The sequence below is a fragment of the Pseudomonas sp. P9_2 genome, from assembly GCF_034008255.1.
GTDB lineage: Bacteria > Pseudomonadota > Gammaproteobacteria > Pseudomonadales > Pseudomonadaceae > Aquipseudomonas > Aquipseudomonas synxantha_A.
Genome location: NZ_CP125376.1, coordinates 1,090,454 through 1,551,826 on the forward strand (window position 1 = coordinate 1,090,454; position 461,373 = coordinate 1,551,826).

The following is a 461,373-nucleotide window of genomic DNA, read 5'->3' on the forward strand; positions in this document are numbered from 1 at the left end:
GAGCTGTTTTCAACTAGGCCCAGCACTTTGACCTTACCGCCGTAGGCGCTGACGATATCCGCCCCCACGACCTGGTCGACGGTATAGTCACCACCCTTTACCAGCACGTCAGGCTTGACCTGGGCCAGCAGATTTTGCGGAGTATCCTCGGAGAAGCTGATCACCCAGTCCACCGCGCCCAGGCCCGCCAGCACCGCCATGCGCCGGTCAACACTATTGATCGGACGGCCCGGCCCCTTCAGGCGGCTAACCGAAGCATCATCGTTGACCGCGACGATCAAGCGATCGCCTTGGGCACTCGCCTGCTCCAGGTAGGTCACATGCCCGGCGTGCAGGATGTCAAAGCAACCGTTGGTGAACACAATGCTTTCGTTATGGGCACGTGCATCGTCAATCGCCAGCAGCAACTGCTCCAGGCCCAGCACGCCGCGCTCCGAGCCTTCGGAGCGCTGGATCGCACGGCGCAACTCCGGTGCGCTGATGGCCGCGGTACCCAGCTTGCCCACCACAATGCCCGCCGCCAGGTTGGCCAGGGCCACGGCGTGGGGCAGTTCCTCACCGGCCGCGATAGACGCCGCCAGGGTGGAAATCACGGTGTCACCGGCACCGGTAACGTCGAACACTTCACGGGCCCGCGCCGGCAGGTGCATGGCCGGATGGTCAGGTCGCAGCAGCGTCATACCGTGCTCGCCACGGGTCACCAGCAAGGCGCCCAGATCAAGCTCGGCCATCAGCGCCGCGCCCTTGCTCACCAGTTCGTGCTCATCGGCACAACCGCCGACGATGGTTTCGAACTCACTGAGGTTAGGCGTGAGCAGGCTGGCGCCTCGATACACCGAGAAGTCCTTGCCCTTGGGATCGGCGAGTACCGGAATGTTGCGAGCCTTGGCGGCCTGGATCAGCACCTGGTGATTCTGCAAGGCGCCTTTGCCGTAGTCGGACAATACCAGCACCTTGATACCTTCGAGCAGCGCCTCGACCTGGTCGCCGAGGGCCAGGGCGTCGGTGGCGAAGGGTTCTTCAAAATCGATACGCAGCAATTGCTGGTGACGGCTCATGACCCGCAGCTTGACGATCGTCGGCTGATGGGCGATGCGCTGGAACAGTGCACGCACGCCGGCCCCCTGCAGGCTGTTGGCCAGGCTTTCGGCAGCTTCGTCGTCTCCGGTCACACCCACCAGGGAAGCCGGGGCACCGAGGGCGGCAATATTGAGAGCGACGTTGGCAGCGCCACCCGGGCGGTCTTCGATTTGCTCGACCTTGACGACCGGTACCGGAGCCTCAGGGGAAATCCGTGAGGTACCACCATGCCAGTAACGGTCGAGCATGACATCGCCGACCACCAAGACAGCGGCTTGATTGAATCGCGGCATGGACAACTTCATGGAGCAACCCACATACAAAATGAACAGGGGCGCGATATTAGCACAGGGTTTGCGGTCGCTTGCGCGCACTGCAGGCCAAATGTGGAAGGGGGCTTGCCCCCGATGGCGGTGTATCAGCTTGCACAAATGCCGGTTGATACACCGCTATCGGGGGCAAGCCCCCTCCCACATTAGCTCTGTGTCGCTGTCGAATCAGGTGATGTCAGCCGCTACCGGCGCATCCAGCCCCATGGCATGCAGGCGAGCGTAATAGCCGTTCTGCGCCAGCAACTCGCCGTGGGTGCCGCGCTCGACAATCCGCCCGTCATCCATCACCAGAATCAGGTCGGCTTTCTCGATAGTCGACAATCGGTGCGCGATCACCAAGGTCGTACGGCCTTGCATGACTTTGTCCAGTGCCGCCTGGATATGCCGCTCGGACTCGGTATCAAGGGCCGAAGTGGCCTCGTCGAGAATCAGCAGCGGCGCGTTCTTGAGCAAGGCGCGCGCAATCGCCAGGCGCTGACGCTGGCCGCCGGACAACAGCACGCCGTTCTCACCGACCTGGGTATCGAAGCCTTTGGGCAACTGGTCGATGAAGTCCTTGGCATTGGCATCCGCCGCCGCCGCTTCAACGTCGGCACGAGGTGCACCAGCCAGATCGCCGTAGGCGATGTTGTTGGTTACGGTGTCGCTGAACAGGGTCACGTGCTGGGTGACCTGAGCAATATGTTTGCGCAGGTTGAGCAGCTTGTAGTCTTCGATCTCTACGCCATCGAGCAGGATCTCACCGCTTTCATGGTGGTAGAAACGCGGGATCAGGCTGGCCAGGGTCGACTTGCCGCTGCCTGAACGGCCCACCAGAGCGATCATCTGCCCAGGCTCCGCGGTGAAGCTGATGTCCTTGAGCACATGGCGTTCGGTGCCTGGGTAGGTGAAGTTCAGATTGCGCACTTCCAGGCGGCCATTGACCTTGTCGCGCTCGATGGTGCCGTGGTCGACCTCAACGTCTTCGTCCAGCTGTTCAAAGATGCTTTCTGCGCCCGCCACACCTTTTTGGATGGTCGAGCTGACCTCCGAGAGTTGACGGATCGGCTTGGGCAACAAGCCGGCCAGGGTGATGTAGGCAACCATGTCACCCGCCGAGGCATCGCCACGCAGATACAGGACCAGGAACATCAGCACAGCCATGGCGGAGTAGATCACCAATTGCAGCGCCGGGGTGTAGATCGCCCCGGTGCGGGTCATGCGCAGTTGCTTGTTGGTGTTGCTCTGGCTGGCCTTGAGGAAGCGCTTCTCTTCGTAGACTTCGCCACCAAAGCTGCGCACTACGCGGTAGCCCTGGATGGTTTCCGAGGCCACGTGGGTCACGTCGCCCATGGCCACCTGGATCTTCTTGCTCTGCTTGCGGAATTTCTTGCTGGCGGTGCTGACCATTACCGCAATCAACGGCAGGATCGCGATCATGACCAGCGTCAGGCGCCAGTTCATGTACAGCAGGGAGGCGAACAGGAAGATCACCGTCATGCCTTCGCGAATTACCACCTTGATGGCATCGGTTGCCGCACCCGTGACCATGGTCACGTTGAAGGTGATGCGGGAAATCAGGTGCCCGGAGTTGTGGTTATCGAAGTAACGGTTGGGCAGCGTCAGCAAGTTGTTGAACAACTGCACCCGCAGGTCATGAACCAGCCCCAGGGAGACCTTGGCCAACAGATAGTTGCCCAGGAACGAACCCAGGCCCTGCCAGGCCGCGATCAGGATGATCAGCAGCGGCACCGCCTGCAGCAGTTGCAGATCGCGCAGGAAGGGTACGGTGGGAAACAACACGGCTTCCGGATTGGAAAGGCCGTCTACAAAGTACTTGAGGATGTAACCCAGCATCGGTTGGGTCGACGCGAAAATCAGAAATCCAAGGATACTCAACGCGAACAAGCCCATGTAGGGCTTAACGTAACTGAGCAGGCGGAAGTATATTTTCAAGCTCGAAGGGCTTGCGCTCGGACTGGAGTCGGTCATATCACGCGGCGTTTTGAAAAAGGAGGCTGACTTTAGCACAGCTTCTCTGTTGTACTTGCACCCGGTATACCCGCGGCCCGGTTGGATCTGACCGGCGACATTACATAGCCACTAGCTTAAGATGGTTGGCTTTCTATTTGTGGAATGGCTCTACTGTATGCACTCCAAGCGCCTTATCTATGGCTCAAATCGCGTTTTCGACTTCCTGGTCCTTTGGATTTTACCTGTTGGCTTGCTGCTGCTCCTGAGTGCACTTTTCTTCGTCGGCAATCGTAATGTCCTGCACCGGATCGTCTACATCCTGTTCAGCGTACCGACCTTGTTTTTACTGTGCATGCGCCCCCGGGAGCTCAGGGATCTGCTACGAGAGCCCCTGGCTATCGCCTTTCTAGCCTTTTCCGCCTGGGCCTTGGCCAGCCTGCTCTGGAGCCCTGAGCCCAGTTCCGATACCGACCTTTTCAAGCGGCCGCTCAATACCTTCATGCTGTTTGGCGGCTGCGGGCTCCTGCTGCATTACCGTAATGAACTGTTCAAGCCGATCTTCTTTGGTGCCGCCGTCATTGCGCTGGTGGTAAGCCTGTGCAACCTGGTGGTGTTCGTCAAATCATTCCAGCCCGGCATGCGCATGATCGGCGGCCTTGGCGCCCTCGACAACCCGTTGCTCAGCTCGCACCTTTTTGGTTTTTTCACTGTGTATTGGCTGTACGCCTGCATGACCACCCAGCGCTTGAAGGTATTGTGGTTCAGCGTACCGGCCCTGGCGATCATGGCGGCGGCGGTGCTGGCGACCGGCTCACGCACGCCGCTGGTGGCGTTGACGCTGGCGATCCTGTGGATGAGCTTTGTCAGCCGCAACCGCCGCTCGGCATTGCTTCTGGGCGGCATGGTCCTGGGTGCTGTCGCGCTCCTGGTGCTCTACCCCGAATCGATCACTGAACGAGGCAGCTCATTCCGCCTTGAACTGTGGCGCATGTCGTTGCGGCTTATCGCCGAACACCCGTGGATCGGTCACAGTTACGACTCCGAACTGTTTCTGACCCTGGCAGATGGCGACCAACTGCGCGAACCCCACAGCTTTGCGCTCGGGGTGCTCTACTACGTCGGTATCATTGGCTTTATCCCGTGGATCTTCATGCTCGGGTGGGGCCTGTACAAGGGCCTGAAGGAGCGCGCACAGCCGCTGTTCATCCTGGCATCGTCGCTGCTGGCCTATGGCATCGGCGCTGGCCTGACCGAAGGCGGCGGCATTCTGTCGCGGCCCAAGGAACATTGGTTCGTACTCTGGATTCCGTTGGCAATTATCACAGGTCTGAGCCTCGCCCAGCGCCACCGCAGCCTGCTGCGCATGCCGGTACAGAACATCAAGAGCAAGGCTTTCGAGCAGCTGTGCAGCAACGCCCATGTCATTGAGGCCGATGGCTTGGGCCCCAAAGTACTGCGCCTGCAAGACGGTAATTTCCTCAAGGTGTTCCGCCCCCGCCGCTGGTACACCTCAGGCAGTTTCAACCCCTATTCCGAGCGCTTTGCCAGCAACAGCGAGCAACTGCGTACCCTGGGGATCCCCGCTCCGCAAATCCTCGGGCTGTATCGTTTGCCCGATGCCAGCAGTGCCGTCACCTACACCCCCCTGCCCGGCCTGACTTTGCGCCAGGCGTTGCAAAGCCTGGACAGCAGCCTGCGCGAATCACTGGTGGAGCGTTTTGGCCGGTTCATGGCGCAGTTGCACGAGCGAGGGGTGTACTTTCGCTCGTTGCACCTGGGCAATGTGTTGTTGATGGACGATGGCGAGTTCGGCCTGATCGACATCGCTGACCTGCGCATCTACCCCTCTTCACTGCGTTATGCGCTGCGCCAACGTAACCTGCGTCACATGCAGCGCTACCCACAAGACCGCAACTGGCTGTTCGAAACGCATTTCGAACAACTGGTCAAAGGGTATGCCTCGGTGGCAAGCCCGGCCGCCACTGCGAAAATCCGCGAGCAGGTACAGGGCCTGTAGTAGGAGGGATGGCGCCGTTTCAGTTCCTGAGCGGCGCCAGATACAACCTCACCAACCCACGCAAGGTCTTGCGCCCCCAGAACTTCAACGGGATCTGCTTGAGAATCTCGCGCGCCAACGGGCGGTCGCGGTCGGCGGTCTTGAGGAACATTGAGTTCAGGAAGTTGTAGCGCACCTGATCATAGGCCGGGTGATCGCTGAACAATGCGTAAGTCTTGAGAATGTTCTGGATCATGTAACGGTGGTTCTTGTACGTGTTGGTAGCGTGCTGGCGATATTTGGCCATCACCACACCCAAAGCGTCGATGGTATAGCCCGCAGCCGTGATCTTCAGCTGGATCAGCAAGTCCTCCAGGGGAATCTGCGGGTCGAACCCGCCGACCTCCTCCAGTACGTCGCGACGAATCAGCATGGTCGGCGCCGGCGGAAAGGGCTTGCGGTCCAGGAACATGTCGTCGAAGTCGAGGCTGCGAAACGGCACGTCGCGACGTTGCTTCTTCTCCGGGTGCAGGTTGCCGTCACCGTCGATCAGCTCGATATTGCCGGCGCACATGCCCACCTTCGGCTTGCCTTCCATGTACGCAACCTGGGTGGCGAGACGGTCCGGCAACATGATGTCATCCGAGCCGAACGGCGCGATCAGGCTACCCTTGGCACGGGCAATCGCACCGTTCAAGGTGGCGCTGAGGCCCTGGTTCTGCTGCACCTGGAAATCAAAGCCGTGCTCGGCCTGCAAGCGCTGGATACGTTCAACGCTGTCATCCTTGGAACCGTCATCCACCACCAACAGTTCGATATTGGTGTAGGTCTGCCCCAGCACGCTGAGGATGCTCTGTTCGATGTACTGGCCATGGTTATAGGAAGCGATGATCACCGAGACCAGGGGCTGTTGCTGATTCATGCTCTACCTACTTCACGCAAACCGGTTTCAATCAGGGTCAGGTACTTGTGCTTGAACTCGTCAAGGGTGTGGTTGGCCTCCAGATAGCGGAACACCTCTTCACCCTTTTCGCGCAGCTGTTCATCGCTCAACGCCAGATACGTATCCAGAGCTGCCGCCAGTTGCTCGACGTTGCCCGGATCATGGGACAGCCCACCCGCGCCCTGCACCAGGGGCAGCATCGCCGGACCGTTGGAGGCAATCACCGGCAGATGGCCGCTCATGCCTTCCAGCAGCGCCAGGCCCAAGCCCTCGAACAGCGACGGCATGGTCCAGATGTCGAAGCCGCGCACGTACTTCATGCCGTCTTCACGAAAGCCCAGCAAATGCGCGCGGCCGGTCAGGCCCAGGCGTTCGATATCGGCACGCAAATCGGCTTCGGCGCGACCGGAACCGATGATGCCCACCTGCGCCTCAGGGTATTTATCCTTGAGCGTGGCGAAGGCCTGCAGCAGATGAGTGTGGCCCTTGATCGGCACCAGACGGCCCAGAGCGCCGATCATCCGTGCTTCCATTGGCAGGCCCAGGGCCTTGCGTGCGTCCTCACGGGACAGCTGCAAGGCTTCTGCCTGGGGAATGTCGATAGCGTTGGTCACGTAGCTGGTGTTTTCGCGGGTGAACCCACAGTTGAGGTCCACCAGGTAGTCCTTCACCGCTTCCGACACGCCGACAAAACGCCAGGCCGGGCTGACCCAGCGCTGGGTCTGACGCCGACGGTAACCACGGGCATATTCGCCAAAACCGTGGGAGATACCGATGCACAGGGGGATTTTCAACCAGCGATTGAGCGACAGCATCATGTTCACCGATTTGAAGCGGTTACAGATGACCACATCGAACTTCTGCTCGCGGCAATACTTGTAGATCTGCCACATGGCGCCAAAACGAATGCCCTTGAGAGACTTCTCCGGCAGCTCGAAATAGTGGGAGTGCTCAGCCACGCTCAGGGGCTGGCCGGGCAGCGGACGACCACTGAGAAACCCGGAGGTCACCTCGAAACGTTCAGGCGGCAGGGATTTGACGATTTGCTCACCCAGGTCGGCGAAGTCATGGGTCTTGACGTTGTAGTCCGGCTGTAACTGCAAAACCTTGAAACGCGGCTTCATAACTCTCCATGCAGCGATCTGGCTACGGGCGCACGGCCCGGTAAAATGGGCGGCAGACCCACGCTGGCCTGCCTTCGAGAGGGTTTCAGTCCTGCTTGAGGACCCACAGCAGCTCGTGACGACGCACGGCTTTGCGAAAGAATTCGTTCTCGCCGTAAGGCGATGGACTACGTCCGGCCAGCACTTGCTGCAACCACTTGCGCACCCGACGCTTGAGCGGCGCGCGCGGCTGCAAGTCGTGCATCATGCCCAGGGCCATGGCCTTGTCCTGCTGCTGGCTCAAAGTGAGTGCAAAGCTGCACGGCACCATCTCGGGCGATGAATCGAAACGTGGCGGCAGCGCCATCCCCGCACCGGAGTCACCCATGGGCCAGCGGTCATTATCATGCAGGTGGTTGGCATAACCGAGCAACGTGTCGGGCTGCCACTCCAGGCCCTGCAGAGCTTCAAGCACCGCCGCATGGGCGCAGATGTGGTCAGCGTGGGGGTCCAGCAATGGCGTGGGCAACACGATCACCTGAGGGCGCGCCTTGAGCAGCAGTGCGCGCAGGTCGGCGATCAGGTTGTGCCAGGTCGGTGCGCCATCTGCATCACCCGGCAGGGCAAAGCCGTTGAACTGGCGAAATAGCCGCGTGTCGGCCAAATCCGCTTCGCGCGACGCCTGAGGCTGGTCCGGCGCAGCCTGCATCGCCTGCAATTGCATGCAGAAGTAACCCAACTGCACGCATTGTGATTCGGGCACCCCGGCCCAACGCGGTACCGCGACGCTGTCCCAGGCACGCAAGCGGCCCTTGAGGCGGGATGCTTCAGCTTTGGGCAGGCCCATCTGTTGATAGTGCTCGGCTTCGATTTCCCCGGCAGTCAGGGTCACGATCCAGCTTTCAGCCGCTTGACTGTAAAGGCTGAACGCGGCCAGCTCGGCATCGTCGGCGTGAGGAGCGATCACCATCACACGTTGCTGGCGATAGTCCGGTTGGTGGAAACGCCACAGAATCGGCTGCCCCTTGATCCGGCAAAAGCGCCCGCGCAAGCTGATGTTGCCCGCCGCCAGTGCTTGTGCAGCGCCGGTCAGGTTGAGATAGCGACGCCCGTTGACACCACGTTCAAAGGTTTGGCGGTCCGCTGAATCCAGGCCCAACAGGTCCACCGCCGGGTCTAGGAAGCGCCCGAGCCACGAACTTTTCAACTCAACGCCAATAATCAGGGTTTCATCGTTCGCCAGCGGCGCATCCAGCAACAGCCGCCCCGACTCCAGGCGCAAACCGGGCTGCTCGCTGCCGGCCGGGAATGCGTACTCATAGTGGTCGCTGGGCGAGTAGAACAGGTGATCGGCAAACCACGCTTCATGGGCCGCCCATAGCAACACCGCCAACATCGGCGGCAACCACCAGGCCACCATTACACCGGTGGCAACCAGCACCGCCAAGCCGATCAACAGCGCGATGCGCTTGTTGCGCCGATGGCGCTTGAGCAGTTGCTGTTTGCGACTCATACGCTGAACACCGGCACCGGGTTGCACCAGCGCTCCTTATACTCACGGTCGGAACGACCGAAGGAAAAGCGCAACGACTTGTTCGCCGCCCGCGCCTGCTCCCAGGCGCTTTGGGTATTGAGGAAACTCAACACGCTGCCAGGGCTGAACGCACGGGTTTGCGGGTCGACGCCGCCGTTGACGTACTCGGCGCTGAACCATTCATTGGACTGCACCTGATACACCAATTGCACCGCAATCGCGGCGTCATTGAGAAACAGCACCGAGCCGAACACAAACTCCTTGAGCAGCTCCAGCACCTCGGCCAAACGCGCCGCGCCGGCCGCCGGGAACCCCCAGCGACGCTGGAACAGATCGCAATAAATCGCCGCCAGCTCCACGCTGGAGAACTCACTGACCGCCCGCGCTACGCCGCCCGCTTCTTCCAGCAGGCGCAACTCGCGGCGCTGGTTGTAGCGAAACTTCTTCGACAGCTCTTCGGGAGTGCGCGCCATGGCCAATTGCTCGGCCTGGGGCTTGAGGGTACTGACGCGCCCTTCGTTAAGGGCCGACAGGTAGCGCGCCCGGTGGCGCAGCGGCAACTGAGCATCGGCGGCAATGGGCAGGATGACCTCGGCATTGCCCAGGTCAAACAGGCCTTTTTTGCCGGTGCGCTTGAGCACGTCCTTGGAGAGAGCCAGATCGCGCCCCCAGGTGGCTATCGCCCCCTTGAGTTCGCCACCGTGTTCCCAGCCCAGGTAGCGTACCGGAATCTGCGCCAGGCCAGCCAACCGCTCGATAACCTGCGGGTGGGTCGCCACGCTGCCGCCGTAACGCTGCCAGGCCTGGGCGTAAACCTCGGCCTCGACAGGCGCCCAGCCACGTTCACGCCAGCCCTGGAAGCGGTTCAGCATTTAAACCACGGCGTCATAAGGGTCCACGCCGTCTTTCACGACCAGGATGTCTTCCATGATCAGGTACTGCAGGTCCGAGCCGAAGAACATGTTCAGCGCGTCGGTCGGCGAGCAGATCATCGCTTCGCCACGACGGTTGAGCGAGGTATTCAGGGACACGCCGTTGCCGGTCAGCACTTCCAGCTCTTTCATCATGTCGTAGTAGCGCGGGTTGTATTCGCGCTTGAGTACCTGGGCGCGGGACGTCCCATCTTCATGCACAACTTCCGGCACGCGGGTCTTCCACTCTTCCGACACTTCAAAGGTGAAGGTCATGAACGGCGCCGGGTGATCGACCTTGATCATCTGCGGGGCCACGGTGTCGAGCATCGACGGGCAGAAAGGCCTCCAGCGCTCGCGGAACTTGATCTGGTGGTTGATGCGGTCAGCCACGCCGGTGGCGCTTGGGCAACCGATGATAGAACGACCACCCAAGGCACGCGGGCCAAACTCCATGCGGCCCTGAAACCAGGCCACCGGGTTACCGTCGACCATGATCTTGGCGATGCGCTTGGGCATGTTTTCGATCTTGCGCCAGTTCGGCTTGCTCTCGTGCCTGGCGCAAGCGGCGATCACGTCTTCGTTGCTGTAGGACGGGCCGAGGTACACGTGCTCCATCTTCTCCACCGGTACACCACGAGCGTGGGATACATAGGCGGCCGCGCCGACAGCCGTGCCGGCATCACCGGACGCCGGCTGCACGAACAACTCTTTGACGTCATCGCGGGCAATGATCTTCTGGTTCAGCTTGACGTTCAGCGCACAGCCGCCGGCGAAGGCCAGCTTGCCGGTGTCCTTGAGGATGTCGCCCAGGTAATGGTCGATCATCTGCAAGGCCAGCTTCTCGAACAACGCCTGCATACTGGCGGCGTAGTGGATGTACGGCTCGTCGGCAATGTCGCCTTCGCGCTTGGGGCCCAGCCACTCGATCAGTTTTGGCGAGAAGTAGAAACCCTTGCCCTTCTCTTTGTAGCGACGCAGGCCGATGACGTTGGCGTAGTCGGTGTTGATCACCAGCTCGCCGTTTTCAAAGGACGCCAAACGCGAGAAATCGTACTTGCTGGCATCACCGTACGGCGCCATGCCCATGACTTTGAACTCACCGTCGAGCATCTCGAAACCGAGGAACTCGGTGATCGCACCGTAGAGTCCGCCGAGAGAATCCGGGTCGTAGAATTCCTTGATCTTGTGGATCTTGCCGTTTTCGCCGTAACCGAAGAACGTGGTGGCGTACTCACCTTTGCCGTCGATGCCCAGGATCGCGGTTTTTTCCTGGAAACCCGAGCAGTGGTAGGCGCTGGAAGCGTGGGCCAGGTGGTGTTCAACCGGTTCGATCTTGATTTTCTTTGGATCGAAGCCCAGCTGTTCCAGGCACCAGACAATCTTGTTGCGATAGCGCTTGTAGCGACGGTTACCCATCAGGATCGCGTCGAGGGCGCGGTCCGGGGCGTACCAATAGCGCTTGGCGTAGTGCCAGCGTGCCTCGCCGAACAGGCTGATCGGGGCGAATGGGATCGCCACCACGTCAACGTCCGAAGGCTTGATGCCAGCCTGTTCCAGGCAGAACTTCGCCGACTCGTAGGGCATGCGGTTCTTTGCATGTTTGTCGCGTACGAAGCGCTCTTCTTCGGCGGCCGCAATCAGCTTGCCGTCGATATACAGGGCTGCGGAAGGATCATGGCTAAGGGCGCCGGACAGGCCAAGAATCGTCAATGCCACTGGGGTCTAGCCTCTTTTAGTCTGCATGCAGGCGCATCGCGCCTGAAAAAAGTGTGCTTCCCGCCCGGGCGGGAAACAGCTAAAGGGCGGGATTATAGCTTAAAAGCAGTAGGAAGCTGTTAGCGCAGCTCGATGCTGCCGTCGGCGCTTTGGCGGTAGATCGTGTAGGGCAAGACGAGCGTGTCCAGGACGGCGGAAACGGGCGCATCCAAAATAACCCCGGGAATACCGTTCAACGCAAGTTCACCCGCAGAGTTGGGCGGCCCATGCAAGACACACAGGTCATAAGCTACACCGCTGTAGATTCGTGAAACGGACTGACAATAGGTTTTCTTCCCCTTGAGCTGCCGAACAGTGACGTCATCGCCAAGCAGCACGGTGGTCGCAGTGCCACAGCCTGCAACGATCAACGACATTCCCAGCAACATCAGCAACCGCAGGATAGGAGTCCTCATAGTTGATTCTTCTTTTCGTTTGATAAAGATCGAAAACCTAGCACCACAAAACTAAGACTTCAGGCTTGCGCAGTCGACGCTAAGCGTAGGAAGCGTCCCAATGCGCCAGGCGGTAAGGAGTTCGGCAAATCAGAGGACGAGTCGTTAAACTTGTCACATTTGCACCTACACCCCTTACTTGCGTGCGCTACCCACTCGGCCTTTTCATGACTCCTTCTGCTCCAACCTGCCTTGTCTTACTGCTGGGCCTGTGCAACACCGCCCAGGCCGACAATGCGCCCCTGATCCTGGATCCCAGCGTGGTCACCGGCTCGCGCAGCGCCAGCCCGACGTTCGACCTGCCGTATTCGGTAGACGGCATTAATCGTGAACAAATCAGCAACGGTCAACTGGGCATCAACGCCTCCGAAGCCCTGTCCCGCGTGCCCGGCCTGGTGGTGCAGAACCGCCAGAACTATGCACAGGACTTGCAGATCTCGTCCCGCGGTTTCGGCGCCCGTTCGGCGTTTGGTGTACGCGGCATCAAGCTGATCGCCGATGGCATCCCCGCCAGCACCCCGGACGGCCAGGGCCAGGCCGCAACGTTCAACCTTGACACTGCCGAGCGTATCGAAGTGCTGCGCGGCCCGGCGGCGACTCTGTATGGCAGTAACGCCGGCGGTGTGATCCAAATGTTCTCCCGCGACGGCGACGGCCCGCCGCGTGTCGGCGCAGAAACGCTGGTGGGCAGCGACGGGCTGAACAAGAACCACGTTAGTGCGGAAGGCGCGGCCAATGGTGCCGGGTTCGTGCTCGATGCCTCACGCATGGACACCAACGGCTACCGCGACCACAGCAGCGCCCGGCGCGACCAGACCTTCGCCAAGCTCAACTTCCAGCCGGATGACGACAGCAAGCTGGCATTGATCTACAGCAGCCTGGAGCAGAACGGTACGCAGGATCCGCTGGGGCAGACCTGGACAGCGTACAAGGCCGATCCGCGTTCGGTAAGCGCCAACGCGCTGACCTATAACACGCGTAAAAGCATCGATCACCAGCAATTGGGAATGAACTACGAGCGCTACATCGGCAATGCGACGTTGCAGGTCAATGCGTATACCGGGCGCCGCAGTGTGATTCAGTACCTGTCGATCCCGGACAAGTTTCCCAGCGGCGCAACCAACCCTGCTAACGCCCGTGGTGGCGTCGTGGCATTTGACCGAAAGTTCTACGGCGGCTCCATTCATTGGCTGCAACCCATCAGCAGCGTACCGGGCGACCTGACAATCATCAGCGGCCTCGATTACGACCGCAGCGAAGATGATCGCCAAGGCTACTCCAACACTTTGAACGGCGTACATGGAGTCAAAGGCGCCCTGGGCCGCGATGAAATCGACACCGCCACCAGCGTTGATCCCTTCGTGCAAGCCAACTGGTTACTGGGCGATTGGACCCTGCAAGCTGGCCTGCGGCACAGCACCATGAAAATGCAGGTCGACGACCATTTTCTAAATGATGGCAACGACAGCGGCAGCAAGACTTATCAAAAAAACACACCATCGGTCAGCGTGATGTACGCCTTCACCCCTGACTTGCACGGCTACGTGAGTGCGGGCAAAGGCTTCGAAACCCCCACTCAAGCTGAATCAGCCTATTCAAGCACCGCCAACGGCTTCAACTTTGCTCTCAAGCCGTCTGTCAGCAAGCAGTTCGAAGTCGGCTTGAAGGCCCGTCTAGGTCAAGACACCCGCATCAACGCCGCAGTGTTCCAAATCACCACCGAAGACGAACTGGTCGTGCAACAGGCAAGCGGGGGCCGCACAACTTACCAGAACGCCGGTCGCACACTACGTCGCGGCTTCGAACTGGGTGTTGAAAGCCAACTGAACGAGCACTGGAGCACCAGCCTCGCCTATACCCGCCTCCAAGCCACCTACGACAGCGACTTCGCCAGCGGCGCCAACACCATCGACAAGGGCAACTATCTCCCCGGCGTCCCCCAAACCACCCTGTTCGCCGAACTGAACTGGAAGCCACGGGACTGGGTCAGCACGGCCATCGAAGGTATGTACCGCAGCAAAGTCTATGTCGAAGACACCAATAGCCAACACGCTGCACCGGGCTACAGCGTCTTCAACTGGCGGGCACGGTTTGAGCAGAAGGTGGAGCACTGGACCTTTCACCAGACCTTGCGCCTGGATAACCTGCTGGATCGTCAATATGTGGGGTCGGTGATTGTGGGTGACGGCAACGGGCGCTACTACGAAGCAGCACCGGGGCGCTCGTGGTATGCAGGCGCTGGGGCTGAATATCAATTCTGATGTGGGAGGGGGCTTGCCCCCTTCCACATTTGGGTATCAGGCGCCCGCTTAAACCACGATGGTTTTAGGCAACCGCTGATCAATCACCTGATACAACGCACTGCCCTGCGGCCAATTGCGCATAAACCGCGCCCGGTCTTTAGCGTATGCCGGCGCAAAACTGGCAACAGAGCCGTGCTGACACATGGCATCCAGATCAATCATCGCCCAACGCCCATCATTCCAGAACAGGTTATGGCCTTTGAAATCGCCATGACTGATGCGCTCGCCAATCAACTGGGTAAACAACTGTTCCAGCGCGAGCAGCTCACTCTCAGGCGCATCGCCGTTTTCAACATACGGCGCAAAGCGCTCGATGATGTCCGGCCCCGGCAGAAACTCGGTGACCAGATACGCACGGCTGCGCAGCCATAAAAAGCGCTTCTCCAGCACCGCCAGTGGCTTGGGCGTAGCAAAGCCGAGAAATGCCAGGCGGTTACCCTCGCGCCAGGAATGCCAGGCTCGGCTCGGGCGCCAGAAGCGCTTGAGCCAGTGGGCAAAGCCTTTGATGTTGTAGCGCTTGATCACCAACGGCCGACCAGCCACTTCGACCTTGGCCACACTGGCCGCGCCGCCGGTCTTGTACAGGTGGCCCTGGTCGAGCAAGGCGTCTGCCTGTTCCAGCACCGGCAACATGGCCGTTTCTTCTTCGCGACGAATCGCACGCAAGCCAAAGGCGCCACGCACCACGCTGAACAGCGTGCATTCGCGGCCAGTCTTGTCCAGAAAGTCCTTCAAGCGCCAGGCGCTGACTTTGCGCACCTGCTTTTCCAGGGCTTGCAGCGGCAAGGCGTGCTCACCATTACCCAGCAGGTAGTACACCAATAATTCTTCGGTAAACGGCTCAAGGTTTTTCGGCAGCTGGGCGAAAAACACGCCGAGGTTTTCCAGCACGTGATTGCGCGACAACGGCTTACCCGCCTCCTCGACACAAATGCCTGCGCCATCGATCAAGTACAGCTTGCCGTCCTGGCGCAGCAGGTTGTCCAGGTGCAGGTCTTCCTGCCACAGGCCTTTGGCATGCATTTGCGCAATCGCGCCCAATGCTTCGGCGAGCACGGCGGTTTGTTCGTCCGCCAACGGCGGCAGATGTTCGACGGCGTGCCACGCATCGGCCAGGCTTTGGGCGCCCTCGATAAACTCAAACAGCAGCCAGCCGCCCTCGCCGTCCTGCAAGCCATCGGCCAACAGCAACGGTGTGGTCAGGCCTTGCTCGGCCAACAAACGCACACCCTTGAGTTCACGCTGAAAATGCCGCGCCGCCTTGCTGCCAACCAACAATTTGGCCAACACCGGGCGACCACGCCACACTGCCGCGCCCACGTAGCGCTGCCCGGGCAACACCCGCAACAAGCTCAGCAGTTGCAACTGCCCCGGGCCTGCCGCATCCGCCAGATCGATGGTCAACGGCAGGTTGGGGCTACGGCCGGCATTTTTCAGCTCGGATAAACGCATCAGCGGTTCTCCTTGTGGCTGCGGCGTGCGGTCAGGCGCTGGTGCCAAGTGGAGACCAGGTCGCTGTCCTCGGGCTGCTCAAGATACGCCGCCAGCAGTTGGCGCACCTGCGCGTCCGACCATTGGGGCGCGCGACGCAGCAGCGGTTCCAGGTCCTTGACCCGGTCACGCCAGCCAAACAGCAACGGACGGGTTTTTTCCAGGTCAATCAGCTGCGCGGCATAACCCTCAGCGGTGGCCTGCAGGAAAATATGCTTGGGGTAAAAACAGCCATGCACCTGCCCGACGCTGTGCAGATGACGCGCCAGCTTGCCGCACGCCAACAGGATCGCACTGTGCTGGGCGGCGCTCAATTGCGGCCACTGCTCCAGCAACGAATCCAGGTCGTTCCAACCATCCAGCGCACGGGTAAGCAGCATTGCCCGGCGCTCGCCCTCAACCTTGCGCTCACCGAAGAACGCCGCCTGCAGAGCAGGGATTCCGAGCTTTCGATACAGGCTGATATTACGGAATTCGCGCGCAAAACTCGGCTCGCCAAACGGCCGGTGCAAGGTGCGCGTCAGGTAGTTGCTCTGGCGCTTGAGGTAATAGCCCTGCCCTTCAAGCTCCAGGCGATACACACTGCTCCAGCCGCCGTGACTGGTATTGGGCTCGTCCACTGCGTCCAGTTGCTTGGCCCACAGGGCGTCAAACGTCGCCAGACCGTTGCGCTCAAGCAAGGCGCGGTCTTCGGCCGCCAGGAAGTCACTCATTCGCGTCCCTCAAAAAACTTCACCACGTGACGAATTCGCCGTTTGTCCGACGCCGACAAGTGCGTGCGCTGGCGGTATTGCAGGTAGAAACGCAGGCGCTGGGTGGCCGACAGGTGATATTTGGCGACCTTGTCCAGGCACGCCAAGTCCTTGGTGATGCGGTACTTGAGCCAGAAACCACGCCAGAAATCACCGTTGGGGCAATCGATCAGGTACAGGGTTCGTTGGTCGTCCACCAGCAGGTTGCGCCACTTCAAGTCGTTATGAGTGAAGCGGTGCTCATGCATGGTGCGCGTGTATTCGGCGAGCTGGCGGCTGATGCCATCGACCCACCGGGGGTCTTTCAGGCGTTCGTCATTGCGCTCGGCCAGCACTGACAAGTCTTCCGTCTTGGGCAGCTCGCGGGTAATCATCGCGCCCCGGTTATAAGCCAGGCCCTTGCGGTCCAGGCCCCAGGCCACGACATCAGCCGTCGGGATGCCCCACTTGGCGAAACGCTTGAGGTTCTGCCATTCGGATTTCACCCGCGGCCTGCCCAGGTAACGGCGCAAGCCTTTGCCGGCGCCCACGTAGCGCTTGACGTAATAATTGACCCCGCCGCGCTCGACCCGGATCACTTCCGACAGCGGGTCGCGGGTCAATCGCTCGCCTTGCAAGGCAAACACCGCCTCCAGGCTTCCAAAGTCATCCTCCAGGGCGGCATAGGCAGGTTCCAGGTTCCAACCCGCCATCAGAGCGCATCCCCGTATCGTTGCTTGCGCGCATAGAGCTTTGCAGCCATGCGCTCCAATTCGGCCAACAACGCGGTTTGCTCGGCCAGTATCTGGCGCAGTGGCTGCTGGAAGTAAGCTTTGAGAAAGCGCAGCTTGTCGCGCTGGGTCAGGCCGATCTCCAATGCGGAGTAATACAGGCCGGCCAGGTCCTTGTTACGCCAGCGCAGTGGAATCGTCGGACGCACCTGCGCACGGTGCAGGTCGATCACCGACAATTTCAGATTGTCGACGGTAATGGGCTGGTCGGTGTGCAACAGGAAATGGCAGAGGTAGCAGTCGCGATGGTTCACGCCACCGCGGTGCATCGCGCCGACGGTGCGCGCCAGCTCACGGGTCAAGGCGTGTTTGATGGCCGGCACGGGCGGTTGCTTGACCCAATCGAGGGTCAAGTCTTCCAGGCTGATAATCGGCGTCAGTTCCTGGGTAATGATGAACGAATGCTGGTCGGCCGGGTTGCTGCCTTTTTCGCCAAAGGCCACGGCGGTCATGGTCGGCACGCCCAGCGCTTGCAGGCGCTGGATCGCCAGCCACTCCAGGCCTGCGCCCAGCACCGGCAACTTGGCCGTGACCAGGTTCTTGAGGATTTCGCCCCAGCCAATGCCACGGTGAATCTTCACAAAGTAAGGCTGGCCTTCGACCACCGTACGCAACGTACGGCGAGCGGCCAGCTCGCGGAACACCTGGCCTTGCAGCTTCTCGACCTCGGCGAACGCATCGCGTCCGGCCCAGAGGGTCTTGAAGGGTTCGGCTAGAATCAACTTCATCGGTTTGGCTCCGCCAGAATCAGGTCCGCAGCGTACTGCGGCATGCTATAGAGGTCGGCCGTCTCGGCGAAGGCCAGACCATTGCGACTCCAGGTCGCACGCGCGTGTGGGTCGTCGAGCATATCCACCAGGTACTGGTTGAGCTGGGCTTGCTCGAACGGCTCGTCCAACACCCGGCCGCTCTGGGCCTTGTCGATGTAGAACGCGTAGCCACACACCCGGCTCACCAGTACCGGGAGGCCGGCGACCACCGCTTCGACCAGCACCATGCCGGCCGCCTCGTTGTACGCAGGGTGAATCAGCAGGTCGGCGCCCAGCAGGAAACGCGGGATATCACTGCGGCCCTTGAAGAACTGCACCTGATCGCCCAGGCCCAATGCCGCACTCTGCAATTGGAATACCTTGGGGTCGTCCTGGCCGATTACAAACAGTCGGGTGCGCTTCTTCAGCTTGGAAGGCAAGGCGGCCACGGCCTTGAGGCTGCGGTCGACGCCCTTGGTCTTGAAGCCCGAACCGATCTGCACCAGCAACAGGTCGTCCTCGGCCAGGCCGAACTCACGACGAAACTCGGCGCGGATTTCGGCCGCGTCAGGTGGAGCGCGCCGGTCGCGGGCAATGCCCGGCGGCAGCAAGTGGAAACGCTCGGCCTGGGTGCCGTAATACTGGGTGAACAACTTCTGCTGATGTTCGGACAGCACCATGATTTGGGTCTTGGCGTCCTTATCGAACACCGCGCGCTCATATTCGGCGAAGTGCCGGTAGCGCCCGAACCAGCGGTACATGGGGTTGCGCAGGTTTTGAGCCTTGTCTTCGAACACCCCGTCGGCGGCAAAATACACATCCAGCCCCGGCATCTTGTTGAAGCCCACCACGCGATCCACCGGCCGCTTGGCCAGGTCGGCCTGGATCCAGGCATACAGCTTTTCATTGCGCCGGTGATTGACCAGCGCCTTGACCGGCGCCACCAGTACTTCGAAGCCGGGTGGGATGTCGCCTTCCCAGATCAGCGTATAGACGCGAATCTTGTGGCCGCGCTGCTGGCACTCCAGGGCGATGCGCATGAAGTCGCGCTGCAAGCCACCGAAGGGAAAGTACTTGTACAGAACAAAAGCCAGTTGCATCAGTGCTGCTCCTCAGCCAGTAACAACGTGCTCAGCCGGCTTGCTACACGCTCAGGATTCAAGCGCGTGAAGCACAGGGGCGACTCACGCTTGATGTCGAACCGCCGCAGGTCGTCGGCGGTAGGTTGATAGGTACACTGCTTTTGCAGGCACGGCGCACACGGCCAGTCGCTGGCCAAATGGATCTGGCCCTTGCCGTAAGCGCCAGTAAGGCCCGGATTGGTGGGGCCGAACAGGGAAATGGTCGGCACATCCAGCGCTGCCGCCAGGTGACCGAGGCCGGTGTCCACCGCCACACAGGCGCGGGCGCCCGCCAACACGCCGGCCACGCCCGCCAGGTTGAGTTTGGGCAGCACTTCGGCGTTGGGCAGGCCCTGGGCCAGGCGCTCGGCCCGAGCTTTTTCGGCGGCGTTGCCCCACGGCAATTTCACGTCCACGCCCAGGCGCCCCATGCGTTCGGCCAGCTCACGCCAATAGGCTTCAGGCCAGTGCTTGGTGTCCCAGGTAGTGCCGTGCAGCAGCAACACAAAGGGTTTTTTCGGCGGCAGGCCCAGCAGTTTTTCAACGCTCAGGCCATAGTCGCCCAAGCCTTTGGGCAGGTCGTAGCCCAGGGCCACGGCGAACAGTTGGCGCAAGCGCTCCACCGCGTGTTGCCCGCGGGCCACGGCCAGGCGTCGCGAATAAAAACGCGCAGCGATCGGCTCACGGGCCGAGTTTTTATCAAAGCCGGCCACTGGAGCACGCACATAGCGGGTCAGCCAGGCGCTTTTCAGCAGGCCCTGGGCGTCGATCACCAGGTCATACTTGGTCGACTGCACGGCCTGCTTGAAACGGCGCCACTCGCCGCTCTTGATGGTTTGCCAAAGGTTCTTGCGCCAGCGGCGAATCGCCACCGGGATTACCTTGTCCACCGCCGGGTGCCAGGTCGGGATTTCGGCAAAGCCTTCTTCCACCACCCAATCAAAGCGAATGCCGGGGATCGCCCGCGCTGCATCGGTCAACGCCGGCAAGGCATGGATCACATCGCCCAGGGATGAGGTCTTGACTACCAGAACCCGCAACTCAGTGAACCTCGACCACATCGCCCTGCAACCGCTGCAAGGCATCGGTTACCGGCTGCGGCAGCAATTGGCGCAGGCAGTTGTAGTGGCCGAAGCGGCAGGTGCGATCAAAACACGGGCTGCAATCCAGGCCCAGGCGCACCACTTCGACCTTGTCGGCCAAGGGCGGGGTGAAGCCTGGGGACGTGGAGCCGTACACCGCTACCAGCGGGCGATTCAGCGCCGCCGCCACATGCATCAGGCCGGAGTCGTTGGACACCACCGAGTCGGCGCAGGACAACAAGTCGATAGCCTCGGCCAGGGACGTGTCGCCACTGAGGTTCACCGCCTCTTCGCGCAGGCCGGGAATCAGGCGCTGACGAATATCTTCACCTACCGAATGATCGTTCTTCGAACCGAACAGCCACACCTGCCAGCCTTCGCGGATCTTGGTCTCGGCGACCTTGGCGTAATGCTCCGACGGCCAGCGCTTGGACTCGCCAAACTCGGCGCCAGGGCACAAGGCCAGGACCGGCCGATCAAGGGTGAGGCCGAACTTGGCCAGCGCCGCATCGCGGGTCACCGGGTCGATCTGCAAGCTGGGCCGCGGGTACGGCGTGGGCAATTGCGTGCCGGGCTCGTAGGCCAGGGCCATGAAGCGCTCGATCATCAGCGGGTAGCGGGCTTTATCCAGGGTGCGCACGTCATTGAGCAGCACATAGCGAAACTCACCGCGCCAGCCGGTGCGCTTGGGGATGCCGGCAAAAAAAGGCACCAGCGCCGACTTGAGCGAGTTGGGCAACAGGATCGCCTGGTCGTACTGGCCGGCCATGGATTTGCCGATGCGTCGGCGGGTCGCCAGCTCCAGGGCACCGTGGCCGAGCGGGAAGCTCAAGGCCTTGCGCACCTCGGGCATGCGCTCCAGGATCGGCCGGCTCCACTCAGGGGCGAGCACGTCGATCTGGCAGTCTGGATAGCGCTGGCGCAGGCACTGGAACAGTGTCTGTGCCATCACCATGTCACCGACCCAACTGGGCCCAACGATCAGAATATTCATGTAGTTTCCACAAACGATGCGGGGAGGCTTATGCCTCCCCGCCTCGATAATGACTGTAGATCGCGGCGCGCCAGGGAGCATCTTTATGTGGGAGCTGGCTTGCCTGCGATTGCATCACCTCGGTATCACTGATAAACCGAGGCGCCTGCATCGCGGGCAAGCCCGGCTCCCACATTAATCCGCATCCCATATAAAAATTGGCGTCGCCCAATCAGTCGAGTTTCAATTTAAGCCCAGCGCTTGCCAGATTCGCATCACCTGTCGCCGTTCGTCGGCAAACTGGTCCCCGGCGACCGTGCCGGCCTCGTTCTGCAAGGCCTGGCGGTGGGCGGCGGAGCGGTAGGCCTTATACACCTCACGCAGCAAATGGGCATCGGCGGCGGGCATCAGCCCGACCTGCTCAAGGCCCTCCAGAATGCGAATATTGTCGGTGTAGCGCAGCAACGATGGATGTTGCGCAGACCACGCCAAAGCCGCGTATTGCACCATAAATTCAATATCGACGATACCTCCGGCGTCCTGCTTGAGGTCGAACACCGCCGTGGCCTCGAAGGCATTGGCGCCCCTGCCGGCCGCCGTGGCCTTGGTACCCAGGTTCTCGCGCATCTTGGTGCGCATCTCGCTGACCTCCTGGCGCAGCTTCGCCAAGTCCCGTTCACGCCCCAATACGTTGGCCCGTACCTGCTCGAATGCATGGCCCACATCCTGGCTGCCCACCAGCACCCGTGCGCGGATGAGCGCCTGATGTTCCCAGGTCCAGGCTTCATTTTGTTGATAGCGATCGAAGGCGCCCAGGGAGCTCACCAGCAAGCCGGATGCGCCGGAAGGTCGCAGGCGCATGTCCACTTCATACAGTTGGCCGGAGTTGGTCTGGGTGGTCAGCAGGTGAATGATGCGCTGGCCCAGACGCGTGAAGAACTGCGCGCCGTCAATCGGCTTGGCGCCATCGGTCTCGGCCTGGGGGTCGCCATCGTGGATAAACACCAGATCCAGATCCGAACCATGCCCCAGTTCGATGCCGCCGACTTTCCCATAACCGACAATGATGAACCCAGGATCGCACAGCGTGCCGTCCAGCCTCTGGGGTGAACCGTGCCGGGCGACAGTCTGGCGCCAGGCCAGGGCCAGTACTTGCTCAAGAATGGCTTCGGCCAGCCAGGTGAGATAGTCGCTGACTTTCATCAGTGGCAGGCTGCCAGCGATTTCCGAGGCCGCGACTCGCAGGCGGTGCGCCAATTTAAAGTGACGCAGGGCCTCCATTTGTTGTTCAAGGTCGTCCTCGGGGATGCGGGTGAGGCGCTCGCGCAACTCGGCTGCCAACTCCGGCGCCAGCGGCGGCTTGAACAGGCGGCCCTCGTTGAGCAGCTCATCAAGCAACAACGGGAAACGGGTGATCTGTTCGGCGATCCACGGGCTGGCGGCGCACAGGGTCAGCAGGCGACGCAGCGCATCCGGGTTCTCGGTGAGCAACACCAGATAGGCCGAACGCCGGGCGACGGCCTCCACCAACGGCAACACGCGCTCCAGCACCAGGTCCGGGTTGGCGTGCTCGACCGCCTGGGCCAGCAGGCGCGGAATGAATGCATCCAGGCGCTCGCGCCCCAGCCGCTGCATGGCACGCAACTGCGGGCTGCCGCGCAGGCCGGCCAAGGCCTTGAGGGCTTTGGGTGCATCGGTAAAACCGCCCTCGGCCAATTGACGGCATGCGGCGTCGTCATCCTGGGATTCCTCCCACAGCGGCAACCACTCACCACCGACGACCAATTCACTTTCTTCGCCTTCTTCTTCATCAGGGTCGGCAATCACTTGACGAAAGTGCCAGTCCACGCGGCCACGCCAGTACATCAGGCGTTCGTGGAACGCAGCCCAGTCGCTGAAGCCCAGCATGAAGGCGATACGCGCCTGATCTTCGGGATTGTGCGGCAGCATTTGGGTCTGGCGGTCGGCAATCGCCTGGATGGCGTGCTCGGTGTAGCGCAGGAATTCGTAGCCATTGCGCAGTTCGGTGATCACCGCAGCCGGCAGGTAACCCTGCCCCTCAAGCGTACCCAGCACGTTCAGCAGTGGGCGTTGTTGCAGGCTGAGGTCGCGGCCACCATGAATCAGCTGGAACGCCTGGGCAATAAACTCCACCTCCCGAATGCCGCCTGAGCCCAGCTTGATGTTCTCGGCCATGCCCTTGCGCCGTACTTCCTGCTGGATCAACTGCTTCATGGTGCGCAGCGCTTCGATGGCGGAAAAGTCCAAGTAGCGGCGGTAGACGAACGGGCGCAGCATATCGAGCAACTGCGCGCCGGCCACTTGATCACCGGCCACTACGCGCGCCTTGATCATGGCGTAGCGTTCCCAATCCCGGCCCTGATCCTGGTAGTACTGCTCCAACGCGTTGAAGCTGAGCACCAGCGCACCGGCCGAGCCGTAGGGACGCAGACGCATATCCACACGGAAGACAAAACCGTCGACCGTCATAGGATCAAGGGCCTTGATCAATTTTTGACCAAGACGAATAAAGAATTCCTGATTGTCCAGGGAGCGCTTTACACCCACCGTCTCGCCGCCTTCGGGGTAGGCGAAAATCAGGTCGATATCCGACGAGAGATTCAGCTCCACCGCGCCGAGCTTGCCCATGCCGAGGATGACCATATGCTGCGCCTCACCGCTGCGCCGCCCGGTCGGCGTGCCGAACTGCGCGCAGTGGCGCTGGTACAGCCATTGGTAGGCCTGGTCGATGCTGGCGTCGGCCATGTCGGAAAGGTCGCGACAGGTTTGCACCAGGTCGGCCTGGCGCGTCAGGTCGCGCCAGATGATGCGCACCTGCTGGCGCGTGCGCTGGCGGCGCAGCACGCGGCCCAACTCATCTTCTGTTTCGGCCTGTTGCACGGCGCCGGCAATCTGGCTGCACAGCTCACCGGGCGCAAAGCCGCGGTCCAGCTCGCCCCAGGCCACCAGTTCGAGCAACATCAAAGGGTCACGAACACTCTGTTCAATGACAAAATCACTGGCAGCGCACACGCGGGCGAAGTCGGCCCACCGTTGCGGCGTCCACGCAGAAAGGCCATGATCGTCGTCCAGCGCGGCCACCGCGTCACGAAATGACTGCTCGGCCCGCTGGGCATAAGGCAAGAGAATGGCCGGCAGTTCGGCCAGCGTTGGAAGGCTCATGGTCTATCCTTGATCGGCGTGTAATTGGCGTGTAGTTGTGAACGCAAGAGCCATGCTCGATGAAGGACTGTCGAACAAAAGTTAGAAATAGCTGAAATTAAATTAATCTTGGCAGGCAACATCAAACTTTCACCTTTTCTTGTTCGCAATAGACCAACAATAACGATTATGCTCACCAGCAAGACCGAGCCATACGCTCAGTCTTGTGTAGTTTTACTACTCGTATATACATTCGAAAGGCTGAAATGGCCGACGATTTGTAGTAAAACTACAGGACGCCGAAGCAACCTTCGGCCATCCAAGAATTTATGTCGTCTGCCCACAAGGCCAGTCGCAAACTTCAGGCAACCGATTCTGGTAGCCTTTCCGCCCTGGAGCAAGCCATGCAAGACCTCGATCCCGTCGAAACCCAGGAATGGCTGGACGCCCTGGAATCGGTTCTCGACAAAGAAGGCGAAGACCGTGCTCACTACCTGATGACCCGTATGGGCGAACTCGCGACCCGCAGCGGCTCGCAACTGCCCTACGCCATCACTACGCCATACCGCAACACCATCCCCGTTACCCACGAAGCACGCATGCCTGGCGACCTGTTCATGGAACGCCGCATTCGCTCGCTGGTACGCTGGAACGCCATGGCGATGGTAATGCGCACGAACTTGAAAGATTCGGACCTGGGCGGTCACATCTCCAGCTTCGCTTCCAGCGCAACCCTGTATGACATCGGCTTCAACTACTTCTTCCAGGCCCCGACCGACGAGCACGGCGGCGACCTGATCTACTTCCAGGGCCACACCTCGCCAGGCGTCTACGCCCGTGCGTTCATGGAAGGTCGCATCAGCGAAGAACAAATGAACAACTTCCGCCAGGAAGTCGACGGTCAGGGCCTGTCGTCCTACCCGCACCCTTGGCTGATGCCTGATTTCTGGCAGTTCCCGACCGTTTCCATGGGGCTGGGCCCGATCCAGGCGATCTACCAGGCACGCTTCATGAAGTACCTGGAAGCCCGTGGCTTCATCCCGGAAGGCAAGCAAAAAGTCTGGTGCTTCCTGGGCGACGGCGAGTGCGACGAGCCGGAATCCCTGGGTGCCATTTCCCTGGCCGGCCGCGAGAAGCTCGACAACCTGATCTTCGTCATCAACTGCAACCTGCAGCGCCTCGACGGCCCGGTTCGCGGCAACGGCAAGATCATCCAGGAACTCGAAGGCGTGTTCCGTGGCGCCCAGTGGAACGTGACCAAAGTCATCTGGGGCCGTTTCTGGGACCCACTGCTGGCCAAGGACGTCGACGGTATCCTGCAACGTCGCATGGACGAAGTCATCGACGGCGAGTACCAGAACTACAAAGCCAAAGACGGCGCGTTCGTTCGCGAGCACTTCTTCAACACGCCTGAACTCAAGGCGATGGTTGCCGACCTGTCCGACGACGAAATCTGGAAGCTCAACCGTGGCGGCCACGACCCGTACAAGGTCTACGCGGCGTACCACGAAGCGGTCAACCACAAAGAACAACCAACCGTCATCCTGGCCAAGACCATCAAGGGTTATGGCACCGGTGCCGGCGAAGCGAAGAACACCGCGCACAACACCAAGAAAGTCGATGTCGACAGCCTGAAGTTGTTCCGCGACCGCTTCGACATCCCGGTCAAGGACGAAGAGCTGGAGAACCTGCCGTTCTTCAAGCCTGAGCCAAACAGCGCCGAAGCCCGCTACCTGAGCGAGCGTCGCACTGCACTGGGCGGTTTCGTGCCACAGCGCCGCGCCAACAGCTTCAGCGTACCGACGCCGGACCTGAGCACCCTCAAGGCCATCCTTGACGGCTCGGGCGACCGTGAAATCTCCACCACCATGGCCTTCGTGCGCATCCTCGCGCAATTGGTCAAGGACAAGGACATCGGCCCGCGCATCGTCCCGATCATCCCGGACGAAGCCCGTACCTTCGGTATGGAAGGCATGTTCCGTCAGTTGGGCATCTACTCCTCCGTCGGCCAGCTCTACGAGCCAGTCGATAAAGACCAGGTGATGTTCTACAAGGAAGACAAGAAGGGCCAGATCCTCGAAGAAGGCATCAACGAAGCGGGCGCCATGAGCTCCTTCATCGCTGCCGGTACTTCGTACTCCAGCCACAACCAGCCGATGCTGCCGTTCTACATCTTCTATTCGATGTTCGGCTTCCAGCGTATTGGCGACCTGGCCTGGGCGGCAGGCGACAGCCGTACCCGTGGTTTCCTGATCGGCGGTACCGCCGGGCGCACCACGCTGAACGGCGAAGGCCTGCAACACGAAGACGGTCACAGTCATATCCTGGCTGCCACCATCCCGAACTGCCGCACCTTTGATCCAACCTACGGCTATGAGCTGGCGGTGATCATCCAGGACGGCATGAAGAAGATGACCGAAGAGCAGCAGGACGTTTTCTACTACATCACCGTGATGAACGAGTCCTACCAGCAGCCAGCCATGCCGGCCGGTGTGGAAGAAGGCATCATCAAGGGCATGTACCTGCTCGAAGAAGACACCAAGGAAGCGGCGCACCACGTACAGCTGATGGGCTCCGGCACCATCCTGCGCGAAGTGCGTGAAGCGGCGAAGATCCTGCGTGACGAATTCAACGTCGGCGCCGACGTGTGGAGCGTGACCAGCTTCAACGAACTGCGTCGCGACGGCCTGGCCGTAGAGCGCAGCAACCGTCTGCATCCTGGCCAGAAGCCAGCCAAGAGCTACGTCGAAGAGTGCCTGGCTGGCCGTAAGGGTCCGGTTATCGCCTCTACCGACTACATGAAACTGTTTGCTGAACAAATTCGCCAGTGGGTCCCGTCCAAGGAATTCAAAGTCCTGGGCACCGATGGTTTCGGCCGCAGTGACAGCCGCAAGAAGCTGCGTCACTTCTTCGAAGTCGACCGTCACTTCGTGGTGTTGGCAGCCCTGGAAGCCTTGGCTGACCGTGGTGAGATCGAACCCAAGGTGGTGGCTGACGCCATCGTCAAGTTCGGGATCAACCCGGAAAAACGCAACCCACTGGACTGCTGAGGAGATTTTTTGTGAGCGAACTCATTCGCGTACCTGACATCGGCAGCGGTGAAGGTGAAGTAATCGAGCTGTTTGTGAAGGTCGGCGACACCGTCGAAGCCGACCAGAGCATCCTGACCCTGGAGTCGGACAAGGCGAGCATGGAAATTCCTGCTCCCAAGGCCGGCGTGGTCAAGAGCCTGAAGGTCAAGCTGGGCGACCGCCTGAAAGAAGGCGACGAACTGCTGGAGCTGGAAATCGAAGGCGCCGCTGATGCAGCCCCTGCGGCGGCTCCGGCTGCCGCTGCTGAACCTGCGCCTGCCGCTGAAAAACCTGCTGCCGAGGCCCCAGCGGCCCCGGCTGCTGCACCTGCCGCCGCCACCGTCCAGGACATTCACGTCCCGGACATCGGCTCGTCGGGCAAGGCCAAGATCATCGAGCTGCTGGTCAAGGTCGGCGACACCGTCGAAGCCGACCAATCGCTGATCACCCTGGAGTCCGACAAGGCCTCCATGGAAATCCCTTCGCCGGCTGCCGGCGTAGTGGAAAGCATCGCGGTCAAGCTGGAAGACGAAGTCGGCACCGGTGACTTCATCCTCAAGCTGAAAGTACAAGGCGCTGCCCCGGCAGCCGCTCCAGCACCGGCGGCGGCTCCGGCTGCCAAGGCTGAAGCCGCTCCGGCCGCTGCTGCCCCGGCACCTGCTGCAAAAGCCGAGGCCACACCGGCCCCTGCTGCTGCCGCACCTGCGCCAAGCGGTGCCAAGGTGCACGCCGGCCCTGCCGTGCGTCAGTTGGCCCGCGAGTTCGGCGTCGAGCTGAGCGCCGTCTCGGCCAGCGGCCCGCACGGTCGTGTGCTGAAGGAAGACGTGCAGGCTTACGTCAAAGCCATGATGCAAAAGGCCAAGGAAGCACCGACTGCCGGCGCGACGGGCGGCTCGGGCATTCCGCCGATCCGTACCGTGGATTTCAGCCGCTTCGGCGAAACCGAAGAAGTGCCGATGACCCGCCTGATGCAAATCGGCGCGGCCGGCCTGCACGCCAGCTGGCTGAACATCCCGCACGTGACTCAGTTCGACCAGGCCGACATCACCGACCTGGAAGCTTTCCGCGTTGCGCAGAAAGCCGTGGCCGAGAAGGCCGGCGTGAAGCTGACCGTGCTGCCACTGCTGCTCAAGGCCTGCGCGCACCTGCTCAAGGAACTGCCGGACTTCAACAGCTCGCTGGCGCCAAGCGGCAAGGCGATCATTCGCAAGAAGTACGTCAACATCGGCTTTGCCGTCGACACTCCGGATGGCCTGCTGGTACCGGTCATCAAGAACGTCGACCAGAAGAGCCTGCTGCAACTGGCTGGCGAAGCGGCTGCGCTGGCTGCCAAGGCCCGCGACAAGAAGCTCACCCCGGATGACATGCAGGGCGCCTGCTTCACCATCTCCAGCCTCGGGCACATTGGCGGCACTGGCTTCACGCCAATCGTCAACGCGCCGGAAGTGGCGATCCTGGGTGTTTCCAAGGCCACCATCCAGCCTGTGTGGGACGGTAAAGCGTTCCAGCCCAAGCTGATGCTGCCACTGTCGCTGTCCTACGATCACCGTGTGATCAACGGCGCTGCAGCTGCACGCTTCACCCAGCGCCTGAGCCAGTTGCTGAACGACATCCGCACCATCCTGCTGTAAGCCGCAGGGCCTTCCCTTTACGGGGAAGGCCCTTGCCGCACCGATTTCCGAGCGCCACGCTCGTACCTCAACCCCGCCACTTGGCGGGGCTTTTTTTGTGCGCTCGATGTACGCACAGAACAGGCTTGTACACCTTCTGTCACTTCGATTGCAGAAATCCCCCGCACGGCCGATAACTGCCTTATAGCACTTAGCCTTCATCCTCTCTTGTCAGTGCGTGCCGCATGATGCAACCTTGCCGCAGGCGACAGTAAAGAGGGCGTGAGCCGGGCGCCACGCGCATTTTCCCAAGCGAGTTTCCCCATGAAAAGCCAACCCGATGTCGCCCGTATGGCGGCCGAGGTAGTGACGCAATTACCGGTGCCTTCGCGCCTCGGTATGCTGCGTTTCGAGCGGCTTAATGAGGCAAGCTGGGCCCTGCTGTACCTCGATCCCAATTGCGAGCGCCAGTTCGGCCTGCCAGCGGTGGAACTCTGCGCGCTGATCGGCACGCCCTACGCCAGCCTGATGGAGCCCCAGGCCCGCTATCAGCTGCACGACGCAATCCAGCAGCAACTGACCCACAGCTCCCATTACCTGGTGCGCTATACCCTACACACCCATGACGGCCCGATGAGCCTGCTGGAAATGGGCGAGGCCTACAAACAACACAACCGCCATCTGCTGCGCGGCTACCTGATGGTGGTCGACGGGCTGTTCGGTGATACCACCGCGCCCGCCCCGACCGCCGACCTGGAAAACCAGAACAGCCGCCTGCAGATCGCCCTGGAACTCAACCAGCGTGCCCAGCAAGAACAGCTGCAACACCTGGAGCGGGTACGCGCCCAGCAGGAGTTGATCCTGCTGCTGGCCCGCCAGCGCTACACCACGCCCAATTCGCTGCAAGAAGCCGCCGAGCTGATTACCCGCAGCGCCTGCGACATCTACCAGATCGATTGCGCCAGCATCTGGAACCTGGAAGGTCAGCGCCTGGTGCCGATCTCGGCGTACCACCGTGCCGACCAGCAGCACCGCCTGCCCGACACCATCGACGCCAGTGGTTTCCCGGATTACCTGGAAGCCCTGCACTCCAGCCGTGCCATCGACGCCACTCATGCCCTGCGCGACCCGCGCACCCGGGAAATGGCCGAAAGCCTGCGCGCCAAAGATATTCACGCGATGCTCGACGCCAGCATTCGGGTCGACGGCCAGGTAGTCGGCGTGCTGTGCCTGGAACAAAGCGGCAGCTCGCGGGCGTGGCAGTCCGATGAGATCGCGTTTGCCGGCGAGTTGGCGGACCAGTTTGCCCAGGTGATCAACAATCACAACCGCCGCACTGCCACCAGCGCCCTGCACCTGTTCCAGCGTGCAGTGGAACAAAGCGCCAACGCCTTTCTGCTGGTCAACTGCGACGGCGTGGTGGAGTACGTCAACCCCAGCTTCACCGCGATCACCCAGTACAGCGCCGAAGAAGTCCACGGCCATCGCCTGGCCCAACTACCGGCCCTGGAAAATCTCAGCGAATTGCTGTTCGACGCGCCGTCGGCCCTGGCCAAAAGCAACAGCTGGCAGGGTGAGTTCAAGAGCCGGCGCAAGAACCTGGAACCCTATTGGGGCCAACTGTCGATTTCCAAGGTGTACGGCGACAACCGCGAGCTGACCCACTACATCGGCATCTACGAAGACATCACCCAGACCAAGCTGGCGCAACAGCGCATCGAACGTTTGGCCTACACCGACAACCTGACCAACCTGGGCAACCGCCCGGCGTTCATCCGTAACCTCGACGAACGCTTTGCCCGCGACAGCGACAGCCCGATCAGCCTGCTGCTGGTGGACATCGACAACTTCAAGCGGATCAACGACAGCCTCGGCCATCAGACCGGCGACAAGTTGCTGATCAGCCTGGCCCGCCGTTTGCGCAATAGCTTGAGCAGCGGCGGCAGCCTGGCGCGCTTCGCCAGTAACGAGTTCGCAGTGCTGTTGGATGATTCCGACCTGGAGACCGGCCAGCAGGTCGCCAGCCAGTTGCTGGCCACGCTCGACAAGCCGATGTTCGTCGACAACCAGTTGATCAGCGTCACCGGCTCCGTGGGCCTGGCCTGCGCGCCACTGCATGGCCGCGACCCGCAGACGCTGATGCGTAACGCAGGGCTGGCGCTGCACAAGGCCAAGGCCAACGGCAAACACCAGGTGCAAGTGTTTACCGAAGCGTTGAATGCCGAAGCCAGCTACAAGCTGTTCGTGGAAAACAACCTGCGTCGAGCCCTGACCCAGAACGAGCTGGACGTGTTCTACCAGCCCAAACTGTGCCTGCGCAGCGGTCGTCTGCTGGGCATGGAAGCCCTGTTGCGCTGGAACCACCCGGAAAAGGGCATGATCCGCCCCGACCAGTTCATCAGCGTGGCCGAAGAGACTGGGTTGATCATTCCGATCGGCAAATGGATCGCCCGCCAGGCGTGCCGCATGAGCAGGCAGTTGAGCGCCGCCGGCATGGGCAATTTGCAGGTGGCGATCAACCTGTCGCCCAAGCAATTTTCCGATCCGGACCTGGTGACCTCGATTGCCACCATCCTCAAGGAAGAACAGCTACCGGCCAACCTGCTGGAGCTGGAGCTGACCGAGGGTTTGCTGCTGGAAGCCACCGAAGACACACGCCTGCAACTGGACCAGTTGAAAAGCTTTGGCCTGACCCTGGCCATGGACGATTTCGGCACCGGTTACTCGTCGCTGAGCTACTTGAAAAAATTCCCCATCGACATCATTAAGATTGATCGCAGCTTTATCCACGAGATCCCGGATAACCAGGACGACATGGAAATCACCTCGGCAGTGATCGCCATGGCTCACAACCTCAAGCTCAAGGTGGTGGCCGAAGGCATCGAGACAGCCGAACAGTTGGCGTTCCTGCGCAGACACCGCTGTGATGTCGGCCAGGGCTACCTGTTCGACCGACCGATCCCCGGTGCAGAGCTGCTGACGATGCTTAAACGCTACCCGCGCGGGCCAATCGCCTGACAGCGCTGTAACACTCGGGCACACTGACTGTCTGACAATTTACTGTTACTCAACCTGACGAGAGGACTGATCATGGTCTTGCGCTCGGAAATTCTGGTGAACAAAAACGTGCTGCCTACTCAAGAACAAGCTTTGCCTGGCCGTGAAACCCCGATGAAGCTGCCGGAAACCCACTTCGTCAACGGCAACCCGCTGCTGGGCCCCTTCCTGGATGACGTCGGTTTTGCGATCTTCGGCCTGGGTTGTTTCTGGGGCGCTGAACGCAAGTTCTGGGAACGCGACGGCGTGGTCAGCACGGTGGTCGGCTACGCCGGCGGCTACACGCCGAACCCGACCTACGAAGAGGTCTGCTCAGGCCTGACCGGCCATAGCGAAGTGGTACTGGTGGTGTATGACCAGGCCAAGGTCAAGTACGAAGACTTGCTGAAGATGTTCTGGGAATTGCACAACCCTACCCAGGGCATGCGCCAGGGCAACGATATTGGCAGCCAATACCGCTCGGTGATCTACGCCACCACGCCGGAGCAACTGGCGGCGGCGAAAACCAGTGCCGAGGCTTATCAGCAAGAGCTGACCAAGGCCGGCCTGGGTGAGATCACCACGGAAATCGACGAAGCACCGACGGTGTACTTCGCCGAGGCTTACCACCAGCAGTACCTGGCGAAGAATCCGCAGGGTTACTGCGGGATCGGCGGCACCGGCGTGACCTGCCCGATCTGAAGACGAACATAAAACCCAATGTGGGAGGGGCGGTGCGACGATTCGACTTGCTCCCGATGGTGGTATGTCAGTTACAGATTTACTGACTGACACTCCGCTATCGGGAGCAAGTCGAATCGTCGCACCGCCCCTCCCACACTGGTTTTGTGTTTGGCTGGAAAGTCGCTTATTCGGCGATCAGCCAATCCATCTGCCACCCACCCTGGGTCTGGCCAAGCTTCTTTGACAGCCACGGCAGCAACTCACGCAACTCCTCTTCCAGGCCCCACGGCGGGTTGGCAATCGCCAGGCCCGAGCCGGTCAGGGTGTTGGGCGTGTCCAGTGGATGCACCAGCAGTTCCACCCGCAGCAGCTTCGGCGCACCGGTACCGGCCAGGTCCTGGTAGAAGCGGCGCAACATGCGCTGGTCTTTCACCGGGTACCAGATCGCCGCGACCGTCTGGCGCATGCGGCTGACGGCTTCCTTGAGGGACGCCGCACAACGCTGCATTTCGTCGAGCTTCTCGAACGGCGGGTCGATCAGCATCAACGCGCGTTTTTCCGGCACCGGCAACAGGGCACGCGGCACATGCCAGCCTTCGCCCAGATGCACTTTGACCCGGCGATCACCCTTCATATTGTCCTTGAGCAGCACGCCATCTTCGGGGTGCTTCTCGTTGAGCAGCACACGGTCCTGGGGACGCGTGAGGCGTCGCGCCAGCTCCGGCGAGCCCGGGTAGTAGCGCAACTGGCCGTCCGGGTTCATCTCGTGCAGCACGCGCATGTAGTCCGCGGTGAGCGGCGGCAGGTCACTTGCGCCCCACAGGCGAGCGATGCCTTCCAGGTACTCACCGGTGCGGTTGGCCTGGTCGCCCTGCAAGTCGTACAGGCCAATGCCGGCATGGGTGTCGAGGTAGGCGAACGGCTGCTCCTTGCGCGACATCAGGGCGATGAGGCGGGTCAAGGTCAGGTGTTTGAAGACATCGGCGTGGTTGCCGGCGTGAAAGGCGTGACGATAATTCATGGTTGCTCCTGCGCAGGGGGCGAAGTTTACCTTCTACCGGTGCAAAGGTGCAGGGCCGCATGGCGGGCGGTACGGATATCACGCGAGCCTCATAGGTTTAACTCAGTTGTGCGCCAAGGTAGTCCGCCAACTCGGCATGGCTGATATCCGGCCTGCGTGCGAAGTAGGCGACCTTGTGCTGCAGGATCGTGGGTGTAAACGCAGTGTATAAGTCGGGACGCTGCTCCTGGAGCCATTGCAACACGTTGTCGATCAGCACCTGGGGCGAGTGTTGCGCCAGGCTTGCCAACAATGGCGCCGGCACTCGCCACCAAGGGCTGGGTTTGGCCGCAGCCACCTGGCGGGGCGAGACTGCCAACGACTGGCCGTTGATTAAGTAACGCTGGAATACGGGCAGCACAGTGGCGGCATCGTCACCCAACTGCTGCAACATCGGCAAAAACTGAGCGCCATCCCAGAAGCGCAAAAATACCGGCTGGTCTTCAGGCAGGTACACCTGGGTCAAACCCTTCAAGTGATCGATCACAACCTCCAACGGGCACGAAGACACCGCCAGCCAGCCCCAGTCCACGGCCTGGGTGGTGGCTACCCAGTCGAGAAAAGCACTGCCAGGCTCGACAATGCCAACATAAGGCATCACCTCATTCCAATCGGCATAGGGCGTGCCCGCCCACACCGGTTGCGGCGGTGGTGCGACCGCCATGGTTTGCCAGGCTGCAAACGGCTTGGCCTCGCTGGTGCTGCCCATGACGACGTATAGCTGCTCATCAGGCTGCAACGGTTTTTGGGCCAGCCAGGCGCTAGGCGTCAAGGGTGAGGCCATCAGGGGAAACTCCGTGCGTGGGCGCTGATATCGCACTGCCCGTTTTTGCAGCGCTCACACTCTTCGCAAAACGGCGCACTGCGCGTGAGGCTGGCCGCTTGCGCAGGGCTTAGCGGCGCGGGAATAACGGCCAACAATGTTTCCTTCACCCCCGGCATTAACGGCGGCGCCGCCGGAACAGGCGCGCCGCCTGGCTGGATCGGCACACTGCTGAATATCCCGCCCGCCGACAGCGTGATCGACTGCCCGCCCGCTTGAATCGTCACGCTGGCACCGGCATCAATGACGATGCTTTGCCCAGCGCCCAATTGAATGGTCTGCCCGGCACGCATGTACTGCGAACCGCCGACCGCCAGATGATCATCCTGCTTGAGCTCAGTGAGGCGATTGCCATGGGTAATGCGCTGCTCCTGGCCTTGCAGCTCATGGTGCGACTCGCCGCCCACCCGCACACGGCGCTGGTTATCGACCTGCACCTGCTGGTCATGCAGCACATGCTGGGTCCAGTCCCGCTGGGCGCGCAGGTAGATTTCCTCGGCACCCTTGCGGTCTTCGATGCGCAGTTCGTTGTAGCCTCCACCGCCCGGGCTGCTCTGGCTACGCAGGATGCTGCGGGTCTTGTCCGCCGGCAGGTCGAGGGGCATTGGCCTGGCGGCATTGGGCAGGCAGCCCACCACCAGCGGCATGTCCAGGTCACCATTGACGAAACCTACCAACACCTCCATGCCAACCCTGGGAATCAACACCACACCATAGCGGTCATGGGCCCAGCCGCTGGCGACACGCAACCAACAACTCGCGTGGTCGTTGTGCTCGCCGATACGGTCCCAGGCCAACTGCACCTTGACCCGGCCGTAGTCGTCGCAATGGATTTCACTGTCGACCGGGCCGGTGACCACCGCGCTTTGGTAGCCCGCTATGGTCGGGCGCGGCTGCTCAGGCAAGGGCGGGCGAAAGATTGCATCCCACGGCGTGGCAACAAAGGTGTTGCCATACCCCTGACGAAACGCCCCGCCAACCACCTCGGTGACCGCTTCCTCCAGCACCTGGGGCTGTTTGCCTTCGTGGGTGACTTGGGTGACCAGCCATAAGTCATTCCACTCCTCGCGCGGGTGCTCCCTCAATTGCAGGAACCTGCCGCCGGCCAAGGCCGGCTCGTCGCTTTGCCCCTGGGCGATGCGGTAGTCGCTGCGCTGCCGCTCCAGGCTACGCTGGGCGAGGTACTTGCCATGGGCCCGGTCGGAAAAATAGCCGGGGAACTGCTGCGCCTCAAGCTTGGGCAACTGCGCGTCGGCCGCCGTGCTTTGCAGCTCGAGGTGCGGTTTGCAAAAATCGTAATCGCGCAGATTGACCGCCGTGGTGCGGGTTGCCAATTGCAGTGTGAAACGCTTGATCGCCGGCGCCTGGGCAACCATGCCCGACCCAGGCCGGTACGGCGTGGGCTGATCGACCTGGGCAAATACCGTCTGGTCATCGCCAAACACCAGCAAATGAGCATCGGGGCAATGCTGAAAGTGATAGTGAATGCCGACTTCGGCACACAGGCGTTGGATGAACGCCAGATCCGTCTCACCGAATTGCACGCAATACTCACGTTCAGGGTATTGACCGCTCAGCCGGAACTCAAAGCTGTCACTGTGGATGCCCTGCCCCGCCAACACCTGCGCAACGATCTGCGGCACCGTCTGATGCTGGAAAATCCGCTGATGACTGCTATGCGCCAGATACGCCAGGTGCGGCGCCAGGCTGAGCTGGTAGCGCGTCAGGCGCCGTCCGGAATCGCCCTGGGCGACCCGATACACCAGGCCATGCACCCCATGGCCGCGGTCATCGAAACCCAGGTATACCTGACGATGCAGCAAGCTCTCCAGGTCGATATCCGGCTGCTCGCTGACCAGCTCAAGTTCGAAACGGTAAGGCTGGCTGATGGCCTCGGAGCCACTGAACTCATACACCTTGAGGTCACTGGGCGCCCCATCCAGGGCCAGGGTAAATGCGCTTTGATTGGCAGGAGCGAACATCCGGTGTTTCTCTGCGAAGGGTGGCAGCCGATTCTGCACCAGCTTTTTGCCCGGCCGGGCGTATCGCAGCCAAATCAGTAAGGTCCTACCTCTACCTTCATCCAACCACCCTCGAAGACAACCAACCGAACTAGCCGAAACCAAAACGGCCCGCCATCCAAAGGACGCGGGCCGTTTTTGTTTCAACTGGACAGGCGCTCAACGCCCGGCGCAGTTATTTGTTGAGGTTGTAGTCTTTTTCCGCAGCATCAAAACGCTCGACCATACCAACCGTCGGTGCGCCCATCTTGCTCACGAAGTAGATCGCCAGGCTGGCGAAGATGAAGCCTGGGATGATTTCGTACAGACCCAGCAGTTCGAAGTGCTTCCACACGATCACGGTGATCGCGCCGACCAGGATGCCGGCCAGTGCGCCGTTGCGGGTCATGTTTTTCCAGATCACCGAGATCAGCACCACAGGGCCGAACGCAGCGCCGAAACCGGCCCAGGCGTAGCTGACCAGGCCCAGCACACGGTTTTCCGGGTTGGCGGCCATGGCGATAGCGATCAAGGCCACTACCAGCACCATGATGCGACCGACCCAAACCAGCTCAAGCTGGGAAGCGCCTTTGCGCAGGAACGCCTTGTAGAAGTCTTCAGTCAGGGCGCTGGAGCACACCAGCAACTGGCAGCTCAAGGTACTCATCACCGCCGCGAGGATCGCCGACAGCAATACACCGGCAATCCATGGGTTGAACAGGATCTTGGCCAGCTCGATAAACACACGCTCAGGGTTTTCAGTTACCGGGCCAGCCACTTCCGGATGCGCCGAGAAGTAAGCGATACCGAAGAAGCCCACCGCCACGGTGCCGCCCAGGCACAGGATCATCCAGGTCATGGAGATGCGACGTGCGTTGGCAATCGACTTCACCGAGTCGGCCGCCATGAAACGCGCCAGGATGTGCGGCTGGCCGAAGTAGCCCAGGCCCCAGCCCATCAGCGAGATGATGCCGATGAAGGTGGTGTTTTTCAGCATGTCGAAGTTGGTCGGGTCTTTGGCTTCAATGGCCAGGAACGTGGTGTCTACGCCGCCGGTGGCCAGCAGCACGATGATCGGCGTCAGGATCAGCGCGAAGATCATCAGCGTGGCTTGTACGGTGTCGGTCCAGCTGACCGCCAGGAAACCACCGATAAAGGTGTAGGCAATCGTTGCCGCAGCACCGGCCCACAGCGCGGTCTCGTAGGACATGCCGAAGGTGCTTTCGAACAGGCGGGCACCAGCGACAATGCCGGAGGCGCAATAGATGGTGAAGAACACCAGGATCACCACTGCCGAGATGATCCGCAGCAGGCCGCTTTTATCTTCGAAGCGGCTGGAGAAGTAATCCGGCAGGGTCAGGGCGTCGCCGTTGTGTTCGGTCTGCACCCGCAGGCGGCCAGCCACGAACAACCAGTTAAGGTAAGCACCGGCAATCAGGCCGATGGCAATCCAGCTTTCCGACAGGCCGGACATGTAGATGGCGCCCGGCAGGCCCATCAACAACCAGCCGCTCATGTCGGAAGCACCGGCCGACAAGGCTGTCACCACGCTACCGAGGCTGCGACCGCCGAGGATGTAATCGGAAAGGTTGTTGGTGGAGCGATAGGCCATCAAGCCGATCAGCACCATTGCTGCGATGTAGATCACGAACGTGATCAGGGTTGGATTGCTAACGCTCATATGAGTGACGCCCTGGCTTTGTTTTTATGTAGCGACGGTCTGTCAGATCGCCACTGGTGGATAACCGAGTAGACGAGCCTGCTAGCCGCGCATTTATGACTGGCGTTTCCCCAGGAAAGCCGCCAGCCGATGAACCAAACCTTAGAGGTGGTTGCACCTTGGTGCGCGAATGCTATTCAACAAAGCAAATAAGGTGCAACCAGTTTCTTGCGAATAAGTTGCACCCAGGTGTGATTTAGGACAAACGCCGTGTTTTTGCTCCTTTTCGGAGCAAGAACAGCCGATCTCAGAAGCAAACGCACCAATGCCGAGCGGATTTTGTCGAAGGCCAATTTTTTTCCGATCAACCGTCGAAAATTTCCTGAACAAAAGGGTTGCACCCGGTTGCACCTCTGCATGGGCAAAGCTAATCTTGCCGCCAGCAGATGCCACTCGGTAGTGGCACCCATGAGGATAAGAAAATGGCAACGACCACCCTTGGGGTCAAACTCGACGACCCGACCCGCGAGCGCCTGAAAGCCGCCGCGACCTCCATTGATCGCACGCCGCACTGGCTGATCAAGCAGGCAATTTTCAATTACCTGGAGAAACTCGAGGGTGGTGCAACCCTGTCCGAGCTCAATGGCTTGAGCAGCAAGGACGCCGAAGACGCGGGCGAGATCCAGGCCGACCACGCCCACCAGTGCTTCCTTGAGTTCGCTGAAAGCATCCTGCCGCAATCGGTACTGCGCGCTTCGATCACCGCCGCTTACCGCCGTCCGGAACCGGAAGTGGTACCGATGCTGATCGAGCAGGCACGCCTGCCGGCAGACATGGCCGAAGCCACCAACAAGCTGGCTGCCACCATTGCCGAGAAACTGCGTAACCAGAAGAGCGCCGGCGGCCGTGCCGGTATCGTCCAGGGCTTGCTGCAGGAATTCTCCCTGTCGTCCCAGGAAGGCGTGGCGCTGATGTGCCTGGCCGAAGCGCTGCTGCGCATCCCGGACAAAGGCACCCGTGACGCGCTGATCCGCGACAAGATCAGCACCGGCAACTGGCAGCCGCACCTGGGCAACAGCCCGTCGCTGTTCGTTAACGCCGCCACCTGGGGCCTGTTGCTGACCGGCAAACTGGTCGCCACCCACAACGAAGCGGGCCTGACCTCCTCCCTGAGCCGCATCATCGGCAAAAGCGGCGAGCCGATGATCCGCAAGGGCGTCGACATGGCCATGCGCCTGATGGGCGAACAGTTCGTCACCGGCGAAACCATCGCCGAAGCCCTGGCCAATGCGAGTAAGTTCGAAGCCAAGGGCTTCCGTTACTCCTACGACATGCTCGGTGAAGCCGCCCTCACCGAACACGATGCCCAGAAGTACCTGGCCTCGTATGAACAAGCCATTCACTCCATCGGCAAAGCCTCCCATGGCCGTGGGATCTATGAAGGCCCTGGCATCTCCATCAAGCTCTCCGCCCTGCACCCGCGATACAGCCGTGCGCAGTACGAGCGCGTGATGGACGAACTGTACCCGCGTCTGCTGTCGCTGACCTTGCTGGCCAAGCAATACGACATCGGCCTGAACATCGACGCCGAAGAAGCCGACCGCCTGGAACTGTCCCTGGACCTGCTGGAGCGTCTGTGTTTCGAGCCGCAACTGACCGGCTGGAACGGTATCGGTTTTGTGATCCAGGCTTACCAGAAGCGTTGCCCGTATGTGATCGACTACGTCATCGACCTGGCCCGCCGCAGCCGCCATCGCCTGATGATCCGCCTGGTAAAAGGCGCGTACTGGGACAGCGAAATCAAACGCGCCCAGGTCGAGGGCCTGGAAGGCTACCCGGTGTACACCCGCAAGGTGTACACCGACGTTTCCTATATTGCCTGTGCACGCAAACTGCTGTCGGTGCCGGAAGCCATCTACCCGCAGTTCGCCACGCACAACGCCCACACCCTGTCGGCCATCTACCATATCGCCGGTCAGAACTATTACCCCGGCCAGTACGAGTTCCAATGCCTGCACGGCATGGGTGAACCGTTGTACGAGCAAGTGGTGGGCAAGGTATCCGAGGGCAAGCTGAACCGTCCGTGCCGTGTGTACGCGCCGGTCGGTACCCACGAAACACTGCTGGCCTACCTGGTACGCCGCCTGTTGGAAAACGGCGCCAACACCTCGTTCGTCAACCGCATCGCCGACCAATCGATCTCGATCCAGGAGCTGGTGGCCGATCCAGTGGCCAGCATCGAGCAGATGGCCACGCTGGAAGGCGGCTTCGGCTTGCCGCACCCGCGTATTCCACTGCCGCGTGACCTGTATGGCAGCGACCGCGCCAACTCGGCCGGTATCGACCTGGCCAACGAACACCGTCTGGCGTCGTTGTCCTGCGCCTTGCTGGCGACCGCGCACAACAATTGGAAAGCCGCGCCGATGCTCGGTTGCGCCTCCAGCCAGGAAGCGGCACAACCGGTGCTGAACCCGTCCGACCTGCGGGATGTGGTCGGCCACGTACAGGAAGCTACCGTCGAAGACGTCGACAACGCGATCCAGTGCGCGATCAGCGCCGCACCGATCTGGCAGGCCACCCCGCCCGCCGAACGCGCCGCGATCCTGGAGCGTGCCGCCGACCTGATGGAAGGCGAGATCCAGCCGCTGATGGGCCTGCTGGCCCGTGAAGCCGGCAAGACCTTCGCCAACGCCATCGCCGAAGTGCGTGAAGCCGTGGACTTCCTGCGCTACTACGCAGTGCAGGCACGCAACGACTTTACCAATGACGCCCATCGCCCACTGGGCCCGGTGGTCTGCATCAGCCCGTGGAACTTCCCGCTGGCGATCTTCAGCGGCCAAGTCGCGGCTGCCCTGGCTGCCGGTAACCCGGTGCTGGCCAAGCCTGCCGAACAAACTCCGCTGGTCGCCGCCCAAGCCGTGCGCATCCTGCTCGAAGCCGGCATTCCGGAAGGCGTGCTGCAACTGCTGCCGGGCCAGGGTGAAAGCGTCGGCGCCCGCCTGGTGGGTGATGATCGCGTCAAAGGCGTGATGTTCACCGGTTCCACCGAAGTTGCTCGCTTGTTGCAACGCAATGTCGCAGGGCGCCTGGATGCCCAGGGTCGCCCGATCCCGCTGATCGCCGAAACCGGTGGCCAGAACGCGATGATCGTTGATTCGTCGGCGCTCACCGAACAGGTAGTGATCGACGTGGTGTCGTCGGCTTTCGACAGCGCCGGCCAACGTTGCTCGGCCCTGCGCGTGCTGTGCCTGCAGGAAGATTCGGCAGACCGCGTCATCGAAATGCTCAAGGGCGCCATGGCTGAATGCCGTCTGGGCAACCCGGAACGCCTGTCGGTGGATATCGGCCCAGTGATCGACGCCGAAGCCAAGGCCGGCATCGAGAAGCACATCCAGGCCATGCGCGACAAAGGCCGCAACGTTTATCAGGTTGCAATTGCCGATGGCGAAGAGATCAAGCGCGGCACCTTTGTGATGCCAACCCTGATCGAGCTGGAAAGCTTCGACGAGCTGCAACGTGAGATCTTCGGTCCGGTACTGCACGTGGTGCGCTACAAGCGTAAAGAGATCGACCAGTTGATCGGCCAGATCAATGCGTCGGGCTACGGTCTGACCCTGGGCGTGCATACCCGCATCGACGAGACCATCGCCAAGGTGATCGACAACGTCAACGCCGGTAACGTCTACGTCAACCGCAACATCGTAGGTGCCGTGGTCGGCGTGCAGCCGTTCGGCGGCGAAGGCCTGTCGGGCACTGGCCCGAAAGCCGGCGGCCCGTTGTATCTGTACCGCCTGCTGTCGACTCGTCCTACCGACGCGATCGAGCAATCCTTCGTACGTGGCGACGCATTGACTGCACCGGACGTACGCCTGCGCGACGCCATGAGCCAACCGCTGACTGCCCTGAAAACCTGGGCCGACAGCCACAAGTTCAGTGAGCTGAGCGCGCTGTGCACGCAGTTCGCGGCGCAATCACAAAGCGGTATCACCCGGCAACTGGCCGGCCCGACCGGCGAGCGCAACAGCTACGCGATCCTGCCGCGTGAACACGTGCTGTGCCTGGCTGAAGTGGAAGGCGATCTGCTGACCCAACTGGCGGCAGTGCTGGCCGTCGGCGGTTCGGCGGTATGGCCGGAAACCGAGCTGACCAAGGCCCTGTTCCCACGCCTGCCGCGAGACATTCAGGCGAAAATCAAGCGCGTGGCCGACTGGACCAAGGACGACGTAGTGTTTGACGCCGTGCTGCATCACGGTGATTCCGACCAATTGCGTGCGGTGTGCCAGCAAGTGGCGCAGCGCGGTGGGGCGATTGTCGGGGTGCATGGCCTGTCGCAAGGCGAAACGGCGATTGCGCTGGAGCGCCTGGTGATCGAGCGCGCATTGAGCGTAAACACTGCTGCGGCAGGTGGTAACGCCAGCTTGATGACCATCGGCTAACTGACAAAACGCGGTAAAAGTGTGGGAGCTGGCTTGCCTGCGATAGCGGTGAGCCAGTGACATAGATGTCGACTGGCACGGCCTCATCGCAGGCAAGCCAGCTCCCACACCGATCGCGCTCCCCCTTGCGCCAGCGTTTTGCCCTTCTATCACTTAGATCAATCTTGCTACCCACCCTCCATTCGCGCGCTTAGACTCAGGCCAATTCCTTCAAAGGTAATCCGCCATGTCCGAGACGCTGCTCAGTTCCCGCAATCTGGCTTTCGAGCTGTACGAAGTCCTCGATGCCGAGGGCCTGACCCAGCGTGAGCGGTTTGCCGAACACAATCGCGAAACCTTCGATGCAGCCATCAGCACGGCGCGCAGCATCGCAGAGAAGTACTTCGCCCCCCACAACCGCAAGAATGATGAAAACGAGCCGCGCTATGAAGACGGCCAGGCGATCCTGATTCCGGAAGTCAAACCGGCCGTGGACGCCTTCCTGGAAGCAGGCTTCCTCAACGCTGCGCGCAGTTTCGAAGCCGGTGGCATGCAGTTGCCGACGCTGTTGTCGCAGGCGTGTTTCGCGCACTTTCAAGCGGCCAACGCCGCATCGACCTCCTACCCGTTCCTGACCATGGGCGCCGCCAACCTGATCGAAAGCTTCGGCACCGAGGAGCAGAAGCAGCGCTTCCTGCAACCGATGATCGACGGACGCTTCTTCGGCACCATGGCCCTGACCGAGCCCCATGCCGGCTCCTCGCTGTCAGATATTCGAACCCGCGCAGAACCGGCGGCTGACGGCAGTTATCGCCTCAAAGGCAACAAGATCTTCATCTCCGGTGGCGACCACTCGCTGTCGGAAAACATCGTGCACATGGTGCTGGCCAAATTGCCGGACGCACCTGCGGGTGTGAAGGGCATTTCGCTGTTTATCGTGCCCAAGTTCCTGGTCAACGATGACGGCAGCCTGGGCGAACGCAACGATGTGTTGCTGGCCGGGCTGTTTCACAAGATGGGCTGGCGCGGCACCACGTCCACGGCGCTCAACTTCGGCGATAACGGCAACTGCGTCGGCTACTTGGTGGGCAAACCGCACCAGGGCCTGAGCTGCATGTTCCAGATGATGAATGAAGCACGTATTGGCGTGGGCATGGGCGCGGTGATGCTCGGTTACGCCGGCTACCTCTACTCGCTGGACTACGCCCGCGAACGGCCCCAGGGTCGCCTGCCCGATAGCAAAGACCCAGGCACCGCACCAGTGGCGATCATTCAGCACGCCGATATCAAGCGCATGTTGCTGACCCAGAAAGCCTATGTGGAAGGCGCCTTTGACCTGGGCCTTTACGCAGCCCGACTGTTTGACGACACCACCACCCTGGCAACCGACACCGAGCGCAAGCACGCCCACGAACTGCTGGACCTGCTCACCCCCATCGTCAAATCCTGGCCGTCGGAGTTTTGCCTCAAGGCCAACGAACTGGCGATCCAGATTCTCGGCGGCCACGGCTACACCCGCGAATACCCGGTGGAGCAGTACTACCGCGACAACCGCTTGAACCCGATCCATGAAGGCACCCACGGCATCCAGTCCCTGGACTTGCTAGGGCGCAAATTGGCGCAGAACGGCGGTGCCGGCTTGAAGCAATTGATTCGCCTGATTGCCGAAACCTTGGCCCGTGCGCAGAAGTACTCCTCACTCACGGCACTGCGAGAGCCATTGGAGCAACTGGTCAACCGACTGCAAGGCGTCACGCTTGGCCTGCTGACCGATCTCGCCCAGGGCAAGGTCAACAGCAGCCTGGCGAACTCGGCGCTGTACTTGAAAGTGTTCGGGCACACGGTGATTGGCTGGCGCTGGCTGGAACAGGCGATCCGCGCTGAAGAAGGGCTGGCCAAGGGTGAAGCGGCCGATGCGGCCTTCTACAAGGGCAAGCTCCAGGCCGCCCGGTACTTCCTGACTTGGGAAGTACCGAGCTGCCATCACGAACTGGCAATTCTGGAGGCACGCGACGATACGTGCCTGGGGATGCAGGATGAGTGGTTCTAAGGCTGGATCGCCTTGGAAATCACCTCGACCGTGGCGCTGACTTGCTCTTGGTAACGGTCGAGTTCCTGTTGGTGAGCCTGTTGCATTTCGATCTGCTCGGCGCACAGGTTCAGCGCGGCCAGTACCAATAATTTGTCACCGATCAGGGTCGGGTACTTTTTCTTGGTAACCGCCAGGGAAGCCTTGAGCATGGTCACGGCATGCATCAGGGTCTGATCTTCACCGGCCGGTGCCTTGATCGAGTAATCCTCTCCGAGAATCGAAACGACCTTTATCCCCTCATTCATGCGCTGACAGGCCCTGCACTCACACGCTCAACCAGGGCCTGGATGCGTGCGGCGGTGGCGCCATGCTTTTCTTCCTGCTCCATCAGGTTCAGTTGCAGGCTGTCGTTTTCATCCTTGGCGCGAGCCAGTTCGGCCTTGAGGGATTCGTTGCTGCCCAGCAGCTCTTGATTCTGCTGTACCAGGTCGCTGACAAGTTGTTCCAATTGGCTGAGAGATGCTTCTAACATTTTGATTTCCCGGGCTTTTAAAAGGGCGGTGACGATAAAGAAAATTCACCTCGGATGCCAGGGATATCCCCGGCGTGCAGCCCGATTTATCGGGGCCGGGCCGCACTTTCGAGCCTTAGTGACTGCAATTACCCGATCTGGTTCCTCCAATGCCCCCAACCCTTGGTCAGATGCGACAAAAGCGCGCAGCCCCTTAAGACTTTAGTCGCAGGGCCGATAACGCAGGCACACCTCGTCTCATGGCCGCACGGATCGCGCTTCCCCCCAGGATTCCAGCATGTCTCTTCGTAATATGAATATCGCCCCGAGGGCCTTCCTCGGCTTCGCGTTTATTGGCGCCCTGATGTTGTTGCTGGGTGTGTTCGCCCTGAACCAGATGAGCAAGATTCGCGCAGCCACCGAAGACATCACCTCGGCCAGCGTGCCAAGCATTCGTGCCCTCGACGAATTCACCCAACTGACCCTGCGCCTGCGCGTGCTGTCGTACCGCTTGCTGACCAACCGCGAGCCGGATGTACAGCAAAAGACGTTGGAAGCCTTCGAGATGCGCAATCAGCAGATTCGCACGGCCCAGGGCATCTACGAAAAACTCATCACCAGTACCCAGGAACGCAACGCCTACGACGAATACGTGCGCCTGCTGGGCCAGTACCACCAGATTGAAGAGCGCATGAAGAGCCTTTCACGCGCCAATCAGATCGACGAGCTGCGCAACTTGCTGAACACCGAGTTGCTGAGCAACTCCGAGCAAGTCAACGCCGTATTGACCCGTTTGCTGGATATCAATAACGACGACGCCAACGCCACCAACCAGCAAGCCAAAGACCAATACGACACGGCCTTTGACCTGGTGGTGGGCCTGCTGGTGGTTGCCACGGCGCTGACCGTGTTGTTCGCCTGGTTGCTGACCCGCAGCATCACCCTGCCCATCGCCCGCGCCCTTGAAGCCGCGGAAGAAGTGGCCGAAGGCAACCTCACACGCCCGATCACCGTGGACGGCAACGATGAGGCCGGGCGCCTGCTCGCCGCCATGGCCAAGATGCAAAACAAACTGCGTGACACCCTGCAACGCATCGCCGGCTCCGCCACTCAGTTGGCGTCTGCCGCCGAAGAGCTGAACGCCGTCACCGACGAAAGCGCCCGTGGCCTGACCCAGCAAAACAACGAAATCGAACAAGCCGCCACCGCCGTCAACGAGATGACCAGCGCCGTCGAAGAAGTCGCACGCAATGCCGTGAGCACTTCCGAAGCCTCGCGCAACGCCACCACCTCTGCCGGTGATGGTCGGGACCTGGTGCAGGAAACCGTCAGCGCCATCGAACGCATGAGCGCTGACGTGCAGGCCACCGCCTCCCTGATTGGCGACTTGGCCAATGAATCGCGGGATATCGGCAAAGTGCTGGACGTGATTCGCGGCCTGGCCGACCAGACCAACCTGCTGGCCCTGAACGCGGCGATTGAAGCCGCACGGGCCGGGGAAGCCGGACGCGGGTTCGCCGTAGTGGCCGATGAGGTGCGGGCGCTGGCCCATCGCACCCAGCAGTCCACCAGCGAGATCGAACGCATGATCGGCAGTATCCAGACCGGTACCGAACATGCCGTGGATTCGATGCGCAACAGCACCGAGCGGGCCGAATCGACGCTGAACATCGCCAAGGGCGCGGGCCTGTCGCTGGATACCATCAACACGGCGATTGTCGAGATCAACGAGCGCAACCTGGTGATCGCCAGCGCGGCGGAGGAACAGGCCCAGGTGGCGCGGGAAGTGGACCGTAACCTGGTGAATATTCGCGACCTGTCGGTGCAATCCGCTACGGGCGCCAGCCAGACCAGCGCCGCGAGCAACGAACTGTCGCGCCTGGCAGTTGATCTGAATGGGATGGTAGGCCGCTTCCGTCTCTGAAATAAGCCTTTGCTCACACCGCATACCCTGTGGGAGCTGGCTTGCCTGCGATAGCAATCTGTCAGTTAGCGCCCCTGGCGCCTGGCACACCGCAATCGCAGGCAAGCCAGCTCCCACATTTGATTGATGTGCAGCCACAAAAGCTTTTTGACAGTGCAGCAATTCAACAGGTTAGAATCGCTGGCACGCAGACTGCATGGTCAGTTTGCGCCCCGTCTTCCCTGCTCTGGAGTACTGCCTTTGAATGCGACGACCATCAACAGCCTGTTCTTGATCGGCGCGTTGCTGGTAAGTGCGAGCATTCTGGTGAGTTCCCTTTCGTCCCGCCTGGGTATCCCGATTTTGGTGATCATCCTGGCCGTGGGCATGACCGCCGGTGTCGATGGCGGCGGTATCATTTTCGATAACTACCCGACTGCCTACCTGGTGGGCAACCTCGCCCTGGCCGTGATCCTGCTCGACGGCGGCTTGCGCACACGGGTGGCGAGTTTCCGCGTGGCGCTGTGGCCGGCCTTGTCCCTGGCCACGGTGGGGGTGTTGATTACCACCGGCCTCACCGGCATGGCGGCGGCCTGGCTGTTCGACCTCAATATCATCCAGGGCTTGCTGATTGGCGCCATCGTCGGCTCCACGGACGCCGCGGCAGTGTTCTCGCTGCTGGGCGGCAAGGGCCTCAACGAACGGGTCAGCGCCAGCCTGGAAATCGAATCCGGCAGCAACGACCCGATGGCGGTGTTCCTCACCGTCACCCTGATCGACATGCTCGCCAGCGGCCAGACCGGCCTGCACTGGAGCCTGTTGACTCACCTGATTCGTGAATTCGGTATCGGTGGCCTGGTGGGCCTGGGCGGCGGCTGGCTGATGCTGCAGCTGGTCAACCGCATCAACCTGGCCAACGGCCTGTACCCGATTCTGGTAATCGCCGGCGGCCTGTTCGTTTTCGCCCTGACCAACGCCCTGCACGGTAGCGGCTTCCTCGCCGTGTACCTGTGCGGTCTGGTCATCGGTAACCGCCCGGTGCGCAGCCGCCATGGCATCCTGCATATGCTCGACGGCATGGCCTGGCTGGCGCAGATCGGCATGTTCCTGGTGCTGGGCCTGTTGGTCACGCCCCATGACCTGCTGCCCATCGCCCTGCCCGCCCTGGGCCTGGCGCTGTGGATGATCCTGTTTGCGCGGCCGTTGTCGGTGATGGTTGGCCTGCTGCCGTTCAAGGCATTCCACGGTCGCGAAAAAGCCTTTATCGCCTGGGTCGGCCTGCGTGGCGCGGTGCCGATCATCCTCGCGGTGTTCCCGCTGATGGCCGGCCTGCCCCATGCGCAGCTGTACTTCAACCTGGCGTTCTTTATCGTGCTGGTGTCGCTGCTGGTGCAGGGCACAAGCCTGCCGTGGGTGGCCAAGTTGCTCAAGGTCACCGTGCCGCCGGACCCGGCACCGATTTCCCGCGCAGCCCTGGAAGTGCACGTCACCAGCGAGTGGGAGCTGTTCGTCTACCGCCTCGGCGCCGAGAAATGGTGCATCGGTGCGGCCCTGCGCGAGCTGAAAATGCCCGAAGGCACGCGCATCGCTGCGCTGTTTCGCGGCCAGCAACTGCTCCATCCGTCGGGTAGTACCGTGCTGGAAGTCGATGATTTGCTCTGTGTGATCGGCCATGAACACAACCTGCCGGCCCTGGGCAAACTGTTCAGCCAGGCACCGCAACGGGGCCTCGATTTGCGCTTCTTCGGCGACTTCGTGCTCGAAGGCGACGCCCAGCTGGGCGCGGTTTCGGCCTTGTACGGGCTCAAGCTCGAGGGTATCGACCCGGACATGCCGCTGAGTCGCTTCATCACCCAGAAGGTCGGCGGTGCACCGGTGGTAGGCGACCAGGTGGAATGGAACAACACCATCTGGACCGTCGCGGTCATGGACGGGAACAAGATTGGCAAAGTCGGCGTCAGATTCCCCGAAGGAAGTCGCCCGGGCCCCGGACTCTTCCTCTAAACTGCGGGGCAACAACGCCCCGATTCTTCACCTTGCAAGACCGGTCTCTATGCCAACCCTGCGCACTTTTATCGCCACTGCCCTGCTGGGCCTGACCCTTTGCGTCGGCGCCGTTCACGCTGCCGACCCGCCCAGCGCCGACGCCATCCAGCAAACCCTGGATAAACTGCCCGACCGCAAGCTGCCCGACGCTGACATGAAGGCGTTGCAGGGCATCCTGCAGCAGACCCTGACGTACCTGGCGAACCAGCAGGATTACGAGCAGCGCCTGGCCGATCTCAAGCGCCAGCTGGAAGAGGCACCACGCCAGACCGCCGACAACCAGCGCGAGCTGGCCCGGCTCAAGGCCACCAAAATCATCCCGGTGGCCCAACGCTACGCCTCGCTGCCCGTGCCGCAGCTTGAGCAATTGCTGGTGCAACGCAGCACCCAGCAAGGCGACCTGCAAAAAGAGCTGGCCGACGCCAACAGCCTGACCATCGCCGCCCAGACCCGCCCCGAGCGCGCCCAGACCGAAATCAGCAGCAGCCAGACGCGCATCCAGCAGATCAATGCCACGCTCAAGCTGGGCAAAGACAACGGCAAAGCCCTCAGCGGCGACCAGCGCAACCAGTTGAACGCTGAACTGGCGGCCCTGAATGCGTTGATCCCGCTGCGCCGCCAGGAGTTGGCCGGCAACAGCCAGTTGCAAGACCTGGGCAACAGCCAGCACGACCTGATCCAGGAAAAAACCGCGCGCCTGGAGCAGGAAATCCAGGACCTGCAAACCCTGATCAACCAGAAACGCCTGGCCCAGTCCCAGCAGACGGTGACCCAACAGTCCATCGAAGCCCAGAAAGCCGGGGGCAGCAGCATCCTTGCCAAGGAAAGCGCCGACAACCTGAAGCTGTCCGATTACCTGCTCAAGAGCACTGACCGTCTCAATGACCTGACCCAGAAGAACCTGCAGACCAAGCAGCAACTGGACACGATCAACCAAAGCGATTCGGCCCTGGACGAGCAGATCAACGTGCTCAAGGGCAGCCTGCTGCTTTCCAAGATTCTGTATAAGCAAAAACAGGCCCTGCCGCGCCTTACCGTCGACCGCGACCTGGCCGACGATATCGCCAACATTCGGCTGTACCAGTTCGAGGTCAACCAGCAGCGTGAGCTGATCAGTTCCCCCAGCGCCTATGTGGATAACCTGCTGGCCAACCAGCCACCGGACGAAGTCACGCCGCAACTGCGTCGCACCTTGCTGGAACTGGCGATCACCCGCAGCGACCTGCTGGAGCGCCTGAGCCGCGAGCTGAGTGCGCTACTGAACGAATCGATCACCCTGCAACTGAACCAGAAGCAACTGCTGAGCACCGCCACCACCCTGCGCGCCACGCTTGATGAGCAGATGTTCTGGATCCCGAGCAACAAGCCGCTGGACACCGAATGGCTGGAAACCGTGCCGGCGCACCTGAGCAAGCAAGTCGCCACGCTGCCCTGGGCGTCCAGTGTCAGCGAACTGTATGACGGCCTGACCCAGCGCCCGTTGCTGTTCCTGCCGCTGCTGCTGTTGCTCGGCGCGCTGTTGTGGCGACGCAAGGCGTTGTACCAGCGCCTCAACAAGGTCCACCTGGACATCGGTCACTTCAAGCGCGACAGCCAGTGGCATACGCCGCAGGCGATCCTGATCAATATTTTGCTGGCAATGCCGGTGTCACTGGGCCTGGCGCTGTGCGGCTATGCCTTGCAGATCGACGCCCGCGGGCAAAACGCCAACCTGGGCTCGGCCCTGCTGCAGATCGCCCAGGCGTGGCTGGTGTTCTACACCGCCTACCGCATCCTTGCGCCGGGCGGCGTGGCCGAACTGCACTTTCGCTGGGAGAAACCTCAGGTCCAGTTCCTCCAGGGCTGGATACGCAAGCTCGGGCTGGTGGTACTGGCGCTGGTGGCAGTGGTGGCAATTGCCGAACACCAACCGGCGGCACTGGCCGAAGACGTGCTGGGTATTGCCGTGGTGCTCACCTGCTATGGCTTGATGGCGTGGCTGCTGAGTCGCCTGCTGCTCAACAGCCCCACCCATGAAAAGGCCTCGCTGTTTCGCAAGGCCATCGGGCTGGTGTTCACCGCCCTGCCGATCGCGCTGTTCATCGCCGTGTGCTTTGGCTACTACTACACCGCCCTGAAACTCAGCGACCGGCTGATCAACACCCTGTACCTGCTGATGTTCTGGCTGGTGATCGAAGCCACCTTCGTGCGCGGCCTCGGCGTGGCAGCCCGGCGCCTGGCCTATGCCCGCGCCCTGGCCAAACGCCAGGCCGCCAAGGAAGCCGGTGATGGCGAAGCGGTGATCGAGGAGCCGACTCTGGACATCGAACAGGTCAACGAACAGTCCATGCGACTGATCCGCCTGGCCTTGCTCGGCGGCTTTATCGCAGCGCTGTACTGGGTGTGGTCGGACCTGATCTCGGTGTTTTCGTACCTGGATAACGTCACCCTGTACGAATACACCAGCGGTACGGGTGCCAATATCAGCATGGTGCCCATCAGTATCGGCGACCTGCTCGGCGCGTCGATCATCATCGGCATCACCTTCGCCCTGGCGCGCAACCTGCCCGGCCTGCTGGAAGTGCTGGTGCTGTCCAAGCTGGACCTGGCCCAGGGCAGCGCCTATGCCACCACCACCTTGCTGTCCTACATCATTGCCGGCGTAGGGTTTGTCACCACCCTGTCCACCCTCGGCGTGAGCTGGGACAAGCTGCAATGGCTGGTTGCGGCGCTGTCGGTGGGCCTGGGCTTCGGTATGCAGGAGATCTTCGCCAACTTCATCTCCGGCATCATGATCCTGTTCGAACGCCCGGTGCGCATTGGCGACACCATCACCATCGGCAACCTGTCGGGTACGGTGAGCAAGATCCGCATTCGCGCCACCACCATCACCGACTTCGACAACAAGGACATCATTGTCCCGAACAAGACCTTTATTACCGGGCAACTGATCAACTGGTCGCTGACCGACACCATCACTCGCGTGACCCTGAAACTCGGCGTGGACTACGGCTCGGACCTGGACCTGGTGAAGGAATTGTTACTGAAGGCCGCACGGGAAAACCCGCGGGTACTGAAAGAACCCGAACCCCACGTGTACTTCCTCAACTTCGGCGAAAGCACCCTGGACCACGAGCTGCGCATGCATGTGCGCGACCTGGGCGACCGCAATCCGGTGCTCGACGAGGTCAACCGCTTTATCAACCGTGAGTTCAAGAAACAGCACATCAACATCTCGTTCAGGCAGATGGAGATCTACCTGAAAAACCTCCACGGCCAGGAATACAAACTGGTGCCGGCCGAGGATGAGCGCAAGACCATCGTCGAGCCCGTCGACAAGCCCGACGCACCAGAGCCACCCGCCGGCAAAGTGGTGGATGCGCCGGAGCCGCCACCGAGCAAACTCGACTAAACGCCCTATCCCCAGCAGAATGCTCGGACATTCTGCTGGAGATGGCCGGTGAAAGCCCTCGACGAACTGACCTTCGACAACCGCTTCGCACGCCTGGGCGACGCGTTCTCAACCCACGTATTGCCAGAGCCCCTGGACGAACCGCGCCTGGTCGTGGCAAGCAAGGCCGCCATGGCCCTGCTGGACCTCGACGCGGCCGTGGCTGAAACGCCCGTGTTTGCCGAACTGTTTGGCGGCCACAAGCTGTGGGCCGAAGCCGAACCAAGGGCGATGGTCTATTCGGGGCATCAGTTTGGCGGCTACACCCCGCAATTGGGCGATGGCCGCGGGTTGTTGCTGGGCGAGGTCTACAACGAGGCCGGCGAACATTGGGATTTGCACCTCAAGGGCGCGGGGATGACGCCTTACTCGCGCATGGGCGACGGGCGTGCGGTGTTGCGCTCTTCGATTCGCGAATTCCTCGCCTCCGAAGCACTACACGCGCTGGGCATCCCCAGCAGCCGCGCACTATGCGTGATCGGCTCCAGCACCCCGGTCTGGCGTGAGAAACAGGAACGTGGCGCCATGGTTTTGCGCCTGGCCCATAGCCATATCCGCTTCGGGCATTTCGAATACTTCTACTACACCAAGAAGCCCGAACAGCAGGCCGAGTTGGCCGAACATGTCTTGAACCTGCATTACCCCGAGTGCCGTGAACAGCCTGAACCTTACCTCGCGATGTTCCGCGAGATCGTCGAGCGCAATGCCGAGCTGATCGCCAAATGGCAGGCGTACGGCTTCTGCCACGGTGTGATGAACACCGACAACATGTCGATCCTGGGCATCACCTTCGACTTCGGGCCGTTTGCGTTTCTTGATGATTTTGACGCGCACTTCATCTGCAACCATTCCGACCATGAAGGGCGTTACTCCTTCAGCAACCAAGTACCGATCGGGCAGTGGAACCTCAGCGCATTGGCCCAGGCGCTTACGCCGTTTATCAGCGTTGATGCGCTCAAAGAAGCCCTCGGCCTGTACCTGCCGCTATACCAAGCCCACTATCTGGACCTGATGCGCCGCCGCCTGGGGCTGACCACCGCCGAAGAGGATGACCAGACGCTGGTGGAGAGTTTGCTCAAGCTGATGCAGAACAGCGGCGTGGACTACACGCTGTTCTTCCGTCGACTGGGCGATGAATCGGCGGCGCTGGCCGTGGCGCGGTTGCGCGATGACTTTGTCGACATGGCCGGGTTCGATGCCTGGGCCGAACTCTACAAAGCCCGCGTTGCGCGGGACGGGGATTACACCCAGGAACAGCGCCGCGAGCGCATGCATGCGGTGAACCCGCTCTACATCCTGCGCAACTATCTGGCCCAAAACGCCATCGCCGCCGCCGAGGCCGGGGACTACAGCGAAGTGCGGCGGCTGCATGAGGTGCTTTGCAAACCGTTTGAGGAACAAACGGGAATGGAGCAGTACGCGCAGCGGCCGCCGGATTGGGGCAGGCATTTGGAGATCAGTTGTTCATCGTAAGCCCTAAAGACAATGGAATTATTCTGCGGTGAATAGGCTCATCAGATCTGAGGCATACGCTGATGCTCCAGATCATAGGCCTCCACCCAGTCAGAAATGATGTCCAGTAGCCCACCCATTGGATGGTCTTCATCTTCTCCCATGATATCGAGCAGCTCATCAATCGCCTCGACCAGGGCGTCATAATCCTCCTCGGTTTGGGGTTTGCGCAGCAGCGTTGCAACGTAAGGCCAATGCTCAATGGCCAGTTTCAAAGCGTCGTTCATGCTTTGTCCTTTTTATCGAGTGTTGATAAACCGCGTCGCCGACACCAGATTGAAGCCAATAGCCGCCCCCAAGGAGCCCCCGATGTCCGAAACTCTTGTAATCCCCTGCCCTCATTGCAATGGCCTCAACCGCATCCCCGGCGAACGCCTGGGTGATGCGCCCAAATGCGGGCGTTGCAAGCAGTCGGTGTTGTTGAATAGGCCCTTTGAATTGAAACAAGGCGACTACGCCAGCCAGATCAAGGGCGACTTGCCGTTGCTGGTGGATGTGTGGGCCGACTGGTGCGGGCCGTGCAAGTCGTTTGCGCCGGTATTCGAGCAGGCCGCCGGGCAGCTTGAAGGCAAGTGCCGGCTGGCGAAGCTGGACAGTGAGGCTAATCAGCAGCTGTCGGCGCAGTTGGGGATTCGTTCTATTCCCAGTTTGATTCTGTTCAAGAACGGTCGCGAAGTGGCGCGCCAGAGTGGGGCCTTTCCGTTGCCGCAGTTGATGAACTGGTTGCGTAGCCAGGGGGTGTAAACATCCCCCGCCATCAACTCGGTCAATGTGGGAGCTGGCTTGCCTGCGATGCAGGCGACTCGGTCGGTCTGATATACCGAGGCGATGCCATCGCAGGCAAGCCAGCTCCCACATTGAATGCATTTCAGCTTTAGGTCAGCGGGGCTTCGCGGTCCATCATCTGGCTGACCAGCATGACACCCAGTTCGCTTAACTGGTGGATGGCCAGCGCTACGTCGCGGTGTTCGCCGGCGAGGTCGTTGGACAGGTTGAGCAGCAAGGTGCGCACCGAGGAGAAGGTTTCGTAGCTGTTGAGCACGAGGGTTTCGGTGGGGAGGTTGGGTGTAACGGTATAAAGGTTAACCATGGATCGTCTCCGAGTAGAGGAGCCGCAACCTACCGCTACTAAACGGAGGGTGGCAGCTGTACGCAGGTTAGTAGACCGGGGAGACGCAACCGGCGCGCTCGAAAGCGCCCTCCGTACAGCCACCATCAAATCCAGGAAGATCCTGATGACGATTTGCCGTACGTCTCACCACGGGCTACTAAACCCGATCACTGAACATTCAGCGACCGGCAAACCTTAGAGACGCCCATCCAGACGCACAAGCCGGCCGATTCTGGCGTAGCTGTAGGCAAGGTTACAAGGCACAAGCCCTATTGCCAGACCGGTCCTACAGCCTCTGTGGGACGATTCATTGGAATACCATCCAAATGTGGGAGGGGGCTTGCCCCCTCCCACATTTGATCTGTGTGGCACTTGAAATCAGGCGTTTTCCAGCAGGTTATGCAATTCGACGAACTGCTGAGTCAGCTTATGCCGTGGGTCCAGGTGGATCAGCGGCTTGCTCTCCTGGTGCGACTCGCGCATTCGCACCGAGCTGGCCAGGTACACCGGCAGCACTGGCAGCCCTTCGGCAATCAGTTCATCCAGAATCTGCTGCGGCAGGCTGGCCCGGGCCTGAAACTGGTTGACCACGATGCCTTCCACTTCCAGGCCTTCATTATGGTCGTCCTTCAGTTCTTCGATTTCCGCGAGCAGGCCATATAGCGCCTGGCGCGAAAAACTGTCGCAATCGAAAGGGATCAGCACACGATCAGCCGCAATCAGCGCAGAAACCGCATAGAAGTTCAACGCGGGTGGGGTGTCGAGGTAAATCCGGTCGTAATCCTCGCTCAACTCATCCAGCAGCTTTCGCAGCTTGTTGATCTTGTGCTTGGCTTCGAGCTTGGGCTGCAGGTCTGCCAGCTCGGCGGTGGCGGTGATGACGTGCAGGTTGTCGAACGGCGTTTCGTAGATATCAACCTTGTTCTTCTTCGAAAAAGGCCCGGAAGACAACGTTTGCTTGAAAAAATCCGCGATCCCCATGGGGATGTCTTCGCCCGTCAAGCCGGTCAGGTACTGGGTCGAGTTGGCTTGCGCATCGAGGTCCACCAACAGGGTTCGATAACCTTCGCTGGCGCTGACCGCCGCCAGGTTGCAGGCGATGCTGGACTTGCCCACGCCGCCTTTTTGATTGAACACCACACGCCGCATGGAAAAACCTCCGTGTATCAATGAATGACCGAGTGTAGAGCGCAAAAGCGCCAGTTAGCTACCTCGTTCATCCATACGCTGTGCCTGGCTCACAAATGAATGGGAAATCTCCGACGACCCAGCCTGGCCTGTGATCGCCGACAATCTGTAAATTCTTCCAACTTATTTGTGATCAATAGTGAACAAACTTTCACCACTATTTGCTAGAACCCCGCGGCACCGGGATAATGCGCGCCATTCGGCTATTGCTCTCTGTCCCGGAATCCGGGGCCATTGGCCGCACATGGAAGCCCGCAGGGGCGGGATAACTTCTCAGTGATCAACTTCAACATCGCCCAATGGCGCGCCTGGGCTCCTGGCCTTGAGAGTGCGCACGACTGGCACGCCTGGTGCCGGGACCCGGTGTTGCTGCCCGTCAGCGAAGCCTGCCCGGATGTGTCATTTCTGCCAGCTATGCAGCGCCGCCGCTTGAGCCGGCTGGCGCGCATGGCATTCAGCGTCGGCTGGCCGCTGGCCGAGGGCCTTGCAGAGCTGCCGCTGGTGTTCATTTCCCGCCACGGCGAAACCCCGCGCACCCTGGATATCCTCAGCGATTTGGCCAACGAGCAGCCGCTGTCGCCCACCCAGTTCAGCCTGTCGGTGCACAACGCGGTGATCGGCCTGTGGTCGATCCTGCGCAATGAAACCGCCGAGATGACTGCCCTCGCTGCCGTCGGCGATGGCCTGGAGCACGGCCTCCTCGAAGCCGCCGCATTGCTCAACGAAGGCGCCCCGGCGGTGCTGCTGGTGATCACTGAAGAACAGCCGCCCGAAGCCTACGCCGGCTGGATCCATGACGTACCTTTCCCCTATGCCCTCGGCCTGTTGCTGACACCGGGCGACGAGTGGCAGCTGGAACTCACCACCGGCACTGTCCAACCCTCCACCATCGCCCAGTGGCCCCACGCCCTGAACCTGCTGCGCACCCTGCTGACCGAACAGGGCGCCTGCCAACATGCCTGGAAGAACCGAGTATGGAACTGGCAACGCAAGCCCTGACCGACAAGCCTCGGGACGCCTATTACTGGCGCCTGTTCGCTACCGCCGCGAGCTTTTTCCTGTTTGGCGTGGGCGGGTTGTGCCTGCGTTTGCTGGTGTTTCCATTGCTCAGTTGCTTGCCGGGCAGTGCCCAACAGCACCAGCGCCGTGCACGTCACACCATCAGCCGGCTGTTCTGGTTCTTTGTGCGGTTGATGCAGCGTGTCGGCGTGCTGACCTACAGCGTGGAGGGCGCCGAAAAGCTCGGGCGTCCAGGGCAGATGATCGTTGCCAACCACCCGTCGCTGATCGATGTGGTGTTCCTGATCGGCCTGATGCGCCAGACCAACTGCGTGGTCAAGCAGAGCCTGTTCCAGAACCCCTTCACCCGCGGGCCGGTGCGTGATGCCGGCTACATCAGCAACGACGGCAGCGCCGACATGCTCGATGCGGCTGCCGATGCCCTGCGCGCCGGCCAGACCCTGATCATCTTTCCCGAAGGCACCCGCACCACACCCGGCGCGGCCCCCGCCTTTCATCGCGGCGGCGCGGCCATTGCCCTGCGGGGTGCGACAATCATCACCCCGGTAGTGATCAAGGTCAGCCCCACCACCCTGACCAAGGCCGAACCCTGGTATCGCATCCCCAAACGTCGATTTCACTTCAGTTTGCGCGTGGGGGCCGATATAGAGCCACAAGCGTTTGCCGCGCTCGGCGCCGCGCCCCAGGCTTCACGCAAGCTCAACGATTACCTGCATCACTATTTCATTAAGGAGCTCGCCGAAGATGAGCGACCAAAAAAGCCTTGAGCACGAGATAAAAGAGCTGATCATCGAGGCCCTGGGTCTGGAAGACATCAGCGCCGACGACATTGGCAGCGAACAGACTCTGTTTGGCGAAGGCCTGGGCCTGGACTCGGTCGACGCCCTGGAATTGGGCCTGGCAATTCAGAAAAAGTACGGCATCAAAATCGATGCCGACGCCAAGGACACCCGCAATCACTTCACCAACGTGGCCAGCCTTGCGGCGTTCGTCACGGCCCGACAGGCAGCTTGAGACCGTACCATGCAAACTCGTGACGATATTTTCAACACCCTGCGCGATGCCTTGGTGGAACTGTTTGAACTGGAACCTGCGCGCGTCACCCTCGACGCCAACCTGTATCAAGACCTGGAAATCGACAGCATCGACGCCGTGGACCTGATCGACCACATCAAGCGCCAGACCGGCAAGAAGATCGCCGCCGAAGAATTCAAGGCGGTGCGCACCGTGAACGACGTGGTTGAGGCGGTATACCGTCTGGTCCAGCCCGCCGCATGAGCCGGCTGATCGGCCTTGGCCTGTTGTTGGCGGGGCTGCTGTACCCCTTTGCGGTGTATTACGGCACCGAGCATTTTGCACCGTGGCAATTCGGCCTGTTGCTGGGCAGCCTGTGGCTGTTGCGCGCCCTGACCGCTGGGCGGCGCCCGGGCAGCCGCTGGATGGCGGTGACGGTGATCGTGTTCTGCGTGCTGCTGGCCTGGTTCGATAACCCGCAGTGGCTGCGTTGGTACCCCAGCCTGGTCAGTGCGTTCATGTTGGCGCTGTTCGGCCTGAGCCTGAAATACGGCCCGCCGATGGTCGAGCGCCTGGCACGCATGACTGACCCGCAACTGCCGCCGAAGGCAATCGTGTATACCCGCCAGGTCACCGTGGTGTGGAGTGCATTTTTTCTGTGTAATGGCTTGCTCGCCGCCGCGCTCACGCTGTGGGCGCCGCTGAGCTGGTGGACGTTGTACAACGGCTTGATCGCCTACGGGCTGATGGCGCTGTTGTTTGCCGTGGAATGGCTGGTACGACAAAGGGTTCGAGGCCGCGTATGAATGGGTTGAAACTTGAGCACTTGTTGCTTGAGCCGCTGCAACAGCGCTGGGTCACCACCGAGCCTGACATGAATCACGCCCAGCTGTGGGAAGCATCCCTGCGCCTGGCGGCCGGCTTGCAGGCGCGAGGCATCCAGCGCCTGGCCGTGTACCTGGAAGACGCGGGCGTCCTGGCGATTGCCTTGCTGGGCGCCTGGCGCGCCGGTGCCAGCGTACTGCTGCCGGCCGACCTGCAGCCCCAGACCCGCCATCGCTGGGATCCTGCCGTCGACGCCTGGTTGATCGAAGCCGCTGATCTCGAGGCGCTGTACCAGGCGCCCCTGAGCCCTGCGGTTCTCGACCTGGACACCTGCCAACTGAGCCTGTGCACCTCCGGTTCCAGCGGCGAGCCCAAGCGCATCGACAAGTCCCTGCGCCAACTGGCCAATGAAGTCGAGGCGCTGGAAGCCCTGTGGGGGGCGGACCTCAAAGACGCCTGCATCATCGGCAGCGTCGCCACCCAGCACATCTACGGCTTGCTGTTTCGCGTGCTGTGGCCGCTGTGCGCAGGTCGCACCTTTGTGCGCAAGCAACTGGCGTTCCCCGAAGACATGCAGCGCGCCAGCCGCGAGCACCCACAATTTGCCTGGGTCGCCAGCCCGGCGCTGCTCAAACGCATGGGCGACAACCTCGACTGGCCGGCACTGAGCCAGGTTGCGCGGGTGTTTTCCTCCGGTGGCGCGCTGCCCGTTGAAGCCGCCGGCAGTCTGTATGACCGCTTGCAGCAATGGCCGACGGAAATTCTCGGCAGCTCGGAAACCGGCGGCATCGCCTGGCGCCAGGGTGCACAACCCTGGCAGCCGTTTGCCGACGTGCAACTGAGCCAGGATGCCGACGGCGCACTGCGTATCGCATCAAAGTACCTGCCCGAAGGGCACATCGAACAGACCGCCGACGCTGCACGCATCCATGCCGATGGCCGTTTTGAATTGCTGGGCCGCCTGGACCGTATCGTCAAGCTGGAAGAAAAACGTATCTCCCTGCCGATGCTCGAACAGGCGTTGATGACCCACTCCTGGGTCGCCGAAACCCGCCTGGGTGTGGTGCAGGAAAACCGCGCCTCCCTTGGCGCACTGGTGGTGCTCAGCAGCGATGGCCTGCATGCCCTGCGCAACCAGGGCCGGCGCACGCTCACCCAAACCCTGCGCCAGCACCTGAGCCAACACTGCGAAGCCCTGGCCCTGCCGCGTCGCTGGCGGTTGCTGCGCCAATTGCCGCTCAACAGCCAGGGCAAGCTGCCCCAGGCCGATATCGAAGCACTTCTGCTGGCTCCCCGGCCAAAAGCCCCCGAAGTGCTGGAGCAGGTCGAAGCCGATGGTGAATGGACCGTGCAACTGAGCGTCCCGCCGGACCTGGCCTATTTCAGCGGACACTTCCCGGTAACGCCGGTGCTGCCGGGCGTGGTGCAAGTGGAATGGGCGTTCAACCTGGGCCAGCAACTGCTCGACTTGCCGAGCACCTTCGCCGGCATGGAAGTGCTCAAGTTCCAGCAACTGGTGCGCCCGGGCGATCAGATTGAACTGCACCTGCGCTTTGACCGGGAACGCAGCAAGCTTTATTTCACCTACCGCAACGGCGTTGCCGCCTGTTCCAGCGGTCGCATACAGTTGGTGACTGCGAATGCATAACCCCTGCGCCCTGATTCCGGTGTACAACCACGAAACTGCCGTACCCGCCGTGGTCCGCAGCCTGCTGGGCAGCGGCTTGCCGTGCCTGCTGGTCGACGACGGCAGCAGCCCGGCCTGCGCAGCGGTGTTGGCGCAATTGGCCACCCTCGACAACGTCACCCTGTTGACCCTGCCCAGCAACCAGGGCAAGGGCGGCGCAGTGATGGCCGGCTTTCGCGAAGCGGCGCGCCGGGGCTACACCCACGCCCTGCAAGTGGACGCCGACGGCCAGCACGACCTGCGTGAAGTCGAGACCTTTATCGACACCTCGCGCCGACACCCTGACGCCGTCATCTGCGGCTACCCCGAATACGACGACAGCGTGCCCAAAGGCCGCTTGTATGCGCGCTACCTGACCCACGTGTGGGTGTGGATCAACACCCTGTCGTTGCAGATTCGCGACTCGATGTGCGGTTTTCGCGTGTACCCGCTGGCGCCAACCCTGGTCTTGATCGACTCGGCCTACATCGGCACGCACATGGATTTCGACTCGGACATCCTGGTGCGCCTGGCCTGGCGCAACCAACCGATGCGCTGGCTGCCGACCCAGGTGCACTACCCTGCCGACGGCTTGTCGCACTTTCGCTTGTTCCGCGACAACGTTCGCATCAGCGCCATGCACACGCGGCTGTTTTTCGGCATGTTGGTGCGTGCGCCGATGATCCTGTGGCGACGGTGGCAGGCATGAGCGACAGCACCAAGCACTGGGCCGACCGCGAGGAACGCGGCAGCTTCTGGCTGATGAAGCTCACGGCGCTCGCCGCAAAAGTCCTGGGTCGTCGCCTGTTGAGCCCTTTGCTCTACAGCATCGTTTTCTACTTCTTTCTGTTTGGCCGCACGGCGCGCCACAGCGCCTGGCAATATCAACAGCGCCTGGCCCAATGGAGTGGGCGCGATGAACTACTGCCCAGCCACCGGAAAGTCTTCGGCCAGTTCATGGCCTTCGCCGATTCCCTGCTCGACAAGCTCGACGTATGGAACGGCAAGCTGGGCCTGGAACAGATCGAAATCAACGACCCGGCGCAATTGCGCGGGCAACTGCGTGGCGCACGCGGGCAGATGCTGGTGGGCGCGCACCTGGGCAACCTGGAAGTGTGCCGTGCACTGGCGGAGATCGGTGAACAGGTCACCATGAACGTGTTGGTGCACACCAAGCACGCCGAGCGTTTCAACCGCCTGCTGGGCGAAGCCGGGGCCAGCCATTTGCGCCTGATCCAGGTCAGCGAGTTGGACCCGGCCACCATGCTGCTGCTCAGCCAGCGCCTGGACGACGGCGAATGGCTGGCGATTGCCGGTGACCGCATACCGTTGCACGGTGGGCGCACGGTGCGCGTGGATTTTCTCGGCCACCCGGCTGCGTTCCCCCAAGGCCCGTGGCTGCTGGCCGGGCTGCTCAAATGCCCGGTCAACTTGCTGATGTGCCTCAAACACCAAGGCCGCTATCGCCTGACCATCGAGCCTTTCGCACCGTTGATCGAATGGAAGCGCAGCACCCGCGAGCAAGTGATTGCCGAGTGGACCGCCCGCTACGCCGCACGCCTGGGCCAGTTCTGCCTGCAAGCGCCCCAACAATGGTTCAACTTTTACACTTTCTGGAAGACCGATGACGACGCATCTTGAGCCGGTAACCTTTGGCGAACGCCCCTTGCGCATCGAAGACGTGCTGGCCCTGGCCAACCGTCAGGTGCCCACGCAATTGCAGGGTGATGCTGCCTATCGTCAGCGCATCGCCAAGGGCGCGCAGTTTCTCGACTCGCTGCTGGACAAGGAAGGCGTGATCTACGGCGTGACCACCGGCTACGGCGACTCCTGCGTGGTGGCGGTACCGCTGGAACACGTCGAAGCCTTGCCGCGTCACCTGTACACCTTTCACGGTTGCGGCCTGGGCAAGTTGCTCGACGCCCAAGCCACCCGCGCAGTATTGGCGGCGCGTTTGCAGTCGCTGTGCCATGGCGTGTCGGGCGTACGCGTGGAGCTGCTGGAACGTCTGCACGCCTTCCTTGAACACGATGTGCTGCCACTGATCCCGGAAGAAGGCTCGGTGGGCGCCAGCGGTGATCTGACGCCGCTGTCCTACGTGGCAGCGACCTTGTCCGGCGAACGTGAAGTGCTGTTTCGTGGCGAACGCCGCCCGGCGGCCGACGTGCACCGCGAACTGGGCTGGGAGCCTTTGGTGCTGCGCCCCAAGGAAGCCCTGGCCTTGATGAACGGCACCGCCGTGATGACTGGCCTGGCCTGCCTGGCTTTCGCCCGCGCCGACTACCTGCTGCACCTGGCCACACGCATCACCGCGCTCAATGTGGTGGCGCTGCAAGGCAACCCGGAACACTTCGACGAGCGCCTGTTCGCCGCCAAGCCGCACCCTGGGCAGATGCAAGTGGCCGCGTGGCTGCGCAACGACCTGGCGATCGATGCACCGACCGCGCCGCTGCATCGCTTGCAGGATCGCTACTCGCTGCGCTGCGCGCCCCATGTACTCGGCGTGTTGGCCGACAGCCTGAGCTGGCTGCGCTCGTTCATCGAGATCGAACTCAACAGCGCCAACGACAACCCGATCATCGACGCTGAAGAAGAACGCGTACTGCACGGCGGGCACTTCTACGGCGGGCATATCGCCTTCGCCATGGACAGCCTCAAGACCCTGGTGGCCAACGTCGCCGACCTGCTCGACCGCCAGCTCGCGCTGCTGGTGGACGTGCGCTACAACCACGGCCTGCCGAGCAACCTGTCGGGCGCACTGGCCGACCGCGCGATGATCAACCACGGCTTCAAGGCGGTGCAGATCGGCACCAGCGCCTGGACCGCCGAAGCGCTGAAAAACACTATGCCGGCCAGCGTGTTTTCGCGCTCCACCGAGTGCCACAACCAGGACAAGGTGAGCATGGGCACCATTGCCGCCCGCGATGCAATCCGCGTACTGGAGCTGACCGAACAAGTAGCCGCCGCCACCCTGCTCGCAGCCAACCAGGGTGTGTGGCTGCGCGCCCAAGCAGAAGATGCCCGAGCGCTGCCACCGGCACTGGCCGCAATGCACGCAGAATTGGCCATGGACTTCCCGCCAGTCATCGAAGACCGTGCCCTGGAAGGCGAACTGCGCCTGTGCCTGCAACGCATCGCCACGCAACACTGGAGGCTGCATGCGTAGCCCCGGCGTATTGCACTGCGACACGCAAATCCTCGTGCCGTTTTTCGATATCGACACCATGAACGTGGTGTGGCACGGGCACTACGTGAAATACCTGGAAGTGGCGCGCTGTGCGCTGCTGGACAAGATCGGCCATAACTACACGGCGATGCTCGAGTCCGGCTACGCCTGGCCGGTGATCGACATGCAGCTACGCTATGTACGTGGCGCGACCTTCGGTCAGACGCTCAATGTGCGTGCCAGCCTGGTGGAGTGGGAGAACCGTTTGAAGGTCAACTACCTGATCACTGACCTGGCGAGCGGCGAGCGTTTGACCCGCGCCAGCACCGTGCAGGTGGCGGTGCAAATCGCCAACCGCGAGATGCAACTTGCCTCGCCCACGATATTCACCGATGCCGTAGAAAGGGCCCTGAAATGCTGACCCCTGTGGGAGCGGGCTTGCCCGCGATGGTCGTTAACGATAACGCACGACGCCTGACACTACGCAGCGTCCTCAGGTTCTTCGCGGGCAAGCCCGCTCCCACAGGGATTGTGCTTATCCTGCTGTTGGGCGTTCCAGGCTTGGCCCAGGCTTTCGACTTGCAGCAGTTGAGCGATCAGCTTGCCAAACCCTCTGTCATCCACGGCAACTTCACCCAGGAAAAACACCTGCGCGCCCTGCCCCAGCCGCTGGTCAGCAAAGGCACCTTCGTGCTCGCCAAGGACCACGGCCTGTTATGGCTGCTCAAGACCCCGCTGCAACAGGACTACCGCATCACAGGCCAAGGCATAGCCCGGCGTGACGCCAATGGCTGGCAACCGCTGCCGAACAAGAGCGCCGGGGCCGAGCAGAATCGCCTGTTCCTCGCGGTGCTGCAGGGCGACAGCAGCGGCTTGCAGCGTGACTTCGAACTGCAACTGCAAGGCCAGGCCCACAACTGGAAGCTCACGCTGACCCCGCGCTCATTGCTGCTCAAGCAAGTGTTCACCCGGATCAATATCGACGGCGGCGAACTGGTGCAAACCATTGAGCTGCTGGAAACCCAGGGCGACAGCACCGTATTGCGTATGCAGGACAGCACGGCCGACCAACCCTTGAGCGATACGGAGCAACACGACTTTGCCCAGTGAGCGCCTGCTGCCGCGCCTGTTCCTGATCCTGCTGGTGGCCGTGCTGGCCCTGGCCGGCTGGCAGTGGCGCGATGGCGCGCCGTTGTCGGCCAACCTGATGGAACTGGTGCCGGGCAGTACGCCGGACGCCCTGGAACAGCAGGCCGAACAGCGTATGCAAGAACCGCTGAACCGCGAGATGCTGGTACTGGTGGGCCATGCCGACCGCCAGCAAGCACTGGCCGCGGCGCAGAAAATGGGCGAGCGTTGGCAGGCCAGCGGTCTGTTTGAACGGGTGCAATGGAACCTGCAAGCCGACTTGCCGGCGTTGCGCGAGCAACTGCTGCGCGGGCGCTTGTCGATGCTCTCGGCCAACGACCGTGAGCAACTGATCGAACGCCCCGACGCTTTTATTCAGCAGCGGGTACAAGCGCTGTTCGATCCGTTCACCGGCTTCAGCCTGGTGCCGAGCCAGGACGACTGGCTCGGCCTGACCGGGCGTATCCAGAACAGCCAGCCGCAACATGGCGCGGTTCAGCTGGACATCGGCAGCGGCGCCTTGATCGCCGAAGCCGACGGCCAAAGCTGGGTGCTGGTGCGGGCACGCACCCACGGCAATGCCTTCGATATGAAATTGCCGTTGCAAGTGGCGGATTTGCTCCAGGCCAGCCGCGAGCAGGCTGGTGAGGACGGCGCGCAATTGCTCGCCGCCAGCGGCTTGCTCTACGCGGCCAATGGGCAGCAGCAAGCCACGCGGGAAATCACCTGGGTCGGCGGTGGTGCAACCGTCGGCATCCTGTTGTTGCTGTTGCTGGCCTTCCGGCGCTGGCGGGTGTTGCTGGCCTTTGTACCGGTGCTGGTGGGCATGGTGTTTGGCGCAGTCGCGTGTGTGGCGCTGTTTGGGCATATGCATGTGATGACCCTGGTGCTGGGCTCCAGCCTGATCGGCGTGGCGGTGGATTACCCCCTGCACTACCTGTCCAAAAGCTGGAGCCTGCAACCCTGGCGCAGTTGGCCGGCGTTGCGCCTGACCCTGCCGGGCCTGAGCCTGAGCCTGGCCACCAGTTGCATCGGCTACCTGGCGCTGGCCTGGACACCCTTCCCGGCGCTGACGCAAATCGCGGTGTTCTCCGCCGCCGGGCTGGTGGGCGCTTATTTGTGTGCGGTGTGCCTGCTGCCTGCGCTGCTCAAGGGCGTGGAGCTGCGCCCGGCGCAATGGCCGCTGCGTGTCGCCCAGGCCCTATGGCAACTGCGTACCGCCTTGATCAAACGCGTGCCCGGTTCAGTGCTGCTGGTGGCGGTGCTGGTGTTCTGCGCCGCCGGCCTGTGGCAGCTCAACAGCAAGAACGATATTCGCCAGTGGATCGGCGCGCCGCCGCAATTGCTCCAGGAAGCACAGGCCGTAGCGCGCATCACCGGGTTCCAGCCCACCAGCCAGTTTTTCCTGGTGCGCGCAGATAATCAGCAGCAGTTGCTGGAACGCCAAGCCGCCTTGGGCAAACGCCTGGATCAGTTGGTGAACATGGACAAGCTCCAGGGTTACCTGGCGCTCAATCAACTGGTGAACCTGCCCGAGGAGCAGCAACAACTGCGCGATGCGCTGAACACTCTGGCGCAGCACTGGCAACCGCTGCTGGACCTCGGCGTACCCGTCAGTGCCCTGCAGGCTGAAGTCACGCAGTTGCAGGCGCTGCCCACTCAAGACATTGACGCAGCCCTGCAAGGCCCGCTGGCCGAACCCTGGCGCACGCTCTGGCTCGGCCCGGTCGACGGCGGCGTGGCGGCCATGGTCAGCCTGCAAGGCTTGAACAACCCGGCGTTGCTGCGGGTGCAGGCGCTGGATTTGCCCGGCGTGCAACTGGTCGATCGCCTGGGCGACCTGAACCGCGTGTTTGCCGACACGCAAATCAGCGCAGCCGAATTGAAGTTGCTGTCGTGCGTGCTGATCGTGCTGTTGCTGATTGTGCCCTTCGGTTTTGGCGGCGCCTTGCGTATCGTCGCCCTGCCCCTGCTGGCCGCGCTGTGCAGCCTGGCCAGCCTCGGCTGGCTGGGCCAGCCGCTGACCTTGTTCAGCCTGTTTGGCCTGTTGCTGGTCACGGCCATCAGCGTTGACTACGCGATCTTGATGCGCGAGCAGATCGGCGGCCCGGCCGTCAGCCTCTTGGGAACACTGCTGGCGGCGTTGACAACCTGGTTGTCGTTCGGCCTGCTGGCGGTGTCGAGTACACCGGCCGTGAGTAATTTCGGTTTATCGGTCAGCCTGGGCCTGGCATTCAGCTTTATGCTGGCGCCCTGGGCCGCCCAGCAGAAACACACCTTATGAATGCGATTATCGCCCATGCGGCAAGGAGCCCTCGTGCCCACAGTTGAAATGGAACGTCGCCAGGTGGTGGTGATCGGTGCCGGGCCATCCGGTGCCATTGCGGCCGCGCTGCTAAAGCGCAAAGGGCATGATGTATTGATCATCGAACGCGAGCATTTCCCGCGTTTTTCGATTGGCGAAAGCCTGCTGTCGCACTGCATCGACTTCATCGAAGAAGCCGGGATGCTCGACGCTGTGCAAGCGGCGGGCTTCCAGGTAAAAACCGGCGCCGCGTTCGCCTGGGGCGAGCGCTACAGTGCGTTTGACTTTGGCGACACCTTCAGCAACGGCAAGCCCACTACCTTCCAGGTGCAGCGCGGCGAGTTCGATAAGTTGCTGGCCGATCAGGCGGCGCTGCAAGGTGTGGAAATCCGCTATGGCCAAAGCATTGTCGGTGTGGATTTCTCCGGCGAGTGCCGCTACCTGCATGTGCGCCGACAGAACGGCAGCGAGTACCACATCAAGGCCAAGTTCGTGCTGGATGCCAGCGGCTATGGCCGTGTACTGCCACGCCTGCTGGACCTTGAGGCGCCCTCGAACTTCCCGCTGCGCCAGGCCGTGTTCACTCACATCGAAGACCGCATCGAACACCCAGGCTTTGATCGCAGCAAAATCCTGGTCACCACCCACCCGACCCAGCGCGACATCTGGTTCTGGACCATCCCGTTCAGCAACGGCCGTTGCTCGGTGGGCGTGGTCGCGGCCAAAGAGCATTTCGATGGCCGCGACAGCGACCTTGACGCCTGCCTGCGCAGCTTTGTCGATGAAACGCCAAGCCTGTCCACCGTGCTGCAGAACGCCGTATGGGACACCCCGGCGCGCAGCATCGGCGGCTATTCGGCCAACGTCAAAACCCTGCACGGGCCAGGCTTTGCGCTACTGGGCAATGCGGCGGAATTTCTCGACCCGGTATTTTCTTCGGGCGTAACCATCGCCATGCGTTCGGCAAGCATGGCCGCAGGCGTGCTGCACCGTCAGCTCAACGGCGAAACCGTCGACTGGCAAAGCGAATTCGCCGAGCCCTTGAAGCGCGGCGTCGACACCTTCCGCTGCTACGTCGAGGGCTGGTATGCAGGCACGTTCCAGGATGTGATTTTCCATCCTGGCAGCTCGCCGGAGATTCGCCGCATGATCAGTTCGATCCTGGCCGGTTACGCCTGGGATGAGCGCAACCCGTTTGTCAGCGAACCTAAACGGCGATTGCGGATGTTGTCGGATATTTGTGCGAGTGAAACGGTATGAGCAGTCCTGCCGTTGGAAAAAACTACCTGAGCAAGAATTACGTCGAGGAAACCAGGTTCGGCTTCTGGTTCCTGCGCAGCCACACCTGGCAGCATCACGTATTGCGCGTGGCGATCAACGACCTGCGCAGCCTGTTCAGCGAGCCGCTGCCGGTGGCGCCGGTGTTGCTGGACGCCGGTTGTGGCCAGGGTAAATCCTTCCGGTTGCTGCAGCAGGTGTTTGCGCCTTCACGTCTGATCGGCCTGGATGCCGACCCCCACAGCCTGGAGCTGAGCTGTGAAGAGGCTGCGCGCCAGGGCCTGGCTGTCGAGCTGATCGCCAGTGACTGCGCCACCCTCGATGTACCGGACGCCAGCGTCGATATCGTGTTTTGCCACCAGACCTTTCACCACTTGGTCGAGCAACATCGCGCACTCAAGGAGTTCTATCGGGTACTCAAACCGGGCGGCTATCTGCTGTTTGCCGAATCCACCGAAGCCTATATCGACACCTGGGTGATTCGCTGGTTGTTCCGCCACCCGATGCATGTGCAAAAAAGCGCTGAAGAGTATTTGGAGATGCTGCGCGAGCAAGGCTTTGAATTCGACTCGCAGAATGTCTCGTACCCCTACCTGTGGTGGAGCCGCTCCAGCGACTTCGGCCTGCTGGAGCGCTGGGGTCTGCGCAAGGCGCCGCCGGTGGGCCAGCGCGAGGAAACCCTGGTCAACTGCGTTGCGCGCAAACCTTTGGAGAACGCCGCCTCATGATGCGCCTGCTGTTAATGGGTTGCCTGTTGCTGCTCAGTGCCTGCGCCAGCCAGGCACCGCTGCCGGAAAAAATCCCGGCCCTGGCCTTGCCGATGCAACTGCATGTGCAGCGCCTGGCGGACGGGCAGCGCCAGGACTGGCTGCTGGTGATCCAGCGCGAAGGCCACGCGATTCGCTGGTCGATGATGGACCCCTTGGGCATTCCCCTGGCCCGGCAAAAACTGCTCGATGGGCAGTGGCAGGCCGACGGCTTGCTGCCCCCCAATCCCCAGGCGCGGGAGCTGTTTGCCGCGCTGCTGTTTGCCCTGACCCCGGCCGGTGATGTGCCAGCGCTGTATCCGCACGCCCAGGCCATGGACCTGACGCGCACGCTGCCGGGCCATTGGCAAATCATCTATCAGTCTTCCGAGGTGTTCAGCGTGAACATGGCCGGCCAGCCGTTGAGTTATCGCATCACCCCGCTAGGTATCAGCCGATGACCGCTTACCTCAATGCCCTCGGTGTGATCTGCGCCCTTGGCCGAGGCCAGGCCGAAGTCAGCCGCAACCTGTTTGCCGGTGACTGTTCAGGGATGCGCGCCGAAAGCGGCTGGGTGCCGGAGCGCGTAGTGCCGGTGGCTGCCGTCCAGGGCGAACTGGTGCCTCTGCCGGTGGAACTGGCTCAACAAAGCAGCCGCAATAACCAGTTGTTGCTGGAAGCGGCGTTGCAGATTGAAGATGAGATCCGTCAGGCCATTCAAACCTATGGCCCAGGGCGAGTCGGCGTGGTGCTTGGCACCAGCACCTCGGGCATCGACGAAGCCAGCCGTGGCATTGCTCATTACCTGCGCGACAAGCAGTTCCCTGCCGACTACGACTACCAGCAACAGGAACTCAGCGCCCCGGCAAACTTCCTCGCCGACTGGCTGCAATTGAGCGGCCCGGCCTATGTGATTTCCACCGCCTGCACCTCCAGCGCCCGTGCCTTGATGAGCGCCCAGCGCCTGCTGAACCTGGGGGTGTGCGATGCGGTAATCTGTGGCGGCGTGGACAGCCTGTGCAAGCTGACCCTGAACGGATTTACCTCGCTGGAAGCGGTATCCAGCGAGCGCTGCAACCCGTTCTCGGTGAACCGCAACGGCATCAATATCGGTGAGGCGGCGGTACTGTTCCTGATGAGCCGCGAGCCGGCACCGATCGCCTTGCTGGGCAGCGGTGCCAGTTGCGACGCTCACCATATCTCCGCGCCGGAACCCAGCGGCAAGGGCGCGTTGCAAGCGATGCGCAAGGCCCTGGCCAGCGCAAAGCTGGCTCCCGAGCAGATCGGCTACCTGAACCTGCACGGCACCGCCACCCAACACAACGACGCCATGGAAAGCCAGGCGGTCGCCAGCCTGTTCCCCGGCGGTGTGGCCTGTTCGTCGACCAAGCCCATGACCGGTCACACCCTCGGTGCCGCCGGAGCCCTGGAAGCGGCGTTCTGCTGGCTGAGCCTGGGCCACGGCTTGCTGCCGCCCCACGTGTGGGACGGCCACGCCGACCCGGCGCTGCCGCCCTTGCAATGGACGCACAGCGGCGACAGCTTGAAAAAAACCTGCCTGATGAGCAACTCGTTTGCCTTCGGCGGTAATAACGTCAGCCTGATAATCGCAGAGGCCCCATGATCGATTGGCCACTTGCCGAGCTGCTACCCCACGCGGGCGACATGATCCTGATCGACCAGGTGCTGTCGTTCGATGATGAGCAGATCCGCACCCGCGTCACCGTCAAGCCCGACGGCCTGTTCAACCGCCCTGACGGTAGCCTGCCGGCCTGGGTAGGCCTGGAATTGATGGCGCAAAGCGTCGCCGCCTATGCCGGTTGCCATGCACGCCAGCAAGGCCGCGCGGTGGAACTGGGCTTCCTGTTGGGTACACGCAAGTTCGAGTGCAACGTGGAGCACTTCCCGGCAGGCGCCCAGCTGAATATCCACGGCCTGCGCTCCCTGGAAGACGACAACGGCATGGGTGTGTTCGAATGCCACCTCACCGGCGACGGCATTCAGGCCAGTGCGCGCCTGAACGTATTTCGACCGCCCCAGGCGGCCAACTATTTAGATGAATCGAAGGACCCAACGTCATGACTGAATCCGTACTGGTCACCGGCTCAAGCCGTGGCATCGGCCGCGCCATTGCCCTGCGCCTGGCCCAGGCCGGCCATGACATCGTGCTGCATTGCCGCAATGGCCGCGCCGAAGCCGACACCGTGCAGGTCGAGATCGAGGCCATGGGTCGCAAGGCGCGGGTGCTGCAATTCGACGTGTCCGACCGCGCCAGTTGCAAGGCCATCCTTGAAGCCGATGTGGAGCAACATGGCGCCTACTACGGCGTGGTGCTCAATGCCGGCCTGACCCGCGACGGCGCCTTCCCGGCCCTGTCGGAAGACGACTGGGACGTGGTGATGCGCACCAATCTCGATGGTTTCTATAACGTGCTGCACCCGGTGATGATGCCGATGATTCGGCGACGCGCCGCTGGGCGTATCGTGTGCATCACCTCGGTGTCCGGGTTGATCGGCAACCGCGGCCAGGTCAACTACAGTGCTTCAAAAGCCGGCCTGATCGGCGCAGCCAAGGCGCTGGCCATCGAACTGGGCAAACGCAAGATCACCGTCAACTGCGTGGCGCCGGGGTTGATCGACACGGCGATGCTGGATGAAAACGTCCCCGTCGAAGAACTGATGAAAATGATCCCCGCGCAACGCATGGGCACCCCGGAAGAAGTCGCCGGCGCGGTGAATTTCCTGATGTCGGCCGAAGCCGGCTATATCACGCGCCAGGTGCTGGCCGTGAACGGAGGCTTGTGCTGATGAAGCGCGTCGTCGTCACCGGCATGGCCGGCATGACCTCCCTGGGCAGCGATTGGGAAACCATCGCCGCCAACTTTCGCGCCAACCGCAGCGGTATCCGACGCATGGATGAATGGGACCGCTTTACCGAACTGAACACGCGCCTGGCCGGGCCGATTGATGATTTTGTGGTGCCCGCGCACTGGACCCGCAAGCAATTGCGCAGCATGGGCCGTGTCTCGCGCCTGGCGGTGTGGGCAGCGGAGCAGGCACTGCAGGATGCCGGCTTGCTCGGTGATCCGTCGATCAAGGACGGGCGCATGGGCGTGGCCTGTGGCTCGTCCACCGGCAGCACCGATGAGATCAAGGCGTTCGGCAATATGCTGCTCAATTCCGTGGCCGAGGGGCTAAACGCCAACTCCTATGTGCGGATGATGCCGCACACCACCGCGGCGAATATCAGCATTTTCTTTGGCCTCACCGGGCGCTTGATCCCCACGTCCAGCGCCTGCACCAGCGGTAGCCAGGGCATCGGCTATGCCTACGAGGCAATCAAGTTCGGGCGCCTGCCATTGATGCTCGCCGGCGGCGCCGAAGAACTGTGCCCCACCGAAGCCATGGTGTTCGATGCACTCTACGCCACCAGTCTGAAAAACGATGCGCCGCAAACCAGTCCGCGCCCCTACGACAGCGGCCGTGATGGCCTGGTGATTGGTGAAGGCGCCGGCATCCTGGTACTGGAAGAGTTGCAACACGCGTTGGCGCGCGGCGCGCATATTCACGCTGAGCTGGTTGGCTTTGGCAGCAATGCCGACGGCCAGCACACCACCCGCCCGGAACAGAAAACCATGCGCCGTGCCATGGAACTGGCCCTGGAAGACGCCGGGCTTGCGCCTTCTGCCATCGGCTATGTAAACGGCCACGGCACCGCCACCGACCAGGGTGACATCGCCGAAACCCTGGCCACCAGCAGCCTGTTCGGCAGCCGAATGCCGATCAGCTCGCAGAAGAGTTTCCTCGGCCACACCCTGGGTGCCTGCGGCGCGCTGGAGTCGTGGTTCAGCATCGAAATGATGAACCGCGACGAGTACGTGCACACCTTCAACCTGGATTCGGTCGACCCACAATGCGGCGAACTGGACTACCTGCAAGGCGGCTTTCGGCAGATGCACAACGACTACGTGATGAACAACAACTTCGCTTTCGGCGGCGTCAACACCTCGTTGATCTTCCGCCGCTGGGCCTGACTTTTTAATCGATTGGAGAAAACGGAATGTCTTCCCTGCTACGCGCTACCCTGATCACCCTGGCCCTGTTGACCACTGCCGGCTGCACCAGCAAACCGGTGCTCAACACCCAGCACGAACTGCCGGCCACGACCCAGGTCAGCGAAGAAAAAATGAAACAGGTGATCGTCGCCGCCCTGCAAAAACGTGAGTGGACGGTACAACGCCTGAGCCCGCAACTGGTGCAGGCCGAGATCACCGTGCGCGGCCAGTTCTATGCAGCAATCGATATCCGCTACACCCGCAACAGCTACGCCATCACTTACCGCGACAGCCGCGACCTGGGCTACAAGGACGGCAAGATCCATCGCAATTACAACCGTTGGGTGAGCATGCTGGATCGGGATATTTTGGCAGGGTTGCGCTCGGCCGGAATGCAGTAAGGCCAGAAACGACAAAGGGCGCCTTTCGGCGCCCTCTTCACAAACAGGTTGGCTTGTCATCGCCACTTCCTGCCTGGCTCTGCGATGGCTGGTTGCCCAGGATCCTCAGAGTCTCACAAGCCCCTTTCGGGAACTCGGCCAGTATGCCTGAAGCAACCGCACTCGGGGAACACCGCCGATCAAATGTGGGAGCTGTCGAGCTTTAGCGAGGCTGCGATGCAGGCGCTACGGTCTTTCAGATGCAACGCGGTGATCCTTTCGCAGCCTCGCTAAAGCTCGACAGCTCCCACATCGATCTGCTTCGTTACGTGGAAGCCCTGTGCGTCAACAACTCCACAAACCCCTTCGCCATCGGCGTTTGCACGCCCTTGCGCTGCACCAGCCACACCGCCGTCATCGCCTCCGGGTCGAGCAGTGTGCGGTAGACCACGCCATCAATGCGGATACGCTGGTAAGACGCCGGCAACACCGACACGCCCAACCCTGCCGCCACCAGGCCAATGATGGTCATCGCCTCCCCCGCTTCCTGGGCAAAGTGCGGGCTGAACCCGGCGTCGCGGGCCAGGCTGAGCAATTGGGCATACAGGCCGCTGCCGTAGGTGCGCGGAAAAAACACAAAGGGCTCCTGCGCCAACTGCGCCAGGTGCAGGCCGCGCTCGCTGCCTTCCACCAACGGATGGCCGGCGCTCAATACTGCAACCAACGGCTCGCGCATCAACTCGACCACGCTCAGCGAATCAGGCAACGGCAAAGGCCGCATCAGCCCGACCTGGATCGACTCATCCACCAATGACTCGGCCACCTGGGTGCTGCTCATCTCCTGCAGATTGAGGTGCACCGCCGGGAAAGCCTGGCGAAACGCGAAGATCGCCTGGGGAATGCTGGAATTGAACGGTGCGGAAGATGTGAAGCCGATCTTCAGTTCGCCGAGCTCTCCCAATTGCGCCCTGCGCGCCACATCCGCCGCCTTGTCGACCTGGGCCAGCACCAGCCGCGCCTCTTGCAGGAACAGGCGCCCGGCCTCGCTCAGCTCGACCCGACGATTGGTACGCTCAAATAACCGCGCGCCCACCTCTTGCTCCAGTGCCTGGATCTGCTGGCTCAAGGGCGGTTGCGAGATGCCCAGCACCTGCGCGGCGCGGCCAAAGTGCAGTTCTTCAGCGACGGCGATGAAGTACCGCAGGTGACGTAATTCCATGCACACCTCATTAGGTCGTAGAACCTATCAAACAGGTCGAACAATATATTGGAAAGAATCATTAGCCAGCTATATTCTTTTTCGTATTGCCAGTCCTGGCAGACTTTCCTCCCCGAGGTCCCCCGTGAATCCTGCTGTTGCTCCACTTGCCCAACACACCCCGCCCTCAGCCCTCGATGAGGTGGTGGCGCAGCTTAATGACGAGTACATCGAAAAAGGCACGCCGATGTTCATGCGCACGGTGTTGGCGCTGTTCTCCGGCGGGTTTGCCACCTTCGCCCTGCTGTATTGCGTACAACCGATGATGCCGGCGCTGTCCCACGAATTTTCCATCAATGCGGCGCAAAGCAGCCTGATTCTTTCGGTCGCGACCGCGATGCTCGCCTGCGGCCTGCTGATCACCGGGCCGATATCCGACAGGCTGGGGCGCAAGCCGGTGATGGTCGCCGCGTTGTTCTGTGCGGCGCTGGCCACCATCGCCAGCGGTCTGATGCCGACCTGGGAGGGGATTCTGCTGATGCGGGCGCTGGTGGGCCTGTCCCTGAGCGGCCTGGCTGCCGTGGCGATGACCTACCTCAGCGAAGAGATCCACCCGCAGCACATCGGCCTGGCCATGGGCCTGTACATCGGCGGCAACGCGATTGGCGGCATGAGCGGGCGCCTGATCATCGGCGTGTTGATCGATTTTGTCAGCTGGCACACCGCAATGCTGATCATCGGCGCTCTGGCGTTGATCGCCGCCACGGTGTTCTGGAAGATCCTCCCCGAATCGCGCAACTTCCGCGCCAGCAGCCTCAAACCACGCAGCCTGGTGGATGGCTTTGTCATGCATTTCAAGGATGCGGGCCTACCGTGGCTGTTCCTCGAAGCCTTCCTGTTGATGGGCGCGTTCGTAACGATGTTCAACTACATCGGTTATCGCCTGCTGGCCTCACCCTATGAACTGAGCCAGGCCGTAGTGGGCCTGCTGTCGCTGGTGTACCTCTCGGGCATTTACAGCTCGGCCAAGATCGGCTCTCTGGCCGACCGCCTTGGCCGCCGCCGGGTGCTGTGGGCCACCATCGTGCTGATGCTCGCCGGCATGGCCCTGACGCTGTTCACCCCGCTGTGGCTGGTGGTGCCGGGCATGTTGATCTTCACGTTCGGCTTCTTCGGCGCCCACTCGGTGGCCAGCAGCTGGATCGGCCGCCGTGCGGTGAAAGCCAAGGGGCAGGCGTCGTCGCTTTACCTGTTCTGCTATTACGTGGGATCGAGTATCGCCGGGACGGCAGGCGGGTTCTTCTGGCATTTTGCCGGGTGGAACGGGATTGGCGGATTCATTATCGCGCTACTGATCGGCGCGTTGCTGGTGGCGTTGAAGCTGGCGAAGTTGCCGCCGTTGGGGCAGGTCTGAAGGTTTCTGGCTTTTAATGTGGGAGGGGGCAAGCCCCCTCCCACATTTTTGCTGTGTGCTTTATTCGTGGTATTGCGCCGACAGTTCGTGCACTGCACGCAGGAACGCGCCGGCATGTTCCGGGTTCACTTCCGGCGTGATGCCATGGCCGAGGTTGAACACATGGCCGGTGCCCTTGCCATAGCTGGCCAGGATGCGCCCGACTTCCGTGCGGATCGCTTCCGGCTTGGCGTACAGCACAGTGGGGTCCATGTTGCCTTGCAGCGCAACCTGGTTTCCAACGCGACGGCGGGCTTCGCCGATATCGCAGGTCCAGTCCAGGCCCAATGCATCGGCGCCAGCATCGGCGATGCTTTCCAGCCACAGGCCGCCGCCCTTGGTGAACAGGATGACCGGAACCTTGCGGCCTTCGTGTTCGCGGATCAGCCCGCTGACGATCTTGCGCATGTAGGCCAGGGAGAATTCCTGGTACGCCGCCGCCGACAGGTTGCCGCCCCAGGTGTCGAAGATCTGCACCGCTTGCGCACCGGCCATGATCTGGCCGTTGAGGTAGGAGGTCACCGACTGCGCCAGCTTGTCCAGCAACAGGTGCATGGCTTGCGGGTTGTCGTAGAGCATGGCCTTGGTCTTGCGGAAGTCTTTCGACGAACCGCCTTCGACCATATAGGTGGCCAGCGTCCACGGGCTGCCAGAGAAGCCAATCAGCGGCACGCGACCGTTGAGCTCGCGGCGGATGGTGCTGACCGCATCCATCACATAACCGAGGTCTTTGTGCGGATCAGGGATCGGCAAGGCTTCGATATCGGCCAGGGTACTGACGACTTTCCTGAAGCGCGGGCCTTCGCCGGTCTCGAAGTACAGGCCCTGGCCCATGGCGTCGGGGATGGTGAGGATATCGGAGAAGAGAATGGCCGCATCCAGTTGCGGGTAGCGGTCCAGCGGCTGCATCGTGACTTCGCAGGCGAACGCAGGATTCATGCACAGGCTCATGAAGTCACCGGCGTGGGCGCGGCTGGCGCGGTATTCCGGCAGGTAGCGACCGGCTTGACGCATCATCCACACGGGCGTGACGTCTACAGGTTGCTTGAGCAGGGCACGAAGGAAACGGTCGTTCTTGAGGGCAGTCATGTCGGCATCCGCAAAAAAAGTGCGGGCATTTTCTCAGAGCGCGACGCAAAAGGCACGGAATGCGCCTTGCCTTTTGTCTATCGGGTCAATTTGTCGCGGTGTCTTGCGGTATGACAGACACCACCAAACCCTATCTGGAATGGGGTTTGTGTGGGAGCTGGCTTGCCTGCGATGGCGGTGGTGAATTCACTATCGCTATCGCAGGCAAGCCAGCTCCCACAGTTGACCGTGTTTCAAATCAAACTTGAAGGTAATCCAGGATGCCTTCGGCGGCATTGCGGCCTTCGAAGATCGCCGTCACTACCAGGTCGGAACCGCGCACCATATCGCCACCGGCGAAGATTTTCGGGTTGCTGGTCTGATGCTTGTACTGGCCTTGCTCCGGGGCTACGACGCGGCCCTGGCTGTCGGTCTGGATTTCGAACTGCTCGAACCAGGGCGCCGGGCTTGGACGGAAACCGAAAGCGATGACCACGGCATCGGCCGGGATAATCTCTTCGGAACCCGGGATCGGCTCGGGGCTGCGACGGCCTCGGGCATCCGGTTCGCCGAGACGGGTCTCGACCACCTTCACGCCTTCGACGCGGTCTTCACCGACGATCGCAATCGGCTGGCGGTTGTAGAGGAATTTCACGCCTTCTTCCTTGGCGTTCTTCACCTCTTTGCGCGAGCCGGGCATGTTGGCTTCGTCGCGACGATACGCACAGGTGACCGACTTGGCGCCCTGGCGGATCGAGGTACGGTTGCAGTCCATCGCGGTGTCGCCACCGCCCAGCACCACGACCTTCTTGCCTTTCATGTCGACGAAATCTTCCGGCGACTTTTCAAAGCCCAGGTTGCGGTTGACGTTGGCAATCAGGAAGTCGAGCGCGTCATACACGCCCGGCAAGTCTTCACCGGCAAAGCCGCCCTTCATATAGGTGTAGGTGCCCATGCCCATGAACACCGCATCGTATTCGGCGAGCAGTTGCTCCATGGTGATGTCTTTGCCGATTTCGGTATTGAGGCGGAACTCGATACCCATGCCGGTGAACACTTCACGACGGTGACTCAGTACGGTTTTTTCCAGCTTGAACTCGGGAATACCGAAAGTCAGCAGGCCACCGATCTCCGGGTTCTTGTCGAACACCACCGGGGTCACGCCACCACGCACCAACACGTCGGCACACCCCAGGCCCGCCGGGCCCGCGCCGATAATCGCAACACGCTTGCCGGTCGGCTTGACCTTGGACATGTCCGGGCGCCAGCCCATGGCGAACGCGGTGTCGGTGATGTACTTCTCCACCGAACCGATGGTCACCGCGCCGAAGCCATCGTTGAGGGTGCAGGCACCTTCACATAGACGGTCTTGCGGGCACACCCGGCCGCAGACTTCCGGCAGGGTGTTGGTCTGGTGCGACAGCTCGGCGGCGGCGAGGATGTTGCCCTCGGCCACCAGTTTGAGCCAGTTGGGAATGAAGTTGTGCACCGGGCACTTCCATTCGCAATACGGGTTACCGCACCCCAGGCAGCGATGGGCCTGATCGGCCGAGTGCTGGGGTTTGAAGGGCTCGTAGATCTCCACGAACTCTTTCTTGCGTTGACGCAACAGTTTCTTCTTCGGATCTTTGCGCCCGACATCGATGAACTGGAAGTCGTTATTCAGACGTTCAGCCATGTTAAAACCTCATCAAACTGTTCAGGCGCATATCACTGCGGGTTGGCACGGATGCTGGAAAGCAACGATTTCAGGTTGGCAGCCTTGGGCTTGACCAGCCAGAAACGACGCAGGTAATCATCGAGGTTTTCGGCGAGGTTGCGACCCCATTCACTGCCGGTCTCCTCGACGTACTCATCCAGCACGTGCTGCAAGTGGTTCCGGTAGGATTCCATGGCTTCACCGCTGATCCGCTGGATCTCGACCAACTCGTGGTTGACCTTGTCGACGAAGGTGTTGTCCTGGTCGAGCACGTAGGCGAAACCGCCGGTCATGCCCGAACCGAAGTTGTAACCGGTCTTGCCCAGTACCGCGACAAAGCCTCCGGTCATGTACTCGCAGCAGTGATCGCCAGTGCCTTCCACCACGGTGTGGGCACCGGAGTTACGCACGGCGAAGCGCTCACCGGCAGTACCCGCGGCAAACAGCTTGCCACCGGTGGCGCCGTACAAGCAGGTGTTGCCGATGATGGCACTGTCCTGGGTCTTGTATACGCTGCCAGCCGGCGGGACGATGACCAGCTTGCCGCCGGTCATGCCTTTGCCCACGTAGTCGTTGGCGTCACCTTCCAGGTACATGTGCAGGCCACCGGCGTTCCACACACCGAAACTCTGGCCCGCAGTGCCCTTGAAGCGGAAGGTGATCGGCGCTTTCGCCATGCCCTGGTTGCCGTGCTTGCGCGCGATTTCACCGGAGATGCGAGCACCGATGGAACGGTCACAGTTGCAGATATCCAGGGCGAATTCGCCACCGCTGGCATCGCTGATCGAGGAGCCGGCCATTTCGACCATTTTCTCGGCCAGCAGGCCTTTGTCGAACGGCGGGTTGCGGTCCACTTGGCAGAATTGTGGCTTGTCTGCGGGGATGTGATCGCTGCCCAACAGCGGTGTCAGGTCCAAATGCTGTTGCTTGGCGGTCTGGCCTTCGAGGATGTCCAACAGGTCGGTGCGACCAATCAGCTCTTCCAGCGAACGCACGCCCAGCTTGGCCAGCCACTCACGGGTTTCTTCGGCGACGTAGGTGAAGAAATTCACCACCATGTCGACGGTGCCGATGTAGTGGTCCTTGCGCAGTTTTTCGTTCTGAGTCGCCACGCCGGTAGCGCAGTTGTTCAGGTGGCAGATACGCAGGTATTTGCAGCCCAGCGCGATCATGGGCGCGGTGCCGAAGCCGAAACTCTCGGCGCCAAGGATCGCCGCCTTGATCACGTCGAGGCCGGTTTTCAGGCCGCCGTCGGTCTGTACCCGCACCTTGCCGCGCAGGTCGTTGCCGCGCAGGGTCTGGTGGGTTTCGGCCAGGCCGAGCTCCCACGGCGCACCGGCGTACTTGATCGAGGTCAGCGGCGAAGCGCCGGTGCCGCCGTCGTAGCCGGAGATGGTGATCAGGTCGGCATAGGCCTTGGCCACGCCAGCGGCGATGGTGCCGACGCCGGCTTCTGCGACCAGTTTTACCGAGACCAGGGCCTGCGGGTTGACTTGTTTGAGGTCGAAAATCAGCTGCGACAAATCTTCAATCGAGTAGATGTCGTGGTGCGGCGGCGGCGAGATCAGAGTCACGCCCGGCACTGCATAACGCAGCTTGGCGATCAGGCCGTTGACCTTGCCGCCTGGCAATTGCCCGCCCTCACCCGGTTTGGCGCCCTGGGCAACCTTGATCTGCAGCACTTCGGCGTTGACCAGGTACTCCGGGGTCACACCGAAACGGCCGGTGGCCACCTGCTTGATTTTCGAGCTTTTGAGCGTGCCATAACGCGCCGGGTCTTCGCCGCCTTCGCCGGAGTTGGAACGCGCACCCAGGCGGTTCATGGCTTCGGCCAGGGCTTCGTGAGCCTCAGGTGACAAGGCGCCCAGGGAAATGCCGGCGGAGTCGAAGCGCTTGAGGATCGATTCCAGCGGCTCGACTTCGGCGATGTCCATCGGCGTGTCCAGGGTCTTCACCTTGAACAGATCGCGGATCATCGACACCGGGCGGTTATCCACCAGGCTCGTGTATTCCTTGAACTTGGCGTAGTCGCCCTGCTGCACGGCGGCTTGCAGGGTACTGACCACGTCCGGGTTGTAGGCGTGGTATTCGCCACCGTGCACGAACTTGAGCAGGCCGCCTTGCTGGATCGGCTTGCGCGCGCTCCAGGCTTCGGCGGCCAGGGCTTTCTGCTCGGCTTCGATATCGACGAAACGCGCGCCCTTGATACGGCTCGGCACGCCACGGAAGCTCAGCTCGCAGACTTCTTCTGACAGGCCGATGGCTTCGAACAATTGCGCGCCACGGTAGGAGGTGACGGTGGAGATGCCCATCTTCGACAGGATCTTCAACAGGCCTTTGGTGATGCCCTTGCGGTAGTTCTTGAACACCTCGTAGAGGTCGCCCAACACTTCACCGGTACGGATCAGGTCACCGAGTACTTCATACGCCAGGAACGGGTAAACCGCCGAGGCGCCGAAGCCGATCAGCACCGCGAAGTGGTGCGGGTCACGGGCAGTGGCGGTTTCCACCAGAATGTTGGAGTCGCAGCGCAGGCCTTTTTCGGTCAGGCGGTGGTGCACCGCGCCAGTCGCCAGGGACGCGTGGATCGGCAACTTGCCCGGCGCGATATGGCGGTCGGTCAGTACGATCTGAGTGCGGCCGGCGCGCACAGCTTCTTCAGCCTGGTCGGCGACGTTGCGCACAGCGGCTTCAAGGCCGAGGCTCTCGTCGTAGTTCAGGTCGATGATCTGGCGGTCGAAGCCTGGACGCTCCAGGGTCATCAGCGAGCGCCACTTGGCCGGGGAAACGACCGGCGAGCTGAGGATCACACGGGAGGCGTGCTCAGGCGATTCCTGGAAGATATTGCGTTCGGCACCGAGGCACACTTCCAGCGACATCACGATGGCTTCGCGCAGCGGGTCGATCGGTGGGTTGGTCACCTGGGCGAACTGCTGGCGGAAGTAGTCGTACGGCGTGCGCACGCGCTGGGACAGCACAGCCATCGGCGTATCGTCGCCCATGGAGCCTACGGCTTCGTAGCCTTGCTCGCCGAGCGGGCGCAGCACCTGATCACGTTCTTCGAACGTGACCTGATACATCTTCATGTATTGCTTGAGCTGGTCGATGTCGTAGAAAGCCGAACCGTGGTCATTGTCTTCCATGGTCGCCTGGATGCGCAGGGCGTTTTTGCGCAGCCATTGCTTGTACGGGTGACGCGACTTCAGACGGTTGTCGATGGCGTCGGTGTCGAGGATCTGCCCGGTTTCGGTGTCCACGGCCAGGATCTGGCCAGGGCCGACACGGCCTTTGGCGATCACGTCTTCAGGCTTGTAGTCCCACACGCCGATTTCCGACGCCAGGGTGATAAAGCCGTTGGTGGTGGTGACCCAGCGCGCCGGGCGCAAGCCGTTACGGTCGAGCAGGCACACCGCGTAGCGGCCGTCGGTCATGACCACGCCGGCCGGGCCGTCCCACGGCTCCATGTGCATCGAGTTGTATTCGTAGAACGCCCGCAGGTCGGGGTCCATGGTCTCGACGTTCTGCCACGCAGGCGGAATGATCATGCGCACGCCACGGAACAGGTCGATGCCACCGGTGACCATCAGCTCAAGCATGTTGTCCATGCTGGAGGAGTCGGAACCCACGCGGTTGACCAGCGGGCCGAGCTCTTCGAGGTCCATCAAATCGTTGGCGAACTTGGTGCGACGGGCCACGGCCCAGTTGCGGTTGCCGGTGATGGTATTGATCTCGCCGTTGTGGGCGAGGAAACGGAATGGCTGGGCCAGCGGCCATTTCGGCAGGGTGTTGGTGGAGAAACGCTGGTGGAACACGCAGATTGCGGTTTGCAGGCGCTCATCGCTCAGGTCTGGATAAAAGGCGGTGAGATCCGCCGGCATCATCAGGCCTTTATAAATGATGGTCTTGTGGGAAAAGCTGCAGATGTAATGGTCAGTGTCGGCGGCGTTGAGCACCGACGAACGACGACGGGACGTGAACAGCTTGATCGCCATGTCCTGGTCGCTCAGACCGTCACCCGCGATGAACACTTGTTCGATCTGCGGCAGGCGCTCCAGGGCCAGGCGGCCGAGTACGCTGGTGTCGATTGGCACTTTGCGCCAGCCGACCAGTTGCAGGCCGGCAGCAACGATCTCGCGGTTCATGTTCTCGCGAGCGGCTTCGGCTTTTACCGGGTCCTGGTTGAAAAACACCATGCCCACGGCGTACTGCTTGGGCAGGTCGGCCGCAAAATGCTCTTTGGCGACAGCGCGCAGGAACTGGTCGGGCTTTTGAATCAGCAAGCCGCAACCGTCACCGGTCTTGCCGTCGGCGTTGATCCCACCGCGGTGGGTCATGCAGGTCAGGGCCTCGATGGCCGTTTGCAAAAGGGTATGACTGGGCTCGCCCTGCATGTGGGCTATCAGGCCGAAACCGCAGTTATCCTTGAATTCATCGGGTTGGTACAGACCTGCTTTCATAGACACTTTCTCACCAGGCTGCCTCTTATATCGAGGCAAATTTCTTTTCAATTCAACCGGTTACCTTCCACGCCGAACGTACGCCGGCTTAGCGGGGGCAAAAGGGAGGTCATTGTACACACCGACACAGACGCTCACAAATTTAGCGACGAAATGTCGCAAATCTATGTCGCATTTATGAAAGGTTTAAAGCGATATGCTGTGCTAGTCAAAACTTTTTTAATTCTGACCGCTACGACTCAAAAGCTACTGTGGCGCAGACACCACAAAGCGCGCGGTCCTTGCGGGGGACTGCACGCCTTGCGATTGTTTTTTGAGGTGCCGGGAGGGCGGCCTGGGTAAGGCCGCCGGATCTTCAGCGAGTTGCTGCCAGTTCTTGTTGAACGCTGGCAACAGTGCGAGGCCAAGGTTTACCAGCCTGAACCTTCGCTGGCAAGGCCTTGATGGCAGAATCGGCTGCGGCGCGGCTCGGGAAGCTGCCGTAGGTGATCACGTAGAGAGGCTTGCCGTTGAGCACTTTCTTGAAATAACGGTACTGGCCGCCCTGCTCTTTCACGAACGCCTGGGCGTTGGCTTCAGAGCTGGTGCCGAGGATCTGCACCACGAAATTGCCGGTAGGCTGGCTGCTGTACCAGCTGCTGCCAGCGGCGCCGGCCTTGGCCACGGTAGCGGCAGGTTTTTCAGCAGGCTTGGCCGCGGGGGCCGGTGCCGGCTTGGCAACTGGTGCTGCGGGCTTGGCTGTCGCTACTGTCGGCGCCGGAGTCGGCTTGGCAACTGGCGCAACCGGTGCGGCAGGCGCTACTGGGGTTGCTGGCGTGCCGGCCGGTACGCCCGCTGGTGGCGCGGTGGTGGTCACGGTCGGCGGCGTGGCGCTGGAGCCTTCCACCGGCACGCCGTCATCGCCTTCGGAGATGCCACCGGCTTCTTCAGCGAGCGGGCCGCGCATTACAGGCTGGCCGACCATCGGCAGGTTGGTCGGTTGGCCGGAGTTGGCGAATTCGACATTTGGCGTGGGCTTGCCCAGTGGCAACTGCGCCTGCTCAGTTGGCGCGCCGGTTGTTGTCGGTGCCTTGTTGCGACCCGGGATCAACCAGGCGGCGGCTACAGCGACCACGACAACGGCGGAAATAGCCAATACGTGCTTCTTAGGCATAGTGAACCCCATCTTTGGACGCTTGACCGCAGAGCGGCTGGCAATCATGGCTTCGATCATCGCATCGCGGGCAACCTGGTTGATGTTTCCAGGCCAGCCATCGGAGCTTTCGTGAATATCAGAGATCTGCGCAGCGGAGAAAAGTTCGATACCGGCCCCTGCACCTTCGAGGCGCTGAGCCAGGTATTCGCGGGTTTCTTCCTCTTCGTACGGCTGCAATTCGATGACGTGGAACAGCTCTTGCTCACCGCTGATCTGCTCCAGATCGGCGATCAACGACGATTCGCCAAACAGGAACACATGCGGGCGGCCTTCCGGCGTGCCCGCGGCCAGCGCCAACAGCGCTTCCAGCGCGGATTCGTCAAGCTGCTCGGCGTCGTCGACCAGCAGGTAGACTTCCTGGCCGGTCAGACCCAGTTGCACCACCTGTTTGAGAATCGCGTTCGGCTCGGCGTTGGATACGTCCAGGGCCTGTGCAACCTGGCGCAGTACACCCGCTGCGTCACCGGCGCCACGTGCCGATACCACCACGCTCTGCACCGATTGCTTGTTGGTGCTGGCGACCAGCGCCTGGCGCAGCAAGGTCTTGCCACTGCCCAACGGTCCCGTGACCACCAGCAGCAACTGGCTGTAGCGCGCCAGATGATGCAGTTGCCCCAATACCGGCTTGCGCTGGGCAGGGAAGAATTTGAAACCAGGTACCCGTGGAGCAAAAGGGTCATGGCTCAAGTGATAATGGCCGAGGAACGCCTCGTCGGCATGCAAACTAGTCATCGGGATCTTATTAACCTTTAAGCTGGGCCAGGGCGCGGTAATCCGCTCCCAGCGTGGCCTGTAAAATCTCTTTCGGATAATCGTCGGTCACCACCGCCTCGCCCATGTGGCGCAGCAGTACCAGTCGCAGTCGACCGTCGATCACTTTCTTGTCTATTGCCATATGTTCGAGAAAATCTGCCTCGGTCATCTCTGTGGGAGGGATGACCGGTAAGCCGGCGCGCTGGAACAGGCGGATACCGCGATCACGCTCCTGGGCGCTGATCCAGCCCAGGCGTTGCGACATCTCCAACGCCATCACCGTGCCAGCCGCTACGGCTTCCCCATGCAGCCACACACCATAGCCCATGTGCGTTTCGATCGCATGGCCGAAGGTGTGGCCCAGGTTCAGGGTAGCGCGCACGCCGGACTCCCGTTCGTCGGCATTGACCACCAGCGCCTTGGCGGCGCAGGAGCGGGAAATCGCCTCGGTCAAGGCCACCTGGTCGAGTGCGCGCAAGGCATCTACATGTTCTTCAAGCCAGCTCAGGAAGGGCTCGTCACAGATCAGCCCGTACTTGATGACTTCCGCCAGGCCCGCCGACAACTCGCGCGGTGGCAGTGTGTTGAGGGTAGCGGTGTCGATCAGCACGGCCTGTGGCTGGTAGAACGCACCGACCATGTTCTTGCCCAGCGGGTGGTTGATACCGGTCTTGCCGCCCACCGACGAATCGACCTGGGACAGCAGAGTGGTCGGCACCTGGATAAAATCCACGCCGCGCTGGTAGCAGGCTGCAGCAAAACCGGCCATGTCGCCGATCACACCGCCGCCCAGGGCAACCACGGTGGTTCGACGGTCATGGCGCGCAGTCAGCAGGCCATCAAAGATCAGTTGCAGGGTTTCCCAGTTCTTGTGGGCTTCGCCGTCGGGCAACACCACGGAAATCACCGAATACGCCGCAAGGCTGCGGCTCAAACGCTCAAGATACAGGGGCGCAACCGTTTCGTTGGAGATGATCGCCACCTGCCGACCGGCAATATGCGGCGCGAGCAGTTCGGGCTGGTCCAACAGACCTTCGCCAATGTGGATCGGGTAGCTGCGCTCGCCTAGATCGACCTTAAGTGTCTGCATGTTTCCCCGCGTTGAAGATGTATTGACGACCGGCAATGTCGCAATCCGACATCACCTGATGGCTCTACGCCACACCTCACAAGGTTATGGCGCGCCGCCGAGAATAGCGCATTTCGGGCCAGGCTTTAACGGGGTGGCAACCGCTGCAGGCGCTCCAGAATATCGAGCACCACCATCCGAGGGGGTCGCTCATCGGTTTCCACCACCAGATCGGCGATTTCCCGATACAGCGGATCGCGCAGCGCCAGCAGGTCCCGCAGGGTTTTTTCCGGGTTGGCCGTGCGCAGCAACGGGCGATTGCGATCGCGGGCGGTGCGGCCCACCTGCTGCTCGACCGAGGCATGCAAATACACTACCCGACCACCGGCATACAGCGCTCGACGGTTTTCGTCGCGCATGACGGCGCCACCGCCGGTCGCCAATACCACGCCATCGCAGCCACACAGCTCGGCAATCATCGCCTGCTCGCGGTCGCGAAAGCCCAGCTCGCCTTCTTTATCGAAGATCCATGGGATATTGGCACCCGTGCGCAATTCAATTTCCTTGTCGGAATCTTTGAACGGCAGGCGCAGCTCTTTGGCCAGCAAACGGCCGATGGTGCTCTTTCCAGCCCCCATCGGCCCTACAAGAATCAAATTTCGCACAGAATCAACGACTCACAGCAATCGCCTGGTTATTCATGATACGCGGAGTCAGGAATACCAGCAGCTCGGATTTTTTCTCCGCCAGCACATCGCGCCGGAAAAGGCGGCCAAGATACGGCACATCGCCCAAAAATGGCACTTTATCTACCACTTTGCTTTGGGTATTGGAGAAAACCCCACCGATGACGATGGTCTCGCCATCCCTGACCAGCACCTTGGCGTTGACCTCGTTTTTCTTGATCGGCGGTACGTCATTGAGCCTGTTCAAGTAGTCGGGCTCATCCTTGGTGACCTTGACCGCCATGATCACGTGGTCGTCGGGGGTGATTTGCGGCGTGACCTCCAGCGAAAGCGAAGCCTCCTTGAATGACACCGAGGTAGCGCCCTGGGAGGTGGACTCTTGATAGGGAATTTCGGTGCCATTGAGGATGCGTGCCGTCTCCTTGTCGGACGTGACCACCTTGGGCTGCGAGACGATTTCGCCGTTGCCGGTTTTCTCCATGGCTGTCAGCTCAAGGTCCAGCAGTAGATTGTCGGTGATGTAGGCCACGCCCAGACCCGAGGTACCGGTCAGCGAACCCAAATCGACAAACGGGGAGCTGGGCGGGTTTTGCGGCGGTTCGGCGCCGTCTGCCACGGGCTTGGAAATACCTCCGACACTTCCCCTGCCATGACTGAGCCGCCCACCCCAGCGCACGCCCAGGCTTTTGTCGTAGTCGACATTGGCCTCGACAATTCGCGCCTCGATCATCACTTGGCGTACGGGAATATCCAGTTGCGCCACGATACGCCGCAGCTCTTCGAGCCGTTCGCCGGTCTGGTAGGCGATGATGTTGTTGGTGCGATCATCCACCGCCACCGAGCCGCGCTCATCCGTGACGCCTTCAAAACCTGTGACCGACTGAAACAGCTTGGCCAGGTCCGCCGCCTTGGCATAGTTGACCTGCAGCAGCTCCCGACGCAGCGGTGCGAGTTCCGCCATCTGCTTGCGCGACTCCAGCGCCAGCAGTTCGCGAGCGGCCAACTCATCCGCAGGTGCCACCAGCAACACACCGGCTTTCACGCGCTTATCCAGACCTTTGGTTTGCAGCACCAGATCCAGCGCCTGATCCCAAGGCACATCCTTGAGCCGCAGGGTAATTGAGCCCTGCACTTCATCACTGGTCACCAGGTTGAGCCCGGCGACATCGGCGATTTGCTGCAAGACCGCCCGCAGGTCGATGTCCTGGAAATTCAGATTCAGCCGGGTGCCTGTATAGCTGACCGACGCTGCACTGTCGGGCGGCGGCAGGTGGATCAGGTCCAGGCGATTGGGCACAGCAGCAGCCATCGGTGCCGTGAACGCTATCCATAGCGCCACACCGAAGGACGAGAAAGTCCTTTTCATTGTTTGATTCCGTTATGAGTTGACGTTCAACACAAGGGTTCGCGGGCGTTCGAGCCAGCCGCCCTGTTCATCGGGAAACCGTTCGACCAAGTGGATAGACCCCTCTTGAATGGCCGTGACCTGGCCATGATCCGGCCCCAGGTAATCACCAATCGTCAGCCGGTGCACCCTGGATCCGGCACGCAGCAGGGCAAAAGCCTGCGCCCCCAACGACAGCGTGCCGACCATTTCGAACTGATCGATGTTCATGCCTTCCAGCAGCCCCCGTGGCCGAGCGAGATCCGGCGCAAGGGCCGGTCGCCCCGGCACGCGAGTTACTTGCAAACCGGGCGGCTGAAACGGGTCGCGCACAAACGATGGGGTGTAGACCAATGGCTGAGCCGGGTCGAACGCTTCGCGGGCCTTGGCGCTTTGCGTGGTACGCCGATAGGTCTTTGCCAGCATGTTCAGACGCAGCAAGGCGCCGTCATGCCCCAGTGCAACATCCTGCACGGTGACGACGCGCGGCAACCCACCCAGGGCACCGATGAATGCCGCCAGGTCGTGATACGCCCCGGTGGCGCCGATTTGCATGGGTTGCTCGATATAGAGCTGACGAGGCTCTTCATCCAACACCGTGATGCCCTCGACCCATACTCCATTGGCAACCGCCAATCGGGCGATGTCTTCAAGCAAGGCCGGCACCTCTGACTGGCCGGGCAATTGACGTAGAAGGCCTGTGACCTTGTCCTCCATTGCCCTGAACTGATCGGTGCGCGCCTCAAGGCTGGAGGCCAGTTCAGTTTTTTCCGCCAACTGCTGCTGTAGCGTTTGCTCCCGCGCCTCAAACCCGTGCAATCGCTCACGTGACGAGCTCAGGTAGGCAACCTCTCCTATCAGCAGCACCAGACCGGCCAGCCCACAGCCAAGCAGGACCTTGCCAGGCAAGGGCCATTTAGCAGCGTTGTAGAAGAGCGTGGGAAAATCGAGCCTGGGCAGGCTCATGGTTGCGCCTCGCTGGATTCTCCCTGGCGCACCATCAGCTGAAATTCACTTTCGCCGCGTGCTCCATCGGCCTGCACACGCTGCAGACGAGTCGAGCTGGAGCCTTGGGATGACTGCTTGAGCTGCTGCATCAACCGGGCGATATCCTGGTTGCTTTCAGCCGTGCCGCGAATGCTGATGGTGTCACCGTTTGCGACCACCTCATGCAGATGGACACCTTCAGGCATTGCACGAGCCAATTGCTCGAACAGTCGGGCGCCGGAAGAGCGGGCGTCGTGCAGATCCTGCACCACCTTCATGCGTTCGGCCAGTTGCTGGCTTCGCTCCTGCAGGTCGTCGATGGTCCTGATCCGCGAATCCTGGGTAGCCACCTCCTCACCCAAGCGGCTATTGCGGCTCACTTGCCGATCTATCGCCTGGTCGATCACCTGGTCAGCCAGCCACACGGCCGCCAGCGCCAGGCAGGCAAATGCCAGCAATAGCACCATGAAATACCTGCGCTTGCGCTCTGCCAGCGCCTGACGCCAAGGCAAAAGATTGATTCGTGTCATCCAGCGAAACTCCTCAGGGCCAACCCGCAAGCCACTCCCATCCCTTGGGCATCCACGGCCCATTGTGCACCATCGACTCGATGACCCGGCGTGAAGCTGGCAAAATCCTGACGGCAAGCGCGCTCCAATGCAAACCCTTCGACATCGACCACCCGCGGCACCAGCCCCGCCAGGGCTAAAACCGCCACTCGCGCCTGGACCTGCTCGCGCAGACAGGCCGCCAACATGACTTCAACCCACTGCGGCCCTTGGGCCGATGGGCCCTGGATCTGAAAGTCGATCGCAACCTCATCCAATGGATAAGGAATGAACTGGTCAGCTTCCATCTGGATCTTCCAGGCCATTTCTTCGTCGCGCAGGCCCGCATCCATCTCGATCAACCGCGTGATCACCGAAGGGCCCGCCACTGCCACAGCGGCGTGTCGAGCCGAAGTGCGCAGGCAGGATAACGCTTGTTGCAAGGCTCGCCCCACGCCCTCGACGTCCAGCAACGCGCCATCGACGACCGCATGGGCGGGCAGCGCCTGGGTGGCATAGCCCTGGACACTGAAACCACCCGATGAACGGCTCAGTTCGATCAGCTTGATACCGCTGTCATTGATGTCGACACCCAAGATGATGTCGGCTTTTCGCCTGAAAAATCCCTTTCCCATAAAACTCCCCAAAACTTTCCCTGTCATACCGGCTGTCATCTCGCTTGATTGCCGCCAGGCACCCTGCATTCGGTCGGCTTGTTCGAGGCACGCGAATGACGCCCCAAGCTGAAAAATGCTTTAATGCCCAGCGTTTTTTCCCGCTTTTTTATCTGCTGCCCGGGTCGATCCATCGTTTGCCATGCATCCCCGACGCGTAACTCATTCTTTTCTCTGGAAATCCAAAAGCCTTGATTCGTCTGCTGAAGTTTTTCGGGTACTCCATAGTCGCGATCGTCTGCGGGCTGCTGCTCGTACTCAGCGGGGCCTACCTCTACCTTAGTCCGGGTTTGCCCTCCGTAGAGGCCCTCAGAAGTATCCAGTTGCAGATTCCTTTGCGGGTCTACAGCAGCGACGAAAAACTGATCGCGGAGTTCGGCGAAATGCGCCGCACACCGATCCGTTTCGCCGACATTCCACCCAATTTCATCAGTGCATTGCTGTCGGCAGAAGATGACAATTTCGCCAACCACTACGGTGTCGACCCCAGCAGCCTGGTGCGTGCGGCCACTCAGTTGGTAAAGAGCGGACACATTCAATCCGGCGGCAGCACCATCACCATGCAGGTGGCGAAGAACTTCTTCCTCACCAGCGAGCGCAGCTTTTCGCGCAAAGCCACCGAGATCCTGCTGGCGCTACAGATTGAACGCCAACTGACCAAGGACGAAATCCTCGAGCTGTACGTCAACAAGATCTACCTGGGCAACCGCGCCTACGGCATTGAGGCCGCCTCCCAGGTCTACTATGGCAAATCGATTCGTGACGCCAGCCTGGCGCAGATGGCCATGATCGCCGGCCTGCCCAAGGCGCCGTCGCGCTTCAACCCACTGGCCAACCCGGCGCGCAGTAAAGAACGTCGCGACTGGATCCTGGGGCGCATGTACAAGCTGGGCAAGATCGATCAGGCCGCTTATGAAAGCGCCGTGGCCGAGCCGCTGAACGCCAGCTATCACGTGCCGACGCCGGAAGTGAATGCACCGTACATCGCCGAAATGGCCCGCGCCGAAATGGTTGGCCGTTATGGCAGCGATGCCTACACCGAAGGCTTTCGCGTGACCACGACGGTTCCGAGCAACTTGCAGGAAATCGCCAACAACTCCGTACACGAAGGCTTGATCACCTATGATCAGCGTCACGGCTACCGCGGCCCCGAGTCGCGCCTGCCGGGCAAGACCCTGAGTGCCTGGACCACCGAACTGGGCAAACAGCGCTCGATCAGCGGCCTGGAGCCGGCCATCGTCACCGAGGTGACCAAAGACGGCATTCAAGTGCTGACCCGCGCCGGTGAAGCCCACGTGGCGTGGGACAGCATGAAATGGGCGCGCCCGTTCCTGAACACCAACAGCATGGGGCCGATGCCCAAGCAGCCGTCCGACGTGGCCAAGGTGGGTGATTTGATCCGCGTGCAACGCCAGAAGGATGACAGCCTCAAGTTCAGCCAGGTGCCGGTCGCCCAAGGCGCCCTGGTATCCCTCGATCCGCAGAACGGCGCAATCCGCGCGCTGGTCGGCGGTTTCGCCTTTGAGCAGAGCAACTACAACCGTGCGATACAGGCCAAGCGCCAGCCGGGTTCAAGTTTCAAGCCATTCGTCTACAGCGCCGCACTGGACAACGGCTACACCGCCGCCAGCCTGGTAAACGACGCACCGATCGTGTTTGTCGATGAATACCTGGACAAGGTCTGGCGGCCGAAGAACGACACCAACACCTTCCTCGGCCCGATCCGCATTCGCGAGGCGTTGTACAAGTCTCGCAACCTGGTGTCGATCCGCCTGCTGCAGGCCATGGGCGTGGGCAAGACCATCGACTACATGACGCGCTTCGGCTTCGCCAAGTCGGACTTGCCGCCCAACCTGTCCCTGGCGCTGGGTACCGCAACCCTTACGCCGATGGAAATCGCCACCGGCTGGAGCACCTTTGCCAACGGCGGCTACAAGATCGCGCCGTACCTGATCGACAAGATCGAAAGCCGCAATGGCGACACCCTGTTCACCGCCAACCCGCCACGGGTGCCCGGTGATGTGGTCAATGGTGTGGCGGCAACCGATGGTCTCGCAGCACCGGGTAATGGCGGCATTACCATCGAGCCCACGCCAGGCACAGCGCCTGCGGCAACCGCCCCCGCGACCACCGAACCGCAAGCCCCGGCAGTTGCCGAGCGCATCGTGGATGGCCGTACCACCTATATTCTCAACAGCATCCTGCAGGACGTGATCAAGAAGGGCACCGGCCGCCGCGCACTGGCCCTGGGCCGCGCAGATATTGCCGGCAAGACCGGTACTACCAACGAATCCAAGGACGCCTGGTTCTCTGGCTATAACGGCGACTACGTGACCACTGTGTGGACCGGCTACGACCAGCCTGAAAGTCTGGGCCGCCGCGAGTTTGGCGGCACCGTCGCCCTGCCGATCTGGATGAGCTACATGGGCGCGGCCTTGAAGGACAAGCCTTTGCACACCCAACCGGAACCGGAAGGCATCCTCAGCCTGCGCATCGATCCGATCAGTGGACGTGCGGCTTCGCCGAGTACGCCGAATGCTTACTTCGAGCTGTTCAAGAGCGAGGACACGCCGCCGTCGGTCAACGAGCTGGGCAACGGGGTTGTACCAGGCAGCCCGCTGCCGGCGGACGAAGGCGCGCCGATCGATTTGTTCTGACCCGATCCAAGACGCAACATAGATCCAAATGTGGGAGGGGGCTTGCTCCCGATGGCGGTGTATCAGTCAACTATTCATTGGCTGACAGCCCGCCATCGGGAGCAAGCCCCCTCCCACATTTGGCCTTCACAAATCTTTAGATAATTGTCACGCAGCAAAAAGCCCCGACTCGCGAGAGACGGGGCTTTTTGTTGGTGCGCTATAACGGCTTAGCCGTTGAACACATCATCCACGCTTTGCAGCGGGTAGTTCTTTGGATACGGCAGGGTTGCTACACCGGTCTCGATCGCGGCCTTGGCCACGGCATCGGAGATCAGGGTGATCAGGCGCTTATCCATTGGTTTTGGAATGATGTACTCACGACCAAATTCCAGCTTGGCACCACCGTAGGCGTCGCACACATCCTGAGGCACCGGCAGCTTGGCCAGTTCACGCAGGGCGTTGGCAGCCGCTACTTTCATTTCTTCGTTGATGCGCTTGGCGCGAACGTCCAGGGCACCACGGAAGATGAACGGGAAGCCCAGTACGTTGTTGACCTGGTTCGGGTAGTCCGAACGGCCGGTAGCCATGATCACGTCGCTGCGAGTGGCGTGAGCCAGCTCAGGCGAGATTTCCGGATCCGGGTTGGAACAGGCGAACACGATCGGGTTCGGCGCCATGGATTTCAGGCCTTCGGCGCTCAGCAGGTTCGGGCCGGACAGGCCGACGAACACGTCGGCACCATCGAGGGCGTCAGCCAGGGTGCGCTTGGAGGACGGGTGGGCGAACATCGCCTTGTACTGGTTCAGGTCGGTACGCTCGGACTGGATCACGCCCTTGCTGTCGACCATGTAGATGTTTTCCAGCTTGGCGCCCATGCTGATGATCAGCTTCATGCAGGAAATGGCCGCAGCACCGGCGCCCAGGCAGACGATCTTCGCCTCACCCAGGGTTTTGCCGGCGATTTCCAGGGCGTTGATCATGCCCGCCGCAGTAACGATCGCGGTGCCGTGCTGGTCATCGTGGAATACCGGGATGTCGCACTGTTCGATCAGGGCCTTTTCGATCTCGAAGCACTCAGGTGCCTTGATGTCTTCCAGGTTGATGCCACCGAAGGTGATGGAAATGCGCTTGACCGTGTCGATGAAAGCCTGCGGGCTCTCGGAATCGACTTCGATGTCGAAAACGTCGATGCCGGCAAAGCGCTTGAACAGCACGCCTTTACCTTCCATGACTGGCTTGGAAGCCAATGGGCCGAGGTTACCCAGGCCAAGGATCGCGGTGCCATCGGAAATCACTGCAACCAGGTTGCCCTTGCCGGTGTACTTGTACGCCAGTTCTGGGTCACGGGCGATTTCACGTACGGGCTCGGCAACACCAGGGCTGTAGGCCAGCGACAGGTCGCGAGCAGTGGCAGTGGCTTTGGTGAGCTCTACACTCAGCTTTCCTGGACGAGGATGGGCATGGTATTCGAGAGCGGCAGTTTTCAAATCAGACATATCGGCATTCCGCTTTTACTGTTGGTCGACGGACCGCCGAGGATACGCGTGTCGCAAAGTCCCTACAAGACTGGGCAGTCACAGGTGTCAAGGGCCCTGGGCTACGACTTTTGGCCAAGAGCCACGGGATACAAGGGCTCAACTGTTCACAATCGAAATAAAAAATGTCTACAATTTTTTATTCAATGCGTCGATTTCAGCATGCCTGGGTCGGTTATTGGCAGAAGCCAGCGTAATTGACCTCTTTTCAAACCCCCGCGGCGGGAGCGATCCTGCACCCAGCCGCGCGCTTCAATAGTGCGACCTTGCAGACCATTGAGCATGGCCGGATCGAACTGACTGATCAGTTCGGGGGCAATACGTAATACCAGTGACCCCTGGATTTCAATCCAGATGCCACCGCGATTGCGCTCGATCTTGCTGACCCGGCCAGTTACCAGCGCAAACCCGGAGCGCTTGAGTTGCGCCACCGTTTGCACCGGCGATTGGCGCCACAGCCCCAGGCGCGCCTGGCGGGCGCTGTTTTCCGCCGCCTGCTGGCAGGTGGCGAGGTCTACATTCGGCGCCACCCCCACCTGGAAGCCCAAGCCCTCGGCGAGCAATTGCGCTTCCAGGTTCTCGCCATTGGCGCCGTAGAGGTGGGCCAGGGTGCGGCCGTAATGATCCTTGCCCTCGCGGCCAGACACCAAACCGACACGCCCATCACTGGCCTGCACCAATGCTTGTAGACGCTGGCGGGCGGCGACGGCAAACGGCTCGTCAGTACGGCCCTTCTTGCCGGTTTCCGGCGCATTGAGGCCGATCATCCGCACGCTGCGGCCATCCTTGAGGCGTACGGTGTCGCCGTCCACCACGCGCTGCACTTCTACCCGCGCCACGGAAGCGGGTGCCGGGCAGAACACCGCGGCCTGGGCGGTTGCCAGCCAAATCCCGGGCACAAAAAAGGCGCCCGCAAGGGACGCCTTTTTCAACAGCTGGCAAAAGCCCATAAGGCTTTTGAGCCTTACTCTGCTGGAGTAGCAGCAGGCTTCTTGCCGAAAGCACCAAAGCGATCTGCGAAGCGCTGTACACGACCGCCGGTGTCCAGAGTTTTCTGCTTACCGGTGTAGAACGGGTGGCACTCGTTGCATACGTCAGTACCCAGTGGCTTGCACAGGTTCGAACGAGTTTCGAACTTGTTGCCGCAGCTGCAGGTAACTTCGATGGTTTCGTACGCTGGATGGATATCGGCTTTCATGGCACTTCCTCGGGCTAGCGTGCCGCCACTCGACACTATTGTCGAATACCGCACGTAATTAGGCCGCGGATTCTACCAGACCTTTTTAAACGCGCAAGCGGCGCTACTGGCCAAAAACCTCCTTTCATCAGAAAACCGTGGCATACCCAAGCCCTCCCCGCTCTGCTAGGCTCGCGCCCCTGCCCCACTGCCTGCCTTTATATGAGATGCCCCGCGTGCCCGACGCCATTTTGCGCCTAGCCCTGCCCTCCCCCCTGCGCCGCCTGTTCGATTACCGGGCCCCGGCCGGCGTGCTGCGGGCGCAGTTGCAGCCAGGGATGCGCGTGCGTGTGCCGTTTGGGCGCAGGGAAATGATCGGCATCCTGGTGGAGGTCGCGGATCACAGCGAGGTCCCGGCGGAAAAGCTCAAGCCGGCCCTGGCCATCCTCGACGCCACACCGCCACTGCCGCCGGCACTGTTCAAGCTGTGCCTGTGGACTGCGCAGTATTACCAGCACAGCCTGGGCGATACCTTGAGCTGGGCGCTGCCAGTGCTGCTGCGCCAGGGCGAACTGGCCGAAGCGCGCCAGGAACGTTTCTGGTCGATGGCGCCCGGTGCACGCCTCGACGACCCGCGTATCGCCCGCGCCCCGCGCCAGCGTGAAGCCCTGGCCACACTGGCCCAGCATCCCCATGGCGTCGCCCATCAGCTGTTAAGCAAGCTGATGCTGAGCAAAGACAGCCTCGACCTGCTGTTGGCCAAGGGACTGGTGCAGGTGGAAATCCGCAAGCACGCCCCGGACCCACGCCACGAACACTGGCTGGCCCAACCGGAATTGCCGCTCAACCCCGAGCAACGCGCCGCGTATGAGGCGATTCGCGCAGGGTTCGACAGTTTCCATGCGTTCCTGCTGGCCGGCGTCACCGGCAGCGGCAAGACCGAAGTGTATTTGCAACTGATCCGCGAAACCCTGCAGGCCGGCAAGCAGGCACTGGTGCTGATCCCGGAGATCAACCTGGGCCCACAGACCCTGGCGCGTTTCGAGCAGCGCTTCAACGCGCGCATCGCCCTGGTGCACTCGGCGGTCAATGACCGTGAGCGCCTGGAGTCGTGGCTGGCAGCGCGGGACGGCGAGGCAGACATCATTATCGGCACCCGTTCGGCGCTGTTCACCCCGATGAAAAACCCCGGGCTGATCATCATCGACGAGGAGCATGACGGCTCCTATAAACAGCAGGAAGGCCTGCGTTACCACGCCCGCGACCTGGCGCTGGTACGCGCACGCCAGGAAGACATCCCGATCGTGCTGGGTTCGGCCACGCCGTCCCTGGAAAGCCTGCATAACGCCTACACCGGCCGTTATGGCCTGCTACGCATGAACGAGCGCGCCGGCGGCGCCAAACAACCGCGCTTCCTGCGCCTGGACGTGAAAAGCCGCCCGCTGGACAGCGGTATTTCCGGTCCGATGCAACAGGCCATCGGCCAGACCCTCGCCGCGGGCCAGCAAGTATTGGTGTTTCTTAACCGTCGCGGCTTTGCCCCGACACTGCTGTGCCATGACTGCGGCTGGATGTCCGAGTGCGAGCGCTGCGATGCGCGCATGACCGTGCACCAGCGCCACGGCGAATTGCGTTGCCATCACTGCGGCCATGTAGAGCGGGTGCCACGCCATTGCCCGCAGTGCGGCAAGGTCGACCTGCGCCCGGTAGGGGCCGGCACCGAGCGCGCCGAAGAGCGCCTGGGCATTCTGTTCCCGGATTACCCGGTGCTGCGGGTCGACCGCGACAGCACGTCGCGCAAAGATGCAATGAACCAGTTGTTTGCCACCATTCAGAAAGGTCAACCGTGCATTCTGATCGGCACGCAGATGCTCGCCAAAGGGCACCACTTCCCACGGGTGACCCTGGTGTCGATCCTGGATGCCGACGGAGGTTTGTTCTCCGGGGATTTCCGCGCCAGCGAACGCATGGCGCAGTTGATCGTGCAGGTGGCAGGGCGCGCAGGACGGGCCGAAGAGCCGGGCAAGGTGATTATCCAGACGCACCTGGCCGACCACCCGCTGCTGATTCAACTGACGGAACAAGGCTATTTTGCCTTCGCCGAGCAGGCATTGAGCGAACGTCGCGCTGCCGGCTTGCCACCCTTTGCGCACTTGGCGTTGCTGCGTGCCGAAGCCCACAAACCCGGCCAGGCCGAAGGTTTCCTCGATCAAGCCTGCAGCGTGGCCGAACGTTTGCTGGGCGAGTTGGGCCTGACCGGCATCGAATTGCTCGGCCCTGTGCCTGCGCCCATGGAGAGGCGTGCCGGGCGTTATCGGGCTCAGTTACTCTTGCAGGCAACCTCCCGCGCACCGCTGCATCGACTGCTAAGTAGCTGGATGCTTGAGCTGGAGCAAATGCCCAGTGGTCGACAAGTGCGATGGTCTCTGGACGTAGACCCAGTAGATTTGTATTGATCCACCTACCACTGTAGGAGCGAGCTTGCTCGCGAAAAACTCAAGAACACCGCGTTAAATCAGGAAGCCCGCGTTATCGTTGACGATTTTCGCGAGCAAGCTCGCTCCTACAAAATGCTCCACAGGTCCGGAACGGTTGGCAAGCCCGCCCTCGCCACGGATAATGCCCAGTTTTTCCACCTGCGCATCGCGCGCCGCCGCTTGCGGTCGAAAGAGAACACCATGAAAGACACCATTCGCCAGCTGATCCAACAAGCCCTCACCCAACTCGTCAACGAAGGTGTGTTGCCTGAAGGCCTGTCGCCGGCGATCCAGGTGGAGAACACCCGCGACAAGACCCACGGCGACTTCGCCAGCAACATCGCGATGATGCTGTCCAAGCCGGCCGGCATGAAACCGCGCGACCTGGCGGAAAAAATCATCGCTGCACTGCCGGCTGACGCCAGTGTCACCAAGGCCGAAATCGCAGGCCCGGGCTTTATCAACTTCTTCCAGAACACCCAGGCCTTGGCTTCGCGCCTGGACGCAGCCCTGGCCGATGCCAAAATCGGCGCACACAAGGCTGGCGACACCCAACGCGTGGTCATCGACCTGTCGGCGCCGAACCTGGCCAAAGAGATGCACGTCGGTCACCTGCGCTCCACCATCATCGGCGACGGTGTGGCGCGGGTGCTGGAGTTCCTCGGCGACACCGTGATCCGCCAGAACCACGTCGGCGACTGGGGTACCCAGTTCGGCATGTTGATGGCCTACCTGCAGGAAAACCCGATCACCAGCAACGAGCTGGCCGACCTGGAAAACTTCTACCGCGCCGCCAAGAAACGCTTCGACGAATCCGAAGAGTTTGCCGACCGCGCCCGTGGCCTGGTGGTCAAACTGCAAGCCGGCGACCAGGAATGCCTGGCGCTGTGGAACCGCTTCCGTGAGATTTCCCTGTCCCACTGCCAGGAAATCTACGAACTGCTCAACGTGAAGTTGACCATGGCCGACGTGATGGGCGAAAGCGCCTACAACGACGACCTGATCAACGTGGTCAACGACCTCAAGGCCAAGGGCCTGCTGGTCGAGAGCAACGGCGCGCAGTGCGTGTTCCTCGAAGAATTCAAGACCGCCGACGGCGAGCCGCTGCCGGTGATCATCGTCAAGGCCGATGGCGGCTATCTCTACGCCACCACCGACCTGGCTGCTGTGCGCTATCGCAGCGGCGTGCTCAAGGCCGACCGGGCGCTGTACTTCGTCGACCAGCGCCAGGCCCTGCACTTCCAGCAAGTGTTTGAAGTGGCCCGTCGCGCCGGTTTCGTCACCCACCCGATGCACATGGAACACATGGGTTTCGGCACCATGAACGGCGCCGATGGCCGCCCGTTCAAGACCCGCGACGGCGGCACCGTCAAGCTGATCGACCTGCTGACCGAAGCCCAGGAGCGCGCCTACAACCTGGTGAAGGAAAAGAACCCGGAGCTGGCCGAGGCCGACCTGCGCAACATCGCCCGCGTGGTGGGCATTGGCGCAGTGAAATACGCCGACCTGTCCAAGCACCGCACCAGCGACTACAGCTTCAACTTCGACCTGATGCTCAACTTCGAAGGCAACACCGCGCCGTACCTGCTGTACGCCTACACCCGCGTGGCCGGCGTGTTCCGCAAGCTGGGCAAGGACTTCAGCGAAGTCGAAGGCCAGATCGTGCTGGACGCCGCCCATGAACAGGAACTGGCGGCCAAGCTCGCGCAATTTAGCGAAGTGCTCAACAGCGTTGGCGAAAAAGGCACGCCGCACATCCTGTGCACCTATTTGTACGAAGTGGCCGGCCTGTTCTCCAGCTTCTACGAGAACTGCCCGATCCTGACCGCCGACGACGAAGCCCAGAAACAAAGTCGCCTGCGCCTTGCCGCATTGGCTGGACGCACCCTCAAGCAAGGCCTGGAACTCTTGGGCCTGGAAACTCTGGAGCGTATGTAAGTTGGCTGCCAAGAAAAAACCTGCACCCAAACGCGGCGCCAGCCGTTATCAGGCCCCGGCGAAGCAGCCGATCCCGGGCTGGCTGTGGATGGCCATCGGCCTGACGGTCGGTGCCTTCGTTGTGTTTCTGATGAAGCTGGAGCCTGGCCAGGGCGATGACGTCAAGCGCGTCAAACAGGAGCAGCAGAAGGCCACGAAAATTGCCGAGGCCAACAAGACTGCGCCAAGCCCGACCGCACCGGTGAAGCCGAAATACGACTTCTACACGCTGCTGCCGGAATCGGAAGTGATCGTGCCGCCCGACGCCGTGCCGGAGAAAACCCTGCCGACCCCGCAAGTGCCGACCACGCCAGTAACCCCAGCGGAAGCGGCGAAAATCGACACGGCTCGCGCCCAGGCTGCACTGGCCGGCATCACTCCGCCGCCAGCACCGCCAGTGGCAGCGACCAAGGCCGCGCCTGTGACCAAGTTCTTCCTGCAGGCCGGCTCGTTCCCGAAACAGGCGGATGCCGATCGTGTGCGTGCGCAGATCATTCTGTTGGGCCAATCGGTATCGGTTGAGTCCGGCACGGTGAAGGACGCGACCTGGTATCGCGTATTGGTAGGGCCGTTCAGCAACCGCGAACAACTGACCGTGGCGCAGAAACAATTGGCCGGGGCCGGGTTTAGCAACCTGTTGTTACAACAACGCCAGAGCCGCTGATTTCGAAGACATAGCAGAGCTAATGTGGGAGGGGGCTTGCCCCCGATGGCGGTATATCAGTCAATATATTCAGCGACTGACACACCGCGATCGGGAGCAAGCCCCCTTCCCACATTTGGTTTTGCGGTGTTCTTGAATAGGTGTCGGATCAATAAACACCACTCGTCCGCGCACCCGTCCTACGGTTGAAATCCCCCCCGCCACCCCCATATGAGTTCTCATCAGGGCATTTTCGCCCCGCTGCGTGGAGACTCTCCCCTTGACCACCATCGTTTCAGTACGTCGCCACGGCAAAGTCGTCATGGGCGGCGACGGCCAGGTTTCCCTGGGCAACACCGTGATGAAAGGCAACGCGAAAAAAGTGCGTCGCCTGTACCACGGCCAGGTACTTGCCGGTTTCGCAGGCGCTACCGCCGACGCCTTTACCCTCTTCGAACGCTTCGAAGGCCAGCTTGAGAAACATCAGGGCCACCTGGTGCGCGCCGCTGTCGAACTTGCCAAAGAATGGCGCACCGACCGCTCCCTCAGCCGCCTGGAAGCCATGCTCGCTGTCGCGAACAAAGATGCTTCGCTGATCATCACCGGTAACGGCGACGTGGTTGAACCCGAACATGGCCTGATCGCCATGGGTTCCGGCGGTGGCTATGCCCAGGCGGCAGCCAGCGCGCTGCTGAAGAAAACCGACCTGTCGGCCCGTGAGATCGTCGAGACCGCTCTGGGTATCGCCGGCGATATCTGCGTGTTCACCAACCACAACCAGACCATTGAGGAGCAGGACCTCGCCGAGTAAGCCGTAGGCTTATTCCCGCTTGAGGCCGCCAGACACTATGTCCATGACCCCCCGCGAAATCGTCCATGAACTCAATCGCCATATCATCGGCCAGGACGATGCCAAGCGCGCCGTTGCCATTGCGCTGCGTAACCGCTGGCGCCGGATGCAACTGCCCGAAGAACTGCGTGTTGAAGTAACCCCCAAGAACATCCTGATGATCGGCCCGACCGGTGTCGGTAAAACCGAAATCGCCCGGCGCCTGGCCAAATTGGCGAACGCCCCGTTCATCAAGGTCGAAGCTACCAAGTTCACCGAAGTTGGCTACGTGGGCCGTGATGTCGAGTCGATCATCCGCGACCTGGCCGATGCCGCCCTGAAGATGCTGCGCGAACAGGAAGTGACCAAGGTCAGCCACCGTGCTGAAGACGCAGCGGAAGAGCGCATCCTCGACGCCCTGCTGCCACCGGCCCGCATGGGTTTCAACGAAGACGCCGCACCGTCGTCGGATTCCAATACTCGCCAGCTGTTCCGCAAGCGCCTGCGTGAAGGCCAGCTGGATGACAAGGAAATCGAGATCGAAGTGGCTGAAGTGTCCGGCGTGGATATTTCTGCCCCGCCTGGCATGGAAGAAATGACCAGCCAGTTGCAGAACCTGTTCGCCAACATGGGCAAGGGCAAGAAGAAAAGCCGCAAGCTCAAGGTGAAAGAAGCACTGAAGCTGGTGCGCGACGAAGAAGCCGGGCGCCTGGTCAATGAGGAAGAACTCAAGGCCAAGGCCCTGGAAGCGGTCGAGCAGCACGGCATCGTGTTTATCGATGAGATCGACAAAGTGGCCAAGCGTGGCAACTCCGGTGGCGTCGATGTATCCCGCGAAGGTGTGCAGCGTGACCTGTTGCCGCTGATCGAAGGCTGCACAGTCAACACCAAGCTGGGCATGGTCAAGACTGACCACATTCTGTTTATCGCTTCCGGTGCGTTCCACCTGAGCAAGCCAAGCGACCTGGTGCCCGAGCTGCAAGGCCGCCTGCCGATTCGCGTGGAACTCAAGGCACTGACCCCTGGCGACTTCGAGCGCATCCTCAGCGAACCCCACGCCTCGCTCACCGAGCAGTACCGTGAGTTGCTGAAAACCGAGGGCCTGGGTATCGAGTTCCAGGCGGACGGTATCAAGCGTTTGGCGGAAATCGCCTGGCAGGTCAACGAGAAGACCGAGAACATCGGTGCCCGACGCCTGCATACCTTGCTTGAGCGCTTGCTTGAGGAAGTGTCGTTCAGTGCCGGCGACATGGCGGGTGCGCAGAATGGTGAAGCGATCAAGATCGATGCTGACTACGTCAACAGCCACTTGGGCGAATTGGCGCAGAACGAAGACTTGTCTCGTTATATCCTGTAAGCCTCACTCAATGTGGGAGTGGCTTGTGTGGGAGCTGGCTTGCCTGCGATAGCATCACCTCAGTGTTCCTGAAACACCGAGGTGCCTGCATCGCGGGCAAGCCCGGCTCCCACATTGGTCCCTCCCACATTTTGGGCCGGTTCCTTCAGGGTTATCTCCAATGTCGAAATTTCCTACCGCAGTAAACCTGCACAAAACCTCCAATACCCTTGGCCTGACTTACGGGCCGGGTGAAACCTACCAACTGCCCGCCGAATTCCTGCGGGTTCACTCGCCTTCGGCCGAGGTCCAGGGCCACGGCAAGCCCATCCTGCAATTCGGCAAGCTCAATGTCAGGTTGACCCAGGTCGAACCGGCCGGCCAGTACGCACTGAAATTGACCTTCGATGACGGCCATGACAGCGGACTGTTCACTTGGGACTACCTCTACCAGTTGGCCGTACGTCAGGACGCGCTATGGGCCGACTACCTGGCCGAGCTCAAAGCGGCCGGAAAAACCCGCGACCCGAGTGAGTCGGTCGTGCGGCTGATGCTCTAGCACAGGCATCTTGGTCTTTAGAGCGCATTTTCTAATTTCATCTGCTTGAATGCCCTGTCGCGTGGCCAATGATCGGCCCGCTTGCGAAAAAAAATAAACTCGGGTAACCAATGGAGCTGGCAAGTTCCCTGCATTTGACGATGCGGTATCAACGGTCACCCGGGTCGCAGTACCAGGCTGGTGTCGTGTATCGAAATTGGGTGCGCAGCAATCGCCGGTACTCGTCTTTCGGACAATGGAGCGTCGTAGATGAGTAACAAGAATAACGATGACTTGAAACGCCAGGCCTCGGAAAACACCCTGGGGCTGAACCCGATCATCGCGTTACGCAAAAAGGATTTATTGGCCTCGGCCAAGATGGTGCTGACCCAAGCCATCAAGCAGCCGTTGCACAGCGTCAAGCACGTCGCCCACTTTGGCGTCGAGTTGAAGAATGTGATGTTCGGCAAATCCCAACTGGTGCCTGAAGGCGATGACCGTCGCTTCAACGACCCGGCCTGGAGCCAGAACCCGCTCTACAAACGTTATTTGCAGACTTACCTGGCGTGGCGCAAGGAACTCCACGACTGGATCGACGACAGCAACCTGCCGGCACAAGACATCAGCCGTGGCCACTTCGTGATCAACCTGATGACCGAAGCCATGGCCCCCACCAACAGTGCGGCCAACCCGGCGGCGGTCAAGCGCTTCTTTGAAACCGGCGGCAAAAGCCTGCTCGACGGTTTGTCCCACCTGGCCAAGGACATGGTGCACAACGGCGGTATGCCGAGCCAGGTCAACATGGGCGCTTTTGAGGTCGGCAAGACCCTGGGCACCAGCGAAGGCGCGGTGGTGTTTCGCAACGATGTGCTGGAGCTGATCCAGTACAAGCCCATCACCGAGCAGGTACACGAGCGCCCACTGCTGGTGGTGCCGCCGCAGATCAACAAATTCTACGTATTCGACCTGTGCCCGGAAAAAAGCCTGGCGCGTTTCTGCCTGCGCAATGGGCAACAGACCTTTATCGTCAGTTGGCGCAACCCCACCAAGGCCCAGCGCGAGTGGGGGCTCTCTACTTATATCGAGGCGCTCAAGGAAGCGGTCGATGTGGTCACGGCAATTACCGGCAGCAAGGACGTGAATATGCTCGGCGCCTGCTCCGGTGGCATCACCTGCACCGCACTGCTGGGCCACTACGCGGCGCTGGGCGAGAAGAAGGTCAACGCCCTGACCCTGTTGGTGAGCGTGCTGGACACCACCCTGGACACCCAAGTGGCGCTGTTTGTCGACGAGCAAACCCTGGAAGCAGCCAAGCGCCATTCCTATCAGGCCGGCGTGCTGGAAGGCCGCGACATGGCCAAGGTGTTTGCATGGATGCGCCCCAACGACCTGATCTGGAACTACTGGGTCAATAACTACCTGCTGGGCAACGAACCGCCGGTGTTCGACATCCTGTTCTGGAACAACGACACCACCCGCTTGCCGGCCGCTTTCCATGGCGACCTGATCGAACTGTTCAAGAACAACCCACTGGTACGCGCCAACGCCCTGGAAGTGTGCGGCACGCCCATTGACCTCAAGCAGGTCACTGCCGACATCTACTCCCTGGCCGGCACCAACGACCACATCACGCCGTGGCAGTCGTGCTACAAGTCGGCGCAGTTGTTCGGCGGCAAGGTCGAGTTCGTGCTCTCCAGCAGTGGGCACATCCAGAGCATCCTCAACCCGCCGGGCAACCCCAAGGCGCGCTACCAGACCAGCGAGGGCTTGTCGGGCAGTGCGTTGCAGTGGCAGGAGAACGCCACCAAGCACACCGATTCGTGGTGGCTGCACTGGCAGGTGTGGCAGGCGGAGCGGGCGGGGAAGTTGAAGAAAGCACCGGCGACATTAGGCAGTAAAACCTATGCCGCCGCCGAAGCGGCGCCAGGTACCTATGTACATGAACGCTAGGCATTCTTGTGATTGAAATGAGATCAGATGTGGGAGCTGGCTTGCCTGCGATAGCGATGGGCCTGCTCACTAATCGCTGCCTGAAAGAATGCCATCGCAGGCAAGCCAGCTCCCACACTGAACGGGTTCCTACAGACCAATAGCACCACTTCACAGGGCTTGAGCATGGCGCAACCGTTCATCTTCCGTACCATCGACCTGGATGGCCAGACCATCCGCACGGCGGTACGCCCGGGCAAGCCGCACTTGACCCCGCTGCTGATCTTCAACGGCATCGGCGCCAACCTTGAGCTGGTGTTCCCGTTCGTCCAGGCCCTGGACCCGGACCTGGAAGTGATTGCGTTCGATGTGCCCGGCGTTGGCGGTTCCTCGACGCCGAAGCGGCCTTATCGCTTCCCGGGCCTGGCCAAACTCACTGCGCGTATGCTCGATTACCTCGACTACGGCCAGGTGAACGCCGTGGGTGTGTCCTGGGGCGGGGCGCTGGCGCAGCAGTTCGCCTATGACTACCCGGAACGCTGCAAGAAGCTGATCCTGGCGGCCACGGCTGCCGGGGCCTTTATGGTGCCGGGCAAGCCCAAAGTGCTGTGGCTGATGGCCAGCCCCAGGCGTTATATCCAACCGTCCCACGTGGTGCGCATCGCGCCGATGATTTATGGCGGCTCGTTCCGCCGCGATTCGAACCTGGCCGCCGAACACGCCAGCAAAGTGCGCTCGGCCGGCAAGCTGGGTTACTACTGGCAACTGTTCGCCGGGCTGGGCTGGACCAGCATTCATTGGCTGCACAAGATCCGCCAGCCCACCCTGGTATTGGCCGGGGACGATGACCCGCTGATCCCGCTGGTCAACATGCGCCTGCTCGCCTGGCGCATCCCCAATGCGCAGTTGCACATCATCGATGACGGCCACCTGTTCCTGATCACCCGGGCTGAAGCCGTGGCGCCGATCATCATGAAGTTTCTCGAAGAGGAGCGCTTGCGCGCAGTGATACATCCGCGACCGGCGGTGTGAAGGACCACACCACCGCGCAACTTGCCAGGAACCGACTATGGTTCTGGATTGGCGTGCCTGCTTGATGTCTTGACGAAGGAGTGTTGGCTCATGCGAGAAAGACCCGTGACGAACCCGGCGCCCACCCCCGCTGCGTTCATCAACGCACAAAATGCGATCACCGGCCTGCGCGGCCGGGACTTGCTGTCAACCCTGCGCACCGTCGCCGCGCACGGGCTGCGCAACCCGGTGCACACCGCCCGCCATGCCCTGGCCCTGGGCGGCCAACTGGGCCGTGTGCTGCTGGGTGAGACTCTGCACGAGCCCAACCCCAGGGACCATCGCTTCAGCGACCCCACCTGGACGCTCAACCCGCTGTACCGGCGCAGCTTGCAAGCCTATCTGAGCTGGCAGAAAGAGACGCGGCAGTGGATCGATGACAGCACCCTCAGTGACGATGATCGCGCGCGCGCGCAGTTCGCCTTCGCCCTGCTCAACGACGCCGTCTCCCCTTCCAACACCCTGCTCAACCCGCTGGCGATCAAGGAGTTGCTCAACTCCGGCGGCAACAGCGTGGTGCGCGGCGTGAGTAACCTGTTCGAAGACCTGCTGCACAACAACGGTTTGCCCCGCCAGGTCAGCAAACACGCCTTCGAAGTCGGCAAGACGGTGGCGACCACGCCCGGTTCGGTAGTGTTTCGCAACGAACTGCTGGAGCTGATCCAGTACAAGCCCATGAGCGAAAAACAGTACGCCAAGCCGCTGCTGGTGGTGCCGCCGCAAATCAACAAGTACTACATCTTCGACCTCAGCCCGGCCAACAGCTTTGTGCAATATGCCCTTAAAAATGGCCTGCAAACCTTCATGATCAGTTGGCGCAACCCGGACGTGCGCCATCGCGAATGGGGCCTGTCCACCTACGTGGCGGCGATGGAGGAGGCACTGAATGTCTGCCGGGCCATCACCGGCGCCCGCGAGGTCAACCTGATGGGCGCCTGCGCCGGTGGCCTGACCATCGCCGCCCTGCAAGGCCACCTGCAAGCCAAGCGTCAGCTGCGGCGCATCTCCAGCGCCAGTTACCTGGTGAGCCTGCTCGACAGCCAGATCGACAGCCCCGCAACCTTGTTCGCTGACGAACAAACCCTGGAAGCCGCCAAGCGCCGCTCCTACCAGGAGGGCGTGCTGGACGGCCGTGACATGGCCAAGGTGTTTGCCTGGATGCGCCCCAACGACCTGATCTGGAACTACTGGATCAACAATTACCTGCTGGGCAAGGAGCCGCCGGCCTTCGACATCCTGTACTGGAACAACGACAACACGCGCCTGCCCGCCGCCTTGCACGGCGACCTGCTGGACTTCTTCAAGCACAACCCCCTGAGCCATCCTGGCGGCCTGGAGGTGTGCGGCACGCCCATCGACTTGCGCAAGGTCACGGTGGACAGCTTCAGCGTGGCCGGGATCAACGACCACATCACACCGTGGGACGCGGTGTATCGCTCCACCCAACTGCTGGGCGGCGAGCGGCGCTTTGTGCTGTCCAACAGCGGGCATATCCAGAGCATCCTCAACCCGCCGGGCAACCCCAAGGCCAACTACGTCGAGAACCTCAAGCTGAGCAGTGACCCGCGTGCCTGGTACTACGACGCCCGGCATGTCGAAGGCAGCTGGTGGCCGCAGTGGCTGGAATGGATACAACAACGCTCCGGGGTACAACGCGAAACGCTTACCGCCCTGGGCAACCAGAACTACCCACCGATGGAAGCAGCGCCAGGCACTTATGTGCGGGTGCGTTGAGCTCAACGATCACATTAAGAAGACTGGATGAAGACCCGCGACCGTATCCTTGAATGTGCCTTGCAGTTGTTCAACCACAAGGGCGAACCGAACGTCTCGACCATGGAGGTGGCCAATGAAATGGGGATCAGCCCCGGCAACCTCTACTACCACTTCCACGGCAAGGAGCCGTTGGTGCTGGGGCTGTTCGAGCGCTTTCAATGCGAGTTGGCACCATTGCTCGATCCTCCCGCCAATGCGCAACTGGAGGCCGAGGATTACTGGCTGTTCCTGCACCTGATTGTCGAGCGCATGGCCCACTACCGCTTCCTGTTCCAGGACCTGTCGAACCTGGCCGGGCGCCTGCCGAAGCTGGCCAAGGGCATTCGCAACCTGCTCACGGCGCTCAAGCGCACCCTGGCCTCATTGTTAGCGCGGTTGAAAGCCGCGGGGCAACTGGTCAGTGACACCCAGGCACTGGGACAGCTGGTGGAACAGATCACCCTGACCCTGCTGTTTTCCCTGGATTACCAACGGATTCTAGACCGTGAGGGTGAGGTGCGAGTGGTGGTGTACCAGATCATGATGCTGGTGGCCCCCCATCTGTTACCGACGGCGCGGAAGGCGACTGAGAAGTTCGCCTTGAAATATCTGGATGACACTGATTAAACATGTGGGAGCGGGCTTGCCCGCGATAGCGTTGGATCAGCCAATGCCTGTATGACTGACACTCCGCCATCGCGGGCAAGCCCGCTCCCACATTGGAAATGCAGCGTTTTTTAGGCTTGCATAAAAAACGCCCGGTCTTCGCAGACCGGGCGTTTTTTTGTGTCCCGGAAAAATCAGGACTGACTGGATGGCGTCGGGGTGACCGGCGTTGCAGTCGGGGTAGCAGCCATATGCGTCGGTGCGGACACCGAGTTGGCGGTAGAAGCGGCCGGTGCTGGCGCCGCTGCCGGCTTGGCCGCTGCGGCAGGCTTTGCTGCTGCCGGTTTTTTCGCTACCGCAGGCTTTTTGGCCGCTGCAGGTTTGGCCGCAGGCTTGGCTGCTGGTTTCGCAGCAGCGGGCTTGGCAGCAGGTTTGGCAGCAGCGGTTTTAGCCGCAGGTTTGGCAGCCGGTTTAGCCGCAGGTTTCGCGGCGGCTTTAGCGGCCACTGGCTTAGCGGCAGGCTTGGTGGCCGGTTTGGCGGCAGCGGTTTTAGCCGCTGGCTTGGACGCAGGTTTCGCAGCGGCTTTGGCTGGTGCCTTGGCAGCGGGTTTTGCAGCCGGCTTGGCGGCGGCTTTAACCAGAGGCTTGGCGGCAGTTTTCGCGGCGGGTTTTGCAGCGGCTGTTTTAGCCGCAGGTTTGGCAGCCGGTTTTGCTGCAGGCTTGGCCGCGGCGGTCTTGGCAGGAGCCGCTTTGGCGCCGGTCAGTTTTTCAATTTGCTTGGTCAAGGTATCGACCTTGCTGTGCAGCGTCTTCAATTCAGCCTTGCTGGGTACGCCCAGTCGCGAAATTGCACTATTGAGGCGCTTGTCGAAGGTTTCTTCCAACTTGCCCCAAGTGTCAGAAATGCTCGACTTGGCGGAACCGGCGGTTGCCTTGGCCGCGTCCACTTTTTTACCGACTGTGCTCTTGGTCAACTTCTCGGCCTTCTCGCCGTCCTTGACCAGAGTCTCGAAGTATTTACCGCCGTCACTGCTAACCTTCGAGTACACGCCTAAACCAGCAAGCCAGATTTTGCGGGAATATTTTTCAACTTCCCCGACCCACGAGCTGCCTTCTTTCTGAGTAGTCTTTTTAACAGCCATCCCGATGTCTCCTTAGTGTTTACGCGCGACACGTTCGAGCAATGCCGTCAGCTCTTCGAGCTTAGCAGAGAGTGTCTCCACGTCATGTTTAGACGCAATGCCGATTCGATTCAAGGCACTTGCAACACGCGTGTCAAAAGCTTTTTCAACTTTATCCAGCTGAACTTCAACCAAGCCCCTGACGCCGGAGACGTTACTCTTTACTTGATCAATCTGACTGTTGGCGGCATCAAGTTGTTCAACTACAACTTTTTTACCTTTGCTTTCAACGCGTTGGCCGCTCTTGACCAGCTCTTTGAAGTATTCGCCGCCCTCGTTGCCGACCTTTGCATAGGCACCAAGGCCCGCCAGCCAGATCTTGCGGGCATAGCTTTTAACCTCACTCAGGGGGGTGGTTTGAACGTCGATTTTTTTCTTCAAAATAACTTTGGCCATGGTGCACCTCACGCAAAAAGGGTGGAGGACGGCCCGCAGGAGTTGAGGGCTTGGGCACAAAGTAGGGGTTAAAATTAGAATCGGCACCCTAAGTCAGGCCAACGCCTTATCCAAGGCTTTTTCGATTTCGGACTTGATCGTGCCACTCATGGCCGACATCAACAGGCCGAGTTCTACCTCGATGCGCAGCGAGTCATCGGCCACCGCGACGGTGCCCTTAACCCCGGAACGTTTCAGCTTCAGGGTATCGCCGGCCCATGAAGACTCCACACCATATTTATCCTCGAGTTTGCGCGCCAATTGCTCAGCCTTGGCCCGCGCCTGTTCTTTTCCCAGGGTATGTTCACGCTCAACGGTAATACGGGCCATTGCAATGACTCCTCTTTATAACGACTCGGAACACCCGCCATGCGGCAAATGGCCTCGGTGAGCCTCTATCTTACCTGCAGCCTTGCCAAGACAAAGTAGGCCTTGGGGATTATCATGTCCCGCATTCTCTTTTGGTGACAGCGATATGACTGATCAGCGCAAAGGCAGCGATGCCGAACCCACCACTCACTTCGGCTTCAAGAACGTCCCGGAAAGCCAAAAAGCGGAAAAAGTCGCTGAGGTGTTTCACTCCGTGGCGGCCAAGTACGACCTGATGAACGACGTGCTTTCCGGCGGCATGCACCGTCTGTGGAAGCGCTTCACCATCGAGTTGTCGGGCGTACGCACCGGCAACCGGGTACTGGATATCGCCGGCGGCACGGGCGACCTGGCCGCCAAGTTCTCCAAACTGGTCGGCCCCACCGGTCAGGTGGTTTTGGCCGATATCAACGGTTCGATGCTCAAGGTCGGCCGCGATCGCCTGCTCGACAAAGGTGTGGCCGGCAATATCGAATTCGTCCAGGCCGACGCCGAGAAGCTGCCGTTCCCCGACAACCATTTCGACTGCGTGACCATCGCCTTCGGCCTGCGCAACGTCACTCACAAGGAGGACGCGATCCGCTCGATGCTGCGTGTCCTCAAGCCGGGTGGCCGCCTGCTGGTGCTGGAATTCTCCAAACCGACCAACGCGCTGATGTCCAAGGTCTACGACACTTACTCGTTCGCCTTCATGCCGCTGATGGGCAAGTTGATCACCAATGACGCCGAGAGCTACCGCTACCTGGCCGAATCCATCCGCATGCACCCCGACCAGGAAACCCTGAAGTCAATGATGGTGGAGGCCGGTTTCGACCGCGTGACCTATCACAACATGACCTCCGGCATCGTTGCCTTGCACCGAGGTATCAAACCCTGATGCTGCTCGCAGGCCTTCTCGCAAGCGTCGAACATGGCCTCAACCGTGTTCTGCGCCTGGACAGCACCGCCCTGGCACGGCTCGCGCACTTGAACGGCAAAGTCATTGCCGTCGACTGCCGCAGCCCCGCTGTGCAGCTGTTTATCCTGCCCAGCGATGAAGGCTTGCTGCTCGCCACTCAATGGGCCGCCGACGCCGACTGCACCTTGCGTGCACCGGCCTCCAGCCTGTTGCACCTGGCCCTGAGCCGCAACAAGACCGCCATCCTGCACAGCCCCGAGGTGGAGCTGGAAGGCGACAGTGCGGTGCTGATGGACCTGGCCGCCGTGCTGCAGGACCTGGAGCTGGATTGGGAATACGAACTCTCGCGCTGGATCGGCCCGGTCGCCACCCAGTTGCTCAGCGGGCACCTGCGCAGCCGCTCGCGCTGGTACCAGCAAGGGTTCGCCAGCCTGAACCAGAACCTCGCCGAATACCTGAGCGAAGAATCGCGCACCCTGGTTGGGCAACGGGAAGCGCAAGCGCGCTTTCGTGAGCTCGACAAGGCCAAAATCGACCTGGAACGCCTCGAGGCCCGCTTCGAACGCCTGAGCCGCTCCCTTGATCCAAGCGATAACGCATGAAGCTGCTCGCCGTCCGCCGTTTGTTTCGTATCCAGCGCGTCGTAATCCGTTACCGCCTCGATGACCTGCTGTTTGCCCTGCCCCTGCCCTGGTTCCTGCTGGCGGTGCGTTATGTGCTGCCGTGGCGCTGGTTCCCGCGCAAACAGCTGGAGCTCAGCCGAGGCGCGTGCCTGCGCCTGGCGTTGCAGGACCTGGGGCCGATCTTTATCAAGTTCGGGCAGATCCTCTCCACCCGCCGCGACCTGCTGCCTGAAGACATCGCCGACGAACTGATGCTGTTGCAGGACCGTGTGCCGCCTTTCGATTCGCAGCAGTCGATGGCGCTGATCGAAGAACAACTGGGCCAGAAGATCAGCGAGGTGTTCAGCCGCTTCGATGTCGAGCCCCTGGCCTCGGCCTCGGTCGCGCAGGTCCACGCCGCACAGCTCAAGACCGGCGAAGAGGTGGTGGTAAAAGTCATTCGCCCGGGCCTCAAGCCAATCATCGGCCAGGACCTGGCGTGGCTGTTTATCCTGGCTCGGGCGGCCGAACGTTTTTCTGCCGACGCGCGCCTGCTGCACCCGGTGGATGTGGTCGCCGACTACGAAAAAACCATCTACGACGAGCTCGACCTGCTGCGCGAAGCAGCCAACGCCAGCCAATTGCGACGCAACTTCGAAGGCTCGCAACTGCTGTACGTGCCACAAGTGTATTGGGACTGGTGCCGGCCGAAAGTGCTGGTGATGGAGCGCATCTACGGCGTGCAGGTCACCGACCTGGCCACCCTCGCCGACCAGCGCACCGACATGAAGATGCTCGCCGAACGCGGGGTGGAGATCTTCTTTACCCAAGTATTTCGCGACAGTTTCTTCCATGCCGACATGCACCCCGGCAACATCTTCGTCAGCACCGTCAATCCGTGGAGCCCGCAGTACATCGCGATCGACTGTGGCATCGTCGGCAGCCTGACCCCGGAAGACCAGGACTACCTGGCGCGCAACCTGTTTGCGTTCTTCAAGCGCGACTACCGCCGCGTGGCGCAGTTGCACATCGATTCGGGTTGGGTGCCGGCGGAAACCAAGCTCAACGAATTCGAAGCGGCGATCCGTACCGTATGCGAACCGATCTTTGAAAAACCGTTAAAAGATATTTCCTTCGGTCAGGTGCTGATGCGCCTGTTCCAGACGGCGCGGCGCTTCAATATGGAAGTACAACCGCAGTTGGTGCTGCTGCAAAAAACCTTGCTCAACATCGAAGGCCTGGGCCGCCAGTTGTATCCGGACCTTGATCTATGGAACACCGCGCAACCGTTCCTGGAGCGCTGGATGCGTGAGCGGATGAGCCCGAAGACCATGTTGGGCAACCTGCACAGCCAGTTCGAACAACTGCCGCACCTGGCCAACATGACCCGCGACCTACTGGAGCGCATGTCCCAGCCCCACGCCAAAGACCCCGAGCCGCCTTGGCGCAAGCGCAAGGACGACTGGTTCCTGCGCCTGCTCGGCGCCGCGCACCTGGTGGGCGGTGTGATGCTGGTGATCGGCGGGCCGCTGAATCAACTGGGTCACTGGCCAGCCGGAATCATGGTGGCGGTGGGTGTTTATCTGATCGTGCGTCGATAGCCAATCCGGTTATACACTGTCGCAAATTGCCGGAGCCGAACATGAAAAACTGGCTGGACGAGATCAAGTGGGACAGTGACGGCCTGGTGCCGGCCATTGCCCAGGACTACAAGACCGGGCGCGTATTGATGATGGCCTGGATGAACCGCGAAGCGCTGAGCCTTACCGCCACTGAGCAGCGCGCCATCTACTGGTCACGTTCGCGTGGCAGACTGTGGCGCAAGGGCGAAGAATCCGGGCACGTGCAGGTGCTGCATGAAATGCGCCTGGACTGCGACGCCGACGTGGTGATCCTGATGGTCGACCAGATCGGCGACATCGCCTGCCATACCGGGCGCCACAGCTGTTTCTATCGCGTCTTCGAAGACGGCGAATGGAAGACAGTGGACCCAGTGCTTAAAGACCCGCACGCCATTTATTCGGCAGGACACTGAACATGAGCGATACCCTGAACCGTGTGGCCCAGGTGCTGGAAGACCGCAAAGGCGCGGATGCCGACAGCTCCTATGTCGCTAGCCTTTACCACAAGGGTCTGAACAAGATTCTGGAAAAACTCGGCGAAGAATCCGTCGAGACCATCATTGCGGCCAAGGACGCGCAAATCAGCGGTGATTACAGCGATGTAATCTATGAGACCGCCGACTTGTGGTTCCATAGCCTGGTCATGCTTGCCCAACTGGGGCAGCATCCACAGGCCGTGCTGGATGAACTGGACCGTCGCTTCGGCTTGTCCGGGCACGCCGAAAAGGCCTCGCGCCCGTCCGCCTGATTAACCAAGACTTGAGGATTTGCAGCATGGGCATTTTTGACTGGAAACACTGGATCGTCATTCTGGTGGTGGTTGTTCTGGTGTTCGGCACCAAGAAACTGAAAAACCTCGGCACCGACGTCGGCGAGTCGATCAAGGGCTTTCGTAAAGCCATGAACGACGACGAGAAACCCGCCGAGCCAAGCGCAAACCCGGTGCCACCGGCACAGCCTGTGCACCCGCAGGCCGCCCAGCCGATCACCGAGCGTCGTACCTTCGACGTGCAGGCTGAAAAAGTCCAAGAGCCGACCCGCAAAGACTCGTGAGCACTGACTAATGTTTGGTATCAGCTTCTCTGAACTGCTGCTCGTCGGCCTGGTGGCCCTGCTGGTACTGGGGCCCGAACGCCTGCCGGGTGCCGCACGCACTGCCGGCCTGTGGATCGGGCGCCTGAAACGCAGTTTCAACGCGATCAAACAGGAAGTTGAACGGGAAATCGGTGCCGACGAGATCCGCCGGCAATTGCACAACGAACATATCCTGTCGTTGGAGCAGGAGGCGCGCAAGATTCTTTCCCCGGTGCAGGAGCCGGCCAAGCCGGTCACTCCGGTGGCCGAGCAGAGCATCGCGCCGGTCCCCGCTGCAGAACCCGTGCCCGCCCCCACAGAGCCCGCGCCGACACCCGTTACGTCGCCCGCGCCCCATGACCCTACATTGCCGCCGCGAGCCCCATGAGCGCTGATAAACCGGAAAACGACCAGCACATGCCGCTGGTCTCGCACCTCACCGAGTTGCGTACCCGCCTGCTGCGTTGCGTAGCGGCCATCTTCATCATCTTTGCCGGGCTGTTTGCCTTCACCCAGCAGATCTACACCTTTGTTTCCACGCCGTTGCGCCAGTACCTGCCTGTCGGCGCGACGATGATTGCCACCGACGTGTCGTCGCCGTTCCTGACGCCATTGAAGCTGACCATGATGGTTTCGCTGTTCCTGGCGATCCCGGTGATCCTGCATCAGATCTGGGGCTTTATTGCGCCGGGCCTGTACAAGCACGAGAAGCGCATCGCAGTGCCGTTGCTGGTGTCGAGCATCCTGCTGTTCTATACCGGCATGGCCTTCGCCTACTTCCTGGTGTTCCCGCTGATCTTCAAGTTCTTCGCCGCCGCCACCCCGGCCGGCGTGGAGATGATGACCGATATCACCAGCTACCTCGACTTCGTGATGACGCTGTTCTTCGCCTTTGGCGTGGCCTTCGAAATCCCGGTGGCGGTGGTGTTGCTGGTGTGGATCGGAGTGGTCGACGTCAAGTACCTGAAGAAGATCCGCCCGTACGTGATCATCGGCTGCTTCGTGGTCGGCATGATCCTCACGCCGCCGGACATCTTCTCCCAGACCTTGCTGGCCGTGCCGATGTGGATGCTGTTTGAAGTGGGCATCCTGTTCAGCGGCTTGATCAGCAAGCGCGGCGAACACCCGGACGACCAGCCTGCCGACGACGACCAGCCGCCAGCGACCCAGCCGTGAACCTGCTGCTGCTGGAAGACGCCGACTTCATCGCGGCCGACCGCGTGGTGCTGCGTGATCGGCGCCTGGTGCATATGCAGGAAGTCCACCGCGCCGCTGTAGGCGACAACCTGCGCGTGGGCCGCATTGGCGGGCTGATGGGCAATGCCCAACTGCTGCGCCTGGACGCAGGCGAAGCCGAGCTGCAAGTCAGCTTCGACCAACCGCCGCCGCCAAAGCTGCCCCTGACACTGCTGCTGGCCCTGCCCCGCCCGAAGATGCTGCGCCGGGTGCTGCAAACCGTGGCGGCCATGGGCGTGCCCAAGGTCGTGCTGGTCAACAGCTACCGCGTGGAAAAAAGCTTCTGGCAGACCCCATTCCTGGAGCCCGAGGCGGTTCGCGAGCAACTGATCCTCGGCCTGGAACAGGCGCGGGACACGGTGCTGCCCGAGATCATTATCGAAAAGCGCTTCAAGCCGTTTGTCGAAGATCGCCTGCCGGCCATGACTGCCGGCACCCTGGGCCTGATCGGTCATCCCGGTGATTACCCTGCGTGCCCTCGGGGGCTGGATGAGCCGGTAACACTGGCAATTGGCCCGGAAGGCGGCTGGATTCCCTATGAAGTCGAGCTGCTGACCAAGGCCGGTTTGCAACCGGTGCAGCTTGGTGCGCGCATCCTACGGGTTGAAACCGCCGTGACGGCCCTGCTCGCCCGACTGTTCTGATATCAAATCCAAAAACACCGCAACCTAAATGTGGGAGGGGGCTTGCCCCCGATAGCGGTGTATGAATCACTGAATGTGGTGGCTGACACTCTGCCATCGAGGCATAGGTATCTACACAACTTTGGGCATTGCGCCGAACCTGTGGCGAGGGAGCTTGCTCCCGTGCTGACGGACAGCCGACGCTTATCTACCTGACATCCTACGATCAAACTGTGAGTGCTGGCTTGCTCGCGAAGGCGGCCTGACAGCCGACACAGTTATACCGAGTACATATCCATTCCTGCGGTAACGGCCACTTGGGGTTCCGCCCTGACGGCGGCTCACTTTTGAAAAGCGCAAAAGTAAGCAAAACGCTCTTGCCCCACCACTCGGCACCTCGCCCAGGCTCGGTGTGCCCGTAATCCGCCAGTGATTTGGGGGGCCGCCGCCCCGCGCCATCCATGGCGCGGGGCGGCTAAACCGGCATCCCTGCCGGTTTACCCCCCAAATCCCTGTCGAATTCCGGCCAGCGTGGTTTGACGGGGCGCCTGAGATCAAAAGCAGATCAAGATCAAGAGCGGCTCGCTTCGCATCGTGGTTACCATTGGCGACTACAAAGTTGTGTAGATACCTATGGCCATCGGGGCAAGCCCCCTCTCACATTGGATCTGTGGCGCTACAGAATCCTATGCCCATGCCGATAGCCTCTGAATAAGTCCAAGCCTTGTTCCAGGGGAGTTCGCAGCATGTATCGTTGGTTAGCCGAGAAACTGGGGAATGTAAGCGTCAACCGAAAGCTGAGCGTCGGCTTTGGCCTGGTGTTGATCCTGACGCTGTTGATCACCTTTACCGGCTGGACCGGCCTGGGCGACGTGATCAATCGCGGCGATAAGCTGGGTTTTATCTCCAGCCTCAATGGCCTGACCAAAGACCTGCGCCTGGCGCGCCTGGACTTTGATATGCGCCGCGGCGAACAAGGCACCGACGCGGTCACCGGCCTGATTACTCAGTTGGACAATGGCCTTGAAACCGCCGCGCAGTTAATCGAACAGCCCAATGACAAGGCCCTCGTCGAACAACAACAGGAAGCGTTGAGCCAATACAAAAAAGCCTTCGCGGCCATGGTCCAGGCGGGCCTCAAGCGTGAGGGCGCGCGCAGCAAGCTCGGCGACACCGCCGACAATGCCGTGGCCAAAACCAACGAGATTGAAAAAAGCCTCCTGCAAGGCGACAGCGTCACCCAGTTCAACAGCGTGGTTGACCTGGCCAAGCTGATCCAGCAAGCGCGCTTCCAGGTACGCGGCTACACCTACAGCGGCAAAGTCGAGGCCGAGCAACCGGCCCTTGATGCCATCGACAATGCCCTGAAGAAAATCACCGAACTGCAAAGCCAACTGCCAGCGCCCTACCAGGCCAACCTGCAAGAGGCTGGTGTCTCACTGCAAGCCTATCGCGCCGCCGTCAGCCAATATCGCGACTCCCAGGTGGCCAGTGCCGCCGCACTTAAAATCATGAGCGCCCAGGGCGATATTCTGCTGGGCCATAGCGAGAAACTCACCACGTCGCAAACCGCAGTGCGCGACCACGATGTGGCCCAGGCCAAGTATCTGTTGCTGCTCGCCACCGTACTGGCGATGGTCTTCGGCCTGTTCGCAGCCTGGGCCATCACCCGCCAGATCGTCATCCCGCTGAACCAGACCCTCAAGGTCGCCGAGCGCGTGGCCTCCGGCGACCTGAGCCACAACCTGGACTCTGGCCGCCAGGACGAGCTGGGCCAGTTGCAACGCGCCATGCAGAGCATGACCGTGGGCCTGCGCGCGTTGATCGGTGGTATCAGCGACGGCGTCACCCAGATCGCCAGCGCGGCCGAGCAGTTGTCGGCCGTGACTGAACAGACCAGCGCGGGGGTCAACAGCCAAAAGGTCGAGACCGATCAGGTCGCCACCGCCATGAACGAAATGGCCGCCACCGTGCAGGAAGTTGCACGCAATGCCGAGCAAGCCTCGGAAGCTGCTGTGGCCGCCGACCAACAGGCCCGTGAAGGTGACAAGGTGGTCGGCGAAGCCATCGCCCAGATCGAACGTCTGGCGACCGAAGTCGGCAACTCCACCCTCGCCATGGGCGACCTGAAGCGCGAAAGCGACAAGATCGGCAGCGTGCTTGACGTGATCAAATCCGTCGCCCAGCAAACCAACCTGCTGGCGCTGAATGCGGCCATTGAAGCGGCGCGTGCCGGGGAGGCCGGGCGTGGCTTCGCGGTGGTGGCCGATGAAGTGCGCAGCCTGGCCCAGCGCACACAGAAGTCCACCGAAGAGATTGAAGAGCTGATCGTCGGCCTGCAAAACGGTACCCAGCAGGTGGCCTCCATCATGGACAACAGCCGTGGGCTGACCGACAGCAGCGTTGAACTGACTCGTCGCGCCGGCAGCGCATTGGCGAATATCACCCGCACGGTTTCAACCATCCAGGCGATGAACTCACAAATCGCCACCGCCGCCGAGCAACAGAGCGCCGTAGCCGAAGAGATCAACCGCAGCGTGTTGAATGTGCGTGACGTATCCGAACAGACGTCCTCGGCCAGCGAAGAAACCGCTGCGTCGAGTGCAGAACTGGCGCGCCTGGGCATTCATCTGCAAGCATTGGTCGGCCGCTTCAGGGTCTGACACGCTCACACCAGGGAGTGGCCCTGCTGGGTGCTCCCTGCAACTTGTGAAATTTCCTACACATCTTTCAGGTCAACACTTACGCGCCCCGTGCCGAAAAGATTTAGCGTTCCCACTCCTCCTGACCTGCGTCAGTCGGACTGCGAGACGCTTTCTCTTTGCTGATGGAGGTGCATCATGTTTCGACCACTGACACGCGTATTGGGCAATACCAGCGTCACCCTCAAGCTTATCCTTGGCTTCGGCCTGGTGCTGGCACTGTGCATTGCTGTCGCCCTGACGGGATGGCAGGCACTGAACGACTCGCTCTTTCGTGCACAAACCTTGACCACCCTTTCTCGATTGGCCGTGACCGGTGAAGAACTACGCGCCGAACGGATTGTGTACCGCACCCTCAATGAACCGACGAACTTCGACAAGATCGGCCGGCACATGGAAAGAATCGACGGTTACCTGGTCGAGTTGGCGGATCGCCTGAAAATCCAGGCACATCTGCAGCAAGTCCAAGACTCCAGTCGCCTCAGCGCGCGCTTCAAGACCGCACTGGGCGGGCTACCCACCTTGATGCAACAACGTGAGCAAGCGCAGAAGGGGCTCACCAGCAGTTCTGTGGCGGCCAGCGACACCCTTGGACAATTTTCCAGTGACTTGCCCGACCAGAACGATGAGAAAGCCTTGGATAGCGTGGAAAACCTGCGCCTGGCCTTGGAAAAAGCCGAAGACCGCGCCAAGACACCGGCATGGGCCGCAGACACACTGCAGATTTACACCCAAGGCGTGGACGACGCGCTCAAGGCCCTCGACGGTGCTCAGTCTGCCGTGACGGCTTTAGCGGTCGACAGCACCGCTCTGAACAGCGCCCTGCTCGACTATCGCGCCCAACTCAACCGCGTCAAGGACGCGCAGGTCACTGTTGAAAACACCCAGAATCAACTGGAGCAGTGGCTGGACCAGTTACTCTCGCAAAGCGACCGCCTGAGCGAGGAACAGACCCTGCAACGCGACAAAGAAGCAGACTTGGCTCGCCTGATGTTGCTCTACGTGACAGGCGCAGCGCTGCTGCTCGGGGCCCTCGCCGCCTGGCTGATCGCCGGCCAGATCGTGCGGCCGTTGCGCCAGGCGCTGCTGACAGCCAACCGCATCGCCGAGGGCGACCTGAGTCACGATATCACTACCTCGCGGCGCGACGAACTGGGCCAATTGCAACGCAGCATCGGCCAGATGACGCTCAACCTGCGCGCCCTGATCGGCGGTATCAACGACAGCGCCCGCCAGATCGCAAGCGCCGCCGAGCAACTGTCCGCCGTTACCGAGCAAACCCGCGCCGGGGTCAATGGCCAGAAACTGGAAACCGAGCAAGTCGCCACCGCTATGAACGAAATGCTCGCTACCTCCCAAGAGGTCGCTCGTCATGCAGAGCAAGCCTCGATTGCCGCCACTGAGGCTGATCAACAAGCGGGGGTGGGCGACCAGGTGGTGGGCGAAGCGATTACCCATATCGAACATCTGGCCGAGCAGATGAACCGCTCGAGCCTGGCGATGCAAGGCTTGCAACAGGAAAGCCAGAAGATCGGCAGCGTGCTGGAGGTGATCAAATCGGTGTCCGAGCAAACCAACCTGCTGGCCCTTAACGCCGCTATCGAAGCGGCACGCGCGGGTGAGGCCGGTCGTGGTTTCGCCGTAGTGGCCGACGAAGTACGCACCCTGGCCCAGCGCACCCAGCAATCAGCCGAGGAAATCGAGGTATTGATCGAGGGTTTGCAGCGTGGCACGCAACACACCGCCGATATCCTGGACAACAGCCTCAGCCTGACCGACAACAGCGTGGAGCTGACGCGCCGCGCAGGCGCAGCCCTTGCCAACATCACCCGTACGGTATCGGTGATTCAGGAGATGAACCCGCAGATTGCCGCAGCAGCCGAGGAGCAAAGCGCGGTAGCCGAAGAGATCAACCGCAGCGTACTGAAGGTCAAGGATGCGTCGGAACAAACTTCGACCGCCAGTGAGCAGACGGCGGCGGCCAGCATTGAGCTAGCGCGCCTGGGCACAGACCTGGCGCGCTCGGTAGGCCGGTTCAAGGTCTGAGCAGTTACAACACCTGGCGCAGGAAGGCTTGGGCGCGCGGGTCTTTCGGCGCTGCGAAGAATTCGGCGGGTGCTGCGTCCTCCAACAGTTTGCCATGGTCGAAGAACAGCACCCGGTCCGCCACTTCGCGAGCAAAGCCCATCTCGTGGGTCACGCAGACCATGGTCATGCCTTCCAGGGCCAGGGTCTTCATGACGTCGAGGACTTCGCCAACCATTTCCGGGTCGAGCGCCGAGGTGGGCTCGTCAAACAGCATCACCTTGGGCTCCATGGCCAGCGCCCGGGCAATCGCAACCCGCTGCTGTTGGCCGCCAGACAGGCGCGATGGAAACTCATGGGCCTTCTGCGCGATACCCACCTTTTCCAACAGAGCCAGCGCCTTGGCCTCGCGCTCTTGCTTGCCGCGCTTACGCACGACCTTTTGCGCCAGGCACAGGTTTTCCAGCACGGTCATGTGGGGGAACAGGTTGAAATGCTGAAACACCATGCCGACTTCACGGCGATAGGCGTTCACATCGGTTTTAGGATCGGCCAATTGCAGGCCATCAATGCTCACCGAGCCCGAGTCGAACGCCTCCAACCCATTGAGGCAGCGCAGGAAGGTGGACTTGCCGGAACCGGACGGGCCAATGACCACCAGCACTTCGCCCTTGGCCACCTGGGTAGTGACGTGATCCACCGCGCGTACCACATGCCCACGGGTGTCGAAGACTTTTACCAGATCGCGCACTTCAATCACTTTGGGCGAGCCTCCGCTCAAGCCGGCTGGCCATTTTCGACAGCGGCAGGTTGATCAGCAGGTACAGGCCTGCCACACAGAACAGGATCTCGAATGGCGAAAACGAGGTGGTGATCACTTCGCGGCCACTCTTGAGCAATTCGGTAATCGCAATCACCGACACCAGGGACGTGTCCTTGACCAGGCTGATAAATTGCCCGGCCAGGGGTGGCAGCACGCGCTTGAAGGCTTGCGGCAACACCACATGGCGCATCGACTGGCTGGCGCTCAAGCCCAAGGAACGCGCCGCTTCATCCTGGCCACGGGTGATGGACTGCACGCCGGCGCGGACGATTTCGGCCACGTAGGCGCCGGTGAACAACGATAGCGCGGCGATCCCGGCAAACTCCCGGGACAGGTTGAGCACCGTGCCGATGAAGAAATAGAAAATGAAAATCTGCACCAGCAGCGGCGTACCGCGCACCAGTTCGACGTAGATCGTCGACAAATCCCGCAGGGTCGGGTTTTTGGAGAGCCGGCACAAACCGGTCGCCAGCCCTATCGCCAAGCCCAGGATGCCGGACACCACTGACAGCCACAACGTGGTCCACAAGCCCCACATCAACGGCCCCAGCGCCCACTGGCGGGTCACGCCGACCACATCGCCTTCAGCCACATCGTCGCCACGCGCCACTTGCAGGCTGTTGTCGGCAACTGTGAGCTTTTGCTCGGCCCCCGCGTCGTTGCGCAGGGTGACTTCGGCCACATCGCCTTTACGCACCAACTCGACCACGGTGGAAATATCCGCGGCGCGCTGGGAGGTTTCGGCTTGATAGGCGAAGTATTGCGGTACGCGGTTCCAGCGCCATTCGTAGGACATCAACGAGGTGGCGTAGTACAAGGCGCCAGCCAGGCCGACCAGCACGACCACCGTCAGCAGGTGCCAGGGCCATTGGGCTTTTTTCTGTTTCATTTCACTTTCCGGATATGTGTTGCCTGATAGGCCGCCATCGGGGCAAGCCCCCTCCCACATTTGATCTGTAAATACAGTCAAATGTGGGAGCTGGCGTGCCTGCGATGCAGGCAACTCGGTGTCAGGCCTTATTCCATGTCCTTGAGCCACTCGGAGCTCTTGAACCACTTGTCATGGATGCGATCGTAGGTGCCGTCGTTACGGATCTGGTGCAGGAAGTTGTTGATGAAGTTGATGCTGTCGTAATCGCCTTTCTTCAAACCGAACGCCAGGGGTTCAAAGGTGAAGGGTTCTTCCAGGAACACCAGCTTGCCGTTGCCGACTTTCTTCTCGGCTACTACGTTGTACGGCGCGTCATACACAAAGGCATCAGCCTTGCCGTTGACCACATCCAGCACGCCTTCCTGCTCGTTGTCGTAGCCGTGGTACTTGGCCTTGGAAATCAGCTTTTTGGCGACCATCTCACCGGTGGTGCCGAGCTTGGAGGTCAGACGGTATTTCTCATCGTTCAGGTCTTTGTAGGACTTGATGGTGCCTTCCAGGTCCTTGCGGATCAGCAGGGTCTGGCCGACCACGATGAAGGGTTCGCTGAAGTTCAGGCGCAGGTTGCGCTCCTGGGTCAGGGTCATGCCGCTGCCGATCATGTCGAACTTGCCGGTCAGGAAGGCCGGGATGATGCCGTCATAACCGGTGGACACCAGCTCCAGCTTGACCCCCATGGACTTGGCCATGGCCTTGAGGATGTCGACTTCGAAGCCGATGATTTCACCGCGCTTGTCAGTCATTTCGAACGGCATGTAGGTCGGGTCCATGCCGACTTTCAACGTGCCGCGCTTGACCGCATCGTCGATGGCACCAGCCTGGGCCGCAGTGGCAGCGACCATCGCGGTGACGCCGAGCATCAGCATCGAAAGATACTTTTTCATCATCAAGACCCCTGAACGATTCTTATAAGGTCGGCGCACAAAAGGGCTGCGCCATTTCGGGATGCGATCCTAACCCACTCGTTGTCCGTCACAAAGGTTTCACCGGTAAATGTTGTCGGCGTATGTCGTAAAAGTCCTACGGCGGTGCAGTCAAGCGCAGGGGTAGACGCGTTTACGTAGCCCCTCGACAATTGATTGATGTGTAAGTAGTTATGACGATCACTCAATCTCTGCCATCCAGGCCGTGTCCCTGAACCACTTGTCATGCAGGCGATCGTAGGAGCCATCCTGAGCGATCTGATTGAGAAAGTGATTGATCCAGTTGAGGCTGTCGTAATCACCCTTTTTCAAACCAAACGCCAGGGGCTCAAAGGTGAAGGGTTGTTCCAGTGTCAACAAGGCGCTGTTCTGCGGCCGGCTCATCGCGATCAGGTTGTAGGGCGCATCATGGATAAACGCATCGAACTTGCCTTCCACGACCTGCCGCACACCGTCTTCCGGGGTCGTCACCGTGCCCAGTTGAGCAGCCCCCAGAAAACGCTGGGCTGCTGCCTCTCCGGTCGTGCCCTGGATAGTCACCACCCGGTAGCTGGCGTCGTCCAGCTCTTCGATGCTGGAAACGATGCCGGCCAGGCGGGGGTGCAGCAGCACGGTCTGACCCACCACAATGAAAGAGTCGCTGAAGTTGAGCTTCAGGTTGCGCTCTTGGGTGACGGTCATGCCACTGCCAATCAGGTCGAATTTCTTCGCCATCAACCCCGGGACCAAATCCGTATACGGCACTGCAATCAGCTCAAGCTCCACGCCTAGCGCACGGCTCATGGCGCGCAGCAAGTCAATTTCAAAACCGACGATGCGCCCCTGCTTATCGAGCATCTCGAAGGGCACGTAATTGGGCGTGGTCCCCACCTTCAACACGCCGCGACGAACAGCATCGTCCAGGGCGCCCGCACTCAGCAGACCCGCGTAAGCCCATAGGAAAACGCTAACCAGCAATACCGAACAATACCTTTTGATCATGAATGCCCCCGTGGCGAGTCAAATTTTGGGGGCGATGCTAACCCAGCGACAGGCACCACAATACGCCTCGATCAAAGGTCTTTTGTTTCGAAATAACAAGGAGTTAGGGATAAAAGGAAGCGACTGTAAACGCTGTAGGACCAGCGTCTGCAGCGCCCCCGAGGCGAACCCTCGGGGGCGTCTGAATCAGGCCGGTTGGGCCTGCGGCGACTGCGGTTGCAGAGGCAGCAATGGCGCGTGCGGATCAGCCTTGATCGAAGCACGCCAGGCATCGAGCCACTCGGCATGACCTTCGCTCCAGACCTGCTCATGCAGGCGAGCCAGGGCTACCGGGTCACTGAGCAGGGCCAGACGTTCGCTGTTGTTGAGGCCGGCAGGGCCGACTTTCAACGCATGGCGAACGCGCTCCATGCGCAGGTACTCGATCGGCTCGGCCTCACGGTGACGCGAGGTCGCCAAGGCACAGGCGAGGGCGTTCTGCTGCGGGTCGACCACCGAACGCACGAAACCGTCATTGAGGGCGTGCCAACGGTTTTCGTGGGTGTACTTCTCGGTCGACAGCAGCGCTTGCGGCGGATTGTATTCCTCGGGGATCAGGAACAGGCTCTCGTCACGGGACTTGAGGCCCAGCTTGACCCGGCTGGAAATCACCGACACCGGAATCGACAGCATCAGCGAGCCGACAATCGGCACCAGCCACCACAGGAAACTTGGGTTCAACCACACCACCAACAGCGCCCACAGGAAGCCGAGAATGGTTTGCGGGCCGTGACGCTTGACCGCTTCGCTCCAGGGCGTGGAGTCGTCGTCACGCTGCGGCGAGTTCCAGGTGGCGGCCCAACCGAGGAAGGCGGCGAGGACGAAACGGGTGTGGAAAATCATCCGCACCGGCGCCAGCAGCATGGAGAACAACATCTCCAGCAGCATCGACAAGGTCACCTTGAACTTGCCGCCGAACTCCTTGGCACCCTTGGCCCAGATCAGAATGATGCTGAGCAGCTTGGGCAGGAACAACAGCACGATGGTGGTGGAGAACAGCGCCACCGCCTTGTCCGGGTGCCATTGTGGCCACAGCGGGTACAACTGGCGCGGCGCCATGAAGTACTGCGGCTCCATCAGGGTGTTCACCGCCAGCAACGCCGTGGACAACACCAGGAAGAAGAACCACAACGGCGCCGACAGGTAGGACATCACGCCGGTCAGGAACACCGCACGGTGCACCGGGTGCATGCCTTTAACCAGGAACAGGCGGAAGTTCATCAGGTTACCGTGGCACCAGCGACGGTCACGCTTGAGTTCGTCCAGCAGGTTCGGCGGCAGTTCTTCGTAACTGCCCGGCAAGTCGTAGGCAATCCACACGCCCCAGCCGGCACGGCGCATCAGCGCGGCTTCAACGAAGTCGTGGGAGAGGATTGCACCGGCGAATGCGCCCTTACCTGGCAACGGCGCCAGGGCGCAGTGCTCGATAAACGGCTTCATGCGGATAATGGCGTTGTGACCCCAGTAGTGGGATTCACCCAACTGCCAGAAGTGCAGGCCGGCGGTAAACAATGGGCCGTATACGCGGGTAGCGAACTGCTGCATACGCGCATACAGGGTGTCCATGCCCGACGCCCGCGGCGCTGTCTGGATAATCCCCGCATCCGGCGTGGCTTCCATCAGGCGTACCAGGCTGGTCAGGCATTCGCCGCTCATCACGGAGTCAGCGTCGAGAACGACCATGTATTTGTAGTCACCACCCCAGCGACGGCAGAAGTCGTCGAGGTTGCCGCTCTTGCGCTTTACACGACGGCGGCGGCGGCGATAGAAGATCTTGCCAAAGCCGCCAGCTTCGCGGCACACGTCGAGCCAGGCTTGCTGTTCGGCGATGCAGATGTCGGCGTCATTACTGTCGCTGAGCACAAAGAAATCGAAGCGATCCAGGTCACCGGTGGCGGCTACCGATTCGAACGTGGCACGCAAACCTGCAAATACCCGCGGCACGTCTTCGTTGCAGATCGGCATCACCAGTGCAGTGCGCGCATCCTTCGGAATTGGCTCGTTACCGGCACTTTTACCGGAGATGCGGTATTTATCGTGACCGGTCAGCAGTTCAAGGAAGCCCATGAGTGCGGTCCAGAAACCGGCCGAGACCCAGCAGAACAGAATCCCGAACATGATCAGGATGCTGGTTTGCAGCGCGTAAGGCATTACCTGAGTGGCGGTTTGCAGCAGGGTCTGGTTGCGGATCTCATCGAAGTCGACCAGCGACCAGCCCTGGTACGGCATGATGCCTTTCATGTACCAGCCGGCGACAATGGTCTGGCCCAGCATCAACACCAACAGGATATAGCGACGGATCGAACCCACGGTACGCCAGCGGGCAGCGGGCAGTACGCGCTCATCCTTGGGTGGCTTGGGCGGGTTGGTGCGACCCGTCATCCGGCGCCAGCCGCGCACCAGGATGTTGGTGCGCCAAGGCTCGGGCACCACTTTGGTCCGGCGGATCGGCGGCGTGGCTTTAAGGCACACGCGACCGCTGGCGTCGAGCGCCAGCATCTCGGCGTCTTGCAGCTCTTCGGCGCTGTTGAGGGTCAAGCGACGGCCGACCGAAGCCTGGGCGGCCTCAGTCGGTGCGTCGAAAGTCGACGACGACAAGCGTTCGTGCAATTCGCTGAACGAGTTGCAGCCCGCCAGCTCGGCGCGCTGCTCAGCGGTCAACGGGAGGTGCGCCAGATACTCGCTCAGAGTCTCTGGCCGGACATTTGAATTACTCATCGGCAGGCAACTGATAGCTCCAGGTTTCGGTCAGGACTTGTTCGGTCTTGGCCGGCTCCGGTGTGGCTGGGGCAGCTTCTGGCTGCGGGTCTTGCTTGTCTTTTGCGTCTTTCCTGGCCTGTTTCTCGTGCTGCTTGGCCAGGACTTTGTCAGCCTTCAACACGTGATTGGAAACCGGCTCAGGCGCTGGTTGCACCACATCCTGCACCAGTGCCGCACGCATTTCGGTCGGTTTGCCTGCGTCCTTGATCTTCATGCGCAGGGTCAGGCGCCAGCCTTTGGTGTGTTCGTTGTAGCGCACACTGTTTTCAACCAGTTCGGCGTTGTCGCCCACGCTCACCTGGCTGCGCACCGGGGCGTCCGGCAGCAGTTTCTTCAGGGCCGGGCCCTCGAAGTCCACCAGGTAGGCCACGCTGCCATCGGGCTGACGGATCAGGTTGGATTGCTTCACGTCACCGGTAGAACGCAGGGTCTGCTTGACCCAGGCGCTGTCCGGCGAATGGAATGCAGCGTCGTCCAGGGTCCAGTGCAGACGGTAGGCGATGTCCAGCGGCTTGCCGACTTCCGGCAGTTCGGCCGGGCTCCAGAACGCCACGATGTTGTCGTTGGTTTCATCGGCAGTCGGGATCTCTACCAGGTCAACGGAGCCTTTGCCCCAATCGCCTTCAGGTTCGATCCAGGCGCTTGGGCGCTTGTCGTAGTTGTCGTCCAGGTCTTCGTAGTGGCTGAAGTTGCGGCCACGTTGCAGCAGGCCGAACCCACGCGGGTTCTCGACGCTGAAGTTGCTGACCGACAGGTGTTTAGGGTTGTTCAACGGGCGCCAGATCCATTCGCCATTGCCGGCGTGGATCGACAGGCCGCTGGAATCGTGGAGCTCGCGACGGTAGTTAAGCACCTTGGAAGGCTGGTTGGCGCCGAACAGGAACATCGAGGTCAACGGGGCAACCCCCAGCTTGCTGACCTTGTCGCGCAGAAACATCTGGGACTTCACATCGACCACGGTGTCAGTGCCGGGCCGCAGGATCAGACGATAGGCACCGGTAGCGCGCGGCGAGTCCAGCAGGGCGAAGATCACCAGGTGCTTGTCGCCCGGCTTTGGACGCTCGATCCAGAACTCGGTGAACCGCGGGAACTCTTCACCGGACGGCAGCGCGGTATCGATAGCCATGCCACGGGCAGACAGGCCATACACCTGGTCCTTGCCGACGACGCGGAAATAGCTCGCGCCGAGCATGGTCATGATTTCGTCTTGCTTGTCGGCCTTGTTGATCGGGAAAAGCACACGGAAACCGGCATAACCCAGTTGCTCGGTAGCTTTGGGATCAAATTTCACGTCACCGAAATCGAAGCGAGTCGGGTCGTACTTGATTTCATGCACGCTGTCAGCGGTGACTTCATTGATTTTCACCGGCGTATCGAAATGCATACCCTGGTGATAGAAGGACAGCTTGAACGGGGTGTTCTGATCGGCCCACTCGGCTTTTTCGTTGCGGAAACGAATCTTCTGGTAGTCAGCGAATTTCATTTCGCGGAATTCGTTCGGCAGATTGCTGCGCGGAGCTTCGTATTTCTGCCCGGCCAGCTCTTTTGCCTTGGCCGACACATCATCCAGACTGAATGCCCACAGTTGACCCGCGCCGAACAGGCAAAACAGGGCAGAGCCCGTTACCAGTGCGTTTCGTAACCGTTTGGCAGACAATTTTGGTGCATTACAGGGACTAACAATCACGAGCAACCCTCGCCGAAAACAGATCAAAAAACCAACGGCCAGCTATCTATATGCCAGGTTGGCGAGCAATGTTCCGACTCCCCCAAGGCAAAATGATTCCCCAAAGGCTATCGGACAAGGCTCTACCTAAGTCAAAAATGGACCAAACAACGCTGATCCCCGTAGCGCGCGATTATCTAGTAGCCCGCGAGACAACGCATCAGGGACAGCGAAGTATTTGTAGCGAAAACCTGCGTTTTTAGGCATTAAAGTCGTTTTTCATACATTCATGTCTGTAAGAGAAAGGTCACAGGGCCATCATTGACCAAATGCACCTGCATATCAGCGCCAAAACGCCCTGACGCCACCTTGCCATGCAATTGTTGCGCTTGTAACAACAAGTGCTCAAAAAGCGCCGCTCCCAAGGCCGGAGGGGCAGCGGTGGAGAAACTTGGCCGCAGCCCGCTCTTTGTGTCCGCCGCCAGGGTGAACTGCGACACCAGCAGCAACCCGCCGCCGATATCCTTGAGCGAGAGGTTCATCTTGCCCTCGGCGTCACTGAACACCCGGTAGTTAAGCAGCTTGTGCAACAGTTTGTCGGCGCTCTCGGGCGTATCTGTAGGTTCTACGGCGACCAGCACCAGCAAACCTTGGTCAATCGCCCCCACGACCTCACCGGCTACTTCGACGCGGGCGCCACGCACCCGCTGCAACAGGCCCTTCATGCTTCTTCAGGCGGCAGATCAAGCAGGCGCCGTGCCATCTCGCCGGTGGCGCGCACCAGCGCGTCGGTGATGCCCGGCTCGGACGCGGCGTGACCCGCCTCGCGAATCACCTGCAATTCACTGTTGGGCCAGGCCTGATGCAGCTCCCAGGCGTTATCCAGCGGGCAGATCATGTCGTAGCGACCATGGATGATGATGCCCGGCAGATGGGCGATCTTGTGCATATCGCGAATCAGCTGGTTGGGCTCCAGGAAGGAGTTGTTGGTGAAGTAATGGCACTCGATGCGCGCAATGGACAGTGCGCGTTGCGGCTCGGAAAAACGCTCCACATGCTGGGGGCTCGGGCACAGCCCCAACATGCGCCCTTCCCAACCGGACCAAGCCTTGGCCGCATGCATCTGGGCGATCTGGTCGTTGCCGGTCAGGCGCTTATGGTAGGCGGCGATCATGTCGTGGCGCTCTTCCACCGGGATCGGCGCCAGGTAGTCCTGCCAGTAATCCGGGAACAGGCGGCTCGCGCCCTCTTGGTAGAACCAGTGAATATCCTGCGGGCGGGCCAGGAAGATGCCGCGCACGATCAGGCCAAGCACACGCTCTGGATGGGTTTGTGCGTAGGCCAGGGCCAGGGTTGAACCCCAGGAGCCGCCGAACAGCACCCATTTGTCGATGCCCAGGTGCTCGCGGATGCGCTCAAGGTCGGCGACCAGATCCCAGGTGGTGTTGTTCTCAAGGTTGGCGCGGGGGGTGGAGCGCCCGCAGCCACGCTGGTCGAAGGTGACGATGTGGTAGAGGTTCGGATCGAAGTAGCAGCGGCTCTGGGCGTCGCAACCGGCACCTGGCCCCCCGTGGATGAACACGACGGGCAAGCCCTCGGGAGAGCCACTTTCATCGACATACAGCGTGTGGGTGTCATCGACTGCCAGATCATGCCGGGCGTAGGGTTTGATCTGCGGGTACCAAGTCTGCATTGCGCGCTCCGTAGGGTGTCGGGTTCATCCCTGGGGGGACGTCTATTATTTTGCCGTCTCGCATCATAAACCCGAATTGTGCAATGAGCATGTCATTGAGCGCTTAGACCTGTGTCAGCAGTTCGCGCCTCAGGTAACCGAGCAGATAGTCATACAGCCGATCCACCTCCGGCACCTGGCCGCGTGCACGCAAACAACCGTGGACCAGCCCTTTGCCGGGATACAGCACGGTTTCCACGCCTGCAGCTTGCAGGCGCTCGGCGTACAGCCGGCCGTCATCGCGCAGCGGGTCGAACTGGGCTACGGCGATCAGCGCCTTGGGTAGCCCGTCGAACGCCTCGGCCAGCAGTGGCATGGCGTAGGGCGAGGGTATGCGCGTGTCACCCAGGTACAACGCCAAGTAGTCCTCAGTGTCGGCACGGCTGAGCAACGGTGCATCCCAGCAATCAGCCCGCGAGGGCAAGTCGGCGGGGCCACCCAAGCCTGGGTAAACCAGCACCTGGGCGCGGGGCATTGCTTGCCGGTCATCGCGCAGCCCCAGGCACAACGCCGCCGCCAGGTTGCCACCGGCGCTGTCGCCCATCACCACCAGCCGTTCGAGGTTGATGGCAGGCAGCCCCTCGCCTGCCTGGATCGCCTGCCATACCGCCCGGCAATCGTTGTAGGCCGCGGGGTAAGGATGCTCAGGGGCCAAGCGGTAGTCGATGGCGATCACCAACACTTGCAGCGTGGCGGCCAGTTCAAAGCAGATGAAATCGTGGGAGTCCAGCCCGCCAACGACCCAACCGCCACCGTGCATATAGAGGAGGCAGGGCCAGCCTTCTGCTGGATCAGGCGCCTCGGGCCGATAGCTGCGCACGCTGACACTTCCTACAGAAAAATCTGCGATGTGCAGCCCCGCGGGTACGGGCGGGGTAAATGCCTGGCACATGCGGTTGTAGGTTTGGCGCAGGCCAGCCAGCGATGAGTCATCGCTGGTAAAAGCTTCGGTCTTCGCGACAAAGGCGCGCATCTGCGAAGAAATAGGGTACATGTGCACACCTTATTCACACTGGTCCGATGGTGTCTCTAGGGTTTAAGGCTGGCCTGGACGGCAGCAACACCATCGCTACCATCAAAGGCTGCCACCCCGGCCAACCAGCGCTGTAGATCCTCGGGATGCTCGCGCAGCCATTTTTTCGCCACTTCCTGGGGCGACTGGCGCGCCATGATCGGCACCATCCACTGGCTTTCCTGGGCGGCGGTGAAGGTCAGGTTGGTGAGCAGCCGGTTGGCGTTCGGGCAGCGCTCGGCAAAATCCGGCGCTGTCACCGTAGACACCGTGGCGCGACCTTCGTTGGGGCCGAACACATCTTCACTGCCGGTGAGGTAGGCCATTTGCATGTTCAGGTTCATCGGGTGCGGAGTCCAGCCGACGAACACCACGAACTCTTTGCGATTCACCGCACGTTGCACCGCAGCGAGCATCCCCGCTTCACCGGACGCGACCAGCTTGAAGCCGCCCAGGCCAAAGCGGTTGGTGTCGATCATCTTCTGGATATCGGTATTGGCACCGCTGCCCGGCTCGATGCCGTAGATCTTGCCGCCGAGTTTGTCCTTGAAGCGGGCAATGTCGGCAAAGGTCTTCAAGCCGGCATCGGCCACGTATTGCGGCACCGCCAGGGTGGCCTGGGCATCGGCCAGGCTCGGCGTGTCGAGCACCTTGACCTGCCCGGCCGCCAGGAACGGGGCGATGTTGTTGTCCATCGCCGGTTTCCAGTAACCGAGGAAGATATCCAGGCGCTTGTCACGGATACCGGCAAAGATGATCTGCTGCACGGCGCTGGTCTGTTTACTGTCGTAGCCCAGGCCACTGAGCAGCACGTCCGCCATGCCAGAGGTGGCAACCACATCGGTCCAACTGACCACGCCCATGCGGATGGTTTTGCAGGAAGCCGGTTCGGCGGCCATGGCATGGCTGCTCACATAGCCACTGAGCATGAGGGTCAACAACAGTCGTTTCATGTAAGTGGTCTCACTCGGCAGTTTTTTATTGTGGGGACGGCGTCTGATGCGCCCTACTCACAACCTTACCCAGCAAAACCCTGATGAACTCGACCTGTGGCGACCGGCAGTTGCACAGGGGCGACTGTTGGGCCGTCATCGCAGGCAAGCCAGCTCCCACATGTTGATCTGTGAACCCATTCAAGTGTGGGAGCTGGCTTGCCTGCGATAGCGACTTCAGCCGTAGCGCTTTTGTCCCCAGGCCAACAGCCCTTCCAGCAACTGCCTCAACACCACCCGAGTCGGCTCGGCCAAATCCTGGCGATAACGGAACGGTTCGAACTCCTCCATATAGGTGCTCTGGCACAACTCCAGCTGCACCGCGTGGATATCCTGCGCCGGGTTGCCATAGTGACGGGTGATATGGCCGCCTTTGAAGCGCCCATTCAACACATGGGTGTACTGCGGGTGCTGGGCGCAAATCGCTTCCAGTTGGCTGGCCAGCTGCGGGTCGCATGCAGCGCCGTTGAAAGTACCCAGGTTGAAGTCCGGCAATTTGCCGTCGAACAGGTGCGCGATTACCGAGCGGATCGAGTGCGCATCGAACAGCAACGCATAGCCGAACTCGGCCTTGAGGCGTGCCAGTTCTTCTTGCAGTTGGCGGTGGTACGGCCCCCAGATTTTTTGCAGGTAGTTGGCCCGCTCCTCCTCGGAGGGCGTTTGCCCTTCACGGAACAACGGCACGCCATCGAACAGCGTCTCGGGGTACAGGCCAGTGGTAGCTCCGGCATACAGCGGCGTGTTGTCGGAGGGCCGGTTGAGGTCGATGACAAACCGCGAGTACTCCGCAGCCAGGGTGCTGGCGCCCAGTTCTTCAGCAAAGTCATACAACAGGGGGATATGCCAGTCGGTATCCGGCAGGCTTTGCGCCTCGGGGATCAACCCAGCCTCCACCGCAGGGGTGAGGCGCAGGCCGGCGTGGGGCATGCTGATCAGCAGCGGTACGCGGCCTTGTTTGAATGTCAGAACCTTATCCACAACTGCATCCTCTCAAACAGTGACGTCGACGCCGTGGCGCACAACGCGTTTATCCAGTTCGCCACCCAGCCAGTAGGCCAGGTCGGCGGGGCGATCGATCTGCCAGGCGACAAAGTCAGCGACCTTGCCCGCTTCCAGTGAGCCATGGGTGTCGCCCATGCCCAACGCGGTGGCGGCGTGTTGCGTGGCACCGGCCAAGGCTTCTTCGGGCGTCATGCGGAACAGGGTGCAGGCCATGTTCAGCATCAGGCGCACCGACAACGCCGGGGAAGTGCCGGGGTTGAGGTCGCTGGCGATGGCGATCTTCACGCCGTGCTTGCGCAGGGCCTCCATCGGCGGCAACTGGGTTTCGCGCAGGAAGTAGAAAGCGCCCGGCAGCAACACGGCGACCGTGCCGGCAGCAGCCATGGCGATGGCGTCTTCTTCGGTCATGAACTCAAGATGGTCGGCCGACAACGCGTGATAGCGCGCCGCCAGGCTGGAACCGTGCAGCGATGAGAGTTGCTCGGCGTGCAGCTTTACCGGCAAGCCGAGTTGCTGGGCAACCTTGAACACGCGCTCGACCTGTTCGGGGGAAAACGCCAGGTATTCACAGAAGGCATCCACCGCATCCACCAGGCCTTCTGCGGCCAGCGCCGGCAGCATCTCATTGCAGATGTGCTCAATGTAATCATCGGCGCGGTCCTTGTACTCCGGCGGCAGCGCGTGAGCGGCCAGGCATGTGGCGCGCACGCTGACCGGCAGCGTTTCACCCAGGCGCCGGGCCACGCGCAGCATCTTGCGCTCGTTGGGCAGATCCAGGCCGTAGCCGGACTTGATCTCCACGGTAGTCACGCCGTCACGCAAAAGGCTGCGCAGACGTTTTTCAGCGCTCAGGAACAATTGATCTTCCGTGGCTGCACGCGTGGCACGCACGGTACTGGCAATCCCGCCGCCCTTGGCCGCGATGTCGGCGTAGCTGACGCCTTCGAGGCGCTGCTCGAATTCGCCGCTGCGATTGCCACCAAACACGGTATGGGTGTGGCAGTCGATCAGCCCGGGGGTGACCCACGCGCCTTGCAGGTCATGCACCTGGGCGTAATCGACCGTAGGTGCCTGGCTGCGCGGGCCGATCCACTCGATCAGCGCGCCCGCTGTCACCATGGCGGCATCCTCGATAATCGAGTATTTGCCTTGGGCCATGGTTGCGACGTGGCAGTGTTGCCAAAGGGTTTTCATCAACGCCTCCCTAAGTTATCGATGAGACAAAGCCTGTTCGTAATGGACCTTGGCCGCTTGCCCGGCGGCGGGCTTGACCCACAGCAGGTACGCGACGATCAGCAGCACGATCCACACAGCGCCGACCATCAAGGCCGCCTGGGTGTCCGGGAAGTAACCGAGCACGCCAAACACAAACAGCATGAACACAATGGCCGCTGCCGGCGCATAAGGCCAGAACGGCACCGGGAATTTCAGTTCGGCGACCTGTTCCTTGGTCATCGAGCGACGCATGGCGACCTGGGTAAACAGGATCATCAGCCAGACCCAGACGGTGGCGAAGGTGGCGATCGAAGCGATCAGCAGGAAGACGTTTTCCGGGATCAGGTAGTTGAGCACCACGCCGCCGAGCAACGCGGCGCCCATCACCACCACGGTCATCCACGGCACGCCTTGTTTGGACAACTGCGCAAAGCCCTTGGGCGCCTGCCCTTGCTGGGCCAGGCCGTACATCATGCGACCGGCGCCGAAAATGTCGCTGTTGATAGCCGAGACCGCCGCCGAGATCACCACGATATTGAGAATGGTCGCCGCCGAGCCTATCCCCAGGTTACTGAAGATCTGCACGAACGGGCTGCCCTGGCTGCCAATTTGCGGCCACGGATAGATCGCCATCAGCACGAACAGGGTCAGCACGTAGAACAACAGGATACGCAGCGGCACCGCGTTGATCGCCTTGGGGATCACGCGCTGCGGGTCCTTGGCTTCACCGGCAGTGATGCCGATGATTTCGATACCGCCGAAGGCAAACATCACCACCGCAAACGAGGCGATCAAGCCGCCAATGCCGTTGGGCATGAAGCCGCCGTGCGCCCACAGGTTGCTCAGGCCGCTAGCCTGGGTTTCACCCGCCGAGTGAATGCCGAACAGCATGATGCCGAAACCGCCGAGGATCATCGCCACGATGGCGCCGACCTTGAGCAACGACAGCCAGAACTCCATTTCGCCAAAGACCTTGACGTTGCACAGGTTCAGGCCGCCGATCAAAAACACGATGCCCAGCACCCAGACCCAACGGGCTACCTCGGGAAACCAGAAGCCCATGTAGATGCCGAACGCGGTAACGTCGGCCAGGCAGACGATGATCATTTCAAAGGCGTAGGTCCAGCCGAGGATAAACCCCGCCATGGGCCCCAGGTAAGTGCTGGCGTAGTGGCCGAACGAGCCGGACACCGGGTTGTGCACGGCCATTTCACCGAGGGCGCGCATCACCATGAACACGGCGGCGCCGCCGATGAGGTAAGCCAGCAGCACGGCGGGGCCGGCCATCTGGATAGCGGAGGCCGAACCATAGAACAGCCCGGTGCCGATCGCGGAACCGAGTGCCATGAAGCGAATATGTCGGGCGTTGAGCCCGCGTTTCAAACCTTTTTCTGGCTGGTGCATTTCTCTTCCCTATTATTCTTATCCCGAGAAAATCTGAATCTGGCGAAAATCAATGTGGGAGCTGGCTTGCCTGCGATGGCGGACTTCCAGCCAGCCCATCTGGCGCAGACACACCGCTATCGCAGGCAAGCCAGCTCCCACATTGGGTACCGGTGAGCTTAAAGGCTCGGCAGCAACTTGGCCGGTACCAGCTCATTCAGGCAGCGGGTAGCGAGCAGTTCGCTGGCAGCGTTGATGTCCGGGGCGAAGAAGCGATCCTTGTCATAGAACGCCACCTTATCGCGCAGGATGCCGCGGGCTTTTTCAAGTTTCGGCGAGGTCTTCAGGCCGTCGCGCAAATCCAGGCCCTGGCACGCTGCCAGCCATTCCACCGCGAGGATGCCACGGGTGTTCTCGGCCATTTCCCACAGGCGCTTGCCCGCAGCCGGGGCCATGGACACGTGGTCTTCCTGGTTGGCCGAAGTCGGCAGGCTGTCGACGCTATGGGGATGGGCCAGTGCCTTGTTCTCACTGGCGAGCGCAGCGGCAGTGACCTGGGCGATCATAAAACCGGAGTTCACCCCACCATTGCCTACCAGGAACGGCGGCAGTTGCGACATGTGCTTGTCCATCATCAGCGAGATGCGCCGCTCGCTCAGGGAGCCTATTTCGGCAATCGCCAGGGCCATGTTGTCAGCGGCCATGGCCACCGGTTCGGCGTGGAAGTTGCCACCGGAAATCACATCGCCTTCGGCGGCAAATACCAGTGGGTTATCCGACACCGCGTTGGCTTCCACCACCAGCACTTCGGCAGCCTGGCGGAACTGGGTCAGGCAGGCGCCCATGACCTGTGGCTGGCAACGCAGGGAGTAAGGGTCTTGCACCTTGTCGCAGTTCTGGTGCGACTGCGAGACCTGGCTGCTTTCCCCCAGCAGGTCACGATAGGCCGCAGCCGCATCGATCTGCCCACGCTGGCCACGCGCGGCATGAATACGCGCATCGAACGGCGAGCGCGAACCCAGTACGGCTTCTACGGTGAGGCCGCCGCAGGCAAGGGCACCGGCGAACAGGTCTTCGCCTTCGAACAGGCCGCGCAACGCATAAGCGGTGGACACCTGGGTACCGTTGAGCAGCGCCAGGCCCTCTTTGGCGGCGAGGGTCAGCGGCGTGAGGCCAGCCACTTTCAGCGCTGCGGTCGCGTCCAGCCACTCGCCTTTGTAGCGCGCCTTGCCTTCGCCGAGCAGCACCAGGGACATATGCGCCAACGGCGCCAGGTCACCGGACGCACCGACCGAACCCTTGAGCGGAATGTGCGGGTACACCTGGGCGTTGATCAGCGCGATCAGCGCGTCGATCACCTGGCGACGGATCCCGGAGAAACCACGGCTCAGGCTGTTGACTTTGAGCACCATGACCAGCCGCACCAGCGCATCGCTGATCGGCTCACCGACGCCGGCAGCATGAGACAGCACCAGTGAACGCTGGAGGTTTTCCAGGTCTTCACTGGCGATACGGGTCGAGGCCAGCAGGCCAAAACCGGTGTTGATGCCATAGGCGGTGCGGTTCTCGGCGAGGATCTGCTCCACGCAGGCAACGCTGGCTTCGATCTGGGCCGAGGCGCTGTCATCCAGGCTGAGGGTTACCGGCTGCTGGTAGATGGCACGCAGTTGGGCGAGGCTCAGTTGGCCTGGAATCAGGTTTAGCGCAGTCACATTCGTTCTCCTTGTGAATTATTCTTAAGTGTTCAGTGCAAATTCGGTAACGCAGTGTCTTTAAGCAACTGGGCAGCGGCGGCAATATCCGGCGCCAGCCAGCGGTCCTGCTCGTAAGCGGGGACCACTTCGCGCAGCAAGCGCCAGGCGTGGTCGGTACCGGCGCCGAAGCGCTGGTCCTTGAGGAACTCGAACGCCTGGGCCGCCAGCAAGTATTCGATGGCAAGAATCTGGGTGACGTTGGCCAATACCTGGTGCAGCTTGAGCGCGGCGTTAGTGCCCATGCTCAGGTGGTCTTCCTGCAGGCCCGAGGTGACGAAGTTGTCGAGCACCGCCGGTTGCGCCAACTGGCGGTTTTGCCCGCACAAGGACGCGGCGACGTACTGCACGATCATCATCCCGGAGTTGACCCCGGGGTTGCTGACCAGAAAGGCCGGCAAGCCGCTGACGTGCGGATTGATCAGGCGATCCAGGCGGCGCTCGGCCACCGAGCCGATTTCGGCCATGGCGATGGCGAGCATGTCGGCCGCCAGCGCCACGGACTGGCCGTGGGGGTTGGCCTGGGACACCACGCGGTAGCTGACCGGCGTGCCGAGCACCAAAGGGTTGTCGGTGGCGCTGTTGAGTTCGGTCTCGATCTGGCGCGTGGCGTGCTCCACCTGATCGCGGGCCGCGCCGTGGATCTGCGGGATCGAGCGAATGCTCAAGGCGTCCTGGGTGCGGATACCTTTGCTGCTGGCGATCACCTCACTGCCGTCGAGCAACGCACGCAGGTTGCTGCCCACTTGCTGCATACCCGGGTGCGGCTTGAGGGCGATGATTTCTTCGTCGAAGGCATCGATCTGGCCGCGCTGGGCTTCGAAACTCATGGCGCCGATCACGTCGGCCCATTGCAACAGGTGGTGCGCGTCGGCCAGGGCCAGGCAACTCAGGCCGGTCATGCACGGCGTGCCGTTGACCAGGCACAGGCCATCCTTGGCACCGAGTACCACGGGCTGCAAGCCTTCAGCCTGCAACGCGTATTGCGCCGTGACGATCCGGCCGCGGTAGCTCACATTGCCGATGCCGAGCAAGGCCACGCCGACATGGGCCATGTGGGTCAAATACCCCACCGAACCCTGGGATGGCACTTGCGGCGTGATGTCGTGATTGAGCAGCGCCAGCAACGCGTGCACCACCTGCGGGTGCAGGCCGGATTTACCGTGGCTGTAGTTGATGATTGCCGCGCACATGATCGCGCGAGTCTGCTCGTCGCTGAGCACCGGGCCGACGCCGCAGGCATGGCTGAGCAGCGTATTGCGCGACAGTTGGCTCAGTTGCTCGCCCTCAAGCGACACATTGCACAACGCGCCCAGGCCGGTGTTCACACCATAGGCGCGCTCGCCGCTGGCGACGATGCGCTGCACGATGGCCTGGGCATTGTCGATGCGCGCCCAGGCGTGACCCGAGAGTTCGAGCACTGCGCCGTGGCGAGCAACGGCGGCGACGTCCTGCCAGCGCATCGGGGCGTCGGCGATGATGATTTTGGTTGCCTGGGACATCGTTGACCTCTTCATATTCTCTAAACCTTTGGCGGCCTCATCGCGGGCAAGCCCGGCTCCCACATTTGAACTGTGTGAACCCAATCAAATGTGGGGGCTGGCTTGCCTGCGATGGCGTCCGTCAGACCACCGCCGCCCGGCGCTGAACAAACCGATCCACATACTCGTCCGCCGGCGAATGCAAAATCTCCCGGGGCGTGCCGACCTGAATCAACTTGCCGTCCTTGAGGATCGCAATGCGATTACCAATGCGCACGGCTTCGTCGAGGTCATGGGTGATAAACACGATGGTCTTGTGCAGGGTCTTTTGCAGTTCGAGCAACTGGTCCTGCATTTCGGCGCGGATCAGCGGGTCGAGGGCGCTGAAGGCTTCGTCCATCAGGATGATGTCGGTGTCTGCGGCCAAGGCGCGGGCCAGGCCCACACGCTGGCGCATACCGCCGGAAAGCTGGTGTGGGTATTTGTTTTCGTAGCCCTTGAGCCCCACGGTTTCGATCCAGTGCAGGGCGCGCTCAGCGCATACCTGCTTGGTTTCGCCGCGCACTTTGAGGCCGTAGGCGACGTTGTCGAGCACGCTCTTGTGGGGCAACAGGCCGAAGCTCTGGAACACCATGCTGATCTTGTGGCGACGGAATTGGCGCAGGGCTTCCATGTCCAGTTGCAGGATGTCTTCGCCGTCCACCAGGATCGCGCCGCTGGTGGGATCGATCAGGCGATTGAAGTGGCGCACCAAAGTGGATTTGCCGGAGCCCGACAGGCCCATGATCACGAAGATCTCACCCGTGCCGATGCTCAAGGACAGATCGTTCACGCCGACCACGCAGCCGGTCTCGGCCAGTACCTGATCCTTGGTCTTGCCCTGGCCGACCATCGCCAGGGCGTCCTTGGAACGGGCGCCGAAGATCTTGAAGACGTTTTTGACTTCGATTTTGCTGACAGTCGTCATTTGCTCGCCTCATGCCGTGGGCGGCCATAAGCCTGGGTAATGCGGTCGATGACCACTGCGAGAATCACGATCGCCAGCCCGGCTTCCAGGCCACGGCCGACGTTGAGGGTCTGGATGCCGACGAGCACGTCTTCACCCAAGCCACGGGCGCCGATCATCGAGGCGATCACCACCATCGACAGCGCCATCATGGTGGTCTGGTTGATCCCGGCCATGATGCTCGGCAGCGCCAGCGGCAATTGCACGCCGAACAGTTGCTGCCAGCGGTTGGCGCCAAAGGCGTTGATGGCTTCCATGACTTCGCCATCGACCTGGCGAATGCCCAGGTCCGTCAGGCGAATCAGCGGCGGCGCGGCGTAGATCACCGTGGCGAAAATCGCCGGCACCTTGCCCAGTCCGAACAACATCAGCACCGGGATCAGGTACACGAAGCTGGGCATGGTCTGCATGATGTCCAGCAGCGGCATCAGCACCGAACGCAGGCGATTGCTGCGCGCCGACAGGATGCCCAGGGGAATGCCGATCAGCACCGAGATCACCGTGGCGACCATCATCAGTGCCAGGGTTTGCATCAGCTTGTCCCACAGGCCAACGGCACCCACCAGGAACAGCAAACCGACGATCACCGCCGTGGTCACCAGCTTGCGCGTGGCGTGCCAGGCGATGCCCCCGACAATGGCCAGCATCAGCCACCAGGGCGCCATGCGCAGCAGGCCTTCCAGGTTGACGATGGCCCACAGCAGCGTATCGGAGATGTGCCGGAACACATCGCCGTAGTTGGTGACCAGCGAGTCCACCCAACCGTTGACCCAGTCGGCGATGGAAAACGTAAAACTCTCAGGAAACATATCGTGCTCTCGATCCAGTGGGTTGTGGCCAGCCGCCCGGCCACCCCTGAGGGTAGCCGTGCACACTTGACCTACAAGGCCGCTTCGATTTTCTTGGCTGCGTCGTCGCTCACCCAGGCGTGCCAGACTTCAGGATGTTCCTTGAGGAAAATTTTCGCCAGTTTTGGCGACTCGATGCGCTCCTTGGCCATGCGGCCGAGGTTCTGGTTGAGTAGGTCGATAGGCAGGTTGACCTTTTCCAGCACGGCCACCAGTTCTGGCGCTTGTTCGTGAAAGGTCTTGGACAGGCCGACCTTGATGGTCACGCTTTTATCCACACCGGGCTTTTCTTCCAGCTTGACCAGGTCGACCTGGCCCATCAGCGGTGTCGGTGACCAGTAGTAGAACAGGATCGGCTCGCCGCGCTTGTAGCTCGACAGCACCGCCGCATCCAGCGCCGGGCCGGTGCCTGGGCGGAAGTTGGTGTAGGTGCTTTCCAGGCCGTAGCTCTTGAGCATTTCGCTGTTGTCCAGCTCACAGGTCCAGCCGGCCGGGCAGTTGTAGAAACGGCCCTTGGAGGGCTCTTCCTGGTCCTTGAACACCGAGGCGTATTTGGCCAGGTCGGCGATGTTTCTCAGGTCCGGGGCCTTGGCTTCCAGCTTGCGCTTGGCGTCGCCCTCGATCACATAACGCGGCACGTACCAGCCTTCCACCGCGCCGACCACCGGGGCACCTACACCGACGACTTTGCCGGCCTTCTCGGCCTTGTTCCAGACTTCGCTGCGGCCTACCCACTCTTCGGCGAAGACCTGGATGTCGTTGCTACCCAAGGCGTTTTCCATGGTGATGGAGTTGCCTGGCAGGCTGTCGGTTTTGCAGTCGTAGCCTTTTTCCAGCACGGCTTGCAGGATGTCGGTGAGCAACATGCCGCTTTCCCAGTTCAGGCCGGCGAATTTCACCGGCTTGCCGGACTCGCACCAGCCGGCCGCCTGGGCGCCGGCGCTTGCCAGCAAGCCCGCTGAGAACAAGGTAGCCAGCAAGGTCTTATTCATAGTCATTGTTGTGACGCTCCCAATCATGAAATGGATTACGGCAGTCAGTAGGCGTCCTGCCCTGTCCACGTCCCATCAGGCTTGTGCAGCCAGCCCGTTTGTTGTGGGTAAAGCGCCCTGCTCTGTCGGCAGGATCAGGTGATCGGGTACCGTGCCGTGCCATTTTTTCGCACACACGTAATACAGGGCCGCCGGCAGTACCAGGCCGATGATCCAGGAGATGTCCACGTTACCCAGCGCGGCTACCAAAGGGCCGGTGTAGAACTTGGTCGAGATGAACGGCAACTGCACCAGCACGCCGAAGACATAGACACTGATACCCAACAGGTTCCAGCGGCCATAGCGACCGTTCGGGTCGGCCAGTGCCGGCACGTCATAGCGCTCGCGGGTGATGCAGTAGTAATCCACCAGGTTGATCGCGCTCCAGGGCGTGAAAAACGCCAGCAGGAACAGGATGAACGACTTGAACGCACCGAGGAACGAGTGCTGGCCGAGCAAGGCGATCAGGGTTGCCGTACCGACGATGGCGAGCACGAACACCAGGCGCTGCATACGCGTGACCTCCAGGCGACCACGAAAGCCGCTGATGATGGTGGCAATGCACATAAAGCTGCCGTAGGAGTTGAGCGTGGAAATGGTGACCTTGCCGAACGCGATGCTGAAGTACAGCAATGCAGCAGTGGCCCCCGTGCCGCTCAAGCCAACGATGTAGGCCACTTCATGCCCGGCAAATTGGCCATTGGACATGGCCGCGGCGAACACGCCGAGCACCATTGCCACCTGCGCGCCGATGACCGAACCCGCGCCAGCGGCGAGAAAGGTTTTCACCGACGACGTGTTGCTCGGCAGGTAACGCGAATAGTCCGCCACATAGGGGCCGAAAGCGATCTGCCAGGAGGCCGCAAGCGACACGGCCAACAGAAAACTGCTCCAGCTGAAATGACGGATTTGCAGGAGCGCGCCAACGTCGGTCTGGCTCATCAACCGACTGAACAGGTACACAAAGGCAATCACGCCAATGACGCTGGCGACACGGCCGATGAAATGGATCACCCGATAACCCAGCACGGTGACCAGCACAATGACACTGGCGAAAATCAGGATACCGACGCTGTCGCTGACCCCGAACAACTGGCCCAGCGCCTGCCCCGACAGCACGGTGCCGGTCGCGGTGAAACCCAGGTACATCAAGCACACCAGCACGATCGGGATGGCCGCGCCATACACGCCGAACTGCACACGGCTGGAGATCATCTGCGGCAAACCAAGCTTGGGGCCTTGCGCCGCATGCAGCGCCATGACCCCGCCACCGATTAGTTGACCGACCAGCAGGCCGATCAACGACCAGAACACATCACCACCCAGCACCACGGCCAGGGCCCCGGTGACAATCGCGGTGATCTGCAGGTTGGCACCCATCCATAGGGTGAACTGGCTCAATAGACGACCGTGTCTTTCCGCTTCCGGGATGTAGTCGATCGAACGCCTTTCGATCAACGGGGTGGTGTCGTTTGCAGCCATGTTGTTCAACCTCTGATGGATTGTCTTGGGGTTGCCGCCGATCCAATGTGGGAGGGGGCTTGCCCCCTCCCACATGGGTCACTTGATCATCGGCAGGTTGAGGCCCTGCTCTTTGGCGCAATCGATAGCAATCTGATAACCGGCATCGGCATGACGCATCACCCCGGTCGCCGGGTCGTTATGCAGCACCCGCGCAATCCGCTCGGCCGCTTCATCGGTACCGTCGCAGACGATCACCATGCCTGAGTGCTGAGAGAAGCCCATGCCCACGCCACCACCGTGGTGCAGCGAGACCCAGGTCGCGCCGCTGGCGGTGTTGAGCAAGGCGTTGAGCAGTGGCCAGTCGGACACGGCATCGGAACCATCCTGCATGGCTTCGGTTTCGCGGTTAGGGCTGGCGACAGAGCCCGAGTCCAGGTGGTCACGACCGATCACCACAGGGGCGGACAGCTCGCCGCTGCGTACCATTTCGTTGAAGGCCAGGCCGAGTTTGGCGCGCTGGCCCAGGCCGACCCAGCAGATACGTGCCGGCAGGCCCTGGAAGCTGATGCGCTCGCGGGCCATGTCCAGCCAGTTGTGCAGGTGGGCGTCGTCCGGGATCAGCTCTTTGACTTTGGCGTCGGTCTTGTAGATGTCTTGCGGGTCGCCAGACAGCGCCGCCCAGCGGAACGGGCCGATGCCACGGCAGAACAGCGGGCGGATGTAGGCCGGTACGAAACCCGGGAAGTCGAAGGCATTTTCCACGCCCTCTTCCTGGGCCATCTGGCGGATGTTGTTGCCGTAGTCAAAGGTCGGGATGCCCTGCTTCTGGAATTCCAGCATGGCTTTGACGTGCACAGCCATCGACTGCTTGGCGGCCTTGATCACGGCAGCCGGCTCGGTTTTGGCGCGGACGCGGTATTCGTCCCAGGTCCAGCCGGCCGGCAGGTAGCCGTTGAGCGGGTCGTGGGCGCTGGTCTGGTCGGTGACCATGTCCGGGCGCACGCCACGCTTGACCAGCTCTGGCAGAATTTCGGCGGCGTTGCCCAGCAGGGCGATGGAAATGGCCTTGCCTTCCTTGGTGTACTTGGCGATGCGCGCCAGGGCGTCATCGAGGTCGGTGGCTTGTTCGTCGACATAGCGGCTGGCCAGGCGGAAGTCGATGCTGACCTGTTGGCACTCGATATTCAGCGAGCAGGCGCCGGCCAGGGTCGCGGCCAACGGTTGCGCGCCGCCCATGCCGCCGAGACCAGCAGTGAGGACCCAACGGCCCTGAAGATTTGAATCGTAGTGCTGACGGCCAGCTTCGACGAAGGTTTCATAGGTGCCCTGGACGATGCCTTGGCTACCGATGTAGATCCAGCTGCCGGCGGTCATCTGGCCGTACATGGCCAGGCCCTTGGCATCCAGTTCGTTGAAGTGCTCCCAACTGGCCCAGTGCGGTACCAGGTTGGAGTTGGCGATCAGTACGCGCGGGGCGTTGCTGTGGGTCTTGAACACGCCGACCGGCTTGCCGGACTGCACCAGCAGGGTTTCGTCGTCATTCAGGTTGGTGAGGCTCTCGACGATCTGGTCGTAACATTCCCAGTTACGCGCCGCACGGCCAATACCGCCGTAAACCACGAGTTCCTTGGGGTTCTCGGCCACTTGTGGGTCGAGGTTGTTCATCAACATGCGCAGCGGCGCTTCGGTCAGCCAGCTTTTGGCGGTGAGCTTGTTACCGCGGGCGGCGCGGATTTCGACGTCACGGTATTTTGTAGACTTGGTCACTGCTAGGACTCCTCGGCGATCGATGCGCGAACATGGATGGTGCGAAGGAAGCTCTTACGCACACATCTTTACTTGTATGTACAAGCATATGCAATCGAGCGGCCAACTTTCTGAGTGAGCCCTGCAGATTTTTTTCGAAGATGAGCAAAAGCCTTGAAAATAAAGGCCTGGAAGCTTGATGAAATTTCTTACAGAGATGTTTTGCGGACAGGAGGATGGGGCACGTCGGCGCAGCTTTGCGTCACGCTGGGGCATTCGGTAACAAATTGGTGCGCGGGCTGGAAACAGATTTTGTGAACAATGCAAAAACAAATGTGGGAGCTGGCTTGCCTGCGATAACAGTGTGTCAGTCAGCACATCCTAGGCTGATACACCGCTATCGCAGGCAAGCCAGCTCCCACAGTTTTTAACCGAGTGCGGTCAGTTCGATCAGGCAGCAGCGGCCTGTGACCGATATTTCCAGCAAGCCAGTGTTACCGTCCACTTGCAGGCAATCGTGATGGCCGAGCTTCTCGCCCAGCACCTTCACTTCATCCGCCACGCTGAACACCAACACCGTCTGGGCCGTGCTGAAAAACTGCTGCACACCGTCCACCCACTGCAAGCGCGCATGGTAACGCTCGGGCGAGTAGATCAGGTTGAAGTCGCGGATCGGCCCGGTGATCAAGCGGCAGGAAACCTGGCTTTCACCCTGGAACGCGAACGGCTGCAACGGTAACAAGCCGCGCTGTTCCTCGCCGTCCACGGTCAACACCATGCCCGCGCCCTTGATCACCGTGATCACGCGCTGGTAACCGGCGAAGGTGGAAAAACCACCCGACTCGGCGATATCGGCAATCGACAAACGCCAGCCAAATCCATCCAGGCCCGTGCCGGCGTCGCGGCTGATTTCTTCGGTGCTGCCACCACCGTTTTTCCACGGCATGCGCACGTAGTCGGCGGCGCGCCAGACCTTCACTGTACTCATTTGCTGAAACGTCCTTCCAGGCTGTGACGGGAACCGGGGTGGATCAATCGCGCAGCGGTAACCGGCTGGCGACCCGACCAGGTGCGACGGCGAATCAACAGGCACGGCTCACTCGGCTCGATCTGCAACAGCTTGCACTCGGCTGCGTCGGCAAGGATCGCTTCGACCACATGCTCACCCTCGGTCAACGGCGCGACCTGGTTCAGATAGGCATAGGGGGTTTGCTGGGTGAAGTCCTGCTGCAAATATTGCGGCGCAACCAGGGCGTTGACGAAACGATCTTCGATTTGCACGGGAATATCGTTCTCGTAATGCACGATCAACGAGTGGAACACTCGCCCACCTTCACGCATTTCCAGGGCGACGGCGCGTTCGGAACCCGCGGCCTCTTCGCCCAGGGTGATGACCTGGCACGTGTGCCGATGCCCGCGGGAAGCGATTTCATCGGCAATGTTGTGCACTTCAAACAGCGCCGACTGGCTCTTCGGCTCGGCCACGAACGTACCCACGCCTTGCATGCGCACCAGCAGCCCTTCGGCGGTGAGCTCGCGCAGGGCGCGGTTAATGGTCATGCGGCTGAAACCCAGCTGGCTGACCAGTTCGCTTTCCGACGGCACGCGGTAATGGGGCGGCCAGTTGCCGTTGAGGATCTGCTGGCTGATCATCTGTTTGACGCGGGCATACAAGGGCGCCGGACTTTCGTCCATGTGGGCAGCCAGCGAAGACTTGGCAGGCGGAGTCGGCACGAGGAATCCTTGCAGGGGAAAAAGATGCATAGATTGCCGGAGTTTACCGAGCAGGCAAACGTCTGTATATGTATATACAAATAAACACACGACCGGGGTGCCTTGATCATGTCCGCTTTCTTTGCCGAACGCGCGCTGCTGCCTAATGGATGGGCCAACGATGTACGTCTTGAAGTCAGCGCTGATGGCCTGCTGACAAAGGTTGCGGCCAATGCCAGCGCAGACGGCGCCGAACGGCTCGGCGGCCCAGTATTGGCGGGTATGCCGAACCTGCACTCCCATGCGTTCCAACGTGCCATGGCGGGGTTGGCCGAAGTGGCCGGCAACCCCAATGACAGCTTCTGGACCTGGCGCGATTTGATGTACCGCATGGTCGGCAAGATCAACCCCGAGCAGTTACAGGTCATCGCCCGCCAGCTGTATATCGAAATGCTCAAGGCTGGGTACACCTCGGTGGCCGAGTTTCATTATGTGCATCACGATACCAATGGCCAGCCTTATGCCGACCGTACGGAACTGTCACGCCAGATCAGCCTGGCAGCCGCCAGCAGCGGGATCGGCCTGACCTTGCTGCCGGTGCTCTATACCCACGCAGGTTTCGGTGGCCAGGCGCCGAATGAAGGGCAGCGCCGGTTTATCAACAGCACCGAGCACTACCTGGACCTGCAAGCGCGTTTGCAGCCGATCCTGACGGCACAACCTGCGCAGCAACTGGGCCTGTGTTTTCACTCCCTGCGTGCGGTCACCCCCGAACAGATCCAGCAAGTGCTGGCGGCCAGTGACAAGACCTGCCCGGTGCATATCCATATCGCCGAGCAGCAAAAAGAAGTCGACGATTGCTTGGCCTGGAGCGGCAAACGCCCGCTGCAATGGCTGTATGACAACGTTGAAGTGGACGAGCGCTGGTGCCTGGTGCACGCCACCCATGCCGATGCTGACGAAGTGACGCGCATGGCCAACAGCCGAGCCATTGCCGGTTTGTGCCTGACCACCGAAGCCAACCTGGGCGATGGGATTTTCCCGGCGGTGGATTTCCTTGCCCAGGGCGGACGCATGGGTATCGGCTCCGACAGCCATGTTTCACTGAGCGTGGTGGAGGAATTACGTTGGCTGGAATACGGCCAGCGTCTGCGCGATCAACGGCGTAATCGCCTGTATCGCAGTGATCAGCCAATGGTTGGCCGCACGCTGTTCGATGCTGCGCTGGACGGTGGCGCACAGGCGCTTGGCCAGCCGATTGGACGCCTGGAAGTCGGTAAGCGGGCGGATTGGATCGTGCTGGACGGCAACGATCCGTACCTGGCGACCGCCAGTGAGGATGGGATTCTCAATCGCTGGCTGTTTGCAGGTGGCGATCGCCAAGTGCGCGATGTGCTGGTCAATGGCAAGTGGGTGGTGCGGGAGGGGCATCATGCCGGCGAAGAAGACAGCAACCGGGCATTCACCCAGGTCTTGAAAGACTTGCTGGACTAACGGCCAACCCATAACAAATGTGGGAGCTGGCTTGCCTGCGATACAGACACCTCGGTGCATCAGTTACACCGGGTTGATGCTATCGCGGGCAAGCCAGCTCCCACATTTGATTGGGGGCGCTGCGAATTACTGGGACGTCTTGGCCATCTGCTTGTCCGACGTACGCCAGATCAACCGCGTAGTGTCATACCCCTGCTGTCGCGCCCTGCTCAACAGGTCTTCACGCGTCTCGGCACTCACCGTCGGCGTGCGCGACAGGATCCACATATAGCGCCTGCTCGGGCTGCCGACGATGGCGGTCTTGTAGTCATCGCTGACATACAGCACCCAGTAATCGCCCTTGGCAACGCCCGGCAACAGTGACGTAAACCAGTTATTGAATTCCACCCAGAGCTTGTCGGTTTTACCAGGCACCTGCGGCGTGGCTGTGCCTTTGGCTTCTTGCCACTTCCATTCAGGCGTCAGGCAGCGGTTGAACACCGACATGTCGCCATCCGGCAGCAAGGTGTAACGCGCCTCGGACTGCGCGCAGTTGCGCTGGAAGTACATCGGCAATCGGGCCAACTCATACCAGGTGCCCTGGTAACGCTTGAGGTTGACGTTGGTTGCCGTCTTGGGTTGCAGATCATCGCCAGAATGGCTGGCGCAGCCCGCCAAAAACAGGCTGGCGCAAAGGAACAAAACAAAACGCATCATTCTTCTTCTCCCGCAGGCTCGCGCCCCGGTTTACTTCAGGCCTTGCCCGGAAAACATCAGAACTTTGTCACCGGCGTACTGCACGCTGATAAAGCTGTTTTTATCGCCCCAGGTGCAGCTGGACATGCCCAGCGCACCGGAACAATCGGTCGGCTTACCCAGCAACGACTCCACCTCGGCCTTGGCCATGCCAGCCGACAGTTTCTGGTAGTTTTCTTGAGTGACCTTGCTGCAAGCGGCTAACAGCACGCAAAAAGTCAGCAGGGCGAGACGGCGTAAAGACATGGAAAAGCTCCTGGAGAGACAAAGCAGCTGGGGTATCTGCCAGAAGCTTAGAAGGGAAAAGGGGTGTCTGGTTCCCGACGAGCGAAAACAAAAAAGCCCCGAAAACGCTGAAACGTTTCGGGGCTTCTTCAAGGGTGAACGGCCTCACAACACAGTGGATAACTTATCGCCGTGTATTACTTCTTGTGGTAGCTGGTCACACGCTCAACTTCTTCCTTGGACCCCAGGAACACCGCCACACGCTGGTGCAAACCTTCAGGCTGGATGTCGAGGATGCGCTGGTGGCCATCGGTGGACGCACCACCTGCCTGCTCAACCAGGAACGACATCGGGTTGGCTTCGTACATCAGGCGCAGTTTGCCCGGCTTGGACGGCTCGCGGCCGTCGCGTGGGTACATGAACAAGCCACCACGGGTCAGGATGCGGTGCACATCGGCAACCATCGCAGCGACCCAGCGCATGTTGAAGTTCTTTTTCAACGGGCCTTCTTCGCCTTCCATCAACTCGTTGACGTAGCGTTTCACCGGTTCTTCCCAGTGACGCTGGTTAGACATGTTGATGGCGAATTCCTGGGTAGAAGCAGGAATCGAAATGTCTTCGTGGGTCAGCACGAAGCTGCCCATTTCGCGGTCCAGGGTGAAGCCTTTGACGCCATCGCCCAAGGTCAGCACCAGCATGGTCTGTGGACCGTAGATGGCATAACCGGCAGCGACCTGCTCGGTGCCCGGCTGCAGGAAGGCCTTTTCGTTCAGGGCTTCGTTCTGGCTCAGGTATTCATTCGGGCAACGCAGTACCGAGAAGATGGTGCCGACCGGTGCGTTGATGTCGATGTTGGACGAACCGTCCAGTGGGTCGAATACCAGCAGGTAAGCGCCTTTCGGGTACTTGCCAGGGATCTGGTAGGCATTGTCCATTTCTTCGGACGCCATGCCGGCCAGGTGACCGCCCCATTCGTTGGCTTCGAGCAGGATTTCGTTGGAGAGTACGTCGAGCTTCTTCTGCACTTCGCCTTGGACGTTTTCAGTGCCCATGCTGCCCAGGACACCGCCCAGTGCGCCTTTGGAAACGGCGTGGCTGATTTCCTTGCAAGCACGCGCCACCACTTCGATAAGGAAGCGCAGATCGGCAGGCGTGTTGTTGCTGCGGGTCTGCTCGATCAAATAGCGACTCAGGGTAACGCGGGACATGGAAGGCTCCGGAGAATGGGGGGCTGAAAACCCGCGCAGTTTAACGCGAGTCGAGGGTTATTTCCTCTAATCAGAGGATTTAACGCCAATAGAGTTCACGACCTGGCACCACGACCCTCTCCAACATCCCAGAACCCATGTAGGAAGGGGCTTGCCCCCTCCCACATTTTTTAACCGCGATGGTTAGTCGAGGGCTTTCCAGATCTCGGTGGCGTACTCGCGGATGGTCCGGTCCGAGCTGAACCAGCCCATGCGCGCGGTATTGAGCACCGCCGAACGCCACCATTCCTTGGAATCGTGCCAGTGGGCTTCGACCCGCGCCTGGGCGTCCCAGTAAGAGTCAAAGTCGGCACACACCAGGAAACGGTCGTAGTCGATCAGCCCATCGATCAAGCCCACATAGCGCCCCGGATCATCCGGCGAGAACACCCCGCCACGGATCGCTTGCAACACGTCGTTCAAGCGATGGGACGCGGCGATGTCCGGCCCGGCGTTGAACTCACCGGCGTGCTTGCGGGCTTCCACCTGCTGGGCACTGAGGCCGAAGATAAACATGTGCTCGGCGCCGACCCGCTCGTGCATCTCCACGTTGGCGCCGTCCATGGTGCCGATGGTCAGCGCGCCGTTGAGGCCGAACTTCATGTTGCTGGTACCCGAGGCCTCGAAGCCGGCAGTGGAAATCTGCTCCGACAAGTCCGCCGCCGGAATGATGCTCTCCGCCAGGCTGACGTTGTAGTTGGGCAGGAACACCACTTTGAGCAAACCGCGCACGGTCGGGTCGTTGTTGACGGTGCGGGCGATGTCGTTGGTCAACTTGATGATCAGCTTGGCCTGGTGGTAGCTGGCTGCAGCCTTGCCGGCGAAGATTTTCACCCGCGGCACCCAGTCGGTGCCCGGCTCGGCGCGGATCGCCTGGTACAGCGCCACGGTGTGCAGCAGGTTGAGCAGTTGGCGCTTGTATTCGTGGATGCGCTTGACCTGCACATCGAACATTGCCGCCGGGTTGATCGCGATACCCAGGCGCTCATGAATGATCTGGGCCAGTGCTCGCTTGCTGTGCAGGCGCTGTTCAGCGAAAGACTTGCGGAAAGCCTGCTTCTCGGCGAACGGCTCCAATTCGATCAAACGCTGCTCGGGCTGGTCGAGAATATCCGGCCCCAGGGCTTCCACCAGCATATCGGTCAGCTTGGGGTTGGCCTGGTACAACCAGCGGCGGAAGGTGATGCCGTTGGTTTTGTTGTTGATGCGTTCGGGATACAGCTTGTGCAGCTCGGAGAACACCGTGCTGCGCATCAGCTGAGTATGCAGGCCCGATACACCGTTGACGCTATGGGAGCCGAGGAATGCCAGGTTGCCCATGCGCACGCGGCGGCCGTTGTCTTCTTCGATCAGCGAGACGGCGCGCAGTACGTCGAAGTCGTGGATGCCCTTGGCGCGCAACGAGTCGATGTGCTGGGCGTTGATCAGGTAGATGATCTGCATGTGCCGGGGCAACATGCGCTCCATCAGACCTACGGGCCAGGTTTCCAGCGCCTCGGGCAGCAGGGTGTGGTTGGTGTACGACAGGGTTTCGACGGTGACATCCCACGCGGCTTCCCACGGCACATCATGCAGGTCGACCAGTTGGCGCATCAGCTCGGCCACGGCGATGGACGGATGGGTGTCGTTGAGCTGGATCGCGGCGTGTTCGCCCAGGCTCAGTACCGAACCGTGCATGTTCTTGTGGCGGCGCAGCAAATCCTGCAAGGACGCCGAAACGAAGAAGTACTCCTGACGCAGGCGCAGTTCCTGCCCCGCTTCAGTGCTGTCGGCCGGGTAAAGCACGCGAGAGATGCTTTCGGCACGGGCTACTTCGGCGACGGCGCCCAAGTGGTCACCGGCATTGAAGCGCTCCAGGTGCAAGTCTTCCACTGCCCGTGCACGCCAAAGGCGCAGGGTGTTGACGCTGGCGCCACGCCAGCCGACTACCGGGGTGTCATAGGCAACAGCCCTGACAGTTTCGTTGGGCGACCACACCTGGATCATCTTGCCGGAGGCGTCCGCCAGGGTTTCGACGCTGCCGCCAAAGCCGATCGGGTAAATCACTTCGGCGCGTTCGAATTCCCAAGGGTTACCAAAATCCAGCCAGCGTTCGGTCTGCTCCTGCTGCCAGCCATCAACGATGGCCTGGCGGAACAAGCCGTGTTCATAGCGAATGCCATAGCCATGGCCGGCAATCCCCAGGGTCGACATGCTTTCCATAAAGCACGCCGCCAGACGGCCCAGGCCACCATTGCCGAGAGCCGCGTCGGGCTCCAGCAGGCGGATGCGCTCCAGATCGACTCCCAACTCCGACAGCGCTTCACGGGCGATCTCCAACACGCCCAGATTGCTCAGGCTGTCGTACAACAGACGGCCAATGAGAAATTCCAGCGAGAGGTAATAAACGCGCTTCTGGCCTTTGCGATAAATACGCCGCGTGTGGTCCATCCAGTGATCGACCATCTGGTCGCGGGCGGCCAGGGCAATGGCTTCGAACCAGTCATGGTCGAAGGCGTGATCCGGGTCTTTGCCCACCGCGTAGGTGAGTTTGGTCAAGACAGCATCGCGGAATGCGGCTACCTCTGCTTCTCGTGCAAGCGGTTCCTGAGACATCGGTGCGACCTCGGGCGAGATTGAAGGAGTTGCTAGAGCCTAGTCGGTCTGACAGACGGTAGACGTGCTGGTTCGGCAGTTTTTTAACTCATTCACCATTGGCTGAATTTGATGCAGGGGTCGTGCCCGATCAGCCCGCGGCGAAGCCTTTGAGCTGAAACCTGCAAAATATTGTTCAAAAAACCACCAATCCCGGTATGATCCCGCGCCCGTATACCGCCCCACACTGGAACCCTGATGAAGCCTCAACTGATCGCCGCCGCGGAACTCGACCGTCTAGAGACCTGGCAGAAATATTCCGCCCACATGTGCGGCGGCTGCGTGTCCAGCTGTTGCACCCTGCCGGTTGAGGTGAAGATCAAGGACCTGATCCGCATTGGCATCGTCGACGAGTTCGAGCGTGGCGACCCGCCGAAGAACATCGCCAAGCGTTTGCAGAAAGAAGGCATCGTCGAGCGCTACAACAACAAATCCGAGATTTTTACCCTACAGCGCATGAGCAACAACGACTGCCTGTATCTGGATCGTAAGACGCGCTTCTGCACTATTTATGACAAGCGCCCGGATACCTGCCGCAACCACCCGAAAATCGGGCCGCGGCCGGGGTATTGCGCGTATAAGCCGAAAGAAGTGGTGCGCGAGACCAACTTCAAGACTCTCGATAAATTCTGACTCGGGTTTTGTAGTGTTCTGAAGGGCCTCATCGGGGGCAAGCCCCCTCCCACACTTTGATTTGGGAACACATTCAACTGTGGGAGCTGGCTTGCCTGCGATGGGGCCAGTAAAGACAACACACAAACAGCAGGCACAAAAAAACGCCCCCGGCCTTTCGACCGGGGGCGTTTTTCATTCAGCCTGAGTTAACTCAGTTCTTGGCTTTCTTGGCAGCGCGGGTACGCTCGCCTTCGTCCAGGATCTTCTTACGCAGGCGGATCGACTTAGGCGTGACTTCGCACAGCTCGTCGTCCTGGATGAATTCCAGGGCCTGTTCCAGGGTGAAGCGAACAGGTGGAACCAGAGCGATGGTTTCGTCTTTGCCCGAAGCACGCATGTTGTCGAGCTTCTTGCCTTTGGTTGGGTTGACGCCCATGTCGTTGTCACGGCTGTTCAGACCAACGATCTGGCCGTTGTAGATCTCTTGACCGTGTTCAACGAACAGCTTGCCACGCGCCTGGAGGGTTTCCAGGGAGTAGGTCAGCGCCTTGCCGGTTTCTACCGATACCAGAACACCGTTCTGACGGCCGGACATGTCGCCGGACTTCATGGTGTCGTAGCGATCGAAGATCGAGGTCAGGATGCCAGCACCGTTGGTCAGGGTCAGGAACTGGTTACGGAAACCGATCAGACCGCGAGCAGGGATGTTGTATTCCAGACGTACACGGCCTTTGCCATCCGGCACCATGTTGGTCAGGTCGCCCTTACGCAGACCCATCTCTTCCATGACCTTGCCCTGGGATTCTTCAGGGGTGTCGATGGTGACGTTTTCGAACGGTTCCTGCTTCACGCCGTCAACAGTACGGATGATCACTTCCGGACGACCAACACCCATTTCGAAGCCTTCGCGACGCATGGTTTCGATCAGTACCGAGAGGTGCAGCTCACCACGGCCGGAGACCTTGAACTTGTCAGCCGAGTCGCCTTCTTCAACGCGCAGAGCAACGTTGTACAGCAGCTCCTTGTCCAGACGCTCCTTGATGTTACGGGAGGTCACGAACTTGCCTTCTTTACCGCAGAACGGCGAGTCGTTTACCTGGAAGGTCATGGAAACGGTTGGCTCGTCAACGGTCAGAGGCTTCATCGCCTCAACGTTGTCCGGCTGGCACAGGGTGTCGGAGATGAACAGCGAGTCCATGCCGCTTACGCATACGATGTCGCCAGCGAAAGCTTCTTCAACGTCGATACGGTGCAGACCGTGGTGACCCATCAGCTTCAGGATACGACCGTTACGCTTCTTGCCGTCGGCGCCGATAGCCACAACCGGGGTGTTCGGCTTGACGCTACCACGAGCGATACGGCCAACGCCGATAACACCCAGGAAGCTGTTGTAGTCCAGTGCCGAGATTTGCATCTGGAACGGGCCGTCACGGTCAACTTTCGGCGCGGGTACGTTGTCGACGATCGACTGGTACAGCGGGGTCATGTCTTCAGCCATGTCGGTGTGGTCAAGACCAGCAATACCGTTCAGGGCCGAGGCGTAGATGACCTGGAAGTCCAGCTGTTCTTCGGTAGCACCCAGGTTGTCGAACAGGTCGAAGATCTGGTCCAGAACCCAGTCCGGACGCGCGCCTGGACGGTCAACCTTGTTGATGCACACGATCGGACGCAGGCCGGCTTCGAAAGCCTTCTTGGTCACGAAACGAGTTTGCGGCATAGGGCCGTCTTGAGCGTCAACCAGCAGCAGAACGGAGTCAACCATCGACATTACGCGTTCTACTTCGCCGCCGAAGTCGGCGTGGCCCGGGGTATCCACGATGTTGATGTGGTAGCCGTTCCAGTTGATGGCGGTGTTTTTTGCCAGGATGGTAATACCGCGCTCTTTTTCCTGGTCGTTGGAGTCCATCACGCGCTCGTCGTTGAGCTCGTTGCGCTCCAGGGTGCCGGATTGACGCAGGAGTTTGTCTACCAGGGTGGTTTTACCATGGTCAACGTGAGCAATGATGGCGATGTTACGTAGATTTTCGATCACTTGTGTATCTCGATCAGAGGATTCGGTGTGCTGACAGGTCGTGGCAGCGATTAACAGTAGAGTCAGGCCTTGCCGTTACAGCTTGACGGCAGAGTCGGGGGGCCGGTGACGCAGGCCACAGGCAAACAGCCCCGGGCTCTTAGCTCGGTCGATAAACGCGCACATTGGCATGCCCCTCACTGAGCAAATGGTGGGCATGCAGGCGACTCATCACGCCTTTGTCGCAATACAACAGGTACTGACGGCTGTTATCCAGTTCCTTGAAACGCGCGTTCAGTGCGTAGAACGGCAGCGTTTGCACGTCGATGCCGGCGATTTCCAGCGGCTCATCCTCAGCGGCATCCGGGTGACGGATGTCGATGACGATCTGGCCGGCCAGGGCTTCGCTGACTTCTTCGATTTTTACATCCTGACCCAACTCGTCGATCACCCGATCGATTGGGACCAGCTTGGCGTTCTCGAGCGCACGCTCCAGAATCGCCATGTCGAATTCTTTCTCTTCATGCTCCACGCGGTGACGCTTGGCGTGGGTCTTTGGGTTCACCGAAATGACCCCGCAGTACTCGGGCATGTGCTTGGCAAAGTCGGCGGTGCCGATTTGCTCTGCCAGGTCGATGATGTCCTGTTTGTGGCTGGCGATCAGCGGGCGCAACACCAGCTTCTCGGTGACGCAGTCGATGATCGACAGGTTCGGCAGCGTCTGGCTGGACACCTGGGAAATCGCCTCGCCGGTCACCAGCGCGTCAATCTGCAATTGATCGGCGATTCGGGAAGCGGCGCGCAACATCATACGCTTCAATACCACGCCCATATGACTGTTATCGACTTTGCCGAGAATTTCGCCCAGCACTTCCTCGAACGGCACGCTTACAAATAGCACGCGCTGGGAGCTGCCGTACTTCTTCCAGATAAAGTGCGCAACTTCCATCACGCCCAATTCATGGGCACGCCCGCCCAGGTTAAAGAAGCAGAAGTGGCTCATCAGGCCGCGGCGCATGATCTGGTAGGCCGCCACCGTGGAATCGAAACCGCCGGACATCAATACCAGGGTCTGTTCCAGGGCGCCCAGCGGGTAGCCGCCGATGCTGTTGTGCTGGCTGTGGATCACAAACAACCGTTGGTCGCGAATTTCCATGCGCACTTCAATTTGCGGCGCTTTAAGGGAAATTCCAGCGGCGCCGCACTCGCGACGCAGCTTGCTGCCGACGTATTTCTCGACATCCATGGAGCTGAAGGTGTGCTTGCCGGCACGCTTGCAGCGCACCGAAAAAATCTTCCCTTCAAGCGCACTGCCGTAGTGCTGCTTGCACTTTTCGGTGATGTCATCGAAGTCGCCCAGCGGGTACTCATCCACCTGCAGGAAATGCGCGATGCCCGGCATGCAGCTCAGGCGCTCGGTCATGTCCTTCAAGGCTTTGGCGTCGGTAATGCGGGTTTCCAGCTCGAGGTTGTCCCACACGCCGTTCACCACCACAGCCGGGTCCAGGTCACGGAGCACGGCACGGATGTTCTTGGCCAACTGACGGATGAAACGCGTCCGTACCGGTCGGCTTTTGATGGTGATCTCGGGGAAGACTTTAACGATTAATTTCATGGAAACAGCGCGCGCCGGGCCTGCTGAAAAAGGGGGGCGCGGATTATAGCGGAAATCGCTCAAGGTTTAACCAGTTAATATGCATCGAACGTGCAACGCACCAAAACAGGTCATTTACACAAATAAACGCTACATTGTAGTGCGCTATTTCTCGCGCTTTGGCCTATTGCACCGCTTTAGGGGCCATTTTGAGGCAAAAAGACCATGTTGGCGCACTGGCATGTAATTTGCTCTCTTGTGAGGCAGGTTGCCTTGGCGGAGTATCCGCGCCGGCATCACCCACATTCTAAGGGCTAACTCCACTACCCAAGCCCGAAGCCACCCGGAGGACACCATGTCGAAGTCGGTTCAACTCATCAAAGATCATGACGTTAAATGGATTGATCTGCGCTTCACGGACACAAAAGGCACTCAGCACCACGTGACCATGCCGGCTCGCGACGCGCTGGATGATGCTTTCTTCGAAGAAGGCAAAATGTTCGACGGTTCCTCCATCGCCGGCTGGAAAGGCATTGAAGCTTCCGACATGATCCTGATGCCGGACGACAGCACTGCCGTGCTGGACCCGTTCACCGAAGAGCCGACCCTGATCCTGGTCTGCGACGTGATCGAGCCGTCGACCATGCAAGGCTACGACCGCGACCCACGTGCGATCGCCAAGCGTGCCGAGGAATACCTGAAGTCCACCGGTATTGGTGACACTGTATTCGTGGGCCCGGAGCCAGAGTTCTTCATCTTCGACCAGGTTAAGTTCAAGTCCGACATCTCTGGCTCCATGTTCAAGATCTACTCCGAACAAGGTTCGTGGATGTCCGACCAGGACGTGGAAGGCGGCAACCATGGCCACCGTCCAGGCATCAAAGGCGGCTACTTCCCGGTTCCACCGTTCGACCACGACCACGAAATCCGTACCTCCATGTGCAACGCCATGGAAGACATGGGCCTGGTCATCGAAGTGCATCACCACGAAGTGGCGACTGCCGGCCAGAACGAAATCGGTGTGAAGTTCAACACCCTGGTAGCCAAGGCTGACGAAGTTCAGACCCTGAAGTACTGCGTACACAACACTGCCGTCGCTTACGGCCGTACCGCTACCTTCATGCCCAAGCCTCTGTACGGCGATAACGGTTCGGGTATGCACGTTCACCTGTCCATCGCCAAAGAAGGCAAGAACACTTTCGCAGGTGAAGGGTATGCCGGCCTGTCCGATACCGCCCTGTACTTCATCGGCGGCATCATCAAGCACGGTAAGGCCCTGAACGGCTTCACCAACCCGTCGACCAACTCCTACAAGCGTCTGGTCCCAGGTTTCGAAGCGCCGGTAATGCTGGCCTACTCGGCGCGTAACCGCTCTGCCTCGATCCGTATTCCTTACGTGTCCAGCCCGCGCGCTCGCCGTATCGAAGCTCGCTTCCCGGACCCGGCTGCCAACCCATACCTGGCCTTCGCTGCACTGGTCATGGCCGGCCTGGACGGTATCCAGAACAAGATCCACCCTGGCGACGCCGCCGACAAGAACTTGTACGACCTGCCGCCTGAAGAGGCCAAAGAGATCCCACAAGTGTGCGGCAGCCTGAAAGAAGCCCTGGAAGAGCTGGACAAGGGCCGTGCGTTCCTGACCAAAGGCGGCGTGTTCAGCGACGACTTCATCGACGCTTACATCGCCCTGAAAAGCGAAGAAGAAATCAAGGTGCGCACCTTCGTACACCCACTGGAATACGAGCTGTACTACAGCTGCTGATCCGGTAGCGCGGCTTCTTAAGAGCGGCGTGACGAAAAAGACCTCCCCCGGGAGGTCTTTTTTTTGCCTGGGCGTTACGCTACGCCAGCTCTGCAAACCCAATCAAAGTGTGGGAGCTGGCTTGCCTGCGATAGCGCACTACCGGCCACCTGCTGTATCACTGACATACCGCCATCGCGGGCAAGCCCGCTCCCACAGGAGATCACCTTTGAGGCATCGACTTGTATTTGCCCTGCTGTTCATCAGTGCCAGTGCGAGCGCTGCGCCGCCTACGCTCGAACCCCTGCTCAACAGCATCGCCGAACGCCTGGAGATTGCCGACCAGGTGGCCTTGAGCAAATGGGACAGCCACAAGCCCGTCGAAGACAAAAACCGCGAGCAGGAAGTGATCGCCAGCGTCGTCGCTCAGGCCTCGAGCTACAAGCTTGAGCCCGCCGCCGCCGAGCAGTTTTTCTCCGCGCAGATCGAGGCGAACAAACTGGTGCAATACACCCACCTGTCCGACTGGCAGTTTCAGGGCAAGGCACCGGACGACCCACGCCCCGACCTGGTGAAGCAGATTCGCCCGCAGTTGGATGAGCTGCAAAAACGCCTGCTGCAACAACTGGCCGACTTCACCCCACAGCGCACCGACCCGCAATGCCCGCAATGGCTGGCCGAGGCGGTGCATGAGCCTTTGAACGATCCGCTGCGCCAACTGGCAATGATCCGCGCCACCGCCGAACTCTGCATCTACAAAGGTTAATGACTGCAAACCCGGTAAAAATGTGGGAGCAAGCCCCCCCTCCCACATTTGGACTGCATGCATTCAGGGCCATCTCTGGCAGCTTCCTGAACAACCTTCGCAAAACCGCACTATATTGGTGCGATAGGTTGCACCCTCACTCCAGCCACAGCCCATTTTGGTTCGAATCTTCCCGATCAAACTGGCAGAACGCCACAGTTTCGCGCCACAAACGCCTATTTCAGGGCTTTAACGCTTCTTTTCGGAGCCTTGGTTTGGTTTTTGCATTTTCCTTGTATCAGCGTGTGCCTCAAGCCTGCGCCTTGCTCCAAAAGAGGTCCCGATGACCATCAGTGATGCACTGCACCGTTTGTTACTCGACAACCTGACCACCGCGACCATCCTGCTCAATGCCGATCTGCGCCTTGAGTACATGAACCCGGCGGCGGAGATGCTCCTGGCCATCAGCGGCCAGCGCAGCCATGGGCAGTTCATCAGCGAGCTGTTCACCGAGTCGGCCGAAGCCTTGAGCTCGTTGCGCCAGGCCGTGGAGCAAGCACATCCGTTCACCAAGCGCGAAGCGATGCTCACCGCCCTCACCGGCCAGACACTGACGGTCGATTACGCGGTAACCCCCATTCTGAGCAATGGCGCCACGCTGCTATTGCTCGAAGTACACCCCCGCGACCGCCTGCTGCGCATCACCAAGGAAGAGGCGCAGCTGTCCAAGCAGGAAACCAGCAAGATGCTGGTGCGCGGCCTGGCTCACGAGATCAAGAACCCGCTCGGCGGGATTCGCGGTGCCGCGCAACTGCTGGCCCGCGAACTGCCCGAGGAGCATCTCAAGGACTACACCAACGTCATCATCGAAGAAGCCGACCGCCTGCGTAACCTGGTGGACCGGATGCTCGGCTCCAACAAGTTGCCGTCATTGGCGATGACCAACGTGCATGAGGTGCTGGAGCGCGTCTGCCAACTGGTCGAGGCCGAAAGCCAGGGCTGCATCACCCTGGTACGCGACTATGACCCGAGCATTCCCGACGTATTGATCGACCGCGAGCAAATGATCCAGGCGGTGCTCAATATCGTGCGCAACGCCATGCAGGCCATCAGCAGCCAGAACGAGCTGCGCCTGGGCCGCATCAGCCTGCGCACCCGCGCCCTGCGCCAGTTCACCATCGGCCATGTACGCCATCGCCTGGTGACCAAGGTCGAGATCATCGACAACGGCCCCGGCATTCCCGCCGAACTGCAGGAAACCATCTTCTTCCCCATGGTCAGTGGCCGCCCGGACGGTACCGGGCTGGGCCTGGCCATTACCCAGAACATCATCAGCCAGCACCAGGGCCTGATCGAATGTGAGAGCCATCCCGGCCACACCACGTTCTCGATCTTCCTGCCATTGGAACAAGGAGCCCCCACGACATGAGCCGTAGTGAAACTGTCTGGATCGTCGATGACGACCGTTCTATCCGTTGGGTCCTGGAAAAAGCCTTGCAACAGGAAGGCATGACCACCCAAAGCTTCGACAGCGCCGACGGGGTGATGAGCCGCCTGGCACGCCAGCAGCCGGACGTGATCATCTCCGACATTCGTATGCCCGGCGCAAGCGGCCTGGACTTGCTGGCGCGCATCCGCGAGCAGCACCCGCGCTTGCCGGTGATCATCATGACTGCGCACTCGGACCTGGACAGCGCTGTCGCGTCCTACCAGGGCGGCGCCTTTGAATACCTGCCCAAGCCATTCGACGTGGATGAGGCGGTGGCGCTGGTCAAGCGCGCCAACCAGCACGCCCAGGAACAACAGAACCAGGAAGCCCCGCCAACCCTGACCCGCACCCCGGAAATCATCGGTGAAGCGCCAGCGATGCAGGAAGTGTTTCGCGCCATCGGGCGCTTGAGCCACTCCAACATCACTGTGCTGATCAATGGCGAGTCGGGCACCGGTAAAGAGCTGGTGGCCCATGCCCTGCACCGTCACAGCCCGCGTGCGGCCTCGCCGTTTATCGCACTGAACATGGCGGCGATCCCCAAGGACCTGATGGAGTCCGAGCTGTTCGGCCATGAGAAAGGCGCGTTCACCGGCGCGGCCAACCTGCGTCGCGGGCGCTTTGAACAGGCCGACGGCGGCACGCTGTTTCTCGATGAGATCGGCGACATGCCGGCCGATACCCAGACCCGCTTGCTACGGGTGTTGGCGGACGGTGAGTTCTATCGTGTCGGCGGGCACACACCGGTCAAGGTTGATGTGCGCATCATTGCGGCCACCCACCAGAACCTCGAAACCCTGGTACACGCGGGCAAGTTCCGTGAGGACTTGTTCCACCGCCTCAATGTGATCCGCATCCATATCCCGCGCATGTCGGACCGCCGCGAAGACATTCCGACTCTCGCCCGCCACTTCCTCAGCCGCGCCGCCCTGGAGCTGGCGGTGGAGCCCAAGCTGCTCAAAAGCGAGACCGAGGAATACCTCAAGAACCTGCCGTGGCCCGGCAACGTGCGCCAGCTGGAGAACACCTGCCGCTGGATCACCGTAATGGCCTCCGGGCGTGAAGTGCATATCAGCGACCTGCCGCCTGAGCTGCTGAGCCTGCCGCAAGATTCGGCACCGGTAACCAACTGGGAACAAGCGCTGCGCCAATGGGCCGACCAGGCGTTGGCGCGCGGCCAGTCGAACCTGCTGGACAGCGCCGTGCCGGCATTCGAGCGGATCATGATTGAGACCGCGTTGAAGCATACCGCCGGCCGCCGTCGCGATGCGGCCGTGCTGCTGGGTTGGGGGCGCAATACCCTGACGCGCAAGATCAAGGAATTGGGGATGAAGGTAGATGGTGGGGATGATGATGAGGGTGATGAGGCCTGATCACACCTCCCAGATCCACTGAAAGTCTTATGTGGGAGGGGGCTTGCTCCCTCCCACATTTGGATCTCTGCAATTCCACGACTGTGCACCGCTTCAATGCACCATGAACCGGCATCGGGCACGGGCCGGATACGTGGAAGACCGTTATCGCGGAACAACTCTCGCAAGCTGAAACCACCAAAGCCCCGGATTACGGGGCTTTGCGCTTTTTGGAAAAATTTTATGGGTGAAATTGCAAACTCTGGCACGCGCCCTGCAATAACCCTCGTACAACCCAGTTTCGGGGACCTTGGTACAGGCAGGCCGAGAATCCCCTCTTTAACACCGAAGCCCTTGGCTTCACCCGTTTTGGGAGCCCTGGTACAGGCAGGCCGGGAACTCCCTCTTTTATTGCTCTTGGAGATGGACCTCCAGCCGCCAGCGGTCATCGACCTGCTCGCCTTTCCACTCCCCACGCAACGGTCGCGCCGCCACCAGGTTCAGCAGCAAACCACCATCGGTCTTGCGCACACGCCAGTTCACGTCCTTGTCATTGACCTTGAGCTGCCCGCTGGCCGCCTTGCCCTGGGCGTCAAACAGCAGCGCCACGGTGCCGTCGATATGCTCGCCGTGCAGCTTGGGTTCACGGTTGAACCACACCGCTACACCGTCGACAGCCGGCACCACCTCCAGTAACTGGGCTGGGTCTGGCGTGGTCAGGCGACCGATCATCAAACCCACCATCAAGCCGACAATCGCCAACGAGCCCAAAACCCTCGGCAATAGCTTCGGCCTCGGGTCTTCTTCAGGGGTAGAATGCAGCGCATCTTTGCCTTCGGAGCCGTGCATGTTTCACGTCATCCTTTTTCAACCAGAAATTCCGCCGAATACCGGCAACGTTATCAGGCTGTGCGCCAACAGTGGCTGCCACCTGCATTTGATCGAGCCGTTGGGCTTCGACATGGACGACAAGCGCCTGCGCCGCGCCGGGCTGGACTACCACGAGTACGCCACCCTCAAGCGTCACGCCGACCTGGCCAGTTGCCTGGAAAGCCTGGGCCATCCGCGCCTGTTCGCGTTCACCACCAAGGGTTCGCGCCCGTTTCACGATGCCAGCTTTGCCGAGGGCGATGCCTTCCTGTTCGGCCCGGAAAGCCGTGGCCTGCCGGCCGAGGTGCTCGACGCATTGCCCGATGGCCACCGCCTGCGTTTGCCGATGCGCGAGGGCTGCCGCAGCCTGAACCTGTCCAACACCGTCGCAGTGGCCGTCTACGAAGGCTGGCGCCAGCTTGGCTTTAAGTAACACCGCATAACAAATGTGGGAGGGGGCTTGCCCCCGATGACGGAGTGTCAGTCAACATCTAAGTGACTGGTCCACCGCTATCGGGGGCAAGCCCCCTCCCACATTTTTTATCGCATCGACTTACTGAACGGTCGGCGCGCCTTCCTGTTGCATGCGCTGCAGCTCTTGGGCGTACAGGGCATCGAAGTTCACCGGAGCCAGCATCAGTGCCGGGAACGAGCCACGGGTGACCAGGCTGTCCAGGGTCTCACGGGCATACGGGAACAGGATGTTCGGGCAGAACGCGCCCAGGGTGTGGCTCATGGACGCTTCGTCCAGGCCCTGGATCAGGAAGATGCCGGCCTGTTGCACTTCAGCGATGAAGGCCACTTCTTCGCCGTTCTTGACGGTGACCGACAGGGTCAGCACCACTTCGTGGAAGTCGCCTTCCAGGGCTTTCTGACGGGTGTTCAGGTCCAGCGCAACGCTTGGGGTCCATTCCTGACGGAAGATCGCCGGGCTTTTCGGCGCTTCGAACGACAGGTCACGCACGTAGATGCGCTGCAGCGAAAACTGTGGGCCTTGGTCTTGCGCTGCTTCGGTGTTCTGTTGATCAGTCATCGCAGATCCTTCTTTATCTTGGGGTTCTTAAGGGGTTAGCAGTCAGACGGACAGCAGCGCATCAAGTTTACCGGCGCGCTCCAGAGCGAACAGGTCATCGCAACCACCGATGTGCTTGGCGCCGATCCAGATCTGCGGGACCGACGTGCGGCCGGCCTTCTGGGCCATTTCGGCACGCACCTGGGGCTTGCCATCGACCTTGATCTCTTCGAAGGCAACACCCTTTTTCTCAAGCAGGGCCTTGGCCCGCATGCAGTAAGGGCACCAATCGCTGGAATACACGACAACCTGGCTCATATCACTTCACCAACGGCAGGTTATCGCCACGCCAGCTGCTGATACCACCCGACAGCTTGGCGGCGGTGAAGCCGGTCTTGAGCATCTCGCGGGCGTGGGTGCCGGAGTGCTGGCCTTGGGCGTCGACCAGGATGATGGTCTTGGCCTTGTATTTTTCCAGCTCGGCCAAGCGTGCGATCAGCTTGTCCTGGGGAATGTTCAGGGCGCCAACGATATGGCCGGCGGCATAATCCTTGGCCGGGCGAATATCGACGACAACGGCCTCATCCTTGTTGACCAGCGCGGTCAGCTCCGACGTGCTCAGGCTGCGACCACCGCGGCTCAGTTCATGTGCGATCAGCAACGCCAGCAGGATGACGAAGGCACCCACGAGCAGGTAGTGGGCAGTGGCAAATGCAATCAGGTGATCAACCATCAAGGAGGTTCCAGGGCGTTAAAATGGCGGTAAGTATACACAGCCGCCAAGGAGGGCCAACCCCCGTAAAGCGGTGACGCGCTCGGAACTTCGCTTTAAACTGCCACTCCCTTTTCCATTGTCTTCCTTTATTACCGCCGCGAGAGGATCTATGACTACCACGCCTAAACCTTTGGTCCTGATAATTCTCGATGGCTTCGGACACAGTGAAAGCCACCACGACAACGCCGTGTACTCGGCCAACAAGCCCGTGCTGGACCGCCTGAGCGCTACCGTCCCCAACGGATTGATCTCCGGTTCCGGCATGGACGTGGGCCTGCCAGACGGCCAGATGGGCAACTCGGAAGTCGGCCACATGAACCTTGGCGCCGGACGAGTGGTATACCAGGACTTCACGCGTGTGACCAAAGCGATCCGCGATGGCGAGTTTTTCGAGAACCCGACCATCTGCGCCGCGGTCGATAAAGCGGTGGCCGCCGGCAAGGCCGTGCATTTCATGGGCCTGCTGTCGGACGGCGGGGTACACAGCCATCAGGACCATCTGGTGGCCATGGCCGAACTGGCCTTCAAGCGCGGCGCCGACAAGATCTACCTGCACGCCTTCCTCGACGGCCGCGACACCCCGCCGAAAAGCGCGCAATCGTCTATCGAACTGCTCGACACCACCTTCGCCGCCCTCGGCAAGGGCCGCATCGCCAGCCTGGTGGGCCGTTACTTTGCCATGGACCGCGACAACCGCTGGGACCGCGTGTCCCAGGCCTACAACCTGATCGTCGACGGCCAGGCCGAATTCAATGCCGCCACTGCCCAGGAAGGCCTGGAAGCGGCCTACGCCCGTGGCGAGAGCGATGAGTTCGTCAAAGCCACCACCATCGGCGAGCCGGTGAAGGTCGAAGACGGCGACGCCGTTGTATTCATGAACTTCCGCGCCGACCGTGCCCGCGAGTTGAGCCATGTGTTCGTCGATGAAGGTTTCAAGGACTTCGAGCGCGCACGCCAGCCGAAAGTCGAGTTCGTCATGCTCACCCAGTACGCCGCCAACATCCCGGCCCCGTCGGCGTTCGCCCCGGGCAGCCTGGAAAACGTGCTGGGTGATTACCTGGCGAAAAACGGCAAGACCCAGCTGCGCATCGCCGAGACCGAGAAATACGCCCACGTGACGTTTTTCTTCTCCGGTGGCCGCGAAGAACCGTTCCCGGGCGAAGAGCGCATCCTGATCCCATCGCCAAAAGTCGCCACCTACGACCTGCAGCCGGAAATGAGCGCGCCGGAAGTGACCGACAAAATCGTCGATGCCATTGATAACCAGCGTTACGACGTGATCGTGGTGAATTACGCCAACGGCGACATGGTCGGCCATAGCGGTAACCTGGAAGCGGCGGTCAAGGCCGTTGAATGCCTGGACCTGTGCGTTGGCCGCATTGTCGACGCCCTGGAAAAAGTCGGCGGCGAAGCGCTGATCACCGCAGACCATGGCAACTGCGAGCAGATGTCAGACGAGTCCACCGGTCAGGCGCATACCGCGCACACGACCGAGCCGGTGCCGTTCATCTACGTTGGCAAGCGCGACTTCAAAGTGCGTAATGGCGGCGTACTGGCGGATGTGGCGCCGACCATGCTGATGCTGATGGGGCTGGAGCAACCGAAGGAGATGACCGGGACCTCCATCCTGGTCTGATCCAAAGTACGCCACAAAACAGTGTGGGAGCGGGCTTGCCCGCGATAGCGGCTAATCAGTCGACATCTATGTCGCTGACCCACCGCAATCGCGGGCAAGCCCGCTCCCACATTGGTTTTGTGGCGTTTGGTAGATATCTTTTTGCCATACCACCGCCACTCGGCACCTATCTTGCCCGCAAGCCCCAATTGGGCGTTTTTTTTGCAGCGCTTGGCGGGCATACTAGGCCGTCCTTTTCCCCTGGTGTCGCCCGCCTCTATGCTTCGCGCCTTGATAACCCTTGCTCTTGTCTGCCTGCTCCAACCGGCGTTTGCCGATGAGCGCGCACAAACCCAACAACAGTTGGACGCTACGCGTCAGGACATTACCGAGCTGAAAAAGCTGCTCGGCAAGCTCCAGGAAGAAAAATCCGGGGTGCAAAAAGACCTGCGCGGCACGGAAACCGAAATGGGCAAGCTTGAGAAGCAGGTCCAGGAGTTGCAAAAAGAACTAAAGAAGAGCGAGTCGGAACTGGAGCGACTCGACGCTGAGAAAAAAAAACTCCAGAGCGCACGCGTTGAACAGCAACGCCTGATCGCGATCCAGGCCCGCGCCGCCTACCAGAGCGGCCGCCAGGAATACCTCAAGCTGCTGCTCAACCAGCAGAACCCGGAAAAATTCGCCCGCACCCTCACCTATTACGATTACCTGAGCCAGGCGCGCCTGGCGCAATTGAAGGGTTTCAATGAAACCCTGCGCCAATTGGCCAATGTCGAGCAGGAAATTGCCGACCAGCAGTCGCAACTGCTCGACCAGAAAAGCGCCCTCGACGTTCAGCGCGACCAGTTGGACAAGGTGCGCAAGGAGCGCCAGCAGGCTCTGGCCAAGCTCAACAGCGATGTAAAAGCCCGCGACGCCAAGCTCCAGGCCCGCGAGCAGGATCAGGCCGACCTGGCCAAAGTGCTCAAGACCATCGAAGAAACCCTGGCCCGCCAGGCACGCGAGGCCGAAGAAGCGCGGCAAAAAGCGCTGATCGCCCAGCAGGAAGCGGAAAAAAAGCGTCAGCGTGAGGCCGAACTGGCTGCCACCAGCGACGCGCCGGCACCGCGCAAACCCGTGCGCGCCAGCCCCGGCCCGCTGGTTTCCAGCAGCGGCGAGTCATTCGGCGGCCCTTTTGCTTCAGCGCGGGGCAAACTTCCATGGCCGGTTGATGGTCGACTATTGGCACGCTTTGGGGAAACCCGTGGCGATGACACCCGCGCCAAGTGGGATGGGGTGATGATCAGCGCCTCAGCCGGCAGCCAGGTCCATGCCGTTCACGGTGGGCGCGTGGTGTTTGCCGATTGGCTGCGGGGCGCCGGTTTGCTGGTGATTCTCGACCATGGAAATGGCTATTTGAGCCTTTACGGCCACAATCAGACATTACTCAAGTCGGCAGGTGATGTTGTAAAAGCCGGTGAATCCATCTCCACTGTCGGTAACAGTGGCGGCCAGGACACCCCGGCGCTGTACTTCGCTATTCGTCAGCAGGGTCGCCCGAGCGATCCCGCACAATGGTGCCGTTCCCAAGGATAGGGCCGCATCTACATTAGGAGTTCGTTCGACATGCTGCATTTGTCCCGCCTCACTTCGCTGGCCCTGACGATCGCCCTGGTGATCGGCGCGCCTCTGGCTTTTGCCGACCAGGCTGCACCCGCTGCAATGGCCGCGACCACCAAGGCGCCGTTGCCGCTGGATGAGCTGCGCACCTTTGCCGAGGTCATGGACCGGATCAAGGCAGCGTATGTCGAACCCGTAGACGACAAGGCCCTGCTGGAAAATGCCATCAAGGGCATGCTCAGCAACCTCGACCCGCACTCCGCCTACCTGGGCCCTGAAGATTTCGCCGAGCTGCAGGAAAGCACCAGCGGCGAGTTCGGTGGCCTGGGCATCGAAGTGGGCTCCGAAGACGGCCAGATCAAAGTGGTCTCGCCCATCGACGATACCCCTGCATCCAAGGCCGGTATCCAGGCCGGCGACCTGATCGTGAAGATCAACGGCCAGCCGACCCGTGGCCAGAGCATGACCGAGGCCGTCGACAAGATGCGCGGCAAGCTCGGCCAGAAAATCACCCTGACCCTGGTACGCGACGGCGGCAACCCGTTTGACGTGACCCTGGCCCGCGCGACCATCACGGTCAAGAGCGTGAAGAGCCAGTTGCTGGAGTCGGGCTACGGCTACATCCGTATCACCCAGTTCCAGGTCAAGACCGGCGACGAAGTGGCCAAGGCCCTGGCCAAGCTGCGCAAAGACAATGGCAAGAAACTCAACGGCATCGTGCTCGACCTGCGCAACAACCCCGGCGGCGTGTTGCAGTCGGCAGTTGAGGTGGTCGACCACTTTGTCACCAAGGGCCTGATCGTTTATACCAAAGGCCGTATCGCCAACTCCGAACTGCGCTTCTCGGCCACCGGCAACGACCTGAGCGAAAACGTGCCGTTGGCGGTGCTGATCAACGGCGGCAGTGCCTCGGCGTCGGAAATCGTCGCCGGCGCCCTGCAAGACCTCAAGCGCGGCGTGCTGATGGGCACCACCAGTTTCGGCAAAGGCTCGGTGCAGACGGTGTTACCGTTGAACAACGAACGCGCATTGAAAATCACCACAGCGCTGTATTACACACCGAACGGCCGCTCGATCCAGGCCCAAGGCATCGTGCCGGACATCGAAGTGCGCAGGGCCAAGATCACCAACGAGATCGACGGCGAGTACTACAAGGAGGCCGACCTGCAGGGTCACCTGGGCAATGGCAACGGCGGTGCCGACCAGCCTACCGGTAGCGGCGCCAAGGCCAAACCGATGCCGCAGGACGATGACTACCAACTGGCCCAGGCGCTGAGCCTGCTCAAGGGCCTGAGCATCACGCGCAGCCGTTGATCATGCGTTTTGCCCTGATCATCGCTGTGCTGTGCAGCCTGGCAGGTGTCGCTCACGCGGCCCCTGCCGGCGAACCCCACAAAGCCTACCTGACCCTCATCATCGACGACCTGGGGCAAAACCTGCCGCGCGATCGCCGTGTACTTGCGCTGCCCGGCCCGGTGACCGCCGCGATCATGCCCGACACGCCCCATGCCGCCGAATTCGCCCGCGAGGCGCACAAGGCCGGCAAGATCGTGATCCTGCACATGCCCATGGACCCGGCCACCGGCCCCTTCGCCTGGCACCCCGAGCTGCCGGTGGAAGAACTCGGCAAGCGCCTGGACGCCGCGTTTGAAGCCGTGCCCTACACTGCCGGTATCAACAACCATATGGGCAGCCGCATGACCGCGCAGCCGCAGGCCATGACGTGGTTGATGGCCGAGCTGCAACGGCGCCACAAGTTCTTTGTGGACAGCCGCACCAGCGCGCAGACCGTCGCCGCCGCCGAGGCGCAGAAGATCGGGCTGGCGCATGTATCGCGGGATGTGTTCCTCGATGACGAACGCACCGAGGCGGCGATTACCACCCAACTGCAAACCGCAATCAAGCTGGCGCATAAGCAGGGTTCGGCGGTGATGATCGGGCACCCTTACCCACAGACCCTGGCGGTGCTGGAGCGCGAGCTGCCCAAGCTCAAGGCCCAGGGTATCGACTGGATCGATATCAAGTTGATGATCAGCGTGCGCAGCAATCGAGCCATGAGTGCCCACGGCAAAAACGGCATTTACCGCTAAATGAAGCCAGCGAAGATCCAATGTGGGAGGGGGCTTGCCCCCGATGGCGGTGTGTCAGCTGAAAATGTATTGGCTGATCTACCGCTATCGGGGGCAAGCCCCCTCCCACATTTTGACCGCGTTTATTCTGCGCAACTGCCAACTTCAGAGGTAACGCGCCATGATTTCGTCTACACGACCGCTCTTGCGTAACTCATCCAGCGCCGCCTGGAGCTTGGCGACCACCTCATCAGGCACTTCCCTGTTCAACGCCAAATAAAGCTGCGCACTGTTGAACCGCAACACCGTCTTGAGCCCGCTCACACCCACCTGGCGCGCTAGATAACGCCCGGCGGGATCGCCAGTGGCCCACAGGTCGATCTGGCCGTCCATGAGCTTTTGCGCATTGTCCTGATCGCGCAGAGCGACAATCGGATTGAGCCCCTGTTTTCCCAAGGTTTCGGCAATCGCGTCGCCCTTGTAAGCGCCGATCCTGTAGCGGCGGGCGTGCTCAAGATCGTCGAGCTGGATATTGCTGTCAGCCTTGGCCAGCAGCACCCAATCGTCCGGGCCGATGGGGCCGACCCATTTGAACAAGGCTTCACGGTCCGGCAGCCGCGCCATCACAAATACACCGTAGCCAGGCTTTTCCAGGGCGAGTTTGTAGATTCGCTCCCAAGGAAAACGCAACGTAAGGTTGTAGGAAATGCCGGCGCGCTGGAAGGTTTCGCGCACAATGTCCACGGCGATGCCTTCGATGTTCTCGTCCTTGGCGAAGTTCTTGCCGTTTTTCGCCATGTTGTAGGGCGGGAAATTTTCCGTCAGCAGCACCAGGGAGGCGTCAGACGGCTCTTCGGCTTGGGCCGTACCGCCCATGAGCATGGAGGTACTGGCGAGGGCGAGCAGCAGGTGTTTGAACATGAAGGCTACCGGAATCCATGGCAAGCGCAGAGAGTGCCGCGAGCCTGCCATGGTGTCCAGCAGCGTTTAGCGGACGACGATACCGCGCGCTGCCATGTAGGCCTTGGCCTCAGGTACGGTGTATTCACCAAAGTGGAAAATACTCGCCGCCAGCACTGCGCTGGCATGGCCTTCGATAACACCGTCGGCCAAATGCTGCAGGTTACCGACGCCACCGGAGGCGATCACCGGGATACCCAGTGCATCGCTGATAGCGCGGGTCACGCCCAGGTCGAAGCCGTTTTTCATGCCGTCCTGGTCCATGCTGGTCAGCAGGATTTCACCGGCGCCCAAGCCTTCCATCTTCATCGCCCACTCCACCGCGTCCAGCCCGGTAGGTTTGCGCCCGCCGTGGGTGAAGATCTCCCAGCGCGGGGTTTCGCCCGGGCCGGAAACCTTCTTGGCGTCGATCGCGACCACGATGCACTGCGAGCCGAAGTGTTGCGCAGCTTCACCGACGAACTCGGGGTTGAATACTGCGGCAGTATTGATCGAGACCTTGTCCGCGCCGGCATTGAGCAGGTTGCGGATGTCTTGCACAGTGCGCACGCCACCGCCCACGGTCAACGGGATGAACACCTGGCTGGCCATGCGCTCGACGGTATGCAATGTGGTGTCGCGGCCATCGACGCTGGCGGTGATGTCGAGAAAGGTAATCTCGTCGGCACCCTGCTCATCGTAACGACGGGCGATTTCCACCGGGTCGCCGGCATCGCGGATATTCTCGAACTTGACGCCCTTGACCACCCGACCGTTGTCGACGTCCAGGCAAGGGATGATGCGTTTGGCCAGCGCCATGGTCAGTCCTCAGCCGTTGTAGGCGTCGCAGTAAGCCTGGGCTTCGGCAACGTCCAGGGTACCTTCGTAAATCGCACGGCCAGTGATGGCGCCGATGATGCCAGGCGCCTTGGCGTCCAGCAGCGACTTGATATCGCCCAGGTTGTGAATGCCGCCGGAAGCGATCACCGGAATCTTCGTGGCCGCTGCCAAGGCTGCGGTGAACGGCACATTGCAGCCCTGCATCATGCCGTCTTTGGCGATATCGGTATAAACGATGGCGGACACGCCGTCGGCTTCGAACTGCTTGGCCAGGTCGATCACCTGCACGGTGCTGATCTCAGCCCAGCCGTCGGTAGCCACGAAGCCGTCTTTGGCATCCAGTCCGACGATGACCTTGCCTGGGAACGCACGGCAGGCTTCGGCGACGAAGGCCGGGTCTTTCACGGCCTTGGTGCCGATGATCACGTAGCTCACGCCAGCTTTGACGTAATGCTCGATGGTTTCCAGGGAGCGAATGCCGCCGCCGATCTGGATCGGCAGGTTCGGGTAGCGCTTGGCAATCGCGGTGACCACCTCACCATTGACCGGCTGGCCTTCGAAGGCACCGTTCAAGTCCACCAGATGCAAACGACGGCAGCCACCTTCCACCCATTTGGCGGCCATGCTCACCGGGTCGTCGGAGAACACCGTGGAATCTTCCATGCGGCCCTGGCGCAGGCGTACACAAGCGCCGTCCTTGAGATCGATAGCGGGGATAATCAGCATCTGGCAAACCTTATTCGATATTCAGCAATGCTTGGGAAATCAGGGTTTCTCAAGCGACCACAAGTCGCTTTCGATGCTTTCGAACCTTTCCTTAAGGAGCGTCTGCGTGTCGAAAATCGCCCTGTTGTAATAGTGCGGTGCCACTTCGGTGGTGAACAGCTCAAGAATCTCGGCGACCTCGAACGAGCCCAGCTTGAGCTCGAAGCGGTCTTCCATGAAACGCTTGATCTTGTCGGTTGCCTCACGCTCTTGCTCGGGCGTGAGGTTCAAGATCGGCGGCTTCGGTTTCTTGGCCATTTACCAGCGACCATCCCACGCGGCGAAGTTCTGCAGCAATTGCAGGCCATGGGTATGGCTCTTTTCCGGGTGGAATTGCACGGCAAAACGCGAACCTTCGGCCAGCGCTGCGGCGAAGTCGACACCGTAGTGCCCACCACCCACCACCTGGCGCGGGTTACCGGCAGCGATGTAGTAACTGTGCACGAAGTAGAAACGCGCCATGTCCGGGATTTCGTGCCACAGCGGGTGGTCGACAGTGCGGCGCACCTCGTTCCAGCCCATGTGCGGGACCTTCAAATGCTCGCCGTCTTCATGCAAGTCTTTGCCGAAGAACTTCACCTGGCCGGGAAACATACCGATGCAATCGACGCCGCCGTTCTCCTCACTGCTGTCGAGCAAGGCTTGCATGCCGACGCAGATACCGAGGAATGGACGATCCTGGCTGACCTCGCGCACCAGGCTGTCAAAGCCCAGGCGGCGGATTTCGGCCATGCAATCACGAATCGCACCGACGCCTGGGAACACCACTCTGTCGGCTTCGCGAATCACGTTGGCATCGCTGGTGATCAGCACCTTGCCGGCGCCTACGTGTTCGAGGGCCTTGGCCACCGAGTGCAGGTTGCCCATGCCGTAGTCGATAACCGCGACCGTCTGCATTACAGGACGCCCTTGGTCGACGGCATTTGCCCGCCCATGCGCTCATCGACTTCCACAGCCATGCGCAGTGCGCGGCCGAAAGCCTTGAACACGGTTTCGATCTGGTGGTGGGTGTTGGTGCCGCGCAGGTTGTCGATATGCAGGCTGACCAGTGCGTGGTTGACGAAGCCCTGGAAGAATTCCTGGAACAGGTCCACATCAAAGCCACGGCCCACGTTGGCGCGGGTGTAGGGCACGTGCATCTGCAGGCCTGGGCGGCCGGAGAAGTCGATCACCACACGCGACAGCGCTTCATCCAGCGGAACATAGGCATGACCGTAGCGACGGATGCCTTTCTTGTCGCCGATAGCCTTGGCAAATGCCTGGCCGAGGGTGATGCCCACGTCTTCCACCATGTGGTGGTCGTCGATGTGCAGGTCGCCCTTGCCGACGATATCCAGGTCGATCAGCCCATGACGGGCGATCTGGTCCAGCATGTGCTCAAGAAAAGGGACACCGATATCAAATCGGGCCTTTCCGGTGCCATCCAGGTTGATCGAGGCTTTGATCTGGGTTTCCAGAGTGTCGCGCTCGACAGACGCCTTACGTTCGGCCATCACCAGCTCCGCAAAATCATTGGGCGAAAAAGGCAGCCATTATAGGGGCGCGGGCGCCAAACAGAAACATCGAAGGGGATAAGACTGACGGCGTGTCGGAGATAGACATGTGCGTACATGCATAACCAATGTGGGAGGGGGCTTGCTCCCGATAGCGGTAGATCAGTCAACAATGCACTGACTGATGCGCCGCCATCGGGAGCAAGCCCTCTCCCACACTTGGTATCAGTGGAACAGTACTGCGGTTTTCTGCAGGGTCACCCACACACCCCACGCCAACGGAATACCTACCACCAGCCAGGCAGCGATCGCCAACGGCTTGCTGGCGGCGGAGGCCTTCCACTCCAGCACGGTGGACGCATCGGCCCCCTTGTCATGCCCGAGCGCCTGTTCGGCGGCCAGTTCGGCATCGGTCATGAAGTACTTGTCGGCCACCGGGCGCACCAGCAGGTTGCAGATGAAACCCAGCACCAGCAGGCCGGCAAGGATGTACAACGTGATGTCATACGCCGCGGCGCGTTCAACGCCGATGCTCAACTGGTACTCACGCAGGTAGTTCACCAGTACCGGCCCCAACACGCCCGCAGCAGCCCAGGCGGTCAGCAGGCGACCGTGAATAGCACCGACCATCTGGGTACCGAACAAGTCGGCCAGGTAAGCCGGGACCGTCGCAAAACCACCGCCGTACATCGACAGGATGATGCAGAACGCCGCCACGAACAGCGCCACGTTGCCCAGATGCCCCAGGTTCGGGATCAGCGCGTACAGGGCAAAGCCCAAGGCGAAGAACACGAAGTAGGTATTCTTACGTCCCAGATAGTCGGAGAACGACGCCCAGAAGAACCGGCCACCAATGTTGAACAGGCTCAACAGGCCGGTAAAACCAGCGGCAATGGCTGCAATGGAGGCAAGCTGACCCGCATCCAGCTGGCCAAATGGCACATCAACACCCAGCAACTTGCCGCCGAACACTTCCTGCAACAGTGGCGAGGCCATGCCGAGGATGCCGATACCGGCCGATACGTTCAGGCACAACACCAGCCATACCAGGCGGAATTGCGGGGTTTTCCACGCGACATTCACATGCACGTGGCGGTGAGTGATCATCGCGTTGCTGGCTTTTTTCGCCGGCGCGGTCCAGCCCTCAGGCTTCCAGCCGGTCGGCGGCACGCGATACAGCAGTGCGCCACCGATCATGAACACGAAATAAATCGCCGCCATGACCACAAAGCTCTGCCATACACCCACGCTGGTCGGCGAAGAGAAATGCCCCATCAGTGCCGCAGCCAGGGGCGCACCCACCATCGCGCCGCCGCCGAAGCCCATGATCGCCATGCCGGTAGCCATGCCGCGCTTGTCCGGGAACCACTTGATCAAGGTCGAAACGGGCGAGATATAGCCCAGACCCAGGCCGATACCGCCAATGACCCCGGAGCCGATCCACATCAGCCAGATCTGGTGGGTATAGATGCCCAGCGCCGAGATCAGCAGGCCACCGCACCAGCACAACGCCGAGACGACACCGGCCTTGCGTGGCCCGGCATGTTCCAGCCAGCCGCCCCAGATCGCGGCCGAGCAGCCCAGGAAGATGAAGAACAGGGTGTAGATCCAACCCAGCATGGAGATGGGCCAGTCGCATTGGGACGAGAAGACTTGGGCGATAAAGCTCATGTCTGGCGCGCAGGCGACCGGTGCGGTGATACCCAGCGCTTTGGACAACGGCAGCCAAAACACCGAGAAGCCGTAGGCCATGCCGATGCACAGGTGGATGGCCAGGGCGGCCGGTGGAACCAGCCAGCGGTTGAACCCGGGCTTGGCGATAATGCGCTCCTTGGACAGGAACGCAGGCTGTGCGGCGGCGGTGCCGGCCACAGTGCTAGTGCTCATTGGTGTTTCCCCCAGTTATTGGTATGCGTCCGTCAGGCGCTCTCCTCCTCGGCCTTGCACGCAAAGCGTGGCCGTTTTTTTGAGTGAAGCTCCATTTAGGCGCGACGTTAAGTCGCAGAAGGCGGACGAACGTGCAGAGATTAGCACCAGTGGATGACAGAAAAATCAAACTGCCACTACCTTTTTAGGATTATCTGTACTTTTTTGACGTCAAAATCTCATTTCGGCCCCCGTGGATACAATGTAACGATCCGTGAACTGACGCAGGCCGTCGGGCGTTATACTCTTCGGCTAAATTTTGAAATCGACATACAAGGACTCGCCCATGAAAGCGTTCGGCAAAATCCTGGGTCTGGTACTTCTCGGGCTGTTGCTGATCATTGTGGCGCTCGGCTTTGCCCTGACCCACCTCTTCGATCCCAACGACTACAAAGAAGAAATTCGCCAGATAGCCCGCGACAAGGCCCACATCGAGCTGACGCTCAATGGCGATATCGGCTGGAGCCTGTTCCCCTGGCTGGGCCTGGAGTTGCACGAGGCCAGCGTCGCGACCCTGACCGCACCGACTCAACCTTTCGCCGACTTGCAGATGCTCGGCCTGTCGGTACGCGTACTGCCGCTGCTGCGCCGTGAAGTGCAGATGAGCGATGTACGTGTCGAGGGCCTGAACCTGCGCCTGAACCGCGACAAGCAGGGCCATGGCAACTGGGAAGACATCGGCAAGAACCTGCCCGACGAAACCACGGACGCCCCCGCGCCGGCCCCCGTCGAAACGGTGGCTGAAACCAAGCCGGAAAAACCCCCGCAGCCGATCCGCCTGGACATCGACAGCCTGACCATCAACAACGCTCGCGTGGAATACACCGATGAGCAGACCGGCAAGCAATTGAGTGCCGAGAGCATCCAGTTGAGCGCCGGTGCCATCCACGAAGGCGCCAGCATTCCGCTCAAACTCACCGCGTTCCTGGGCAGTAACCAGCCGTTGATGCGCGTCAAGACCGAGCTGAACGGCAACTTGCGCATCCAGCGTGCCCTCAAGCGCTACCAGTTCGAAGACATGCGCCTGAGCGGCGAAGCCACCGGCGAACCGCTGCAAGGCAAGACCGTCAGCTTCTCCACCCAGGGCCAATTGTTGGTGGATCTGGCGGCCAACGTCGCCGAATGGACCAACCTGAAACTGTCGGCCAACCAGTTGCGCGCCTTGGGCGAACTGAAGGTCAACGACCTGGACAAGACCCCGCAGGTCAGTGGTGCGTTGTCTGTGGCCCAGTTCGATCTGGCCAAGTTCCTTGAGAGCGTTGGCCACCCGCTGCCGGCCATGGCCCCAGGTAGCCTGAGCAAGGTCGAGCTGGTGAGCCGTCTCAAGGGCACGCCTACCAGCGTCGCCCTGGAAAACCTGAACCTGAAACTCGACGAAAGCACCTTCAGCGGCCGTGTCGCTGTCGATGATTTCGCCAAGCAGTCCCTGCGCGTACAGCTCAAGGCCGATATCTTCAATGCCGACAACTACTTGCCGGCCAAATCAGAAGCAGCCAAAGGCGCAACCGCCGCTCGCCAGGCCGAAGTGCAGAACAGCGAGGCTGGTGCGATGGCAGCCGGCGGCAACACGCCACTGCCGGACGCCCCGACCAAAGGCGCCTGGAGTACCGACAAGCTGCTGCCGCTGACCCGCCTGCGCAGCCTGGATATCGACGCCGACCTTGCGTTCGGCCAATTGACCCTGAGCCAGCTGCCGATCCAGAACGCGGCGCTGAAAGCCTCCGGCATCGACGGCCAGCTCAAGCTCGACACCCTGAGCGGTGGGCTCTACAACGGCACCTTCCAGGCCAACGGCACGCTCGATGTGCGCCAGGACCTCCCGCTTCTGGCCATGCAAACCCATATCAAGCAAGTACCGGTTGAGAAGATCCTGCAGGCCCAGGGGAAAAACCCGCCGGTCAAAGGCCTGGTCACCCTGGACAGCAACCTGACCGGGCGTGGCAACAGCCAGAAGGCGTTGATCGACAGCCTCAACGGCACCGCCAGCTTTGTGATCAATAACGGCGTGTTGCTCAACGCCAATATCGAGCAACAAGTCTGCACCGGTATCGCCCTGCTCAACCGCAAGACCCTGGCCAGCACGCCACCGGGCAAGGACACCCCCTTCCAGGAACTGCGCGGCAACCTGACGTTGCGTAACGGCGTGGCCAGCAACCCTGACCTGAAAGTGCGTATCCCAGGGCTGACGGTCAATGGCAACGGCGATGTCGACTTGCGCGTGCTGGGCATGGACTACCGCGTCGGCATCATTGTCGAAGGCGACAAGCGCGAGGTGCCGGACCCGGCCTGCCAGGTCGGCGCCAACTTCCAGGGCATTGAGGTGCCATTGCGCTGCCGTGGCCCGCTGGAGCTGGGCGCCAAGGCCTGCCGCCTGGACAAGGACGGCCTGGGCCAGGTCGCCCTCAAGGCTGCCGGTAATCGCCTGAACGAGAAGCTGGAAGAGAAGCTCGACAAGGTTAATCCCAAGCTCAAAGACGCACTGAAAGGCCTGTTCAACCGATGAGAAACGAGGAGTTTTCAGAGGCGGTGCTGGACTGGTACGACCGCCACGGCCGCCATGACCTGCCCTGGCAACAGGGCATCACCCCGTACCGGGTGTGGGTGTCGGAGATCATGCTGCAACAGACTCAGGTGAGCACTGTGCTCAATTACTTCGACCGGTTCATGGCATCCCTGCCGACGGTCGAAGCCCTGGCCGCCGCGCCGGAAGACGAAGTGCTGCACCTGTGGACCGGCCTGGGCTACTACACCCGGGCGCGCAACCTGCAAAAGACCGCCAAGATCGTGGTGAACGAGTACGGCGGCGAGTTTCCCCGCGACGTGGAAAAACTCACCGAGCTGCCCGGTATCGGCCTGTCCACCGCTGGCGCGATTGCCAGCCTGAGCATGGGCCTGCGCGCGCCGATCCTTGATGGCAACGTCAAGCGCGTGCTGGCACGCTTTACCGCGCAAGAGGGCTACCCGGGCGAGCCCAAGGTGGCCAAACAACTGTGGGCCACCGCAGAGCGCTTCACACCCTTTGAGCGCGTCAACGCCTACACCCAGGCGATGATGGACATGGGTGCCACCCTTTGCACCCGCAGCAAACCCAGCTGCCTGCTGTGCCCGCTGGAAAAAGGCTGCGAAGCCCACATGCTCGGCCTGGAGACGCGTTACCCGATCCCCAAGCCACGCAAAACCATCCCGCAAAAGCGCACGCTGATGCCCATGCTGGCGAACGCCGAGGGCGCGATCCTGCTTTACCGTCGCCCTTCCACGGGCCTGTGGGGCGGTTTGTGGAGCTTGCCCGAGCTGGATGACCTGAGCGACCTCGACCACCTGGCCAACCAGCACGCCCTCGCGCTGGGCAAGCATCAGGAACTGCCGGGGCTGATCCACACCTTCAGCCACTTCCAGTTGGCCATCGAACCCTGGCTGGTCCAGGTCGAGGAATCCGCCCATCACGTGGCCGAGGCCGACTGGCTCTGGTATAACCTCGCCACCCCGCCGCGCCTGGGCCTTGCCGCCCCGGTAAAGACGCTGCTCAAGCGCGCGGCCGACGTATTGAACGCAGGAGTTTCGTCATGACCCGCACCGTAATGTGCCGCAAGTACAAAGAAGAACTGGAAGGACTGGAACGCCCTCCGTACCCGGGCGCCAAGGGCCAGGACATATACGACAACGTTTCCGCCAAGGCCTGGGGTGACTGGTTGAAACACCAGACCCTGCTGATCAATGAAAAACGCCTGAACATGATGAACGCTGAAGACCGTAAATACCTGGCGGGCGAAATGGACAAGTTCTTTTCCGGCGAGGAATACGCCAAGGCCGACGGCTACGTGCCGCCTGCTCAATAATTGATCAAAAACCGGGGTCGGCACGTAAGCGACGGTAATAATTAAATATTTTTTGAAAACTTGCTTGACGACCCCCTGAAAAACCCGTTTAATGCGCCCCGTTGCCCAGATAGCTCAGTCGGTAGAGCAGGGGATTGAAAATCCCCGTGTCGGCGGTTCGATTCCGTCTCTGGGCACCAAAATACCGAGAAACCCCAAGGAACAATGTGTCCTTGGGGTTTTTTATTGCCTGCGATTTAATGGGCCCTGGATCACCCTGGACCCGGATGCCGAGCAGGAGCGCTTTGACTCAGGCAATCAGGATACCGGCACCGATCAAGTCAATCGGCAAAGCCGTCGAGGGAGTGAGCCTTCCAATCGCCTGGATTTGAAATACTCCCTGGCACCAGATAGTACGGACGCAAAAAATGCTCAAGGAAATATGTATGAAGTATTGCTGGATCGCACTTGCCCTGCTGCTTGGCGCCTGCGCAAGAACCCCTTCCCCAGAGCAACTGGCAGAACAGCAGCTATGGGAACAACAGTTGATAAGCCATATACAACTGTTCAAATTTTACCCGGCAAACGCTCAGGCGCAGGGGCTGGAAGGCCAGGTCAATATTGAATTCATCATCGATGCCCACGGCAATTTGTTGCGTCAGCGCGTGATCAGTCACTCAGGCTCTGAGCTTTTTGTTGCTGCCGTGCAGGCCTCTCTTCCAGCCGCATCGCCAATGCCTGCTCCGCCTGCGTCAGTTCTCAAGGATGGTGAAGTCGAGGTGCGCGCACCCTTTGTGTTTTGCCTGACCCTATCCTGCGCAGGCTAAGCTAAGCCCCAGAGCGATTGAGGCTTGTTTTTCACTGGCGTCAATCGTTCACCCTTTACCCAATTCACAGCTGTAAGGTTTCTTTCATGACACGCCTCTTGCTCTGCTCGCTATTACTGCTGACTGCACTACTCAGTGGATGCGCCACGCAAATGGACGTAGCGATCAACGCGACACCCGATCCGGACTATCACTTCGACCGCCAGGCAACCGTACTGGTGACGTCTGTCGGGGGCAGCGACGAAAACGCACTCAATGCCCGCTACTACCTGCGCGACATGGTCAGCGCCATGAAGGACCAGGGCTTTCGCAATGTCTTTACCGACACCACGCTTCCCAAGAACCATGCACCGATCAAAATGACCATCACCCTTGACGTCGAAAGCAAGCAGGTCACTTACCGCTACACCGCTACCGAGTATGGCCAGGTGGCAAACAGCACCACCACGCAGTGCAAGAAGAACAAGAAAAAGACCGATCAACTGACCTGCACCAGCACCCCGAACACCTCCTATGGCCCGGTAGGCACATCGGAACGCACCGGTTACACCACCCTCACCACCTTCCGGGCTACCGCGCGGGACGAGGCGAGCAGGCGCGCCGTGTATGTGCTTCGAGTATCGTCCTATAACGACGATTGCCAGGCGGCCAAGGTCGAAGCCTTCCTGGTGCAGCAGGGCCTGCAGAACCTGAACTTCCAGGACCGCGTGCAGCGCAATTACACGGTGACGATGCCTGAGGGGTATCGCTGCAAATAGTCAGCCGCTCAATAGGCCCTCTGTGCGAGGGCCTCTTCACCTGAGCAAAAACACCATCAACGGATTGTCATTCAACCGCCCCGCAAAGCTTGGCGCCAATTGCTCCACCGGCGAGCCTTTCAACAGCGCAGTCTCCTTGCGCGGCACAATCACCCAGCATGGTCGCGGCAGCTCACTCAGTTTCTCAAGCTGGTGACGCCCGACAAACAGTGGCTGCTCATCGTGATCCAGATTCATCATGTAGCGCACCGCCCAGGTGTCTCGGGCCAGGTCGACAAATACCAAAGGGCCCGGCTGTGATTCCCGCAGCGCCTCCACCTGGCTGACAAACCGTCGGGTGTCGAATTGCAGGTCCTTGGCCGGTTCTATCACCGCTACCAGCAACAACCATTGCGCCGCCAGTGCGATCACGCTGAGCCATACCAAACGCAACGGCCGGCGCCAGGCAATCAACGCCGCGAGTTGCAACACCGCCAACACACCAATCATCAGCGGCAGGGAAATATCCGGCCAATAGCCCTGCTTGTGCCAGGCGTTCCGACACACAAACAACACAACCACGCACAACGCCGGTAACGCTGCGACAAGCCCTTCGTAACAACGGCGCACGCCCAACACCCAACCTTGCGCCTGGAGCAGCCCATAGGCCGCGACAGCCGCAAACATCGGCACCATCGGCAAGATGTAGTAAGCGCGCTTGAAGTGCGGCACTGACAACCCGAGCAGAATCATCAAGCCACACGCCCCGAGGCGCACTAGCAGTTGCAGCTGCCCGTCGACCCAGCGCTCCGGCCAGCGATCGCGTAGCGCGACCAGAGTGGCTAACGCCAGCGGCACCACCGGGAAGTAACGGTACAAACTCAGCCGGAAATAGAAATAGAACGGCTCACCGGACTCATCCAAGCGCCCGCCGACCTGCATCTTGAACACTTCATCAGCAAAGGCATCACCGCCACTCAATCGCGCGAGCTTCATCAGCAGCCACCAGCACACTGCGAGCAGCACCAGGCCGATAACCCCGTGGATCAGCACTTGCCGGACGCGTTCGCCCGGCCTGCCCAGCGCCCAATACACGCACACCACTCCACACACCTCGATCAACCCCAGCGGGCCACGAATGGCAAAGGCCAGGACGAACAACGGGAACACCGCCAGTTGCCGCAGCCGCGACCCCAGGCGCTCACCACTGTGCAGCAGATAGAAGCTGCCGACACACAGCAGCGCAATCATCTGGTCCAGGCAGACCGAACGCGATTTTTCGAGCAACTGGGCGGTGAGCAGCGTCAGCAGCACCGTCAAAAATGCCCATGGGCGACTGAACGGCGCCAGCAGGCGGTACATCAGCGCGATCACACCGGCCGATGCAAGCGCGGTGGGCAGCACATTCGCCAGATGGTTCGGCGCATCAAACCAGCGGGCGAATACAAAACTAAAGAAGGTCGCAGTGCCTGGGTAGTCCGCGTAAGGCTGACCGTAAGTAGTGGGGAAAAAGCTTGCGCCGTGGCGAAACATTTCCTGCATGAACAGCGCCCAGCGCCCATCAAAGCCCTGAGGCTGCTGATCCCAGATCCCCAACGTGAACAACAACAGGGCGATCAGAAAGAGGCCCAAGGACTCCAGGCGAAAACGGTTGCGATGATCCATCGGGTGACCTGTCAGGTGGGAAGCGCTGGCGTATGGTGCCGAGCACTGCCCTGAATAGCGCCTGAACAAACCTGAACATTCACGCTTTTATCGACTTGCGGGCCACACCACTGCCGGGATCAGGCGAACGTAGACCAACTCGGCCACCAACTCGACCAGGGTTTGCAGGATCACCGCTGCGGCAGCCAACCCGCGCATGTCCTCCGGCAAAGCCAGCGCCAATGGCAATACCACCAGCGAGTTGCGCGTCGAAGCACTGAACGTCACCGCCCGTGCGCTTGGCGCAGGCAGCGCAAACAGTCGCGCAGCCAGGATCCCCATCAGCGGCGCCAGCAGTACGAAGCCCAGGTAGATCGCAAGCACTGGCAGGAGCAGGTCGAAGTCGCGCATCACCGATGTGATTTGCGACCCGATCACCACGAACAGCACCAGGGCCATCGCCGGCACCGGCAACCACGCCCACGCACTGCTCCATTTGTCGACCAGCCTTGATCGTCGCGCCAGGTAGGCCGTCAGCACAGCCAGCAGCATCGGCACCACGATCAACAACAGGAATGCCTCGATAAACGGGCCGATCTCAACCACCACACCCGAGTGCGCCCCCAGCATAAAACCCAGGTACACCGGCAGCAGTGCCAACTGCAACAGCAACAGCAACGGTGTGGCCGCCAGCATCAACCGCGAATCGCCCTTGCCGATGTGGGTGAACACCACCACGTAATCAATACAGGGCGTCAACAACACCAGCAAGGCCCCCACCAACAGCGCAGGATGCCCCGACAGGCCTCGGGTCAGCGCCCACACCAGCAATGGCACCAGAATAAAATTGGCCAGCAGCAACGCCGAGACAAAGCGGATATTGCCCAAACCCTGGCGCAGATCGAGGAAAGGAATCTGCAGGAACATCGCGTACATCAATACCGCGATGGCAGGCGTGATCAATACGCTCAAACCGTGAGCCACTAGAGGCGCGAACACACCACAGGCAGCGGCCAGCAGGATGGCGACAAAATAGAAGGGGATCTGGTTATGCTCAAGGGCATCGCGGGTCATGAAGACGCTCTGGCAGATGACAAAGGCATAGCCTATTGATCTATGGCCTGGTGGTCGAGCGCGATGAACGACCAAACCCCGCCCGGATTTCCTTGGGATTTGCCCCAACCTGCGCTTCAATACTCCACCCCGATCCAGAACCCAAGGATGTTGAGCCCATGGCCTCGCCGAACAAGCAGCAAAAACGCGCCCAGCGGGCAAAGACCAAGGCCAAGCAAAACCGCACCCAGCGCGCCGTCGCGGCCAAGCCGGATGCGTTCGCCGGCGACGACAGCCGCATCGATCTTGAATCGGTGGACTTGACCGAACTGTTCGTCGAGATGCGCACCGCAGGCGAGATCAGCCAGCAGGCACTGTGCGCGGTATTCCTGGCGCACCCGCTGTTGGCGTTGGTGCTGGAGCAGGAAGGCGAAGAGGAAGCGACCGACTTTATCCTGGCGGCGCTGATTGAATATCGGCAGTGGGCCACTGACAGCGATGACGAGGCCGCTGCGTTGGCGTGGATCGAATCGCCGCAATTCCAGGCGGACTATGTAGCAGCATCCCAGGCGCTGACAGCCTCAACAGACTGACACATATCAAAATGTGGGAGGGGGCTTGCTCCCGATGGCAGAGTCTCAGTCAACATCCAAGTGACTGACACACCGCCATCGGGGGCAAGCCCCCTCCCACATTTGCGTCACATTCCGTCAGTTGAGCACTGCTGCGCCTACCTTCTGGGCCTTGCGGCGGCTCGCCACGAACAACCCAGCCAGCACCACCAGCAAGCTCAACACTCCCGTCGCGATGATCTCGACCCGGTGCGCTTCCTGGAACAGCATGATGGTCAACGTACCGACGATAAACACCATCACGGCGTACGTCAGGCCAGGAAACAGCCACATTTTGAACACGATCTTCTCGCCCGCCGCCGCACGCTTTTGACGCATGCGCAGTTGCGACACGGCAATCACCAGGTACACCAGCAACGCAATGGCGCCGGAGCTGGCCAGCAGGAATTCGAACACGGCCGCCGGGGCCACGTAGTTGGCAAATACCGCCAGGAACGCCGCACCGGTGGACAGCAACACCGCCCAATAAGGTGTACCACTTTTGTTGGTGCGCTTGGCCACCGCTGGTGCATCACCGCGACGCCCGAGGGAGAACAACATACGCGAGGCGGTGTAGAGCGCCGAGTTGAGGCAACTGGTAACAGCCACCAGCACCACCAGGTCGACGATCAGCTTGGCATTCGGGATGCCCATGCGCTCAAGTACCGTCTGGTAGGAACCTACGGCGGCCAGGGTCGGATCGTTCCAAGGCACCAGCGACACGACAATGAAGATCGACAGCAGGTAAAACAAACCAATCCGCCAGATGACCGAGTTGGTGGCCTTGGTGATTTGCTGGCCGGGGTTCTTGGATTCCGCTGCAGCGATGGTGACGATCTCAGTGCCCATGAACGAGAACATGGTGGTCAGGATCGCTGCCAGAACCGCGCCCATCCCATTAGGCATAAAGCCCTGGGTATCGAACAGGTGCGAAACACCGCTGACCTGGCTGGTGGGCAAAAAGCCGAAGATCGCGGCCAGGCCGAGGATTACAAAGCCGACGATGGCCACGACTTTAATCAACGCAAACCAGAACTCGAACTCACCGTAGTTCTTCACGCTGAACAGGTTGGTTGCAGTCAGCAACAACGTAATGACCAGGGTAAACACCCAAATCGCCACGTCGGGGAACCAGGCGTGCAGGATAGTCGCCGCCGCGTTGGCTTCCAACGGAATCACCAGCACCCAGAACCACCAGTACAACCAACCAATGGTAAACCCAGCCCAGTGACCAATTGCGCGGTCGGCATAGGTAGAGAACGAACCAGTATCGGGTGACGCAACAGCCATCTCGGCCAGCATCCGCATCACCAGCACCACCAACGTACCGGCGGCCGCGTAGGCCAGCAGCACGGCGGGGCCGGCGGCAGCAATCGCATGGCCAGAGCCGACAAACAAACCTGCGCCGATTACGCCGGCAATCGACAGCATGGTGACATGCCGCGGCTTGAGCCCCTGTTCGAGGTCATTGGAGCTTTGAGTACTACTCATTGACACACCTTTGCGAGGAATTGCGAAAACGGGTTCGCCCGGCCTGCAGCCTTTCTCGTGAAAAGAATCCAACAGGGCGTTCTTTATTTTTTACGCAAGATTTGCGCCAAAATGTAACAGAGCCGCCATTGACGCGGGCTGTAGGACAATTCATCAGCGCTCGCAAGTCTTTGAGAATCATGGCATTCCGCTATAGCGTTACCGTGCGACTCACCTTCAAGCCAATCAGGCGCACCAAAAACACACATAAAAAGTACGTGACGCCCCATAAACGGGCTGATATGGACCGTTTGCCCGGTTAACCCTTCCAACACCCGGCCAAAGCTGGCACCATCGCGCCCTTTTTTACGCGAAGCCTGTGGATCTTTCGGGTTCAAACGTCTGTAGGTTGTTGATGGCGCGACACGCTACTGCGCCGATGCGACACACTGCCGCAGACCACCAGTTAACCGTCCGCAGCGCTGTTGGCTGTCATCCAAACGCTATGCTAGCTTGGCGCCTCGCCAGGAAGGCGGCCCAACAGCGAAGATCGCAACGAACACAATGAGGACCGCACATGGCCCAGGCCACGCCCGCGCTTGAAATCCGCAACTTGCACAAACGCTATGGTGAGCTTGAGGTACTCAAGGGTATCTCGCTGACCGCTCGCGACGGCGATGTGATCTCGATCCTGGGTTCCTCCGGTTCCGGCAAGTCCACCTTCCTGCGTTGCATCAACCTGCTGGAAAACCCGCATCAGGGCCAGATCCTGGTAGCTGGCGAAGAGCTCAAGCTCAAAGCCGCAAAAAACGGCGAGCTGATGGCCGCCGACGGCAAGCAGATCAACCGCCTGCGCAGCGAAATTGGTTTTGTGTTTCAAAACTTTAACCTGTGGCCGCACATGAGCATCCTCGACAACATCATCGAGGCCCCTCGCCGTGTGCTCGGCCAAAGCAAGGCCGAGGCTATAGAAGTGGCCGAGGCCTTGCTGGCCAAGGTCGGTATTGCCGACAAGCGCCACGCGTACCCTGCACAACTCTCCGGCGGCCAGCAACAACGGGCGGCGATTGCGCGCACCCTGGCGATGCAACCCAAGGTCATCCTGTTCGATGAACCCACGTCGGCGCTTGACCCGGAAATGGTTCAGGAAGTACTTAATGTGATCCGCGCACTGGCCGAAGAAGGCCGCACCATGCTGCTGGTCACCCACGAAATGGGCTTCGCCCGCCAGGTATCCAGCGAAGTGGTGTTTTTGCACCAGGGCCTGGTCGAAGAGCAAGGATCGCCACAGCAGGTGTTTGAAAACCCGCTTTCGGCGCGCTGCAAACAATTCATGTCCAGCAACCGCTAACGGAGCAACATGCATGCAGACCTATAAGAAATTCCTTCTGGCCGCGGCCGTCTCGATGGCGTTCAGCGCCACGGCCATGGCAGAAACCTTGAAAATGGGGATCGAAGCGGCTTACCCACCGTTCAACAATAAAGACGCCAGCGGCAACGTAGTGGGCTTCGACAAGGACATCGGCGACGCCTTGTGCGCCAAGATGAAAGTCGAGAAGTGCGAAGTGTATGTGTCCGACTGGGACGGCATCATCCCGGCCTTGAACGCCAAGAAGTTCGACTTCCTGGTGTCTTCGCTGTCGATCACCGATGAGCGCAAGCAGGCAGTTGACTTCACCGCCCCGTACTACTCGAACAAGCTGCAGTTCATTGCGCCAAAAGCCACAGCAGACTTCAAGACTGACGCCGCTTACCTGAAGGGCAAGGTGATCGGTGCACAGCGTGCAACGCTGGCCGGTACCTACCTGGAAGACAAGCTGCCGGACACCGAAGCCAAGCTCTACGACACCCAGGAAAACGCCTACCTCGACCTGACCTCCGGTCGCCTCGACGGCATCCTCGCCGACAAGTACGTGCAGTACGAGTGGCTCAAGAGCAAAGACGGTTCGGCCTATGAGTTCAAAGGCGATCCGGTGGTGGAAAGCGACAAGATCGGTATCGCCGTACGCAAGGGCGACCCATTGCGCGAGCGCCTGAACAAAGCCCTGGCAGAGATCAAGGCAGACGGCACCTACAAGAAGATCAACGACAAGTACTTCCCGTTCAGCATCGAATGATCTGAACGACCTGCCCGGCGCGCTCCTGTGGGCGCGTCGGCTTTTAGCAATGCCTGCCGCGATATGAAAACACCATGAATTTCGATCTCTACGGATTCGGCCCGGCCCTCGCCGCCGGCGCGCTGATGACCGTCAAACTGGCGCTCACGGCCCTGTGCCTGGGGCTGGTGCTCGGCCTTGCCGGCGCCTTGGCCAAGACTTCGCCGTACAAGCCGCTGCAATGGCTGGGCGGTGCGTATTCGACCATCGTTCGCGGTATTCCCGAATTACTGTGGGTGCTGCTGATTTACTTCGGCACCGTCAATCTGATGCGTGCCCTGGGTGAGTTTTTTGGCAACCCCGACCTGTCGCTGAGTGCCTTCGCCGCCGGCGTCATCGCCCTGGGCCTGTGCTTCGGCGCCTACGCCACCGAAGTGTTTCGCGGTGCGATCCTCGCCATTCCCAAGGGCCACCGCGAAGCCGGTGTGGCATTGGGGCTGTCGAAATTTCGGATTTTCACCCGGTTGATCATGCCGCAGATGTGGCGTATCGCTCTGCCGGGCCTGGGCAACCTGTTCATGATCCTGATGAAAGACACCGCACTGGTGTCGGTGATCGGCCTTGAAGAGATCATGCGCCACGCGCAAATCGGCGTGACCGTGACCAAGCAGCCATTCACCTTCTTCATGGTCGCAGCGTTCATGTACCTGGGCCTGACCGTACTGGCGATGACGAGCATGCACTTCCTGGAAAAACGCGCCGCCCGCGGCTTTGCAAGGAGCACCCAATGAGCGGCGACTACAGCTGGCTATCGCACTTTGACCTGGGCCTGAACTGGGCCGTGATCATCAAGTGGCTGCCGAAGTTGGCCCAGGGCGCGACTCTGACCCTGGAGCTGGTGGCAATCGCCGTGATCGCCGGCCTGCTGCTGGCGATTCCACTGGGTATCGCGCGCTCCTCGCGCCGCTGGTACGTGAGCGCCCTGCCCTATGGCTACATCTTCTTCTTCCGTGGCACGCCGCTGCTGGTGCAGTTGTTCCTGGTGTATTACGGGCTGGCGCAGTTCGATGCCGTGCGCAACAGCTTCATGTGGCCGTACCTGCGCGACCCGTTCTGGTGCGCCACTGCCACCATGACGCTGCACACCGCCGCCTATATCGCCGAGATCCTGCGCGGCGCGATCCAGGCCATTCCGCCGGGCGAGATCGAAGCAGCGCGGGCGTTGGGCATGTCCAAACCGAAAACGCTGTTCTACATCATCCTGCCCCGCGCCTCGCGCATCGGCCTGCCGGCCTACAGCAACGAAGTGATCCTGATGCTCAAGGCCAGCGCCCTGGCCAGTACCGTGACCCTGCTGGAACTGACCGGCATGGCGCGCACCATCATTGCCCGCACTTACCTGCCGGTAGAGATTTTCTTCGCCGCGGGCTTGTTCTACCTGCTGATGGCCTACGTGCTGGTGCGCGGTTTCAAACTGCTGGAAAAGTGGCTGCGCGTCGATGCGTGCCAAGGACGTTGAGGCACGCTTCCAGGCACTGGATGCATTCCTGATCGAGCACCAAGGGCTGTGGCGACCACGGCCCTTTACTCAGTTGCAGCTGCCCTGGGAAACCGAGCATCCCGAGTTATCCCAGTGGCTGCGTCGGCGTTCGTTGGCCGAAGCCGAAGCCAGTCACAACCACCCCCACGACCTGCCTGCGCCTGCGCCGTTTCCACAGCTGGCCGCTCAAGCGCTGCGCCTGAGTGCTGTGGATAAGTTACCCGCCCACTCCCTTGACCCCGCTCGCCACCGTTTGAATGTGGATGTGCCCGGGCGCAAGTGGCAACAGATCGAAGCCTTCGGCGCCGCACTGACTTTTGCCCAGACGCCTGCCCACTGGCTGGACTGGTGCGCCGGCAAAGGCCATCTTGGCCGCCGCCTGCTGCAACCCGGCCAACGATTGACTTGCCTGGAATATGACCCGGCCCTGATTGCGTCCGGCCAAGCCCTGAGCGATCACCACGGCTTGCCCGCTGCCCATTGCCTGCAAGACGTGATGGCCGATGTAGCGATCGACCCCGAACACACACCTGTGGCCCTGCACGCCTGCGGCGACCTGCACGTGCGCCTGCTGCAACTGGCCAGCGCCGCTGGCTGCAAACAATTGGCCCTGGCGCCCTGCTGCTACAACCGCATCAATGCCGAGCGCTACCAGGCACTGTCCGCCGCCGGGCGCGCATCCCTGCTAACCCTGTCGATCGACGATCTGGGATTACCCCTGAGCGAAACCGTCACCGCCGGCAACCGCGTGCGCCAGCAACGAGACACCTCCATGGCGCGGCGCCTTGGCTTTGATCGACTACAGCGGCAACTGCGCGGCTGCAACGACTACCTGCCGACGCCCTCCCTGCCCGCCAGTTGGCTGGATAAATCCTTCGCCGACTACTGCCGCGAGCTGGCAAACCACAAGAATTTATCCACAGGTGAACAAGACTGGCCGGCGCTCGAAGCCCACGGCTGGCAGCGCCTGGCCGAAGTGCGAAACCTGGAGTTGGTAAGGGGTTTGTTTCGACGCCCACTGGAAATGTGGCTGGTGCTGGACCGCGCCCTGTTTTTGAGCGAACAGGGCTACAACGTCGAGGTCGGCACCTTCTGCGAACCAACACTCACCCCACGCAACCTGATGGTGCTGGCCCAGCGCGAATAAGGTGCAAAATTTCCAACACGCGCCCTGTGGATAACTCTGTTGATGGAATCTTTGCAGAGGCTGTAGCAATCGGCATTGAACGCCAAAAGCGAGGCTGGTCATTTTTTGTTCACAAAATAAAACGCACACAAAACAGGCAGTTGCAGCGTGTTGAGAACGGCTGCACAAAATGGCCGTTTCGTGACAGCTGTTACCAACCGATTGTGCATAAGCATCAGACGTTAAACGTATAAAGCGGACTTTGCAGGGTGGTTTTTGGCGGTTTCAGCGGGCGGAGAACCTCGTTGGGCGTCGGATCGCTCAGGTGCGCGGGGTACCTGGCATGACGCCGAAGTGACGGCTTTTTACGCTGCCACGCCGTGTGGAAAACACGCTAATCGCAAGAAACCTTGGTTTTTGCAAAAATAGTCAGAATTCAGGGGTTTACAGAACCTTTCCAATCGCTATAATCGTCGCCCTAACACGCCGGTATAGCTCAGTTGGTAGAGCAACTGACTTGTAATCAGTAGGTCCCGGGTTCGACTCCTGGTGCCGGCACCATATCTCAAAGCCCCGCAATGCGGGGCTTTGTGGTTTCTGGGGTTTAGGAAACTATAGAAATTTGAATCGCCCTTTTGGCTGAAATGCCCAAAAAGTGTCCACACTTAAAATCGAGGGCTGCTTGCCTCAGACCCGATTTCGATTTTTACGATGCAGCGGCCAGATCTGCCCCCCCCCCACGGCATTGTGCTTAGAGTGAAAATAAACCCGCCCCCTTTTCCCGCGTGATGCGCTCTCCGTGGTTGATTGTTGCATCTGGCCGCAATCCGGGAAGGGCCGCAATCTTCGCGCTTTGATGACCCTGGTAGTCATCGAACAGCTCCACCGGCACGTGTAGCGGCGAGCGAACGCCAAAGAAGCTGTCGGCCCGACTGCGCACGAATACTTCCCCGTCACCCTGCTGCTGCCAGATGAAGTCGGGAATGCTGAAAACCGGGGCCAGGCTGTCCATGGCTTGGTAGCCAACTTCCAGGCTGTAGAAAAAAGGCGCCTTGACGCCAGCTTAAGGCCGATCCGGGACGCGAAAGCGCAGGCCGGCGTGCTGGCTGATCTTGACCAGCACAGCTAAGTCCACTTCGAGATGTCCTTTCGGGCATCCCACTTTTTATATGAAATTATGGCTGGCCAATAATTATGGCGAATCCATAAAACAGATAATCGCATCAGCAACCAGTGCTCGCTGCCCAGGTTTGACTTCCAACGCGACAGATCTATTTTCCTGATTGCTCCCCACGCCCCACCACGCTACCCTCCTCCCCGTCGCTGCCAATTCAGCGACCGGGCCTGAGAACCCGACTTGATGCAGGCGCCTTAGCGCCACGCATTCGTTGAAATAACGACGTGGTAGCTCTCACTCGATACGGGAGTTCTACCAATGACCGCTCCAAATCCATCTGCGTTAACCACCCTCGGCGTCACCCCCTTTTCCTTTCACTCCGACCAACCTCTGTTCCGCGTCAACAGCGGTGTTTCCCTGCATGAAGCCTTGCATCACGTTTCTGACCTGCTCCACCTCGCCAAGCTGCTCGCGGAAGACGCGGCGATCACGCAGGACACGGACCGTTATGCCTGGGCGTCGCATTATTTGCAGGAGATGAGCAAGGCGGTGATTGATGATGTGGTGAAGGTGTTGGAGTCGCCAGGGAATGTTGAGCAATAAAGAAGTCGTGTGGTTCGCGGGCTGACGTCATCGCGGGCAAGCCCGGCTCCCACAGAGGAAAGCCCTGGCCTGAATAGGTCGGGGCTTTTTGCGAAAGACGAGCCAAAGGCAATATGGCACTTAGCCACTTATTCGATTGACACCCCCTCACCACTCCTTTAAAAACCCCGCCTTGCTTGCGCTTTTATCGAGACATGGATGTTGTCCAACCCCCCGCTGTTCAAATACCGCCGCTATTGGCTGGCAGCCATCATCGTGTTGCTGGCGATTCTTGATCCTTTCGGCCTGGCCAGTTCCAGCGACAAGGCGTCGGCGCAGTGGCTCAATCGTATGTTCGCCAGTCACTACCCGAGCCTTGGGCAGCAGCGGGTGGCGGTGGTGTTGATTGATGATGCCTACCTGATGCGCAACGACACCTCTTGGCCAATGCCCTATGGCGAGCAGAGCAAGTTGTTCAAGCGCTTGCTGGCGTACAAGCCTGGGGCGGTGTTTGTGGATTTGCTCTACAGCCATGATCACTCGTTGGGCGACCCGGCGCGGGGCAGTCAGTTGCTGGCGAATGTGTTTGAGCGTTATCAGCGCCAGGGCATCTCGCTGTGGTTGGCCAATACCGGGTTGACGCGTGCGGAGGCGGGCCAGGCCAATACGCTGGCGCCTTTTATGCAGGTGAGCCGCCCAGCACTGGTGGTGTGGGAGGGGGTGGACGACAAGTACCCGTTGGCCATGCACACACAGGCAGGGCTTTTAGAAACCCCAGCAATGGCGCTGTACCGCGAGTTTTGTGCCACGCAACATTGCAAACAGCCGCCGGTGGATGCGCAGACCGCTGCGCAGCGCCAGCCCATTGCTGTGCAATGGGGGCTGAAGCTGGCGGCGGAACAGGCGCGGATTGCCGATATCAGCCACTGCGCGCCCGCGCGGCATTTTTTGCTGGATGGGGTGGCGCAGTTCTTTCAGGCCGTGTTCTGGAAGCTTGATGACTCGGCCCAGGCGCGGTGCCCTTATACGCTGACGTTGTCGGCCAGTGACCTGGAGGTCAGCGACCCTGACGATCAGGCATTGATCGCAGAGTTGCTGCGCGACCGCCTGGTGCTGGTGGGCGCCAATATCGCGTCCACGGGGGATCTGGTTGAGTCGCCGGTACATGGCCAACTCCCCGGCGTGTACTTGCACGCCATGGCCCTGGATAACCTGATCAATTCTGGCATGGACTACGACCATGAACCGGCCGACTTTCCCCGCTTGCCCTTCAATTGGCTGGACCTGCTGGAGCTCGGGCTGCTGGCGTTGATTGCCGTGCTCAAGGCACTGCACGCACGTCGCCTGGCGGGCCAGCGCACCTGGAGCCGGTGGCGGCGCCAGGAAATCTGGTTTTTTACTTCGCCGTGCCCCTCGTGGCTGTTGGTGATGTCGATGTTGGTGGCGGTCAGTGTGTTGCTGAGCCTCAATGACATCACCCCGGTCAACGTGCTGGGCATTGTATTGCTGTCGTTGGTGTTGTTCAGCGAGCGGATCGAAGCCTTCTTCGACCGCGACCGCTGAGTGTGCCGTTTTGTCATTTGACTCAAGGAATTCAAGGATGAACAGAAGTCTCATCGTTTTGCTCACCGCCCTCTTTGTCCAGGGTGCCTGGGCTGAAACTCACAGTATCAAGGCGTTCCTGGCCGACCCGGTGACCGTACTGGACGAGCAAGGCAAGCAACAACGTGAGTTGGCGAAAAAGGATGCGCCCACCCAGCCCGTACCGGTGTTGCAGTACAACCAGGCGCTGGACCTGGTGCAGGTCGAGCTGGCGGGCCAGAAGGTCTGGCTGGACACCATGGACCTGCGCATCGAACCACCGCTGAATGTTGTGGACCTGCCCTGCCAGGGCCTGACCAAAAGCCAGGCCAAGGACAGCCGCAATAACTCCACCATTGGTTTTGGTGCCGGTTGCAATCAATAAAAGGAGCGGTGCGGTGAAGGGATATCTAGTTGCGGCCTGCCTATTGGCCAGTTCGGTACTCAGCGGTTGCGCCACCTTGAAGGGCGCGGACCAGGCGTTCCTGAACCTGGTGGGGCCTTCGACCCAATCCCGGGTCCAGGGCCACTACGTGGACAACACTGACGTACGCCAGTACTACAAGCTCGACCCACAGCGCCAGAGCCAGCAGCGCCTGAGCTACGACGGGCGGGCGGTGCCGGCTGCCGAAGCGCGTCAGCAGAACTTGGTGGATATCCCGATGCTGCAAGGCTACTTGCAGGGCATTGTCATGCGCTTGTCCAAGGGCTGGCCGGGGGAGTTGCCGCCGCTGCAGGTGAAGATTACCGACAGCTATGGGTTCGGGCCGTCGGCAGACCCTTACGGCAACCTGTTCGTGCCGCTGGGTATGCTGGACAACGTCGCCAGCGAAGACGAAATCGCGGCAATGCTCGGCCATGAAATGAGCCACGTGCTGCTGCATCACCATGACCGCATGGCTGCCTTCCAGCAGCAGAAAGACATGTTCACCACCGTCGCCTCCACGGTCGCCTTGGCCACCATGGCTGCCGATACGGGCGTCGACCGCAGCTCCGGGACGATGAAACTGTTCAGTAAAGACCCGGCCGGCACGCAAAAGACCATCGGTAACACCGTGCTGTACACCGCACTGGCCAATACCTTTTCCGATCAGGTATGGAGCACCGCCTGGGGCCGCAGCCAGGAAGACCAGGCCGACCTGCTCGGCACCGACTTGATGATCCGCGCCGGTTACGCCCCGCGTGCCGCCACCCATAGTCTGGAGCGCCTCAACGACTTCCAGGGCAAGCAGAAACCCTTGCTCACGGGCTTCCTCACGGCGCGCAAGAATGCCATGCAGGATTCGCTGCAGCAGTTCAATCTCAACCAGTTCACCAAAGAGCTCGACGTGCTGGTCAAGGACGGCTTGACCACCGGCATCACCGCGACCACGCAATACTTCAACCGCTCGCACATGTCGGCGATGGACCGTGACACCGAGCTGCGCCAGTACTTGCAACGCGAATATCGCCAGGAACGCCGCGCTCGGGTCAACCCACAAAGCTGGTCGAAGATGAAGACTACGCCGCAAGTGGCGAAGGCCTTACAGGGTTATAAAGACGCGTACTTCGCCATCGATGCCCTGGAGAAAAACAAAGTGCCGGATGCCGAAGGGTTTATCCGCAAGGCTCTGGCGTCACCGGTCAAGGACCAGCCGAGCATTCGGCGCACGGCCTATACCGTGCGCCTGGCCCAGGGCAAAAACAGCGAAGCGGTGAAAGAGTTGCAGGCGATCAAGGACTGGTCCCTGGCCGGCCCCTCCACCTATGACTTGATGATCAGCTACCACCTCAAGCGGGGTGATGGGCAATCGGCCCTGGCGATGATCGACAAGGCTGAACGCAATCTGGGCTCGGAGGAGCTGTTCATCACCGAAAAGCTGTTGGCCAACCAGCAACTGCAGAATGCGCAGCAGGTGCAAACGGTGTTGCGCAAATGCGAGCAGTACCCGACACGCAAGGAAAACTGCAAGAAGCTCGCACCGGCCAAGGCCTAGGCGGCAACATTCGCACCTGGCATAAAAAAACCCCGAACCAGTCGGGGTTTTTTATTGCCTGGCATCAGGCACGACGCTCGATCAATTAGAAAACGTTGATCGGGTAGTCGGCGAACAGACGGATTTCGTTACCGCCTACGTTGTAGTTGCTGGCGTTGTTGGAAACGCGCAGCCACGAGGCGCGAGCACGCAGGCTCAGGTCTTTGGCTGGGCCGCTCTGTACGACGTACTTGAACTGGTTCCAGATTTCACGCTCGGTGCCATCGCCACGGCCGCTGCCGTCGTCGATGTTGGTGCCACGCACGTAGGCAATGTTGTAGGTCAGGCCCGGTACGCCGAAGGTGGCGAAATCGATGCCGTAACCTGCTTGCCAGGAACGCTCGTCCTTGCCGTTGAAGTCGGACCAGTAGGAGTTGGCCAGCAAGATGGTATTGCCGCCGTCGCCGATGCCGCCAGCGTTGCGGTAGCCGCCGTACAGGTAGCCAGTGTCGCCGGTGCTGCGCTGGTGAGCGAGGGTGAAGCTGTGCGCGCCAACGGCCCAGGTCGCGCCCAGGCTCCAGATCTTGTTGTCGCGCGCGTCCGCATCACCTTGGTTTTCCAGGGCGAAACTGCGATCAAGCTTGGTTTTGTAGCCGTTGAAGTCAAACGTCAGCGATTGCTTCTCTGGCAGGGCCAGCACGTAGTTGACGTTGACGTATTGCTTTTTCAGCACGTCCTGCATGTCGGAGGCATACAGGGCAGCCGACAGGCTTTCGGTGAATTTGTAGCTACCGCCGATGTAGTTGATGCTCTTCAAGCGGCCGCTGTCGCTGCCCTCGGCGCTCTTGCGAGCTTCCTTGGTGAAGTGACCGGCGTCCAGTTGCAGGCCGGCGATCTCTTTGGAAACAATCGAGGTGCCCTCATAGGTTTCCGACAGCAAGCGCGAGTTATCGTACTGCAGGACCGGTACGGCCGGCATTTGCTGACCGTATTTGATCACGGTGTTGGAGATACGCGCCTTCACGGCCGCGCCGCCTTTGGCCAGGTCGTTGGCGGCTTCACCGCTGTCACCTTGCTTGAAGAAGTCGATACCGCCAGCGCCGCTGCGGCCTTTACCACCGTCCAGGCGGATAGCGTATTGGCCAATCACGTCCACACCCACACCGACGGTGCCTTGGGTGAAGCCGGATTCGAACTTGCCGATGAAGCCTTGGCCCCATTCAGCTTTGTCCTGCTTGCCGTTTTTGTAGTCACGGCTGATGTAGGCGTTACGTGCGGCGATGTTCAGGTGGCTATCTTCAACAAACCCCTTGGATTGCTCCTGGTCGTTTGCCATTGCTGTCGATGCGCTCAAAATCCCCAGAGCGATCAGACTCATCCGTTGCTTCAACATATTCTTATATTCCTTATTACGGGTTGAGTACGCGCTGTGACACCAGGCTCCATGTTGCTATTTCTGGTGTCGACCTTTGCCGCAAAAAGAAAGCCCGCGGACGACTGAACTGCCGCGGGCCTTTTTTTATTGGAGTAAGTCATGGCGGTGAGCCACAGGCGTTGGGCGCAATCCTATGCGGGCGTTGAACTATGTGTCAATTTCGTGAATCGTCTGTATTTAGGCGATATTCGTCTAAGGGGCGAGCTAAAGCACTACGCTGAAAACGATTGAATGACCTACGGCAGCGGTAAAAAACACATCAAGTAACAAATCTGCCAGCGACACGACAGGGAATAGATAACACGCGCAAATGCAAAGCATTACCATTCGCGCAAATTTCCTGCCCAACTTGTTGGATACACCCCCATGCCCACCCCTTGCCTGACGCCCATCGCCCTTGGGCTCTCCATGCTGCTGTCTGCCGGTTTTGCCTGCGCGACTACCGTATTGCCCGAGACCTCGATCAATGCCGAAGCGGATGAAGACGACCCACGGGTCAAAGAGACCAACACCGCCACGCGCACCGCGACCTCCGTACGCTATGTGCCCCAGGCGATCGACTCGGTAAAAACCGACAATCTGCGGTCCTACGGCACCAACGACCTGGGCCAGGCGTTAAGCGGTATTCCCAACGTCAGCAGCGGCGCCGACACACGCTTCGACAGCCTGCGCATACGCGGTTTCGACGCCAGCAATGACTTCTATCTGGACGGCATTCGCGACGACAGCCAGTACGTGCGCGACCTGCACAACATCGAGCGTATCGAAGTGCTCAAGGGCCCGGCCGCCGTGCTGTACGGGCGAGGTGGCCAGGGCGGTATCGTCAACCGCGTAAGCAAATTGCCCACGCCGGGCCATAAGTCGAGTATCGAAGCCCAAGGTGGCAGCAACGATTTGCGCAGCCTGTATGCCGACCTGAGCGCCGACCCGAGCGACACCATCAGCCTGCGCCTGAACATGGGCAACCAGGACAACAACAGCTTTCGCGATGGCGTCAGCGGCAACCGCCAGTTGTTTGCGCCGTCGATGAGCTGGCAGCTCACGCCCGACCTGAACTGGCTGGTGCAATACGAATACAGCCGCTATAACCGCACGCCGGACCGTGGCATTCCAGGGGTCAACGGGCGCCCGGCGGATGTGAGCCGCAGCACCACTTATTTCGATCACGGCGACTACATCGACGATAAATCCCAGTCACTGCGTTCCAAGCTCGCCTACGAGCTCAACGCCAACTGGCAACTGCGCCACACCCTCGGTGTGTTCAAGCTCGACAGCGATTTCGACAACACTTACCAGACCGGCTACGACGCGAAAACCAACAGCGTCAGCCGCCAACACTGGCAGCAAGACCTGACCACCCGCAATGTTTTCAACAACCTTGAGCTGGAGGGTGGTTTCGACACATTTGGCCTGGAGCATCGCCTGCTCACCGGTATCGAGCTGGGCAGCCAGCGCCGCGATCCGAAGCTGTACTCGGCTCGGGATGCCAGGACGGTCCCCAGCCTGGACCTCAACCAACCCAATCGCCGCCTGAGCCACACCGGGAGCATGCGACTGTCGAGTTACAACCACACTGAAGTCGAAAGCAGCGCGCTGTACGTGCAGGATCAACTGCGCCTGAACGACCAGTGGCAACTATTGGGCGGGCTGCGTTATGACCGCTTTGAAGTGGACACCACCAGCAAGGTGCTCAACACCCAGGAGAACGTGAAGAGCCACAGCACCAGCCCGCGCGTCGGCCTGGTGTGGACGCCACTGGAGCATCATTCGTTCTATGCCTCGTGGAGCAAGACCTTCTCGCCAGCGGGCGGCGGCCTGATCGGGATCACGCCGAACGCCGCCGGGAACGTCAACGACCTTAGCCCGGAGCTGACCAGGCAGAAGGAAATCGGCGTGAAGAGCGACTGGTTCGACGACCGCCTGAGCACCACCCTCGCCGTGTACGAGCTGGAACTCTACAACCGCCGCACCAGCGACCCGCTGGACCGCACCATCACCCTGCTCACCGGCGAGCAACGCTCACGCGGCGTGGAGCTGACGGCCACCGGCAAGATCATCGACAACTGGTACGTACGCGGCGGTATAGGCCTGCAGGACGCCAAGGTGGAGAAGGACAACAACGGCTTTGAAGGCAAACGTATCAGCGACGTGGCCAAGCGCAATGCCAGCGTGTTCATCACCTGGAAACCGGAAATGGGCTGGTACGCCGAAACCGGTTTGACCCTGGTAGGTGATCGCTACGCCGACAACCTCAACACCGTGGTACTGCCGGGATACGGGCGCTGGGACGCGCTGGCCGGGTTCCGTCAGAAAGAGTGGGACGTGAGGGCGGCGCTGAACAATATTGCCGACAAAAATTACTACGCCTCGGCGACCAGTGCGGCGCAGATTCAACCAGGGGAGCCGCGTAGCCTGGTGGTCACCGGTACCTACAGTTTCTGATATTTCATCTGGCACACTGACTGCAGTGTGCCTTCACTTATTCATCAACTCGCATAACGCCTGCACTTCATCCTCTGTGAACAACCCCACCGGGTAGCGTTCTCTCATCACGCTGCGCAAGTCAGGCACCTGCCTGACCTGTCGCGAGCCGTTTGTCTTCAACCACAGTGCCAACGCATGGATCGCATCGCCGTTGACTCGCAAGGGGTGAAACGTGCGCGTGTTCATCAGGTCGATATCGGCATTCATTTCAGCGCTCTCTCCTGCTGCGTGAGCGGCTAACTTACTCAAGGTTTGTGACAGAACTGCGCAGTCATCGCACAGATTCACTGTGCCGACAGCGATACAAGAGCTATGCCAATGTGCCGTCCGCCTTGGCATTCAGATACAAAAAAGCCCGCGACCTGGCTGGGTCGCGGGCTTGGCTGGAACACTGCGGTTGCGCAGCGCCCACGCGCCCTCAAAGCACCGTTACAACTACACTCAATTTCTGTGCGGTGCGGGCTGCTGTTGGGTCAGGCAATGAATATTGCCTCCCCCCAGTAACAGTTCGCGGCCCGGCACCATCACTACTTCGTGCTGCGGGAACAGGCTCTGCAGGATTTGTTTGGCCTGGTGGTCCAGCGGGTCATCGAAACTCGGCGCGATGATGCCGCCGTTGACGATCAGGAAGTTGACGTAGGACCCGGCCAACCGCACGCTCGGGTTACGTTCCTGGCTGCCGTCCACCGGGTCGACACCGGCGCATTCTTCCTCGGTGGCATACAGCGGTCCCGGGATCGGCATTTTATGCACGATGAACGCGCGTCCCTTGGCGTCGGTGCTGTTTTGCAGCACATCCATGGCTGCGTGGCAGCGTGGGTAGTTCGGATCTTGCGGGTCATCGGTCCAGGCCAGCAACACTTCGCCCGGGCGCACATAGCAGCAGAAGTTATCCACATGGCCATCGGTTTCGTCGTTGAGCAGGCCATCCGGCAACCAGATGATCTTATCCACCGCGAGGTGATCAGCCAGTACAGCTTCAATGGCCGCACGATCCAGGTGCGGGTTGCGATTGCGGTTCAACAGGCACTCTTCGGTGGTGATCAGGGTGCCTTCGCCATCCACATGGATCGAACCCCCTTCAAGCACGAAGCCTTGGGTGCGATAGCGCGGCGCGCGCTCGATCTCGAGGATCTTGCCGCCTACCTGGGAGTCACGGTTCCATGGTGCATACAGGCCGCCGTCAAAACCACCCCAGGCATTGAAATCCCAATTCACGCCCCGCACCTCGCCGCTGTCGTTGATCACGAACGTGGGGCCCGTATCGCGGACCCAGGCATCGTCGGAAGACATTTCCACCAAGCGAATATTGGGTACATCCAGGCGCGCACGGGCGTTCTCGTACTGGCCGGCGGAAACCGCAACGGTCACGGGCTCAAAGCGGGCGATGGCCTTGGCCACAGCCACGTGGGCGGCCTGCGCAGGCTTACCGCCCAGACGCCAGTTGTCGGGGCGCTCGGGCCAGATCATCCAGGTTTGGGTTTGTGGCGCCCATTCGGCAGGCATATGGAAGCCATCGGCGCGAGGTGTGCTGTGCAGGGTGGTCATGGCGTTCAAAACTCCGAATGGGGTGAAGACCGACTTGATATGGATAAAAATCGGCTTTGGAAGCGCTTAACGATTATAGATCCCGAATATTACACAAAATAGCCGATAACAATCGATCTATCACAGTTGCTCATCCAGTACTTTCGACAACGTGTCGACAAAGAAGTCCACGCTTTGCCGGGTGGTCACCATCGGCGGTTTGATCTTGAGAATGTTCAGGTAGTCGCCCGTAGGCTGCATGAAAATCCCCAATTCCCGAAGACGATCACATAACAGCGCCGTCTCTTGCGTCGCAGGTTCCAGGGTGTGTCGGTCACGCACCAGTTCCAGGCCCAGATAGAAGCCCGAACCATGTACCGCTCCGACCAACGGATGGCGGTCGATCAGCGCTTGCAGCCGAGCCTTGAAATGCCCGCCAACCACCTGGGCGTTTTCCCAGAGTGTCTCTTCTTCCATCACGTCCAGCACCGCCATGCCGATTTGGCAACTGACCGGGCTGCCCCCCGATGACGAGAAGAAATACCCTTCGGCCTCCAGCGCCTCGGCAATTTCTCGACGGGTGATCACCGCCCCCAAAGGCTGGCCGTTGCCCATGCCTTTGGCCATGGTGATGATGTCGGGCACCACGCCCTGCTCTTCAAAGCCCCAGAAGAAGTGGCCCATGCGGCCGTACCCTACCTGCACCTCATCGGCGATGCACACGCCCCCCTGGGCACGGACCAAGCCATACACCTGCTGTAAATAACCCGGCGGCAGAGAGATGCCCCCGGCATTGCCGTATACCGGCTCACAGATAAATCCAGCCAACTGGCGCTGGCTTGCGGCAATTTTCGCCAGGTTGTGTTCCACGCTTCGCACGTAGTCCGGTGCGCTGTCCGGCCCGCGGAATTCGCCGCGGTAGGTATTGGGTGCTGTCACCGGGTGCACCCAGTCCGGGCGGCTGCTCAATGCCTGGGGGTTATCGGCAATTGATGTGGACACGGCGTCTGCCGCCACCGACCAGCCGTGGTACGCCTCCAGCACGCTGAGCATGTCGCGCCCACCGCTGTAGGCCCAGGCCAGGCGAATCGCCAGGTCATTGGCTTCGGTGCCGCTGTTGACCAGGAACACGCGGTCCATGCCCTTGGGCGCCAGCGCCAGCAACCGTTCGGAAAACTCGGCAATCGCAGCATAGTGAAACCGCGAGTTGGTGTTGAGCAGCGACCACTGCCGCGCTGCTACCGCGGCCATGCGCGGGTGACCATGGCCCAGCACGGCTACGTTGTTGAGCATGTCCAGGTAGGATCGGCCCTGCATGTCGATCAGGTGGTTGCGCCAGCCCCGCTCGATACGTGGCGGGTCCATGTAGTAGTGCTTCTGGGAGCGGGCGAAGCTGGCATCACGCCGGGCCAGCAGGGCCTGCGGGTCCAGTTCCGGTTCGGCATCGCAGGCCAGCCCCAACAGCGCCGCCGGTGACGGGCACAACGCCTGCCAGGCCGAGGCTCGGGAGGGCGTGCAGAACAGTGGCGGCTCAAGGTCGGCGCTGCATAACTGCACAATCAACGGCGCGTGAACCTCACCCATTACTTGCCCTTTCACCACCAACGCTCCAGGCGTGAGTGACGTTTTTAAGCCCCACACACGCAGGCTCAGCCTAGGGTCGTGCAAGCACAGCAAGCCATCGGCGCCTTCACGCAGCGTGCCTGCAAAGGGAGCTTGCAGCACGCTGCCGTGGGGCAGGTGCAGTTCGACATGGAGGGGGAAGGTCTGCGGCTCTACCGCGCTGTCGGCACAGGTACGCGACAAGCGGTATTGCCCATACCGACTGGCCGCCAGCCCATGTACTGCCGCTGCTTCAGCCAGCAACCGCCGATCTGTTCCCGGGGTTTCCCAATTACCGGCCTCCCAATGCGGGCTGAGTACGCCCAGGTCGATCAGCGCGAACTCGCGGCCCACCAGGCCCGGCAACAAGGGTGCAAAGTCATGGCTGGCAACCGGTGGCAACGTCTCGCCAACGCCAGTGAGAATCGCCGCTTGCATCAGCGCAAACGGCACCGCCGTCGCAACATGGAAAATTTCCCACTCGTGCTCAGCGTTTTTCTTTAAATACGTGTTATCCGGGTCCAGGCGTTGCTGCTGTTCACCGCTGAGCACCAGCACCGCCGCACGTGCGACGATCAGCGGCCACAACACCTCCAACTCTTCGCGCTGTAACGGCATCACCGCGTGACAGGCCTGGATTGCCGGCAGAATCGCAAACGGGTCACCGTGGGCGTGGTGCAACAGGGACGCGCAGGTTACCGACAGGTCAGCAATCCGCCAGGTGTGCACCAAATCGCCGAAATCAATCACGCCGTGGATACGCCAGCGCCGCTGGGCATCACGCTGGCACACCACATTGTCATCGGTGATGTCCAGATGTACCGCTTGCCACGGCAGGCGTGGTGCCAAAGGTTGGACATACGCCTCGACCTGCGTGGCTACGCGCTCCAATACGGCGCGTTGCGGCAGGTCAGGCAAGGTTGCCAGCAGATGAGTGATCAACGCCTGCGCATGGCGCGGATCCCACTGCAGGGTGCGCGCAAGGCCCGGATGCTCGAAACCTTGCAGCGCGAGGCTCATCTGCGCGCACAGCTCACCGAAGCCTGCGATCACATCGCGGCCCAGGTGCGGTAAATGCGTGAGGGGCTGGCCGTCGATGTACTCCAGTAGCCGCAGGTGCAGGGTGTGCCCGTCGACGCTTACCGTCAGCAGCTCATTACCATCCAACGCTTGAATCACCTTGGGCACGCGCAGATGGTCATGTGCTTGCAGACTATTGAGGGCCGCGTGTTGGGCCTCGAGTTCAACGGCGGCGTAGTCACCGCGGCAGATTTTGAGAACAAAACGGCCCTGGGCGTTGTCAATCTTATAGTTGAGGTCTTGTTGACTGCCCAACGCTTGCAGCACACCGCTCATCCCATAATGCCGCTCGAGCAGGCTTGCCGCCTGGTCGGGGCTTACTTGTGGGCAAGGTAAACTGGCGCGGTGGGTCAATGTGGCTAACGACATTGTGACGACCTTTGTTTTTTCAGTCGTCTATATCGCCATTGTTCCGGGTCACAAGGCAACCCCCAGTAAACGCCGGACTTGCACCACCCGGCCCTCACAACTCAAGCTATGCTTCATTCGCTTAATGTCCATCTAAGGAAAGGGCCCTCCGATATGCGCATTCTCGTTACTGGCGGCGCTGGCTTTATCGGCTCAGCCCTGATCCGCTATTTGATTCAAGATACCGAACATGAAGTGCTCAATCTGGACAAGCTCACCTATGCCGGCAACCTGGAGTCGCTGACCAGCATCGCGTCCAACAGCCGCTATGAGTTTGTCCAGGCCGATATCATCGACCAGGCCGCCGTCAGCGCCGTACTCGCACGCTTTGAACCTGATGCGATCATGCACTTGGCGGCCGAGTCCCACGTTGACCGCTCCATTGACGGTCCGTCGGATTTTATCCAGACCAACATCGTCGGCACCTACAGCCTGCTGGAAGCCACACGGGCTTACTGGCAGAAGCTGGCAGAACCGGCCAAAAGCGCGTTCCGCTTCCACCACATTTCCACTGACGAGGTGTATGGCGACCTGCACGGCGTAGACGACCTCTTCACCGAAACCACCCCTTACGCGCCCAGCTCTCCCTACTCCGCGAGCAAGGCGGCATCCGACCACCTGGTACGCGCCTGGCAGCGTACATACGGCCTGCCGATACTGCTGACCAATTGCTCGAACAACTACGGGCCATTCCACTTCCCCGAAAAATTGATCCCGCTGGTTATTCTCAACGCCTTGGCGGGCAAGCCACTGCCTGTCTACGGCGACGGTTTGCAGGTACGTGACTGGCTGTTTGTCGAGGATCATGCCCGTGCACTGCTCAAAGTGGTCACCACTGGGGTGGTGGGCGAGACCTACAACATCGGTGGTCATAACGAGCAGAAGAACATCGACGTGGTACGTGGCATTTGCGGCCTGCTGGAAGAGCTGGCGCCGCATCGCCCCGCCGGCGTGGCAAAATTCACTGACCTGATCACCTTCGTCAAGGATCGCCCTGGCCACGACCAGCGCTACGCCATCGACGCCAGCAAGATCGAACGCGAACTGGGCTGGGTCCCGGAAGAAACCTTTGAGACAGGACTGCGCAAAACCGTGCAGTGGTACCTCGATAACCTGGAATGGTGCCGCAGGGTCCAGGACGGTAGTTATCAGGGCGAACGATTGGGCAACACCGACTTGAAGGATCTAATCGCATGATGAAGGGCATCGTATTGGCTGGCGGCTCCGGCACCCGCTTGCACCCCATTACTCTGGGAGTGTCCAAACAGCTGTTGCCGGTGTACGACAAACCCATGATCTACTACCCGATATCCGTGCTGATGCTTGCCGGGATCAAGGACATCCTGGTGATCTCCACGCCGGTAGACTTGCCACAGTACCGAAACCTGCTGGGAGATGGCAGCCAGTTTGGCGTGCATTTCACCTATGCCGAACAGCCGTCTCCAGACGGGTTGGCTCAAGCATTTATCATTGGCGAAGAGTTCATCGGTGATGACGCCGTGTGCCTGATTCTGGGGGACAACATCTTCCACGGCCAACATTTTAGTGATCAATTACGCACTGCAGCCGAGCGTTCATCGGGCGCTACGGTATTCGGCTACTGGGTAAAAGACCCGGAGCGCTTCGGTGTGATTGATTTCGATAAAGAGGGCCGCGCCCTGTCCATTGAAGAAAAACCGGCGAAGCCCAAGTCACCCTATGCCGTCACCGGCCTGTATTTCTACGATAACGACGTGATCAAGATCGCCAAGGCCGTCAAGCCTTCGCCGCGCGGCGAGTTGGAAATCACCGACGTCAACAACGCCTATCTTCAGCGCGGCGACCTGCATGTAGAACGCTTCGGTCGCGGCTTTGCCTGGCTCGACACCGGCACCCATGACAGCCTGCTGGAGGCCTCGACTTACGTGCAGACCATCGAGCACCGCCAGGGCTTGAAAGTGGCTTGCCTGGAAGAGATCGCCTACGAAAACGGCTGGATCGACCGCGACTATCTGCTGGAACGCGCCAAATACTTCGGCAAGACCGGCTATGGCCAGTACCTGTATTCCCTCGCCGGAGAGACCCAGTGAACGTAGTTGAAACCACACTACCCGGCGTGCTGATCCTTGAGCCAAAGGTATTCGGTGACGAGCGCGGTTTCTTCTACGAAAGCTTCAACGCCCGCGCTTTTGAAGCAGCTACCGGGCTCAAGCGTGATTTTGTGCAGGACAACCACTCGCGCTCGCAAAAAGGCGTACTACGGGGCTTGCACTATCAGCTTGAGCACACTCAAGGCAAGCTGGTGCGTGTCACTCACGGCGAAGTGCTGGATGTAGCCGTCGACATCCGTCGCAGCTCCCCAAACTTCGGAAACTGGGTGGGTGTACGCCTGTCGGCACAGAACCATCGTCAATTGTGGGTGCCAGAAGGTTTTGCACATGGTTTCGTGGTGTTGAGCGACCACGCAGAGTTCCTGTACAAAACCACCGATTACTACCAGCCAAGCGCCGAGCGCAGCATTCTCTGGAATGACCCAACGCTGGCTATCGACTGGGAGCTGGCCGAACCGCCGCAATTGTCTGCCAAAGACCAGGTCGGAAAACTGCTGATGGAAGCCGACCTGTTCCCATGAAAATATTAATCACCGGCCAACACGGCCAAGTCTCCCTGGAGCTGCAACAGCGGCTCCAGGGTCTTGGCGAACTCGTCATCCTGGGCCGCGACCAGCTTGACCTGGCCGACGCTGACCTCATCCGCCAACAGGTACGCGCCCACCGCCCTGGCCTGATCATCAACGCGGCAGCCCACACTGCCGTCGATCTGGCCGAGAGCGAACCGGACGCAGCCTTTGCGATCAACGCCATCGCCCCCGGCATCCTCGCCGAGGAAGCCAAGGCACTGGGCATCCCGCTGATTCATTACTCGACCGACTACGTGTTCGATGGCAGCAAACCTGCCCCTTACATCGAAAGCGACACACCCAACCCTTTGGGTGTCTATGGTCAGAGCAAACTGGCGGGTGAACAGGCGATTGCTGCCGTAGGTGGCGAACACCTGATCTTGCGCACCAGTTGGGTGTATTCGAGCCATGGCAAGAATTTCCTGCTGACCATGCAGCGCCTGCTGCAGGAAAAACCGCAGATGCGCATCGTCGCCGACCAGATCGGTGCGCCGACCTGGGCCGGGACCATCGCCAGCAGCACCCGTGCGCTGATTCAGCAGTGGCAGGCTGGCAAGGCCGGGGATTGGGGTGTTTACCACCTCACCGCACAAGGTGAGACCTCGTGGTTCGGCTTTGCCCAAGCCATTGGCGAGCAATTGCGGATCGAGGGCAAAGCCTGCGCCGAACTGGAGCCGATCCCTTCCAGTGCCTACCCCACCCCCGCCAAGCGCCCGCTGAACTCGCGCCTGGATTGCTCGCGTCTGCAACAGCAATGGCACGTCAGCCAGCCCCATTGGCAAGATGCATTGCACGAGTGTCTTGCCAGGCAGCACTAGGCATAATGCGCCTGTACCCACAGGCGCACACTCCCCATGACTCCACCCCTTCCGCGAAGACCCCGCTGGCGCAGCCTCGCCCTGCTGGCATTGTGCTTGGCACCGCTGTTATGGCCGCTGGAGCATTTGGCCGAGCGCTACTATCGCAGCGAATTGGCCGGGCAAAACCGCCAGACTCTCGACCTGTATGTCGCCAACCTGTTGGGCACCCTGCACCGCTACGAAGTGTTGCCGCAAATCCTCGGCGATTTGCCGGCCCTGCGCATCGCCCTGGACGCACCTCACGTCAGTACCAACCTGGCCAATGCCAACCTGTTGCTCAAGGATGTCGCCGACCAGGCGGGCGTGGAAGTGATGTACCTGATGGACACCACCGGCAAGACCCTTGCCGCTTCCAACTGGGACAAACAAGACAGCTTCGTCGGGCGCAATTTCTCCTTTCGCCCCTATTTCAGCGAAGCCATGGCCGGGCGCCTGGGTCGGTTTTTCGGCCTGGGCACCACCTCAGCCAAGCGCGGATACTTCTTCGCCGCCGCGGTGCGTGACGGCGACACCATCATCGGCGTGCTGGTGGTCAAGGTCGACCTTGATCACACCGAAAGCCTGTGGGGCAATACCCCGGAACAACTGCTGGTCACCGACCACAACGGCGTGGTGATCCTCACCTCGCGCCCGCAATGGCGATTCCGCGCCACACGGCCACTGACCGCCGAAGAACGCCAGGCCATCATCGCCATCCAGCCCTACCCCACCCGCGACCCGCAGCCGCTGAGCCTGAGCAGCAGCGCCTGGCTGCGCCAATCCACGGCCATCGCCGAAACCGGCTGGAATGTGGAAATCCTGGCGCCACGCTCGCTGATCAACCGTCCGGTGCGCACGGTTGTCGCCGTGGGCGGTGCCACGTTGTTGGTGCTGATGCTGTTGCTGGGATTGCTGATGCAGCGCCGTCGGCACTATCTGGAACGCATCGCCTTCGAAGCCAAGGCCCGCCGTGAGCTGGAAATGCGCGTGGCCGAGCGTACCAGCGACCTGGAGGGCCTGAACCGGCGCCTGAAACAGGAAGTGTTGGAGCGCGAACACGCCCAGCAGGAACTGGTGCGCGCCCAGGACGATCTGGTCCAGGCCGGTAAACTCTCCGCCTTGGGCACCATGTCAGCGAGTATCAGCCATGAGCTGAACCAACCGTTGGCGGCGATTCGCAGCTATGCAGAAAACGCCGAAATCCTCCTCGACCATGAGCGCACCAGCGATGCCCGCGGCAACCTCAAACTGATCAGCGAGCTGACCGGGCGCATGGCCTCGATCATCGCCCATTTGCGTGCATTCGCTCGCCGTGATCGTCACGCGCCGGAGAGCGTAGCCTTGCAACCGGCCCTGGATGACGCCCTGGCGTTGCTGGCCAAACGGCGGCGCTCGATGGAAGTGGAATTGATCCGCGACCTGCCGGAGGCAACCCTGTGGGTGCAGGCCGGCGAAACCCGTCTGCGCCAGGTACTGGGTAACTTGCTGGCCAACGCCCTGGACGCCCTCACCGAAAAAGGCCCGCCGCGCAAACTCTGGCTGAGTGCCGAAACCACGCCCCAGGGCGTCAACCTGTACATTCGCGACAACGGCCCAGGTTTTTGCATGGAAGCCCTGGGCCGCGCCAGCGAGCCGTTCTACACCACCAAGACGCGCACCCAGGGCCTGGGCCTGGGCCTGGCAATCTGCGACACCCTGATGCGCGCCTTTGGTGGCGAACTGTTGTTCGCCAACCACAAGGAAGGCGGCGCGCTGTTAACCTTGAAATTGCGTGCCGGCTCGCCGGGCGTCAGTCTGCAACCGTCCGAGGACCGCAGTGTATGAGCATCGACAACCAGATTCAGGTGGTGTTGATCGACGACGATCCACACCTGCGCCAAGCCCTGTGCCAAACCCTGGACCTGGCCGGACTCAAAGTCCTGCCCCTGGGCGAAGCCACCGGCCTCACCGCACGCCTGTCCCGCGACTGGCCTGGCGTGGTGGTCAGCGACATCCGTATGCCCGGCATGGACGGCCTGGAGCTGCTGGCCGAACTGCATGGCCAGGACCCGGACCTGCCGGTGCTGCTGATCACCGGCCACGGCGACGTGCCGTTGGCGGTACAGGCCATGCGTGCCGGCGCGTATGACTTTCTGGAAAAACCCTTCGCCAGCGACGCACTGCTCGACAGCGTGCGCCGCGCCCTGGCCTTGCGTCGCCTGGTGCTGGACAACCGCAGCCTGCGCCTGGCCCTCAGCGATCGTCAGCAACTGAGCACGCGCCTGGTGGGGCACTCCCCGCAAATGTTGCGCCTGCGCGAGCAGATTGGCGCCTTGGCCGCGACCAAGGCCGATGTGCTGATCCTGGGCGAAACCGGTGCTGGCAAAGAAGTCGTCGCCCGCGCCCTGCATGACCTTTCAAGTCGCCGCAGTGGCCCATTTGTGGCGATCAACGCCGGGGCGCTGGCCGAATCGGTGGTAGAAAGCGAACTGTTCGGCCATGAGCCGGGGGCGTTCACCGGCGCGCAGAAACGCCGCATCGGCAAGTTCGAGTTCGCCAATGGCGGCACGCTGTTTCTCGATGAAATCGAAAGCATGAGCCTGGATGTGCAGGTCAAGTTGCTGCGCCTGTTGCAGGAGCGCGTGGTGGAGCGCTTGGGCGGCAATCAGCTGATCCCGCTGGATATCCGCATTATCGCCGCCACCAAGGAAGACCTGCGCCAAGCCGCCGACCAGGGCCGTTTCCGTGCCGACTTGTATTACCGCCTCAACGTCGCACCGCTACGCATCCCGCCCCTGCGCGAGCGTGGTGAAGATGCATTGATGCTGTTCCAGCACTTCGCCGACGAGGCCAGCAGCCGCCACGGCCTGCCCCTGCATGAGCTGCAACCGGGCCAACGCGCGCTGTTATTGCGCCACAGCTGGCCGGGCAATGTGCGGGAACTGCAAAACGCCGCCGAGCGTTTCGCCCTGGGCCTGGAGTTGGCGCTCGATAGCGCCCAGGACAATCCCGCCGCCGGCGTGCTGACGTCCACGCCCGGGGGCTTGAGCGAGCAAGTCGAGCAGTTCGAAAAAAGCCTGATCGCCGCCGAACTCACCCGCCCTCACAGCTCCGTGCGCAGCCTCGCCGAAGCGTTGGGCGTGCCGCGCAAGACCTTGCACGACAAGTTACGCAAACACGGTCTGAACTTCGCCGACAGCACCAGCCACAGCGCCGACGACGAATGAACCCGCCTACCACCAAGAGACCGCTATGAGCCGCGACAGCCGTTACCTGGAAGCCGTCCTTCACCACGACATTCCCCTCACCCGGGAGATGGGTCTCAAGGTGCTCGACTGGCGACACGACCAACTGCAGCTGCACCTGCCCTTGCAAGCCAATATCAACCACAAAAGCACCATGTTCGGTGGCAGCCTCTACTGTGGCGCCGTACTGGCAGGCTGGGGTTGGCTGCACCTGAAGCTGCGCGAAGCGGGAATAGAAGACGGTCATATCGTGATTCAGGAAGGGCAGATCAGCTATCCGCTGCCGGTGACGCAGGATGCAACGGCCATTTGCGCGGCGCCGGAAGAAAAAGTGTGGAAGCGTTTCCTGGCGACGTACAAGCGTTATGGACGGGCGCGGTTGGCGCTGCAGACATGGATTGTGAATGAAGGCAGTGAGGAGCGTGCAGTGGCCTTTACCGGCCAGTACGTCCTGCACCGCTAGCAGCCATTACATAAAATAAAAGTGGGAGCTGGCTTGCCTGCGATAGCGGTGGATCAGCCAATACCTGTATGACTGACACTCCGTCATCGCGGGCAAGCCCGCTCCCACATTTTGCTCTGCAGTGATCTTAAGATCTGGCCAGGGTCAACAGGCACTCACGCCATGCGGCCTTGGCTGGCAGCGCCAGAAAGAACGGGTTCAATAGCGATTCCCGCGCCGGGTAGCTGAACGGCTGACCGTTCAACTCCAACACTTCACCTCCCGCGCCTTCCAGTACGCCCTGTGCCGCAGCGGTATCCCACTGTGAGGTCGGTGCCAGGCGCGGATAGCAGTCAGCACTGCCTTCGGCCAGCAGGCAAAACTTCAACGAGCTGCCGATATTCGCCAGCTTCAGCGCGCCCAAACCTTCGCTCAAGCCATTCAGCAGGCGTTCCTGCTCAGGGCTGGTATGCCGACGACTAGCGACCACAGTAAAGGCTTCGCCCACGGCCGGAGTCTGGCGTACCTGGATCTGCTTGGGTGCGGCCTTCACATCTGAACGCCATGCCCCAAGGCCCGCGCCACCGAAGTAGCAACGGCCAGTGGTCGGCATCGACACTACGCCGAACACCACGCGGCCCTGTTCGATCAAGGCAATATTGACAGTGAATTCTTCGCTGCCGGAAATGAATTCCTTGGTGCCATCCAATGGGTCCACCAGCCACCAGCGCTGCCACTGGGCACGCACGCTCAGATCGATATCGGCGTCTTCTTCGGACAGTACCGGAATACTCGGATCGAGCGCGGTCAGGCCCGCGAGAATCAGATGGTGAGCGGCCAGATCGGCTGCCGTCACCGGCGAATCATCCGCTTTGGAGGTCACGGCTACATTGGCGCGCCAGTAGGGCAGGATAGCTTCGCCGGCCTGGCGGGCCAGCTCGATCACGGGGGCGATAAACGGGTGGCCTAAAAACAGTTCGCTCATGCGTTGAACGCTCCACGCTGGGTCAACAGATCGCGTACCAGGTACAGCGCGGCAAGCGCTCGGCCCTCGCTGAATTGCTCGTTTTGCGCAAGCGCCGAAAGCTCCCGCAGGTTGACCCTGTCCACGCGCATCGGCTCAGGCTCATCGCCCTCCAGGCGCTCTTCGTAAAGGTCGGTGGCCAGTACTACCTGAATTTTCTGGCTCATATAGCCCGGCGATAACGACAGCTCGGTGATGTGCTCCAACTGCCGTGCGCCATAGCCAGCTTCTTCCTTGAGCTCGCGGTCCGCCGCCGCCAGCACGTCCTCGCCGGGCTCGATCAAGCCTTTGGGCAAGGACAATTCATATTCGTCAGTGCCACCGCAGTACTCTTCGACCAGCAATGCATGATCCTCGTCGATCATCGCCACAATCATCACCGCGCCGTAGCCCGCGCCGCGCCCCACCAGGCGCTCGTAGGTCCGTTCAACGCCATTGGAAAAGCGCAACTGCACTTCCTCCACGCGGAACAAACGGCTACTGGCGACTATTTCGCGGGCGAGGACGGTGGGTTTCTGGCGCATAAGCGGCTCCTTGGCGTGATCGGGTTACTATACCGTGGCTTTTCCGATTGTCTGTGTCGGATATCTTTACTTACATGAGAACGCACCATGCCCTCTTTGCCCTGGCACGCCATCGACACCGTCCTGCTGGACATGGACGGCACCCTGCTCGACCTGCATTACGACAACCATTTCTGGATGGAACATCTGCCCCACCGATACGCCGAACTGCACGGCGTGAGCCGGGCCATGGCCGAAATGGAGTTGCAGCCGTTGTTTGAGCGTAACGCCGGACAGTTGCAATGGTATTGCCTGGATTTCTGGAGCACTGAACTGGCGATCCCGGTGCGCGAACTCAAGTTGGAAACCGCCCACCTGATCGCCCTGCGCCCGGATGCCGATACTTTTCTGAAGGCGATCAAACAGGCCGGCAAGCGCGTGATCATGATCACCAACGCTCATCGTGATTCGCTGTCATTGAAGTTGGAACGCATTGAACTGGCGCCGTATTTCGAGCGATTGATCAGCTCCCATGACTACGGTTTTCCCAAGGAAAACCCACAGTTCTGGGAAGCGTTGCAAGCCGATATCCACTTTGACCCGGCCCGTAGTCTGTTTATCGACGACACCTTGCCGATCCTGCGCAGTGCCCGGGATTTCGGCGTGGGGCATTTGCTGGCAGTCAAAGAGCCCGATAGCAAGAAAGGCCCGAAGGACACCGCAGAATTCGCGGCTGTCGGGGATTACCGAGATCTCATTGTCGGGCTCTGAACCCATGTGGGAGGGGGCTTGCTCCCGATAGCGGTGTATCAGCCAAGTATCAGGTGACTGAACCACCGCCATCGGGAGCAAGCCCCCTCCCACATTTTGTCCTGCGTATTACTCAGGGATACGCAGTGTCTGGCCTGGATAGATTTTGTCCGGGTGCGACAGCAGCGGCTTGTTGGCCTCGAAAATCTTGTTGTACTGGTTGGCGTTACCGTACACCGCGAGAGAAATCGCGCTGAGTGTGTCGCCCTTTTTCACCACGACGAAGCGAGCCGCGGCAACTGCAGGGCCGGTGACAGTGATCTGGTCATCTACGCTTGCCACGCCGGCAATGTTGCCCAGTGCCAAAAGGATCTTTTCTTTCTCTTCCTGGCTCGCCACTTCACCAGTCACAGTGACCTTGTCGCCGTCCACCGTGGTCTGCACGTTTGGATTACCCAGGCCCACCTTGCTCACATGTTCCTTCAGCTGCTCACTGGCATTCGCATTACCCGGCGTCAACAGGTCGACAATCTTTTCGCCGGCTTCTTTGATAAAGCTAAAAATACTCATGGTGCGCTCTCCTTGGGATTTAATTTCCAGATGCCCAAGACTAGACCAGTCCAGCAGACTTGGGTTCCAAACCGGCTAAAGACTCAAAAGTATCCAGATCCGCCGTCCCTGGAATAAGCCCCCGGCGAAATGGGCGGGAACCTTGATCGACGCCATCTATCAATACATCAATACTGGCAATTAGACGCGACCCTTTGTCGCGCCTAGTCTGAACACTGATCAATCCGTCGGTGGTACTGCCCCATGAACGCCAAGCGCCCAACCTGCGCGGCGCCCGCCCTTGAAACGCCCGCGCCCGCCGCCAGCCAGAGCTACCAATACTGCAATCTTGAACACACTGAAGTCGGCAGCACTGCGTTGGCCGAAGAGGTGGCGTTGGCCATTGCCTATAACGACATCAGTCAGGCGGTCATGCTGGTCACACCAACCGACCTGGAAGACTTTATCGTCGGCTTCAGCCTCGGCAGCGGGATTATTGCCGACGTTAGCGACATTTATGATCTCAAAATCAGCGGCGCGGGCTCCGCTCAGTATGCTCAGGTACAGATTTCCAGCCGCGCCTTCTGGAACCTCAAGCAGCAGCGCCGCCAATTGGCGGGCACCAGCGGCTGCGGCCTGTGCGGTGTAGAAGCGGTTGAACAGGCCCTGCCCGACCTTCAAGTGCTGCCCGGCGCGCCCTTGCCGCCCGCGCAATGGCTCGACGGCCTGCGCCAGCGCATCAGTGCGTTCCAACCGTTGGGCCAGTACAGCGGCGCAGTGCACGCGGCGGTGTTTATGAACGATCAAGGCGAATTGCTGTTGGGCCGTGAAGACATCGGCCGGCATAACGCCTTGGATAAATTGATCGGCGCTTTGATCCGCCAAAAGATTCCGACCGACGGCGGCCTGGCGATTGTTACCAGCCGCTGCAGCCTTGAATTGATCCAGAAAGTCTTGCGTGCAGGCATCCAAACCCTGGTCAGCCTGTCGTCGCCCACCGGCCTGGCCTTGCAATGGGCGCGCCGGCACAACCTCAATCTCATCCACCTGCCGCAGAAAAGCGCGCCACGGGTCTACAGCCCAGCGATGGAGCACCAGCCATGAGCCTTCACCACCAAGCCGACCAAACCCCGACTCCGCGCTACAAGCCTTATAAAGGCCCGGCCGGCGGCTGGGGCGCGCTGATCAGCGTGGCGCAAGCCTGGCTGACCAGCGATAACGCGCTTAAAAACCTGCGCATGATGCTCAAGACCAACCAGAACGGCGGCTTCGACTGCCCGGGCTGCGCCTGGGGCGACTCGCCGGAAAGCGGCATGGTCAAGTTCTGCGAAAACGGCGCCAAGGCGGTCAACTGGGAAGCCACCAAGCGCCGCGTCGATGCAGCCTTCTTCGCCAAGCACAGCGTCACGGCATTGCTGGAGCAAAGCGACTATTGGCTGGAATACCAGGGCCGCCTGACTGAGCCGATGCGCTATGACGCCGAAACCGACCGCTACACCCCCATCAGCTGGGATGCGGCATTTGACCTGGTCGGCAAGCACCTCAACGCGTTGCCCAGCCCGAACATGGCCGAGTTCTATACCTCGGGTCGCGCCAGCAACGAAGCCGCCTACCTGTATCAGCTGTTTGTGCGCGCCTACGGCACCAACAATTTCCCGGACTGCTCGAACATGTGCCACGAGGCCAGCGGCGTAGCCCTGGCGCAGAGTGTGGGCGTGGGCAAAGGCACCGTGACCTTTGACGACTTCGAACATGCCGACGCTATTTTCGTCTGGGGCCAGAACCCCGGCACCAACCACCCGCGCATGCTTGAACCGTTGCGCGAAGCGGTGAAGCGCGGCGCCCAGGTGGTGTGCATCAACCCCCTGAAAGAGCGCGGCCTGGAGCGCTTCCAGCACCCGCAACATCCGCTGGAAATGCTCACTAACGGCGACAAGCCGACCAACACTGCCTACTTCCGCCCTGCCCTGGGCGGCGACATGGCGATTCTGCGCGGCATGGCCAAGTTCCTGCTGCTGTGGGAACGCCAAGCGCTGGCCGAAGGCAAGGAAGCGGTGTTCGACCATGACTTTCTCAATGAGCACACCGCCAACGTACTGGAGTATCTGGGCCAGATCGACGACACCTCATGGGAAGAAATCGTCGAGCAATCCGGCCTGACCCTGGTCGAGATCGAGCAAGCGGCGCGCATGTACGCCAAAGGCAAAAACGTGATCATGTGCTGGGCAATGGGGATTACCCAGCACCGTCACTCGGTGCCGACCATCCAGGAAATCGCCAACCTGATGCTGTTGCGTGGCAATATCGGCCGCCCTGGTGCCGGCCTGTGCCCCGTGCGCGGTCACAGCAACGTGCAGGGCGATCGAACCATGGGCATCAACGAGCGCCCACCGGTGGCGTTCCTTGACGCGCTGGAGCGTCGATTCCAGTTTCAGGTGCCGCGAGACAATGGTCACAACGTGGTGGAAGCGATTCACGCCATGCTCGAAGGCCGCTCCAAGGTGTTTATCGGCCTGGGCGGCAACTTCGCCCAAGCCACGCCAGACAGCCCGCGTACCTTCGAAGCCCTGCGCAATTGCGACCTCACCGTGCAAATCAGCACCAAGCTCAACCGCAGCCACCTGATGCACGGTAAAGACGCACTGATCCTGCCGTGCCTGGGCCGTACTGATATCGACATCCAGGCCGACGGCCCGCAAGCGGTGACGGTGGAAGATTCGTTCAGCATGGTCCATGGCTCCAATGGCCAACTGCAGCCGCTGTCGAAACTGATGAAGTCCGAGCCGGCGATCCTGGCAGGCATTGCTGCCGCCACTTTGGGCAGCACGCCCGTGGATTGGAACTGGCTGGTGGCCGACTACGGACGCATCCGCGACCTGATCGCCGACACCATCCCTGGTTTCAAGGACTTCAACGAGAAGATCAAACATCCAGGTGGGTTTTACCTGGGCAACTCCGCCGGCGCACGCCGTTGGAACACACCGTCGGGCCGCGCCAACTTCCGCCCGAACATCTTGCCCAAGGACCTGATCCACGAACGCACCCACGCCACGGGCCGGGTGCCGGACCTGATCATGCAGTCGATGCGCTCCCATGATCAGTACAACACCACCATCTATGGCCTGGACGACCGTTATCGCGGGGTCAAAGGCCAGCGTGACGTGCTGTTCGTCAATGAAGCCGACATTATCCGCCTGGGCTTCAAACCGGGGCAGAAGGCCGACATTGTGTCGCTGTGGGAAGACGGCCGTGAGCGCCGTGTGAAGGGCTTTACGCTGCTGGCATTCGATATTCCGGCGGGGCAGGCGGCGGCTTACTACCCGGAAGTGAACCCATTGGTGCCATTGGAAAGCACTGGCGACGGTAGCCATACGCCAACATCGAAGTTTGTTGCGATTCGCTTGGAAGCGGCGAGTGACAGTGGGTTGATCATGGCGCGCTCGGCCTGACTTGATCCGAGATATGTGTTGCTTGAACTACTGCTTTCGCGGGCAAGCCCGCTCCCACACTGGGATGGGTTCACCATTGAGACTGTGTGGACCGATCTAATGTGGGAGCGGGCTTGCCCGCGAAGAGGCCAGCACAAGCACCGCACATTCTACAGGCACAAAAAAGGCCGCTTTTGCATAAAAGCGGCCGTTCCGAAGTAACTAAAGACCTGTAAAAACAACTTAAGTTCCCCATACAAAACAGCAACTTAGCAAATTGTATACAACCTCTGCCGCCGGTCGGATTTCGATTGTCAGCGACCCGATACAACCTCAGGATCGCGCCGTCATCCCCTTGAGGTTTCCCTGAATGAAGTTCTCCTCGATTCTCTTGTTGTCCCTTGGCCTGGTCAGTGGCGCAGCCATGGCCGGTGGCACCACCGAAGCCGGTGTAGGCGGCGCATTGGGCGGGGTTCTAGGTTCTGTTGTCGGCCAGCAGCTGGGCGGCAATACCGGTTCGACCATCGGCGCGGCCCTGGGCGGCGCGGGTGGTAGTGCGGTCGGCGCCGACAAGCGCAGCCGTGGCGAAGCCGCCATTGGCGGCGCACTGGGCGCAGCCGGCGGCAACGTCGTGGGCCGCAGTGTCGGCGGCAGTACCGGCGCACTGATCGGCTCGGCGGCCGGCGGTGGCGCGGGCGGTGCACTGGGCAACTACATGGGTAACGAAAGTGACCGCGACGACCGCCGTTATCGCGACCGCGACCGTGACGACCGTCGCTACTACCGCGATGGCCATCCGGGCCGTGGTCATGCCTATGGGCATCGCAAGAACAAGCACCACTACCGTCATCGGTAAGCTCTGAAGAGCACCGCAGTAGTAATGTGGGAGGAGCAAGCCCCCTCCCACATGGGGTGCCGCAAGGTCAGACCACCAGTCGCTGCAACGCCTCGCGCAACATCCCCGGTATCGGCACAGGCTGGTTCGAGGCCCGATCCACAAACACATGCACAAAGCGCCCCGCCGCACAGGCCTCTTCTTCGCCTGCCTTGAACACCGCCAGCTCATACTGCACCGAACTGTTGCCCAACTTGCCCACCCGTAGCCCGACTTCAATGCGTTCGGGAAAAGCGATCGAGGCAAAATAGTCACAGGCCGAACTCACCACAAACCCCACCACCTCACCGTCATGAATATCCAACCCGCCCTGTTCGATCAGGTAGGTATTCACCGCCGTATCGAAAAAGCTGTAGTAGGTGACGTTGTTCACATGGCCGTAGGCATCGTTGTCGTGCCAGCGTGTGGTGATCGGCTGGAAATAGCGGTAATCGGCGCGCAAGGGCGTTGAGTCAGGCATCGGCAAGTCTCTTCAGAGTAGGTCTAATTGAGCGCGGGCCCATTCGCGCACTTCGGCGTAGGGGTAGTCCTCCAGCGCGGCGAAACCGGGAATGCCCCGCGCCTTCAACTTGGTAAACAACGGCACGCTGATACCGCCAAGAAACCGCGTCAGCCGCTCGGCACTGGGTAGCTCGCCAGTGTGCTCATGATGCCTGTGGATAAAATCGCCGCACAGCCCCATGAAGCTTTTATCCACAAGCGGCGGCAGGCTTGGCGGAGGCGGCAGATACGCGACATGGCCGTGGCACACCGAACAATGTCCACAACGCTGGGGAGCGTTTTCATCACCAAAGTACTGCGCCAGGCGCTGCCCCAGGCAGTGCTCGGTGGCGAACAGGTCGAGCATGGCGTGAATCCGCGCTACCTCCGTCACCTCGTGTTGCTTGAAGCCTGTGTATAACTCAGCGCTCAAGGTTTGTGGTTCGAAATCGGTGTCGAGCAAACTGTAGACCTCGGTCATCTGCTTGCTTTCCAGCTCGATCAGGCCCTGCTCCTGGAAATAATCCAGCGCCTTTACCACACGGCTGCGCTCGGCATTGTGCTGTTGATACAGCGCGTCGAAATCCACCGTTGCCCAGGTTTTCGCACGCTTGCACACCTGGATGATTGCCGCGACGAACTGCTGCCGCTCGCCGGAAAAACGTGCGAGCAAAGCGTCGGGCTCGACCAGGTACTTGAAACGGTATTCGGCATAAAACGCGTAGCGCGGCGCGATCACACCCTTGAGTTCCAACTGCACCAGCAGCGTCTTGAGTGGCAACTCGCGAATATTGCTGTGATCGGACAACGACCTGAGCAGGAACTCCCACTGCCCTTCACTGCGTGCGGTCTGCAACTCCTCGAGGACACGGCCAATGCCCTCTTGCTCCGGCGTGTCGCCGTAGACGAAATTTTCCAGCACATTGAGGCTGTCGCGATTGGCCAACACCAGGCAATCCGACGGCTGCCCGTCACGCCCTGCACGGCCGATTTCCTGGCTGTAGTTCTCGATGGACTTTGGCAGGTCGAAGTGCACCACATTGCGGATATCGCTTTTATCGATGCCCATGCCGAACGCGATCGTCGCGACAATGCAATTGGAGCGCCCACCCATGAACCGCTGCTGGATGCCCTCGCGTTTATCGTGGGGCAAGCCCGCGTGGTAGGCCTCGGCCTGAATACCATGGCGATTCAGATGCTCGGCAATCTGCTCGGCGGTTTTCTGCAAGGTGACGTAGACAATGCTCGGCTGGTCGGGCCGCTCTCTCATCCACTCCACCAGCCGGCGACGCTTGTCCTGGCCGCTGACCGGCTCCACCAGCAGGTTGAGGTTGGGCCGGTAGAAGCCTGTGGTGACCACGTCACCCGGAGCAATCGCGAACTTGGCCTGCATGTCGGCAATCACCTTGGGCGTGGCCGTAGCTGTCAGCAGCAACGCTTGCGGGATATTGAACTGGCGCTGGTAGTCCGGCAGCTTCAAATAGTCCGGGCGGAAGTTGTGGCCCCATTCGGAGATACAGTGCGCCTCGTCCACCACCAGCAGCGAGATCTGCACGCTGTGCAAAAAGTTACGAAAGCGCTCGTTCTTCAAGCGCTCCACCGAAATCATCAGGATTTTCAACTCGCCCGAACGCGCACGGGCCATCACATCGTTGGCCTCATCACGGCTCTGGGCCGAATCGATACTGCCCGCCGAAATGCCATGGCGCTGCAGGAACCCCAATTGATCCTGCATCAACGCCAACAAGGGTGAGACCACCAACGTCAGGTGCGGCAGCAGCACCGCCGACAGCTGGTAGCACAAAGATTTACCCGACCCCGTAGGGAAAATTGCTGCTGCCGAACGCCCGGCCAGGACGGCGCTCACCGTCTCTTCCTGGCCCAGGCGAAACTGTGGATAACCAAAGACCTGCTGGAGGGTGTCGTGCATAAGGCTGTCACTCCATTGACCGCTGAACGTGGCTTAAAAACGTAGCCCAGTAAGTTCGGCGAATCGAGAAAGGTCGCAAGAAAATAAGAGACAGGATGATACACAGGCAGGGGATGGCCCAGGGCCGACGGGGAATATTGCGAAAACTCACATTGAATTAAGATCTTCGGCGGGTTTTTGATACAGGTTACGACTTGGTTTTTATCCTGCCTTCCCCCTGATGCATTGCGCTACAATCAAAGCCTTGCTAACCAGGAGTACGCTGCAATGAGCGAACTGACGTTTGAGCAAAAACAGGATCACTATCACAAGATCCGCCGCTCCAATTACCTGGCCAGCCTGCGCCTGGAAGGGTTCGATACCCAACCGGCCGATGTCGACAAGCCTCTGCCGACCCGCGAAGCCGTCCTTGCCAAGTACCGCAACACCTCGCGCTGATGCTCGACAAATACGGGGTGGGCCAGGACCCGCACTGCTACCCCGGTAGCAGCGTCCTGCGCAACCGCCTCGATTTGCTCGATGAACACCGCCTGCACGAGGCAGAGCGGGAGTTATCCGAGATTGCAGTAGGCAATCTTCCGCTGTTTCCGCCGCCCTACGACCTCGAACGTCTGCAACACATCCACCGCATCCTGTTCGGTGACATCTACGATTGGGCCGGTGAACTGCGCAGCGTCAACATCCAGAAAGGTGAGACGCTGTTCTGCACCCCGGAGCGCATCCCGCCGGAAGCGGCGAAGATCATTCGGCATATGCAGGAAGCCAATTGGTATACCGGCGCGTCCCAGGCCGATCTCGTTCACCACATCGCTGAAGCTTATGGCGATCTGAATGTCATCCATCCCTTCCGTGAAGGCAATGGACGGGCACAGCGGATCCTGTTTGAACAGATCATCGTGAATGCGGGGTTTTCGGTGAACTGGTGGCTGGTGAAACACGCGGCATGGATACCGGCGAATATTGATGCGGTGGCGTGTGACTATCGGGGACTGGAGGCGATTTTTGAGCGGTGTATCAGTAAGCCTCTCAGTGTCTGATCGAAGCGCGAACGATTAAACTATCTGTTTATTGCCCGATAACAAACTCACTTCTAAGCCACTGACCACCTGAACGCGACAGCCCCCTCACCCACTCCTACGTACCCACCATGAACCTGGCCCCCAACTTCCCCGAAGATCCTGTCATGCAGCAACTCCTGCAATTGCTGCATGAAGAATTCACTCTGCCGAAACACAAGACCATCAGCCTGCAAACCTCGCTCAACTTCGACCTTGCTTGCGATGGCGTTGAGGCCAAGCAATTCATGGAGGCGCTGGAACAGGATTTCGGGGTAGACCTAAGCGACTACGACGCTTATCGTTACTTTCAGCCGCCGGTATTCGACGTATTCTTGAAGCGACGCGCCAAAGGCCGTGGCGACAAAATACCGCTGACCATCGGCATGCTCTACCTGGCGAGCAAGACCCTCAGGTGGGACACGCAGACCTTGGAAAACCTGAGCTGATCCCAAGAGCACTGAGATACCAATGTGGGAGGGGGCTTGCTCCCGATGGCGGTGAATCAGTCAGCTTATCTATAGCTGACCCACCGCTATCGGGAGCAAGCCCCCTCCCACATTGGTTCTGCGTTAATCTGGCGAGCGGTATGCATAACAAGGACCTTACATGGACGTACTAATGGGCCTGCTGGCCGCCCTGCTCTGGGGTGGCACGGACTTTCTCGTGGGCCTCAATGCCCGCGCCGTTGGCGTTAAACGCGCGGTGTATTTTGGCCAGGCCCTCGGTTTTCTGATCATGACGTTGCTGCTGGTCATATTTCCGACCTACCTTTTCAAATCCCTCGATGCGCCGTTGAGCGTCTGGCTCCTGGGCATCGCAGCAGCCCTGCTGACCGTCTCTGGCGCCCTCGCGCTGTCCAAGGCATTCGCCCTGGGCAAAGCCGCCATCGTCGCGCCATTGGTCACGTCCTATGGCGTGGTGACCACCCTGCTGTCTTGGGCCAGCGGTGAGCACATCAGCCTGATACAACTGGGCTGCATCGCCCTGTGCGTGATCGGCGTGATCCTGTCCAGCATCCACAAGGACAACGGCACGCCCCACAACAACCCGCGCCTGTCCATCGTCTACGCCATGCTCGCAGCAACGCTGTACGGCACCAGTTTCTGGCTGCAAGGTCGCTACACCCTGCCGGCACTGGGGCCGATCACCATGTTGTGGTTGGGGTACCTGGTGGGCCTGTGCGTGCTGGTGGTGATGGTGCTGAAGATCAAGGACGGCCTGAAGATCCCACCGCTGAAAAATTGCGCGACGTTGACCGGTGCGAGCCTGATGAACCTCGGCGGGTTCTCGGCGTTTTCGTGGGGTGCGATGGCAGGGTCGGTATCGGTGGTGACGGTGATCAGTACGCTATCGGGCGGTATTGCGGCGATCCTGGGGTTTGTGTTTTTCAAGGAGCGCTTGTCGGCGGTACAGGTGCTCGGGGTTGTGCTGGTGCTGGTCGGCGCGGTGCTGCTGCACATCGTCCACTAACCCTGCGCGCACAAAAAAGCCGCCTACAGGAGGCGGCTTTTTCACAACAGCTGAGTCTTACAACTTAGGACCCGCAGCCTTGATCGCATCGCTCACTTCAAACTTCTTGAAGTTCTCGATGAACAGGCCCGCCAGCGCTTTCGCAGCTTCGTCGTAGGCGGCTTTGTCAGCCCAGGTGTTACGTGGGTTCAACAGGCCGGTCTCAACGCCCGGTACGGCCAATGGCACGTCGAGGTTGATAGTGTCGAGGTGTTCAGTTTGCGCACCGATCAACGCGCCGCTCTGGATCGCGGCGATCACGCCGCGAGTAGTCGGGATGTTGAAGCGCTTGCCAACGCCGTAGCCGCCACCGGTCCAGCCGGTGTTGACCAGGTAGACCTTGGAGCCGAAACCACGGATGCGCTTGATCAAAAGCTCAGCGTATTCGCCGGCCGGACGCGGGAAGAACGGCGCGCCGAAGCAGGTGGAGAAGGTCGACTTGATACCGCTGCCGGAACCCATTTCAGTCGAGCCCACCAACGCGGTGTAGCCGGACAGGAAGTGGTAGGCCGCTTGTTCTTCGCTGAGGATCGACACGGGCGGCAGTACGCCGGTCAGGTCGCAGGTCAGGAAGATCACTGCGTTTGGCTCGCCGCCCAGGTTTTTCTCGGAACGCTTGGCAACGTGCTCCAGCGGGTAGGCGGCACGGCTGTTCTGGGTCAGGCTGACATCAGCGTAGTCGGCGTGCTTGGCCTCGTCGATCACGACGTTTTCCAGCACGGCGCCGTGCTTGATGGCTTTCCAGATAACCGGCTCGTTCTTCTCCGATAGGTCGATGCACTTGGCATAGCAACCGCCTTCGATGTTGAACACCACGCCTTCGCCCCAGCCGTGTTCGTCGTCACCGATCAGGTAACGGCTTTCGTCGGCCGACAGGGTGGTCTTGCCGGTGCCGGACAGGCCGAAGAACAGGGTCACGTCGCCCGCTTCGCCAATGTTGGCGGCGCAGTGCATCGGCAGTACGTCGGCGGCCGGCAGCAGGAAGTTCTGCACCGAGAACATGGCTTTTTTCATTTCACCGGCGTAACGCATACCGGCGATCAGCACTTTTTTCTGTGCGAAGTTGAGGATCACGCAACCGTCGGAGTTGGTGCCGTCACGCTCTGGCACGCACTCGAAGTTGGCCACGTTGAGCACTTGCCACTCTTCACGACCGGCCGGGTTGTACTGGGCCGGGTTGATGAACAGGCAACGACCGAACAGGTTCTGCCAGGCAGTCTGGGTGGTCATTTTCACGGCCAGGTAGTGGTCTTCTGCGGCCCCTACGTGAACATGGGAAACGAAATGCTCTTGCGCGTTGTTGAACGCCTCGACGCGAGCCCACAGGGCATCAAACTTGTCGGCCGGGAACTTGCGGTTGATTGGGCCCCAGGCAATGGCGTCCTGGGTGGAAGGCTCTTCAACGATAAAACGGTCGACCGGCGAACGACCGGTGCGGTGACCGGTTTCGACAACCAGCGCACCAGTATCGGCAAGCACGCCTTCACCGCGCTGCAGGGCTTCTTTGACCAGATCGTCAACACTCAGATCGGTGTATACGGCGTTATTGGCTTGCGTCATGAGGTTCCCCGTCGGCCTATGGCCGAGTGCTCCAAACGTTTTGTAGTAGAAAGTTGCGCACTACTACCGCGAAAAAAGTGGGCCGGATTATGCCAGAAAAGCCCAAAAAGAGTAGGGCCCTCCCGTCAGAACACCTCTAATCCGGCGTTTGTCAGGTGATTTACCTGTGCTTAAACGTTTTAGTGGCGGGTGTCGGAAGGGGTGTCGATGCCCGCTCCGGCGAACAATTGGGCTACATCAGCGGCATCGAACAGGTAGCGCTGGTTGCAGAACTGGCAATCGATCTCGATATGGCCGCCGTGTTCCACCACCAGATTTTGCGCATCTTCCAGGCCCAGGCTGACCAAGGCGTTGCCCGAACGCTCGCGCGAACAGCTGCAATGAAAGTGCAAGGCTTGAGAGTCAAACAGCCGCACAGCCTCTTCATGGTAAAGGCGGTGCAGGATGGTTTCGTTGTCCAGGCCCAGCAGTTCTTCGGCCTTCAACGTGTCAGCCAAGGCGATGATATGCCGCCAGCTTTCGGCACGATCATCCTCATCCTTGATGCGATCGGCCGGCAATTGTTGCACCAGCAAACCACGGGCACGTTTGCCGTCGGCGTTAAGCCAGAACTTGGTGCCCACCTGCTGGGACATTACGAAGTAGTTGGTGAAGCACTCCGACAGGGTTTGGCCATCGAGGTCGACAATGCCCTGGTAGCGTTGGCCTTCGGTCGGGTCGACGGTGAGTGCCAGGACGCCATTGGGCATCAGGTCGGCCAAGGTGGCGTCCGCGGCGATCTGGTCGGCTTCATAACGGGCCAGGCCACGGATTTCGCGCTCGCTGGAGCACTCGATCATCAACATGGGCACCGGCCCTTCAGAACGGGCCTGCAAGATCAGCAACCCGTCGAACTTCATGGTGCCAACCAGCAGCGCCGCGGCGGCCATCAGCTCGCCGAGCAATTGCGCGACCGGCTCCGGATAGGCGTGTTTGGCAAGGACTTCGGCATAGCTGAGCTCCAACGACACCATCTCGCCGCGGGCATCGCTCTCATCGAAGATGAAGCGTTGGGTGAAGTCGGTATCCGGTAGATCAGTCATAGGTCTGGGTATCTGAAGTGATGACAAAATGATTACAAGGTTTATAAAATTAAACGCTTTAGCACCATCTTGGTGCGACTTCTCCTGAATTCAAGGAGCTGAATAGAGCGATGAGGGACAGTTTATGAACAATCCGGGTTTGTTCCAAGCCAACTGGAACCTCCGGCGATGGGCTCTTTGCAATCTACTCGCTATCGGACTGCTGTGTTTTTGGCTGTGGCCCACGGGCCAGATGCTGTGTGTGATTTTCGACGAGTGGCTGTTTCATCTGCTCAATGGCCCGCTGGCCACCCATTCGACCTGGCTGCATGTGTGGGCCGTGGCCAGTCTGCGGCCGTTTGATGCAGTGGTCGGCGTTATTTTGCTGACGCTGCTGATCCGCGGTGACTGGGTGTTCAAGGCCGTGCAGGTGCGCCAGGCGTTTTTTGGTTTTCTCGGCATTCTGCTGCTGTTGCTGTTTATTCGAATGTTGTTCTCCAAACTCGCGGCGCATATGGGCTGGCAGCACAGCAGCCCGTCCATGGTGATCGGCGGCGCGATTCAGATGAGTGATTTTTTCCCGGGGCTGGAGAAAACCTGGGAGTTGAAGGACCGTTCCAGCCAGAGCTTCCCGGGCGACCATGCCTCGGTGCTGTTGATCTGGGGAATGTTCATGACCGTATTTGCCAAGCGCATCGGCCAGGTGCTGGTGATCTGGGGCCTGGCGCTGCTGTTCATGATGCCGCGCCTGGTTGCGGGCGCGCACTGGGGTCAGGACGATTACATCGGTGGCGTACTGCTGGCGCTGTTGGCGCTGGGGTGGGGGTATTACACGCCGTTTGCGGCGAAGGTGTCGGGGTTCCTGTTGCGGGTAACCGCGCCGGTGTTCGGGCTGCTTGGAAAACTGCCGGTGATCGGGCGATTGAGCGTTATACGCACCGCTCCTTAAATGCGCGGGTTAAATGTGGGAGGGGGCTTGCTCCCGATTTGCAGTGGCTCAGTCACAAGTGTATTGGCTGACACTCTGCTATCGGGAGCAAGCCCCCTCCCACATTTTGATCTGCTGCCGGCACGAGATTCGTAATCAATCGTCGTTGCCGCTGCCGCGGAACTTGAATAGATCGCGGCGCTGCTTCTTGCTTGGCTTGCCATCGGTGGTCATGCCGGTCGCTCCAGCCTTGCGCATGGCCGCTGCGTTTTCGCGCTTGGCGATACTCGCTTCGGTCTCGGTGTAAAGCGCCTGCGCTTCGGGTGCCCCACGGCGCACGACAGATAGCGCCTGCACCACGACGGCCTTTTCATCAAACCCTGTACGAATCTGAAACTCATCGCCGATACGTGGCTCTTTGCCCGGCTTGCAGCGCTCGCCGCGATGATGAACCTTCCCGCTTTCGATTGCGGCCTTGGCCAGGGCACGGGTTTTGTAGAACCGCGCGGCCCACAACCACTTGTCCAGTCGGACCTTTTCTTCCTCTTCCTGTTTTTGACCCACTTGAATTCCTCGCTCTGAAAAATGTCGCAACCTTACCGTTGAAACCCTTCGACGCATAAACCCCAAGGCTCACCTAAGATACGCCAGGTAGCACCCTGTTTTCGCGAGGATACGCTGTGACCGACTTCCCCCTTTCACTCACCTCGCCCAACCAGCGGTGCGTGGGTTGCCAGCAAAGCGAGCCTCTGGGGTTCGACTTTGCGTTCGCCTACCAGCCTATCGTAGACCTGCGTGACCATTCGATATTCGCCAACGAAGCCTTGGTGCGCGGTACCCAGGGAGAAGGCGCGCTCTCGGTGCTGGCCCAGGTCAACGAAACCAATCGCTACCACTTCGACCAGCGCTGCCGAACCAAGGCCATCGCCGGTGCCGCAGCGCTGGGCATGCAGACTCACCTTTCCATCAATTTCATGCCCAATGCCGTATATCGCCCGGAACTGTGTATTCGCAGCACCCTGGAGGCCGCCCGGGCGCACAATTTCCCGCTGGACCGGCTGATTTTCGAGACGCTGGAAAGCGAGCATGTAGATAACTATCGCCATTTGACGAATATTCTGCGTGAATATCGCGAATTCGGCTTCAAGACCGCCATCGACGACTTCGGTGCGGGTTATTCGGGGCTGAACCTGCTGGCCGATTTCCAACCCGACCTGATCAAACTCGACATGGCGTTGATTCGCGATGTCGATCAAGACCGTGTCCGTCAGGTGATCGTCCGGGGGATTGTCACAATCTGTGAGCAGTTGGGAGTTACTGTCATCGCCGAAGGCATCAAAAGTGCTGCCGAGCGGGATTTCCTCTCCGACTGTGGAATATTTCTGATGCAGGGTTTTTGGTTCGCCAAACCTGCATTCAATGCCCTGGCCAAGGTTTCTCCTCAAGCCTGGGCAAATTGACCGGTACCCATATTGAAGACATTTGACCATTTGACCGTTGTGGGTCTGCGTGAATGGGTGGCACTTCCCGACCTGGGAGTGGCGGGCCTGCGCGCGAAGATCGACACCGGTGCCAGCACCTCAAGCCTGCACGCCACCGATATCGAGCCGTTTGAGCGCGACGGTGAAAAGTGGGTGCGCTTTACCGCGCACCTGGGCAGCGTGGTGCAACTGCGTCACCGTCGCTGCGAAGCGCCCCTGGTGACGATGAAAACCATCAAGAGCTCCAATGGCCATGCGCAGGTGCGCTACGTGATCAGCACCACCCTGGCGCTGGGTGACCGGGTATGGCGGGTGGAATTCACCCTCGCCTGTCGCAAAGCCATGCGTTACCGCCTGTTACTGGGCTCCAAGGCGTTGATTGACGGCCAGTTGGTCGTCAATCCAGGCGTCAAGTACGTTCAAGACAAGCCGGTGTTCCCGGTCTCCACTATTTCTGCCCCAGGTGCTGCATGAAGATTGCTGTGCTGTCGCGAAACCCGCGTCTGTATTCCACCCGCCGCCTGGTCGAGGCCGGCACTGAACGTGGCCATGAAATGGTGGTGATCGACACGTTGCGTGCCTACATGAACATTGCCAGCCACAAGCCGCAGATTCACTACCGGGGCAAACCCTTGGAAGGCTTTGATGCGGTGATCCCGCGTATCGGCGCTTCGGTGACGTTTTATGGCTGCGCGGTGTTGCGTCAGTTTGAAATGATGGGGGTGTTTCCTCTCAACGAATCCGTGGCCATTGCCCGCTCGCGGGACAAACTGCGTTCGCTGCAGTTGCTGTCACGCCGGGGTATCGGCTTGCCGGTCACAGGCTTTGCGCACTCCCCGGATGACATCCCTGACCTGATCGAGATGGTCAATGGTGCACCGCTGGTGATCAAGGTACTGGAAGGCACCCAAGGCATCGGTGTGGTGCTGTGTGAAACGGCGACGGCAGCTGAATCGGTGATCGAGGCGTTCATGGGCCTCAAGCAGAACATCATGGTGCAGGAGTACATCAAGGAAGCCGGCGGCGCGGATATTCGCTGCTTCGTGGTGGGCGACAAAGTGATCGCGGCGATGAAGCGCCAGGCCAAGCCCGGTGAGTTCCGCTCCAACCTGCACCGTGGCGGCAGCGCCAGCCTGATCAAGATCACACCGGAAGAACGCATGACCGCACTGCGGGCAGCCAAGGTGATGGGCTTGAGCGTGGCAGGCGTGGATATCCTGCGCTCCAATCATGGGCCGCTGGTGATGGAAGTGAACTCATCGCCAGGCCTGGAAGGGATCGAGACCACCACCGGCAAGGACGTGGCGGGGATCATCATTCAGCATCTGGAAAAGAATGGTGGGCCGAATATGACTCGGACCAAGGGCAAAGGCTAAAAGCCTATTTTAATCCCGACATGAAACCAATGTGGGAGGGGGCTTGCTCCCGATAGCGGTGTCACAGTCACTGAACTTCTTGACTGAAAGACCGCCATCGGGAGCAAGCCCCCTCCCACATTTTTGATATTTGTTGTTTGTCAGACCGCATCTCTAGGCAGCATCAACCCAAGCGGCAAGCGCACCCGCGCCTCCAACCCGCCTTCTTCCCGGTTACGCAACTCGACATTGCCGCCATGCATCGAGGCGATTCGTCGCACGATCGCCAACCCCAACCCGGTGCCCTTGCCACCTCGGGCTCGGTCGCCACGGGTGAACGGGTTGAAGATACCCTCAAGCTCGGCAGGGTCGATCCCCGTGCCACGGTCCATCACGCTCAGCACCACGTAAGGCGCGGCACTGTCACCGGAGACATACGCCGCCACCTCCACATCGGAACCGGCATGATGCAAGGCGTTGCCGATCAGGTTGTTCAGCAGGCGCTTCATCGAGACCCGGCGCAATGCAAACGGCTGGATCGGCTCCAGGCGCATGCGCACCTGCTCACCGTTCTGGTTATAGGGCGCAACCACCTCACGCACGAGGTCCGTGAGGTCCACCTCCTCAACCACTTCATCACGCCCGTCGCGGATGAAGGCCAGGAACTGGTCCAGGATAGCGTCCATGTCCTCGATATCGCGCACCATGTCATCGGTGAGGTCGGTATGGTCCCCCATCAGCTCCAGGGACAGGCGCAATCGCGTCAACGGTGTGCGCAAGTCATGGGACACGCCTGCCAGCATCAGCTCGCGCTCGCGCCCGGCCTGCTCGACGTCTTCCGCCATCTGGTTGAACGCGCCGTACACCTCGGTCATCTCACTGGGCGTGTCGCTGACCGGCAGGCGCACACTGCGCCCCTGGCCCAATTGGCGAGCGGCAAATACCAGGCGCTTGAGTGGTTGGTTGAGCTGACGGACGAAGATCCACGCGGAGGCCGTTGAAAGCAAGCCGATGGCCAGGAACCAGCCCAGCACGTTCCAGATTTTCTGCCCGCGCAGCGGGTGCGGATAAAGCGGCACCTTGATCCAGGCATCGCCCAGGCTAGGTGCCCGCACCCATAACGCCGGTGAAACATGCATGCGCAGCCTCACCTCGGTGTCGGCGCCCAGTTCGGCCTGCATCTGGCGCTGATAGATCTCGCTGTAAGGCCAATGCTGCTCGCCTTCAGGCACGCCGGCCCCATCAACCCGAGTCAAGGTCGACGCCTTGGCCACCTTTTCTCGGTTCTCAGGGTCTACGGCCCAATAGCCCCGCAACGTCAGGGCCACACCGTGGCTGTACTGCCGATCCACCAGCACGTCTTCGTTCATCAACAGATAAACCAGCGTGAGCGCCTTGGAAAACAGAACGACAATAAGCACCAGCCAAAGGGTGCGAGAGAAGAAACTTTGTGGGAACCACAGCGGGGTTTTCATAGATGAAAGCTGCACACCTTGCAGGAACGAGCGGTGCTCGCAGAATTGCAGACGCCGGGCATCCCGTCGACTCTCATGGAGTCAAACGCCGGATACCCGCCCCTGCAAATCATCGGTCACTTGGTTGCGGTGCCATCCGGCACAAACACATAACCCACGCCCCACACCGTCTGGATATACCGCGGCTTGGAGGGGTCCGGCTCAATCATCCGGCGCAGTCGGGAAATCTGCACGTCGATGGAGCGCTCCAGGGCGTCCCATTCACGGCCACGGGCCAGGTTCATCAGCTTGTCACGGGTCAGCGGCTGACGGGCGTTCATCACCAGAGCCTTGAGCACCGCGAATTCGCCGGTGGTAAGCATGTGCACTTCTTCGCCACGCTTGAGCTCACGGGTGGCCAACGACAGTTCGTAGTCGCCAAAGGTGACGCTTTCGTCTTCGCTGCCCGGTGCGCCCGGCACGGCCGGTGCCTGGCGACGCAATACGGCCTTGACCCGCGCCATCAGCTCATCAGGGTTGAACGGCTTGGCCAGGTAGTCATCAGCGCCCAGTTCAAGGCCCTTGATGCGGCTCAGCTCATCGCCCTTGGCGGTGAGCATGATGATTGGAATCTGGTTGTTGGCACCACGCAGGCGCTTGCAGGCGGTAAGGCCGTCTTCGCCGGGCAGCATCAGATCGAGCACGACCAGGTTGAACACTTCACGCCCCAACAGGCGGTCCATTTGCTCGGTGTTCGGCACCGCGCGGGCACGGTAGCCCTTGGAGTTGAAAAAACGCTCCAGCAGGCTGCTCAGCCCCGGATCGTCATCAACGATGAGAATTTTTTCGCCTTCAGCAGTTTGTGCGGTGCTGCTCATTGGATGCTCCTCTTATCTCGGCGCGCATTATGGCGTAGCTGCCGTTATACGCACCGTGTGCATTGTTAGCAGATTTTTCATCTACTGCCAGCGAACCCACGCCCTACAACCTCCGGCGCAGTACCCCCCAATAGCAGAACGCTGGTTATAATGCGGCGCCTCCGTGCAGGGCAACGTCAGATCGTTACCGTTTGCTGCCGGGCTTTTTTTACCCGCTTGTCGTGAATTTTTCGATTTCGAGGGTCAATAGGCAGCCTCTTGACCCAGGCAGCGGCGCCAGTCGGGCCGCTCAACCAGCCTCGCCGGGCCTTGTTTTTACGGGCCGGCGCGCTGATTTTAAGAATTTCAGGTGGTTTTATGGACAGCATCAACAGCCGCATCGCCGAGGAACTCGGTGTACGCCCACAACAGGTCGAAGCGGCCGTCGCTCTACTGGATGAAGGCTCCACGGTGCCTTTCATCGCCCGTTACCGAAAAGAAGTGACCGGCAGCCTCGACGACACTCAACTGCGTCACCTGGAAGAGCGCCTGCGCTACCTGCGAGAACTCGACGAACGGCGTATCAGCATCCTCGCCAGCATCGAGGAACAGGGCAAGTTGACCCCTCAACTGGAGCGCGACATCAAACTCGCGGACACCAAGACCCGCCTCGAAGACCTTTACCTGCCGTACAAACAGAAACGTCGTACAAAGGGCCAGATCGCCCTGGAAGCCGGCCTGGGCGATTTGGCCGATGGCCTGTTCAACGACCCGTCGTTGACGCCGGAAACCGAGGCCGCCCGTTTCATCGATGCTGAAAAAGGCGTCGCCGACGTCAAGGCTGCCCTCGAAGGCGCCAAGTACATCCTGATGGAGCGCTTCGCCGAAAACGCCAGCCTCCTGGAAAAACTGCGCACCTACTTGAAGCAGGAGGCCATCCTCAGCGCCCGCGTCATCGCCGGCAAAGAGGAGGAAGGCGCCAAATTCCGCGACTACTTCGAACACGACGAGCCGCTCAAAAGCATGCCGTCCCACCGCGCCCTGGCGATTTTCCGTGGCCGCAACGAAGGCATTCTCAGCTCCGCGCTGAAGGTCGGCGACGAGCTGCCGGGCACCATGCACCCGTGCGAAGGCATGATCGGTCAACAATTCGGCATCCAGAATCAGAATCGCCCTGCGGACAAGTGGCTCGGTGAAGTCGTGCGCTGGACCTGGAAGGTCAAGCTCTACACCCATCTGGAAACCGACCTGCTGGGCGAGTTGCGCGACGGCGCCGAAACCGAGGCGATCAACGTGTTCGCCCACAACCTGCACGACCTGCTGCTGGCCGCACCGGCCGGCCCGCGTGCCACCCTGGGCCTCGACCCGGGCCTGCGCACCGGTTGCAAGGTCGCGGTGGTCGACGCCACCGGCAAGCTGCTGGACCACGCCACCGTGTACCCACACGTACCGCACAACAAGTGGGACCAGACCCTGGCGATCCTTGCCGCCCTGTGCGCCAAGCACGCGGTAGACCTGATCGCCATCGGCAACGGCACTGCCAGCCGCGAAACCGATAAGCTGGCCGCCGAGCTGATCAAAAAATACCCGGCCATGAAGATGACCAAGGTCATGGTCTCCGAGGCGGGTGCTTCGGTGTACTCGGCTTCGGAGCTGGCGTCCAAGGAGTTCCCGGACCTCGACGTGTCGATCCGTGGCGCCGTTTCCATCGCCCGTCGCCTGCAAGATCCGCTGGCCGAGCTGGTGAAGATCGATCCTAAGTCCATCGGCGTCGGCCAATACCAGCACGACGTATCGCAGCTTAAACTGGCACGCGGCCTGGATGCGGTGGTGGAAGACTGCGTAAACGCCGTGGGCGTAGACGTGAACACCGCTTCCGTAGCGCTGCTGGCGCGAATCTCGGGCCTCAACGCGACCCTGGCGCAGAACATCGTCAGCCATCGCGACGAAAATGGTGCGTTCAAAACCCGTGCTGCGCTGAAAAAAGTCGCACGCCTGGGTGAAAAAACCTTTGAACAAGCGGCCGGCTTCCTACGCGTGATGAATGGCGATAACCCGCTCGACGCCTCGGCGGTTCACCCGGAAGCCTACCCGCTGGTGCAACGCATTGCCGCCGAGACCGACCGTGATATCCGCTCGCTGATCGGCGACGCCGCCTTCCTCAAGCGTCTGGACCCAAAGAAGTACACCGACGAAACCTTCGGTGTGCCGACCATCACCGACATCCTGCAAGAGCTGGAAAAACCTGGCCGCGACCCACGTCCCGAGTTCAAGACCGCCGAGTTCCAGGACGGCGTCGAAGACCTCAAGGACCTGCAACCGGGCATGATCCTCGAAGGCGTGGTGACCAACGTGACCAACTTTGGCGCCTTCGTGGATATTGGCGTGCATCAGGACGGTTTGGTGCATATCTCCGCGCTTTCGGAGAAGTTCATCAAGGACCCGCGTGAAGCGGTCAAAGCCGGTGACGTGGTCAAGGTCAAGGTCATGGAAGTCGATATCCCGCGCAAACGCGTGGGCCTGTCGATGCGCATGAGCGATACCCCAGGCGAGAAGATCGACGGTGCTCGTGGCGCTCGCCCAGGTTCGGCACCGCGCCAGTCGCAGAACAACGCGCCGCGCAAGGAAGCTACGACTGCCGCGCCGAGCAACAACGCCATGGCATCGCTGTTCGCCAATGCCAAACAGTTGAAGAAGCGTTGATGGAAATCCCGGCGGGCTTGACCCAGAGCGCGTTCAGCGAGCTGATCGGCTGCCGCCTGCAACGCCTGGATGAAGGCGTTGCCGAGGTGGCCCTGACCCTGGAGCCGCACCTGCGCAACCGTGCAGGCAAGCTCCATGGCGGGGCGATTTTCAGCCTGGTGGACATCACGATGGGCCTGGCCTGTTCCAGCGCCCATGGTTTCGACCAGCAGAGCGCCACCATCGAATGCAAGATCAATTATATTCGCGCCGTCGAAGACGGTGATGTGCTGTGCACCAGCCGGGTAATTCACGCCGGCCGGCGCACGTTGGTGGTCGAAGCCGACGTGTACCAGGGCGAAAGACTTGTCGCAAAAGCGCAGGGCACGTTCGCTGTCCTATAGCTCCCCACCCTCGATTTGAGTTAATTTCGGCGCTGCGATAACAGCGTCGGAATTTTCTCGCTGCGCTGTAGCCCAATTCATGGAGTGAAGTCGGCATTTTCAGAGCGGGTCAAATCGACTCAGAACCAGGCGATCACGCCAGTTTCCACTTCACCCTTGTAGACCGTCCTGCCCACCCCCATATTGGGGCGACTGACGCGTGAAGGAATCCAACTTGAGCGAACTTCTCAACCGCCGCCTGGCCCTGCTCGGCAAGCGCGAACACCTCTCCCTGCTAGAGCAGTGCTTGCACGGCATCGAGCGCGAATGCCTGCGCGTCACCAGCGAGGGTCGCCTGGCGCAAACGCCGCACCCTGAAGCCCTGGGCGCTGCGTTGACCAACGAACAGATCACCACTGACTATTCGGAATCGCTGCTGGAGTTCATCACCCCAGCCCTGCCCAACCCGGCCGAGACCCTGGGCAGCCTGGACAAGATCCATCGCTTTGCCTACTCCAAGCTGGGCAGCGAATACCTGTGGAGCCCCTCGATGCCGTGCCCGTTACCGGCCGAGGAAGATATTCCGATCGCCTACTACGGCACCTCCAATATCGGCCAGCTCAAGTATGTGTACCGCAAGGGCCTGGCCCTGCGCTACGGCAAGACCATGCAGTGCATCGCCGGCATCCACTACAACTTTTCGCTGCCGGAACAGCTGTGGCCGTTGCTCAAGGAAGCCGAAGGCTTTGTCGGTACCGACCGTGACTATCAGTCCACGGCCTATATCGCGCTGATCCGTAATTTCCGTCGCTACAGCTGGCTGTTGATGTACCTCTTTGGTGCCTCGCCAGCCCTGGACGCCGGTTTCCTGCGCGGCCGCTCGCACCAGCTTGAAGCCCTGGATGCCGACACCCTGTACCTGCCCTACGCCACGAGCCTGCGCATGAGCGACCTGGGTTACCAAAGCAACGCCCAGGCTGGCCTGACGCCTTGCTACAACGACCTGGCCAGCTACACCGACAGCCTGCGCGAAGCGGTGGCAACGCCCTACGCACCGTATGTTGAAGTCGGCACGCACAAGGATGGTGAGTGGGTGCAGCTCAACACCAACATCCTGCAGATCGAAAACGAGTACTACTCCAATATCCGCCCCAAGCGTGTGACCTACACCGGCGAGCGGCCGATCCAGGCGCTGATGGCCCGTGGCATCCAGTACATCGAAGTGCGTTGCCTGGACATCAACCCGTTCCTGCCGATGGGGATCGACTTGCCGGAGTCGCGATTCCTCGACGCATTCCTGCTGTATTGCGCGCTGAACGACAGCCCGCTGTTCGCCAACAACGAGTGCGGCAACGCCACCTCCAACTTCCTCAGCGTGGTCAAGGAAGGTCGGCGTCCGGGCCTGCAATTGCAGCGTGACGGCCAGCCGGTGGACATGAAGGAATGGGCTGCGCAGTTGCTGGAGAAGATTGCACCATTGGCTGCCTTGCTCGATGAGAGCCAAGGTATTACCGAACACAGTGAAGCGCTGGATGCCCAACTGGCCAAGGTCAAGGACCCGTCCCTGACGCCGTCGGCCCAGGTGTTGGCGGCCATGGCTGAGCGCAAGGAGAGCTTTGCCCAGTTCTCCCTGCATCAGAGCGAGGTCCACGCCGAGTACTTCCGCAAAGAGCCCCTGGCTGCTGAAGAACAAGCGCACTTCGAAGAACTGGCGCGTGCTTCGCTGGCGCAACAGGTGGAGCTGGAGCAGAACGAAGTGGGCGATTTCGATGTGTTTGTCGGGTCGTACCAGGCCAGCATCCTCGCCATCAGCAACTAAACAGCACCCTGTAGGAGCGAGCTTGCTCGCGAAAAACCCAGGAACACCGCGCTCATCCAGACTGAACGCGTCATCGTTAACGTTTTTCGCGAGCAAGCTCGCTCCTACAGTTTTAAGCTAATTCGAAAAAGTTATTTATTTTCGAGTTCTTAGATCATTTAGTCTCCTCACACGCCGACTCTCGGCCGCCTGATTGAGGAGCTTCCCCTTGAAACTGCTGACCCCTCTGCGCTTGCTGGCCGCGTTGTCCCTGGCCGGTGCCAGTCTGTTTGCCCAGGCGGCGGACGTGACTATCGCTTATCAGACCACCGTCGACCCGGCCAAAGTCGCCCAGGCTGACGGGGCCTATGAAAAAGCTACCAACGCCAAAATCGACTGGCGCAAATTCGACAATGGCGCCGACATCATCGCCGCCATTGCCTCCGGCGACGTGCAGATCGGCTACCTCGGTTCCAGCCCGCTGACCGCTGCGGTAACCCGCAAAGTCCCAGTAGAAACCTTCCTCGTTGCCACCCAGATCGGCGGGGCTGAAGCCCTGGTGGCGCGCAATGGGTCGGGGATCAACAGCCCGCAGGACCTGGTCGGCAAAAAAATCGCCGTACCCTTCGTCTCCACCGGCCACTACAGCCTGCTTGCCGCGCTGAAACACTGGAACATCGACCCGGCCAAAGTCACCATTCTCAACCTGGCGCCTCCGGCCATCATCGCCGCGTGGAAGCGCGGTGATATCGACGCCACCTACGTGTGGGACCCGGCTCTGGGTGTAGCCAAGGAAAACGGCAAGGTGTTGATCACCTCCGGCGAGCTGGCCAAGTTCGGCGCGCCAACATTCGATGCCTGGATCGTGCGCAAGGATTTTGCCGAGAAGCACCCGGACATCGTTACCGCCTTCGCCAAGGTCACCCTGGATGCCTACGCCGCCTACCGCAAAGACCCACAAGCCTGGCTCGCCGACACCGGCAACGTCGACAAGCTGGTGAAACTCTCCGGCGCCAAGGCCAGCGATATTCCCTTGCTGCTGCAAGGCAACGTCTACCCGCTGGCCGCTGACCAGGTGACCCTGCTGGGCGCGCCGACCACCAAGGCAGTCACCGACACTGCTGTGTTCCTCAAGGAACAAGGCAAGGTCGATGCCGTACTGCCCGACTACGCCCCTTACGTCAGCGCCAAGTTCATTTCTAACTGATCCAAGGAGTTCATCGCGATGGCCTTGCTACAGCTGGAGCGCATCAGCGCACAGTACCCAGGCGCCCCGGAACCGGTACTGTCCGATATTTCACTGGACCTTGGGCCCCAGCAATTGCTGGTCGCCCTGGGCCCCTCCGGCAGTGGCAAGACATCGCTGTTGAACCTGATTGCCGGTTTCGTCGAGCCTTCTGCCGGGCGTATCACCCTCGACGGTGTGCCGGTCAAAGGGCCCAGCGCCGAACGCGGTGTGGTGTTCCAGGACGACGCCCTGCTGCCCTGGCAGGACGTGCTGGCCAACGTCGCCTTCGGCCTGGAACTGGCCGGCGTGCCCAAGGCGCAGCGCGAAGTACGCGCCCGCGAAATGCTCGCTCTGGTGGACCTGGCCGGTTTCGACAGCCGGCGCATCTGGCAACTCTCCGGCGGCCAGAAGCAACGCGTTGGCCTCGCCCGCGCCCTGGCGGCCGACCCTCGCGTATTACTGATGGACGAACCCTTCGGTGCGCTGGATGCCTTCACCCGCGAACAAATGCAGGAGTTGCTGCTGCAAGTGTGGCGGCGCACGGCCAAGCCGGTGTTCCTGATTACCCATGACATTGAAGAAGCGGTGTTCCTGGCCACGGACCTGATCCTGCTGGCGCCCAACCCCGGCCAGATCGTCGAACGCCTGCAGCTGGATTTCGGCCAACGTTACGCTGCCGGTGAATCAGCCCGCGCAATCAAGTCCGACCCGCGCTTTATCGAAACCCGCGAGCACGTGCTGGGCAAAGTGTTCTCCCAACGGCAGGTGTACGCATGAGCAGCTACGAACTTCCCGCCACGGCCAGCAAGCCGGTGGCACCTGCCGTTATCCCGGTACGCCGCAGCCTGAGCACGCGCTGGATCAGCGTACTGACCCTGGTCGCTCTGCTTGCCCTGTGGTGGGCGGTGACCGCCACCGGTTTGATCGAACCTTTGTTCCTGCCACCACCGTCCGCCGTGTTGCAAAAAGGCTGGCTGCTGGCGACCACCGGCTACATGGATTCCACCTTGTGGCAGCACCTGGGCGCGAGCCTGAGCCGCATCGGCTTGGGCCTGGGTTTTGCGGTGCTGACCGCCGTGCCGGTGGGGATTGCCATCGGTGCCAACCGCATTGCCCGAGGCATTTTCGATCCGTTGATCGAGTTCTACCGGCCGATTCCGCCGCTGGCCTACCTGCCGCTGATCGTGATCTGGTGCGGCATTGGCGAGCTGTCCAAGGTGCTACTGATTTACCTGGCGATTTTCGCCCCGATCGCCATCGCCACCGCAACCGGGGTGCGCACCGTCGACCCGGCCAAGCTGCGGGCTGCGCAGTCGTTGGGCGCCACCCGTGCGCAACTGATTCGCCATGTGATCCTGCCCAGCGCCCTGCCCGATATCCTCACCGGTGTGCGTATCGGCCTGGGTGTGGGCTGGTCGACCCTGGTCGCCGCCGAGTTGATTGCCGCCACCAGTGGCCTGGGCTTCATGGTGCAGTCGGCGGCGCAGTTTCTGGTCACCGATGTGGTGGTGCTGGGGATCCTGGTGATCGCCCTGATCGCCTTCGCCATGGAAATGGGCCTGCGCGCCCTGCAGCGTAAATTAGTGCCCTGGCATGGCCAGGCACACTGAGTGAAGAATCTACAATGAGCAGCCTGACCGTTACCCCATTAAGTACCGCCCTGGGCGCCCAGATCAGTGGCGTCGACATTACTCAGCCGCTGGCCCCTGAACAGCGCGACGCCATTGAACAGGCGTTGCTCGACTATTCGGTGCTGTTCTTCCGTGATCAGCCAATCACCCCGCAACAACAGGCACGGTTCGCGGCCAATTTTGGCGACCTGCACATCCACCCGATCTACCCCAACGTGCCGGAACAGCCCGAAGTGCTGATCCTCGACACCGCGGTCACCGATGTGCGTGACAACGCGGTGTGGCATACCGACGTGACCTTTCTGCCCACGCCTGCTCTGGGCGCGGTGCTCAGCGCCAAGCTGCTGCCGGCGTTTGGCGGCGATACGCTGTGGGCCAGTGGTATTGCGGCGTATGAGGCGCTTTCCGAACCGTTGAAGGTATTGCTCAACGGGCTCACCGCCACCCACGATTTCACCAAATCTTTTCCTTTGGAGCGTTTTGGCAATACCGCCGAAGACTTGCTGCGCTGGGAGCAAACCCGCCGCAAGAACCCACCGTTGTCGCATCCGGTGGTGCGTACCCATCCCGTCAGTGGGCGTAAATCGCTGTTCGTCAGCGACGGCTTCACCACCAGAATCAACGAACTGGAGCCGGCCGAAAGCGAGGCGATTCTCAAACTGCTGTTCGCGCATGCAACGCGCCCGGAATTCACCATCCGCTGGCGCTGGCAGGAAAATGACGTGGCGTTCTGGGATAACCGAGTGACCCAGCATTACGCCGTGGATGACTACCGGCCACAGCGGCGGGTGATGCACCGGGCGACGATTCTTGGGGATGTGCCGTTCTAGTCGCCACACCGCCCCTCCCACATTTTTGACCCAGTTGTGTCAGTTATTCAGCAGTGGATGGCTTTTCCCACAAGTTGATCCCACCCTCCTGCGCAAACCGATCAATCTGCGCCAGTTCTTCAGCGCTGAAGCTCAAGTTCTTCAACGCCCCAACGTTCTCGATAATCTGCTCCGGCCGGCTCGCACCGATCAGCGCACTGGTGACCCGTGGATCACGCAGGGTCCAGGCCAGCGCTAATTGCGCCAGGCTCTGGCCGCGACGCTGGGCGATTTCATTCAGGCCGCGCACATGAGCGATGTTGGCTTCGGACAGGTGTTGGGCCTGCAACGAACCACCACCCGGACGATTGACCCGTGCATCGGCCGGTATGCCATTGAGGTACTTGTCGGTGAGCAAACCCTGGGCCAGCGGCGTGAAGGCGATCACCCCAGCGCCAAGTTCTTCGGTGGTGTCGAGCAGGTCCTTTTCCACCCAGCGGTTGAGCAGGTTGTAAGCCGGTTGGTGAATCAACAGCGGCACTTTCCACTCTTTGAGCAAGGCTGCGATTTCGCGGGTTTTCACCCCGGAATAGGACGAGATACCGATGTACAACGCCTTGCCTTGTTGCACGGCAGTGGCGAGGGCGCTGGCGGTTTCTTCCAGGGGCGTGTCGGGGTCAAAACGGTGGGAGTAGAAAATATCCACGTAGTCGACGCCCAGGCGTTGCAGGCTCTGGTCCAGGCTCGCCAGGATGTATTTGCGCGAGCCACCGCCCTGGCCGTAGGGGCCGGGCCACATGTCCCAACCGGCTTTGCTGGAAATGATCAATTCGTCGCGGTAGTGCTTGAAGTCTTCACGCAGCAACCGACCGAAGTTGATCTCGGCGCTGCCATAGGGCGGGCCGTAGTTGTTGGCCAGGTCGAAGTGGTTGATACCCAGGTCGAACGCCGTGCGCAGCAAAGCGCGCTGGGTGTCGATCGGGGTGCTGTCGCCAAAGTTGTGCCACAGCCCCAGGGACAGTGCCGGCAGCACCAACCCACTGCGGCCTACGCGGCGATAGGGAATAGATTCATAGCGGTTTTCGGCAGCAATGTACGTCATCGAATCCTCTCTGGACTGAGGGTTGAAAGGCTCGGGAATAAGGTTATTCCCAAGCCTTTTAACCCGCTGAATCGCTTAAGTCTGCCTCTTCCTTTTACAGCAAAGACCTACTTGAGAGGAACGGTATCAGCGCACCAAATGCAGGAACTGCAGATGGCGCTCGTACTGGTCGAGGATGTCGTTGATGATCTGCTCCTTGGTATAGCCCACCAGGTCATAGTCCTGGCTACCCTCACTCAAGTGCACCTCCGCACGATAGTAACGGCGGTTGTTGATCTCTTTGGAACCCATGCCACCGCGGGCAAACGACGGCGTGAAATAGCCGCGCATCTGCACCTGGTAGATGAACGGGTGCTCCTCGCCATGGCCGATTTCCAGGCTGACGCTGTCGTTGGACGGGTCCGGCTGAGTGACTACATTCAGGCCCTTCTCGACAAACACCGCCGTCACTTCTTCGATCGCCGGGCGCACCGTCGATTCCAGGAAGCGATACACCTCATCACGTGACGGGAAATGCACGGCCTGGCTCAAGCGCTGGCGCCAGCCGCCACGGCCTTTGCGTGAAGCCGATATTGGCGCCAGGGAATGCAATTGCGCGATCTGCTTTTGCGACTCCAGGTAAAACGCCTTGTGCAGCCCCCACATCATCAGCAGCAGAATCAGCGAGAACGGCAGCGAGGTCAGCACCACCGCTGATTTGAGCGAGTCGATACTGCCGGCGAACAGCAGGGCACTGGTCACCAGCGCTGTCATCGCACCCCAGAACACCCGCAGCCACTTCGGCCCGTCTTCATCAGCGTTGCCGCCTTTGGATGACAAAGTGGACAGCACCACTGTGCCTGAGTCCGCCGAGGTCACAAAGAACACAAAGCTGATAAACACCGTGACCGCAATCACCGTCTTGCTCCACGGGTAGGTTTCCAGCAGGAGGTAGAGGCTCATCGACGGGTCATCGATGGCCGACTGGCCCAGCGCAGCCATGCCATGGTTGAGCACTTGGTCGATGGCACTGTTACCGAAGATCGACATCCACGCCAGGGTAAAGCCCAGCGGAATCAACAGCACGCCAAACACGAATTCGCGGATGGTGCGGCCACGGGAGATACGCGCAATAAACAGACCTACAAACGGCGACCATGCGATCCACCAGGCCCAGTAGAACACTGTCCAGCCGCCCAGCCAGTCGCTTGGCTTGTCGTAGGCGTACACATCGAAACTCTTGGTCGGCAGCGCGCCCAGGTAGTCACCGATGTTCTGGATCAAGGTGTTGAGCAAGTGCTGGGTAGGCCCGGCGAATAACACAAACAGCAACAGCGCACAGGCCAGCAGCATGTTGATGTCGGACATCACCCGTACGCCTTTGTCGACGCCGGCTACCGCAACAATGATCGCCGCGCCCATCATCAACGTGATCAGGCCCACCTGGATCCACTGGGTGTGAGCAATGCCAAACAGGTAGTCCAGGCCGGAATTGAGGTGCAACACGCCAAAACCCATGTCAGCGCCAAGGCCGAACACCGTCGCGATGATACCGAAGCCATCCACCGCATAACCGATAGGGCCATTGATGCGCTTGCCGATCAGCGGGTACAGCGCCGAACGCAATGCCAGCGGCAGGTTATGCCGGTAGGCGAAATACGCCAGGGCCATGCCCACGAACGCGAACACACCCCAGCCATGCAGGCCCCAGTGCAGGAACAGCACCTGCATGGCCTGGCGCGCTGCATCGGCGTTCATCGCTTCGCCCTGGGGCGGCTGCACCAGGTGCGTCAACGGCTCCGAGACGCAGAAGAAGAACAGCGTGATGCTGATTCCGGCGGCGAACAACATGCCGGCCCATGACAGGTAGCTGAATTCGGGCTCGTCGTGGTCGGCACCGAGTTTTATCTTGCCGTAGCCCGATAGCGCGGTGACCACCACGAAGACCAGATACAGGGTCATCGCCAGCATGTAGTACCAGCCGACCGTATTGGCCGCCCAGTTTTGCGCCGCCAGCAGCCAGGCTCCGGCCTGTTGCGGGATAGCGATGACCGTGATGCCAAACAGCAGGATGAAGGTGGCGGCAAAGTAGAAAACGGGCGCATTCATGCGCACCATGCCGCTGGAAGGGGTGGACGATGCACTCATGAACGATGCACCTCAAGGTTGCGGGATATGGCTGTAAATAACGGACTCAGCAAAGGTAAGCCTCCTGTTGTGAGCGGGCAGCGAACCACCGGGTTTAACTTGAACGAACGTTCAAGTTAAACATGAATAGGCGGTCTGGGACTAATCGCAGGGCTGAGTGGTAGATGATTCCTACACTAGCTCAAGGATTGGTATGACGGATGAAGAAGGCAAATCGTTCAGCGACCCCACGTTGAAATACATACGAAATGTGGGAGCTGGCTCAGGTATTACTTTTGCGCCCCATCGTCATGCTGCAAGTTCGCCTGGGTGATATTCGCCCCCGCCGGCACGCTGCGGGTCAGCCACACATTGCCGCCAATGGTCGAACCCTGGCCGATGGTGATCCGCCCCAAAATCGTCGCCCCGGCGTAGATCACCACATCATTCTCAACAATGGGGTGCCGCGGATGGCCTTTTTGCAACTGCCCGTCCTCATCGGCGGGGAAGCGCTTGGCGCCCAGTGTCACCGCCTGGTAGATACGCACGCGCTCGCCGATGATCGCCGTCTCGCCAATCACTACGCCAGTCCCGTGGTCGATGAAGAAACTCGGGCCGATCTGCGCGCCGGGGTGGATATCGATGCCAGTGGCCGAGTGGGCGATTTCCGCACTGATGCGCGCCAACAGCGGCAAGCCTGCGCGGTACAGGTGGTGGGCCAGGCGATGGTGGATCACCGCCAGGATGCCCGGGTAGCACAGCAGCACTTCATCCACACTGCGTGCAGCCGGGTCGCCGTGGTAGGCGGCCAGTACGTCGGTATCCAAGAGGCTGCGCAGGGCTGGCAATGCCAGGGCAAAATCCTGGATCAGCCGAATGGCATGGGCATCCACACCGCTGTCATCTTCGCCGCCCTGGCGTGCGGCGTAGCGCAACTCCAGGCGCGCCTGGGCGAGCAAGGCGTTGAGCGCTACGTCGAGGGTATGCCCCACGTAGAAGTCTTCGCTTTCTTCACGCAGGTCCACCGGACCCAGGCGCATGGGGAATAGCGCACCGCACAAGGCTTCGAGGATCTGCGCCACCGCCTCGCGGGACGGCAATTCACGGCCACCGTGCTCGCCGCTCAAGCGACCATTGCGCGTTCGCCACTGGTCCCGCGCGCCGCGCAGCTGGCTGACGATGGTCTGCAATTGCCAATGACTGGAACGCTCACTCACGGTATTCACTCCTGACGAAATGGCCATCACTTTACGGTATGCACCCTGGCAGCTCTTAAGAACCAATGGTGTGGTCGTAAGAACTATTGTTCATAAGCGATTGACGGTTGCCCGATGAAAAGTGCCTGCCTATAGTCCTCCCCATCATTCAGTCACCGTGCGTAGCCATGATCAAACAACAGCTCGAGCGCTTTAACCGTCTGGAACTACTGAGCGGTGCCACCGCTCTGGAAAAACTTGAACGGCTGTCGGCCTGGCTGGGCAGGGACATTTACGTCAAGCGCGACGACACCACGCCCCTGGCCATGGGTGGCAACAAGCTGCGCAAACTCGAATACCTGGCGGCCGACGCCATTGCCCAGGGCGCCGACACCTTGGTCACCGCCGGCGCGATCCAGTCCAACCACGTCCGCCAGACCGCCGCACTGGCCGCCAAACTCGGCCTGGGCTGCGTTGCTCTGCTGGAAAACCCTACTGGCACCGAAGACGCCAACTACCTGGCCAATGGCAACCGCCTGCTGCTGGAGTTGTTTGACGCCAAAGTGGAGCTGGTGGAAAACCTCGACAACGCCGATGCCCAACTCGCCGCCCTCGCCGACCGCCTGCGCAGCAATGGCAAGCAACCCTACCTGGTGCCTATCGGCGGCTCCAATGCACTCGGCGCTTTGGGTTACGTGCGCGCAGGGCTGGAACTGGCCGCGCAGATTGAAGACAGCGGGATTGAGTTTGCCGCCGTGGTGCTCGCCTCAGGCAGTGCCGGCACGCACAGCGGCCTGGCCCTGGCCTTGAGCGAAGTACTGCCGCAGTTGCCGGTGATCGGCATCACCGTGTCGCGCACCGAGCAAGCGCAGTTGCCCAAAGTGCAAAGCCTGGCAGAACGCACTGCCGAGTTGCTTGGAGTGGCTATTCCCGACGCCTTTAAAGTGATCCTGTGGGACGAGTATTTCGGCCCCCGTTATGGCGAACCGAATGCCGGCACCCTTTCCGCGATCAAACTTTTGGCCAGCCAGGAAGGTCTGCTGCTGGACCCGGTCTATACCGGCAAGGCCATGGCCGGTTTGCTGGACGGCATCGGGCGCCAGCGGTTTGAAGAGGGGCCGATCATTTTCCTGCATACCGGTGGGGCGCCGGCATTGTTTGCCTATGACTCAGTATTCAATTGATTGAATACCCATATATTCTTAAAAGAAATATGAAATTGTTTTTTTATTATTTTCAAGTCTTAAAAACCCGCTTTATCATCGCGCCGAAGGCGAAGACGCGCTTCGCGCTTTAAGGCAGGATACGACTACTGCGTCACCTGCTTCGCTCACCATAAAAACACAGGGGCTCTTCATGACTATTTCTGTATTGCGTCGCACTCTGCTGGTCAGCACTTTGGGCCTGGCGCTTGGCGCCGGTTGGCTGGGCCAGGCGGTTGCCGGCGAGCAGTTGAACACCATCAAGAAGGCCGGCGAGATCAAGATCGGTCTGGAAGGCACCTACCCACCGTTCAGCTTCGTCGACGAAAGCGGCAAGCTCAGCGGTTTCGAAGTGGAACTGTCCGAAGCACTGGCCAAGGAGCTGGGCGTCAAGGTCAAGCTGCAAGCTACTCCGTGGGACGGCATTCTCGCCGCGCTGGAATCCAAGCGCCTGGACGCCGTGGTCAACCAGGTGACCATCTCTGAAGAACGTAAGAAAAAGTACGATTTCTCCAAGCCCTACACCGTGTCCGGCATCCAGGCACTGGTGCTGAAAAAGAACGTCGACTCGATCACGAATGCCGACGACCTGGCCGGTAAAAAAGTCGGCGTGGGCCTGGGCACCAACTACGAACAATGGCTCAAGGACAATCAACCCAAAGCCATTATCAAGACCTACAACGACGACCCAACCAAGTTCCAGGACCTGCGCATCGGCCGTATCGACGCGATCCTGATCGACCGCCTGGCCGCCCTCGAATACGCCAAGAAAGCCCCCGACACTGCCGCTGCCGGCGACGCCTTCTCCCGTCAGGAAGCCGGTATCGCCCTGCGCAAAGGCGAGCCTGAACTGCTCGACGCGGTCAACACGGCCCTCGACAAACTGCGCGCCGACGGCACCTTGAAGAAGCTGTCCGAGAAGTACTTCAACGCTGACGTCACTCAATAATGGAAGCAGGTTTTCAACTCGCGCTGGACTCCGCGCCCTTTCTGCTCAAGGGCGCGTACTACACGGTAATCCTCAGCCTGGGCGGGATGTTTTTCGGCTTGCTGCTGGGCTTCGGCCTGGCCTTGATGCGCCTGTCGCGCTTCAAGTTGCTGAGCTGGACGGCCCGGGTCTATGTATCGTTCTTTCGCGGTACGCCGTTGCTGGTGCAGCTGTTCCTGATCTACTACGGCTTGCCGCAAGTGGGCATCGAGCTGGATCCGATCCCGGCGGCCATGATCGGCTTTTCGCTGAACATGGCCGCTTATGCGTGTGAAATCCTGCGGGCCGCCATCGCCTCCATCGAGCGTGGCCAGTGGGAAGCCGCCGCCAGTATTGGCATGACCCGTGCGCAAACCCTGCGCCGGGCCATTCTGCCGCAAGCGATGCGCACGGCATTGCCGCCCCTGGGCAACAGCTTCATTTCGCTGGTCAAGGACACTGCGCTGGCCGCCACCATCCAGGTGCCCGAGCTGTTCCGTCAGGCCCAACTGGTATCGGCGCGTACCTTCGAAATTTTCACCATGTATCTGTCCGCAGCCCTTCTCTACTGGATCCTGGCGAGCATCCTGGCGCATCTGCAAAATCGTCTGGAAGACCGGGTCAACCGGCATGACCTGGAGTCCTGAAGCATGATCGTGGTTGAAAAACTGACCAAACAATTCAACGGTCAAGTGGTGCTTGACGGCATCGACCTTGAGGTCAAGGAAGGCGAAGTGGTCGCCATCATCGGCCCCAGCGGTTCCGGCAAGACCACCTTCCTGCGCTGCCTGAATTTCCTCGAAGAACCCACCAGCGGCCGCATCAAGGTGGGGGATATCCAGATCGACGGCAGCAAGCCGCTCAACCAGCAACAGGGGCTGGTACGGCGTCTGCGCCAGCACGTGGGCTTTGTGTTCCAGAACTTCAACCTGTTCCCCCACCGCACTGCGCTGGAAAACGTCATCGAAGGCCCGATTGTGGTCAAGAAGATGCCACGGGAAGCGGCCACCGAACTGGGGCGCAAGCTGTTGGCCAGGGTCGGCCTGGCGGGCAAGGAGGCGTCCTACCCAAGGCGACTGTCCGGCGGCCAGCAACAGCGTGTGGCGATTGCCCGTGCGTTGGCCATGGAGCCGGAGGTGATTCTGTTCGACGAACCCACCTCGGCTCTCGACCCGGAACTGGTGGGCGAAGTGCTGGCGACCATTCGCAGCCTGGCCGAAGAAAACCGCACCATGGTCATCGTGACCCACGAAATGAGCTTTGCTCGGGACGTGGCCAACCGGGTGATCTTTTTCGACAAGGGCGTGATCGTTGAACAGGGTGAAGCCAAAGCGTTGTTCGCCAACCCCAGGGAAGAACGCACCCGGCAGTTTCTGAGCAAATTCCTCGCCCACTGACCCACCCTCTGTAGGAGCGAGCTTGCTCGCGAAAAACGCCCAGGCAACTCGGTCGATCTGAATTACCGCGTTACCGTTTACGTTCTTCGCGAGCAAGCTCGCTCCTACAACGGGTTACCATTTCAGCGCATAAAATCCCCCGCCGTACCCCCCTTAAAACCCCCCTCCCCGTCAGACCCTTCTGAATATCCTCAAACCCGCCGTTTAGCCTTTTGCCTCCATTGACGCTCCCCGGCCAACCCTCTTATCTAGCGCCTTAAGGATTGGATCCCATCCCGGCTACTGACTGAATCGTTCCTTTCGAATCGCCCTGTGCCTTTGCGCCGAAGGTTCGGAACGATGACTGCTGGCTGCAACAAGGAGATTACTTATGACACACACTCAAACCCTGGCCATGCTGCCTGCCCCGAAGCTGCCCCAGGCGGTAGGAAACGGCATCAGCGCCCTGGCCTCCACCCATCTGCAGGTCGACATATCCCCCTACTCGGGCATGGAGGAAGGCGACCTGATCGAACTGTTCTGGAACAACTGCTTTGCCGCCTCGCGCAAGGTGACGGCGTGCAAGATCGGCACGTTCACTCATCTGTGGGTACCGGAAAGTTTCGTGCAGGACGGGCCGGCACGCGTCCACTACCAGGTCCTGCAAATCGGCCATGGCCCGATGCGCTCGGCCGTCACCCTGGTGCGGGTCAAGACCAACTACCCCGGAGGCCAGCCTGAGCCATGCCTCAACCACGAAAGTGATGAAAACCAGAATCTCGCCCCCGTGGGTTTGCCCGAGACGATCCGCCGCCATGGCGTCAACCGCAACCAGGTTCGGCGCGGCATTCCGCTGACCATCGAACCTTACTTGAACATGAGTGCCGGCGATGCCATCACACTGCGCTGGGGTGATGTGCGCCTGGACCTGCCGAAAATCCAGGCCAAAAACGTTGGCCTGGCAGTGCAGGTGTGGGTACCGTCCCAGATCATTGTCGAAGCGGGCGACGACTGCCGATTGGAAGTCACGTACTGCATTCTCGATCGCGTGGGCAATAATTCACGCTGGGCACCGGCCCGCACGCTACGTATCGCCGCCTGCACGCCAGTCTTGCCAACCCCGCCTGCCTCGCCCGCGCCGGGCTATCAACCGCGTCGCTTCGGCTCACCCTGTGAACCGGGGTGACAGCCCTTCTATGCATATTCCTAAAAGTTAGTTTATTTAAAGAATTAACACGCTTAGGGTATATGCACCGGACCACCGGACATTCCTGATTTTTCTGTTTTTATTTCATTGAATGCGAGGTCGGTATGGTCAGAATTACCCCGGTGCATAACGCCAGGGCATTGCGTGCAGCCAAGGAGCGGCGCTGATGTCTAACTTGGCTCTAACACCCCCCCAGAGTGATCTGGACGTAGCCCCCCTGTTGTTGCCCGCCACGGTGCTGCGCAACGACGCCCAGGCACTGAGTGCGGCTCATGAGCTGGCCCAGGCTGCGCGCCTGCAGGCCGCTACGCGCGACCAGCAGCGCAAACTGCCGTGGGCGCAACTCGAACAATTCACCCGCAGTGGCCTGGGCAGTATTTCCATTCCCCGCGAATACGGCGGCCCACAGGTGTCGTTTGTGACCCTGGCCGAAGTCTTCGCGATCATCAGCGCAGCCGACCCGGCCCTCGGGCAGATCCCGCAGAACCATTTCGGCATCCTGCACGTGTTGCAGGGAACCGCGACCGAGCGCCAGAAAAAGCAGCTGTTCCAAAGCGTGCTCGACGGGTGGCGCATCGGCAACGGCGGCCCGGAACGCGGTACCAAAAACACGCTGGAGCTCAAGGCACGCCTCACGGCCGAAGGCGATGGGTTCGTGGTCAGCGGCCAGAAGTTCTACTCCACCGGCGCATTGTTTGCCCACTGGGTCGCGATAAAGGCGTTGAACGATGACGGCAAGCAAGTCATGGCCTTTGTGCGGCGCGGCAGCGAGGGGTTGCGCATCGTCGATGACTGGTCCGGTTTTGGCCAACGCACCACCGCCAGCGGCACCGTGCTGCTTGACCGGGTGGCGGTAGACCCGGAGTTGGTCATCGACAACTGGCGCCTGGGCGAAAGCCCGAATATCCAGGGTGCCGTGTCGCAACTGATCCAGGCAGCCATTGACGCCGGCATCGCCCGTGGCGCCCTCGACGACACTATCGCCTTTGTACGCGAGCGTTCACGCCCCTGGATCGACGCCAAGGTCGAGCGGGCCAGCGATGACCTGTATGTGATCGCCGATATCGGCAAGTTGAAGATCGAACTGCACGCTGCCGAGGCACTGTTGCGCAAGGCCGGTCAGGTACTGGACCAGGTCAGAGCGGCACCGATCACCGCGCAGTCCGCCGCGCGCGCCTCGATTGCCGTGGCCGAGGCCAAGGTGCTCACCACCGAAGTGGCATTGCAGGTCACCGAAAAGCTCTTCGAACTGGCCGGCAGCCGCGCCACCCTCGCCGAATTCAACCTTGACCGTCACTGGCGCAACGCGCGGGTGCATACCCTGCACGATCCGGTGCGCTGGAAGTATCACGCCATCGGCGCCTATCGACTGAACGGCACCTTACCTGCTCGTCATTCCTGGATTTAACCGACCAGAACACTTTTTCCACGAGCTTCTGGAGAAACTCATGACCCTTTCTCACCACGTCGCGGTTATCACCAGCGATGAGCAAGCCCTTATTGTCGCCAGCGACCTCGCTGAAGATTTGCGCCGCGACAGCGCCCAGCGCGACCGCGAACGCCGCCTGCCGTGGCCCGAGCTGGACGTGTTCTCGCGCTCCGGCCTGTGGGGTATCACGGTGCCTAAGGCATTCGGTGGCGCGGGCGTGTCCAACGTCACCCTGGCCAAGGTGATTGCACTGATTTCCCAGGCCGATGGCTCCTTGGGTCAGATCCCGCAAAATCATTTTTATGCCCTTGAAGTGCTGCGCGTAAACGGCAACCCCGAGCAGCAAAAGCGCCTGTACGCCGAGGTGCTCGCCGGCCAGCGCTTTGGTAACGCGTTGGCGGAACTGGGCACCAAGACCGCCCATGACCGCGTGACCAGCCTCACCCGCGACGGCGACGGTTTTCGCATCAACGGGCGCAAGTTCTACGCCACCGGCGCGATCTATGCCCAACGCATTCCCACCTCGGTGGTGGATGAAAACGGCATCCAGCAACTGGCGTTCGTACCCCGTGACAGCGAGGGCCTGACGGTCATCGACGACTGGAGCGGCTTCGGCCAGCGCACCACCGGCAGCGGCTCGGTGGTGTTCGATAACGTGTGGGTCGCAGCGCAGGACGTGATCCCATTCCAGAGCGCCTTCGAACGCCCGACCACCGTGGGGCCTTTGGCGCAGATCCTTCACGCCGCCATCGACACCGGCATCGCCCGCGCAGCCTTTGAAGATGCGTTGCATTTTGTGCGCACCAAGACCCGCCCGTGGATCGATTCCGGCAACGACAAGGCCACCGAAGACCCGCTGACTCTAAAGAGCTTCGGCCACCTGAGCATTCGCTTGCACGCCGCCGAGGCGTTGCTGGAGCGCTCCGGCGAATTCCTCGACCGCGCCCAGGCAGACAGCAATGCCCAGACCGTCGCCGCCGCGTCCATCGCCGTGGCCGAAGTGCGCGCCCTGAGCACCGAGATTTCCCTCGCGGCGGGCAGTACCTTGTTCGAACTGGCCGGCAGCCAGGCGACTTTGGCCGAGCATGGCCTGGACCGCCATTGGCGCAATGCCCGGGTGCACACCCTGCATGATCCGGTGCGCTGGAAATACCATGCGGTAGGCAACTATTACCTCAACGATGAAAACCCGCCGCTGCGGGGGACCATCTGATGAGCAAGAAAAAGATCCTGCTCAATGCCTTCAACATGAACTGCATCGGGCATATCAACCACGGTTTGTGGACTCACCCACGGGACAACTCGACCGAGTACAAGAGCCTCGAATACTGGACCGAACTGGCGCAGATTCTTGAGCGCGGGTTGTTCGATGGTTTGTTTATCGCCGATATCGTCGGCGTCTATGACGTGTACCAGAACTCGATAGACGTGCCGCTCAAGGAGTCCATCCAACTACCGGTCAACGACCCGTTGCTGCTGGTCTCGGCCATGGCCGCCGTTACCCGGCACCTTGGCTTCGGCCTTACCGCCAACCTGACCTACGAGCCGCCCTATCTGTTCGCCCGACGCATGTCCACGCTCGACCACCTGAGCCGTGGCCGCGTCGGCTGGAACATCGTCACCGGCTACCTCGACAGCGCCGCCAAGGCCATGGGCCTCACCGAACAGGTCGAACATGACCGGCGCTACGACCAGGCCGATGAATACCTGGAGGTGTTGTACAAACTCTGGGAAGGCAGCTGGGAAGACGACGCGGTGCTCAACGACCCGCAAACGCGGGTGTATGCGCAACCGGGCAAGGTGCACAAGGTGGAGCACCACGGCGAGTTTTATCAGGTAGAGGGTTATCACCTGTGCGAGCCATCGCCGCAGCGTACGCCAGTGCTGTTCCAGGCCGGCAGTTCCGAGCGCGGGCTGCTGTTCGCCGGGCGCCACGCCGAGTGCGTGTTCATCAGCGGGCAGAACAAGGCCGCGACCAGGCTACAGGTGGACAAGGTGCGCGCCAGCGCCGTGGAGGCTGGGCGCAACCCGGATGACATCAAGGTGTTCATGGGCCTCAATGTGATCGTGGGCGCCACCGAAGAGCTTGCATGGGCCAAGCACGCCGAGTACCTGAGCTATGCCAGTGCGGAAGCCGGCGTGGCGCACTTTTCGGCGTCCACGGCGATTGATTTTTCTGCCTACGAACTGGACGAACCGATCCAGTACGTGAAGAGCAACGCGATCCAGTCGGCCACCAAGAACCTGCAAAACAACGACTGGACCCGGCGCAAATTGCTCGAACAGCACGCCCTGGGCGGACGCTATATCACCCTGGTGGGCTCGCCTGAACAGGTTGCCGACGAATTGGAATCCTGGATCAGCGAAACCGGGCTGGATGGTTTCAACCTGACGCGCATTGTGACGCCGGAGAGCTATGTGGATTTCATTGACCTGGTGATACCGGAACTACAACGACGTGGGTCGTACAAGACCGCCTATGAGCAGGGCACGTTGCGGGAAAAAGTTTTCCGCGGCACCGCTCGCTTACCCGAACAACACACCGGCTCCAGCTACCGACACTGATCAGGAATGTGGGAGGGGGCTTGCTCCCTCCCACATTGGATCTCCATTGTTTGTGCCTATACCTTATGACTGGAAATTGATGATGAAAAAGACCCTGCTCACCCACCCAGTCAAAGCACTGGCCCTGGCCTTCGGCTTATTCAGCACAGCGGTCTTCGCCGCCGACCCACCACTGAAAATCGGCACCACCGCCGCCTTCGCCATTGCGCTGGAAGCGGCCGTTGAAGAGGCCGGCAAACAAGGCCTGAAAGTCGAACTGGTCGAGTTCAGCGACTGGATCGCCCCCAACGTCAGCCTCGCCGCCGGCGATATCGACGTGAACTACTTCCAGCACATTCCCTTCCTGGAAAACGCCAAGGCCGCCGCCGGGTTTGACCTGGTGTCTTACGCACCGGGCATCATCAACAACGTCGGCCTGTATTCGAAGCAATACAAAAGCTTCAACGACCTGCCCGAAGGCGCCAGCGTGGCCATTGCCAACGACCCGATCAACAGCGGGCGCGGCCTGCAACTGCTGGCCAAGGCCGGGTTGATTACCCTCAAGCCGGGCGTGGGCTACAAGGCCACCGAAGAAGACATCGTCAGCAACCCCAAAAAGCTCAAGATCCTGCAGGTGGAAGCCGTGCAACTGGTACGCGCCTACGACGATGCCGACCTGGTGCAGGGCTACCCGGCGTATATCCGCCTGTCCAAGACCTTCGATGCGGAATCGGCGCTGCTGTTCGATGGCCTCGACCACCCGGAGTACGTGATTCAGTTCGTGATTCAGCCCAAGAGCAAGACCGACCCACGAGTGATCAAGTTCGTCGACATCTACCAGCACTCGCCGGTGGTACGTGCCGCCCTGGATAAATCCCTGGGCAAGCTCTATCAAGTGGGTTGGGAAGATAAAAAATGACCGCCGCCAACGCCCAATTGCGCGACCTGGGCCGTGCGCCCAGGGACGCCGAGCAGACTGAACTGCACCCAGACCTCAATCGCGCCCACGTGCGTTTTATCAACCTGGGCAAAACCTATGGCGGCACCGTGCACGCCCTGCAAGGCATCGACCTGGCGATCCAGCGTGGCGAAGTGTTCGGCATCATCGGCCGCAGCGGTGCCGGCAAGTCATCGCTGATCCGCACCATCAACCGCCTGGAACAACCCAGCAGCGGGCGCGTGCTGATCGATCAGGTGGACATCGGCGGCTTCGATGAAGACCACCTGGTAGCGCTGCGCCGGCGCATCGGCATGATCTTCCAGCACTTCAACCTGATGTCGGCCAAGACCGTGTGGCAGAACGTCGAACTGCCTCTCAAGGTCGCCGGCGTGACCCAGGCACAACGCGTGCGTAAGGTGCATGAACTGCTGGAGCTGGTAGGTCTGCAAGACAAACACAAGGCGTATCCGGCGCAGCTTTCCGGAGGGCAGAAACAGCGCGTCGGCATCGCCCGCGCGCTGGTGCACGACCCCGAGATTCTGCTGTGCGACGAGGCCACCTCGGCCCTCGATCCGGAGACCACCCAGTCGATCCTCGGCCTGCTGCGTGAGATCAACCAACGCCTGGGCCTGACCATCGTATTGATCACCCATGAGATGGCGGTGATCCGCGAAATCTGCGACCGCGTGGTGGTGCTGGAACACGGGCGCATCGTCGAGCAAGGCCCGGTGTGGCAAGTGTTCGGCAACCCGCAGCATGAGGTCAGCAAAACCCTGCTCGCACCGCTGCAACACGGCCTGCCGCCCGAATTGCAAAACCGCCTGCAACCGACACAAACCTCGGCTGATGCGGCGCTGGTGCTGCGCTTGCAGTTCACCGGCAGCGATACCGATGAGCCGGACCTGGCCGCACTGTTCAGCGCCCTCGGCGGCCGCGTGCGTTTGCTGCAAGGCGGTGTGGAACGTATCCAGGGGCACGCTTTGGGGCAATTACTGCTGGCGGTGAATGGCTCGCCGCACAATGCCGAAGAGCTGCGTAACCGCGCCGGCAATTGGGCACAACGGGTGGAGGTGCTGGGCTATGTGGTTTGATCGTTTAGTACAGGGCGCTATCGACACCTTGTTGATGGTCGGTGTGTCGTCGCTGATTGCATTACTGGTGGGCATTCCGCTGGCGGTGTTCCTGGTCACCAGCGACAAGGGCGGTATCTACCAGGCGCCGGCGCTTAACCGCGTGCTGGGGGCGTTTGTGAATTTGTTCCGCTCCATTCCGTTCCTGATCCTGATGGTGGCGTTGATCCCGTTTACTCGGCTGATCGTCGGCACCACCTATGGCGTATGGGCGGCCGTGGTGCCGCTGACCATCGCCGCCACACCGTTCTTTGCGCGCATTGCCGAAGTCAGCCTGCGCGAGGTCGATCATGGCCTGATCGAAGCTGCACAGGCCATGGGTTGCCGGCGCTGGCACATCATCTGGCATGTGCTGCTGCCGGAAGCCCTGCCGGGGATCGTCGGCGGGTTCACCATCACGCTGGTCACCATGATCAACTCATCGGCCATGGCCGGGGCGATTGGCGCCGGTGGCCTGGGCGACATTGCCTACCGCTATGGCTATCAGCGCTTTGACACCCAGATCATGCTGACGGTGATTGTGTTGTTGGTGGTGCTGGTGGCGGTAATTCAACTGAGTGGGGATCGCTTGGCGCGGGTATTGAACAAACGCTGAACTCACGGGCATTCGTCCAACTGCGCGACGCTGGCATGGGGCACGAAGCTGACGGTTTTTTCCTTGGCCTGCCAGGGGCGCACGATGTAGCTGCCGTCCGAGTCTGCCATTACCCTCAGTTTCACGCTGCGCTGCGGGTTGTCGGCGTCTACCAGCACGCGAAGAACCTTGGCGTCGTCCGACCAGGTCATCAGCGTACACACGCGCCCTCCGGAGGCGGAGCCTTGCAATGGCAACCCACCCAGCTTCGACCCGCTTGCCGGGATCAGCCCGAGGAAGACGATGAGCGCAAAGGCCGCCATTGAGGCGAATGCCACCGGGTTTTTATGATCCCTCATGCACACCACAAGACAAGCGGCACATCCCTGGACCAGGAACAGCACCACCAGTTCGGCAAACATGAACGGCGCAAAAAGCACCGCACTGTCGGAATACTCGCGAAAGGCCCGGGAGACCGGCACCGTCACCATGAGGATTACCAGCATTTGAACGGCACCTGCACCGACACTGGCCAGCCAGAATTCGCCGGACAGGTCACGCAGTGCAATATGGGCGGGACGGGCGCGAAGGATGATGCCAACGTAGACTACAACCGCCAGCACGACCGCCACTATCCAGCTGATGGTCAGTAGAGGCCCGCTCTGGGCATTCACGGACAGGTAAACAGCGGACATCCAAAAGATACCCATGACGACCAGACTGGCGGCCCAGTGCAGCAACAAACGGCGATGTTGCGCCGTCACCTGCGGCGATGCCGGGCTGAGATTGAGCTGATCACTCAGGCGCACACCCGTGCCGTTCAGGCGTGTGAACAAGATGAACGTGGGCACTAGGATCGACGCGCCCATCATGCCGATCACAAACACCAGCATGGCGAACATCGCCGGCAGCGCAGTGAATGCGGCGGCCGACAAAATACTCAGGGGTACTTTTTCCACCTGGATGTACTGGTACAAATACAAGCCTGCCACCGACAGGATCCCCACCGTCAGCGGCCAGGCGCGTTCATTGAGCCAGAACAGGCCGCTGCTGAGTTTCGTGGCGTATTGGTCGACTTTGTTACGAGTGGTTTTTTCACCAGTGGTTGGACGTTTTTCCGGTTCCATGGATGTACAAGCCTCTTCAAGTAAAGCCCGATGTTAACCAGAATCCTGCCGTGCGGTATGTCAGATGCTGACAGCACAAACACCGCGAACCGTCCTACAGCAGGCAAACGTCTTTCAACTGCATCGGACGCGTCCTGGGGTATAGTCCAACGACCTCAACCGCAGCAGTGCGCCACGCCATGAAACTCGCCCCCGACGACCTCAACCAGATCACCTCCACCACCCTGGGCCATTACAACAAGGTGGCCGAAGACTTTCGTGAAGGCACACGCGATCACGATGTGAGCCAGAACATCGACGCGCTGCTGCGGCATATCCAGGGCCCCGCGCCGTTTACCGTGCTGGATTTCGGCTGTGGGCCGGGGCGGGATTTGCAGACTTTTACGCGCATGGGGCATATAGCCGTGGGGCTGGATGGCTCCGAGCGTTTCGCTCAGATGGCCCGGGAGGACAGTGGTTGTGAAGTGATGCAGCAGGACTTTCTCAAGCTGGACCTGCCCGCCGCGCGCTTCGATGGGGTGTTTGCCAATGCGGTGCTGTTTCATATTCCCAAGCAGGAACTGCCGCGGGTGCTCAAAGAGCTGCATGGTGCGTTGAAGCCTGGGGGCGTGCTGTTCAGCTCCAACCCACGGGGTGAGAACCAGGAGGGTTGGAATGGGCCGCGGTATGGCTCTTATCACGACCTGGAGGCGTGGCGGGGCTTGCTGACCGAGGCCGGATTTGAAGAGCTGGAGCACTACTACCGGCCGGCCGGGTTGCCGCGGGAACAGCAGCCTTGGTTGGCGAGTGTGTGGCGTAAAATTTAGTGCCGCATCGCCTGTACCGGCCTCATCGCAGGCAAGCCAGCTCCCACATTCGGAATGCATTTCACTGTGGGAGCCGGGCTTGCCCGCGATGGCGCCGTAACGGGCAGCGTTATTTCACCTGATACACCACCGGCTCCTCCCCCTCCACCAGCGCCGTCACACTGCGCCCGGCATACCCATCTTTCTGCGCGTCCGAAAAATTCGCCACCAACCGCGTCCCATCGGCAAACGTCGTCTGCTGCAACAGTTTGTCCACCGTCAGCCAGCGAAACTCAGTCATCGCCTGAGTCCCCAACCGTTGATGCAGCGGCCGAAAGAACCGGTCCTGGCGCTGAATCACCGGCAGCCTGTCCTTGAGTGTCGCCGCGCTCAGGTGATACAGCGGCGGTACGTTGTAGAGCAGTTGGGCCAGTTCATTTTCAGCCCGTACATTGCTCAGCTTGAGGTTGTCGAACAACCAGTGATGGGTGGTGATCACCGAACCATGGAAAACCGCCTGATACAACGGCAGCCGCGTCGTCGGGTCGAAATACACCGTGCGCAGTGACGCTTTCAACGGCACAGGCTTGAAGAACACCGCCGGCTGTTCCGCCGGGTACCAGTTGCCGACGTAATAGGGCGACTGCCGGTCGCGGGTCATGTCCCGGTCACCCCAGCCGATGACCGGTGTTTGCATACCGTGGGCAAACAGAATGCCCTGAGCGGTGATGGCGTTGCCGTCTTCGGAACCTGCGGGCAGTTTCAGCGAAGTGTTGAGCCAGCGCGAGGCGTCGATATTGCCCTGGGCATTCTGCGCCTGACTCATGGAGGCGCCGTCGCGGTAGCTGTCGAAGACCATGCTGGTGGCGTACGCATCGAGGAACCAGGCATTGAAACCCGCTGCGGCCTGCACCGCTTTTACCCGTGCTTCCAGCAACGGTCGCACACAGCGCGGGTCAGTGTAGTGGCCCGATTGCTGGAAGCCGGTTTTCGGCTGGCCGTTCTTCAATATGATTGCGCAGTCGCGGTACGCCTTGCCGCCCAGGTGGGCGGTGGCCCAATCCGGATTTTCGCTGGCCGACAGCGCCGTTTCATACGAATCGTAAGGCGCCATCAGGTACCCGGCATCCACGCCTGCGCGAATCTTTTCGGGATGCCAGAGCCCGCCTTCCCAGCCATCACCCAGGGTCAACAGCAGACGCGAGAGCCCCGCGTCACGCAAGGCTTGGATAGTCGAATGCCCCCAGGTTTCGGGGCGATCACTCAAGGCTGAGGCAAAATCCACGGCCAGCTCGCTACGCAACTCGCCGTAGCGAGTGGCAAGGCGACTCATGTCAGGCTCTTCCACTTGCCAGGCTTGCCGGGCCTTCTGATTGATGGCCGCATTGAGACCACGCAGCAGCACGGCTTGCTCATAACGATTCAATGCGGTTGTCTGTGCGAGCACCTTCGCAGACTCTTTGTCCAACAGCCTGCCAAGCTCATGGGTGCGCAGCCGTTTGATCAACGTTGGCCAATCACGGACATCATCCCGCGTCAGCAAGCCGTTGCCCCAGAGATAAACGTGACTGGCACCGAGCAATTTTACCGCCTCAGGGGTTTGCCGCAGCTTGTCCGCCAGCGGCTCGTAACGGCCCTGCTCCACCAACCATTGGCGATAACGCTTGGCGCCGGCCAATGGGTCGGCATCGCCCAGGTACAGGCGCAGCGTCATCGGTGCGTCGGGGGCAAGGGTGGTGAATTCATGGGCCGCTGACAACGCCATGCCCTGACCGTCCGCTTGCCATTCAAGGCGATTGTTGTAGGGGTTGGTCAGCAGCCAGTTAAGCGTGAAGCGCCCGTGATCCAGGCCCCACAAGGGCAAGCTCAGGTCCTGGGTGGTATTGACTTCGCCGTGCTCAAGCAGGAACGCCTTCCACACGGGGTTATCAAAGGGCACATAATGCCCTTCAGCCAACGGCCAGATCAGCGCCTGGCCCATGGCCGTGGCCGGCTGGCGCAGCAGGGCCAATTCACCCGGCTCGCGAGCACTGATAGACAGGGACAGTTCGCGCTGTTCAAGCCGGGCCGTCAGGCGGTAGGCGCCGCTATCCCATTGCCAGGAGACCTGTGCGGCATCAGCTTGCAACGCACTGACAGCGTGCGCGGCGACACCGCTGGAGGCTTGTACCGGGGCCTCCCCCGCTGGCGTGACACGCAGCGCCAGGGTTGCAGGGTCGAGGTCAACGCGCCACAGGGCGTTTTCCAGCACGGTGGAGGCAAAGACTGAGGGCGCAAGAACAAGCGCACAGAGCACAAAGATGAGGCGCAGGCACTGCATGGGAATCGACCTGGACGGAGAAGTTAGGTCGAGAGGGTAAAACATGCAGACAGTGGCCGGGGCAACAAGTGGATCTTTCGGAAGCTTCCCACAGCCTCAAGCGAGATGAAGATCCAAATGTGGGAGGGGCGGTGCGACGATTCGACTTGCTCCCTCCCACATTTTTAACCGCGTCGTTCCTGATGCTCTTGTTTGGGTTCGCGGATTTTGTACCAGGCCACATACAGCGCCGGCAGGAACAAAAGCGTCAGCAACGTGGCGATGATAATCCCGCCGATCATCGCGTAGGCCATCGGCCCCCAGAACACTTCCCGGGCAATCGGGATCATGCCCAGGCTCGCGGCTGCCGCCGTAAGCAGAATCGGCCGACGCCGGTGTTCGGTCGCTTCCACCACCGCATCCCACGGCGTATAGCCCGCCACTTCATACTCATGAATCTGTGTGACCAGAATCACCGAGTTGCGGATGATGATGCCGATCAGCGCCAGGATCCCCAGGATCGCCACAAACCCCATCGGCGTACCGGTGGGGATCAACGCCAGCACCACGCCGATCAGCCCCAACGGTGCAACGCTGGCCACCAGGAACATTTTCTGCACGCTGTGCAACTGGATCATCAGGAACGTGGCCATCAGGAACAGCATCAACGGCACCACACTGGCAATCGGGCCCTGGGCCTTGCCGCTTTCTTCCACGGTGCCGCCGGTGGCGACTTTGTAGCCCGCCGGCAGGCCGTCACTGAATTTCTGGATGGTCGGCGCCAGTTGCTTGACCAGGTCGGTCGGCTGCATCTCGTCGCGCACCGCGGCCTTGATGGTAATCGTCGGCTTGCGGTCACGACGCCACACCAGCGGCTGCTCCAACTCGTAACGCACCGTGGCAAACGCGAGCAACGGGATCGAGGTGCCGTTGGGCGTAACGATCTGCAGGTTCTGCAAGGTTTCCGGCGTGCCGCGCTCGGCATCTTCGGCGCGACCGACCACGTTGATCAGGTAGATATCGTCGTGCACCTGAGTCACCGCCGCGCCGCTGACCACGCTGTTCATCAACTGCGCCACGTCTTCCGACGACAGCCCCAGTTGCCGCGCCTTGTCCTGGGCGATGTCGACGCGTAGCACTTTGCCCGGCTCGTTCCAGTCGTAGATGATCTCGCCCAAGTGGGTGTTCTGGTCCAGCAAGGTCGCCAGTTCGATGGCGTGCTTGCGCACCTGGTCGGTGTCTTTACCGGAGACGCGGTACTGAATCGGCCGCCCAACCGGCGGGCCCATTTCCAGCGGCTGCACATAGCTGCCGATACCGACAAAATCATCGCGCAGGCGTTTCTGCAATCGCGCAATCAAGGCGCTGCGCTCTTCCAGGCCCTTGCTGACGATCACCAACTGCGCGTAGTACGGGTTCTCCAGTTGTTGGTCCAACGGCAAGTAGAAGCGGATCGCGCCCTGGCCGATGTAGGTGCTCCAGCGAGCGATGTCCGGGTCGTCCTTGATGATCGCTTCGAGGCGGTCAACCGCCTTGCGCGTCTCGTTGATCGAGGCGTTCTGCGGCAGGTTCAGATCAACCAGGATTTCCGGGCGATCCGATGACGGGAAAAACTGGTTCTGCACAAACTGCATGGAAAACACCGAGGCCACAAACAGCGCCACGGTGATACCGATGGCCCACCAGCGGTTGCGCATGGCCCAGAGCATACCGCCATTGAACGCGCGGCCGATGCGCCCAGGCTCGGCGTTATGCGGTTTCACATTGGCGCTGAGAATATGCACACCGATCACCGGCGCAAACAGTACCGCCACCACCCACGACACCAGCATCGCCACGGCGATCACCGCGAACAGAGTAAAGGTGTACTCGCCCGCCGAGCTGGCATTGAGGCCAATCGGCACGAAACCGGCCACGGTCACCAGCGTACCGGTGAGCATCGGGAACGCTGTTGAGGTGTAGGCGTAGGTGGCGGCCTGTTCCTTGGTTTCGCCTTTTTCCAGGCGCGTGATCATCATCTCCACGGTGATCATCGCATCATCCACCAACAGGCCGAGGGCGATGATCAACGCACCCAACGACACCCGCTGCATGGTGATGCCGCTGTATTCCATGAACACGAACACCAGCGCCAGCACCAGCGGAATCGAGCACGCCACCACCAGCCCGGCGCGCATACCGAGGCTGATAAAGCTCACCACTAGCACGATGATCACGGCTTCGAACAACGCGCTGGTAAAGCCGCCGACGGCCTCTTCCACCACTTCGGCCTGGTCAGACACCTTGTGCACACCGACGCCCACCGGCAGGTCGGCAGTCAGCTCATCCATGCGCCCGTGCAGCGCCTTGCCGAACGACTGGATATTGCCGCCCTTTTGCATGGCGATCGCCAAGCCAATCGCCGGCTTGCCATTGAAGCGGAACATCGGCCGCGCCGGGTCGACGTAACCGCGACTGATGTCGGCGATATCCGCCAGCCGATAGAAGCGGTCATTGAGGCGCAGGTTGACGTTGGCCAGGTCTTTCTCCGAAGCGAACTGCCCGGAGGTGCGTACCGAAATCCGCTCCGGCCCGGCCTCGATCACCCCGGCAGGCGTTACCGCATTCTGCGATTGCAGGCTTTGCACGACCTGGCGTTGGTCAATGCCCAATGCCGCCAGTTTGCGCGTGGAGAAGTTCAGGTAAATCACTTCGTCCTGCTGGCCGATCATCTCGACCTTGCCCAGCCCCGGCACCGAGCGGATTTCGGCGCGCACCTGCTCCACGTAGTCGCGCAACTGGCGCATCGACAAGCCGTCGCCAGTAAAGGCGTACACCGAGCCGAACACATCACCGAACTCATCGTTGAACGACGGCCCCTGCAAACCCTGGGGGAAGGTGCCGCGAATATCATCGATCTTCTTGCGAACCTGGTACCAGATCTCCGGAATGGCCTTGGCGCTGGTGGTGTCCTTGAGGAACACGAACACCGTGGACTCACCCGGTCGCGTATAACTTTTCACGTAGTCGAGGGAGTCGAGTTCTTCGAGTTTTTTCTCGATGCGATCGGTGACCTGCTTGAGGGTTTCCTCCTGGGTAGCGCCCGGCCAGCGGGTCTGGATCACCATGGTCTTGATGGTGAACGAGGGGTCTTCCTCGCGGCCCAGGTTCATATACGAGAACACGCCCATCAGCAGCGCGACGAACATCAGGTACCAGACGAAGGACTGATGCTTGAGGGCCCAGTCGGATAAGTTGAAGCTCCCTTTCATCGTGGGCTGTCCTCGTCGATTTTGACTTTTTGCCCGGGTTTCAGGCTGTTCACGCCGGCGGTGACGATGCGTTCACCGGCTTTGATGCCGCCATTGACCAAGGCGCTGTCAGCATCCCGGCTGACCACACTGACGTCGCGTGGCTGCACGGTCTGGCTCTGGGTATCAAGCAGCCAGATGCGCGTCTTGCCGTCAACTTCCTGCAAGGCGCTCAAGGGCAATTCGATACGCGGCGTAATGGCGCTGCTCAAGGTCACGCTGATGGCGGTGCCCAGGCGGAACGCGGCGGGGGTGTCGGTCAGGCTCAGGCGTGCGCGGCGGGTGCGCGTGGCGCTTTGGGCCTGGGGTTCGATCTCGCGCACGATGGCGGTGGTATGCACGCTGGGGTCCAGTTGCCCGGCGACCAGAAACACCACATCCGTCGGCAGACGCTCGGCCAGGCCGGCAGGGAGGTCGATCACCGCCTCCTTGATGTCCGGGCGGGCCAGGGTCACCACCTGCTGCCCCGCGCTGACTACCTGGCCAGCCTCGGCATTCCAGGCGGTGACGATACCGGCGTGGTCGGTGTGCAGTTCGGCGTAATTGAGTTGGTCCTTGGCCTGATTGACCGAGGCGCGGGCCTGATCAAGGGTGGCCTGGGTGGTTTTCAGGTCAGTCTGCGCCACATCCAACTGAGCCTGGGCGCCGACGCCCCGGTTGAACAGCTCCTGCTGGCGACGGGCATTGGCCTGGGCATTGATGAACTGTGCCTGCACGCGGGCGAGGTCGCCCTGGGCGGCACGCAGTTGGTTTTGCTGGTCGGTGGGGTCGAGCACGGCAAGCAAGGCCCCCTTCTCCACCTCGGCGCCCACGTCGACGGCGCGACGGGCGATGCGGCCCGACACCCGGAAACCCAAGTTGCTTTCGTAGCGGGCCTGGATAGTGCCGGCGAAGCGGCCGAGGTTTTCCTGATCTTCAGCCTTCACTTGCATGGACAACACCGGGCGCACCGGCTCAGGCGGCGCCTCTTCCTTGGAGCAAGCCATCAGCAACAGGCTGGCGACGACGATAACCGTCAGTTGCTTCATGGCTGGGCTCCTTGCTGGGCGATCTCGACCACCATGCCGGGGTGCAGCAATTGCCCACCGGCCACTACGACTTTTTCGCCGCCTTCAAGGCCCTCGCCAATAATCACCTTGCCGGTGAGGTAACGGGCCACCTTGACCTTGTGCAGCTGCGCCTTGCCGTCTGCATCCACCAGCCACACGGCAGGCTCGCTAAGGTCTTTGGTCAAGGCCGCCCAGGGTAATTCGATACTGGCCTTGGCCGGGCCGTTGGCGGTGGCGCTCACCACCGAACCCAGCTCCATGCCTTTAGGCAGGTTTTGCAGGGCGATCTTCACTTGTATGGTGCCGGTATTGGCCGCCACTGCCGGGGTCACTTCACGCACCTTGCCCACGGCTTTGATGCTCGGGTTGTCCAGCAGGCTGACGGTAATCGGCGCATCCGGCGGCGGCTCCACCAGCAGGGATTCATACACATTGAACACCGCGTCACGTTCGCCATCACGGGCCAGGCTGAAGATCGGTACGGTGGCTTGTACCACTTGGCCGACTTCGGCCTGGCGCGCCGTGATGATCCCCGGTGCATCGGCGACCAGCGCCGTGTAGCCAAGTTGCTCACGGGCGTTGGCCAATTGCGCCTGCGCGGCGGCCAGGGCACTTTGGCTGCTGCGCAATGCGGCCTGAGCAGCGTCGTATTCGCTGCGACTGGTGTAGCCCTTGGGCAAGAGTTTTTCCTGGCGCACGAAGGCGGCGGCGGTCTGCTTGACCCGCGCCTGTTCGGCCACAACCTGGGCCTGGGCGGAATCGACGTTGGTTTGCAGGTCCTTGGGGTCAAGCTTGGCCAGTACTTGCTTGGCCGTTACTCGGTCGCCCACGTCCACCATGCGCTGAATGATCTTGCCACCCACGCGAAAGGACAAATCGGTCTGCACCCGCGCCTGGATATCGCCCGTCAGCGTGACCGCCGCGGCAAAATCCGCCGGCTGCACGGTTTGCACAAATACCCGTGAATGCTGCTTGGGCTCGGCTTTGTCTTGGCCACAGCCGCTCAGCAGCGCCAGGAGGCCAAGGCTGAAAATAAATGTCGAAGTGCGACCGCCCATGCAGGCTCCTTTTGCGTGACGCAAGGTACAAGTGTGTATGCGACTGTGAGCTTAGATCAGGGTTCCTTATCTGCATGGAGGATCCCATACTCCAATGGTTCCCCAGCCGATTAAATGCATATGCTCAAAACCCTCGCGGTGGCCAATTACCGCTCGATCAATAAATTGGTAGTGCCGCTGGACCGCTTGAACCTGATCACCGGGCCCAATGGCAGCGGCAAGTCCAACTTGTACCGGGCCCTGCGCCTGCTGGCAGAAACCGCCCAGGGCGGAGTGATCAATGCCCTGGCCCGTGAAGGCGGGCTGGACTCGACCTTCTGGGCCGGGCCGGAAACCATCAGCCGGCGTATGCGCACTGGTGAAGTACCGATCGAATCCAATGTGCGCCAAGGCGTCAAACGCCTGCGCCTGGGGTTTGCCGCCGAAGATTTCAGCTACGCAATCTCTCTGGGATTGCCGGAAAAAACCTCGTCGTTCTTCAGCCTCGACCCCGAAGTGAAGAAGGAATGCATCTGGGCCGGCCACATCTACCGCCCGGCCAGCCTGTTGGTGCAGCGCTCAGGTGCCATGGTGCGTGCCCGCGAAGGCCGTGCCTGGGATGTACTGGCGCAGCACACACCCAACTACCACAGCCTGTTCGATCAGGTCGGCAGCCTGCGCGGCTCGCCGGAAGTGCTGCTGTTGCGTGAAAGCATTCGTGGCTGGCGCTTTTATGATCACTTTCGCAGCGACGTGGACGCGCCAGTGCGCCAGCCCCAGTTGGGCACGCGTACGCCGGTGTTGCATCACGATGGCCGCGATCTGGCGGCCGCGTTGCAGACCATCCGCGAGATCGGCGACCCCGAGGCGTTGCAACGTGCAGTCAGCGATGCATTCCCGGGTGCGCGCCTGAACATTGAACCGTTGCAAGGCGGACGCTTTGCCATTGAGTTCTATCAGGAAGGCTTGCTGCGGCCGTTGTCGGCGGCGGAGCTGTCGGACGGGACCTTGCGCTACTTGTTGCTGATCGCCGCACTGCTGACGCCACGGCCGCCAACCATGATGGTGCTGAACGAACCTGAGACCAGCCTGCACCCGGACCTGTTGCCGGCATTGGCGCGCTTGATTATCCAGGCGTCGAAGCAATGTCAGGTGTGGGTGGTGTCCCATGCCAGCCGCTTGATTGCGGCGTTGCAGCAGGATGAGGGGTGCAATTCGATTGTGCTGGAGAAGGTGTTGGGGGAAACGCGGATCGTGGGGCAAGGGATTCTGGATGGGCCGGCCTGGCATTGGCCGGAGTAGGTGGTGACTGTACCGGCCTCATCGGGAGCAAGCCCCCGATGAGGCCGGTGCAGCCAACACAAAAAGTCAGGTTTCAGCCCTGCCACTTCCCGCCTTCAACAATCACACTTTCAGGCTTGGTGTCATCGCTCAGTTCTTTGCGCACATATTGGTCATAGAGCTTGAGCAGGAACTTCTCCTCGCCCAGCTTTGCCAGCTCGGCATTCACCCAGTCACGCAGTTCGGTATTGCCCTTCTTCACCGCCGGGGCAATCGGTGCTTCATCACCCAGCTTTTCTGCCAGCACACGGTAGCCCGGGTTCTGCTTGGCCCAGCTGAACAGCACCAGGTTGTCCTGGGCATAAGCATCGCCACGCCCGGCCGACAGCGCTTGCAGCGACTCGGAGTTTTTCTCGAACTTGAGCAGCTTCCAGTCAGGGTGGTTTTTGGTCAGCCAGATGTCGGCGGTGGTGCCGGTGGTGACAATGGTGGTGCGAGTGGCCAGGTCATCCAGGCTTTTTACCGTGCTGTCATTCGGTACAAGGGCCTGCACCGCGACTTTCAGGTTGGGGTTGGTGAAGTCCACCGCTTCCTTGCGCTCAGGCGTCACCGTCATGTTGGCGAGGATCAGGTCGACCTTGTCGCTTTGCAGGAACGGAATGCGGCTGGCGGGCTCAACGGCGACAAACTCCACCTTGTTTTCGTCGCCCAGCAGGTCCTTGGCGAATTGACGGCCAATGTCGGTATCGAAGCCGACGTAGCGGCCAGCCTCGTCGACAAAGCCAAACGGTGGCTTGTCGGTGAAGACGCCAACGATCAGCTTGTCCCGCGCTTTTATTTTGTCGATGTAGCTGACAGCCGCGGGTTTTACAGGCTCTTCGGCCTTTTTATCGCAACCGGCCAGCAAGGCGACGGCAAACAGTGGCAGCAGTAGTTTTTTCATATCAGCTCCAGTTCCTTGATCTTTTTGGGCAGTGTTGAAACGAAGGAGAACTTCTCCAGGAACTGCTGCGCGCGTGCGGTCTGCGGGTTCGTAAAGAATGCCTCGGGGGTGTTGTGTTCGAGGATGCGACCGGCCTCCATGAACACCACGCGGTCAGCGACGGCGCGGGCGAAGGCCATCTCGTGGGTGACGATCAGCAGGGTCATGCCATCGCGGGCCAGGCCCTGGATCACTTCCAGCACTTCCTTGACCATCTCCGGGTCAAGGGCCGCCGTGACCTCATCAAAGAGCATGACCTGGGGGTTCATGCACAACGAACGCACGATGGCGATGCGTTGCTGCTGGCCGCCGGAGAGCTGGCGCGGGAACGCGTCGCGCTTGTCGGCCAGGCCCACGCGCTCCAGCAGTTTTTGCGCCTGCTCACGGGCCTCGCGGGGGTCACGTTTTTGCACTTTCAGCGGGCCGAGCAGGATGTTGTCGAGCACGCTCATGTGCGGGAACAGGTGGTAGCTCTGGAACACCATGCCGATGTCCTGGCGCACCTGGCGCCAGTCGGTGTTTTTATCCAGCAGCTCAACGCCTGCAAACCGCAGGCTGCCGCTGTGCGCGACTTCCAGCCCATTGAGGCAGCGCAGCAAGGTGCTTTTGCCACAGCCGCTGGGGCCGAGGATCACCACCACTTCGCCGCTTTGCACGCTCAGGTCGATACCCTTGAGCACCTGCGCCTGGCCAAAGAATTTGTTGAAACCCTGGAACTCGATCAATGCACTCATGCTTGGGCCCAGCGCCGTTCCAGCACCTTGGAGGCGGCCGACAACGGGTAGCAGATAAAGAAGAAAAACAGGAACAGCGCGCCGTAGATCAATACCGACTCGTAGGTACGCTCGATGATTTGCTGGCCGACCTTGATCACATCCACCACGCCGATCAGCACCGCAAGGGAACTGGTCTTGATGATGCGCGTGTAGACGTTGATGGTCGGCGGCGTCATGCGTTTAAGGGCCTGGGGCAGCAGCACGTAGCCGTACAACTGCGGGTCGGACAGGCCAATCGACAAGCCCGCTTCACGCTGGCCACGCGGCAGAGAATGCAATGCACCGCGCACCACCTCGCCGACTTCGCTGGCGCCCCATAGCGACAACACCAGTACTGCGCACCAGAAGCTCGGCAGGCTCACACCAAAGAAAATCGGCAGGCCGAAAAACAGCAGGTACAACCACACCAGCACCGGAATCGCCCGGAACAGCTCCAGGTAGATGCGCAGCACGCCGTCGATCACCTTGTTATTCAAGGTGCGCAGCACGCCATACAGCACGCCGCCGACCGTACTGAAAGCGATGCTCAAAAACGAAATCGACAGGGTTTGCGCAGCGCCTTTGCCCAGTTGTGGCAACGACACCCACAGCAACTCAAGACCCGAACTGGCCATGCTGGAGCCTCCTTTCCAAACGGCTGAGCAGCAACGACAACGGCAAAAACAGCAGCACGCAAATCAGCGTCAGCACGGCGAGCATCTCGTAGGTCTTGTAGTAGAGGGCGATGTAGCTCTTGGTGGTGTAGAGAATCTCCGGCACCGCCACTGCGGAAACCACCGTGGTTTCCTTGAGCAGAAAGATGAAATTGGCGAACAGCGCCGGCAGGCTGAGGATGCCGGCCTGGGGCAGAATCACATGGCGCAGCAACTGCCAGTCGGACAGGCCAATGGACTTGCCCGACTCGATCTGCGCCAGCGGCACCGCTTCCACACCGGCGCGCAACACTTCAGTGAGGTAGGCGCCGCCGAGAAAGGTCATGGTGATGATTGCCGCCCAGAACCCGGAGATATTCAAACCCAGGGCCGGCAGTGCGAAGTAGACGAAAAACAGTTGGATCAACAGCGGCGTGTTCCGCGCCAGCTCCACATACAGCGCTACCAGCCGTGACAGGTACGGCGTGCGAAACACCAACAAGGCTGCATTGATCAGCGCCACCAGCAAGGAGGTGCCGATGGCGATCAGGCCCACTTGCAGGGTTACGCCCACCGCTTGCAGGAACGCCGGCAAGGTGCTGAGGATAAAAGCGAAATCGAAGGTCATGTGCAGTCCATATCGCCGCATGGGTAATGCTGCGAGCGCAATCCGTTCCGGCGTGGATAACGTCGGGTAGCGCGAACTTTAAAGGTATAAAAAGCAAAATTTAAATACCGAAATAGCATATTGATATCACCCAAAAAACTAACCTCTGTGGGAGCTGGCTTGCCTGCGATAGCGGTCTGTCAGATACAGCTGTGATACTGACCCACCGCTATCGCAGGCAAGCCAGCTCCCACAGTTTTGACCGTATTTCAGATAAAAAAACGCCGACGCTGTAGTAGCCGTCGGCGTTGAAACCTTGAAGGGGGTTTTGAGTTACATCAGAACGCCGGCACGACTGCGCCGTTGTACTTCTTCTCGATGAAAGCTTTGACTTCCGGGCTGGTCAGGGCCTTGGACAGTTTCTGGATAGCGTCGCTGTCCTTGTTGTCCGGGCGCGCTACCAGGAAGTTCACGTAAGGGGATTTGGCATCTTCGATGATCAACGCGTCCTTGGCCGGGTTCAGGCCGGCTTCCAGGGCGTAGTTGGTGTTGATCACATCCAGATCAACCTGATCCAGCACACGTGGCAGCAGGGCCGATTCCAGCTCTTTGAATTTGAGGTTTTTCGGGTTGTCCTTGATGTCTTTTGGCGTAGACAACGCGTTGGTCGGGTCTTTCAGGGTGATCAGCCCGCTCTTCTGCAGTAGCAACAGAGCGCGTCCACTGTTGGAGCCTTCGTTCGGGATGGCCACGGTCGCGCCGTCTTTCAGATCTTCAATTTTCTTGATCTTTTTCGAGTAGCCGCCGATGGGTTCAACATGCACACCGACTACCGTGACCAGGTTGGTGCCCTTGCCTTTGTTGAAGTTTTCCAGGTACGGCAGGGTCTGGAAGTAGTTGGCGTCCAGGCGCTTCTCAGCGACTTGCACGTTTGGCTGCACGTAATCGGTGAAGACTTTGATCTGCAGGTCCACGCCTTCCTTGGCCAGGGTCGGCTTGATCAACTCCAGGATCTCAGCGTGCGGAATCGGCGTGGCCGCGACCACCAGCTTTTCGTTGGCCTGGGCGAAGCCGGCAGTCAGGGCAGCCGCCAGGGCGGTAAACAACAGAACCTTTTTCATGCAGTGTCCTTTTCTAACGACCATTTTTTATGTGAGGTGCCAGCGAAATGCTATCGCGGCGTAGGAAGGACAATACCTAGATTTTTTATTCCCGAACAATATCTTTTATTCACGTTGATATTCCATTTTGTTCATACAGGAAGGTACGCAGTGATTCGCGCTCGGTCGCACTGGCGCTGGCAAAAATTCGTCGCACTTGCTCCAGCGGCGAGCCGGCCACCGGCAGGTTCAAATGCTCGGGCAAGATTTCATCGCCACTGCTCACCAGCAAGGCAAAGTGAATGACGTTTTCCAGTTCGCGGGTATTGCCCGGCCAGGTGTGACGCTCCAGTACCTGTTGAGCGGCGTCGCTGATAAGTGGCACCGGCAGGTCCAGGCGCTGGCTGTAGATGCCGAGGAAATACTCGGCCAAGGACAAAATATCCCCTACCCGCTCGCGCAACGCCGGCAGGTCCAGCCGGCCTTCGCTCAAGTAATGAAACAGGCGCTCGTGAAACTTGCCCACGGCCACGGCCTGGGCCAGGTCGATGCTGGTAGCGGCGACCAGACGTACGTCTACCGGGCTGGGCTGATGGGCACCGACGCGGGTGACCTCATGATTTTCAAGGGCCGAGAGCAATTTCACCTGGATCGGCAGCGGCAAGTCACCAATCTCGTCCAGGTACAAGGTGCCGCCGTTGGCGGAGCCAAACCAGCCAGCCCGACTGCTCGCTGCGCCGCTGTGGCTGCCGGCGGCATAGCCAAACAACTCGGCATCCGCATAGGTGGGGCTGATGGCACCACAGTTGACCGAAACAAACAGGCCAGTACGGTCACTGCCACGGTGGATGTGTCGCGCCAGCAGTTCTTTACCACTGCCGGTTTCACCGCGGATCAATACGGGTAAGGCGCGCGGCGCAAGGCTTTCCAATTCTTCACGCAGTTGGCGTGAGCGTGGGTCGACGAACACCAACGCCTTGGCGCGGATGCTCAGTGGGCTCTTTTCGGCATCGGGAAAGGTCAGCAAAGGCTGGCCGTAGGTTTCATGCAGACTCATGGCAGGCTCCCGCCCCAATCCACTCAGGGACGGGGCGTTGAAAAAATATTAGGCGCTACGCCGAGCATGGTGCTCGAGGCGATGTTGCAGGCGATAAAGGTAAGCAAAACCTTGTTCCCAGCGCCGGTGGCCGGACTTCACATTGATATGCCCGGCACCCGAGAGGATGCCGGCCTCGGCGCCCCATTGACGCGCCAACTCCAAAGCCCTGGAGGCGCTGACGGCACTGTCGTTGTCGGAGCTGACCACTTGGCTGGGGAATGGCAACAAATCGGCAGGAATCGGTGCGAAATTGCGCAGTGCCGGTGCACACGCCACGCGTTCGACATCTGCCGGAGCCACCAGCAACGCACCGCGTACCTGTCGCAAGAAATGCACGGGGGCGGTGGCGGCCCAATGGGCCACGGTGATGCAACCCAGGCTATGGGCGATCAGGATGACCGGCGTGCTGTCGGCAGCAATGGCCTCGGCCAGTGCGGCTACCCAATCCTCGCGACGCGGCGTCAGCCAATCGGCCTGCTCCACGCGAGCGCTGTTGGGCAAGCTGTGCTGCCAATGGGTTTGCCAATGATCTTCTGGCGATCCTTGCCAGCCCGGCACGATCAGATAACGAATCGACTCGCTGTGCATGGGTGTGCCCTCCTGAAGCGTTTAACGTTCTGGTCAGTATAGAGGCGTCAAAACAATCAAATAAGGAATAAAAAGGAATTTATTAATAACCAAAAACTCATAACGTTACTTTTTTCGAAACCTGCTCCTCCGTCATTCATGGAACCCAAACCATTGGCCCCCCAACACCAAGGCGTCAGGGGGCGATGGCTGTAATGCCGTCAGTCGTTGAGTTGTATAACCCAGCTCTCAACAACGACGACGACCGCTTTGCCGATTCAACGAGAGTGATGCATAGAGTGCTCTGAGCCGATAGTTACCCCAAACTTACTGTGCATTGGCATATAAAAACTCTGTGCTTCTGCGTATGTATTTCTATAGCCTTCGGGAAGTACAAAACGCGTACCAATTAGCTCGTTAACTTCATCAATCATCGGAAAAAAACCATAATCTTCTTGCACCATTACATCACCAAACATTCTCGGCCCGGTCACCTCGAAAATTTTCGTTTCGTACTCTTTATAGGCTTGCCGTTCTATATCAGTCGAGCTGTCGTGCTGGAAAGGACGATGGGTGTTAAACCACGGTTCGTTGGCTTTGTATCGCTGATACGACTCCTCCAGAATCTTATCGAATAACGGATTACCTGGATGACTTGCAAAATTACTTGTATTGAACCCGCTGAAATCCGCACCTGCATACGTGACGGGCGAGCTCATCAATACATCATGTTGCGTAGCGTTCAGCGTGACCTCCCCCACGTTAAACGTCAGCGCATCATCTGTATCCAGATATATTCCACCGTACTTTTTTATCAATGCCACGCGCATCACGTCCGATGAGGCTGCCAAATTCTGCCCCTGGCCTGAGCGAAAGTACTGATACATTTCTCCATATTTACTATCGTTCAGTTCTCGAAAAGCCTCATCCTCTTTTAGATCATGCACTTCCAGCCCACCCACTTTGTGATCCAGCGCAGACTTTATTTTCTGAAAAGCATTCGCGTTATTTGCATCCACATGAACAATGGACTTGTATCCTGGACTGTTTCTGGAGTTTTCCGCAATATTTTCGATCAAGTGTTCTGGCATCTCGTTGCCGGCCCAAAAATAGTGAATAACTTTAGGTACCGGCGTAGCACCCGACGGTAGCGGCGGTAACTTCGGCAGCGTCAGCGTTTTATTGATAACCGAAGCAGGTGAGCTTTTACTACCTGCAAGCGCTTCAGACTCGGTACCACTCAGCCATTCCCCTTGACTATTACGCCAATAAAATATGTCTGCCGCCGCCTCACCGTCATCGGTAAGCCCACGCCAGAGGCCTGCCCCTACGTCATACGTAACTGGAACAAGGTATTCGTTAAAATAAATCATATTCCATCCCTTGAACGCTGATTGCACACCGTCCATGGGTATCGTGAACTCTTCGCGGATCACCGGCGGTGAAACAGGCCCCATCGGGTAGCCGATATGGCCATTGACTCGTCGTGGCGGATTGAAGAATGGACGCCCTTGTTCAGGCACTTGAGCGGGCACCCGAGTTGTAGCATCAACCCCGGCTGCAATGCCCTCGCTGGACACTCTCCCTGTCATCACTTTCGCCAGTGGAGCCCCCGCATGGGTGGCTAAGGGCGGTACAGCATTCAATACCCCGAAAACGATCCGGTCAGAGGCCGTCGCTTTACCTTTGACGGCATCATCAATACCGATACCTGTTTGAGTGGCCCCGGCAGCCATGAAGAAAACATCCAGGCCTATCGCGACTTCCGGCATGACCAACGCGAGAGGCGTCATGAACATCGCGACCTTCGTGGCCTCTTCCACGCCTTGCAACACTTTGTTCTTGGTGTAGTCGCCATCGCTGACGATCGCGTTTTCCGCATCCGAATATGACCGCGCCTTTTGTCGAACCTTGACCGCTTCAAAAGGATCGTTGCGCAAAGGGTCAACCGTGATAAAGCGATCAGGTACCCAGCCATTGAGCCCTGAAAGGAAAGCGCTCCCTGACGCCTGCGCATTGGACCAATTTGCCATCCCTTCCAGGGATTGACGCACACCATCTGAAAACGACTTGTCGGCTTGGTCCTTGAGAGAGAAATGGGTTAGCAGTGAGGCGCGCTTTACTGGATCGGTGGCCTGCTCAGCCAACCAGGTTTTCATTTTCTGAGGGTTATCGAAACGATGTATCGGCGAGGAGTTACCAGGGATGTACAGCAACGTCAGTTGGGTTCTGCGATCGGTCACACACATCAAGTCGGTTGACTGCAAGCCATTGATGCTCAGCAACCCAATATCCACATTAGGATCCTTTATGCGAGGCGCTGAAAAATCCTGCACCGTCAGCTCCGACCATTCCTTTTGCGCAATAGGCCCTAACGCCCGCTGGGCAAGTGCCGCCTCGACAGGGCCAAGCGTCCCTTCCAAGCGCTGTAGATGGATCGCTTTAAGATAGGATATTTTACTCAATGAAGCGTATGAACCGCTGTGCTTGTCCCAAAACCCGTCCAGCGTATTCTTGTAAAGTTGGGTTCGGTCTGTATCCCAGACCAAGGCTTTGAAGTCCTCAACAGGAATGGCCACTTGAGTGGCCGCGCTATAGAGCGCAGCACCTGGAGACCCTGGCTGCCGATAAATACCCTGTCGGCTGTGTGCTTCCTCCACCCAGCCTTCAATCTTATTGGTTATATAAACTGCCGGTGAAAAAAACTTGGCGATTTTTCGAAACCACCCCTCATCATCTTCAATTTTTACATCTTGCCTATTTTTCAAAGCCGCCTGGGTCAGCGTTACTTTCTCTACAACATCCTTCTCATCAGTACCATTAGGTTTAAACGTAACCAGATACGTGTTGTCAGGATCAACATCCACCCCCCAATGCTGCTTTATCTTGGCGGACAAAATAGTCGAAATTTCTTTTTCAGGCGAAATGAAATCGGATGCGTGCGTGCTGATATAAGCATCTATTTCAGGATTAGGCTTGAGCACTTTTGAAGTGGTACTTTCCCGAGAGCCGACATGACTTGACGATCGTTGCGCTAAAGGGTGTTGCGGACCGGGTCTATCAGGCCGTGAAAAAACCCCGACGGGGTTTTTTTCTTCAGGTTGAGGGGTCGTTACTTGCGGGTTCACGAATGCACTTACTGAATGAATAGGAAAACGTACGTTCATGCAACTGCTCCTTTAATTAAATTACTCCGTGCACCGACCAGAATAATCATACCGTTGCGAATTGCACGCCTGGAAACATTCAAAAACGTGTAAATTCTTTTCTCCTATAAACGTCATAACGCTTAAATAAAAAAAGGCCGCACCCTGCCAAGGAAAGCGGCCCAAAAACTGTGGAGACTTTTTGAAACTAACGTGCGGTGATCACCGACAACTTGGTTATGCCCGCACGCTCAATCGACGCCATGGCTCGCGCCACCTCGCCGTAGTTCACTCCATCGTCAGCCTGCAGTTGCACACGCACATCGGGGTCCTTGGCCTTGGCCGACTGCAGGTTGAATTCCAGCAGGTCCGGCTGGATTTCGTCCTTGTTGATAAACAGTTTGCCAGCACCGTCGATGCTCACCACCAATGGATCCTTCTGCTCAACCGGTGCCACGGCCTGGGTCTTGGGCAGGTTGATCGGGATCGAGTTGGTCAACAGCGGCGCGGTGACGATAAACACCACCAGCAGCACCAGCATCACGTCCACCAACGGCGTGACGTTGATCTCGCTCAGCACCTCGTCACTGTCTTGCGTGGAGAAGGCCATGTCAGGACGCCTCCTTCACTTTCTGCGGGCTGCCGACGCTTGCCTTGGCCAGTGTTGGGTGCAGCAGCACACGGAACGAATTTTTCTGCGCCAGGCTGTAGAAGTCGTGGGCAAAGTCGTCCAGGTCCGCCGCCGTCAGTTTCAGGCGGCGCAGGAAGTAGTTGTAGACAAGCACCGCAGGCACCGCGACGGCGATCCCCACACCGGTCGCGACCAACGCCGCACCAATCGGCCCCGCCACGGTTTCCAGGCTGGCGGACCCGGCGGCGCTGATCCCCTTCAGCGCTTCCATGATGCCCCACACGGTGCCGAACAGGCCGATAAACGGCGAGGTGCTGCCGATACTGGCAACCACAGCCAGGCCGGTCTCCAGGGAGCGGCGCTCGCGCACGATTTGCTGGCGCAAGGCGCGTTCGAGGCGGTCCTGATGATTGATCGCCTGGCTTAGATCCGCAGCGTGAGGGGTATCGCCCACCTGGATTGCGGCATAGCCGGCCTGGGCCACACGCGCGGCGGCGCCGGGCTGGGTTTCGGCGAGTTCGGCGGCTGAATCGAGGCTCGATGCCGCCCAGAACTGTTTGTGGAACTTGCGATCCTGCGCCTTGAGGCGACCGAACTGCACACCCTTGAGCAACGCCAGGCCCCAGGTGGCGACCGAAAAGATCACCAGCAGCCAGATCACCGCGCTTTCGATGGATTCAAGTGGAGACGCTAATGCCATGATGTTTTCCCTCTTGTGCAGGTCGCGGCGTGTGCACACCGCGGCCGAATAATTAATGAATCTTGAAGTCGATCGGTACGCTGACCCAGCCGTCCTGAGCCACATCACCCTGCTTGGCCGGTACGAAGCTCCAGCGCTTTACGGCGGCCAGTGCGGCGTCATCGAGTTGCTGGCGCCCGCTGCTTTTCTGCACCTGAATCTCACCCGGCTTACCGCTGGCCAGCACATGCACCCGCAACAGCACCGTGCCTTCCCAACCGCGACGCTGAGCCAGTGACGGGTACTCCGGTGCCGGGTTTTTCAGGTACGCGGCGTTGGCCGAAGCCGGCGTCACCGGCGCTGGCGCTGGCGGCGCTGGCGCTGGCGCCGCAGGTGCGGGCGGAGCAGGTGGGGCTGGCGTCGGTGGCGCAGGCGGCTGCTCGACGGCTTTGGGGGCCGGCTTGGGCTCAGGTTTCGGCGCGGGCTTGGGTTTGGGTTTCGCAATGGGTTTGGGCGGCGCCGGCTTGGCCGCCAACTCATCCACCACCGGCGGCGGTGGCTCGACTACAGGTGGCGGCGGTGGTGGCGGTACAGGTGGTGGCGGTTCAACCACCGGCGGCGCCGGCTGGGAAAACTCGATGGTCATCGGCGGAATTTCCGGCGGCACAATCGGCAGCACCGGCGTGGGTTTCTGGCTCACCCAATAGATCACTGCGCCGTGCAGCGCCAACACCAGCAACCCGAGCAAAATACCTTCGCGGTGGCTGGAAAAACGCTTCGGGGTCTTCTGCAGGCGCAATTGCCCCAACGGCGCGCGATGCGGCCGGCCAAGGTCGACCAACTCACCACTCGGTGCCTGGCGCCATTGCGCCTCGGGTGCACTGGCGGCGGTCTGGACATTGCCCATTGATTCACTCCCTACGGTTTTGAAAAACCGACGGGCCAGCGTGCAGCCCCGTCGAGGGCTGAATCATCGGGGCCAGACACTTATCTCTTAAAGTAATCTTTAAAGTTATAGATAGAACAAAATCGCATAAATACAACAGTCGCTGACGTCAAAGCCACGTGGCTCGGGGCCTGGCGCCAAACCCTTGTTTTTCAATGCTTTAAAGGCATACAAAATATTCAGCAAAGGTATGGCTCAGTGCGGGTTTCCACTGCACAACGCCAGCAATTCTCCCAGCAAACTCTGGCCCGCTGCGCCCAAACCACTGCGGCCATACAGGGCCAATCGCACGCCATGAACAGGCGGCAAGCCACTCTCCGGGCCGAGTATGCGATGGCCCGGTTGCAACACCCGCTCCGGCAACAGGCTGATGCCCAAGCCTGCCGCCACCGCTGAACACACGCTGGCCAGGCTGGCACTGGAGTAGCCGATGCGCCAACGCCAGCCGGCCCGCTCAAGATGGTGAAGCATGTCGTTGCGGTACAAGCCGCCCACCGGGAAAGCCACCAGCGGCAGCGGATCGCGGCCCAGCGCCGGGGTGCTCAGGCTGTCGACCCAATACAAGGGCTCCGGCCACGACGCTACACAGTCGTCGCTGTCGCCCATCTGCTTGACCAGCAACACATCGAATTCACCGCCCCGGTACTGGCGCTGCAATTCAGGGCCCAGACCGCTGGTGACTTCCAGCCGCACCCGTGGATAGGCCACGACAAACGCTGAAAGCAGCGGCATCAGGCGCTCGGCGGCAAAGTCCTCCGGCACGCCAAGGCGCAACACACCGTCGCTCTGCTGGTTGATCAGCACGTCGGCGGCTTCTTCGTGCAGTGCGAGAATGCGGCGCGCATACGCGAGCAGACGCTCACCCTCGGCGGTAGCCACCACGCGGCGCTGGTCGCGGTCCAGTAACTGACAAGCCACTGCGTCTTCAAGCCGGCGGATCTGCTGGCTGACAGTGGACTGGGTCAAATGCAGGCGCTCGGCGGCGCGGGTGAAATTGCCGCAGTCCACCACGGCGACAAAACTGCGCAACAACACGGGATCGAACAACGTCATCACCATTGCGTTTGCCACTGATTGGCATGTTTATATTTAATTTCAGCATACCCCGCTGCCTGACCATACTTCACCTTTCATCGCGCCCGGGGGCTTGTATGACCAACGATCAACCACACCTGCAACGCGCTATCGCCTTGGCCCGCGCCAACGTCGTCCAAGGCGGCCGACCCTTCGGCGCGGTGCTGACGCGCAGCGGTGAAGTGCTGGTGGAAGCCGTGAATGAGATCCACCTGACCCAGGACCCCACCGCCCACGCCGAGCTGCTGGCGATCCGTGCAGCGAGCCGCCAACTGGGTGCACGCCTGGACGGCTGCGTGATCTACGCCAGCGGCCAGCCTTGCCCGATGTGCCTGAGCGCCATGTACCTGTGCGGTGTAGAACGGGTGGTGTTTGCCGCCAGTAACGAAATGGCCGAGCCGTTCGGCCTGTCGACCGCAGCCATCAGCCAACAGGTTGGCTTGCCCATCGGTGCGCAACGCCTGCCCATCCAGTACCTGCCCGACAGCGCAATGACAGCGTTGTATCACCAGTGGAAAACCCTGCATGACCCTGAATAAATCCCTCGCTGGCTGGGGCCTGCTGGTGGTGCTCGGCCTGAACCTGCGCCCGATCCTCAGCTCCATCAGCCCGCTGCTCGGCGAGATTCGCCAGGCCACCGGGCTGAGCTTCCAGAGCAGCGCCTTGCTCACCAGCCTGCCGGTGATCTGCATGGGGCTGGTGGCACTGGTCGGCGTGCGCGTGGAAGCGCGCTTGGGTGAACGTCGCGGCATCGCCCTGGGCTTGTTGATGATTTTGCTGGCGTGCCTGACGCGCTGGTTGATGGGCCAGGCTTCGGCGCTGCTGGTTACCGCACTGCTCGGTGGCGCGGGCGTGGCGTTGATCCAGGCGCTGGTGCCAGCGATGATCAAGCGCGAATTTCATCACCGCGTGCCGGTGGCGATGGGCGTGTATTCGGCCTCGCTGATGGCCGGTGGTGGGCTGGCGGCGCTGCTTAGCCCTGTGGTGGCCATGCATTTCCAGCAATGGCAGGCGGGCCTGGGGGTGTGGTTGTTGCCGGCGCTGGGGGCATTGCTGCTATGGGCCTGGCTGCCGCTGGGTGCCGCGCGAAATCCACAACAGGCACCTGCGTTCAAAGGGTTGCGCAACCGGCGTGCCTGGCTGCTGGCGCTGTATTTCGGCCTGGTCAATTGCGGTTACATGAGCATGGTCGCGTGGCTGCCCGCCTACTATCAGCAACTGGGCTGGGGCGTGTTGCCCAGCGGCTCGTTGCTGGCGTTCATGACCATCTTTCAGGTAATCGCCGCATTGCTGATGCCAGTGCTGGCACAACGCGGCATTGACCGGCGCCCACTGCTCAGCATCAGCCTGCTGGCGCAAACCATCGGCTACCTCGGCCTGCTGATGGCGCCACAGCAATTCCCGCACCTGTGGGTGGCGCTGATCGGCTTCGGCCTGGGCGCATGTTTCGCCCTGAGCCTGCTGCTGACCCTCGACCACCACCGCGACCCACGCCAAGCCGGGCAGCTGGCGGCGTTCGTGCAAGGCGTGGGGTTTCTGATCAATGCACTTTCGCCGTGGCTGACCGGCTGGTTGCGCGAACTCACCGGCAACTTCGTCAGCGCCTGGGTGGTGCTGACGGTGACCGTGGTAGCGATGCTGCTGGTGACGCGGGTGTTCAGCCCGGCCACCTATCGCACTGACCTAGAAGTCGTAGCGCCCAGTCACGCCTAGGGTGCGCGGCGTGCCCAACAGGCCCTCGTAACCGCCGTTTCCGCCGGTCCACAGGGTGGTGTAGTAGGTTTTGTCGAAGGCGTTTTTCAGCCACAGCGACACGTCCCACTGCCCTTGGTCATAATTGCCGCGCAGGCCGGTCGACAGGTTGACCACCGCGTACGCCGGGATCTGCCCATAGTCGGAATCTTCCACCGTGCCCACCGCCTTGGAACGGAACGCGTAGCTGCCGGTGACGTAGGGTTCCAAACCGTTAGCCAGGTTCCATTTGTATTCGCCGTTGGCGTTGGCGATCCACTTGGACGCGCCCACTACTTGATGGCCCGTGAGGTCGCAGGACGCCGGTGCACCAGGGCGCAAGCTGGTTTCGGGTGGGCACGGCGCATCCTTGTACGACAGGTAGCTCACATCGTTGAACGAGCCGTTGATATTCAGGGTCAGGCCCTTGATCGGCACCAGGGTGCTTTCCACTTCCACGCCCCGCGAACGCACGGAACCGGCGTTGGTCAGGTACTGCACGCGGTTGTCCTGGTCGTAGGCGTTGGTCTGGTAGCCGTTGACCTGGGTCCAGAACAGGTTGGCGTTGAGTTGCAGGCGGCGGTCCCACAACGTGCTCTTGAAACCCAGCTCGGCGTTGTTGGCGCGCTCGGTGCCGATCAGTAACGAGTCGGCCCCGGCCGTTGGCGCAGACCCCACTGCCAGGTTGACCCCACCAGACTTCTCGCCGTGGGACAGCGTCGCGTAGCCCAGCAGGTTGTCATTGAAGTGATAACTGAGGTTGAGCAGCCCCGAAGGGGTGGCGCTGTACTGCGTCAGGTCGCCCGAGTCATACGCCCCGGTGCGCCCACGCCGTGCAGTGGCAGCCGCACCGCTCACCGCAGCGCCGCCCAGCGGGGCATTGCGCGTGACCCAGGCGCTTTTTTCTTCGTAGGTGCCGCGCAGGCCGGCAGTGAAATCCAGACGCTCGGTGAGGTGCCAGGTGCCTTGGGCGAACAACGCAAAACTATCGGTGCGGATATGCCCGTTGCCGACGCTGCTCACATTGCTCAAAGCGCCGGCTGGCGTGCCGTTCCAGATATCGGCCTTGGGGCCGTAATAAGCGAAGGATTTGTTGTCCAGGTCGGAGCCGAAGTAATAGGCGCCGAGCACGTAATCGAAGAAGCCGCCGGTAGGCGATGCCAGGCGGAACTCCTGGGACCACTGTTTATCTTCCACCGAAACCCCGGCGTTATACGACGCCGGTACGTTGAGGCCGTCATCATTGCGTGGGGTGAAATTCCACCACCGATAGGCACTCACCGACGTCAGGGTGAAGTCGCTTGGCAGCGTCCAGTTGGCCTCCAGCGAGGTACCACCCTGGAACACGGTGACATGCTGGTCGTTGTCCAGGTTGACCTTGCGATGGGTGCCATCCACCAGGGTCGCCCCCGCTGCGTTGGCCCGGGATTGATACAGGTTGGTGCCATTGATGGTCGGCCCGGTGCTGTACAACACGCGGGTGCCGGCGCTGGAATCTTCTTCGTTGTAGTCACCGATCCAGCGCAGGTTGAACGCCTCGTTGGGCTTGTACAACAGTTGCCCGCGAAAGCCCTGGCGCGAACCGCCGTTAAGCTCATGGCCGTCGTGCTCGTTCTTGATGTCGCCGTCGCTGCGGGTGCGATAGGCCGAGAAGCGTCCTGCCAGGTCCTCGGTGAGTGGGCCGGAGATCGTGCCCTTGGTCTGGAAATAACCGTCCTCGCCCAGAGAGGTTTCGATGCTGCGCTCCGGGGTAAAGCTCGGTGCGCGAGTACTGATGTTGATGACCCCGGCGGTGGTGTTCTTGCCGAACAACGTCCCTTGCGGGCCACGCAGTACTTCAAGCTGCTCGATGTCCATCAGGTCGAACACCGCCATGCCCGGGCGCCCGAGGTAGACGTTGTCGATATACAACCCCACGCTGCCTTCCAGGCCATCGCTGGCCGGGTTGTTGCCCAGGCCGCGAATCGACACGCTGGACTGGCGCGCGTGCATGTAGGCGACGTTGACGCTGGGCACCAGTTGCTGCAAATCCTGGATGCGGTACACCCGCTGGGTTTCCAGCGCCTGCCCACCGACCACGCTCATGGGCGTCGGCACGGCCTGGGCACTTTCGGTACGCCGCCGGGCGGTCACGGTGACGGTTTCCAGTTGGCCACTGGCGCTTTCGCCCTTGCCGGCAGGCGCGGGTGTTTCAGCGGCCTGGGAAGGCGACCAACTGCTGCTACCGGCCACCAGCATCGCCAGCGGCAAGGACTTGAACAGACTCATAAGCGGCTCCAGAACCCGGAGATATCCGTCGCCAGATATTCCTAAAGGTTATTTATTTATGTTTTTACGAACATTTACTGCATAAGAGATAGCCTTTATAAGGAGTCGACCTAATGCATAGCCAATGCATTTCCCGGATATTTTTGATGTGAAAAATGCATATCGATCTGCGCCAGCTTCGCCACTTCATCGCCCTCGCCGAGCAACGCAGTTTTGTCGCGGCAGCCTTGGCCGTGAACCTGTCGCAGTCGGCGTTCAGTCGCAGCATCCAGGCCCTTGAACACAGTGCCGGCTGCCAGCTGGTAGACCGTGGCAGCAAGGACCTGGCGCCCACCAAGCAAGGTCAGGTACTGCTTGAACATGCCCGGCGCCTGGTCAGCGGCGCCCAACAATTGGCCAACGAGATCAGCCAGTTCAACGGCCTGGAAGCCGGCGAACTGCGCTTCGGCTGCGGCCCGGCCCCGGCAGGTGGGTTGATCCCGCGCGCCATCGGCAGTTTCATCGGGCGCTACCCCAAGGCCCGCGTGCAGTTCCAGGTGGATGACTGGCAAAGCCTGGGCAAACGCCTGCTCAGCGAAGAGTTCGAATTCTTCGTCGCCGACACTCGCCACTTCGAAGCCAACCCCGACTACCACACCCACCGCCTGCGCCCACGCCGCTGGTATTTCTGCTGCCGCGCCGGCCACCCCCTGGCCGGCCGCGAAAGCATCCGCGCCGATGAACTGATGAGTTATCCGCTGGCGGTCACCATTCGCCCGCCGAACCTGCGCAAGGTCATCGTCGACCTCAGCGGCCGGCCCGATTACCAACCCAATGTGGAGTGCGAAAACGGCTATAGCCTGATGGGTGTGGTGCTGCGCTCGGACGCCATTGGCATCGTCAGCGCCAACAGCGATGTGCTGCACATGGCGCGGGGCGAACTGGTGTGTTTGAAGATCGATGGCCTGGATGAAAACCTGGAAGAGCGTTACACCCGCTACGGGATTGTCAGCCGTGCGGGGTATCGTTTGTCGCCGTTGGCGGAGGCGATGATTGAGCAGATCAAGGAGATTGATGAGAGGGACGAGGATGCTTATGCGTTGGAAAATATTGCGGTCTGAGTCAGTGGTGAACGGAGGCCCGCCACCTCCTATGGGAAGACCAGACCCACATAGCCTTTCTCTCCATATTTCCCAACACGCCGGGGTTCAGTGTCGTTATCCCCAAAACCCATCACGGCAGCTACGCGTTTGCCGAACCGGACACCGTGCTGTGTGACTTGGTCATCGCAGCCAAGAAGACGGCGCAGCTTTTGGACGAAGCGCTAAAAGGTGTGGCTAGAACGGGCATGATTCTGGAGGGTTACGGCGTCGATCATCTGCACGCCAAATTATTCCCGATGCACGGGACCGGGGAAGACGATAAAGAGCTGGCAGAGCTGGCTGCTCACATCAGGTCCTTCGCCGAGTAAGCCCGCTCCCACAATTTGATCGCGGAGTGTCAGGTAGATGGGCGTCGGCTGGCGGGCCGGCTTCCCCATTTGAAATGCATTCCCCTGTGGGAGCTGGCTTGCCTGCGATGGCGCCAGCAGCCACACCCATGCATTCCCTGCATAAAATCCAGACCTCAAATGCACTTGCCAGCACACCCTGCGAACGGCGAAAAAACGCTCCTGTCCTTCGTCCGGTAAACCTCCATGTCTGACCCCAAACCCGTGCGCAATGTGCTCTACATCATGTGCGACCAACTGCGCCGCGATTACCTGTCGTGCTACGGCCATGCCCATCTGCACACCCCCAATATCGACCGCCTGGCCGCTGCCGGTGTGCGTTTCAGTCGGGCCTATACACAAGGCACCATCTGCGGGCCGTCGCGCATGTCGGCCTATACCGGGCGTTACGTCAGTAGCCACCAGGTGGCGTGGAACGCCGTGCCGCTGCCGCTGGAAGAACTGACGATCGGTGATTACCTGCGCCCCCACGGCATCCGCACCGCGCTGGTGGGCAAGACCCACGCCACGCCGAACGTGGAGGCGTTACAACGCCTGCATATAGACCCCGACAGTGCCCAGGCCGAGCCGCTCAATGAGGTGGGCTTTGACGCGTACCTGCGCCACGACGGCATCTACCCCGACAGCCCGCTGTTCGACGACAAACGCGAGTCCGCGCCCTACACCCGTTACCTGCGTGAGCAAGGCTACGGTGGTCGCAACCCCTGGCATGAATGGGCCAACGCCGCCCAAGGCGAAGACGGTGAGATCCTCAGCGGCTGGCACATGCGCAACGCGGGCAAGCCTGCACGGGTTGCCGAACAACATTCGGAGACCGTCTACACCACCGAGCGCGCCATCGACTTTATCGGCGAGCAGGGGCAGCAGCCATGGTGCCTGCACCTGTCGTACATCAAGCCGCACTGGCCCTACATCGCCCCGGCGCCCTATCACGCGTTGTACGGCGCCGAGCATATCCAGGCGCCGATTCAACCTGAACACACCAGCGATCACCCGGTGTACCAAGCGTTTCGACAACACCAGGAGAGCCTGAATTTTTCCCGGGATGAAGTACGCCTCACGGTGATTCCCACGTACATGGGCCTGATCAAACAAATCGACGATCAACTCGGGCGGCTGTTTGATTTCATGCAAAGCACTGGCCGCTGGGACGACACGCTGATCGTGTTCACCAGCGATCATGGCGACTTCCTCGGCGATCATTACCTCGGTGAAAAAGAGTTTTTGCTGGAGCCTGCAGTGGGTGTTCCCTTGATCGTGCGCGACCCACGGGCCAGTGCCGATGTCAGCCGTGGCAGCGTGGACGCACGCCTGGTGGAAACCATCGACGCCCTGCCCACCTTCCTCGACGCTCTGGGCCTGCCCGCCGCCGACCATCGCCTCGAAGGCCGCTCGCTGATCCCACTGCTGCACGGCGAGCAACCCACCTGGCGCCACTACGCCATTGCCGAATACGACTACGCCTTCCAGGCCCCGGCCCGGGAACGCCTGGCGCAGCCCATCGACCGTTGCCGCATGACCATGGTGCGCAGTGAGCGCTGGAAGTACCTGGCCTATGACGGCTTTCGCCCGCAGCTGTTCGACCTGGAAAACGACCCGCAGGAAATCCACGACCTGGGCAGCGATCCCGCCTATGCACAGGTGCGCGAGACTCACTTGGGTTATCTGTTCGAATGGCTGCGCGGGTTGAAGCGGCGTACCACCATCAGCCACACCGAGATCGAAGTGCGCGGGCAATGGTTTCGCTATGGGGAGCCGGAGGCGGAAAAAGTCGTGCAAATCGGGGTCTGGTAGAACGACACAGGTTTAAATGTGGGAGGGGGCTTGCTCCCTCCCACATTTTGATCTCCAACTGGCTTAGAGTCCTTTGGTGGTCTGACTGCGCTGCCCCTGCACACCCACCGGCACATCACCCTTGAGCGTGACCCGGCGCACGATGCGCTCTTGGGTGCCATAGTCGTCCACCGCGTAATGCTGGGTGGCGCGGTTATCCCAGATCGCCACGTCCCCGGTATTCCAGCGCCAGCGTACGGTGTTTTCCAGGCGGGTGACGTGACCTTGCAACAGGTTGAACAACTGTGCCGACTCCGCCTGGGAATAGCCTTTCAGGCGCTTGACGAAGTGCCCCAGCAGCAAGGTTTTCTCACCGCTGACCGGGTGCACCCGCACTACCGGGTGTTCGGTTTCGTACACCGTGGAAGTGAAGACCTTGCGGTATTCCTCCAGCTTCTCCACCGCCACATCCGGCTTGCGTGCGGCGTAGTCGTATTCGTTGCTGTGCACTGCCCATAGGTGATCAGCCAATGCACGCAGCTCGACGCTGAGGTCGTTGTATGCGGCAGCTGTGTTGGCCCAGACGGTGTCGCCACCGGACGCTGGCGCCAGCACCGAACGCAGGATCGAGGCCTTTGGGTAGGCGTCGACGAAGGTCACGTCGGTATGCCAAGAGTTGGCGCGCTGGCCACGGGTGCCATCCAACTCCATCAGAAAGCGCGTACCGTCGCGCACCGGCACCGTAGGGTGTGCAATCGGCTCACCAAGCAGGTGGGCGAAGGCTTCCTGGCTCTGGTCATCGAGATGGGTTTGCTCGCGGAAGAAAATGACCTTGTACTGCACCAGTGCCTGCTGGATGGCCTCGACGGTGGCGGCATCCAGGTCACCGGATAGTTTGATGCCACGGATCTCGGCGCCGATACGACCGGCCACCGGGTGGATGTCGAGCGCGTGGGCGATGGGTTGAACAGCTAATGCGGCGTTGCTCATTGTGATGACCCTCATGTGCCTGCTGATGGTGGAGATGCTTTCCAGCAACGCTCTATCCATATGCATTTTAGATCTAGCAAATGAATCAATGCTTCGTTGACGGAATAAGAGCTTGCATTTAAAACCTCAGCTTGCTTGGTCGCAAATGCCTTCGACCTATTTTTAAAATGCCGGGAAAGCATATGGATCTTCGCCAACTGCGCTACTTCATCGCCCTCAACGAACACCGCAGTTTCGTGCGTGCCGCAGACGCCATGGGCATCACTCAGCCGGCGTTCAGCCGCAGCATCCAGGGGCTGGAACAGGAGTTTGGCTGCGTGCTGGTGGACCGTGGCCACAAGGACCTGCGCCCTACACCGGAAGGCCAGGTGGTGCTGCAACATGCCCTGAGCCTGGTGCATGGCGCAGCGCTGCTGAGCAGTGAAGTGACGCGCATGACCAAGCTCGACGCCGGCGACCTGCGCTTCGGCTGCGGCCCGGCGCCCGCCGCGAAACTGGTGCCGGATGCGGTGGCGCGGTTTATCAATGCCCACCCGAAAATCCGCACAAACTTCCAGGTGGACAACTGGGAAACCCTCAGCCGCAGCCTGAGCCGTGAAGAGATCGAATTCTTTATCGCCGACATCCGCCAATTCGAGGCCGACCCGAATTTCCAGACCCGCGCACTGACACCCAAGCGCGGCGTCTTTTTCTGCCGCCCCGGGCACCCGTTGCTGGCCAAGGACAGCCTGTCGACCAACGATATGTTCGACTATCCACTGGCCGCGCCGCTGATCTCCCAGGGCATTCGCAAACTGCTGGCGAACCTGAGTGGGCGCATGGATTTTTCCCCGAGCATCCAGACCGAGCACTTCCCTGCGCTGGTGAAGATAGTGCTGCAATCCAACGCCATCGGCGTGGGCACCGAGGAAGCGTTCGCCGAGGATGTGGCCAGCGGTTCGCTGGTGCTGCTGCACTGGCGCAACCTGCCACAGAACATGGAGACCATGAGTGCGCGTTGCGGGATTGTCAGTCGCACTGGGTCGCGGTTGTCGCCGGCGGCGAAGGCGATGATTGAGGTGTTGGTGGAAGTGGATAGCCAGCAGGTAAGTGTGGCGGTTTGAAGGGCCTCATCGCAGGCAAGCCAGCTCCCACATTTGAGCGGTGAACACATTCAAGTGTGGGAGCTGGCTTTCCTGCGATAGCGATAGCCCAAGCACCGAAAAACTCAGAGCCCCGCCGCCACCAACCCCGGCGCCACCCAATCACTCACCTGAAACGACTTGCGAATCAACTTCTCCTTCGAGGCCAAATTCACCGCGTCCTGCAATTTGCCCAGAAACACCGGGTCCAGGGTCGAGGGGAAAATCTCACTGAGTTTCTGGTCTTTCAAATCATTGGTCAGGATCACCGGCGGGTAGCTGGCCAGCCCGGAAACCAACGCGATGTAGGCTTGCTTGTTGTTGTCATCGGTCAACCACTGCACCGCCTGCTGCTGGGCCTTGAGCAGCTTGGCCACAGCATCTGGGTGTTCGTCGACAAACTTGGCGCTGCCCACCAGCACGGCCTGGATGCTGCCGGCATCGCCCAGGTCCTTGGTGGTCAGCGGTATTTCTGCCAAGCCTTTGGCCTGCAACGCCGTGAGAGTGGAACCGCCCCAGGTTGCGTCAATCTGCTTGGCGGCCAGCGCAGCGCTGGCGGCATTGAAGTCCAGGTTGATGACCTTCAAATCCTTTTCACTCAAGCCCTGGCTGGCCAATGCACTGTCGAACGACAACTGGCTGGCCGTGCCGCGGAACACTGCGACACGTTTGCCCTTGAGGTCTTGCAGCGTCTTGATGCCAGAGCCCGGCACCACGCCGAGGTAGTGCTTCACACCACGCGCGGTGGCGCTAAGCAGGCGAGTATCCAGGCCATTGGAGCGGCCGATGATCGCCGCCAGGTCACCCAGATAGGCAAGGTCCACCTGGCCATTGGCGAAGGCTTCATTGATCACAGGGCCCGCGCCCTTGAAGTAATTCCACTGGATCTTGATGCCTTGGTCGGCAAAGGCTTTTTCATAGATTTGCTGTTCACGCAAAACGTCGGTGATGCCGCCGCCACTGTGCTGGCTACCGGCACTGAGGTCTGGCACAGCAATGCGAATTTCCTTGAGGTCAGCGGCATGCACCAGCCCGGCCAGGGCGGTACCGGCGAACAGGCTGATCAGACGTTTGAAGGGCAGTTTCATAAGCGCAGCTCCTGGTGGGCGACGGTCGCCTGGGGAGCAAAAAATAGGCACAGCATGAACAAAACTTTAAATACTATAAATGCACAATTTAATATCTTTTTGGACTATGCGAGCGAATACACAGGCTCCAGAGCGGTATGCATGAATAGCATCGAAAATATTCTTCGAATGCATTGGATGCGTGGAGAGCTGAGGCTTTAAATGATTTCTCTTATCTCGCAATCATCTTGATTACATTTTTATAAGATCGAAATCACATAATGCATTTGGCGACACGGAGGTCTTCCATGGCCCGGATTTCACTTTTGAGCCTACCTCTGCCGGCCCCGTCCAACGGCAGAATGCCGCGTTGGCCGCAGTTGGGTCAGCGCCTGTTGCCGTGGCTGCTGCCGCTCACGTTGTTTGCCCTATGGTGGTTGGCCAGTCGCAATCACTGGATGAGCGAACAGATTCTGCCCGCCCCCGCCCTGGTGTGGAGCAGTGCAGTGGAGCTGGCCGGTGGCGAGTTATGGAGCCATCTTGCGATCAGCTTGCAGCGCCTGTTCTGGGGCCTGCTGGCCGGTATCGGCGTGGGCGCGATACTCGGCGCAATCCTGGGTTTCAGCGCCCGCGCCGAGCGTTTGGTATTCCCCACGTTCAGCGCGCTGTCGCAGGTCCCGACCCTGGCGTGGATTCCGCTGTTCATGGTGTTTTTCGGCATTGGCGAAACCTTGAAACTGGTGGTGCTGGTCAAGGCCATTGTGGTGCCCGTAACCCTGCACACCCTGGTGGGCGTGCGCGATGCCCAGCCCAACCTGCGCGAAGCCGCCCGCGTGTTGCGCCTGCCCACCCACTTGCTGATCCGCCGCCTGATCCTGCCCGCTGCGCTACCGGCGTTCATGGCCGGGGTACGCCTGGCCCTGGCGGCGGGCTGGACGTCGTTGCTGGCCGTGGAGTTGCTGGCCTCCAGCGAAGGCATCGGCTACCTGATGGTGTGGGCGCGCCAGTTGTTCATGCTCGATATTGTCTTTGTGTGCATCGTGGTCATCGGCGTGCTGGGTGTGATGATGGACCGCGGCATCGGTTGGCTGGATCGCAAGTGGGTGCACTGGCCCCATCCGGCTACAGCGCAGATCCGCCGCGGGCCACGCTATGAAGGCTGGCAACGCTTGCAACCGTGGCTGTTGCCGCTGCTATTGCTGGCGTTGTGGCAAGTGGCGACGCAACAGGGTTGGGTCGACCCGAACATTCTGGTCAGCCCCCAAGCGGTGCTGCAAACCACCGTGGCGGGCGTGCTGGATGGCAGCCTGACCACGGCGTTGGGCAAAAGCCTTGGGCGGGCCGTGGGCGGCTTGCTGCTCGGCGGCAGCCTGGGCTTTGCCGTGGGCCTGTGGCTGGGGCTGTCGCGGCGCAGTGAGCGGGTACTCGGCCCGACCCTGGCCGCGCTGCGCCAGATCGCGATTTTCGCCTGGGTGCCGCTGCTCACTGCCTGGTTCGGCCTGGGGGAACTGGCCAAGTGGGTGTTTATCGCCCTCGCGGCGTTCTTCCCGCTGTTTATCGCCACCCAGCGCAGCGTGCTCAACCTGTCGCCGCAACTGCGTGAGGCGGCGCAAGTGCTGCGCCTGAGCCTGTGGCAACGCCTGCGTCGTCTGGTACTGCCGGGGGCCGCGGCGGGGATTTTTGCCGGCCTGCGCCTGAGCCTGATCTACGCCTGGATGGGCACCATCGGCGCGGAATATTTCATGCCCTCGGACGGCGGCATCGGCAGCCTGATGATCGGCGCCCAACAGTTGCTGCGCATGGACCTGATCATGAGCGGTATGCTCCTGGTCGGCCTCACCGGCGCCGCCCTCAACCTGATCGGCCAACGCATCGAAACCCGTGCCACCCGCTGGAGACACGCATGAACGCACCGATTGTCAGCTTCAACCATGTGGGCAAAAGCTTCGATGTCGACGGCTTCGAACTGGAAGCCATCCGCGAATTCAACCTGCAGATTGCCGAAGGTGAATTCGTCGCGATTGTCGGCGCCAGCGGTTGCGGCAAGTCCACCCTACTGCGTCTGCTGGTGGGGCTCGACACACAATATCGCGGTGAGATCCAGGTTGATGGCAAGGCCGTCAGCGGTATCGGTGGCGAGCGCGGCATCGTGTTCCAGGAGCACCGCCTGTTTCCCTGGCTGACCGTGGCGCAGAACATCGGCCTGGGCCTGGTCAACGAGCCGCTGAATGAGGCCGAGCGCAACCGACGCATCAGCGATTTTATCGAGCTGGTGGGCCTGACTGATTTCACCCGCGCCTACCCCCACCAACTCTCCGGCGGCATGGCCCAACGAGTGGCAATTGCCCGTGGCCTGGTGGCCAGCCCACGCATCCTGTTGCTGGACGAACCGTTCGGCGCCCTGGATGCACTGACTCGCCAGCAGATGCAGGACGAACTCCTGGCCATTCGCGCCCGCGCCAGGATCACTACGGTGCTGGTCACCCATGATGTGGAAGAGGCGATTTTCCTCGCCGATCGCGTGGTGGTGATGGAGCCCCGGCCGGGGCGCATCAAGCAGGTGGTGGACATCACCCTGCCCCACCCGCGCCAGCGCAGCAGCTTTGAATTCCACCAACTGCGCGAAGAGCTGCTGCATGAATTGATCAGTGATGACCACTACCAGCCGCCGGTGCGCGAACAGATCCGCGACCTGCCCCTGGCGTTCATCGCTTGCTGAAAGCGAGTTTGACGGCCGGCTGCTCCTGGCGCTCAAACCGATTGGCCCGGGCGAAGGTGCCGAAATCATTGAAGCGCACGCCCATCTGGGCCATGACCTTATGCGCCACCTTGACGGTCATCTGGCGAATGTAGAAGGGCTCCTTCACCACAAAGTGATGGATGCCATGGGTGCTGCCGAAGTTGAAGCAGAACGCCTGCAACGGCCACAGCCACCAGGGGTTCAATACCTGGGTCTGCTGGATCACGTTGCCCAGTTCCACATCGCCGTAGTAGTGCATGTTGGAGCTGACAAAGTGCAGGCAGAACGTACGCAATACGTTGGGGCCGATGATCACCACTGCAGCGATGTCGATCACCTGCATCATCTGCAAGGTGCCGGCCGACCACATTATCGGCGCGCCCAACAGGCTGGCGATGCCGTTGGCGGCATGAAAGCCCAGGAAGACGTACCAGGCGCCCCAATGCAGCAGTGCCAGCGGGGCATACACCAGCACCACGCGCTTGAGGATGCTGAGCTTGTGTGCCCAGGTCTTGGCCCGCAGCATTCGGATCAAGGCCGACATCATGTTGTCGCCCACCATCAGCAAGCGCGCAACCCCCCAGGGCTCGCCGTTGGTAATGGCGCGCTCTTCCATATCGGCCTCCGTGCCGGAGACCTTGTGATGGTTGAGGTGCAAATGCCGGCGTATCCACGGGTTGATCGTGCTTGGCCGTGCCAGCCATACCAGGCCCATCATCAGGTTGTGGGGCAGGCGCTGCTTGCGAAAGTACATGCTGTGAATCAGGTCGTGCTCCAACTCGTGGGTCAGTGAAGCAAAGAACGCATTGAGCAGCAGGCACGCCCACCAGGCCAGGTGACCGCTGATATAGAGCGCCGCCGAGCCGAGCATGCCCAACAAGGCAAACGCCAGGATGCCCGCGCCCAGGGCGTCCTGATGCAGCAGCCAGGGATGGCGCTGGCGCAATCGCGCGCCCTCGGCCAGCACCACCTCACGGATATGCGCTGAACGTTGTTGTGCGTTCATCTGTTGGGGGCTTGCAGAAGTACCGTCCATGCTTCCATCCTCTTGTACATTGATGTGTCCATCCTGCCCTAAGCGATCGGGCAGGATGCTAGCCTCGGACGCCAACCTGTTGACCGCAAGCGCCAATCGCCATGACCGAACCCACTTCCCTCGCCAGTTGGACCCGCGCCCTGCGCAAGCAGCTCGACGCCCTGGGCCTGAACAGCGCAGCGCTGTGCGCCGAGGCTGGGCTCGACCCGCAGCAGATGGACGACCCCAACGCACGCTATCCGTTGTCGGCCACCACGCGCCTCTGGCAACTGGCGGTGCAGGCCAGCGGTGATCCGGCGATTGGCTTGCGGGTGTCGCGGTTCGTCAGCCCCACCACCTTTCATGCCCTCGGTTATGCCCTGGTGGCCAGCGGCAGCTTGCGCGAGGTGTTCGAGCGCATCGTGCGCTATCACCAGGTGGTCAGTGACGCCCTGAGCCTGGAGCTGACCCGCCATGGCGACGCGTACCACTTTCGCCTGCTCCAACCCCAAGGCAGCCCCGCGCCGGCGCCGGAGGCCATCGACGCCTTCGTGGCGATCTATGTGCGCACTTGCCGCAACCGCCTGGGGCGTGACTACGCGCCGTTGGCCGTTTATCTAAGGCGCCCGGAACCCGCCGACCCCACGCCGTGGCATACGGTCTTGCGCTCGCCGGTGTTTTTTGCCGCCGACGAAGACCGCCTGGAGTTCGCTGCTCACGACTTCGACAGCCATCTCGACGACGCCAATCCGGAATTGGCCGAACACAATGAAACCGTGCTCAAGCGCACCCTCGCCCACCTGCAACCACTGACCTGGGAGCGCAAGGTGCGCGCCGTCATCGAGGCGCAATTGCCCGATGGCGAGCCGAGTGCCGAACGCGTTGCCCAGGCCTTGCACCTGAGCTTGCGCAGCTTGCAGCGCCACCTGGCGGATGAAGGCTGTCGGTTTGATGCGCTGCTCAATGAGTGCAGGCAGAACCTGGCGTTGCTGCACCTGAGGGATCCGCAGTGTTCGTTGGCCGAGATCAGCCATTTGCTCGGGTTTGCCGATACCAGCAGTTTCAACCGGGCGTTCAAGCGCTGGACGGGGATGACGCCCGGGCAATTTCGAGAGGGATTGCGGTAGGAGGATTTTCAGTGGCTGTGATGGCCTCATCGGGGGCAAGCCCCCTCCCACATTCTGATTTGTGAACACGTTCAAAGTGTGGGAGGGGGCTTGCTCCCGATAGCGGTCGCTCAGGCAATCAACGCCCACGATCCCGGCGCAATACTTTCCTCACCCGTGCCACCAACACCTTGGCGTCAAACGGCTTGAGCAGGTAATCATCCTCGTGCAGCTCCAACCCCCGCAATCGGTCCTCAATGCCGCCCGGCGTGGTCAAAAACAAAATCGGCGTTTTGCCGCGTTGGCGAATCGCCTGCTGCAATTTCCAGGCGTTCAAGCCCGGCAGCATCACATCCAGAATCACCAGCTCGTACACAGAGCTTTCCACAAACCGCTGCGCCGCCATGCCGTTGGCCGCAACTTCCACAGAGAAGCCGGCCTCGCTCAGACCCTGGGCCATAAGCTGCGCCAGTTGCGGCTGGTCTTCCACTAACAACACCTGCATGTCTTTCCTCTGGGTTTGATTACAAACCTGTCATCCAATTGTGCGGCTTTTGTCCGCGTCCACTGGCTACCGTGAGCACCTGCCTCCTGGAGCCACAAACATGTATCGCACCGCTTTGTTCTTGAGCCTCGCTGTGACCACCACTGCCCAGGCCACGCCACAACTGCCGCGCCACGCCGAGCTGGATTTGCGCACCGCACGCCAACTGGCCGACGCCAGCCTGGCCCATTGCACGGCTGCGCTGACGGTACTTGATCGCGGCGGCAACCTGCTGCTGGGCCTGCGGGCTGACGGTGTCGGCCCGCACAACAGCCTCGCCAGCCAGCGCAAGGCGTACACGGCGCTGTCGAGCAAAACCCCAACCCGGCTATTCGCCGAGCGAGCCCGCACCAACCCCGAGGCTGCCAACCTTAACAGCTTGCCCGAGTTGCTGTTGCTCGGCGGCGGCGTGCCGCTGTTCGCTGATGCTGAACTGGTCGGCGCGCTGGGCATCGCCGGTGCCGGCGGCGCTGCGCAGGACGAAGCCTGCGCCGTACAGGCTGCCGAGCAACTGGGCTTGAAAATCACCCCCTGACTTGACCCCTTCCAAAAGGACTTCCCGATGAAAACCCTAAACATGACCCTTGCCGCCCTCAGCCTGAGTAGCCTGTGCAACCTGGCCCTGGCTGCCGGCAACCCGCTGAGCGTACACGTGCTCAACCTGGAAAACGGCCTGCCATCGGCCGGTGTCAGCGTCACCCTGGAACAGCATGTGGGCGATCAGTGGCAATCACTGTCCCAGGGCGTGACCAATCAACAGGGACGCATCGCCGAACTGTTCCCCGCCGACCAGAGCATGAAGCCGGGCGAGTACCGTGTGGTGTTCAAGACCGGCGATTACTACAAGAAGGCCAACCGCGAGACGTTCTTCCCCGAGGTGCCGGTGATTTTCCAGGTCAAGCAGGTCGACCAGCACTACCACATCCCGCTGTTGCTCAGCCCTTACGGCTTCTCCACCTATCGCGGTTCATAGGCCCGCGGCCAGGCGCAGCCCGGCGAGGTCCAGTATCTCGATGGCGCCGTAGCTCAAACCAATGGTGCCCTGTTGCTCCAGCGCCTTGAGCAGACTGTTGATGGTCTGGCGCGACAGGCCCAGCATCGCCGCCAGATCCTCCTGAGGCAGTTGCAACACGCGGCGCGCCTGCTCTATTTCGCCGTAACCCTGGGCGATCATCAGCAACCGATGGGCCAGACGCTTTGAGGCGGGCATCAGGCTTATCTGCTCAATATTGATCAAAGACAGGCGCAGTTTATGGCTCATCAACAGCGCCATATCGCGCCAGAACACCGGTTGTTGTTCAAGAATCTTGAGTATCGCCGCCTGCGGTATCTGCAACAGCGTGCAGGCTCCCGTGGCGAGGGCATCGTGGGTGCGTGGCAGGTTGTCGAACAGGCAGATCTCGCCGAACCAGTGAGGGGTTTCCACCAGGCTCAACACCGCTTCCTTGCCTTGGGCGCTGACAGCACTGATGCGCACCGCCCCTTCCAGCACCGCATACAGGCCACACGGCGGGTCGCCGCGCTTGAACAGAAACTGCCCTGCTGTCAGCACGCGCAACCGCGCTGCGCCCAGCAGGCTACGCTGAAAGTCTGGCGGCAAGTGGCTGAACCACTGACCGCGAACCAACTGCGCGTGCCATTTGCCTGTGTCCATGGGAACTCCGAAGATTGTCGCCCAATTGACAGTTAGGCACCGACTGACAGGGCATGATCAAACATCCTACAGGAGGAACAACAATGAAAAGCCTCGTCGACCACCTCAGTCAATACGCCGCCTACCACCGCGACCCGCGCAATATTGCCAGCCACTTTATCGGTATCCCATTGATCGTGGTTGCCGTGGCCGTGCTGCTGTCACGCCCCGAGTGGGCGGTGGGTGGCCTGTGGGTCTCGCCAGCGGTGATCCTGGCGTTGTTCTCGGCGTGGTTCTACCTGCGCCTGGAACTGGCCCTGGGCGCGCTGATGACGGTGTTGATGGGGCTGTCGGTATGGGCTGGGCATGTATTGGCGGCACAGAGCACGATGGTATGGCTGAGCAGTGGCGTGGGTATGTTTGTGGTGGGCTGGGTGATTCAGTTTGTCGGGCATTACTACGAAGGCAAGAAACCCGCGTTTGTGGACGATGTGTCGGGGCTGATCGTGGGGCCGTTGTTTGTGGTGGCGGAGTTGGCGTTTTTGCTGGGGTTGCGGCAGGACCTGCAAAAGCAGATTGAACAACGTTCAGGCCCGGTGGGACGCCGCGATCTCAAGCCAAGTGAAGTCTAAATGTGGGAGGGGCGGTGCGACGATTCGACTTGCCCCCTCCCACATTGGGTTCTGTATTGAGCTTAAGCTTTTTGCCAGACTTTGGGTTTGAAGAACAGGGTCTCGCCACGCGCCAGCCCGGTGAGGCTGTCGTGGTCTTTCACCACCTCGGCCTCGATCAACTCGCTTTGCCCTTCCACCTTCAAGGTCACGCGAGTCGTTGCACCCAACGGACGAATATCACGTACCTCGGCCGCATGGTGATCTTCCAGTTCATGCCGCGACAACGACACTTCGTGGGGTCGGAACAGCAGGTGCTTGTCTTCGCCCAAATGCAGGCGGTTCGAATCACCCAGGAAGTGATAAACAAAATCGCTTGCCGGGTTTTCGTAAACATCCCCCGGTGAGCCGATCTGCTCGATCACGCCCTTGTTCATCACCACGATGCGGTCGGCGACTTCCATGGCCTCTTCCTGGTCGTGGGTCACGAAGACCGAGGTCAGGTTGATGTCTTCGTGCAGGCGCGCCAGCCAGCGGCGCAGCTCTTTACGCACCTTGGCATCAAGGGCGCCGAAGGGCTCGTCCAGCAGCAACACTTTCGGCTCTACTGCCAGGGCGCGGGCCAGGGCGATACGTTGGCGCTGACCACCGGAGAGTTGTTCCGGGTAGCGGTCGGACAACCAATCGAGTTGCACCATGTTCAGCAGCTCATGGACCTTGGCCGCGATCTGGCTTTCATTCGGGCGCTGGTTTTTTGGTTTCATGCGCAGGCCGAAGGCGACGTTGTCGAACACGGTCATGTGGCGGAACAAGGCGTAGTGCTGGAACACGAAGCCGACATTGCGATCCCGCACATCGTGGCCGGACACGTCTTCGCCGTGGAACACGATGCTGCCGGCATCCGGGGTTTCCAGGCCGGCGATGATGCGCAGCAAGGTGGTCTTGCCGCAGCCGGACGGGCCCAGCAAGGCCACCAGCTCGCCACTCTGGATATCCAGGTTGATGCTGTCCAGGGCCTTGAAGGCGTTGAAGTTCTTGCTGACATTACGGACTTCGATCGACATGACTTATTCCTCACCGGCGCTGTTGCGCAGGCGGTTGATTCGGTTCTCGCTCCACTGCTTGAGCAGCAGGATGAAGAGCGCCAGGATCAGCAACAGGCTGGCCACCGCAAACGCGGCAACATGGTTGTATTCGTTGTAGAGGATCTCGACGTGCAGCGGCAGGGTGTTGGTGACGCCGCGAATGTGCCCGGACACCACCGACACCGCGCCGAACTCGCCCATGGCCCGCGCCGTGCACAGCACCACGCCGTAGATCAGGCCCCACTTGATGTTCGGCACGGTGACATGCCAGAACATCTGCCAGCCATTGGCGCCCAGCAGGCGCGCGGCCTCTTCTTCCTGGGTGCCTTGCTCCTGCATCAGCGGGATCAATTCCCGGGCCACGAACGGCACAGTAACGAAGATGGTCGCCAGCACGATGCCGGGCAAGGCGAACACGATCTGGATGTCATGCTCCTGCAACCACGGCCCGAAGAAGCCCTGGGCGCCGAACATCAGCACGTAGACCAGGCCCGCAATCACCGGTGAAACCGAGAACGGCAGGTCGATCAACGTGACCAGGATGCTTTTGCCACGGAACGAATACTTGCTTACGCACCAGGCCGCGCTGACGCCGAACACCAGGTTGAGCGGCACCGAAATCAACACGGCGATCACCGTGAGTTTCAGCGCCGACAGCGCGTCCGGCTCAAGGATCGCAGTGAAGAACGAACCGAGGCCATTCTTCAGGCCCTGGGACACCACGATCACCAGCGGCAACAGCAGGAACAGGGCGAACACCAGCCAGCCAAGGCCGATCAGGATACGTCGCGACGTCGCGCTGCCACGGCGGGCAGCGTTGGCCGAGGACGCGGCGGAAATAGACGATTGGGACATGTTCCGCGCCTCCTTATGGACGTTCGATGCGCCGCTGCAACAAGTTGATCAGCAGCAGCAAGACAAAGGAAACCACCAGCATCAGCACGCCAATGGAGGTGGCGCCGCGGTAGTCGTATTGGTCCAGCTTGACCATGATCAGCAACGGCAGGATTTCGGTCTTCATCGGCATGTTACCGGCGATGAAGATCACCGAACCGTACTCACCCACGCCACGGGCGAAGGCCAACGCGAACCCGGTCAGCCAGGCAGGCAACAATGCCGGCACGAGGATATGGCGGAACACCTGCAGTGGCTTGGCGCCCAGGCAAGCGGCGGCCTCTTCGACTTCCCGGGGGATGTCGGCGAGTACCGGCTGCACCGTGCGCACCACGAAGGGCAAGGTCACGAAGGTCAGCGCCAGGGTGATGCCCAAGGGGGTATAGGCGATTTTGAAGCCCAGGTCGGTTGCGAACTGGCCGACCAGGCCGTTAGGCGCATACAGCGCGGTCAAGGCAATACCGGCGACGGCAGTGGGTAAGGCGAACGGCAGGTCGATCATCGCATCGATGATCTTGCGGCCAGGGAAGGTGTAGCGCACCAACACCCAGGCCAGCAGCGTGCCGATCACGCCGTTGATCAGCGCGGCGTACAGCGCGGTGCTGAAGCTCAGCTTCAACGCCGCCAGCACGCGAGGTGCGGAGATGATGTTCCAGAACTGATCCCAGGTGAGTTGAGCGGCGTGTACAAACATCGCCGCCAGCGGGATGAGCACGATCAGGCTGAGGTACACGACGGTGTAGCCCAGCGTCAGCCCGAAGCCGGGTATGACGGGGGAAATACGACGCGACATAAGAGTCCTTGGTTAAAGGGTAGAAACCACTGTAGGAGCGCACTTTTTGTGGCAGCTGGCTTTTCTGTGGGAGCCGGGCTTGCCCGCGATGCAGGCACCTCGGTGTATCAGCCACACCACGGTGATGCTATCGCAGGCAAGCCAGCTCCCACACAAGCCCAGTTCCTACAGAAAGTCAGGCCCCTACAGTTACTTTGGCTTACTGCGCCGTGTAGATCTGGTCGAACACGCCACCGTCGTTAAAGAATTTCGGTTGGGCAGTTTTCCAGCCGCCGAAATCTTTGTCGATAGTCACCAGGTCCAGTTTCGGGAACTGCTGGGCGTATTTGGCGGCTACTTTTGCATCGCGTGGGCGGTAGAAGTTTTTCGCCGCAATCTCCTGGCCGGCCGGGCTGTACAGGTGTTTGAGGTATTCGGTGGCGATCTCGGTATTGCCTTTTTTCTCGGCGTTCTTGTCGACCACAGCCACCGGCGGCTCCGCCAGGATCGACAGGGACGGCACGACAATGTCGAACTTGTCGGCGCCGCCGTCTTCTTTCAAGGCCAGGAACGCCTCGTTTTCCCAGGCCAGCAATACGTCACCCTGACCGTTGTTGACGAAGGTAATGGTAGAACCCCGGGCGCCGGTGTCCAGTACCGGGACGTGCTTGAACAGCTCTTTCACGTATTCCTGAGCCTTGGCTTCGCTGCCTCCGGCCTTGAGGCCATAGGCCCAGGCAGCAAGGAAGTTCCAGCGCGCCCCGCCGGAGGTTTTCGGGTTGGGCGTGATCACCGACACGTCTTTCTTGATCAGGTCGCCCCAATCCTTGATGCCTTTAGGGTTGCCCTTGCGCACCAGGAACACGATGGTCGAGGTGTACGGGGTGCTGGCGTCCGGCAGACGCGTCTGCCAGTTTTCCGGCAGGGTCTTGCCCAGCTTGGCGACTTCATCGATGTCACCGGCCAGGGCCAGGGTCACCACGTCGGCGCGCAGGCCGTCGATCACTGCTCGTGCCTGCTTGCCCGAGCCGCCGTGGGACTGCTGGATCTTGACGTTGTCGCCGGGGTGAGACTGCTTCCAGAAGTTGGTGAACTCTGCGTTGTAGTCCTGGTACAGCTCACGGGTCGGGTCGTACGAGACATTGAGCAACTCGTAGTCCTTGGCAACAGCGGTACCGGCAAACACGGCACTGGCCAGCGCGGCCAAGGCATAACGGCGAATCGACGACATAGAAGCTCCTGAAATTCTTGAGTGTTGGCTTTTCTTATAGTTGCGGGTCTATCGCCGTTCTTGCTCAGCTCGGTTTGTTACCCGGGTTCTGCAGACGGAATTTTTCCTTGCGCTCGATCTGTACCACTTGGGCGTTGTGCACAGTGATTTCCACCGCGCCAAAGCGCAGATCGCGCAAGGCGCTCTGGATCTCACGCAAAATGGCTGCTTCGTCCTGGCCGTCGACGCTACGTAGAGATGCGCTCATGGTCTCGCTCCTGAAATGAATAGTGCCTGGCAGTGACGACACTGCTTGCGGCGTGAGGGCGATAGTAGATAAGCGTGGATATTCTTAAAAATACTATTTAAGAATGTTTATATAACCAGAAAGAATTTTCTGATAGGGCGCAGGGTTGCGGGTGGATTTTCTGCTCAGATGCTGAAGTTAAGGCCTGATGTGATCCAAATGTGGGAGCAAGCCCCCTCCCACATTTTGAGCGCATTTCAAGTCTGGATTTGGGGTGCTCGGGTCCAGTCGATAGCGTCGGCCGGCATCGGCCGTCCAAACCAGTATCCCTGGCCCATATCGCACTCCTGATCCAACAGGAACCGCGCCTGTTCCACCTGCTCGATTCCTTCGGCATGTACCTGCATCCCCATGCTTTTGGCCAGGGCGATGACCACACGCACGATCGCGGCGTCGTCTTCGTCCCACGGCAGACCGGCGACGAAGCCTTGGTCGATCTTCAGCTTCTGCACCGGCAGGCGCTTGAGGCGCAACAGCGACGAGTAGCCGGTGCCGAAATCGTCGATGGCCAGGCGCAAGCCCAGTTCGCGCAGACGGTGCAGTTGCTCAAGGGCCACCTCCGGGTCGTCCATCACAGCGCTTTCGGTGACTTCCAGCTCAAGAAACGCCGGGTCCAGGCCCGTGTCGTGCAGCACCTGAGCCACTTGTTCATAGAGTTCACGCCGGGCAAACAGGCGGCTGGAGACGTTGACGGCGATAAAGCCCAACGGCGCGCCGTCCGCCAGCCATTGGCACATCTGCCGGCACGCCTGGTCCATCACCCACGCGTCGATATCGGCAATCAACCCGGTGCGTTCGGCGATGGGGATGAATTCGCCAGGGGGCACCAGGCCGCGCTCCGGATGCTGCCAGCGCACCAGCGCTTCAACGCCCACCAAACGGCTGTCGGGCAGGTTATGCACCGGCTGGTAGTAGACGCGCAGTTCCTGCTGGTCGAGGGCCCGGCGCAGTTCGCTGGCGATCTCCACGCGATTTTGCGCGTGAGCGGTCAGCTCTTCGGTGTACAGGGCATAGCCCTCGCGGCCGGCGCTTTTGGCCTTGAACAACGCGGAGTCGGCATTGCGCAGTAATTGCTCGGCGCTCAAGGCATCGCTGGGGAACAGGCTGATGCCAATACTGGCGCTGATAAACAATTGATTACCGTCAAAAACAAACGGGTCTTTCATGGCATTGAGCATGCGCTGCGCCAAGGCAGCGGCCTGGATCACCTGTGGACAACTTTCCGCCAGCACCGCGAACTCGTCGCCGCCCAGCCGCGCGAGTGTGACCCCAGGCCCGAACAGGCCCTTGAGACGGTCAACCACCAGCTTGAGCAACTGGTCTCCAACATTGTGGCCAAGGCTGTCATTGATGATCTTGAAGTGGTCCAGGTCCATTAACAGCAGGGCACAGCCACGCTTGTGCACTTGCGCCGAGGCCAGGGCCTGCTCGGTACGATCGGTGAATAAAAGGCGGTTGGGCAGGTCGGTGAGCGGGTCGTGATGGGCCAGGTGCGCCAGTTCGTGTTCGGAGTCCTTGATGGCGCTGATGTCCGAGAACACCGCGACGTAATGGCTGATATGGCCCCGCTCATCGCGAATCACACGGATGGTTTGCCACTGTGGATACACCTCGCCGCTTTTGCGGCGGTTCCAGATTTCGCCGCTCCATTCGCCTTCGCGTTTCAGGGTCTGAAACATCTGTTGATAGAAAGCCGACGAATGGCGCCCGGACTTGAACAGGCTGGGTGGTCGGCCCATGACGTCTTCGCGGCGGTAGCCGGTAATCTCCATGAATGCCCGGTTGACGTGCACGATCAGGCCCTGGGCATCGGTGACCAATACACCTTCGCGGGTGCAATCGAACACGGCTGCCGCCTGTTGCAGGCGTACGCGGTTTTCTTGCAGGGGTAGCTGCAGTTGGTGGGCGCGGGCGAAACGTACGCCCATCAGGTATATGGCCAGCGCACTCAGGGCTACCCACACGTAGCCGCGAAGTTGCAGCCAATGCGCCAGCGCCCCCGGTTCATCAATAAAGTTGATCAATAATTGGTGGCTGAGTCTGAGCCATACAACGGAAATCAGCAGGTATACCAGCCCCGCACGTAGGGCTCCTCGGTATGAAAACAGCATATGGTCAGTAATCCTTACCAAAAAAACAGAATCGCCCTACGAAGGCTGGGGATTATAGAATAAGAAACATCCAGTCACTCCTATCTGAAAGAGCGGCTGGTTTTCTCTGTAGGCTTAGTGATAATGCGTGAGCTGTTCTTTTCTTTATCTGAGGGCCATACAGCCTATGTGGTACAACGGTTTTCTTGACCTGTCAGCCTGGCAACTGGTGGCAGTCACGCTGTTGATGACCCACGTGACCATTATTGGGGTCACTGTCTATCTGCACCGTTATTCGGCCCATCGCTCCCTTGAGCTCAATGCCGGCCTGAAACACTTCTTCCGCTTCTGGCTGTGGCTGACCACGGCGCAGAACACCCGCGAGTGGACCGCCATCCACCGCAAGCACCACGCCAAATGCGAAACCGTCGATGACCCGCACAGCCCGGTGATCAAGGGCCTGTCCACGGTGCTGCGCAAAGGCGCCGAGCTGTACCGTGCCGAGGCGGAAAACCCCGAGACCTTGCGCATCTACGGCAAGAACTGCCCGGACGACTGGATCGAACGCAAGCTCTACACGCGCTACCCGCTGTTGGGCGTGGCGCTCATGGGCGTGATCGACCTGCTGCTGTTCGGCACCATCGGTATCACCATCTGGGCGATCCAGATGATGTGGATTCCGTTCTGGGCCGCCGGCGTGATCAATGGCCTGGGCCATGCCGTGGGCTATCGCAACTTCGAATGCCGTGACGCCGCCACCAACCTGGTGCCGTGGGGCATCATCGTCGGCGGCGAAGAGCTGCATAACAACCACCACACCTACCCCAACTCGGCCAAGCTGTCGGTGAAGAAGTGGGAGTTCGACCTGGGCTGGGCCTGGATCAAGGTGTTCAGCTTCCTGCGCCTGGCCAAGGTGCAGCGTGTTGCCCCCATCGCCCACCGCGTCGAAGGCAAGGGCAGCCTGGACATGGACACCGCCATGGCGATCCTCAACAACCGTTTCCAGATCATGGCCCAATACCGCAAGTTGGTAATCGGCCCGCTGGTCAAGCAGGAGCTGGAGAAGGTCGATCACTCGGTACGTCACCAGTTCCATCGTGCCAAGCGCCTGTTGTCACGGGAAACCAGCTTGCTGGATGACCGTCACCACTTGCGCATCCAAAGCATGTTGGAGCACAGCCATGCGCTGACCGTGATCTATGAAAAGCGTCTGGCGCTCCAGCAGATCTGGCTCAAGACCAGCACCAATGGCCACGATATGCTGGCCGCGATCAAGGAATGGGTGCACGAAGCCGAGGCCAGTGGCATTCAATCCCTGCGCGACTTTGCCCACCAGTTGAAGACCTACTCGCTGCGCCCTGCGGCGGTCTGACGGTACTTTGGGAGGGCTTGCCCTCCCACACACTGGCTTTTTGGCGCCATTTTCCGGGCACCGTCAATCCATGCCGATCACGGAACTTCACTGCAAATCCCCTCTCTCAAAGAACACTTCGCCATCATGGTGACCCCTTGTAGTGACCGCTGCTCCATCCTGCGGCGCGCCCAGAGAGAGTTGTACCGATGGTTCAAGAAAAGCCCTGCCTGCCCGATGTGCCCACTGCCGAGCCGCCGCGTCCGGCCGCGGCGGCGACCCTGTTGGCGCTGATGCATGCCCAGGGCGAAGTGGAGCGGCTGAGTGAGCGCGAGCAATTGCTCAGTTCGCTGTTGGTGAGCGTGAACGCCGTGCTCTGGGCCATCGATTGGGCTACCCGTCGCGTGCTGTATGTGAGCCCAGCCTACGAGCGCATATTCGGCCGTTCGGCCGGCTTGCTGTTGGCCGACCACCGCGAATGGCGCAACAGCGTTCACCCCGAAGACCTCGATTACGCCGAACACAGCCTGGCCCGCGTGCTGGAACAAGGCGCCGTGGAAGACCGCGAGTACCGCATCATCACCGCCGACGGGCAAATCCGCTGGCTGAGTGACAAGTGCTACATCAACCAGCAGGTGGTGCCCGGTGAACCGCTGATTGTGGTTGGCATGGCCGAAGACATCACCGAAAAGAAGCTGCTGGAGCTGGAACTGCAACGTCTGGCCACCACCGACGTGCTGACCCAAAGCAGCAACCGCCGGTATTTTTTCGAATGCGCCAACCAGGCGTTCGACAACGCCTGCGTTCAGGGCACACCGCTGGCGTTCCTGTTGCTGGACATCGATGACTTCAAGGACGTCAACGACACCTACGGCCACCTGGAGGGCGACCAGGTGCTGCGGCGCATCGCTGAGAGTGGTCGGGGGGTATTGCGCCGTGGCGACCTGTTCGGGCGCATTGGCGGCGAAGAGTTTGCCGCCGTCCTGCCGGGTTGCCCACCGGAGATGGCCCTGCAGGTTGCCGAGCGGTTGGGCAAGGAAATCCAGGCGTTGGTGTTCAGCTACGAAGGGCATGAATTCAATGTGACTGTCAGCCAGGGCCTGGCCGGCCTGCGCGAAGACGACTCCACCCTCGACAGCCTGTTTGCGCGAGCGGATGCGGCGATGTACGAGGCAAAACGCCAAGGCAAGAACCGCGTTATAGCCGGTTAATACCGATCAACTGTGGGAGCTGGCTTGCCTGCGATGGCGTCTTGGCTGACCCACCGCTATCGCAGGCAAGCCAGCTCCCACAATTGATCGGTGTGTGTTTCAGGTTTTGCGCACTCGGGTCAGTTCCGGCAAGCCGACCTTGAGCAGCCGCGCGGTCTTGCTGCCCGCCAGTTCTTCCAGCCCTTCGTGCTCAGTCAGCCGCGCCATTTGCACTGCGAGGTTCACCACCAGGGCTTCGCGCGAATACACCCCGCCTTCAAGTGAATAGATCCCTGCGATCAACTGCCGCAACTCCAGCGGCAAGCGCCAACGCGTGCGCAACGCCGAACCGTAGGCGGCGCCGAAGTTGTCGAGGGATTCGCCGATCGCTTCGTCATCCAGGGCGCCGCCACCCTGACGCCAGTCTTCCAGGCAGCGCAACAAGGCCAGGTCGCCCAACCGATGCAGGATGCAGGCGCTGTAGCAGCGCTGGTGATCCAGTTCCAACATGCGTGCCAGGCGCCGGGCGTACTCGGCGCTGTCCTCGGACAACTGCCAGTGCCGCTCGGCGTAGGCCACCAGGCCGGGGTCACCCAGCACCACGTTGTGCTTGAGCGCAAGGCCCAGGATGAGGTTCATGCTTTGCCCGGGGACCAGCTTGTTCAGGGCCGCGTGCAGCGTCTGCACCGGCGTGCCGTGATACCCGGCACTGTTGGCGGCAGCGATCAGCACAGCGGTGATTTGCGGGTCCATGCGCACCTGATCTTCAAGCTGCTGCAGGTCCACGCCCTCGGGGCCCAGGCTGCGATGCACCGCCGCTTTCACGTCCACGCGCAACGGTGCGCCATCGCAGACCTCTCGGCGCTGCTCCAGGAATGCTGGCAAGGTCATTCCCGGTGCCAGCGCCGGGATCTCGCAATACACGCTTTCGCCTTCGTTAAGCAGCAGGTCTTGCAGGCGCTGGGTCAGGCTCTCCATGTTCAGCGGGCGGGTCAGGTAGGCCGTGGGCGCCAGGGGCAAGGCTTCGCGTACGCTGGCGCTGTCGTTGCGACTGCTCAGCAGAATAAATGGCAATGCGGGGGAGCGGCGCTGCTGGCGCACACTGCGCAGCAGGCTCAGGCCATCGACGCCTGCAAGCTCCCAATCCGCCAGGATCAGGTCATAGCTTTTCTCACGCAACAGCGCAGCAGCGTGGTCACCATCTGCGCACACATCCAGCCGCGCATCACAACGCACATTCAACAACACTTGCTTGAGCAGGTCCCGCGACCAGGGGTCCGCCTCGGCAATCAACACTCGGGGTACAGCAGGTAAATCAACAGCAGTCATCCAGCACGCTCCATCGGCAATGCTTGCACCTTAGACAATGCCGCCGCGTGCGTACAATGAAGCAGGCACAAAAAAACCGCCGAAGCGGTTTTTTTGCTTTTCGTAGGAGCGGGGCGTCTCAGAGTTCAGAGAAACACTCTTCGATAATCGCCAGGCCCTTGTCCAACTGCTCGTCCGGCGAGGTCAGCGGCACCAGTACGCGCAACACGTTGCCGTAAGTACCACAAGACAGCAGGATCAAGCCCTTGTCACGCGCCTTGGCCACCACGGAGGCAACGGCGGCAGCGTTTGGCTTGTGGGTGTCGCCGTCTTCGAACAGCTCGACCGCGATCATCGCGCCCAGGGCACGCACTTCGCCGATCACCGGGTACTTGGCCTGGATGGCCTTGAGGCCCGTCACCAGGCGCTCGCCGACAGCCTTGCAGCGGTCCAGCAGGTGCTCTTCTTCGAACACTTCCATCACCGCAAGGGCTGCCGCACAGGCAATCGGGCTACCGGCATAGGTGCCGCCCAGGCCGCCTGGGGCGATGGCATCCATGTATTCGGCCTTGCCACACACACCGGCCAGCGGGAAGCCGCCAGCGATGGATTTGGCGAAGGTGGTCAGGTCGGCGGCAACGCCCATCTGTTCCATGGCGAAGAAGGTACCGGTACGCCCGGCACCGGTTTGCACTTCGTCGGCAATCAGCAGGATACCGTGCTTGTCGCACAGTTCGCGCAGGCGCTGCATGAAGGCTTTCGGCGCGACGTAGAAACCGCCCTCGCCCTGCACCGGTTCGATGATGATGGCGGCGATATCACGCGGCTCGGCATCGTTCTTGAAGATGCGCTCGATGCTGGCGATCGAGTCATCGACGCTCACGCCGTGCAGTTCGTTCGGGTACAGCGCACGGAACACGCCACCTGGCATCAGGCCCATGCCGGCCGAGTAAGGCACGACCTTACCGGTCAGGCCGAGGGTCATCATGGTGCGGCCGTGGTAAGCGCCAGTGAAGGCGATCACGCCGGCGCGGCCCGTGGCGGCGCGGGCGATCTTCACGGCGTTTTCGACCGCTTCGGAACCGGTGGTGACCAGCAGGGTTTTCTTGGCGAAATCACCCGGCACCTTGGCGGCGACTTTTTCGCACACTTCTACGTAGGGCTCGTAGGCCAAAACCTGGAAGCAGGTGTGGGTCAGCTTGTTCAACTGCTCGGTCACGGCCGCGATGATTTTCGGGTGCACGTGGCCGGTGTTCAGCACGGCGATACCGCCGGCGAAGTCGATGAACTCGCGACCTTCAACGTCGGTCACGGTGGCGTTCTTCGCAGAGTCGGCGAAGATCGGGTGAATCTGGCCAACACCGCGCGGTACAGCGGCTTCGCGGCGTTTCATCAGGGAAGCGTTGGTCTTGCTCATAAAGTCCTCATTCGCCACTCATCGGGTGGCGTGGTCCAAGGCATACGTGGCGGGGAGGCAACTACGGCAGCATTCGATGATCGACTGCCCCAGCTTTCCCGGCCACTACGAATAACGATGTGAAGCACGCAAAGGGACAGCGCTCTCGTGCCCTCTGCGTTTACTGCAATCCCGCGCCTTAGATACCCAGGCAGAGGTATTTGATTTCCAGGTAATCCTCGATCCCGTACTTGGAGCCTTCACGGCCCAGGCCCGAGGCCTTGATACCGCCGAACGGTGCCACTTCGTTGGAGATCAACCCGGTGTTGACGCCGACCATACCGTATTCCAGGGCCTCGGCCACACGGAACACACGGCCCAGGTCACGCGCATAGAAATACGACGCCAGGCCGAACTCGGTGTCGTTGGCCATGGCGATCACATCGGCTTCGTCTTTGAAGCGGAACAGCGGCGCCAGAGGGCCGAAGGTTTCTTCCTTGGCCACGGCGGAGTCTTTGGAGACGTTGGTGAGGATGGTCGGCTCAAAGAAATTGCCTTCCATCGCCTTGCCACCGGCCAGCAGCGTGGCGCCTTTGCTCAGGGCATCCGCGATATGTTCCTGAACCTTGGCCACGGCCTTTTCGTCGATCAACGGGCCCGTGGTGGTGCCTTCTTCCAGACCGTTACCGATCTTCAATTTGGTCACCGCGACCTTGAGCTTTTCAGCGAAGGCGTCGTACACCGAATCCTGAATGTACAGGCGGTTGGCGCACACGCAGGTCTGGCCGTTGTTGCGGTACTTGGAGATGATCGCGCCTTCGACGGCCTTATCCAGGTCGGCGTCGTCGAACACGATGAACGGTGCGTTACCGCCCAGCTCCAGGGAGACTTTCTTGATGTCTTTGGCGCATTCGGCCATCAACTGGCGACCGATTTCGGTCGAACCGGTGAAGGACAATTTACGCACGATCGGGTTGCTGGTCAGTTCGCCGCCGATGTCGCCGGCGCTGCCGGTGACCACGCTGAGCACGCCTTTGGGGATACCGGCGCGGTGCGCCAGCTCAACCAGGGCGAGGGCCGAGAACGGCGTTTGCGAGGCCGGTTTGATCACCATGGTGCAACCGGCGGCCAGGGCCGGGCCGGCTTTGCGGGTGATCATCGCCGCAGGGAAGTTCCACGGGGTGATGGCTGCGGTCACGCCGATCGGCTGCTTGATCACGATCAGGCGCTTGTCGGGCTGGTGGCCGGGGATCACGTCACCGTAGATGCGCTTGGCTTCTTCGGCGAACCACTCGATAAAGGAGGCGGCGTAGACGATTTCGCCCTTGGCTTCGGCCAGCGGCTTGCCTTGTTCGAGGGTCATCAGGCGGCCGAGGTCGTCCTGGTTTTCGATCAACAGTTCAAACCAGCGGCGCAGCTTGTTGGCGCGCTCCTTGGCGGTGAGTGCACGCCAGGCCGGCAGGGCCTTGTCGGCGGCTTCGATGGCACGGCGGGTTTCCGCGGCGCCCATCTTCGGCACGCTGCCGAGAATCTCGCCCGTGGCCGGGTTGTTGACCTTGATGGTCTGACCGTTGTCCGCATCGACCCAAGCGCCATCGATAAAGGCTTGCTGGCGGAACAATTGGGTATCTTTGAGCTGCATGTCGGCTTTCCTTAACAGCACCGCGCGCACGCGGAGCGAATTAGAGTTGTTGAAAGGCGCCTTGTGGGCTGCCGTCAGGGAAATCAGCCCCAGCGCGCGGAAGAAATAAAAGTGCGCACGGGAGACAGAGCGTTTGAAATCTCAAACGAATCCTAGGATCAATGGGGGTACAGGGCAATAGGATGTTCGAAAAAAAGAACGAATATGGCGCATCCGGCTCATCTTTCAGATCAAGCGCACACGACAACAGCCCCGGAGCCTTGTGGGCGCCGGGGCCGTTGGGGACCTCGCAGCTTAAGGTTGGAACGACTTGAGCACGGCCAGCAGGCTGGTCAAGTTGTCGGCCACGCCGCCCTGGGCGACTTTTTCGGTGGCCGCGGCGCCAGCGGTGGTGTCGACACTGTAGATCTGCATCACGCCCTGGTTGGTGGCCGCCTGGGCCAGGGTGTTTTGTTGCTGTTGGGCCGAGACCGAGTTCTGGAACAGGATCGCCGTGGCCTGGCCCATGGATTGGTAGATGGTGCTCATGGCCATCGCGGGTGATTCGGCAACCACCTTGACGTTGGTCTGGGTGACGGCATCGGTGATTTGCGGGCTGACTGTACTCATGGTTGAAACTCCTGGGTTGAGAAAGAACAACATCCGTTATCGCTCAGTGCTTAAGGCTGGAAAGACTTGAGCACGGTCAACAGGCTGGTGAGGTTATCCGACACGCCGCCCTGGGCGACTTTCTCGGTGGCCGCCGCACCTGCGGTGGTATCGACGCTGTAGATCTGCATCACGCCCTGGTTGGTGGCCGCCTGGGCCAGGGTGTTTTGCTGCTGTTGGGCCGACACGGCGTTCTGGAACAGAATCGCCGTGGCCTGCGCCATGGATTGATAGATGGTGCTCATCGCCATCGCTGGCGATTCGGCCACCACTTTGACGTTGGTCTGGGTGACCGCGTCGGTAATTTGCTCGTTAACAAATGCCATGATCAATTTCCTTATTTAGTACACGGTGCATTCCGTGTTCATCAATGAACGTTGCCAAACAGGCGCTGTGAAACCTGTGGCTTCAGGATTTCGCAGGTCCGGCCAAGGCGGCCTCGATCCGTGCGATCAACTGCTGGATCTCCTTGTTCACCTCACGCTTGAGATCCAACTGCTCGACGCTTTGATCGGGCGCGCCACTCAGCGCTTGGCGTACCGCCGCCTCGCTCTGCTGGGCCGCCTGGCGAATGGCCTGCTCGTTGGTCTTCGATTGTTCAAGCACCTGCACCGCGCGCTTGAGGCTTTCGTCAACGATGGCTCGCGGCGCACCGTCGAACATTTGCGGGCTGCGCAGCATCGCCTCAAGCCGCTGGCGATCAGCGCTGGATAGAACCGGTGGCTGCATGTGAACCTCCTGCGGCACTGGCTGGACGGCAACAGCGCCGCTAAAGCCGCACCTCAACGTTGTCCTGCCAGAACCCTGCAAAGTAAAAGTGCGGCGAGGAATCACAGAAGGTCGCCAACTCCGCAGGCGTTATGGCGCTAGGCTGGTTGGGGAAAATGGCAGGCGGAGGCGGCAGCAGATTGGCCTCGTTGTAGAGGTTGCCGACTTCATAGCAGTTGGCCGCGAACTGCGAACAAAAGGACCCGCTGCCGATGTCGATGGACTCGTTGATCCGCGTCACCAGGCTGGTATCGGAAGTCCAGCGCCGGAACGCTGAAATCATCGCGTTCCACACGCTGTAGCGGCCCCGAATATCACCGCCGATCTTGTCGAAGTAGAACTGCTTGGCAGCCACCGTCGCCGCCTCGCCCAGTTCGGTATCCACGCAGGAAAACACCATCGCCGAGCGCGGCGGTTTTTCCAGGCTCAGGTCGGTCAGGGCCAAGCCACTGCCGACACTTTCGATCACCATCGTGTCGCTTACCGCAATCGCCGGGTGAACCACATTCAGGTAGGTCGTGTCCTGCGAGAAAACCTTGGCCTTGACCAGTTGACCGGCTTTGATAAACGCCCGCGTAGCGCTGTCGTCATCTTGTTTGACAGAAAAAATAATATCTCCAGGCTGCATGATGTCGCTCCTCACTCAAGAAAAGTTGCTTTCAAGTTGCTGTTGCACCGCTCCAGCCGAACGCTGGAGCGCTGTGCTGGGTTCAGGCCGCTGGCGCGGCCCGGTTGGCCAGGGTGCTCGCGTACTTGGCGATGCTCTGGTCGATCTTGTCGATGGCCACGCTGGCGGCTTCGGCCTCCATGGCTCCGGCGGCGGCAGCCACGGCGGCAGCGGCGCCCACCAGCAGGTCGGTGGCCAAGGCGCCCAAGGCGTCTTCGGCAGCGCCTGGCAGGTTGTCGTTGACGATGTTCTCGGTCATTTGCTGAAGCAGCACGGCCTGGGCCGCCAGGGCGATCTTGCTGACCCCGTCGAAGTACCCCGCCGCCGCCTGCGCCACCAGCCCGGCCGCCTGGCTGATCATCATGTCGGCCGGCACCGCGATCTGCGCCGGGGCATAGGCAAAGTTCTGCGCGTTGGTGAACTGCACCGCCTGCACGATCTGGCTATTGAGCGCCGCCGTACTATCGGATGACGGCGCGCTCACCTGGTTGAGCAGGTGCTCGTTCATGCGCGCCATGATCGAGCGCGAGGCCGGTGCAGTGGGCGCTGGCGCCGGTGAGTCGGCGGCGGGGGCTGCTGGCGCGGCGGGTTTCTTGCGACTGAACCACGACATAATCAATCTCCCGAGGGCTCAGCCCTTCTCGCCAATCTGCATGATCAGCGCCACGGCCTTGGAAATCACCGCGTTGGAAATCTGATTCATCGCCTGCTGGCTGTTGACCGCGTTCTGCAACGACAGGCCCGCCGCGCTGCTGGCCACCTGGTACAGCGACGCGATGGCCTGGGCCGGCGCCTCGGCCACCACCTTGACGTTGGTTTGAGTGACCGCGTCGGTGATCTGGCTGTTGACCTCTGTCATACATCTCTCCTTGATGGCATTCACCCAGGTTTGGGTGTGGATAGCGGCGGCGTGCTGCGCTCATATCACTAGAACGCCCCACGCCAACGTCTGTGAATCACCTTCAGCGCAAAGCACTGCGCAGCAGTTGCACACGCTTGCGCACCAGCGGCAGCTTGACGTGCAACTCGGCGGCGATTTGCGGGTAAGGCAGGTCGTCGACAAAACGCATCTCGAACAAGCGCTGCTGCAACAGCGGTAACCGTGCGACGTGCGCCTCGATCTGCTCCAGGCGCTCATAACATTCCACCCGCTCCAGCACCGAGGCGCAGGGCGCGGCGAGCGCGGCCAGATGATCGTGTTCAAGATCCACCGAATCATCGAACAGCCGCCCCTCGCGCTTGCTGCGCCGCAAGCTGTCGAGAAACACATGGTCGAGCACCAGAAACAGAAACCCCTCAGGGTCACGAATGCGCTCGGGCGAACGCCGAAAAAACAACAGGGCCTTGATCGCCGTGGCCGACAACCACTCCTGGCCCTGATCCAGATTGCCCTTGGCCCGTCGCAGCGCACGGCGCTTCAGCTCGCCCTGCACGGCGCGCCAACTCGCTTCGAACAAACGGTCATCGGCAGCCCATTGATCCTTGAACTCAACAGTCATCCCCATCGCCAGCACTCCTGTGCATCCTTGATGAAGGGCCAGTCTGCGAGGGCTCGACGGGGCTACGCTGTTACCTGGGGAACACTGCGGCAACTAATTCAAGGCAAACGCCTTGCGCCGCAAATGCTCAAGATCATTGATCACCATGCGCTCCAGATTGCCGCTGATCACGCCATTGCGGCGCCACACTTGCAGCTGCACATTCAGCTTGGGGCGGCTGGTATTCAGCATCGACGCCAACACCCCCTGGCTGGCGGGCAACGACACACTGGGCAAGGCCAACGCGAGGTCGATCTCGCCCAGGTTGGCCAACAGAAACCGCGCCAACCGCGACTCCAGCCGATGCAGGCACACCAACTCCAGCAACTCGATGGCGTGCAGCAAACGCAGCATCATCAACATCAACAAACGCCGCAGAAATACCGGCTCCTCAAACAACACAGCAAAATGCCGGCTACCCAACTGCAACAACCGCGTAGGGCCACTAGCGAAGGTGGAAGACTCGCGCCCATGATCCTTGATCAACGCCGTCTCCCCCACCACCTGCCCGGCCCCGGTACTGCCAATGATCTGCTCCCGACCATCGGGCCCATGCACCACCGAATAAATCCGGCCCTCCACCACCAGCGCAATGAATTCGAGGGTGTCGTCCTTGAAATACAACAGCTCACGATCATCCAGCGTGCGCTCCACCATATGGGTGGCGACGTAGCGCAAGAGGTGCTCCGGCATACCTCGAAACAAATCGGAGCGAGCCAGCAGGGTTTGTCTGAGCGGGAGATCGAGCATCACGGTTCCTTTGGAATGCATGCGTTCACCTGGGGAATTGCGGCGTGGAAGCGGGTTAAAGCCACAAGAGCAAAGCAAACAAAGGGACGTGCGGCGCGGGGAGTTGTGAATGAGGGTGGCGATTAGCCATTTTTTGTCGGAAATGGACGACAGGCAGCGGGGGAAATGCCGGAATGGACGCATCAGGTCGACATGGGTATGATGTCGCCCGCACAAGCATCCGTAGCTCAGCTGGATAGAGTACTGCCCTCCGAAGGCAGGGGTCGTGGGTTCGAATCCCGCCGGGTGCACCATATAGCAGTCTCGGGCTGTCTCAGACAGTCTACGAAACACCCCAAGAAGCCCGCCCTGTGCGGGCTTTCTTGTTTCTGGCTATCCATCCCTGTCTACCCCTATAACTTCCCGCCGTGTATGCCCACGTGTATGCTTTGAGATTCCTATAACTGGAGGCATACAGGAAGTGAAGCGCACTGAAATCAAACGCCGCCCCTTAGCAGACACCACGCTTGCAGGCCTGGAGCCTGAGCACACAACGTATCGGGAGCAGGACGGGAATGGCCTGTACTTCCGGGTGAAACCTAACGGGCAGAAATCATGGGAGCTGCGCTACAAAAAGCCAGACGGAAAATGGTCTTGGCTGGGTCTGGGCGGCTACCCGGAAATCAGTGGCTCATTGGCGAGACAGAAAGCAGCTCAACTGCGTGAAGACGCATCGACCGGCAAAAATCCATTGGTGAGTAAGCACGCTCGGAAGGTTGCAGACCAGGTTGCTGCCAACAACACCTTTGAAGCGTTAGGGCGCGAGTGGTTTGAGGCCAGACGCACAAGCTGGGAATCAGGTACGTCTCGACGGGTACTTGGCGCACTTGAGCTTCATGTGTTCCCCGTCTTCGGAAAACGCGTGTACACAGAAATATTGCCCCTGGAATGGATGGAATTTCTACGCGGCATGGAGCAGAAGGGGATCATTGAACAAATGGGCCGAGTTCGTGCCTTTTGCAAAGAGATCTATGACCTGGCCCGCGTAACAGGACGAGCCGTCCACAACCCCCTTGAAGGTCTCAGCAAATTCCTGCAATCACGTAGCGCTGAAAACTATGCACACGTTTCGATTGAAGAACTGCCTGCGCTACTTCGAGCGATCAACTCCTACCCTCACGCAAAGGACGTTCGTATAGGGCTTCGCTTGCTTTCCTTATTAGCATCGCGCCCGAGCGAAATCCGAGAAGCACGCTGGTCAGAAATCGATCTCTCCAAAAAGCTATGGACGATCCCAGCCGAGCGAATGAAACGTCGTCGCGAACATGTGGTGCCTCTCTCTCGGCAGGCAATCGAAGCGCTCGCTGAATTACGAACACTTACAGGTGCGTACCCTCTCCTATTTCCAGGCAGGAAAGACAGGACAATCCCCCGTAGCAACACCGTCTTTCTAATGGCGCTCCGCAGACTGGGATATGCCGGTCGGCAAACAGGCCATGGCTTTCGTCACATCGCGAGCACCATACTCAATGAGCAGGGTTTCGATGAGAATCACATTGAGGCACAGCTCTCTCATGCAAAGGAGGGGATCGCCGGGGTCTATAACAAAGCGGTGTACCTCCCTCAGCGCAGAGTGATGATGCAGTGGTACGCCGATCATCTTGATTCCCTAGTGGCCGGAAATGTAGTGCACGGTCAATTTGGGAAGGTCGTGTGAAGCAGCTAACCCTGTACCCCCTAAAAAATAGCGTTACGGGTGTTACGCGTGTTACGCACTCACTCAAGACATTGTTTTTATTGAAAATATTCAGCGTTACACGCAATGCGAAGTCTGTGAACACCACGTGTTACATCGAGCAGTCGTGTTACAGAAAGGCCACACCCGCAACCCTGCTGGCATCGGCGTTTCCATCCGAAAATCGCTGCGTTAGCTCACTGGCCTCGGGGCGGCGGGGGAGACCTAAATGGAAACTGAGCTAGGTGTGGAACTAGAAATCGCCGGCGTAGATGTCGACTGTCTACTTTGGGATCTCGACGATGTTGAAATCGCTGTTCGCACGTTGTCGTTGTATCACCAATTCTCCGAAAGATTTAGCGATGCGTTTCACTGCATCGACAACGCGATGTCCTACTGGCTAGAGGACGGCCGCTACGCTGACTGCGCAGAATCAACTACGACGAAGATGTTTCACCTTCGAAGCGTGATTGATCAGCACGTTTGTTTTTCCGAAGCGACCTCACTACCTAGAGTCATTCGAGGCGTCCTAGGGATCAATCACCCAGCCAGCGACACCCAGCTTGTAGCAACCTATGCGCTCATTCAGGCAGTCGAGGCAGTAACGGCACTAGGCAACTGGCTTTTCAACCTAGAGCTGCGTCTTTACGACCTTGACTATGATCTAGTCGAACAGATCAGGCTGACTGACGCCACCCAGTATGCTTCTCTCCTCAAAAGGGAAAGGGAGCGTAGCAGCGAACTTGAAATAGAGGCCCGGGAGGAGTTCGCCATTCGGTATGGCGAGACCTCAAAAGCATTGATGTTAGCTTCGCTATACCAAGAAGCTGACCACACGGACAACCTCCGGAACGACTTGAGCGCATCTCGGTTTCTGCGAACTGCACTGGATCAGGCATTTGCAGCAAAAGCGTCGGAAAGGGCCAAAGCAGCCGGGAAAGCCAACAGCAAGCCGGGGACAGCGAAGCAAGAGAACACCAAAAAGCTTTTTGAAGAGATAAGCAAATCGGCAATAAAGCAAATCGCTATTGACCCCAAAATATCAGCGGCCGACCTCGTCAAAATACTCGTTAAACAGGGCAAGGGCTCTATACCAACCGTAAGGAAATACCTAAAGAAAGGCGGTTTTCTACCAAGATAATTTTTATGCAGTGGAAGAAAAGCAAACCATGTTTGCTTTTTTTTTGCCTCTTAGTCTGTGCCTGTCTTTCACTTTACAGGCACGACTATGACGAGCTCTCTCCCCTCCAAACCCGTACACATCAAAAATCTGGCGCCCGCAACAAGGTTAATCAGAGTTACTGAAGTAATGGCCATTGTAGGCCTCGCCCGCCCCACCATTTACAAGCTCATGAGCCAGCCTGAAAGCGGCTTTCCACAAGCAGTAAAGCTCACCGACAGCACCGCTCGGGGGGCGCCCGTCGCATGGGTCCTTTCTGAAGTTTTGGATTGGACTCACGCACGCATCGCTGCTCGCGACAGGGTGGCTGCATGACTCCTATGCTCCTGCCACAAACAACTTCGGACACCGGTGACTTACTCGGCATCGGCCTTCTACCCAACGTTACTGCCAAAGGCCAAGACCGCCTCCGCACATTGCGCGATGACGCCATATCAAAAGGGGCTCACGTAATGCTTCTCGTCTGGCCATCTCGCGAGTGGGTGATGCTCTCAATCGAGCCGCCAGAAGGGATGCTGGTTGAGGATACCGAGCAGCTCATTCCGAGTGTTCAAGCCAACGTGACTGCGCTGGAGCTGATGCTTACAAACTCCCGGCATGGCAATCACTTGTTCTGGATGAACTTGAGTCGTAACGCCTCCCAGCACTAACGAAAACGCCCCCGGCGGCAACCGGAGGCGTTGAGGTAAATCTACATGCCTGATCAATTTATGCCGCGTCGAAAAAATCCGCAAGTGATCTGCACAGTTGCACTTTCAAAAAACGGACGTTACTCTCTGGCCGTCGCTGCAAAATCAGCGACCGGGTTTGACGGCCCGTTCAGACATTGGCGCACAGGCGCCCCCATCACGATTGCAGGCGCTTTTTTTGTGTCTGCACATCCTGTTTATGGCGGCTGTGCGCGGGATACCTTCGGGTATGCCGGGTTCCTTTGTCCCCGGTCCGTCAACCTGCGTACAGCTGCCACCCTTATTCGTTTGACGGCGAACCGTGGCAGCTCCCCAGACAAAGGAGTTTCGCCCAATGCACGCCACCAATCCGTCCAAAATTCGCGCCGCCGCTCATCGAGCAATGGCTCTCGCCGCTTTACACGCCAACTCCAGCCTCGCTACACGCCTTTCCCGTTACAACGCCCATATGTCCAAGGCTCGCGCCCTGGAAGCCGCAGGGGGTGCCCAATGAGCATGCTCCCAGGCTTTGCACTGCCCGAGGATCTCCTCTGCGTCAGCCAGGACGCCGAAGCCGGTCTGCCTATCGACGCCATCACCTGTGCGCTCGACCGTGCCGACTCCGTTCTCATGCTGCTGGAAGACCACTTAGACGGGGATAAACCCCTCCTTTCCAACCGCGTGCTGTCGTCTGTAATTTGGGACGTGCGCGGCACCTTGGGCTTAATCAAAACACTCACCATGTACGGTGATGCCTCCTCTGTGCCGATGGGCCAGAAAGGCGGTGCGCTGTGACCCACTCCAGCACGCGTGGACGCTCCGAGTTCTCCCCTGCCAACGGTAACGGCCAAAACCTTTTTCGGGTAAATGCCGGAATCCCGCTGGAGGACGCACTTGAAGCCGTCTCCCAGATTCTGCACCACTCCAATCAACTGATCCTCGACGCCGCCATCAGCGATGCGGGCGAGCGTTTTAGTTGGCCTGCGTTCTACCTCGGCGAGATGGCTAAGGCGCTGATCGACGACGTGAACGAGGCGTTGCTTGAGTCGAGGACCACACTATGACTCAGCGCACCGGCAACACCTCAAAACGCCCCAGCTTTGCTGACGTAAAAAGCGCTGCCCTGAATGACATCGACCGCGTACTTGCTCACTGGCTGCCGAACGGCAAACGCGTCGACGGTGGCAAGGAATACACCGCACCGAATCCGACGCGCACCGATAAACGTGCAGGCTCACTCAAGGTCAATTTAAGCAAAGGCACCTGGGCGGATTTTGCCACTGGTGATAAGGGCGGTGACCTGATCGACCTGGTGCGCTACATCGACGGCGGCACGGACGTTGAGGCCTGCAAAAAGCTGTCGGATCTGCTCAGTGCTTCCGCTGGCTCTGCGATCCCCCAAAGCGCACCGGCCAAGCCCACAACGCCAGAGTGGATCGCAATTCAGCCAATCCCGGCCGAGGCCATGAACAAGTGCCCAACCAAACACCGGCAACATGGTGTTCCGTCCAAGGTGTGGATCTATCGCGATGCTCAGGGCCAGCCGGTCATGGCGCTGTATCGCTTCGATCTAGGCCCCGATGAGGACGGCAAACCGCGAAAGGTCTTTGCGCCGTTGACCTGGTGCAAGCGCTCCAATGGGCAAACCACGCAATGGCGCTGGCAAGGATTGTCTGAGCCTCGGCCACTGCTGCGCCTGGATGAGCTGGCACAGCGTGCCGATGCACCCGTGGTGCTGTGTGAGGGCGAGAAAGCTGCTGACGCCGCCGCCGAACTGATGCCCGACTACGTCGCCACCTGCTGGCCGAACGGCTCCAACTCTTGGCACAAGACCGATCTGACGCCACTCAAAGGACGCACGGTGGTGCTGTGGCCGGATAACGATGCCAGCGGCAAGACCTGCATGGACGCCATCGAGCTCAAGTTGATTGAGCTGGGCGCCGCTTCGGTACAACGAGTCTCGCTCAATGTGTTCAAGCTCAAGCCAAGCAGCAAAGGCGGAAAGCCGACACTCGTCAAAGGTGGAAAATTGGCAGACGGAGACGATGCAGCAGACGCATTAGCCAAAGGCTGGACCGCTGACCACGTCGCCGAGCTGGTGCGCGACGGTGCATTTTTCGGCAGCGTCGCTGAGACCACTGAGCCTCAACAACCGAAGGCTAAGGCGCCGGCCAAACGCCCTGCGAAATTGCAAAATGACCTGTTGCCGGGTGGCTTTCGCCTGACCCCTGAGGGGGTGTTTTATTCCGGTGATGATGGCGAGGCGCGCCCCGTCTGTTCGCCTCTAGAAATCATCGCTCGCACTCGCGACGACAAGGGCCACAACTGGGGTTTGTTGGTCGAGTTCGACGACCCGGACGGCGCCAAAAAGCGCTGGAATATTCCGGCCAGAACCATGACTGGCGACTTCGGCAAGGATGTACTCGGTCCACTGGTAGACATGGGCCTGCGCCTCGCGGGAAGCCGATCTGGTCGTAACGCACGCAACGACCTGCAGAGTTACCTCGGCGGCTTCGATAGCGCCCAACGCGCACGCTTGGTAACGCGCTTGGGCTGGCACGACAAGGCGTTTCTATTGCCCGAACAACAGATTGGCTCGCACGCCGAACACCTGCATTTTTATGAGGCCGGTGCACAGTTGCCACCGATCAGCGAGGCGGGCTCTCTGGAGCAATGGCAGCAGCAAATCGGCGCACTGTGCGTTGGTAACCACCGCTTAGCGTTTGTCGTCTCTGTGGCGTTTGCAGGGCCTCTGCTGAACCTGCTGGGGCACGAGTCAGGTGGCTTCCATCTCTACGGGGACAGTTCCGGGGGCAAGACCACCCACCTGCAAGTTGCTGCCTCAGTTTATGGCGGGCCGCGTCTGGTGCGTTCGTGGCGCTCGACAGACAACGCTCTGGAGTCCATCGCCGCCGCACACTCAGACGGCCTCCTGGTGCTGGATGAAATCGGAATGTGCGACCCGCGCATTATTGGCGAGACGGTGTACATGCTCGGCAATGGCACCGGTAAGGCCAGGGCGAATGATCGAGGACAAGCGGGCCGACAGGTGCAGGAGTGGCGCTTGCTGTTTCTCTCGACCGGCGAGAAGACGTTGGCGCAGCACATGGCAGATGCCAACAAGGAGCTGAAAGCCGGTATGGAGGTGCGCATGCTGGCCGTGCCTGCGGATGCGAGCAAAGGCCTAGGCATGTTCGATGTGCTGAATGGTTTTGAGGACGCAGCCGCCCTTTCCGACGCGCTCAAGGCCCGCGTAGCCAAATACTACGGCACACCCCTCGCCGCCTTCCTACACGCACTGTGCGCGCCAGGAGAAATGCTCAGATGGACGGTGATCATTCGCCGCACGGTAGAGCAGTTCATCACCCAGAACCTGCCCGCCTCGGCCAGTGGTCAGGCCCAGCGTGCCGCCCTTCGCTTTGGACTCGCCGCTGCTGCAGGTGAGTTGGCCACCGCCTTCGGCGTCACCGGCTGGCCCGATGGCACGGCCACAACCGCTGCACGGGTGTGCCTGCATGCGTGGCTGGCCGAACGTGGCGGCGCCGGTAACTTCGAGGGTGATGCGATCTTGGCGCGGCTGCGCCAGGTCATCGAACGCTTTGGAGAAAGCCGCTTTACCCGTTGGGAATCTGCCGCCGCCAAGATCGATGAGCACGGCCCACGCACGATTGATCGGTTGGGCTTTCGCAAAACCCTGGAACACGGCATGGGCGACGCCCTGCACACCACCAACACCTACTACGTGCTGCCTGAAGCCTGGAGGGCCGAGATCTTCAAGGGCATGAATATCAGTGCGGTGAACAAGGAGCTGCTGCAACGGGGCGTGCTCGAGCCGGGAAGCGACGGCAAGGCGTACAGCTTGATTCGGCTACCTGGGCTGGGGCCTCAACGCTGCTACGTGGTGAAGACCGTTCCAGGAACGGATGAAGGCGAGGCCAAGGCCGCCTAACGGCATGCCTGCTGATCGAGGTAGCGCCGGCTCATTCCCGGCCTCGCCAGCCGTTCGACAACCATCCCTATCAACCGCAGTACCCAGAGACAATACAGATGAACACTATCCAAGAACTGAAAGACCGCCGCGACGAACTGACCCTCGAAATGGAGAGCATTCAGGGTGACCTGGCTCCCTTCGAAGAGGCGCTGGAAAGCCCAGAGGTCATCCAGCAGGGCCGTCAACGAGCCGTGCAAGATGAAATCAACGATCACAAAAGACGCATCGACTTGCGAAATCTGGAGATCAGCAACCTGAATCAAAAGATTGATCGCCTCGAGGCACTGGCGAACCGTGAGAGCTTGGCTGCGGACTACATCAACGCCATGGCAACCTGGAAAGCCGACGAGATGGAACTCAACGAAAAGCGCATCAGTATCGAGACCCGGTTGCAGCAGGTCCGCCAGAGCGATCAGGAGGACATGGCAAAAGCTCGACAAGCTGAAACGGACGCAGCCACTGCTTATGCGCAGGCTGTCGCCTGGGGCGATGTGGAGGGCGAGAAAGCGGCCAACGCCGAAGCTCAAAAAGCAGCAAAAAATCTCACGATTGCGGTTGAACATCACCGCCGTCAACAACTGCTCATCACCGCGCTGGAGCAGGAGCTCGTGACGATTGATCAGCACATCACAGAGGCACAAAAAGAACGCGCGAAAATCGAAAACCAAGCGGCTCATCTGGCGAACACAGTGTTAGAAGAACAATGGAATGAGGCTGCGAAAGCACTGCTTGAGACAGGCGGCAAGCTGTGGGCAGCACGCAACCTGATTAGTCGTGACCCCGTCGCACTGATGAAGCTGGATATCCCCGAACAGGGCGAGCACTTTGGAAGCTGGACCTGGCGCGAACTCGTGGATCGCTCGCACCAACACAGCCTGCTTGACCTGCTGGCTGCCTAACCCAAACCTACCCCGAAGTAACCTGCGAGAGCTGGTTGCTTCGGGCCTACCATCGGTCCAATCATGAACAAACCACCACAGAACAGCGCACAGATGCCTGATTACCTGAAGTCCCGAAAGCTTCATTTGAACGGGATAATTGTCGTCCTGGCTGGCATGAAAAAGCGCAACGCTAGAGAAAACCAAGACACTAAAGTCGAGACGCTCACAATTAATGCAGTCAAGGCCGAGCTTGATCTCATTGACTTCCAGCTCAAAAGAAAAAACGGATGATCGACAGGCGGAGGCTTAAGCAGCTTCCGCGTCACTAGATCCTATCCTTACAGGCAAAAAACTCAGACCTTTTCGGCCGAGCCTGTGTAAAAACGTTTTAGAGCAAATCTTACGGTCAGAACCAGAGCGAAAATTGCGTTCCTACGCAAACTTCAGGTGTGCTGACTAACCAAGTACTGGCAAATTTCACGTAGCAACGCAGACTGCCAAATGGCGTCTGCGTTTTTACACACTGGGCCACGAGCAGTCATACGGGCGTGTCAACGAAGACAGGCAACTCAAATCTGCCTCGTGGAGTCAAGTGAGCTCATTCGCAATCGCTGCCCTTTTGGGTGAGCCCCGACAACACTATGAGCACGGGCAGATGGGTATCACGCTTGTGCTTGTTAACGGTAAGATGCTTTAACATCAAGGTCTATTAGGAATAAGGCATGGACGTCAGATCGATCAGTACTTTTGGAGCTGTCGCTGCAGAAGATGAGCCAGTGTTGAATTACTTTGTGGAAACAAGTGCCGTCAGTGAAATTGGTGAAGGCGAGAAATTTTTAGTATTGGGTAGGAAAGGGTCTGGAAAGACAGCCCTCGTGCGGTACTTTAATGAAAAAAGACAAAATGGACTTGTTTCAATTGCTCTTAACCTACGAGGATATCCTTGGGCTCTGCATGCCAAGCGCTCTGACTCAGATGTAGACGAGTCAGAACGGTATGAGGCTAGCTGGCGATATCTCATAGTTGTAGAATTTGCTCAGTTAGTAGCTAAGAGACTAACTGGACTATCGAAATGGACAGATGAGGCAAAGAATCTCATTGAGTTTTTTTCTCAGAATTATGGAGGCATCGATGTAGGCTTGGGCGATTTTTTGCGCCCAGAAAAACTGAGACTTACCAAGGCGTCATTCGAGCCTCAATTGCTAGGGGTAAAACTAGGGGGCATAACGCTTGAACGTAAGAGCGAGCAAGGAGGTCTGGCACGAGAGCTAAATCTCCTATCTGATCTCATACTGAAAAATGCGCTCTACCTATGCGGTCGTGAAGGCATTGAAAAAATCTTGATTCACTTTGACGAGCTTGATCAAGGTATGTTGAGATTCGATAGTCCTCGACAACAGATGCTCACAGGTTTGATCTTAGCCACAAGATCGGTTAACCGTGAAGCCGCTAAGAACTCCGTTAAGCTGAAGTCAGTTATATATTTACGTACTGATTTATGGAACCAAATAAATTTTTCAGATAAAAACAAAATAACCACAACTTCAGTTTTAGATATCTCTTGGGATGAAGCATCTCTTTTGAAGGTTGTAAACTCTCGAGTGAATAGTATCACTGGGAAGAATTGGGATGCGATCCATGATGCAACAACGATGAGGGGTCGACAGCAAAAATTTTCTTATATTGTAGCTAGAACATTCTTACGTCCGCGCGATGTCATCAGCTATTTAAATATTTTGCTTTCAAAGGCAAAGGAGCGCATCAACACTAAAGGCGGAGCAACTGTCTTTACAAACAAAGATATTGTGGATTCCAAACGTGAGTACTCTACATATCTCAGGCTTGAGTTACATGACGAAATATCCCCTCACTGGAGAGAGTGGGAAGATGCACTTAAAGCAATTTCTAAAATGGGTCTTTTATCATTTGCGCGCATTAGCTTTGAGCAACGGTATCCTCAAGCCGTAACTGCAGGAAATATTTATACCTCCGAACAAGCGTTGGAGACGCTTTACGAGTACTCCGTACTAGGCGCGTACCGGGCATCTGGTTATGGTGGTAAGAAGTGGGTCTATAGGTACTCTGAACCAGGGGAGGCGTGGGACAGTTCAGGTAACTTGTTCAAAGTGCACCTAGGGCTAAAGGAACATTTAGCTCTCAAAGAGTAACCTTCCATCATGTATTTGGTGCGAAAGGATAAGAGATCGGAGCTCCGCTCTTGGCCGCTCACTGTCAATCACCACAGGCAGGATTCGGCCAAAATCGGACGCTTTATTCCGTGCTGCTCTAGCCACCCACTCATAATGACCCAATACAATGAGTGGAGATTACATGATGGTTAATGTAGATAAAGTCACTGGAAGGCTGCTTCAACGGCGCCCTTATTGAGTTAATTAAAGCCATCACACAAATCCTCACTGAAGATCAATGGCTATCCGATAAATACGCTCAGCAATCTTGCGAGCAGTTTTATTTCTCATCCGGCTAAGCGTGTGATTTAGTGCATCCTTTAAAATCACACCAGATTGAATAAGTGCACCGTGCCTTGTTAACTCTTCAAGAATGCTCAGCCACTCTAAGCGGATTTCCTGAGGAACCTCCTCATCCCGAAGAAGCCGAATCTGATTATAAGCGCCACGCAAACGGTCGCGAACATCCCCCTCACCGACCGCAAGGCAATAGAGTGCGCGCCGGAATTTTTCCCTGTATCTAAGACTGACCATACCTATATTACCTGGCTTGAGCGATAAGACTGGGACTTTCTAAGTTATTTTTCTGCGGGAATTTTACAACAAAATTTATTCATTCGGACTTTTAGCTAGCTGGATTGCACCGCTAAGCGCTCAACGCAAGTCGAAAATTAAAATTGCCATGGAGTGGATCCACATTACTGGCCTATACGAAGCACGCCCATAGTCTTTCAACGGGCACTTCTGCCAATACGGACCGTCAGCTTTGGGCCAATTAGAGCCGATCACGGAGGGATAGCCATTGTAGCTTTGGTTGAAAGCTGCCATTCGCGATTGGCAGCTCCCACCCAAAAGCGAGCAATCCGGCCGTTCCGCCCTCGAACACTCGAGCTTTTTCCCTCCAAACCCGTCGGATGCACTTCGGCACCTTGGCCGAAATCCACTTTTACGATCAGCGTAAAGAAAGACTGTTAGGTAACAGTTTTCTGTCATTCAGCGCTGCTTAAGTTTGAAAAGCAGCATTCCCGACCGCGGGCCTTCATCCGAGTCGCCCATCAAGCCTGCGGAGCCTCGATCGCCTCGTCGAGCTTTATCACGGTCTCAAGCATGCGCCTAACGACCGAGGCGTCGAACTCTTCCTCCCGGTCCTCTTCATGGGCTCCCTTGTTCATGTAGCTCCACTCAACTTTGTGCTTTTCGCCGTATCCAAGCATCTCGCCTAGGTGCGGCAGGGCGTTTTGGAACAAAACCACGTCCTTCTTGCCGAGAAATTGGTGGAGGCCCGTAGCCAAGCTCATGAGATCAGGATCTCCCGGCCCCCTCATCCCGACAGTTATTTGCGCCGACAGCTTCTTATTTGCAATCTTCTTCCAGAGACGATTGAGTTCTTCTTCAAAGGCCTTCCGAACATAACTCAGGGAGTCGCGCGTTCGCCCCTCTTCGTAGCTTCGGGCCGCCACCGTGAGGTAGTGCCGGGGCGAGTCGAGCTTCACGCTGATCTTCTTGGCAGCAAACGGCACAAGGAAGTCGATTCGGGTTACCGTTTCCCCGTACCTCTTCATGGGCACCGCATTCTCGAGGCGCTTCACAAAATCCTCACCGTGAGTCGTGATGATTAGTTGCCTTTTGCCGATCTCTTCCGGATTCAAGATAAGGTCGATAATCGCGCCCCGATGCTCGTCGTCGATCGAGTTAACAACATCGTCGAATATTAGGAAAGGAAGGCGGTCCCTGGTGATTTTCGCCAACAAAATCGCGAGCCCGAGGCACCGAATGTGACCCTCGCTAAGAACTTGGAGAGCATCGCACGTGTCCCCATTCTCGAACTCGATCTCTATTCTCGCGCCAGCGGCCGTCGGCAATATCAGGGACTTGAGCCTGTCGGAAGGGTGGTCGTTTTTGTTGATTTCGTTGTAGAACTTTAGCGTCTTCTCGTTTAGATCCGCAGCTAACGCCAAGGGCAGTTCGGCGTTGTAGGCCAGAAGCTTCCCGCGAAGCGAGCCATAAGCGACGCTGAAGCTCAGGTTTCTTGCGACTCCGAGTTTTTCAGCTTCCACTACCTTGATGAGCTCCTCGTTCTCCTGGTTGAACTTCTCGATAGCCTGAGTCGCCTCCATCTCACTCTTAGTGTTCGCATCGACTAGGATCGAGATGGCGACGATTTCCTCGAGGTCCTTGAAAATCGCAAGGTTATCGTCCTCGAGCGTCTTGATCGCGGCTTTGGATTGTTCGACCTTTCCGTTGTGAGTCGTGGATGCGTCCTTCAGCAACTTGAGCAGCTCGCGCGTTGCCGGCACTGCCCTAAGGAAGCTCTCGATGCCCACCAGATCCTTGGCGGCGGAGGCCTCCGCGCTGAAGGAGCCGATCTCGGGCGCTTTGACGAATCCGATAGCCCCGGCGGACGCTGGAAGCTTGGCGATTTTCGAAAGAAGATCCCGCCAGCCAAGGTTGAGCGCCTCCAGGATTTCCTTGATGCGCCCTTCGGCTTTTAGGGCTGCATCGAATTGCTTTAGCTTTTCCTCTGCGTTGCCGTACGGATCCACAGGAACTGCGAGTCGACCGTCACGGTAGAGTTCGGAGGCGCATGCGGGACACTCGTTCTCGAACCTTACGCGGTTGGCTAGAATGGCGCCGTAAAGATCCCGAAGGGAAAGTTGTTCCTTGTACTGCTTGAGGAAATCCTCCGATTTCGCCTTCTCTTCGATAAGCCGGAGCAGTTCATCGGCGTCGGCCAGGATGCCGTCCGTCCCGGGGTCAGCGGCCGTTTTGAGATTCTGCAAGCGGCCGATTTCAGTATTGTTTGCCTTTTGCTTTCCGCCGTTGCCTTCGGGTCCAGTTAGGCCTGTCTTGATTTCCTCTAGGTTCTTGCAGTCCGGATACTTCGCGAGCAGCACTGCACGTTGCGTTTCTGCGATTTTGGCTTTCAGCGGGAGACCAATGAGTATCGCTTCGTGTCCGGCGATACCCTTCGCGCGTTCCGCGAGATCCTTCCCCTCTTTTCCGACGCAGTCTAGGTAAAGGTCGAGGCTCTCGTTGAACTGCGTTGCGAACGCGTTGAACTCTTCCAAGCCGAACAGTGCAGCCAACCGCGCCTGCTGGGCACTAGGGGTATTAGCCGCCACTCGCGCGAATCCGTCGATCCTGTTCTTCTCAATAAAGCAAAATTCGAAACTGCGGGGGTCCGCTGCCACTTCGACTCCCATCTCCTTCGCAGTATCTCCGTACAGAACGGGTTTCGCCGACTTCTTCAATGTTGCGTTCTTGATGTAGTCCGAGACGGGGATCCGCTTCGAATCCGCTTCGTGGATCGAGGCGAGCAATCCGTATTCAAGCGCCTCACAGAGACTCGACTTCCCCGTCCCGTTAGGTCCGTAGACGAACGTGTATGGTTTTTTGAATTCGAAAGTGTGCTTCTCGGAAAAACCACGAAAATGCTCGACCTCCAGTTTAGTAAGCCGGACGATCTCACTCTCGTTGACGTTCCCTTCGTCGGCCGCGATTTCGAGTGCAGGAGATGCCGCATCTCCATTGTCTACGATCAGCTTCGCCAAGACTTTACCGCGTCGGCCTCCCGCAACTCCGACTGCCGCAATTTCGTCGAACCTCATAAGCATGATGTTGGCCAGCTTTTTCTCGTGTTCGGACAGCGTCGGGGCAGACTTCGCCAAGAAGCGTTTGAATTCAACTAGGGACTTGGACATATCCATTCTCGGAGCAGTTGTTGTCGATTATGCGGTCGGGCGAGAGTTGCTGCATGTAGATAAAACCACGACGTCTCAGGGCGCTGAGTGCCAGCTTTTTTCAGTAGATGTTGGGTGTATTAGCGTGCAAGACCCAAATTCTCGACGTCGACCTAGAGCCCCTCAAACAATCTCTGCTTCTCTTCGCAAGCTGCCTCTGGAACACTCTTTTGTTTACGGTTTCACACCGCGAGCGGCCAGCATTGCGTGGATTTCATCAATACGTGTTTGTGTATCAGCTTCACGCTTTGCATAGGCGTCACGAGTGCGTTTACCCAACAAGGTCCGAATCTCTTCCTTGGCGCGTTTATAAGAAGGCTGCTCGTCGAGGTACTCTTGGTCGTGCATCCAATTCTTGCCCGTCATAGGCCCAGAGCTCATGCCAACGTGGGCGCCCTGCGCATTGTCCGCCTGGAATCCCAGCCTCTCATACATGGGGACCAGCTCCAGAGGGCAGTCCAGCGTCAGCACTGAATACTGACTCTTGAGCTCGTTCAGCATTTGCGTGAACAGGCCTTTGTTGCGATGCTCTTTAGCGACTGCGGCATACCCGATTGAGGCAACACCAGTGGTCATCAGGCGAGGCTTGTACTGAATAAACCCGGCGAGACGCGGTTTTTCTGCCTCGTCGTCAATCGCTGCGACAATGCCTACTTTCAATTCACATATCTGGCCATCCATCTGCTGGACAACTCCAGCACCGACCATACGCAGGGACTCTCCCAGCAGAATTCGTACCTCTGTCTCTGCGAGAAGCAGCAACGGGCTGTCTCCATGGATGTGCTGGCTAACCATGGCCGGAGCCTCGGATACAGCGAGCTCAATGCTCTGCTCCATCACCAGAGGGTTGATGCCATTGGTAAAATGTAGGATTTCCATATTTTCGTAACCTCCATAGTCGAGGACTCGGAAGGAGCCCCCCGTTGCCCACCTTCGACGGCGGGACTTGAGAATACCTGGTGCTACTTTCGATTATTAATGACACTCAGGCCCATGCAAGAGTCGCCGATATTACTATGCCAGCACAAGTTCAAATACACGCCAGACCGTCTGCTTATCCACAGCCAGGCATCGCTTGCTCTGATCCATGCGGGCGTGCAAAAAATGGTCCTCACTATCAAGACATCACCGGTGGCAGCCAAGACTTTTGCAGCAATTGAACGCTTACCACTTGCAATGAGCCCAGTTTGATACGCGCTTAACCATCAAAAACCGCCCCTCCCAGTTCAGTTATTAGCGTAACACCTACTTGCCATGTAACACGTTCATCCGCAAACCGGTCACAGCTACGTTACGTCATATAAACCATTTAAAATCACATACTTACACGATCATGTAACACGCGTAACACCCGTAACACGGTTCTATTAGGGTCTCCCCTAGCCCCGTTGGTATTGCTCCTTCAGCGAAACTGAGGTGGGTCATGCTCTTGGCTTTGGTTCGATGGTGGGGACCCTGGAACATTCTTCTAGGTACGGGGTAGGAAACCCGCGGGATCGTATTAGCGGCAGTCTTTCCTACGTCGGTTGACAGGTTGACGGGGTTGACACCCATCACCATGGTTGACGCCATGCAAGCGTTCACTATCAGCAACAGATACAGCAACCTTTACCGAAGCTGTAACGATGGCCCTCTTTCTTCAAGATCCTTTCAATTTCAACGATTGAAATTTCAGTAACTTCCAACGCCTCCCACTAACTCGATCCCGCGGGTTTCATGCCCCGTGTGACGCACAAATAGCCAGGGGCCCCAGCAGTTTTCGTCGTTTCAGGGCAGCGCTCCACTCGCCCCATCTCTACCGTCATCCTCGTTCGGTTCATGGACATGTGGGCAAGGGAACCGGTAGTGTCGAATCGGCGCCGTTGAGCGTATCCCTTTTGCTGTGGGAACTGCACGGACGCTAATGAGGGAGTGCTAATACAAACACTGGATCAGTGCTCGCTTTCACCTATAGAAGAAGGAAAGGATCATGAGTCGCGTATCGTACTTCAAGATTTATAAAGACACGGCTGGCGAGTGGCGGTGGAGGTTCACAGCTAAGAACGGAAAGATCATCGCCGTAAGCTCCGAGGGATATAACAACCTCGTTGACTGCGAAGACTCTGTCAGCCTAATCAAATCCGAATCACCGACAGCGCCAGTGATTGGGGACGATGAGTACGACAAGCTCAGAAAATAGTGATTGAGTAATACAGTTCGGGGATGCGTTACCGCAGGTATTTCGGCGTGTATCCCCCTGCTGTATTCCCATCTCCAGAACCTGACGTAAGCCAATCATTGCTGATGATTCTGAGCCAAGTTCAAACGATCCCATCCCTTGGAGAACACTCATGGAAGATGTCTCATTGCTCGCATCATTGCTTAAGCGCATGAATGAAAACCAGCTGGCGCTGGGGGCAGCTATCGAGGAGCTGTCAAACTGGGTTGAGCAAAGAGGATCTACAGAAGTGGCACAGAACATTCGAGGGGCACTGGATACCCTGGATGGAAATGCAGGATTCATCACCCTTGGGCTCGCCTCACTGGCGGCAGAAGGTCGAACCAAAAAGTAACTACTCTGCTGGATGGCAACACATCAGCCAACATTTGGTGTTGCTTTACCCTACGGGGATACCTCGAAAAAGAGGGCAGAAGGAAGCGCCGTGTATGCCCACGTGTATGCCTAACCGAAGAACCACCAAGCACACCCAATGAATGCGGGCCTTTTGCTGACCAGTTCAAACGACGCCGGGGCACCAGATATGAATGAAAAAGCCCCAAGATCGTGAGATCTGGGGCTTTTTTGTGCGTTTCGACTCAGCGCTTGCGCAACACCTCCAACCGCGCCGGCAAGTCTTCGTTTGGAAAGCGCTTATGCAGCGCCAGCAGCTTTTCATCAGCCGCCTTGCTCTCCCCTGCCTCACGCAGCTTCACGATGGCCTGCAACTCCTGCTCCAGAGATGGCAATGCATTCGGCACCGCCTTGCTGAGTCTTTCCGCTGGCGGGGCCGCCATTACTTCAGCGATTTCAGCCTGTGCAGGCGCACTTTCAACCCGTGGCGCCATCGCCATGCGGGCCATTGGCGCGGGGGCGGAAAGCGCTTGCGGCGCTGGGTGGGCGGCTTCTTCGTGGCGCAGCGCGGAGAACGTCGCCGTAGAGATTTCGGGTTGCGGCACGGGGGAGCGCATGACCACGCCGATCATCAGCGCCAACCCGGCGACGGTGGCGAATGCCATTTGCCAGCGCGGGCGTTGGCAGGCTTGCAGCCAGCGTTGCCACAAGCTGGGTTGCGGCTGCGGGGCTTCGCGGCGGGCGGCGTTGAGGATGAAGGCGTCGAGGGACGCGGGCGGTTCGCCGGTGCTGTGTTGACGGTAGTGCTGGAGCAGCGCGTCGTCAGGGGTGTGTCGGGGGTCAGTCATACAGGTACCTCCTCGGCCAGCAGGCGCCGCAATTTTTGTAGGGCGTAGCGCAAGCGGCTTTTTACGGTTTCCAGCGGGGCGCCGGTGAGGGTGGCGATTTGCGGCACTTCGAGGTCGCCATGCAGGCGTAACAAAAACACCTCGCGCTGGTCTTCGGGCAGTTCTTGCAGGGCGGCGTCGAGGCGCGCCTGGTCGCGGCTCAGGCTCAGTTGTTGCTCGGGGCCGGCGCTGTCGTCGGGTTGGGCGTGCAACTGTTCGTCGTAGCTGTCGTGCAGGGGGTTGTGGATGCCGTGCCTGCGCCAGTGGTCGATCAGGCGGTTGCGGGCGATCTGGAACAGCCAGGTACGAAAACTCGCCCGGCCTTGTGGCTGGGTGGTGCTGCGGATCAGGCTGAGCCAGGTGTCCTGGTAGATTTCCTCGGCCAGTTCGGCTTTGTTGCACAGGGACACGAGGAAGCGGTACAGGCCCTGACGGTGGCGCGTGTAGAGGGCTTCAAACGCGCCAGCGTCGCCGGTTCGGTAGCGGGCCAGCAGCGATTCGTCGCTGGGTGGATCGTCTGGGACGGCCATGTAATGGGCGAACTCCTTTTTGTCAGCCGAAGCAGGATTACTGTGGGAGGGGGCCTGCTCCCGATAGCAGTGGGTCATACAGCACATCGGATACTGACACACCGCCATCGGGAGCAAGCCCCCTCCCACATTTGAACATCGTTGTGGGCCAGATCAGGGTTTGAGGCTTTGGGCCAGTTCCACCAGTTGCACGAATTCGTTGCGCAGCCCGAACGGGTCATCGCCGCGGGCCGAGCGGGCCAGTGTGGCGGTGTCTTGCAAACTCATGTTGCCAGTGTAGCGGCCATCACCCTTGAGCTGTTGGGCGAACGCGGCAACGGCAGAGGAGAAGCGCAGGTCGTCGCTGGCCGGGGTGGCCTGGTTGGCGATAGGCCGCTCGATCAATTGGCTCTTGCCGCCCGCAGCGGGCTTGTAGCGCACCCGTAGCATCGCCAGCTCGGCGGATTTGCCTTCGGTCGTAGGCGCGGCGGCATAGCGTAAAGGCTCCAACCAGCCCTTCTCACCCTTGGGCACAATTTCATACAGCGCCGTCACTGTGTGCCCTGCGCCAATTTCGCCGGCATCGACCTTGTCGTTGTTGAAATCCTCACGCTTCAAGGCGCGGTTTTCATAGCCCAGCAGGCGGTATTCGCTGACCTGGGCGGGGTTGAATTCCACCTGCAATTTCACATCCCGTGCGACCACGGCCAGGGTCGAGCTGAGTTGCTCCACCAGCACCTTGCGCGCTTCACGCAGGTTGTCGATGTAGGCGTAGTTGCCATCGCCCGCGTCGGCCAGTTGTTCCATCAGGTGTTCGTTGTAGTTATCCACACCGAGGCCAAGGGTGGTCAGGGACACGCCGCTTTTGCGCTGGGTCACCGCCATTTGCTTGAGGCTGTCGAAGTCGCTGATGCCCACGTTGAAGTCGCCATCGGTGGCCAGCAGGATGCGGTTGATACCCTTGTCGATAAAACCTTCGCGGGCCATCTGGTAGGCCAGTTCGATGCCGGACGCGCCTGCGGTGGAGCCGCCGGCGGTAAGTTGGTCGATGGCGTTGCGGATCTTGGCTTTTTCAGCGCCCGAGGTGGGCTTGAGCACCACGCGGGATTCACCGGCGTACACCACCAGTGACACACGGTCCTGATCACGCAGTTGATCGACCAGTAATTTCAGCGTGCTTTTGACCAGCGGCAAGCCTTCGCGACGGTCCATGGAGCCGGACACATCCACCAGGAAGACCAGGTTGGCGGGCGCCAGTTCTGCCACGGCTTGATCGGAGGCCTTGATACCGATGCGCAGCAGTTTTGTACGCGGGTTCCACGGCGTGGCGGCCAGCTCGGTGGTTATGCCAAATGGGGAGCCATCGGTGGGCAGTGCGTAGTTGTAGGGGAAGTAGTTGACCATTTCCTCCAGTCGTACCGCACCTTCGGGTGGCAGGCGGCCTTGGTTGAGGAAACGTCTGACGTTGGCGTAGCTGCCGGTATCGACGTCGATACTGAAGGTGGAAACCGGGGTTTCGGCGACGCTATGCACCGGGTTATCCGGCAGGTTGGCGTATTGCTCGCGGGGTTCGCTGCGGTAGTCCATCGTCGCCATTTCTCGCACCGCCATCGGTGCCGGCATCGCCATACGCTTGACCACTGCATTCTGGATCGGCGCGCTGTGAAGTTCGGCGAGAGGCGCCGGTTCAATCGGTTTGGCGACTTCGGGAGACGATGACAGCCCACACCCGACCAGCACCACCAGCAGGGTAACGGCAAAGCCTTGGGCAGCAGGACGCAGCAGTAGCAGAGAGCGGGACATGGGCTGAACCTCGTGAATGAATGATCCGTTCAACAGATCAGACGTGAGGCGGCACTCATACGGGTTAAACACTTTATCCGCTCCGATCGCTGCCTCACACTTGGAGACACAACCGACTGAACCGGCCGTCACCAGCAACCACATATCGAGAGCTCGCCTCCCAGTCAGAACCGTCTGTTTCTTGAGCTTCCTGGAGGCTTTTCACATCAGAGAAACCACGATGACCTTCGTAAGCAACAACCTCACACACCGCTATGAGCATCCAGCAGTCGGCCAACGAGCCAGTTATGCCAGCGCACTGGCACACGCAAGCAATGCGCCAACCTGGCCCGCCCAGGTCAGGCCTCAACCGCCGACGCCAGGGCAAGTAGCACCGTACACGCCCCGCCCCGAACAAATGGCCGTGCCACAACAAGCGCCGTTCTCCTTGCAGAACTACGCCAACGCATCCCTTAAGGGCACGCCGATGCATACCGCGGCCAGGGCCGTGGGCACGATTCGCGAAGTGAGCGTCACGCGGGACTCATGGGGCTACGAACGTGTGCATACGCGTTCGTTGGGTACCGGCTCGCTGATCAACGATGGCAACAGCGTACTGACCAACCAACATGTGCGCGACGCGCTGGCCAAAGGCAGCAAGCTCGAACTTTGGCTGGGGTATGAACAAGACAGCACCGGCCGAATGAAGGTAGAGCGCAAAGTGCCGCTGGACCCCAACCCGCTCAGTGGCGATGCACGGTTGGACTACGCCGAGCTGCGTGTCGACTTGCCCGTCGGCGAGAAAAAAGCCTTGGCCGAGCAGTTCCGGCCGCTCAAGTTGGCCTCCGGCCCCCAAGCATCGCCTGGGCAGAAAGTCTTTATGCCCAACCATGGGCAAGAGGCCCTCGGCATTTCATTTCTAAATACCAAGGGCCAACCCTCCACACTCAAGGGATACGACCAGCACAGCCGTAATCAGGGCACGGTCTACCATGATGCCTTCAAGAAACCCGGCACTTCCGGTTCACCGCTGATCAGCGTCGACACCGGCGAGATCGTTGCCTTGCACAACGGTTCCATCGGCGCCAGCGTAAACGGGCAGCGCGACTCAATGGGCACGGCCACCCGCATCGACTTGATCCAACAGCACCGTCGTCAGAGGTGACGCGGTTCAGTCCGTGCCGTACTTGGGATTACGCGGACCGTACAGAAGCCCGGTGCGTTGCCCCGCCGACAGCAGGCGCGCACTGGTGATACCGGCAATCGGATGCGCCGCATCGGTGGAGCTGTTGATCACCTGCTTGACCGCGGCCGTGATCAACATGCCCACCAGGCCGCCACCGTTGTTATTGCCCTCCTCGCTCGACGCACGCGCCGAACCGGTCCACAAGGTGGTGCCGGTGCGCAGGTCCACCAGTTTGGCCGAGGCCGTCACCGAAGTGTCGCTGGAGATCAGCATGTACTGGGTGCCGTACTCGCTGATGGTGATGTACAGCGCCGCGTCCGCACCAAAGATGTCATGCAGTTTGGCCGGCTGTACGGCCTGGATATCGTTGGCGGTGGTGAGGCCGTTCTGGCGGAAGGTTTCGTCCACCAGGGCAATCGGCAACACGTAGTAGCCGGCTTCGGCCAGTGGGTAGGTGACTTGCGACACCAGGCTGTAGGACGCCTGCACTTCCGGCGATTCATTGATCGGCGGCAGTACCAGGATCGACTTGGGCCGCGCCTGTTTGTACGCCGAATAATCAACCGTCTTGGGCGCGGCGCAACCGCCGAGCAACGCCAGGGCCAGCAAGGCGCCGGTGAGTTTTAACAGGCTCATTTGGTGGCGACTCCGGCTTTGGCGTTTTTCAACAGAAAGTCCATGTACGCAGCAGATTCGGGGAACAGGGCCTTCTCGGTGCGAAACTCCTGCACCATCTGGTCATCCTTGCCCATGTTCATGTACAGCATGCCCAGGTGCGCGTGGTAACCCGGCGGTGCCTTGCGGCCACTGGCGTTGATCTTCTGCAGATCGCGCTCCAGTGCTTCCACCTGCGCTTCCTTGGGCTCGCCCTTGAAGTACTCGTAAACCTGCGGCTGGTAGCTCTCCCATTGATACAGGGGCTGGGGCGCCGTCTGGCACCCGGTTACCGTTGCGATTGCCGCCAGCGTCAGCGCTAACCTCACTGCCTTGCTCATCCGTGTACTGCTCCTTGTGGTGTGGCTGATCAGTTACGCGGGTTCCAGGCGCCGGCGTTGATGCCGTCGACCAGGCGGTTGATCGCTTCGCGCATGGCCAGGTCCAGCACCTTGCCATTGAGGGTGGAGTCATAGCTGGCGGTGCCGCCGAAGCCGATCACTTCACGGTTGGACAGCGCGTACTCACCGGCGCCCTGGGTGGAATACACCACTTCGGAGGTGTTGATGTTGACGATATTCAACGCGACTTTGGCGTAGGCCACTTGGGTCTTGCCACGGCCGAGGATGCCGAACAGCTGGCGGTCGCCGGTTTCTTTGCGGCCGAACTCGGTCACATCGCCGGTCACCACGTAGTCAGCGCCCTTGAGCTTCTGCACGGTGCCTTTGATTTTGGCTTCCTGGGAGATCTCGCCCATGTTGTCGCGGTCCAGCACGCTGAAGCGGTTGGTCTGCTGCAAATGGGTGATGAGGATGGTCTTGGCCTGGCCGCCGAGACGGTCGACACCATCGGAGAAGATGCCGCGCATGTAGCTGGAGCGGTTGTCGAACTTGCCCACGGCAATCGGCACACGCACGCCGGAATAGGCTACGTGGGCGCTGGCGACTTGCTCCACCGGCATCGCGCGGTTGCTCTCGGTGGCGCAACCGGCCACGGTCAAGAGCGCCGCGGCGGTGAGGCCCGACAGCAGGATTTTGGACAGTGTCTTCACAGGGTGCTCCTTGGGTGAGGAAAACAGCGTTGCCGGGTTTTCCAAGGAGTCAGGCAGCCTGAAAACGCGCTGGCCTGGATTCTTCCCTGAAAGACGGTGATGCAACGGCTGCGGCATTTTACGGGGTTGAGAGAGGTTCTCAAGTTGTTTCGGCCGTATGACTGCCGACCGCAATACTCAAAGCAACAAAGATCCAATGTGGGAGCTGGCTTGCCTGCGAAAGCGCCAGTACAGCAACAGATACACCGCCTTCACAAACAAGCCCTAACGCCACGCCTACTACTGTAGGAGCGAGCTTGCTCGCGAAAAACGTCAACGATAACGGGGGCGTGCTGAATGAACGCGGCGCCTGTGAGTTTTTCGCGAGCAAGCTCGCTCATACAAAAAATCCTTAACTGACTGGCATTACACCAACAGCACCCAGCCTTCGCACAGTCCTACTTGAGCTCCTTCACCAGATACTGCGCAGAAATCTGCGTAATCCCTGTCAACGCCCGGCGCAAGGCTTCAGGGTCAGTGCGGTAGGTCAACGGTGTATAGCCATAGACATTCTGACCATTGAACGGCGTGACCGCTTCAAAGGTGCGCCAGATCATCTCATCGCCGCGATCCATCTGCGCTAACACGTTAAGGGTCGGATAAATCACACTGCTGAAACCCTGGGTCAGGCGAAAGCCCCACTCGGACACGGTCAGCTGAATCTGCGCATCGGCGGGCTCATCGTCGCCGACCACCTTGAGCGTCGAAGTCTTGCCCAACTCATCGACAAAGCCCTGCTTGAGCAACACGCCTACATCGAGTTTTTCCGCCTCCATCACCGTCAGGATGGCCACCGGCGTCGGCATCTCGGCCAACTGCCCGAGCCTCATGCCCGCGGCAAACCCGGCGCCACTCAACGCCGCCGTACCCAGCTTGGACGCCCCGCTGGCCATGCCAACACCGGCGCCAACCCCGGCACCCAGGGCCGCGCCCCAGGCCTGTTCGCGGCCGAAGTACACCATGTTCTTTTCCCACTTCACGGGCAGGACTTTGACGGTCTTGATCTGAGCGCGGTTTTCGGGGGTGAGGGGGTGGCTGACGCAACCGCCGAGAATGAGGGTGGCGAAGAGAATGAGGAGGAGGTTTTTCACATTGGTCCTTTAATGTTTGGGGTGAGGCTTTCAGATTTGCATAGTCGTAGTGCGTTTGTTCGTGAGCAGTATGTCGGCAATGGGTGGCAAGACGTTAGTAGCTGCGTACACGCTCCGAAGCGGCGGCATTTTGATGCCTTGCGCGGGCTTGGTGGTGCGGCTTATAGTCCGGCCGTCACCCAAAAGGTGACCGGGTTTGGCGACCCGAAGAACGAGCCCTCAATAATCCAGAGAGCTTAATGATGAATCGATACATGCCCCTAACCGGCCACGACTGCACCGTCCCAGCGCTGATCATCGACACCCAGGCACCTCTCGACGTCCTTCACGACGCGGCTGTGCATCGCATTCGGGCCGTCACCCAACTGCTGGAAAACCTGGCCTTCCGCGAACAACTCAGCAGCGATGCCGTAGTGCTTTCAGACTTCGCCCACTTGCTGGCCATTCCGCTGCGCGATGGGTGTGATTTGCTGGATGTCATCAGTCGCAGGCTGAATGCCGATCCGTCCTGAGTGAAAATCGGGCGGCCTTTGTGTCGCCCGCTTTGCGCTCAATTCCCTTGGCCACTCTCTTTACGATTTTTCAACCAGGACTGTATCCAAACGCCTACCCCAGTAGGTATTGCATAGGCAAAAACACCGGGTAACATATCTACGATTTCAGCCCAACTAAAGTCCCATACACCAATCTTTGAATAATTAACCAGCGCCCCCATGAGCTTTGCGATAACCCCCACCAACAAAAACAATAAAAACAGATAAATCAACAATAACAAAAACGCCTGCCACCTTGATCTAGGCTTAATCACTTTCCCTTCCCATTTCCTTCCCTTTTCTCCCAGAGTCACCTCAACAAACTATAAACAAACAAAGAAAATGTTTCACATAACTTCTTAACACTCATATCTGCAGAGTCTATTTTCACTACAGCCCATTTATCATTTTTATCAAAACCGACGCATCGCCCCTGCATATCATCACCAAAAATCATAACACTTTCGAATTGCGCCGCAGTCTCATCATCAAAAATATCACTTGCCTCTAGGAGGCCGTTATAAAGCATAAATCCGGCTGTTTCAATTTCCCCACTTCCGAACTCCTGCAAAAACTCCAAGTAATCATCAGGAGCATTTTTCTGCCCTACCTTTATTGCATTAAGACTGACATCATCTACAGCAGCCAAGCCATCAAGCAAATGCTCTTCTTTCTTACTCTTCAAAAAAGTTTTAATATCCACCTTCACCCCCTACTTTTTATCTGAAAAAATCTCTCTGGGCACACCTCCAGCACGATGTATTCCACCCTGATGCTGATCCGGAAATCAGAAAAGGGGGACAGATTTTTTAATAGATTTTTCAACCCTAATTCAAATAAATCTGCTCCCTTTTTTTCCGCTCCCTTTTTTCACTTCTCTAGCAAGATCAAACAAACCGCCTCCTTTTGTTCTCAATTATCTTTTGGAAAATTTATCGAAAAAGCCGAAAGTAAAGTCTCAATAATTTTTCGATCTGCATCATTCTTCGCAAAACGCTTAAGCACTGGGACAAGATGATAAAACAATAACTCGAGCCTGCTAGGATCTTTGGGCAATGCATCGTTAATGCATGCAACCATTAACTTAACTGGCATAATTGACGCGAAGGTTTCATATCCTCTAGCGCTAGAGAACGGAATTTTCTTAAAATAATAATCCGCTAAACGTTTCTGCTCTGGTTTTTTCCAAGATCTATGAGGAAGGAGTAATAAAGCTTCACCCCAATTATCTGAAGTAAGCGGGTACCGGCTCAATATCCAAGCTGCCGCCTGATCAGAAGTCATTTTCGCCAACTCTTTACAGAGTGATATCAATCTTGAATCCATACCAAACTATTTCCTTGGATTAAATGAGTTTTCCGGTAACCCAGAGTTAGCCTTTAGGGTAGCAGGTGGCTGATAATGACCGGAACTATTATCCCATCTTGTTATTTTTCCTCGCTCTGGACCGTCATTATTACCAAAGCGTATAGAGCCGGCATATTTAACTTCCCCCCCACGCTACCCCAGATGGGTTGAAAATTGCTCATTCACATTTGGGCGGCTTACCTTGATAGTCCCATCCGGCAATGTGACAAAATCGTAAGAACCTGAAGGGGTAATTTTCCCCCACCTTGCCCTTGCAACCAATACCGGCCTGATTCGTCCTGGACAAGAGTTCTCACGGGCCGTTGCGAACAAAAGAACAAAAGGAACAAAAGGAACAAAAGGAACAAAAGGAACAAAAGGGGACAGATTTATTTAATATGCTCTTCAACTCTAATTTAAATAAATCTGCCCCCTTTTCTGCTCTAAAAACAAAAATATATCCTATATTCGACTCTTCACCGAAACGGCTCCATGCAAATAGATCTGTCCCCTTCGATCGCAGCTCCATTCGAAACAGACTTATTTTTTACTTAGCCATTTAAATAAATCCGCCCCCTTTTCTCTTCCTTTTCTCTCGCCCCCTTTTCTCTCTTTTCTTTTCCCTTAAAACAACAGTTAAAAGACATAACATCCTTTTACGTTAGAAGTTTCGTATCTCCATGACTTTATTAGCCGATCCGCAGCGACAAAAACCGAATATCGGCAATCTCTAATCCAAGTTATGTAATACCGCCTGCCTCCGTTTTCATCAACAACCTTATCAAAGGTCTTATTTTTATTTACAGGCGACCAATATGAGTCGCCACATCCTCGAGTGCAGTCTTTGTAAAGGTGGGAATCGAAATGAGTACCTACCCATAGATTCATTCCATTTTCCCAATTGGAATGGGAAGGTGCGCAGCCAGCCAAGGCCGACAATAATACTACCAAAAGCCATTTATTAATTTTCACGCTTTTTCTGCGACTCAATTGTTGGGCGGTACTTATCGTACAGTGCTCCATAATTTACAAGCAGAGCAGGCGGCATGCTGCCCAAATTTTCAAAAAACGACATATCAGCTTGTTTGTGAGCTTCCAAGTTAATCATCCAACCATCGTGCAATGTAGCAAACCCATTAAACCCTGTAATTTGGTTTAATATATTGCTGACTGGAGTACCGTGACAAACAGCAGAACAAAGGGGACAGATTTATTTAATAGATCCAAGCGCAAATTTAAATAAATCACCCCCCTTTTCTCGCGTCATTTAACGCAGCACACCTGATCATCAGAAAGATAATAAAGTCCCTCCAGCTTTCCGCAAATGGAAGGAAGATCGAAAACCGATTCCGAGGCATAAGAAATAGGCAGCTCGGATCTAATCGAACCGGCAAACTCTGAACTTTCCCACGCGGGAGTTACTATACCGCTCCAAAAATTTACGACGGCTCCCTTATCAGACAATACAACAGGCTTTAAGCATTCAATTGCGGAATTGGAGTTCCAATACAAATAGCCGCGATACACAGAGTGTCTTTCACCAAAAAAATCAGCTCGAACGATAATCTGAAAGTCTGAGCACGTTTCCTGCTCGGCGAGGGGGCGTACAGTTAACTCATCCTCCACGGTATCGTCCATCGGAAAAAACCAAACGCTGTAGCGATCAAGATCATCAATCGTTAGCTCATATACTTGTTTGTCCGACACAAATCGCCCCCCATGTAATTAAACACAACAAAAGGGGGGCAGATTTAATCAATGGCCTTTGCACTACCACCACGAATTAAGCAAATTCGCCGCCTTCCCCCAACTACCTGACTAACTAGGTAACGGTTTCTTGATCACCATTAACAGATTCAAACAGTACGCCGACAACACCAGCTGCCACAAGTCGCCGTTTCACTTCTTCACTTACTATGATCGCACCCAAATATTTTTTAAGTCTAAATATATGACTTGATCCGACCCTACCCGGGTCAACCACCAAATTGTAGAAAGCACGATAGTTGCCGGCCATATCTGGCCTAACAGGATCATCTACCTCAAACTTTTTATAGCGAGAGCGCTTTTCATCCACGCAATCGATTTGCGTTTCTATAATCATCAAAAAATAGCTCTGGCAAACCACTTTATTGTTTATCTTAACCGGCTCAAAAACGACATGCTGATAAAGTTCGTCTATCTCTGGCAAACCGGCGAGCGAATTTTTTGCCCTCTCGCTTAAAACAGGAACACTGGCGTATCCAGCGAGGGAATAATCAACTTCTTTACCGTCGAACCTTACATCGAGGGTATATGTGCCTGGCTCCGTAAAATTAACTGCAGGATCACTGAAATGCCAGTTATCTACATGATGTACATCTCCGAGCACCCACCTATCGCAGACAGTTACATCTTGTCGCATTAAGTAATATCTCATTTCAGTCCCTCGTAAGCCATTTATCAACTTCACTACCCACGATTACTGCTTCTGACTTAATCCCTTCCAATATTTTTGTCACGAATCAACGAAAAAAGGGGACTGTCTAGTCCTGAAATAGGTTTACACCTGCTTCAGGACTAAACAGCCTTTAAACTCTAGTCTAGATAAATCTGCCCTCTTTTCTTGTCCCTTTTCTTCAGTCCCCTTTTCTTCAACTTATTCATCATCCCAAAACTGCCCCGGCGGCGCATAGTTGCCATCTTCCAAGATGCTGCACCATCCAAAAAGCCTATAAAACATTTCAAGATCCAATATTTGGTAGATATCAATATCAACTTTTTTTAACGACACCCGACCGTGTGCATAGTGAGAGTATTGCCCACCTACCCCACCTATCGCTCTTTTTTCAAGTTCTGCACGATCCCACTCCAGAACGGTTCCTGCAGCTTCTGGCAAAGGGTCCAAAAATTCAATTTCAAACTCCGTTGCAATTTTGCAAATGCAAGGAATCAGCCTTTGCTCGAGCAGGCTGTGGGTTAACAAATTCTCGGGAAACTTAATGCTTAATTTCATTTCAGAGCATCCTTTGGAACAACAACATAACCTGAAAAATTCTTTTCAAAAGTAGTCGCGGGGCTAAAATACTGCTTACCATGAGGATCACGAATTGCTACGACAGAAATGCCATTTCTGGTCGTAATGCCGTCGACCACAACAAAATGGGAAAATCCGGTACCCGCTGCTTTATCCACCACTTGGACAATAACAGGCGTTCCGTTTGCTGTGTATCTTGCCAAATCAGCAACGTTACGGCTTGCATAAACTGCCGTGTTGACGCCCTCAGACTTCATCAAATTCGCAACGTCCTGAGGGAAAATCCCGTCTTTTCCGGGTGGAAGCTTTTCAATCAGATTTCCTATGTCTACTTTATGTCCCATGGTATCCAAAACCATGCCACATGAGTTGTGACCACATGTAGGTACGGGCCCTTGATTCACAACTAAACGATCACCGCTTCGGGGTAGCGAATCACCAAGAAGTGGATTTTTAGGACCTGCTCCTGAAGGTAAGCTCTTTGCTAGCTCTTCTACCAAATCCGCAGACTCAGCAACCTTTCCTTCCAAATACAGCTTTTTAGCCTTGCCTAAAACTTTTTGTGCCGCATCCCCGGCGCCCGGGATGAGTCCAATACTCGCCATGGCATAGTCAAACGGATCCTCAGCCTCATAGAAGCCCTTTGCATCGCCGTAAACCGGAATGAAGTCTGAACCAAATTCAGCGAGCTGCTCAGCCAGGCGCTTTGTCTGAGCAAGCGCAATCGGGCTATCTACTTGCTTAATGCTTCGAAGCTCCGCCTCAATGGAATACGCCGCAAGCTCTTTATTCTGCTCAACTTGCTTAGCCTGCTCTTTAGCCTCAGGGCCAAATCTCGCAACCACAAGGCTTCGAGCAGCCTCCGAAGCTTCTCGCCGTAAAGAACGACAGGTAGCACCTGCACCATTCGCACTGCAGGCTGTGGTTAGCGCCAAATCTCGACTTTTATCTAGAGCATCCAGAGCGTCAGCACGCCCACACGCAGCACTATCTCCTCCCTGGCATTTCTTCTTGGCAGCCCAGCGCTCTTGGTTTTCTTCATGGTTGAGGTAGTTGTACTGTGTCGAACTGCCCGCCACCCATGCTCCAGTTTGCAAACTCTCACCGTCAGCATCACTGTCCACCGACGCCGCAAGCACACCAATCAACTGCGAGCTCATCACCAGCAAGCTCTTTCTCTTATCCTCCGGCATGCTGGCGTACTGTTTGGCGAGGCTGTCTACCAGGGCTTCGTTCACACCTGCTGCCAACGCACCAGTACGGAAATCGCCGCCAGCAGCTTCAGCTGCCAGCCCGCCCATCAACGCATGCAGTCCAATCTTGGTGATACCGCCGTCGGCGAACCGATTCTTGGAGACATCACCAATCATGTTGAAGCCATAGGCAGCAAATGCATTGGCAAGGCTGCTTTGCAATGCATCCCCGAAGCTGGCTTCTCCTCCCAGCGCTTTAGTCAGGATGGCCGATGTGCCGTTTTGCAGAACCTGATTCGCAGTAAATTGACCAACACCTTGCCAGGTACTCAATGGGCTCGCAGATGTCACTGCGCCCGAGTTAGGCAGCGCAGTAGTAGTGCCTGTCTGCGTGCTGGTCCAGTCGTCGTAGAACCCTGCGGTCAGCCCCGCGGTAACACCCGAGACAACATAGCCCCGCATCGCATCGCTGGAGGTTACGTCCTTGACCACTGCGCCTAAATTGCCACGATTATTGATCGTGCTGATCGCACCATTACTCGCCATACCGGCAAGCACAACGCTGCCCGCAGCATTGGCCCAGCCTGCGGCAGATGTGGCAGTGGCAGCAGCCGTCGCACCAGCCATCGACGTGCCCGTCCCAGCAGCTGCAATTGCGCCGCTTGCTGCCCCCATCGTGAAGTAGGTAACAATGATCGCTATGACAATTTGCGCGCCGGCGCCCAGGCCGGAATTACTGTATTTGAAGCTGTCGTGCAGCTCTTTGACCTCGCGCCAGTCAACATCGCCACGCTGCTCCATTTGCTTGATCCAGGCGAGGCTTGGGTCCGCCTGGACCATCGCGTCGATGGTCTGGCTTACCGTGTTCTGGTTAACCTGCCTTACATCAATCTTCAAGCCGTCCACGGCCTTGATCGCCAGCTCGCCCTGCGCCACCAACTCACTCTGACGCAATGTCTCGTCGGTATTCCCCTTACCCTTGGCGCTGGTCCACGCCAGGTCACCCTTGCTCTTCTCGTGGCTCTCTTGATGCAGGTCCTTGACCGCCTCGAACGTCACCGCACCGCCACTGGTGATGGCCAGGTCGTTACCACTTTCAAGCTTGGCCCGCTGATACAACTGATCACCGCCACTGACCAGCGACAGATCACCACCAGTCTTGATCTCAGTCCCCACATTCGTGACGTGGGTCACCTCATCACGTTTGGTCTTCTTCGCGCCCCAGCCCCCCTTCTCCTTCATGTCGTAAAGGCTGTAGGTGCTGTTCTGCGCCGCCAACAAACTCAACTTATCCCCGCTATACAGATAAGCCTCATTCCCCGCGCTGATCCTGCTCGCCACAATCGTGGTATCACGCCCCGCCTGGCTGACAAAATCCCCACCCGCCGTCAGCACGCTCGCCACTTGAGTGGTCTGGTCGTCCGAGGTCTTGATGCGTTTTTTGCCGTCCTTTTCCTTGCCCTCGACGTTGTGCATGTCGCTGACCGAGGCGACGTTGAGGTCGCGGCCGGCAGCGATGGTGAGGTCTTTGCCGGCGGTGGCATTGCTGCCAATGATGTTGACGTCTTGGCCGGCCTGCATGTTGAGGTTGCCGCCCGCCGTGACGCTGGCGGCGAGGTTTTTGACGTCGGTGGTGATGCTGGATTTCTCGCCGCCGTCGCGGGTCTCGTGTTTGACGCTGGTGTCGCTGGCGGCGATGAGGTTGAGGTCGCGGCCGGCGGTTAAATTAGCGTCGTTGCCAGCGGTGAGTGCGCCTCGGTTGGTGAGGTCGCGCCCGGCGTCGATGGCGAGGTTTTCGCGGGCGACGATGGTGCCGGCGCTGGTGTCGGTGAGGGTGCGCATACCGGCGCCGTCACGCACCTGGATGGCGGTGGTTTCGTTGGTGATGTCGCCTTTGAGCGCCGTAAGGCTGACTTGTTTGCCGCGGATTTCGCCGGCCATGGCGTTGCGGATGCTGTCCTGGGCCAGCAGGTTGAGGTTGTTGCCGGCTTCGACCAGGCCACCGGTGTAGATACTGCCGCTGCTGATGGCGGAGAGGTTGTTGCTGGCGCGCAGGGTGCCGACGTTGATCAGGTTGCCGCCGGTGACCAGGTTGAGGTCGCGGCCCTGGATAAGGCTGTTGCCGCGCACGTTGCGCGAGTCGGCCTGGGCCAGGTACAGCACCGGTACGAGCACGGTCTGGCCGTCGATGACGCGGTTTTCCATCCACACGATGTCGTGGGTCAGGGCGCCGACTTGCTGGTCGGTGAGGGCCACGCCCAGGCTCAGGCGCAGCGCGTCTTTGCTGGCAAGGCCGTTGTCCATCAGGTAGCGGAACTGGTCGGCGTCGCTGTACAGGCCGCCGGCGAGGAAGCGTTGGCCGGTTTGCGCGAGGACGGCGTCGCGGATCAGGCGGGTTTCGTACTGGCCGTCACCGAGGCGGCGCCAGGCATTGTCGGAATTGAAACCGAGTTTGCCGAGCATGTAGTCGGAGCTGAAGAAGCCCGACGCCGAGGTGAATTCGGGGTTGGTCTCGATCAGGTAGTGGCTGGTGGGGTCGGCGTTTTTGACGAACAGGCCGTACTCGCCCTTGGGCAGTTGGAAGGTCGGCGAGCTGGTGGGGTCGACCGGCGCGAAGGCGGTGCCGGTGTAGTCCACGGGCACGAAGCCGCCACCGGGGGCCACACCGACTACGGGCAATACGCTGCCGGGCGCCTGGGCGCTCGGGTCGTTGGCGTGTTTGCTCAGGTTGATGTTGATACCGCCGACGGGGATGCCGGTCTGGTCGTCGCCGAGGGTGCCGGTCAACTGGGCCAGGGTGTTGTTGTGCAGCGTGCCGTTTTGCAGGGTGCGGGCGACGTTGAGGTTGACCGTGCCGCCGGCTTGCAGGGTGGCGTCGTAGCCGGGGCCGCTGTTGTTGGTCCAGGTGGTGACGTCACTTGCGTAGGCGAACGGCAGGCTATTGGGTGAGCGGCTTTTGAGTTCTTCGAAGCGCGCCTTGTCGAAATTCCCGGCCGCCGTGGCCGCATTGAACGCGGGCACGTCGACATATTGCATGCGTTCAAACAAATCGTCGGAGACGTGACCTGGGGTGCCGATGACAAGCTTGCGCTGGCCCGTGCGCGTGGCGGCGCCCTGATTGAGCAGGTCACCGGCAGTAATGCTCAGGTCGCCATTGGCGGCCATCAGGCTGTAGCGGTTCTGCACATTGTCGCCTTGCAGCAACATGTTTTTGCCAGCCACCAGGCGCGCCGCTACCGAGTCCTTGGTCGCCGCCTCAAGGTACGTCTCGTAGATGGTGATCTCGCCACGTTCCCAGTTGTCGCTCTCGCCGCAGTGCTGGCCACAGATCCAGCTCAAGCTGCCGGTGGTCAGTGTCTGCCCGAGTTCGAATTCGTCTTTGGCGTTTTCGATAAAGCCTGCATTGATGCCAATTGAGCCTTCGCTTTCCACGGTGCCGGAGCGGTTGCTGAACAGCACGGCACGCCCGCCATCGCGGGCGGCGAAACTCAGGTTGCCTTTGCTGTAGACATCGCCATAGCTGTTGCTGAAGCCATTGCTGCGCAAGGTCATGTCACCGCCGCTGAACAGCAGCGTGTCGGCGGCGTTGGTGATGCCGTTGACGGCGGTGAGGTTCACTGCGCCCTGGGCACCGAGGGTGCCACGGTTGTTGATTTGCGCGGCGGCGATGTCCAGTTGCTGGCGGGCGGTGAGGAAGCCGAGGTTGTCCAGGGTGCCGCCCAGGGTCAGGCGGGCATTGGTTGCGGCCAGGCGGCCGCCGTTCTGGCTGAGGTTGTTGGCGGCGACGGTGAGTGTTTGCAGGGCCGAGACGCGGCCGCTGTTGGTGATATCGCCGGTGGTGATGCTGATGTCACCGTCGCTGAGCAGTTCGCCGCCGTTGTCCAGGCTGGCCACGTTGAGGATCAAGCCCTTGGCGCTGGCCAAGCGGTCGCCGGCCTTGAGGGCCAGCCCCTGGTCGCTCTTGTAGGTGAGCACGTCGTTGAGTTGCACGCGGCCCAGGCCGTCGACGTTGCCGAACGCCCAGTCGGCGCTGCCCATGCCCTGGATATTACCCTGGCTGCCGGAGAGGCTGGCGGTGTTGAGGTGGAACAGGCCGGTGCCGGCGTGTTGCAGCATCCCGTTCTGGTTGTTGAGGCTGGCCGCGTCAAGGCTGAAGGCCTGGCTACCGAATTCGAGGGTGCCGTTCTGGTTGTTCAACGCACCGCTGAGGTTGACGCGGCTGCTGGCGCCGCCCAGGGCACGCAGTTGGCCGTTGGCGCTGTTATCGAGGTTGCCGCCAGTGAGGGTCAGGCCCTGGTTGGCTTCGACCAAACCGCCCTGGTTGGTGAGCGTGTCGCGTGAGGTCAGGTTGATCTGATTGCCGCTGACCTGGCCGCCCGCGCTGTTGTCGAGGGTGGCGCCGCTGACGGTCACTTGTTCTTTGCCGAACAGTTTGCCGCCACGGTTGGCCAGGGCTTCGACGGTCAGTTGCAGGTTGCCGACCAGGCTTGCCATCAGGCCGCCGCTGCCGTTGTCGACGCTGTTGGCGGTGACGGTCAGGCTGTCGCCTTGCACGGTGCCGCCCTGGTTATCCAGGCGGGTGGTATTCAACTCGGTGAGGGCGCCGCCGCTGAGGATCAGGCCCTTGCGGTTGCTCACATCCTGGCCGCTGTAGCTCAGGCCTTCGGCGCCGGCCAGCAGTTGGCCGTTGTCGTTGTTCAGATGCTGGGCGGCGATGTCCAGGCGCTTGCCGCGCAGGGTGCCGCCGTCGTTGTTGAGAGTGGTGAGTTGCTTGACCAGCACGCTGCGTTCGCCCGCGTCGATCTGGCCACCGACGTTGGTCAGCAGGTCGCTGACCTTGAGCACAACGTCACCGCCATCGCTGACCAGCGCGCCTTTGTTGCTGTTGTTGAAGGTCTGTGCGGTGACGTCGACGGTCTGGCCCAGCAGGATGCCGGCGCTGTTGTCGAAGCGCTCGCCTTGCAATTGCAGCAGGCCCTCGCTCTGGATGCGGCCCTGGGCGTTGAGCAACTGACCCGGGCCCTTGAGCAGCAGGCTTACGCCCTGGGCGCCACCGGCCAGCAGGCCGGCGTTGCGGTTGTCGAGGCCCGAGGCGCGTACGTCGAGGTGGTCGCCCAACACGCGCCCGGCGCGGTTGTCGATATCGCCGCCAGCCACGTCGAGCAGCAGTTGCTTGCCGACGATTGTGCCGCTCTGGTTATCCAGGTTCGCGGCGTGCAGTTCGATATCGCCCTGCCCGGCCTGCAAGCGGCCCTGGGCGTTGTTGAGCTGTTGCGCGGCGGTGAGGGTGAGCTTGCCGGTGTCGGCGCTCAGTACGCCGCCTGCGTTGCTGCTGAGGGTACCGGCAGTAACGTTCAGATCGGTGCTGGCCTGGGCGAAACCCTGGTTGTTGTTGAAGGTGTTGGAAACGGCGAGGTTGAGCGCGCCACCGTCGGCCTGGATCAAGCCCTTGAGGCTGTTGTCGAGGTTGCTGGCAGTGACGGTCGCGGTTTTGGCCACCAGTACGCCGTTCTGGTTGTTCAGGCTGCCGGCGTTGACGGTCAGGTCGTTGGCGATAACTTGCCCGCCGCTGTTGTTCAATTCGGCACTGGTGAGCACCAGGCTGCCGCCGGCCATTTCGATACGGCCCTGGCGGTTGTCCAGCGATGCGCTGTTGAGCGTGGCGGCCTGGCCTTCGCCGAAGCGGATCAAGCCGCCGAGGTTGACGATGGCCGGCGAGTTGATCGCCAGGCTCTGCTCGCCAAACAGGCGAGCGCTGGCGCCCTGGTTGGTGAGTTTGGCGCTGCTGACCTCGACGGTCTTGGCCTGGATGATCGCGCCCTGGTTGGTCAGCGCTTGCGCGGCGGTAATCGCCAGGGCGCGGCTGGCCAGCAGGTTGCCGCTGGTGGTGACGGTTTGCGCGTTCACCACCAGATCGCCGGTGGTGTTGCGGCTGTTGTCGGCGGCGACGCCGGCTTCGATGATGCCCGGGTTGTTCACGCTGGCCGCGTTGATCTCGATGCGCTGGCCGGCGGCGATGCTCTTGCGGTTGACCAGGGCCTGGGCGCTGGTGACCTGCACATTGCCGTTGGCGTAGACCTTGTCGGTGAGGTCGATGTTTTGCGCGGTGACGTTGACGTTACCGGTCGCCACCGTTTGCGCCATGCTCAAGCGACCATTGGCGTCGAGCTGAATATCGCCACCACTGGCGGCCAGGGTGCCGTCGAGTTTCACGCCCACACCGGCTTCGGTGCCTACCAGTTTGATCGCGCCGGCATACATGCCGCCCAGGGCCGAGGAGTCGATCGCCAGCTCCGGCTTGGCGCTGCCGTCGTCGGCGCGGGCGGTGGTTTTCAGGCTTTGTGCATCGACGTCGTTGCGCCCGGCGATCACGTTGAGTTCGCGGGCGTTGATTTGTGCATTGATCTTGGCCGAGCGGGTGATGATGTCGAAGCGTTCGACGTTGCTGGCGTTCAAGCCCTGGCCGTCGATGGTCACGGCGCCGCCGTCCACTTCATAGCGCTGCAACTGGCCGCTTGCGTCGAGCACCGGTTTACCGGTGGTGAGGGTGACGTTGGGGGTGTTGATAAAGCCGCAACCGCTGCACGTCACGCCGTACGGGTTGGCCACGATGACCTTGGCCGACTGCCCCGCCACTTCGGTGTAGCCGCGCAACTGGCTGGGGCTGCCGCCGTTGACTTCATTGAGGATGACGTTCGCCGCGCCGCCCTTGAGGTTGGGGTTGCCGACAATGATCCCGCCCAGTTGGGTGTTGACCATGGCACCGTTGCCATTGTTGAGGATCACGCCGTTGGGGCCGACGTTGTAGTCCTTGAACTGGTTATGGGACAAGCCCGCGCCATTGGGGGTGGCGATGTTCACCACCGGCACGCCATTGCCCGCCGCGCCCACGGTGGTGCCCGGCGCACTGACCACAATGCCCTCGGCCTGGGCCAGCAGCGGCTGCCAGAACAATGCGTTGGCAAGGATCAACGCCAGCCCGCGCTTGGGCAGGCCGAAGAACGCGTCCCGGCGCTTCAGGGCGGCAGAAGGTTGGCGGGCCAGGAAGGCGAATTGGCGAACATCCATTGTCAGGCTCTCATGCAGCGGGGCGTTGAATTACAGGAAGAAATCCATGCGAAAGTAGATCGGCGCTTCGCGCTCGGTAACTACACCGGGTCTTTCTAACGAATGAGCAAAGGTCACGCTGGTGCTGACGTGTTTGCCACGGGCGAACAGCTCCAGGGAGTTGCTGGACACCCGTCCGTGAACGTTGTCGTTGTAGCGGTCGTTGCGGATCACGCCCTGGTCGTAGCCGACGCTCGCGCCGTATTCAAAGAACGCCGGACGCATCCAGTCGAGGGTCACCGGGCGTGCCCAGCGCACTTCGTTGCGCCAGTAGCCGCCGCTGTCGCCGGTCAGCAATTGGTCCTTGAAACCGCGCACCGAGGCCGAGCCGCCGAGGCTCATGCGTTGCGGCGAAAACAGCGGGTCTTCGCTGCGCTGCCCGGTGGCCAGGCTGCTGAAGCTGAACGACTCGCCCCACAGGCTGAAGGGTTGCAGGTAGCTGACCGTGGCGGTGTATTTGCGGTAGCGCGAGTTCGGTTGGCGACGGCCTGCTGGGTCACGCTCGTCTTGGGCCTGGGCGTCGAGCAGGCCGATGCCGCTTTGCATGCCCAGGTCCAGGTTGACGAAGGCACTGCCGATGCGCCGCCCGTGGTTGACGCCCAGTTGCAGTTCGCTGAGGCGGTTGCTGCTGGGCGCGGTGCGCACGTCGAGGATGTAGTTGTTGGTGCGCAGGTGCGCCAGGCCGACGTTGACCGAGGTCTTGCTGACGTCATCGCGGTGGATCACACGCTCGGCGCGCAGTTGGTGGTTCTGGTTGTCGCCGTCCTGCTTGTATTTGAAGCCGTCGGCGATGCCGTAGGTGCGGTAGTCGCTCTCGCTGTAGGTGTAGCTGAAGTTCCACCAGCCCCAGGGCACGTTGTAGTAGAGCATGGTGTTTTTCGAGGTTTTCTGGTGGTCGCTGATGGCGTCGTGGCCGCCGCGCAGCATCAGTTGGTCGCCAAGGCCGAGGGGGCTGTCCCACTCCAGGCCAGCGCCCCATTGCTGTTCGCCGGTGCTTTTCTGCCCGTCGTTGTTGCGCGACAGGCTGGCGCGCCAGGGCTTTTGCGCGGTGTTCTTGACCACCACGTCGCTACCGCCGATCTGCTTGCCGGGGGTGAGCTCCATCTGCGCTTGTTTGGACGGCAGGCGGTTGAGCTGGTCCACCAGTTGCTCGATTTCACGCAGGTTCAGCGCTTCGCCGACCTTGCCGGGAAAGGCCATGGCCAGTTCGCGGTCGGTCACTGTGCTGCCTTCGGCGCTGCGCAGGGCTTCGAGCTTGCCTTCGACCACAAGCACTTGCAGGTGGCCGGTGGAAAGGTCCTGTTGCGGCAGGTAGGCACGGCTGGTAACGCGGCCTTTGCCGAGGTAGTAGTCGGTGATGGTTTTGAGCAAATCGTTAAGCTGCGACACGCCCAGGCATTGGCCGATGTAGGGCTTGAGCAGGCGCTCGCGCTCGGGCGCCGGCAGGCTGTCGGCACCTTTGAGTTCGATGGTTTTGATCGGGAAGCACCGAGTGTCGGCAGGGCTTGCCGGGGCTTGGGGCTTTTCCGCTTTGCCGGGCAGGTCCTGTAGTTCCTGGAGGCGCCGCTGCTGCTCTTCGAGCAAGCGGTTCTGCCGGTCACGGATCAAGTCCTGATCGCCAGGCGTGGGGGCGGCGGATGCACTGTTCAGGCTCAGGCAGGTGAGCAGGAACGTGCAGAGAAGAAACCGAGTCCGTGGCAATAACGAAGACATGTTCGATCCATCGAAAATCAAGGGCCGCGAAACTAACATCGAACTTCCAGCTAGCCTAGAAACGGGCGAAGTTGGGCCGTTCGCTGAAATAGTCTTCAAGCTATTGATTAATAAATATAAATTTTCATCAAAAGGGCTGAGCCTTTTCAACGGAAGTGATTATTCCGACAAGTGGCAGCGATTTTGATGGCAATTCGACGAAGGGTTTTTTGATTGCCATTATTTAGCCATCAAGTTTCGTCGAGTTAGGTTAGTACCGAGAAAAGGAGAAAAGTTCGCGGGGGTTTTGTGAATTGGATCCCATTTATCGGAATTCCAAGGAGAGGGTTGAACCACTGCAATCTAAAGGGTGGGAAATAACCAATGTGGGAGCAAGCCCCCTCCCACATTGGGTAGTCGCAGCATTGAGGATGTCAGCCAATGCCTTTGTCTTTGTCGGCGCCGGGTACCAGGGTCAGTCCAGGGCGTTCGACGTCGCGGGAGACGTGGGACTTCACCTCTTCGACGCCGCCCTCTTCATCGTTGTGGATCACCAGCACGCCAGGGCGGCGCAGTTGTTCCAGGTCGCCATCGCCCAGGTTGAAGCTTTCACTCAGGTGCTTGTCGCTCAGGGCATTGGCCTCTGCGCGGCGCTGGGCAAACTGGCGGCCGCGGCGCTGTTGATAGCGCGCCCAGCCGATCAGGATCAACGCGTTGAACAAGGCGATCCACAGGTAGATCTGCAAGGTGTTGAGCGCGGCAAAGATCGGCGCCTCGATGCGTGGGCCGCCATGGGTCTCGAGCATGGCGCCGATGCCACGTGCCAGCAGCCAGACCAGCCCGCCCCAGGCCAGCAGGGTCAGCAACACATCGATGATCCACATCACAGGGCTCTGGCGAGTTCTGACCAGTTTCATGCTCACGCCTCCTCTTGGGCAGGTTTGATGCCACGGTCCGGGCTGACCCAGCGTGCGCGTTTTTGATGCTGGTTGAACAACACCTTGGGAAAGCTCACCAGCGTGGTGAACAGGCTCACCAGCCAGAACACCATCGGGTACCACACGGTCCAGAACAGGGTTTTCCACAGGTCTTTTTCGTAGCGCCGGTCGATCAGGATGCTGACCGCAAACTGCAGCAGGCACACCATCGCCAGCACCAGGCCGGTAAACGCGGGTGGCACCAACGAGTCCACGGTAATCGCCGCCGGCAGCGTGACGAATTTACCCACGGCCCAGAAGATCACCGACAGCAGGAAGGTGAAGGCCCAACCGGTGGACAGGCAGTATTCGAACAGCAGCGGCCACAGGTAGCGATGGCGCCATTGCCAGATGCCGCGAATATTCTTGAACAGCACTTCGGCGCCACCCTGGGCCCAGCGCAGGCGCTGTTTCCACAGGCCGCCGACGGTCTCGGGCATGAGGATCCAGCACAGGGCACGCGGCTCGTAGAAGATCGACCAATGATCCAGTTGCAGCTTCCAACTGACATCGATGTCTTCGGTGATCATGTCGGTGCTCCAGTAGTCGATGCGGTCCAGCGCCTTCTTGCGAAACGCCACCACCACACCCGAGACCGTGAAGATCCGTCCGAACACCCGCTGGGTGCGCTTGATCAAGCCGATGATCGAGGAGAACTCGCCGACCTGCACCCGGCCGATCAGGGTGGAACGGGTACGGATGCGCGGGTTGCCGGTGACGGCGCCCAGGCGCGGGTTGTCGAGCATCGGCGCGACCATGTAGGCCGCCGCGTTCTTGTCGAGTAACGCATCGCCGTCGATGCACACCAGGTATTCGCTGCGGGCGGCCACCGCACCCATGCGCAGGGCCACGGCCTTGCCCTGGTTCTGCGCCAGGTGCAGCACGCGCAGGCGTGGGTGTTGCAGTGCCAGGGCATCGAGTACCGCTGCGGTGTTGTCGCTGGAGCCGTCGTTGACCGCGATCACTTCGATGTTTGGGTACACCTGGGCCAACGCGGCCGCCATCGTGTCAGCGACGTTATCGCCTTCGTTGTAGCAAGGGATGATGATCGAAATCAGCGGCTCGCCGGCCAGGATCGGCGCCGGGGTGTCTTCCTCCCACGGCCAATGGCGCTCCCAGTGCAGCCAGAAGTACAAGCCGCCGGCGATCCACAGCGCCGACATGAACAGCGGGTAGAAGAACACGAAGTCCATCAGAAACTGCCCGGTGATCAGGAAGATCAGGCCCAGAGGCAAGCCCAATACCAGCGCCAACACGAATAGAGCCAGGATTCTGTCGAACATGATCAAGGATTCCATTGGTTGGAGAGGGCCGGACGTATCGTCTTCAAGTCCGGGGAGTTTTCCAGGAAGTTGTCCGGGTAGTAGCCGAAACTGGTGACGCCCTGGCGTTTGAGTACACCCATCCACTCTGCCAATTGCTCAGCGCTGATATCCGGCGCGGCTTGAGTGCGCCAGTCTTTGGCTTGCAGTTCGAAGACGGTCTTTTCCAGTGCGCCGGGGCGTGCCTTGACCGTGGCCACCAGCTTTTCCAGCCAGGCATTGGAGTCTTTCAGCGACTGGCCTTCCATCAGCGGCATGGCCATGGGCGCCGTCCAGTCGTAGGTCTTGAGGAAGTCATCGAGGTTCTGCGCAAACCAGGCTTCGCTGCCGGGGTTGAGCATCGGCTCGGCGAAGATATTGCGAGCGGTGAGGATCTGCGGGCCGCGAATGGCGCGCACCTTCACGGTCAGCTCGTTGGTGAAATCAGTCAGGTAGCGGCTCTTGAAGCGAGTCCAACGCTGCATCACCGCAGGGTCGGCACGCAGCGCAGCGATATTGTCCGGCAAGCCCTGGGCAGCATAGGCCTTGAGTGCGGCGGGGCTAGCGTCTTCAAAGTCGCTTAGCAGCGCATCGTCGTGATACAGCACGCCGTCGATGGCACTGTTGCTGGTACGCGCCAGGTCTTCGTAGATCTCGCCGATGAGCTGCCGCACTTTCGGATCAAAGGGCGACAGGCGCTTGTATTGATCCGGATCGGTAGCAACCTTGCCGGTCTGCGGGTCCCAGCGGGTCACGCGTGGCAGCTTGGCGTCGAGGGCAAAGCTGAGCACCGGCATCCACGCAAACACACTGGCGTGGGCACGGGTATGCAACTGCCAGGAAACGCGGTTGAACAGGTCGGCGCGCATCGGCAGGTGGCGGTTGGGGAAGTACACCGAATGCACCAGGCCATCACCCTTGGGGTCGGCGTAGGCTTGCAGGAACACCGTGACGGCGCCCATGTCCACCACGCGCTGCACCAGCACATCGAGGTTGTGCGCCTGTTGAACCGGGTCGGGGTCATAGACGTGATCCAGGTCCACATGCACGACGCGCAACGGAGCCTTGGCCTGAACCGAAACCATGCTGCTGGCGAAGTGTTCCCCATCCGGGTCGGAGGCCACCAAAAATCGCGGGCTGTTCATCAGCTTGTTGGAATCATCCAAACCGTCATCCAGCGTAAGCGCCATCTCATAGCCGTGCTCACCGACCACGGCCAGGGTGGTGCCATCGGCCGCGCCATACGGCCACACCCATACCCGTGGAGCCTTGCCAGTGACGGTACGGATTTTATTGGAGATGGCTGCTACGTCAGTACGCATCCGCGCCTGGAACTGCGCTTCGGTTTCATAGCGGCCGGTCGCCGGGTCATAGCGGCGCGTGGTGGCCGCCGGTTCGAGGTTGCCTTGGGGATTGGCGAGTATGCCTTTGTGATTGGCGTCGGTATGGGCGGCGATTTCCACCAGGCCCGATCGGGACACTTCACGAATCTGCTGCCAGGTCAGGAAGTCGCCCCGTGGGCGCGGTGTACCGGCGAAGTCCACCGGCTGGTTCAGCGGCGTGTCGATCCAACTGCCCACTGGCGCCAGCACGGCCGGCCAATTGTAGGCCCGCAGGATCGGCATCACACGGGTGTAGAAGCTGGAATAGCCGTCATCGAAGCTGAGCATCACGGCCTTGGGCGGCAGTGTCGGCCCGCCCCGGCGCGCAGCAAGGACTTGATCCACGCTGACCGCCTGGTAACCGTTCTCGCGCAGCCAGGCCAATTGCTCGATCAAGCGCTCGGTACGCACCGCCACCACGGCCTGGTCAGGGTCGTTGTCCGAGACGTCGTGGTAGGCAATGCCCAGGAAATGGTTCTTCGGCCACGGCGCTTCGCTGGCCAGTGTCGGCCGCTCGGCAGGTGGAACGAATGGCGCGGGTTGCTGGGCGCATGCGGCGGCCAGCATTACACCCAGGACCAGAAAAAAACGACTGAGGAGGGTCATGGTCAGGCTCTTCTAGAAACGGTAAGTGAGGTCCAGGAGCAGGCGCAGATCGCGTTCGCGCTCGCCGTCGTAAGGTCGGCTGACCAGGCTCAGGTTGGCGCCGGCTTCCAGCACGTCATTCCAGCGAAAGCGTTGGCCGTACCCGATCAAGCCGACGCCGCCGGTGGAGTAATCCTTTTGGCTATAGGTACCCGCACCGAGCTGGAACTGCTGACTCCACTGGGTTTCGTAGCGGTGATAAAGCACATGGTTGACGTTGACGGTAGGCAACACGCTGAAGTCGGACTTGGGGTTGAAGTAGATCGTGTCTTCCTTGCTGTTGCGGCTGGCACCGACTTCCAGGCCCAGCTCTACTTGCACTTTGGGCGAGCTGTAGATGCCTTCGCGGCCGGTGAGCAAGGCTTCGACGCGGTCGTTGCCATCGCTGAAATGCGACGGGCTGACGGCCAGTTTCCACTCGCGGCTTTCGTTGGCGCGCCAGCGGATAAAACCGCTGCCGCCGTTGGCCGTGACACCTTCATTCAACGCTCGCAACGGTGTGGTGTTGAGCAGGTAGCCAAGGCTGCCGCCGTACTGCCAGTGGTCGTTGATGTCGCGGGCGATCGACACGCTCGCGCCTTGTTTGGCGCCATCGCCATAAGAATGGTTGGACACTTCGGCTTCGATGGTCATGTCGCGGGTGCGCCGCTCCACGCCCACACGCTGCCAACGGTGATGGCCGGTACCTTCGGCGAAATCGGCAGTGCCGTAACCGACACCGGCGAACAGGCGCCAGTCCTCGTCGATGGGCGGGGTGTAGATCACGCTTTCTATGCCCCAGTCACGGCTACCCGACACCGCGCCGGCCTCTTGGTTGTTGCCGCCACCGAAGCTTTTGCCGGTGTAGGCTTCCACCCGCACTTCGGCCATGTCGTGCACGTCGCGCAAGCGTTTGAGGCGCTGTACCTGGCGGTTGTCCGGAGCGCGGGCAACGACGTCATCGGTGAGCAGGTCCAGTTGCCGCCATTCCTGCAGGTCCAACGCGGTGAAGCCTTGGGACATTTCCACCCCGATGTCACGGGGGCTCTGGTTTTCGGTCTCTTTGAGGGAGTCTTCAGCGCGTCTGGGCCATTCACGGGCACGGTACATTTCTGCCTGTGCCAAACGTACACCGATGCTGCCCGGAGCTTTGCTCCCCAGGTCTTCCAGCGCTTGTTCGCTGGCATTCAGGTCGGCGCCATAGGTACCGGCCTGGGCCGCCAATTGCTGGGCGTCCATCCATTCGTCGTTAGGGTTGCCGATAGGCAAACCCTTGAGTTCAACCCGAGGTTTCTCGGTGCTGGCCAGCTGCGTGGCGACCGCACGCGCCTCATCCACCTGATCGTTTTCCAACAAGGCGTAGAACAGGGCGGTGCTGTCTTTGACATGATCACCGACGTCGGCATCCGCTGCAGTCAGCGCCTGGCGATACAGCGGCGCGGCTTTTTCCGGCAGGCGCTGGTCGAGGTAGGATGCGGCGACCCAGCGCACGGCGTAGGTCGGCAACTGCACGCCTTGGGCGGTGAGCACTTCGTATTCGCGAATCACCTCAGCGGTGCGTGCACGGGCCTTGAGTGCCCCAAGCCGGTCGATACGCCAGCGCACGACGTCGTCGTGGGCAGTGGCGTCCGGGGCCCAGCGGCTGATCAGCTTGTCGTAATCCTGCAAGGCGCGATCGGCGATGACGTAGCGTTCTTTTTCGGTACGCGTAGCGAACTCGGCCATGCGCACACGCTCGGCGGCAAGGTCGCCTTCCAGGCGGCGCTGGGTGACCGCGTCCACCAGGCCCGGGCGCTTGGCCGACAGGCGCAGGGCGGCTTCGGGCAAGCGCGCCTTTTGCAGGGCGACGATGTATTCACGGGCCACTTCCGGCTTGTCGCCGGCACGGATAAAGGCTTGGTCGAACTCGAACAAGGCGTCGTAATTCAAGCCGGCGCGTGTCAGCGCATAACCCAGGGCCATGCGGCGGTTCGGGTCATTGGGTTGCGCCGCCACCATCGTGCGCAAGCGTTGCACCGCTTCGTTGGCCTTGCCGCCATCGGCCTGGGTCAGGGCCTGGCCCAGTTGCAGGTCGACGTTATTCGGTTCACGCAGCAGCGCCTGGCGATAGACCGCTTCGGCCTGAGCCCATTGTTTTTGATTGCGATAGGTGCGCGCCACCGTGGCAAGTGCCTGGGTGGTGAGGTTGCGGTGCTTACCTTGTGCTTCGTACACCTTGAGCACTTCGTCGTCTTGCCCGGCCCAACCGGCAATCACCAGGTGGTCGCTGACCTGGCCTGGGGTTTGGCGTTCGGCAGACAGTTGGCGCAGTTGCGTCAACGCCGGCGTGAAGTGACCGTTGCGGGCCTGGATGATCAGGGCATCGTAGGCGGGATCGGCAAACGCAAGGCCAGGGGCCAGCAATTGGCTGCACAGGGCGGCCCCGATAAGCAGACGCAACCGGCCTGAAGCACTGTAGGGGAGGTTTCGCAGCATATCGTGAGCTTCCTTACACACGGAAAGCCCTAACGATAGATGGTCCTGAGCGAAACGCATCAGGGTGTCGGCGTCTCGGGACCCGACCTAGCTTTCCTGTAGGAACTATCTCTTAGCGACGTAGGGGGAAGTACAATTCAGAACAATTGTTCAGAATTGTGCGATCGCGATTTTTTGCCCTCACACAAAACGAATGTGGGAGCCGGGTTTGTGTGGGAGCCGGGCTTGCCCGCGATGCAGGCACCGCGGTCGTTCAGCCAGACCGGGGCGATGCTATCGCAGGCAAGCCAGCTCCCACACAAGCCTGCTCCCACATTTTTTTACTGCATTTTCAGCGCTTACTGGGCGCCGCTCACCGCACCGACTTTCGACATCACAAAGCCAATGAACTGCTCAACGGTCATCTTCTGGCCGTTGAACGTCACTTCGTTGTTGGCGTAGTGCAGCTTGGAGACCACATCGGTACCCACCAGGGTCGCCAGTTGGGTGCCGACTGCCATGCCGCTGACCATCTCGGCCGCCATCTGCGATTGCTGCTCGATGGCTTTGGGGTCAGTCACGCCACCGACCTGCGCTTGCAGGGCGGCTACGTCGCTGACCATCGGCTTGGACAGGGTCAGGTTGGCATCCAGCAGCGCAATCATCTGCTTGCCCAGTTCAACCGGCGGCAGCTCCATGGACGTTGGCTTGGCCAGGTCCACCACCAGGTTGAACTTGCTTTCGCCGTGGGTGGTTTTCAGCGACAGGTTTTCCACCGCCAGTTGCGGCTTGGCAGCCAGTACCTGGTTGACGTTGGCTTCGGCCAGGGCCTGCTCGGCTTCGGTCAATTGCAGCTCCGGCACCGGTTGGCCGGCAGCGGCAGCGGCTTGCACCGGTTGCATCTTGTCCTGGTAGAGCTTGGTCAGCACCAGCATCGCCGGGATATCGACGTTCTTCATGCTCACGGCCATGGCGGCCGAGCCGACCGGTTTGCCCTGGTAACCGATCTCGTCGATCTTGTAGTCGACGCGGCCGGCCAGGTTGTTGTCCTTGGCTTGGGTGGAGTCTTTCTGCTCGAAGCCCTTGAGGGTCAGCACGGCTTTCTGCGGGCCGAAGGTGACCTTGGTATCGGTCAGTTCCACGGTGTTCTGGCCGGTGTAGAAGCCAAAGGTGGATTTCTCCAGGTTGCTGGCGACAGTCAGGCCGGCCAGTTCCGCTTCGAACGGTGCGCCATTGGCATCGATTGCCGCGACCTTGAGGCTGTTCATGAAGCCATCAGCCTTGACCTTCTGGCCTTCGGCGCTGCTGTCGAATTCCAGGTTGGCGCCAGAGAAGCTCACCGAGGAGGTGTCGTCCTTGAACTCCAGCGGCAGCAATTCGATGTTGCCGCTGACCGAACGGCTGTAGCCGATGTTCGCCACGCCTTTGAGCGGCGACACGTCTTTGCTGGCGGCGAACCATTTTTCAGTGGTGGGATTCTTTTCCAGTTCGTAGTGACTGGTGGCCATGACCGGCAACCACTTGAGGGTCACCAGGCGCGAGAACGGCAACGGGCCGTGCTCGATATGGTCGACGAACAGCAACTCAGGGTTCGGGTTGTCTTCGCCGAACACGCTGCCCTGGCCCTTGAGGCGATAGTGCGCTGTGCTGCTGAACACGCCACGGTCCAGAGACACCAACTCCAGAGCCACGCTGCCGTCGACGCCGGCCATGGAGGTCTGCAACTCTTTGTTGGCGTTCTGGATGGCGGTTTGCAGGACCGGCTCCAGTTGTTTACCGGTGTACCAGGCGCCGCCCGCACTGACGGCGCCGATGGCGACAACAAAACCCAAGAAAACAACTGCTGGCTTATTCATGAAGTGACCTGATCAAATCCTGTGAGAAGTGGGCTGTCTTCCTTGAACCCCGAAGGGGTTGGCTCAAGCCCGCCGAAAACGGGGGAAGATTAGCACTGGCGAGCGCAAACGGCCCAGCCTTTCAGAGGGATCAGTTCAGCAGGAGTTCAGGAGTACTCCAGCTCGATTTCGTCCAGCTGGTGATCAAAACTCTTCAAGCGGGCGGTCCAGGTGTACACCAACACCTCAAACTCGCGGTGGATCACGGCATTGCCGGGGGTGTCGGTCTTGGGGTCGCAAAAATCCAGTTGGTAGCGCTCGCGGGCCATTTGCGTGGCGACATCGGACAATTCCCGCGCGTTATCGAGCCAGTGCCTACCGTCTGCGACCTGTCGATCCAGCAGCACGCATTGTTTTTTCAGGACTTCGAGGCTTTTTTCCAGCGGCGTGCCGGTAAGGTCGCCCATGACCTCCTGGAAGGTGCGCCCCGGCTGCCAGTAGCTGCCCCAGAAATAGCGGTCGAATACGGTTTCGACGCGGCGCAGGGCAACCTTGGTGTCCCAGATCGCCACGCGGGTCTTGCCTTGTTCGAGGAGCTTTTTCTTCACTCGCTGGTTTTGATAAGACGCCCAGGCCACTACGCCGATGGACAGGGTGCCGATCACCAGGCAGGCGCTGTCCAGGAACACCATGGCCTTGTCGAGTTGATGGGCGAGCATGACACCGTAGAAATACGCGGCCGATAACAATACCAGTGCGAAAAGCACGCACCAGAAAGCGGGAGCATAAGGGTTTTTCATTATTGGAATCCCCATGAGCAAACGCGAGCTTTGTCGGGTGAGACGTCACGGCGCCTCACCTGACAAAGCATAGCAATCACCTCACGGTTTGCCGGGTTTTACCCCTTGCGTTCGTCCGCTTTCCCAACCGCCGCCCAGGGCCAGGAACAGATCGATCTGGCTCATGGCAACCTGGGTGTTGGCCGCCGCCAATTGCGCGCGCATATCGGTGTAGGTGCGCGTGGCTTGCAGGTCGGCCAGGAACGATTCGCGGCCGGCCTGGAAGAAGCGATGGGTCTGGCCTGCGGCTTCTCGCGCCGACTGTTCGGCTTCGGCCAGGGCGTCGCGGCGCTGCAGCACCGCGGTGTATTGCGCCAGGCCGGTCTGGGTTTCGCGGATGGCGTTGAGCACCACGCCGTCGAAGTGGGCCAGGGCGCCCTGGGTCGCGGCTTCGGCTTCATGAATACGCGCACGGGCGCCGTTGGTCGGCACGGTCCAACTGATCATCGGGCCAAAGCCCCAGCGGTTGGTGGCCGGTGTGCCGAGGTTTTCCAGCAGGCCCACGGTGCCTACCGTGGCGCCGATGCTGATATCCGGATACAGCGCGCCGGTGGCCACGCCGATTCGTGCGGTCGCGGCAGCCAACTGGCGCTCAGCCTGGCGCACATCAGGGCGGCGTTTGAGCAGCGTGGCACCGTCGCCCACCGGCAGCAACTGGGCGATGTGTGGCAGCTCGGCGCAGGTGCCAGTGCCGGCCGGCAGTTGGTCTACGGGCTTGGCCAGCAGCATCGACAGGCGGAACAGCGCGGCCTGGCGCGAGGCTTCATAGCGCGGGATGTCGGCGCGCAGGGATTTGTATTGGGTTTGCGAGCGGGTCACCTGGGTTTCGTCGCCGCGCCCGGCATCCCGCAGGCGCTGGGTCAGCTTGGTGCTCTGCGCTTGCAGGTCGAGGGATTCGTTGGCAATCGCCAGCTCTTCGTTGGCCGCGCACACCTGGGTGTAGGAACGCACCACATCGGCCACCAGGGTGATGCGAGCGATATCCGCCGCCGCCTGGGTTGCATCGGCGCTGGCCTTGGCGCTTTCAATACCGCGCTGCAAGGTGCCGAACAGGTCGAACTGATAGGACGTGGTGATGCCGACGCTGCCGATGTTGCCGACCGGAACTTTGTCCGGCAGCAAAAATGCTTCGCCAGATTCCTGCAAGCGCTGGGCCTCGGCCTTGGCGCCGGCACTCCAGCCGCCGGCGGATTCGGCTTGCTGCACCTGGTAACGCGAACGCTGCAAGTTGGCGGCGGCCACGCGCAGGTCGGTGTTGGAGGCCATGGCCTGCTGCACCAGCTGGTCCAGGCGCGGGTCTTTATACAGCTTCCACCAATCGGCCGGCACCGGCGCCGAGACCACGTTGCTGCCCTCGCCCATGATCGGTCCTTGCAGGTCGCCACGGTTGACTGCGGCCTGTTCCGGCAGTTTGTAATCCGGGCCTACTACTTGGCAGGCCGACAGCAACAACCCCAGGGAAGCGGTTGCCAGGAGCCGCTTCATGGTTTGTCCCCGTCTTTAACCTTGTCGTCGATGATCGACACCGTCGCCGTGCGCCCGGCGATCATGCGAAAGTCCGCCGGCACATCGTCAAAGGCAATGCGCACGGGGATCCGCTGGGCCAGGCGCACCCAGCTGAACGCCGGGTTGACGTTGGGCAGCAGGTTGGAGCCGCTGCTGCGGTCGCGGTCTTCGATACCGGCGACGATGCTCTGCACATGCCCGTGCAGGCGAGCATTGTCGCCGATCACGCGGATATCCACGCCCATGCCGACGTGGATGCCGTCGAGCTTGGTCTCTTCGAAGTAGCCGTCGATGTGGAAGGAATTGCTGTCCACCACCGACAGCACCGGGCGCCCGGCGGTGACGAACTCCTGGGTACGCGGCGCGCGGTCGTTGACGTAGCCGTCCACGGGGCTGCGGATCACCGAGCGGTCGAGGTTGAGTTGGGCGGAGTCCACCGTCACTTGGGCTTCGGCCAGGGCGGACTGGGCGCGAGCCACGCGGGACTGGCTTTCTTCCAACTGCTCGCTGGGCACCAGGTTACCGAGGCCACGGTTACGCTTGTACTCGCGCTGGGCCTGGGCCAGGGTTTCCTGGCGGTCGGCCACGGCGGCCTGGGCTTGGCGCAGGGCCAGCTTGAAGCGGTCCTGATCGACGGCAAACAGCACCTGGCCTTTGGTCACCAACTGGTTGTCACGCACGTCCACCCGCTGGATCAGCCCGGAGACGTCCGGGGCGATCTGCACGATGTCGGCGCGGATGTGGCCGTCACGAGTCCAGGGGGCAAACATGTAGTACATGACCATGCGCCACACAACGACGACCGCGAAACTCACGATCAACAACGTCAGGACGACACGGCCGATAGTCAAAAAAGGTTTTTTCATGTCATCAGATATCGACTGAGTGAGTCCACCGCGCCCAGCAACAGCGCGTACAGCCCCACATTGAACAATGCCCGGTGCCAGACCAGGCGATAGAAGTGCATGCGCGTCAACAGCCCGTGCACCACCAGAAACAACACATAGGTAATGCCCATCAGCACCAGCAGCGTGGGCAGGAACACCCCGCTGATATCCAGATCACCGATCATAAAGGCGCTCCATCGGGTAGCGGCGCTTCCATTTCCGTGCCGCCAATGAATTCCACACCGGGCAACAACGCCAGGCGCAGGCCGGCCAAGGCGTGCAGCAGGTGCAGGCGGGTGTCGTCTTCGTCTTGCAGGCCCTGGCCGTTGAGGGCGCGACGCGTGCGGTCCAGGGTCATCAGCAGACCGCTGGGTGCGGGCAAGCGTTCACCGGCCTTGAGGCACGCTTTGAAGTACCCGCCCACCCCTTCCACCACCTGGTTGAGCAACACCCGTGGCACACCGAGGATGCGCGGCGAGTAGGCCAGCAGGTCGAGCAGGTTCAGCGCCACGCGCAGGTCGCGCAGGGCGCTGCCGGTGTCTTGGCCGGTAAGGGCCAGGCGCGGCAGGTGTTGCATCAGGCGGTCGAGCATTTGCGCGGCCATGTGCCGGTGTTCGTTCAGGGTTGCGGGCTCGGTCAGGCCAACGATGTCACGCCAGCTGAAACGGGTCAGGCGCTTGGCCGCCAGTTCGGCGCCGAAGGGCCGGGCGATCAAGGTCCACACAAATGCGAACAGCAGGCCCACGGGCCCGGCCAGGTTGACGTTGGCGAAGTTGAGAAAATCCGCGTCATAGGCGCCCTGGATGCTGATGAACGACGAGGTGTTCACCAGCGTCAGCAACATGCCCAGGTAGAATCGTGGCTGTACCGTGAGGGTGCCGATGCAGATAAACGGCACGGCAAAAGCCAGCACCAGCATGGGGAAATCGTGCAGGTTGGGCAGCACCAGAAACAGATACAGGCTGGCGAACAGCACCGACATGGCGGTCCAGAAAAAGAACCGGTAGATCTGCGGCGCCGGGTCGTCCATCGAAGCGAAGAAGCTGCAGGCGACGGCGGCCAGGATCACGGCGCTGCCGCCATCGGTCCAGCCCAGCAGGATCCACAGCACCGAGGCGACGATGATCGCGGTCACGGTGGAAAACGCCGAGTAGAACATCAGCCCACGGTCTAGAAATGGCGTGAGCCGGCCCAGGCGCCAGTGGCGGTAGACGGCGCGCCAGGTGTCCTGGCTTTCGCACTGGATGGCGGCTTGCAGGCTGCGACAGTCTTGCCACAAGTCGACCCATTCGCCGAGGCGGTACAGGGCGTTGGAGAACAGCAACGTGTGGCGGTCATCCAGCGCTTCGCCCTGGGGTTGGGCGGCGTCGATCTGGTCACGCAGCACACGCCAGCGTTCCAGGGGCGCTTGTTCAGTGGTGCTTTGCAGCCAGGCGTTGGCTTCCTCCAGCAACGGTTTGAGCCGGTCGAGAAACTCCGGTGCGCGATGCTCGATGGCGTACACCGCGTCATCCAGCGCGTCGATTACCGGCAGCAGATGAATCATGCGCCCGCGCAGTTCTTTGGTGTTGCGCACCGTTTGCGGCCGCGCGCCTTCGTGGGGCAACTGGCCGATCATCAACTCAAGGGTGTTGAAGGTGGCAACCATGCCGCCGCGCAGGTTGCTGACCGCTTCAGGGTCAATCTGGCGGGTGAGGAAGCGTTGGCTATAGACCTGAGCATCGCTGAACCACTTGGCCACCGAGCCATCGAACACCGGCATCAGGCGCCGTGGCCAGAACATTGCGCCCACCACCGCTGCGACCGCGATGCCAAGGAAGATTTCTTCGGTACGCGCTTCAGCCACGTCCCACACCGCCAGGGGGTTATCCACCACTGGCAGGGCGATCAGCGGCAAGGTATAGCCGGCCAGCATCAGGGCGTAATTATTGGCCGTGCGCAGGTGCATGGAGAGGAACAGCAAGGTGCCCGTCCATAACGCGATCACCACCACCAGCAGGTAAGGCGACTGCACGAACATCGGCACAAACAGCACCGCCGCCGCTGCGCCCATAAAGGTGCCAATGGCGCGGTACAAAGCCTTGGAACTGGTGGGCCCGACAAACGGGCTGGAGACGATATACACGGTAGCCATCGCCCAGTACGGACGCGGCATTTGCATCAGCATGGCGATGTACAGCGCAATCATCGACGCGGCGAACGTGCGGACCCCGTAGAACCAGTCGCGGGCGGGCGGAAAACCGGTAAAAAATCCGTTCAAGGCGCCACAGCCTCGGCCGCTTCGAAGGCGCGCAGCACGCGCAGTGCGGCTTCCAGGTCGGTGGGCGCGATATCCACAAGGACTTCCTTGCGCAGGCGAACCAGTTGGGCTTCTACCGCCTGCACCAGTTCACGGCCGCGCTCGGTGAGGCTCAGGGCCTTGGCGCGACGGTCGTGGATGTCTTCGGTGCGGCATACGTAGCCGTCGCCGCACAGCCGATCGAGCAGGCGCACCAGTGACGGGCTCTCCATGCCGGAGGCCTGGGCTACTTTGACCTGGTGCACACCGTCACCCAGGCGGCCGATCATCAACAACGGCACGGCGCAGGCTTCGGAGATGCCATAGCTCACCAGCGTGGTCTGGCAGATCTTGCGCCAGTTACGGGCGCCCACCACCATGCTGCTGCTCAGGTTCATCTGAAGTTGTTCGAGGGATTGGGACACTGGATAGTTCGCATACAGTTAGTTTGCTAACTATTAATATGGTGGAGGGGCGAGTCTTCGTCAAGTTTTGAAACAATTTCTCGATGGATGGAGCGATTCAGCGGCCACACCGCCGGGCGAATGTGGGAGGGGCTTGCTCCCGATTGCGATGGGCCAGCCACAGATGCATTTACTGACACGCCCTCATCGGGAGCAAGCCCCCTCCCACATTTGGATCAGCGTCGGATGCCCGGGCTATTTTTCAGCCCAAGGGACTGATGGAGATGGGCATAACCAACCAAAGACATCGCGTAACCTCAGAAAAAGCTCACTGAAGCGATTAAAGCCCAGATTTTTTCAAGTTTTAGCGTAACGGCTAAGTTTTTTACACCCCTCGCCCACCCCGCAACATCAGGTTCAACTCATCCACCACCTCCGCCCAATCCGCATCCTCCAGAATTTCCTCACGCAAAAACGCCTTCTGGCTATCTGTCCAGAAGAACGCCTCCGCCAATTTCAACTCCGGCTTGAGCGGCGAATGAGCGGCCACAAACTGATCAATGCTGACCGGGTCATCTTCCAACCCAAGCTGTTTGAACAATGACGGCAAGCTATGCACTGGCGATTCCATGATGAACTCCTGAGGGTGAAGGGTTAACCGAGTCTAGCGGCAACCCTCGGGCTGCGGTGCTGGCACGTTGCACAGCACGAACAGACGCGCCCGCGCGCCACCGCCGTCCTGGCGACTGAGTTCGTGCCAGCCTTGCGGCAGCGGGGCAAAGTCGTCGGGGGCTTCGTTGCTGCTGATCAGCCATACGCGCCGGGTGGTGGCCGGCAACGCCGATAGACGGTCGAGATAGATTCGCCCGCCATCCTGATCCACCAGCGTGCCGAAGCCATAGGCATTCGGTCGTGTCGAGGTGCCGTCGGGTTTTGGCGGGGTGTAGAGCTGAAGTTGCGCGTCGGTCTGGTCGTAATACACGTAGCTCAGATACCACATCATGTCGCTGAGGACGATGCGGTCGTCTTCCTGGTAATTGCGATTGACGAACTCCACCGGCACGTTGAATTGGTCGTGCTCATCTACCTCGAAGTTGTTCTTCAGGCCCAGCAGTTCCATGCCCACAAACAGCACCCACAGCGCTGCGCCCAGCCATGACAAGCGTGACGGCAAGCGGTCGATGGCAAGCGCCAGGACGATCGGCAAACCCAGGGCATACACCGTGAGGTAGCGCTCGATAAAGACCGGCGAGATAAACGACACGCCATACACCAACAGCAACGGCAACAAGAAAAACAACGCCGGCAAACGCGCTGCCGGGTGGCGCCAGGCCGTCATCCACACCACCGCGACCAGCAGCAGCGGAAATATCCAGAACAGCGGCGCCCACAAGTCAGCGCCGTCATCCTGCAACACGAACTGCCAGATCATCGAGGGCACAGACAGCAGGTTGACCGGCTCTTCCCAGCCGATGTCGCCGCCCACCTTGAGCTGGTCGACATGCTGCACCAGGTCCAACAGGTTCGGTAGCCAAGGCAGGTACAACAACACGATCGCCACGTTGGCCGCCCACCATGCAGGCCGCGTTATCAAACGTTGGCCTGGCGCCTGCATTCCCAGATAAGCCCAATGCACCAGCACGCACAGCGCGGTGAAGTAATGCGTGTAAAAACCGGCACTCATCAACAGCACATAGACGGCCAGGTAACGCGTGCGCTCGGGCTGACGCATCCAGTACACCAGCGCCAGCGTGGCGCCCAGCAGCCACACGCCCAGCAGCGAATACATGCGCACTTCCTGGCTGTAGCGCACCGCCGTCGGCAACAGCGCCAGCAGGATGCCCGCCAGCACCGCCGCGCGCCGGGTGGACAGTTGCCGCGTCAGCCAGATGCCCAAGCCAACCACGGCTACGCCTGGCAGCGCGCTCATGCTGCGAATGGACCCGATGCTGTCGCCGAACACTTCGATCCAGCCGCGCAGCAGGAAGAAATACAGCGGCGGATGCACATCATGGGCCGCGTGAAACCACAGGTCGGCCATGGCGTATTCACTGAGCAGCAGGCTCGACCCTTCATCGCCCCAGATTGCCGCCGAGGTGAGGTGGTAAAACCGCAGGGCCATGGCCAGCGCCAGGATCGGTACCCACCAGAGACGGCTGAGCCGACCAGCACCTTGCCAGGTCAGGCGCTGCAAGGCTGGCAGCGCTCCGGCTTTTTCGTTTTGCTCAACCACAGACCGACGCACTTCAATACCCCTGGCATTAGCTCGCTTGCCTGAGCGCAAACACCGCCACTCTAGGACAAAAGCCCAGGCTTCGCCGCTGGAATCGGACAAATCGGTATTTTGCGTAGGACCTCACCGAAGCACCGCTCAGAACAGGCTATTATTGGGGCCCTCCAAGGACTCAGGATCAAGGACACGTCATGCGCATCGGTTTTTTGTCACCTCTGGCACTGGCCCTGCTGGCCGGTATTTCCCTACAGGCCCAGGCCAGTTCCGACGATTCATGCTACCCCGACTGGCGCGTCTCGCGTGACAGCCTCGAACCGTGCAGCAACCAGCCCTTTCTCAGCCCGGGCAACGACAGCCGGGTCAACCTGCGCCTGTTGCTGGCCGACAAAAAAGCCGCGCCGCTGACGCCCAATGCCTTGGGCGAAGACGATTTGGCCCAGGGTTTCGGCCCGGTGCCGTTTCCGGTGTATCGCCTGGTGCCGGTGCCGGCCGCGAATGATGAGCCCGATAACAAAGCGGACGATTCACGCACGGCCGAACTCGACACCCTGCTCCAACCGCTGGGCATCAAGCGCGAGGAATACAAGACTGCCGGTGAAGCGTTCCTGAATGGCGAAGGCAGCCGCTGCCGCAGCAACAGCGATGACAGCGCCACGGCGTTTATCAGTCAGGTGATCAAAGCCGATATGCCGCCAGCCGAGCGCGACGTGCTGGTGAAAGCGCGGTTGCAGTTGCTGACCACCTGTGACTTCACAGGCCAGGTGGTGGACGCGCAGTTGACGCCCTCGGCCAATGCCCAGCTGTTTCGCACTTATCTGCAGGCCGCCGCCGATTTCTACGGCGGTCGCTTCGTTTACGCCGAGCGCGGTTTCGCCGCCGCCTCGACCAGCGAGGTGCCCTGGCTGAAAGAAACCGCGCTGTACATGACCGCACGCACCTCGTTGAACCGGGCCCAGGCCGAAGCCTTCGATGAGTACGGTATGCCGCAACGCGAGCATGTGGATAAGTCTGCCTTGAGCGACGCCGAAGAAGGCTTTCTCGGTTACCTGAAACATTATCCACAAGGCGATTACGTTGCATCCGCCCGTGGCCTGTTGCGCCGCGTGCACTGGCTGGCGAACGACGACGCCAAGCTCGCCGAAGACTTCACCTGGCAATTTACCGAGGCCACTGACGGCCAGCGTAACGTGAGCGTCGACGAGTTGGTTGAAGAAGCCGACCTCAAGTTGCTCATGGTCGGCAACAACTCGGCGAACAGCCCGATGCTGCAAGTGGTCAGCGACCTGATGGCGATGCGCGCCCATACGCCGCCGCTGTTGAGCCGCGAAGACCTCGACAAGCAAAAGGGCACATTCGCCAACGAACCGGCCTTGTTCGACTACCTGCAAGCGGCGTACGCCCTGTACGTCGAGCATCAACCTGATGCTGCCCTCAAGCATCTGCCTGCGGACGTGCCGTCGAACCTCGACTACTTTGCCTTCAGCCAGCAGACCTTGCGCGCCTTGGCACTGGAGGCCAAGCAGGATTGGAAGGGCGCCGAGAGCCTGTGGCTGCAAATGCTACCGCTGGCCAAGCAACCGCTGCAACGCGATCAACTGGAGCTGGCCCTGGCGATGAACTATGAGCGCAGCGGCCAACTGGCCAAGGTGTTCGCAACCGACTCGCCGATCAGCGCCAAGCAAGTGCGCTACATCCTGCTGCGCAACGTCGCCGGGCCCGACCTGCTGCGCCAGCAGATCGCCAACGCCAGCGACCCGACCGAACGCCAGAGCGCGCAATTCGTGCTGCTCTACAAAGACCTGCTGCACCGCCAATTCGCGACCTTTGCCGACGACCTAAAGCAGGCCTCGTTCTCCGAAGAAAAACTCGGTACCAGCCTGGGCTACACCTACACCAGTGGCCAAACCCTGAAGCTGTTCCAGTGGAACGGTGACAAGGCCGAATCCGGCTACGCCTGCCCAAGCATCGCGCAAACCGCCGCGACCTTGCAGGAGGATGCAAAAAACCCGCACGCCTTGAACTGCTTCGGTGAATTCATCCTGCGCAACGGCCTGGACGGTATGCCGTTGGAGCAACCCCGCGCCGCCGGCAGCCTGGGCAGCACCGCCTCGCAGTTCAAGGGTGAAACCTTCTCGCGCCTGGACGGCTACAAACAGGTGATCGCCAACGCCAAAGCACCGAAAACCGACAAGGCGTACGCGTTGTTCCGCGCCATCAACTGCTACGCGCCGGCCGGTTACAACAGCTGCGGGGGTGAAGACGTCGCGCCCGCGGTGCGCAAAGCCTGGTTCCGCCAGCTCAAGACCGGTTTTGCCGATACCCAGTGGGGCAAATCGCTGCAGTACTACTGGTGAAGTCGCTGTGGCTGGGCTTGTTGTTGCTGGCAAGCCCGGCTTTCGGCGCCGTCGACGCCCGCGACTATGACGCTTTCTGGCTGTGGAGTGGTGTCACGCCTCAACCTGTGATCAAGCAGGCAAAAACCCTGTACATCCTGCAAGGCCAGATCAACTCCACACGCCGCGCGCCCCAGCGCGGCGTGCAATTGATCGCCCAAGGCATCAGCGTACCGCGCCTGACCCAAGGCGAAATCTGGGTGGTCTATCGCGCCCACACCTTGCACTGGCCGGAACAGGTCTACACCCAACTGCTCGGCCAGGTGCAACGCTGGCGCGACGCGGGTAACCCTGTGATCGGCATCCAGATCGACTTTGACGCCCGCACCCAGTACCTGCACGAATACGCTGATTTTCTGCGCGACCTGCGCCGGCGTCTGCCTGCCGACCTGCGGTTAAGCATCACCGGCCTGATGGACTGGAGCAGCAACGCCGACCCGGCCGCCATCGCCCAGCTCAAAGGCGTGGTGGACGAAGTGGTGGTGCAGACGTATCAGGGGCGGCACAGCATCCCGGATTACGCGGCGTACCTGCCACGGATGAACCGAATGGGAGTTCCGTTCAAGATCGGTTTGATTCAAGGCGGCGAGTGGGAGGCGCCAGGGTATTTGCAAGGGAATGAGTGGTTTCGGGGGTATGTGGTGTTTTTGCAGAACCCTTGAATCTTCCAAACATTGAAAAAACCGTCTATCAAACCGGTTTTTTTTGAGTGTGGCCTTAGCGGCTTGGATGATATAAGTTGCCCTTACTGCTTTAAGGGGTGATATATCATGCATGAAACAGGCAAGCCATACCCCCACAAAGGGTATATCTCAGAGAGAAGCGCTGAACTGATGAGAGGTATCGGGAACGGTATCGAAATAGCCCGCATTCGTCGCCGGTTGAAAATCTCGACCATATGCAGCCGGGCGGGCATTACACGACAGACGTATCAGCGGCTGAGACAGGGCGAGGCCGGCGTATCCCTCGGCGTGCTGATGAATGTGCTTAGCGCGATGGACCTGGAAGAAGGTATGGCGAGCATTGCGTCACCAGAACTTGACCAGGTTGGGATTACCATGAGCCTGGCCCGTGAGCCTGAGCGAATTCGCACTGAAGGAGAACCCGATGTCCTGGAAGCCGATTGGTAATACCTTCGTCTTTTCAGCTCACTGCGTCGGTGACCCGGTTCCAGTTGGCGAAGTGGCCATGCATGGGAATGGATTCGTTTTTCGCTACGCTAACAGTTGGCTCACGACGGTAATGTGCTGATCGGCAATAGCGACGACCACCTGAAACAAACCGGACTGCTATTGACCAGCGCTTCGGGCTATTCCCTTGCACCAGTATTTGACGTGTTGCCTCACCCCACGCAACTAGGCTTGCAGGCGTTGATCATCGGGAATGAGGGCAGGGTATCGTCTGTCAGCAACTTGCTGAGTACGCCTGAACGCTTTGGGTTGGGCGCGGAGGAAGCAAGGTCCATCGTCAAGGATATGTATGCCGTCGTGCGAGAAGCCTCCGGCTTTTTCGAAGCGGCAGGCTGTAGCGGTGCCGATGTGCGCATGCTTTCCAATGTGTGTACACGATTTGCAGCGGACCTGGTGTAGGGTCAAAGATCTCGGGCGGCAACAGAGCGCACCTTTGACGGGTGCGCGCCGCGGCAAATATCACGTAAACGCTTAGTTACCAATCGTACGTCAGGCTCGATACCACCGTGCGCCCTTCCCCGTAGTAGCAATCCAGATCACTGGTGCACTGCGAGACGTAGGTCTTGTTGGTGAGGTTCTGCACGTTCATCGCCAGTTTCACGCCTTTGAGCTTGAGCGGCGAGGCGCCCAGGTCGTAGCTCAGGCTCGCATCGTAGACGCTGTAGGACGGTACGTTGAAGGCACCCTCGTAGTAGTCGCCCAGGCTTTGACGGGCATAGCGCACGCCGAGGCCCGCACCCAGGCCAGCCAGCGGTGTGTCACCCAACACGGTGTAGTTGACCCACATCGAGGCGGTGAGCGGGGAAATGCCGGCCGGGTGGCGACCTTGGCGGCCGTCGTTGTCCTTGGTGTACTTGATGTCATTGCGCGACGCCGAGGCAACCACTTCCCAGGCGTCACTCAAGACGGCCTTGGCTTCCAGTTCAACACCCCGCGAGCGCATCGCACCGCTTTGGGTACTGAAGGTGGTGTCTACCGGGTTGGTGGTCAGCACATTGTCCTGGTCCAGTTGGTAAACAGAGGCTTGGATAAAACTCTTTTGGCCAGGTGGCTGGTACTTCACGCCCACTTCGTATTGTTTGCCGGTGGACGGCTCAAACGGTTTTCGATTCGCATCGGTGCCGGCCAGCGGCAAGAAGGACTCTGAATAGCTGACGAAGGGCGATATGCCGTTATCGAACAGATACACCAGGCCAGCACGGCCAGTGAAGGCCTGGTCTTTACTGGCGAAGCGCGTGTCCTGGATCGGTTCTTTGTTCACCACATTGGCCCAGTCGTAGCGGCCACCGAGTACCAGCACCCATTTATCCAGCTTGATCTGGTCCTGCAGATACAGGCCGGTCTGGGTGATCGTGCGGTCCCAGCGGTACGGTTGGCCGAAATTCAGGCGCTGGCCGTACACCGGCTTGAACAGGTCGATAACCGGTGGGTTACGGTCATACAAGCCATGAAACTGCGAGTTGGAATGGTAGTAGTCCAGGCCAGCGATGAAGGTATGGGACAACGCGCCCGTGTCGAATTCAGCCTGGGCGATGCTGTCCACGCCGAACACTTTATTGGTCTGCGACCAGTCCACGCCGAAGCGCTGCAGATAGCGTTGGTCCTGCACCCCAGTGTTTGGGTTGGCGACAAAGCGGTAGCCGTGCAACGGCGCGGTGTAGCGGTCGTCGACCTCGGCGTAGCGCGCGTTTTGCTTGAGGGTCCAGACGTCGTTGAGGCGATGGGAAAGCTCGTAGCCCAACACGTATTGCTCGCGGTTGTATTGGTTGACGCCCGGCTCGCCGATAAACACATCGCGCTTGATCTTGCCGTTGGGGTTGTCCCACAGCGTGCCAGACGCCGGCAAGCCTTGGGCTTCGGGCACGCCTTTGTCTTTCTGGTACTGGGCGAACAGGGTCAGGCTGGTGTCGTCGTTGGGCCGCCAGGTGAGGCTGGGGGCGATGAACTGGCGCTTGTTTTCGACGTAGTTGATTTCGTCTTGCGCGTCGTTGGCCAGCCCGGTCAGGCGGTAGAGCAACTGCCCCTCCTCGTCCAGCGGGCCGCTCAGGTCGATGGCCGCGCTTTTGTGTTCGTAGGTGCCAGCCTCCAGCACCACTTGGTGTATCGGGGTTTCGCTGGGGCGCTTGCTGACCATATTGACGATGCCGCCCGGCTGGTTCTGGCCGTAAAGCACAGACGCCGGGCCCTTGAGCACTTCGATGCGCTCCAGGGAATACGGCTCGATCTGCAACGCGCCCCCGGTGCTGCCTCCGCCGTAGGGCAAGTGCAAGCCGTCCAGATACAGCGGCGTGGGCGCGAAACCCCGGGAAGTCGGCTCATCGAACAACTTGACCCGGTCTGCAAAGCCGCCGGCACTCATGCCGGGTGTGTAAAGCAACGCCTGAGTGACACTCTGGGCGCCACGGGCCTTGATCTCGGCTGCGGTGATCACGTTGATCGTCTGGGGGATTTCCACCAGCGCCGAGTCGGTCTTGCTGCCGGAGGCGCTGCGCTTGGCGACAATGCCGCCCACCGGGCCCCAGGCGTTTTCCTGTTCCTGTCGGCCACTGATCTGCGTCGCGCCCAATTGCAACGCCCCGTCGCCGGAGATGGCTTGCAACGACCAACCCCCCTGGGACTGCACAGCCGCCAAACCGCTGCCCGCCAACAAGCGCTGCAACCCTGAGCCTATGCCGTAACGCCCTTTCAAGCCGGCGCTGTGCTTGCCTTCGGTGAGCGCAGCATCGACCGACAGCAGGATGCCCGAGGCACTGGCGAAACGGTTCAACGCCTGGTCGAGGTTACCCGCCGCAATGTCATAGGTGCGCAGTGCTTCGGTGCTTTCTGCAGCCTGGACCAGGCTGGGCAGTACAGGCATCGTCGCCAGCACGCCGGCAAACAGGCCACGACGCAGAGCGCGGGCCAAGGGTTGGATTGGGTGATGCGACATTGCAGGACTCCCCGTGAGAACGCTTCTTGATTGGCTTTCAAGAGGTATCCCGCACGACGCGCAGAAACCGACAAGCGTCGGCAGAATTTTTTTCAGGCACGCGCCTTGATCGTCACCCAGTAGCGCGTCACAGCCTGCACCCGCACCGGCAAGGAGCGCTCCAGGGCCGAAAGGATCGCGTCGGTATCGTTGAGCGGGAACACGCCGGTCAACAGCAGGTTCGATACCGCTTGGTCACAGCGCAACAGGCCCGGGCGATAGCGGCTCAACTGCGCCACGAACTCGCCCAGCGGCTGGCGCTCGGCAACCAGACGATGTTCGGTCCAACTGCTGGCATTGGCGCCCACCGCCGGCAGCGCAGCGCTTTGGTGCGCGTTGAACCACAGGCTGTCACCGGCATTCATTTGAATCGCCGTGCCATGCAGCGGCGTAACCCGCAGGCGGCCTTCGTAGAGGTCGACGCGACTGCCGTCGGGCAGTTCGCGCACGGCAAAGCGTGTGCCCAAGGCCTGCACATCACCGGCAGGCGTTTCGACGATCAACGGGCGGGAGGGATCGTGGCCGCTGGTCAGCAGCACTTCGCCACGGATCAAGCGGATACGCCGTTCGGTGGCGCTGAAACGCAGGTCCACGGCGCTGTCGCTGTTGAGGTCCAGTAGCGTGCCGTCGCTCAACGTGACGTGGCGAATTTCGCCCGTGGCCGTGCGGTGCTCGGCCAAGGCGGCCTGCCAGGGTTCACTGCGCTGGACCAGATAACTGCTGCCCCCGGCCACCAACAGCAAACCGAGCAACTTCAGCGCGGCGCGGCGCTGGGTATCCGGGGTGTCGCGCAACACGGCGCGAGCGCTGTCGGCGGGCACGCCGCCAAGGGTGTGTTGCAACTGCTGCAAGCGCTGCCAGGCGCGGCGGTGTTCCGGATCGGCCGCCTGCCATTGGGCAAATGCCTGGCGTTGTTCCCCTTGCAGTTCGCCGCCCCATTGCAGCATCAGCCACTCGCTGGCTTGCTCGACAATCGCCGGCGCGATGGGCGCATCGTGATTCATTCTTCGTAGACCACCTGGTAACAGGCGACGATCGCGCGGGTCATGTACTTCTGTACCGAGCTGACGGTGACGCCCAGGCGCTCGGCGATCTGCGCATAACTCAAGCCTTCGAACTGCGCGAGCAAAAATGCGCGGCGCACATTGTCAGGCATGTGGTCGAGCATGGCGTCGATCTGCATCAGGGTTTCGAGGATCAGTGCGCGGGTTTCCAGGGACGGCGACTCGGGCTCGGGCAGGTGCGCGATGCTTTCCAGGTAGGCGCGCTCGATACGCAGGCGCCGCCATTGATCGATCACCAGGTTGCGCGCGATTTGTGCCAGGTAACTGCGGCTTTCCTTGTCACCCGGAAAACGCCCGGACACCAACAGGCGCAGGAAGGTGTCCTGCGCCACATCGGCGGCGTGTTCGCGGTCGCCCAGGCGCCTGCGCAACCAGCCTTGCAGCCAGCCGTGATGGTCGCGGTACAAGATGTGAAGCTGTTGCTGGCCGTCAGTCGCGATGCCCATGAAAAGCTCAGAGTGTTATTGAGAGCAATTATCATTACATCTTATTTGGCAGCTGACAAAAACTCTTTGTCGCTCAGCGCCCGGCGGTCTGCAACGGATACACCGACTCCCACCCTCCTCCCAACGCCTTGTACAAGCCGACCATGGCCAATGACACGCCGGTGGAGCTTTCCACCCACTGCTCTTGAGTTGCCAGCAATGCGCTTTGCACGGTGAGTACGTTGACGAAATCCGCCACACCTTCGACGTACTGATGTTGCGCGGTGGTCAGCGCGATCTGATTCTGGCGCACCGCTTCGGCCAAGCTGTCGCGACGCAGTTGGCTGGCGTTGTAGCGGGACAATTGATCGTCGATTTCATGCCAGGCGCGCAGTACGGTTTGCTGGTAGGCCACTGCGGCTTCCTGTTGTTGGGCTTCGCGCAAATCGACCATGCCTTGCAGGCGCCCGCCGTTGAAGAGCGGCAGGCTCAACTGCGGGCCGAAGGCAAAGGCGCGGGAACCCCAGGAGCCGAAATCCGAGAGTTGCATGGATTGGGAACCGAGGCTGCCGGACAGAGTGATACGCGGGTAAAAATCGCCCTTGGCGACGCCAATGCTGGCGGTGGCGGCGTGCAGGCGCGCTTGTGCCTGGCGGATGTCTGGGCGCCGTTCAGCCAACTCCGAAGGCAGGCCGATCGCGACCTGGCGCTGGGTTTGCGGCACGGGTGCATCCTTGGACAGCTGCGTGTGCAGGGCCTGGGGTGGCTCGCCCATCAGCAGGCTGAGGGCGTTGATCAGTTGGTCCTGGCGCTGTTGCAAATCCGGCAGACGCGCTTCGATGGCCGCGACCTGGGCGGCGGCTTCGGCCACGTCCAGGTCGGTCGCAACACCATCGGCCAGACGCAGTTGCGAGAGCTTGAGGCTGTGGCGGGCGACGTCGAGGTTTTGCTCGGTGACGGCACGGGTGTTCTGCACGCCGCGCAGTTGGATATAGTCCTGGGCGGTCTCGGCCAACACCGACAACAGCACGGCACGACGGTCGTTTTCGGCGACTTCCAGCGTGGCGTCGGCTGCTTCGGTTTCACGCTTGACCCGGCCCCAGAAATCCAGCTCCCAAGAGGCCGAGAAGCCCATGTCCCATTGGTTGAAGGCCGCGCGGCCGTTCTCGCCCGAAGGGTCGTTCAAGCCTTTGCCACTGTTACGTTTGCGCTGGTAGCCGCCACCCGCATCGACATTGGGGTAACGCTCGGCGGTGGTCACCTGGCGTACGGCGCGGCTCTGTTGCAGGCGGCTGCTGGCCAGTTTCAAGTCGAGGTTATCGCTGAGGGCGCGGCGTGTCAGGGCGGAAAGCTGCGCGTCGTGGAACACGTCCCACCAGCGCTCCTGCAAGGGATCGCTGACGGCACGGCTGGCAGCTTGTCGGCCCTGGGGTTCGCTCCACTGATTGATCTGCGGGCTCTCGGGCCGCTGGAAGTCGGGGCCGACCGTGCAGGCACTCAGGCTGATCAGGCTCAAGGTGAGCCAGGCGACGTGTTTCATTGCTGGGCCACCTCGCGCTGTTGCGCGACCGGCCGCGTATCGACGCTGGCTTCCACCGACATACCGACGCGCAGGCGCTCGGTCAATGGCTGGTTCGGCTCAAGCACGATCTTCACCGGAATACGCTGCACCACCTTGGTGAAGTTGCCGGTGGCGTTGTCCGGTTTGACCGAGGCAAAGGTCACCCCCGTGGCCGGCGCCAGGCTTTCCAGATGGCCTTTGAGCAGTTCGCCGTCAAGGCTGTCGACGCTGACCTGCACCGCTTGCCCCGCGTGCATATGCGACAGTTGCGTCTCCTGGAAGTTGGCCACCACATAGGCCTCGGCCAGCGGCACGACCGCGAGGATCTTGCTGCCCGGCGTCACATAGGCGCCGACCCGCACCGCTCGCTCGCCGACCATGCCATCGACCGGCGCGACAATGCGCGTGTAGGACAGCTGATAACTGGCCATTTCCAACGCCGCCTGGGCGCGCTTGAGCCCACCTTCGGCGGCGTCACGCTGGGCGGTGAGGATTTCCACCTGCTTGCGTTCGGCGGCCAGCACTGCGGTGGATTTAGCCAGGCGTGCGGTGGCCTGGTCGATACGGGTCTTGGCTTGTTGGGCGTTCTGCACGGTACCTGCGCCGACGCCAGCGAGGTGGTTGTAGCGGTTCAGTTCGTGTTCGGCGAAGGCGACTTCGGCGCGATCCGCCGCGACGGTGGCTTGGGCCTGGGCGATCACCGAGCTCTGGCGCTCCAGGGTCGCGCTGGCGTTTTTCAACTGGGCCTGGGCGACCAAGGTGTCGGCATCGGCGGCCTGGGCGGCGGCGCGAAAGTCGCGGTCGTCGATCAACGCCAACAGTTGGCCGGCCTTGACGCGCTGGTTGTCTTCTACCAGCACTTCCTTGATGAAGCCCGCCACCCGCGGCGCCACCAGGGTGAAGTCGGCGGCGACGAAGGCGTCGTTGGTGGTCTGGTGCTTGCTGCCCAGTACGCCCGGCGCAACCAGGTAAACCAGCACGCCGACGGCAAATACAGCAATAACGGAGACGGCAATTTTGTCTTTGCGTTTCATGGAAAGTCCTTGTGGTCAGGCCGGAGCGCGAGGCGGATAGATCCGCGTGGGCATCCAGAAAATCAGCAGGATCAACGCCACCGCGACACCGGCCATGACGACGTAAAGATCCGAAGAGGTCAGCACCACGGTCTGCTCGTGCAAGCGGTGGGCGAGGCCCGGCGCCTCAGTGTCGGCCAGGGGCGAATTGCCGAGGCGGTCCACCAACATGGTTGAATGGAAATGCCCGCGCTGGGTGGTCAATGTATCCAGCACCGCAGTGGCGATCACAGCGGCCAGGCCCTTGACGGTATTGAACCAGGCCGAAGCGAACGGCCCTTCGATGGGTTGAATACTGCCGGTGGACAACATCAGCAGTGGCAACACGGCCATCGGCTGGCCGAAAATCTGCAACAGGTACCAGCCATAAAAATCGTCGCGGATCCACGCCGAGGTCAGGTGTGAACTGCCGATGCAGCACAGCACCAACATGCCAAGGCCAATCCCCAGCACCCAGCGACAATCGACCCAGCGCAGGTTGCACAACGCCGCCACCAACGGCAACGCGATCAATTGCGGCAACGCCATCAGCAGCATCACCGGCGCAGTTTGCAGCGGCCGGTAACCCTGGACCTGGGCAAGGAAACTGGAGGGGATGATGATCACCGAGGTCAGCACCATCAGCACGCCTGCCAGCACGATCAGGGCGAAGGCCAGGTTGCGCAGGCCGAGCATCTGCAATTTGAAGAAGGGTATTGGCTGCGACCATTCGTTGAGCATGAACAACACCAGCAAGAGCGTGCCACCACACAACAGGAAGGTGATCAGGCCCGACTCGAACCAATCCAGGCGATTGCCCTGCAACAGCCCGATCACCAACATGCAGATAGCCGGAAAGCCCAGCAGCAGGCCGCGCCAGTTGAACTGTTTGAAGCGCTCCAGGCGCAGCGGGTCCTGCGGTATGCCATAGGCCACGGCGACCATCGCCAGCAGGCACGGCGCGACGATTTGCCAGAACGCCCACTGCCAGCCGACGTATTCGGTCCACAACGCCGCCAGCGGGGTACCCAGGCTCGGGCCGAAGGTGGCGGTCAGGGCGTAGCCGGCCAGGCCATACAACTTGACGTTGGCGGGCAGGAAACGCAGTGCCACGGTCATCAGCATCGGCGGCAGCGCGCCACCGGCCAGGCCTTGCACGGTACGCAGCAGCAGCAGGCTTTCGTAGTTGGGTGCGAACGGGCAGAGAATGCCCAGTACGGTGAACAAGCCGATGGCGCACAGCGTGAAACGGCGCAGGGAAAACGTCACCGAACACCACGGCGCAAAGGCCATGGCCGCCACGGACGTGGCCGTGTAGGCGGCGACCAGCCAGGTGCCTTCATCAAAGCCGATGTACAGCGCGCCGCGGATATCGGCGAGGGCCACCTTGGTGACCATCTCGTTGAGACCGGACACCAGCACCGCCAACAACACGCCGACCAGGCCGATGATGATGCGCGGGCCGAACACGGGCGGGGCCGGGGCAACAGGTTTGGCTGCGGCCTGAAAAGCGGGGGCAGCGAGGGATGTCATGAACAGGTAACTCGGAATGAGAAATACCTGAGCAGTTTAATCAGGCACATGCATGACAAAAAGTGACTTATTGGTAGGTTATAAGTGCGCCAGACGCAACTTCAGGCATCACCACTTAACCTTGTGGGAGCTGGCTTGCCTGCGATCGCGGTGGGTCAGACAACACATTTTTCACCTGGCAGGCCGCTATCGCAGGCAAGCCAGCTCCCACATTGACCGCGTTGGCTTTATACCGGTTGAGCTTCCAGCCAGGTGGCGTGGCAACTCTCGCGCATGGTTTCACGCAGCCATTTGTGCGCGGGGTCTTTGTCAAAACGCGGGTGCCAGGATTGGGCCAATACCAGGGTCGGCAAGGAGATCGGCAGCGGGAATGCACGCAATGGCAGGTTCAGGCGTTTGGCGCTCAGGAGCGCTTCCTTGGGCACCGGCATGATCAGGTCGGATTCAGGCAACATGAACATGGCACCGTGGAAGCCTGGCGCGATCATCGCCACGCGGCGCTCCAGGCCCTGCTCGTTCAGCGCGGTGTCGATCGGCCCGCGGGCGATGCCGCGGCGCGAGATACTGATATGGGAATAGCTGGCAAAGCGTGCGGCGGTGATCTCTTCGTCGAACAGTGGGTGATCTTGTCGCGCCAGGCCGACGAAGGTGGTGGAGAACAGGTTCTGCACCTTCACTTCGGGGCTGACCGGCATGGTGTTGCTCACCCGCAGATCCAGGCGCCCTTCGCGCAGGGCTTCGTCGTCGGTGTCGCCTTCAGGCACAAAGCGCAGCTCGCACAGCGGGGCCACACGCTCCATGGTGTCGAACAACCGACCGCCATATACGCCGATGAAAAAGTCATTGGCGCGTACACTGAAGCGGCGGCGCAAGGTACTCAAATCGACTTGATCCGCCGAGCGAAACAGCAACGCCGCCTGCTCCACCACGTTGCGTACCTGGCCTTGCAACTCAAGCGCCTTGGGCGTCGGCACCAGGCCGCGGCCGGCACGTACCAGGATCGGGTCACCGACAGCTTCACGGATACGCGTGAGGGTACGGCTCATGGCTGCGGGGCTGAGGTTCATGCGCCGTGCGGCGCCGACCACACTGCCCTCATCGAGCAACGCGTCGAGGGCGACCAGCAGGTTCATGTCTGGTAATTGCATGCCAAGCACTCGTGATCTGTGGGGAGTGAACTGGGTGCAATCGTAGCAGGGATCGACGGTTCAGCGCTGCATGCCCCAGCGTTTCACCGTCAACCGTTCGAAGGTGTTGAACACCAGGTTTTCTACCAGCAAGCCAATCAGGATCACCACGGCCAAACCGGCAAAGACCTTGTCGGTGTACAGCTCATTACGGTTCTGGAAGATATACCACCCCAGCCCGCCCTTGCCGCTGGTGGCGCCGAATACCAGCTCCGCGGCGATCAGCGTACGCCAGGCAAATGCCCAACCGATCTTGAGCCCGGCCAGGATCGACGGCAGCGCCGCCGGGATCAGGATGAACAGTACGAAGCGCATGCCCTTGAGGCCATAGTTACGACCGGCCATGCGCAGGGTTTCGGATACGCCGAGGAACCCCGAATAGGTGTTGAGCGCCAGAGCCCACAACACCGAATGCACCAGCACAAAGATCAGGCTGTTCTGCCCCAGCCCGAACCACAGCAGCGCCAACGGCAGCAACGCGATAGCCGGCAGCGGGTTGAACATCGAGGTCAACGTACTGAGCAAGTCGCGACCCAACTGGGTCGACACCGCCAGTGTGGTCAAGGCAAACGCCAGCACGATGCCGATCAGGTAGCCCTTGAGCAGCACCGCCAGCGAGATACTGACTTTGCTGAGCAACTCGCCGCTGAGCAGGCCATCGAACAGCGCCTGGAAGGTCTGCAAAAAGCTCGGCAGCAGCAGGTCATTGTTCTGGTAGCGGGCGACCACTTCCCAAATGATGGCGAGCACGATCAGGATCAGGCCCTTGCGCAGCCAGCCTTGTTGCCACAGACGTTGGCGAAACGGCAGCTCGCGTTCCACAGGGACGCTGAGCAATGGTTCGAGGGTTACTTCAAATTCCTGGCGCATACGTCGGCCCCTTCAATAAGCGATGCGAATATCAGCGAAGCCCAACTCGCGTTCGGCCTCGGCCGCTTCATCGAACAGCAGGCGATGAATACGCCGCGCCGACGCCTGGAATTCCACACCGCCGAGGCTGTGCAGGTCGTATTGATGGCTGTGGATTTCGGCACGCACGCGCCCGGGGTGAGGCGATAGCAACAGGATGCGATTGCCCACCACCAGTGCTTCCTCGATGGAGTGGGTGACGAACAACAGGGTGAAACGCACCTCCTCCCAGAGCAGCAGCAATTCCTCCTGCATCTTGCGTCGGGTCAGGGCGTCGAGGGCGGCGAAGGGTTCGTCCATCAGCAGGATTTTCGGTTGCATGGCCAACGCGCGAGCTATCGCCACACGGGCCTTCATGCCGCCGGAAAGGGTGTGAGGGTAGGCGTCGGCGAAAGCACTCAGGCCAACTTTATCGAGATAGTGCAGCGCACGTTCCTCGGCTTCAGGGCGCCTCAGGGTTTTAGAAGCCAGCAGCGGGAACATCACGTTCTGCTTGACGGTTTTCCACGGCGGGAGCTGGTCGAACTCTTGGAACACCACGATACGATCCGGGCCGGGTTGTTCGACCTTCTGCCCCAGCAAGCGAATCTCGCCCTCGCAAGGCTTGATAAACCCGGCGATGGACTTGAGCAAGGAGGACTTGCCGCAGCCCGATGGACCCAGCAAGACGTAGCGGTCCGCCGGGTCGATCTTGAAACTGACCTGATGGGTGGCCCGCACAACGCGCTCAGGGGTGCGGTATTCAAGGCTGACGTGGTCCACGGCCAAGAGTGGCTCGGCGGTGTTCAGGCTGCTGGCCGTGTGGCCTTGCAAAAGCGCGTTCATATCAGCTTCCTTGCAAGGGCTTGGCGTCCTGGAAGAAGTAGTCCTTCCAAGATTCAGGCTTGTTCTTGATGGCGCCCACGCGATAGAGGAATTCGGCCAGCGGGTAGGTGTTTTTCGGGGTGACGCTGAATTCGAACTGCGGGTTGTCGATGATTTTCAGCAGTTCGGCACGGTCGATCTTGGCCTTGGTGACACGAATGTAGGTGTCAGCCGCCGCGCCTTTGTCGTTCTGGGCGAATTGCGCAGCTTCGGTCAACGCTTCGACAAATGCCGCGTAGGTTTTCGGATTGTCTTTGCGGAATTTTTCGGTGGCGAACAGCACCGTCGGAGAATTCGGGCCCAACAAGTCATAGGTGTTCAGCACCACATGCACGTTAGGGTTGCTCAGGGCCTGGTTCTGGAACGGCGGGTTGGAAAAATGCCCGGTCAACTCGGTACCGCCGGCGATCAACGCTGCGGTAGCGTCAGGATGCGGGACGGCGACGGTGTACTTGTCGAGGCGATTGAATTCCTTGTCACCCCACTGTTTGGCTGCGGCGTATTGCAGGAAGCGCGACTGCACCGACACCCCCACAGCCGGCACCGCAATACGGTCTTTTTCGGTGAAGTCGGCGATAGTTTTGACCTTGGGGTTATTGCTGATCAGGTAATAGGGGAAGTTACCCAGGGAGGCCACAGCCTTTACGTTCTGCTTGCCGTGAGTACGGTCCCAGATGGTCAGCAAAGGGCCGACGCCGGCCCCGGCGATGTCGATGGAGCCGGCCAACAAAGCGTCGTTGACGGCTGCGCCGCCAGACAACTGGGTCCAGTCGACCTTGATGTCGATGCCCTCTTGCTTGCCGTATTTTTCGATCAGGTTTTGGTCGCGCACCACGTTGAGCAAGAGGTAAACGATACCAAACTGCTCGGCGATGCGAATGTTGCCTTCGGCCTGGGCGGCGGTCGGTGCGATCAGGCTGCCGGCCAATAGGCTGATGCCCAAGCCTATTGTCAAAGCCAAGCGTGCAAATGGAAGACTTCTGGACATGCTCATGCTCCGAATCAGAAAGGCGAATCGCCCTGGATGGTGGTGCGGTACAACTTGCGGCGCAGGTGGCTTGGGCAACCGGCGGCCAGGTGGATCAGCGAGCGGTTGTCCCAGAACACCAGGTCGTGAGGCTGCCACTGGTGGCGGTAGATGTTTTCCGGCAGCACGCTATGGGCATAGAGTTGGGCCAGCAAGTCACGGCTTTCGTCATCGGGCAAGCCGACGATACGAGTGGTGAAGCCTTCGCTGACGAACAACGCCTTGCGGCCGTTTTCAGGGTGGGTGCGCACGACGGGGTGCACCACTTCGGCGACCTGGGCGAGTTGTTCAGGGGTGAGGGTCGGGCGCCAGTTGCCTTCGAATTTGGTTTCGCTGTAGCGCGCCGTGTAGGAGTGCGCAGCACTGCGGCCTGCAACGGCTTTGCGCAGGTGCTCGGGCAATTGCTCCCAGGCTTTGTGCATATCGGCGAACAGGGTGTCACCGCCTTCGGCAGGCAGTTCCTGGGCGTGCAGCATCGAGCCGAGGCTGGGCAGTTCCTTGTACGACAGGTCCGAGTGCCAAAACTTGCCCGCGTCCCCTAGGCCGATGGATTGGCCGTTCTCGATGATGTTGGAGACGATCAGGATTTGCGGGTGGTTGGCCAGCAAGAATTGTTTGAGTACGTGGATCTGCAGCACACCGAAACGGCGGCTGAAGGCGATCTGTTGTTCGGGGGTGATGCGTTGGTCGCGGAACACCACGACGTGGTGGTCCAGATGTGCGCGATGGATACGGGCGAAGTCCTGGTCATTGACCGGGCGGGATAAGTCCAGGCCAATGATCTCGGCGCCGACGCTGCCAGGGAAGGGCCGGATGTCGAAGGTTTGGGTGGTGGTGGGGGCAGCAGCGGTGGCGGACATTGGTTTCACTCCCGGCGGACAGGGGAGTGAATTTATAGGCATAAGAATGGAAGTTTAAATACTGTTAGGGCATATCGATATGGCGTTTGGTTTGAGGTGCTCGGGGATGCTGATGGCCTCATCGGGGGCAAGCCCCCCCACATTTTGATTTGCGAACACATTCAAATGTGGGAGCTGGCTTGCCTGCGATGAGGTCGGTACAGGCGCTGAAGATCAACGCTCGTGCAACGCCTCGGCCCGCGCCTTGATGATCGGCTTGAGCAGGTAGCTGAGGATGCTTTTCTTGCCGGTGATGATGTCCACCGAGGCAACCATGCCCGGGATGATCAGCAACGGCTTCTCATCGGTGCCCAAGTGGCTGCGGTCGGTACGCAGGGTGATCATGTAGTAAGTGGTCTTCTTGTCTTCATCGGTGATGGTGTCGGCACCGATGCGTTCGAGCTTGGCCTTCAGCCCGCCGTAGACGGTGTAGTCATAGGCGGTGAACTTGACCACCGCTTCTTGCCCCGGGTGCAGGAAAGCGATGTCTTGTGGGCGGATCTTGGCTTCCACCAGCAGGGTGTCGTTCAGCGGTACGATTTCGACCATGTCGCTGCCCGGCTGGATCACGCCGCCGACCGTGTTGACCAATAGTTGCTTGACGATCCCGCGCACCGGCGAGGTGACCAGGGTACGGCTGACCCGGTCGTCCAACGCGCGGCCCGTGGACTCGGCCTTGTTCAGTTCAGTGCGAGCCTCGTTGAGCTGGGTCAGGGCTTCACTGCGGAACTTGCCACGGGTTTCGTCGATCTTGCGCTGCACTTCCTTGATCGCCGATTCGGCGCGGGGGATTGCCAGGGTGGTGGCGTCCAGTTGGCCACGGGTTTCCATTTCGGCACGCTTGAGGCGCAACACTTCCACCGGCGATACCGCGCCCTGAGCCACCAGTGGCTCGGACATGTTGATTTCCTGGCGCTGCAGAGACAACTGGCTGCGGTACTGGCCCTGCTTGGAGGTGAACTCGCGCAGTTCCTGCTGGCGCTGTACCAGTTGCTCCTGCAGGCCGCCGACTTCGTCTTTCAGCTGCTGGCGTCGGCTCTCATACAAGGAGCGCTCGTTGGCAGCCTGGCTCGGCGCGGCCTTGAGTACGTCGTCGGGGATGTTCAGTGGGCGATCATCCACCTGCGCACTCAAGCGTTCGACACGCAGTTGCATGGCCAGGCGCAAGGCTTCGGTTTCTCCGGCGTTGGAAACGAACCGAGTGTCGTCGAGGCGAATCAGCGGCGCGCCGGCTTCTACGATCTGGCCTTCCTTGACGTACAGCTCGGCAACGATACCGCCTTCCAGGTTCTGGATTTTCTGCAATTTGGACGATGGAATTGCCTTGCCGTCGCCACGGGTCACTTCGTCGATCTCGGAGAAACCCGCCCAAACCACCAGGAACACGAAAAACCCGATAATCGCCCAGATGGTCAGGCGAATGACGCGCGGGGCATCTTCGATCAGCGCTTTGTTGACCTCGGGCAGGGGCTGGCCCTGCAGCGAGTCGGTGCCTTTGAAATAGCGGCCGACCGCACTCTTGATGGACTTAAGCAACACTGATCTGCCCCTTCTTCAACGCTTCCATGACCACGGCTTTCGGGCCGTCCGCGAGAATCTGCCCACGGTCGACCACCAGCAGGCGGTCCACCAGCGAGAGCAGTGAGGCTCGGTGCGTGACCAGCACCACGGTCTTGTTTTGCACCACGGCTTGCAGGCGTTGTTTCAAGCGTTCTTCACCGGTGTTGTCCATGGCGCTGGTGGGTTCGTCCAGCAGCAGGATGGGCGGGTTGAGCAACAGCGCGCGGGCCAGGGCGACGTTCTGACGCTGGCCGCCGGAGAGGTTCTGACCACGCTCGCCCACTTGCAACTCGTAGCCCTGGGGGTGCAGACGGGCGAATTCATGTACACCGGCCAGCTCGGCGGCTTGCAGGACCATTTCGTCCTCGACGTAGCGCGCACCGCTGACCAGGTTGTCGCGCAGGGTGCCAGCGAGCAATTGGATATCCTGGGCGACGTAGCCAATGTTGTGGCGCAGCTCGCTGACGTCGATCTGGCGCACGTCCACGCCGTCCACCAGCAGGGCGCCGGAGTCGGGCTGGTACAGGCCAACGATCAATTTGGCCAGGGAGCTTTTGCCCGAGCCGCTGCGACCAATGATGCCGATTTTTTCCCCGGGCTTGATCACCAGGTTGATGTTCTTCAGCGCCAGGTTCTGCTGGTTGGGGTAGGTGAAGTTCAGGCCCCGGCATTCGATGGCGCCTTGCAGGGTGCGGCGGCTCATGGGGCGCTCTTCGAAATTGCGCTCTTGAGGCAGCTCCATCATCTGGTCCACCGAGGTCATGGTGACCTTGGCTTGCTGGTAGCGCGTGAGCAGGCCCGACAGCGAAGCCAGCGGGCTCAAGGCGCGGCCACTGAGCATGTAGCAGGCAATCAGGCCGCCCATGCTCAGGTTGCCGTCGATGATCTGGTACACGCCGAACACGATCATGATCACACCGGCCAATTGCTGGATCAGCAGGGTCATGTTCATCGACAGGCCCGACAGCAACTTCACCCGCAGCTCAAGCCGGCTCAGGGTGCCGATGGTCTGTTCCCAGCCATACTGGCGCTCGCTCTCGGCATTGTTGACCTTGACCGCATCGAGCCCGGCGAGGGTTTCGATCAGGCTCGACTGGCGTTCAGCGGCCAGGGCCATGGTGCGTTCCATGGTGGCCACCAAGGGCTTTTGCAGGGCGTAGCCGATGCCCAGGGCAAGCGGAAACGCCAGCACCGGGATCCACACCAGGTGCCCGCCGAGGATGGCGATCACCATAAAGATCAGCAGCGTGAACGGCAGGTCGATCAGGCTGGTGAGGGTCAGCGACGCGAGAAAATCGCGCAGGCTTTGAAACTCATGGATGTTCTGGGCGAAGCTGCCGACCCGCGCCGGGCGGTACTTCATGGACATGCCGACGATGCGTTCGAACAGCGTGGCCGAGATGATCAGGTCGGTTTTTTTACCGGCCAGGTCCAGGCACAGGCTGCGCAGGCTTTTGAGGATCAGGTCGAACAGGTATGCACCACAGATGCCCACGGCCAACACCCACAGGGTGGCGGTGGCCTGGTTCGGTACGACGCGGTCGTACACGTTCATCACGAACAGCGGCGCGGCCATGGCGATGATGTTGATCAGGAAGCTGGCGGCGATGGCGTCGGTGTAGAGCCAGCGCGAACGCATGAGGGTGTCACGGAACCACGAACGCGCCCGTGGAATCAGGCTGCCGTGGTTGACGTCGAATTTGTGTTGCGGCTGGGCGAAGAAGACCTTGCCGATGTAGTCGTCGGCCAATGCCTCGCGCTTGATCAGCACTTCACCGCCGTCGCTTTCGCTGAGCAGCACCCGCGCCTCATCATCGCCCTGCCAACCCACCAGCACGGTACTGCGCCCGTCCTTGAGCAACAGCAGGGCCGGCAATGCAATCGTCGGGATCTGTTCCAGCTTGCGTTGCAACAGTCGGCCCTGCAGCCCGGCCCGCGCAGCAGCACGCGGCAGCAGTTCAGCACTCAAGCGTTGCGAGGGCAGCGGCAGGCCAGTGGTGAGCATGGCCGCGCTGGCAGGCTTCTGGTGCAGTGCGCAGAGCGCCAGCAACCCGTCGAGCAACGGGTCGTCGTGCAAAGCGCGTGGATCATGACTGAGATGAACTCGACCGATTTCAGATTCCACGCGGTGCACTCTCGACTAACAGATGGGGCTATTGGGGTGGCTCAATTCATCCCAGGCAGTTGGACTTTAGGTTTCACGTCGTTCTGCACGACGGAGGCCATCGGTGCGACCACTCCCTGGCTCTTGAGCAATTCGCCCATGGTCGCCTTGATTCGGTACTGAGTAAATAACTGAATGTTCTTGATTTCTTCCAGGCGGCGGGAAGCGGTGAACAATTCATTCTCGCTGTCCAGCAAATCCAACAGGGTACGTTGGCCAAGGCTGAACTGCTGCTGGTAGGACGTGCGTACGCGGGTGCTGTGATCCACATACTGCTGGGCGACCGGCAATTGCGCGTTGGCGTTGTTCAAGGCGTTCCAAGCCAAGCCTAGCTCTTCATTGAGTTGGCGCAAGGCGTTGTTGCGAATATCCAGGGCCTGGTTGGCCTGGTAGGACTTCGATTGCAGGTCAGCCTTGTTGCTGCCACCGGCAAACAGATTGAAGCGCATGCGCACCATGGCTTCCCAGCCGTTGCTGTGGTTGGGATCACCGGAGACGTTGTTGTCGGCGTTGGTGCCAAGCTCAGCATCAAAGCGCGGGTAGAAGGTGGACTTGGCGGCTTCGTACTGCTTCTCGGCGGCGGAGATATCCGACTCAGCCGAGCGCAGGACCGGGCTGTTGTCGAGCATCTGGCGACGGGCTTCATTCAGGTCCGCCGGCAGCATGGCCATGAACGGGGCCGGGCGCTCGAGTTGGTCTGGCATCTGGCCTACGGCGCTGAGGTAGTTGACCTGTGCGTCGGCCAGGTTGGTTTGCTCGGTGATCAAGTTGTTGCGGGCCTGGGCCAGGCGCGCTTCGGCCTGGTCCTGGTCGGCACCGTTGCCGACGCCGCGCTCCGTGCGCAACTTGATCTGGTCGTAGATGCGCTCGTGGTTGCGCAGGTTGTCTTCGGCCAGACGCACGAACTCACGGCGGGTCAATACTTCCAGGTAAACCTGGGCAACGGTCAGCGCTGTGCGTTCGGAAGTACCGAGCAAGGAGTAAGCGCGGGAATTAACGTTGGCTTGTTGACGCCCGACTTCGCTGGAGGTAGCGAAACCGTCAAAAATCATTTGTTGCAGGCGCAGGCTGGATTCACCGCGGTTGAGCGTGTCCCAGTGATTGCCGCTGGGGTTGTTGGCGCGGGTAGTGGCGTTGTCAGTCCCTTGACGACCGTAACCGGCGTTCAGGTCGACACGCGGCAGATAACCGCCTTGAGCAGCGCGCAATTGGTAATCGGCGGCGATACGGCTGTTTACACCCGCCTGGATTTCCGGGTGTACATCCAATGCCTGCTGCATGGCTTGGGGCAGTGTCTGGGCTTGTACGAAACTGGCGGCGAGAACGAACGGTATTGCCTTGAACAGGTGCAGACGCATTAAAAAATTCCCCAGGACTTCTTGTCTCAAATCACAGCGATGAGTACCGCTGCGTCGGATAATGGCTACCGTAATGACCGTACGTCGGAAAGTTCAAAAAGCGGAACTGCTTCACACATGTAGGACGGTTCGCCGCATAAATATCAATGTGACATTACAGAGGCGATTGTTTAGGATGGCGACCATAAGGTCAATACTTTGGCACAAACTAGATCGCTAAAAAATCTAGCCAAATATTTGACGTCAATACATATATAGACTACGCCCTCCCAATTGGCAGCGCTAATAGCGCGCTGCGAAATGGAATTTGTCGAAACGGATCGCCGGAGAAAATTTTAATGAGCAGTGTTGTTGCCATCGTCAAAAGCATTGTTGGTCAAGTTTTCGTTATTTCTCCGGAAGGAACACGTCGCGTCCTTGTAGAAGGTGACCGCCTGTTTGCAGGCGACCAGATCGACACAGGCATGTCGGGCGCAGTCAGCCTGGAACTCGCCGACGGCCGCATCCTGGACCTGGGCCGGGACACCCAGTGGAGCGCCGATATGCCGGACTCCACTGCCGATCTGGCCGCGGCCAGCGAACAAGCCGCGCCATCGGTTGCCGAGCTGCAACAAGCCATCGCCGCCGGCGCCGACCCGACCACCGAACTGGAAGCCACCGCCGCAGGCGCAAACGCTACCGGTAATGGTGCCGCCGGGGGTGGCCACAGCTTTGTGGTGCTGGACGCGACCGCCGGCCGTGTCGACCCGACCATCGGCTTCCCCACCGCGCCTATCGGCCAAGGCACTTCGGCACTCAACGCCCTGAGCGGAGCGCCAGGCTCGGCGGACTCGGGCAACCAGGTGCTGCAGCCTTCGACCCTGACCCTGAGCGCGACGCCAACCATCACCGAAGCGGGCGGCGTGCTGACCTACACCGCCACCGTGACGCGGCCCTCCACCAGCGACCTGACCGTCACCTTGACCAATGGCGCGGTGATTACCATCCCGTCGGGCCAGTTGACCGGCACCGTCAATGTGCCTCTGGCCCCTAACGACAGCCCGTACATCGACCCGGGCCAGATCAGCGTCGGCGTTACCGGTACCACCGGCGGCGGCAACCTGGTATTGACCATCGACCCTAACCCGGCCGTAACGCAGATCACCGACACCATCGACACCACCACCGTCACGCTGACGGCGGGCAATACCGTGACGGAAGGCGGCCAGATCACCTACACCGCCACCCTGACCAACCCGGCGCAGACCCCGGTGAATGTCACCTTGAGCAATGGCTCGGTGATCACCATCAAGGCCGGTGAATCGACAGGTACCGTTGTGGTCGATACCCCGGCTAACGACGTCTATAACAATGGCTCGACCGTCAGCACCACCATTACCGGTGCAACCGGCGGCAACTTTGAAAGCCTGGTACCGAGCACTACGCCTGCGGTCACCACCATTACCGATTCGGTCGACACCACCACCGTTACCCTGACAGCTGACGGCAGCGTGACCGAAGGCGGCCAGATCACTTACACCGCCACCCTGACCAACCCGGCGCAAACCCCGGTGAATGTCACCTTGAGCAATGGCTCGGTGATCACCATCAAGGCTGGCGAGTCGACCGGCACCGTTGTGGTCGATACTCCGGCTAACGACGTCTACAACAACGGTTCGACCGTCAGCACCACCATTACCGGTGCAACCGGCGGCAACTTTGAAAGCCTGGTACCGAGCACTACGCCTGCGGTCACCACCATTACCGATTCGGTCGACACCACCACCGTTACCCTCACAGCCAACAGCAACGTGACCGAAGGCGGCCAGATCACCTACACCGCCACCTTGACCAACCCGGCTCAGACCCCGGTGAATGTCACCTTGAGCAATGGCTCGGTGATCACCATCAAGGCTGGTGAGTCGACAGGTACCGTTGTGGTCGATACTGCGGCCAACGACGTCTACAACAATGGCTCCACCGTCAGCACCACCATTACCGGCGCGACTGGCGGCAACTTCGAAAGCCTGGTACCGAGCACTACGCCTGCGGTCACCACCATTACCGATTCGGTCGACACCACCACCGTTACCCTCACAGCCAACAGCAACGTGACCGAAGGCGGCCAGATCACCTACACCGCTACCCTGACCAACCCGGCGCAGACCCCGGTGAACGTTACCTTGAGCAATGGCTCGGTGATCACCATCAAGGCTGGCGAGTCTGTCGGCAGCGTGGTCGTGGACACCGCGCCCAATGATGTCTACGTCAACGGCAGCACGGTCAGCACCACCATTACCAGCGCGACTGGCGGCAACTTTGAAAGCCTGGTGCCGAGCACAACTGCGGCAGTCACCACAATTACCGATTCGATCGACACAACTACCGTTACGCTGACTGCGCCGACCGAGGCGAATGAGGGCGGGCAGATTACGTACACCGCTACGCTTTCCAACAAGGCGGGCACTGACGTTACGTTGAAGTTGGATAATGGCTCGTTGATCACCATCAAAGCTGGCGATACCGTCGGCACTGTGACCGTGCCTGCGCCGACCGATGACGTGTTCATCGACAAGAGCACGCAGACCGTTCAAATCACCGAGGCCACGGGCGGCAACTTCGAGAAGTTGGAAGTTGCAGGCAACGGCGCCACTACTACGATCAACGACACCATCGACAAGGTGGACGTAGTTCTGACCGCCACCACCACCGTCGGCGAAGGCGGCAACATCGTCTACACCGCCAGCCTTGTGGATAAAAACGGCGCGCCGGTGACTAACATCACCAATCCGTTGACTGTCACTCTGGATAACGGTCAGACCATCACCATTGGTGTGAATCAATCCAGCGGTACTGTTACTACCGTAGCGCCGGATGATGTCTACAAAGGCGATCAGACCGTTACCACCGCCATCAGCGGCGTTACGGGCGGCGAGCACTTTGAAAACCTGGTGCCGGGCACTACGGCGGTGAACACCACCGTTACCGATACCCCAGGTACCGATAACCCCACGACTGTTACGTTGACTGCGCCGAGTGCCGTTAACGAAGGTGGCCAGATCACCTACACCGCTACCTTGAGCAACAAGGCCGGTACTGACGTCACGTTGAAGTTGGATAACGGTTCGTCGATCACCATCAAGGCTGGGGACACTGTCGGCACCGTAACTGTGCCGGCGCCTACCGATGACGTGTTCATCGACAAGAGCACGCAGACCGTTCAAATCACCGAAACCACGGGCGGCAGCTTCGAAAAACTGGAAGTTGCAGGCAACGGTGCAACCACCACGATCAACGACACCATCGACAAGGTGGACGTAGTTCTGACTGCCACCACCTCCGTAGGTGAAGGCGGCAATATCGTTTACACCGCCAGCCTTGTGGATAAAAACGGCGCGCCGGTGACCAACATCACCAATCCGCTGACTGTCACCTTGGATAACGGCCAAACCATCACCATCGGTGTGAATCAGTCCAGCGGTACTGTTTCCGTCTTGGCACCGGATGATGTCTACAAGGGTGATCAAACCGTCACCACCGCCATCCAAGGCGTGACCGGTGGCGAGCACTTCGAGAACTTGGTACCTGGGACCGATAAAGTCACCACGACTGTCACTGACACTCCGGGCACCGATAACACCACGACCGTGACGCTGACAGCTCCGTCCGAAGCGAATGAAGGTGGCCAGATCACTTACACCGCCACGCTTTCCAATAAAGCGGGTACTGACGTCACTTTGAAGTTGGATAACGGCTCGTCGATCACTATCAAAGCGGGCGACACTGTCGGCACCGTGACTGTTCCGGCGCCTACCGATGATGTGTTTATCGATAAGAGCACCCAGACGGTCCAGATCACTGACGCTTCTGGCGGCAACTTCGAGAAGTTGGAAGTTGCGGGCAACGGCGCAACCACCACGATCAACGACACAATCGACAAGGTCGATGTGGTTCTGACCGCCACCACCACTGTTGGAGAAGGCGGCAATATCGTTTACACCGCCAGCCTTGTGGATAAAAACGGCGCGCCGGTGACTAACATCACCAATCCGCTGACCGTCACGCTGGATAACGGCGAGACCATCACCATTGGTGTGAATCAGTCGAGCGGCACCGTTACCACCGTAGCGCCGGATGATGTTTACAAAGGCGACCAAACCGTCACTACTGCTATCAGCGGCGTGACCGGCGGCGAGCACTTTGAAAATCTGATTCCAGGTACCGATAAAGTCACCACGACTGTCACTGACACTCCGGGCACCGATAACACCACCACTGTGACGCTGACTGCACCGTCTGAAGCAAATGAAGGTGGCCAGATCACCTATACCGCTACCTTGAGCAACAAGGCCGGTACTGACGTCACGTTGAAACTCGACAACGGCTCAAGCATTACCATCAAAGCTGGCGACACCGTTGGCACTGTGACCGTCCCTGCGCCTACCGATGACGTGTTCATCGATAAGAGCACCCAGACCGTCAAGATCACCGAGACCACTGGCGGCAACTTCGAAAAACTGGAAGTTGCGGGCAACGGCGCAACCACCACGATCAATGACACCATCGATAAAGTCGATGTAGTCCTGACCGCCACTACCACCGTCGGTGAAGGCGGCAACATCGTCTACACCGCCAGCCTTGTGGATAAAAACGGCGCACCAGTAACCAACATTACTAACCCATTGACTGTCACTTTGGACAATGGCGAGACCATTACCATTGGCGTGAATCAGTCGAGCGGCACTGTTTCGGTCTTGGCACCGGATGACGTCTACAAGGGCGACCAGACCGTCACCACTGCTATCAAGGGTGTGACCGGTGGGGAGCACTTCGAGAACTTGGTACCTGGGACCGATAAAGTCACCACGACGGTGACTGACACTCCGGGAACCGATAACACTACGACTGTAACGTTGACTGCGCCGAATACAGTGAACGAAGGTGGCCAGATCACCTATACAGCGACCTTGAGCAATAAGGCCGGTACCGACGTCACGCTGAAACTCGACAACGGCTCAAGCATCACTATCAAAGCTGGCGACACCGTCGGCACTGTGACCGTCCCTGCACCGACCGATGACGTGTTCATCGACAAGAGCACACAGACCGTCCAGATCACCGAAACCACGGGCGGCAACTTCGAAAAACTTGAAGTTGCAGGCAACGGTGCAACCACCACGATCAATGACACCATCGATAAAGTCGATGTAGTCCTGACCGCCACTACCACCGTCGGTGAAGGCGGCAACATCGTCTACACCGCCAGTCTTGTGGATAAGAACGGTGCGCCGGTGACTAACATCACCAACCCGTTGACCGTCACTCTCGATAACGGCAAGACCATCACTATTGGCGTAAACCAGTCGAGCGGTAGCGTTTCGGTTCTAGCTCCTGATGATGTGTATAAGGGCGACCAAACCGTCACCACCGCTATCAAAGGTGTGACCGGTGGCGAGCATTTCGAGAACCTGGTCCCGGGCACTACGGCGGTGAACACCACCGTTACGGATACCCCAGGCACCGATAACACCACTACCGTGACACTGACCGCGCCTAACGCCGTTAACGAAGGCGGCCAGATCACGTACACCGCTACGCTTTCGAATAAAGCGGGCACTGACGTCACGTTGAAGTTGGATAACGGCTCGTCGATCACTATCAAAGCGGGCGACACTGTCGGCACCGTGACTGTTCCGGCGCCTACCGATGACGTGTTTATCGATAAGAGCACCCAGACGGTCCAGATCACTGACGCTTCTGGCGGCAACTTCGAGAAGTTGGAAGTTGCGGGCAACGGCGCAACCACCACGATCAACGACACAATCGACAAGGTCGATGTGGTTCTGACCGCCACCACCACTGTTGGAGAAGGCGGCAATATCGTTTACACCGCCAGCCTTGTGGATAAAAACGGCGCGCCGGTGACCAACATCACCAATCCGTTGACCGTCACGCTGGATAACGGCGAGACCATCACCATCGGAGTGAATCAGTCCAGCGGCACTGTTTCGATCTTGGCACCGGATGATGTCTACAAAGGTGATCAAACCGTCACCACCGCGATCAAGGGTGTGACCGGTGGCGAGCATTTCGAGAACCTGGTCCCGGGCACTACGGCGGTGAACACCACCGTTACGGATACACCGGGTACCGACAACACCACGACTGTTACGCTGACCGCGCCTAGCGCCGTTAACGAAGGCGGCCAGATCACGTACACCGCTACGCTTTCCAATAAAGCGGGTACTGACGTCACTTTGAAGTTGGATAACGGCTCGTCGATCACTATCAAATCGGGCGACACTGTTGGCACCGTGACCGTGCCTGCACCGACCGATGACGTGTTCATCGACAAGAGCACCCAGACCGTTCAAATCACCGAAACCACGGGCGGTAACTTCGAGAAGTTAGAAGTCGCAGGCAATGGTGCAACCACCACGATCAACGACACCATCGACAAGGTCGATGTGGTCCTGACCGCCACGACTACTGTGGGTGAAGGCGGCAACATCGTCTACACCGCAAGCCTTGTGGATAAGAACGGCGCCCCGGTGACTAACATCACCAACCCGCTGACCGTCACCCTGGACAACGGCGAGACCATCACCATCGGTGTGAATCAGTCGAGCGGCACTGTTTCGGTCTTGGCACCGGATGACGTCTACAAAGGCGATCAGACCGTCACCACCGCTATCAAGGGTGTGACCGGCGGCGAGCACTTTGAAAATCTGGTTCCAGGTACTACGTCAGTAAACACCACCGTTACGGACACACCGGGTACCGACAACACCACTACCGTGACGCTGACAGCTCCGTCCGAAGCGAACGAAGGTGGTCAAATTACGTACACCGCTACGCTTTCGAATAAAGCGGGCACTGACGTCACCTTGAAGTTGGATAACGGTTCGTCGATCACCATTAAAGCGGGCGACACCGTCGGCACTGTGACTGTGCCTGCGCCTACCGATGACGTGTTCATCGACAAGAGCACCCAGACCGTTCAAATCACCGAAACCACCGGCGGCAACTTCGAAAAACTGGAAGTTGCGGGCAACGGCGCCACCACCACGATCAACGACACCATCGACAAGGTCGATGTGGTCCTGACCGCTACCACTACCGTCGGTGAAGGCGGCAATATCGTCTACACCGCCAGTCTTGTGGATAAGAACGGTGCACCGGTGACTAACATCACCAATCCGCTGACTGTCACTTTGGATAACGGCCAGAGCATCACTATTGGTGTGAACCAAAGCAGCGGTTCTATCTCGGTTTTGGCACCGGATGACGTGTATAAGGGCGACCAGACCGTCACTACCGCCATTACTGGTGTCACTGGCGGTGAGCACTTCGAGAACCTGGTCCCGGGCACTACGGCGGTGAACACTACCGTTACGGATACACCGGGTACCGACAACACTACGACTGTAACGTTGACTGCGCCGAGTGCTGTCAACGAAGGTGGCCAAATCACCTATACCGCTACCTTGAGCAACAAGGCCGGTACCGACGTCACGTTGAAACTCGACAACGGCTCGTCGATCACCATCAAAGCGGGCGACACCGTCGGCACCGTGACCGTCCCTGCGCCTACCGATGACGTGTTCATCGACAAGAGCACGCAAACCGTTCAAATCACCGAAACCACGGGCGGCAACTTCGAGAAGTTGGAAGTCGCGGGCAGCGGCGCCACCACCACGATCAACGACACCATCGACAAGGTGGACGTAGTTCTGACCGCTACCACTACCGTCGGTGAAGGCGGCAATATCGTCTACACCGCCAGCCTTGTGGATAAAAACGGCGCGCCGGTGACCAACATCACCAACCCGCTGACCGTGACCTTGGATAACGGTAAAACCATCACCATCGGCGTGAACGAATCGAGCGCTAGCGTTTCGGTTATTGCTCCTGATGATGTGTACAAAGGCGATCAAACCGTCACCACCGCCATCAAAGGCGTCACTGGCGGCGAGCACTTCGAGAACTTGGTGCCTGGCACTACGGCAGTGAACACCACTGTCACCGATACCCCCGGTACCGACAACACAACGACTGTCACGCTGACTGCCCCAAGTGTCGTTAATGAAGGTGGCCAGATCACCTACACCGCGACCTTGAGCAACAAGGCCGGTACTGACGTCACGTTGAAGCTGGATAACGGTTCTTCGATTACCATCAAAGCTGGCGACACCGTCGGCACTGTGACTGTGCCTGCTCCTACCGATGACGTGTTTATCGATAAGAGCACTCAAACCGTCAAGATTACTGACGCTTCCGGCGGCAACTTCGAAAAACTCGAAGTGGCAGGCAACGGTGCAACGACCGCGATCAACGACACCATCGACAAAGTCGATGTGGTTCTGACGGCCACCACCACCGTTGGCGAAGGCGGCAATATCGTCTACACCGCCAGCCTTGTGGATAAAAACGGCGCGCCGGTGACCAACATCACCAACCCGCTGACCGTGACCTTGGATAACGGTAAAACCATCACCATCGGCGTGAACGAATCGAGCGCTAGCGTTTCGGTTATTGCTCCTGATGATGTGTACAAAGGCGATCAAACCGTCACCACCGCCATCAAAGGCGTCACTGGCGGCGAGCACTTCGAGAACTTGGTGCCTGGCACTACGGCAGTGAACACCACTGTCACCGATACCCCCGGTACCGACAACACAACGACTGTCACGCTGACTGCCCCAAGTGTCGTTAATGAAGGTGGCCAGATCACCTACACCGCGACCTTGAGCAATAAGGCCGGTACTGACGTCACATTGAAACTCGACAACGGCTCAAGCATCACCATCAAAGCTGGCGACACTGTCGGCACTGTGACCATTCCAGCACCTACCGATGACGTGTTCATCGATAAGAGCACCCAGACGGTCAAGATCACCGACGCTTCCGGCGGCAACTTCGAAAAGCTCGAAGTGGCAGGCAACGGCGCAACCACCACGATCAACGACACCATCGACAAGGTCGATGTGGTCCTGACCGCCACCACCACCGTCGGTGAAGGCGGCAATATCGTTTACACCGCAAGCCTTGTGGATAAGAACGGCGCCCCGGTGACTAACATCACCAACCCGCTGACCGTCACCCTGGACAACGGCGAGACCATCACCATCGGTGTGAATCAGTCGAGCGGCACTGTTTCGGTCTTGGCACCGGATGACGTCTACAAAGGCGATCAAACCGTCACCACAGCTATCAAAGGCGTCACTGGCGGCGAGCACTTCGAGAACCTGGTCCCGGGCACTACGGCGGTGAACACTACCGTTACGGATACACCGGGTACCGACAACACAACGACTGTCACGCTGACTGCCCCAAGTGTCGTTAATGAAGGTGGCCAGATCACCTACACCGCGACCTTGAGCAATAAGGCCGGTACTGACGTCACGTTGAAACTCGACAACGGCTCAAGCATCACCATCAAAGCTGGCGACACTGTCGGCACTGTGACCATTCCAGCACCTACCGATGACGTGTTCATCGATAAGAGCACCCAGACGGTCAAGATCACCGACGCTTCCGGCGGCAACTTCGAAAAAGCTCGAAGTGGCAGGCAACGGCGCAACCACCACGATCAACGACACCATCGACAAGGTCGATGTGGTCCTGACCGCCACCACCACCGTCGGTGAAGGCGGCAATATCGTTTACACCGCAAGCCTTGTGGATAAGAACGGCGCCCCGGTGACTAACATCACCAACCCGCTGACCGTCACCCTGGACAACGGCGAGACCATCACCATCGGTGTGAATCAGTCGAGCGGCACTGTTTCGGTCTTGGCACCGGATGACGTCTACAAAGGCGATCAAACCGTCACCACCGCTATCAAAGGCGTCACTGGCGGCGAGCACTTCGAGAACCTGGTCCCGGGCACTACGGCGGTGAACACTACCGTTACGGATACACCGGGTACCGACAACACTACGACTGTAACGTTGACTGCGCCGAGTGCTGTCAACGAAGGTGGCCAAATCACCTATACCGCTACCTTGAGCAACAAGGCCGGTACCGACGTCACGTTGAAACTCGACAACGGCTCGTCGATCACCATCAAAGCGGGCGACACCGTCGGCACCGTGACCGTCCCTGCGCCTACCGATGACGTGTTCATCGATAAGAGCACCCAGACCGTCAAGATCACCGAAACCACGGGCGGCAACTTCGAGAAGTTGGAAGTTGCAGGCAATGGTGCGACCACCACGATCAACGACACCATCGACAAGGTGGACGTAGTTCTGACCGCCACCACCACCGTCGGTGAAGGCGGCAACATCGTCTACACCGCCAGCCTTGTGGATAAAAACGGCGCGCCGGTGACCAACATCACCAACCCGCTGACCGTGACCTTGGATAACGGTAAAACCATCACCATCGGCGTGAACGAATCGAGCGCTAGCGTTTCGGTTATTGCTCCTGATGATGTGTACAAAGGCGATCAAACCGTCACCACCGCCATCAAAGGCGTCACTGGCGGCGAGCACTTCGAGAACTTGGTGCCTGGCACTACGGCAGTGAACACCACTGTCACCGATACCCCCGGTACCGACAACACAACGACTGTCACGCTGACTGCCCCAAGTGTCGTTAATGAAGGTGGCCAGATCACCTACACCGCGACCTTGAGCAATAAGGCCGGTACTGACGTCACATTGAAACTCGACAACGGCTCAAGCATCACCATCAAAGCTGGCGACACTGTCGGCACTGTGACCATTCCAGCACCTACCGATGACGTGTTCATCGATAAGAGCACCCAGACGGTCAAGATCACCGACGCTTCCGGCGGCAACTTCGAAAAACTGGAAGTTGCAGGCAATGGCGCAACCACCACCATCAACGACACCATCGATAAAGTCGACGTGGTTCTGACCGCCACGACTACCGTGGGCGAAGGCGGCAATATCGTCTACACCGCCAGCCTGGTGGATAAAAACGGTGCGCCGGTGACCAACATCACCAACCCGCTCACCGTGACATTGGATAACGGCAAAACCATCACTATCGGTGTTAACGAATCGAGCGCTAGCGTTTCGGTTATTGCTCCTGATGATGTGTACAAAGGCGACCAGACTGTCACCACCGCGATCAAGGGTGTGACGGGCGGCGAGCATTTTGAAAACCTGGTACCGGGCACTGCGGCGGTAAACACCACCGTCACCGATACCCCCGGCACTGACAACACCACGACTGTCACACTGACTGCACCAAGTGCTGTCAACGAAGGTGGTCAAATTACGTACACCGCCACGCTTTCCAACAAAGCGGGCACTGACGTTACCTTGAAGTTGGATAACGGCTCGTCGATCACCATCAAAGCGGGCGACACCGTCGGCACCGTGACTGTGCCTGCTCCTACCGATGACGTGTTTATCGATAAGAGCACGCAGACGGTCAAGATTACTGACGCTTCCGGCGGCAACTTCGAAAAACTCGAAGTCGCAGGCAACGGCGCAACCACCACCATCAACGACACCATCGACAAAGTTGATGTGGTCCTGACCGCCACCACCACTGTTGGCGAAGGCGGCAATATCGTTTACACCGCCAGCCTTGTGGATAAGAACGGCGCGCCGGTGACCAACATCACCAACCCGCTGACCGTGACTTTGGACAATGGCAAGACCATCACCATTGGTGTGAATGAAACCAGCGGCACTGTTTCGGTTCTTGCTCCTGATGACGTGTACAAAGGCGATCAAACCGTCACCACCGCCATCAAAGGCGTCACTGGCGGCGAGCACTTCGAGAACTTGGTGCCTGGCACTACGGCAGTGAACACCACCGTCACGGACACACCGAGTACCGACAACACGACTACTGTCACGCTGACTGCGCCGAATGCAGTGAACGAAGGTGGCCAGATCACCTACACCGCTACCTTGAGCAACAAGGCCGGTACTGACGTCACGCTGAAACTCGACAACGGCTCAAGCATTACCATCAAGGCTGGCGACACCGTCGGCACCGTGACCGTCCCTGCACCTACCGATGACGTGTTCATCGATAAGAGCACCCAGACCGTCAAGATCACCGAGACCACTGGCGGCAACTTCGAAAAACTCGAAGTCGTAGGCAACGGCGCAACGACCACGATCAACGACACCATCGATAAAGTCGATGTAGTCCTGACCGCCACGACTACCGTGGGCGAAGGCGGCAACATCGTCTACACCGCCAGCCTTGTGGATAAGAACGGCGCGCCGGTGACCAACATCACCAACCCATTGATCGTCACCCTCGATAACGGCAAGACCATCACCATCGGCGTGAATCAGTCGAGCGGCTCCATTACCACCGTAGCGCCTAACGACGTCTACAAAGGCGACCAGACCGTCACAACCGCCATCAAAGGCGTGACCGGCGGCGAGCATTTCGAAAACCTGGTCCCTGGCACTACCGCAGTAAATACCACCGTCACCGACACGCCGGGCACCACCGACCTGACCACCGTCACCCTGACCGCCCCGACGGCTGTCAACGAAGGCGGCCAGATCACTTACACCGCTACCTTGAACAACAAGGCCGGCAGCGACATGGTGGTCCAGCTCGATAACGGTTCGAGCATCACCATCAAGCAAGGCGCGACCGTGGGCACGGTGACCGTCCCTGCGCCGACTGATGATGTGTTCATCGACAAGAGCACCCAGACCGTCAACATCACCGGCACTACCGGCGGCAATTTCGAGGGTGTGAGCATCACACCGGGCGGCGCCACGACTACCATCAACGACACCATCGACGACGTGACTGTGGTGCTCAAAGCCACTGGTTCTGTCAGCGAAGGCGGGCAGATCGTGTACACCGCGTCCCTGGTCGACAAGAACGGCGTGGCGGTGAACAACGTTGGCTCAGACCTGGTCGTCAAGCTGGATAACGGCTCGACCATTACCATCGGCAATGGCAAGTCCACCAGCTTCACCACCGCCACAGCACCTAACGATGCGTATGTCGGCGCCAATGACGTCACCACCAAAATCACGGGTGTGGTCAGCGGTGGCGACAAGTACGAACACTTGATCGTCGACGGCAGCACCGTGGTCACCAAAGTGACCGATGTGGTCAGCAACACCACCATCAGCATTACCGGCGATGCGTCGGTGACTGAAGGCGGTACGGCGCACTACACGCTGACCCTGAGCAACCCGCCGCAAACCGACGTGACCGTGACGCTCAAGTACAGCGGCACCGCTACCGACGGTTCGGACTTCAATGGCGTGTACACCGTGAAGATCCCGGCAGGCTCCAGCAGCGTACCGTTTGATATCCGCACGCTCGACGACAAGATCACCGAGCCGACGGAAAATATCGTCATCACCATCGACAAGACCACTGGCGGCAACTTCGAAAACCTGGTGGTCGGCAATGGCAGTGTTACCACCAACATCATCGACAATGATGCGCCGCCGGTCATCGACCTGGATGCCAACAACTCCAGCGGCGCCAGCGGTGCGGACTTCAAGACCACCTTCACCGAAGGCGGCACCGGTGTGTCAATTGCTGACACTGACATCAAGATCACCGACCCGGACAGCACCCAACTGACCGGCGCCACCGTGGTATTGACCAACAGCCAGCCAGGCGACTCGCTGAACTTCAGCGGCGTGACAGGCATCAACGTGACCCCGACCACCGACCCTGTGACCGGTAAAATCACCTTGACCCTGACCGGCACGGCGTCGCTGGCCGACTACATGCAGCAGATCAAGAACATCACGTTCACCAACAACAGCCACGACCCAAGCACCACGCCACGCACCATTACCGTGAGCGTGACCGATGGCGGCAACTACTCCAACGTTGCCACCACCACCGTCAACGTGGTGGCGGTCAATGATGCGCCGGTGGCGACTGGCGGTGCCGTAACCGGCACTGAAGACACCGCGCTGGCCCTGACCTGGGCCAACTTCGGCGTGACCGATGTGGACTCGCCGCAAGCCAGCCTGGGGGTGAAAATCACCGAGCTGCCAGTCGCCGGCAAATTGCAGTTCCTGGCAGCGGATGGCAGTACCTGGACCAACGTGACCAACGGCCAGACCTTCACCAAGGCCCAGATCGACGGCGGCCAGTTGCGCTTTATGCCTAACGCCAACGAATCCGGTGCCGATGGTTACGGCGGCACCGGTGTGGGCAACAAGCAAGCGGACTACGCACAGTTCAAGTTCCAGCCAACCGATGGCAAGGACCTGGGCACCAGCGCCACGGTGAAAGTCGATATCACGCCGGTAGCCGACGCGCCGACCCTGAGCGTGGCAGACAACAACGTTGCCTCCACCGGCCTGGTCAAACAGGGCTGGAACAGCATTGCCGGCCTCGGCAACAACGGCAACGGCGCTGCACCGGACGTGCTGAAAAAAGCCATCGATAACGCGGGCACGCCGAACAACACCTCGGTGGTGACCAACGTCGAATCTGTCGACAACGTCACCGCCGGCTCTGGTTCCAAGATTTCCGGCCTGATCTACATGGAAGCGGGCAAGAGCTACACCTTCAGCGGCATCGCCGATGACAGCGTGGTGGTCAACGTTGGCGGTAAAGACGTGGCCAGCGGCTTGTGGGGCACCAACAGCGGCAAGTTCAGCGGCTCGTTCACGCCAACCACCACCGGTTACTACAGCCTTGAGATCTACCAGGCCAACCAAGCGGGGCCTGGCAGCTTTGACGTCAACCTGTCGATCAACGGCGGGGCGGTGCAGAACCTGAGCACCAGCACCGTGCCGTTGTACACCGGCCTTACCGACCTGACCAACGCCGGCGTCACCGTGTCCGACCTGCATGGCAGCAACGGTGACGGTTACTACGTGGGCTACAAGCTCAACGAAGGCCAGGAAAACGGCACGGTCAAACTGTCCAAAGTCACCACCGCACTGACCGATACCGACGGCTCGGAAACCTTGAGCGTGAAGGTCAGTGGCATTCCGGCAGGTTCGGTACTCACCGATGCGTCGGGCCACACCTTTACCGCAAGTAAGACCGTGGGTGAAGTCAACGTCACCGGCTGGGACCTGAACACGCTGAGCATCAAGCCGCCGACCTACTACAGCGGCCAGTTCAACCTGACGGTCACCTCGACCTCCACCGAAAGCATTGGTGGTTCGGCGACTACCACCGCGCAATTGCCAGTCACGGTGCACCCGGCAACCTACAACCCGGTAACCGGCACTTCGGGCAGCGACACCATCAATGGCAGCGATGGCAACGACATCGTCGTGGCCGACGTCGCCGGCCTGAACGTGGTGCAGGGCAAGAACTACAACATCGCGTTCATGATCGATACGTCGGGCAGTATGGGCGCGAACTCGATAGCGGCGGCGAAAGCCTCGCTGACCACCACGTTCAACTCGCTGAAAAACAGTATCGGCTCCAGCACCTCTGGCACGGTGAACATCTTCCTGGCTGACTTCAGTGACCAGGTCAATCGCACGGTCACAGTCAACCTGAAAGACCCAGGTGCGTTGGATTCGCTGCAGAAAGTCCTGGATTCCATGGTATCTACCGGCGGGACCAACTACGAAGACGTGTTCAAGGCCGCGTCCAACTTCTTCAAAAGTGCCCAGGCGACTGGCAACACAGACGCAATCAACACAACGTACTTCATCACCGATGGTCAACCGACGTTTTACCAGGCGGCCGAGCAGACCAACCCGTACTTGTACGGCAACGTCAGGCTTGATGATGTCGTCACCATGAACAACTACACCATAGGTACCGCCACCCGGATCAACATCGACTCGAGTCATTTAATTGATATCGACTCTGCTGGCAAGGTAACCCTGTGGACCAACAACTGGTGGGGCTGGACGCAGTCCAACCCTGGAACAATCCATGCCCAAGGGGATGGCACCTATGAAATATCCGTACAAGGCGGCCTCGGGTACGATACCGACTACTCCACCACCCTCAACTCCAACAGCGCGTTCGCACTGCTCAAAGGCCTGTCCACAGGTGGTGTAGAAGCCATCGGCCTCAACAGCGGGGTCAGCTTGAACCAGCTGGCTCCGTACGACAGCGATGGCAAGCCGCAAGCCAACATCGATCCGAAGGACCTGGCCAACGCGATCCTCGGCCACACCGAGGCGACGTTGCCTGGCGCAGACACCGTCATCGGGGGCGATGGCAACGACATCCTGTTCGGCGACCTGGTGAGCTTCAGCGGGATCAACGGTGAGGGCTACAACGCACTGCAGGCATTTGTGGCGCAGAAGACCGGCGTGACCGTCTCTTCGGTGACCGCCTCTAACGTTCACCAGTACGTTACCGAGCATTACGTGGACTTCGACGTCTCCGGCGCCAAGGACGCCAACGACACGCTGCTGGGCGGCGCTGGCGATGACATCCTGTTCGGCCAGGGCGGCAACGACCTGCTGGACGGCGGCAAAGGCAATGACATCCTGTTGGGCGGCACCGGCAACGACACGCTGATCGGCGGCCAGGGCAACGACATCCTGATTGGTGGTTCGGGTGCCGACACCTTTGTGTGGAAGGCGGGTGACATCGGCAACGATGTGATCAAGGACTTCAAGGCCTCGGAAGGCGACCGCATTGATCTGCGTGATTTGTTGAAAGGTGAGACTGACAGCACCATCGACAACTACCTGAAGATCACCACGGTAGATGGCGTGTCGACCCTGCAAGTCAGCAGCGAAGGCAAGCTCAACGCCGCCGGTGGCCTGGCCAATGCCGATGTGACCATCAAGCTGGAAGGCAATGATTGGTCCCATGTCAGCATCAACTCGCTGATCACTGGCGCCGACCCTACCATCAAGATCGACCATAGCTAAGATGCAATGGATCGGCCGCCTTCCCGGGCGGCCGATTTTTTTTGCCTTATGGGCCGCTGGCCCTGGCGGGCGGTGCGTCGCATACTCACGCTCATACACGCAGCGTTGACCTATGCTGTTGAACGCATGTGGCTCATATTCGAGGGGTTCTTATGTTTTACGTGCAACGTGATGCACTGGGCGCGCTGATTCGCGTAGAGGCGGCCGCCTTTACCGAGTCCACCGAAACCCTGCCGGCCGATCACCATGAGATCCAGGCCTGGTACGCCAACGAAGTGGTGGAAACCAGCCTGGCCCAACTCAAGCAGAGCGACCTGGAGATGATCCGGGTGCTGGATGACTTGATCCAGGTGCTGACCCGCAAAGGCGTCATCAGCGTGACCGACCTGCCGCCGGCGGCACAGGCCAAGTTGATGGACCGTAACCACGCGCGGGAAGCGTTGGGTGGGTTGAGCCAGTTGATTGATGATGACGAGAAAGGACTGATCTGAGCCCTGACGCCGAACCTTTATTCAAATGAGGGAGGGGGCAAGCCCCCTCCCACATTTGAATGTCCTGATGTCAGTGTGATTTCCAGGGCGCAGGCTCGCCAAACAGCTGGCCCTGCACACCAAAAATCCCCATCTCGCGAATGACCTTCAGCTCGCCCTCGGTCTCCACACGTTCGGCAATCAACGGCAGATCGATGCTGTGGGCTGCACGCTGGATGGCTTCGATAAACAGACGCTTGTCACTTTCCTGGTCGATGTCGCGAATGTAGCTGCCATCGATCTTCAGGTAGGCCAGGCCCAGGCGTGCCAGGTTGCCGATCATGCTGAACCGCCCACCAAAACGCTGCAGGCTGAGGGAAAAACCCAGCTCGCGCAGGCGGTGGGTAATCTGTTCCAGCACCGGCTGCTCGGGGAGTTGCTCTTCACCAATCTCCAGGGTGAGGCGTGAGCCCAGGTTGCTGTGCTGGCGCAGCAGGTCATAAATCCGATTCAGGGCCTGGGTATCCTGGAACGTTGCGGCCGAGAGGTTCAGCGCCAGGTTATGGTTGTGGCTGGCCATCTGCTTGAGGACTTGTTCCAGCATCAAACGGTCCAGGCGGGCCGACCAGCCGAAGCGCTCGAGCCACGGCAGAAAGCGCCCGGCCGGTATCGTGTGGCCTTCCTCGTCCTGCAGGCGCGACAGTACTTTGTAATGCAAGACCAATTGTGGGTCCTGGCTGGCGACGACCGGCTGGAAGTACAGCTGGAAGCGCTGCTGGGTCAGGGCCTGGTCCAATAATGTGTGCCAGGCATGGTGATCGTCACCGACGCTGGCGGCGGCGCTGCTGTCCAGGCACACCCAACTGGTATCGCCCTGCGCTTCGGCCTGGGCCAGCGCCTGATCGGCGAGGGTCAGCAGTGCTTGTGGCGCATCGCCATGGCTGAACGGCGCCAGGCCGATATAGGCCACCGGCATCACATCGCTGGCGCCGGTCGCCTGCAAGCTGAGCAAGGTGCTTTCCAGGTTCTGCGCCAATTGCAGCGCTTCTTCACGCATCAGTCCCGGTGCCAGCACAGCGAATTCGCCGCCGCGGATACGGGTAACGAGGTTATGGGTTTCCGGGTACGGCTCGCACTGACGCAGCAGTTGTTGGCCGACCGCTTGCAGCAATTGGTCGGTGCGCTGGCCGCCCAGGCGTTGGTTGAGGCCGGCAAGGTCCTTGACCCGCAGTAGCAGCAAGTAACCGGAGTTGGTGTCTTCCGGGTTACTGACACGGGCGTTGAGCTGCATTTCGAAATAACGCCGGTTAGCGAGGCCGGTGAGGTTGTCCTGATAGGACTCGGTGCGCAGTTTTTCGCTGCGTTCGGCCTGTTCCTGGAACAACGCCTTGAGCTTTTCCACCATCTGGTTCATGGCTTGCACCACTCGCCGCAGTTCCGGCGTGCGAGGCAGGTCGGGCAGGCTGAGGAATTCTCGGCGGGCAATCGCGTGGGACTGTTTGACCATGTAGTCCAACGGCTTCAATTGCCGGCGCAGTAACAGCCCACCGAGCACCACACTGACCGCACCGCACAGCAGTAGCCAGCCCAGGCTACCCAAGGCGCTTTGCCAGAGCTTGGCCAGGGCGAACATTGGATGGCTGACCACTTCGACTCGCGCCGCCTGCTCCCAGCCACGGCTAACCAGCGCATCACCACCTGCCGGCTCCAGGCCGATCAACTTTACGAACCAGTTGGGCACGCCGTTGTTATCAGGAATGCCGCTGCGCTCGACGATGGTTTTATCCGTCGCCAGGTCCACCACACGGATGCTGGCGTAGTAGCCGCTGTCGAAGATCGAGCTGACCAGCAGCTCCACCATGGCTGGGTCGTCGATATTGGGGGTCAACGACAGCGCCAACGCCGTCGCGGCATCCTGAGCATGGGAGCGCAGCTGGTTGACGTATTGGGTGCGCGAGCTTTCCAGGCTGACCATGAAACTGCCGCTGAAGGCGACCACCAGGAACAGACAGATTGCGATCAATAGTTGTTTGAACAGAGACATCCGATCAGTTACTCCTAGTTGGCAGGCTCGGCTGGGAAGCCTTCCGCACGCATTTTTTTCAACACATCCTGCCAGCGCGACAAGCGTTTGGTATCACCGATTTTCTTGTTGCCCTTGGCGCCGGGCAAGTACAAGCCCTCGGCGTTGAATGAATACACCGGGACCAAATCGGTGCGGCGGGTAGCCGGCAGGATTTCGTCCATCAGGCTGTCGAGCACCAGCGGGATAGCGTCAGGCGTCGAATAATAGGTCAGAACCATGTGCGCGCGATTCTGCCGCAAAGCCTTGACGTAGGTAATGCGTAATTTGTCGCTGGACACACCCAGATGACGCAAACTGAAATACTTTGCGATCGCGTAGTCTTCACAGTCACCGGCCCCCTTCCAAAGGGCCTCGACGGGCGTCTCCCAATAATCGACAGCGTGCCAGAGGTCGATGTCTTCCACGTAGGTCATTTGCTTGTTGAAGAACAAATTCACGACCTTGAGCTGCTCCGGCTCGCTGACCTGTTTTTGGCTCGCCAATAGCCGCTGCCAGGCGTCGATACGCTGCTGCCCTTCGCCGAGCGGCCCGTACACGGCGGTAGCCTTGCGGCTGATCTGAGAGAAATCCCAATCGGCACGCAGCCCGCCAAGCATCAAGCCGGCCAACAGAATTGCTGATAACAGCCAGCAAAGAACTCGATAGGGAATAAAACTTACCGCCAAGGCGTTCTGTCCATGAAAGAGACGCAATTTCGAGGAATGGTGAAGCCTGGCCCTACAAAAAACAATGGCACAGTGCAATCATTCATAGGAGGACCGAGTTTATAACCGCCCCTTGTGGGAGACACAAAGTATGCTGTGTAAGCCCTTACAAACGGAAACTTTGGCTGTTTGACAAGCGCTTGGGCCGTCTTTAGTGTGCATTGGATCCAATTGACCACACTATTATTCAAGAAAGGAGGATAGCGTAACCGTGACGCAGAAGCCGAACCCTTTAAGCAGCATCAAAATAAGCGGGCCTATTCCCGCCCATCTTGCTCGCGCCGTCATTGAAGAAACGTTGCGCAACGCCATCCTCGATGGGCGATTACCCTGTGGCACCGCGATGCGCCAGCAGGAACTGGCGAGTCTGTTCGGCGTCAGCCGTATGCCCGTGCGCGAAGCCTTGCGCCAACTGGAGGCGCAATCCCTGCTGCATGTGGTGACCCACAAGGGGGCCGTGGTGGCGCCGTTGATCGAGGACAATTCGGCTGAGACCTATGCACTGCGCATGTTGCTCGAATCTGAAGCCCTGCGCTTGTCGATCCCGTTGCTCAGTGACGCCGACCTTGCCGAGGCCGAGGCCTGTATCAATGCGCTGGAATGTGAGAAAGACTACAGAGAGATTGGCCGCCTCAATCGCCTGTTTCACATGGTCTTGTACGGCAAGGCCCCCAATCAGCGACTGCTCGATCTGGTGGAGCACGGGCTGAATGAAGAGGAACGCTTTCTGCGCTTCAATCTTGAAGCGATGGGATTGGGCGAAACGTCTCAGGAGGATCACCGTGAACTGTTGAGCCTGGTGGCGCAGAAAAAGATCGACGAGAGCATTCTGACGCTGCGTAATCACTTGATGCGCGGTATGGAAGTGATCGCTAACTACCTCAAGGGTCTCGAAAGCGCCGACAAAAAAGTCGCGCAATAGGGCCTTCATTACTCGCTGATCATTACACTATGCGGGGTAACTTTCCATCAGGAAAGTTACCATAATGACAGGCAGTAAAACTTACAAGGCTACTAACACCGAGGAACTCTCCCACACTTAAACAACCCGTTGCTCCTGCAACAGCTTGCGGACAAAACATCTAATACTTTTATAATCCGCCCCTAACGTTTAATCAGCTTATTATCTTCGCCCGACCAACCGCACCCCTTCAATCCACTGGGCACAACTCTATCAAGAGTTGCGCTATCTGCGCGGCCTTGACTAAACGTTACACTTCCAACACAACTAAAAAAATCCCAACACTGCTTTTAGAGCACTTGCAACAACTTATAGGCGTCAACCATGCATCAACATTTTATCGAACAAAGAAAACAAAAACTTTTCGGCCATCCGTTATTTATAGAAATAACCTCACTCGCCAAGTTGCGATACTTTATGGAGCACCATGTATTCGCCGTTTGGGACTTCATGACTCTGACCAAGCGCCTGCAACAAGACCTGACGTGCACTCAAATCCCCTGGCTCCCTCCCGCAGACCCCCACGCTGCCCGCTTGATCAATGAAATTGTGCTGGGCGAGGAATCGGATGAGCATCCAACACGCGGCCATTGCAGTCATTTCGAGCTTTACCTGGACGCCATGACAGAGGTAGGCGCCAACACCGCCGCCATCACACGCCTCATTGATCTGCAGCATCAGGGCGTGGAAGCCAGCGCGGCTTTGCAGATGATCGATGCGCCCCGTGGCGTGGTGCAATTTGTCGACAGCACATTGCAAATCGCGCTCAGTGCGCCCACCCACTGTGTGGCGGCGGCCTTCCTGCATGGACGCGAGAGTGTCATTCCCTCGATGTTTGAAGGCTTGATGCACAGCAACGCGTTCATTGAGCGTGAAACACCTACCTTCTTCCACTACCTCAACCGCCATATCGAAGTGGACAGCCACGACCATGGGCCAGCGGCAGAACAGTTGCTCCAGCGTTTGATCGGCACAGATCCGCTTCGCCAGAAACAAGCCGATAACACCGCCCTTGGCGCCGTGGAGCGCCGTATTATGTTCTGGGACAGTGTGCTGGCTACGCTGCAAGAGGTTCGCCCATGAACGCCGTCAATTACCAATCCTTTGCCGATGATTGGGAGCGTCGCGCTACCATCCGCACACGCCCCCGACGCGTACTGGAAAACGACGGCAAACTCATCTTTCCCCTGTGCCGCCAACCGCTGGTGCTGAGTGCAACTTTCCTTGAACACTGCCCGCAGTGGCGCAACTTCGTGCTGACGCAAAGCTTCTATAAATTCGTCAATGATGTGGTGATCTTCGAAACCGAAATCGTCGACAAGACCGCTCGCAGCATCGCGAAAAACCGCTTCTCCCTGCCCTTCCCACTCGCTTGCCGCTACGACGCGATGACGGTCGTTGTGGACGAGGATTACCACGCGTTGGTCGCGCTGGATTTTCTTCAGCAAGCCGTGGAAATGACCGGGATCGAACCGCTCAATCTACCCGGGCAAATTGAATTGAGCCGCGCGCTACCGGCAGCGCAGGCAAAGGTGCCGGCGCACTTGCACGATGCCGTTGAATTAATCGTCGTGGCCATTGCTGAAAATACCGTTACCCATGATGTGGCAGCGTTCTCAAAAGACGCCAGCGTCAAATCGTCTGTGCGCGGCCTGATGGCCGATCACCTGTTCGATGAGGGCCGTCATGCGCGGTTCTGGGCTCAGTTGGTGCGTATTTACTGGCAGTCGGCAACCCCGCAAGATCGCGACAGCATCGCTCAAGCGCTGCCTGTTTTCCTGGCGCGCTACCTGACCAACGATCTGCAACAAGACTTCGACCTGCAACTGATCGAACACCTGGACATCAGTGCCGATACTCGTCTTGCGCTACGTCATGAAATCCATGCGCTGGATTTTCCCATCACCCACCAACATCCACTGGTGGCCAATATCATGGGGTTGCTGCGCCACAGCGGTGTACTGCAAACGCCCAGCGTCGCCCAGGCATTGAGCGCCTACCTGCCGGTACCAGGGAGGTTGGCATGCGGCGTTTAAAGATCGCGTGGAGTACCTCCAGCAAAGCCCTGGACGAGCTCAAGCAAGTGCTGGAGCAATACGGCCATATCGCAGGAGCAGGGTCTGTCGACCTGATAATCGAAGATGGGGGGCAGCCGCTGCCGCCATTGCCAACCGACGTGCCATGGATAAGCCTGCGCGTGGGTATCGGCCCGCTATCCGAGCACGGGCTGCCCTCGCTGCAGTTGCGCTGCTATGACCGCGAGCGCCGCCTGTTGGCTGTGCAGGGCGTCGCCGAGGAACCCAGCGGCAACGGCCAGCGATTACACCAGCAGGCAACGCACGCATTGGTGGAGTGGGCAGCTTGGTTGGTCTGTGGTTTTTCAAGGGATCCAGGTTATTTCTCTATAGCCGCTACCGCTAACGACTGGCCCGAACAGGGCCTGCAAGGGCTGGAAGCAGTGGCATTCATGCATCGGTTCAACCGCACGACAGACCCGGCCTTACTGCGGGCAGCCCAGATGCCCATGATTGAAGCGCTACAGGCCAGTCTTGAGACCTTCGCGAATCGAACAGCGTTGAATATCGCGGGGGGCATGCTGACTTATCAGCAACTTCATCGCCATGCCATAGCGATCCAGCAACGCCTGCTTCCCTTGCTGGGAGGCGTGCAAGCACCACGGGTGATCGGCGTGTGCCTGGAAAAATCCACCGAGCTGTATGCAAGTATTCTTGCGGTGCTGGGTTGCGGCTGTGTGTATTTGCCGTTGGCCCCGGATCACCCGGTGCAGCGTCAGCGCAGCATGTTGGAAAGCCTCCAGGCCTTTGTGCTGCTGGATAACGGTCATCATCCTTTGCGAGATGGCTTCGCGTCCCTTGATGTCAGCCAAATCGCTGTGCACGACGTCGACGCGATACAACCGCTGATGCGCCATCACCCCCTTGCCGACGAGCCTTGCATGGCCTTGTTCACGTCGGGGACCACCGGCCAGCCCAAGTGTGTACTCCTGAGCCACTACAATCTGGCGCATTTCAGCGCGTGGCTCACAACCTGTGTGGGGTTGGATCAACACAGTCGCGTCCTGCAGTTTTCGCCACTGGGCTTCGACTCGTCATTGATCGATATTTTCCCGGCCTTGATCGCCGGCGCTGAATTGATTGTCCCCAGCGCAGATCAACGTCACGACCCTCACCAACTGGTAGAGCTGATTCGCCAGCAACGCATCAGTCATGGATTTCTGCCACCGGCGCTGCTCAGCATTCTGCCGCTGGATAAGCCACTGGGCCTTACTCACTTGCTGACCGGCGGCGATTTCTGCGAGCCCTATGTGATCGAACAACTGGCGGGGCAATGCCAGTTGCATAACCTTTATGGGCCCACCGAGACCACAGTGTTGGCAACACACCGGGTATTCCAACAAGGTGATAGCCATCGCAACATCGGCTACCCCATCGCCAACAGCCAGGTGTTAATCCTCGACGAAAACCTGCAACCGGTGGATGAACAGGTCACGGGCGATTTGTACATTGCCGGTCCAGGCGTCAGCCTCGGCTATTGGAATGCACCGCCGCAACCCGACAGTCCATTCGTTACGCTGAGGCTGCCGAATGGACAGGTTCTCAAGGCTTACCGCAGCGGCGATTTGGCGAAATGGACGCAAGATGGCATCGAGCTCGGCGGGCGTCGGGATGATCAAGTCAAGATCCGTGGCTTTAGAGTCGAGCCTCAGGAGATTGAGCAGTGCCTGCGCGACAGTCGATTGTTTCGCCAAGTGGCAGTGGTGATCGATCCGACGCACAGAGTCATAGGTTTTGCCGCCCAGCCCGAACCCGGCGCTACGCTGCAGAGCCTGAAGGAACATGCCCGGCAGTGGTTGCCTGTACATATGCAGCCGGTCGCCTGGAGCGAGTTGGCCTGTATGCCCGGTACGAGTAACGGCAAGGTCGATCGGAAGGCATTATTGGCCCTGCCAATATCCACGCTGGCCGGGGCGACTCGCAACCCTGTACAAACACCTCTGCAGGAACAGTTGGTGGACTTATGGGCAGAGTTGTTGGCCTTATCCGCAGGCGAAATTTCGATCGATGACAGTTTCTTCAACCTCGGCGGCCACTCCATCCTGTTGTCGAGCCTATTGTTGCGCCTGCGTGAGCAGTTTGGTCGTAGCTTCTGCCTGAGCCCCTTTTTCGAGACACCGACCATCCGCACGTTGGCCGCACTGATGGACGGCGGGGCGCTGCCTGATACCCCTACCCACCGGATGGAAAAAGATGCAGCAAGAATGCTGGGGATCGAGGTGCTGCCTGATACCCGCATGGGTGACCCACGCAAAGCGATCGTCACCGGGGCGAACAGTTTTGTCGGGGTACATATCGTCCAAGCGCTACTGGCCGGCGGGGCGCTGGAAGTAGCGTGTCTGGTGCGGGAACTGCCCGGGCATTCGGCGGCGGCGCGATTCACCCAGGCACTGCGGGAATACCGCCTGGAACATTTGGACCTGAGCCGAGTGCGGGTGTATGCCGCTGACATGCGCGAACCCCGCCTGGGCTTGGCCGGCAATGTGTATGACTATCTTGCCCGTCATTATGGTGTGCTGGTGCATAACGCCGCACAGGTCAATCATGTACTGGATTATGCGTCACTCGCCAGAGACAACGTCGAGCCGGTGTTTGAGTGCCTGCGCCTCTGCGAGACCCACTGTAAGAAGGTCCTTAACTTCATCTCGACGCTGTCGGCCTGCAGCAGCGTGGACGCCGATGGGCACGTCCTTGAATCGCCCGCCGGGCGCGCGCAGCCGCTGTATGTGAAAAATGGCTACAACCTCTCGAAATGGGTAGCTGAGCGATTGCTGGGAAGGGCCGTCGAACAAGGGGCCTGGGTCAATATTCATCGGCCGGGAAATATCAGTTTCAACAGTCAGAGCGGCGTCTGCCAACCGCAGAAGAACCGCCTGATGCTGATGCTCAAGGGGTCTCTGCAATTGGGGCTGGTCCCCCGGTTGGAGGTGAACTTCGATCTGATGCCGGTGGATTTCCTGGCTGGCTTCATAGCCTTCCACAGCGCCCAATTTGCCTTTGGGCGAAACGTGTTCAACCTGCACAACCCACAGCCCTTGAGCTGGGATAAGTACCTCGACGCATTCAGCCAGGCCGGGCACGCCTTCGACCGGGTAAGCGTTGAAGACTGGCAGCAGGCGCTGCGAACGGTTGGCCGTGATAACGCGTTGTTCGGTGTGCTGGGTTTCTACCTGGACGAACTGGACGAAGACATCGGCGATACGTCGATGATCCGTTACGACAATGCCCGATGGGGTCTGGAAAGAATGGGTATGGACTATCCGTCAAAGAGCCCGGCGCTGTTACGCAAAGGCTGTGATTACCTCAGGGCCATCAGCTTCCTCTGAACAGCTTCAGAAATTGCCGACAACACTACTGCGCCAATCAGCATTCGGAGCGAGAGGCCTCGCTCCAATGCAAACAGGATCAGATCTTGAAGCTATCAACCAATTGCTTCAATCGACTGGCCTGCTGGGACAGTGCATCGCAGTCTTTGAGCGTCTCGTTGAGGTTGGCCACACCCTGCTGGTTCAACAGGTTGATCTGGTTGATGTCGACGTTGAGGGTTTCAACAACAGCGGTCTGCTCTTCGGTGGCAGCTGCAACCGACTGGTTCATTCCATCAATCTCAACGATACGCTGCGTCACGCTGATCAGGCGCTCACCCGCCTGGTTGGCCACTTCAACGCTTTCTTCGCTGGAAGTCTGGCTGGCATTCATGGTGGTCACCGCTTCACGCGAGCCCACCTGCAACGAAGTGATCATCTTGTGGATCTCCTCTGCCGACTCTTGGGTACGGTGTGCCAGGTTGCGCACTTCATCTGCCACTACGGCGAACCCACGCCCGGCTTCGCCAGCACGGGCGGCTTCAATTGCCGCATTGAGGGCGAGCAAGTTGGTCTGCTGGGAAATGCCTTTGATCACATCCAGAATATGCCCGATGTTGTCGGTACTGGCGTTAAGGGTTTCGATCTGAGTGCAGGACAGACTGATCTTCTGCGACAGCTCTGACATCGCCAGGATGGTTTGCTCAACCACCTTGCGGCCATCGTCAGCCTGTTCGCTGGCACCGCTGGCATGCTGCGAAGCATCTGCTGCATTGCGGGCGATTTCCTGGGTGGCAGCGCCCAGTTCGTTGATGGCCGCAGCTACGCTGTTGGTACGCGCACTCTGTTCGTCGGAACCGATGATCGAAGCATTGGACGATGCCATTACGCGCTGGGACAAATCATGCACCTGACGCGTTGCCGAAGACACCTCGGAAATCGAGGCGTGGATGCGTTCGACGAATTGATTGAATGCACTGCCGACTTCGCCGAATTCGTCTTTGCTGGTCACTGCGAGTCGTCGGGTCAAATCGCCTTCGCCTTGGGCGATGTCTTGCATGGCGACGCCCATGGTGGTCAACGGACGCAGCAACACTTGAATCAACAGGCTCAAGAGCACGGCAATGGCCACAACGGCGATCAGCATTGCAATCAAAGCCGAGGTACGGAACTTGCCCAGCGGGGCGTAGGCTTTTTCTTTATCAATGGATAGACCGATGTACCAGTCGGCGCCGGGCAAACCGCTGATAGGCGTGAACGAAAGAATACGATCCTGGCCATTGAGAACAACGTCCTGGTTGAGCTTCTCGATGCGCACGTTGGTGCCAGGGTAGATGTCCTTGAGATTTTTCATCACCTGGTCCTGGTCAGGGCTCACGATGACCTGACCATCGCCACTGACCAGAAACGCATGGCCAATGCCGCCGAAGTCTACCGAGTTGATGATCTTCACCAGGGTTTGCAGGCTAAGGTCACCCCCAACAACACCCAACAGTTCGCCGTTCTTCTTCACCGGCATGGCAATTGTCACGATCTGACCGCCTACAGCCGCCATATAAGGCGGGGTAAGCATTGTTTTGTCTGCAGCTACTGCCTGCTTGTACCAAGGGCGCTGACGAGGGTCATAGTCGTCAGGCATCTTCGCGTCAGGGCGTTGTGTAAATACGCCATTGGTTTGGCCCACGTAGGTGAACTGGAAGTTGGAGGTAAACGCTGGCTGATCCACCAACCCGGGAAGATCGACGGCACTGCCTTGATGGGCAACGTTCTGCGCCAGATTCTCGAGGACCAGGATGCGACCACTGAGCCAGTTCTGCACACTGCTGGCGGTAAGCTCGCCGGATTGCTCGATAGACGAGGCCAGGTTTTGCCTGATCGTGCTGCGTTGCAGGTAGTCGTTGTAGAGGGTGAATAACGCGAAGGCTAAAACCACGACGCCTGACGCGGCCAACAGAATTTTATGACTGAACTTGAGATTCATTTCATCGACTTCTTTTTGCCAAAGGGGGGTGAGCGTGCCGAGTAGAACATTCCATGTAACGGGATAGGCGGACTCTGCGGTCGCTCTATTTCGGTGCACGCATGGCTCGTCAGGCTTTCGGCCAAACATCGGCAAAGCTTAGAAATTTGTGTGAAGCATCTTCTTTTTACGTAGGAAACCGACAGGCGGTAGCTGAAGGCGGGAGGGTGTGAAATAGAGCCTTAAACGACAAAACCCCTGTCTGCGTTAGCAGACAGGGGTTTCGGAATTCAATCTTGACGATGACCTACTCTCACATGGGGAAACCCCACACTACCATCGGCGATGCATCGTTTCACTGCTGAGTTCGGGATGGGATCAGGTGGTTCCAATGCTCTATGGTCGTCAAGAAATTCTGTGTACCAGACCGTTGCGTTGGCAACGTGCCGGTGAAATTCATGAGCTTCTACATAAACAAAACCCCTGTTTGCGTTAGCAAACAGGGGTTTCGGAATTTAATCTTGACGATGACCTACTCTCACATGGGGAAACCCCACACTACCATCGGCGATGCATCGTTTCACTGCTGAGTTCGGGATGGGATCAGGTGGTTCCAATGCTCTATGGTCGTCAAGAAATTCGGGTACTGAGTCGTGACCAGCTGGCCTCGCTTCAGCAAATTGGGTATGTGACAGCTTTCGGTGTTTTGTGAGCGTCGAACTTTCGGTTCATCTTCGTCTTCACACACCGCAATCTGATGCTCTTTCGAGAAACAAATTGCTTGGGTGTTATATGGTCAAGCCTCACGGGCAATTAGTATTGGTTAGCTCAACGCCTCACAGCGCTTACACACCCAACCTATCAACGTCGTAGTCTTCGACGGCCCTTCAGGGAACTCAAGGTTCCAGTGAGATCTCATCTTGAGGCTAGTTTCCCGCTTAGATGCTTTCAGCGGTTATCTATTCCGAACATAGCTACCCGGCAATGCCACTGGCGTGACAACCGGAACACCAGAGGTTCGTCCACTCCGGTCCTCTCGTACTAGGAGCAGCCCCTCTCAAATCTCAAACGTCCACGGCAGATAGGGACCGAACTGTCTCACGACGTTCTAAACCCAGCTCGCGTACCACTTTAAATGGCGAACAGCCATACCCTTGGGACCGGCTTCAGCCCCAGGATGTGATGAGCCGACATCGAGGTGCCAAACACCGCCGTCGATATGAACTCTTGGGCGGTATCAGCCTGTTATCCCCGGAGTACCTTTTATCCGTTGAGCGATGGCCCTTCCATACAGAACCACCGGATCACTAAGACCTACTTTCGTACCTGCTCGACGTGTCTGTCTCGCAGTCAAGCGCGCTTTTGCCTTTATACTCTACGACCGATTTCCGACCGGTCTGAGCGCACCTTCGTACTCCTCCGTTACTCTTTAGGAGGAGACCGCCCCAGTCAAACTACCCACCATACACTGTCCTCGATCCGGATAACGGACCTGAGTTAGAACCTCAAAGTTGCCAGGGTGGTATTTCAAGGTTGGCTCCACGCAGACTGGCGTCCACGCTTCAAAGCCTCCCACCTATCCTACACAAGCAAATTCAAAGTCCAGTGCAAAGCTATAGTAAAGGTTCACGGGGTCTTTCCGTCTAGCCGCGGATACACTGCATCTTCACAGCGATTTCAATTTCACTGAGTCTCGGGTGGAGACAGCGCCGCCATCGTTACGCCATTCGTGCAGGTCGGAACTTACCCGACAAGGAATTTCGCTACCTTAGGACCGTTATAGTTACGGCCGCCGTTTACCGGGGCTTCGATCAAGAGCTTCGCGTTAGCTAACCCCATCAATTAACCTTCCGGCACCGGGCAGGCGTCACACCCTATACGTCCACTTTCGTGTTTGCAGAGTGCTGTGTTTTTAATAAACAGTCGCAGCGGCCTGGTATCTTCGACCGGCATGAGCTTACGGAGCAAGTCCTTCACCCTCACCGGCGCACCTTCTCCCGAAGTTACGGTGCCATTTTGCCTAGTTCCTTCACCCGAGTTCTCTCAAGCGCCTTGGTATTCTCTACCCAACCACCTGTGTCGGTTTGGGGTACGGTTCCTGGTTACCTGAAGCTTAGAAGCTTTTCTTGGAAGCATGGCATCAACCACTTCGTTAACTAAAAGTTAACTCGTCATCAGCTCTCGGCCTTAGAATCCCGGATTTACCTAAGATTCCAGCCTACCACCTTAAACTTGGACAACCAACGCCAAGCTGGCCTAGCCTTCTCCGTCCCTCCATCGCAATAACCAGAAGTACAGGAATATTAACCTGTTTTCCATCGACTACGCTTTTCAGCCTCGCCTTAGGGACCGACTAACCCTGCGTCGATTAACGTTGCGCAGGAAACCTTGGTCTTTCGGCGTGGGTGTTTTTCACACCCATTGTCGTTACTCATGTCAGCATTCGCACTTCTGATACCTCCAGCAAGCTTCTCAACTCACCTTCACAGGCTTACAGAACGCTCCTCTACCGCATCACTTACGTGATACCCGTAGCTTCGGTGTATGGTTTGAGCCCCGTTACATCTTCCGCGCAGGCCGACTCGACTAGTGAGCTATTACGCTTTCTTTAAAGGGTGGCTGCTTCTAAGCCAACCTCCTAGCTGTCTAAGCCTTCCCACATCGTTTCCCACTTAACCATAACTTTGGGACCTTAGCTGACGGTCTGGGTTGTTTCCCTTTTCACGACGGACGTTAGCACCCGCCGTGTGTCTCCCATGCTCGGCACTTGTAGGTATTCGGAGTTTGCATCGGTTTGGTAAGTCGGGATGACCCCCTAGCCGAAACAGTGCTCTACCCCCTACAGTGATACATGAGGCGCTACCTAAATAGCTTTCGAGGAGAACCAGCTATCTCCGAGCTTGATTAGCCTTTCACTCCGATCCACAGGTCATCCGCTAACTTTTCAACGGTAGTCGGTTCGGTCCTCCAGTTAGTGTTACCCAACCTTCAACCTGCCCATGGATAGATCGCCCGGTTTCGGGTCTATTCCCAGCGACTAGACGCCCTATTAAGACTCGCTTTCGCTACGCCTCCCCTATTCGGTTAAGCTCGCCACTGAAAATAAGTCGCTGACCCATTATACAAAAGGTACGCAGTCACCCAACAAAGTGGGCTCCCACTGCTTGTACGCATACGGTTTCAGGATCTATTTCACTCCCCTCTCCGGGGTTCTTTTCGCCTTTCCCTCACGGTACTAGTTCACTATCGGTCAGTCAGTAGTATTTAGCCTTGGAGGATGGTCCCCCCATATTCAGACAAAGTTTCTCGTGCTCCGTCCTACTCGATTTCATGACTAAGAGATTTTCGCGTACAGGGCTATCACCCACTATGGCCGCACTTTCCAGAGCGTTCCGCTAATCTCAAAGCCACTTAAGGGCTAGTCCCCGTTCGCTCGCCACTACTAAGGGAATCTCGGTTGATTTCTTTTCCTCAGGGTACTTAGATGTTTCAGTTCCCCTGGTTCGCTTCTTGCACCTATGTATTCAGTACAAGATAACCATCTTATGATGGCTGGGTTCCCCCATTCAGACATCTCCGGATCAAAGTCTGTTTGCCGACTCCCCGAAGCTTTTCGCAGGCTACCACGTCTTTCATCGCCTCTGACTGCCAAGGCATCCACCGTATGCGCTTCTTCACTTGACCATATAACCCCAAGCAATCTGGTTATACTGTGAAGACAACATTCGCCGAAAATTCGAATTTCTCGATTAAGAGAACTCACAAATTTTACCTTAGCCTGATCCGTTACCAGTGAAAGTAACGTTCAGTCTATCTTTCTATCACATACCCAAATTTTTAAAGAACGAACTAGTCAAAGACTAGAAATCAACATTCACCATCACAACGATGGAATGCTCATTTCTAAGCTTTATACAAACAGAAGCAGTAGTGGTGGAGCCAAACGGGATCGAACCGTTGACCTCCTGCGTGCAAGGCAGGCGCTCTCCCAGCTGAGCTATGGCCCCGTATTTCTACAGGCGTTTCCCACACAAAATTGGTGGGTCTGGGCAGATTCGAACTGCCGACCTCACCCTTATCAGGGGTGCGCTCTAACCAACTGAGCTACAGACCCAATTTCGGGCTGCTTCTTTCGTCTTCTTCAATGAATCAAGCAATTCGTGTGGGAACTTATGGAGCAGCTGATGTCGTCGATTAAGGAGGTGATCCAGCCGCAGGTTCCCCTACGGCTACCTTGTTACGACTTCACCCCAGTCATGAATCACACCGTGGTAACCGTCCTCCCGAAGGTTAGACTAGCTACTTCTGGTGCAACCCACTCCCATGGTGTGACGGGCGGTGTGTACAAGGCCCGGGAACGTATTCACCGCGACATTCTGATTCGCGATTACTAGCGATTCCGACTTCACGCAGTCGAGTTGCAGACTGCGATCCGGACTACGATCGGTTTTATGGGATTAGCTCCACCTCGCGGCTTGGCAACCCTCTGTACCGACCATTGTAGCACGTGTGTAGCCCAGGCCGTAAGGGCCATGATGACTTGACGTCATCCCCACCTTCCTCCGGTTTGTCACCGGCAGTCTCCTTAGAGTGCCCACCATTACGTGCTGGTAACTAAGGACAAGGGTTGCGCTCGTTACGGGACTTAACCCAACATCTCACGACACGAGCTGACGACAGCCATGCAGCACCTGTCTCAATGTTCCCGAAGGCACCAATCCATCTCTGGAAAGTTCATTGGATGTCAAGGCCTGGTAAGGTTCTTCGCGTTGCTTCGAATTAAACCACATGCTCCACCGCTTGTGCGGGCCCCCGTCAATTCATTTGAGTTTTAACCTTGCGGCCGTACTCCCCAGGCGGTCAACTTAATGCGTTAGCTGCGCCACTAAAAGCTCAAGGCTTCCAACGGCTAGTTGACATCGTTTACGGCGTGGACTACCAGGGTATCTAATCCTGTTTGCTCCCCACGCTTTCGCACCTCAGTGTCAGTATTAGTCCAGGTGGTCGCCTTCGCCACTGGTGTTCCTTCCTATATCTACGCATTTCACCGCTACACAGGAAATTCCACCACCCTCTACCATACTCTAGTCAGTCAGTTTTGAATGCAGTTCCCAGGTTGAGCCCGGGGATTTCACATCCAACTTAACAAACCACCTACGCGCGCTTTACGCCCAGTAATTCCGATTAACGCTTGCACCCTCTGTATTACCGCGGCTGCTGGCACAGAGTTAGCCGGTGCTTATTCTGTCGGTAACGTCAAAATTGCAGAGTATTAATCTACAACCCTTCCTCCCAACTTAAAGTGCTTTACAATCCGAAGACCTTCTTCACACACGCGGCATGGCTGGATCAGGCTTTCGCCCATTGTCCAATATTCCCCACTGCTGCCTCCCGTAGGAGTCTGGACCGTGTCTCAGTTCCAGTGTGACTGATCATCCTCTCAGACCAGTTACGGATCGTCGCCTTGGTGAGCCATTACCCCACCAACTAGCTAATCCGACCTAGGCTCATCTGATAGCGCAAGGCCCGAAGGTCCCCTGCTTTCTCCCGTAGGACGTATGCGGTATTAGCGTCCGTTTCCGAACGTTATCCCCCACTACCAGGCAGATTCCTAGGCATTACTCACCCGTCCGCCGCTCTCAAGAGAAGCAAGCTTCTCTCTACCGCTCGACTTGCATGTGTTAGGCCTGCCGCCAGCGTTCAATCTGAGCCATGATCAAACTCTTCAGTTCAAACATCTTTGGGTTTTTAAGAAACCCTAAACTTGGCTCAGCAATCGTTGGTTACATCTTTGATTTCTCGCGGAGTAACTTGTGATGCTGATAATCTTGTTGACTATCAGTCTGACTCCACAAGCACCCACACGAATTGCTTGATTCAGTTGTTAAAGAGCGGTTGGTTAAGATCTTTCGTCTCAACCGAGGCGCGCATTCTACAGCAGCCTCATTTGCTGTCAAGTGATTATTTTCAGAAGCTTTCGAAGATTTCTTCAACAACTTCAACCACTTGCGCTTAAGATCTCTCCGAAGCGGGAGGCGAATTCTACAGCGTTACACGCTGCTGTCAACACCTCTTTTTCAACTTCCTTTTGGCTTCGATGAACTGAAGCAACCTACTGCCGAAAACTACGTAACTCATTGTTTACCAAGGAGTTTTCCGTTTCGACTGCGCCGGAAGTGGGGCGAATTATAGGCTTCCAGAATCTGCCGTCAACTCTTAATTCCGCTTTTCTATCAATTAGTTAGAATTGATTAGAAAACCACCACCACTTATAGGAACGCCATGATTTCCCTCTATATAGAAGGAAATCATTCAGACGATACCCGCCTCCTTCAACGCAGCCACATTAGCTGCCCCTAGCCCCAAAATCCCCTGCAGCACCTGAAGCGTGTGCTCCCCCAGGAGAGGTGGTGCATTTCGATATTCCACTGGCGTCTTGGACAAGCGTATCGGGCTGGCCACCTGAGGCACCATCCCCGCCAGCGCATGGGGAAGCTCCATCGCCAGGCCGCGCGCCTTGACCTGAGGATCGGAGAAAACTTGCGCCAGATCATTGATCGGTCCACAGGGCACGCCCACTCTCTCCAATTGCGACACCCACTCAGCCGTTGTCTTGAAGACAGTCGCCTGGCGGATCAACGGAATCAGTGCAGCACGGTTGGCCACTCGCGCCTGGTTAGTGGCGAAACGCGGGTCATCCCCCCATTGCGGCTGCCCAGCAACTTCAGCGAACTTGCGGAACTGGCCGTCATTACCCACCGTCAGGATGAAATCACCATCAGCCGTAGGAAAATCCTGATACGGCACGATGTTCGGATGCGCATTGCCCAGGCGTTTTGGCGACACTCCGGTGGTCAGGTAATTCATCGCCTGATTAGCCAGGCAAGCCACCTGCACATCCAGCAGCGCCATATCGATATGTTGCCCACCGCCATCATGATCGCGGTGAGCCAACGCTGCCAGGATCGCGACGGTCGAATAGAGCCCCGTGAGAATATCGGTCAATGCCACACCGACTTTCACCGGTCCTGCGCCCTCATCACCTTCAGGCCGGCCGGTCAGGCTCATCAACCCACCCAGCCCTTGAATCATGAAGTCGTAGCCGGCACGCGCTGCATAAGGCCCCGTCTGCCCAAAGCCCGTGATCGAGCAGTAGATCAACTCAGGATTTATCTCCTTGAGCGACTCGTAATCCAGCCCATAAGCCGCCAGACCACCGACTTTGAAGTTCTCGATCAGGATGTCCGACTTGGCCGCCAGATCACGCACCAGTTTCTGCCCTTCAGGCTTAGTGAAGTCGATGGTCACCGATTCTTTATTTCGGTTAGCGGACAGATAGTACGCCGCCTCACTGGTATTTTCGCCGTATGCGTCCTTGAGGAAGGGCGGCCCCCAGGCGCGCGTGTCATCACCGCTGCCTGGCCTTTCGACCTTGATCACCTCGGCCCCAAGGTCCGCAAGAATCTGCCCGGACCAAGGGCCCGCCAGTACACGCGATAAATCCAGTACCCGCAGGTGGGAAAGCGCGCCCATGTCCGTGCTCCTATTAATAGAACGCCTGAAGACCGGTCTGTGCGCGCCCAAGAATCAAGGCATGCACGTCGTGGGTTCCCTCATAGGTATTGACCACTTCGAGGTTGACCAGGTGGCGCGCCACCCCGAACTCGTCGGAGATGCCGTTGCCGCCCAACATATCGCGGGCCATGCGGGCGATGTCCAGGGACTTGCCACACGAGTTACGCTTCATGATCGATGTAATCTCGACCGCTGCGGTCCCCTCATCTTTCATCCGCCCCAGACGTAGGCACCCTTGCAGAGCCAAGGTGATCTCGGTCTGCATATCGGCCAGCTTCTTCTGGATCAACTGCGTTGCGGCCAATGGCCGACCAAACTGCTGACGATCCAGAGTGTACTGACGCGCGGTATGCCAGCAGAACTCAGCAGCCCCCAACGCCCCCCAGGAGATACCGTAGCGCGCCGAATTCAGGCAAGTAAAAGGCCCCTTCAAGCCACGCACATCCGGAAAAATGTTCTCGTCCGGCACAAACACGTTATCCATGACAATTTCGCCGGTAATGGACGCTCGCAAGCCGACCTTGCCGTGAATCGCCGGGGCGCTAAGGCCCTTCCAACCTTTTTCCAGGACGAAACCACGGATATCGCCTGCATCATCTTTGCCCCACACCACAAACACGTCAGCTATCGGGCTGTTGGTGATCCACATCTTCGCGCCGGTCAGGCTGTAGCCGCCATCTACCTTTCGCGCACGGGTAATCATCGCGCCCGGATCAGAACCATGGTTGGGTTCGGTGAGCCCGAAACAGCCAATCCATTCGCCGGACGCCAATTTCGGCAAGTATTTTTGTTTTTGCGCCTCGGTGCCGAACTCATTGATCGGCACCATGACCAGTGACGACTGAACACTCATCATCGAACGATAGCCGGAGTCGACACGCTCCACCTCACGCGCAATCAGCCCGTAGCTGACGTAGTTCAAGCCGCTGCCACCGTATTGCTCGGGAATCATCGCGCCCAGCAAACCGGTTTCTCCCATCTCACGGAAGATAGCGGGATCAGTCTTTTCATGACGAAAGGCTTCGAGCACGCGAGGGGCCAGCTTGTCCTGAGCAAACTGCTCGGCACTGTCACGCACCATGCGCTCCTCTTCAGTGAGCTGTTGATCCAGCAGCAGTGGATCGATCCAGTTGAAGCTTGCCTTGCCAGCCATGAATAAGTCCTCGCGGATAAAAACGGAAGTCGTGATTCAGACTAGGCCGGCCACGCGCAGAGGGCAAACGAGGTTTCTGCATAGGGTTGTGCTAATTTCTCACTCCGTAATACTCGAAAAGCCCATAAATGCGCCTTATCTGTGAGGGCAACGTACATGCGCAGAAAAATCCCTAGCACCACCGCGCTTATCAGCTTCGAAGCGGCAGCCCGTCACGAAAGCTTCACCAAGGCGGCACAGGAGCTTTCCATCACCCAAGGCGCCATCTGTCGACAGATCGCCAGCCTTGAGGAGTTTTTAAGTGTCGAACTGTTTCGCCGCTCGCGTCGAGGGGTGAAGCTGACAGAGGCAGGGCTCTCTTACAGCCGCAGAGTTGCTACACAGCTGGACGCCGTAGAGCGCGACACCCTCTCGGTCATGGGTCAGCAGGGCACCAACGCCATCGAGTTGGCGGTGGTACCGACCTTCGGCACGCAATGGCTGATTCCACGCCTCAAGGACTTTCAGGACCGGCACCCGGAGGTGACCGTGAATCTGACCAATCGGACACGCCCGTTCCTGTTCGCCGACACTGCGTTCGACGCCGCGATCTACTTCGGCGATGCCGATTGGTCCGGCACAGAGTCACACCGGCTGATGGGAGAAAACCCTGTCCCGGTGTGCAGTCCACACTTACTTGGAGGCCGCGCGCACTTAACTCCTCAAGAGATCGCCGAATTACCGCTGCTACAGCAGACAACACGCCCCTATGCCTGGCGTCAGTGGTTCAACGCGCAACAGCTGAGCCTGCCGCGCGACATGACAGGCCCTCGATACGAGCTATTCTCGATGTTGTCCCAAGCGGCTATGCATGACATGGGCATCGCACTGATACCTCCCTTCCTCATCCAGCGCGAGCTGAAGGAGCAGCGACTGGTGATTGCGAGCACCGAAACGCTAAGCAGCGAAAAGGCGTACTACCTCATGATTCCCGATAAAAAAGTCGAATCGGCCTCGCTACACGCATTCAAGGACTGGCTGATTGAACAATCAAAGCGCTACAACCCCGGCATTTAAAGGATAAAGCTAACTTGCTGACCCTGTAGTCAGGTTATTTTTAATCCTACAGATATACGTATATGTCGCATTTAGACAGTCTGTACCGGTCGAGCGAAAATAAGGCTCAAGGCCATGATCTACATGGCTTGTAGCGACTAATACCAGCCTATAAGCGACCATTCACGTCGGCGATTGGAAAACATCGAATAAATGCCCTTGACCCTTTAAATACTTGTATTTAAAGAGGTTATTTAAGTCGGTTGCGACAATCAGTCACAGGGTGACTTGTAGTTAATTTTTCGTCACCCGTCATAATCTCTTGAAGGCCGTAAAGTTCGCCTGCAAAATGCCGCGCCCCGCTGTCATTTCAGCGGGATCGTGCTGATCGGTCGCCCCAGTTGCGCCACTCGCGGTGCACTGGCCTTTTTACAAAAAGATCAAAAGCAAAAAGATCATGCAGGAGATTTGACGTGCACATTGGTGTTCCTCTCGAAACCCAGACCGGTGAAACGCGGGTGGCTGCCACCCCGGAAACCATCAAGAAGCTGATCGGCCAGGGCCATAAGGTCACTGTACAAAGCGGTGCAGGCATTAACGCCAGCATCGTCGACAGTGCTTATGAAACGGCAGGCGCAACCATTGGCAGTGCCAGCGATGCGTTCGGCGCCGAGCTGATCCTCAAGGTGGTTGCCCCCAGCGACAGCGAACTGGCGCTGATCAAAAGCGGCACCGTATTGGTGGGCATGCTCAATCCGTTCAGCAACGAAACCATCGCCAAGCTTGCCGAATGCGGCATCACCGCCTTCGCCCTCGAAGCCGCGCCGCGCACTTCACGGGCCCAAAGCCTCGACGTACTGTCTTCGCAAGCCAACATCGCCGGTTACAAGGCTGTGTTGCTGGCCGCCCATCACTACCCACGCTTCATGCCGATGCTGATGACCGCCGCTGGCACTGTGAAAGCTGCGCGCGTGTTGATCCTCGGCGCCGGTGTGGCGGGCCTGCAAGCTATCGCCACGGCAAAACGCCTGGGCGCGGTCATCGAAGCGTCCGACGTCCGTCCGGCGGTAAAAGAGCAAATCGAATCCCTGGGCGCCAAGTTCGTCGACGTGCCCTACGAAACCGATGAAGAGCGTGAATGCGCCGTCGGTGTCGGCGGCTACGCGCGCCCGATGCCCACCAGTTGGATGCAGCGCCAGGCCCTGGCCGTGCACGAACGTGCCAAGCAGGCCGACATCGTCATCACCACCGCACTGATCCCAGGCCGCAAGGCGCCTACCCTGCTTAGCGCCGATACCGTCGCGCAGATGAAACCCGGCTCGGTGGTCATCGACCTCGCCGCAGCTCAGGGCGGCAACTGCCCGTTGACCGTCGCTGACCAAGTCGTGGTGGAAAACGGCGTGATCATCTGCGGCCCGACCAACCTGGCAGGCGCTGTCGCCGCGGATGCCTCGGCCTTGTACGCACGCAACCTGCTGGACTTCCTGAAGCTGGTCTTCACCAAGGAAGGGCAGTTTGAAATCAACCTCGAAGACGACATCGTCGCCGCGTGCCTGATGTGCCGCGACGGCCAAGTCATCCGCAAAAACGCCTAAGCAGGGATTCAGACGATGGAAGAGCTTATCTCCCCCGGTATCTACAACCTGATCATCTTTGTGCTGGCGATTTATGTCGGTTACCACGTGGTCTGGAACGTTACCCCCGCGCTGCATACGCCATTAATGGCAGTGACAAACGCGATTTCCGCGATCGTGATTGTGGGCGCCATGCTGGCCGCCGCCCTCACCGTGACGCCGTTGGGCAAGACGATGGGCACCCTGGCGGTAGCTTTGGCTGCGGTTAACGTGTTCGGCGGTTTCCTGGTTACGCGTAGGATGCTTGAGATGTTCAAGAAGAAAGCGCCCAAAGCTGTGAAAGAAGAGGTGCAGAAGTAATGAGCATGAATCTGGTGACGACGCTCTACCTGATCGCGTCGATCTGCTTCATCCAGGCCCTCAAAGGCCTGTCGCACCCCACCACCTCCCGACGCGGCAACCTGTTCGGCATGCTCGGCATGGCACTGGCGGTGCTGACCACCGTAGGCCTGATCTATAAGCTCGGCGCGGAGCTGGCCACCGCCGGTATCGGCTACGTCATCGTCGGCCTGCTGGTCGGCGGCACGGCCGGCTCGATCATGGCCAAACGCGTAGAGATGACCAAGATGCCGGAGCTGGTGGCGTTCATGCATAGCATGATCGGCCTGGCAGCGGTGTTTATCGCGATTGCAGCGGTCGTCGAGCCACAGTCCCTGGGTATCGTCAAACACCTGGGCGATTCGATCCCGGCCGGTAACCGCCTGGAGCTGTTCCTCGGTGCCGCCATCGGTGCTATCACCTTCTCCGGCTCGGTGATCGCATTCGGCAAGCTATCCGGTAAGTACAAGTTCCGCCTGTTCCAAGGCGCACCGGTACAGTTTGGTGGGCAACACAAGCTGAACCTGGTGCTCGGTTTGGCAACCCTGGGTCTGGGCCTGGCGTTCATGTTCACCGGCAACCTCACTGCGTTCGCGCTGATGCTGGCCCTGGCCTTCGTGCTGGGCGTGCTGATCATCATCCCGATCGGCGGCGCCGACATGCCGGTAGTGGTATCGATGCTCAACAGTTATTCCGGCTGGGCAGCGGCGGGCATTGGCTTCTCGCTGAACAACTCGATGCTGATCATCGCCGGCTCCCTGGTCGGCTCCAGCGGCGCGATCCTGTCTTACATCATGTGCAAGGCGATGAACCGCTCCTTCTTTAATGTACTGCTGGGCGGTTTCGGCAATACGCCAGACGCCGGTGCAGCAGCTGGCTCTAAAGAAGCTCGCCCGGTGAAGTCCGGCTCCGCCGACGACGCTACCTTCCTGCTGACCAACGCCGACACGGTCATCATCGTGCCGGGCTATGGCTTGGCCGTTGCGCGGGCACAACACGCGCTTAAAGAGTTGACCGAAAAGCTCACCCATCGCGGCGTCACCGTGAAGTACGCGATCCACCCGGTGGCGGGCCGTATGCCTGGGCATATGAACGTGCTGCTGGCCGAGGCCGAAGTGCCTTACGACCAGGTGTTCGAGATGGAAGACATCAACTCTGAGTTCGGCCAGGCTGACGTGGTGCTGGTGTTGGGCGCCAACGACGTGGTCAACCCGGCGGCCAAGAACGATCCGAACTCACCGATTGCCGGTATGCCGATCCTCGAGGCGTTCAAGGCCAAGACCATCATCGTCAACAAGCGCTCGATGGCCAGCGGCTATGCAGGCCTGGATAACGAGTTGTTCTACCTGGACAAGACCATGATGGTCTTCGGTGATGCCAAGAAGGTCATCGAAGATATGGTCAAAGCTGTCGAATAACACTGCGCCAGCGCAATACCCGAAACCCTGGCCTCACGTAGGCTGGGGTTTTTTATTAGCGGATGAAACCCGACCAAAGGCTCTAAATCGCCACCTGGCATTCGACCATGGTAGCGGGCCGAAACTTTTTGAAATCACTACACTGCCCACCTTGCTTCCGTAGCCTGAGATAACAATTCATGTACCGTGATCGTATCCGCTTGCCTTCGTTGTTGAACAAGGTCATGAGCGCGGCAGACGCCGCTGCACTGATCGAGGACGGCATGACCGTCGGCATGAGCGGCTTCACCCGTGCCGGTGAAGCCAAGGCCGTCCCCCACGCCCTGGCCGAACGCGCCAAGACTTCGCCCCTCAAAATCACGCTGATGACGGGCGCCAGCCTGGGCAATGACCTGGACAAGCAACTGACCGAAGCTGGCGTACTGTCGCGACGTATGCCGTTTCAAGTCGACAGCACGCTGCGCAAGGCGATCAATGCTGGCGAGGTGATGTTTATCGACCAGCACCTATCGGAAACCGTCGAGCAACTGCGCAACAACCAGCTCAAGTTGCCGGACATTGCGGTAATCGAAGCGGTCGCCATCACTGAACAAGGGCACATCGTGCCCACCACGTCCGTAGGCAACTCAGCCAGCTTCGCAATTTTCGCCAAGCACGTGATCGTCGAGATCAACCTCGCGCACAATCCGAACCTGGAAGGGCTGCATGACATCTATATCCCGACCTACCGGCCGACGCGCACGCCTATCCCGCTGGTGAAGGTCGACGACCGCATTGGCAGCACTGCGATTCCGATCCCGCCAGAGAAAATCGTCGCTATCGTGGTCACTAACCAGGCCGACTCTGCCTCAACCGTGACGCCGCCTGACGATGACACTCAAGGCATCGCCAACCACCTGATCAACTTCCTCAAGCAGGAAGTTGACGCCGGACGCATGACCAACAAACTCGGCCCGCTGCAAGCCGGGATCGGCAACATTGCCAACGCGGTGATGTGTGGCTTGATCGATTCGCCCTTCGAAGATCTGACGATGTACTCGGAAGTGCTGCAGGATTCGACCTTCGACCTGATCGACGCCGGGAAGCTGAGCTTCGCCTCCGGCAGCTCGATTACCTTGTCGGAGCGCCGCAATGCCGACGTTTTCGGCAACCTGGAGCACTACAAGGACAAGCTGATATTGCGCCCACAGGAAATCTCCAACCATCCTGAAGTGGTGCGCCGCCTGGGCATCATCGGTATCAACACCGCGCTGGAGTTCGATATCTACGGCAACGTCAACTCCACCCACGTCTGCGGCACGCGGATGATGAATGGCATTGGCGGCTCCGGGGACTTCGCGCGCAACGCGCACCTGGCAATCTTTGTCACCAAATCGATTGCCAAGGGGGGCGCGATTTCCAGCGTGGTGCCGATGGTCAGCCATGTGGACCACACCGAACATGACGTGGACATCCTCGTCACCGAAGTGGGCTTGGCCGATCTGCGCGGCCTGGCACCGCGGGAGCGTGCGCGGGTGATCATCGACAACTGTGTGCATCCGGCCTACCGCGACGCGCTCAATACTTACTTCGAAGCCGCCTGTGCCATCGGTGGGCACACGCCGCATATCCTGCGCCAGGCACTGAGTTGGCACATCAACCTGGAAGAAACCGGGCATATGCTCAAGGCTTGATGAATACAGATCCGAGCTGATGCAACTACAGTTTCATCAGCTCGGCAGCCTAGCCAGTGTCTATGCAATAAACTGTACTACTGTACCGCTCATTTCCTACTTAAATATCCCACAACTCATCTTGAAAACACCAATTTCGCACCTTTTAGGTGCGCACAGGTACAGTTGCCCCATTTCCGTACCGTACAGCCGTATTAAACAGTTAACTGGCCCCTCACAATACAGGTGAACTGTATCTAGAGAGTCTTGCGCCGGAGGAGGATCATTGGCATCAGTTAAACCACTACCTAATCCCGCCACAAGCGGAAGGATGTCATCATGGAACGTACACTCAGTTCCGAACTGTTCTTCGAAGAGAAAGCTGTAAACACCAACGCTTCCCTGCCTTTGCGCGTTCTCGCCAACCTGATGTTGTGGCAGCGCCGCATCTCCAGCCGCCACCAATTGGCTCGCCTGGATTCGCGTCTGCTGGCTGACGCCGGTATCAGCGAAGCTCAACGCTACGAAGAGCTGAGCAAGCCGTTCTGGCGCTAAGCAGCGCCCGCTGGCCCTGACCCACCGGGTCCACCGCCAGCACTCTGATTTGTTAAAGCAAAGCCCGCCCCGGGTAACCGGAGGCGGGCTTTGTTGTTTCTGCGAAAGGGCATTGAATCGGTAGGATTTCCACCTACAGGTACAGTTTTAATAAAATAATTATTAACCAGTACAGTTAAATTACAGGCTTCCTGTTGCACCGGTCCAAGCCTAATATCCACTCACCACGTGGCGAACCCTGTAGAGCGAGCGTCTGATGCTCAACAGTCCCAGTCCGTCTCACTGTGGCCGCGTCGCGCCACCTTATTTCGTCTACAGGAGTTACCCCATGTCCCGCCTTCGCCTGCTGTGCACCGCCGCCGTGCTCACCCTGGCCGCCAACGCTAACGCGAGCAGCTTCATCATGACCACTGACTCGATCGTTGGCGCCCTGAAAGCCACTTCCGACGCCACCTCCGATGCGACCTCCTCCCTGCGCGACAATAAGGTCGTACAGGCCGCCCGTGATGACGCAGCCAGCTTCGTCGCCAGCGAAGGCGCTATCCGTGGCGTGAAACTGGAAAGCGCCCTGGCCCACATCCGCCAGCAAGCGCCGCAACTGGCCATCGCTACCGATGCACAGCTGGCACAGGCAATCCTGGCGATCTGATCTGCGGCAACAGACGGGAGCGCCTGCCGCTCCCGAATGCCTCGGCGCTGGCCCTCGCCTGGTCATTGCGCTAGCCTTGGCGCTCGTTTTCAGTTGTCGAGTCCCATGGTTTTTTCATACCGCCTGTTGATTGTTCCCGTACTGTTTTGCGCCTGCTGGTCACCCTTGGCTTTGGCCATGGATGTGTCCACCCAGAGCACCGTTGTCAGCGTGTATGCCACCGGCAAGGTGACCTCTGCGCCGTTCGACAACAAGTTGGTGATGGCGGCCCAGGATGATGCTGCCGCTTTCATTGCCACTGACGGCCAATGGCGTGGCGCGCGCCTGGAGTCCGCGCTGGATTATCTGCGCCGCAGCCGGCCAAAACTTCATGCGAGCGACCTTGAACTGGCGCAAGCAATTCTCGTCCAATAGTTATCTTTGTATTTCGGAGTCACTCGATGCGTAGCCCGTTGATCGTCGCCGCCCTCGGCCTGCTGTTTTTGGTCGATGTCGCCCAGGCGCAAACCTTGAAGGCCACCAGCAACATCATCGTGCGTGCATCGGCGCGCACCATTGATTTCACCTCGGACACCACCACGTCCATCCGCGACTCCAAAATCGTGCGCGAAGCCCACGACGACGCCGCCAGCTTCGTCGCCACGAATGGCGAGATCCGCGGCGCCCAGCTTGAAGCCGCGTTCGATACCCTTCGCACCCGCGTGCCAGAAGCCCGTGATGCCAGCGACCAGACCCTCGCCGAAGCTATCCTCGCTCTGTGAGGCGCATCAAAACCTGGCTCCTGGCCGGGGCCGTGCTGCTGTGTGCAAGTACAGCCCAGGCCAGCCTGCAACTGCGGCTCAAAACCGATGGTTTGAGCGCGGCCGAACAGCGGGCCAGCCAGGCATTGCTCGATGAAGCGCTGAACGCCTTACCGCCACGTTTTGTCGAGCAACTGGATCGGCGGATTGATGTCGGCTGGACCGACAAGATGCCTGAAAATGCCTATGGCCAGGCGTCCCTGGTGTCGGAGCTGGACCTGAATCAAAACCTGCTCGCCAGCCTGACCGACGGCAGCGCCGCCGCCCTCAAAACCAATCGCCCCCACGGCACAGTGCGCAAGGAATTGCTCGCCACGGTGCTGCATGAACTGACCCACATCTACGACCGCGCACGCCTGTGGCCCAAAGACGAGCGCGCACTGATCCAGCGTTGCAGTCGCCAGAACAACATCACCGGCTTGATCGGCCTGCCCGATCAATGCCGTGGCCAGAACGACCGGCGCTTCACTCTCAGTGATGATCCACGCCTGCTGGACCTCGCCGGCTGGCCACAATATGTCGGCCGCCGCGGCGAACGTGAACAGCACAACAATCAGGTGGTGCGCAGCCCGGACATCTACGAAACCACCAGCCCGTTGGAGTTCGTGGCGGTCAACATGGAGTACTTCCTCCTCGACCCCAGCTACGCCTGCCGACGCCCTGCGCTGTTCCGCTATTACAAGGAACATTTCGGCTGGGCGCCGCCCGAACAGCAACCCTGTGCCAAGACATACCCCTTCCTGAACGCCGGCAATGACTTCGCCAAGACGCCACTGGGGCAAATAGACCCGGAACGGGTGTATGAAATCGATTACCTGCTCGCCGAAGCCAACCAGAATCTGGTGAGCCGCTGGGGCCATAGCATGTTGCGCCTGGTGATCTGCGCGCCAGGTCGCCCGCGTGGCCCCGATTGCCGGCTGGATCTGGACCGCCACCTGGTGCTGTCCTACCGCGCCTTCGTCGGTGACGTACAGCTGTCGAGCTGGGATGGGCTGGTGGGCAAGTACCCGTCGCGACTGTTCGTATTGCCGCTGGCCCAGGTCATCGATGAATACACCAAGACCGAATTGCGAGGCCTGGCGTCGGTACCGCTGAAGCTCAACCGCCAGGAAATCAACGACACCGTCGAGCATGCGGCTGAAATGCACTGGAGCTATGACGGCAACTATTTCTTTATCTCCAACAACTGTGCGGTTGAAAGCCTGAAACTGTTACGCAGTGGCAGTGCCAACCCGCAATTGACCGGCCTGGACAACATCACCCCCAACGGTTTGCTCGAAGTCCTCAGCGCGCGCGGCCTGGCCGACACCAGCGTATTGAATGACAAGCGCGAGGCACTGCGCCTGGGGTATCACTTCGACTCGTTCCGTGAGCGTTACCAGGCGATGTTCGATGTGCTGCGCAAGCGCCTGCCGATCAAGCAGACCCAGGTCGAAGACTGGCTGGCCCTGGATGCGCAAGCGCGCCGCCAGTGGTTCAGCCAGGCCGACCTGCGTACCAGCGCTGCGTTGTTGTTGCTTGAACAAGCCAGCTATCGCAAGCAACTGATGCTCGCCCAGGACGAAGTCAAACAGCGCTATCTCAATGCCCGCGAGCTGAAAAATGGCGGCATGGAGAAAGCCAACAACACGCTGCAACAGATCCTCGCCAACAGTGGCTTTCTCAGTCGCCCGGCCGAGTTGCTCGACAGTGGCGGCTATGGCCTGCCGCAACCTTCGGAAGCCAAGCGCCTGGAGTCGGAGAGCGCCGAACGTCAGAAGCAGTTGCAATCATTGACCGGCGAGCTGGATAAAGAGGTAAGGGCGCTGCTCGATCCGGCCCGTGCTGCCGAGATTGCGGCGTGTGAGGCCAACCTCAAGCAGCTGGGTGAGCATTTGCGTGCGCTGCATAAAGCGGCCGGCGGCCTCGAACTGCCCTGATATTTTCGTAGCAACCACTGTTCTAATGTGGGAGCTGGCTTGCCTGCGATGACGATGTCACAGCCATAGGAAATGTCGGCTGATACACCCTCATCGCAGGCAAGCCAGCTCCCACATTTTGTTCTGCATGAGCCTCAAGACCAGATGTCGCCCCTTCATCAACAGTTTTAGTGGCGAAAGCTGGCTGAAAGCTTACCCGTCTAGGATCGCCCCAACTGCCGGCAACAGACCGGCTGTAAACAACAACAATGGTGATTCCCGATGTCCGCTCGTACCCGCCTGTTCGCACCCACTCCCCCCGTACGCCTCGTGCCTTTCGTTCTGCGCTGACCCTCACCCGGTTCGCCATTCCCTAGCCGCGCTACGCCTGGAGTATTCCTATGCTGACTTTCCTTGGCTTTGCCATGGTCATCACGTTCATGTTCCTGATCATGACCAAGCGCCTGTCTGCGCTGATCGCCTTGATCATCGTGCCCATCCTGTTTGCACTGTTCGGCGGTTTCGCGCCGAAGATCGGCCCGATGATGCTCGAAGGCATCACCAAGCTCGCGCCAACTGGCGTGATGCTGATGTTCGCCATCCTCTACTTTGCCTTGATGATCGACTCCGGCCTGTTCGACCCGGCCGTGCGCAAGATCCTCAAGATGGTCAAGGGCGACCCGCTGAAAGTCTCGGTCGGCACTGCCGTGCTGGCTTTGGTGGTATCCCTGGACGGTGATGGCGCCACCACCTACATGATCTGCGTGGCCGCCATGCTGCCGCTGTACCAGCGCATCGGCATGAGCCCGCGGATCATGGCCGGTCTGATCATTCTCGCCGGCGGTGTAATGAACATGACACCCTGGGGTGGCCCGACGGCTCGTGCGGCCAGTGCGTTGCATGTGGATCCGTCCGACATCTTCGTACCGATGATTCCGGCCATGGCCGCTGGCGTCGTGGCGATCCTGGTAATTGCCTACATGTACGGCAAGCGTGAGCGCGCACGCCTGGGTGAACTGCACCTGCAGGGCGACGAGATCGACCACAGCGAAATCAGCGTGTCGCAATTCCCCGACGCCCGCCGCCCGAAACTGATCTGGTTCAACGGCGCCCTCACCCTGGCCCTGATGTGCACCCTGATTGCCGGCCTGTTGCCGCTGCCGGTGCTGTTCATGGTGGCGTTCAGTATCGCGATGATCGTCAACTACCCGTGCCTGCAACAGCAGAAAGACCGCGTCGCAGCCCACGCCGGCAGCGTCTTGGCGGTCGTCGGACTGATCTTCGCCGCCGGGATCTTCACAGGCATCCTGTCGGGTACCGGCATGGTCGACGCCATGTCAAAAAGCCTGCTGGCGGTCATCCCGGAAGCCATGGGCCCGTACCTGGCAGTGATCACTGCGCTGGTGAGCATGCCGTTCACCTTCTTCATGTCCAACGATGCGTTCTATTACGGCGTACTGCCAGTATTGGCCGAAGCGGCCAGCCACTACGGCATCACCGCGGTCGAAATGGCCCGTGCGTCGATCGTCGGGCAACCCGTGCACCTGCTCAGCCCGCTGGTACCCTCGACTTACTTGCTGGTGGCGCTGGCGGGTATTGAGTTCGGCGACCACCAACGCTTCACCTTGAAGTGGGCAGTGCTGGTATGCCTGTGCATAATGTTCGCCGCATTGCTGATGGGGATTTTTCCGCTGTTCAGCACTCTATAATCGTACTGACTCACCGCGCGGCGCTACAGCTTGCGCGGTTTAACACTTGCTCAAAGGAATACACATGGAATGGCTGACCAATCCGGAAATCTGGATTGCCTTCTTCACCCTGACGGCTCTCGAGATCGTCCTGGGCATCGATAACATCATCATGATTTCGATCCTGGTCAGCCGCATGCCCAAGCATATGCAGGCGCGTACCCGGATCTTCGGCCTGGCACTGGCCATGGTCACGCGCATCCTGTTGCTGCTGTCGATCACCTGGGTCATGCAACTGACCGCCGACCTGTTCGTGGTGTTTGGCCAGGGCATTTCCGGCCGTGACCTGATCCTGTTCTTCGGCGGCCTGTTCCTGCTGTGGAAAAGCTCCCAGGAGATGTACCACGCCCTGGAAGGGGAAGACGAAACCAACGACGAGCCCAAAGGCGCCGGTGGCAAGTTCATCTACACCATCATCCAGATCGCCATCATCGACATCGTGTTCTCCCTGGACTCGGTAATCACCGCCGTCGGCATGGTTTCCCATGTGCCGGTGATGGTGGCTGCAATCGTCGTGGCCGTACTGGTGATGATGCTGGCTGCCGGCACTATCAGCGAGTTCATCGACAAGCACCCGTCGCTGAAAATGCTGGCGCTGTCGTTCCTGCTGGTGGTGGGTACTGTGCTGATCGCCGAATCCTTCGACGTGCATGTGCCAAAAGGCTATGTCTACTTCGCCATGGCGTTCTCGCTGGCAGTGGAAGCGGTGAACATCAAGATGCGCACCGCCATCGCCAAAAAGAAGAAGCAGCAGGATCCAGTGAAACTGCGTAAAGACATTCCGGGTCAATAAACCTGACCCGCTGCTGAAATGGGGCGCTTGCGCCCCATTTTTTCGTCTGCCAAAAAGTTGATTTCATGACAGTTTTGTTTCAATCCGGAGTTTAGCTATGCGATGCTGGCGCAGAGCCCATTAGCCAACTACAGCTTAAGTACAAGACGTAGAACGGCACGCGGTAACTTTCCTTCGCTCCTCCTGGAGCGCACCTACACGGGGGGCCGAGCATGCTGACCCTGCTCAATCTGCTTTCCGCCGTGACCCTGCTTATCTGGGGCACGCACATCGTCCGTACCGGCATCCTGCGGGTCTACGGCTCCAACTTGCGCCAAGTCATCGGGCAGAACATGTCCAAGCGCTGGCTGGCCTTTATCGCCGGGATCCTGGTGACCGCCATGGTGCAAAGCAGCAACGCCACGGCGATGCTGGTCACTTCCTTTGTCGGCCAGGGGTTGATGAGCCTTACACCGGCCTTGGCCACCATGCTTGGTGCCGACGTCGGTACCGCGCTGATGGCGCGGGTACTGACTTTCGACTTGTCCTGGCTGTCGCCGCTGCTGATCTTCCTTGGGGTGATTTTCTTCCTGTCGCGCAAACAGACGCGGGCAGGGCAGTTGGGCCGGGTGGGGATCGGCCTTGGGCTGATCATCCTCGCGCTGCAATTGATCGTCGAGGCCGCCGGACCCATCACCCATGCCCAGGGCGTCAAGGTGATCTTCGCCTCGCTGACCGGCGATATCTTGCTCGACGCCCTAGTCGGCGCGCTGTTCGCAATGATTTCCTACTCCAGCCTCGCCGCCGTGCTGCTTACGGCCACCCTGGCCGGCGCCGGCGTGATCGGTTTGCACGTGGCCATCGGCCTGGTGATCGGCGCCAATATCGGCAGCGGTGTGCTGGCATTTCTAAGCACCAGCATGCAAAACACCGCCGGCCGCCAAGTGGCCCTGGGCAGCCTGTTGTACAAACTGATCGGCCTGTTGCTGATCATTCCTGTACTTGACCCGCTCGTGGGCTGGATGGACGGCCTGGACTACAGCGCCCAAGGCATGGTCATCACCTTTCACCTGCTCTATAACGTCACGCGCTGCTTGATTCTGCTGCCCACCATTGGCCCTATGGCGCGGCTGTGCGCCTGGCTGTTGCCCGAGCGCGAAGAAACCAATGGCAAGGCCAAACCACGCCACCTCGACCTGGCCGCGCTCACCACGCCGAGCCTGGCCTTAGCCAACGCCGCGCGAGAAACCCTGCGTCTGGGTGACCTGATCGACAATATGCTCACCTCCATGCAGGAGGTGCTGCGCGGTAATCAAACCGCAATCACCCAGCAAATGCGCAGCCTCAGCGATGACGTCGAGGCGCTCTACAGCGCGATCAAGCTCTATCTGGCGCAAATGCCCCGTGAAGACCTGAGCGAACAAGACAACCGCCGCTGGGCGGAGATCATCGAGTTGTCGATCAACCTGAAACTGGCAGGTGACTTGATCGAACGCATGTTGCGCAAGGTCCAGCAGCAGAAAACCTCGCAGCGACGGCAGTTTTCCGAAGTGGGCCTGGAAGAACTCAGCGGTCTGCACAGCCAGTTGATCGCCAACCTGCGCCTGGGTCTGTCGGTGTTTCTCAGCGGCGACCCGGAGAGCGCTCGCCAATTGCTGCGTGAAAAACGCCGCTTCCGCGCCCAGGAACGTCGCCTGGCTCACGCCCATGTCAGCCGCCTGCAGCGCAAGATCGTACAGAGCCTGGAAACCAGCTCCCTGCACCTGGAGCTGATCGCCGACATGAAACGCTTGAACTCGTTGTTTTGCAGCAGCGCTTATGTAGTCTTGGAAACGTCCGACACTGGCGCACTCTCCACCGAAGATATTGCCGACATCACCCATTCGCCCTGAACGTACGACGGCCAGTGAAGTCAGTTAACAATGGACCTCACTCGCCAGGAAGCTTGTTATGCGTCGCCTGTTACTCGCCTGCCTGCTTCTAGGATCGGCACACACCTTTGCCTTCGACCGTCAGCAAGTCGAGGGCTACACCTTGCCCAACGGCCTGCAGCTGCTGCTCAAACCGGGCACCGAACGCGGGCACGTGGCCATCCGCCTGGTGGTCGGCGTGGGCCTGGATGACTTCGGTTGCGAAGACAAAGAGCTTCCCCACCTGTTCGAACACCTGCTGTTCAGCGGCATCGACGGCGGTGGCGAAGGCGACCTCGAAGACCGCATGCAAGCGTTGGGCGGCGAATGGAACGCCTACACCAGCAACGCCGACACTACATTCGTCATCGAGGCCCCCGCGCACAACCAGCGCAAGGTGCTGGACCTGCTGCTGGCAATCCTGACCCGCACGCAGTTGACCGATGCCAATATCAACGCCGCCAAGCAGGTGGTCGAGCGCGAAGACGGCGGCCATTATTCGCACCTGCAACGTTTGCTGGATCGCCAGGACCTGGGCCACAGCGCCAGCAACCAATTGGCCGTCGAGTTGGGGCTCAAATGCGCCGAACGCGCGCAGGTCGGCCACCTGACCCGCGATCAGTTGGAGAAACTGCGCAAAGCCTGGTACGCGCCCAACAACATGACCCTGATCGTCGTCGGCGATCTGGACAAGCTGCTGCCAGCCTACCTGGAACGCACCTACGGCCAGCTCGACCCGGTAGACCCAAGCGAGCATCGCCCGCTGCCGCAGATCCAGCACACCGCCGCCACCCAGCGCGACCTGGTCCATGGCTGGGTCGGCGATGGCGCCAAACTGCACTGGCTGTTCCCCGAGCCGGTGCTGGACGACCAGCATGACGAAACCTACGACCTGCTCAAGGATTATCTCGATTGGGCGCTGTATCGACAGCTGCGTCTGAAGCACGGTTTGTCCTACGGCCCTTGGAGCGAACGCGAAGTGCTCGGCGGCGTAGGCTTCCTGAGCCTGAACGCCGACCTCGAACGGGAAAATCTCCCTGAAGCCGAGCAAGTCTTGCAAGACCTCAAGGCACAACTGCTCAAGGACGGAATCGACCCGAAGGTGTTCACTCGCCTGCAGCAGGCTGCCATTGCCCGCCAAGCCTGGGCGGTACAGGGCAACAGTGCGCTGGCCGATTATTACTGGAGTGCCGCCGGCGACTACGCTGACGGCCGTTTCAGCGACCCGGTCAAGCGCATCAAGGCAGTGAGCCTTTCGCAAACCAACCAGGCCATGCGCGAGGTCTTCAAGCAACCGGGCTACTGGCGCATCGAAAAGCCGTTGTTGAGCTATGACGCCCTGACCTGGATAGGTGCGGGCGTGCTTGGGCTCATCGCCATAGTGTTGATTGGCATTCGGCGTTATCGCCAACGGATCGTGGAATGAAGCACCGGGCCCAGCGCTAAGACGTTATTCTGTCTGGGATTTTTTCCTACAAAGACTGCGAACCGCCGAATGCCAAACCTGACCCATCTAATCCAGCGCATCCTCGAACTGATCAAGCGCTACCCAGGGGTAATTGCACTCGGCGGTTTTATCTCGGGTGTGGGCAGCTTTATCCTGGTGGACCGCCAGCAAGGCATGGCCAGCTGGATCGCCGTCATCATGCTGGTCAGTTGGTTGTGGCTGATGCTGGAAAACAGCTTCACCCAACTGTTTGCCAAGCTCTTCAAGCGCGAGATCCCGGAACCGCTGCTGCGCTATGCCACGCAGATGATCCACCAGGAAAGCCTGTTCTTTGTCCTGCCCTTCTTTTTCGTCACCACCGCCTGGAACAGCGGCCAGTCGTTGTTCACCGGCCTGCTCGGCGCGGCGGCACTGGTGTCGATCATCGACCCGTTGTACTACAAGTGGCTGGCGCCCAAGCGCTCGCTGTTCCTGGCCCTGCACACCCTGACCTTGTTCGCCGCATTGCTCACCGCGCTGCCCATCATCATGCACCTGACCACTGCCCAGAGTTACAAGCTGGCACTCGGTGTGGCCATGGCGCTGTCGATCCCGAGCCTGGCGGTCAGCCTGCCGCTGCGCAGCCTCAAAGGCTGGGCGATGCTGCTGGGGGTCACGGCGGCGATCGGTTGCGCCGGCTGGTTCCTGCGCAGCTGGGTGCCGCCGGCCACCCTGTGGATGACCGAAGTCGCCATCAGCACCCAACTGCAGGATCGCACCCCGGGCGATGACCTCAAGGAGGTCACCGCCGACCAGTTGCGCAGCGGTGGCCTCTACGCCTATACCGCAATCAACGCCCCACGCGGGCTGGATGAGCGGATCTACCATGTGTGGAAATTCAACGGCAAGGAAGTCGACCGCATTGCTCTGGATATCCACGGTGGGCGCAAGGAGGGCTATCGCGCCTGGACGCACAAGCAGAATTTCCCGGGCGACGCAGCGGGGCGCTGGCAAGTGCAGGTCCTCACCGAGGACGGCCAGGTGATCGGCGTCTTGCGCTTCAAGGTGATCGACACAGCACAAGCGGACAACCCAAAGTAGGTCAGATCGTGCTATTACGTAGCCATTGTGGATAGCCAAACAAGCTCGGAGCTTATGACCACTCGCACGACCGCCGGCGCAGCCCATCTTGATACGTCCAGCACCCCGCCCTCACTGCGGATTACTGGCGACTGGACGCTTGCCCACTACGCCAACCTGAAAAAGCTGTCGGACACACTCGACGGCCAATACGACGCCGGCGCCCGCATCGACCTTAACGGCCTCGGTGCGCTGGATACCGCCGGCGCGTCACTGCTGGTCGAGCTGCTGGGCCCCGACCGCATCCAGCACTGCGCCGAGCAGACCGATTGCAGCCTGTCGGCCGCCGACCGGGCGCTGCTCAAGACGGTCTACCGCTCCCTCAATGATTTTTGCGTCCCGCTCAAAGAGCCGGAAGAAAGCGCTGGCATCCAGGTGCTGGCCCGTATCGGCCGCGCGGTGGACACCGTCTGGCAAGACGCCAAGAAACTCCTGGGTTTTATTGGCCTGATCCTTGAGACCTTCGTCCGCGGGATGTTTCGACCCAAGCGCTGGCGCCTTACGCCGATGGTCGCCCATATCGAACAGACCGGTCTCGATGCCGCACCTATCGTGGCCCTCCTGACCTTTCTGGTGGGCGCGGTGGTGGCGTTTCTTGGCGCCACCGTGCTCAAGAGTTTTGGCGCAACGATTTTTACCGTGGACCTGGTGGCGTTCTCTTTCCTGCGCGAATTCGGCGTGCTGCTCACCGCGATCCTGATCGCTGGCCGTACCGCCAGTGCGTTCACGGCACAAATCGGCTCAATGAAGGCCAACGAAGAAATCGACGCCATCCGCACCCTGGGCCTGGACCCGATGGAGCTGCTGGTGTTGCCGCGGGTTCTGGCGCTACTGGTGGCGCTGCCGATGCTGACTTTCCTGGCGATGCTCTCGGGGATTGTCGGCGGCGGCGTGGTGTGTGCCGTGGCACTGGATATCTCACCAGCGATGTTCCTCTCGCTGCTGCAATCGGACATTGGCGTGCAGCACTTTTTGGTGGGCATGGTGAAGGCACCGATCTTCGCTTTCCTGATCGCGGCCATTGGTTGCCTGGAAGGCTTCAAGGTCAGCGGCAGCGCCGAATCAGTCGGCGCGCACACCACATCCAGTGTGGTGCAGTCGATTTTTGTGGTGATCGTGCTGGATGCGGTCGCCGCGATGTTCTTCATGGAGATGGGCTGGTGAGTCGTCTACACCGTACGCCCACTGAGGCGGTTATTGAGGTACGCGGCCTGTGCAACCGCTTTGGTAGCCAGAGCGTGCATGAAAACCTCGACCTGGATTTATACAAAGGCGAGATTCTGGCAGTGGTCGGCGGCTCCGGCAGCGGCAAGTCGGTGCTGCTGCGCAGCATCGTCGGCCTGCGTCGGCCCAGCGAAGGTGAGGTGCGGGTGTTCGGCAAGAACCTGCCGAGCCTGTCTGAGCACGAACGCTCGCTGGTGGAGCGGCGCTTTGGTGTGCTGTTCCAGAAGGGCGCGCTGTTTTCCTCGCTGACCGTTACCGAGAACGTTGCCCTGCCATTGATCGAACATGCCGGCCTCAGTCGCGCCGACGCCGAGCACTTGGCGGCAGTCAAGCTGGCCCTGGCCGGGCTACCCCTGTCAGCGGCCGACAAATACCCGGCTTCGTTGTCCGGCGGCATGATCAAGCGCGCGGCCCTGGCCCGTGCGCTGGCACTGGACCCGGACATCCTGTTTCTCGATGAACCCACCGCTGGCCTCGATCCGATTGGCGCAGCGCAGTTCGACCAACTGATCCTGACCCTGCGCGATGCGTTGGGCTTGAGCGTGTTCCTGGTCACCCACGACCTCGACACGCTGTACACCATCACCGACCGCGTGGCGGTGCTGGCGCAGAAGAAAGTGTTGGTGGCCGACGCCATCGATGTCGTCTCGGAAACCGACGACGCCTGGATTCACGAATATTTCCACGGCCCCCGGGGCCGCGCGGCGTTGGATGCCGCTCAATCGCTCAACGAGGTATGACATGGAAACCCGAGCCCATCATGTGATGATCGGACTGTTCAGCGTAATTGTGGTGGTCGGGGCCATGCTCTTTGGCCTATGGCTGGCCAAATCCAGCGTCGACAGCGCCTTCCAGGATTACGAAGTGATCTTCAACGAGGCGGTCAGCGGCCTGTCCCAGGGCAGTGCGGTGCAGTACAGCGGGATCAAGGTGGGCGACGTCACCAGCCTACGCCTGGACCCCAAAGACCCGCGTCGCGTCCTCGCCCGCATCCGCCTGGCCGGGCAGACGCCGATCAAGGAAGACACCCAGGCCAAGCTGGCGCTGACCGGCATCACCGGCACCTCGATCATCCAGCTCAGCGGCGGTACCCCGCAGAGCCCGGAACTCAAGGGCAAGAACGGCAACCTGCCGGAAATCATCGCGTCCCCATCGCCCATCGCGCGCCTGCTCAATAACAGCAACGACCTGATGACCAGCGTCAACCTGCTGCTGCACAACGCCAACCACATGTTCTCCCGGGAAAACGTCGAACGCTTGAGCAACACCCTGGATAACCTGCAACAAACCACTGGTGCCATCGCCGAGCAACGCGGCGACATCAAGGTGGTGATGCAGCAATTGATGCAGGTGAGCAAACAGGCGGGTGCCGCGCTGGAGCAAACCACCGTGTTGATGCGCAGCGCCAATGGCCTGCTCAACGAGCAAGGCAAGCAAGCCTTTGGCAGCGCCGAGCAGGCGATGAAATCCCTGGAACAAAGCACCGCCACCATCAACAGCTTGCTGACCAACAACCAGGACTCGGTGAACAGCGGTATGCAGGGCCTCAACGAACTGGCGCCAGCGGTGCGTGAGCTGCGTGAAACCCTCGGTTCGCTGCGCGCCATCTCCCGTCGCCTGGAAGCCAACCCCAGCGGTTACCTGCTGGGCAGTGACAAGAACAAGGAGTTCACGCCATGAAGCGTGCTTACCTGATGATCGCCCCTGTGGCCCTCGCATTGCTCAGCGCCTGCTCGATTCTGCCCAAGCCTGACCCGTCAGACGTGTACCGCCTGGCCTCCACTCAACCAACCACCCAAGGCACGCCGGTGAGTTGGTCGCTGCGCGTAGCCAAACCCCAGACCAGCGAGTTTCTCGACAGTCCACGCATTGCCGTGGTGCCTGACGGCAACCTGATCAGCAGCTATGCGAACTCACGCTGGAGCGACCCGGCGCCGGTACTCTTACGCAACCGCCTGCTGGACGGCTTCCAACGCGATGGACGGGTAACGCTGCTGAGTACGGACGAGACCAACCTGCAAGCCGACTATGAGTTGGGCGGGCAGTTGCAAGCGTTTCAAAGTGAATACCGGGGTGACGCGGTGGAGGTGGTGATTCGCCTGGATGCGCGTTTGGTGCGCGGCAGCGATCAGCGGATTATTGCCAGCCGGCGGTTTGAAGTGAGGCAGCCGGTGAGTGACGCCAAGGTGCCAGCGGTGGTGGCTGCTTTTGGCCAGGCCGGGGATCAGTTGAATAAGCAGGTGGTGGATTGGGTAGTGGCGCAGGGCAATACAGCACCTAGACGCTGAGGGCCTCATCGCAGGCAAGCCAGCTCCCACTTTTGAATGTATTCACAAATCAAAATCTGGGAGGGGGCTTGCCCCCGATAGCAATCTAAGGCTTAACCGAAGAACCAGTAGCACACCGCAATAGCCGCCACGACACCGGCAAACTCCGCCAGCAACGCACAGCCCACCGCATGTCGCGCGCGCTGGATGCCCACCGAACCAAAGTACACCGCCAACACATAGAAGGTGGTCTCAGTACTGCCCTGTATTGTCGCCGCCACCAAGGCCGGGAAGCTGTCCACGCCCTGGGTCTGCATGGTCTCGATCAGCATCGCCCGCGCCGCACTGCCGGAGAACGGCTTGACCATCGCAGTCGGCAGCGCGTCGACAAACCGTGTATCCATGCCCGTCCAGGCCACCACATGGCGAATCCCTTCCAGGCCGAAGTCCAACGCGCCCGAGGCCCGCAACACGCCCACCGCACACAGCATCGCCACAAGGTAGGGCAACAGGTTCTTGGCCACGTCGAAGCCTTCCTTGGCCCCTTCGACGAAGGCCTCGTATACCTTGACCTTGCGCAACGCGCCGATCACCAGAAACAGCATGATCAGGCCAAACAACGTGAGGTTGCCCAGGATCGAGGATAAACCGGCCAGCGCCGTGGCCGAGAGTGTCGCCAGCAGCGCCATGAAGCCGCCCAGCACCAACGCGCCAGGAATCAGATAAGCCAGCACCACCGGGTCCCACAACCGCAGGCGTTGCATCACCGCCACCGACAGCAGGCCCACCAGGGTCGATGCGCTGGTGGCCAGCAGGATCGGCAGGAACACCAGCGTCGGGTCGGCGGCGCCTTGCTGGGCGCGGTACATGAAGATGGTCACCGGCAACAGGGTCAGCGAGGACGCATTGAGCACCAGGAACAGGATCTGCGCGTTGCTCGCCGTGTTGGGGATGGGGTTGAGTTCCTGCAAGGCCTTCATGGCTTTCAGGCCGATGGGCGTGGCGGCGTTGTCCAGGCCCAAACCGTTGGCGGCGAAGTTGAGGGTGATCAGGCCGATGGCCGGGTGACCGGCAGGCACTTCCGGCATCAGCCTTCGAAACAGCGGGCCGAGCGCCTTGGCCAGCCAATCGACGATCCCGGCTTTTTCAGCGATGCGCAAAAAGCCCAGCCACAAGGTCAGGGTGCCGAACAGCAGCACCATGACTTCCACCGACAATTTGGCCATGGCGAAAATGCTTTCGACCATTGCCGCAAAAATCCCGGCGTTACCGCCCACCAGCCATTGCGCCAGTGCTGACACCATTGCCACGACAAAGAAGCCAAGCCACAGGCCATTTAGCATCAGTTGAATCCCCCGAAAGATGGGGCGAATGATAGCGGGGCTGACAGAAACGACAAACCCCGGAATTATCCGGGGTTCGTGTCAGCGCAATCGTGCTATCAGCCGCGAGTGGTCTCGCCGGCCGGCAACGCTTCCTTGCTGCGCCAGTGCGGCAGGGAGTTCCAGTAGCGCTCGCCCTTGGCGTCGTCGTACATGCCTTCCCAACGGGAGATGACCAATACGGCCAAGGCATTGCCGATCACGTTCAGTGCGGTACGCGCCATGTCCATCACACGGTCGACACCGGCGATAAATGCCAAGCCTTCCAGCGGGATGCCCACGCTGCCCAGGGTAGCCAGCAACACTACAAAGGACACACCCGGCACGCCGGCGATACCTTTGGAGGTCACCATCAGGGTCAGGACCAGCATCAGTTGCTGGCCGATCGACAGGTCGATGCCATACAGCTGGGCAATAAAGATTGCCGCGATGCTCTGGTACAGGGTCGAACCGTCGAGGTTGAACGAATAACCGGTCGGCACCACGAAGCTGCAGATCGCCTTCGGCGCGCCGTAGGCTTCCATCTTCTCGATCACCCGGGGCAGCACGGTTTCGGAACTGGCGGTGGAGTAAGCCAGTACCAGCTCATCCTTGAAGATGCGCATCACTTTCAGGATCGAGAAGCCAAACAGACGGGCGATCAGGCCCAGTACCGCGAAGGCGAAGAACAGGATGGCGACGTAAACCAGGATCACCAGCTTGGCCAGCGGCAGCAAGGAGGCAAAGCCGAAGTTGGCGACGGTCACCGCGATCAGGGCAAACACGCCGATAGGGGCGTACTTCATGATCATGTGAGTGACTTTGAACATGCTCTCGGACACGCCCTGGAACATCGTCACCAGCGGCTCGCGCAGCTCAGGCTTGAGGCTCGACAAGCCCAGGCCGAACAGCACCGAGAAGAAGATGATCGGCAGCATTTCACCACGGGCAACCGCCGCGAAGATGTTCGATGGGATCAGGTTGAGGATGGTTTCGATGAACGCATGTTCGTGCTGCACCTCGGCGGCGGTCGCCTGGTACTTGGAGATGTCGACGGTACCCAGGGTACTCATGTCGATGCCGGCGCCCGGGTGGAACAGGTTGGCCAGCAGCAGGCCAACCACGATGGCGATGGTAGTGACCACTTCGAAGTAAAGGATGGTTTTGACGCCGATGCGACCGAGCTTTTTCGCGTCACCCACACCGGCAATGCCGACGATCAGCGAGGAAATCACAATCGGGATCACGATCATCTTGATCAGGCGGATAAAGATATCGCCTGCCGGCTGCAATACATTGCTGATCCACCAGGCCTTTTCAGCACTGAAATGGTTGAGCACTGCACCGATTGCGATCCCCAGTACCAAACCGATGAGGATCTGCCAGGCGAGGCTTAGCTTTGCCTTCTTCATGTCATTACCCTTACTTCAAGTGGACTTATGGCAAATGCGCCAGCTGCAACGCTCGAAAGCGAAAAAGTGTGTGCATCAGCCTCCATGGAAGGTCACCGCAGCGTGGCCGAAATGGCTTACTGGTAGGCGAAAAAAGGCGCAACTATTCCCATGCAAGGGAGCGACGTCTAATGCCGTAAACGCCTACCCTATGCCGAATCGGCATGGCTTTTTTTGAAAATAATTGTCCAAACGGTCAGTTCGAATACGCCATTCAGGCGGGTGAATATGCCGTGAGGCGGCCAAATCAGGCTCGCTCAGTGATGCTGAACGACTTGCAACGTTTGGCAGAAATGCGTGAGAAATCCACCACCTAGCACCGGAAATGTCCTATGGCGCGTATGAAAATTTCTCGATAGATGGTCGCCTCGACATACCCGGTAATGGTTGGCGAGAGGCAAAAAGCAAAATTGCGACTATGAGAGGCATAAAGCGAGAGCCATGAAGCGAGAGCCAAGCGCGGGCATGAGAGTCGTAAGCCCGCCGCAAGTTCAGCAAGCTTGAGGACTTGTGAACTTGCGTCGCAGCTTTTCGCCTGACCCGGCCCTTTCGCAGGCACTCCCTGTACCCGTAGGTCACGCCGATCTTGATCGATCAGAGCAACCCGGCCCCCTGGTCATGCACCACCCTTGGCGAGTGATGCAAACAGAAAGAAGCGCAGGGGCTTCTTTCTATGGACGCTGGCTCCGTCTCAGACGGAACCTAGTACCAATTCGGATCTTTCTTCAGTTGTTCCATCAACAGCTTTTGCATGCCTTCATCCGGCTTACCGAGGAAACGGTAATCAGCATGCCGTGTCGGGGACTTGTCGGCCGGCAAACCGGCTGGGACTTCCACCAACATCGCGTAGGCATCTTCCTTATCGAAACTGAAGGCCACAATGAGGCGCTTGTTCAAGCAGGTATCCGCAGTTTCGCAAAGGGGGCCCACCAGATACTTGTCACCGTCCTCTTCAACAGCATTCATTTGTTCGGCCGTACCCGACAGGTTCATGACCCATTCCGGCAGGCGCTGTTCTTTCTTCACCACGTCTTGCCAAGTCTCACGGTACTGCGGGTCCGCGCTGAGCAATTCGTTAGCCCGGGACTGACCGTCATTGGCGGCCGACGCCAGGCTGCTGCCGCCCAAGAGCAGGGCGGCAGCAATGGCTTTAAAGGGCAGAGTGGTCATATTCAACCTCGGCCTTTACGACCAAAGAAGAACGAAGCAATGAACATCACCAGGAAGACGACAAACAGGATCTTGGCGATGCCGGTGGCGGTGCCAGCGATACCACCGAAGCCCAGGACTGCAGCGACAATGGCGATGATCAGAAATGTGATTGCCCAACTCAACATGGTGATTCTCCTTATGCTTCTATAGGGGTAACAGCGGTAGTGCCGTGCAGTCGCTCAACACAAGCGACTTGTTCTTGCCTAGAACACCCAGCGCTCTTGAGCAGGCAGTTCGTCCAGAGTGGAATCCTGATCGACCAAGCTCAATTGCGGGGCAGTTACATTAGCGCTGGCGCTGCCAATGGAACGGAAATGGGTCTGGGTCATGACCGGACGCTCAAATTGCGGGGCTGGCTGCTCACTCTGCTGCCAGTGCTGCATCTGCTGGCCGGCAATCAACGTGACCATCAAGGCCAGGCTGGCAAAAAGGCCCTGCTGCATACGCAGCGGCGATACACGCAATTGGCTGAGGCTTTGGCGAGTCATGCTGCTGTTCTCCCGCATTCTGATTATTCGTTCATGACACTCTTGGGAGGAATATTGCAGACTGCGTGCCAGCTTTATTGCAAAATAAAACACAATAAAATCAATATGTTATGTGGCGCGCAAGGATGTAGCACCCAGCATCCTGCACGATGCCTCTTTAGATGCCGTGCGAAATGCACGATGGCCAGTGGTCGGGTCAGAGGATCGAAAGCGCACGCTCAGTTGCCTAAGTCGCGATAACGCACAAGAAGGCCATCAGCCGGCGCTTTGTAGGAAGGCGTGTAGATACCTACACGAAGATGCCTTTTATGAATCAGAATAAACCATGCAACTTGCCCGATTATTCCGGGACTAAACACCATCTTATTTAATAGTTAAGGAGCGCGGGACAGATGGATTCAGCCAAGGAGCTTCAAGGCCGCATTCTTTTAGTGGATGACGAATCCGCAATCCTCCGCACGTTCCGTTATTGCCTGGAAGACGAGGGCTACACCGTTGCCACCGCCAACAGCGCCGCCCAGGCCGATGCCCTGATGCAGCGCCAGGTGTTCGACCTGTGCTTTCTGGACTTGCGCCTGGGCGAGGACAACGGCCTGGATGTACTCGCGCAGATGCGTATCCAGGCTCCGTGGATGCGTGTGGTGATCGTCACGGCCCACTCCGCCGTGGATACCGCCGTGGACGCAATCCAGGCCGGTGCCGCCGACTACCTGGTCAAACCCTGCAGTCCGGACCAATTGCGCCTGGCCACCGCCAAGCAACTGGAAGTGCGCCAGCTCTCTGCGCGACTGGAGGCCCTGGAAGGCGCAGTGCGCCAGCCCAAGGATGGCCTCGACTCTCACAGCCCATCGATGATGGTGGTACTGGAAACTGCGCGCCAGGTGGCCGGGACCGATGCAAACATCTTGATCCTTGGCGAGTCCGGCACCGGTAAAGGTGAGCTGGCCCGTGCCATTCACGGCTGGAGCAAACGCGCCAAGAAGTCTTGCGTGACCATCAACTGCCCGTCACTGACCGCCGAGCTGATGGAGAGCGAACTGTTCGGCCATAGTCGCGGCGCGTTCACCGGCGCCAGTGAAAGCACCTTGGGACGCGTTAACCAGGCTGACGGCGGCACGTTGTTTCTCGACGAGATCGGCGATTTTCCCCTCACGTTACAACCAAAGCTGCTGCGCTTCATTCAGGATAAGGAATATGAGCGTGTGGGCGACCCAGTCACCCGCCGCGCCGACGTGCGCATCCTCGCCGCCACCAACCTGAACCTGGAAGACATGGTGCGCGACGGCCGCTTCCGGGAAGACTTGCTGTACCGCCTCAATGTCATCACCCTGCACCTGCCGCCGCTGCGCGAACGCAGTGAAGACATCCTTACCCTGGCTGACCGCTTCCTGGCACGCTTCGTCAAGGAATACGCCCGCCCCGCGCGCGGCTTCAGTGATCAGGCCCGTGAAGCGCTGCTCAACTATCGCTGGCCCGGCAACATTCGCGAGCTGCGTAACGTAGTGGAGCGCGCCAGCATCATCTGCCCTCAGGAGAAGGTAGAGATCAGCCATTTGGGGATGGCCGAGCAACCGACCAACAACGCGCCCCGTATCGGCGCGGCGTTGAGCCTGGACGAGCTCGAAAAAGCCCATATCGGCGCCGTCCTCGCCACCAGTGACACGCTGGATCAAGCAGCTCGCACCCTCGGAATCGACGCGTCGACCCTGTACCGCAAACGCAAACAGTACAACCTGTGAGCAGGACCTTATGAAGCTCGCGATGAAACTGCGCACTCGATTATTTCTGAGCATTTCAGCGCTGATCACCGTGGCCTTGCTGGGATTGATCCTGGGCTTGGTCAGCGTCATGCAAATGGCCAAGACCCAGGAATCGCTGATTCGCAGTAACTTCATCACCCTGGACCTGGGACTCAAATTGCGTCAGAGCCTGGGCGACCAGCTGATCATGATGCTGGAGAAACGACCCGACCCTGAGGCCCTGAGGGCCTCCAAGCAGCATTATTTCGACCTGCTGGACCAAGGCGTCGCCCATGAGCAGTCGATCGGTAAAAGCCATGGCTTTGGCCAGGCCCGCTCCGACTATCAGAACCTGCTCGAAGCGTTCGACCAATCCCAGCAGGAAACACCGCCGCCGGGCAGCAAGGAAAAAATCACTGAAACCTTCAACATACTGCGCAACGGACTGATTGCCGATCACAAGCAGGCACTGGAGAACATTAGCGCCAGCGAGCACAAGTCCCGTGAGCGCGCGTTATTGATTGCAGGGCTGCTCGGGTTGGTGGGACTGGCAGTGTTGATCATTGGCTTTGTCACGGCCCATGGCATCGCGCGGCGTTTTGGCGGACCGATCGAGGCACTGGCCAAAGCCGCCGACAAGATCGGACAGGGCGATTTTGAAGTGACGCTGCCTATCTCCTCAGCAGCGGAAATGAATCAGCTGACCCGCCGTTTCGGCATCATGGCCGAAGCATTGCGCCAGCATCAGGCCACCAATGTCGATGAACTGCTGGCCGGCCAACAGCGTCTGCAAGCCGTGCTCGACAGTATTGATGACGGCCTGCTTATGATTGATCGGCAGGGCTGCCTGGAGCACCTCAACCCGGTTGCACAGCGCCAACTGGGCTGGGACGAAGAGCGCCTCGGTCAGGGCCTGGGCGAAGCTCTGGGTCGTGCAGAGATGGATGAACAACTGCAACTGGTGCTGCGCGGCGGCAACCTGGAGCGGGCGCCGGATGATCTGGAAGTGGAAGTCGAGGGCGAACTGCGCCTGCTGACCTACAGCCTGACCCCTGTGAGCCATACACAG

At 60.0% G+C, this 461,373-nt stretch carries 376 protein-coding genes, 5 tRNA genes, 4 rRNA genes and 7 pseudogenes (2 of these 392 only partly in view); 188 read left to right on the forward strand and 204 right to left on the reverse strand.

Annotated features, from left to right (window positions below):
• Both hldE and msbA read right to left on the reverse strand, forming a co-directional pair.
• Positions 1-1,385, reverse strand: the 5' portion of a protein-coding gene (gene hldE / locus QMK52_RS04760; protein ID WP_005784159.1) for a bifunctional D-glycero-beta-D-manno-heptose-7-phosphate kinase/D-glycero-beta-D-manno-heptose 1-phosphate adenylyltransferase HldE. Its footprint begins 40 nt before the window's first position; the window shows 1,385 of its 1,425 coding nt (coding positions 1-1,385); it begins with the start codon at positions 1,383-1,385; the stop codon falls past the left edge of the window.
• Positions 1,386-1,577: 192 nt separating this feature from the next.
• Entirely contained in the window at positions 1,578-3,383 is a 1,806-nt protein-coding gene (msbA, locus tag QMK52_RS04765) for a lipid A export permease/ATP-binding protein MsbA (RefSeq protein ID WP_005784157.1), read from the reverse strand.
• 157 nt (positions 3,384-3,540) lie between these two features.
• Here msbA and QMK52_RS04770 point away from each other — a divergent pair, with 157 nt between their 5' ends.
• Entirely contained in the window at positions 3,541-5,382 is a 1,842-nt protein-coding gene (locus QMK52_RS04770; RefSeq protein ID WP_320403858.1) for an O-antigen ligase family protein, read from the forward strand.
• Positions 5,383-5,401: 19 nt separating this feature from the next.
• On the opposite strand, the gene QMK52_RS04775 is transcribed toward QMK52_RS04770, so the two are convergent.
• The 6 genes from QMK52_RS04775 to QMK52_RS04800 all read right to left on the reverse strand — a co-directional run bounded on the left by QMK52_RS04775 (position 5,402) and on the right by QMK52_RS04800 (position 12,026).
• Positions 5,402-6,283 (reverse strand): glycosyltransferase, encoded by an 882-nt coding sequence (locus QMK52_RS04775; RefSeq protein WP_320403859.1) that lies wholly within the window; start codon positions 6,281-6,283, stop codon positions 5,402-5,404.
• Positions 6,280-7,428: a glycosyltransferase family 4 protein gene (locus QMK52_RS04780; RefSeq protein ID WP_005784154.1), complete on the reverse strand. Its 1,149-nt coding sequence runs from the start codon at positions 7,426-7,428 to the stop codon at positions 6,280-6,282. Before QMK52_RS04780 ends, QMK52_RS04775 begins: the two co-directional genes overlap by 4 nt.
• Before the next feature lie 85 nt (positions 7,429-7,513).
• Entirely contained in the window at positions 7,514-8,920 is a 1,407-nt protein-coding gene (locus QMK52_RS04785) for a PIG-L deacetylase family protein (protein WP_005784153.1), read from the reverse strand.
• Positions 8,917-9,813: a GNAT family N-acetyltransferase gene (locus tag QMK52_RS04790; protein ID WP_194439943.1), complete on the reverse strand. Its 897-nt coding sequence runs from the start codon at positions 9,811-9,813 to the stop codon at positions 8,917-8,919. Before QMK52_RS04790 ends, QMK52_RS04785 begins: the two co-directional genes overlap by 4 nt.
• The gene (locus QMK52_RS04795; RefSeq protein WP_005784149.1) at positions 9,814-11,571 is read right to left on the reverse strand and encodes a carbamoyltransferase; all 1,758 of its coding nucleotides are present in this window, start codon (positions 11,569-11,571) and stop codon (positions 9,814-9,816) included.
• A gap of 119 nt (positions 11,572-11,690) precedes the next feature.
• Positions 11,691-12,026, reverse strand: a complete 336-nt coding sequence (locus tag QMK52_RS04800) for a YceK/YidQ family lipoprotein (protein WP_320403860.1) — start codon at positions 12,024-12,026, stop codon at positions 11,691-11,693.
• A 206-nt stretch (positions 12,027-12,232) separates the two neighbouring features.
• Between QMK52_RS04800 and QMK52_RS04805 the strand changes: the two genes are divergently transcribed.
• Positions 12,233-14,326 (forward strand): TonB-dependent receptor, encoded by a 2,094-nt coding sequence (locus tag QMK52_RS04805; protein WP_320403861.1) that lies wholly within the window; start codon positions 12,233-12,235, stop codon positions 14,324-14,326.
• 48 nt (positions 14,327-14,374) lie between these two features.
• On the opposite strand, the gene QMK52_RS04810 is transcribed toward QMK52_RS04805, so the two are convergent.
• The 8 genes from QMK52_RS04810 to glnE all read right to left on the reverse strand — a co-directional run bounded on the left by QMK52_RS04810 (position 14,375) and on the right by glnE (position 24,489).
• On the reverse strand, positions 14,375-15,820 hold the full coding sequence (locus QMK52_RS04810; RefSeq protein WP_320403862.1) for a lipopolysaccharide kinase InaA family protein: 1,446 nt from the start codon (positions 15,818-15,820) through the stop codon (positions 14,375-14,377).
• Positions 15,820-16,572, reverse strand: a complete 753-nt coding sequence (locus QMK52_RS04815) for a lipopolysaccharide kinase InaA family protein (protein WP_194439940.1) — start codon at positions 16,570-16,572, stop codon at positions 15,820-15,822. Before QMK52_RS04815 ends, QMK52_RS04810 begins: the two co-directional genes overlap by 1 nt.
• On the reverse strand, positions 16,569-17,303 hold the full coding sequence (locus QMK52_RS04820) for a lipopolysaccharide kinase InaA family protein (RefSeq protein WP_320403863.1): 735 nt from the start codon (positions 17,301-17,303) through the stop codon (positions 16,569-16,571). The genes QMK52_RS04815 and QMK52_RS04820 overlap by 4 nt, the downstream gene beginning before the upstream one ends.
• Positions 17,303-18,109: a lipopolysaccharide core heptose(I) kinase RfaP gene (gene rfaP / locus QMK52_RS04825; protein WP_194439939.1), complete on the reverse strand. Its 807-nt coding sequence runs from the start codon at positions 18,107-18,109 to the stop codon at positions 17,303-17,305. Before rfaP ends, QMK52_RS04820 begins: the two co-directional genes overlap by 1 nt.
• Entirely contained in the window at positions 18,106-19,230 is a 1,125-nt protein-coding gene (locus QMK52_RS04830; protein WP_005784135.1) for a glycosyltransferase family 4 protein, read from the reverse strand. The genes rfaP and QMK52_RS04830 overlap by 4 nt, the downstream gene beginning before the upstream one ends.
• Positions 19,230-20,291 (reverse strand): lipopolysaccharide heptosyltransferase I, encoded by a 1,062-nt coding sequence (gene waaC / locus QMK52_RS04835; RefSeq protein WP_005784134.1) that lies wholly within the window; start codon positions 20,289-20,291, stop codon positions 19,230-19,232. Before waaC ends, QMK52_RS04830 begins: the two co-directional genes overlap by 1 nt.
• 1 nt (position 20,292) lies before the next feature.
• Positions 20,293-21,327 carry a lipopolysaccharide heptosyltransferase II gene (waaF, locus tag QMK52_RS04840; protein WP_032878265.1) on the reverse strand — a complete coding sequence of 345 codons (1,035 nt, stop codon included), beginning with the start codon at positions 21,325-21,327 and terminating at the stop codon, positions 20,293-20,295.
• Between the two features lie 222 nt (positions 21,328-21,549).
• Positions 21,550-24,489, reverse strand: a complete 2,940-nt coding sequence (gene glnE, locus QMK52_RS04845) for a bifunctional [glutamate--ammonia ligase]-adenylyl-L-tyrosine phosphorylase/[glutamate--ammonia-ligase] adenylyltransferase (protein ID WP_194439938.1) — start codon at positions 24,487-24,489, stop codon at positions 21,550-21,552.
• A 383-nt stretch (positions 24,490-24,872) separates the two neighbouring features.
• Between glnE and aceE the strand changes: the two genes are divergently transcribed.
• The 4 genes from aceE (at position 24,873) to msrA (ending at position 32,887) form a co-directional block, all read left to right on the forward strand.
• Complete coding sequence (gene aceE, locus QMK52_RS04850; protein ID WP_014716623.1) at positions 24,873-27,518, forward strand: pyruvate dehydrogenase (acetyl-transferring), homodimeric type; 2,646 nt, start codon at positions 24,873-24,875, stop codon at positions 27,516-27,518.
• A gap of 11 nt (positions 27,519-27,529) precedes the next feature.
• Entirely contained in the window at positions 27,530-29,170 is a 1,641-nt protein-coding gene (aceF, locus tag QMK52_RS04855; RefSeq protein ID WP_005784129.1) for a dihydrolipoyllysine-residue acetyltransferase, read from the forward strand.
• 303 nt (positions 29,171-29,473) lie between these two features.
• Positions 29,474-32,167, forward strand: coding sequence for a putative bifunctional diguanylate cyclase/phosphodiesterase (locus QMK52_RS04860; protein ID WP_005784127.1), 2,694 nt, complete (start codon positions 29,474-29,476; stop codon positions 32,165-32,167).
• 72 nt (positions 32,168-32,239) lie between these two features.
• On the forward strand, positions 32,240-32,887 hold the full coding sequence (gene msrA, locus QMK52_RS04865) for a peptide-methionine (S)-S-oxide reductase MsrA (protein WP_194439934.1): 648 nt from the start codon (positions 32,240-32,242) through the stop codon (positions 32,885-32,887).
• Between the two features lie 166 nt (positions 32,888-33,053).
• On the opposite strand, the gene QMK52_RS04870 is transcribed toward msrA, so the two are convergent.
• From QMK52_RS04870 to putP, 4 genes are all read right to left on the reverse strand, one after another.
• A complete protein-coding gene (locus QMK52_RS04870) occupies positions 33,054-33,890 on the reverse strand; it encodes a 23S rRNA (adenine(2030)-N(6))-methyltransferase RlmJ (protein ID WP_005784124.1) in 837 nt (278 codons plus the stop codon).
• Between the two features lie 97 nt (positions 33,891-33,987).
• Complete coding sequence (locus tag QMK52_RS04875; RefSeq protein ID WP_005784123.1) at positions 33,988-34,713, reverse strand: DUF4123 domain-containing protein; 726 nt, start codon at positions 34,711-34,713, stop codon at positions 33,988-33,990.
• Positions 34,713-36,734 carry a type VI secretion system tip protein VgrG gene (locus QMK52_RS04880; RefSeq protein WP_320403864.1) on the reverse strand — a complete coding sequence of 674 codons (2,022 nt, stop codon included), beginning with the start codon at positions 36,732-36,734 and terminating at the stop codon, positions 34,713-34,715. The genes QMK52_RS04875 and QMK52_RS04880 overlap by 1 nt, the downstream gene beginning before the upstream one ends.
• Positions 36,735-36,948: 214 nt before the next feature.
• A complete protein-coding gene (gene putP, locus QMK52_RS04885) occupies positions 36,949-38,433 on the reverse strand; it encodes a sodium/proline symporter PutP (RefSeq protein ID WP_122732435.1) in 1,485 nt (494 codons plus the stop codon).
• Positions 38,434-38,894: 461 nt separating this feature from the next.
• On the opposite strand from putP, the gene putA reads away from it, so the two are divergent.
• Together putA and QMK52_RS04895 are read left to right on the forward strand one after the other, a co-directional pair.
• On the forward strand, positions 38,895-42,848 hold the full coding sequence (putA, locus tag QMK52_RS04890) for a trifunctional transcriptional regulator/proline dehydrogenase/L-glutamate gamma-semialdehyde dehydrogenase (protein WP_194439931.1): 3,954 nt from the start codon (positions 38,895-38,897) through the stop codon (positions 42,846-42,848).
• Positions 42,849-43,074: 226 nt separating this feature from the next.
• Positions 43,075-44,877 carry an acyl-CoA dehydrogenase gene (locus QMK52_RS04895; protein WP_320403865.1) on the forward strand — a complete coding sequence of 601 codons (1,803 nt, stop codon included), beginning with the start codon at positions 43,075-43,077 and terminating at the stop codon, positions 44,875-44,877.
• Here the strand turns inward: QMK52_RS04895 and QMK52_RS04900 are convergent.
• Positions 44,874-45,164 (reverse strand): cell division protein ZapA, encoded by a 291-nt coding sequence (locus QMK52_RS04900; protein ID WP_005784113.1) that lies wholly within the window; start codon positions 45,162-45,164, stop codon positions 44,874-44,876. The two genes, QMK52_RS04895 and QMK52_RS04900, sit on opposite strands and share 4 nt — an antisense overlap.
• Positions 45,161-45,391, reverse strand: coding sequence for a hypothetical protein (locus QMK52_RS04905; protein ID WP_003187970.1), 231 nt, complete (start codon positions 45,389-45,391; stop codon positions 45,161-45,163). Before QMK52_RS04905 ends, QMK52_RS04900 begins: the two co-directional genes overlap by 4 nt.
• A 343-nt stretch (positions 45,392-45,734) precedes the next feature.
• Here QMK52_RS04905 and QMK52_RS27310 point away from each other — a divergent pair.
• The 5 genes and pseudogenes from QMK52_RS27310 to selO all read left to right on the forward strand — a co-directional run.
• Positions 45,735-46,391: pseudogene (locus QMK52_RS27310) on the forward strand (MCP four helix bundle domain-containing protein); the annotation flags it as partial.
• Positions 46,392-46,694: 303 nt separating this feature from the next.
• Positions 46,695-47,294, forward strand: a pseudogene (locus QMK52_RS27315) (methyl-accepting chemotaxis protein); the annotation flags it as partial.
• 240 nt (positions 47,295-47,534) lie between these two features.
• Complete coding sequence (locus QMK52_RS04915) at positions 47,535-49,277, forward strand: potassium/proton antiporter (protein ID WP_005784108.1); 1,743 nt, start codon at positions 47,535-47,537, stop codon at positions 49,275-49,277.
• Between the two features lie 49 nt (positions 49,278-49,326).
• Positions 49,327-52,710 carry a mechanosensitive channel MscK gene (gene mscK / locus QMK52_RS04920; protein ID WP_320403866.1) on the forward strand — a complete coding sequence of 1,128 codons (3,384 nt, stop codon included), beginning with the start codon at positions 49,327-49,329 and terminating at the stop codon, positions 52,708-52,710.
• Positions 52,711-52,758: 48 nt separating this feature from the next.
• A complete protein-coding gene (gene selO, locus QMK52_RS04925) occupies positions 52,759-54,222 on the forward strand; it encodes a protein adenylyltransferase SelO (protein ID WP_320403867.1) in 1,464 nt (487 codons plus the stop codon).
• 50 nt (positions 54,223-54,272) lie between these two features.
• Here selO and QMK52_RS04930 read toward each other — a convergent pair.
• A pseudogene (locus QMK52_RS04930) lies at positions 54,273-54,488 on the reverse strand (hypothetical protein); the annotation flags it as partial.
• Between the two features lie 82 nt (positions 54,489-54,570).
• On the opposite strand from QMK52_RS04930, the gene trxC reads away from it, so the two are divergent.
• Positions 54,571-55,005: a thioredoxin TrxC gene (trxC, locus tag QMK52_RS04935; protein WP_320403868.1), complete on the forward strand. Its 435-nt coding sequence runs from the start codon at positions 54,571-54,573 to the stop codon at positions 55,003-55,005.
• A 130-nt stretch (positions 55,006-55,135) separates the two neighbouring features.
• Here trxC and QMK52_RS04940 read toward each other — a convergent pair whose 3' ends face one another.
• Positions 55,136-55,351: a DUF6124 family protein gene (locus tag QMK52_RS04940; protein ID WP_005784098.1), complete on the reverse strand. Its 216-nt coding sequence runs from the start codon at positions 55,349-55,351 to the stop codon at positions 55,136-55,138.
• Between the two features lie 399 nt (positions 55,352-55,750).
• A complete protein-coding gene (locus QMK52_RS04945; RefSeq protein ID WP_005784096.1) occupies positions 55,751-56,521 on the reverse strand; it encodes a ParA family protein in 771 nt (256 codons plus the stop codon).
• A gap of 315 nt (positions 56,522-56,836) precedes the next feature.
• On the opposite strand from QMK52_RS04945, the gene QMK52_RS04950 reads away from it, so the two are divergent.
• From QMK52_RS04950 to QMK52_RS05045, 20 genes are read left to right on the forward strand one after another with little or no spacing between them, the layout of a single operon-like run.
• Positions 56,837-57,559 carry a beta-ketoacyl synthase chain length factor gene (locus tag QMK52_RS04950; protein ID WP_078820110.1) on the forward strand — a complete coding sequence of 241 codons (723 nt, stop codon included), beginning with the start codon at positions 56,837-56,839 and terminating at the stop codon, positions 57,557-57,559.
• Complete coding sequence (locus tag QMK52_RS04955; RefSeq protein ID WP_320403869.1) at positions 57,535-58,347, forward strand: lysophospholipid acyltransferase family protein; 813 nt, start codon at positions 57,535-57,537, stop codon at positions 58,345-58,347. The genes QMK52_RS04950 and QMK52_RS04955 overlap by 25 nt, the downstream gene beginning before the upstream one ends.
• Positions 58,325-58,594 carry a phosphopantetheine-binding protein gene (locus QMK52_RS04960; RefSeq protein WP_320403870.1) on the forward strand — a complete coding sequence of 90 codons (270 nt, stop codon included), beginning with the start codon at positions 58,325-58,327 and terminating at the stop codon, positions 58,592-58,594. Before QMK52_RS04955 ends, QMK52_RS04960 begins: the two co-directional genes overlap by 23 nt.
• Before the next feature lie 9 nt (positions 58,595-58,603).
• Positions 58,604-58,858, forward strand: coding sequence for an acyl carrier protein (locus QMK52_RS04965; RefSeq protein ID WP_005784088.1), 255 nt, complete (start codon positions 58,604-58,606; stop codon positions 58,856-58,858).
• Positions 58,855-59,400 carry a hypothetical protein gene (locus tag QMK52_RS04970; RefSeq protein WP_078820107.1) on the forward strand — a complete coding sequence of 182 codons (546 nt, stop codon included), beginning with the start codon at positions 58,855-58,857 and terminating at the stop codon, positions 59,398-59,400. Before QMK52_RS04965 ends, QMK52_RS04970 begins: the two co-directional genes overlap by 4 nt.
• A complete protein-coding gene (locus tag QMK52_RS04975) occupies positions 59,397-61,067 on the forward strand; it encodes an AMP-binding protein (protein ID WP_320403871.1) in 1,671 nt (556 codons plus the stop codon). The genes QMK52_RS04970 and QMK52_RS04975 overlap by 4 nt, the downstream gene beginning before the upstream one ends.
• Complete coding sequence (locus QMK52_RS04980) at positions 61,060-61,794, forward strand: glycosyltransferase family 2 protein (RefSeq protein ID WP_320403872.1); 735 nt, start codon at positions 61,060-61,062, stop codon at positions 61,792-61,794. The genes QMK52_RS04975 and QMK52_RS04980 overlap by 8 nt, the downstream gene beginning before the upstream one ends.
• Entirely contained in the window at positions 61,791-62,726 is a 936-nt protein-coding gene (locus tag QMK52_RS04985) for a glycosyl transferase (protein ID WP_320403873.1), read from the forward strand. Before QMK52_RS04980 ends, QMK52_RS04985 begins: the two co-directional genes overlap by 4 nt.
• A complete protein-coding gene (locus tag QMK52_RS04990; protein WP_194439918.1) occupies positions 62,710-64,251 on the forward strand; it encodes an HAL/PAL/TAL family ammonia-lyase in 1,542 nt (513 codons plus the stop codon). The genes QMK52_RS04985 and QMK52_RS04990 overlap by 17 nt, the downstream gene beginning before the upstream one ends.
• Positions 64,244-64,672 (forward strand): acyl-CoA thioesterase, encoded by a 429-nt coding sequence (locus QMK52_RS04995; RefSeq protein WP_194439917.1) that lies wholly within the window; start codon positions 64,244-64,246, stop codon positions 64,670-64,672. The genes QMK52_RS04990 and QMK52_RS04995 overlap by 8 nt, the downstream gene beginning before the upstream one ends.
• A gap of 26 nt (positions 64,673-64,698) precedes the next feature.
• Positions 64,699-65,361, forward strand: a complete 663-nt coding sequence (locus QMK52_RS05000; RefSeq protein ID WP_320404187.1) for an outer membrane lipoprotein carrier protein LolA — start codon at positions 64,699-64,701, stop codon at positions 65,359-65,361.
• Positions 65,351-67,663 carry an MMPL family transporter gene (locus QMK52_RS05005; RefSeq protein ID WP_320403874.1) on the forward strand — a complete coding sequence of 771 codons (2,313 nt, stop codon included), beginning with the start codon at positions 65,351-65,353 and terminating at the stop codon, positions 67,661-67,663. The genes QMK52_RS05000 and QMK52_RS05005 overlap by 11 nt, the downstream gene beginning before the upstream one ends.
• A 33-nt stretch (positions 67,664-67,696) precedes the next feature.
• A complete protein-coding gene (locus tag QMK52_RS05010; RefSeq protein WP_122732453.1) occupies positions 67,697-68,944 on the forward strand; it encodes an NAD(P)/FAD-dependent oxidoreductase in 1,248 nt (415 codons plus the stop codon).
• Entirely contained in the window at positions 68,941-69,690 is a 750-nt protein-coding gene (locus QMK52_RS05015) for a class I SAM-dependent methyltransferase (protein WP_320403875.1), read from the forward strand. The genes QMK52_RS05010 and QMK52_RS05015 overlap by 4 nt, the downstream gene beginning before the upstream one ends.
• A complete protein-coding gene (locus QMK52_RS05020; RefSeq protein ID WP_005784068.1) occupies positions 69,687-70,169 on the forward strand; it encodes a DUF3261 domain-containing protein in 483 nt (160 codons plus the stop codon). Before QMK52_RS05015 ends, QMK52_RS05020 begins: the two co-directional genes overlap by 4 nt.
• On the forward strand, positions 70,166-71,332 hold the full coding sequence (locus QMK52_RS05025) for a beta-ketoacyl-[acyl-carrier-protein] synthase family protein (protein ID WP_194439914.1): 1,167 nt from the start codon (positions 70,166-70,168) through the stop codon (positions 71,330-71,332). Before QMK52_RS05020 ends, QMK52_RS05025 begins: the two co-directional genes overlap by 4 nt.
• Positions 71,329-71,790: a hotdog family protein gene (locus QMK52_RS05030; RefSeq protein ID WP_194439912.1), complete on the forward strand. Its 462-nt coding sequence runs from the start codon at positions 71,329-71,331 to the stop codon at positions 71,788-71,790. The genes QMK52_RS05025 and QMK52_RS05030 overlap by 4 nt, the downstream gene beginning before the upstream one ends.
• Positions 71,787-72,515 (forward strand): 3-oxoacyl-ACP reductase FabG, encoded by a 729-nt coding sequence (gene fabG, locus QMK52_RS05035; protein WP_005784062.1) that lies wholly within the window; start codon positions 71,787-71,789, stop codon positions 72,513-72,515. The genes QMK52_RS05030 and fabG overlap by 4 nt, the downstream gene beginning before the upstream one ends.
• Positions 72,515-73,741, forward strand: a complete 1,227-nt coding sequence (locus QMK52_RS05040) for a beta-ketoacyl-ACP synthase (protein ID WP_194439910.1) — start codon at positions 72,515-72,517, stop codon at positions 73,739-73,741. The genes fabG and QMK52_RS05040 overlap by 1 nt, the downstream gene beginning before the upstream one ends.
• 26 nt (positions 73,742-73,767) lie before the next feature.
• Complete coding sequence (locus QMK52_RS05045) at positions 73,768-74,163, forward strand: hypothetical protein (RefSeq protein WP_186559611.1); 396 nt, start codon at positions 73,768-73,770, stop codon at positions 74,161-74,163.
• Positions 74,164-74,467: 304 nt separating this feature from the next.
• Here QMK52_RS05045 and QMK52_RS05050 read toward each other — a convergent pair whose 3' ends face one another.
• The gene (locus QMK52_RS05050) at positions 74,468-75,361 is read right to left on the reverse strand and encodes a LysR family transcriptional regulator (protein ID WP_005784056.1); all 894 of its coding nucleotides are present in this window, start codon (positions 75,359-75,361) and stop codon (positions 74,468-74,470) included.
• A gap of 124 nt (positions 75,362-75,485) precedes the next feature.
• On the opposite strand from QMK52_RS05050, the gene QMK52_RS05055 reads away from it, so the two are divergent.
• Positions 75,486-76,754: an MFS transporter gene (locus tag QMK52_RS05055; RefSeq protein WP_320403876.1), complete on the forward strand. Its 1,269-nt coding sequence runs from the start codon at positions 75,486-75,488 to the stop codon at positions 76,752-76,754.
• Positions 76,755-76,814: 60 nt separating this feature from the next.
• Here the strand turns inward: QMK52_RS05055 and hemE are convergent, their stop codons facing one another.
• From hemE to pilM, 10 genes and pseudogenes are all read right to left on the reverse strand, one after another.
• A complete protein-coding gene (hemE, locus tag QMK52_RS05060) occupies positions 76,815-77,882 on the reverse strand; it encodes a uroporphyrinogen decarboxylase (protein ID WP_046070564.1) in 1,068 nt (355 codons plus the stop codon).
• 238 nt (positions 77,883-78,120) lie between these two features.
• Positions 78,121-79,539, reverse strand: coding sequence for an FAD-dependent oxidoreductase (locus QMK52_RS05065; RefSeq protein ID WP_003187920.1), 1,419 nt, complete (start codon positions 79,537-79,539; stop codon positions 78,121-78,123).
• Positions 79,540-79,571: 32 nt separating this feature from the next.
• Complete coding sequence (gltB, locus tag QMK52_RS05070; protein WP_032878304.1) at positions 79,572-84,017, reverse strand: glutamate synthase large subunit; 4,446 nt, start codon at positions 84,015-84,017, stop codon at positions 79,572-79,574.
• A 355-nt stretch (positions 84,018-84,372) separates the two neighbouring features.
• Positions 84,373-85,944: an SPOR domain-containing protein gene (locus QMK52_RS05075; RefSeq protein WP_005784047.1), complete on the reverse strand. Its 1,572-nt coding sequence runs from the start codon at positions 85,942-85,944 to the stop codon at positions 84,373-84,375.
• Between the two features lie 10 nt (positions 85,945-85,954).
• The gene (gene aroB, locus QMK52_RS05080; RefSeq protein ID WP_005784045.1) at positions 85,955-87,055 is read right to left on the reverse strand and encodes a 3-dehydroquinate synthase; all 1,101 of its coding nucleotides are present in this window, start codon (positions 87,053-87,055) and stop codon (positions 85,955-85,957) included.
• A gap of 125 nt (positions 87,056-87,180) precedes the next feature.
• Entirely contained in the window at positions 87,181-87,699 is a 519-nt protein-coding gene (gene aroK / locus QMK52_RS05085; protein ID WP_005784043.1) for a shikimate kinase AroK, read from the reverse strand.
• Positions 87,700-87,703: 4 nt separating this feature from the next.
• Positions 87,704-88,960 (reverse strand): annotated as a pseudogene (locus tag QMK52_RS05090) (type IV pilus secretin PilQ); the annotation flags it as partial.
• A gap of 138 nt (positions 88,961-89,098) precedes the next feature.
• On the reverse strand, positions 89,099-90,070 hold the full coding sequence (locus QMK52_RS05095; protein ID WP_320403877.1) for a pilus assembly protein PilP: 972 nt from the start codon (positions 90,068-90,070) through the stop codon (positions 89,099-89,101).
• Positions 90,067-90,621: a PilN domain-containing protein gene (locus tag QMK52_RS05100; RefSeq protein ID WP_005784037.1), complete on the reverse strand. Its 555-nt coding sequence runs from the start codon at positions 90,619-90,621 to the stop codon at positions 90,067-90,069. The genes QMK52_RS05095 and QMK52_RS05100 overlap by 4 nt, the downstream gene beginning before the upstream one ends.
• Positions 90,618-91,274 (reverse strand): type IV pilus assembly protein PilM, encoded by a 657-nt coding sequence (gene pilM, locus QMK52_RS05105; RefSeq protein WP_194439901.1) that lies wholly within the window; start codon positions 91,272-91,274, stop codon positions 90,618-90,620. Before pilM ends, QMK52_RS05100 begins: the two co-directional genes overlap by 4 nt.
• A gap of 233 nt (positions 91,275-91,507) precedes the next feature.
• Here pilM and QMK52_RS05110 point away from each other — a divergent pair, with 233 nt between their 5' ends.
• Positions 91,508-93,970, forward strand: a complete 2,463-nt coding sequence (locus QMK52_RS05110) for a penicillin-binding protein 1A (RefSeq protein WP_413817842.1) — start codon at positions 91,508-91,510, stop codon at positions 93,968-93,970.
• A gap of 209 nt (positions 93,971-94,179) precedes the next feature.
• On the opposite strand, the gene QMK52_RS05115 is transcribed toward QMK52_RS05110, so the two are convergent.
• The 3 genes from QMK52_RS05115 to rpmE form a co-directional block, all read right to left on the reverse strand.
• The gene (locus tag QMK52_RS05115) at positions 94,180-95,448 is read right to left on the reverse strand and encodes a malic enzyme-like NAD(P)-binding protein (protein WP_005784034.1); all 1,269 of its coding nucleotides are present in this window, start codon (positions 95,446-95,448) and stop codon (positions 94,180-94,182) included.
• A 182-nt stretch (positions 95,449-95,630) separates the two neighbouring features.
• Positions 95,631-96,437 (reverse strand): thermonuclease family protein, encoded by an 807-nt coding sequence (locus tag QMK52_RS05120; protein ID WP_005784032.1) that lies wholly within the window; start codon positions 96,435-96,437, stop codon positions 95,631-95,633.
• Positions 96,438-96,451: 14 nt separating this feature from the next.
• Positions 96,452-96,685 (reverse strand): 50S ribosomal protein L31, encoded by a 234-nt coding sequence (rpmE, locus tag QMK52_RS05125; protein ID WP_005784030.1) that lies wholly within the window; start codon positions 96,683-96,685, stop codon positions 96,452-96,454.
• Positions 96,686-96,900: 215 nt separating this feature from the next.
• Here rpmE and QMK52_RS05130 point away from each other — a divergent pair, with 215 nt between their 5' ends.
• Complete coding sequence (locus tag QMK52_RS05130; protein ID WP_320403878.1) at positions 96,901-99,120, forward strand: primosomal protein N'; 2,220 nt, start codon at positions 96,901-96,903, stop codon at positions 99,118-99,120.
• Positions 99,121-99,174: 54 nt separating this feature from the next.
• Here the strand turns inward: QMK52_RS05130 and QMK52_RS05135 are convergent, their stop codons facing one another.
• Positions 99,175-99,372, reverse strand: coding sequence for a hypothetical protein (locus QMK52_RS05135; protein ID WP_125969396.1), 198 nt, complete (start codon positions 99,370-99,372; stop codon positions 99,175-99,177).
• Here QMK52_RS05135 and argS point away from each other — a divergent pair.
• The 9 genes from argS (at position 99,343) to QMK52_RS05180 (ending at position 109,846) form a co-directional block, all read left to right on the forward strand.
• Positions 99,343-101,079 carry an arginine--tRNA ligase gene (argS, locus tag QMK52_RS05140; protein WP_005784024.1) on the forward strand — a complete coding sequence of 579 codons (1,737 nt, stop codon included), beginning with the start codon at positions 99,343-99,345 and terminating at the stop codon, positions 101,077-101,079. The two genes, QMK52_RS05135 and argS, sit on opposite strands and share 30 nt — an antisense overlap.
• A 1-nt stretch (position 101,080) precedes the next feature.
• A complete protein-coding gene (locus QMK52_RS05145) occupies positions 101,081-101,782 on the forward strand; it encodes an SPOR domain-containing protein (protein WP_005784023.1) in 702 nt (233 codons plus the stop codon).
• Between the two features lie 259 nt (positions 101,783-102,041).
• Complete coding sequence (gene hslV, locus QMK52_RS05150) at positions 102,042-102,572, forward strand: ATP-dependent protease subunit HslV (protein ID WP_003171209.1); 531 nt, start codon at positions 102,042-102,044, stop codon at positions 102,570-102,572.
• 37 nt (positions 102,573-102,609) lie between these two features.
• The gene (hslU, locus tag QMK52_RS05155) at positions 102,610-103,947 is read left to right on the forward strand and encodes an ATP-dependent protease ATPase subunit HslU (RefSeq protein ID WP_003171208.1); all 1,338 of its coding nucleotides are present in this window, start codon (positions 102,610-102,612) and stop codon (positions 103,945-103,947) included.
• A 160-nt stretch (positions 103,948-104,107) separates the two neighbouring features.
• Positions 104,108-104,485 carry a gamma-butyrobetaine hydroxylase-like domain-containing protein gene (locus QMK52_RS05160; RefSeq protein ID WP_005784019.1) on the forward strand — a complete coding sequence of 126 codons (378 nt, stop codon included), beginning with the start codon at positions 104,108-104,110 and terminating at the stop codon, positions 104,483-104,485.
• A gap of 249 nt (positions 104,486-104,734) precedes the next feature.
• Positions 104,735-106,414 (forward strand): class II poly(R)-hydroxyalkanoic acid synthase, encoded by a 1,680-nt coding sequence (gene phaC / locus QMK52_RS05165; protein ID WP_005784017.1) that lies wholly within the window; start codon positions 104,735-104,737, stop codon positions 106,412-106,414.
• 165 nt (positions 106,415-106,579) lie between these two features.
• Positions 106,580-107,425 (forward strand): poly(3-hydroxyalkanoate) depolymerase, encoded by an 846-nt coding sequence (gene phaZ / locus QMK52_RS05170; protein ID WP_122732474.1) that lies wholly within the window; start codon positions 106,580-106,582, stop codon positions 107,423-107,425.
• A gap of 90 nt (positions 107,426-107,515) precedes the next feature.
• Positions 107,516-109,198, forward strand: a complete 1,683-nt coding sequence (gene phaC, locus QMK52_RS05175) for a class II poly(R)-hydroxyalkanoic acid synthase (protein ID WP_320403879.1) — start codon at positions 107,516-107,518, stop codon at positions 109,196-109,198.
• A 27-nt stretch (positions 109,199-109,225) separates the two neighbouring features.
• On the forward strand, positions 109,226-109,846 hold the full coding sequence (locus QMK52_RS05180; protein ID WP_005784011.1) for a TetR/AcrR family transcriptional regulator: 621 nt from the start codon (positions 109,226-109,228) through the stop codon (positions 109,844-109,846).
• Positions 109,847-110,019: 173 nt separating this feature from the next.
• Here the strand turns inward: QMK52_RS05180 and QMK52_RS05185 are convergent, their stop codons facing one another.
• From QMK52_RS05185 to QMK52_RS05195, 3 genes are all read right to left on the reverse strand, one after another.
• A complete protein-coding gene (locus QMK52_RS05185; RefSeq protein WP_320403880.1) occupies positions 110,020-110,967 on the reverse strand; it encodes a phasin family protein in 948 nt (315 codons plus the stop codon).
• A 12-nt stretch (positions 110,968-110,979) separates the two neighbouring features.
• Positions 110,980-111,402 carry a phasin family protein gene (locus tag QMK52_RS05190; protein WP_122732485.1) on the reverse strand — a complete coding sequence of 141 codons (423 nt, stop codon included), beginning with the start codon at positions 111,400-111,402 and terminating at the stop codon, positions 110,980-110,982.
• Between the two features lie 93 nt (positions 111,403-111,495).
• Positions 111,496-111,771 carry a polyhydroxyalkanoic acid system family protein gene (locus tag QMK52_RS05195; protein ID WP_005784005.1) on the reverse strand — a complete coding sequence of 92 codons (276 nt, stop codon included), beginning with the start codon at positions 111,769-111,771 and terminating at the stop codon, positions 111,496-111,498.
• A gap of 145 nt (positions 111,772-111,916) precedes the next feature.
• Between QMK52_RS05195 and ubiE the strand changes: the two genes are divergently transcribed.
• From ubiE to QMK52_RS05250, 12 genes and pseudogenes are all read left to right on the forward strand, one after another.
• Positions 111,917-112,687 carry a bifunctional demethylmenaquinone methyltransferase/2-methoxy-6-polyprenyl-1,4-benzoquinol methylase UbiE gene (gene ubiE, locus QMK52_RS05200; protein WP_003171186.1) on the forward strand — a complete coding sequence of 257 codons (771 nt, stop codon included), beginning with the start codon at positions 111,917-111,919 and terminating at the stop codon, positions 112,685-112,687.
• Positions 112,687-113,310, forward strand: a complete 624-nt coding sequence (locus QMK52_RS05205; protein ID WP_005784000.1) for an SCP2 domain-containing protein — start codon at positions 112,687-112,689, stop codon at positions 113,308-113,310. Before ubiE ends, QMK52_RS05205 begins: the two co-directional genes overlap by 1 nt.
• On the forward strand, positions 113,307-114,911 hold the full coding sequence (gene ubiB / locus QMK52_RS05210) for a ubiquinone biosynthesis regulatory protein kinase UbiB (protein ID WP_005783998.1): 1,605 nt from the start codon (positions 113,307-113,309) through the stop codon (positions 114,909-114,911). Before QMK52_RS05205 ends, ubiB begins: the two co-directional genes overlap by 4 nt.
• A gap of 41 nt (positions 114,912-114,952) precedes the next feature.
• Complete coding sequence (gene hisI, locus QMK52_RS05215) at positions 114,953-115,345, forward strand: phosphoribosyl-AMP cyclohydrolase (protein WP_005783996.1); 393 nt, start codon at positions 114,953-114,955, stop codon at positions 115,343-115,345.
• Between the two features lie 2 nt (positions 115,346-115,347).
• On the forward strand, positions 115,348-115,680 hold the full coding sequence (locus QMK52_RS05220) for a phosphoribosyl-ATP diphosphatase (RefSeq protein ID WP_003187881.1): 333 nt from the start codon (positions 115,348-115,350) through the stop codon (positions 115,678-115,680).
• Positions 115,681-115,706: 26 nt separating this feature from the next.
• Positions 115,707-115,985 carry a twin-arginine translocase TatA/TatE family subunit gene (locus QMK52_RS05225; RefSeq protein WP_005783993.1) on the forward strand — a complete coding sequence of 93 codons (279 nt, stop codon included), beginning with the start codon at positions 115,707-115,709 and terminating at the stop codon, positions 115,983-115,985.
• A 10-nt stretch (positions 115,986-115,995) separates the two neighbouring features.
• Positions 115,996-116,394 (forward strand): Sec-independent protein translocase protein TatB, encoded by a 399-nt coding sequence (gene tatB / locus QMK52_RS05230; protein WP_005783991.1) that lies wholly within the window; start codon positions 115,996-115,998, stop codon positions 116,392-116,394.
• Positions 116,391-117,182: a twin-arginine translocase subunit TatC gene (tatC, locus tag QMK52_RS05235; RefSeq protein WP_005783990.1), complete on the forward strand. Its 792-nt coding sequence runs from the start codon at positions 116,391-116,393 to the stop codon at positions 117,180-117,182. Before tatB ends, tatC begins: the two co-directional genes overlap by 4 nt.
• Positions 117,179-117,886, forward strand: coding sequence for a 16S rRNA (uracil(1498)-N(3))-methyltransferase (locus tag QMK52_RS05240; protein ID WP_005783988.1), 708 nt, complete (start codon positions 117,179-117,181; stop codon positions 117,884-117,886). The genes tatC and QMK52_RS05240 overlap by 4 nt, the downstream gene beginning before the upstream one ends.
• Positions 117,887-118,611: 725 nt before the next feature.
• Positions 118,612-119,622, forward strand: a pseudogene (locus QMK52_RS27320) (methyl-accepting chemotaxis protein); the annotation flags it as partial.
• Positions 119,623-119,823: 201 nt separating this feature from the next.
• Positions 119,824-120,528, forward strand: coding sequence for a methyl-accepting chemotaxis protein (locus QMK52_RS27325; RefSeq protein ID WP_371920241.1), 705 nt, complete (start codon positions 119,824-119,826; stop codon positions 120,526-120,528).
• A 177-nt stretch (positions 120,529-120,705) separates the two neighbouring features.
• Positions 120,706-122,613 (forward strand): methyl-accepting chemotaxis protein, encoded by a 1,908-nt coding sequence (locus tag QMK52_RS05250; protein ID WP_320403881.1) that lies wholly within the window; start codon positions 120,706-120,708, stop codon positions 122,611-122,613.
• A 4-nt stretch (positions 122,614-122,617) separates the two neighbouring features.
• Here QMK52_RS05250 and QMK52_RS05255 read toward each other — a convergent pair whose 3' ends face one another.
• The 22 genes from QMK52_RS05255 to hutC form a co-directional block, all read right to left on the reverse strand.
• Positions 122,618-123,352, reverse strand: coding sequence for an amino acid ABC transporter ATP-binding protein (locus QMK52_RS05255; RefSeq protein WP_005783982.1), 735 nt, complete (start codon positions 123,350-123,352; stop codon positions 122,618-122,620).
• On the reverse strand, positions 123,345-124,304 hold the full coding sequence (locus QMK52_RS05260; RefSeq protein WP_005783980.1) for an amino acid ABC transporter permease: 960 nt from the start codon (positions 124,302-124,304) through the stop codon (positions 123,345-123,347). The genes QMK52_RS05255 and QMK52_RS05260 overlap by 8 nt, the downstream gene beginning before the upstream one ends.
• 128 nt (positions 124,305-124,432) lie before the next feature.
• On the reverse strand, positions 124,433-125,230 hold the full coding sequence (locus tag QMK52_RS05265; RefSeq protein ID WP_005783978.1) for a transporter substrate-binding domain-containing protein: 798 nt from the start codon (positions 125,228-125,230) through the stop codon (positions 124,433-124,435).
• 219 nt (positions 125,231-125,449) lie between these two features.
• A complete protein-coding gene (locus tag QMK52_RS05270; protein WP_194439886.1) occupies positions 125,450-126,250 on the reverse strand; it encodes a transporter substrate-binding domain-containing protein in 801 nt (266 codons plus the stop codon).
• Positions 126,251-126,436: 186 nt separating this feature from the next.
• Positions 126,437-129,007, reverse strand: a complete 2,571-nt coding sequence (gene mdoH, locus QMK52_RS05275; protein WP_320403882.1) for a glucans biosynthesis glucosyltransferase MdoH — start codon at positions 129,005-129,007, stop codon at positions 126,437-126,439.
• Positions 129,000-130,736, reverse strand: coding sequence for a glucan biosynthesis protein G (locus QMK52_RS05280; RefSeq protein WP_005783973.1), 1,737 nt, complete (start codon positions 130,734-130,736; stop codon positions 129,000-129,002). The genes mdoH and QMK52_RS05280 overlap by 8 nt, the downstream gene beginning before the upstream one ends.
• Positions 130,737-131,002: 266 nt before the next feature.
• Positions 131,003-131,440 carry a D-aminoacyl-tRNA deacylase gene (gene dtd / locus QMK52_RS05285; RefSeq protein WP_005783971.1) on the reverse strand — a complete coding sequence of 146 codons (438 nt, stop codon included), beginning with the start codon at positions 131,438-131,440 and terminating at the stop codon, positions 131,003-131,005.
• Positions 131,437-132,408 (reverse strand): prolyl aminopeptidase, encoded by a 972-nt coding sequence (gene pip, locus QMK52_RS05290; protein ID WP_005783969.1) that lies wholly within the window; start codon positions 132,406-132,408, stop codon positions 131,437-131,439. Before pip ends, dtd begins: the two co-directional genes overlap by 4 nt.
• A gap of 103 nt (positions 132,409-132,511) precedes the next feature.
• Positions 132,512-133,441 carry an alpha/beta hydrolase gene (locus tag QMK52_RS05295; protein WP_005783968.1) on the reverse strand — a complete coding sequence of 310 codons (930 nt, stop codon included), beginning with the start codon at positions 133,439-133,441 and terminating at the stop codon, positions 132,512-132,514.
• Between the two features lie 35 nt (positions 133,442-133,476).
• On the reverse strand, positions 133,477-134,412 hold the full coding sequence (locus QMK52_RS05300) for a choline ABC transporter substrate-binding protein (RefSeq protein ID WP_005783966.1): 936 nt from the start codon (positions 134,410-134,412) through the stop codon (positions 133,477-133,479).
• Between the two features lie 216 nt (positions 134,413-134,628).
• Positions 134,629-135,429 carry an N-formylglutamate deformylase gene (gene hutG / locus QMK52_RS05305; protein WP_194439882.1) on the reverse strand — a complete coding sequence of 267 codons (801 nt, stop codon included), beginning with the start codon at positions 135,427-135,429 and terminating at the stop codon, positions 134,629-134,631.
• Positions 135,430-135,441: 12 nt separating this feature from the next.
• A complete protein-coding gene (gene hutI / locus QMK52_RS05310) occupies positions 135,442-136,647 on the reverse strand; it encodes an imidazolonepropionase (protein WP_194439881.1) in 1,206 nt (401 codons plus the stop codon).
• A 15-nt stretch (positions 136,648-136,662) separates the two neighbouring features.
• Complete coding sequence (locus QMK52_RS05315; protein WP_005783962.1) at positions 136,663-138,072, reverse strand: amino acid permease; 1,410 nt, start codon at positions 138,070-138,072, stop codon at positions 136,663-136,665.
• Positions 138,073-138,230: 158 nt separating this feature from the next.
• Complete coding sequence (hutH, locus tag QMK52_RS05320) at positions 138,231-139,763, reverse strand: histidine ammonia-lyase (RefSeq protein WP_005783960.1); 1,533 nt, start codon at positions 139,761-139,763, stop codon at positions 138,231-138,233.
• Between the two features lie 32 nt (positions 139,764-139,795).
• Positions 139,796-141,304, reverse strand: a complete 1,509-nt coding sequence (gene hutH / locus QMK52_RS05325) for a histidine ammonia-lyase (protein ID WP_005783959.1) — start codon at positions 141,302-141,304, stop codon at positions 139,796-139,798.
• Positions 141,305-141,425: 121 nt separating this feature from the next.
• Positions 141,426-142,250 (reverse strand): quaternary amine ABC transporter ATP-binding protein, encoded by an 825-nt coding sequence (locus QMK52_RS05330; protein ID WP_005783958.1) that lies wholly within the window; start codon positions 142,248-142,250, stop codon positions 141,426-141,428.
• Positions 142,247-143,098, reverse strand: coding sequence for an ABC transporter permease (locus QMK52_RS05335; RefSeq protein ID WP_032878340.1), 852 nt, complete (start codon positions 143,096-143,098; stop codon positions 142,247-142,249). The genes QMK52_RS05330 and QMK52_RS05335 overlap by 4 nt, the downstream gene beginning before the upstream one ends.
• A 71-nt stretch (positions 143,099-143,169) precedes the next feature.
• On the reverse strand, positions 143,170-144,135 hold the full coding sequence (locus QMK52_RS05340) for an ABC transporter substrate-binding protein (protein ID WP_005783956.1): 966 nt from the start codon (positions 144,133-144,135) through the stop codon (positions 143,170-143,172).
• Positions 144,136-144,204: 69 nt separating this feature from the next.
• A complete protein-coding gene (locus QMK52_RS05345) occupies positions 144,205-145,650 on the reverse strand; it encodes a purine-cytosine permease family protein (protein ID WP_005783955.1) in 1,446 nt (481 codons plus the stop codon).
• A 78-nt stretch (positions 145,651-145,728) separates the two neighbouring features.
• Positions 145,729-147,399: a urocanate hydratase gene (gene hutU / locus QMK52_RS05350; protein WP_320403883.1), complete on the reverse strand. Its 1,671-nt coding sequence runs from the start codon at positions 147,397-147,399 to the stop codon at positions 145,729-145,731.
• Between the two features lie 406 nt (positions 147,400-147,805).
• A complete protein-coding gene (locus tag QMK52_RS05355) occupies positions 147,806-148,366 on the reverse strand; it encodes a HutD family protein (RefSeq protein WP_194439875.1) in 561 nt (186 codons plus the stop codon).
• Complete coding sequence (gene hutC, locus QMK52_RS05360; RefSeq protein ID WP_171905445.1) at positions 148,363-149,073, reverse strand: histidine utilization repressor; 711 nt, start codon at positions 149,071-149,073, stop codon at positions 148,363-148,365. The genes QMK52_RS05355 and hutC overlap by 4 nt, the downstream gene beginning before the upstream one ends.
• 147 nt (positions 149,074-149,220) lie before the next feature.
• On the opposite strand from hutC, the gene QMK52_RS05365 reads away from it, so the two are divergent.
• On the forward strand, positions 149,221-150,585 hold the full coding sequence (locus QMK52_RS05365; RefSeq protein WP_320403884.1) for a formimidoylglutamate deiminase: 1,365 nt from the start codon (positions 149,221-149,223) through the stop codon (positions 150,583-150,585).
• Between the two features lie 126 nt (positions 150,586-150,711).
• Here QMK52_RS05365 and QMK52_RS05370 read toward each other — a convergent pair whose 3' ends face one another.
• From QMK52_RS05370 to QMK52_RS05385, 4 genes are all read right to left on the reverse strand, one after another.
• A complete protein-coding gene (locus QMK52_RS05370) occupies positions 150,712-151,281 on the reverse strand; it encodes a lipocalin family protein (RefSeq protein ID WP_005783950.1) in 570 nt (189 codons plus the stop codon).
• Between the two features lie 30 nt (positions 151,282-151,311).
• Entirely contained in the window at positions 151,312-151,566 is a 255-nt protein-coding gene (locus QMK52_RS05375; RefSeq protein ID WP_005783949.1) for a hypothetical protein, read from the reverse strand.
• Between the two features lie 176 nt (positions 151,567-151,742).
• The gene (locus tag QMK52_RS05380) at positions 151,743-152,753 is read right to left on the reverse strand and encodes a class 1 fructose-bisphosphatase (RefSeq protein WP_005783948.1); all 1,011 of its coding nucleotides are present in this window, start codon (positions 152,751-152,753) and stop codon (positions 151,743-151,745) included.
• Positions 152,754-152,936: 183 nt separating this feature from the next.
• Entirely contained in the window at positions 152,937-155,387 is a 2,451-nt protein-coding gene (locus tag QMK52_RS05385; protein ID WP_078820070.1) for a glycogen/starch/alpha-glucan phosphorylase, read from the reverse strand.
• Between the two features lie 237 nt (positions 155,388-155,624).
• On the opposite strand from QMK52_RS05385, the gene QMK52_RS05390 reads away from it, so the two are divergent.
• Entirely contained in the window at positions 155,625-156,059 is a 435-nt protein-coding gene (locus QMK52_RS05390) for a YkgJ family cysteine cluster protein (RefSeq protein WP_003187815.1), read from the forward strand.
• A 193-nt stretch (positions 156,060-156,252) separates the two neighbouring features.
• Here QMK52_RS05390 and typA read toward each other — a convergent pair whose 3' ends face one another.
• Together typA and thiI are read right to left on the reverse strand one after the other, a co-directional pair.
• Positions 156,253-158,073, reverse strand: coding sequence for a translational GTPase TypA (typA, locus tag QMK52_RS05395; RefSeq protein WP_005783945.1), 1,821 nt, complete (start codon positions 158,071-158,073; stop codon positions 156,253-156,255).
• A 139-nt stretch (positions 158,074-158,212) separates the two neighbouring features.
• Entirely contained in the window at positions 158,213-159,667 is a 1,455-nt protein-coding gene (gene thiI, locus QMK52_RS05400) for a tRNA uracil 4-sulfurtransferase ThiI (protein WP_005783943.1), read from the reverse strand.
• A 334-nt stretch (positions 159,668-160,001) separates the two neighbouring features.
• Here thiI and glnA point away from each other — a divergent pair, with 334 nt between their 5' ends.
• The 4 genes from glnA to ntrC all read left to right on the forward strand — a co-directional run bounded on the left by glnA (position 160,002) and on the right by ntrC (position 164,994).
• Positions 160,002-161,408, forward strand: coding sequence for a type I glutamate--ammonia ligase (gene glnA, locus QMK52_RS05405; protein ID WP_005783941.1), 1,407 nt, complete (start codon positions 160,002-160,004; stop codon positions 161,406-161,408).
• 208 nt (positions 161,409-161,616) lie between these two features.
• Complete coding sequence (locus QMK52_RS05410) at positions 161,617-162,153, forward strand: chorismate mutase (protein ID WP_320403885.1); 537 nt, start codon at positions 161,617-161,619, stop codon at positions 162,151-162,153.
• A gap of 322 nt (positions 162,154-162,475) precedes the next feature.
• A complete protein-coding gene (gene glnL / locus QMK52_RS05415) occupies positions 162,476-163,561 on the forward strand; it encodes a nitrogen regulation protein NR(II) (protein ID WP_005783937.1) in 1,086 nt (361 codons plus the stop codon).
• Entirely contained in the window at positions 163,558-164,994 is a 1,437-nt protein-coding gene (ntrC, locus tag QMK52_RS05420; protein WP_003187806.1) for a nitrogen regulation protein NR(I), read from the forward strand. Before glnL ends, ntrC begins: the two co-directional genes overlap by 4 nt.
• Before the next feature lie 387 nt (positions 164,995-165,381).
• Here ntrC and QMK52_RS05425 read toward each other — a convergent pair whose 3' ends face one another.
• A complete protein-coding gene (locus QMK52_RS05425) occupies positions 165,382-165,822 on the reverse strand; it encodes a hypothetical protein (protein WP_005783934.1) in 441 nt (146 codons plus the stop codon).
• Between QMK52_RS05425 and QMK52_RS05430 the strand changes: the two genes are divergently transcribed.
• On the forward strand, positions 165,821-166,276 hold the full coding sequence (locus tag QMK52_RS05430) for a tRNA (cytidine(34)-2'-O)-methyltransferase (protein ID WP_003171120.1): 456 nt from the start codon (positions 165,821-165,823) through the stop codon (positions 166,274-166,276). The genes QMK52_RS05425 and QMK52_RS05430 overlap by 2 nt on opposite strands.
• Before the next feature lie 120 nt (positions 166,277-166,396).
• Here the strand turns inward: QMK52_RS05430 and secB are convergent, their stop codons facing one another.
• The 3 genes from secB to QMK52_RS05445 are packed head-to-tail and all read right to left on the reverse strand — an operon-like array spanning position 166,397 to position 167,588.
• The gene (secB, locus tag QMK52_RS05435) at positions 166,397-166,876 is read right to left on the reverse strand and encodes a protein-export chaperone SecB (RefSeq protein WP_005783933.1); all 480 of its coding nucleotides are present in this window, start codon (positions 166,874-166,876) and stop codon (positions 166,397-166,399) included.
• 42 nt (positions 166,877-166,918) lie between these two features.
• Positions 166,919-167,173 carry a glutaredoxin 3 gene (gene grxC / locus QMK52_RS05440; RefSeq protein ID WP_005783931.1) on the reverse strand — a complete coding sequence of 85 codons (255 nt, stop codon included), beginning with the start codon at positions 167,171-167,173 and terminating at the stop codon, positions 166,919-166,921.
• Position 167,174: 1 nt separating this feature from the next.
• A complete protein-coding gene (locus QMK52_RS05445; protein ID WP_003187796.1) occupies positions 167,175-167,588 on the reverse strand; it encodes a rhodanese-like domain-containing protein in 414 nt (137 codons plus the stop codon).
• Positions 167,589-167,739: 151 nt separating this feature from the next.
• Between QMK52_RS05445 and gpmI the strand changes: the two genes are divergently transcribed.
• The 4 genes from gpmI (at position 167,740) to QMK52_RS05465 (ending at position 172,934) form a co-directional block, all read left to right on the forward strand.
• Entirely contained in the window at positions 167,740-169,266 is a 1,527-nt protein-coding gene (gene gpmI / locus QMK52_RS05450; protein ID WP_005783929.1) for a 2,3-bisphosphoglycerate-independent phosphoglycerate mutase, read from the forward strand.
• 258 nt (positions 169,267-169,524) lie between these two features.
• Complete coding sequence (locus QMK52_RS05455; protein WP_320403886.1) at positions 169,525-170,820, forward strand: murein hydrolase activator EnvC; 1,296 nt, start codon at positions 169,525-169,527, stop codon at positions 170,818-170,820.
• A 30-nt stretch (positions 170,821-170,850) separates the two neighbouring features.
• Positions 170,851-172,158 (forward strand): S41 family peptidase, encoded by a 1,308-nt coding sequence (locus tag QMK52_RS05460; RefSeq protein WP_005783925.1) that lies wholly within the window; start codon positions 170,851-170,853, stop codon positions 172,156-172,158.
• A gap of 2 nt (positions 172,159-172,160) precedes the next feature.
• Complete coding sequence (locus QMK52_RS05465) at positions 172,161-172,934, forward strand: divergent polysaccharide deacetylase family protein (RefSeq protein WP_320403887.1); 774 nt, start codon at positions 172,161-172,163, stop codon at positions 172,932-172,934.
• A 144-nt stretch (positions 172,935-173,078) separates the two neighbouring features.
• On the opposite strand, the gene QMK52_RS05470 is transcribed toward QMK52_RS05465, so the two are convergent.
• The 7 genes from QMK52_RS05470 to QMK52_RS05500 form a co-directional block, all read right to left on the reverse strand.
• Complete coding sequence (locus QMK52_RS05470) at positions 173,079-173,834, reverse strand: ABC transporter substrate-binding protein (protein WP_320403888.1); 756 nt, start codon at positions 173,832-173,834, stop codon at positions 173,079-173,081.
• A gap of 66 nt (positions 173,835-173,900) precedes the next feature.
• Entirely contained in the window at positions 173,901-174,671 is a 771-nt protein-coding gene (gene hisF / locus QMK52_RS05475) for an imidazole glycerol phosphate synthase subunit HisF (RefSeq protein WP_003171107.1), read from the reverse strand.
• A 9-nt stretch (positions 174,672-174,680) separates the two neighbouring features.
• Positions 174,681-175,418 (reverse strand): 1-(5-phosphoribosyl)-5-[(5-phosphoribosylamino)methylideneamino]imidazole-4-carboxamide isomerase, encoded by a 738-nt coding sequence (gene hisA, locus QMK52_RS05480; protein ID WP_003187784.1) that lies wholly within the window; start codon positions 175,416-175,418, stop codon positions 174,681-174,683.
• 39 nt (positions 175,419-175,457) lie between these two features.
• Positions 175,458-175,715, reverse strand: a complete 258-nt coding sequence (locus QMK52_RS05485) for a DUF2164 domain-containing protein (protein WP_005783916.1) — start codon at positions 175,713-175,715, stop codon at positions 175,458-175,460.
• The gene (hisH, locus tag QMK52_RS05490; protein ID WP_005783914.1) at positions 175,716-176,354 is read right to left on the reverse strand and encodes an imidazole glycerol phosphate synthase subunit HisH; all 639 of its coding nucleotides are present in this window, start codon (positions 176,352-176,354) and stop codon (positions 175,716-175,718) included.
• Positions 176,354-176,950, reverse strand: coding sequence for an imidazoleglycerol-phosphate dehydratase HisB (gene hisB, locus QMK52_RS05495; RefSeq protein ID WP_003187781.1), 597 nt, complete (start codon positions 176,948-176,950; stop codon positions 176,354-176,356). The genes hisH and hisB overlap by 1 nt, the downstream gene beginning before the upstream one ends.
• Before the next feature lie 225 nt (positions 176,951-177,175).
• The gene (locus QMK52_RS05500) at positions 177,176-178,837 is read right to left on the reverse strand and encodes an OFA family MFS transporter (protein WP_005783912.1); all 1,662 of its coding nucleotides are present in this window, start codon (positions 178,835-178,837) and stop codon (positions 177,176-177,178) included.
• A gap of 325 nt (positions 178,838-179,162) precedes the next feature.
• On the opposite strand from QMK52_RS05500, the gene QMK52_RS05505 reads away from it, so the two are divergent.
• From QMK52_RS05505 to QMK52_RS05530, 6 genes are all read left to right on the forward strand, one after another.
• Positions 179,163-181,379: an AsmA family protein gene (locus tag QMK52_RS05505; protein WP_320403889.1), complete on the forward strand. Its 2,217-nt coding sequence runs from the start codon at positions 179,163-179,165 to the stop codon at positions 181,377-181,379.
• Complete coding sequence (gene mutY, locus QMK52_RS05510; RefSeq protein ID WP_320403890.1) at positions 181,376-182,443, forward strand: A/G-specific adenine glycosylase; 1,068 nt, start codon at positions 181,376-181,378, stop codon at positions 182,441-182,443. Before QMK52_RS05505 ends, mutY begins: the two co-directional genes overlap by 4 nt.
• The gene (locus QMK52_RS05515) at positions 182,440-182,712 is read left to right on the forward strand and encodes an oxidative damage protection protein (RefSeq protein WP_043047303.1); all 273 of its coding nucleotides are present in this window, start codon (positions 182,440-182,442) and stop codon (positions 182,710-182,712) included. Before mutY ends, QMK52_RS05515 begins: the two co-directional genes overlap by 4 nt.
• A 103-nt stretch (positions 182,713-182,815) precedes the next feature.
• Positions 182,816-182,891, forward strand: a tRNA-Phe gene (locus QMK52_RS05520).
• A gap of 228 nt (positions 182,892-183,119) precedes the next feature.
• A complete protein-coding gene (locus QMK52_RS05525; protein WP_232289402.1) occupies positions 183,120-183,518 on the forward strand; it encodes an energy transducer TonB in 399 nt (132 codons plus the stop codon).
• Between the two features lie 86 nt (positions 183,519-183,604).
• On the forward strand, positions 183,605-184,276 hold the full coding sequence (locus tag QMK52_RS05530; RefSeq protein ID WP_005783902.1) for a hypothetical protein: 672 nt from the start codon (positions 183,605-183,607) through the stop codon (positions 184,274-184,276).
• A gap of 36 nt (positions 184,277-184,312) precedes the next feature.
• Here the strand turns inward: QMK52_RS05530 and QMK52_RS05535 are convergent, their stop codons facing one another.
• On the reverse strand, positions 184,313-185,920 hold the full coding sequence (locus QMK52_RS05535; protein WP_320403891.1) for a hypothetical protein: 1,608 nt from the start codon (positions 185,918-185,920) through the stop codon (positions 184,313-184,315).
• Between the two features lie 87 nt (positions 185,921-186,007).
• Positions 186,008-186,973 (reverse strand): arsenic resistance protein, encoded by a 966-nt coding sequence (locus QMK52_RS05540; protein WP_320403892.1) that lies wholly within the window; start codon positions 186,971-186,973, stop codon positions 186,008-186,010.
• Between the two features lie 158 nt (positions 186,974-187,131).
• On the opposite strand from QMK52_RS05540, the gene QMK52_RS05545 reads away from it, so the two are divergent.
• Positions 187,132-187,545, forward strand: a complete 414-nt coding sequence (locus QMK52_RS05545) for a hypothetical protein (protein ID WP_005783897.1) — start codon at positions 187,132-187,134, stop codon at positions 187,543-187,545.
• Between the two features lie 117 nt (positions 187,546-187,662).
• On the opposite strand, the gene gabP is transcribed toward QMK52_RS05545, so the two are convergent.
• Positions 187,663-189,054, reverse strand: a complete 1,392-nt coding sequence (gene gabP / locus QMK52_RS05550) for a GABA permease (RefSeq protein WP_005783895.1) — start codon at positions 189,052-189,054, stop codon at positions 187,663-187,665.
• Between the two features lie 556 nt (positions 189,055-189,610).
• Between gabP and QMK52_RS05555 the strand changes: the two genes are divergently transcribed.
• The 6 genes from QMK52_RS05555 (at position 189,611) to QMK52_RS05580 (ending at position 194,356) form a co-directional block, all read left to right on the forward strand.
• On the forward strand, positions 189,611-190,384 hold the full coding sequence (locus QMK52_RS05555) for an ABC transporter ATP-binding protein (RefSeq protein ID WP_003187760.1): 774 nt from the start codon (positions 189,611-189,613) through the stop codon (positions 190,382-190,384).
• 13 nt (positions 190,385-190,397) lie between these two features.
• On the forward strand, positions 190,398-191,150 hold the full coding sequence (locus QMK52_RS05560) for an ABC transporter substrate-binding protein (protein WP_248090534.1): 753 nt from the start codon (positions 190,398-190,400) through the stop codon (positions 191,148-191,150).
• A gap of 74 nt (positions 191,151-191,224) precedes the next feature.
• Positions 191,225-191,920 carry an ABC transporter permease gene (locus tag QMK52_RS05565; RefSeq protein ID WP_005783890.1) on the forward strand — a complete coding sequence of 232 codons (696 nt, stop codon included), beginning with the start codon at positions 191,225-191,227 and terminating at the stop codon, positions 191,918-191,920.
• Positions 191,921-191,958: 38 nt separating this feature from the next.
• The gene (locus tag QMK52_RS05570) at positions 191,959-192,648 is read left to right on the forward strand and encodes an ABC transporter permease (protein WP_032803763.1); all 690 of its coding nucleotides are present in this window, start codon (positions 191,959-191,961) and stop codon (positions 192,646-192,648) included.
• A complete protein-coding gene (locus QMK52_RS05575; RefSeq protein WP_320403893.1) occupies positions 192,629-193,816 on the forward strand; it encodes a methyltransferase in 1,188 nt (395 codons plus the stop codon). Before QMK52_RS05570 ends, QMK52_RS05575 begins: the two co-directional genes overlap by 20 nt.
• A 464-nt stretch (positions 193,817-194,280) precedes the next feature.
• Positions 194,281-194,356: transfer RNA gene (locus QMK52_RS05580), tRNA-Thr, on the forward strand.
• Positions 194,357-194,546: 190 nt separating this feature from the next.
• Here the strand turns inward: QMK52_RS05580 and QMK52_RS05585 are convergent.
• A pseudogene (locus QMK52_RS05585) lies at positions 194,547-194,930 on the reverse strand (hypothetical protein); the annotation flags it as partial.
• 300 nt (positions 194,931-195,230) lie between these two features.
• Between QMK52_RS05585 and QMK52_RS05590 the strand changes: the two are divergent.
• From QMK52_RS05590 to QMK52_RS05605, 4 genes are all read left to right on the forward strand, one after another.
• Positions 195,231-195,515: a DUF3077 domain-containing protein gene (locus QMK52_RS05590; protein WP_320403894.1), complete on the forward strand. Its 285-nt coding sequence runs from the start codon at positions 195,231-195,233 to the stop codon at positions 195,513-195,515.
• 198 nt (positions 195,516-195,713) lie between these two features.
• On the forward strand, positions 195,714-197,057 hold the full coding sequence (locus QMK52_RS05595) for a CHASE2 domain-containing protein (protein WP_320403895.1): 1,344 nt from the start codon (positions 195,714-195,716) through the stop codon (positions 197,055-197,057).
• Positions 197,058-197,094: 37 nt separating this feature from the next.
• Complete coding sequence (locus tag QMK52_RS05600; protein ID WP_320403896.1) at positions 197,095-197,460, forward strand: hypothetical protein; 366 nt, start codon at positions 197,095-197,097, stop codon at positions 197,458-197,460.
• A 13-nt stretch (positions 197,461-197,473) separates the two neighbouring features.
• Positions 197,474-199,051, forward strand: a complete 1,578-nt coding sequence (locus QMK52_RS05605; protein WP_320403897.1) for a M48 family metallopeptidase — start codon at positions 197,474-197,476, stop codon at positions 199,049-199,051.
• A gap of 85 nt (positions 199,052-199,136) precedes the next feature.
• On the opposite strand, the gene QMK52_RS05610 is transcribed toward QMK52_RS05605, so the two are convergent.
• Complete coding sequence (locus QMK52_RS05610; RefSeq protein ID WP_005783872.1) at positions 199,137-200,423, reverse strand: OprD family porin; 1,287 nt, start codon at positions 200,421-200,423, stop codon at positions 199,137-199,139.
• A 408-nt stretch (positions 200,424-200,831) separates the two neighbouring features.
• Between QMK52_RS05610 and QMK52_RS05615 the strand changes: the two genes are divergently transcribed.
• Positions 200,832-202,907, forward strand: a complete 2,076-nt coding sequence (locus QMK52_RS05615) for a TonB-dependent receptor (protein ID WP_005783869.1) — start codon at positions 200,832-200,834, stop codon at positions 202,905-202,907.
• Positions 202,908-202,940: 33 nt separating this feature from the next.
• On the opposite strand, the gene QMK52_RS05620 is transcribed toward QMK52_RS05615, so the two are convergent.
• From QMK52_RS05620 to QMK52_RS05630, 3 genes are all read right to left on the reverse strand, one after another.
• On the reverse strand, positions 202,941-203,156 hold the full coding sequence (locus QMK52_RS05620) for a hypothetical protein (RefSeq protein ID WP_320403898.1): 216 nt from the start codon (positions 203,154-203,156) through the stop codon (positions 202,941-202,943).
• A 234-nt stretch (positions 203,157-203,390) separates the two neighbouring features.
• Complete coding sequence (aguA, locus tag QMK52_RS05625; RefSeq protein WP_320403899.1) at positions 203,391-204,497, reverse strand: agmatine deiminase; 1,107 nt, start codon at positions 204,495-204,497, stop codon at positions 203,391-203,393.
• 120 nt (positions 204,498-204,617) lie between these two features.
• Positions 204,618-207,527 carry an aminotransferase gene (locus tag QMK52_RS05630; protein ID WP_320403900.1) on the reverse strand — a complete coding sequence of 970 codons (2,910 nt, stop codon included), beginning with the start codon at positions 207,525-207,527 and terminating at the stop codon, positions 204,618-204,620.
• A gap of 153 nt (positions 207,528-207,680) precedes the next feature.
• Here QMK52_RS05630 and rfbB point away from each other — a divergent pair, with 153 nt between their 5' ends.
• From rfbB to QMK52_RS05665, 7 genes are read left to right on the forward strand one after another with little or no spacing between them, the layout of a single operon-like run.
• Positions 207,681-208,763 carry a dTDP-glucose 4,6-dehydratase gene (rfbB, locus tag QMK52_RS05635; RefSeq protein ID WP_320403901.1) on the forward strand — a complete coding sequence of 361 codons (1,083 nt, stop codon included), beginning with the start codon at positions 207,681-207,683 and terminating at the stop codon, positions 208,761-208,763.
• The gene (gene rfbA / locus QMK52_RS05640; protein ID WP_005783860.1) at positions 208,760-209,635 is read left to right on the forward strand and encodes a glucose-1-phosphate thymidylyltransferase RfbA; all 876 of its coding nucleotides are present in this window, start codon (positions 208,760-208,762) and stop codon (positions 209,633-209,635) included. The genes rfbB and rfbA overlap by 4 nt, the downstream gene beginning before the upstream one ends.
• Entirely contained in the window at positions 209,632-210,177 is a 546-nt protein-coding gene (gene rfbC, locus QMK52_RS05645) for a dTDP-4-dehydrorhamnose 3,5-epimerase (protein WP_005783858.1), read from the forward strand. The genes rfbA and rfbC overlap by 4 nt, the downstream gene beginning before the upstream one ends.
• Entirely contained in the window at positions 210,174-211,043 is an 870-nt protein-coding gene (rfbD, locus tag QMK52_RS05650; protein WP_005783856.1) for a dTDP-4-dehydrorhamnose reductase, read from the forward strand. The genes rfbC and rfbD overlap by 4 nt, the downstream gene beginning before the upstream one ends.
• Positions 211,044-211,079: 36 nt before the next feature.
• Positions 211,080-212,888, forward strand: coding sequence for a sensor histidine kinase (locus QMK52_RS05655; RefSeq protein WP_005783854.1), 1,809 nt, complete (start codon positions 211,080-211,082; stop codon positions 212,886-212,888).
• On the forward strand, positions 212,885-214,270 hold the full coding sequence (locus QMK52_RS05660) for a sigma-54-dependent transcriptional regulator (protein WP_032878393.1): 1,386 nt from the start codon (positions 212,885-212,887) through the stop codon (positions 214,268-214,270). Before QMK52_RS05655 ends, QMK52_RS05660 begins: the two co-directional genes overlap by 4 nt.
• Positions 214,271-214,295: 25 nt before the next feature.
• Positions 214,296-214,751, forward strand: coding sequence for a thioesterase domain-containing protein (locus QMK52_RS05665; protein ID WP_148853131.1), 456 nt, complete (start codon positions 214,296-214,298; stop codon positions 214,749-214,751).
• 127 nt (positions 214,752-214,878) lie between these two features.
• Here QMK52_RS05665 and cysQ read toward each other — a convergent pair whose 3' ends face one another.
• Positions 214,879-215,715, reverse strand: coding sequence for a 3'(2'),5'-bisphosphate nucleotidase CysQ (cysQ, locus tag QMK52_RS05670; RefSeq protein ID WP_320403902.1), 837 nt, complete (start codon positions 215,713-215,715; stop codon positions 214,879-214,881).
• Positions 215,712-216,278 (reverse strand): ADP compounds hydrolase NudE, encoded by a 567-nt coding sequence (nudE, locus tag QMK52_RS05675; RefSeq protein ID WP_005783845.1) that lies wholly within the window; start codon positions 216,276-216,278, stop codon positions 215,712-215,714. The genes cysQ and nudE overlap by 4 nt, the downstream gene beginning before the upstream one ends.
• A gap of 87 nt (positions 216,279-216,365) precedes the next feature.
• Here nudE and yrfG point away from each other — a divergent pair, with 87 nt between their 5' ends.
• A complete protein-coding gene (gene yrfG / locus QMK52_RS05680; RefSeq protein ID WP_078820044.1) occupies positions 216,366-217,028 on the forward strand; it encodes a GMP/IMP nucleotidase in 663 nt (220 codons plus the stop codon).
• Between the two features lie 108 nt (positions 217,029-217,136).
• Here yrfG and lysM read toward each other — a convergent pair whose 3' ends face one another.
• A complete protein-coding gene (gene lysM / locus QMK52_RS05685; protein ID WP_078820043.1) occupies positions 217,137-217,577 on the reverse strand; it encodes a peptidoglycan-binding protein LysM in 441 nt (146 codons plus the stop codon).
• 243 nt (positions 217,578-217,820) lie between these two features.
• Between lysM and fdhD the strand changes: the two genes are divergently transcribed.
• The 3 genes from fdhD to QMK52_RS05700 all read left to right on the forward strand — a co-directional run bounded on the left by fdhD (position 217,821) and on the right by QMK52_RS05700 (position 221,840).
• A complete protein-coding gene (gene fdhD / locus QMK52_RS05690; RefSeq protein ID WP_005783839.1) occupies positions 217,821-218,660 on the forward strand; it encodes a formate dehydrogenase accessory sulfurtransferase FdhD in 840 nt (279 codons plus the stop codon).
• The gene (locus QMK52_RS05695; protein ID WP_194439835.1) at positions 218,657-221,005 is read left to right on the forward strand and encodes an FdhF/YdeP family oxidoreductase; all 2,349 of its coding nucleotides are present in this window, start codon (positions 218,657-218,659) and stop codon (positions 221,003-221,005) included. Before fdhD ends, QMK52_RS05695 begins: the two co-directional genes overlap by 4 nt.
• Positions 221,006-221,354: 349 nt before the next feature.
• Positions 221,355-221,840 carry a glycine zipper domain-containing protein gene (locus QMK52_RS05700; protein ID WP_005783837.1) on the forward strand — a complete coding sequence of 162 codons (486 nt, stop codon included), beginning with the start codon at positions 221,355-221,357 and terminating at the stop codon, positions 221,838-221,840.
• A 67-nt stretch (positions 221,841-221,907) separates the two neighbouring features.
• On the opposite strand, the gene QMK52_RS05705 is transcribed toward QMK52_RS05700, so the two are convergent.
• Both QMK52_RS05705 and QMK52_RS05710 read right to left on the reverse strand, forming a co-directional pair.
• Positions 221,908-222,339, reverse strand: coding sequence for an acyl-CoA thioesterase (locus QMK52_RS05705; RefSeq protein WP_194439833.1), 432 nt, complete (start codon positions 222,337-222,339; stop codon positions 221,908-221,910).
• 12 nt (positions 222,340-222,351) lie between these two features.
• Positions 222,352-224,289 carry an ATP-dependent DNA helicase RecQ gene (locus tag QMK52_RS05710; protein ID WP_005783833.1) on the reverse strand — a complete coding sequence of 646 codons (1,938 nt, stop codon included), beginning with the start codon at positions 224,287-224,289 and terminating at the stop codon, positions 222,352-222,354.
• A gap of 267 nt (positions 224,290-224,556) precedes the next feature.
• On the opposite strand from QMK52_RS05710, the gene QMK52_RS05715 reads away from it, so the two are divergent.
• The 4 genes from QMK52_RS05715 (at position 224,557) to QMK52_RS05730 (ending at position 226,817) form a co-directional block, all read left to right on the forward strand.
• Positions 224,557-224,727: a YhfG family protein gene (locus QMK52_RS05715; protein WP_005783831.1), complete on the forward strand. Its 171-nt coding sequence runs from the start codon at positions 224,557-224,559 to the stop codon at positions 224,725-224,727.
• On the forward strand, positions 224,727-225,326 hold the full coding sequence (locus QMK52_RS05720; RefSeq protein WP_320403903.1) for a Fic/DOC family protein: 600 nt from the start codon (positions 224,727-224,729) through the stop codon (positions 225,324-225,326). The genes QMK52_RS05715 and QMK52_RS05720 overlap by 1 nt, the downstream gene beginning before the upstream one ends.
• Positions 225,327-225,436: 110 nt before the next feature.
• Entirely contained in the window at positions 225,437-225,793 is a 357-nt protein-coding gene (locus QMK52_RS05725; protein WP_005783828.1) for a DUF1493 family protein, read from the forward strand.
• A gap of 160 nt (positions 225,794-225,953) precedes the next feature.
• On the forward strand, positions 225,954-226,817 hold the full coding sequence (locus QMK52_RS05730; protein WP_320403904.1) for a DMT family transporter: 864 nt from the start codon (positions 225,954-225,956) through the stop codon (positions 226,815-226,817).
• A gap of 57 nt (positions 226,818-226,874) precedes the next feature.
• Here QMK52_RS05730 and QMK52_RS05735 read toward each other — a convergent pair whose 3' ends face one another.
• A complete protein-coding gene (locus tag QMK52_RS05735) occupies positions 226,875-228,416 on the reverse strand; it encodes a phosphoenolpyruvate carboxykinase (RefSeq protein WP_005783824.1) in 1,542 nt (513 codons plus the stop codon).
• 179 nt (positions 228,417-228,595) lie between these two features.
• Positions 228,596-229,498, reverse strand: coding sequence for an Hsp33 family molecular chaperone HslO (gene hslO, locus QMK52_RS05740; RefSeq protein ID WP_005783822.1), 903 nt, complete (start codon positions 229,496-229,498; stop codon positions 228,596-228,598).
• Between the two features lie 124 nt (positions 229,499-229,622).
• On the opposite strand from hslO, the gene QMK52_RS05745 reads away from it, so the two are divergent.
• Positions 229,623-230,426, forward strand: a complete 804-nt coding sequence (locus QMK52_RS05745; protein ID WP_194439805.1) for a phosphatase PAP2 family protein — start codon at positions 229,623-229,625, stop codon at positions 230,424-230,426.
• Between the two features lie 135 nt (positions 230,427-230,561).
• Here the strand turns inward: QMK52_RS05745 and QMK52_RS05750 are convergent, their stop codons facing one another.
• A complete protein-coding gene (locus QMK52_RS05750; protein ID WP_320403905.1) occupies positions 230,562-230,969 on the reverse strand; it encodes an RNA-binding S4 domain-containing protein in 408 nt (135 codons plus the stop codon).
• Positions 230,970-231,085: 116 nt separating this feature from the next.
• Here QMK52_RS05750 and QMK52_RS05755 point away from each other — a divergent pair, with 116 nt between their 5' ends.
• The 3 genes from QMK52_RS05755 to rimK are packed head-to-tail and all read left to right on the forward strand — an operon-like array spanning position 231,086 to position 233,262.
• Positions 231,086-231,865 carry an EAL domain-containing protein gene (locus tag QMK52_RS05755; protein WP_320403906.1) on the forward strand — a complete coding sequence of 260 codons (780 nt, stop codon included), beginning with the start codon at positions 231,086-231,088 and terminating at the stop codon, positions 231,863-231,865.
• Between the two features lie 30 nt (positions 231,866-231,895).
• Positions 231,896-232,360, forward strand: coding sequence for an ATP-dependent zinc protease (locus QMK52_RS05760; RefSeq protein ID WP_169986753.1), 465 nt, complete (start codon positions 231,896-231,898; stop codon positions 232,358-232,360).
• Entirely contained in the window at positions 232,357-233,262 is a 906-nt protein-coding gene (gene rimK / locus QMK52_RS05765) for a 30S ribosomal protein S6--L-glutamate ligase (RefSeq protein ID WP_003187674.1), read from the forward strand. Before QMK52_RS05760 ends, rimK begins: the two co-directional genes overlap by 4 nt.
• A gap of 140 nt (positions 233,263-233,402) precedes the next feature.
• Here the strand turns inward: rimK and QMK52_RS05770 are convergent, their stop codons facing one another.
• Together QMK52_RS05770 and ompR are read right to left on the reverse strand one after the other, a co-directional pair.
• Positions 233,403-234,716, reverse strand: a complete 1,314-nt coding sequence (locus QMK52_RS05770) for an ATP-binding protein (RefSeq protein ID WP_005783812.1) — start codon at positions 234,714-234,716, stop codon at positions 233,403-233,405.
• A 116-nt stretch (positions 234,717-234,832) separates the two neighbouring features.
• Positions 234,833-235,573 (reverse strand): two-component system response regulator OmpR, encoded by a 741-nt coding sequence (ompR, locus tag QMK52_RS05775; RefSeq protein WP_003187669.1) that lies wholly within the window; start codon positions 235,571-235,573, stop codon positions 234,833-234,835.
• A gap of 357 nt (positions 235,574-235,930) precedes the next feature.
• On the opposite strand from ompR, the gene QMK52_RS05780 reads away from it, so the two are divergent.
• The 7 genes from QMK52_RS05780 to tauD all read left to right on the forward strand — a co-directional run bounded on the left by QMK52_RS05780 (position 235,931) and on the right by tauD (position 244,104).
• The gene (locus QMK52_RS05780; protein WP_057702401.1) at positions 235,931-238,255 is read left to right on the forward strand and encodes a Tex family protein; all 2,325 of its coding nucleotides are present in this window, start codon (positions 235,931-235,933) and stop codon (positions 238,253-238,255) included.
• Positions 238,255-238,638 carry a PaaI family thioesterase gene (locus QMK52_RS05785; protein ID WP_050549370.1) on the forward strand — a complete coding sequence of 128 codons (384 nt, stop codon included), beginning with the start codon at positions 238,255-238,257 and terminating at the stop codon, positions 238,636-238,638. Before QMK52_RS05780 ends, QMK52_RS05785 begins: the two co-directional genes overlap by 1 nt.
• Before the next feature lie 214 nt (positions 238,639-238,852).
• Complete coding sequence (gshA, locus tag QMK52_RS05790) at positions 238,853-240,436, forward strand: glutamate--cysteine ligase (protein WP_320403907.1); 1,584 nt, start codon at positions 238,853-238,855, stop codon at positions 240,434-240,436.
• 208 nt (positions 240,437-240,644) lie between these two features.
• Entirely contained in the window at positions 240,645-241,622 is a 978-nt protein-coding gene (tauA, locus tag QMK52_RS05795; protein ID WP_005783803.1) for a taurine ABC transporter substrate-binding protein, read from the forward strand.
• Positions 241,623-241,640: 18 nt separating this feature from the next.
• Positions 241,641-242,420 (forward strand): taurine ABC transporter ATP-binding subunit, encoded by a 780-nt coding sequence (gene tauB / locus QMK52_RS05800; protein WP_032878412.1) that lies wholly within the window; start codon positions 241,641-241,643, stop codon positions 242,418-242,420.
• Positions 242,417-243,253: a taurine ABC transporter permease TauC gene (tauC, locus tag QMK52_RS05805; RefSeq protein ID WP_005783800.1), complete on the forward strand. Its 837-nt coding sequence runs from the start codon at positions 242,417-242,419 to the stop codon at positions 243,251-243,253. The genes tauB and tauC overlap by 4 nt, the downstream gene beginning before the upstream one ends.
• A 14-nt stretch (positions 243,254-243,267) precedes the next feature.
• Positions 243,268-244,104: a taurine dioxygenase gene (tauD, locus tag QMK52_RS05810; protein WP_194439801.1), complete on the forward strand. Its 837-nt coding sequence runs from the start codon at positions 243,268-243,270 to the stop codon at positions 244,102-244,104.
• 43 nt (positions 244,105-244,147) lie between these two features.
• Here tauD and mgrA read toward each other — a convergent pair whose 3' ends face one another.
• The 3 genes from mgrA to epsC form a co-directional block, all read right to left on the reverse strand.
• Positions 244,148-245,185, reverse strand: a complete 1,038-nt coding sequence (gene mgrA, locus QMK52_RS05815) for an L-glyceraldehyde 3-phosphate reductase (RefSeq protein ID WP_248162127.1) — start codon at positions 245,183-245,185, stop codon at positions 244,148-244,150.
• Positions 245,186-245,311: 126 nt separating this feature from the next.
• The gene (betT, locus tag QMK52_RS05820) at positions 245,312-247,273 is read right to left on the reverse strand and encodes a choline transporter BetT (RefSeq protein WP_164366000.1); all 1,962 of its coding nucleotides are present in this window, start codon (positions 247,271-247,273) and stop codon (positions 245,312-245,314) included.
• Positions 247,274-247,581: 308 nt separating this feature from the next.
• On the reverse strand, positions 247,582-248,508 hold the full coding sequence (gene epsC / locus QMK52_RS05825; RefSeq protein WP_005783794.1) for a serine O-acetyltransferase EpsC: 927 nt from the start codon (positions 248,506-248,508) through the stop codon (positions 247,582-247,584).
• A 167-nt stretch (positions 248,509-248,675) separates the two neighbouring features.
• On the opposite strand from epsC, the gene QMK52_RS05830 reads away from it, so the two are divergent.
• The 11 genes from QMK52_RS05830 (at position 248,676) to QMK52_RS05880 (ending at position 259,877) form a co-directional block, all read left to right on the forward strand.
• Positions 248,676-249,671, forward strand: a complete 996-nt coding sequence (locus tag QMK52_RS05830) for a D-cysteine desulfhydrase (protein WP_320403908.1) — start codon at positions 248,676-248,678, stop codon at positions 249,669-249,671.
• A 172-nt stretch (positions 249,672-249,843) separates the two neighbouring features.
• Positions 249,844-250,638, forward strand: a complete 795-nt coding sequence (tcyJ, locus tag QMK52_RS05835) for a cystine ABC transporter substrate-binding protein (RefSeq protein ID WP_005783791.1) — start codon at positions 249,844-249,846, stop codon at positions 250,636-250,638.
• On the forward strand, positions 250,638-251,303 hold the full coding sequence (gene tcyL, locus QMK52_RS05840) for a cystine ABC transporter permease (RefSeq protein ID WP_005783790.1): 666 nt from the start codon (positions 250,638-250,640) through the stop codon (positions 251,301-251,303). The genes tcyJ and tcyL overlap by 1 nt, the downstream gene beginning before the upstream one ends.
• Positions 251,304-251,306: 3 nt before the next feature.
• Positions 251,307-252,053: an L-cystine ABC transporter ATP-binding protein TcyN gene (gene tcyN / locus QMK52_RS05845; protein ID WP_005783788.1), complete on the forward strand. Its 747-nt coding sequence runs from the start codon at positions 251,307-251,309 to the stop codon at positions 252,051-252,053.
• 370 nt (positions 252,054-252,423) lie between these two features.
• Complete coding sequence (locus tag QMK52_RS05850; protein WP_005783786.1) at positions 252,424-253,218, forward strand: hypothetical protein; 795 nt, start codon at positions 252,424-252,426, stop codon at positions 253,216-253,218.
• Between the two features lie 187 nt (positions 253,219-253,405).
• On the forward strand, positions 253,406-254,647 hold the full coding sequence (locus QMK52_RS05855) for an SfnB family sulfur acquisition oxidoreductase (protein ID WP_320403909.1): 1,242 nt from the start codon (positions 253,406-253,408) through the stop codon (positions 254,645-254,647).
• Between the two features lie 40 nt (positions 254,648-254,687).
• The gene (locus QMK52_RS05860; protein WP_005783783.1) at positions 254,688-255,881 is read left to right on the forward strand and encodes an SfnB family sulfur acquisition oxidoreductase; all 1,194 of its coding nucleotides are present in this window, start codon (positions 254,688-254,690) and stop codon (positions 255,879-255,881) included.
• Entirely contained in the window at positions 255,881-257,233 is a 1,353-nt protein-coding gene (locus tag QMK52_RS05865; RefSeq protein WP_005783782.1) for an LLM class flavin-dependent oxidoreductase, read from the forward strand. The genes QMK52_RS05860 and QMK52_RS05865 overlap by 1 nt, the downstream gene beginning before the upstream one ends.
• Before the next feature lie 82 nt (positions 257,234-257,315).
• Positions 257,316-258,131 carry a MetQ/NlpA family ABC transporter substrate-binding protein gene (locus QMK52_RS05870; RefSeq protein ID WP_320403910.1) on the forward strand — a complete coding sequence of 272 codons (816 nt, stop codon included), beginning with the start codon at positions 257,316-257,318 and terminating at the stop codon, positions 258,129-258,131.
• Positions 258,128-259,243: a methionine ABC transporter ATP-binding protein gene (locus QMK52_RS05875; RefSeq protein ID WP_320403911.1), complete on the forward strand. Its 1,116-nt coding sequence runs from the start codon at positions 258,128-258,130 to the stop codon at positions 259,241-259,243. Before QMK52_RS05870 ends, QMK52_RS05875 begins: the two co-directional genes overlap by 4 nt.
• On the forward strand, positions 259,233-259,877 hold the full coding sequence (locus tag QMK52_RS05880) for a methionine ABC transporter permease (protein ID WP_003187635.1): 645 nt from the start codon (positions 259,233-259,235) through the stop codon (positions 259,875-259,877). The genes QMK52_RS05875 and QMK52_RS05880 overlap by 11 nt, the downstream gene beginning before the upstream one ends.
• 2 nt (positions 259,878-259,879) lie before the next feature.
• Here the strand turns inward: QMK52_RS05880 and QMK52_RS05885 are convergent, their stop codons facing one another.
• Positions 259,880-260,983: a hypothetical protein gene (locus QMK52_RS05885; protein ID WP_005783776.1), complete on the reverse strand. Its 1,104-nt coding sequence runs from the start codon at positions 260,981-260,983 to the stop codon at positions 259,880-259,882.
• Between the two features lie 179 nt (positions 260,984-261,162).
• On the opposite strand from QMK52_RS05885, the gene QMK52_RS05890 reads away from it, so the two are divergent.
• The gene (locus QMK52_RS05890; RefSeq protein WP_320403912.1) at positions 261,163-261,789 is read left to right on the forward strand and encodes a class I SAM-dependent methyltransferase; all 627 of its coding nucleotides are present in this window, start codon (positions 261,163-261,165) and stop codon (positions 261,787-261,789) included.
• Positions 261,790-261,898: 109 nt separating this feature from the next.
• Here QMK52_RS05890 and QMK52_RS05895 read toward each other — a convergent pair whose 3' ends face one another.
• The 4 genes from QMK52_RS05895 to QMK52_RS05910 all read right to left on the reverse strand — a co-directional run bounded on the left by QMK52_RS05895 (position 261,899) and on the right by QMK52_RS05910 (position 269,464).
• Positions 261,899-264,088, reverse strand: coding sequence for a glycoside hydrolase (locus QMK52_RS05895; protein ID WP_320403913.1), 2,190 nt, complete (start codon positions 264,086-264,088; stop codon positions 261,899-261,901).
• 164 nt (positions 264,089-264,252) lie between these two features.
• Complete coding sequence (locus QMK52_RS05900; RefSeq protein WP_320403914.1) at positions 264,253-267,318, reverse strand: efflux RND transporter permease subunit; 3,066 nt, start codon at positions 267,316-267,318, stop codon at positions 264,253-264,255.
• Positions 267,315-268,385: an efflux RND transporter periplasmic adaptor subunit gene (locus QMK52_RS05905; protein WP_320403915.1), complete on the reverse strand. Its 1,071-nt coding sequence runs from the start codon at positions 268,383-268,385 to the stop codon at positions 267,315-267,317. The genes QMK52_RS05900 and QMK52_RS05905 overlap by 4 nt, the downstream gene beginning before the upstream one ends.
• On the reverse strand, positions 268,382-269,464 hold the full coding sequence (locus QMK52_RS05910; protein WP_320403916.1) for an efflux RND transporter periplasmic adaptor subunit: 1,083 nt from the start codon (positions 269,462-269,464) through the stop codon (positions 268,382-268,384). Before QMK52_RS05910 ends, QMK52_RS05905 begins: the two co-directional genes overlap by 4 nt.
• 120 nt (positions 269,465-269,584) lie before the next feature.
• On the opposite strand from QMK52_RS05910, the gene QMK52_RS05915 reads away from it, so the two are divergent.
• Positions 269,585-270,745 (forward strand): AAA family ATPase, encoded by a 1,161-nt coding sequence (locus QMK52_RS05915; RefSeq protein WP_320403917.1) that lies wholly within the window; start codon positions 269,585-269,587, stop codon positions 270,743-270,745.
• A 73-nt stretch (positions 270,746-270,818) separates the two neighbouring features.
• Here QMK52_RS05915 and QMK52_RS05920 read toward each other — a convergent pair whose 3' ends face one another.
• From QMK52_RS05920 to QMK52_RS05975, 12 genes are all read right to left on the reverse strand, one after another.
• A complete protein-coding gene (locus QMK52_RS05920; protein ID WP_194439786.1) occupies positions 270,819-271,667 on the reverse strand; it encodes a transporter substrate-binding domain-containing protein in 849 nt (282 codons plus the stop codon).
• Positions 271,664-272,440: an amino acid ABC transporter ATP-binding protein gene (locus QMK52_RS05925; RefSeq protein WP_005783763.1), complete on the reverse strand. Its 777-nt coding sequence runs from the start codon at positions 272,438-272,440 to the stop codon at positions 271,664-271,666. Before QMK52_RS05925 ends, QMK52_RS05920 begins: the two co-directional genes overlap by 4 nt.
• The gene (locus QMK52_RS05930; protein WP_005783761.1) at positions 272,437-273,096 is read right to left on the reverse strand and encodes an amino acid ABC transporter permease; all 660 of its coding nucleotides are present in this window, start codon (positions 273,094-273,096) and stop codon (positions 272,437-272,439) included. The genes QMK52_RS05925 and QMK52_RS05930 overlap by 4 nt, the downstream gene beginning before the upstream one ends.
• Entirely contained in the window at positions 273,077-273,742 is a 666-nt protein-coding gene (locus QMK52_RS05935; protein WP_005783759.1) for an amino acid ABC transporter permease, read from the reverse strand. Before QMK52_RS05935 ends, QMK52_RS05930 begins: the two co-directional genes overlap by 20 nt.
• A gap of 317 nt (positions 273,743-274,059) precedes the next feature.
• Positions 274,060-274,842, reverse strand: coding sequence for a MetQ/NlpA family ABC transporter substrate-binding protein (locus tag QMK52_RS05940; RefSeq protein ID WP_005783758.1), 783 nt, complete (start codon positions 274,840-274,842; stop codon positions 274,060-274,062).
• A 109-nt stretch (positions 274,843-274,951) separates the two neighbouring features.
• Positions 274,952-275,878 (reverse strand): sigma 54-interacting transcriptional regulator, encoded by a 927-nt coding sequence (locus QMK52_RS05945; protein ID WP_320403918.1) that lies wholly within the window; start codon positions 275,876-275,878, stop codon positions 274,952-274,954.
• A gap of 48 nt (positions 275,879-275,926) precedes the next feature.
• Complete coding sequence (locus tag QMK52_RS05950) at positions 275,927-276,508, reverse strand: alpha/beta hydrolase (RefSeq protein WP_194439784.1); 582 nt, start codon at positions 276,506-276,508, stop codon at positions 275,927-275,929.
• Between the two features lie 257 nt (positions 276,509-276,765).
• Positions 276,766-279,654, reverse strand: a complete 2,889-nt coding sequence (locus tag QMK52_RS05955; RefSeq protein ID WP_320403919.1) for a glycosyltransferase family 32 protein — start codon at positions 279,652-279,654, stop codon at positions 276,766-276,768.
• Positions 279,655-279,841: 187 nt separating this feature from the next.
• Positions 279,842-280,243: an ExbD/TolR family protein gene (locus tag QMK52_RS05960; protein WP_005783751.1), complete on the reverse strand. Its 402-nt coding sequence runs from the start codon at positions 280,241-280,243 to the stop codon at positions 279,842-279,844.
• A gap of 1 nt (position 280,244) precedes the next feature.
• Positions 280,245-280,967, reverse strand: a complete 723-nt coding sequence (locus QMK52_RS05965; RefSeq protein ID WP_087945271.1) for a MotA/TolQ/ExbB proton channel family protein — start codon at positions 280,965-280,967, stop codon at positions 280,245-280,247.
• A gap of 49 nt (positions 280,968-281,016) precedes the next feature.
• The gene (locus QMK52_RS05970) at positions 281,017-281,850 is read right to left on the reverse strand and encodes an energy transducer TonB (protein WP_320403920.1); all 834 of its coding nucleotides are present in this window, start codon (positions 281,848-281,850) and stop codon (positions 281,017-281,019) included.
• 234 nt (positions 281,851-282,084) lie between these two features.
• Positions 282,085-282,936, reverse strand: coding sequence for a LysR family transcriptional regulator (locus tag QMK52_RS05975; protein WP_005783745.1), 852 nt, complete (start codon positions 282,934-282,936; stop codon positions 282,085-282,087).
• Positions 282,937-283,040: 104 nt separating this feature from the next.
• Between QMK52_RS05975 and QMK52_RS05980 the strand changes: the two genes are divergently transcribed.
• Complete coding sequence (locus QMK52_RS05980) at positions 283,041-283,502, forward strand: nucleoside deaminase (protein ID WP_194439780.1); 462 nt, start codon at positions 283,041-283,043, stop codon at positions 283,500-283,502.
• Complete coding sequence (locus QMK52_RS05985) at positions 283,489-284,676, forward strand: CynX/NimT family MFS transporter (RefSeq protein WP_320403921.1); 1,188 nt, start codon at positions 283,489-283,491, stop codon at positions 284,674-284,676. The genes QMK52_RS05980 and QMK52_RS05985 overlap by 14 nt, the downstream gene beginning before the upstream one ends.
• Here QMK52_RS05985 and QMK52_RS05990 read toward each other — a convergent pair.
• Positions 284,647-286,962, reverse strand: coding sequence for a TonB-dependent receptor (locus QMK52_RS05990; RefSeq protein ID WP_005783739.1), 2,316 nt, complete (start codon positions 286,960-286,962; stop codon positions 284,647-284,649). The two genes, QMK52_RS05985 and QMK52_RS05990, sit on opposite strands and share 30 nt — an antisense overlap.
• Positions 286,963-287,117: 155 nt before the next feature.
• Between QMK52_RS05990 and QMK52_RS05995 the strand changes: the two genes are divergently transcribed.
• From QMK52_RS05995 to QMK52_RS06005, 3 genes and pseudogenes are all read left to right on the forward strand, one after another.
• A complete protein-coding gene (locus QMK52_RS05995; protein ID WP_320403922.1) occupies positions 287,118-288,062 on the forward strand; it encodes a LysR family transcriptional regulator in 945 nt (314 codons plus the stop codon).
• A gap of 11 nt (positions 288,063-288,073) precedes the next feature.
• Positions 288,074-288,412: pseudogene (locus QMK52_RS06000) on the forward strand (HIT family protein); the annotation flags it as partial.
• Between the two features lie 225 nt (positions 288,413-288,637).
• Positions 288,638-290,245, forward strand: coding sequence for an alkaline phosphatase family protein (locus QMK52_RS06005; protein WP_320403923.1), 1,608 nt, complete (start codon positions 288,638-288,640; stop codon positions 290,243-290,245).
• Positions 290,246-290,308: 63 nt separating this feature from the next.
• Here the strand turns inward: QMK52_RS06005 and QMK52_RS06010 are convergent, their stop codons facing one another.
• Complete coding sequence (locus QMK52_RS06010) at positions 290,309-291,214, reverse strand: TauD/TfdA dioxygenase family protein (RefSeq protein WP_057010511.1); 906 nt, start codon at positions 291,212-291,214, stop codon at positions 290,309-290,311.
• Between the two features lie 182 nt (positions 291,215-291,396).
• On the opposite strand from QMK52_RS06010, the gene QMK52_RS06015 reads away from it, so the two are divergent.
• Positions 291,397-292,317, forward strand: coding sequence for a LysR family transcriptional regulator (locus QMK52_RS06015; protein WP_320403924.1), 921 nt, complete (start codon positions 291,397-291,399; stop codon positions 292,315-292,317).
• Positions 292,318-292,421: 104 nt separating this feature from the next.
• Here the strand turns inward: QMK52_RS06015 and QMK52_RS06020 are convergent, their stop codons facing one another.
• On the reverse strand, positions 292,422-293,423 hold the full coding sequence (locus QMK52_RS06020) for an ABC transporter substrate-binding protein (RefSeq protein ID WP_005783727.1): 1,002 nt from the start codon (positions 293,421-293,423) through the stop codon (positions 292,422-292,424).
• 287 nt (positions 293,424-293,710) lie between these two features.
• Here QMK52_RS06020 and QMK52_RS06025 point away from each other — a divergent pair, with 287 nt between their 5' ends.
• Entirely contained in the window at positions 293,711-295,309 is a 1,599-nt protein-coding gene (locus QMK52_RS06025) for an ABC transporter permease (RefSeq protein WP_320403925.1), read from the forward strand.
• Positions 295,306-296,121 carry an ABC transporter ATP-binding protein gene (locus tag QMK52_RS06030; protein WP_194439774.1) on the forward strand — a complete coding sequence of 272 codons (816 nt, stop codon included), beginning with the start codon at positions 295,306-295,308 and terminating at the stop codon, positions 296,119-296,121. Before QMK52_RS06025 ends, QMK52_RS06030 begins: the two co-directional genes overlap by 4 nt.
• On the opposite strand, the gene QMK52_RS06035 is transcribed toward QMK52_RS06030, so the two are convergent.
• Complete coding sequence (locus QMK52_RS06035; protein ID WP_194439772.1) at positions 296,108-297,178, reverse strand: fatty acid desaturase; 1,071 nt, start codon at positions 297,176-297,178, stop codon at positions 296,108-296,110. The two genes, QMK52_RS06030 and QMK52_RS06035, sit on opposite strands and share 14 nt — an antisense overlap.
• Positions 297,179-297,279: 101 nt before the next feature.
• Between QMK52_RS06035 and QMK52_RS06040 the strand changes: the two genes are divergently transcribed.
• Positions 297,280-298,284, forward strand: coding sequence for an AraC family transcriptional regulator (locus QMK52_RS06040; protein ID WP_005783721.1), 1,005 nt, complete (start codon positions 297,280-297,282; stop codon positions 298,282-298,284).
• A gap of 118 nt (positions 298,285-298,402) precedes the next feature.
• Here QMK52_RS06040 and QMK52_RS06045 read toward each other — a convergent pair whose 3' ends face one another.
• Positions 298,403-298,768: a response regulator transcription factor gene (locus QMK52_RS06045; RefSeq protein WP_005783719.1), complete on the reverse strand. Its 366-nt coding sequence runs from the start codon at positions 298,766-298,768 to the stop codon at positions 298,403-298,405.
• 100 nt (positions 298,769-298,868) lie between these two features.
• On the opposite strand from QMK52_RS06045, the gene QMK52_RS06050 reads away from it, so the two are divergent.
• Together QMK52_RS06050 and uraH are read left to right on the forward strand one after the other, a co-directional pair.
• Positions 298,869-299,342 (forward strand): GlcG/HbpS family heme-binding protein, encoded by a 474-nt coding sequence (locus tag QMK52_RS06050; protein WP_194439770.1) that lies wholly within the window; start codon positions 298,869-298,871, stop codon positions 299,340-299,342.
• Between the two features lie 27 nt (positions 299,343-299,369).
• Positions 299,370-299,780: a hydroxyisourate hydrolase gene (gene uraH, locus QMK52_RS06055; RefSeq protein ID WP_005783714.1), complete on the forward strand. Its 411-nt coding sequence runs from the start codon at positions 299,370-299,372 to the stop codon at positions 299,778-299,780.
• Here uraH and QMK52_RS06060 read toward each other — a convergent pair.
• Positions 299,775-300,461, reverse strand: a complete 687-nt coding sequence (locus QMK52_RS06060) for a Crp/Fnr family transcriptional regulator (RefSeq protein ID WP_005783713.1) — start codon at positions 300,459-300,461, stop codon at positions 299,775-299,777. The genes uraH and QMK52_RS06060 overlap by 6 nt on opposite strands.
• 83 nt (positions 300,462-300,544) lie before the next feature.
• Here QMK52_RS06060 and QMK52_RS06065 point away from each other — a divergent pair, with 83 nt between their 5' ends.
• Positions 300,545-301,072, forward strand: coding sequence for a DUF962 domain-containing protein (locus QMK52_RS06065; protein ID WP_194439768.1), 528 nt, complete (start codon positions 300,545-300,547; stop codon positions 301,070-301,072).
• 62 nt (positions 301,073-301,134) lie between these two features.
• On the opposite strand, the gene QMK52_RS06070 is transcribed toward QMK52_RS06065, so the two are convergent.
• The 6 genes from QMK52_RS06070 to dibA form a co-directional block, all read right to left on the reverse strand.
• Positions 301,135-302,115, reverse strand: coding sequence for a sulfate/molybdate ABC transporter ATP-binding protein (locus tag QMK52_RS06070; protein WP_005783710.1), 981 nt, complete (start codon positions 302,113-302,115; stop codon positions 301,135-301,137).
• Between the two features lie 3 nt (positions 302,116-302,118).
• Positions 302,119-302,991, reverse strand: a complete 873-nt coding sequence (cysW, locus tag QMK52_RS06075; protein ID WP_005783709.1) for a sulfate ABC transporter permease subunit CysW — start codon at positions 302,989-302,991, stop codon at positions 302,119-302,121.
• Between the two features lie 13 nt (positions 302,992-303,004).
• Positions 303,005-303,823: a sulfate ABC transporter permease subunit CysT gene (gene cysT, locus QMK52_RS06080; protein ID WP_005783708.1), complete on the reverse strand. Its 819-nt coding sequence runs from the start codon at positions 303,821-303,823 to the stop codon at positions 303,005-303,007.
• A 199-nt stretch (positions 303,824-304,022) separates the two neighbouring features.
• Positions 304,023-305,033, reverse strand: a complete 1,011-nt coding sequence (locus QMK52_RS06085) for a sulfate ABC transporter substrate-binding protein (RefSeq protein ID WP_320403926.1) — start codon at positions 305,031-305,033, stop codon at positions 304,023-304,025.
• Positions 305,034-305,097: 64 nt separating this feature from the next.
• Positions 305,098-305,280 (reverse strand): sulfur starvation response protein OscA, encoded by a 183-nt coding sequence (gene oscA / locus QMK52_RS06090; protein ID WP_003170956.1) that lies wholly within the window; start codon positions 305,278-305,280, stop codon positions 305,098-305,100.
• Positions 305,281-305,516: 236 nt separating this feature from the next.
• The gene (gene dibA, locus QMK52_RS06095; protein ID WP_320403927.1) at positions 305,517-307,430 is read right to left on the reverse strand and encodes a phosphodiesterase DibA; all 1,914 of its coding nucleotides are present in this window, start codon (positions 307,428-307,430) and stop codon (positions 305,517-305,519) included.
• A gap of 166 nt (positions 307,431-307,596) precedes the next feature.
• Between dibA and desA the strand changes: the two genes are divergently transcribed.
• Both desA and QMK52_RS06105 read left to right on the forward strand, forming a co-directional pair.
• Positions 307,597-308,781, forward strand: a complete 1,185-nt coding sequence (desA, locus tag QMK52_RS06100) for a delta-9 fatty acid desaturase DesA (protein ID WP_005783697.1) — start codon at positions 307,597-307,599, stop codon at positions 308,779-308,781.
• A 188-nt stretch (positions 308,782-308,969) separates the two neighbouring features.
• On the forward strand, positions 308,970-309,971 hold the full coding sequence (locus QMK52_RS06105; RefSeq protein ID WP_320403928.1) for a sensor domain-containing diguanylate cyclase: 1,002 nt from the start codon (positions 308,970-308,972) through the stop codon (positions 309,969-309,971).
• 99 nt (positions 309,972-310,070) lie between these two features.
• Here the strand turns inward: QMK52_RS06105 and QMK52_RS06110 are convergent, their stop codons facing one another.
• The 11 genes from QMK52_RS06110 to QMK52_RS06160 all read right to left on the reverse strand — a co-directional run bounded on the left by QMK52_RS06110 (position 310,071) and on the right by QMK52_RS06160 (position 318,688).
• Entirely contained in the window at positions 310,071-311,279 is a 1,209-nt protein-coding gene (locus QMK52_RS06110; RefSeq protein ID WP_005783684.1) for an HDOD domain-containing protein, read from the reverse strand.
• Between the two features lie 118 nt (positions 311,280-311,397).
• Entirely contained in the window at positions 311,398-312,675 is a 1,278-nt protein-coding gene (gabT, locus tag QMK52_RS06115; protein ID WP_005783681.1) for a 4-aminobutyrate--2-oxoglutarate transaminase, read from the reverse strand.
• A 178-nt stretch (positions 312,676-312,853) separates the two neighbouring features.
• On the reverse strand, positions 312,854-314,296 hold the full coding sequence (gene gabD, locus QMK52_RS06120; RefSeq protein ID WP_005783679.1) for an NADP-dependent succinate-semialdehyde dehydrogenase: 1,443 nt from the start codon (positions 314,294-314,296) through the stop codon (positions 312,854-312,856).
• Between the two features lie 294 nt (positions 314,297-314,590).
• Positions 314,591-314,905, reverse strand: coding sequence for a RebB family R body protein (locus tag QMK52_RS06125; protein WP_003187551.1), 315 nt, complete (start codon positions 314,903-314,905; stop codon positions 314,591-314,593).
• 50 nt (positions 314,906-314,955) lie between these two features.
• Positions 314,956-315,270 carry a RebB family R body protein gene (locus QMK52_RS06130; RefSeq protein WP_005783676.1) on the reverse strand — a complete coding sequence of 105 codons (315 nt, stop codon included), beginning with the start codon at positions 315,268-315,270 and terminating at the stop codon, positions 314,956-314,958.
• Positions 315,271-315,352: 82 nt separating this feature from the next.
• Positions 315,353-315,673 (reverse strand): hypothetical protein, encoded by a 321-nt coding sequence (locus tag QMK52_RS06135; protein ID WP_194439764.1) that lies wholly within the window; start codon positions 315,671-315,673, stop codon positions 315,353-315,355.
• A 40-nt stretch (positions 315,674-315,713) separates the two neighbouring features.
• Positions 315,714-316,340 carry a hypothetical protein gene (locus QMK52_RS06140; RefSeq protein WP_003187547.1) on the reverse strand — a complete coding sequence of 209 codons (627 nt, stop codon included), beginning with the start codon at positions 316,338-316,340 and terminating at the stop codon, positions 315,714-315,716.
• A gap of 82 nt (positions 316,341-316,422) precedes the next feature.
• Positions 316,423-316,992 (reverse strand): hypothetical protein, encoded by a 570-nt coding sequence (locus QMK52_RS06145; protein WP_320403929.1) that lies wholly within the window; start codon positions 316,990-316,992, stop codon positions 316,423-316,425.
• An 18-nt stretch (positions 316,993-317,010) separates the two neighbouring features.
• The gene (locus tag QMK52_RS06150) at positions 317,011-317,238 is read right to left on the reverse strand and encodes a RebB family R body protein (protein ID WP_003187543.1); all 228 of its coding nucleotides are present in this window, start codon (positions 317,236-317,238) and stop codon (positions 317,011-317,013) included.
• Positions 317,239-317,341: 103 nt separating this feature from the next.
• Positions 317,342-317,884 (reverse strand): RNA polymerase sigma factor, encoded by a 543-nt coding sequence (locus QMK52_RS06155; RefSeq protein ID WP_050989018.1) that lies wholly within the window; start codon positions 317,882-317,884, stop codon positions 317,342-317,344.
• Between the two features lie 87 nt (positions 317,885-317,971).
• Positions 317,972-318,688 (reverse strand): Crp/Fnr family transcriptional regulator, encoded by a 717-nt coding sequence (locus QMK52_RS06160; protein WP_005783663.1) that lies wholly within the window; start codon positions 318,686-318,688, stop codon positions 317,972-317,974.
• Positions 318,689-318,883: 195 nt separating this feature from the next.
• Between QMK52_RS06160 and QMK52_RS06165 the strand changes: the two genes are divergently transcribed.
• The 12 genes from QMK52_RS06165 (at position 318,884) to QMK52_RS06220 (ending at position 329,269) form a co-directional block, all read left to right on the forward strand.
• A tRNA-Arg gene (locus tag QMK52_RS06165) sits at positions 318,884-318,960 on the forward strand.
• A gap of 167 nt (positions 318,961-319,127) precedes the next feature.
• Positions 319,128-320,363, forward strand: a complete 1,236-nt coding sequence (locus QMK52_RS06170; RefSeq protein ID WP_275622906.1) for a tyrosine-type recombinase/integrase — start codon at positions 319,128-319,130, stop codon at positions 320,361-320,363.
• 247 nt (positions 320,364-320,610) lie between these two features.
• Positions 320,611-321,522 carry a hypothetical protein gene (locus QMK52_RS06175; RefSeq protein ID WP_275622905.1) on the forward strand — a complete coding sequence of 304 codons (912 nt, stop codon included), beginning with the start codon at positions 320,611-320,613 and terminating at the stop codon, positions 321,520-321,522.
• Between the two features lie 87 nt (positions 321,523-321,609).
• A complete protein-coding gene (locus QMK52_RS06180; protein ID WP_275622904.1) occupies positions 321,610-321,876 on the forward strand; it encodes a helix-turn-helix transcriptional regulator in 267 nt (88 codons plus the stop codon).
• Positions 321,873-322,211, forward strand: coding sequence for a hypothetical protein (locus QMK52_RS06185; RefSeq protein ID WP_320403930.1), 339 nt, complete (start codon positions 321,873-321,875; stop codon positions 322,209-322,211). Before QMK52_RS06180 ends, QMK52_RS06185 begins: the two co-directional genes overlap by 4 nt.
• A gap of 373 nt (positions 322,212-322,584) precedes the next feature.
• Positions 322,585-322,743: a hypothetical protein gene (locus QMK52_RS06190; RefSeq protein WP_320403931.1), complete on the forward strand. Its 159-nt coding sequence runs from the start codon at positions 322,585-322,587 to the stop codon at positions 322,741-322,743.
• The gene (locus QMK52_RS06195) at positions 322,740-323,024 is read left to right on the forward strand and encodes a hypothetical protein (RefSeq protein WP_017846196.1); all 285 of its coding nucleotides are present in this window, start codon (positions 322,740-322,742) and stop codon (positions 323,022-323,024) included. The genes QMK52_RS06190 and QMK52_RS06195 overlap by 4 nt, the downstream gene beginning before the upstream one ends.
• Entirely contained in the window at positions 323,021-323,293 is a 273-nt protein-coding gene (locus QMK52_RS06200) for a DUF3077 domain-containing protein (RefSeq protein ID WP_320403932.1), read from the forward strand. Before QMK52_RS06195 ends, QMK52_RS06200 begins: the two co-directional genes overlap by 4 nt.
• Entirely contained in the window at positions 323,290-326,178 is a 2,889-nt protein-coding gene (locus tag QMK52_RS06205; protein ID WP_320403933.1) for a DUF927 domain-containing protein, read from the forward strand. The genes QMK52_RS06200 and QMK52_RS06205 overlap by 4 nt, the downstream gene beginning before the upstream one ends.
• 98 nt (positions 326,179-326,276) lie before the next feature.
• Positions 326,277-327,119 (forward strand): chromosome segregation protein SMC, encoded by an 843-nt coding sequence (locus QMK52_RS06210; RefSeq protein WP_320403934.1) that lies wholly within the window; start codon positions 326,277-326,279, stop codon positions 327,117-327,119.
• Between the two features lie 63 nt (positions 327,120-327,182).
• Entirely contained in the window at positions 327,183-327,392 is a 210-nt protein-coding gene (locus QMK52_RS06215) for a hypothetical protein (protein WP_320403935.1), read from the forward strand.
• A gap of 431 nt (positions 327,393-327,823) precedes the next feature.
• Complete coding sequence (locus QMK52_RS06220; RefSeq protein WP_320403936.1) at positions 327,824-329,269, forward strand: P-loop ATPase, Sll1717 family; 1,446 nt, start codon at positions 327,824-327,826, stop codon at positions 329,267-329,269.
• A gap of 246 nt (positions 329,270-329,515) precedes the next feature.
• Here the strand turns inward: QMK52_RS06220 and QMK52_RS06225 are convergent, their stop codons facing one another.
• From QMK52_RS06225 to QMK52_RS06235, 3 genes are all read right to left on the reverse strand, one after another.
• Entirely contained in the window at positions 329,516-329,824 is a 309-nt protein-coding gene (locus tag QMK52_RS06225) for a hypothetical protein (protein ID WP_320403937.1), read from the reverse strand.
• Positions 329,825-330,345: 521 nt separating this feature from the next.
• Positions 330,346-332,991, reverse strand: coding sequence for an AAA family ATPase (locus QMK52_RS06230; RefSeq protein WP_320403938.1), 2,646 nt, complete (start codon positions 332,989-332,991; stop codon positions 330,346-330,348).
• 213 nt (positions 332,992-333,204) lie between these two features.
• Entirely contained in the window at positions 333,205-333,909 is a 705-nt protein-coding gene (locus QMK52_RS06235) for a GNAT family N-acetyltransferase (RefSeq protein ID WP_320403939.1), read from the reverse strand.
• 1,090 nt (positions 333,910-334,999) lie between these two features.
• On the opposite strand from QMK52_RS06235, the gene QMK52_RS06240 reads away from it, so the two are divergent.
• Both QMK52_RS06240 and QMK52_RS06245 read left to right on the forward strand, forming a co-directional pair.
• Entirely contained in the window at positions 335,000-335,209 is a 210-nt protein-coding gene (locus QMK52_RS06240; protein WP_056847258.1) for a YegP family protein, read from the forward strand.
• Between the two features lie 151 nt (positions 335,210-335,360).
• Positions 335,361-335,582, forward strand: coding sequence for a hypothetical protein (locus QMK52_RS06245; RefSeq protein WP_248090709.1), 222 nt, complete (start codon positions 335,361-335,363; stop codon positions 335,580-335,582).
• A 244-nt stretch (positions 335,583-335,826) separates the two neighbouring features.
• Here QMK52_RS06245 and QMK52_RS06250 read toward each other — a convergent pair whose 3' ends face one another.
• The 3 genes from QMK52_RS06250 to QMK52_RS06260 form a co-directional block, all read right to left on the reverse strand.
• Complete coding sequence (locus QMK52_RS06250; protein WP_320403940.1) at positions 335,827-336,429, reverse strand: hypothetical protein; 603 nt, start codon at positions 336,427-336,429, stop codon at positions 335,827-335,829.
• Positions 336,426-336,998: an RNA polymerase sigma factor gene (locus QMK52_RS06255; RefSeq protein ID WP_194439724.1), complete on the reverse strand. Its 573-nt coding sequence runs from the start codon at positions 336,996-336,998 to the stop codon at positions 336,426-336,428. The genes QMK52_RS06250 and QMK52_RS06255 overlap by 4 nt, the downstream gene beginning before the upstream one ends.
• A gap of 153 nt (positions 336,999-337,151) precedes the next feature.
• Positions 337,152-338,780 carry a VWA domain-containing protein gene (locus QMK52_RS06260; protein ID WP_320403941.1) on the reverse strand — a complete coding sequence of 543 codons (1,629 nt, stop codon included), beginning with the start codon at positions 338,778-338,780 and terminating at the stop codon, positions 337,152-337,154.
• A 220-nt stretch (positions 338,781-339,000) separates the two neighbouring features.
• Between QMK52_RS06260 and QMK52_RS06265 the strand changes: the two genes are divergently transcribed.
• Complete coding sequence (locus QMK52_RS06265; protein ID WP_320403942.1) at positions 339,001-339,924, forward strand: serine protease; 924 nt, start codon at positions 339,001-339,003, stop codon at positions 339,922-339,924.
• Positions 339,925-339,930: 6 nt separating this feature from the next.
• Here QMK52_RS06265 and QMK52_RS06270 read toward each other — a convergent pair whose 3' ends face one another.
• From QMK52_RS06270 to QMK52_RS06285, 4 genes are all read right to left on the reverse strand, one after another.
• Positions 339,931-340,581 (reverse strand): DUF799 domain-containing protein, encoded by a 651-nt coding sequence (locus tag QMK52_RS06270; protein WP_043049149.1) that lies wholly within the window; start codon positions 340,579-340,581, stop codon positions 339,931-339,933.
• On the reverse strand, positions 340,578-340,940 hold the full coding sequence (locus tag QMK52_RS06275) for a DUF4810 domain-containing protein (protein WP_103734040.1): 363 nt from the start codon (positions 340,938-340,940) through the stop codon (positions 340,578-340,580). Before QMK52_RS06275 ends, QMK52_RS06270 begins: the two co-directional genes overlap by 4 nt.
• Positions 340,941-340,969: 29 nt before the next feature.
• Entirely contained in the window at positions 340,970-341,650 is a 681-nt protein-coding gene (locus QMK52_RS06280) for a CsgG/HfaB family protein (RefSeq protein WP_005783620.1), read from the reverse strand.
• 437 nt (positions 341,651-342,087) lie between these two features.
• Positions 342,088-342,780, reverse strand: a complete 693-nt coding sequence (locus tag QMK52_RS06285; RefSeq protein ID WP_320403943.1) for a hypothetical protein — start codon at positions 342,778-342,780, stop codon at positions 342,088-342,090.
• A gap of 254 nt (positions 342,781-343,034) precedes the next feature.
• On the opposite strand from QMK52_RS06285, the gene QMK52_RS06290 reads away from it, so the two are divergent.
• Positions 343,035-343,292, forward strand: a complete 258-nt coding sequence (locus QMK52_RS06290; RefSeq protein WP_005783616.1) for a hypothetical protein — start codon at positions 343,035-343,037, stop codon at positions 343,290-343,292.
• A gap of 38 nt (positions 343,293-343,330) precedes the next feature.
• Here QMK52_RS06290 and QMK52_RS06295 read toward each other — a convergent pair whose 3' ends face one another.
• The 21 genes from QMK52_RS06295 to QMK52_RS06395 all read right to left on the reverse strand — a co-directional run bounded on the left by QMK52_RS06295 (position 343,331) and on the right by QMK52_RS06395 (position 374,400).
• Positions 343,331-343,627: a hypothetical protein gene (locus QMK52_RS06295; RefSeq protein ID WP_146135763.1), complete on the reverse strand. Its 297-nt coding sequence runs from the start codon at positions 343,625-343,627 to the stop codon at positions 343,331-343,333.
• Entirely contained in the window at positions 343,624-344,016 is a 393-nt protein-coding gene (locus QMK52_RS06300; protein ID WP_106117644.1) for an SMI1/KNR4 family protein, read from the reverse strand. The genes QMK52_RS06295 and QMK52_RS06300 overlap by 4 nt, the downstream gene beginning before the upstream one ends.
• 209 nt (positions 344,017-344,225) lie before the next feature.
• On the reverse strand, positions 344,226-344,597 hold the full coding sequence (locus tag QMK52_RS06305; protein ID WP_232289401.1) for a hypothetical protein: 372 nt from the start codon (positions 344,595-344,597) through the stop codon (positions 344,226-344,228).
• 1,326 nt (positions 344,598-345,923) lie between these two features.
• Positions 345,924-346,367 carry a hypothetical protein gene (locus tag QMK52_RS06310; RefSeq protein WP_005783605.1) on the reverse strand — a complete coding sequence of 148 codons (444 nt, stop codon included), beginning with the start codon at positions 346,365-346,367 and terminating at the stop codon, positions 345,924-345,926.
• A 115-nt stretch (positions 346,368-346,482) separates the two neighbouring features.
• Positions 346,483-347,079 carry an imm11 family protein gene (locus QMK52_RS06315; RefSeq protein WP_103734045.1) on the reverse strand — a complete coding sequence of 199 codons (597 nt, stop codon included), beginning with the start codon at positions 347,077-347,079 and terminating at the stop codon, positions 346,483-346,485.
• A gap of 219 nt (positions 347,080-347,298) precedes the next feature.
• Positions 347,299-347,655, reverse strand: coding sequence for a hypothetical protein (locus QMK52_RS06320; RefSeq protein WP_003187492.1), 357 nt, complete (start codon positions 347,653-347,655; stop codon positions 347,299-347,301).
• Positions 347,652-355,937 carry a DUF637 domain-containing protein gene (locus tag QMK52_RS06325; protein WP_320403944.1) on the reverse strand — a complete coding sequence of 2,762 codons (8,286 nt, stop codon included), beginning with the start codon at positions 355,935-355,937 and terminating at the stop codon, positions 347,652-347,654. The genes QMK52_RS06320 and QMK52_RS06325 overlap by 4 nt, the downstream gene beginning before the upstream one ends.
• Positions 355,938-355,967: 30 nt before the next feature.
• Positions 355,968-357,689, reverse strand: a complete 1,722-nt coding sequence (locus QMK52_RS06330; RefSeq protein ID WP_005783598.1) for a ShlB/FhaC/HecB family hemolysin secretion/activation protein — start codon at positions 357,687-357,689, stop codon at positions 355,968-355,970.
• 413 nt (positions 357,690-358,102) lie between these two features.
• A complete protein-coding gene (gene pgaD / locus QMK52_RS06335; RefSeq protein WP_005783596.1) occupies positions 358,103-358,585 on the reverse strand; it encodes a poly-beta-1,6-N-acetyl-D-glucosamine biosynthesis protein PgaD in 483 nt (160 codons plus the stop codon).
• A gap of 2 nt (positions 358,586-358,587) precedes the next feature.
• Positions 358,588-359,928, reverse strand: a complete 1,341-nt coding sequence (pgaC, locus tag QMK52_RS06340; protein WP_320403945.1) for a poly-beta-1,6-N-acetyl-D-glucosamine synthase — start codon at positions 359,926-359,928, stop codon at positions 358,588-358,590.
• A gap of 2 nt (positions 359,929-359,930) precedes the next feature.
• Positions 359,931-361,934: a poly-beta-1,6-N-acetyl-D-glucosamine N-deacetylase PgaB gene (gene pgaB, locus QMK52_RS06345; RefSeq protein ID WP_032878493.1), complete on the reverse strand. Its 2,004-nt coding sequence runs from the start codon at positions 361,932-361,934 to the stop codon at positions 359,931-359,933.
• A 12-nt stretch (positions 361,935-361,946) separates the two neighbouring features.
• The gene (gene pgaA / locus QMK52_RS06350) at positions 361,947-364,427 is read right to left on the reverse strand and encodes a poly-beta-1,6 N-acetyl-D-glucosamine export porin PgaA (RefSeq protein ID WP_005783591.1); all 2,481 of its coding nucleotides are present in this window, start codon (positions 364,425-364,427) and stop codon (positions 361,947-361,949) included.
• A 338-nt stretch (positions 364,428-364,765) separates the two neighbouring features.
• On the reverse strand, positions 364,766-366,262 hold the full coding sequence (locus QMK52_RS06355; protein ID WP_005783590.1) for a YdgA family protein: 1,497 nt from the start codon (positions 366,260-366,262) through the stop codon (positions 364,766-364,768).
• A gap of 146 nt (positions 366,263-366,408) precedes the next feature.
• Positions 366,409-367,041, reverse strand: a complete 633-nt coding sequence (locus QMK52_RS06360) for a hypothetical protein (RefSeq protein WP_032803208.1) — start codon at positions 367,039-367,041, stop codon at positions 366,409-366,411.
• Positions 367,042-367,122: 81 nt separating this feature from the next.
• On the reverse strand, positions 367,123-368,565 hold the full coding sequence (locus QMK52_RS06365) for an efflux transporter outer membrane subunit (RefSeq protein WP_005783587.1): 1,443 nt from the start codon (positions 368,563-368,565) through the stop codon (positions 367,123-367,125).
• Entirely contained in the window at positions 368,562-369,452 is an 891-nt protein-coding gene (locus QMK52_RS06370; protein ID WP_032878498.1) for an efflux RND transporter periplasmic adaptor subunit, read from the reverse strand. The genes QMK52_RS06365 and QMK52_RS06370 overlap by 4 nt, the downstream gene beginning before the upstream one ends.
• The gene (locus QMK52_RS06375; RefSeq protein WP_003187469.1) at positions 369,449-369,658 is read right to left on the reverse strand and encodes a DUF1656 domain-containing protein; all 210 of its coding nucleotides are present in this window, start codon (positions 369,656-369,658) and stop codon (positions 369,449-369,451) included. Before QMK52_RS06375 ends, QMK52_RS06370 begins: the two co-directional genes overlap by 4 nt.
• Positions 369,655-371,733: an FUSC family protein gene (locus tag QMK52_RS06380; RefSeq protein WP_005783581.1), complete on the reverse strand. Its 2,079-nt coding sequence runs from the start codon at positions 371,731-371,733 to the stop codon at positions 369,655-369,657. The genes QMK52_RS06375 and QMK52_RS06380 overlap by 4 nt, the downstream gene beginning before the upstream one ends.
• Positions 371,730-372,149, reverse strand: coding sequence for a MarR family winged helix-turn-helix transcriptional regulator (locus QMK52_RS06385; protein ID WP_005783580.1), 420 nt, complete (start codon positions 372,147-372,149; stop codon positions 371,730-371,732). The genes QMK52_RS06380 and QMK52_RS06385 overlap by 4 nt, the downstream gene beginning before the upstream one ends.
• 391 nt (positions 372,150-372,540) lie before the next feature.
• Complete coding sequence (locus QMK52_RS06390) at positions 372,541-372,786, reverse strand: DUF2789 domain-containing protein (protein ID WP_005783577.1); 246 nt, start codon at positions 372,784-372,786, stop codon at positions 372,541-372,543.
• A gap of 33 nt (positions 372,787-372,819) precedes the next feature.
• Positions 372,820-374,400, reverse strand: coding sequence for a glycosyltransferase family 39 protein (locus QMK52_RS06395; protein WP_005783576.1), 1,581 nt, complete (start codon positions 374,398-374,400; stop codon positions 372,820-372,822).
• 179 nt (positions 374,401-374,579) lie between these two features.
• Between QMK52_RS06395 and QMK52_RS06400 the strand changes: the two genes are divergently transcribed.
• From QMK52_RS06400 to QMK52_RS06415, 4 genes are all read left to right on the forward strand, one after another.
• Positions 374,580-376,742, forward strand: a complete 2,163-nt coding sequence (locus QMK52_RS06400) for an outer membrane assembly lipoprotein YfiO (RefSeq protein ID WP_194439712.1) — start codon at positions 374,580-374,582, stop codon at positions 376,740-376,742.
• Positions 376,739-377,443 carry a DUF3142 domain-containing protein gene (locus tag QMK52_RS06405; RefSeq protein WP_005783572.1) on the forward strand — a complete coding sequence of 235 codons (705 nt, stop codon included), beginning with the start codon at positions 376,739-376,741 and terminating at the stop codon, positions 377,441-377,443. The genes QMK52_RS06400 and QMK52_RS06405 overlap by 4 nt, the downstream gene beginning before the upstream one ends.
• A 108-nt stretch (positions 377,444-377,551) precedes the next feature.
• Positions 377,552-377,911, forward strand: a complete 360-nt coding sequence (locus tag QMK52_RS06410; RefSeq protein ID WP_005783571.1) for a helix-turn-helix domain-containing protein — start codon at positions 377,552-377,554, stop codon at positions 377,909-377,911.
• Between the two features lie 114 nt (positions 377,912-378,025).
• Positions 378,026-378,370 carry a HipA domain-containing protein gene (locus tag QMK52_RS06415; protein WP_232289400.1) on the forward strand — a complete coding sequence of 115 codons (345 nt, stop codon included), beginning with the start codon at positions 378,026-378,028 and terminating at the stop codon, positions 378,368-378,370.
• A 76-nt stretch (positions 378,371-378,446) separates the two neighbouring features.
• Here QMK52_RS06415 and QMK52_RS06420 read toward each other — a convergent pair whose 3' ends face one another.
• The 14 genes from QMK52_RS06420 to QMK52_RS06485 all read right to left on the reverse strand — a co-directional run bounded on the left by QMK52_RS06420 (position 378,447) and on the right by QMK52_RS06485 (position 396,542).
• Complete coding sequence (locus QMK52_RS06420) at positions 378,447-380,900, reverse strand: TonB-dependent siderophore receptor (RefSeq protein WP_005783568.1); 2,454 nt, start codon at positions 380,898-380,900, stop codon at positions 378,447-378,449.
• 92 nt (positions 380,901-380,992) lie between these two features.
• The gene (locus QMK52_RS06425) at positions 380,993-381,943 is read right to left on the reverse strand and encodes a FecR domain-containing protein (protein ID WP_194439708.1); all 951 of its coding nucleotides are present in this window, start codon (positions 381,941-381,943) and stop codon (positions 380,993-380,995) included.
• Entirely contained in the window at positions 381,940-382,449 is a 510-nt protein-coding gene (locus QMK52_RS06430; protein ID WP_005783563.1) for a sigma-70 family RNA polymerase sigma factor, read from the reverse strand. The genes QMK52_RS06425 and QMK52_RS06430 overlap by 4 nt, the downstream gene beginning before the upstream one ends.
• Positions 382,450-382,522: 73 nt before the next feature.
• A complete protein-coding gene (locus QMK52_RS06435; protein ID WP_005783561.1) occupies positions 382,523-383,968 on the reverse strand; it encodes an efflux transporter outer membrane subunit in 1,446 nt (481 codons plus the stop codon).
• Positions 383,965-385,023 (reverse strand): HlyD family secretion protein, encoded by a 1,059-nt coding sequence (locus QMK52_RS06440; protein ID WP_032878511.1) that lies wholly within the window; start codon positions 385,021-385,023, stop codon positions 383,965-383,967. Before QMK52_RS06440 ends, QMK52_RS06435 begins: the two co-directional genes overlap by 4 nt.
• A 15-nt stretch (positions 385,024-385,038) precedes the next feature.
• Positions 385,039-386,574, reverse strand: coding sequence for an MFS transporter (locus QMK52_RS06445; protein WP_032878512.1), 1,536 nt, complete (start codon positions 386,572-386,574; stop codon positions 385,039-385,041).
• 227 nt (positions 386,575-386,801) lie between these two features.
• Entirely contained in the window at positions 386,802-387,722 is a 921-nt protein-coding gene (locus QMK52_RS06450) for a LysR family transcriptional regulator (RefSeq protein ID WP_005783552.1), read from the reverse strand.
• Positions 387,723-387,782: 60 nt separating this feature from the next.
• The gene (locus QMK52_RS06455; protein ID WP_005783548.1) at positions 387,783-388,631 is read right to left on the reverse strand and encodes an ABC transporter permease; all 849 of its coding nucleotides are present in this window, start codon (positions 388,629-388,631) and stop codon (positions 387,783-387,785) included.
• Positions 388,632-388,643: 12 nt separating this feature from the next.
• Positions 388,644-389,495 (reverse strand): ABC transporter ATP-binding protein, encoded by an 852-nt coding sequence (locus QMK52_RS06460; RefSeq protein ID WP_005783546.1) that lies wholly within the window; start codon positions 389,493-389,495, stop codon positions 388,644-388,646.
• A 1-nt stretch (position 389,496) separates the two neighbouring features.
• Positions 389,497-390,522: an ABC transporter substrate-binding protein gene (locus QMK52_RS06465; RefSeq protein WP_005783544.1), complete on the reverse strand. Its 1,026-nt coding sequence runs from the start codon at positions 390,520-390,522 to the stop codon at positions 389,497-389,499.
• Positions 390,523-390,536: 14 nt separating this feature from the next.
• Positions 390,537-391,421: a TauD/TfdA dioxygenase family protein gene (locus tag QMK52_RS06470; protein ID WP_194439703.1), complete on the reverse strand. Its 885-nt coding sequence runs from the start codon at positions 391,419-391,421 to the stop codon at positions 390,537-390,539.
• 213 nt (positions 391,422-391,634) lie between these two features.
• On the reverse strand, positions 391,635-392,999 hold the full coding sequence (locus tag QMK52_RS06475; protein ID WP_005783540.1) for an HlyD family type I secretion periplasmic adaptor subunit: 1,365 nt from the start codon (positions 392,997-392,999) through the stop codon (positions 391,635-391,637).
• Positions 392,989-395,145, reverse strand: coding sequence for a type I secretion system permease/ATPase (locus QMK52_RS06480; protein WP_005783538.1), 2,157 nt, complete (start codon positions 395,143-395,145; stop codon positions 392,989-392,991). Before QMK52_RS06480 ends, QMK52_RS06475 begins: the two co-directional genes overlap by 11 nt.
• A gap of 41 nt (positions 395,146-395,186) precedes the next feature.
• Complete coding sequence (locus tag QMK52_RS06485) at positions 395,187-396,542, reverse strand: TolC family outer membrane protein (RefSeq protein ID WP_005783536.1); 1,356 nt, start codon at positions 396,540-396,542, stop codon at positions 395,187-395,189.
• 338 nt (positions 396,543-396,880) lie between these two features.
• Between QMK52_RS06485 and QMK52_RS27330 the strand changes: the two genes are divergently transcribed.
• The 3 genes from QMK52_RS27330 to QMK52_RS06495 all read left to right on the forward strand — a co-directional run bounded on the left by QMK52_RS27330 (position 396,881) and on the right by QMK52_RS06495 (position 413,809).
• Entirely contained in the window at positions 396,881-406,171 is a 9,291-nt protein-coding gene (locus QMK52_RS27330) for a retention module-containing protein (RefSeq protein ID WP_413817831.1), read from the forward strand.
• Entirely contained in the window at positions 406,086-413,318 is a 7,233-nt protein-coding gene (locus tag QMK52_RS27335) for an immunoglobulin-like domain-containing protein (RefSeq protein WP_413817832.1), read from the forward strand. Before QMK52_RS27330 ends, QMK52_RS27335 begins: the two co-directional genes overlap by 86 nt.
• Before the next feature lie 152 nt (positions 413,319-413,470).
• A complete protein-coding gene (locus QMK52_RS06495; RefSeq protein ID WP_005783528.1) occupies positions 413,471-413,809 on the forward strand; it encodes a hypothetical protein in 339 nt (112 codons plus the stop codon).
• Between the two features lie 70 nt (positions 413,810-413,879).
• Here QMK52_RS06495 and lapD read toward each other — a convergent pair whose 3' ends face one another.
• Positions 413,880-415,832 (reverse strand): cyclic di-GMP receptor LapD, encoded by a 1,953-nt coding sequence (lapD, locus tag QMK52_RS06500; protein ID WP_005783526.1) that lies wholly within the window; start codon positions 415,830-415,832, stop codon positions 413,880-413,882.
• A 14-nt stretch (positions 415,833-415,846) separates the two neighbouring features.
• A complete protein-coding gene (gene lapG / locus QMK52_RS06505; protein ID WP_413817833.1) occupies positions 415,847-416,470 on the reverse strand; it encodes a cysteine protease LapG in 624 nt (207 codons plus the stop codon).
• Between the two features lie 319 nt (positions 416,471-416,789).
• Here lapG and QMK52_RS06510 point away from each other — a divergent pair, with 319 nt between their 5' ends.
• From QMK52_RS06510 to QMK52_RS06525, 4 genes are all read left to right on the forward strand, one after another.
• The gene (locus QMK52_RS06510) at positions 416,790-417,500 is read left to right on the forward strand and encodes a GntR family transcriptional regulator (RefSeq protein ID WP_005783523.1); all 711 of its coding nucleotides are present in this window, start codon (positions 416,790-416,792) and stop codon (positions 417,498-417,500) included.
• 363 nt (positions 417,501-417,863) lie between these two features.
• Entirely contained in the window at positions 417,864-418,622 is a 759-nt protein-coding gene (locus QMK52_RS06515; RefSeq protein WP_005783521.1) for a DUF3050 domain-containing protein, read from the forward strand.
• On the forward strand, positions 418,619-419,575 hold the full coding sequence (locus QMK52_RS06520; protein WP_005783519.1) for a diiron oxygenase: 957 nt from the start codon (positions 418,619-418,621) through the stop codon (positions 419,573-419,575). The genes QMK52_RS06515 and QMK52_RS06520 overlap by 4 nt, the downstream gene beginning before the upstream one ends.
• The gene (locus QMK52_RS06525) at positions 419,563-422,940 is read left to right on the forward strand and encodes an amino acid adenylation domain-containing protein (RefSeq protein WP_194439697.1); all 3,378 of its coding nucleotides are present in this window, start codon (positions 419,563-419,565) and stop codon (positions 422,938-422,940) included. The genes QMK52_RS06520 and QMK52_RS06525 overlap by 13 nt, the downstream gene beginning before the upstream one ends.
• Positions 422,941-423,019: 79 nt before the next feature.
• Here the strand turns inward: QMK52_RS06525 and QMK52_RS06530 are convergent, their stop codons facing one another.
• The 9 genes from QMK52_RS06530 to QMK52_RS06570 all read right to left on the reverse strand — a co-directional run bounded on the left by QMK52_RS06530 (position 423,020) and on the right by QMK52_RS06570 (position 433,607).
• Positions 423,020-424,900, reverse strand: a complete 1,881-nt coding sequence (locus tag QMK52_RS06530; protein ID WP_005783516.1) for a methyl-accepting chemotaxis protein — start codon at positions 424,898-424,900, stop codon at positions 423,020-423,022.
• Positions 424,901-425,173: 273 nt separating this feature from the next.
• Positions 425,174-425,289, reverse strand: a 5S ribosomal RNA gene (gene rrf / locus QMK52_RS06535).
• Positions 425,290-425,398: 109 nt separating this feature from the next.
• Positions 425,399-425,514, reverse strand: a 5S ribosomal RNA gene (gene rrf / locus QMK52_RS06540).
• A 157-nt stretch (positions 425,515-425,671) separates the two neighbouring features.
• Positions 425,672-428,563, reverse strand: a 23S ribosomal RNA gene (locus tag QMK52_RS06545).
• Between the two features lie 247 nt (positions 428,564-428,810).
• Positions 428,811-428,886: transfer RNA gene (locus tag QMK52_RS06550), tRNA-Ala, on the reverse strand.
• Positions 428,887-428,916: 30 nt separating this feature from the next.
• A tRNA-Ile gene (locus tag QMK52_RS06555) sits at positions 428,917-428,993 on the reverse strand.
• 81 nt (positions 428,994-429,074) lie between these two features.
• Positions 429,075-430,611: ribosomal RNA gene (locus tag QMK52_RS06560) — 16S ribosomal RNA — on the reverse strand.
• The 16S, 23S and 5S rRNA genes sit together here with 2 tRNA genes alongside, the layout of an rRNA operon.
• 580 nt (positions 430,612-431,191) lie before the next feature.
• Positions 431,192-432,412, reverse strand: a complete 1,221-nt coding sequence (locus QMK52_RS06565; protein ID WP_194439695.1) for a CaiB/BaiF CoA transferase family protein — start codon at positions 432,410-432,412, stop codon at positions 431,192-431,194.
• Between the two features lie 13 nt (positions 432,413-432,425).
• On the reverse strand, positions 432,426-433,607 hold the full coding sequence (locus tag QMK52_RS06570; protein WP_005783512.1) for an acyl-CoA dehydrogenase: 1,182 nt from the start codon (positions 433,605-433,607) through the stop codon (positions 432,426-432,428).
• A 156-nt stretch (positions 433,608-433,763) separates the two neighbouring features.
• Here QMK52_RS06570 and QMK52_RS06575 point away from each other — a divergent pair, with 156 nt between their 5' ends.
• The 19 genes from QMK52_RS06575 (at position 433,764) to QMK52_RS06665 (ending at position 454,074) form a co-directional block, all read left to right on the forward strand.
• Positions 433,764-434,663, forward strand: a complete 900-nt coding sequence (locus QMK52_RS06575; protein WP_005783510.1) for a LysR family transcriptional regulator — start codon at positions 433,764-433,766, stop codon at positions 434,661-434,663.
• Positions 434,664-435,115: 452 nt separating this feature from the next.
• Positions 435,116-436,237, forward strand: coding sequence for a Re/Si-specific NAD(P)(+) transhydrogenase subunit alpha (locus QMK52_RS06580; protein WP_005783509.1), 1,122 nt, complete (start codon positions 435,116-435,118; stop codon positions 436,235-436,237).
• A 15-nt stretch (positions 436,238-436,252) separates the two neighbouring features.
• Positions 436,253-436,576, forward strand: a complete 324-nt coding sequence (locus QMK52_RS06585; protein ID WP_005783507.1) for an NAD(P) transhydrogenase subunit alpha — start codon at positions 436,253-436,255, stop codon at positions 436,574-436,576.
• The gene (locus QMK52_RS06590; protein WP_005783504.1) at positions 436,576-438,012 is read left to right on the forward strand and encodes an NAD(P)(+) transhydrogenase (Re/Si-specific) subunit beta; all 1,437 of its coding nucleotides are present in this window, start codon (positions 436,576-436,578) and stop codon (positions 438,010-438,012) included. Before QMK52_RS06585 ends, QMK52_RS06590 begins: the two co-directional genes overlap by 1 nt.
• A 179-nt stretch (positions 438,013-438,191) precedes the next feature.
• Entirely contained in the window at positions 438,192-439,685 is a 1,494-nt protein-coding gene (locus QMK52_RS06595) for an acetyl-CoA hydrolase/transferase family protein (protein ID WP_005783502.1), read from the forward strand.
• A gap of 318 nt (positions 439,686-440,003) precedes the next feature.
• On the forward strand, positions 440,004-440,219 hold the full coding sequence (locus QMK52_RS06600; protein WP_005783500.1) for a DUF1127 domain-containing protein: 216 nt from the start codon (positions 440,004-440,006) through the stop codon (positions 440,217-440,219).
• A 328-nt stretch (positions 440,220-440,547) separates the two neighbouring features.
• On the forward strand, positions 440,548-440,868 hold the full coding sequence (locus QMK52_RS06605; RefSeq protein ID WP_032878532.1) for a DUF2388 domain-containing protein: 321 nt from the start codon (positions 440,548-440,550) through the stop codon (positions 440,866-440,868).
• A 177-nt stretch (positions 440,869-441,045) separates the two neighbouring features.
• Entirely contained in the window at positions 441,046-441,282 is a 237-nt protein-coding gene (locus QMK52_RS06610; protein ID WP_241092096.1) for a DUF2388 domain-containing protein, read from the forward strand.
• Positions 441,283-441,308: 26 nt separating this feature from the next.
• Positions 441,309-441,629, forward strand: coding sequence for a DUF2388 domain-containing protein (locus QMK52_RS06615; RefSeq protein WP_005783494.1), 321 nt, complete (start codon positions 441,309-441,311; stop codon positions 441,627-441,629).
• Positions 441,626-443,587, forward strand: a complete 1,962-nt coding sequence (locus tag QMK52_RS06620) for a DUF4105 domain-containing protein (protein WP_194439691.1) — start codon at positions 441,626-441,628, stop codon at positions 443,585-443,587. Before QMK52_RS06615 ends, QMK52_RS06620 begins: the two co-directional genes overlap by 4 nt.
• Before the next feature lie 380 nt (positions 443,588-443,967).
• On the forward strand, positions 443,968-445,275 hold the full coding sequence (locus QMK52_RS06625) for a CitMHS family transporter (RefSeq protein WP_003187405.1): 1,308 nt from the start codon (positions 443,968-443,970) through the stop codon (positions 445,273-445,275).
• A gap of 64 nt (positions 445,276-445,339) precedes the next feature.
• Positions 445,340-446,107: a TerC family protein gene (locus QMK52_RS06630; protein ID WP_005783489.1), complete on the forward strand. Its 768-nt coding sequence runs from the start codon at positions 445,340-445,342 to the stop codon at positions 446,105-446,107.
• 212 nt (positions 446,108-446,319) lie between these two features.
• Positions 446,320-447,978 carry a Na/Pi cotransporter family protein gene (locus tag QMK52_RS06635; RefSeq protein ID WP_005783487.1) on the forward strand — a complete coding sequence of 553 codons (1,659 nt, stop codon included), beginning with the start codon at positions 446,320-446,322 and terminating at the stop codon, positions 447,976-447,978.
• A gap of 58 nt (positions 447,979-448,036) precedes the next feature.
• Positions 448,037-449,422, forward strand: a complete 1,386-nt coding sequence (locus QMK52_RS06640; protein ID WP_320403946.1) for a pitrilysin family protein — start codon at positions 448,037-448,039, stop codon at positions 449,420-449,422.
• A 69-nt stretch (positions 449,423-449,491) separates the two neighbouring features.
• Complete coding sequence (locus QMK52_RS06645; protein ID WP_005783485.1) at positions 449,492-450,523, forward strand: DUF5924 family protein; 1,032 nt, start codon at positions 449,492-449,494, stop codon at positions 450,521-450,523.
• Positions 450,524-450,577: 54 nt separating this feature from the next.
• Complete coding sequence (locus tag QMK52_RS06650) at positions 450,578-451,726, forward strand: MlaE family ABC transporter permease (RefSeq protein ID WP_032878538.1); 1,149 nt, start codon at positions 450,578-450,580, stop codon at positions 451,724-451,726.
• Positions 451,723-452,526, forward strand: a complete 804-nt coding sequence (locus QMK52_RS06655) for an ABC transporter ATP-binding protein (protein ID WP_122732780.1) — start codon at positions 451,723-451,725, stop codon at positions 452,524-452,526. Before QMK52_RS06650 ends, QMK52_RS06655 begins: the two co-directional genes overlap by 4 nt.
• Position 452,527: 1 nt before the next feature.
• Positions 452,528-453,466 carry an MlaD family protein gene (locus tag QMK52_RS06660; RefSeq protein WP_005783479.1) on the forward strand — a complete coding sequence of 313 codons (939 nt, stop codon included), beginning with the start codon at positions 452,528-452,530 and terminating at the stop codon, positions 453,464-453,466.
• Positions 453,463-454,074 (forward strand): ABC-type transport auxiliary lipoprotein family protein, encoded by a 612-nt coding sequence (locus tag QMK52_RS06665; RefSeq protein WP_194439688.1) that lies wholly within the window; start codon positions 453,463-453,465, stop codon positions 454,072-454,074. Before QMK52_RS06660 ends, QMK52_RS06665 begins: the two co-directional genes overlap by 4 nt.
• A gap of 92 nt (positions 454,075-454,166) precedes the next feature.
• Here QMK52_RS06665 and QMK52_RS06670 read toward each other — a convergent pair whose 3' ends face one another.
• From QMK52_RS06670 to QMK52_RS06690, 5 genes are all read right to left on the reverse strand, one after another.
• Positions 454,167-455,396 carry a nucleoside recognition domain-containing protein gene (locus QMK52_RS06670; RefSeq protein ID WP_005783476.1) on the reverse strand — a complete coding sequence of 410 codons (1,230 nt, stop codon included), beginning with the start codon at positions 455,394-455,396 and terminating at the stop codon, positions 454,167-454,169.
• Positions 455,397-455,494: 98 nt separating this feature from the next.
• Complete coding sequence (gene gltP, locus QMK52_RS06675) at positions 455,495-456,826, reverse strand: glutamate/aspartate:proton symporter GltP (RefSeq protein WP_005783475.1); 1,332 nt, start codon at positions 456,824-456,826, stop codon at positions 455,495-455,497.
• 741 nt (positions 456,827-457,567) lie between these two features.
• Entirely contained in the window at positions 457,568-458,035 is a 468-nt protein-coding gene (locus QMK52_RS06680) for an inhibitor of vertebrate lysozyme family protein (protein ID WP_005783473.1), read from the reverse strand.
• A 2-nt stretch (positions 458,036-458,037) separates the two neighbouring features.
• Positions 458,038-458,202 carry a DUF1328 domain-containing protein gene (locus QMK52_RS06685; protein ID WP_003187386.1) on the reverse strand — a complete coding sequence of 55 codons (165 nt, stop codon included), beginning with the start codon at positions 458,200-458,202 and terminating at the stop codon, positions 458,038-458,040.
• A gap of 78 nt (positions 458,203-458,280) precedes the next feature.
• On the reverse strand, positions 458,281-458,565 hold the full coding sequence (locus QMK52_RS06690; protein ID WP_005783470.1) for a hypothetical protein: 285 nt from the start codon (positions 458,563-458,565) through the stop codon (positions 458,281-458,283).
• A 392-nt stretch (positions 458,566-458,957) separates the two neighbouring features.
• On the opposite strand from QMK52_RS06690, the gene algB reads away from it, so the two are divergent.
• Positions 458,958-460,304, forward strand: a complete 1,347-nt coding sequence (algB, locus tag QMK52_RS06695; RefSeq protein WP_005783468.1) for a sigma-54-dependent response regulator transcription factor AlgB — start codon at positions 458,958-458,960, stop codon at positions 460,302-460,304.
• A 10-nt stretch (positions 460,305-460,314) separates the two neighbouring features.
• Positions 460,315-461,373, forward strand: the 5' portion of a protein-coding gene (locus tag QMK52_RS06700; RefSeq protein WP_005783466.1) for an ATP-binding protein. It continues 729 nt past the right edge of the window; the window shows 1,059 of its 1,788 coding nt (coding positions 1-1,059); its start codon is at positions 460,315-460,317; the stop codon falls past the right edge of the window.

What these genes read in the sequence shown, in the direction of transcription:
- QMK52_RS06600 (WP_005783500.1), top strand. Translation starts at nt 440,004, where the DNA reads ATGGAACGTACACTCAGTTCCGAACTGTTCTTCGAAGAGAAAGCTGTA.
- QMK52_RS05065 (WP_003187920.1), bottom strand. Translation starts at nt 79,539, where the DNA reads ATGGCTGAACGTCTGAATAACGACTTCCAGTTCATCGATGTCGGGCGC.
- QMK52_RS05040 (WP_194439910.1), top strand. Translation starts at nt 72,515, where the DNA reads ATGAAGCGCGTCGTCGTCACCGGCATGGCCGGCATGACCTCCCTGGGC.
- lapD (WP_005783526.1), bottom strand. Translation starts at nt 415,832, where the DNA reads ATGTCTCTGTTCAAACAACTATTGATCGCAATCTGTCTGTTCCTGGTG.
- QMK52_RS05880 (WP_003187635.1), top strand. Translation starts at nt 259,233, where the DNA reads ATGTGGTTTGATCGTTTAGTACAGGGCGCTATCGACACCTTGTTGATG.
- QMK52_RS06150 (WP_003187543.1), bottom strand. Translation starts at nt 317,238, where the DNA reads ATGACAGAGGTCAACAGCCAGATCACCGACGCGGTCACTCAAACCAAC.
- QMK52_RS06495 (WP_005783528.1), top strand. Translation starts at nt 413,471, where the DNA reads ATGTTTTACGTGCAACGTGATGCACTGGGCGCGCTGATTCGCGTAGAG.
- QMK52_RS05700 (WP_005783837.1), top strand. Translation starts at nt 221,355, where the DNA reads ATGAAGTTCTCCTCGATTCTCTTGTTGTCCCTTGGCCTGGTCAGTGGC.
- QMK52_RS05770 (WP_005783812.1), bottom strand. Translation starts at nt 234,716, where the DNA reads ATGAAAACCCCGCTGTGGTTCCCACAAAGTTTCTTCTCTCGCACCCTT.
- QMK52_RS05860 (WP_005783783.1), top strand. Translation starts at nt 254,688, where the DNA reads ATGACCCTTTCTCACCACGTCGCGGTTATCACCAGCGATGAGCAAGCC.
- msbA (WP_005784157.1), bottom strand. Translation starts at nt 3,383, where the DNA reads ATGACCGACTCCAGTCCGAGCGCAAGCCCTTCGAGCTTGAAAATATAC.
- QMK52_RS05385 (WP_078820070.1), bottom strand. Translation starts at nt 155,387, where the DNA reads ATGTCTCAGGAACCGCTTGCACGAGAAGCAGAGGTAGCCGCATTCCGC.
- QMK52_RS06590 (WP_005783504.1), top strand. Translation starts at nt 436,576, where the DNA reads ATGAGCATGAATCTGGTGACGACGCTCTACCTGATCGCGTCGATCTGC.
- QMK52_RS06570 (WP_005783512.1), bottom strand. Translation starts at nt 433,607, where the DNA reads ATGGCTGGCAAGGCAAGCTTCAACTGGATCGATCCACTGCTGCTGGAT.
- QMK52_RS04990 (WP_194439918.1), top strand. Translation starts at nt 62,710, where the DNA reads ATGACGACGCATCTTGAGCCGGTAACCTTTGGCGAACGCCCCTTGCGC.
- QMK52_RS05665 (WP_148853131.1), top strand. Translation starts at nt 214,296, where the DNA reads ATGAGCCGCGACAGCCGTTACCTGGAAGCCGTCCTTCACCACGACATT.
- QMK52_RS05610 (WP_005783872.1), bottom strand. Translation starts at nt 200,423, where the DNA reads ATGTTGAAGCAACGGATGAGTCTGATCGCTCTGGGGATTTTGAGCGCA.
- QMK52_RS05120 (WP_005784032.1), bottom strand. Translation starts at nt 96,437, where the DNA reads ATGGGCTTTTGCCAGCTGTTGAAAAAGGCGTCCCTTGCGGGCGCCTTT.
- QMK52_RS06400 (WP_194439712.1), top strand. Translation starts at nt 374,580, where the DNA reads ATGCGCATCGGTTTTTTGTCACCTCTGGCACTGGCCCTGCTGGCCGGT.
- rimK (WP_003187674.1), top strand. Translation starts at nt 232,357, where the DNA reads ATGAAGATTGCTGTGCTGTCGCGAAACCCGCGTCTGTATTCCACCCGC.
- QMK52_RS05470 (WP_320403888.1), bottom strand. Translation starts at nt 173,834, where the DNA reads ATGTTCAAACACCTGCTGCTCGCCCTCGCCAGTACCTCCATGCTCATG.
- QMK52_RS06365 (WP_005783587.1), bottom strand. Translation starts at nt 368,565, where the DNA reads ATGAAGCGGCTCCTGGCAACCGCTTCCCTGGGGTTGTTGCTGTCGGCC.
- QMK52_RS04815 (WP_194439940.1), bottom strand. Translation starts at nt 16,572, where the DNA reads ATGAGTGACTTCCTGGCGGCCGAAGACCGCGCCTTGCTTGAGCGCAAC.
- QMK52_RS05600 (WP_320403896.1), top strand. Translation starts at nt 197,095, where the DNA reads ATGAACAGAAGTCTCATCGTTTTGCTCACCGCCCTCTTTGTCCAGGGT.
- QMK52_RS05535 (WP_320403891.1), bottom strand. Translation starts at nt 185,920, where the DNA reads ATGGATCATCGCAACCGTTTTCGCCTGGAGTCCTTGGGCCTCTTTCTG.
- QMK52_RS05460 (WP_005783925.1), top strand. Translation starts at nt 170,851, where the DNA reads ATGCTGCATTTGTCCCGCCTCACTTCGCTGGCCCTGACGATCGCCCTG.
- QMK52_RS05530 (WP_005783902.1), top strand. Translation starts at nt 183,605, where the DNA reads ATGACACGCCTCTTGCTCTGCTCGCTATTACTGCTGACTGCACTACTC.
- QMK52_RS05015 (WP_320403875.1), top strand. Translation starts at nt 68,941, where the DNA reads ATGAGCAGTCCTGCCGTTGGAAAAAACTACCTGAGCAAGAATTACGTC.
- QMK52_RS06515 (WP_005783521.1), top strand. Translation starts at nt 417,864, where the DNA reads ATGCATCAACATTTTATCGAACAAAGAAAACAAAAACTTTTCGGCCAT.
- QMK52_RS06025 (WP_320403925.1), top strand. Translation starts at nt 293,711, where the DNA reads ATGGCCCGGATTTCACTTTTGAGCCTACCTCTGCCGGCCCCGTCCAAC.
- QMK52_RS05785 (WP_050549370.1), top strand. Translation starts at nt 238,255, where the DNA reads ATGGAAATCCCGGCGGGCTTGACCCAGAGCGCGTTCAGCGAGCTGATC.
- QMK52_RS05095 (WP_320403877.1), bottom strand. Translation starts at nt 90,070, where the DNA reads ATGAGCCTGCCCAGGCTCGATTTTCCCACGCTCTTCTACAACGCTGCT.
- QMK52_RS27325 (WP_371920241.1), top strand. Translation starts at nt 119,824, where the DNA reads ATGGCCGCCACCGTGCAGGAAGTTGCACGCAATGCCGAGCAAGCCTCG.
- hisB (WP_003187781.1), bottom strand. Translation starts at nt 176,950, where the DNA reads ATGGCCGAACGTAAGGCGTCTGTCGAGCGCGACACTCTGGAAACCCAG.
- hslU (WP_003171208.1), top strand. Translation starts at nt 102,610, where the DNA reads ATGTCCATGACCCCCCGCGAAATCGTCCATGAACTCAATCGCCATATC.
- gltB (WP_032878304.1), bottom strand. Translation starts at nt 84,017, where the DNA reads ATGAAAGCAGGTCTGTACCAACCCGATGAATTCAAGGATAACTGCGGT.
- QMK52_RS06525 (WP_194439697.1), top strand. Translation starts at nt 419,563, where the DNA reads ATGCGGCGTTTAAAGATCGCGTGGAGTACCTCCAGCAAAGCCCTGGAC.
- QMK52_RS05725 (WP_005783828.1), top strand. Translation starts at nt 225,437, where the DNA reads ATGAACCTGGCCCCCAACTTCCCCGAAGATCCTGTCATGCAGCAACTC.
- waaF (WP_032878265.1), bottom strand. Translation starts at nt 21,327, where the DNA reads ATGAATATTCTGATCGTTGGGCCCAGTTGGGTCGGTGACATGGTGATG.
- QMK52_RS05330 (WP_005783958.1), bottom strand. Translation starts at nt 142,250, where the DNA reads ATGACGACTGTCAGCAAAATCGAAGTCAAAAACGTCTTCAAGATCTTC.
- QMK52_RS06240 (WP_056847258.1), top strand. Translation starts at nt 335,000, where the DNA reads ATGAGTCGCGTATCGTACTTCAAGATTTATAAAGACACGGCTGGCGAG.
- QMK52_RS06245 (WP_248090709.1), top strand. Translation starts at nt 335,361, where the DNA reads ATGGAAGATGTCTCATTGCTCGCATCATTGCTTAAGCGCATGAATGAA.
- QMK52_RS05630 (WP_320403900.1), bottom strand. Translation starts at nt 207,527, where the DNA reads ATGTCGTTAGCCACATTGACCCACCGCGCCAGTTTACCTTGCCCACAA.
- QMK52_RS05030 (WP_194439912.1), top strand. Translation starts at nt 71,329, where the DNA reads ATGATCGATTGGCCACTTGCCGAGCTGCTACCCCACGCGGGCGACATG.
- aceE (WP_014716623.1), top strand. Translation starts at nt 24,873, where the DNA reads ATGCAAGACCTCGATCCCGTCGAAACCCAGGAATGGCTGGACGCCCTG.
- QMK52_RS06045 (WP_005783719.1), bottom strand. Translation starts at nt 298,768, where the DNA reads ATGCAGGTGTTGTTAGTGGAAGACCAGCCGCAACTGGCGCAGCTTATG.
- QMK52_RS05720 (WP_320403903.1), top strand. Translation starts at nt 224,727, where the DNA reads ATGCTCGACAAATACGGGGTGGGCCAGGACCCGCACTGCTACCCCGGT.
- QMK52_RS06275 (WP_103734040.1), bottom strand. Translation starts at nt 340,940, where the DNA reads ATGAGCAAGGCAGTGAGGTTAGCGCTGACGCTGGCGGCAATCGCAACG.
- QMK52_RS05985 (WP_320403921.1), top strand. Translation starts at nt 283,489, where the DNA reads ATGACCCTGAATAAATCCCTCGCTGGCTGGGGCCTGCTGGTGGTGCTC.
- QMK52_RS05205 (WP_005784000.1), top strand. Translation starts at nt 112,687, where the DNA reads ATGCTGCTCGCAGGCCTTCTCGCAAGCGTCGAACATGGCCTCAACCGT.
- QMK52_RS05945 (WP_320403918.1), bottom strand. Translation starts at nt 275,878, where the DNA reads ATGAGTCTGCATGAAACCTACGGCCAGCCTTTGCTGACCTTTCCCGAT.
- QMK52_RS05045 (WP_186559611.1), top strand. Translation starts at nt 73,768, where the DNA reads ATGTCTTCCCTGCTACGCGCTACCCTGATCACCCTGGCCCTGTTGACC.
- QMK52_RS05485 (WP_005783916.1), bottom strand. Translation starts at nt 175,715, where the DNA reads ATGGCCAAGAAACCGAAGCCGCCGATCTTGAACCTCACGCCCGAGCAA.
- QMK52_RS05335 (WP_032878340.1), bottom strand. Translation starts at nt 143,098, where the DNA reads ATGTTTCCTGAGAGTTTTACGTTTTCCATCGCCGACTGGGTCAACGGT.
- QMK52_RS06225 (WP_320403937.1), bottom strand. Translation starts at nt 329,824, where the DNA reads ATGGTCAGTCTTAGATACAGGGAAAAATTCCGGCGCGCACTCTATTGC.
- QMK52_RS06660 (WP_005783479.1), top strand. Translation starts at nt 452,528, where the DNA reads ATGGAAACCCGAGCCCATCATGTGATGATCGGACTGTTCAGCGTAATT.
- QMK52_RS05595 (WP_320403895.1), top strand. Translation starts at nt 195,714, where the DNA reads ATGTTGTCCAACCCCCCGCTGTTCAAATACCGCCGCTATTGGCTGGCA.
- QMK52_RS05780 (WP_057702401.1), top strand. Translation starts at nt 235,931, where the DNA reads ATGGACAGCATCAACAGCCGCATCGCCGAGGAACTCGGTGTACGCCCA.
- QMK52_RS06015 (WP_320403924.1), top strand. Translation starts at nt 291,397, where the DNA reads ATGGATCTTCGCCAACTGCGCTACTTCATCGCCCTCAACGAACACCGC.
- QMK52_RS06035 (WP_194439772.1), bottom strand. Translation starts at nt 297,178, where the DNA reads ATGGACGGTACTTCTGCAAGCCCCCAACAGATGAACGCACAACAACGT.
- tauC (WP_005783800.1), top strand. Translation starts at nt 242,417, where the DNA reads ATGAGCAGCTACGAACTTCCCGCCACGGCCAGCAAGCCGGTGGCACCT.
- QMK52_RS05900 (WP_320403914.1), bottom strand. Translation starts at nt 267,318, where the DNA reads ATGAAAGGGAGCTTCAACTTATCCGACTGGGCCCTCAAGCATCAGTCC.
- lapG (WP_413817833.1), bottom strand. Translation starts at nt 416,470, where the DNA reads ATGCTTGGCGGGCTGCGTGCCGATTGGGATTTCTCTCAGATCAGCCGC.
- QMK52_RS06160 (WP_005783663.1), bottom strand. Translation starts at nt 318,688, where the DNA reads ATGCATTCCAAAGGAACCGTGATGCTCGATCTCCCGCTCAGACAAACC.
- hisH (WP_005783914.1), bottom strand. Translation starts at nt 176,354, where the DNA reads ATGCAGACGGTCGCGGTTATCGACTACGGCATGGGCAACCTGCACTCG.
- QMK52_RS06270 (WP_043049149.1), bottom strand. Translation starts at nt 340,581, where the DNA reads ATGAGCCTGTTAAAACTCACCGGCGCCTTGCTGGCCCTGGCGTTGCTC.
- QMK52_RS05380 (WP_005783948.1), bottom strand. Translation starts at nt 152,753, where the DNA reads ATGTCCCGCGTTACCCTGAGTCGCTATTTGATCGAGCAGACCCGCAGC.
- QMK52_RS05115 (WP_005784034.1), bottom strand. Translation starts at nt 95,448, where the DNA reads ATGTCTGATTTGAAAACTGCCGCTCTCGAATACCATGCCCATCCTCGT.
- msrA (WP_194439934.1), top strand. Translation starts at nt 32,240, where the DNA reads ATGGTCTTGCGCTCGGAAATTCTGGTGAACAAAAACGTGCTGCCTACT.
- QMK52_RS06060 (WP_005783713.1), bottom strand. Translation starts at nt 300,461, where the DNA reads ATGGACACAGGCAAATGGCACGCGCAGTTGGTTCGCGGTCAGTGGTTC.
- tatC (WP_005783990.1), top strand. Translation starts at nt 116,391, where the DNA reads ATGAGCGCTGATAAACCGGAAAACGACCAGCACATGCCGCTGGTCTCG.
- QMK52_RS04900 (WP_005784113.1), bottom strand. Translation starts at nt 45,164, where the DNA reads ATGAATGAGGGGATAAAGGTCGTTTCGATTCTCGGAGAGGATTACTCG.
- cysW (WP_005783709.1), bottom strand. Translation starts at nt 302,991, where the DNA reads ATGTCCCAATCGTCTATTTCCGCCGCGTCCTCGGCCAACGCTGCCCGC.
- QMK52_RS06320 (WP_003187492.1), bottom strand. Translation starts at nt 347,655, where the DNA reads ATGAAATTAAGCATTAAGTTTCCCGAGAATTTGTTAACCCACAGCCTG.
- QMK52_RS27330 (WP_413817831.1), top strand. Translation starts at nt 396,881, where the DNA reads ATGAGCAGTGTTGTTGCCATCGTCAAAAGCATTGTTGGTCAAGTTTTC.
- QMK52_RS06520 (WP_005783519.1), top strand. Translation starts at nt 418,619, where the DNA reads ATGAACGCCGTCAATTACCAATCCTTTGCCGATGATTGGGAGCGTCGC.
- QMK52_RS06445 (WP_032878512.1), bottom strand. Translation starts at nt 386,574, where the DNA reads ATGACATCCCTCGCTGCCCCCGCTTTTCAGGCCGCAGCCAAACCTGTT.
- QMK52_RS06260 (WP_320403941.1), bottom strand. Translation starts at nt 338,780, where the DNA reads ATGTCCCGCTCTCTGCTACTGCTGCGTCCTGCTGCCCAAGGCTTTGCC.
- QMK52_RS06255 (WP_194439724.1), bottom strand. Translation starts at nt 336,998, where the DNA reads ATGGCCGTCCCAGACGATCCACCCAGCGACGAATCGCTGCTGGCCCGC.
- QMK52_RS04830 (WP_005784135.1), bottom strand. Translation starts at nt 19,230, where the DNA reads ATGCAACTGGCTTTTGTTCTGTACAAGTACTTTCCCTTCGGTGGCTTG.
- QMK52_RS06145 (WP_320403929.1), bottom strand. Translation starts at nt 316,992, where the DNA reads ATGTCGTGGTTCAGTCGCAAGAAACCCGCCGCGCCAGCAGCCCCCGCC.
- lysM (WP_078820043.1), bottom strand. Translation starts at nt 217,577, where the DNA reads ATGAGTATTTTTAGCTTTATCAAAGAAGCCGGCGAAAAGATTGTCGAC.
- QMK52_RS06005 (WP_320403923.1), top strand. Translation starts at nt 288,638, where the DNA reads ATGTCTGACCCCAAACCCGTGCGCAATGTGCTCTACATCATGTGCGAC.
- QMK52_RS04945 (WP_005784096.1), bottom strand. Translation starts at nt 56,521, where the DNA reads ATGCGGCGTGTGGTGTTCAATCAAAAAGGCGGCGTGGGCAAGTCCAGC.
- QMK52_RS05455 (WP_320403886.1), top strand. Translation starts at nt 169,525, where the DNA reads ATGCTTCGCGCCTTGATAACCCTTGCTCTTGTCTGCCTGCTCCAACCG.
- gpmI (WP_005783929.1), top strand. Translation starts at nt 167,740, where the DNA reads ATGACTACCACGCCTAAACCTTTGGTCCTGATAATTCTCGATGGCTTC.
- pip (WP_005783969.1), bottom strand. Translation starts at nt 132,408, where the DNA reads ATGCAGACTTGGTACCCGCAGATCAAACCCTACGCCCGGCATGATCTG.
- hutI (WP_194439881.1), bottom strand. Translation starts at nt 136,647, where the DNA reads ATGAAAACCCTTTGGCAACACTGCCACGTCGCAACCATGGCCCAAGGC.
- secB (WP_005783933.1), bottom strand. Translation starts at nt 166,876, where the DNA reads ATGACTGATCAACAGAACACCGAAGCAGCGCAAGACCAAGGCCCACAG.
- QMK52_RS06435 (WP_005783561.1), bottom strand. Translation starts at nt 383,968, where the DNA reads ATGAAACACGTCGCCTGGCTCACCTTGAGCCTGATCAGCCTGAGTGCC.
- QMK52_RS04780 (WP_005784154.1), bottom strand. Translation starts at nt 7,428, where the DNA reads ATGAAGCCGCGTTTCAAGGTTTTGCAGTTACAGCCGGACTACAACGTC.
- QMK52_RS06420 (WP_005783568.1), bottom strand. Translation starts at nt 380,900, where the DNA reads ATGTCGCATCACCCAATCCAACCCTTGGCCCGCGCTCTGCGTCGTGGC.
- hutC (WP_171905445.1), bottom strand. Translation starts at nt 149,073, where the DNA reads ATGGACGAAAGTCCGGCGCCCTTGTATGCCCGCGTCAAACAGATGATC.
- QMK52_RS05915 (WP_320403917.1), top strand. Translation starts at nt 269,585, where the DNA reads ATGCTCAAAACCCTCGCGGTGGCCAATTACCGCTCGATCAATAAATTG.
- QMK52_RS06185 (WP_320403930.1), top strand. Translation starts at nt 321,873, where the DNA reads ATGACTCCTATGCTCCTGCCACAAACAACTTCGGACACCGGTGACTTA.
- pgaB (WP_032878493.1), bottom strand. Translation starts at nt 361,934, where the DNA reads ATGACCCTCCTCAGTCGTTTTTTTCTGGTCCTGGGTGTAATGCTGGCC.
- QMK52_RS05540 (WP_320403892.1), bottom strand. Translation starts at nt 186,973, where the DNA reads ATGACCCGCGATGCCCTTGAGCATAACCAGATCCCCTTCTATTTTGTC.
- fdhD (WP_005783839.1), top strand. Translation starts at nt 217,821, where the DNA reads ATGAACGCCAAGCGCCCAACCTGCGCGGCGCCCGCCCTTGAAACGCCC.
- QMK52_RS05025 (WP_194439914.1), top strand. Translation starts at nt 70,166, where the DNA reads ATGACCGCTTACCTCAATGCCCTCGGTGTGATCTGCGCCCTTGGCCGA.
- QMK52_RS05990 (WP_005783739.1), bottom strand. Translation starts at nt 286,962, where the DNA reads ATGAGTCTGTTCAAGTCCTTGCCGCTGGCGATGCTGGTGGCCGGTAGC.
- algB (WP_005783468.1), top strand. Translation starts at nt 458,958, where the DNA reads ATGGATTCAGCCAAGGAGCTTCAAGGCCGCATTCTTTTAGTGGATGAC.
- QMK52_RS06355 (WP_005783590.1), bottom strand. Translation starts at nt 366,262, where the DNA reads ATGAATAAGCCAGCAGTTGTTTTCTTGGGTTTTGTTGTCGCCATCGGC.
- QMK52_RS05850 (WP_005783786.1), top strand. Translation starts at nt 252,424, where the DNA reads ATGACACACACTCAAACCCTGGCCATGCTGCCTGCCCCGAAGCTGCCC.
- QMK52_RS04970 (WP_078820107.1), top strand. Translation starts at nt 58,855, where the DNA reads ATGAGCCGGCTGATCGGCCTTGGCCTGTTGTTGGCGGGGCTGCTGTAC.
- gabP (WP_005783895.1), bottom strand. Translation starts at nt 189,054, where the DNA reads ATGAGTAGTACTCAAAGCTCCAATGACCTCGAACAGGGGCTCAAGCCG.
- QMK52_RS06455 (WP_005783548.1), bottom strand. Translation starts at nt 388,631, where the DNA reads ATGCGCCAGGAATTTGAAGTAACCCTCGAACCATTGCTCAGCGTCCCT.
- dtd (WP_005783971.1), bottom strand. Translation starts at nt 131,440, where the DNA reads ATGAAGGGCCTGTTGCAGCGGGTGCGTGGCGCCCGCGTCGAAGTAGCC.
- QMK52_RS04985 (WP_320403873.1), top strand. Translation starts at nt 61,791, where the DNA reads ATGAGCGACAGCACCAAGCACTGGGCCGACCGCGAGGAACGCGGCAGC.
- QMK52_RS06690 (WP_005783470.1), bottom strand. Translation starts at nt 458,565, where the DNA reads ATGACTCGCCAAAGCCTCAGCCAATTGCGTGTATCGCCGCTGCGTATG.
- QMK52_RS05000 (WP_320404187.1), top strand. Translation starts at nt 64,699, where the DNA reads ATGGTCGTTAACGATAACGCACGACGCCTGACACTACGCAGCGTCCTC.
- QMK52_RS04805 (WP_320403861.1), top strand. Translation starts at nt 12,233, where the DNA reads ATGACTCCTTCTGCTCCAACCTGCCTTGTCTTACTGCTGGGCCTGTGC.
- QMK52_RS04975 (WP_320403871.1), top strand. Translation starts at nt 59,397, where the DNA reads ATGAATGGGTTGAAACTTGAGCACTTGTTGCTTGAGCCGCTGCAACAG.
- QMK52_RS05905 (WP_320403915.1), bottom strand. Translation starts at nt 268,385, where the DNA reads ATGAAGCAACTGACGGTTATCGTCGTCGCCAGCCTGTTGCTGATGGCT.
- QMK52_RS06450 (WP_005783552.1), bottom strand. Translation starts at nt 387,722, where the DNA reads ATGCAATTACCAGACATGAACCTGCTGGTCGCCCTCGACGCGTTGCTC.
- QMK52_RS06565 (WP_194439695.1), bottom strand. Translation starts at nt 432,412, where the DNA reads ATGGGCGCGCTTTCCCACCTGCGGGTACTGGATTTATCGCGTGTACTG.
- QMK52_RS06020 (WP_005783727.1), bottom strand. Translation starts at nt 293,423, where the DNA reads ATGAAACTGCCCTTCAAACGTCTGATCAGCCTGTTCGCCGGTACCGCC.
- QMK52_RS05465 (WP_320403887.1), top strand. Translation starts at nt 172,161, where the DNA reads ATGCGTTTTGCCCTGATCATCGCTGTGCTGTGCAGCCTGGCAGGTGTC.
- QMK52_RS05910 (WP_320403916.1), bottom strand. Translation starts at nt 269,464, where the DNA reads ATGGGCGGTCGCACTTCGACATTTATTTTCAGCCTTGGCCTCCTGGCG.
- hisA (WP_003187784.1), bottom strand. Translation starts at nt 175,418, where the DNA reads ATGCTGATTATCCCCGCTATCGATCTCAAGGACGGCGCTTGTGTACGC.
- QMK52_RS04965 (WP_005784088.1), top strand. Translation starts at nt 58,604, where the DNA reads ATGCAAACTCGTGACGATATTTTCAACACCCTGCGCGATGCCTTGGTG.
- aguA (WP_320403899.1), bottom strand. Translation starts at nt 204,497, where the DNA reads ATGACCACCCTGCACAGCACACCTCGCGCCGATGGCTTCCATATGCCT.
- QMK52_RS06645 (WP_005783485.1), top strand. Translation starts at nt 449,492, where the DNA reads ATGCCAAACCTGACCCATCTAATCCAGCGCATCCTCGAACTGATCAAG.
- QMK52_RS05935 (WP_005783759.1), bottom strand. Translation starts at nt 273,742, where the DNA reads ATGACCTTCGATTTCGCTTTTATCCTCAGCACCTTGCCGGCGTTCCTG.
- QMK52_RS06040 (WP_005783721.1), top strand. Translation starts at nt 297,280, where the DNA reads ATGACCGAACCCACTTCCCTCGCCAGTTGGACCCGCGCCCTGCGCAAG.
- hemE (WP_046070564.1), bottom strand. Translation starts at nt 77,882, where the DNA reads ATGACTGCCCTCAAGAACGACCGTTTCCTTCGTGCCCTGCTCAAGCAA.
- QMK52_RS06530 (WP_005783516.1), bottom strand. Translation starts at nt 424,900, where the DNA reads ATGAATCTCAAGTTCAGTCATAAAATTCTGTTGGCCGCGTCAGGCGTC.
- QMK52_RS05390 (WP_003187815.1), top strand. Translation starts at nt 155,625, where the DNA reads ATGAAGCCTCAACTGATCGCCGCCGCGGAACTCGACCGTCTAGAGACC.
- QMK52_RS05655 (WP_005783854.1), top strand. Translation starts at nt 211,080, where the DNA reads ATGACTCCACCCCTTCCGCGAAGACCCCGCTGGCGCAGCCTCGCCCTG.
- tcyL (WP_005783790.1), top strand. Translation starts at nt 250,638, where the DNA reads ATGGAAGCAGGTTTTCAACTCGCGCTGGACTCCGCGCCCTTTCTGCTC.
- QMK52_RS05705 (WP_194439833.1), bottom strand. Translation starts at nt 222,339, where the DNA reads ATGCCTGACTCAACGCCCTTGCGCGCCGATTACCGCTATTTCCAGCCG.
- tatB (WP_005783991.1), top strand. Translation starts at nt 115,996, where the DNA reads ATGTTTGGTATCAGCTTCTCTGAACTGCTGCTCGTCGGCCTGGTGGCC.
- QMK52_RS05555 (WP_003187760.1), top strand. Translation starts at nt 189,611, where the DNA reads ATGGCCCAGGCCACGCCCGCGCTTGAAATCCGCAACTTGCACAAACGC.
- QMK52_RS05270 (WP_194439886.1), bottom strand. Translation starts at nt 126,250, where the DNA reads ATGATCAAAAGGTATTGTTCGGTATTGCTGGTTAGCGTTTTCCTATGG.
- QMK52_RS05375 (WP_005783949.1), bottom strand. Translation starts at nt 151,566, where the DNA reads ATGTCTTTACGCCGTCTCGCCCTGCTGACTTTTTGCGTGCTGTTAGCC.
- QMK52_RS05930 (WP_005783761.1), bottom strand. Translation starts at nt 273,096, where the DNA reads ATGGCCAGTTCGGGTCTTGAGTTGCTGTGGGTGTCGTTGCCACAACTG.
- QMK52_RS04810 (WP_320403862.1), bottom strand. Translation starts at nt 15,820, where the DNA reads ATGCGTTTATCCGAGCTGAAAAATGCCGGCCGTAGCCCCAACCTGCCG.
- tauD (WP_194439801.1), top strand. Translation starts at nt 243,268, where the DNA reads ATGAGCAGCCTGACCGTTACCCCATTAAGTACCGCCCTGGGCGCCCAG.
- QMK52_RS06065 (WP_194439768.1), top strand. Translation starts at nt 300,545, where the DNA reads ATGAAAAGCCTCGTCGACCACCTCAGTCAATACGCCGCCTACCACCGC.
- QMK52_RS06235 (WP_320403939.1), bottom strand. Translation starts at nt 333,909, where the DNA reads ATGGAAATCCTACATTTTACCAATGGCATCAACCCTCTGGTGATGGAG.
- QMK52_RS05575 (WP_320403893.1), top strand. Translation starts at nt 192,629, where the DNA reads ATGCGTGCCAAGGACGTTGAGGCACGCTTCCAGGCACTGGATGCATTC.
- QMK52_RS06210 (WP_320403934.1), top strand. Translation starts at nt 326,277, where the DNA reads ATGAACACTATCCAAGAACTGAAAGACCGCCGCGACGAACTGACCCTC.
- QMK52_RS06430 (WP_005783563.1), bottom strand. Translation starts at nt 382,449, where the DNA reads ATGGGCATCGCGACTGACGGCCAGCAACAGCTTCACATCTTGTACCGC.
- QMK52_RS05500 (WP_005783912.1), bottom strand. Translation starts at nt 178,837, where the DNA reads ATGAGCACTAGCACTGTGGCCGGCACCGCCGCCGCACAGCCTGCGTTC.
- QMK52_RS05565 (WP_005783890.1), top strand. Translation starts at nt 191,225, where the DNA reads ATGAATTTCGATCTCTACGGATTCGGCCCGGCCCTCGCCGCCGGCGCG.
- pgaC (WP_320403945.1), bottom strand. Translation starts at nt 359,928, where the DNA reads ATGTTCGACAGAATCCTGGCTCTATTCGTGTTGGCGCTGGTATTGGGC.
- rfaP (WP_194439939.1), bottom strand. Translation starts at nt 18,109, where the DNA reads ATGAAGTTGATTCTAGCCGAACCCTTCAAGACCCTCTGGGCCGGACGC.
- QMK52_RS05185 (WP_320403880.1), bottom strand. Translation starts at nt 110,967, where the DNA reads ATGGCTGTTAAAAAGACTACTCAGAAAGAAGGCAGCTCGTGGGTCGGG.
- QMK52_RS05515 (WP_043047303.1), top strand. Translation starts at nt 182,440, where the DNA reads ATGACCCGCACCGTAATGTGCCGCAAGTACAAAGAAGAACTGGAAGGA.
- QMK52_RS06595 (WP_005783502.1), top strand. Translation starts at nt 438,192, where the DNA reads ATGTACCGTGATCGTATCCGCTTGCCTTCGTTGTTGAACAAGGTCATG.
- QMK52_RS05875 (WP_320403911.1), top strand. Translation starts at nt 258,128, where the DNA reads ATGACCGCCGCCAACGCCCAATTGCGCGACCTGGGCCGTGCGCCCAGG.
- QMK52_RS06640 (WP_320403946.1), top strand. Translation starts at nt 448,037, where the DNA reads ATGCGTCGCCTGTTACTCGCCTGCCTGCTTCTAGGATCGGCACACACC.
- QMK52_RS06105 (WP_320403928.1), top strand. Translation starts at nt 308,970, where the DNA reads ATGGTTCAAGAAAAGCCCTGCCTGCCCGATGTGCCCACTGCCGAGCCG.
- QMK52_RS04770 (WP_320403858.1), top strand. Translation starts at nt 3,541, where the DNA reads ATGCACTCCAAGCGCCTTATCTATGGCTCAAATCGCGTTTTCGACTTC.
- QMK52_RS04955 (WP_320403869.1), top strand. Translation starts at nt 57,535, where the DNA reads ATGGAACTGGCAACGCAAGCCCTGACCGACAAGCCTCGGGACGCCTAT.
- QMK52_RS05160 (WP_005784019.1), top strand. Translation starts at nt 104,108, where the DNA reads ATGTCGAAATTTCCTACCGCAGTAAACCTGCACAAAACCTCCAATACC.
- QMK52_RS06605 (WP_032878532.1), top strand. Translation starts at nt 440,548, where the DNA reads ATGTCCCGCCTTCGCCTGCTGTGCACCGCCGCCGTGCTCACCCTGGCC.
- QMK52_RS05950 (WP_194439784.1), bottom strand. Translation starts at nt 276,508, where the DNA reads ATGCACAGCGAGTCGATTCGTTATCTGATCGTGCCGGGCTGGCAAGGA.
- QMK52_RS06010 (WP_057010511.1), bottom strand. Translation starts at nt 291,214, where the DNA reads ATGAGCAACGCCGCATTAGCTGTTCAACCCATCGCCCACGCGCTCGAC.
- QMK52_RS06050 (WP_194439770.1), top strand. Translation starts at nt 298,869, where the DNA reads ATGTATCGCACCGCTTTGTTCTTGAGCCTCGCTGTGACCACCACTGCC.
- QMK52_RS05560 (WP_248090534.1), top strand. Translation starts at nt 190,398, where the DNA reads ATGCAGACCTATAAGAAATTCCTTCTGGCCGCGGCCGTCTCGATGGCG.
- rfbA (WP_005783860.1), top strand. Translation starts at nt 208,760, where the DNA reads ATGATGAAGGGCATCGTATTGGCTGGCGGCTCCGGCACCCGCTTGCAC.
- QMK52_RS05730 (WP_320403904.1), top strand. Translation starts at nt 225,954, where the DNA reads ATGGACGTACTAATGGGCCTGCTGGCCGCCCTGCTCTGGGGTGGCACG.
- QMK52_RS05960 (WP_005783751.1), bottom strand. Translation starts at nt 280,243, where the DNA reads ATGGCCTTCTCCACGCAAGACAGTGACGAGGTGCTGAGCGAGATCAAC.
- QMK52_RS05050 (WP_005784056.1), bottom strand. Translation starts at nt 75,361, where the DNA reads ATGGAATTACGTCACCTGCGGTACTTCATCGCCGTCGCTGAAGAACTG.
- QMK52_RS04895 (WP_320403865.1), top strand. Translation starts at nt 43,075, where the DNA reads ATGTCCGAGACGCTGCTCAGTTCCCGCAATCTGGCTTTCGAGCTGTAC.
- oscA (WP_003170956.1), bottom strand. Translation starts at nt 305,280, where the DNA reads ATGAGCGCATCTCTACGTAGCGTCGACGGCCAGGACGAAGCAGCCATT.
- putP (WP_122732435.1), bottom strand. Translation starts at nt 38,433, where the DNA reads ATGAGCGTTAGCAATCCAACCCTGATCACGTTCGTGATCTACATCGCA.
- QMK52_RS05075 (WP_005784047.1), bottom strand. Translation starts at nt 85,944, where the DNA reads ATGACTAGTTTGCATGCCGACGAGGCGTTCCTCGGCCATTATCACTTG.
- dibA (WP_320403927.1), bottom strand. Translation starts at nt 307,430, where the DNA reads ATGCTGTTTTCATACCGAGGAGCCCTACGTGCGGGGCTGGTATACCTG.
- QMK52_RS05365 (WP_320403884.1), top strand. Translation starts at nt 149,221, where the DNA reads ATGTCCGCTTTCTTTGCCGAACGCGCGCTGCTGCCTAATGGATGGGCC.
- QMK52_RS04875 (WP_005784123.1), bottom strand. Translation starts at nt 34,713, where the DNA reads ATGGCCTCACCCTTGACGCCTAGCGCCTGGCTGGCCCAAAAACCGTTG.
- hisI (WP_005783996.1), top strand. Translation starts at nt 114,953, where the DNA reads ATGAAAAACTGGCTGGACGAGATCAAGTGGGACAGTGACGGCCTGGTG.
- QMK52_RS06370 (WP_032878498.1), bottom strand. Translation starts at nt 369,452, where the DNA reads ATGAAAAAACCTTTTTTGACTATCGGCCGTGTCGTCCTGACGTTGTTG.
- putA (WP_194439931.1), top strand. Translation starts at nt 38,895, where the DNA reads ATGGCAACGACCACCCTTGGGGTCAAACTCGACGACCCGACCCGCGAG.
- QMK52_RS05300 (WP_005783966.1), bottom strand. Translation starts at nt 134,412, where the DNA reads ATGAAACGACTGTTGTTGACCCTCATGCTCAGTGGCTATGTGAGCAGC.
- QMK52_RS05995 (WP_320403922.1), top strand. Translation starts at nt 287,118, where the DNA reads ATGCATATCGATCTGCGCCAGCTTCGCCACTTCATCGCCCTCGCCGAG.
- QMK52_RS06305 (WP_232289401.1), bottom strand. Translation starts at nt 344,597, where the DNA reads ATGACTTCTGATCAGGCGGCAGCTTGGATATTGAGCCGGTACCCGCTT.
- QMK52_RS05620 (WP_320403898.1), bottom strand. Translation starts at nt 203,156, where the DNA reads ATGAATGCCGATATCGACCTGATGAACACGCGCACGTTTCACCCCTTG.
- QMK52_RS06650 (WP_032878538.1), top strand. Translation starts at nt 450,578, where the DNA reads ATGACCACTCGCACGACCGCCGGCGCAGCCCATCTTGATACGTCCAGC.
- QMK52_RS05505 (WP_320403889.1), top strand. Translation starts at nt 179,163, where the DNA reads ATGAAAGCGTTCGGCAAAATCCTGGGTCTGGTACTTCTCGGGCTGTTG.
- QMK52_RS06385 (WP_005783580.1), bottom strand. Translation starts at nt 372,149, where the DNA reads ATGAACCTGAGCAGCAGCATGGTGGTGGGCGCCCGTAACTGGCGCAAG.
- rfbD (WP_005783856.1), top strand. Translation starts at nt 210,174, where the DNA reads ATGAAAATATTAATCACCGGCCAACACGGCCAAGTCTCCCTGGAGCTG.
- QMK52_RS06180 (WP_275622904.1), top strand. Translation starts at nt 321,610, where the DNA reads ATGACGAGCTCTCTCCCCTCCAAACCCGTACACATCAAAAATCTGGCG.
- mscK (WP_320403866.1), top strand. Translation starts at nt 49,327, where the DNA reads ATGCCAACCCTGCGCACTTTTATCGCCACTGCCCTGCTGGGCCTGACC.
- QMK52_RS06220 (WP_320403936.1), top strand. Translation starts at nt 327,824, where the DNA reads ATGGACGTCAGATCGATCAGTACTTTTGGAGCTGTCGCTGCAGAAGAT.
- pgaA (WP_005783591.1), bottom strand. Translation starts at nt 364,427, where the DNA reads ATGCTGCGAAACCTCCCCTACAGTGCTTCAGGCCGGTTGCGTCTGCTT.
- QMK52_RS05220 (WP_003187881.1), top strand. Translation starts at nt 115,348, where the DNA reads ATGAGCGATACCCTGAACCGTGTGGCCCAGGTGCTGGAAGACCGCAAA.
- QMK52_RS04790 (WP_194439943.1), bottom strand. Translation starts at nt 9,813, where the DNA reads ATGCTGAACCGCTTCCAGGGCTGGCGTGAACGTGGCTGGGCGCCTGTC.
- betT (WP_164366000.1), bottom strand. Translation starts at nt 247,273, where the DNA reads ATGAATGCGCCCGTTTTCTACTTTGCCGCCACCTTCATCCTGCTGTTT.
- hslO (WP_005783822.1), bottom strand. Translation starts at nt 229,498, where the DNA reads ATGACTGATCTACCGGATACCGACTTCACCCAACGCTTCATCTTCGAT.
- QMK52_RS06135 (WP_194439764.1), bottom strand. Translation starts at nt 315,673, where the DNA reads ATGCAGCCACCGGTTCTATCCAGCGCTGATCGCCAGCGGCTTGAGGCG.
- QMK52_RS04800 (WP_320403860.1), bottom strand. Translation starts at nt 12,026, where the DNA reads ATGAGGACTCCTATCCTGCGGTTGCTGATGTTGCTGGGAATGTCGTTG.
- gabT (WP_005783681.1), bottom strand. Translation starts at nt 312,675, where the DNA reads ATGAGCAAGACCAACGCTTCCCTGATGAAACGCCGCGAAGCCGCTGTA.
- QMK52_RS05660 (WP_032878393.1), top strand. Translation starts at nt 212,885, where the DNA reads ATGAGCATCGACAACCAGATTCAGGTGGTGTTGATCGACGACGATCCA.
- QMK52_RS06110 (WP_005783684.1), bottom strand. Translation starts at nt 311,279, where the DNA reads ATGACTGCTGTTGATTTACCTGCTGTACCCCGAGTGTTGATTGCCGAG.
- QMK52_RS05920 (WP_194439786.1), bottom strand. Translation starts at nt 271,667, where the DNA reads ATGAAAAAACTACTGCTGCCACTGTTTGCCGTCGCCTTGCTGGCCGGT.
- QMK52_RS05855 (WP_320403909.1), top strand. Translation starts at nt 253,406, where the DNA reads ATGTCTAACTTGGCTCTAACACCCCCCCAGAGTGATCTGGACGTAGCC.
- QMK52_RS05260 (WP_005783980.1), bottom strand. Translation starts at nt 124,304, where the DNA reads ATGAAACAGAAAAAAGCCCAATGGCCCTGGCACCTGCTGACGGTGGTC.
- trxC (WP_320403868.1), top strand. Translation starts at nt 54,571, where the DNA reads ATGTCCGAAACTCTTGTAATCCCCTGCCCTCATTGCAATGGCCTCAAC.
- QMK52_RS05315 (WP_005783962.1), bottom strand. Translation starts at nt 138,072, where the DNA reads ATGCACCAGCCAGAAAAAGGTTTGAAACGCGGGCTCAACGCCCGACAT.
- QMK52_RS05980 (WP_194439780.1), top strand. Translation starts at nt 283,041, where the DNA reads ATGACCAACGATCAACCACACCTGCAACGCGCTATCGCCTTGGCCCGC.
- QMK52_RS06085 (WP_320403926.1), bottom strand. Translation starts at nt 305,033, where the DNA reads ATGTCGTCGATTCGCCGTTATGCCTTGGCCGCGCTGGCCAGTGCCGTG.
- grxC (WP_005783931.1), bottom strand. Translation starts at nt 167,173, where the DNA reads ATGAGCCAGGTTGTCGTGTATTCCAGCGATTGGTGCCCTTACTGCATG.
- QMK52_RS06175 (WP_275622905.1), top strand. Translation starts at nt 320,611, where the DNA reads ATGGAAACTGAGCTAGGTGTGGAACTAGAAATCGCCGGCGTAGATGTC.
- ompR (WP_003187669.1), bottom strand. Translation starts at nt 235,573, where the DNA reads ATGAGCAGCACCGCACAAACTGCTGAAGGCGAAAAAATTCTCATCGTT.
- QMK52_RS05890 (WP_320403912.1), top strand. Translation starts at nt 261,163, where the DNA reads ATGAAACTCGCCCCCGACGACCTCAACCAGATCACCTCCACCACCCTG.
- QMK52_RS05870 (WP_320403910.1), top strand. Translation starts at nt 257,316, where the DNA reads ATGAAAAAGACCCTGCTCACCCACCCAGTCAAAGCACTGGCCCTGGCC.
- QMK52_RS05195 (WP_005784005.1), bottom strand. Translation starts at nt 111,771, where the DNA reads ATGGCCCGTATTACCGTTGAGCGTGAACATACCCTGGGAAAAGAACAG.
- QMK52_RS06070 (WP_005783710.1), bottom strand. Translation starts at nt 302,115, where the DNA reads ATGTCGATCGAAGTCCGTAATGTCAGCAAGAACTTCAACGCCTTCAAG.
- QMK52_RS05345 (WP_005783955.1), bottom strand. Translation starts at nt 145,650, where the DNA reads ATGGCTGCAAACGACACCACCCCGTTGATCGAAAGGCGTTCGATCGAC.
- QMK52_RS06190 (WP_320403931.1), top strand. Translation starts at nt 322,585, where the DNA reads ATGCACGCCACCAATCCGTCCAAAATTCGCGCCGCCGCTCATCGAGCA.
- QMK52_RS04980 (WP_320403872.1), top strand. Translation starts at nt 61,060, where the DNA reads ATGCATAACCCCTGCGCCCTGATTCCGGTGTACAACCACGAAACTGCC.
- QMK52_RS06325 (WP_320403944.1), bottom strand. Translation starts at nt 355,937, where the DNA reads ATGGATGTTCGCCAATTCGCCTTCCTGGCCCGCCAACCTTCTGCCGCC.
- ntrC (WP_003187806.1), top strand. Translation starts at nt 163,558, where the DNA reads ATGAGCCGTAGTGAAACTGTCTGGATCGTCGATGACGACCGTTCTATC.
- QMK52_RS06205 (WP_320403933.1), top strand. Translation starts at nt 323,290, where the DNA reads ATGACTCAGCGCACCGGCAACACCTCAAAACGCCCCAGCTTTGCTGAC.
- QMK52_RS06465 (WP_005783544.1), bottom strand. Translation starts at nt 390,522, where the DNA reads ATGTCCAGAAGTCTTCCATTTGCACGCTTGGCTTTGACAATAGGCTTG.
- gltP (WP_005783475.1), bottom strand. Translation starts at nt 456,826, where the DNA reads ATGAAGAAGGCAAAGCTAAGCCTCGCCTGGCAGATCCTCATCGGTTTG.
- QMK52_RS04870 (WP_005784124.1), bottom strand. Translation starts at nt 33,890, where the DNA reads ATGAATTATCGTCACGCCTTTCACGCCGGCAACCACGCCGATGTCTTC.
- QMK52_RS06360 (WP_032803208.1), bottom strand. Translation starts at nt 367,041, where the DNA reads ATGAAAAACCCTTATGCTCCCGCTTTCTGGTGCGTGCTTTTCGCACTG.
- QMK52_RS06485 (WP_005783536.1), bottom strand. Translation starts at nt 396,542, where the DNA reads ATGCGTCTGCACCTGTTCAAGGCAATACCGTTCGTTCTCGCCGCCAGT.
- QMK52_RS06635 (WP_005783487.1), top strand. Translation starts at nt 446,320, where the DNA reads ATGCTGACCCTGCTCAATCTGCTTTCCGCCGTGACCCTGCTTATCTGG.
- uraH (WP_005783714.1), top strand. Translation starts at nt 299,370, where the DNA reads ATGAAAACCCTAAACATGACCCTTGCCGCCCTCAGCCTGAGTAGCCTG.
- QMK52_RS06250 (WP_320403940.1), bottom strand. Translation starts at nt 336,429, where the DNA reads ATGACTGACCCCCGACACACCCCTGACGACGCGCTGCTCCAGCACTAC.
- QMK52_RS05250 (WP_320403881.1), top strand. Translation starts at nt 120,706, where the DNA reads ATGTTTCGACCACTGACACGCGTATTGGGCAATACCAGCGTCACCCTC.
- QMK52_RS06670 (WP_005783476.1), bottom strand. Translation starts at nt 455,396, where the DNA reads ATGCTAAATGGCCTGTGGCTTGGCTTCTTTGTCGTGGCAATGGTGTCA.
- QMK52_RS05590 (WP_320403894.1), top strand. Translation starts at nt 195,231, where the DNA reads ATGACCGCTCCAAATCCATCTGCGTTAACCACCCTCGGCGTCACCCCC.
- QMK52_RS06290 (WP_005783616.1), top strand. Translation starts at nt 343,035, where the DNA reads ATGCCCCTAACCGGCCACGACTGCACCGTCCCAGCGCTGATCATCGAC.
- QMK52_RS05445 (WP_003187796.1), bottom strand. Translation starts at nt 167,588, where the DNA reads ATGGTTGATCACCTGATTGCATTTGCCACTGCCCACTACCTGCTCGTG.
- QMK52_RS06375 (WP_003187469.1), bottom strand. Translation starts at nt 369,658, where the DNA reads ATGATCGGTGATCTGGATATCAGCGGGGTGTTCCTGCCCACGCTGCTG.
- QMK52_RS06265 (WP_320403942.1), top strand. Translation starts at nt 339,001, where the DNA reads ATGACCTTCGTAAGCAACAACCTCACACACCGCTATGAGCATCCAGCA.
- phaC (WP_005784017.1), top strand. Translation starts at nt 104,735, where the DNA reads ATGAGTAACAAGAATAACGATGACTTGAAACGCCAGGCCTCGGAAAAC.
- QMK52_RS06410 (WP_005783571.1), top strand. Translation starts at nt 377,552, where the DNA reads ATGCATGAAACAGGCAAGCCATACCCCCACAAAGGGTATATCTCAGAG.
- QMK52_RS05735 (WP_005783824.1), bottom strand. Translation starts at nt 228,416, where the DNA reads ATGACGCAAGCCAATAACGCCGTATACACCGATCTGAGTGTTGACGAT.
- QMK52_RS05715 (WP_005783831.1), top strand. Translation starts at nt 224,557, where the DNA reads ATGAGCGAACTGACGTTTGAGCAAAAACAGGATCACTATCACAAGATC.
- desA (WP_005783697.1), top strand. Translation starts at nt 307,597, where the DNA reads ATGTGGTACAACGGTTTTCTTGACCTGTCAGCCTGGCAACTGGTGGCA.
- QMK52_RS05970 (WP_320403920.1), bottom strand. Translation starts at nt 281,850, where the DNA reads ATGGGCAATGTCCAGACCGCCGCCAGTGCACCCGAGGCGCAATGGCGC.
- tauB (WP_032878412.1), top strand. Translation starts at nt 241,641, where the DNA reads ATGGCCTTGCTACAGCTGGAGCGCATCAGCGCACAGTACCCAGGCGCC.
- QMK52_RS06680 (WP_005783473.1), bottom strand. Translation starts at nt 458,035, where the DNA reads ATGACCACTCTGCCCTTTAAAGCCATTGCTGCCGCCCTGCTCTTGGGC.
- QMK52_RS06625 (WP_003187405.1), top strand. Translation starts at nt 443,968, where the DNA reads ATGCTGACTTTCCTTGGCTTTGCCATGGTCATCACGTTCATGTTCCTG.
- phaC (WP_320403879.1), top strand. Translation starts at nt 107,516, where the DNA reads ATGCGAGAAAGACCCGTGACGAACCCGGCGCCCACCCCCGCTGCGTTC.
- QMK52_RS05180 (WP_005784011.1), top strand. Translation starts at nt 109,226, where the DNA reads ATGAAGACCCGCGACCGTATCCTTGAATGTGCCTTGCAGTTGTTCAAC.
- QMK52_RS05430 (WP_003171120.1), top strand. Translation starts at nt 165,821, where the DNA reads ATGTTTCACGTCATCCTTTTTCAACCAGAAATTCCGCCGAATACCGGC.
- QMK52_RS06215 (WP_320403935.1), top strand. Translation starts at nt 327,183, where the DNA reads ATGAACAAACCACCACAGAACAGCGCACAGATGCCTGATTACCTGAAG.
- QMK52_RS05895 (WP_320403913.1), bottom strand. Translation starts at nt 264,088, where the DNA reads ATGCAGTGCCTGCGCCTCATCTTTGTGCTCTGTGCGCTTGTTCTTGCG.
- QMK52_RS06195 (WP_017846196.1), top strand. Translation starts at nt 322,740, where the DNA reads ATGAGCATGCTCCCAGGCTTTGCACTGCCCGAGGATCTCCTCTGCGTC.
- yrfG (WP_078820044.1), top strand. Translation starts at nt 216,366, where the DNA reads ATGCCCTCTTTGCCCTGGCACGCCATCGACACCGTCCTGCTGGACATG.
- glnE (WP_194439938.1), bottom strand. Translation starts at nt 24,489, where the DNA reads ATGAGCCTTCCAACGCTGGCCGAACTGCCGGCCATTCTCTTGCCTTAT.
- QMK52_RS04785 (WP_005784153.1), bottom strand. Translation starts at nt 8,920, where the DNA reads ATGAGTCGCAAACAGCAACTGCTCAAGCGCCATCGGCGCAACAAGCGC.
- argS (WP_005784024.1), top strand. Translation starts at nt 99,343, where the DNA reads ATGAAAGACACCATTCGCCAGCTGATCCAACAAGCCCTCACCCAACTC.
- QMK52_RS05940 (WP_005783758.1), bottom strand. Translation starts at nt 274,842, where the DNA reads ATGAAAAAGGTTCTGTTGTTTACCGCCCTGGCGGCTGCCCTGACTGCC.
- QMK52_RS06615 (WP_005783494.1), top strand. Translation starts at nt 441,309, where the DNA reads ATGCGTAGCCCGTTGATCGTCGCCGCCCTCGGCCTGCTGTTTTTGGTC.
- QMK52_RS05885 (WP_005783776.1), bottom strand. Translation starts at nt 260,983, where the DNA reads ATGGAACCGGAAAAACGTCCAACCACTGGTGAAAAAACCACTCGTAAC.
- QMK52_RS05100 (WP_005784037.1), bottom strand. Translation starts at nt 90,621, where the DNA reads ATGACACGAATCAATCTTTTGCCTTGGCGTCAGGCGCTGGCAGAGCGC.
- cysT (WP_005783708.1), bottom strand. Translation starts at nt 303,823, where the DNA reads ATGTCGCGTCGTATTTCCCCCGTCATACCCGGCTTCGGGCTGACGCTG.
- QMK52_RS06030 (WP_194439774.1), top strand. Translation starts at nt 295,306, where the DNA reads ATGAACGCACCGATTGTCAGCTTCAACCATGTGGGCAAAAGCTTCGAT.
- QMK52_RS05955 (WP_320403919.1), bottom strand. Translation starts at nt 279,654, where the DNA reads ATGAACGTACGTTTTCCTATTCATTCAGTAAGTGCATTCGTGAACCCG.
- QMK52_RS04775 (WP_320403859.1), bottom strand. Translation starts at nt 6,283, where the DNA reads ATGAATCAGCAACAGCCCCTGGTCTCGGTGATCATCGCTTCCTATAAC.
- QMK52_RS05370 (WP_005783950.1), bottom strand. Translation starts at nt 151,281, where the DNA reads ATGATGCGTTTTGTTTTGTTCCTTTGCGCCAGCCTGTTTTTGGCGGGC.
- QMK52_RS05695 (WP_194439835.1), top strand. Translation starts at nt 218,657, where the DNA reads ATGAGCCTTCACCACCAAGCCGACCAAACCCCGACTCCGCGCTACAAG.
- QMK52_RS05710 (WP_005783833.1), bottom strand. Translation starts at nt 224,289, where the DNA reads ATGCACGACACCCTCCAGCAGGTCTTTGGTTATCCACAGTTTCGCCTG.
- tcyN (WP_005783788.1), top strand. Translation starts at nt 251,307, where the DNA reads ATGATCGTGGTTGAAAAACTGACCAAACAATTCAACGGTCAAGTGGTG.
- QMK52_RS05830 (WP_320403908.1), top strand. Translation starts at nt 248,676, where the DNA reads ATGATCAAACAACAGCTCGAGCGCTTTAACCGTCTGGAACTACTGAGC.
- QMK52_RS05615 (WP_005783869.1), top strand. Translation starts at nt 200,832, where the DNA reads ATGCCCACCCCTTGCCTGACGCCCATCGCCCTTGGGCTCTCCATGCTG.
- QMK52_RS05355 (WP_194439875.1), bottom strand. Translation starts at nt 148,366, where the DNA reads ATGAGTACAGTGAAGGTCTGGCGCGCCGCCGACTACGTGCGCATGCCG.
- QMK52_RS06330 (WP_005783598.1), bottom strand. Translation starts at nt 357,689, where the DNA reads ATGTCTTCGTTATTGCCACGGACTCGGTTTCTTCTCTGCACGTTCCTG.
- QMK52_RS05545 (WP_005783897.1), top strand. Translation starts at nt 187,132, where the DNA reads ATGGCCTCGCCGAACAAGCAGCAAAAACGCGCCCAGCGGGCAAAGACC.
- mgrA (WP_248162127.1), bottom strand. Translation starts at nt 245,185, where the DNA reads ATGACGTACATTGCTGCCGAAAACCGCTATGAATCTATTCCCTATCGC.
- QMK52_RS06585 (WP_005783507.1), top strand. Translation starts at nt 436,253, where the DNA reads ATGGAAGAGCTTATCTCCCCCGGTATCTACAACCTGATCATCTTTGTG.
- mutY (WP_320403890.1), top strand. Translation starts at nt 181,376, where the DNA reads ATGAGAAACGAGGAGTTTTCAGAGGCGGTGCTGGACTGGTACGACCGC.
- rpmE (WP_005784030.1), bottom strand. Translation starts at nt 96,685, where the DNA reads ATGAAAGCCGATATCCATCCAGCGTACGAAACCATCGAAGTTACCTGC.
- ubiE (WP_003171186.1), top strand. Translation starts at nt 111,917, where the DNA reads ATGACTGATCAGCGCAAAGGCAGCGATGCCGAACCCACCACTCACTTC.
- QMK52_RS05190 (WP_122732485.1), bottom strand. Translation starts at nt 111,402, where the DNA reads ATGGCCAAAGTTATTTTGAAGAAAAAAATCGACGTTCAAACCACCCCC.
- QMK52_RS04940 (WP_005784098.1), bottom strand. Translation starts at nt 55,351, where the DNA reads ATGGTTAACCTTTATACCGTTACACCCAACCTCCCCACCGAAACCCTC.
- QMK52_RS05295 (WP_005783968.1), bottom strand. Translation starts at nt 133,441, where the DNA reads ATGTACCCTATTTCTTCGCAGATGCGCGCCTTTGTCGCGAAGACCGAA.
- QMK52_RS05745 (WP_194439805.1), top strand. Translation starts at nt 229,623, where the DNA reads ATGAACAATCCGGGTTTGTTCCAAGCCAACTGGAACCTCCGGCGATGG.
- aroB (WP_005784045.1), bottom strand. Translation starts at nt 87,055, where the DNA reads ATGCAGACACTTAAGGTCGATCTAGGCGAGCGCAGCTACCCGATCCAC.
- glnL (WP_005783937.1), top strand. Translation starts at nt 162,476, where the DNA reads ATGACCATCAGTGATGCACTGCACCGTTTGTTACTCGACAACCTGACC.
- QMK52_RS04860 (WP_005784127.1), top strand. Translation starts at nt 29,474, where the DNA reads ATGAAAAGCCAACCCGATGTCGCCCGTATGGCGGCCGAGGTAGTGACG.
- rfbB (WP_320403901.1), top strand. Translation starts at nt 207,681, where the DNA reads ATGCGCATTCTCGTTACTGGCGGCGCTGGCTTTATCGGCTCAGCCCTG.
- QMK52_RS04960 (WP_320403870.1), top strand. Translation starts at nt 58,325, where the DNA reads ATGAGCGACCAAAAAAGCCTTGAGCACGAGATAAAAGAGCTGATCATC.
- QMK52_RS05865 (WP_005783782.1), top strand. Translation starts at nt 255,881, where the DNA reads ATGAGCAAGAAAAAGATCCTGCTCAATGCCTTCAACATGAACTGCATC.
- QMK52_RS06610 (WP_241092096.1), top strand. Translation starts at nt 441,046, where the DNA reads ATGGATGTGTCCACCCAGAGCACCGTTGTCAGCGTGTATGCCACCGGC.
- thiI (WP_005783943.1), bottom strand. Translation starts at nt 159,667, where the DNA reads ATGAAATTAATCGTTAAAGTCTTCCCCGAGATCACCATCAAAAGCCGA.
- gabD (WP_005783679.1), bottom strand. Translation starts at nt 314,296, where the DNA reads ATGCAGCTCAAAGATACCCAATTGTTCCGCCAGCAAGCCTTTATCGAT.
- ubiB (WP_005783998.1), top strand. Translation starts at nt 113,307, where the DNA reads ATGAAGCTGCTCGCCGTCCGCCGTTTGTTTCGTATCCAGCGCGTCGTA.
- tcyJ (WP_005783791.1), top strand. Translation starts at nt 249,844, where the DNA reads ATGACTATTTCTGTATTGCGTCGCACTCTGCTGGTCAGCACTTTGGGC.
- QMK52_RS06390 (WP_005783577.1), bottom strand. Translation starts at nt 372,786, where the DNA reads ATGGAATCGCCAGTGCATAGCTTGCCGTCATTGTTCAAACAGCTTGGG.
- phaZ (WP_122732474.1), top strand. Translation starts at nt 106,580, where the DNA reads ATGGCGCAACCGTTCATCTTCCGTACCATCGACCTGGATGGCCAGACC.
- QMK52_RS06230 (WP_320403938.1), bottom strand. Translation starts at nt 332,991, where the DNA reads ATGTCCAAGTCCCTAGTTGAATTCAAACGCTTCTTGGCGAAGTCTGCC.
- QMK52_RS05020 (WP_005784068.1), top strand. Translation starts at nt 69,687, where the DNA reads ATGATGCGCCTGCTGTTAATGGGTTGCCTGTTGCTGCTCAGTGCCTGC.
- QMK52_RS05425 (WP_005783934.1), bottom strand. Translation starts at nt 165,822, where the DNA reads ATGCACGGCTCCGAAGGCAAAGATGCGCTGCATTCTACCCCTGAAGAA.
- hisF (WP_003171107.1), bottom strand. Translation starts at nt 174,671, where the DNA reads ATGGCGCTGGCCAAACGCATCATCCCTTGCCTGGACGTCGACAACGGT.
- QMK52_RS04820 (WP_320403863.1), bottom strand. Translation starts at nt 17,303, where the DNA reads ATGGCGGGTTGGAACCTGGAACCTGCCTATGCCGCCCTGGAGGATGAC.
- pilM (WP_194439901.1), bottom strand. Translation starts at nt 91,274, where the DNA reads ATGGGAAAGGGATTTTTCAGGCGAAAAGCCGACATCATCTTGGGTGTC.
- QMK52_RS06470 (WP_194439703.1), bottom strand. Translation starts at nt 391,421, where the DNA reads ATGTCCGCCACCGCTGCTGCCCCCACCACCACCCAAACCTTCGACATC.
- cysQ (WP_320403902.1), bottom strand. Translation starts at nt 215,715, where the DNA reads ATGAGCGAACTGTTTTTAGGCCACCCGTTTATCGCCCCCGTGATCGAG.
- QMK52_RS06130 (WP_005783676.1), bottom strand. Translation starts at nt 315,270, where the DNA reads ATGGCATTTGTTAACGAGCAAATTACCGACGCGGTCACCCAGACCAAC.
- pgaD (WP_005783596.1), bottom strand. Translation starts at nt 358,585, where the DNA reads ATGAAACTGGTCAGAACTCGCCAGAGCCCTGTGATGTGGATCATCGAT.
- QMK52_RS06140 (WP_003187547.1), bottom strand. Translation starts at nt 316,340, where the DNA reads ATGCAGCCTGGAGATATTATTTTTTCTGTCAAACAAGATGACGACAGC.
- QMK52_RS05265 (WP_005783978.1), bottom strand. Translation starts at nt 125,230, where the DNA reads ATGAAAAAGTATCTTTCGATGCTGATGCTCGGCGTCACCGCGATGGTC.
- QMK52_RS06630 (WP_005783489.1), top strand. Translation starts at nt 445,340, where the DNA reads ATGGAATGGCTGACCAATCCGGAAATCTGGATTGCCTTCTTCACCCTG.
- QMK52_RS05340 (WP_005783956.1), bottom strand. Translation starts at nt 144,135, where the DNA reads ATGACTATGAATAAGACCTTGCTGGCTACCTTGTTCTCAGCGGGCTTG.
- QMK52_RS06575 (WP_005783510.1), top strand. Translation starts at nt 433,764, where the DNA reads ATGCGCAGAAAAATCCCTAGCACCACCGCGCTTATCAGCTTCGAAGCG.
- QMK52_RS05525 (WP_232289402.1), top strand. Translation starts at nt 183,120, where the DNA reads ATGCTCAAGGAAATATGTATGAAGTATTGCTGGATCGCACTTGCCCTG.
- nudE (WP_005783845.1), bottom strand. Translation starts at nt 216,278, where the DNA reads ATGCGCCAGAAACCCACCGTCCTCGCCCGCGAAATAGTCGCCAGTAGC.
- QMK52_RS05225 (WP_005783993.1), top strand. Translation starts at nt 115,707, where the DNA reads ATGGGCATTTTTGACTGGAAACACTGGATCGTCATTCTGGTGGTGGTT.
- fabG (WP_005784062.1), top strand. Translation starts at nt 71,787, where the DNA reads ATGACTGAATCCGTACTGGTCACCGGCTCAAGCCGTGGCATCGGCCGC.
- QMK52_RS06155 (WP_050989018.1), bottom strand. Translation starts at nt 317,884, where the DNA reads ATGGGGATGACTGTTGAGTTCAAGGATCAATGGGCTGCCGATGACCGT.
- QMK52_RS06425 (WP_194439708.1), bottom strand. Translation starts at nt 381,943, where the DNA reads ATGAATCACGATGCGCCCATCGCGCCGGCGATTGTCGAGCAAGCCAGC.
- QMK52_RS06685 (WP_003187386.1), bottom strand. Translation starts at nt 458,202, where the DNA reads ATGTTGAGTTGGGCAATCACATTTCTGATCATCGCCATTGTCGCTGCA.
- QMK52_RS06460 (WP_005783546.1), bottom strand. Translation starts at nt 389,495, where the DNA reads ATGAACGCGCTTTTGCAAGGCCACACGGCCAGCAGCCTGAACACCGCC.
- QMK52_RS06440 (WP_032878511.1), bottom strand. Translation starts at nt 385,023, where the DNA reads ATGAAACGCAAAGACAAAATTGCCGTCTCCGTTATTGCTGTATTTGCC.
- hutH (WP_005783959.1), bottom strand. Translation starts at nt 141,304, where the DNA reads ATGTCCCAGGCAACCAAAATCATCATCGCCGACGCCCCGATGCGCTGG.
- QMK52_RS04905 (WP_003187970.1), bottom strand. Translation starts at nt 45,391, where the DNA reads ATGTTAGAAGCATCTCTCAGCCAATTGGAACAACTTGTCAGCGACCTG.
- mdoH (WP_320403882.1), bottom strand. Translation starts at nt 129,007, where the DNA reads ATGAGTAATTCAAATGTCCGGCCAGAGACTCTGAGCGAGTATCTGGCG.
- QMK52_RS06315 (WP_103734045.1), bottom strand. Translation starts at nt 347,079, where the DNA reads ATGAGATATTACTTAATGCGACAAGATGTAACTGTCTGCGATAGGTGG.
- QMK52_RS06665 (WP_194439688.1), top strand. Translation starts at nt 453,463, where the DNA reads ATGAAGCGTGCTTACCTGATGATCGCCCCTGTGGCCCTCGCATTGCTC.
- QMK52_RS04880 (WP_320403864.1), bottom strand. Translation starts at nt 36,734, where the DNA reads ATGTTCGCTCCTGCCAATCAAAGCGCATTTACCCTGGCCCTGGATGGG.
- QMK52_RS05925 (WP_005783763.1), bottom strand. Translation starts at nt 272,440, where the DNA reads ATGAGTGCATTGATCGAGTTCCAGGGTTTCAACAAATTCTTTGGCCAG.
- QMK52_RS06125 (WP_003187551.1), bottom strand. Translation starts at nt 314,905, where the DNA reads ATGAGTACAGTCAGCCCGCAAATCACCGATGCCGTCACCCAGACCAAC.
- QMK52_RS04995 (WP_194439917.1), top strand. Translation starts at nt 64,244, where the DNA reads ATGCGTAGCCCCGGCGTATTGCACTGCGACACGCAAATCCTCGTGCCG.
- glnA (WP_005783941.1), top strand. Translation starts at nt 160,002, where the DNA reads ATGTCGAAGTCGGTTCAACTCATCAAAGATCATGACGTTAAATGGATT.